435 protein-coding genes, 7 tRNA genes, 7 pseudogenes and 1 riboswitch (1 of these 450 only partly in view) are annotated in these 453,399 nt (G+C 67.6%); of the genes and pseudogenes, 193 read left to right on the top strand and 256 right to left on the bottom strand.

Annotation, left to right across the window (positions count from 1 at the left end):
• Positions 1–608 (top strand): bile salt hydrolase (bsh, locus tag ADBZ9K_RS17635; RefSeq protein ID WP_526622773.1); only part of this gene is annotated, 608 nt, incomplete at its 5' end.
• A 1-nt stretch (position 609) separates the two neighbouring features.
• On the opposite strand, the gene ADBZ9K_RS17640 is transcribed toward bsh, so the two are convergent.
• On the bottom strand, positions 610–1,086 hold the full coding sequence (locus tag ADBZ9K_RS17640) for a TspO/MBR family protein (RefSeq protein WP_526622775.1): 477 nt from the start codon (positions 1,084–1,086) through the stop codon (positions 610–612).
• 256 nt (positions 1,087–1,342) lie between these two features.
• On the opposite strand from ADBZ9K_RS17640, the gene lpqN reads away from it, so the two are divergent.
• The gene (lpqN, locus tag ADBZ9K_RS17645) at positions 1,343–2,047 is read left to right on the top strand and encodes an envelope biogenesis lipoprotein LpqN (protein ID WP_526622777.1); all 705 of its coding nucleotides are present in this window, start codon (positions 1,343–1,345) and stop codon (positions 2,045–2,047) included.
• A gap of 82 nt (positions 2,048–2,129) precedes the next feature.
• On the opposite strand, the gene ADBZ9K_RS17650 is transcribed toward lpqN, so the two are convergent.
• Both ADBZ9K_RS17650 and pat read right to left on the bottom strand, forming a co-directional pair.
• A complete protein-coding gene (locus tag ADBZ9K_RS17650) occupies positions 2,130–2,951 on the bottom strand; it encodes a shikimate 5-dehydrogenase (RefSeq protein WP_526622779.1) in 822 nt (273 codons plus the stop codon).
• 1 nt (position 2,952) lies between these two features.
• Complete coding sequence (pat, locus tag ADBZ9K_RS17655; protein WP_526622781.1) at positions 2,953–3,999, bottom strand: acetyltransferase Pat; 1,047 nt, start codon at positions 3,997–3,999, stop codon at positions 2,953–2,955.
• Positions 4,000–4,189: 190 nt separating this feature from the next.
• Between pat and ADBZ9K_RS17660 the strand changes: the two genes are divergently transcribed.
• The gene (locus ADBZ9K_RS17660) at positions 4,190–5,689 is read left to right on the top strand and encodes a cellulase family glycosylhydrolase (RefSeq protein WP_526622783.1); all 1,500 of its coding nucleotides are present in this window, start codon (positions 4,190–4,192) and stop codon (positions 5,687–5,689) included.
• 4 nt (positions 5,690–5,693) lie between these two features.
• Here ADBZ9K_RS17660 and ADBZ9K_RS17665 read toward each other — a convergent pair whose 3' ends face one another.
• The 6 genes from ADBZ9K_RS17665 to ADBZ9K_RS17690 all read right to left on the bottom strand — a co-directional run bounded on the left by ADBZ9K_RS17665 (position 5,694) and on the right by ADBZ9K_RS17690 (position 12,347).
• Positions 5,694–6,548: an SDR family NAD(P)-dependent oxidoreductase gene (locus ADBZ9K_RS17665; protein ID WP_526622785.1), complete on the bottom strand. Its 855-nt coding sequence runs from the start codon at positions 6,546–6,548 to the stop codon at positions 5,694–5,696.
• A gap of 20 nt (positions 6,549–6,568) precedes the next feature.
• Positions 6,569–7,585, bottom strand: coding sequence for an NAD(P)/FAD-dependent oxidoreductase (locus ADBZ9K_RS17670; RefSeq protein ID WP_526622787.1), 1,017 nt, complete (start codon positions 7,583–7,585; stop codon positions 6,569–6,571).
• Complete coding sequence (locus ADBZ9K_RS17675) at positions 7,582–8,091, bottom strand: isoprenylcysteine carboxyl methyltransferase family protein (RefSeq protein WP_526622788.1); 510 nt, start codon at positions 8,089–8,091, stop codon at positions 7,582–7,584. The genes ADBZ9K_RS17670 and ADBZ9K_RS17675 overlap by 4 nt, the downstream gene beginning before the upstream one ends.
• On the bottom strand, positions 8,091–9,149 hold the full coding sequence (locus tag ADBZ9K_RS17680) for a type III polyketide synthase (RefSeq protein ID WP_526624179.1): 1,059 nt from the start codon (positions 9,147–9,149) through the stop codon (positions 8,091–8,093). The genes ADBZ9K_RS17675 and ADBZ9K_RS17680 overlap by 1 nt, the downstream gene beginning before the upstream one ends.
• A gap of 76 nt (positions 9,150–9,225) precedes the next feature.
• Positions 9,226–11,433, bottom strand: a complete 2,208-nt coding sequence (locus ADBZ9K_RS17685; protein WP_526622790.1) for an MMPL family transporter — start codon at positions 11,431–11,433, stop codon at positions 9,226–9,228.
• Positions 11,434–11,477: 44 nt separating this feature from the next.
• On the bottom strand, positions 11,478–12,347 hold the full coding sequence (locus tag ADBZ9K_RS17690; RefSeq protein WP_526622791.1) for a methyltransferase family protein: 870 nt from the start codon (positions 12,345–12,347) through the stop codon (positions 11,478–11,480).
• On the opposite strand from ADBZ9K_RS17690, the gene ADBZ9K_RS17695 reads away from it, so the two are divergent.
• Positions 12,346–13,098, top strand: coding sequence for an O-methyltransferase (locus ADBZ9K_RS17695; RefSeq protein ID WP_526622793.1), 753 nt, complete (start codon positions 12,346–12,348; stop codon positions 13,096–13,098). The genes ADBZ9K_RS17690 and ADBZ9K_RS17695 overlap by 2 nt on opposite strands.
• Before the next feature lie 49 nt (positions 13,099–13,147).
• Here ADBZ9K_RS17695 and ADBZ9K_RS17700 read toward each other — a convergent pair whose 3' ends face one another.
• Complete coding sequence (locus tag ADBZ9K_RS17700; RefSeq protein ID WP_526622795.1) at positions 13,148–14,389, bottom strand: histidine phosphatase family protein; 1,242 nt, start codon at positions 14,387–14,389, stop codon at positions 13,148–13,150.
• 181 nt (positions 14,390–14,570) lie between these two features.
• Between ADBZ9K_RS17700 and ADBZ9K_RS17705 the strand changes: the two genes are divergently transcribed.
• Entirely contained in the window at positions 14,571–15,125 is a 555-nt protein-coding gene (locus ADBZ9K_RS17705; RefSeq protein ID WP_526622797.1) for a hypothetical protein, read from the top strand.
• On the opposite strand, the gene ADBZ9K_RS17710 is transcribed toward ADBZ9K_RS17705, so the two are convergent.
• Complete coding sequence (locus ADBZ9K_RS17710) at positions 15,122–15,913, bottom strand: bestrophin-like domain (RefSeq protein ID WP_526622799.1); 792 nt, start codon at positions 15,911–15,913, stop codon at positions 15,122–15,124. The genes ADBZ9K_RS17705 and ADBZ9K_RS17710 overlap by 4 nt on opposite strands.
• A gap of 228 nt (positions 15,914–16,141) precedes the next feature.
• On the opposite strand from ADBZ9K_RS17710, the gene ADBZ9K_RS17715 reads away from it, so the two are divergent.
• The gene (locus ADBZ9K_RS17715) at positions 16,142–16,270 is read left to right on the top strand and encodes a hypothetical protein (protein WP_526622801.1); all 129 of its coding nucleotides are present in this window, start codon (positions 16,142–16,144) and stop codon (positions 16,268–16,270) included.
• An 8-nt stretch (positions 16,271–16,278) separates the two neighbouring features.
• Positions 16,279–16,935, top strand: a complete 657-nt coding sequence (locus ADBZ9K_RS17720) for a glycine-rich domain-containing protein (RefSeq protein WP_526622803.1) — start codon at positions 16,279–16,281, stop codon at positions 16,933–16,935.
• Here ADBZ9K_RS17720 and ADBZ9K_RS17725 read toward each other — a convergent pair.
• From ADBZ9K_RS17725 to ADBZ9K_RS17735, 3 genes are all read right to left on the bottom strand, one after another.
• Positions 16,918–17,436 carry a GNAT family N-acetyltransferase gene (locus tag ADBZ9K_RS17725; RefSeq protein WP_526622805.1) on the bottom strand — a complete coding sequence of 173 codons (519 nt, stop codon included), beginning with the start codon at positions 17,434–17,436 and terminating at the stop codon, positions 16,918–16,920. The genes ADBZ9K_RS17720 and ADBZ9K_RS17725 overlap by 18 nt on opposite strands.
• Positions 17,437–17,568: 132 nt before the next feature.
• Complete coding sequence (locus tag ADBZ9K_RS17730) at positions 17,569–17,988, bottom strand: Imm63 family immunity protein (RefSeq protein WP_526622806.1); 420 nt, start codon at positions 17,986–17,988, stop codon at positions 17,569–17,571.
• Complete coding sequence (locus ADBZ9K_RS17735; protein WP_526622808.1) at positions 17,960–18,463, bottom strand: glycohydrolase toxin TNT-related protein; 504 nt, start codon at positions 18,461–18,463, stop codon at positions 17,960–17,962. Before ADBZ9K_RS17735 ends, ADBZ9K_RS17730 begins: the two co-directional genes overlap by 29 nt.
• A 279-nt stretch (positions 18,464–18,742) precedes the next feature.
• Here ADBZ9K_RS17735 and ADBZ9K_RS17740 point away from each other — a divergent pair, with 279 nt between their 5' ends.
• Complete coding sequence (locus ADBZ9K_RS17740) at positions 18,743–19,894, top strand: peptidoglycan-binding domain-containing protein (RefSeq protein WP_526622810.1); 1,152 nt, start codon at positions 18,743–18,745, stop codon at positions 19,892–19,894.
• 201 nt (positions 19,895–20,095) lie between these two features.
• Here ADBZ9K_RS17740 and ADBZ9K_RS17745 read toward each other — a convergent pair.
• From ADBZ9K_RS17745 to ADBZ9K_RS17765, 5 genes are all read right to left on the bottom strand, one after another.
• A tRNA-Ala gene (locus ADBZ9K_RS17745) sits at positions 20,096–20,168 on the bottom strand.
• A gap of 51 nt (positions 20,169–20,219) precedes the next feature.
• Positions 20,220–21,266 carry a divisome protein SepX/GlpR gene (sepX, locus tag ADBZ9K_RS17750; protein WP_526622812.1) on the bottom strand — a complete coding sequence of 349 codons (1,047 nt, stop codon included), beginning with the start codon at positions 21,264–21,266 and terminating at the stop codon, positions 20,220–20,222.
• Positions 21,267–21,411: 145 nt separating this feature from the next.
• Positions 21,412–22,065 (bottom strand): GNAT family N-acetyltransferase, encoded by a 654-nt coding sequence (locus ADBZ9K_RS17755; protein ID WP_526624181.1) that lies wholly within the window; start codon positions 22,063–22,065, stop codon positions 21,412–21,414.
• Positions 22,066–22,081: 16 nt separating this feature from the next.
• A complete protein-coding gene (gene glp / locus ADBZ9K_RS17760) occupies positions 22,082–23,338 on the bottom strand; it encodes a molybdotransferase-like divisome protein Glp (protein WP_526622814.1) in 1,257 nt (418 codons plus the stop codon).
• A gap of 49 nt (positions 23,339–23,387) precedes the next feature.
• On the bottom strand, positions 23,388–24,305 hold the full coding sequence (locus ADBZ9K_RS17765; RefSeq protein ID WP_526622816.1) for a UTP--glucose-1-phosphate uridylyltransferase: 918 nt from the start codon (positions 24,303–24,305) through the stop codon (positions 23,388–23,390).
• Positions 24,306–24,380: 75 nt separating this feature from the next.
• On the opposite strand from ADBZ9K_RS17765, the gene ADBZ9K_RS17770 reads away from it, so the two are divergent.
• Together ADBZ9K_RS17770 and ADBZ9K_RS17775 are read left to right on the top strand one after the other, a co-directional pair.
• Entirely contained in the window at positions 24,381–24,974 is a 594-nt protein-coding gene (locus ADBZ9K_RS17770) for a 5-formyltetrahydrofolate cyclo-ligase (protein ID WP_526624183.1), read from the top strand.
• A 168-nt stretch (positions 24,975–25,142) separates the two neighbouring features.
• Complete coding sequence (locus ADBZ9K_RS17775; RefSeq protein WP_526622817.1) at positions 25,143–25,466, top strand: FmdB family zinc ribbon protein; 324 nt, start codon at positions 25,143–25,145, stop codon at positions 25,464–25,466.
• 26 nt (positions 25,467–25,492) lie between these two features.
• Here ADBZ9K_RS17775 and ADBZ9K_RS17780 read toward each other — a convergent pair whose 3' ends face one another.
• Positions 25,493–26,662: an EAL domain-containing protein gene (locus ADBZ9K_RS17780; RefSeq protein ID WP_526622819.1), complete on the bottom strand. Its 1,170-nt coding sequence runs from the start codon at positions 26,660–26,662 to the stop codon at positions 25,493–25,495.
• Positions 26,663–26,867: 205 nt separating this feature from the next.
• Here ADBZ9K_RS17780 and ADBZ9K_RS17785 point away from each other — a divergent pair, with 205 nt between their 5' ends.
• Positions 26,868–27,521: an SAF domain-containing protein gene (locus ADBZ9K_RS17785; protein WP_526622821.1), complete on the top strand. Its 654-nt coding sequence runs from the start codon at positions 26,868–26,870 to the stop codon at positions 27,519–27,521.
• 10 nt (positions 27,522–27,531) lie between these two features.
• Here ADBZ9K_RS17785 and ADBZ9K_RS17790 read toward each other — a convergent pair whose 3' ends face one another.
• Positions 27,532–27,750 (bottom strand): hypothetical protein, encoded by a 219-nt coding sequence (locus ADBZ9K_RS17790; protein ID WP_526622823.1) that lies wholly within the window; start codon positions 27,748–27,750, stop codon positions 27,532–27,534.
• 115 nt (positions 27,751–27,865) lie between these two features.
• Between ADBZ9K_RS17790 and mscL the strand changes: the two genes are divergently transcribed.
• Positions 27,866–28,321: a large-conductance mechanosensitive channel protein MscL gene (gene mscL / locus ADBZ9K_RS17795; RefSeq protein ID WP_526622825.1), complete on the top strand. Its 456-nt coding sequence runs from the start codon at positions 27,866–27,868 to the stop codon at positions 28,319–28,321.
• Positions 28,322–28,383: 62 nt separating this feature from the next.
• Here the strand turns inward: mscL and mspA are convergent, their stop codons facing one another.
• From mspA to rpmF, 6 genes are all read right to left on the bottom strand, one after another.
• Complete coding sequence (gene mspA, locus ADBZ9K_RS17800) at positions 28,384–29,022, bottom strand: porin MspA (protein WP_526622827.1); 639 nt, start codon at positions 29,020–29,022, stop codon at positions 28,384–28,386.
• Positions 29,023–29,701: 679 nt separating this feature from the next.
• Positions 29,702–30,229, bottom strand: coding sequence for a MogA/MoaB family molybdenum cofactor biosynthesis protein (locus ADBZ9K_RS17805; protein WP_526624185.1), 528 nt, complete (start codon positions 30,227–30,229; stop codon positions 29,702–29,704).
• 50 nt (positions 30,230–30,279) lie between these two features.
• Positions 30,280–31,716 carry a S1C family serine protease gene (locus tag ADBZ9K_RS17810; protein WP_526622829.1) on the bottom strand — a complete coding sequence of 479 codons (1,437 nt, stop codon included), beginning with the start codon at positions 31,714–31,716 and terminating at the stop codon, positions 30,280–30,282.
• Positions 31,717–31,779: 63 nt separating this feature from the next.
• The gene (locus tag ADBZ9K_RS17815) at positions 31,780–33,324 is read right to left on the bottom strand and encodes a HAMP domain-containing sensor histidine kinase (protein ID WP_526622831.1); all 1,545 of its coding nucleotides are present in this window, start codon (positions 33,322–33,324) and stop codon (positions 31,780–31,782) included.
• Positions 33,324–34,010: a response regulator transcription factor gene (locus ADBZ9K_RS17820; RefSeq protein ID WP_161976425.1), complete on the bottom strand. Its 687-nt coding sequence runs from the start codon at positions 34,008–34,010 to the stop codon at positions 33,324–33,326. Before ADBZ9K_RS17820 ends, ADBZ9K_RS17815 begins: the two co-directional genes overlap by 1 nt.
• Before the next feature lie 82 nt (positions 34,011–34,092).
• Positions 34,093–34,266, bottom strand: a complete 174-nt coding sequence (gene rpmF / locus ADBZ9K_RS17825; protein WP_005139771.1) for a 50S ribosomal protein L32 — start codon at positions 34,264–34,266, stop codon at positions 34,093–34,095.
• Between the two features lie 219 nt (positions 34,267–34,485).
• Here rpmF and ADBZ9K_RS17830 point away from each other — a divergent pair, with 219 nt between their 5' ends.
• The 7 genes from ADBZ9K_RS17830 to ADBZ9K_RS17860 all read left to right on the top strand — a co-directional run bounded on the left by ADBZ9K_RS17830 (position 34,486) and on the right by ADBZ9K_RS17860 (position 43,579).
• The gene (locus ADBZ9K_RS17830; RefSeq protein ID WP_526624187.1) at positions 34,486–36,171 is read left to right on the top strand and encodes an acyclic terpene utilization AtuA family protein; all 1,686 of its coding nucleotides are present in this window, start codon (positions 34,486–34,488) and stop codon (positions 36,169–36,171) included.
• Positions 36,168–37,325: an acyl-CoA dehydrogenase family protein gene (locus ADBZ9K_RS17835; protein WP_526622834.1), complete on the top strand. Its 1,158-nt coding sequence runs from the start codon at positions 36,168–36,170 to the stop codon at positions 37,323–37,325. The genes ADBZ9K_RS17830 and ADBZ9K_RS17835 overlap by 4 nt, the downstream gene beginning before the upstream one ends.
• A 28-nt stretch (positions 37,326–37,353) precedes the next feature.
• Positions 37,354–38,949 carry an acyl-CoA carboxylase subunit beta gene (locus ADBZ9K_RS17840; RefSeq protein ID WP_526622836.1) on the top strand — a complete coding sequence of 532 codons (1,596 nt, stop codon included), beginning with the start codon at positions 37,354–37,356 and terminating at the stop codon, positions 38,947–38,949.
• A gap of 39 nt (positions 38,950–38,988) precedes the next feature.
• Positions 38,989–40,968: an acetyl/propionyl/methylcrotonyl-CoA carboxylase subunit alpha gene (locus tag ADBZ9K_RS17845; RefSeq protein ID WP_526622838.1), complete on the top strand. Its 1,980-nt coding sequence runs from the start codon at positions 38,989–38,991 to the stop codon at positions 40,966–40,968.
• Positions 40,965–42,131 (top strand): acyl-CoA dehydrogenase family protein, encoded by a 1,167-nt coding sequence (locus ADBZ9K_RS17850; protein WP_526622840.1) that lies wholly within the window; start codon positions 40,965–40,967, stop codon positions 42,129–42,131. The genes ADBZ9K_RS17845 and ADBZ9K_RS17850 overlap by 4 nt, the downstream gene beginning before the upstream one ends.
• 11 nt (positions 42,132–42,142) lie before the next feature.
• The gene (locus ADBZ9K_RS17855; protein ID WP_526622841.1) at positions 42,143–42,910 is read left to right on the top strand and encodes an enoyl-CoA hydratase family protein; all 768 of its coding nucleotides are present in this window, start codon (positions 42,143–42,145) and stop codon (positions 42,908–42,910) included.
• Between the two features lie 66 nt (positions 42,911–42,976).
• On the top strand, positions 42,977–43,579 hold the full coding sequence (locus ADBZ9K_RS17860; protein WP_526622842.1) for a DUF1707 domain-containing protein: 603 nt from the start codon (positions 42,977–42,979) through the stop codon (positions 43,577–43,579).
• A 69-nt stretch (positions 43,580–43,648) separates the two neighbouring features.
• On the opposite strand, the gene ADBZ9K_RS17865 is transcribed toward ADBZ9K_RS17860, so the two are convergent.
• From ADBZ9K_RS17865 to sfnG, 9 genes are all read right to left on the bottom strand, one after another.
• A complete protein-coding gene (locus tag ADBZ9K_RS17865; protein WP_526622844.1) occupies positions 43,649–44,899 on the bottom strand; it encodes a hypothetical protein in 1,251 nt (416 codons plus the stop codon).
• A gap of 401 nt (positions 44,900–45,300) precedes the next feature.
• Positions 45,301–47,292, bottom strand: a complete 1,992-nt coding sequence (locus tag ADBZ9K_RS17870; RefSeq protein WP_526622845.1) for a vWA domain-containing protein — start codon at positions 47,290–47,292, stop codon at positions 45,301–45,303.
• 5 nt (positions 47,293–47,297) lie between these two features.
• A complete protein-coding gene (locus ADBZ9K_RS17875; RefSeq protein ID WP_526622847.1) occupies positions 47,298–48,683 on the bottom strand; it encodes a sigma 54-interacting transcriptional regulator in 1,386 nt (461 codons plus the stop codon).
• A 74-nt stretch (positions 48,684–48,757) separates the two neighbouring features.
• Positions 48,758–50,341 carry an esterase-like activity of phytase family protein gene (locus tag ADBZ9K_RS17880; protein ID WP_526622849.1) on the bottom strand — a complete coding sequence of 528 codons (1,584 nt, stop codon included), beginning with the start codon at positions 50,339–50,341 and terminating at the stop codon, positions 48,758–48,760.
• 75 nt (positions 50,342–50,416) lie between these two features.
• On the bottom strand, positions 50,417–52,000 hold the full coding sequence (purH, locus tag ADBZ9K_RS17885; RefSeq protein WP_526622851.1) for a bifunctional phosphoribosylaminoimidazolecarboxamide formyltransferase/IMP cyclohydrolase: 1,584 nt from the start codon (positions 51,998–52,000) through the stop codon (positions 50,417–50,419).
• Positions 51,997–52,626, bottom strand: coding sequence for a phosphoribosylglycinamide formyltransferase (gene purN / locus ADBZ9K_RS17890; protein ID WP_526622853.1), 630 nt, complete (start codon positions 52,624–52,626; stop codon positions 51,997–51,999). Before purN ends, purH begins: the two co-directional genes overlap by 4 nt.
• A gap of 71 nt (positions 52,627–52,697) precedes the next feature.
• Positions 52,698–54,107, bottom strand: coding sequence for a cell division protein PerM (locus ADBZ9K_RS17895; protein ID WP_526622855.1), 1,410 nt, complete (start codon positions 54,105–54,107; stop codon positions 52,698–52,700).
• Between the two features lie 49 nt (positions 54,108–54,156).
• Positions 54,157–54,942 carry a DUF5336 domain-containing protein gene (locus ADBZ9K_RS17900; RefSeq protein ID WP_526622856.1) on the bottom strand — a complete coding sequence of 262 codons (786 nt, stop codon included), beginning with the start codon at positions 54,940–54,942 and terminating at the stop codon, positions 54,157–54,159.
• 166 nt (positions 54,943–55,108) lie between these two features.
• Positions 55,109–56,239, bottom strand: coding sequence for a dimethylsulfone monooxygenase SfnG (gene sfnG / locus ADBZ9K_RS17905; RefSeq protein ID WP_526622858.1), 1,131 nt, complete (start codon positions 56,237–56,239; stop codon positions 55,109–55,111).
• Between the two features lie 161 nt (positions 56,240–56,400).
• On the opposite strand from sfnG, the gene ADBZ9K_RS17910 reads away from it, so the two are divergent.
• A complete protein-coding gene (locus tag ADBZ9K_RS17910; RefSeq protein WP_526622860.1) occupies positions 56,401–57,249 on the top strand; it encodes an LLM class F420-dependent oxidoreductase in 849 nt (282 codons plus the stop codon).
• A gap of 3 nt (positions 57,250–57,252) precedes the next feature.
• On the opposite strand, the gene ADBZ9K_RS17915 is transcribed toward ADBZ9K_RS17910, so the two are convergent.
• On the bottom strand, positions 57,253–58,818 hold the full coding sequence (locus tag ADBZ9K_RS17915) for an acetyl-CoA acetyltransferase (protein ID WP_526622862.1): 1,566 nt from the start codon (positions 58,816–58,818) through the stop codon (positions 57,253–57,255).
• A gap of 156 nt (positions 58,819–58,974) precedes the next feature.
• On the opposite strand from ADBZ9K_RS17915, the gene ADBZ9K_RS17920 reads away from it, so the two are divergent.
• A complete protein-coding gene (locus ADBZ9K_RS17920; protein ID WP_526624189.1) occupies positions 58,975–60,105 on the top strand; it encodes an ATP-binding protein in 1,131 nt (376 codons plus the stop codon).
• Entirely contained in the window at positions 60,084–62,180 is a 2,097-nt protein-coding gene (locus ADBZ9K_RS17925; RefSeq protein ID WP_526622864.1) for a hypothetical protein, read from the top strand. Before ADBZ9K_RS17920 ends, ADBZ9K_RS17925 begins: the two co-directional genes overlap by 22 nt.
• Positions 62,181–62,250: 70 nt before the next feature.
• Here the strand turns inward: ADBZ9K_RS17925 and sucD are convergent, their stop codons facing one another.
• Together sucD and sucC are read right to left on the bottom strand one after the other, a co-directional pair.
• Positions 62,251–63,153 (bottom strand): succinate--CoA ligase subunit alpha, encoded by a 903-nt coding sequence (gene sucD / locus ADBZ9K_RS17930; RefSeq protein ID WP_526622865.1) that lies wholly within the window; start codon positions 63,151–63,153, stop codon positions 62,251–62,253.
• 14 nt (positions 63,154–63,167) lie between these two features.
• Positions 63,168–64,331: an ADP-forming succinate--CoA ligase subunit beta gene (gene sucC / locus ADBZ9K_RS17935; RefSeq protein WP_526622867.1), complete on the bottom strand. Its 1,164-nt coding sequence runs from the start codon at positions 64,329–64,331 to the stop codon at positions 63,168–63,170.
• A 272-nt stretch (positions 64,332–64,603) separates the two neighbouring features.
• Between sucC and ADBZ9K_RS17940 the strand changes: the two genes are divergently transcribed.
• Positions 64,604–65,650, top strand: coding sequence for a M23 family metallopeptidase (locus tag ADBZ9K_RS17940; protein WP_526622869.1), 1,047 nt, complete (start codon positions 64,604–64,606; stop codon positions 65,648–65,650).
• Between the two features lie 4 nt (positions 65,651–65,654).
• Positions 65,655–66,263 carry a hypothetical protein gene (locus ADBZ9K_RS17945; RefSeq protein WP_526622871.1) on the top strand — a complete coding sequence of 203 codons (609 nt, stop codon included), beginning with the start codon at positions 65,655–65,657 and terminating at the stop codon, positions 66,261–66,263.
• Positions 66,264–66,269: 6 nt separating this feature from the next.
• Here the strand turns inward: ADBZ9K_RS17945 and pcrA are convergent, their stop codons facing one another.
• Positions 66,270–68,603, bottom strand: a complete 2,334-nt coding sequence (pcrA, locus tag ADBZ9K_RS17950; RefSeq protein WP_526622873.1) for a DNA helicase PcrA — start codon at positions 68,601–68,603, stop codon at positions 66,270–66,272.
• Positions 68,604–68,804: 201 nt separating this feature from the next.
• On the opposite strand from pcrA, the pseudogene ADBZ9K_RS17955 reads away from it, so the two are divergent.
• Positions 68,805–69,113: pseudogene (locus ADBZ9K_RS17955) on the top strand (chorismate mutase); the annotation flags it as partial.
• 39 nt (positions 69,114–69,152) lie between these two features.
• Here ADBZ9K_RS17955 and ADBZ9K_RS17960 read toward each other — a convergent pair.
• From ADBZ9K_RS17960 to ADBZ9K_RS17970, 3 genes are all read right to left on the bottom strand, one after another.
• Positions 69,153–71,105, bottom strand: coding sequence for an SGNH/GDSL hydrolase family protein (locus ADBZ9K_RS17960; RefSeq protein ID WP_526622875.1), 1,953 nt, complete (start codon positions 71,103–71,105; stop codon positions 69,153–69,155).
• Between the two features lie 181 nt (positions 71,106–71,286).
• The gene (locus tag ADBZ9K_RS17965; RefSeq protein ID WP_526622877.1) at positions 71,287–71,463 is read right to left on the bottom strand and encodes a hypothetical protein; all 177 of its coding nucleotides are present in this window, start codon (positions 71,461–71,463) and stop codon (positions 71,287–71,289) included.
• Positions 71,464–71,583: 120 nt separating this feature from the next.
• Entirely contained in the window at positions 71,584–73,041 is a 1,458-nt protein-coding gene (locus tag ADBZ9K_RS17970; RefSeq protein WP_526622879.1) for an NAD-dependent succinate-semialdehyde dehydrogenase, read from the bottom strand.
• A 51-nt stretch (positions 73,042–73,092) separates the two neighbouring features.
• Here ADBZ9K_RS17970 and pgi point away from each other — a divergent pair, with 51 nt between their 5' ends.
• On the top strand, positions 73,093–74,742 hold the full coding sequence (gene pgi, locus ADBZ9K_RS17975; protein WP_526622881.1) for a glucose-6-phosphate isomerase: 1,650 nt from the start codon (positions 73,093–73,095) through the stop codon (positions 74,740–74,742).
• A gap of 52 nt (positions 74,743–74,794) precedes the next feature.
• Here pgi and ADBZ9K_RS17980 read toward each other — a convergent pair whose 3' ends face one another.
• From ADBZ9K_RS17980 to ADBZ9K_RS18015, 8 genes and pseudogenes are all read right to left on the bottom strand, one after another.
• Positions 74,795–75,544: an SDR family oxidoreductase gene (locus ADBZ9K_RS17980; RefSeq protein ID WP_526622882.1), complete on the bottom strand. Its 750-nt coding sequence runs from the start codon at positions 75,542–75,544 to the stop codon at positions 74,795–74,797.
• A 77-nt stretch (positions 75,545–75,621) separates the two neighbouring features.
• Positions 75,622–76,089 (bottom strand): zinc finger domain-containing protein, encoded by a 468-nt coding sequence (locus ADBZ9K_RS17985; protein ID WP_526624191.1) that lies wholly within the window; start codon positions 76,087–76,089, stop codon positions 75,622–75,624.
• A 153-nt stretch (positions 76,090–76,242) separates the two neighbouring features.
• Positions 76,243–76,485 (bottom strand): annotated as a pseudogene (locus ADBZ9K_RS17990) (DNA-formamidopyrimidine glycosylase family protein); the annotation flags it as partial.
• 8 nt (positions 76,486–76,493) lie between these two features.
• On the bottom strand, positions 76,494–76,886 hold the full coding sequence (locus tag ADBZ9K_RS17995; protein WP_526622884.1) for a phage holin family protein: 393 nt from the start codon (positions 76,884–76,886) through the stop codon (positions 76,494–76,496).
• Between the two features lie 29 nt (positions 76,887–76,915).
• Positions 76,916–78,145, bottom strand: coding sequence for an alpha/beta hydrolase (locus tag ADBZ9K_RS18000; protein ID WP_526622886.1), 1,230 nt, complete (start codon positions 78,143–78,145; stop codon positions 76,916–76,918).
• Positions 78,146–78,163: 18 nt separating this feature from the next.
• A complete protein-coding gene (cobF, locus tag ADBZ9K_RS18005) occupies positions 78,164–78,898 on the bottom strand; it encodes a precorrin-6A synthase (deacetylating) (protein ID WP_526622888.1) in 735 nt (244 codons plus the stop codon).
• Positions 78,899–78,907: 9 nt separating this feature from the next.
• Complete coding sequence (locus ADBZ9K_RS18010) at positions 78,908–80,080, bottom strand: MFS transporter (protein ID WP_526622890.1); 1,173 nt, start codon at positions 80,078–80,080, stop codon at positions 78,908–78,910.
• Positions 80,077–82,416, bottom strand: coding sequence for a heavy metal translocating P-type ATPase (locus tag ADBZ9K_RS18015; RefSeq protein ID WP_526622892.1), 2,340 nt, complete (start codon positions 82,414–82,416; stop codon positions 80,077–80,079). The genes ADBZ9K_RS18010 and ADBZ9K_RS18015 overlap by 4 nt, the downstream gene beginning before the upstream one ends.
• Positions 82,417–82,523: 107 nt before the next feature.
• On the opposite strand from ADBZ9K_RS18015, the gene ADBZ9K_RS18020 reads away from it, so the two are divergent.
• Complete coding sequence (locus tag ADBZ9K_RS18020) at positions 82,524–83,015, top strand: DUF2231 domain-containing protein (protein WP_526622893.1); 492 nt, start codon at positions 82,524–82,526, stop codon at positions 83,013–83,015.
• Positions 83,016–83,025: 10 nt separating this feature from the next.
• On the opposite strand, the gene ADBZ9K_RS18025 is transcribed toward ADBZ9K_RS18020, so the two are convergent.
• The 3 genes from ADBZ9K_RS18025 to ADBZ9K_RS18035 are packed head-to-tail and all read right to left on the bottom strand — an operon-like array spanning position 83,026 to position 85,178.
• On the bottom strand, positions 83,026–83,904 hold the full coding sequence (locus tag ADBZ9K_RS18025; protein WP_526622894.1) for a M48 family metalloprotease: 879 nt from the start codon (positions 83,902–83,904) through the stop codon (positions 83,026–83,028).
• Positions 83,904–84,281 (bottom strand): BlaI/MecI/CopY family transcriptional regulator, encoded by a 378-nt coding sequence (locus ADBZ9K_RS18030; protein WP_526622896.1) that lies wholly within the window; start codon positions 84,279–84,281, stop codon positions 83,904–83,906. The genes ADBZ9K_RS18025 and ADBZ9K_RS18030 overlap by 1 nt, the downstream gene beginning before the upstream one ends.
• Positions 84,282–84,332: 51 nt before the next feature.
• The gene (locus ADBZ9K_RS18035) at positions 84,333–85,178 is read right to left on the bottom strand and encodes a helix-turn-helix transcriptional regulator (protein ID WP_526622898.1); all 846 of its coding nucleotides are present in this window, start codon (positions 85,176–85,178) and stop codon (positions 84,333–84,335) included.
• Positions 85,179–85,630: 452 nt separating this feature from the next.
• Here ADBZ9K_RS18035 and ADBZ9K_RS18040 point away from each other — a divergent pair, with 452 nt between their 5' ends.
• Positions 85,631–86,494 (top strand): LLM class flavin-dependent oxidoreductase, encoded by an 864-nt coding sequence (locus tag ADBZ9K_RS18040; protein WP_526622900.1) that lies wholly within the window; start codon positions 85,631–85,633, stop codon positions 86,492–86,494.
• Here ADBZ9K_RS18040 and ADBZ9K_RS18045 read toward each other — a convergent pair.
• On the bottom strand, positions 86,491–87,294 hold the full coding sequence (locus tag ADBZ9K_RS18045) for an enoyl-CoA hydratase/isomerase family protein (protein ID WP_526622902.1): 804 nt from the start codon (positions 87,292–87,294) through the stop codon (positions 86,491–86,493). The genes ADBZ9K_RS18040 and ADBZ9K_RS18045 overlap by 4 nt on opposite strands.
• Before the next feature lie 45 nt (positions 87,295–87,339).
• Between ADBZ9K_RS18045 and ADBZ9K_RS18050 the strand changes: the two genes are divergently transcribed.
• A complete protein-coding gene (locus ADBZ9K_RS18050; protein WP_526622904.1) occupies positions 87,340–87,768 on the top strand; it encodes a type II toxin-antitoxin system Rv0910 family toxin in 429 nt (142 codons plus the stop codon).
• Positions 87,755–89,758 (top strand): propionyl-CoA synthetase, encoded by a 2,004-nt coding sequence (locus ADBZ9K_RS18055; RefSeq protein ID WP_526624193.1) that lies wholly within the window; start codon positions 87,755–87,757, stop codon positions 89,756–89,758. The genes ADBZ9K_RS18050 and ADBZ9K_RS18055 overlap by 14 nt, the downstream gene beginning before the upstream one ends.
• Here the strand turns inward: ADBZ9K_RS18055 and ADBZ9K_RS18060 are convergent.
• On the bottom strand, positions 89,755–90,063 hold the full coding sequence (locus ADBZ9K_RS18060) for a helix-turn-helix transcriptional regulator (protein ID WP_526622905.1): 309 nt from the start codon (positions 90,061–90,063) through the stop codon (positions 89,755–89,757). The two genes, ADBZ9K_RS18055 and ADBZ9K_RS18060, sit on opposite strands and share 4 nt — an antisense overlap.
• Before the next feature lie 213 nt (positions 90,064–90,276).
• Between ADBZ9K_RS18060 and ADBZ9K_RS18065 the strand changes: the two genes are divergently transcribed.
• Positions 90,277–91,617 (top strand): HNH endonuclease signature motif containing protein, encoded by a 1,341-nt coding sequence (locus ADBZ9K_RS18065; protein WP_526622906.1) that lies wholly within the window; start codon positions 90,277–90,279, stop codon positions 91,615–91,617.
• 39 nt (positions 91,618–91,656) lie between these two features.
• Here ADBZ9K_RS18065 and map read toward each other — a convergent pair whose 3' ends face one another.
• On the bottom strand, positions 91,657–92,430 hold the full coding sequence (gene map / locus ADBZ9K_RS18070) for a type I methionyl aminopeptidase (RefSeq protein ID WP_526622908.1): 774 nt from the start codon (positions 92,428–92,430) through the stop codon (positions 91,657–91,659).
• Positions 92,431–92,513: 83 nt separating this feature from the next.
• Here map and ADBZ9K_RS18075 point away from each other — a divergent pair, with 83 nt between their 5' ends.
• From ADBZ9K_RS18075 to rnhA, 3 genes are read left to right on the top strand one after another with little or no spacing between them, the layout of a single operon-like run.
• Positions 92,514–92,780, top strand: a complete 267-nt coding sequence (locus ADBZ9K_RS18075; RefSeq protein ID WP_526622910.1) for a helix-turn-helix domain-containing protein — start codon at positions 92,514–92,516, stop codon at positions 92,778–92,780.
• 37 nt (positions 92,781–92,817) lie between these two features.
• A complete protein-coding gene (locus tag ADBZ9K_RS18080; protein WP_526622912.1) occupies positions 92,818–93,441 on the top strand; it encodes a VOC family protein in 624 nt (207 codons plus the stop codon).
• Between the two features lie 34 nt (positions 93,442–93,475).
• The gene (gene rnhA / locus ADBZ9K_RS18085; protein WP_526622914.1) at positions 93,476–93,928 is read left to right on the top strand and encodes a ribonuclease HI; all 453 of its coding nucleotides are present in this window, start codon (positions 93,476–93,478) and stop codon (positions 93,926–93,928) included.
• A 7-nt stretch (positions 93,929–93,935) separates the two neighbouring features.
• Here the strand turns inward: rnhA and ADBZ9K_RS18090 are convergent, their stop codons facing one another.
• On the bottom strand, positions 93,936–96,245 hold the full coding sequence (locus ADBZ9K_RS18090) for an ATP-dependent DNA ligase (protein ID WP_526622916.1): 2,310 nt from the start codon (positions 96,243–96,245) through the stop codon (positions 93,936–93,938).
• A gap of 41 nt (positions 96,246–96,286) precedes the next feature.
• Here ADBZ9K_RS18090 and ADBZ9K_RS18095 point away from each other — a divergent pair, with 41 nt between their 5' ends.
• The 11 genes and pseudogenes from ADBZ9K_RS18095 to ADBZ9K_RS18145 all read left to right on the top strand — a co-directional run bounded on the left by ADBZ9K_RS18095 (position 96,287) and on the right by ADBZ9K_RS18145 (position 104,740).
• Positions 96,287–96,502 (top strand): hypothetical protein, encoded by a 216-nt coding sequence (locus tag ADBZ9K_RS18095; RefSeq protein ID WP_526624195.1) that lies wholly within the window; start codon positions 96,287–96,289, stop codon positions 96,500–96,502.
• 35 nt (positions 96,503–96,537) lie between these two features.
• Positions 96,538–97,431, top strand: coding sequence for a non-homologous end joining protein Ku (gene ku / locus ADBZ9K_RS18100; protein WP_526622918.1), 894 nt, complete (start codon positions 96,538–96,540; stop codon positions 97,429–97,431).
• A gap of 180 nt (positions 97,432–97,611) precedes the next feature.
• Positions 97,612–98,403, top strand: a complete 792-nt coding sequence (locus tag ADBZ9K_RS18105; RefSeq protein ID WP_526622920.1) for an SDR family oxidoreductase — start codon at positions 97,612–97,614, stop codon at positions 98,401–98,403.
• 22 nt (positions 98,404–98,425) lie between these two features.
• Positions 98,426–99,502, top strand: a complete 1,077-nt coding sequence (locus ADBZ9K_RS18110; protein ID WP_526622922.1) for an NAD(P)H-dependent amine dehydrogenase family protein — start codon at positions 98,426–98,428, stop codon at positions 99,500–99,502.
• A gap of 25 nt (positions 99,503–99,527) precedes the next feature.
• On the top strand, positions 99,528–99,848 hold the full coding sequence (locus ADBZ9K_RS18115; RefSeq protein WP_526622924.1) for a hypothetical protein: 321 nt from the start codon (positions 99,528–99,530) through the stop codon (positions 99,846–99,848).
• 34 nt (positions 99,849–99,882) lie between these two features.
• Positions 99,883–100,122, top strand: a complete 240-nt coding sequence (locus tag ADBZ9K_RS18120; RefSeq protein ID WP_526622926.1) for a hypothetical protein — start codon at positions 99,883–99,885, stop codon at positions 100,120–100,122.
• An 89-nt stretch (positions 100,123–100,211) separates the two neighbouring features.
• Positions 100,212–101,436 (top strand): annotated as a pseudogene (locus tag ADBZ9K_RS18125) (Nramp family divalent metal transporter).
• Between the two features lie 3 nt (positions 101,437–101,439).
• The gene (locus ADBZ9K_RS18130) at positions 101,440–102,489 is read left to right on the top strand and encodes a poly-gamma-glutamate hydrolase family protein (protein ID WP_526622928.1); all 1,050 of its coding nucleotides are present in this window, start codon (positions 101,440–101,442) and stop codon (positions 102,487–102,489) included.
• A 61-nt stretch (positions 102,490–102,550) separates the two neighbouring features.
• Entirely contained in the window at positions 102,551–103,369 is an 819-nt protein-coding gene (locus tag ADBZ9K_RS18135) for a DUF1365 domain-containing protein (RefSeq protein ID WP_526622929.1), read from the top strand.
• A 50-nt stretch (positions 103,370–103,419) separates the two neighbouring features.
• The gene (locus tag ADBZ9K_RS18140; RefSeq protein ID WP_526624197.1) at positions 103,420–103,986 is read left to right on the top strand and encodes an RNA polymerase sigma factor; all 567 of its coding nucleotides are present in this window, start codon (positions 103,420–103,422) and stop codon (positions 103,984–103,986) included.
• 10 nt (positions 103,987–103,996) lie between these two features.
• Positions 103,997–104,740, top strand: a complete 744-nt coding sequence (locus ADBZ9K_RS18145) for an anti-sigma factor (RefSeq protein WP_526622931.1) — start codon at positions 103,997–103,999, stop codon at positions 104,738–104,740.
• Between the two features lie 10 nt (positions 104,741–104,750).
• On the opposite strand, the gene ADBZ9K_RS18150 is transcribed toward ADBZ9K_RS18145, so the two are convergent.
• Positions 104,751–105,848, bottom strand: coding sequence for a carboxylate-amine ligase (locus tag ADBZ9K_RS18150; RefSeq protein WP_526624199.1), 1,098 nt, complete (start codon positions 105,846–105,848; stop codon positions 104,751–104,753).
• A 106-nt stretch (positions 105,849–105,954) separates the two neighbouring features.
• Between ADBZ9K_RS18150 and ADBZ9K_RS18155 the strand changes: the two genes are divergently transcribed.
• The 3 genes from ADBZ9K_RS18155 (at position 105,955) to ADBZ9K_RS18165 (ending at position 107,139) form a co-directional block, all read left to right on the top strand.
• On the top strand, positions 105,955–106,788 hold the full coding sequence (locus ADBZ9K_RS18155; protein WP_526622933.1) for an LLM class F420-dependent oxidoreductase: 834 nt from the start codon (positions 105,955–105,957) through the stop codon (positions 106,786–106,788).
• Positions 106,789–106,872: 84 nt separating this feature from the next.
• Complete coding sequence (locus ADBZ9K_RS18160) at positions 106,873–107,013, top strand: hypothetical protein (RefSeq protein ID WP_526622935.1); 141 nt, start codon at positions 106,873–106,875, stop codon at positions 107,011–107,013.
• 53 nt (positions 107,014–107,066) lie between these two features.
• Positions 107,067–107,139: transfer RNA gene (locus tag ADBZ9K_RS18165), tRNA-Arg, on the top strand.
• A 29-nt stretch (positions 107,140–107,168) separates the two neighbouring features.
• Here ADBZ9K_RS18165 and ADBZ9K_RS18170 read toward each other — a convergent pair.
• The 3 genes from ADBZ9K_RS18170 to ADBZ9K_RS18180 form a co-directional block, all read right to left on the bottom strand.
• Positions 107,169–108,410 (bottom strand): ATP-grasp domain-containing protein, encoded by a 1,242-nt coding sequence (locus tag ADBZ9K_RS18170; protein WP_526622937.1) that lies wholly within the window; start codon positions 108,408–108,410, stop codon positions 107,169–107,171.
• Between the two features lie 138 nt (positions 108,411–108,548).
• The gene (locus ADBZ9K_RS18175) at positions 108,549–109,445 is read right to left on the bottom strand and encodes a pyridoxamine 5'-phosphate oxidase family protein (RefSeq protein ID WP_526622939.1); all 897 of its coding nucleotides are present in this window, start codon (positions 109,443–109,445) and stop codon (positions 108,549–108,551) included.
• 16 nt (positions 109,446–109,461) lie between these two features.
• Positions 109,462–110,031, bottom strand: coding sequence for a TIGR03086 family metal-binding protein (locus ADBZ9K_RS18180; protein ID WP_526622941.1), 570 nt, complete (start codon positions 110,029–110,031; stop codon positions 109,462–109,464).
• Positions 110,032–110,130: 99 nt separating this feature from the next.
• Here ADBZ9K_RS18180 and ADBZ9K_RS18185 point away from each other — a divergent pair, with 99 nt between their 5' ends.
• Positions 110,131–110,724: a CGNR zinc finger domain-containing protein gene (locus ADBZ9K_RS18185; protein ID WP_526622942.1), complete on the top strand. Its 594-nt coding sequence runs from the start codon at positions 110,131–110,133 to the stop codon at positions 110,722–110,724.
• An 11-nt stretch (positions 110,725–110,735) separates the two neighbouring features.
• On the opposite strand, the gene ADBZ9K_RS18190 is transcribed toward ADBZ9K_RS18185, so the two are convergent.
• Positions 110,736–111,419 carry an ANTAR domain-containing protein gene (locus tag ADBZ9K_RS18190; RefSeq protein ID WP_526622943.1) on the bottom strand — a complete coding sequence of 228 codons (684 nt, stop codon included), beginning with the start codon at positions 111,417–111,419 and terminating at the stop codon, positions 110,736–110,738.
• Positions 111,420–111,645: 226 nt separating this feature from the next.
• Here ADBZ9K_RS18190 and ADBZ9K_RS18195 point away from each other — a divergent pair, with 226 nt between their 5' ends.
• The 3 genes from ADBZ9K_RS18195 to ADBZ9K_RS18205 all read left to right on the top strand — a co-directional run bounded on the left by ADBZ9K_RS18195 (position 111,646) and on the right by ADBZ9K_RS18205 (position 115,356).
• A complete protein-coding gene (locus ADBZ9K_RS18195; protein WP_526622945.1) occupies positions 111,646–112,896 on the top strand; it encodes an acetyl-CoA acetyltransferase in 1,251 nt (416 codons plus the stop codon).
• A complete protein-coding gene (locus tag ADBZ9K_RS18200) occupies positions 112,886–114,400 on the top strand; it encodes a carotenoid oxygenase family protein (RefSeq protein WP_526622946.1) in 1,515 nt (504 codons plus the stop codon). The genes ADBZ9K_RS18195 and ADBZ9K_RS18200 overlap by 11 nt, the downstream gene beginning before the upstream one ends.
• Positions 114,401–114,468: 68 nt before the next feature.
• Positions 114,469–115,356, top strand: coding sequence for a winged helix-turn-helix transcriptional regulator (locus ADBZ9K_RS18205; RefSeq protein ID WP_526624201.1), 888 nt, complete (start codon positions 114,469–114,471; stop codon positions 115,354–115,356).
• Here the strand turns inward: ADBZ9K_RS18205 and ADBZ9K_RS18210 are convergent.
• The gene (locus ADBZ9K_RS18210) at positions 115,349–115,957 is read right to left on the bottom strand and encodes an LpqN/LpqT family lipoprotein (protein WP_526622948.1); all 609 of its coding nucleotides are present in this window, start codon (positions 115,955–115,957) and stop codon (positions 115,349–115,351) included. The two genes, ADBZ9K_RS18205 and ADBZ9K_RS18210, sit on opposite strands and share 8 nt — an antisense overlap.
• A gap of 164 nt (positions 115,958–116,121) precedes the next feature.
• Here ADBZ9K_RS18210 and ADBZ9K_RS18215 point away from each other — a divergent pair, with 164 nt between their 5' ends.
• Positions 116,122–116,571 carry an Hsp20/alpha crystallin family protein gene (locus tag ADBZ9K_RS18215; protein ID WP_526624203.1) on the top strand — a complete coding sequence of 150 codons (450 nt, stop codon included), beginning with the start codon at positions 116,122–116,124 and terminating at the stop codon, positions 116,569–116,571.
• A 33-nt stretch (positions 116,572–116,604) separates the two neighbouring features.
• Here the strand turns inward: ADBZ9K_RS18215 and ADBZ9K_RS18220 are convergent, their stop codons facing one another.
• Positions 116,605–117,204 carry a GNAT family N-acetyltransferase gene (locus tag ADBZ9K_RS18220; protein WP_526622950.1) on the bottom strand — a complete coding sequence of 200 codons (600 nt, stop codon included), beginning with the start codon at positions 117,202–117,204 and terminating at the stop codon, positions 116,605–116,607.
• Between the two features lie 4 nt (positions 117,205–117,208).
• Complete coding sequence (locus ADBZ9K_RS18225; RefSeq protein ID WP_526622952.1) at positions 117,209–117,631, bottom strand: hypothetical protein; 423 nt, start codon at positions 117,629–117,631, stop codon at positions 117,209–117,211.
• Positions 117,632–117,896: 265 nt separating this feature from the next.
• On the opposite strand from ADBZ9K_RS18225, the gene ADBZ9K_RS18230 reads away from it, so the two are divergent.
• Positions 117,897–119,123, top strand: a complete 1,227-nt coding sequence (locus ADBZ9K_RS18230; protein ID WP_526622953.1) for an IS110 family RNA-guided transposase — start codon at positions 117,897–117,899, stop codon at positions 119,121–119,123.
• A 21-nt stretch (positions 119,124–119,144) separates the two neighbouring features.
• Here the strand turns inward: ADBZ9K_RS18230 and ADBZ9K_RS18235 are convergent, their stop codons facing one another.
• Positions 119,145–120,722: an ABC-F family ATP-binding cassette domain-containing protein gene (locus ADBZ9K_RS18235; protein ID WP_526622954.1), complete on the bottom strand. Its 1,578-nt coding sequence runs from the start codon at positions 120,720–120,722 to the stop codon at positions 119,145–119,147.
• Positions 120,723–120,867: 145 nt separating this feature from the next.
• Entirely contained in the window at positions 120,868–121,275 is a 408-nt protein-coding gene (locus ADBZ9K_RS18240; protein WP_526622956.1) for a RidA family protein, read from the bottom strand.
• A gap of 264 nt (positions 121,276–121,539) precedes the next feature.
• Between ADBZ9K_RS18240 and ADBZ9K_RS18245 the strand changes: the two genes are divergently transcribed.
• Entirely contained in the window at positions 121,540–122,007 is a 468-nt protein-coding gene (locus tag ADBZ9K_RS18245) for a cupin domain-containing protein (protein ID WP_526622958.1), read from the top strand.
• Here the strand turns inward: ADBZ9K_RS18245 and ADBZ9K_RS18250 are convergent.
• On the bottom strand, positions 121,997–122,728 hold the full coding sequence (locus ADBZ9K_RS18250) for a 3-keto-5-aminohexanoate cleavage protein (protein ID WP_526622960.1): 732 nt from the start codon (positions 122,726–122,728) through the stop codon (positions 121,997–121,999). The two genes, ADBZ9K_RS18245 and ADBZ9K_RS18250, sit on opposite strands and share 11 nt — an antisense overlap.
• 49 nt (positions 122,729–122,777) lie before the next feature.
• Between ADBZ9K_RS18250 and ADBZ9K_RS18255 the strand changes: the two genes are divergently transcribed.
• Both ADBZ9K_RS18255 and ADBZ9K_RS18260 read left to right on the top strand, forming a co-directional pair.
• Positions 122,778–124,496, top strand: a complete 1,719-nt coding sequence (locus ADBZ9K_RS18255; RefSeq protein WP_526622962.1) for an NAD-binding protein — start codon at positions 122,778–122,780, stop codon at positions 124,494–124,496.
• Positions 124,497–124,594: 98 nt separating this feature from the next.
• On the top strand, positions 124,595–125,488 hold the full coding sequence (locus ADBZ9K_RS18260; RefSeq protein WP_526622964.1) for a hypothetical protein: 894 nt from the start codon (positions 124,595–124,597) through the stop codon (positions 125,486–125,488).
• 12 nt (positions 125,489–125,500) lie between these two features.
• On the opposite strand, the gene ADBZ9K_RS18265 is transcribed toward ADBZ9K_RS18260, so the two are convergent.
• Together ADBZ9K_RS18265 and ADBZ9K_RS18270 are read right to left on the bottom strand one after the other, a co-directional pair.
• The gene (locus tag ADBZ9K_RS18265) at positions 125,501–126,388 is read right to left on the bottom strand and encodes an amidohydrolase family protein (RefSeq protein WP_526622966.1); all 888 of its coding nucleotides are present in this window, start codon (positions 126,386–126,388) and stop codon (positions 125,501–125,503) included.
• Between the two features lie 81 nt (positions 126,389–126,469).
• Positions 126,470–127,357 (bottom strand): universal stress protein, encoded by an 888-nt coding sequence (locus tag ADBZ9K_RS18270; RefSeq protein ID WP_526622967.1) that lies wholly within the window; start codon positions 127,355–127,357, stop codon positions 126,470–126,472.
• 171 nt (positions 127,358–127,528) lie between these two features.
• Between ADBZ9K_RS18270 and ADBZ9K_RS18275 the strand changes: the two genes are divergently transcribed.
• Together ADBZ9K_RS18275 and ADBZ9K_RS18280 are read left to right on the top strand one after the other, a co-directional pair.
• Positions 127,529–128,170 (top strand): response regulator transcription factor, encoded by a 642-nt coding sequence (locus tag ADBZ9K_RS18275; protein WP_526624205.1) that lies wholly within the window; start codon positions 127,529–127,531, stop codon positions 128,168–128,170.
• Positions 128,163–129,725 carry a GAF domain-containing sensor histidine kinase gene (locus ADBZ9K_RS18280; protein WP_526622969.1) on the top strand — a complete coding sequence of 521 codons (1,563 nt, stop codon included), beginning with the start codon at positions 128,163–128,165 and terminating at the stop codon, positions 129,723–129,725. Before ADBZ9K_RS18275 ends, ADBZ9K_RS18280 begins: the two co-directional genes overlap by 8 nt.
• Positions 129,726–129,737: 12 nt before the next feature.
• Here ADBZ9K_RS18280 and ADBZ9K_RS18285 read toward each other — a convergent pair whose 3' ends face one another.
• A complete protein-coding gene (locus tag ADBZ9K_RS18285; RefSeq protein WP_526624207.1) occupies positions 129,738–129,962 on the bottom strand; it encodes a three-helix bundle dimerization domain-containing protein in 225 nt (74 codons plus the stop codon).
• Between the two features lie 144 nt (positions 129,963–130,106).
• Here ADBZ9K_RS18285 and ADBZ9K_RS18290 point away from each other — a divergent pair, with 144 nt between their 5' ends.
• Complete coding sequence (locus ADBZ9K_RS18290) at positions 130,107–130,487, top strand: hypothetical protein (protein WP_526622971.1); 381 nt, start codon at positions 130,107–130,109, stop codon at positions 130,485–130,487.
• On the opposite strand, the gene ADBZ9K_RS18295 is transcribed toward ADBZ9K_RS18290, so the two are convergent.
• The 6 genes from ADBZ9K_RS18295 to ADBZ9K_RS18320 are packed head-to-tail and all read right to left on the bottom strand — an operon-like array spanning position 130,484 to position 137,067.
• A complete protein-coding gene (locus ADBZ9K_RS18295; RefSeq protein ID WP_526622972.1) occupies positions 130,484–130,930 on the bottom strand; it encodes a type II toxin-antitoxin system Rv0910 family toxin in 447 nt (148 codons plus the stop codon). The two genes, ADBZ9K_RS18290 and ADBZ9K_RS18295, sit on opposite strands and share 4 nt — an antisense overlap.
• Positions 130,931–130,933: 3 nt before the next feature.
• A complete protein-coding gene (locus tag ADBZ9K_RS18300) occupies positions 130,934–131,140 on the bottom strand; it encodes an Rv0909 family putative TA system antitoxin (RefSeq protein ID WP_526622974.1) in 207 nt (68 codons plus the stop codon).
• A gap of 41 nt (positions 131,141–131,181) precedes the next feature.
• The gene (locus ADBZ9K_RS18305) at positions 131,182–133,590 is read right to left on the bottom strand and encodes a cation-translocating P-type ATPase (protein ID WP_526622975.1); all 2,409 of its coding nucleotides are present in this window, start codon (positions 133,588–133,590) and stop codon (positions 131,182–131,184) included.
• Positions 133,587–135,173, bottom strand: coding sequence for a serine hydrolase domain-containing protein (locus ADBZ9K_RS18310; RefSeq protein ID WP_526622977.1), 1,587 nt, complete (start codon positions 135,171–135,173; stop codon positions 133,587–133,589). The genes ADBZ9K_RS18305 and ADBZ9K_RS18310 overlap by 4 nt, the downstream gene beginning before the upstream one ends.
• An 18-nt stretch (positions 135,174–135,191) precedes the next feature.
• Entirely contained in the window at positions 135,192–136,304 is a 1,113-nt protein-coding gene (locus ADBZ9K_RS18315; RefSeq protein ID WP_526624209.1) for an MBL fold metallo-hydrolase, read from the bottom strand.
• A 31-nt stretch (positions 136,305–136,335) separates the two neighbouring features.
• The gene (locus ADBZ9K_RS18320) at positions 136,336–137,067 is read right to left on the bottom strand and encodes an enoyl-CoA hydratase (protein WP_526622979.1); all 732 of its coding nucleotides are present in this window, start codon (positions 137,065–137,067) and stop codon (positions 136,336–136,338) included.
• Positions 137,068–137,101: 34 nt separating this feature from the next.
• On the opposite strand from ADBZ9K_RS18320, the gene ADBZ9K_RS18325 reads away from it, so the two are divergent.
• Positions 137,102–138,574 (top strand): carboxyl transferase domain-containing protein, encoded by a 1,473-nt coding sequence (locus ADBZ9K_RS18325; RefSeq protein WP_526622981.1) that lies wholly within the window; start codon positions 137,102–137,104, stop codon positions 138,572–138,574.
• Here the strand turns inward: ADBZ9K_RS18325 and ADBZ9K_RS18330 are convergent.
• The 3 genes and pseudogenes from ADBZ9K_RS18330 to ADBZ9K_RS18340 all read right to left on the bottom strand — a co-directional run bounded on the left by ADBZ9K_RS18330 (position 138,571) and on the right by ADBZ9K_RS18340 (position 140,527).
• Positions 138,571–139,176, bottom strand: coding sequence for an NrtR DNA-binding winged helix domain-containing protein (locus tag ADBZ9K_RS18330; RefSeq protein ID WP_526622983.1), 606 nt, complete (start codon positions 139,174–139,176; stop codon positions 138,571–138,573). The two genes, ADBZ9K_RS18325 and ADBZ9K_RS18330, sit on opposite strands and share 4 nt — an antisense overlap.
• A 67-nt stretch (positions 139,177–139,243) precedes the next feature.
• A pseudogene (locus ADBZ9K_RS18335) lies at positions 139,244–139,891 on the bottom strand (phosphoribosyltransferase); the annotation flags it as partial.
• 78 nt (positions 139,892–139,969) lie between these two features.
• A complete protein-coding gene (locus ADBZ9K_RS18340) occupies positions 139,970–140,527 on the bottom strand; it encodes a MarR family winged helix-turn-helix transcriptional regulator (protein ID WP_526622985.1) in 558 nt (185 codons plus the stop codon).
• A gap of 15 nt (positions 140,528–140,542) precedes the next feature.
• On the opposite strand from ADBZ9K_RS18340, the gene ADBZ9K_RS18345 reads away from it, so the two are divergent.
• Positions 140,543–140,719, top strand: coding sequence for a hypothetical protein (locus tag ADBZ9K_RS18345; protein ID WP_526622987.1), 177 nt, complete (start codon positions 140,543–140,545; stop codon positions 140,717–140,719).
• Between the two features lies 1 nt (position 140,720).
• On the opposite strand, the gene ADBZ9K_RS18350 is transcribed toward ADBZ9K_RS18345, so the two are convergent.
• Positions 140,721–142,538, bottom strand: a complete 1,818-nt coding sequence (locus tag ADBZ9K_RS18350) for an ABC transporter ATP-binding protein (RefSeq protein ID WP_526622989.1) — start codon at positions 142,536–142,538, stop codon at positions 140,721–140,723.
• Positions 142,535–144,538: an ABC transporter ATP-binding protein gene (locus ADBZ9K_RS18355; protein ID WP_526624211.1), complete on the bottom strand. Its 2,004-nt coding sequence runs from the start codon at positions 144,536–144,538 to the stop codon at positions 142,535–142,537. Before ADBZ9K_RS18355 ends, ADBZ9K_RS18350 begins: the two co-directional genes overlap by 4 nt.
• Positions 144,539–144,789: 251 nt before the next feature.
• Between ADBZ9K_RS18355 and prrA the strand changes: the two genes are divergently transcribed.
• Together prrA and ADBZ9K_RS18365 are read left to right on the top strand one after the other, a co-directional pair.
• Complete coding sequence (gene prrA, locus ADBZ9K_RS18360; RefSeq protein WP_370369165.1) at positions 144,790–145,491, top strand: two-component system response regulator PrrA; 702 nt, start codon at positions 144,790–144,792, stop codon at positions 145,489–145,491.
• A gap of 10 nt (positions 145,492–145,501) precedes the next feature.
• Positions 145,502–146,836, top strand: a complete 1,335-nt coding sequence (locus ADBZ9K_RS18365; protein WP_526622992.1) for a sensor histidine kinase — start codon at positions 145,502–145,504, stop codon at positions 146,834–146,836.
• A 4-nt stretch (positions 146,837–146,840) separates the two neighbouring features.
• Here ADBZ9K_RS18365 and ADBZ9K_RS18370 read toward each other — a convergent pair whose 3' ends face one another.
• Positions 146,841–147,641: an SDR family NAD(P)-dependent oxidoreductase gene (locus ADBZ9K_RS18370; protein WP_526622994.1), complete on the bottom strand. Its 801-nt coding sequence runs from the start codon at positions 147,639–147,641 to the stop codon at positions 146,841–146,843.
• 194 nt (positions 147,642–147,835) lie between these two features.
• Between ADBZ9K_RS18370 and ADBZ9K_RS18375 the strand changes: the two genes are divergently transcribed.
• The 3 genes from ADBZ9K_RS18375 to speB are packed head-to-tail and all read left to right on the top strand — an operon-like array spanning position 147,836 to position 151,024.
• Positions 147,836–149,398: an ABC transporter substrate-binding protein gene (locus tag ADBZ9K_RS18375; RefSeq protein WP_526622996.1), complete on the top strand. Its 1,563-nt coding sequence runs from the start codon at positions 147,836–147,838 to the stop codon at positions 149,396–149,398.
• Positions 149,395–150,039, top strand: coding sequence for a TetR/AcrR family transcriptional regulator (locus ADBZ9K_RS18380; protein WP_526622998.1), 645 nt, complete (start codon positions 149,395–149,397; stop codon positions 150,037–150,039). Before ADBZ9K_RS18375 ends, ADBZ9K_RS18380 begins: the two co-directional genes overlap by 4 nt.
• A gap of 25 nt (positions 150,040–150,064) precedes the next feature.
• Positions 150,065–151,024: an agmatinase gene (gene speB, locus ADBZ9K_RS18385; RefSeq protein ID WP_526622999.1), complete on the top strand. Its 960-nt coding sequence runs from the start codon at positions 150,065–150,067 to the stop codon at positions 151,022–151,024.
• 6 nt (positions 151,025–151,030) lie between these two features.
• Here the strand turns inward: speB and ADBZ9K_RS18390 are convergent, their stop codons facing one another.
• On the bottom strand, positions 151,031–151,789 hold the full coding sequence (locus ADBZ9K_RS18390; RefSeq protein WP_526623000.1) for a class II aldolase/adducin family protein: 759 nt from the start codon (positions 151,787–151,789) through the stop codon (positions 151,031–151,033).
• 149 nt (positions 151,790–151,938) lie between these two features.
• Between ADBZ9K_RS18390 and ADBZ9K_RS18395 the strand changes: the two genes are divergently transcribed.
• The gene (locus ADBZ9K_RS18395; RefSeq protein ID WP_526623002.1) at positions 151,939–152,835 is read left to right on the top strand and encodes a D-2-hydroxyacid dehydrogenase; all 897 of its coding nucleotides are present in this window, start codon (positions 151,939–151,941) and stop codon (positions 152,833–152,835) included.
• A gap of 10 nt (positions 152,836–152,845) precedes the next feature.
• On the opposite strand, the gene ADBZ9K_RS18400 is transcribed toward ADBZ9K_RS18395, so the two are convergent.
• The 5 genes from ADBZ9K_RS18400 to ADBZ9K_RS18420 form a co-directional block, all read right to left on the bottom strand.
• A complete protein-coding gene (locus ADBZ9K_RS18400) occupies positions 152,846–153,592 on the bottom strand; it encodes an SDR family oxidoreductase (RefSeq protein ID WP_526623004.1) in 747 nt (248 codons plus the stop codon).
• 48 nt (positions 153,593–153,640) lie between these two features.
• Entirely contained in the window at positions 153,641–154,000 is a 360-nt protein-coding gene (locus tag ADBZ9K_RS18405) for an FKBP-type peptidyl-prolyl cis-trans isomerase (RefSeq protein WP_526623006.1), read from the bottom strand.
• A gap of 99 nt (positions 154,001–154,099) precedes the next feature.
• Positions 154,100–154,885: a GntR family transcriptional regulator gene (locus ADBZ9K_RS18410; protein WP_526623008.1), complete on the bottom strand. Its 786-nt coding sequence runs from the start codon at positions 154,883–154,885 to the stop codon at positions 154,100–154,102.
• 4 nt (positions 154,886–154,889) lie between these two features.
• Positions 154,890–155,666 (bottom strand): 3-oxoacyl-ACP reductase FabG, encoded by a 777-nt coding sequence (fabG, locus tag ADBZ9K_RS18415; protein ID WP_526623010.1) that lies wholly within the window; start codon positions 155,664–155,666, stop codon positions 154,890–154,892.
• Between the two features lie 22 nt (positions 155,667–155,688).
• A complete protein-coding gene (locus ADBZ9K_RS18420) occupies positions 155,689–156,702 on the bottom strand; it encodes a phosphotransferase enzyme family protein (RefSeq protein WP_526623011.1) in 1,014 nt (337 codons plus the stop codon).
• Between the two features lie 285 nt (positions 156,703–156,987).
• On the opposite strand from ADBZ9K_RS18420, the gene ADBZ9K_RS18425 reads away from it, so the two are divergent.
• Genes ADBZ9K_RS18425 through ADBZ9K_RS18435 form a run of 3 tightly spaced genes read left to right on the top strand, consistent with a single transcriptional unit; the run spans position 156,988 to position 160,213 of the window.
• The gene (locus ADBZ9K_RS18425; protein WP_526623013.1) at positions 156,988–158,562 is read left to right on the top strand and encodes an amino acid permease; all 1,575 of its coding nucleotides are present in this window, start codon (positions 156,988–156,990) and stop codon (positions 158,560–158,562) included.
• A 43-nt stretch (positions 158,563–158,605) separates the two neighbouring features.
• Positions 158,606–159,925 carry a class-III pyridoxal-phosphate-dependent aminotransferase gene (locus ADBZ9K_RS18430; protein WP_526623014.1) on the top strand — a complete coding sequence of 440 codons (1,320 nt, stop codon included), beginning with the start codon at positions 158,606–158,608 and terminating at the stop codon, positions 159,923–159,925.
• 27 nt (positions 159,926–159,952) lie between these two features.
• Positions 159,953–160,213 (top strand): DUF2630 family protein, encoded by a 261-nt coding sequence (locus ADBZ9K_RS18435; protein ID WP_526623016.1) that lies wholly within the window; start codon positions 159,953–159,955, stop codon positions 160,211–160,213.
• Position 160,214: 1 nt separating this feature from the next.
• On the opposite strand, the gene ADBZ9K_RS18440 is transcribed toward ADBZ9K_RS18435, so the two are convergent.
• From ADBZ9K_RS18440 to pdxH, 7 genes are all read right to left on the bottom strand, one after another.
• Positions 160,215–160,631: a MarR family winged helix-turn-helix transcriptional regulator gene (locus tag ADBZ9K_RS18440; RefSeq protein WP_526623018.1), complete on the bottom strand. Its 417-nt coding sequence runs from the start codon at positions 160,629–160,631 to the stop codon at positions 160,215–160,217.
• Positions 160,621–162,072 carry an MFS transporter gene (locus tag ADBZ9K_RS18445; protein WP_526623020.1) on the bottom strand — a complete coding sequence of 484 codons (1,452 nt, stop codon included), beginning with the start codon at positions 162,070–162,072 and terminating at the stop codon, positions 160,621–160,623. The genes ADBZ9K_RS18440 and ADBZ9K_RS18445 overlap by 11 nt, the downstream gene beginning before the upstream one ends.
• Before the next feature lie 117 nt (positions 162,073–162,189).
• Positions 162,190–163,485 carry a citrate synthase gene (locus tag ADBZ9K_RS18450; protein WP_526623022.1) on the bottom strand — a complete coding sequence of 432 codons (1,296 nt, stop codon included), beginning with the start codon at positions 163,483–163,485 and terminating at the stop codon, positions 162,190–162,192.
• 62 nt (positions 163,486–163,547) lie between these two features.
• Positions 163,548–164,219 carry a TetR family transcriptional regulator gene (locus ADBZ9K_RS18455; RefSeq protein ID WP_526623024.1) on the bottom strand — a complete coding sequence of 224 codons (672 nt, stop codon included), beginning with the start codon at positions 164,217–164,219 and terminating at the stop codon, positions 163,548–163,550.
• 29 nt (positions 164,220–164,248) lie between these two features.
• The gene (locus ADBZ9K_RS18460) at positions 164,249–164,434 is read right to left on the bottom strand and encodes a hypothetical protein (protein ID WP_526623026.1); all 186 of its coding nucleotides are present in this window, start codon (positions 164,432–164,434) and stop codon (positions 164,249–164,251) included.
• 47 nt (positions 164,435–164,481) lie between these two features.
• Positions 164,482–165,774 carry an MFS transporter gene (locus ADBZ9K_RS18465; RefSeq protein WP_526624213.1) on the bottom strand — a complete coding sequence of 431 codons (1,293 nt, stop codon included), beginning with the start codon at positions 165,772–165,774 and terminating at the stop codon, positions 164,482–164,484.
• Between the two features lie 17 nt (positions 165,775–165,791).
• Positions 165,792–166,445 (bottom strand): pyridoxamine 5'-phosphate oxidase, encoded by a 654-nt coding sequence (gene pdxH, locus ADBZ9K_RS18470; protein ID WP_526624215.1) that lies wholly within the window; start codon positions 166,443–166,445, stop codon positions 165,792–165,794.
• Positions 166,446–166,561: 116 nt separating this feature from the next.
• Between pdxH and ADBZ9K_RS18475 the strand changes: the two genes are divergently transcribed.
• The 3 genes from ADBZ9K_RS18475 (at position 166,562) to ADBZ9K_RS18485 (ending at position 168,736) form a co-directional block, all read left to right on the top strand.
• Positions 166,562–167,686, top strand: a complete 1,125-nt coding sequence (locus ADBZ9K_RS18475) for a citrate synthase (RefSeq protein ID WP_526623028.1) — start codon at positions 166,562–166,564, stop codon at positions 167,684–167,686.
• Between the two features lie 119 nt (positions 167,687–167,805).
• Positions 167,806–168,255: a VOC family protein gene (locus ADBZ9K_RS18480; RefSeq protein WP_526623030.1), complete on the top strand. Its 450-nt coding sequence runs from the start codon at positions 167,806–167,808 to the stop codon at positions 168,253–168,255.
• Positions 168,256–168,310: 55 nt separating this feature from the next.
• Positions 168,311–168,736: a 5' nucleotidase, NT5C type gene (locus ADBZ9K_RS18485; protein WP_526624217.1), complete on the top strand. Its 426-nt coding sequence runs from the start codon at positions 168,311–168,313 to the stop codon at positions 168,734–168,736.
• A gap of 61 nt (positions 168,737–168,797) precedes the next feature.
• On the opposite strand, the gene ADBZ9K_RS18490 is transcribed toward ADBZ9K_RS18485, so the two are convergent.
• Positions 168,798–170,480 (bottom strand): FAD-dependent oxidoreductase, encoded by a 1,683-nt coding sequence (locus ADBZ9K_RS18490; RefSeq protein WP_526623032.1) that lies wholly within the window; start codon positions 170,478–170,480, stop codon positions 168,798–168,800.
• A gap of 18 nt (positions 170,481–170,498) precedes the next feature.
• Positions 170,499–171,512, bottom strand: a complete 1,014-nt coding sequence (locus tag ADBZ9K_RS18495; protein WP_526623033.1) for a diiron oxygenase — start codon at positions 171,510–171,512, stop codon at positions 170,499–170,501.
• Positions 171,513–171,651: 139 nt separating this feature from the next.
• On the opposite strand from ADBZ9K_RS18495, the gene serC reads away from it, so the two are divergent.
• Complete coding sequence (gene serC, locus ADBZ9K_RS18500) at positions 171,652–172,773, top strand: phosphoserine transaminase (protein ID WP_526623035.1); 1,122 nt, start codon at positions 171,652–171,654, stop codon at positions 172,771–172,773.
• Positions 172,774–172,851: 78 nt separating this feature from the next.
• Positions 172,852–173,631, top strand: coding sequence for a septation protein SepH (sepH, locus tag ADBZ9K_RS18505; protein ID WP_526623037.1), 780 nt, complete (start codon positions 172,852–172,854; stop codon positions 173,629–173,631).
• 4 nt (positions 173,632–173,635) lie between these two features.
• On the opposite strand, the gene ADBZ9K_RS18510 is transcribed toward sepH, so the two are convergent.
• The 3 genes from ADBZ9K_RS18510 to ADBZ9K_RS18520 are packed head-to-tail and all read right to left on the bottom strand — an operon-like array spanning position 173,636 to position 175,228.
• On the bottom strand, positions 173,636–173,944 hold the full coding sequence (locus ADBZ9K_RS18510) for a DUF2537 domain-containing protein (RefSeq protein ID WP_526623039.1): 309 nt from the start codon (positions 173,942–173,944) through the stop codon (positions 173,636–173,638).
• 10 nt (positions 173,945–173,954) lie between these two features.
• Positions 173,955–174,800 carry a TrmH family RNA methyltransferase gene (locus tag ADBZ9K_RS18515; protein WP_526623041.1) on the bottom strand — a complete coding sequence of 282 codons (846 nt, stop codon included), beginning with the start codon at positions 174,798–174,800 and terminating at the stop codon, positions 173,955–173,957.
• Complete coding sequence (locus tag ADBZ9K_RS18520; protein ID WP_526623043.1) at positions 174,797–175,228, bottom strand: Rv0880 family HTH-type transcriptional regulator; 432 nt, start codon at positions 175,226–175,228, stop codon at positions 174,797–174,799. The genes ADBZ9K_RS18515 and ADBZ9K_RS18520 overlap by 4 nt, the downstream gene beginning before the upstream one ends.
• A 106-nt stretch (positions 175,229–175,334) precedes the next feature.
• On the opposite strand from ADBZ9K_RS18520, the gene ADBZ9K_RS18525 reads away from it, so the two are divergent.
• Together ADBZ9K_RS18525 and ADBZ9K_RS18530 are read left to right on the top strand one after the other, a co-directional pair.
• Positions 175,335–175,625 carry a DUF2530 domain-containing protein gene (locus tag ADBZ9K_RS18525; RefSeq protein WP_526623045.1) on the top strand — a complete coding sequence of 97 codons (291 nt, stop codon included), beginning with the start codon at positions 175,335–175,337 and terminating at the stop codon, positions 175,623–175,625.
• Positions 175,626–175,651: 26 nt separating this feature from the next.
• The gene (locus ADBZ9K_RS18530; protein ID WP_526623047.1) at positions 175,652–176,104 is read left to right on the top strand and encodes an SRPBCC family protein; all 453 of its coding nucleotides are present in this window, start codon (positions 175,652–175,654) and stop codon (positions 176,102–176,104) included.
• Here the strand turns inward: ADBZ9K_RS18530 and ADBZ9K_RS18535 are convergent.
• Positions 176,101–177,057 (bottom strand): DUF3027 domain-containing protein, encoded by a 957-nt coding sequence (locus tag ADBZ9K_RS18535; protein ID WP_526623049.1) that lies wholly within the window; start codon positions 177,055–177,057, stop codon positions 176,101–176,103. The genes ADBZ9K_RS18530 and ADBZ9K_RS18535 overlap by 4 nt on opposite strands.
• Positions 177,058–177,127: 70 nt before the next feature.
• On the opposite strand from ADBZ9K_RS18535, the gene ADBZ9K_RS18540 reads away from it, so the two are divergent.
• Positions 177,128–178,846 carry an MFS transporter gene (locus ADBZ9K_RS18540; protein WP_526623051.1) on the top strand — a complete coding sequence of 573 codons (1,719 nt, stop codon included), beginning with the start codon at positions 177,128–177,130 and terminating at the stop codon, positions 178,844–178,846.
• On the top strand, positions 178,843–179,334 hold the full coding sequence (locus tag ADBZ9K_RS18545) for a DUF2771 family protein (protein ID WP_526623053.1): 492 nt from the start codon (positions 178,843–178,845) through the stop codon (positions 179,332–179,334). Before ADBZ9K_RS18540 ends, ADBZ9K_RS18545 begins: the two co-directional genes overlap by 4 nt.
• On the opposite strand, the gene ADBZ9K_RS18550 is transcribed toward ADBZ9K_RS18545, so the two are convergent.
• On the bottom strand, positions 179,331–180,338 hold the full coding sequence (locus tag ADBZ9K_RS18550; RefSeq protein WP_526623055.1) for a glutathione S-transferase family protein: 1,008 nt from the start codon (positions 180,336–180,338) through the stop codon (positions 179,331–179,333). The genes ADBZ9K_RS18545 and ADBZ9K_RS18550 overlap by 4 nt on opposite strands.
• A 37-nt stretch (positions 180,339–180,375) precedes the next feature.
• Complete coding sequence (locus ADBZ9K_RS18555) at positions 180,376–180,786, bottom strand: cold-shock protein (protein ID WP_526624219.1); 411 nt, start codon at positions 180,784–180,786, stop codon at positions 180,376–180,378.
• A gap of 144 nt (positions 180,787–180,930) precedes the next feature.
• Here ADBZ9K_RS18555 and ADBZ9K_RS18560 point away from each other — a divergent pair, with 144 nt between their 5' ends.
• The 4 genes from ADBZ9K_RS18560 (at position 180,931) to ADBZ9K_RS18575 (ending at position 184,364) form a co-directional block, all read left to right on the top strand.
• A complete protein-coding gene (locus ADBZ9K_RS18560) occupies positions 180,931–181,323 on the top strand; it encodes a YccF domain-containing protein (protein ID WP_526623057.1) in 393 nt (130 codons plus the stop codon).
• Positions 181,320–182,384: a GTP 3',8-cyclase MoaA gene (gene moaA / locus ADBZ9K_RS18565; RefSeq protein ID WP_526623059.1), complete on the top strand. Its 1,065-nt coding sequence runs from the start codon at positions 181,320–181,322 to the stop codon at positions 182,382–182,384. The genes ADBZ9K_RS18560 and moaA overlap by 4 nt, the downstream gene beginning before the upstream one ends.
• Positions 182,377–182,646 (top strand): MoaD/ThiS family protein, encoded by a 270-nt coding sequence (locus ADBZ9K_RS18570; RefSeq protein ID WP_526623060.1) that lies wholly within the window; start codon positions 182,377–182,379, stop codon positions 182,644–182,646. Before moaA ends, ADBZ9K_RS18570 begins: the two co-directional genes overlap by 8 nt.
• 219 nt (positions 182,647–182,865) lie before the next feature.
• Positions 182,866–183,078: riboswitch (cyclic di-AMP (ydaO/yuaA leader) on the top strand.
• Positions 183,079–183,089: 11 nt separating this feature from the next.
• Complete coding sequence (locus ADBZ9K_RS18575; RefSeq protein ID WP_526623062.1) at positions 183,090–184,364, top strand: transglycosylase family protein; 1,275 nt, start codon at positions 183,090–183,092, stop codon at positions 184,362–184,364.
• Between the two features lie 4 nt (positions 184,365–184,368).
• On the opposite strand, the gene ADBZ9K_RS18580 is transcribed toward ADBZ9K_RS18575, so the two are convergent.
• The 4 genes from ADBZ9K_RS18580 to ADBZ9K_RS18595 are packed head-to-tail and all read right to left on the bottom strand — an operon-like array spanning position 184,369 to position 185,944.
• Positions 184,369–184,794 carry a molybdenum cofactor biosynthesis protein MoaE gene (locus ADBZ9K_RS18580; RefSeq protein ID WP_526623064.1) on the bottom strand — a complete coding sequence of 142 codons (426 nt, stop codon included), beginning with the start codon at positions 184,792–184,794 and terminating at the stop codon, positions 184,369–184,371.
• Positions 184,791–185,270, bottom strand: coding sequence for a MogA/MoaB family molybdenum cofactor biosynthesis protein (locus ADBZ9K_RS18585; protein WP_526623066.1), 480 nt, complete (start codon positions 185,268–185,270; stop codon positions 184,791–184,793). The genes ADBZ9K_RS18580 and ADBZ9K_RS18585 overlap by 4 nt, the downstream gene beginning before the upstream one ends.
• Positions 185,267–185,755: a cyclic pyranopterin monophosphate synthase MoaC gene (gene moaC, locus ADBZ9K_RS18590; RefSeq protein WP_526623068.1), complete on the bottom strand. Its 489-nt coding sequence runs from the start codon at positions 185,753–185,755 to the stop codon at positions 185,267–185,269. The genes ADBZ9K_RS18585 and moaC overlap by 4 nt, the downstream gene beginning before the upstream one ends.
• 3 nt (positions 185,756–185,758) lie before the next feature.
• Positions 185,759–185,944 (bottom strand): hypothetical protein, encoded by a 186-nt coding sequence (locus ADBZ9K_RS18595; RefSeq protein WP_526623069.1) that lies wholly within the window; start codon positions 185,942–185,944, stop codon positions 185,759–185,761.
• 65 nt (positions 185,945–186,009) lie between these two features.
• On the opposite strand from ADBZ9K_RS18595, the gene ADBZ9K_RS18600 reads away from it, so the two are divergent.
• The 3 genes from ADBZ9K_RS18600 to ADBZ9K_RS18610 all read left to right on the top strand — a co-directional run bounded on the left by ADBZ9K_RS18600 (position 186,010) and on the right by ADBZ9K_RS18610 (position 191,921).
• Positions 186,010–188,265: a helicase-associated domain-containing protein gene (locus tag ADBZ9K_RS18600; protein ID WP_526623071.1), complete on the top strand. Its 2,256-nt coding sequence runs from the start codon at positions 186,010–186,012 to the stop codon at positions 188,263–188,265.
• A gap of 42 nt (positions 188,266–188,307) precedes the next feature.
• Positions 188,308–189,957: a DNA repair helicase XPB gene (locus tag ADBZ9K_RS18605; RefSeq protein WP_526623073.1), complete on the top strand. Its 1,650-nt coding sequence runs from the start codon at positions 188,308–188,310 to the stop codon at positions 189,955–189,957.
• A gap of 197 nt (positions 189,958–190,154) precedes the next feature.
• Entirely contained in the window at positions 190,155–191,921 is a 1,767-nt protein-coding gene (locus ADBZ9K_RS18610) for a PE-PPE domain-containing protein (protein WP_526623075.1), read from the top strand.
• A gap of 18 nt (positions 191,922–191,939) precedes the next feature.
• Here the strand turns inward: ADBZ9K_RS18610 and ADBZ9K_RS18615 are convergent, their stop codons facing one another.
• Positions 191,940–192,929, bottom strand: coding sequence for an LLM class F420-dependent oxidoreductase (locus ADBZ9K_RS18615; protein ID WP_526623077.1), 990 nt, complete (start codon positions 192,927–192,929; stop codon positions 191,940–191,942).
• Positions 192,930–193,034: 105 nt separating this feature from the next.
• On the opposite strand from ADBZ9K_RS18615, the gene ADBZ9K_RS18620 reads away from it, so the two are divergent.
• A complete protein-coding gene (locus ADBZ9K_RS18620) occupies positions 193,035–193,460 on the top strand; it encodes a pyridoxamine 5'-phosphate oxidase family protein (RefSeq protein ID WP_526623079.1) in 426 nt (141 codons plus the stop codon).
• Positions 193,461–194,095: 635 nt separating this feature from the next.
• On the opposite strand, the gene ADBZ9K_RS18625 is transcribed toward ADBZ9K_RS18620, so the two are convergent.
• Together ADBZ9K_RS18625 and ADBZ9K_RS18630 are read right to left on the bottom strand one after the other, a co-directional pair.
• Positions 194,096–196,231 carry a 3-hydroxyacyl-CoA dehydrogenase NAD-binding domain-containing protein gene (locus ADBZ9K_RS18625; RefSeq protein ID WP_526623081.1) on the bottom strand — a complete coding sequence of 712 codons (2,136 nt, stop codon included), beginning with the start codon at positions 196,229–196,231 and terminating at the stop codon, positions 194,096–194,098.
• Between the two features lie 9 nt (positions 196,232–196,240).
• Entirely contained in the window at positions 196,241–197,452 is a 1,212-nt protein-coding gene (locus ADBZ9K_RS18630; protein ID WP_526623083.1) for an acetyl-CoA C-acetyltransferase, read from the bottom strand.
• A 193-nt stretch (positions 197,453–197,645) separates the two neighbouring features.
• Here ADBZ9K_RS18630 and ADBZ9K_RS18635 point away from each other — a divergent pair, with 193 nt between their 5' ends.
• Both ADBZ9K_RS18635 and ADBZ9K_RS18640 read left to right on the top strand, forming a co-directional pair.
• Positions 197,646–199,154 carry an Hsp70 family protein gene (locus tag ADBZ9K_RS18635; protein ID WP_526623085.1) on the top strand — a complete coding sequence of 503 codons (1,509 nt, stop codon included), beginning with the start codon at positions 197,646–197,648 and terminating at the stop codon, positions 199,152–199,154.
• Between the two features lie 23 nt (positions 199,155–199,177).
• A complete protein-coding gene (locus ADBZ9K_RS18640; RefSeq protein WP_526623087.1) occupies positions 199,178–200,371 on the top strand; it encodes a pyridoxal phosphate-dependent aminotransferase in 1,194 nt (397 codons plus the stop codon).
• Here the strand turns inward: ADBZ9K_RS18640 and ADBZ9K_RS18645 are convergent.
• Genes ADBZ9K_RS18645 through ADBZ9K_RS18700 form a run of 12 tightly spaced genes read right to left on the bottom strand, consistent with a single transcriptional unit; the run spans position 200,345 to position 212,595 of the window.
• Positions 200,345–201,259, bottom strand: a complete 915-nt coding sequence (locus tag ADBZ9K_RS18645; RefSeq protein WP_526624221.1) for an LLM class F420-dependent oxidoreductase — start codon at positions 201,257–201,259, stop codon at positions 200,345–200,347. The two genes, ADBZ9K_RS18640 and ADBZ9K_RS18645, sit on opposite strands and share 27 nt — an antisense overlap.
• Before the next feature lie 39 nt (positions 201,260–201,298).
• A complete protein-coding gene (locus ADBZ9K_RS18650; RefSeq protein WP_526623089.1) occupies positions 201,299–201,751 on the bottom strand; it encodes an SRPBCC family protein in 453 nt (150 codons plus the stop codon).
• 57 nt (positions 201,752–201,808) lie between these two features.
• Complete coding sequence (locus ADBZ9K_RS18655; protein WP_526623091.1) at positions 201,809–202,891, bottom strand: CaiB/BaiF CoA transferase family protein; 1,083 nt, start codon at positions 202,889–202,891, stop codon at positions 201,809–201,811.
• A 14-nt stretch (positions 202,892–202,905) separates the two neighbouring features.
• Positions 202,906–203,349, bottom strand: a complete 444-nt coding sequence (locus tag ADBZ9K_RS18660; protein ID WP_526623093.1) for an SRPBCC family protein — start codon at positions 203,347–203,349, stop codon at positions 202,906–202,908.
• Positions 203,350–203,396: 47 nt separating this feature from the next.
• Positions 203,397–204,854, bottom strand: coding sequence for an MCE family protein (locus ADBZ9K_RS18665; RefSeq protein WP_526623095.1), 1,458 nt, complete (start codon positions 204,852–204,854; stop codon positions 203,397–203,399).
• Position 204,855: 1 nt separating this feature from the next.
• A complete protein-coding gene (locus tag ADBZ9K_RS18670; RefSeq protein ID WP_526623097.1) occupies positions 204,856–205,977 on the bottom strand; it encodes an MCE family protein in 1,122 nt (373 codons plus the stop codon).
• Positions 205,974–207,278 carry an MCE family protein gene (locus tag ADBZ9K_RS18675; RefSeq protein WP_526623099.1) on the bottom strand — a complete coding sequence of 435 codons (1,305 nt, stop codon included), beginning with the start codon at positions 207,276–207,278 and terminating at the stop codon, positions 205,974–205,976. Before ADBZ9K_RS18675 ends, ADBZ9K_RS18670 begins: the two co-directional genes overlap by 4 nt.
• 2 nt (positions 207,279–207,280) lie before the next feature.
• A complete protein-coding gene (locus ADBZ9K_RS18680; RefSeq protein ID WP_526623101.1) occupies positions 207,281–208,624 on the bottom strand; it encodes an MCE family protein in 1,344 nt (447 codons plus the stop codon).
• Positions 208,621–209,649: an MCE family protein gene (locus ADBZ9K_RS18685; protein ID WP_526623103.1), complete on the bottom strand. Its 1,029-nt coding sequence runs from the start codon at positions 209,647–209,649 to the stop codon at positions 208,621–208,623. Before ADBZ9K_RS18685 ends, ADBZ9K_RS18680 begins: the two co-directional genes overlap by 4 nt.
• Complete coding sequence (locus tag ADBZ9K_RS18690) at positions 209,646–211,016, bottom strand: MCE family protein (RefSeq protein ID WP_526623104.1); 1,371 nt, start codon at positions 211,014–211,016, stop codon at positions 209,646–209,648. The genes ADBZ9K_RS18685 and ADBZ9K_RS18690 overlap by 4 nt, the downstream gene beginning before the upstream one ends.
• A 5-nt stretch (positions 211,017–211,021) precedes the next feature.
• Positions 211,022–211,870, bottom strand: coding sequence for an MlaE family ABC transporter permease (locus tag ADBZ9K_RS18695; protein WP_526623105.1), 849 nt, complete (start codon positions 211,868–211,870; stop codon positions 211,022–211,024).
• A complete protein-coding gene (locus tag ADBZ9K_RS18700; RefSeq protein WP_526624223.1) occupies positions 211,867–212,595 on the bottom strand; it encodes an MlaE family ABC transporter permease in 729 nt (242 codons plus the stop codon). Before ADBZ9K_RS18700 ends, ADBZ9K_RS18695 begins: the two co-directional genes overlap by 4 nt.
• A gap of 369 nt (positions 212,596–212,964) precedes the next feature.
• Between ADBZ9K_RS18700 and ADBZ9K_RS18705 the strand changes: the two genes are divergently transcribed.
• Complete coding sequence (locus ADBZ9K_RS18705) at positions 212,965–213,318, top strand: UBP-type zinc finger domain-containing protein (RefSeq protein ID WP_526623106.1); 354 nt, start codon at positions 212,965–212,967, stop codon at positions 213,316–213,318.
• Here ADBZ9K_RS18705 and ADBZ9K_RS18710 read toward each other — a convergent pair.
• Together ADBZ9K_RS18710 and ADBZ9K_RS18715 are read right to left on the bottom strand one after the other, a co-directional pair.
• Complete coding sequence (locus ADBZ9K_RS18710; RefSeq protein WP_526624322.1) at positions 213,201–213,623, bottom strand: hypothetical protein; 423 nt, start codon at positions 213,621–213,623, stop codon at positions 213,201–213,203. The genes ADBZ9K_RS18705 and ADBZ9K_RS18710 overlap by 118 nt on opposite strands.
• 51 nt (positions 213,624–213,674) lie before the next feature.
• Complete coding sequence (locus ADBZ9K_RS18715; protein ID WP_526623107.1) at positions 213,675–214,070, bottom strand: nuclear transport factor 2 family protein; 396 nt, start codon at positions 214,068–214,070, stop codon at positions 213,675–213,677.
• Between the two features lie 69 nt (positions 214,071–214,139).
• Here ADBZ9K_RS18715 and ADBZ9K_RS18720 point away from each other — a divergent pair, with 69 nt between their 5' ends.
• Positions 214,140–215,354 (top strand): enhanced intracellular survival protein Eis, encoded by a 1,215-nt coding sequence (locus tag ADBZ9K_RS18720; protein ID WP_526624225.1) that lies wholly within the window; start codon positions 214,140–214,142, stop codon positions 215,352–215,354.
• 4 nt (positions 215,355–215,358) lie between these two features.
• Here ADBZ9K_RS18720 and ADBZ9K_RS18725 read toward each other — a convergent pair whose 3' ends face one another.
• Complete coding sequence (locus tag ADBZ9K_RS18725; protein WP_526623109.1) at positions 215,359–215,958, bottom strand: TetR/AcrR family transcriptional regulator; 600 nt, start codon at positions 215,956–215,958, stop codon at positions 215,359–215,361.
• A 74-nt stretch (positions 215,959–216,032) separates the two neighbouring features.
• Here ADBZ9K_RS18725 and ADBZ9K_RS18730 point away from each other — a divergent pair, with 74 nt between their 5' ends.
• Positions 216,033–216,521, top strand: coding sequence for a DUF2834 domain-containing protein (locus ADBZ9K_RS18730; protein ID WP_526623110.1), 489 nt, complete (start codon positions 216,033–216,035; stop codon positions 216,519–216,521).
• Here ADBZ9K_RS18730 and ADBZ9K_RS18735 read toward each other — a convergent pair.
• Both ADBZ9K_RS18735 and ADBZ9K_RS18740 read right to left on the bottom strand, forming a co-directional pair.
• Positions 216,494–217,585: an alkene reductase gene (locus tag ADBZ9K_RS18735; RefSeq protein WP_526623111.1), complete on the bottom strand. Its 1,092-nt coding sequence runs from the start codon at positions 217,583–217,585 to the stop codon at positions 216,494–216,496. The genes ADBZ9K_RS18730 and ADBZ9K_RS18735 overlap by 28 nt on opposite strands.
• Positions 217,586–217,644: 59 nt before the next feature.
• Positions 217,645–218,730 carry an LLM class F420-dependent oxidoreductase gene (locus ADBZ9K_RS18740; RefSeq protein ID WP_526623113.1) on the bottom strand — a complete coding sequence of 362 codons (1,086 nt, stop codon included), beginning with the start codon at positions 218,728–218,730 and terminating at the stop codon, positions 217,645–217,647.
• 62 nt (positions 218,731–218,792) lie between these two features.
• On the opposite strand from ADBZ9K_RS18740, the gene ADBZ9K_RS18745 reads away from it, so the two are divergent.
• On the top strand, positions 218,793–220,292 hold the full coding sequence (locus ADBZ9K_RS18745; protein WP_526623115.1) for an acyl-CoA carboxylase subunit beta: 1,500 nt from the start codon (positions 218,793–218,795) through the stop codon (positions 220,290–220,292).
• Here ADBZ9K_RS18745 and ADBZ9K_RS18750 read toward each other — a convergent pair.
• Positions 220,282–221,331, bottom strand: a complete 1,050-nt coding sequence (locus ADBZ9K_RS18750) for a TIGR03857 family LLM class F420-dependent oxidoreductase (protein ID WP_526624227.1) — start codon at positions 221,329–221,331, stop codon at positions 220,282–220,284. The two genes, ADBZ9K_RS18745 and ADBZ9K_RS18750, sit on opposite strands and share 11 nt — an antisense overlap.
• A 5-nt stretch (positions 221,332–221,336) precedes the next feature.
• Entirely contained in the window at positions 221,337–221,711 is a 375-nt protein-coding gene (locus ADBZ9K_RS18755; protein WP_526623116.1) for a nuclear transport factor 2 family protein, read from the bottom strand.
• 150 nt (positions 221,712–221,861) lie between these two features.
• Here ADBZ9K_RS18755 and ADBZ9K_RS18760 point away from each other — a divergent pair, with 150 nt between their 5' ends.
• A complete protein-coding gene (locus tag ADBZ9K_RS18760; protein ID WP_526623117.1) occupies positions 221,862–222,485 on the top strand; it encodes a maleylpyruvate isomerase N-terminal domain-containing protein in 624 nt (207 codons plus the stop codon).
• A gap of 5 nt (positions 222,486–222,490) precedes the next feature.
• On the opposite strand, the gene ADBZ9K_RS18765 is transcribed toward ADBZ9K_RS18760, so the two are convergent.
• The 4 genes from ADBZ9K_RS18765 to fabG (ADBZ9K_RS18780) form a co-directional block, all read right to left on the bottom strand.
• Positions 222,491–223,186 carry a GntR family transcriptional regulator gene (locus ADBZ9K_RS18765; RefSeq protein ID WP_526623118.1) on the bottom strand — a complete coding sequence of 232 codons (696 nt, stop codon included), beginning with the start codon at positions 223,184–223,186 and terminating at the stop codon, positions 222,491–222,493.
• A gap of 2 nt (positions 223,187–223,188) precedes the next feature.
• The gene (locus ADBZ9K_RS18770; protein WP_526623120.1) at positions 223,189–224,382 is read right to left on the bottom strand and encodes an acyl-CoA dehydrogenase family protein; all 1,194 of its coding nucleotides are present in this window, start codon (positions 224,380–224,382) and stop codon (positions 223,189–223,191) included.
• Positions 224,379–225,593, bottom strand: coding sequence for a thiolase family protein (locus tag ADBZ9K_RS18775; RefSeq protein WP_526623121.1), 1,215 nt, complete (start codon positions 225,591–225,593; stop codon positions 224,379–224,381). The genes ADBZ9K_RS18770 and ADBZ9K_RS18775 overlap by 4 nt, the downstream gene beginning before the upstream one ends.
• 70 nt (positions 225,594–225,663) lie before the next feature.
• A complete protein-coding gene (gene fabG / locus ADBZ9K_RS18780; protein WP_526623123.1) occupies positions 225,664–226,404 on the bottom strand; it encodes a 3-oxoacyl-ACP reductase FabG in 741 nt (246 codons plus the stop codon).
• Positions 226,405–226,502: 98 nt separating this feature from the next.
• Here fabG (ADBZ9K_RS18780) and ADBZ9K_RS18785 point away from each other — a divergent pair, with 98 nt between their 5' ends.
• On the top strand, positions 226,503–227,672 hold the full coding sequence (locus ADBZ9K_RS18785) for an acyl-CoA dehydrogenase family protein (RefSeq protein ID WP_526623125.1): 1,170 nt from the start codon (positions 226,503–226,505) through the stop codon (positions 227,670–227,672).
• On the opposite strand, the gene ADBZ9K_RS18790 is transcribed toward ADBZ9K_RS18785, so the two are convergent.
• The 6 genes from ADBZ9K_RS18790 to ADBZ9K_RS18815 all read right to left on the bottom strand — a co-directional run bounded on the left by ADBZ9K_RS18790 (position 227,641) and on the right by ADBZ9K_RS18815 (position 231,725).
• The gene (locus tag ADBZ9K_RS18790; protein ID WP_526623126.1) at positions 227,641–228,567 is read right to left on the bottom strand and encodes an alpha/beta hydrolase; all 927 of its coding nucleotides are present in this window, start codon (positions 228,565–228,567) and stop codon (positions 227,641–227,643) included. The genes ADBZ9K_RS18785 and ADBZ9K_RS18790 overlap by 32 nt on opposite strands.
• The gene (locus ADBZ9K_RS18795) at positions 228,564–229,910 is read right to left on the bottom strand and encodes a flavin-containing monooxygenase (RefSeq protein ID WP_526623127.1); all 1,347 of its coding nucleotides are present in this window, start codon (positions 229,908–229,910) and stop codon (positions 228,564–228,566) included. Before ADBZ9K_RS18795 ends, ADBZ9K_RS18790 begins: the two co-directional genes overlap by 4 nt.
• Before the next feature lie 8 nt (positions 229,911–229,918).
• Positions 229,919–231,010 (bottom strand): phosphotransferase family protein, encoded by a 1,092-nt coding sequence (locus ADBZ9K_RS18800; RefSeq protein WP_526623129.1) that lies wholly within the window; start codon positions 231,008–231,010, stop codon positions 229,919–229,921.
• 422 nt (positions 231,011–231,432) lie between these two features.
• A tRNA-Phe gene (locus tag ADBZ9K_RS18805) sits at positions 231,433–231,509 on the bottom strand.
• A 47-nt stretch (positions 231,510–231,556) separates the two neighbouring features.
• Positions 231,557–231,630, bottom strand: a tRNA-Asp gene (locus ADBZ9K_RS18810).
• A 22-nt stretch (positions 231,631–231,652) separates the two neighbouring features.
• Positions 231,653–231,725: transfer RNA gene (locus ADBZ9K_RS18815), tRNA-Glu, on the bottom strand.
• Positions 231,726–231,845: 120 nt separating this feature from the next.
• Between ADBZ9K_RS18815 and ADBZ9K_RS18820 the strand changes: the two genes are divergently transcribed.
• The 4 genes from ADBZ9K_RS18820 (at position 231,846) to ADBZ9K_RS18835 (ending at position 234,559) form a co-directional block, all read left to right on the top strand.
• Positions 231,846–231,918: transfer RNA gene (locus ADBZ9K_RS18820), tRNA-Lys, on the top strand.
• 84 nt (positions 231,919–232,002) lie between these two features.
• Positions 232,003–232,665, top strand: a complete 663-nt coding sequence (locus ADBZ9K_RS18825; RefSeq protein WP_526623131.1) for a GAF domain-containing protein — start codon at positions 232,003–232,005, stop codon at positions 232,663–232,665.
• Between the two features lie 147 nt (positions 232,666–232,812).
• Positions 232,813–234,285 carry a sugar transferase gene (locus tag ADBZ9K_RS18830; protein WP_526624229.1) on the top strand — a complete coding sequence of 491 codons (1,473 nt, stop codon included), beginning with the start codon at positions 232,813–232,815 and terminating at the stop codon, positions 234,283–234,285.
• A 115-nt stretch (positions 234,286–234,400) separates the two neighbouring features.
• The gene (locus ADBZ9K_RS18835; protein WP_526623133.1) at positions 234,401–234,559 is read left to right on the top strand and encodes a hypothetical protein; all 159 of its coding nucleotides are present in this window, start codon (positions 234,401–234,403) and stop codon (positions 234,557–234,559) included.
• A 16-nt stretch (positions 234,560–234,575) separates the two neighbouring features.
• On the opposite strand, the gene ADBZ9K_RS18840 is transcribed toward ADBZ9K_RS18835, so the two are convergent.
• The gene (locus tag ADBZ9K_RS18840) at positions 234,576–235,610 is read right to left on the bottom strand and encodes an oxygenase MpaB family protein (RefSeq protein ID WP_526623135.1); all 1,035 of its coding nucleotides are present in this window, start codon (positions 235,608–235,610) and stop codon (positions 234,576–234,578) included.
• A 67-nt stretch (positions 235,611–235,677) separates the two neighbouring features.
• Here ADBZ9K_RS18840 and ADBZ9K_RS18845 point away from each other — a divergent pair, with 67 nt between their 5' ends.
• Complete coding sequence (locus tag ADBZ9K_RS18845; protein WP_526623137.1) at positions 235,678–236,274, top strand: TetR/AcrR family transcriptional regulator; 597 nt, start codon at positions 235,678–235,680, stop codon at positions 236,272–236,274.
• Here the strand turns inward: ADBZ9K_RS18845 and ADBZ9K_RS18850 are convergent.
• Positions 236,256–236,726, bottom strand: a complete 471-nt coding sequence (locus ADBZ9K_RS18850; RefSeq protein WP_526623138.1) for a hypothetical protein — start codon at positions 236,724–236,726, stop codon at positions 236,256–236,258. The genes ADBZ9K_RS18845 and ADBZ9K_RS18850 overlap by 19 nt on opposite strands.
• A gap of 332 nt (positions 236,727–237,058) precedes the next feature.
• On the opposite strand from ADBZ9K_RS18850, the gene ADBZ9K_RS18855 reads away from it, so the two are divergent.
• The 4 genes from ADBZ9K_RS18855 (at position 237,059) to phoU (ending at position 242,239) form a co-directional block, all read left to right on the top strand.
• Positions 237,059–238,054, top strand: coding sequence for an acyl-ACP desaturase (locus tag ADBZ9K_RS18855; RefSeq protein WP_526623140.1), 996 nt, complete (start codon positions 237,059–237,061; stop codon positions 238,052–238,054).
• The gene (gene dusB, locus ADBZ9K_RS18860; protein ID WP_526624231.1) at positions 238,051–239,214 is read left to right on the top strand and encodes a tRNA dihydrouridine synthase DusB; all 1,164 of its coding nucleotides are present in this window, start codon (positions 238,051–238,053) and stop codon (positions 239,212–239,214) included. The genes ADBZ9K_RS18855 and dusB overlap by 4 nt, the downstream gene beginning before the upstream one ends.
• A 234-nt stretch (positions 239,215–239,448) precedes the next feature.
• Positions 239,449–241,479, top strand: a complete 2,031-nt coding sequence (locus ADBZ9K_RS18865) for an LCP family protein (RefSeq protein WP_526623142.1) — start codon at positions 239,449–239,451, stop codon at positions 241,477–241,479.
• Positions 241,480–241,573: 94 nt separating this feature from the next.
• The gene (gene phoU / locus ADBZ9K_RS18870) at positions 241,574–242,239 is read left to right on the top strand and encodes a phosphate signaling complex protein PhoU (RefSeq protein WP_526623143.1); all 666 of its coding nucleotides are present in this window, start codon (positions 241,574–241,576) and stop codon (positions 242,237–242,239) included.
• A 78-nt stretch (positions 242,240–242,317) separates the two neighbouring features.
• Here phoU and pstB read toward each other — a convergent pair whose 3' ends face one another.
• The 6 genes from pstB to ADBZ9K_RS18900 all read right to left on the bottom strand — a co-directional run bounded on the left by pstB (position 242,318) and on the right by ADBZ9K_RS18900 (position 248,144).
• The gene (gene pstB, locus ADBZ9K_RS18875; RefSeq protein WP_526623145.1) at positions 242,318–243,094 is read right to left on the bottom strand and encodes a phosphate ABC transporter ATP-binding protein PstB; all 777 of its coding nucleotides are present in this window, start codon (positions 243,092–243,094) and stop codon (positions 242,318–242,320) included.
• A 10-nt stretch (positions 243,095–243,104) separates the two neighbouring features.
• Positions 243,105–244,019: a phosphate ABC transporter permease PstA gene (gene pstA, locus ADBZ9K_RS18880; protein WP_526623147.1), complete on the bottom strand. Its 915-nt coding sequence runs from the start codon at positions 244,017–244,019 to the stop codon at positions 243,105–243,107.
• Entirely contained in the window at positions 244,016–245,083 is a 1,068-nt protein-coding gene (pstC, locus tag ADBZ9K_RS18885; protein ID WP_526623149.1) for a phosphate ABC transporter permease subunit PstC, read from the bottom strand. The genes pstA and pstC overlap by 4 nt, the downstream gene beginning before the upstream one ends.
• Before the next feature lie 33 nt (positions 245,084–245,116).
• Complete coding sequence (pstS, locus tag ADBZ9K_RS18890) at positions 245,117–246,253, bottom strand: phosphate ABC transporter substrate-binding protein PstS (protein ID WP_526623151.1); 1,137 nt, start codon at positions 246,251–246,253, stop codon at positions 245,117–245,119.
• 149 nt (positions 246,254–246,402) lie between these two features.
• Positions 246,403–247,335, bottom strand: a complete 933-nt coding sequence (gene mshD, locus ADBZ9K_RS18895; protein WP_526623153.1) for a mycothiol synthase — start codon at positions 247,333–247,335, stop codon at positions 246,403–246,405.
• A complete protein-coding gene (locus ADBZ9K_RS18900; protein ID WP_526624233.1) occupies positions 247,332–248,144 on the bottom strand; it encodes a winged helix-turn-helix transcriptional regulator in 813 nt (270 codons plus the stop codon). The genes mshD and ADBZ9K_RS18900 overlap by 4 nt, the downstream gene beginning before the upstream one ends.
• A gap of 184 nt (positions 248,145–248,328) precedes the next feature.
• Between ADBZ9K_RS18900 and lmeA the strand changes: the two genes are divergently transcribed.
• The 8 genes from lmeA (at position 248,329) to ADBZ9K_RS18940 (ending at position 252,758) form a co-directional block, all read left to right on the top strand.
• Complete coding sequence (gene lmeA / locus ADBZ9K_RS18905; protein ID WP_526623155.1) at positions 248,329–249,144, top strand: mannan chain length control protein LmeA; 816 nt, start codon at positions 248,329–248,331, stop codon at positions 249,142–249,144.
• Complete coding sequence (locus ADBZ9K_RS18910) at positions 249,141–249,563, top strand: TlpA family protein disulfide reductase (RefSeq protein WP_526623157.1); 423 nt, start codon at positions 249,141–249,143, stop codon at positions 249,561–249,563. Before lmeA ends, ADBZ9K_RS18910 begins: the two co-directional genes overlap by 4 nt.
• A 20-nt stretch (positions 249,564–249,583) precedes the next feature.
• Entirely contained in the window at positions 249,584–249,685 is a 102-nt protein-coding gene (locus tag ADBZ9K_RS18915) for an Ms5788A family Cys-rich leader peptide (protein ID WP_526623159.1), read from the top strand.
• 91 nt (positions 249,686–249,776) lie between these two features.
• The gene (locus ADBZ9K_RS18920; RefSeq protein WP_526623161.1) at positions 249,777–250,250 is read left to right on the top strand and encodes a DUF4395 family protein; all 474 of its coding nucleotides are present in this window, start codon (positions 249,777–249,779) and stop codon (positions 250,248–250,250) included.
• 33 nt (positions 250,251–250,283) lie between these two features.
• Complete coding sequence (locus tag ADBZ9K_RS18925) at positions 250,284–251,117, top strand: sulfurtransferase (RefSeq protein ID WP_526623163.1); 834 nt, start codon at positions 250,284–250,286, stop codon at positions 251,115–251,117.
• Positions 251,118–251,120: 3 nt separating this feature from the next.
• Entirely contained in the window at positions 251,121–251,423 is a 303-nt protein-coding gene (locus tag ADBZ9K_RS18930) for a DUF1416 domain-containing protein (RefSeq protein ID WP_526623165.1), read from the top strand.
• Between the two features lie 409 nt (positions 251,424–251,832).
• A complete protein-coding gene (locus ADBZ9K_RS18935; protein ID WP_526623167.1) occupies positions 251,833–252,480 on the top strand; it encodes a nitrobindin family protein in 648 nt (215 codons plus the stop codon).
• Positions 252,480–252,758: a hypothetical protein gene (locus tag ADBZ9K_RS18940; RefSeq protein ID WP_526623169.1), complete on the top strand. Its 279-nt coding sequence runs from the start codon at positions 252,480–252,482 to the stop codon at positions 252,756–252,758. The genes ADBZ9K_RS18935 and ADBZ9K_RS18940 overlap by 1 nt, the downstream gene beginning before the upstream one ends.
• Here ADBZ9K_RS18940 and ADBZ9K_RS18945 read toward each other — a convergent pair.
• The 4 genes from ADBZ9K_RS18945 to ADBZ9K_RS18960 all read right to left on the bottom strand — a co-directional run bounded on the left by ADBZ9K_RS18945 (position 252,755) and on the right by ADBZ9K_RS18960 (position 256,405).
• Complete coding sequence (locus tag ADBZ9K_RS18945; protein WP_526623171.1) at positions 252,755–253,504, bottom strand: amino acid ABC transporter ATP-binding protein; 750 nt, start codon at positions 253,502–253,504, stop codon at positions 252,755–252,757. The genes ADBZ9K_RS18940 and ADBZ9K_RS18945 overlap by 4 nt on opposite strands.
• A complete protein-coding gene (locus ADBZ9K_RS18950) occupies positions 253,501–254,328 on the bottom strand; it encodes an amino acid ABC transporter permease (RefSeq protein WP_526623173.1) in 828 nt (275 codons plus the stop codon). Before ADBZ9K_RS18950 ends, ADBZ9K_RS18945 begins: the two co-directional genes overlap by 4 nt.
• Complete coding sequence (locus ADBZ9K_RS18955) at positions 254,325–255,176, bottom strand: ABC transporter substrate-binding protein (RefSeq protein WP_526623175.1); 852 nt, start codon at positions 255,174–255,176, stop codon at positions 254,325–254,327. Before ADBZ9K_RS18955 ends, ADBZ9K_RS18950 begins: the two co-directional genes overlap by 4 nt.
• 359 nt (positions 255,177–255,535) lie before the next feature.
• On the bottom strand, positions 255,536–256,405 hold the full coding sequence (locus ADBZ9K_RS18960; RefSeq protein ID WP_526624235.1) for an aminodeoxychorismate lyase: 870 nt from the start codon (positions 256,403–256,405) through the stop codon (positions 255,536–255,538).
• 56 nt (positions 256,406–256,461) lie between these two features.
• On the opposite strand from ADBZ9K_RS18960, the gene ygfZ reads away from it, so the two are divergent.
• Together ygfZ and ADBZ9K_RS18970 are read left to right on the top strand one after the other, a co-directional pair.
• Positions 256,462–257,553 carry a CAF17-like 4Fe-4S cluster assembly/insertion protein YgfZ gene (gene ygfZ, locus ADBZ9K_RS18965; protein WP_526623176.1) on the top strand — a complete coding sequence of 364 codons (1,092 nt, stop codon included), beginning with the start codon at positions 256,462–256,464 and terminating at the stop codon, positions 257,551–257,553.
• Positions 257,554–257,690: 137 nt separating this feature from the next.
• Positions 257,691–257,876 carry a DUF3073 family protein gene (locus ADBZ9K_RS18970; protein ID WP_526623177.1) on the top strand — a complete coding sequence of 62 codons (186 nt, stop codon included), beginning with the start codon at positions 257,691–257,693 and terminating at the stop codon, positions 257,874–257,876.
• Positions 257,877–257,891: 15 nt separating this feature from the next.
• Here the strand turns inward: ADBZ9K_RS18970 and purM are convergent, their stop codons facing one another.
• Positions 257,892–258,962 carry a phosphoribosylformylglycinamidine cyclo-ligase gene (gene purM / locus ADBZ9K_RS18975; RefSeq protein WP_526623178.1) on the bottom strand — a complete coding sequence of 357 codons (1,071 nt, stop codon included), beginning with the start codon at positions 258,960–258,962 and terminating at the stop codon, positions 257,892–257,894.
• A 48-nt stretch (positions 258,963–259,010) separates the two neighbouring features.
• Positions 259,011–259,628: a DUF2461 domain-containing protein gene (locus tag ADBZ9K_RS18980; RefSeq protein WP_526623180.1), complete on the bottom strand. Its 618-nt coding sequence runs from the start codon at positions 259,626–259,628 to the stop codon at positions 259,011–259,013.
• Between the two features lie 73 nt (positions 259,629–259,701).
• On the opposite strand from ADBZ9K_RS18980, the gene ADBZ9K_RS18985 reads away from it, so the two are divergent.
• Together ADBZ9K_RS18985 and ADBZ9K_RS18990 are read left to right on the top strand one after the other, a co-directional pair.
• Positions 259,702–260,130, top strand: a complete 429-nt coding sequence (locus ADBZ9K_RS18985; RefSeq protein WP_526623182.1) for a cupin domain-containing protein — start codon at positions 259,702–259,704, stop codon at positions 260,128–260,130.
• A 100-nt stretch (positions 260,131–260,230) separates the two neighbouring features.
• Complete coding sequence (locus ADBZ9K_RS18990; RefSeq protein WP_526623183.1) at positions 260,231–261,550, top strand: DUF2867 domain-containing protein; 1,320 nt, start codon at positions 260,231–260,233, stop codon at positions 261,548–261,550.
• Position 261,551: 1 nt separating this feature from the next.
• On the opposite strand, the gene purF is transcribed toward ADBZ9K_RS18990, so the two are convergent.
• The 11 genes from purF to ADBZ9K_RS19045 form a co-directional block, all read right to left on the bottom strand.
• Positions 261,552–263,093, bottom strand: coding sequence for an amidophosphoribosyltransferase (gene purF / locus ADBZ9K_RS18995; protein WP_526624237.1), 1,542 nt, complete (start codon positions 263,091–263,093; stop codon positions 261,552–261,554).
• 92 nt (positions 263,094–263,185) lie between these two features.
• Positions 263,186–263,611 carry a sterol carrier family protein gene (locus tag ADBZ9K_RS19000; protein ID WP_526624239.1) on the bottom strand — a complete coding sequence of 142 codons (426 nt, stop codon included), beginning with the start codon at positions 263,609–263,611 and terminating at the stop codon, positions 263,186–263,188.
• Positions 263,611–265,203: a hypothetical protein gene (locus ADBZ9K_RS19005; protein ID WP_526623184.1), complete on the bottom strand. Its 1,593-nt coding sequence runs from the start codon at positions 265,201–265,203 to the stop codon at positions 263,611–263,613. Before ADBZ9K_RS19005 ends, ADBZ9K_RS19000 begins: the two co-directional genes overlap by 1 nt.
• 242 nt (positions 265,204–265,445) lie before the next feature.
• Complete coding sequence (locus tag ADBZ9K_RS19010; RefSeq protein ID WP_526623186.1) at positions 265,446–267,014, bottom strand: hypothetical protein; 1,569 nt, start codon at positions 267,012–267,014, stop codon at positions 265,446–265,448.
• Positions 267,015–267,284: 270 nt separating this feature from the next.
• The gene (locus ADBZ9K_RS19015; RefSeq protein ID WP_526623187.1) at positions 267,285–267,845 is read right to left on the bottom strand and encodes an Rv0804 family intramembrane glutamic endopeptidase; all 561 of its coding nucleotides are present in this window, start codon (positions 267,843–267,845) and stop codon (positions 267,285–267,287) included.
• Positions 267,842–269,626: an alpha/beta hydrolase gene (locus ADBZ9K_RS19020; protein ID WP_526623189.1), complete on the bottom strand. Its 1,785-nt coding sequence runs from the start codon at positions 269,624–269,626 to the stop codon at positions 267,842–267,844. The genes ADBZ9K_RS19015 and ADBZ9K_RS19020 overlap by 4 nt, the downstream gene beginning before the upstream one ends.
• Positions 269,623–271,917, bottom strand: coding sequence for a phosphoribosylformylglycinamidine synthase subunit PurL (gene purL / locus ADBZ9K_RS19025; protein WP_526623191.1), 2,295 nt, complete (start codon positions 271,915–271,917; stop codon positions 269,623–269,625). The genes ADBZ9K_RS19020 and purL overlap by 4 nt, the downstream gene beginning before the upstream one ends.
• A 9-nt stretch (positions 271,918–271,926) precedes the next feature.
• The gene (locus ADBZ9K_RS19030) at positions 271,927–273,129 is read right to left on the bottom strand and encodes a cation:proton antiporter (RefSeq protein ID WP_526623192.1); all 1,203 of its coding nucleotides are present in this window, start codon (positions 273,127–273,129) and stop codon (positions 271,927–271,929) included.
• Between the two features lie 119 nt (positions 273,130–273,248).
• Entirely contained in the window at positions 273,249–273,848 is a 600-nt protein-coding gene (locus ADBZ9K_RS19035) for a TetR/AcrR family transcriptional regulator (protein ID WP_526623194.1), read from the bottom strand.
• Positions 273,849–273,852: 4 nt separating this feature from the next.
• Entirely contained in the window at positions 273,853–274,275 is a 423-nt protein-coding gene (locus ADBZ9K_RS19040) for an ester cyclase (protein WP_526623196.1), read from the bottom strand.
• A 54-nt stretch (positions 274,276–274,329) separates the two neighbouring features.
• Entirely contained in the window at positions 274,330–275,604 is a 1,275-nt protein-coding gene (locus tag ADBZ9K_RS19045; protein WP_526624241.1) for a M18 family aminopeptidase, read from the bottom strand.
• Positions 275,605–275,646: 42 nt separating this feature from the next.
• Between ADBZ9K_RS19045 and ADBZ9K_RS19050 the strand changes: the two genes are divergently transcribed.
• Complete coding sequence (locus ADBZ9K_RS19050) at positions 275,647–276,669, top strand: Dyp-type peroxidase (protein WP_526623198.1); 1,023 nt, start codon at positions 275,647–275,649, stop codon at positions 276,667–276,669.
• The gene (locus ADBZ9K_RS19055) at positions 276,669–277,466 is read left to right on the top strand and encodes a family 1 encapsulin nanocompartment shell protein (RefSeq protein ID WP_526623200.1); all 798 of its coding nucleotides are present in this window, start codon (positions 276,669–276,671) and stop codon (positions 277,464–277,466) included. Before ADBZ9K_RS19050 ends, ADBZ9K_RS19055 begins: the two co-directional genes overlap by 1 nt.
• 87 nt (positions 277,467–277,553) lie before the next feature.
• On the opposite strand, the gene ADBZ9K_RS19060 is transcribed toward ADBZ9K_RS19055, so the two are convergent.
• The 4 genes from ADBZ9K_RS19060 to ADBZ9K_RS19075 form a co-directional block, all read right to left on the bottom strand.
• Positions 277,554–278,747 (bottom strand): IS481 family transposase, encoded by a 1,194-nt coding sequence (locus ADBZ9K_RS19060; protein WP_526623202.1) that lies wholly within the window; start codon positions 278,745–278,747, stop codon positions 277,554–277,556.
• A 115-nt stretch (positions 278,748–278,862) separates the two neighbouring features.
• Positions 278,863–279,534: a phosphoribosylformylglycinamidine synthase subunit PurQ gene (gene purQ / locus ADBZ9K_RS19065; RefSeq protein ID WP_526623204.1), complete on the bottom strand. Its 672-nt coding sequence runs from the start codon at positions 279,532–279,534 to the stop codon at positions 278,863–278,865.
• On the bottom strand, positions 279,531–279,770 hold the full coding sequence (gene purS, locus ADBZ9K_RS19070; RefSeq protein WP_457222770.1) for a phosphoribosylformylglycinamidine synthase subunit PurS: 240 nt from the start codon (positions 279,768–279,770) through the stop codon (positions 279,531–279,533). The genes purQ and purS overlap by 4 nt, the downstream gene beginning before the upstream one ends.
• 50 nt (positions 279,771–279,820) lie before the next feature.
• On the bottom strand, positions 279,821–280,474 hold the full coding sequence (locus ADBZ9K_RS19075) for an ATPase (protein WP_526623206.1): 654 nt from the start codon (positions 280,472–280,474) through the stop codon (positions 279,821–279,823).
• 44 nt (positions 280,475–280,518) lie between these two features.
• Here ADBZ9K_RS19075 and ADBZ9K_RS19080 point away from each other — a divergent pair, with 44 nt between their 5' ends.
• From ADBZ9K_RS19080 to ADBZ9K_RS19090, 3 genes are read left to right on the top strand one after another with little or no spacing between them, the layout of a single operon-like run.
• Positions 280,519–281,157 carry an MBL fold metallo-hydrolase gene (locus ADBZ9K_RS19080; RefSeq protein ID WP_526623208.1) on the top strand — a complete coding sequence of 213 codons (639 nt, stop codon included), beginning with the start codon at positions 280,519–280,521 and terminating at the stop codon, positions 281,155–281,157.
• A gap of 12 nt (positions 281,158–281,169) precedes the next feature.
• Positions 281,170–281,514 (top strand): hypothetical protein, encoded by a 345-nt coding sequence (locus ADBZ9K_RS19085; RefSeq protein WP_526623210.1) that lies wholly within the window; start codon positions 281,170–281,172, stop codon positions 281,512–281,514.
• Between the two features lie 15 nt (positions 281,515–281,529).
• Entirely contained in the window at positions 281,530–282,330 is an 801-nt protein-coding gene (locus ADBZ9K_RS19090; protein ID WP_526623212.1) for an SDR family oxidoreductase, read from the top strand.
• On the opposite strand, the gene ADBZ9K_RS19095 is transcribed toward ADBZ9K_RS19090, so the two are convergent.
• From ADBZ9K_RS19095 to ADBZ9K_RS19105, 3 genes are all read right to left on the bottom strand, one after another.
• The gene (locus ADBZ9K_RS19095; protein WP_526623213.1) at positions 282,327–283,037 is read right to left on the bottom strand and encodes a DUF2334 domain-containing protein; all 711 of its coding nucleotides are present in this window, start codon (positions 283,035–283,037) and stop codon (positions 282,327–282,329) included. The two genes, ADBZ9K_RS19090 and ADBZ9K_RS19095, sit on opposite strands and share 4 nt — an antisense overlap.
• Before the next feature lie 69 nt (positions 283,038–283,106).
• The gene (locus ADBZ9K_RS19100; protein ID WP_526623214.1) at positions 283,107–283,595 is read right to left on the bottom strand and encodes a glutathione peroxidase; all 489 of its coding nucleotides are present in this window, start codon (positions 283,593–283,595) and stop codon (positions 283,107–283,109) included.
• A 146-nt stretch (positions 283,596–283,741) separates the two neighbouring features.
• On the bottom strand, positions 283,742–284,266 hold the full coding sequence (locus ADBZ9K_RS19105) for a lipoprotein LpqH (protein WP_526623216.1): 525 nt from the start codon (positions 284,264–284,266) through the stop codon (positions 283,742–283,744).
• Positions 284,267–284,416: 150 nt separating this feature from the next.
• Between ADBZ9K_RS19105 and ADBZ9K_RS19110 the strand changes: the two genes are divergently transcribed.
• Positions 284,417–285,025 carry a histidine phosphatase family protein gene (locus tag ADBZ9K_RS19110; protein ID WP_526623218.1) on the top strand — a complete coding sequence of 203 codons (609 nt, stop codon included), beginning with the start codon at positions 284,417–284,419 and terminating at the stop codon, positions 285,023–285,025.
• 19 nt (positions 285,026–285,044) lie between these two features.
• Here ADBZ9K_RS19110 and ADBZ9K_RS19115 read toward each other — a convergent pair whose 3' ends face one another.
• The 4 genes from ADBZ9K_RS19115 to ADBZ9K_RS19130 form a co-directional block, all read right to left on the bottom strand.
• Positions 285,045–285,638 carry a hypothetical protein gene (locus ADBZ9K_RS19115; protein WP_526623219.1) on the bottom strand — a complete coding sequence of 198 codons (594 nt, stop codon included), beginning with the start codon at positions 285,636–285,638 and terminating at the stop codon, positions 285,045–285,047.
• Complete coding sequence (locus ADBZ9K_RS19120; protein WP_526623220.1) at positions 285,635–286,213, bottom strand: Rv1363c family protein; 579 nt, start codon at positions 286,211–286,213, stop codon at positions 285,635–285,637. The genes ADBZ9K_RS19115 and ADBZ9K_RS19120 overlap by 4 nt, the downstream gene beginning before the upstream one ends.
• A 76-nt stretch (positions 286,214–286,289) precedes the next feature.
• On the bottom strand, positions 286,290–287,642 hold the full coding sequence (locus ADBZ9K_RS19125) for an alpha/beta hydrolase (RefSeq protein ID WP_526623221.1): 1,353 nt from the start codon (positions 287,640–287,642) through the stop codon (positions 286,290–286,292).
• Positions 287,639–288,340, bottom strand: coding sequence for a TetR/AcrR family transcriptional regulator (locus ADBZ9K_RS19130; protein WP_526623222.1), 702 nt, complete (start codon positions 288,338–288,340; stop codon positions 287,639–287,641). The genes ADBZ9K_RS19125 and ADBZ9K_RS19130 overlap by 4 nt, the downstream gene beginning before the upstream one ends.
• Positions 288,341–288,592: 252 nt before the next feature.
• On the opposite strand from ADBZ9K_RS19130, the gene ADBZ9K_RS19135 reads away from it, so the two are divergent.
• From ADBZ9K_RS19135 to ADBZ9K_RS19155, 5 genes are read left to right on the top strand one after another with little or no spacing between them, the layout of a single operon-like run.
• Positions 288,593–290,527, top strand: coding sequence for a linalool dehydratase/isomerase domain-containing protein (locus tag ADBZ9K_RS19135; protein ID WP_526623223.1), 1,935 nt, complete (start codon positions 288,593–288,595; stop codon positions 290,525–290,527).
• Between the two features lie 23 nt (positions 290,528–290,550).
• Entirely contained in the window at positions 290,551–291,333 is a 783-nt protein-coding gene (locus ADBZ9K_RS19140) for an SDR family NAD(P)-dependent oxidoreductase (protein WP_526623225.1), read from the top strand.
• Positions 291,333–292,214: a hypothetical protein gene (locus ADBZ9K_RS19145; RefSeq protein WP_526623227.1), complete on the top strand. Its 882-nt coding sequence runs from the start codon at positions 291,333–291,335 to the stop codon at positions 292,212–292,214. Before ADBZ9K_RS19140 ends, ADBZ9K_RS19145 begins: the two co-directional genes overlap by 1 nt.
• A complete protein-coding gene (locus ADBZ9K_RS19150; protein WP_526623229.1) occupies positions 292,204–293,682 on the top strand; it encodes an aldehyde dehydrogenase family protein in 1,479 nt (492 codons plus the stop codon). Before ADBZ9K_RS19145 ends, ADBZ9K_RS19150 begins: the two co-directional genes overlap by 11 nt.
• 50 nt (positions 293,683–293,732) lie before the next feature.
• Positions 293,733–294,332, top strand: a complete 600-nt coding sequence (locus ADBZ9K_RS19155) for a TetR/AcrR family transcriptional regulator (RefSeq protein WP_526623231.1) — start codon at positions 293,733–293,735, stop codon at positions 294,330–294,332.
• An 11-nt stretch (positions 294,333–294,343) separates the two neighbouring features.
• Here the strand turns inward: ADBZ9K_RS19155 and ADBZ9K_RS19160 are convergent, their stop codons facing one another.
• On the bottom strand, positions 294,344–294,805 hold the full coding sequence (locus tag ADBZ9K_RS19160; RefSeq protein ID WP_526623233.1) for a hypothetical protein: 462 nt from the start codon (positions 294,803–294,805) through the stop codon (positions 294,344–294,346).
• A 112-nt stretch (positions 294,806–294,917) separates the two neighbouring features.
• Between ADBZ9K_RS19160 and ADBZ9K_RS19165 the strand changes: the two genes are divergently transcribed.
• From ADBZ9K_RS19165 to ADBZ9K_RS19185, 5 genes are read left to right on the top strand one after another with little or no spacing between them, the layout of a single operon-like run.
• Positions 294,918–297,332 (top strand): NAD-dependent epimerase/dehydratase family protein, encoded by a 2,415-nt coding sequence (locus tag ADBZ9K_RS19165; RefSeq protein ID WP_526623235.1) that lies wholly within the window; start codon positions 294,918–294,920, stop codon positions 297,330–297,332.
• Positions 297,333–297,382: 50 nt separating this feature from the next.
• Positions 297,383–298,600, top strand: coding sequence for a cytochrome P450 (locus ADBZ9K_RS19170; RefSeq protein ID WP_526623237.1), 1,218 nt, complete (start codon positions 297,383–297,385; stop codon positions 298,598–298,600).
• 48 nt (positions 298,601–298,648) lie between these two features.
• Positions 298,649–300,817: an acyl-CoA dehydrogenase family protein gene (locus tag ADBZ9K_RS19175; protein ID WP_526623239.1), complete on the top strand. Its 2,169-nt coding sequence runs from the start codon at positions 298,649–298,651 to the stop codon at positions 300,815–300,817.
• A gap of 7 nt (positions 300,818–300,824) precedes the next feature.
• Positions 300,825–301,823, top strand: coding sequence for an acyl-CoA dehydrogenase family protein (locus ADBZ9K_RS19180; RefSeq protein ID WP_526623241.1), 999 nt, complete (start codon positions 300,825–300,827; stop codon positions 301,821–301,823).
• The gene (locus tag ADBZ9K_RS19185; RefSeq protein WP_526623243.1) at positions 301,820–302,833 is read left to right on the top strand and encodes an LLM class flavin-dependent oxidoreductase; all 1,014 of its coding nucleotides are present in this window, start codon (positions 301,820–301,822) and stop codon (positions 302,831–302,833) included. Before ADBZ9K_RS19180 ends, ADBZ9K_RS19185 begins: the two co-directional genes overlap by 4 nt.
• Before the next feature lie 72 nt (positions 302,834–302,905).
• Here the strand turns inward: ADBZ9K_RS19185 and ADBZ9K_RS19190 are convergent, their stop codons facing one another.
• Positions 302,906–303,541: a TetR/AcrR family transcriptional regulator gene (locus ADBZ9K_RS19190; RefSeq protein WP_526623245.1), complete on the bottom strand. Its 636-nt coding sequence runs from the start codon at positions 303,539–303,541 to the stop codon at positions 302,906–302,908.
• 56 nt (positions 303,542–303,597) lie between these two features.
• Here ADBZ9K_RS19190 and ADBZ9K_RS19195 point away from each other — a divergent pair, with 56 nt between their 5' ends.
• Positions 303,598–304,626, top strand: coding sequence for a hypothetical protein (locus ADBZ9K_RS19195; protein ID WP_526623247.1), 1,029 nt, complete (start codon positions 303,598–303,600; stop codon positions 304,624–304,626).
• Between the two features lie 99 nt (positions 304,627–304,725).
• Here the strand turns inward: ADBZ9K_RS19195 and ADBZ9K_RS19200 are convergent, their stop codons facing one another.
• From ADBZ9K_RS19200 to ADBZ9K_RS19235, 8 genes are all read right to left on the bottom strand, one after another.
• Positions 304,726–305,484 (bottom strand): enoyl-CoA hydratase/isomerase family protein, encoded by a 759-nt coding sequence (locus ADBZ9K_RS19200; protein WP_526623249.1) that lies wholly within the window; start codon positions 305,482–305,484, stop codon positions 304,726–304,728.
• A gap of 12 nt (positions 305,485–305,496) precedes the next feature.
• On the bottom strand, positions 305,497–306,786 hold the full coding sequence (locus ADBZ9K_RS19205; protein WP_526623251.1) for an FAS1-like dehydratase domain-containing protein: 1,290 nt from the start codon (positions 306,784–306,786) through the stop codon (positions 305,497–305,499).
• Positions 306,787–306,874: 88 nt separating this feature from the next.
• Positions 306,875–308,401: a class I adenylate-forming enzyme family protein gene (locus ADBZ9K_RS19210; protein ID WP_526623253.1), complete on the bottom strand. Its 1,527-nt coding sequence runs from the start codon at positions 308,399–308,401 to the stop codon at positions 306,875–306,877.
• 84 nt (positions 308,402–308,485) lie between these two features.
• The gene (locus ADBZ9K_RS19215) at positions 308,486–309,667 is read right to left on the bottom strand and encodes an acyl-CoA dehydrogenase family protein (protein ID WP_526623255.1); all 1,182 of its coding nucleotides are present in this window, start codon (positions 309,665–309,667) and stop codon (positions 308,486–308,488) included.
• 8 nt (positions 309,668–309,675) lie between these two features.
• Positions 309,676–311,964: an acyl-CoA dehydrogenase family protein gene (locus ADBZ9K_RS19220; RefSeq protein WP_526623257.1), complete on the bottom strand. Its 2,289-nt coding sequence runs from the start codon at positions 311,962–311,964 to the stop codon at positions 309,676–309,678.
• Between the two features lie 126 nt (positions 311,965–312,090).
• Complete coding sequence (locus ADBZ9K_RS19225; protein ID WP_526623259.1) at positions 312,091–312,873, bottom strand: FadR/GntR family transcriptional regulator; 783 nt, start codon at positions 312,871–312,873, stop codon at positions 312,091–312,093.
• 93 nt (positions 312,874–312,966) lie between these two features.
• The gene (locus tag ADBZ9K_RS19230) at positions 312,967–313,755 is read right to left on the bottom strand and encodes an enoyl-CoA hydratase/isomerase family protein (protein WP_526623260.1); all 789 of its coding nucleotides are present in this window, start codon (positions 313,753–313,755) and stop codon (positions 312,967–312,969) included.
• Between the two features lie 100 nt (positions 313,756–313,855).
• A complete protein-coding gene (locus ADBZ9K_RS19235) occupies positions 313,856–314,293 on the bottom strand; it encodes a lipoprotein LpqH (RefSeq protein WP_526623262.1) in 438 nt (145 codons plus the stop codon).
• 145 nt (positions 314,294–314,438) lie between these two features.
• Between ADBZ9K_RS19235 and ADBZ9K_RS19240 the strand changes: the two genes are divergently transcribed.
• From ADBZ9K_RS19240 to ADBZ9K_RS19250, 3 genes are all read left to right on the top strand, one after another.
• Complete coding sequence (locus ADBZ9K_RS19240; RefSeq protein WP_526623264.1) at positions 314,439–315,224, top strand: FadR/GntR family transcriptional regulator; 786 nt, start codon at positions 314,439–314,441, stop codon at positions 315,222–315,224.
• Positions 315,225–315,293: 69 nt separating this feature from the next.
• Positions 315,294–315,899 carry a winged helix DNA-binding protein gene (locus tag ADBZ9K_RS19245; RefSeq protein WP_526623265.1) on the top strand — a complete coding sequence of 202 codons (606 nt, stop codon included), beginning with the start codon at positions 315,294–315,296 and terminating at the stop codon, positions 315,897–315,899.
• A gap of 30 nt (positions 315,900–315,929) precedes the next feature.
• Positions 315,930–316,256 carry a hypothetical protein gene (locus ADBZ9K_RS19250; RefSeq protein WP_526623267.1) on the top strand — a complete coding sequence of 109 codons (327 nt, stop codon included), beginning with the start codon at positions 315,930–315,932 and terminating at the stop codon, positions 316,254–316,256.
• A gap of 7 nt (positions 316,257–316,263) precedes the next feature.
• On the opposite strand, the gene ADBZ9K_RS19255 is transcribed toward ADBZ9K_RS19250, so the two are convergent.
• Positions 316,264–317,031, bottom strand: coding sequence for an SDR family NAD(P)-dependent oxidoreductase (locus tag ADBZ9K_RS19255; RefSeq protein ID WP_526623268.1), 768 nt, complete (start codon positions 317,029–317,031; stop codon positions 316,264–316,266).
• A gap of 73 nt (positions 317,032–317,104) precedes the next feature.
• On the opposite strand from ADBZ9K_RS19255, the gene ADBZ9K_RS19260 reads away from it, so the two are divergent.
• The gene (locus ADBZ9K_RS19260; RefSeq protein ID WP_526623270.1) at positions 317,105–317,734 is read left to right on the top strand and encodes a TetR/AcrR family transcriptional regulator; all 630 of its coding nucleotides are present in this window, start codon (positions 317,105–317,107) and stop codon (positions 317,732–317,734) included.
• Here ADBZ9K_RS19260 and ADBZ9K_RS19265 read toward each other — a convergent pair.
• The 10 genes from ADBZ9K_RS19265 to ADBZ9K_RS19310 form a co-directional block, all read right to left on the bottom strand.
• Positions 317,731–318,186 carry a CAP domain-containing protein gene (locus tag ADBZ9K_RS19265; RefSeq protein ID WP_526624243.1) on the bottom strand — a complete coding sequence of 152 codons (456 nt, stop codon included), beginning with the start codon at positions 318,184–318,186 and terminating at the stop codon, positions 317,731–317,733. The genes ADBZ9K_RS19260 and ADBZ9K_RS19265 overlap by 4 nt on opposite strands.
• Positions 318,187–318,362: 176 nt before the next feature.
• Positions 318,363–319,004: an Rv1363c family protein gene (locus tag ADBZ9K_RS19270; protein WP_526623271.1), complete on the bottom strand. Its 642-nt coding sequence runs from the start codon at positions 319,002–319,004 to the stop codon at positions 318,363–318,365.
• Positions 318,974–320,434 carry an MCE family protein gene (locus ADBZ9K_RS19275; RefSeq protein WP_526623273.1) on the bottom strand — a complete coding sequence of 487 codons (1,461 nt, stop codon included), beginning with the start codon at positions 320,432–320,434 and terminating at the stop codon, positions 318,974–318,976. The genes ADBZ9K_RS19270 and ADBZ9K_RS19275 overlap by 31 nt, the downstream gene beginning before the upstream one ends.
• A gap of 1 nt (position 320,435) precedes the next feature.
• Positions 320,436–321,578, bottom strand: coding sequence for a virulence factor Mce family protein (locus ADBZ9K_RS19280; RefSeq protein ID WP_526623275.1), 1,143 nt, complete (start codon positions 321,576–321,578; stop codon positions 320,436–320,438).
• A complete protein-coding gene (locus ADBZ9K_RS19285) occupies positions 321,575–322,915 on the bottom strand; it encodes an MCE family protein (protein ID WP_526624245.1) in 1,341 nt (446 codons plus the stop codon). Before ADBZ9K_RS19285 ends, ADBZ9K_RS19280 begins: the two co-directional genes overlap by 4 nt.
• The gene (locus ADBZ9K_RS19290; RefSeq protein WP_526623277.1) at positions 322,915–324,270 is read right to left on the bottom strand and encodes an MCE family protein; all 1,356 of its coding nucleotides are present in this window, start codon (positions 324,268–324,270) and stop codon (positions 322,915–322,917) included. The genes ADBZ9K_RS19285 and ADBZ9K_RS19290 overlap by 1 nt, the downstream gene beginning before the upstream one ends.
• The gene (locus tag ADBZ9K_RS19295; RefSeq protein WP_526623279.1) at positions 324,267–325,295 is read right to left on the bottom strand and encodes an MCE family protein; all 1,029 of its coding nucleotides are present in this window, start codon (positions 325,293–325,295) and stop codon (positions 324,267–324,269) included. The genes ADBZ9K_RS19290 and ADBZ9K_RS19295 overlap by 4 nt, the downstream gene beginning before the upstream one ends.
• A gap of 28 nt (positions 325,296–325,323) precedes the next feature.
• The gene (locus tag ADBZ9K_RS19300; RefSeq protein ID WP_526623281.1) at positions 325,324–326,793 is read right to left on the bottom strand and encodes an MCE family protein; all 1,470 of its coding nucleotides are present in this window, start codon (positions 326,791–326,793) and stop codon (positions 325,324–325,326) included.
• Positions 326,794–326,795: 2 nt separating this feature from the next.
• On the bottom strand, positions 326,796–327,647 hold the full coding sequence (locus tag ADBZ9K_RS19305) for an MlaE family ABC transporter permease (RefSeq protein WP_526623282.1): 852 nt from the start codon (positions 327,645–327,647) through the stop codon (positions 326,796–326,798).
• Positions 327,644–328,408 (bottom strand): MlaE family ABC transporter permease, encoded by a 765-nt coding sequence (locus ADBZ9K_RS19310; protein ID WP_526624247.1) that lies wholly within the window; start codon positions 328,406–328,408, stop codon positions 327,644–327,646. Before ADBZ9K_RS19310 ends, ADBZ9K_RS19305 begins: the two co-directional genes overlap by 4 nt.
• Before the next feature lie 253 nt (positions 328,409–328,661).
• Between ADBZ9K_RS19310 and ADBZ9K_RS19315 the strand changes: the two genes are divergently transcribed.
• On the top strand, positions 328,662–329,228 hold the full coding sequence (locus ADBZ9K_RS19315; RefSeq protein ID WP_526623284.1) for a hypothetical protein: 567 nt from the start codon (positions 328,662–328,664) through the stop codon (positions 329,226–329,228).
• 223 nt (positions 329,229–329,451) lie between these two features.
• Here ADBZ9K_RS19315 and ADBZ9K_RS19320 read toward each other — a convergent pair whose 3' ends face one another.
• The 16 genes and pseudogenes from ADBZ9K_RS19320 to ADBZ9K_RS19395 form a co-directional block, all read right to left on the bottom strand.
• Entirely contained in the window at positions 329,452–331,050 is a 1,599-nt protein-coding gene (locus ADBZ9K_RS19320; RefSeq protein ID WP_526623286.1) for a class I adenylate-forming enzyme family protein, read from the bottom strand.
• Positions 331,051–331,163: 113 nt separating this feature from the next.
• Positions 331,164–333,251, bottom strand: coding sequence for an acyl-CoA dehydrogenase family protein (locus ADBZ9K_RS19325; protein WP_526623288.1), 2,088 nt, complete (start codon positions 333,249–333,251; stop codon positions 331,164–331,166).
• Positions 333,248–335,632, bottom strand: coding sequence for an acetyl-CoA acetyltransferase (locus ADBZ9K_RS19330; RefSeq protein ID WP_526623290.1), 2,385 nt, complete (start codon positions 335,630–335,632; stop codon positions 333,248–333,250). The genes ADBZ9K_RS19325 and ADBZ9K_RS19330 overlap by 4 nt, the downstream gene beginning before the upstream one ends.
• The gene (locus ADBZ9K_RS19335; RefSeq protein ID WP_526623291.1) at positions 335,629–336,756 is read right to left on the bottom strand and encodes an NAD(P)H-dependent flavin oxidoreductase; all 1,128 of its coding nucleotides are present in this window, start codon (positions 336,754–336,756) and stop codon (positions 335,629–335,631) included. The genes ADBZ9K_RS19330 and ADBZ9K_RS19335 overlap by 4 nt, the downstream gene beginning before the upstream one ends.
• 83 nt (positions 336,757–336,839) lie before the next feature.
• Positions 336,840–337,865: a hypothetical protein gene (locus ADBZ9K_RS19340; RefSeq protein ID WP_526623293.1), complete on the bottom strand. Its 1,026-nt coding sequence runs from the start codon at positions 337,863–337,865 to the stop codon at positions 336,840–336,842.
• Positions 337,862–338,854, bottom strand: a complete 993-nt coding sequence (locus ADBZ9K_RS19345; RefSeq protein ID WP_526623295.1) for a hypothetical protein — start codon at positions 338,852–338,854, stop codon at positions 337,862–337,864. The genes ADBZ9K_RS19340 and ADBZ9K_RS19345 overlap by 4 nt, the downstream gene beginning before the upstream one ends.
• A gap of 8 nt (positions 338,855–338,862) precedes the next feature.
• A pseudogene (locus ADBZ9K_RS19350) lies at positions 338,863–339,447 on the bottom strand (PEP-utilizing enzyme); the annotation flags it as partial.
• Positions 339,448–339,457: 10 nt separating this feature from the next.
• On the bottom strand, positions 339,458–340,702 hold the full coding sequence (locus tag ADBZ9K_RS19355; RefSeq protein WP_526617886.1) for an IS110 family RNA-guided transposase: 1,245 nt from the start codon (positions 340,700–340,702) through the stop codon (positions 339,458–339,460).
• 274 nt (positions 340,703–340,976) lie between these two features.
• Complete coding sequence (locus ADBZ9K_RS19360; protein WP_526623296.1) at positions 340,977–343,100, bottom strand: NAD-dependent epimerase/dehydratase family protein; 2,124 nt, start codon at positions 343,098–343,100, stop codon at positions 340,977–340,979.
• On the bottom strand, positions 343,100–344,224 hold the full coding sequence (locus ADBZ9K_RS19365) for an ABC transporter substrate-binding protein (RefSeq protein ID WP_526623298.1): 1,125 nt from the start codon (positions 344,222–344,224) through the stop codon (positions 343,100–343,102). The genes ADBZ9K_RS19360 and ADBZ9K_RS19365 overlap by 1 nt, the downstream gene beginning before the upstream one ends.
• Positions 344,225–344,280: 56 nt before the next feature.
• Entirely contained in the window at positions 344,281–344,871 is a 591-nt protein-coding gene (locus tag ADBZ9K_RS19370; protein WP_526623300.1) for a TetR/AcrR family transcriptional regulator, read from the bottom strand.
• Between the two features lie 117 nt (positions 344,872–344,988).
• Entirely contained in the window at positions 344,989–345,186 is a 198-nt protein-coding gene (locus tag ADBZ9K_RS19375; protein WP_526623301.1) for a ferredoxin, read from the bottom strand.
• Positions 345,187–345,220: 34 nt separating this feature from the next.
• On the bottom strand, positions 345,221–346,399 hold the full coding sequence (locus ADBZ9K_RS19380) for a thiolase family protein (protein WP_526623303.1): 1,179 nt from the start codon (positions 346,397–346,399) through the stop codon (positions 345,221–345,223).
• Positions 346,400–346,403: 4 nt separating this feature from the next.
• Positions 346,404–346,820: a Zn-ribbon domain-containing OB-fold protein gene (locus tag ADBZ9K_RS19385; RefSeq protein WP_526623304.1), complete on the bottom strand. Its 417-nt coding sequence runs from the start codon at positions 346,818–346,820 to the stop codon at positions 346,404–346,406.
• Positions 346,813–347,412, bottom strand: a complete 600-nt coding sequence (locus ADBZ9K_RS19390; protein WP_526623306.1) for a TetR/AcrR family transcriptional regulator — start codon at positions 347,410–347,412, stop codon at positions 346,813–346,815. The genes ADBZ9K_RS19385 and ADBZ9K_RS19390 overlap by 8 nt, the downstream gene beginning before the upstream one ends.
• The gene (locus ADBZ9K_RS19395; protein ID WP_526623308.1) at positions 347,405–348,022 is read right to left on the bottom strand and encodes an HAD family hydrolase; all 618 of its coding nucleotides are present in this window, start codon (positions 348,020–348,022) and stop codon (positions 347,405–347,407) included. The genes ADBZ9K_RS19390 and ADBZ9K_RS19395 overlap by 8 nt, the downstream gene beginning before the upstream one ends.
• Before the next feature lie 189 nt (positions 348,023–348,211).
• On the opposite strand from ADBZ9K_RS19395, the gene ADBZ9K_RS19400 reads away from it, so the two are divergent.
• The 8 genes from ADBZ9K_RS19400 to ADBZ9K_RS19435 all read left to right on the top strand — a co-directional run bounded on the left by ADBZ9K_RS19400 (position 348,212) and on the right by ADBZ9K_RS19435 (position 357,462).
• Positions 348,212–349,363 (top strand): acyl-CoA dehydrogenase family protein, encoded by a 1,152-nt coding sequence (locus ADBZ9K_RS19400; RefSeq protein ID WP_526623310.1) that lies wholly within the window; start codon positions 348,212–348,214, stop codon positions 349,361–349,363.
• Positions 349,364–349,372: 9 nt separating this feature from the next.
• The gene (locus tag ADBZ9K_RS19405; protein ID WP_526623312.1) at positions 349,373–350,368 is read left to right on the top strand and encodes an acyl-CoA dehydrogenase family protein; all 996 of its coding nucleotides are present in this window, start codon (positions 349,373–349,375) and stop codon (positions 350,366–350,368) included.
• Positions 350,365–351,138: an enoyl-CoA hydratase/isomerase family protein gene (locus ADBZ9K_RS19410; protein WP_526623314.1), complete on the top strand. Its 774-nt coding sequence runs from the start codon at positions 350,365–350,367 to the stop codon at positions 351,136–351,138. The genes ADBZ9K_RS19405 and ADBZ9K_RS19410 overlap by 4 nt, the downstream gene beginning before the upstream one ends.
• A 1-nt stretch (position 351,139) precedes the next feature.
• Complete coding sequence (locus ADBZ9K_RS19415; protein WP_526623316.1) at positions 351,140–351,988, top strand: SDR family oxidoreductase; 849 nt, start codon at positions 351,140–351,142, stop codon at positions 351,986–351,988.
• A gap of 34 nt (positions 351,989–352,022) precedes the next feature.
• Positions 352,023–353,627, top strand: a complete 1,605-nt coding sequence (locus tag ADBZ9K_RS19420; protein WP_526623318.1) for an AMP-binding protein — start codon at positions 352,023–352,025, stop codon at positions 353,625–353,627.
• Between the two features lie 79 nt (positions 353,628–353,706).
• Positions 353,707–355,296: a pyruvate, phosphate dikinase gene (locus ADBZ9K_RS19425; RefSeq protein WP_526624248.1), complete on the top strand. Its 1,590-nt coding sequence runs from the start codon at positions 353,707–353,709 to the stop codon at positions 355,294–355,296.
• Between the two features lie 10 nt (positions 355,297–355,306).
• Entirely contained in the window at positions 355,307–356,152 is an 846-nt protein-coding gene (locus ADBZ9K_RS19430; RefSeq protein WP_526623319.1) for a mycofactocin-coupled SDR family oxidoreductase, read from the top strand.
• Between the two features lie 122 nt (positions 356,153–356,274).
• Positions 356,275–357,462, top strand: a complete 1,188-nt coding sequence (locus ADBZ9K_RS19435) for a thiolase family protein (RefSeq protein ID WP_526623321.1) — start codon at positions 356,275–356,277, stop codon at positions 357,460–357,462.
• Between the two features lie 182 nt (positions 357,463–357,644).
• On the opposite strand, the gene ADBZ9K_RS19440 is transcribed toward ADBZ9K_RS19435, so the two are convergent.
• From ADBZ9K_RS19440 to ADBZ9K_RS19470, 7 genes are all read right to left on the bottom strand, one after another.
• The gene (locus ADBZ9K_RS19440) at positions 357,645–358,742 is read right to left on the bottom strand and encodes a hypothetical protein (RefSeq protein WP_526623323.1); all 1,098 of its coding nucleotides are present in this window, start codon (positions 358,740–358,742) and stop codon (positions 357,645–357,647) included.
• Positions 358,742–359,836, bottom strand: a complete 1,095-nt coding sequence (locus tag ADBZ9K_RS19445; protein WP_526623325.1) for an NAD(P)H-dependent amine dehydrogenase family protein — start codon at positions 359,834–359,836, stop codon at positions 358,742–358,744. The genes ADBZ9K_RS19440 and ADBZ9K_RS19445 overlap by 1 nt, the downstream gene beginning before the upstream one ends.
• On the bottom strand, positions 359,833–361,011 hold the full coding sequence (locus ADBZ9K_RS19450; protein ID WP_526623327.1) for an amidohydrolase family protein: 1,179 nt from the start codon (positions 361,009–361,011) through the stop codon (positions 359,833–359,835). The genes ADBZ9K_RS19445 and ADBZ9K_RS19450 overlap by 4 nt, the downstream gene beginning before the upstream one ends.
• A 61-nt stretch (positions 361,012–361,072) precedes the next feature.
• Positions 361,073–362,194 carry an FAD-dependent oxidoreductase gene (locus tag ADBZ9K_RS19455; RefSeq protein ID WP_526623329.1) on the bottom strand — a complete coding sequence of 374 codons (1,122 nt, stop codon included), beginning with the start codon at positions 362,192–362,194 and terminating at the stop codon, positions 361,073–361,075.
• A 23-nt stretch (positions 362,195–362,217) separates the two neighbouring features.
• The gene (locus tag ADBZ9K_RS19460) at positions 362,218–363,498 is read right to left on the bottom strand and encodes a cytochrome P450 (protein WP_526623331.1); all 1,281 of its coding nucleotides are present in this window, start codon (positions 363,496–363,498) and stop codon (positions 362,218–362,220) included.
• Between the two features lie 25 nt (positions 363,499–363,523).
• A complete protein-coding gene (locus ADBZ9K_RS19465) occupies positions 363,524–365,008 on the bottom strand; it encodes an aldehyde dehydrogenase family protein (protein WP_526623333.1) in 1,485 nt (494 codons plus the stop codon).
• Positions 365,005–367,596 (bottom strand): NAD-dependent epimerase/dehydratase family protein, encoded by a 2,592-nt coding sequence (locus ADBZ9K_RS19470; protein WP_526623335.1) that lies wholly within the window; start codon positions 367,594–367,596, stop codon positions 365,005–365,007. The genes ADBZ9K_RS19465 and ADBZ9K_RS19470 overlap by 4 nt, the downstream gene beginning before the upstream one ends.
• 253 nt (positions 367,597–367,849) lie before the next feature.
• On the opposite strand from ADBZ9K_RS19470, the gene ADBZ9K_RS19475 reads away from it, so the two are divergent.
• Entirely contained in the window at positions 367,850–369,649 is a 1,800-nt protein-coding gene (locus tag ADBZ9K_RS19475) for an AMP-dependent synthetase/ligase (RefSeq protein WP_526623336.1), read from the top strand.
• A gap of 14 nt (positions 369,650–369,663) precedes the next feature.
• Here ADBZ9K_RS19475 and ADBZ9K_RS19480 read toward each other — a convergent pair whose 3' ends face one another.
• The 3 genes from ADBZ9K_RS19480 to ADBZ9K_RS19490 all read right to left on the bottom strand — a co-directional run bounded on the left by ADBZ9K_RS19480 (position 369,664) and on the right by ADBZ9K_RS19490 (position 374,154).
• Positions 369,664–370,683, bottom strand: a complete 1,020-nt coding sequence (locus tag ADBZ9K_RS19480) for a hypothetical protein (RefSeq protein ID WP_526623338.1) — start codon at positions 370,681–370,683, stop codon at positions 369,664–369,666.
• A gap of 457 nt (positions 370,684–371,140) precedes the next feature.
• Positions 371,141–373,252: a S9 family peptidase gene (locus ADBZ9K_RS19485; protein WP_526623339.1), complete on the bottom strand. Its 2,112-nt coding sequence runs from the start codon at positions 373,250–373,252 to the stop codon at positions 371,141–371,143.
• Positions 373,249–374,154, bottom strand: a complete 906-nt coding sequence (locus tag ADBZ9K_RS19490) for a phosphoribosylaminoimidazolesuccinocarboxamide synthase (RefSeq protein ID WP_526623341.1) — start codon at positions 374,152–374,154, stop codon at positions 373,249–373,251. The genes ADBZ9K_RS19485 and ADBZ9K_RS19490 overlap by 4 nt, the downstream gene beginning before the upstream one ends.
• A gap of 51 nt (positions 374,155–374,205) precedes the next feature.
• Here ADBZ9K_RS19490 and ADBZ9K_RS19495 point away from each other — a divergent pair, with 51 nt between their 5' ends.
• Entirely contained in the window at positions 374,206–374,838 is a 633-nt protein-coding gene (locus ADBZ9K_RS19495; RefSeq protein ID WP_526623343.1) for a hypothetical protein, read from the top strand.
• 3 nt (positions 374,839–374,841) lie between these two features.
• Here ADBZ9K_RS19495 and ADBZ9K_RS19500 read toward each other — a convergent pair whose 3' ends face one another.
• The gene (locus ADBZ9K_RS19500) at positions 374,842–375,453 is read right to left on the bottom strand and encodes a TetR/AcrR family transcriptional regulator (protein WP_526623344.1); all 612 of its coding nucleotides are present in this window, start codon (positions 375,451–375,453) and stop codon (positions 374,842–374,844) included.
• A gap of 72 nt (positions 375,454–375,525) precedes the next feature.
• Here ADBZ9K_RS19500 and ADBZ9K_RS19505 point away from each other — a divergent pair, with 72 nt between their 5' ends.
• The 4 genes from ADBZ9K_RS19505 to ADBZ9K_RS19520 all read left to right on the top strand — a co-directional run bounded on the left by ADBZ9K_RS19505 (position 375,526) and on the right by ADBZ9K_RS19520 (position 381,477).
• Positions 375,526–378,117, top strand: coding sequence for an NAD-dependent epimerase/dehydratase family protein (locus ADBZ9K_RS19505; protein ID WP_526623346.1), 2,592 nt, complete (start codon positions 375,526–375,528; stop codon positions 378,115–378,117).
• A 7-nt stretch (positions 378,118–378,124) separates the two neighbouring features.
• Positions 378,125–379,405 (top strand): cytochrome P450, encoded by a 1,281-nt coding sequence (locus ADBZ9K_RS19510; protein WP_526623348.1) that lies wholly within the window; start codon positions 378,125–378,127, stop codon positions 379,403–379,405.
• A 16-nt stretch (positions 379,406–379,421) separates the two neighbouring features.
• Positions 379,422–380,567, top strand: a complete 1,146-nt coding sequence (locus ADBZ9K_RS19515; RefSeq protein WP_526623350.1) for an amidohydrolase family protein — start codon at positions 379,422–379,424, stop codon at positions 380,565–380,567.
• Between the two features lie 88 nt (positions 380,568–380,655).
• The gene (locus ADBZ9K_RS19520) at positions 380,656–381,477 is read left to right on the top strand and encodes a mycofactocin-coupled SDR family oxidoreductase (protein WP_526623352.1); all 822 of its coding nucleotides are present in this window, start codon (positions 380,656–380,658) and stop codon (positions 381,475–381,477) included.
• 442 nt (positions 381,478–381,919) lie between these two features.
• Here the strand turns inward: ADBZ9K_RS19520 and ADBZ9K_RS19525 are convergent, their stop codons facing one another.
• Positions 381,920–382,132, bottom strand: a complete 213-nt coding sequence (locus ADBZ9K_RS19525) for a hypothetical protein (RefSeq protein ID WP_526623354.1) — start codon at positions 382,130–382,132, stop codon at positions 381,920–381,922.
• On the opposite strand from ADBZ9K_RS19525, the gene ADBZ9K_RS19530 reads away from it, so the two are divergent.
• Positions 382,113–386,699, top strand: a complete 4,587-nt coding sequence (locus tag ADBZ9K_RS19530; RefSeq protein WP_526623356.1) for a beta-propeller fold lactonase family protein — start codon at positions 382,113–382,115, stop codon at positions 386,697–386,699. The genes ADBZ9K_RS19525 and ADBZ9K_RS19530 overlap by 20 nt on opposite strands.
• Positions 386,700–386,808: 109 nt before the next feature.
• On the opposite strand, the pseudogene ADBZ9K_RS19535 reads toward ADBZ9K_RS19530, so the two are convergent.
• Together ADBZ9K_RS19535 and purB are read right to left on the bottom strand one after the other, a co-directional pair.
• Positions 386,809–386,989 (bottom strand): annotated as a pseudogene (locus ADBZ9K_RS19535) (cytochrome P450); the annotation flags it as partial.
• 31 nt (positions 386,990–387,020) lie between these two features.
• Positions 387,021–388,493 carry an adenylosuccinate lyase gene (gene purB, locus ADBZ9K_RS19540; protein ID WP_526623358.1) on the bottom strand — a complete coding sequence of 491 codons (1,473 nt, stop codon included), beginning with the start codon at positions 388,491–388,493 and terminating at the stop codon, positions 387,021–387,023.
• Between purB and relZ the strand changes: the two genes are divergently transcribed.
• On the top strand, positions 388,492–390,210 hold the full coding sequence (gene relZ / locus ADBZ9K_RS19545) for a bifunctional ribonuclease/(p)ppGpp synthase (RefSeq protein WP_526623360.1): 1,719 nt from the start codon (positions 388,492–388,494) through the stop codon (positions 390,208–390,210). The two genes, purB and relZ, sit on opposite strands and share 2 nt — an antisense overlap.
• Here the strand turns inward: relZ and ADBZ9K_RS19550 are convergent.
• Entirely contained in the window at positions 390,207–391,226 is a 1,020-nt protein-coding gene (locus ADBZ9K_RS19550; protein ID WP_526623362.1) for an SDR family NAD(P)-dependent oxidoreductase, read from the bottom strand. The genes relZ and ADBZ9K_RS19550 overlap by 4 nt on opposite strands.
• Positions 391,223–391,852: a TetR/AcrR family transcriptional regulator gene (locus ADBZ9K_RS19555; RefSeq protein ID WP_526623364.1), complete on the bottom strand. Its 630-nt coding sequence runs from the start codon at positions 391,850–391,852 to the stop codon at positions 391,223–391,225. The genes ADBZ9K_RS19550 and ADBZ9K_RS19555 overlap by 4 nt, the downstream gene beginning before the upstream one ends.
• A gap of 92 nt (positions 391,853–391,944) precedes the next feature.
• Here ADBZ9K_RS19555 and ADBZ9K_RS19560 point away from each other — a divergent pair, with 92 nt between their 5' ends.
• Entirely contained in the window at positions 391,945–392,856 is a 912-nt protein-coding gene (locus ADBZ9K_RS19560; RefSeq protein ID WP_526623365.1) for an alpha/beta hydrolase, read from the top strand.
• Between the two features lie 8 nt (positions 392,857–392,864).
• Here ADBZ9K_RS19560 and purD read toward each other — a convergent pair whose 3' ends face one another.
• Together purD and ADBZ9K_RS19570 are read right to left on the bottom strand one after the other, a co-directional pair.
• Complete coding sequence (gene purD / locus ADBZ9K_RS19565; RefSeq protein ID WP_526623367.1) at positions 392,865–394,136, bottom strand: phosphoribosylamine--glycine ligase; 1,272 nt, start codon at positions 394,134–394,136, stop codon at positions 392,865–392,867.
• A 27-nt stretch (positions 394,137–394,163) separates the two neighbouring features.
• Complete coding sequence (locus ADBZ9K_RS19570) at positions 394,164–395,702, bottom strand: acyl-CoA carboxylase subunit beta (protein ID WP_526623369.1); 1,539 nt, start codon at positions 395,700–395,702, stop codon at positions 394,164–394,166.
• A 115-nt stretch (positions 395,703–395,817) separates the two neighbouring features.
• Here ADBZ9K_RS19570 and ADBZ9K_RS19575 point away from each other — a divergent pair, with 115 nt between their 5' ends.
• Genes ADBZ9K_RS19575 through ADBZ9K_RS19585 form a run of 3 tightly spaced genes read left to right on the top strand, consistent with a single transcriptional unit; the run spans position 395,818 to position 398,159 of the window.
• Positions 395,818–397,086, top strand: coding sequence for a cytochrome P450 (locus tag ADBZ9K_RS19575; protein WP_526623371.1), 1,269 nt, complete (start codon positions 395,818–395,820; stop codon positions 397,084–397,086).
• Positions 397,087–397,114: 28 nt separating this feature from the next.
• The gene (locus ADBZ9K_RS19580; protein WP_526623372.1) at positions 397,115–397,498 is read left to right on the top strand and encodes a hypothetical protein; all 384 of its coding nucleotides are present in this window, start codon (positions 397,115–397,117) and stop codon (positions 397,496–397,498) included.
• A gap of 1 nt (position 397,499) precedes the next feature.
• Entirely contained in the window at positions 397,500–398,159 is a 660-nt protein-coding gene (locus ADBZ9K_RS19585; protein ID WP_526624250.1) for a TetR/AcrR family transcriptional regulator, read from the top strand.
• Here ADBZ9K_RS19585 and ADBZ9K_RS19590 read toward each other — a convergent pair.
• Positions 398,128–398,415, bottom strand: a complete 288-nt coding sequence (locus ADBZ9K_RS19590) for a hypothetical protein (RefSeq protein ID WP_526623374.1) — start codon at positions 398,413–398,415, stop codon at positions 398,128–398,130. The two genes, ADBZ9K_RS19585 and ADBZ9K_RS19590, sit on opposite strands and share 32 nt — an antisense overlap.
• Positions 398,416–398,678: 263 nt before the next feature.
• Here ADBZ9K_RS19590 and ADBZ9K_RS19595 point away from each other — a divergent pair, with 263 nt between their 5' ends.
• Together ADBZ9K_RS19595 and ADBZ9K_RS19600 are read left to right on the top strand one after the other, a co-directional pair.
• Positions 398,679–399,509, top strand: a complete 831-nt coding sequence (locus ADBZ9K_RS19595; RefSeq protein ID WP_526623376.1) for a helix-turn-helix domain-containing protein — start codon at positions 398,679–398,681, stop codon at positions 399,507–399,509.
• A 56-nt stretch (positions 399,510–399,565) separates the two neighbouring features.
• Positions 399,566–400,387, top strand: coding sequence for an SAM-dependent methyltransferase (locus tag ADBZ9K_RS19600; protein ID WP_526623378.1), 822 nt, complete (start codon positions 399,566–399,568; stop codon positions 400,385–400,387).
• Between the two features lie 2 nt (positions 400,388–400,389).
• On the opposite strand, the gene ADBZ9K_RS19605 is transcribed toward ADBZ9K_RS19600, so the two are convergent.
• Genes ADBZ9K_RS19605 through ADBZ9K_RS19620 form a run of 4 tightly spaced genes read right to left on the bottom strand, consistent with a single transcriptional unit; the run spans position 400,390 to position 403,943 of the window.
• Complete coding sequence (locus ADBZ9K_RS19605; protein WP_526623379.1) at positions 400,390–400,830, bottom strand: carboxymuconolactone decarboxylase family protein; 441 nt, start codon at positions 400,828–400,830, stop codon at positions 400,390–400,392.
• A 2-nt stretch (positions 400,831–400,832) separates the two neighbouring features.
• Positions 400,833–401,687 carry an NAD(P)-dependent oxidoreductase gene (locus tag ADBZ9K_RS19610; RefSeq protein WP_526623381.1) on the bottom strand — a complete coding sequence of 285 codons (855 nt, stop codon included), beginning with the start codon at positions 401,685–401,687 and terminating at the stop codon, positions 400,833–400,835.
• Entirely contained in the window at positions 401,684–402,436 is a 753-nt protein-coding gene (locus tag ADBZ9K_RS19615) for an SDR family oxidoreductase (RefSeq protein WP_526623383.1), read from the bottom strand. Before ADBZ9K_RS19615 ends, ADBZ9K_RS19610 begins: the two co-directional genes overlap by 4 nt.
• A gap of 40 nt (positions 402,437–402,476) precedes the next feature.
• Positions 402,477–403,943, bottom strand: a complete 1,467-nt coding sequence (locus ADBZ9K_RS19620) for an aldehyde dehydrogenase (protein ID WP_526623385.1) — start codon at positions 403,941–403,943, stop codon at positions 402,477–402,479.
• A 174-nt stretch (positions 403,944–404,117) separates the two neighbouring features.
• Between ADBZ9K_RS19620 and ADBZ9K_RS19625 the strand changes: the two genes are divergently transcribed.
• From ADBZ9K_RS19625 to ADBZ9K_RS19670, 10 genes are all read left to right on the top strand, one after another.
• Positions 404,118–404,711 (top strand): TetR family transcriptional regulator, encoded by a 594-nt coding sequence (locus ADBZ9K_RS19625; RefSeq protein ID WP_526623387.1) that lies wholly within the window; start codon positions 404,118–404,120, stop codon positions 404,709–404,711.
• On the top strand, positions 404,708–405,922 hold the full coding sequence (locus ADBZ9K_RS19630; protein ID WP_526623389.1) for a cytochrome P450: 1,215 nt from the start codon (positions 404,708–404,710) through the stop codon (positions 405,920–405,922). The genes ADBZ9K_RS19625 and ADBZ9K_RS19630 overlap by 4 nt, the downstream gene beginning before the upstream one ends.
• Positions 405,922–406,740, top strand: a complete 819-nt coding sequence (locus ADBZ9K_RS19635) for an SDR family oxidoreductase (protein WP_526623391.1) — start codon at positions 405,922–405,924, stop codon at positions 406,738–406,740. The genes ADBZ9K_RS19630 and ADBZ9K_RS19635 overlap by 1 nt, the downstream gene beginning before the upstream one ends.
• Positions 406,737–408,098, top strand: a complete 1,362-nt coding sequence (gene cyp51, locus ADBZ9K_RS19640) for a lanosterol 14-alpha demethylase (RefSeq protein WP_526623393.1) — start codon at positions 406,737–406,739, stop codon at positions 408,096–408,098. The genes ADBZ9K_RS19635 and cyp51 overlap by 4 nt, the downstream gene beginning before the upstream one ends.
• 9 nt (positions 408,099–408,107) lie before the next feature.
• A complete protein-coding gene (gene fdx, locus ADBZ9K_RS19645) occupies positions 408,108–408,320 on the top strand; it encodes a ferredoxin Fdx (protein WP_526623395.1) in 213 nt (70 codons plus the stop codon).
• Positions 408,321–408,378: 58 nt separating this feature from the next.
• A complete protein-coding gene (locus tag ADBZ9K_RS19650; RefSeq protein WP_526623397.1) occupies positions 408,379–408,918 on the top strand; it encodes a nuclear transport factor 2 family protein in 540 nt (179 codons plus the stop codon).
• Between the two features lie 165 nt (positions 408,919–409,083).
• On the top strand, positions 409,084–410,217 hold the full coding sequence (locus ADBZ9K_RS19655; protein ID WP_526623398.1) for an NDMA-dependent alcohol dehydrogenase: 1,134 nt from the start codon (positions 409,084–409,086) through the stop codon (positions 410,215–410,217).
• A 95-nt stretch (positions 410,218–410,312) separates the two neighbouring features.
• Positions 410,313–410,633 carry an oxidoreductase gene (locus ADBZ9K_RS19660; protein WP_526623400.1) on the top strand — a complete coding sequence of 107 codons (321 nt, stop codon included), beginning with the start codon at positions 410,313–410,315 and terminating at the stop codon, positions 410,631–410,633.
• A gap of 19 nt (positions 410,634–410,652) precedes the next feature.
• Positions 410,653–411,087, top strand: a complete 435-nt coding sequence (locus ADBZ9K_RS19665; protein ID WP_526623401.1) for a nuclear transport factor 2 family protein — start codon at positions 410,653–410,655, stop codon at positions 411,085–411,087.
• Positions 411,080–411,949, top strand: coding sequence for an SDR family NAD(P)-dependent oxidoreductase (locus ADBZ9K_RS19670; RefSeq protein WP_526623403.1), 870 nt, complete (start codon positions 411,080–411,082; stop codon positions 411,947–411,949). Before ADBZ9K_RS19665 ends, ADBZ9K_RS19670 begins: the two co-directional genes overlap by 8 nt.
• Position 411,950: 1 nt before the next feature.
• Here ADBZ9K_RS19670 and ADBZ9K_RS19675 read toward each other — a convergent pair whose 3' ends face one another.
• Entirely contained in the window at positions 411,951–413,927 is a 1,977-nt protein-coding gene (locus ADBZ9K_RS19675) for an ArnT family glycosyltransferase (protein WP_526623405.1), read from the bottom strand.
• 4 nt (positions 413,928–413,931) lie between these two features.
• Positions 413,932–415,152 carry a bifunctional glycosyltransferase family 2/GtrA family protein gene (locus tag ADBZ9K_RS19680; protein ID WP_526623407.1) on the bottom strand — a complete coding sequence of 407 codons (1,221 nt, stop codon included), beginning with the start codon at positions 415,150–415,152 and terminating at the stop codon, positions 413,932–413,934.
• A gap of 121 nt (positions 415,153–415,273) precedes the next feature.
• Between ADBZ9K_RS19680 and ADBZ9K_RS19685 the strand changes: the two genes are divergently transcribed.
• Positions 415,274–415,678: an HIT family protein gene (locus ADBZ9K_RS19685; RefSeq protein WP_526623408.1), complete on the top strand. Its 405-nt coding sequence runs from the start codon at positions 415,274–415,276 to the stop codon at positions 415,676–415,678.
• A gap of 4 nt (positions 415,679–415,682) precedes the next feature.
• Here ADBZ9K_RS19685 and ADBZ9K_RS19690 read toward each other — a convergent pair whose 3' ends face one another.
• Entirely contained in the window at positions 415,683–417,113 is a 1,431-nt protein-coding gene (locus ADBZ9K_RS19690; protein WP_526623410.1) for a sensor histidine kinase, read from the bottom strand.
• Positions 417,114–417,151: 38 nt separating this feature from the next.
• Positions 417,152–417,871: pseudogene (locus ADBZ9K_RS19695) on the bottom strand (response regulator transcription factor).
• 130 nt (positions 417,872–418,001) lie between these two features.
• Here ADBZ9K_RS19695 and ADBZ9K_RS19700 point away from each other — a divergent pair.
• Both ADBZ9K_RS19700 and ADBZ9K_RS19705 read left to right on the top strand, forming a co-directional pair.
• The gene (locus ADBZ9K_RS19700; RefSeq protein WP_526623412.1) at positions 418,002–418,745 is read left to right on the top strand and encodes a hypothetical protein; all 744 of its coding nucleotides are present in this window, start codon (positions 418,002–418,004) and stop codon (positions 418,743–418,745) included.
• Positions 418,746–418,789: 44 nt separating this feature from the next.
• Positions 418,790–418,864: transfer RNA gene (locus ADBZ9K_RS19705), tRNA-Thr, on the top strand.
• Positions 418,865–418,867: 3 nt separating this feature from the next.
• On the opposite strand, the gene ADBZ9K_RS19710 is transcribed toward ADBZ9K_RS19705, so the two are convergent.
• The gene (locus ADBZ9K_RS19710; RefSeq protein ID WP_526623414.1) at positions 418,868–419,275 is read right to left on the bottom strand and encodes an HNH endonuclease signature motif containing protein; all 408 of its coding nucleotides are present in this window, start codon (positions 419,273–419,275) and stop codon (positions 418,868–418,870) included.
• A gap of 104 nt (positions 419,276–419,379) precedes the next feature.
• On the opposite strand from ADBZ9K_RS19710, the gene ADBZ9K_RS19715 reads away from it, so the two are divergent.
• Both ADBZ9K_RS19715 and ADBZ9K_RS19720 read left to right on the top strand, forming a co-directional pair.
• Positions 419,380–419,700: an EthD family reductase gene (locus ADBZ9K_RS19715; protein WP_526623416.1), complete on the top strand. Its 321-nt coding sequence runs from the start codon at positions 419,380–419,382 to the stop codon at positions 419,698–419,700.
• 689 nt (positions 419,701–420,389) lie between these two features.
• On the top strand, positions 420,390–422,183 hold the full coding sequence (locus ADBZ9K_RS19720) for an Ig-like domain-containing protein (protein ID WP_526623418.1): 1,794 nt from the start codon (positions 420,390–420,392) through the stop codon (positions 422,181–422,183).
• 10 nt (positions 422,184–422,193) lie between these two features.
• On the opposite strand, the gene ADBZ9K_RS19725 is transcribed toward ADBZ9K_RS19720, so the two are convergent.
• Positions 422,194–422,595 carry a hypothetical protein gene (locus ADBZ9K_RS19725; RefSeq protein WP_526623420.1) on the bottom strand — a complete coding sequence of 134 codons (402 nt, stop codon included), beginning with the start codon at positions 422,593–422,595 and terminating at the stop codon, positions 422,194–422,196.
• Between the two features lie 230 nt (positions 422,596–422,825).
• On the opposite strand from ADBZ9K_RS19725, the gene ADBZ9K_RS19730 reads away from it, so the two are divergent.
• Both ADBZ9K_RS19730 and ADBZ9K_RS19735 read left to right on the top strand, forming a co-directional pair.
• Positions 422,826–424,445: a S53 family peptidase gene (locus ADBZ9K_RS19730; protein ID WP_526623422.1), complete on the top strand. Its 1,620-nt coding sequence runs from the start codon at positions 422,826–422,828 to the stop codon at positions 424,443–424,445.
• Positions 424,424–426,334, top strand: coding sequence for a zinc ribbon domain-containing protein (locus ADBZ9K_RS19735; RefSeq protein ID WP_526623424.1), 1,911 nt, complete (start codon positions 424,424–424,426; stop codon positions 426,332–426,334). The genes ADBZ9K_RS19730 and ADBZ9K_RS19735 overlap by 22 nt, the downstream gene beginning before the upstream one ends.
• A 224-nt stretch (positions 426,335–426,558) precedes the next feature.
• Here the strand turns inward: ADBZ9K_RS19735 and ADBZ9K_RS19740 are convergent, their stop codons facing one another.
• The 4 genes from ADBZ9K_RS19740 to ADBZ9K_RS19755 all read right to left on the bottom strand — a co-directional run bounded on the left by ADBZ9K_RS19740 (position 426,559) and on the right by ADBZ9K_RS19755 (position 429,500).
• Entirely contained in the window at positions 426,559–427,233 is a 675-nt protein-coding gene (locus ADBZ9K_RS19740; RefSeq protein WP_526623426.1) for a GAP family protein, read from the bottom strand.
• An 82-nt stretch (positions 427,234–427,315) separates the two neighbouring features.
• Positions 427,316–428,614, bottom strand: a complete 1,299-nt coding sequence (locus ADBZ9K_RS19745) for an ammonium transporter (protein ID WP_526623428.1) — start codon at positions 428,612–428,614, stop codon at positions 427,316–427,318.
• 81 nt (positions 428,615–428,695) lie between these two features.
• Positions 428,696–429,190 (bottom strand): DUF427 domain-containing protein, encoded by a 495-nt coding sequence (locus ADBZ9K_RS19750; protein ID WP_526623430.1) that lies wholly within the window; start codon positions 429,188–429,190, stop codon positions 428,696–428,698.
• A gap of 7 nt (positions 429,191–429,197) precedes the next feature.
• Positions 429,198–429,500, bottom strand: coding sequence for a hypothetical protein (locus ADBZ9K_RS19755; RefSeq protein ID WP_526623432.1), 303 nt, complete (start codon positions 429,498–429,500; stop codon positions 429,198–429,200).
• 142 nt (positions 429,501–429,642) lie between these two features.
• On the opposite strand from ADBZ9K_RS19755, the gene ADBZ9K_RS19760 reads away from it, so the two are divergent.
• Positions 429,643–431,205 carry an LCP family protein gene (locus tag ADBZ9K_RS19760; protein WP_526623433.1) on the top strand — a complete coding sequence of 521 codons (1,563 nt, stop codon included), beginning with the start codon at positions 429,643–429,645 and terminating at the stop codon, positions 431,203–431,205.
• 49 nt (positions 431,206–431,254) lie between these two features.
• Positions 431,255–432,145 (top strand): NAD(P)-dependent oxidoreductase, encoded by an 891-nt coding sequence (locus ADBZ9K_RS19765; RefSeq protein ID WP_526623435.1) that lies wholly within the window; start codon positions 431,255–431,257, stop codon positions 432,143–432,145.
• Here the strand turns inward: ADBZ9K_RS19765 and ADBZ9K_RS19770 are convergent.
• Positions 432,128–432,958 (bottom strand): SDR family oxidoreductase, encoded by an 831-nt coding sequence (locus ADBZ9K_RS19770; RefSeq protein WP_526623437.1) that lies wholly within the window; start codon positions 432,956–432,958, stop codon positions 432,128–432,130. The genes ADBZ9K_RS19765 and ADBZ9K_RS19770 overlap by 18 nt on opposite strands.
• Positions 432,959–433,458: 500 nt before the next feature.
• On the opposite strand from ADBZ9K_RS19770, the gene ADBZ9K_RS19775 reads away from it, so the two are divergent.
• Genes ADBZ9K_RS19775 through ADBZ9K_RS19795 form a run of 5 tightly spaced genes read left to right on the top strand, consistent with a single transcriptional unit; the run spans position 433,459 to position 436,377 of the window.
• The gene (locus ADBZ9K_RS19775) at positions 433,459–433,806 is read left to right on the top strand and encodes an intersectin-EH binding protein Ibp1 (RefSeq protein WP_526623439.1); all 348 of its coding nucleotides are present in this window, start codon (positions 433,459–433,461) and stop codon (positions 433,804–433,806) included.
• 51 nt (positions 433,807–433,857) lie between these two features.
• Positions 433,858–434,241, top strand: coding sequence for an intersectin-EH binding protein Ibp1 (locus ADBZ9K_RS19780; protein WP_526623440.1), 384 nt, complete (start codon positions 433,858–433,860; stop codon positions 434,239–434,241).
• 26 nt (positions 434,242–434,267) lie between these two features.
• Positions 434,268–434,711, top strand: a complete 444-nt coding sequence (locus ADBZ9K_RS19785) for a hypothetical protein (RefSeq protein ID WP_526623442.1) — start codon at positions 434,268–434,270, stop codon at positions 434,709–434,711.
• A gap of 31 nt (positions 434,712–434,742) precedes the next feature.
• Positions 434,743–434,907, top strand: a complete 165-nt coding sequence (locus tag ADBZ9K_RS19790) for a hypothetical protein (protein WP_526254989.1) — start codon at positions 434,743–434,745, stop codon at positions 434,905–434,907.
• Between the two features lie 3 nt (positions 434,908–434,910).
• Positions 434,911–436,377: an alpha,alpha-trehalose-phosphate synthase (UDP-forming) gene (locus tag ADBZ9K_RS19795; RefSeq protein ID WP_526623444.1), complete on the top strand. Its 1,467-nt coding sequence runs from the start codon at positions 434,911–434,913 to the stop codon at positions 436,375–436,377.
• 13 nt (positions 436,378–436,390) lie between these two features.
• Here the strand turns inward: ADBZ9K_RS19795 and ADBZ9K_RS19800 are convergent, their stop codons facing one another.
• Positions 436,391–437,329 (bottom strand): 3-oxoacyl-ACP reductase, encoded by a 939-nt coding sequence (locus ADBZ9K_RS19800; protein WP_526624252.1) that lies wholly within the window; start codon positions 437,327–437,329, stop codon positions 436,391–436,393.
• Between the two features lie 4 nt (positions 437,330–437,333).
• Complete coding sequence (locus ADBZ9K_RS19805) at positions 437,334–437,525, bottom strand: ferredoxin (protein ID WP_526623446.1); 192 nt, start codon at positions 437,523–437,525, stop codon at positions 437,334–437,336.
• A gap of 176 nt (positions 437,526–437,701) precedes the next feature.
• On the opposite strand from ADBZ9K_RS19805, the gene ADBZ9K_RS19810 reads away from it, so the two are divergent.
• The 4 genes from ADBZ9K_RS19810 (at position 437,702) to ADBZ9K_RS19825 (ending at position 442,756) form a co-directional block, all read left to right on the top strand.
• Complete coding sequence (locus ADBZ9K_RS19810) at positions 437,702–438,886, top strand: acyl-CoA dehydrogenase (RefSeq protein WP_526623448.1); 1,185 nt, start codon at positions 437,702–437,704, stop codon at positions 438,884–438,886.
• Between the two features lie 18 nt (positions 438,887–438,904).
• Positions 438,905–440,002: an acyl-CoA dehydrogenase family protein gene (locus ADBZ9K_RS19815; RefSeq protein WP_526623450.1), complete on the top strand. Its 1,098-nt coding sequence runs from the start codon at positions 438,905–438,907 to the stop codon at positions 440,000–440,002.
• An 8-nt stretch (positions 440,003–440,010) separates the two neighbouring features.
• Positions 440,011–441,543: a long-chain-fatty-acid--CoA ligase FadD17 gene (fadD17, locus tag ADBZ9K_RS19820; protein WP_526623452.1), complete on the top strand. Its 1,533-nt coding sequence runs from the start codon at positions 440,011–440,013 to the stop codon at positions 441,541–441,543.
• A gap of 160 nt (positions 441,544–441,703) precedes the next feature.
• Positions 441,704–442,756 carry a ligand-gated ion channel gene (locus ADBZ9K_RS19825; RefSeq protein WP_526623454.1) on the top strand — a complete coding sequence of 351 codons (1,053 nt, stop codon included), beginning with the start codon at positions 441,704–441,706 and terminating at the stop codon, positions 442,754–442,756.
• 40 nt (positions 442,757–442,796) lie between these two features.
• Here the strand turns inward: ADBZ9K_RS19825 and ADBZ9K_RS19830 are convergent, their stop codons facing one another.
• The 3 genes from ADBZ9K_RS19830 to fadD19 all read right to left on the bottom strand — a co-directional run bounded on the left by ADBZ9K_RS19830 (position 442,797) and on the right by fadD19 (position 447,213).
• Entirely contained in the window at positions 442,797–444,353 is a 1,557-nt protein-coding gene (locus tag ADBZ9K_RS19830; RefSeq protein ID WP_526623456.1) for an acetolactate synthase large subunit, read from the bottom strand.
• 77 nt (positions 444,354–444,430) lie between these two features.
• On the bottom strand, positions 444,431–445,561 hold the full coding sequence (locus tag ADBZ9K_RS19835; RefSeq protein ID WP_526623458.1) for an NAD(P)H-dependent flavin oxidoreductase: 1,131 nt from the start codon (positions 445,559–445,561) through the stop codon (positions 444,431–444,433).
• Complete coding sequence (gene fadD19, locus ADBZ9K_RS19840) at positions 445,561–447,213, bottom strand: medium/long-chain-fatty-acid--CoA/3-oxocholest-4-en-26-oate--CoA ligase (protein ID WP_526623460.1); 1,653 nt, start codon at positions 447,211–447,213, stop codon at positions 445,561–445,563. The genes ADBZ9K_RS19835 and fadD19 overlap by 1 nt, the downstream gene beginning before the upstream one ends.
• A gap of 59 nt (positions 447,214–447,272) precedes the next feature.
• On the opposite strand from fadD19, the gene ADBZ9K_RS19845 reads away from it, so the two are divergent.
• Positions 447,273–448,073, top strand: coding sequence for a crotonase/enoyl-CoA hydratase family protein (locus ADBZ9K_RS19845; RefSeq protein ID WP_526623462.1), 801 nt, complete (start codon positions 447,273–447,275; stop codon positions 448,071–448,073).
• 19 nt (positions 448,074–448,092) lie between these two features.
• Here the strand turns inward: ADBZ9K_RS19845 and ADBZ9K_RS19850 are convergent, their stop codons facing one another.
• On the bottom strand, positions 448,093–448,767 hold the full coding sequence (locus ADBZ9K_RS19850; protein ID WP_526624254.1) for a cutinase family protein: 675 nt from the start codon (positions 448,765–448,767) through the stop codon (positions 448,093–448,095).
• 248 nt (positions 448,768–449,015) lie between these two features.
• The gene (locus tag ADBZ9K_RS19855; RefSeq protein WP_526623464.1) at positions 449,016–450,227 is read right to left on the bottom strand and encodes a cytochrome P450; all 1,212 of its coding nucleotides are present in this window, start codon (positions 450,225–450,227) and stop codon (positions 449,016–449,018) included.
• Between the two features lie 45 nt (positions 450,228–450,272).
• On the opposite strand from ADBZ9K_RS19855, the gene ADBZ9K_RS19860 reads away from it, so the two are divergent.
• Complete coding sequence (locus ADBZ9K_RS19860) at positions 450,273–450,992, top strand: acetoacetate decarboxylase family protein (protein WP_526623466.1); 720 nt, start codon at positions 450,273–450,275, stop codon at positions 450,990–450,992.
• Between the two features lie 58 nt (positions 450,993–451,050).
• On the opposite strand, the gene ADBZ9K_RS19865 is transcribed toward ADBZ9K_RS19860, so the two are convergent.
• Positions 451,051–452,082 carry an LLM class F420-dependent oxidoreductase gene (locus ADBZ9K_RS19865; protein WP_526623468.1) on the bottom strand — a complete coding sequence of 344 codons (1,032 nt, stop codon included), beginning with the start codon at positions 452,080–452,082 and terminating at the stop codon, positions 451,051–451,053.
• A 67-nt stretch (positions 452,083–452,149) separates the two neighbouring features.
• Between ADBZ9K_RS19865 and ADBZ9K_RS19870 the strand changes: the two genes are divergently transcribed.
• On the top strand, positions 452,150–453,142 hold the full coding sequence (locus ADBZ9K_RS19870) for a Zn-ribbon domain-containing OB-fold protein (RefSeq protein ID WP_526623469.1): 993 nt from the start codon (positions 452,150–452,152) through the stop codon (positions 453,140–453,142).
• Between the two features lie 16 nt (positions 453,143–453,158).
• Positions 453,159–453,399, top strand: the start of a protein-coding gene (locus tag ADBZ9K_RS19875) for a beta-ketoacyl-[acyl-carrier-protein] synthase family protein (protein ID WP_526623471.1). The gene runs 827 nt beyond the window's last position; only the first 241 of its 1,068 coding nucleotides appear in the window; its start codon is at positions 453,159–453,161; its stop codon lies off the right edge, out of view.

Below are 453,399 nucleotides of genomic sequence, written 5' to 3' on the forward strand. Positions count from 1 at the left end.
AGGCCCTGGACCTGATGAAGACCATCCAACCGGTCAAGATCCACGTCCGCGGGCACGATGCCAACCTGCATGTCGCGCTGGAAGATGTCGGCGGTGACTCGGCCGTCATCGAGTTCGCCGACGGACAACCCGTTGTCCACCACGGCAAGCAGTACACGTTGATGACCAACGATCCCGTCTACGACGAGCAGCTGAAACTACTTGCCCAACAAGATTTTTCACACCCCAGCCGGGAAATGCCGTTGCCGGGCAACGTCAACGCGGTCGACCGGTTCCAGCGCGCCGCGTACTACTCCGCCCTGCTGCCCGAGCCGAAGTCCCCGCGCGAGGCGATCGCGGGTGTCATGGCGATCATGCGCAACGTGTCCGTACCGTTCGGCGCGCCATACGCCGACTTCGGTGTCTACAACACCGAATACCGCACCGTCACCGACCTGACCAACCGGACGTACTTCTTCGAGCTGACCACCAGCCCCAGCATCATCTGGGTGGAGTTCGATCGTCTGACGTTGGACGCGGCGACGGGGCCGGTCGCCGTCGACCCCTACGACTACGCCCTGGTCGGCGATGTCACCGACACGTTCGCGCCGGTGACGCTGCCGTTCTGAGTCAGCGGTTGAGCCGCCAGATGTCGGTGGACAGCAGGGTGGCAAACGAGCACCACAGCGGGTAGGGCACCAGAGCCGCGCCCGCCTTGAGATCGGCGTCGGCGGCCCGGCGGGCCAGATCGGCGCTGCTGAAGGTGAGTGCGCCGGCCACCGCAACCGACGGGCCGAGCTTGTGAAGCTTGAAGAACAGCCAGCTCCAGCTGGCGTTGAGCACCAGATTGGCGCCCAGTGCCGCGATGTAGGCACGCGCCTTCGCGTCCTGGCCGTCGGCGCGGAATCGGTCGATGGTCGCCGCCGAGGTCACCGCGACGTCGGTGTAGAGCGTGGTCCACGCGATCGGAAACGCCGCGTTCGGCGGGACGTAACGCGGCTTGCGCAGTGTGGGATACCACGTTTCGACGCCCTGGCGGCTCGCGACGCTGCCTGCCACCGCGGCCGCGGCCGTCGCCAATGCTGTTCCGACGATTGACTTGCGCATAGCGCCAATTTACCCGGGCGTACGGCCCGTAACGCCCGGACTCCGCCGACTGTCACACGCTTGTCAGAACCTGCCCCGATAGCCGCCGGTCGCCGGCGACGGGTCGGCGGCGAGCTAACCATTCGTCCCCGGTCAGGCGCTTTCGGCGGGGGTGGGCTCCTGAGTATTTCCGAAAATCCGCTGTGAGGAGCACTAAGCTGCTCAATCGGATTGGTCGATGGCGGCCGTCGGCCACAACACAAGGAGAACGCATCCGATGAACAAGATGACGGCAGTGGCTGCGGCGGGTCTGACCGTCGTTTCGTTGAGTTTCGCGCTCGTTGGCTGCGGCTCGAGCGACAAGTCCGAGACCAAGACGTCCACCTCGACCTCGACAAGCACCTCGACGTCCACCTCGACAAGCACCGAGGCGTCGCCAAGCCCCACGACGGCAGCCGCCAAGAACAAGACCATTCAGGACTACCTGAAGGAGAACCAGATCACCGAGTCGCCGGTCAAGCGCGGTCAGGCCGGCTCACCGAACATTGACCTGGCGACCCCGCCGGGCTGGTCGGACGCCGGGGCGCAGACGCCGGAGTGGGCTTATGGCGCGATCGTGTTCGACGCCCCGAAGGATCCCAACGACCCGCCGAGCATCATCGCGATCGTCTCGAAGCTGACCGGCAACGTCGATCCGAAGAAAATCCTCGAGTTCGCCCCGGGCGAGCTGCAGAACCTCCCCGGCTTCGAGTCGCTCGGGGAGCCCAGCGAAAGCACCCTGAGCGGGTTCGACGCGGTGCAGCTCGGCGGCAATTACATGAAGGACGGCAAGAAGCGGATCATCGCCCAGAAGACGGTGGTCATCCCGGGCAAGGACGGTCTCTACGTCCTGCAGATGAACGCCGACGCCCTCGACGGCCAGGAAGGCCCGCTGATGGACGCGACCGGCGTCATCGACGAGAAGACGACGATCACGCCCTGATCGAGATTCGCGCCGTCCGGCGAGTGTGGTTGTTGTGCACCGGTTTCCGACGATTCCGGTGCACAACGCCCACCGCCGCGGCTCAGGTGCGTGAGTATGCCGCCGCTTCGGCGACCTGCTCGGGGGTGGGACGAACCCCGGTGTAGCGCTCGAACTGTTCAGCGGCCTGCAGGGCGATCACCTGCGCACCGGTGATGACCTGCTTTCCGGCAGCGCGGGCGGCCGCGATCAACGGCGTCTCCGACGGCACCGCCACCACGTCGAAAACCGTTTCCGCCGCGGCGATCACCTCATCGCCGTAGGCGGGCTCGCGTTCCTCGGGGCCGCCCGCCATTCCGATCGGTGTCACATTCACGACCACCCGGGCACGGATGTCACCCACCTCGGGACGCCAGCCGTAGCCGAGCCGGCCGGCCAACTCCGGACCGGTCTGGGGGTTTCGCGCGACGATGGTGCCGTTGCCGAATCCGCTGTCCCGGAACGCGGTTGCCACCGCGCTGGCCATACCGCCGCTACCACGGATCAACACTTCCGCGTCCGGGTCGAGCCCGTGTTCGAAGATGAGGCGCTGCACCGCCGTGTAATCGGTGTTGGCCGCCGTCAGCACGCCGCCGTCGTTGACGATCGTATTGACCGCGTTGATCGCACGCGCGGACCCCTCGACATGATCGACCAGGGTCAGCACGTCCCGCTTGAACGGCATCGACACCGAACAACCGCGGATCCCCAGCGCCCGAACCCCGCCGATCGCGGCGGCGATATCAGTTGTCGTGCAGGCCTTGTAGAGGAAATCTAGACCGAGCTGATCGTAGAGATAGTTGTGAAACCTGGTGCCGATGTTGCTCGGCCGGCCGGCCAGCGAGATGCACAGCAGGGTGTCCTTGTTCAGCATCGGTCTGGCCATGTCAGCCGACCGCCCGGATCACTTGCCGCGCCGTGTCTCGGATTTCGGCAGCCAGCACCGGATCGATCTGCAGCGCATCGGTCTTAGGAACCTCGAACTCGGTGGTGACCACGCCGGGCTCATCGCGTTCCCAGTGCGCGCCAAAGCGATCCAGGATCATGCGCATCGGCAGATTGTCGGAGAGCACCCGCGCGGTGAACTGCTTCACTCCCCCGACGTGCGCAGCGATGGTCAACGCATCCATCAGGAAGTTGCCGATACCACGCCCCTGGTAGGCATCTCCGACAATGAAGGCGATCTCGGCGACCGACGGATCCGCCTCGTCCCGCACGAACCGCACGTCGGCCACGACCGGACCGTCGGGCCCGTCGACGAGAACCCAGACGAAATGGTCGACGTAGTCGACCTGGAACAGGTAGTTCATCAACGCCATGCTCGGCGCACGCATCGACATGAACCGGCGGTAGAGCGTCTCGGTGGAGAACTCCACCGGCCCGTTCGAGGTACGGACGCTGTCGCCGGGCAACACCGGACGCAACATCAGCTCGGTGCCGTCCTTGAGCACCACCGGGATCGGTGTGACGAAGGCCGCCATCCGTTGGCGAGCCGTGCGCACCAGCCGTTCGGTGATTCCCGGCAGCTCGGCCATCGCCTCGAACGCGCTGCAATCGCCGATGTAGCCCGTCAACGGTTCCGTGGTGGTCACCGTGGCGGTGCGCGGCTTGTCCCGCAACAACGCGATCTCGCCGACGATCACGCCGTCGGAAACCTCGTCGAGCACCAACTCGCCGTCGTCGCCAGTGTGCCGCACCTCGGCGCGGCCCGACTGGATCAGCAGGAACGACACGGCCTGCTCACCCTGACGCATCAACACCTGGCCGGCCGGCGCCTGCAGCGGCCGCAGCCGCTCGGCCACCGGCCGCAACAGCTCCACCGAACAGCCGTCGAAGACGTCCATCTGGGCCAGCGCGTCGGCGCGGACGGCGACCAACTCCGGTGTCGCGCCCAGCGCCGACGCCAGGCCGCCTTCGCCGCCCTCCGCCGTCATGGGACCTCCGTCGTCATCCTCATCGAGGTTACCGATGGGCGCGCCGCGCCCGGACCGATTCGGCGCACAGGCTACCGGGTTCGACTGAACTACCGCCCCTTCTCACACCGGGCGGGTTAGAGTCTGCTGAACGGGACGCAACATCGGGGGTGTGCGCATGCCGGAGCTGTTCAGTCGCTTTGGAACGGGCATGCGTGTCGTAGCCGTCGGCACCGCGGCCGTCGTGATCGCGGCCACGCCGACGCCCGCCACGTCGGGCGCTGCCCCGGTTTCCCATGGTGCTGTTCACCTGCCAGTGGTGCTGACCGCAGCGATCAACGAGTCGCCGACCACGCTGGGCATCGCCGATTCCAGCCTGTACACCCTCTCCGAAGCCGACGTGAACAAGACCCTCGATGAGCTGCAATCGCTGGGCGTGACCGATATCCGCATCGCCGTGCCGTGGATCTTTGTGCAACCCAGCAGCTCTCAGGCATACGACTGGTCGAAACTCGACATGGTGGTCGACGCAGCCGCCGACCGAGATATGGGCGTGCTCGGCGTGATCAATGGCACACCGGTGTGGGCGGGTTTCCCGGTCAACGGCCACCCCAGCCCCGGCGCATACGCCGATTTCGCGTCGGCTGTCGCGACCCGATATCAGGGCAGGATCTCTGCCTACGAGATCTGGAACGAACCCAACGGCGTCACCTTCTGGTCGCCGGTGAGTGCCAAGGCCTATACCGATCTGCTCAAGGCCGCGTACCCCGCAATCAAGGCTGCCGACCCGTCGGCCACCGTGATCGGCGGCGTGCTCGGCGCCGTCGGCACCATCGCGGGGATCTCGACGAGCGCGGACAGCTTCGTCAGCCAGATGTACGCCGATGGGGCGCATGGGTTTTTCGATGCGCTGTCCTATCACCCGTATCACTACGTGACCCCCTTCTCGCAGGGGACATCCGCCGGTGAACCCATCGAGCAGGTCGCGGCGATCCGCGCGTTGATGCTGGCCAATGGCGACGGTGCCCTGAAGCTGTGGGCCACCGAGTACGGCCTGCCCACCAGTCAGGTGTCCCAGGCTCAGCAGGCCGCCTACATCCACGACTTCGCGGTGGCCTGGCAGCAGGTCCAGGGTGCTGGGCCGATGTTCGTCTACACCACCCGCGATACCGCGACCGGCGACTTCGACGATGAGGCAAACTTCGGCATATTCACCACCAACTGGACGCCGAAGCTCGCGGCCGGCACGGTGGCGGCCTTGATCGCCGATCTGGCCGACGGCACCGCCGAACCCTTCGACGTCACGCCCTATCTGCCGGCTCATCCATTCCTGCAGGCGGTGCAGGTGTTCATCCGGCAGCTGATCAACCTGGCGCTGGTGGTCCCGAAACTGGTTGTGCAACTGATCAGTAGCGGGGTCACCGCCGTGGTGCAGACCATCGCATCGGGTCTGGGCATTGTTCGTGCCCCCAGCGCAGCCGCGCCATCCGCCGCGCCGGCCGCCAAACCCACTGCCGCCGAGCGGGATCCGGCAATCGAGCCGCGCACCGCGCCGAGGCCGGCCCGGGCGGTGGGCTCCAGCAAGCGACCGGACCGGGCAGCATCGGCACCCGCAGCCGCAAGCGGACGCAAGACGGTCCAGCAGCACCGCGAGCGCCCGACAAACAGCGATCACGGCAGCCGCGGTTCGACCGGCCGATCGGCCCGCTAGGGCCTCACAGGTGTTTCGAACGGTTGACGAAGCGGCCGGCGCGCGGTGAGAACAGCCACCCGCCACCGGCTTTCGTTCCGCCGTCGACCGGGATGTTGTGGCCGGTGACGAATGCGGACTGGTCGGAGGCGAGGAACAACGCGACCCGGGCCTGGTCCTGCGGCCAGCCGACCCGCCCGACTGGAGCCCACGATTGCCACAGGTGGTCGGCATCCTCATAACCGGTGAGATAGTCGACCTGCGGGGTCTGGGTGAGGTCGGTTCCGATTCCGTTGACCCGGATTCCGTGCCGACCCAGGTCGACGGCCAGGCAGGTGGTGAAATGCGCGACCGCGGCTTTCATCGCTCCGTACACCGGATCGCGGGGGAACCCCCGCATGCCCTCGACGGAGTGCACGTTGACGACGTTGCCGCTGCCGGCCCGGATCATGGCCGGGACGAACGCCCGCGTCACCGCGAAGACGTGCCGCAGATTGATGTCGTACATCCGCTGCCAGGTCTGCGGTGAGGATTCCTCGAAGGCCGTCAGCGGTCGATAGTCGCCGACGTTGTTGACCAGCACGTCGATCCGGTCGTGTTCGGACAGCACCGCATCGGCCAGCACAGCGACGGCATCGTCGTCGGTGACGTCGACGATGTGGCTGCGGATCACACCCCCGGCGGCCAAGACCTCGCGCTGGATCCGGTCGGCGCGCCCGGCGTCGATCTCGGCCACTTCGACCAGGGCTCCGTGTGCGGCGAACAACGTCGCGATAGCCGCGCCGATCCCGTCACCGCCGCCGGTCACCACCGCAACGCGACCGTCCAGCAGGCGATTCCAGTCCGCGATGGCGGGAACCTCGTCGGGGCCGTGGCTCATAGCGGCGCAGCCTACGCCCGTCAGTACGCGAGCAGGTTCACAATCCCGGTGAATGCCGACGGCAGCGCGGCCGCCGCCGGCACGATCCGGGTCCGCAGCGAGGCGGACTCGACGGCGCGCAGCAGGCCCGCCGTGAGCAGCCGGTAGCGACGCGACATCTGCCGCCACTGCCGGTCGTAGTCACCCGGGCGTTCGGCCGCAACACAATTCACCAGCAACTCGGCACCACCGAACGCGATGCCCAGGCCTTCACCGGTCAACGCGTCGATGTAGCCGGCGGCATCACCGACGAGCAGCACCCGCCCGGCGCGGCGCCCGGCCACCCGTTGCCGCAGCGGCCCGGCAGCCCGTTGCGCCCCGTGCGGGTGGCCCTGCACCCGGGCGGCCAGCGCCGGGAATTCGTTCAGCCGGCTCTCGAAGGAGCCTTGGCGCGAGGTCAGGATGGCGATGCCGACGCAGTCGTCGGCCACCGGGGTCACGTACGCCTCGGCGCCGTCGCCCCAGTACACCTCGACGGTGTCACTCCACGGCGCGGTGTTGACGTGCCGGCGTAACCCCCAGCGGCGCGGCCCGCCGTTGGGCCGGGCCAGGCCGACCGATCGCCGGATGGGCGAGTGCAGTCCATCGGCGGCGGCCAGATAGCGGGCCTGCAGACCGGCGCACCGCACCGAGGCCGAATCCTGGCTGACCGGGCCGATATCGGTGTCGATCACCTCGATGCCCGCGGCGCGCACTGCGTCGCTCAGCGCGGTGTGCAGTGTGGTGCGGCGCACCCCCAGGCCGGGGCCGGCCCGGAACGGGGCCTCGATGCGGCGCCGCGAGTCCAGGTAGGTGACCCCGCGAAACGCCTTGCCCGGCGGCCGTATACCGAGGTTCTCCAGTTGACGGACGGTGTGTGGCATCAGACCCTCACCGCAGGCCTTGTCGATCGGCCCGGGCCGGCGTTCCACGACGGTGACCGACAGCCCCGCTCGCGCGGCGTGCAGTGCGGTGACCAAACCGGCCGGACCGCCGCCCGCGACGAGGAGGTCGATCACGTCAGGCTGGCCAGGGCGGCGTTTTCGGTGCGGATCCGGGTTCGCAGCAGCGCCGCGTTGAGCACGGTGAAGACCACCGCGATGATCCACCCGGTGTGCACCAGCGGCAGGGCGATCCCCTCGGCGACGACCGCGACGTAGTTGGGATGCGGAAGGAACCGATAGGGCCCGCCGGTGATCCGTGACGCGGACGGGATGACGACGACCCGGGTGTTCCACTGCCGGCCCAGGGTGGAGATGCACCACCAGCGCAAGCCTTGGGCGGCAACCACAATCGCGAACATCGGCCAGCCGAGGGCGGGCAGGAACGGGCGGTGCAGTCCGATCACCTCGGCGAGGCAGCCCAGCAGGAGCCCGGTGTGCAGGACGACCATGACCGGATAGTGGCTCGCCCCGAACTCGACGCCGCCGCGGGCCCGGCTCCAGGCCAGGTTGCGCCGCGCGACGACCAGCTCGGCAATCCGTTCGAGCGCGACCGCGACGATCAGCAGGACATAGAAGATCATCAGTGCCAGCGCAGCAGGACCAGTTCCGAACAGAATCCGGGACCCATGGCCATCATCAGGCCGGGGCCCGCGGGCGGACACTTGGCGATCGTGTCGCGCAGCACGTGCAGCACCGACGACGAGGAGATGTTGCCGATGTCGGCCAGCGAGCGCCAGGTCAGCTCGAGCGCGTCGTCGGGCAGCTGCAGGCTGGCGGTGATCGCCTCGATGATCTTCGGGCCGCCGGGGTGGCTGACCCAGGTACCGATCTCGTCGATGTCGAGGCCGTGGGCGCCCAGGAATCCGGTCACGTCGTCGCGCAGATAGCGCTCGATGACCTCGGGCAGATCCGCCGACAGCACCAGCTGCAGACCGGATGCGCCGACGTCCCAGCCCATGGTGCGCAGCGAGTCCGGATACAGGTGGCTGCGCGAGTCGAGGATGTCGGGGCCGGTGGCGCCGATCTTCTCGGCCCGCCGCTCCCCGACCGCGACGACGGCACCGGCCCCGTCGGCGAACAGCGCGCTGCCCACCAGGCTGGCCATATTGGGTTTGGCGCCTGGGTAGGTCAGCGAGCACAGTTCCACCGACACCAGCACCGCGACGCCGTCCGGGGCGCCGCGCAGATAGTCGTGCAGCCGGGCCACCCCGGCCGCGCCGGCGACGCAGCCCAGCCCGAACAGCGGAACCCGTCGGACGTCGGGACGCATCCCCAGCCGCCCGGCGATCCGGGCATCCAGCGAGGGAACCGCAATACCGGTCACCGTGGTCGAGACGATCAGGTCGACGTCTTCGGGCCGCAGGCCGGCTTCCTCGAGGGCACCGGCCACCGCCGCGCAGCCGAGGTCAACGGCGTTCTCGAGGAACAGGTTGTTGGCTTCGCCGAAATCGTTGAGGGTGACGTACTTGTCCAACGGAAGCACGAAGTGCCGGTTGTTCACCTTGGCGCTGCGATGCAGGCCACGGACGATCTCTTCGTACTCGTCGTAGCCGGGAATCTGCACGAACGCGTCGGTGATGTCGGCTTGGCTGAAGCGCAGTGGGGGCAGTTCGCCACGCACACCCGCGATGACACTGATGGGACGCACATCTAGGACACGAGGATCGGCAGGTACCGGTTCACCGGCCTCGTCCTGCGGCCTGTTTATTGACACGTCAATCAGTATGCCGCTCTGGGCCGGACTCGGATATCCCGAGCCGCTGATGCACCTTGACCAGCGGTTTCGGCGCCCACCAATTCCACCGCCCCATCACCTTCATGAACGCGGGGACCAGCACCAGGCGCACCAGGGTGGCATCGGCCAGCACGGCCAGCGCCAGACCGAGCCCGAACATCCGCATGAACGACACGTGGGCGGCGATCAGCGCGGCGAACGAGATCGCCATGATCAGCGCCGCCGCGGTGATCACCCGGCCGGTGTGGCCCACCCCGAGCGCGACGGCCTCGTCGTTGTCCGCGGCGGTCTGCGGGGAAGCCAGCCAGAATTCCCTGATCCGCGACACCAGGAACACCTCGTAGTCCATCGAGAGCCCGAACGCGATGCAGAACAAAAGCACCGGCATGTTGGCCACCAGGGTCCCGGTCGAGGTGGTGCCCAACGCGCCGAGATTGCCGTCCTGGAAGATCCACACCATCGCGCCGAACGCGGCGGTCAACGACAGCACGTTGAGCACCAGGGCCTTGATGGGCAGCACCACGCTGCCGGTGAGCAGGAACAGCAGCACCAGCATGATCACCGCGATCAGCCCGAGCACCAGCGGCAGCCGCGAGGTGATGGCGTGCACGCTGTCCCGGTTGGTTTGCGCGGTTCCGGCGAATTCGACGCCGCGGCCGTCGGGAGTCCCCACCGCGTGCAACCGGTCGAGCTGGTCCTCGGAACGATCCGAGAACAGCGGCGCGGCGCTCTCCACGGTCAGCAGCGCACTGCCCGACGCGACGCCGGTCGCCGCCGAAGGCGGGCCCACCCGGTTGCCCCCGACAAACGCCCCCATCGGCGCCGACACCACCGTCACGTCGGGGACCCGGGACAGGTCGGCCGCGTAACGGGCGATCTGCCCATCGGACAGACCGGCGGCGTCGGGAATCAGGACGGGGACAGCAGTCTCGGAATTATTCGGGAAGTCGCTGCGCAGTTGATCGCCGACCTGATGCGCCGACGCCGAGGCCGGCAGCACCCGGTCGTCTGGGAAGCCCGGCCGCACGCCGAGGAACGGCGCCCCGAGGACCAACAGCACCACCACCCCGGCCAGCCCGATCGGGATCGCGCGTTTCATCACGAAAGTGGTTGAGCGGTACCAGAACTGCTCCTGGACGGGCCGCTGGGCGGGTTCGGCGCGGCCCAGGACACGGCGGACCAGCCGACGTACGTCGGCAGCGTCGAGCCGATCGCCGAGCAGCGTGATCGCCGCCGGGGTGATCACGATCGCGGCCAGCGCGGCGAAGGCGACCGTGGCCACGCCGGCGTAGGCGAACGACTTGAGGAAGTGCATCGGAAACAGCACCATCGCGCCCATCGACAGGGCCACGGTGGTCGCGGAGAACAGCACCGTGCGGCCCGCCGACATCATGGTGCGCAGCAGCGCGTCCTCGCGCCCGAATCCGTCGGCCAGCTCATCGCGGTAGCGGCTGATCATCAGCAGGGTGTAGTCGATGGCCAAGGCCAGCCCCATCGCGGTGGTCAGGTTCAACGCGAAGATCGAGACGTCGGTGAAGAAGGTAGTCACCCGCAGCACCGCCAGCGCCCCGAGGATCGCCGTCAGCCCGACGGCGACGGGCAGCGCCGCGGCGAACAGACCGCCGAACACCCACACCAGCACCAGGAAACTCAGCGGGACGGCGATCGACTCCATCAGCAGCAGGTCGTGCTGGGACTGCTCGGTCACTTGCAGGTTGACCATGGCCGTGCCACCGGTGCGCACGACAACGCCGTCCCGGTCGCGGGTGATCTGGTCGGACAGATCCTTGGTGTAGGCCTGCTGCTTGCTGGCTTCACCGCTGATGCCGGCGACGATCAGGCCTGATTTCTGGTCCCGGCTGACCAACGCCGCGGCAGCCTGTGGCGGCGACGTCCACGCCGAGGTGATCCCGGCGACGTGCCCCGAGCGCTTCAGCGTGTCGATGACGTCCAGGGCGGCGGCGCGCCCCGTCAGGCTGTCGAAACGGTCCGGCGCGGTGACGACAACCAGCAGCTGGACATCGCCCTGCCCGAACTTCTCGGTGAGCAGCCGCGCGGCCTGCGACGATTGCGAGTTGGGGTCATCGAAGCCGCTCGGCGACAGGCTCTTGGCCACCGGGACGCCGAAGATGCCGATGGCCACCATGGCCAGCACCACGATGGCGATGACACGGCGCGGCGCGGACATGATTCGCCGGGCGATCCCACGCAGCAATGATCTGTCCTTCGGTGTCAGCCCTGCTCTCTGGTGATACGTACACCATCGGCAGAAGGTTCACAATGCTTCCCTGCCCTACCTAGCCACGGTAACCAGTAGGGCACGCCGCGGGCATACGCCTCGAATGCCGCCCCGTGGATCCGGCGGAATCGGGCCTCCTTGAACAGCGGCGCGACCAGGCAGTATGTAGTCAGCACCAAGGCGACGACCAGCTGGTCGGGGGTCCAGGTCGGCACGGTCCACACCGTCAGCGTGAAGGCGAGATAGATCGGCTGGCGGGTGAGCCGGAACAGGCCGGTCGTCGGCATCGGCGGGTAGACCGGTGTGCGGTCGCGCAACAGGGCGACCCAGCCCAGGCTGCCGGTCTGCAGGGACAGCCCGGCATCGGTCATGGCCTTGCCCAGCAGGAGCCAGGAGGTGGCATAGAGCGCGACGAGGATCACCGCGGCGGGGCCGCGGGCCTGCCACCAGACGATCCCGGACGGTGACCACAGCGCGAAGAGCGCAAGGACCTGGAGTGCCGCGATGGTGGCGAAGGTGGTGGTCGCCAGGGTGCGGCCGGTGCCCCGCGGGCCCAGCCGGTTCAGCAGTGCCCGGCCCCGATCGGTCAGCAACAGCGAGTGGGCGACCGGGAACTGAAGGAGCAGGGCCGCATTGGCGATCCAGCTCCACGGCGCCGCCACAGTGCCCAGGGACCGGCTCATCCCGAAGTACATCGCGACCATCATGGCGCCGACGCCCAGCAGGAAGGACGCATGGCACAGGATGCCGTAGCCCACCGCAATGGCGGCTCGGCCGCCGCGCCGTCGCGCGGCTGACGACGATGACGATGCCCGCACACAACCTCCGGTGGCGCTCCCGAGCACAACGTAGCGTGGGCGCATGAATCTTCGCCGCCGTTTGCCACTGTTGCGATGGTCGGTGCTGCGTACCGGCATCGGTATCCGCAATTTCAACCGGACCGGCCAGATCGGCGACGGGCGCGAGGCGGCGGCTGCGGCTTTCGTGGAGGCCAACGCCCGCCGCGGTGACATCGACGACGTGCTGGCGACGTTGGACGAGTACGCCTACGAAAAGTCGTTCCTGGTCAACATCGGCGACGCGAAGGGCGCGTTGCTCGACGCCGCGGTGCGCCGGGCGGAGCCGCGGCTGGCACTGGAGCTGGGCACGTATTGCGGCTACGGCGCGCTGCGGATCGCGCGTGCGGCACCATCGGCACGGGTGTTCTCGGTCGAGTTGGCCGCCGCGAACGCCGCAGTGGCCCAGCGAATCTGGAACCACGCCGGCGTCGGTCAGCAGATCACCTGCGTGGTCGGCACGATCGGTGACGGCGGACGCACCCTCGACGTCCTGCACGACGAGCACGGATTCGGCCCGGGCGCACTGGATTTGTTGTTCATCGATCACGACAAGAACGCCTATCTGGCCGATCTGCTGAGCATCGTCGCGCGCGACTGGCTTCATCGGGGATCTGTCGTGGTGGCCGACAATGTGGGATTCCCCGGCTCACCGAAGTACTTGGCCTACATGCGCGAGCAGCAAGGCGGACAGTGGCAGACCATCGAGCACCGCACCCACATGGAGTATCAGAAGCTGGTCGGTGACCTGGTGCTGGAGTCGGAGTACCTCGGCTGAACACGCATCGGTCCCCTTCGCCGGAGCGAAGGGGACCGATGGGTGTGGGTCAGGCCGCGGCTTTGTGTGCCCGCCGGCTGGAACCGGTGCCCTTCTTGGCCCCGTCGCCCGTCGAGGTGCCGGGCGTGGCGGCTGCAGCCTCGGCCGAGTCGGACACCGCCTGCAGTGCGCCATCGCGGCGGCTGGCGCCGGCGGTGGCCTTGCCCGGCTCGACCTTGTTGCCGTCGGTCAGGTCCGTCGCTCCGGTGGAACTCGCCGTCTCGTCGACGTCGGCCAAGGTTTGCGCCGCCACCGTGGTAGCTGCGGCCGAGGTGACCTTCGTCGCGACGGGAAGGACGGCCGCGCTCGGCGGAGCGGGCAGCGCACCAACAACGGCCTGGGCGATGTCGGTGACGGTGTTCTTGGCGAAATCGACGGTGGCGGTGGCGATATTGACCACGCCGGCCCGGATCGAGTTCACCACCGCGGTGATGTCACCGGTCTTGAGTGCCTGGCCGACGTCGAAGAAGGCATCCTGGGGCGCCACCACCAGGTTGCGGAAGTTGACGAACAGCTTGGTGACCAACGACGGGTTCGGGTCGACCGCGATACCGTCCCAGCTGACCAACGTCCAGCCGTCCTCAGGGTTACCGGTCACGACCACCACGGCGGTGTTACCCAGCGGGTGGGTCAACGCCAGCAGCGGGTCCGGATTGTCGACGTTCATGATCGTCCAGGCCATGATCGTGGCGGCGTGGGAGAAGATCACCGGCTTGACGTCGCCGTTGGCGATGACGTCGGCGATCGCACCGTCGACCCGGGCGTCGAACTCGGTGCCGGATTCACCGAACGGGATGGGAAGACTCCGCAGCCCCAGGGACCAGGCCACCGGGATCAAGAAGTAGCCGATGCGGCCGAGACCGCCGTCGACGGGGGATCCCTCGAAGATGCCCGCGCTGATCTCGCGGAAGCCGCCCTCCTGGATCGGGGTCAGACCCAGGGCGGTGGCCAGCGGCGCGGCGGTCTGGTGGGTGCGGATCATGTCGGAGACGTAGATGCTGTCGTAGCCGCCGGCGGCGAGCTGGGCGGCGACGGCGGCTGCCTGCTGTTCGCCCAGCGCGGTAAGCTCCGGCCCGGGCACCTTGGTGTCGATCCCGGCGCCGGCCACGTTTCCATACGACTCGCCGTGGCGCACCCAGGTGAGGGTGATCGAATCGGCGGCCCAGGCGGGCAGCGCCGACATCAGGAGGAGCGCGGCGGTCGCGACCACCGTCCCGAGCGCTTTCAGAATCCTGCTCCTGTGGTCTCGCATCCGACCTCCGTATCCCCGGCTATGGCATGGCACACAGACTGTATTGCTTGTGCGCTAGGTCACAGTACACAATGGCGAATCTGTCTACAAACGCCTGCGAGAGTGTCGAGAACCTAACGATCTCGTAGTTTCTCCGCATCGACGGTCGCACGCCCGCACCCGCCGTGGTGTCGTGGATGCAATGTCCTCCATCGCAATCCGCACCGCTCGCCTCGCGGCGGTCGCGGCATGCTCGGCACTGCTGTTCACCGCGCTACCGTCCGCCGCAGCCGCGCCGGCATTCGACGGACAGGGCTATGTCGATTCGACGGCGCGGTGCTCCAGTTCTGACACCGCGGTCCTGTTCGGCAGCACCGAGACATCGCGGGTGGCGATCTGCAAGACCGCCAGCGGCCAGTACACCTACCGCGGGGTGCGGGTGCGCGACGGGGCCAAGCTGGTGTTGTCCGCGTCGAGCAAGGGCGACGGGTCGTATCAGGCCAACAACGACGGGATCACCTACACCGTCAGCTCGAGCTCGCTGGTGGTCAGTTCCGGCGGCAGCGTGGTGCGCACGGAGTCGTGGGTGGACTTCCACGGCCCCCAGGCTTCGGCGCCGAGCACGGGAAGCTCGACATCGAGCACCACATCGACCTCGACACCTGCCACCTCGACCACGCCGACGTCCACCACACCGACGTCCACCACACCGTTGCCGCCGCCGCTGCCCGCCGAGGTCGGCGGCAGCACCCGCTAAGTCATCGTCGGCCGTGTGAGCGCGTCGACGACCTCGCGGAGGGGATCCGATGTGGTCGATATCCCGCCGACGTAGGGATGTGACAGTTCGAGAATCAGAAACAGATTCGCCGCGACGATCAGGCCGACGATCACCACCATGGGGTAGTGCATGACGGGTTTCTCGACTCCGTAGATGATCACCGTGCCCACGACCATCGCACTGGTCAAGAAGATGACCGCCCACAGCGGCCAGGGCGGCCCGGCGTCCTCGCGGTCGGTCAGCAACCGCACGGTCCGGGCTTGGCTGATCTTGTCCAGGTTCGAATAGGACGCCGCCAGAACGGCTTTCTGGCCATCAGTCCGTGCGGCGACTTGACCGTAGGCCGCCGAGAGGCGATCCAGCGCCGCGTCCGCGCGCTGCGAACGGTCCCCGCCATCACCCCATTCGGCGATCGCCGCGCGCTCGTAGTCGAGCAGCGCCTGCCGAATGCTTTCGGCATCGGGGGCATCGAAAGTGACTATTCCCCTGGCCATTTCGACTGCGGCGGCGCCTTCGGCGCGCGCGTTGGCGTCCGCGGTGTTGATCTGGCTCCACATCGACGAGACCACGAAACCGATGAAGAAGGCATAGATGAAACCGATGAATCCGTAGGTGAATTTGGTGACGTCGTTGTGCTCGTCGCGGGTCAGGGCGGGAAACCGCCGCCGCACAGAACGCTGAATCAGCGCTGCTCCGCCGGCGATGACGACGATCAAGACAACCAGGAGCAGCCCCGGCGGGATGTGGCTGACCAACCACCGGCTCATCGTCTCTCCCATGGCTACGCCTCAACGAACGAACGGGTCCACTCGACTGTAAGCGGGCGCGGTGGCCAGCGATGGTGTTCGGCGAACTGCCGGTGTCGGCCGATCGGGGGACGGCGGACTCACCCCAGAGACGGTCCGGTCTACGGACAGACCCGGTGCGTGAGATGAGCCACAGTTGAGCCAGCGCGGGCGGCAATCAGGCCACCCCCACCAGACAAGGAGAACACCATGAGCAACACGAAGAGCAGCACCGAGACCGTCACCGTCGGCCGGCTCACCGTCACCAGCCCCAGCGGACGCTCGGCCAGTGCATTGTGCTTCCGCAAGGCGGGCCTCTGCTTCGCAGCGAAGAAGTAACGGCAGCCATGGCGCTCGACGGTCGACTGGCAGCGGCCCTGGCCTTCACCGCGCCTTTCGTGACCGACCGGCTTCTCGACGACCGGGTCGCCGACAGCCCCGAGCAAGCCGAGCTTCTGTTCACCGAGGCCAAGAAGTACCTGGTGCTCTGCGACGCCACCCCGGGCATGACGTTCGGCATGCATTCGGCGATGGTTGACGAGGCCTGGCACACCTTCATCCTGTTCACCGCCGAGTACAGCGACTACGGTCACCGCTACTTCGGGAACTACCTGCACCACGCACCCGCCGCGGCCGGCGACCACGGCGTTCCAGCGCAGAACACGGCATCCTTCAACGACTTTCGCCGCCGCTACGAGGAGCTGTTCGGCGAGCCGCTGCCGAGCATCTGGTACGACGACACCTGCGTCGTCCCGTCCCGCCGGGTGGTCAACGACAGGGCGGGGGCGCTGGTGCTGACCACCGATGCGGACACCGTCCACCTGGTCGACGACACCGGAGCCACGGTCCTGTCGGTCAACGCGCTGGCCCGGGATGCCCTCGAGTTCATCACCGCCACCCGCGATTTCTATGTGCGCGAGCTCCCCGGCGACCTCACCGACGACGAAAAGGTGGGCGTGGTCGGGCCGCTCGTGCGGTCGGGCGTCCTACGGCTGGCGCCCTAGCTCACCCTGATACCTGACCTCGTGCACGAGCGTGCCGCCAATGACGTCGGTTCTTTCCCGGCCGTCGGTACAAAACCCCGATCGTTCGTAGAAGCGCCGGGCCCGGACGTTGTCGGACAGCACCCACAGCGCCGCCCGGTCGTGGCCGGCCCGGCGCAACCGGTCACAGCCGGCGGTGATGAGCGCGCCGCCGACACCGCCTCCCCAGCGCACGGGGTCGACGTAGAGCGCCCAAATCTCACCACTGTCCGCAATGTCCTCGTCGCGCGATCGGCCGATGGTGATGTGCCCGCAGATCGTGTCGCCATCGAGCGCCACCAGGGTGTACGGACCGCGGATGTCCATCGCGCCGAAGGCGTATCGACGCGCCCGGTCCTGCGGACGCAGGCCGTCGAGGTAATCCTGCGCGATGAGGCCGCGGTAGCCCCGCTGCCAAGACCGGATGGCGACGTCGGCGACCGCCATCGTGTCTGCGAGAGTGGCTTCCCTGACGTCGACCATCCCCACAGTATTGAGCGGGACCGGGTTAGTGGTCCAGTCGTTAGGCGGGGTCAGCAACGGGGGAGGCGGATCTCCAGCAGTGGTTCCCGCCATCTCGCGCCGGGCACCAATCACACTGTGCTGGTGGCTTCTTCAGAGATCTTCTCCGATGTCGGGAAGCAACGCAATATCTTCGGGCTGACCGTTGTGGAACATCGCAGCCAACTCTCGCACTCGGCGCTTGGCCCAGTCGGGATGAAAGCGACTGAGAACCTCGTACTCGAAACGGAACCGCTGCCTACGGTCGCCTACATACTTCCTTGCCTGGCTGGAGACCTCACCCTGGCAGTACCGGTAGAGCACGTCGTCCAAGCTACCTACGCGTTCAAATCCGACCTTCCCACGTTCATAGAAGGTGAAGTGATATCGGCCATCATCACCGACGAAGATGTTCAGACCGTCATTGGTCAATAATCCGACGGATAGGGGGCGCACTCCGAGTTGCGCTGCGATCCGATCGATCTCGGTTTGCAACTCAGTTGACCTAGCGTCCAAGGGGCGGCCAATATTCATCGAGAATACCTCTGTCGATCAATTCCTCGACGTTGGCCTCAGGAGGACCGACAATCATGTATTGGGGGGCACCAGGTGTCGGTGTCTGTCCGAACCACGGTTGTATCGGTCCTTCGACGATCTGCCACCCATCGGGAAGCGGCTTCCCGGTGATCATGTAGCGATGATATTCCCCACCAGCACTTTCCGGCATTATCGCCCGGCCGCCAAAAGGAGTACCGTCCGGGGCAAAATAGCGCCCATCCGTGGATCCGATTCTGTCGATGATGTCCCCCGCTTGGAGATGGGCGGGTTGCGGGACATAGCCCGGCGGAAATCCGTTGTTGTCTGGGAAAACCCGAGCCCCGGCCCCGCCGAACTGATTGTCAAACTGTGTTGGGTGCATGCCCCCCAGAGGATCCCACCCACGCATGACCGACAACAGGATGCCACCTTCGGTAACCAGCTCGGCCGGCAGGCCTGCCGGCAACAGCATGTCCTGCGGCCAGATCCTCGATACCGACCCGAAGCGACATCTCATTCCCCTTCAGACCTGTTGATCCATGGATAGCAGCACAGAGCGCAGGACCGCCAGTCGTCTCTGGCGCTTTGGGGGTCGCCGAACCAGCGGCACAGGCGCCAGGTCGTGATCATCGAGACAGGTGCAGGTACGAAAGTCCCTAGGCGCGCAGCGAGTCTTCGCGGATCATGCGAATCACGACGCCGCCATAGGTTTCGCGAACCACATGCTGTGCACCAAAGAGGGGTTGTTCTAATGGCGTTCAAGCAAGGTGACCACGGCTCGGAGTTGCGTCCATTCCAAGAGTGGCTAAGCCGCGAGGTCCCCTCGTACACGGGCGTCAGGGCCGACGGGTACTACGGCAACGACGAAGTCCGAGCCGTCGCCGAGGCTCAGCGGCGGTACGGGCTTCCGGTAACCGGGATGGCCGATGACGCATTCCTCGACCGGGCCGGCTACCAGCCCTCCCGGGGCGCAGTGCGGATGTCGGGAACGTGGGTGTACACCGCAGCTGGCACCAGCGGACAGTGGTGGATGGGCCCGCAATTCGACGTCGGCGAAGCCGCGAGAGTCGCGGGAAAGAACCACCAGCCACTCGCCTATCCGGCCGGTGGGTTCCTCGGACTGATGGGCGGTGACCCGAACATCAGCTACGACGAGTCCATCTTCTCTCTGAAAATGGAATGGGCGCGGCTTCTGCGCGTCAATACCAGCGGCGACATCGTGGTTTCTGGCTACTCGCAATCAGCGGATGGGTTTAAGCGCGCGATTCTTGAACTTTTCGGCACCGGGGGCGAGTTCGCGGCCCACCGTCACCGACTGCGGCGAGTCATCTGCTTTGGCGACCCAACTCGGCAGCCCGGTCCCACGAAGATCGGTAACAACCCCCCAGGTTCGGGAATCGCTCGTCTAGACACCCCAGCGTGGCTCGACGACATCACCTACAGCATCACCACCCACTTCGACCTGTACGCGTGCACGACCGATGACACTGTTGTGGCGCTGTTTTATCCGTGGTTCGTCAAAGCAGAGACGTCGCTGACGTTCGTCGGCTACAGCGCCCAGATCGTGATCCCCGCGATTGCTAGTTACATCGGTATCGTCGGACCGCTTCTCGGCGGCGTCCTCGGCGCCGGTGGCGCAGCGATCCTAGCCGCCACCACGGGTATCGCACTGCCATTGATGACGCAGCTCATCACCACTTTTGCGAGCGCCCCGCCACCGGATCGGCAGCTCGTCGAAGCGTTGAGCGCACAAGGGGTGCTTGACGACATCCCGCGTCTGATCAGAACGCTGGTGGCCTTGGGCGGCATACAGGCGCACGGTGAATACCACCTCCCGAAGCCGGAGTTCGGCGGGCGCACCGGAATTGAAGTCGGTATACAGCTTGTCAATGAAGTTACTTGACCGGCCGGTGCCGGTCTCGCAGTCAGTGCCGGCGCCAACGCGAAGGCAGTTCAACGGATGCGACCACGCGAAGGCATCAATAACCCTCGGCACTTACGCAGGGCACCTCGATGAGGATCTGACGAAGTCGCGGATCGTATCGACGCCGCTACCCGTGCAAAAACGGACTGCGCACCAGCGCCCTGAACTGCACAAACTAAGTGGAGCTAAGGGGAATCGAACCCCTGACCTTCTCGATGCGAACGAGACGCGCTACCAACTGCGCTATAGCCCCTTGGTCGCTAGCAGGTTACCAGTGTTGGCCCGCCGGGCTGAAACCGGCAGCCTACTGGCCCGCCGCCCGTGGCAGGTCGAAGTGCCGGGCGAACGCGACCTCGTCGAGGTGCTCGAAGATCGGGTCCTCGTCGTCGATGTCGAGCACGGCGGCGCCGGGTCGGCGCAACCGGGCCGGCACGACGTCGAACTCGCGGTCCTCGGTGTTCTCCACGCCCAGGCGCGAGCGTGCCATCCGTTGCTGGCGACGCCGGCGCACCTGCTCCTCGATCCGGGTCTGGCGACGCAGGTAGGCCAGGTACAGCACGGTCACGCCGGCCGCGGTGCCGCAGACCCACCACAGGTCGGCACTGACGGTGAAGGACAGCACGGCGGTGATGACCATGACCGCGGCCATCGCCATCAGCACGCGCTTGCGGAAGCGGTACTTGCGGGCGCTGACCGCCGCGGCGGTGGTGGACTCGGTGCGGCGCGGCCGGCTGGCGCGGGGTGCCGCAACGGTCGCTGGGTCTTCCTCGGCCTCCAGGCCCGAGGTGTCCTCGACGTATTCGTATTCGTCGGCGGTTCCGTCGGCTGGCGCGTCGTCGGCGATGGCCCGGAACTCGTCGGTGGCCTCACCCTCGGCGATCGTCTCGGCCTCGGCCTCGGCGGGCGATTCCTCGACGACCGGCTCGGCGGCCTCATCGAACAGCGTGGGCTGGACGTCGGCGGCGCGGGCTGCTCCACCGCCGACCGGGAGCGCGCCGGAGTCTTCGTCGACGACGTCGACGTCCAGATAGTCCGGTTCGGTCACTTCGGCGACGGCGGCCACGACCACCACCGACCGGGTGCGTACCGGTGCGACGTCGTCGTCCTCGTCGAGGTCGTCGTACTGGTCGGCTTCGGGCTGCCAATCGGGGTCGTGGCGGTGACCGGCAGCCGGACCGCTGCGCTTGAATCTCCGGGACTTGGTTGTGCCGCCGTTGAGCACCCGGGTGGCCAGCGCGACATCGCTTGTGCGACGGACGTTGTCACGCTTGCTGATGAGCATCGGGACCAACACGAACAACCAAAGCACCACGAGCGAGATCCAGAGCAATGACTGGGGGATGCTTGGCATGGTGGCCTGCTCCTTTCCCGTCCAGGCTAGGTCCGTGACCTACGCAACCCGTGACGGCGCGCCGAAGCCAATTACACACGTGTAATTTGCTGTTGACAAGCACCAACAGCCCCAAATGTCACATTAGTAACAGGCGGGTCCGGAATCAGGCCCACTGCGCCAGGCCGCGATGCACCAACCGGGCCGCGGCCGAACCCTCCAGCTCCTCCACCGTCATCGCCACGAGCAGATGATCGCGCCACCCGCCGTCGACGTCGAGGTAGCGCCTGAGGAGCCCCTCCTCGCGGAATCCGGCCTTTGCCAGCACGGCACGACTGGCCGCGTTCTCCGGGCGAACGGTCGCCTCCACCCGGTGCAGCGTCACCGGCCCGAAGCAGTGGTCCAAGCCCAGCGCCAGCGCGCCGGTGGCCACTCCCCCACCCGTGACGGCACTGGACACCCAGTAGCCGATCCAGGCCGAACGCAGCGCCCCGTGGGTCACGTTGCCGATCGTGAGCTGACCGCAGAACTGCCCGTCGAGCTCGATCACGTAGGGCAACATCCGGCCCCTGCGCGCCTCGGCACGAAGCCCCGAGCACACCGGGGGCCAGGACGAAACCGCATGGCGCACAGACCAATCCACTTCCGCGGTAGGCTCCCACGGCTCCAGATAGCGACGATCAGCCAGTCGGATCCGGCTCCACGGCGCCGCATCCCGCATCCGCACCGGGCGCAACCGGATGACACCGGCTCGCACCCGCAGCGGGCCGACGGCCGTGGGCCAGCCGGGATGCAGGGAACTACTGCGCCACAGATTCACAGTGCCGGGTCCGGGATCAGCCGCGCTGAGCCAGGAAGGCGACGTCGACGACCTCACCGGTACGAACCTCGTCGACTTCACTGGCGACCACCACCAGGCAGTTCGCCTCGGCCAGTGTGGCCAGTAGATGCGACGAGGCACCCGGCGCTCCGCCGAGCGCCTGCACCAGGTATTCACCGGTGTCCTGGTCGCGCATGAGCTGGCCACGTAGGAAGCCTTTGCGACCGGCGACCGACGAGATCGGCGACAACGCCCGGGCCTGCACGACACGCCGCATCGGCTGACGCTTCCCCAGCGAAAGCCGGATCAGCGGTCGAACCATCACCTCGAACACCACCAGAGCGCTGACCGGATTGGCGGGCAGCAGGAACGTCGGCACGCCTTCGCGCCCCAGCTGCCCGAAGCCCTGCACCGAGCCCGGATGCATCGCGATGCGCGCGACTTCCATCTCACCGAGCTTGGACAGCACCGTCCGCACGCTCTCGGCGGCCGCCCCGCCGACCGCGCCGGCGATCACGACGAGCTCGGCCCGGTTGAGCTGGCCCTCGACCACCTCGCGCAGTTCCTTGGGATCGGTGCTGACGATGCCAAGCCGGTTCACCTCCGCCCCGGCGTCCCGCGCAGCCGCGGCGATGGCATAGGAGTTGACGTCATAGACCTGGCCGTTGCCCGGGGTCCGGGAAATGTCGACCAGCTCGCCGCCCACACTGAGCACGCTGACCCGGGGCCGGGGATGCACCAGCACCCGCTCGCGGCCGACCGCCGCCAGCAAGCCCACCTGGGCGGCTCCGATAATCGCGCCGGCCCGCACGGCGACGTCACCGGGCTGCACGTCGTCGCCGGCGCGACGCACGTAGGCCCCGGATCGAACGCCGCGCAGCACCCGCACCCGGGCCTGACCTCCGTCGGTCCAGCGCAACGGCAGGACGGCGTCGGCGAGCGTCGGCATCGGCGCACCGGTCTGGACCCGCGCGGCCTGTTTGGGCTGCAGCCGGCTCGGTGTGCGCGCTCCCGCGTCGATGACGCCCATCACCGGCAGGCTGATCGCACCGCCGCCGGACTCGTCGTCGCCGTCGGCGCCGATGCCCTGTACGTCGACGCTGCGCACCGCGTACCCGTCGATGGCGGCTTGGTCGAAGCCCGGCAGCGGGTGCTCGGTGATCACTTCCTCGGCGCACATCAGGCCCTGGGCCTCGGCGATCGGCACTCGAACCGGTCGCGGCGCCACAGCGGCAGCCGCCACCCTGGCTTGCTGTTCTTCTACCGAACGCACCGTGCGCCTTTCTGCCTCGAGCCCTGGTCGCGCGGGCCCGCCGCAGCTCCTACTGTTTGGTCTGTTCGGCCAGGCCTAGTCGCGCTACCAACCATCGCCGCAAGTCCGGGCCATAGTCGTCACGAGCTAATGCAAAGTCAACCGCAGCCTTGAGGTAGCCGCCGGGATTTCCCAAGTCGTGTCGAGAGCCGCGATGGATCACCACGTGCACCGGGTGACCTTCCTTGATCAGCAACTCGATGGCGTCGGTGAGCTGAATCTCCCCGCCGACCCCGCGCTCGACCCGGCGCAGGGCGTCGAAAATCGCCCGATCCAGGATGTAGCGCCCGGCGGCGGCGAACAGCGACGGCGCGTCCTCGGGGTTGGGTTTCTCGACCATGCCCTTGACCTTGAGCACGTTCGGGTTGGCCGCGTCGGGCACCGTCTCCACGTCGAAGACACCGTAGGCGCTGATCTCCTCCGGCAACACCTCGATGGCGCAGAGCACCGTGCCGCCCCGCTTGGCCCTGACCTTGGCCATGATCTCGAGCACGCCGGTGGGCAGCACCAGGTCGTCGGGCAGCAGTACCGACACCGCGTCCTCGTCGGGCGAGAGCACCGGCTCCACGCAACTGACCGCATGCCCCAGGCCCAGTGGTTCGGCCTGCACCACCGACTCGACCTTGATCAGCGCGGGCGCGCGGCGCACCTTCTCCAGCATCGCCTTCTTGCCGCGGGCCTCCAGCGTGCCCTCGAGCACCAGGTCCTCGACGAAGTGGGCGACGACGCTGTCCTTGCCCTCGGAGGTGACGATCACCAGTCGTTCGGCGCCCGCTTCGGCGGCTTCCTCGGCGACCAGCTCGATGCCCGGGGTGTCCACGACCGGCAACAATTCCTTGGGCACGGTCTTGGTCGCGGGCAGAAAGCGGGTCCCCAGCCCGGCCGCAGGAACGATCGCGGTACGCGGGATCGGAACCTGGGGCGTCATCGTTCACACCCTATCGGCAACATGGTGGCCCTTCGCTCTGGCGCAATGGACTTGCGCGCTGACATGGTGGACGGCGTGCTCGCCGGGACGAAAGCTCAACGCAGGAAAGCGCTGTTGGCGGCGCGCCGGGCGCTCTCCGACGCCGTCCGCGCGGCCGAGGCGCGGGCGTTGACCGACCACCTCACCGAGGTCGTCGGGGCCGATGACACCGTCTGCGCCTACATGCCCACAGGATCCGAACCCGGTTCCCCGGCGATGGTGGACCGGCTGCAAGAGCTGGGCGCGCGGGTACTGCTGCCGGTAACCCGTTCCGGCTCCGGCGGCGAGCCGCTGGCCCTGCTGTGGGGAGCCTACGTTCCGGGCACTCTGGTCGCCGCCCGGTTCGGGCTGCTCGAGCCGCCCCCACCGTGGTTGGACGCCCCGGCGGTGACACAGGCCGACGTGGTCCTGGTACCGGCGCTGGCAGTCGACGGCCACGGCGTCCGGCTGGGCCGCGGCGGCGGGTATTACGACAGGTCGTTGCCGTTGTGCAGGCCCGGGGCCAGGCTGGTGGCCGTGGTTCGCGACGCCGAGGTCTTCGACGAGTTGCCTCACGAACCTCATGACGTGCGCGTCACCCACGCACTGACTCCCAGACGCGGCCTGATTGCGCTGGCCGACGCGACGTGAGGCCATCGGCCTACCTTGCACCCGAGCTTCCCCCTCGAACACCCTTTTCTTGCATTTCGTCGCCGCCCCCACCCGGGCCACGTTGCGGGAATGATACGCGCCACATGGCGGTTCTAGCACTTGGCACGATAGAGTGCTAAGAGACTCAGCTTCGTTCCGGAGGTTCATGTGCCGACCTACAGCTACGCGTGCACCGAGTGTGACAACCGCTTCGACGCGGTGCAGGCGTTCACTGACGACGCGTTGACCACGTGCCCGCAGTGCTCCGGTCGCCTGCGCAAGATGTTCAATTCGGTGGGCGTCGTATTCAAGGGCAGCGGCTTCTACCGCACCGACAGCCGTGAGTCGACCAAGACCACCACCAGCAAGTCCGACTCCTCGTCGTCGTCTTCGAGTTCGGAGAAGTCGTCCAGCTCCAGCGATTCGTCTTCCAGCTCCTCGAGCACCTCGAGTTCGAGCACCTCGGCGCCGGCCGCGGCAGCCTCAAGCTAGGCCGTCAGCCCGCCGCCGTACCGCAGTCAGTCCGGCACCGAGACGGCCGAGACCGAATCAGGTTGCCTGGGTCCGAACTCGATCGAGTATCCGAGTAATTCGCTGCTGCAATCCCGGACCGGACGAATCAGGATCTGAGACACCACGCCGCCGGCTGTGGCGTCTTCGATTGCCGGAAAAGCCTGACCAAGCAGGTCCGTGGCGCGGACCTCGGCGAACGTCTCGGGCGGGACACCGAGCAACTCCCAGATGTGCCTACCCGTCGCTTCGCCTCGACCGACGTCCATCGTCTGATCGAACGCGGTGCTCGACGCGACGACGGTGCCGGCCGGATCGACGAACGCGATCGCCGCGTCCGCGTCGTACGCGTCGGAAAGCCGTTGCGCACGCAGTTCCACCGACATCGGCGCCGATGAGTCGGCGTCTTTGGTGGCCGGGTCGTCAGCCAGGACCTCGGGCACCCGCCCCGCGGGGGTCGGTCGACCGAACAGGTAGCCCTGGGCCAGCTTGCACCCCATGCCCTTGAGTAGATCCGCTTGCTGGGTGGTCTCGACGCCTTCTGCCACCACTGCAAGCCCCAAGCTGTGGCCGAGGCTGACCACCGCGGCGACGATCTTGCGACTCTGCCGGTGATCGGCCATCGCCATCACGAAGCTGGCGTCGATCTTGAGCTTGGAGAACGGCAAGGTGCTAAGCCAGGTCAGGCTGGAATAGCCGGTACCGAAATCATCCATCGCGATCAGGCACCCGAGGCTCATCAGCTGTTCGAGCGTTTGCCGCGGCTGGGTCAGATCGTCGATGAATCCGGACTCGGTGACTTCAATGTGCACGCGGTTCAAGGGAAACAACGCATCGGTTGCCGCCTGCGCGATCCTGGTCGCCAGATCCGCGTCACGCAGCTGCGTGGGAGATACGTTGAAGCCGAGAAAGATACTGTGCGGCCAGTCCGCCGCGGCCCGAAATGCGCTGCGCATCAACTGGTCGAGCAGGCGGTCGAGCAGACCGAAACGATCGGCGATCGGGATGAATCGCTCCGGGCTGATGAACCCGTGAACCGGATCATCCCAGCGGGCAAGAACTTCGAAGCCCAGAATGTGTCCATCGTCGAGGGACACGATCGGCTGGAAGAACGGCTCCACCCTGCCGTCGGTCAGCGCGGTGGACAGGTCGTGCGCGATGAGTTCGTCGGCGAGCACAGATGCGACTCCTCACACACCCCGTCGGTCGGAACCGAGTGTCAACGAAAGTACAGCCAATGCCGGCGCGCAACGCCGAAACCACCAAATCCCGACCCCGCCCCGCACGACGATCGGGCAGCTGCCGTCCTCGATTCTGCCACTTATCAACAGGGGGCCACGCAGCGCGAGTCCCCGACGTCGACGGACGTTCTACGGTGACGGGATGCACGAGGGGCTCAATCCCACTCTGGGCAACCGAATCCGGCAGCTGCTACGACCCGACGTCACCCGAACCTTGTTGGCGCGACGGCTTGCCGCCGGCGGGCTCGTGATCCTTGCCGGGATCGCCGCGCTGCGGCCCGACCCCGCCGACCGGCAATCCGACGTGGTGGTGGCCGCCCACGATCTCAGCCCGGGGGTGGCATTGTCTGCCACCGACCTCAGGGTCGAGAAACGTTCCGCCACAACCATTCCCGATGGCGCCCAGACGACGGTCGCCGCCGTCGTCGGCGCAACCCTGGCCGGCCCCGCCCGCCGCGGCGAAGTGCTGACCGATGCGCGCGTGCTCGGGCCACGCCTGGCCGGGCTCACCGCTGGTCCCAATGCGCGGGTGGTGCCGTTGCACCTTGCCGATACGGCCGTGCTTGACCTCATCCGTTCCGGCGACGTCGTCGACGTGTTGGGGGCGGTTGCGGCGGACGCCGAGTCCGAGCCGGCGGTGCTGGCCACCAACGCCATCGTCGTGCTGGTCTCGGCCAAGCAGAAGTCCGCAGGCGCCGGGGACGATCGGGTGGTGCTGGTGGCCTTGCCGGCGGCTGCTGCCAACGCGGTGGCCGGCGCGACGCTGGTGCAGACCGTCACGCTCACGATGCACTGATCGTCGGCGGTCAGTTCGGCGGCGCGGGCACCGGCGTGGTGGGTGGCGTCGCCGACTGCTGGATTGCGTCCATCACCATGTCGGCAATCTCATCCGGCGACGAGGTGGCGACCGGTCCCGGAGCCGGCGTGGGCGTGGGTGCAGCGGCAGCGATACCGGCGGCCAGTGCCAGTGCACCGACCAGGACCGCGGCGGTCGATGCGGTCCTGACTGCGGGTCGACTCCCCATGTGCAATCCCTTCCACTGGCCCCACGGCCAAGCTAACAGCTCCTCTGCCGACCCGGTAGGCCGTACTACCCTTCGAGATCTCCGCGAACGACGCGCAACCAGGAAGGGCACAACCGTGTTGAAGGGCTTCAAGGAGTTTCTCTCCCGCGGCAATATCGTTGACCTGTCGGTGGCGGTGGTCATCGGTAGCGCATTCACCGGGCTGGTCACCAAGTTCACCGACAGCATCATCCAGCCCCTGATCGGTCGCATCGGCGCGGGCAAGAACACCGACTACGGCATCCTGCGCATCGGAATCGGTGGCGGGCAGGCGATTGACCTGAACATTCTGGTCACGGCTTTGATCAACTTCGTCCTCGTCGCCGCGGTGGTGTACTTCCTCGTCGTGCTGCCCTATAACCGGCTTCGCAAGAAGGGCGAGGTCGAGCAGGCCGGCGACACCGAGCTGAGCCTGCTCACCGAAATCCGCGATCTGCTGGCCGACGCGAGCGGCACGCCTAAGAAGGTCACCGGACCGGGCACCGGCCCCAGCCCCGACACCGCCGAGACCACCAGCGCCGACCGAGACTGAGCGCGCACGCAAAACGGCCCCCGGCTTGCGCCGGGGGCCGTTTTGTTGACGTGCTTAGGGAGTCAGTTCATGTTCCAGGGTTCGCCGTAGGTGGTGACGCTGTCGCCGGCCTTGGAGATCAGCCGGGCGAACGGGCGCAGCAGCACGCCGCCGGCCGCACCGGTCACGGTGCCGTGGGCGTTGGCCACCGCCACCGAGCCGTTGGGGCCCGAGACGTCGACGGAGAAGGTGGCGACTTCCTGGATGCCGGGGCCGTTGCCCAGGTCAGCGGAGATCGAGACACCCGGGAACAGGTTCGGGGTGATCACCGAGCCCAGCGGGTTGAAGCCCGTGGGGGAGATGTTGGCGTCGTCGAGCAGGATGTTGGGCGTGGTGTAGCTGAAGTTGATGCCCACACCCAGCGACCACGGGAAGCCGACCTGGTAGCCCAGCTCCAACGTGCCCGCGAACTCATCGGCACCCGGGCCGACGACGCTGTAGACGGCCTTGCCGGAGTGGAACCACTCCCGGGTCAGCCGGTTGCGGTCCAGGGGGAACACGCCGTTGAGGAAGGTGTCCCACTGCTGAATCGTCATCGTGCGGCCACCGCCGTCGACCAGACTCAGCTCATTGTCCAAACCTGCGTGCGAGGTACCTGTCCCGACGAACAACGCCGCGACCGCGGCGATCATCGCCACCAGTACCCGACCGATTACCTTCATGTTCTCCCTAGCTGTGTCGTCGGTGACCGGGGGGTCCACCGAGTTTGTGGTTCGTGCTCGGGTCCCAACATGCTGACACCGCACACGGCGTTCGGCAGTTCAATGAGAGTCCTCACAGCCTGCTCTTACGCTCTGCTCATCGTTGACACGAGGAACATAACGGGATGGCATCCGGGCGGCAACACATAGGGTCGCGGTGCGGCGAAACGGTGTTTGCGGTGGGAAGTTTGCTGAGAGAGCGCCCCGGGTTAACCGGAATCCGAAGCCCGGACGGCCCTCCCGGGGCCATGGCAACCGGTTCGTGAACGCTCGGCAAAGTGTCCGAACAGTGCCCGCACCGCGTTACGCACGCGATCACCTTGTGCGAATCATCAATGGTGATGGGGCGGAACGTTATCCCTCAACCAATCGTCGCGGTCCGCGACGTCGCGCCCAAGGTCCGGATCCCGTTCGTCCGCGGACTCCTGCGGCAGTTCTGAACCGAAGATCTTGTTAACTGCGTTTCGATCGTGACGCGCGTTACTCATCACAACCCCGCCGAATTGTGACTAAGATCACAATCTTGATGTTTGTGCAGTTCACAGAGTGTTAACACAACGCCTCCGACCCGATATGTGGCGCTCTTAATCGACGGTACGCCGCCTATGCGACGCCCGGACGTGCCCGCTGTGGGGCCTACCTAGATCTCCAGGCTGGACAGCTGGCCAATGACATGGGCGGCCAGCGGATTCAGCGTCGCCATGCCGTCACGGACGGCGTAGCGCGATCCTGCGATGTTCACGACCAGCGTGCTACCCGAAATCCCGGCCAGCCCACGGGAGAGGCCGGCATCGGTGATCCCGGCCGACAGCCCGGAGGCGCGCAGGGCCTCAGCTATACCGAGTAGCTCACGATCGAGGATCGTCCTGGTGGCTTCCGGGGTGACGTCACGCGGCGTGACACCGGTGCCACCCACCGACACGACCAGGTCAACCCCACCGATAACGGCGGTGTTGAGCGCATTGCGGATTTCCACCTCGTCGGCGGAAACCACGACCACGCCGTCCACCACGAATCCCGCCTCGGCGAGCAGTTCGGTGACCAACGGACCGCTGTGGTCCTCCTCATCGCCGTGGGCCGTCCGATCGTCGACGACGACGACGAGGGCACGCCCCACCAGCTCCCCTGGCTGTTCCATGGCTGTCACCGTATATCCGCCCGCCGACATGATGGCAGTCGTGCTGGTCAGCGTTATCGGATGTTCACTCACCACGCGGATCACTGGGCTGCCTTTCCGAGGGTGACCTGCACGGTCTTGGCAGCTCCGGTCGCATCGGTGTAGGTCAGCGTCACCTGTTCCCCGGGCGCGCGCGACCGGACGGCGGCGACCAGGGCATCGGCGCTGCCAATCACCCGGTCATTCACTTTCGTGACCACGACGCCGTTGGGCAGCCCTGCCGTCGCGGCGGCGCCCCCCTTGGTCACGTCGACGATCTTCGCCCCATGAGCAGTGGTGTCGTTGCTGACCTGCACCCCCAGTGAGGCGTGCGAGGCCGTACCGGTGCTGATCAACTCATCGGCGATCCGCTTGGCCTGGTCGACGGGGATCGCGAAGCCCAGCCCGATCGAACCACTCTGGGCGTCTGGAGAATCGCCCCCCAGCGTCGCGATCGCGGAGTTCACCCCCACCAGCTCACCGCTCATGTTCACCAGCGCACCGCCGGAGTTTCCGGGGTTGATCGCGGCGTCGGTCTGGATGGCATCCAGCACGGTGTTCTGGTTGTTGGCGTCGCCGCCGGTGGCCACCGGCCGATTCAGCGCGCTGACGATACCGGTGGTGACGGTTCCCTCCAGGCCCAGCGGCGAGCCGACCGCCACCACGTCCTGACCGACCCGCAGGTTGGCCGAGGAGCCCAGGCTGATCGGAGTCAATCCGGAGATGCCCTGGGCACGGACAACAGCAATGTCACTGGCGGGATCGGTGCCGATCACGGTGAAGGGTGCGGTGCGACCGTCGGCGAAGGTGACGGTCGTGGTCGGCGCACCGCCGGCAGCAGGGGCGCCCGGCGGGGTGGCCGCACCCGGCCCGGACGGGCCACCCGGAAGCCCCGGGATCGCCGGCGGTGCGGCCGGGGGCGGGCCGCCGTCGCCCTTGGCGGCGGCGACGACGTGGTTGTTGGTCAGTATCAGTCCGTCGGCGGACAGGATGATCCCCGACCCCTCCTCGGACTGGCGGCCGAACTCGGTCTCGAGCTTGACCACGCTGGGCACCACCTTGGCCGCAACCTGTTCGACCGATCCGACCGGCAAGTTGGCCGCCGGGATATTGGCGGGCCCGTTCGGTGCCCCCGCATTCACCGAGGCAACCGGCTGGCGGTCCGGATGAGCGAGCAAGACCACGGTGCCACCCACACCGGCCGAAACGACGGCGATCGCCAGGGCGCCCGCCATCAACGCGCCCGCCCGCGAACGCCGTCGGACCGGCATCGGCCCCATGTTCGGGGCGGTCGGCGGATTCCCTTGACGCACAGCGTGGTACGGGTCGTACGGCGGCCGGAACTGCGGTTGCGGCTGCTGCTGGGTCGCATAGCGCCAGTCGTAGGGCTGCTGATAACCGGCCTGGCGGGGCACCTGGGAATACCCCGGTGCCGCATGCGGATTCGGCCCTGGGTGGCCGGGCTGCTGCGGCTGCGAGTACCTCGGTTGGTCGGTCATGTCGTCAAGTAGCTCTTTCTCTCCACGAGATGCACAAAGATGGTGCTCTCAGCCTGCCTGGTGCTACTGAGAATCGTCTGAGACAACACTCGGTGCAGTCGATGGTTTTTTCGCCGAGATCTTCCGATCACCGTTGGTCACGGCGATTTTCGCGGTGATTTCGCCCTCAGCGGAATCATCGGCATAGGACGTCGAGGCGATCGGCCGGCCCGGCAGCAAGACGTAGAACGACGTACCCGGCGGCTGCCCACCGGGCACCGTGTCGCTGATGCGGATCATGCCGCCGTGTTTGACCACGACCTGCTTGACGATCGCCAGCCCCAGACCCGAACCGGGCATGGCACGCGCCGACGCCGACCGGTAGAACCGCTCGAACACCAGCCCCCGCTCCTGGGGCGGGATGCCCGGGCCGTGATCGGACACCACGAGTTCGGCGTGGGCCGCATCCACCTGCCGCAGCAGGACCCCGACATGGGCACCGGACGGGCTCCACTTCGCGGCGTTGTCCATCAGGTTGAGCACCGCGCGCGACAGACCGGCGGGGTCTCCGTAGACCTGCCAGCCGATGACGTCGACGTCGAACTGAACGTCGTTGCGCCGGCGCCGGGCTCGTTCCAGGCTCCGGTCGATGATGTCGCTCATGTCGACGGCCTCGTACACGACGCCGCCGGCATCCTCACGCGTGAGGTCGACCAGATCGCCCACCAGAGTGGACAATTCCTCGATCTGGGCGATCACATCGGTACGCAGATCGGCCATTTCGTTCTCCGGCAGGCGCGGAGCACCCGGTTGCATCGAGGCCATCAGAAGTTCGACGTTGGTGCGCAGTGAGGTCAGTGGCGTACGCAACTCGTGGCCGGCGTCGGCGACCAGCCGGGCCTGCCGCTCGCGCGACTCGGTCAGCGCCCGCAGCATGGTGTTGAACGTCTCGGTGAGCCTGGCCAGCTCGTCGCTGCCGAACACCGGGATGGGCCGCAGATCATCGGTGCGGGCCACCCGCTCGGCCGCTTCGGTGAGCTTGGCCACCGGTCTCAGGCCGGTGCGCGCCACCATCCCGCCGGCGATCGCGGCGATCACCACCCCGATGCCGCCCACCGCCAGCAGCACCCACTTCAGCTTGGTCATGACCGCGTTAGTCGGTGCCAGGCTCTTGGAAATCAGCAGCGAACTTCCGTTGGGCAGGTGCACTGCCAGCACCCGCTGATTGGCCACCGTGCGCCGCGACATGAACAGCTCGCCACGGATGACGGCCTTCTCCGGTTGGCCGACCGGCAGGGTCTGACCCTGTTGATTCGCCGTATAGATGGACCGGCCCGGGTTGACCAGCATCGCGTTGACGTCCGAATAGGCGGTGCCCTCGATCGCCTTGCCGGGGTCGGCGGCCAGCGAGCCGCTGGCGATGAGCAGCTGTGCCCGGCTCTGCAACTGGTTATCGATGTCGGTGTAGAGCGCGGCCGATACGACCGCATAGACCGCCACGGCCATCAACACCACGACCATGGCCACCATCGACATGGCCAGCAACATCACGCGCCATCGCAACGACAGCGATGTGGTCGGTTGTTCGGGCGCCCGCGCACCTCGCGCACGCCGCCTCAGCGGTGACATCAGGGTGGTGTCTCACGCAGCACGTAACCCACACCACGCACGGTGTGGATCAGCCGCGGTTCTCCTTCTGCTTCGGTCTTCCGGCGAAGATAGCCGACGTAGACCTCGAGCGCATTACCCGAGGTCGGGAAGTCGAAACCCCACACTTCCTCGAGGATGCGGCTTCGGGTCAGCACCCGACGGGGATTGGCGATCAGCATTTCCAGCAGGGCGAACTCGGTCCTGGTCAGGCTGATCGCCCGTTTGCCGCGATGCACCTCACGGGTCACCGGATCCAACGTCAGGTCGGAGAACGTCATCACCGCCGAGTCGGACTGATCCTCGGGTCCGGTCCGGCGCAACAGCGCCCGCATCCGGGCCAGCAGCTCTTCCAGTGCGAACGGCTTGGGCAGGTAGTCGTCGGCGCCGGCGTCAAGCCCGGCGACCCGCTCGGACACCGAGTCGCGGGCAGTCAGCACCAGGATCGGCAGATCGTCGCCCGTACTGCGCAGCTGACGGCATACTTCGAGGCCATCCAGCCGCGGCATCATCACGTCGAGGACGACGGCATCGGGGCGTTCGTTGGCGATCGCATCGAGAGCTTCGACGCCGTCCTGGGCCAGATCTACCGAATAGCCGTTGAACGACAGGGACCGACGCAACGACTCGCGCACCGCGCGGTCGTCATCGACAACAAGGATTCGCACGGCCACCAGTGTCAACCCAACGCCTGAGATTGGGCTGAGAGGCACGCCGCACTAGCAGGCAATTTGTGGTCAAAGACCGGTGTCAGCGCTTGTCGAGATCGATCAGGCCGAGCCGCGCTGCCTTGAGCAAGCGCCGCGGCACCTTGTGCTGGCGACCGCCGACGGAGACATTGACCAAACCGGTGGCCTCGGCCTTCCACTGCGCGCGCCGACTGCGGGTGTTCGCGCGCGACATTCTGCGCTTGGGCACAGCCATGACGTGCTTCTCCTTGATCAGGGGTGTCGCCGCGCAGGAATGTTCAAACGCCGGCGGCCAACAATTGCACTTCAGGATAGCCGCTCACCTGGGTCGGCTCCAAAACGCCCGGGATCTGCGACCCGGCGGACCTCGAACCCTTGACTGATCACGGGCTGCAGCACGTAACCTACCGGTTGGTTGGCCGTCGATGAGGAGAGAGCGCGCGTGGTGGATTCGGTGCGGATCGGCAACTGCTCGGGCTTCTACGGCGACCGCATCGCCGCGATGCGCGAAATGCTGACCGGCGGTGCGCTGGATTTCCTGACCGGGGATTACCTGGCCGAACTCACCATGCTGATCCTGGGCCGGGACAGGATGAAGAACCCCGAGCGCGGCTACGCCAAGACCTTCCTGACTCAGCTCGAGGAGTGCCTCGGACTCGCCCACGACCGCGGTGTGCGGATCGTCGCCAACGCCGGCGGCCTCAATCCCGCCGGCCTGGCCGATGCGGTCCGCGATCTGGCCGGCCGGTTGGGCATCCCGACGAAGGTCGCCCACGTCGAAGGCGACGACGTCCTCCCCCGCGCCGCCGAGCTCGGGTTGGGCTCGCCGCTGACCGCCAATGCCTATCTCGGCGCATGGGGCATCGCCGACTGCCTGCGGGCCGGGGCCGACGTCGTGGTGACCGGCCGGGTCACCGACGCGTCCGTGGTGGTCGGCCCGGCCGCGGCGCATTTCGGGTGGGGGCGCCACGACTACGACCGGCTGGCCGGCGCGGTGGCGGCCGGCCATGTCATCGAATGCGGGGCGCAAGCCACTGGCGGCAACTACGCCTTCTTCACCGAAGTCCCCGATCTGGGTCACGCCGGGTTCCCGCTGGCCGAGGTCTACGACGACGGCTCCGCGGTGATCACCAAGCACCCGGGTACCGGTGGACAGGTGAGCATCGGCACGGTGACCGCGCAGCTGCTCTATGAGATCGGCGGCGCCCGCTACGCCAATCCCGACGTCACGGCCCGCTTCGACACCATCGCCGTGAGCGATGACGGCCCCGACCGGGTACGGCTCAGCGGGGTGCGGGGCGAGCCGCCGCCTCCATCCCTGAAGGTGTCGTTGAACAGCATCGGCGGCTTCCGCAACGCGGTGACCTTCATCCTGACCGGCCTGGACATCGACGCCAAGGCGAAGCTGGTGCGCACTCAGCTGGAGTCGGCACTTGCCGTCTCGCCCGCCGAGATGGCATGGACGCTGGCGCGCACCGATCAGGCCGACGCCGACACCGAGGAGGCGGCAAGCGCGCTGCTGAGCTGTGTCGTTCGCGATCCCGACCCTATGCAGGTCGGCCGTCAATTTTCCTCGGCGGCAGTCGAACTCGCGCTGGCGTCCTACCCCGGCTTCACTTCCACCGCCCCTCCGGGTGACGCCCAGGTCTATGGCGTGTTCACTGCCGGCTACGTGCCCGCCGACGCGGTCACGCAGGTTGCGGTGCACCCCGACGGGTCTCGCAGCACCATCGCGGTCGCCGACGAGACCCTCGAGCTCATCGAGCCGGACGCACCGCCGCTACCCGAACCACTCGCCCCCGGGCCGACCCGGCGGGTGCCCCTTGGTGTGATCGCCGGCGCGCGCAGCGGGGACAAGGGCGGGTCGGCCAACGTCGGCGTGTGGGTGCGCACCGACCAGCAGTGGCGTTGGCTGGCGCACGCGTTGACCACCGATGCGTTGCGCGAATTGCTGCCGGAGACAAAGGATCTACCAATCTCACGGCACCTGCTGCCGAAACTGCGCGCGGTGAACTTCCTCATCGAGGGCATCCTCGGCCAGGGCGTGGCCTACCAGGCGCGGTTCGATCCGCAGGCTAAGGGCCTCGGCGAGTGGCTGCGCAGCCGTCACGTCGACATCCCGGAGGGAATCCTGTCGTGAGCATCTGGAACACCCCCGAACGGCAGCAGCTGCGCGCGACGGTGCGCAGTTTCGCCGAACGCGAGATCCTGCCGCACGTGCCGGAGTGGGAGCGCGCCGGAGAACTGCCCCGCGACCTGCACCGGCGGGCCGCCGACGCCGGTCTGCTCGGTGCGGAGCTGCCGGAGACGGTCGGTGGTGGCGGTGGCGACGCGGCCGACTCGCTGATCATCTGCGAGGAACTGCACGAGGCCGGCACTCCTGGAGGCGTTTTCGCCTCGCTGTTCACCTGCGGCATCGCGGTACCGCACATTGCCGCCTCCGGCGACGAACGGCTGATCGAGAAGTTCGTGCGGCCCACGCTGCGTGGCGAGCTCATCGGGTCGCTGGCGATCACCGAACCCGGCGGTGGGTCGGATGTCGGCCATCTGCGCACCACCGCCGTGCGCGACGGGGACGAGTTCGTGGTCAACGGCGCCAAGACCTACATCACCTCGGGTGTGCGGGCGGACTTCGTCGTCACCGCAGTGCGTACCGGTGGGCCGGAATTACCCGGGGCGGCAGGAGTTTCCCTGCTCGTCGTGGAGAAGGGCACCCCAGGATTTGACGTCACCCGCCGGCTGGACAAGATGGGCTGGCGGTCCTCGGACACCGCCGAACTGTCCTACAGCGATGCCCGGGTCCCGGCAGCGAACCTGGTGGGCGCCCTGAACTCCGGCTTCGCCCAGATCGCGCAGGCGTTCGTGTCCGAGCGGATCGGGCTGGCGGCCCAGGCATATTCGTCGGCCCAGCGCTGCCTGGATCTGACAGTGCAGTGGTGCCGTGACCGCGAGACATTCGGGCGTCCGCTCATCTCTCGGCAGGCGGTGCAGAACACCCTGGCCGAGATGGCGCGGCGGATCGACGTCGCCCGGGTGTACTCACGAACCGTGGTGGAGCGCCAGCTGGCGGGCGAGAGCAATCTGATCGCCCCGGTGTGCTTTGCCAAGAACACCGCGGTCGAGGCCGGTGAGTGGGTGGCGAACCAAGCCGTACAACTGTTCGGAGGGATGGGCTACATGACCGAATGCGAGGTCGAACGCCAGTACCGCGACATGCGAATTCTCGGTATCGGCGGCGGGACTACCGAAATCCTCACCGGGCTGGCCGCCAAGGCGCTGGGATATCAGTCATGACGCCGGCAACAAGCGGAGCGGATTGCCCATGACCCAGCTACGCAGCACCCTGGACCCCACCGCGCCGGCATACCGTGAGGCGGCCGAGGCGATGGCGGCCAAGCTCGCCGAGATCGACACCGAGCTGGCCAAGGCACTGTCCGGCGGCGGCCAGAAGTATGTCGACCGCCACCACGCGCGGGGCAAGCTCACCGCCCGCGAGCGCATCGAGCTCCTGGTCGACCCGGACTCCCCCTTCCTGGAACTGTGCCCGCTGGCCGCCTACGGCAGTGACTTTCAGGTCGGCGCCAGCCTGGTCACCGGCATCGGCGTGGTGGAGGGAGTCGAATGCCTGCTCGTCGCCAACGATCCCACCGTCAAGGGCGGCACGAGCAACCCGTGGACGCTGAAGAAGATCCTGCGCGCCAACCAGATCGCCTTTGAGAACCGGCTTCCGGTGATCTCGCTGGTGGAGTCCGGCGGTGCGGACCTGCCCACCCAAAAGGAGATCTTCATCCCGGGTGGGCAGATGTTCCGCGACCTGACCCGGCTCTCGGCCGCCGGGATACCGACGATCGCGTTGGTGTTCGGCAACTCCACCGCCGGGGGCGCCTACATCCCGGGCATGTCCGATCACGTCGTGATGATCAAGGACCGCTCGAAGGTCTTCCTCGCTGGGCCGCCGCTGGTGAAGATGGCCACCGGTGAGGAAGCCGACGACGAATCCCTGGGCGGTGCCGAAATGCATGCCCGGGTCTCGGGTTTGGCCGACTACTTCGCCGTCGACGAGCTCGACGCGATCCGTATCGGGCGCCGGGTGGTGGCCCGGCTCAACTGGGTCAAGAAGGGACCCACACCGCGCACAGTCGTCCCGCCGCTGGCCGACCCCGAGGAGCTGCTGGGCATTGTCTCGGCGGACCTGCGCATCCCGTTCGATCCCCGCGAGATCATCGCCCGCGTCGTCGACGGCTCCGACTTCGACGAGTTCAAGCCCCTGTACGGGTCATCGCTGGTGACCGGCTGGGCGACCGTGCACGGCTACCCGGTGGGCATCCTGGCCAACGCCCGCGGCGTGCTCTTCAGCGCCGAGTCACAGAAGGCCACCCAGTTCATCCAGCTGGCCAATCAGGCGGACACACCATTGTTGTTCCTGCACAACACGACCGGCTACATGGTGGGCAAGGCTTACGAGGAAGGCGGGATGATCAAGCACGGGTCGATGATGATCAATGCCGTGTCCAACTCGCGGGTCCCGCACATTTCGCTACTGATCGGTGCCTCCTACGGCGCCGGCCATTACGGAATGTGCGGACGGGCCTACGACCCGCGGTTCCTATTCGCCTGGCCCAGCGCGAAATCCGCGGTCATGGGCGGGGCCCAGCTGGCCGGCGTGCTCTCGATCGTCAACCGCGCCGCGACCGAGGCACGCGGCGGGACCGTCGACGAAACAGCCGATGCGGCCCTTCGGGCCGCCGTCGAGGCGCAGATCGAAGCGGAGTCGTTGCCGATGTTCCTGTCCGGGCGGATCTACGACGACGGGGTGATCGATCCCCGTGACACCCGCACCGTGCTGGGGATGTGCCTGTCCGCCATAGCCAATGCACCGATCGAGGGGACGTCGAACTTCGGCGTCTTCCGGATGTGAGCTAGTGATGAGCGCTTGCGCGAAGAACGGAGGGCCGAAGTGATCACTCGAGTTCTCGTCGCCAACCGAGGCGAAATCGCCCGCCGGGTCTTCGCCACCTGCCGTCGGCTCGGAATCGCCACCGTGGCCGTCTACGCCGATCCCGACGCCCAGGCGCCACACGTCGCCGAGGCGGACGCCCGGGTGCGGCTCGACGGCAATACCGGCTACCTCGATGCCGCACAGCTGATCGCGGCGGCCCGCTCGTCGGGCGCCGACGCCATCCACCCGGGCTACGGATTCCTCTCCGAGAATCCCGATTTCGCCACGATGGTGATCGATGCCGGGTTGACCTGGATCGGACCGCCGGTTGCCGCGGTTGCCGCGATGGGCTCCAAGATCGAGGCGAAGAAGATGATGGCCGCCGCCGGCGTCCCGGTCCTTGACGAGCTCGATCCGCAGACCGTCACCCAGGCCCAGCTGCCGGTGCTGGTCAAAGCCTCGGCCGGCGGCGGCGGCCGCGGCATGCGGGTGGTGACCGACCTCTCGGAGCTGCCCGATGCGGTGCAGGCGGCTCGCCGGGAAGCCCAGTCGGCCTTCGGCGATCCGACGGTGTTCTGCGAGCGTTACCTCCCTACCGGCCACCATGTCGAGGTGCAGGTGCTCGCCGACGAGCACGGCACCGTGTGGGCGGTCGGCGAGCGGGAGTGTTCGATTCAACGCCGCCACCAGAAGATCATCGAGGAAGCGCCCTCGCCGTTGGTCGAGCGGGTGGCGGGGATGCGCGATCGCCTGTTCCACGCTGCCCGGTTGGCGGCCGGGGCAATCGGCTACACCGGGGCCGGCACCGTGGAGTTCCTGGCCGATGATGACGGGGAGTTCTTCTTCCTCGAGATGAACACCCGACTGCAGGTCGAACATCCGGTGACCGAACTGACCACCGGACTGGATCTGGTCGAGCTGCAACTGCTGGTGGCCGACGGTGAGCACCTCGACGCGGCGCCTCCCGCGGCCCACGGGCATTCCATCGAGGCCCGGATCTACGCCGAGGACCCGGCACGGAACTGGCAGCCGCAGGCGGGTCGGGTGCACCGATTCGAGGTGCCCGCAACGACAACCGAATTCGGTCTGTTCACCGGTACCGGCATCCGGTTGGATTCCGGGATTGTCGATTCGTCGACGGTGTCGATCCACTATGACCCCATGCTGGCCAAGGTGATCTCCTACGCCCCGACCCGCCGACGCGCGGCGCAGATACTCGCCGACGCGCTAGCGCGTACCCGCCTACACGGTGTCGGCACCAACCGCGATCTGCTGGTCAATGTGCTTCGGCACCAGGCCTTCCTGGACGGTGCTACCGATACGGCGTTCTTCGACACGCACGGTTTGAGCGAGCTGGCAACGCCACTGGCCGATGCGCGCGCAACCCGGCTCTCGGCGGTGGCCGCCGCGCTAGCCGACGCCGCCCACAACCGGGCCACTGCCCCGGTTCTGGCCGAGATCCCCAGCGGCTGGCGCAATCTGGTGTCGGGCAACCAGCACAAGACTTACCTCGGCACCGCCGAGCAGGAACACCGGGTCGCTTACCGTTTCACCCGCACCGGCCTGGTCCTGCCCGATGACGACGGGGTGAGCCTGGTGTCGGCCGCGCCGGACGAGGTCGTTCTCGCCGACGGCAATGGGGTGGCCACTGCCTTCGCGGTGCGCCGCTACGGTGCCGACGTGTTCGTCGACTCCCCGCTGGGCCCAGTTGCTTTGTCCGCGGCGCCCCGGTTCCCCGAGCCGGGTTCGGCCGTGGAGAAGGGTTCGCTGCTGGCACCCATGCCCGGTGCGGTGATCCGGCTCGGTGCCGCGCTGGGCGAGGCGGTCACGGCCGGTCAGCCGCTGATCTGGCTGGAGGCGATGAAGATGGAGCACACCATCGCCGCACCCGCCGATGGCGTGCTGACCCAGCTCACCGTCGGCGTCGGCCAGCAGGTCGACGTGGGAACGATTCTGGCCCGGGTGGAACGGGACAGCGAAACGGAGGGACAGCGGTGACCGACATCGGTTTCATCGAGAGCGCCGAGCGCCAGGAGCTGCGCAAGGCGGTCTCGGCGATGGCAGCCAAGTACGGCCAGGAGTACTACCTGGGGAAGGCGCGCGCCGGCGAGCACACCGACGAATTATGGAGCGAGGCAGGAAAACTCGGCTTCATCGGAGTGAACCTTCCGGAGGAGTTTGGTGGCGGCGGCGCCGGGATGTACGAGCTCGCGCTGGTGATGGAAGAGCTCTCCGCCGCTGGTTGCGCCCTGCTGATGATGGTGGTCTCACCGGCCATCAACGGCACGATCATCAGCAAGTTCGGCACCGACGAGCAGAAGCAGCGCTGGCTGCCCGGCATCGCCGACGGCTCGATCACCATGGCGTTCGCGATCACCGAGCCCGATGCCGGCTCGAACTCGCACCGCATCACAACTACCGCACGCCGGGACGGCAGCGACTGGGTGCTGTCCGGCCAGAAGGTGTACATCTCGGGAGTGGACCAGGCCCAGGCGGTGCTGGTGGTCGGACGCACGGAAGAGGCCAAGACCGGCAACCTGCGTCCGGCGCTGTTCATCGTGCCCACCGACGCCCCGGGGTTCAGCTTCACCAAGATCGACATGGAGATCGTTAGCCCGGAGAACCAATTCCAGGTGTTCATCGATGACGTCCGGCTGCCCGCGGACGCCCTGGTGGGCTCCGAGGACGCCGCGATCGCCCAACTGTTCGCGGGACTGAATCCGGAACGGATCATGGGGGCGGCCAGCGCGGTCGGCATGGGCCGCCTGGCCATCGGCAAAGCCACCGACTACGTCAAGACCCGGCAGGTGTGGAAGACACCGATCGGCGCCCATCAGGGCATTGCTCATCCCCTCGCGCAGAACTACATCGAGATCGAGCTGGCCAAGCTGATGATGCAGAAGGCGGCCGCGCTGTACGACAGTGGCGACGACTTCGGGGCCGCCGAGGCCGCCAACATCGCCAAGTATGCGGCCGGAGAAGCGTCCACCCGAGCGGTTGACCAGGCCGTGCAGTCGTTGGGCGGCAACGGGCTGACCAAGGAGTACGGCATCGCCGCGGCGCTGACCGCGTCCCGGCTGGCCCGTATCGCCCCGGTCAGCCGCGAGATGGTGCTGAACTTCATCGCGCAGACCTCGTTGGGTCTGCCGCGGTCGTACTGACGGGAACAAACGTGGAAACCCTGGTCTCCTATGCCGTCGACGGGCCGGTCGCACGGCTGACCCTGGATTCGCCGCATAACCGCAACGCGTTATCCACACGGTTGGTCGAGCAGCTGCAGGCCGGGCTGCGGGCGGCTGCTGCCGATCCGGCGGTGCGGGTGGTGGTGCTGGGCCACACCGGCGGCACGTTCTGCGCCGGGGCCGACCTGAGCGAGGCTGCGGGCGCTGACCCGTTCGAGAGCACCGCGGCGCGGGGCCGCGAGCTGGCCGGGGTGCTACGCGGAATCGTCGCCTCGCCGTTGCCGGTGGTAGTTGCCATCGACGGTCATGTCCGGGCCGGTGGTCTGGGTCTGGTCGGGGCCGCTGACATCGCGATTGCCGGGCCGCGCAGCACGTTTGCACTGACGGAGGCCCGTATCGGAGTGGCACCGGCGATCATTTCGCTGACGCTGTTGCCGAAGATGTCGCCGCGCGCCGCTGCCCGCTACTACCTGACGGGTGAGACGTTCACCGCGTCGACGGCGGCCGAGATCGGCTTGATCACCGCCGCCGCCGAAGACCTCGAATTGGCGGTCGCCGAGGTGGTCGCCGATCTGGGCCGGGGCTCGCCACAGGGCTTGGCGGCGTCGAAAGCCCTGACCACGGCCGACATTCTGACGGGATTCGATCGCGACGCCGAGCGCTTGGCCCTGGAGTCGGCCCGACTGTTCGTCTCCGACGAAGCGCGGGAGGGGATGCTGGCGTTTCTCCAGAAGCGTCAACCCAGTTGGCGGCAGTAGGACGCTCCTGTGACAGTTGAGCAAACGGCCTTGCGGTTGGGAACCATCGTCGTACCCTCGTAGACGATGAGCAATTTGACGCCACGGGACGCCTCGACCCGGGCCGCTGACTGCGACCGCATCCAGGTCGCCCAGTTACTGACCGAGGCAGCGTCCAAGGGACGTCTGCAGCTCGACGAGTACGAGCGCCGGTTGACACAGGCTTATGCCGCACAGACCTACGAGGAGTTGGACCGGCTCACCGAGGACCTGCCCGAGGCGACCGACACCTCCCACCGCCGCGGCGCATCCACTCCAGCGCCCAAGACGCTTCTGCTGGCCATCCTCAGCGGGTTCGAGCGGCGCGGCCGGTGGAATGTCCCCGGGCGGATGACGATGTTCACCTTGTTCGGCGGCGGTGTCGTCGACCTGCGCTACGCCGATTTCACCTCCGCGGACGTGGAGATCCACGCGTACTCGATCATGGGCGGGCAGACCATCCTGTTGCCGCCGGAGGTCAACGTCGAGGTCCGTGGCCTCGGTGTGATGGGTGGCTTCGACCACGATGTCGACGGACAAGGCACCCCCGGCGCCCCGAAGATCACCATCCGGGGTTTCTCGCTCTGGGGTGGCGTGGGGATCAGGCGCAAGAATCGCAAGCCTGGCGGCGCCGAACAGCTTTCTCGCTGACCAGCGTCAGCCCGAAAAAACCTCGGCCCCTTCCGGATGGAAGGGGCCGAGGTTTTACTGCAGTGGGTGTCAGCTCGCGCTGTCGCCCGAGCTGGAGCTGGACGACCCGGCCGAAGCCGAGTCCGCCTTAGGCTTCTTTCCGCTGATCGCGTCCGCGATCTTCTTGCTGATCTTGGCCACCGGGTTCGCCGGCTTGGCGGGCTTGGTCGTCGAGGTCGACGGCTTCGCGAAGCTGCCCGTGCCGGTCGCCTTCGGCGTGGCCGGGGTGCCGGTGGAGGTGCCGCCGTCGGACGGGGTGGACGACGAATCCGTGGTCCCGGTCGACGGCGTGGTCCCCGTGGACGGCGTGGTCCCGGTCGACGGCGTCGTCTCGGTCGACGGCGTCGTCTCGGTCGACGGCGTCGTCTCGGTGGACGGCGTCGTCTCGGCCGCCGGCGTGGTGTCGGTCGTCTCGGTCTTTGTCGTCGTCAGCTCCGCCTCGGCAGTGGCCGACTTGGCCGCGGCCGTGGTGGCCACCGTCGCAGCGCCAGGAGTCAGTGCAGTCTGCACATCGGCGACGGCTGTCTGGACCGCGGTCTCGATGGACGCAGCCGCGCCAGCCAGGGACGCGGCCGCGGCAGCCGCCGAGGGCAGGCTGTCCGAGATCGAGGTCGCGATGTAGCTCCAGATCGCGGACAACCCGGGAGCGCCGTAGTCGAACGAACCGTCCGGCGTGGCTCCGGTGAAGTACAGGCTGGTCAGGATGCCGCCACCGACCTCGACGGGTCCGATGTCGAACGTCGGAAGTGCTTGCGAGAGGGCAACGATGGTCGAGTTGATGAGGGTCGGGATGCCGTAGTAGAACACCGCCTGAGCAGCCTGGAAGACCGGCGAGCTGGTGCCGAAGATCTCACCGCTGCCCACGTAGAGAACCGCGGGAATGCCGCTGCCGTAGTTCCCGCCGATCTCGAAGTAGTAATTGTCCAGGTTGAACCCGGGGAGGAAGCTCTCGGCCGCGTTGTCGATCAGGTAGTACAGAACCCCCGGGGCTCCGGCCACGTAGAGGTTCTTCAGGCCGGGGTAGTAGGTGTCCTCCGGCGTGTAGGTGCAGTTACCCTCGGCGTTGACGGTGCCGCAGCCGACGTAGCCACCCCAGCCGAACCAGTAGGCGTCGTTGATGCCCTGGATGGTGATGTCGGTGAGCGCGGTCAGCGCGTACTTGGCGGTTGACACGGGCAAGGGGCTGGGCGCACCCGCAACCGTGACGTCGTGGGTGGTCGGAAGGATCGCCGGTGCGGCGGTGACAATCGCGGCGGCGCTAGCCAGAGCCGCGCCGGTCATGAGGAAAGGCCGAGTTCGTGACGCCATTGCTAATTCCCCTTGCTGATGCGGGTTCGCCCAGGTCGTGACGAACTCGATGCGTTGCTGATACGAATCTTAGAAGATCCTGATAGATACTAAGGGGCTGTTTGCCCTTCAGCAAGCGGAACGAACTAAATTGACCGCCAGCATAGTTCGCAGCTGTCACTTCCATCACGCGACGTCGACGCACGTGCAGTAGCCGGTCTACGGTGGCGAAACCAGCGCGTTATCGGCATCTAGCACGTGTTCGCTGGGCCCGCAGCCCGAGGGACGCTGACGTCAATATTCTGGCGGTTTGCCGCGGTCCGTGTAACCGCAAGATCCTGCCTGCAGCCGCGTTGACCCTACAGTAGGTTTGCTGTGCCAGTCGGGCGATCCGCTCAGCGGCGTCGCCGACGCGTGCGCAGATAGTCGCCGACCACGGCCGCGCCCAGGCCGTCCAGATCGGGAACGACCACCCGTCCCTCCACCCGGCGAGCAACCTGGTCGATGAACCTGGCCAACCCGGGATCGTTTCCGAGGCGAAAGATCGTGACCTGGGCTCCCAGCCGGGCGACCTCGTCGAAGCCGCGCACCGTGTGGGCGATGGTCCGCGGGTGGGGCGGGTAATCAAAGAACACCGACGATCCCCGGCCCTCGAAATCCTCCAGATGCGCGGTCGGCTCTCCGTCGGTGACAACCAGGACCACCGGCTGAGCGTTGGGGTGGCGGCGCAGATGCCGAACCGCCAACGCCAGCGCGTGGTGCAGGTTGGTGCCCTGCTCGTAGACCCCCTCGAGCCCGGTGAGTTCGGCTGCGCTCACCGTGCGGGCATAGCGACCGAAGGCGATGATCTGCAACGCGTCGGAACGAAACCTGGTGCTGACCAGATGGTTCAGCGCCAATGCGGTCTGCTTCATCGGCAGCCACCGGTTCTCCATCACCATCGAGAACGACGTGTCGACCAGCAGCGCCACCGCCGCCTGGGTGCGGGTCTCGGTCTCCGAAACCTCGACATCGTCGACGGCGATCCGAAGCGGCCCGTCGCCTCGCTCCCGCCCTCCAGCCTGTCGCAGTACAGCATTCGTCAGGGTTCGGGTGACGTTCCACGGCTCGGTATCGCCGAACGCCCACGGCCGCGTCGCGCCGGTCAGTTCGCCTGCGGCGCCCGCTCGGCGGGTGTCCCTCTCGCCGTGGCGTCCCGAAAGTTGTTGAGCGACATCACGAAGCGCGGCCTGGCCGAGCTGCCGCATGGCCTTGGGCGAGAGCCGCCACTGACCGTCGGAGCCGCGGTCGAAGAACCCCTGGTTCATCAGTGCGCGTTCGAGCTCGGCCAGCGTCCGTGCGTCGACGGCCGCCTGGTCGCCGAGCTGGCGAGCCAGCGCATCAAGGTCGACGTCGTCCATGGTGGCCCCGGCGTAGCTCTGCGACAGCTGGTCGGCGAGCTGTTCGAGCTCGGCGATGTCGGCCAACGCCTGGGCTCCCTCCCCCATGCCGAGCGGGTTGTCCCCGGAGAATTCCGACGAGCCGTTCCAGTCCTCACCGGGCCGCGCCGCCTGCAGATGGGCATCGAGCCGGTTGAGTGCATTCATCAGTTGCGGCGAGCCAAATGCCTGCTGCGCCAAGGCATCGAGCTCGGCGCGCTGCTCTGCGGACAGGCTGTTGCGGAAGCGCTGGGCGGCAGCCGCACGCTTGGCCAGCGAGTCCAGCAGCTCCTCGATATTGCGCGGGTTCTCCGGAAAATACTGGCCGTGCTTGGCCATGAAGTTTCCGAAATCGTCGGCGGTGTCCGCACCGCGACTGTGCTTGTCGAGCAGGTCGTTGAGGTCGTCGAGCATCTCGTTGACCGCTTGACGGTCTTCGTCGGTGGCATTCTCCAGGGCCTGCTTCATGCCGGCAAAGCGCTGGTCGAGCACCTCCCGTCCGAGCAGATCCTTGATCTGGTCATACTTCTGGCGCGCCTCGGGGCTGCGCCAGTCGTAATCCGAGAGCTCCTGGACGGCCTTCGCCGGCGACGGCGACAACGAGTCGATCTGCAGCTCGGAGAACCGTGCGTCGTCGTCGAGCGCTCGCGCCAGCTCCTTGCGCTCGGCCAGCACGGCCTCGTCGAGCAGCTTTTTCACCTCCTGCAGGGTCCCATCAAGGTTGTTGCGGTTCAACAGTTCTCGCCGTCGCCGGTTTGCCTCGGCGGCAAGCCGGTCAGCGCCCTTGATGTCCTTGGTGCCACGGCGCAGCAACTCGGCGAGCGCCCGCCGCGGCGAGGTGCCTTCCATGACGTCCTGCCCGATCTGCTCGAGCGCGTCGCGCAGATCCACCGGCGGCGCCAGCGGGTCGGGTCCCCCGGTGTAGGCCGAGTAGCGGGAGTCGTGCGCCCGTCCGTGTCTAGAAGTCATGGCCGCTACCCATAGACGGTTTCGCCCTCTCCGGTCACCTTGTCGATGCGCTTGGCCAGGTACAGGGCCTCCAGCGCGAGTTCCAGTGCAGCGGCTCGTTCGCCCTCGGTCTCAGCCGCCAGTCGGGCGGCGATCGTGTCGACGACCGGCAGGTCGGGCAGCGCGGCCAGCACGTCCTTGGCCGACACCTGCTCGCCGGTGGTCACGGCCCCACCGTCTTCGACCGCGGCCACCAGTGGACCGACGTCGATGCCGCCGAGCACCCGCTGCGCGGTGTCGGCGGTGGCGCGGCGCAACAGGTGCTCGAGGACTGCCTGCTCGCGCCCCTCTTCGCCGGACTCGAACTCGAGCTTGCCGCGCAGCACGTCGATGATCGTGCTGAGATCCACGACGCGGGCCACCGGCTCGTCTTCACCGAGGATCGCCCCGCGATGCCGGGCCGAGGCCGCCACGGTCTCGGCCGCCGCGATCGCGAACCGCGCCGACACCCCGGAGCGTTGGTCGATGGACGTCGACTCGCGAAGGTAGCGGGCGAAGCGGGCCACGATTTGCATCAGGTAGATCGGAACCTGCGCCGACAGGTGGGCCTCCTGGCTGATGACGCCGACCTCGGCGTCCAGCTCGCGGGGGTAGTGGGTGCGGATCTCGGCGCCGAAGCGGTCCTTGAGCGGGGTGATGATGCGGCCGCGGTTGGTGTAGTCCTCCGGGTTGGCGCTGGCGACGACGAGCACGTCCAGCGGCAGCCGCAGCGTGTAGCCGCGGACCTGGATGTCGCGTTCCTCCATCACGTTGAGCATTGAGACCTGGATCCGCTCGGCCAGATCGGGCAGCTCGTTGACCGCCACGATGCCGCGGTGTGCCCGCGGGATGAGGCCGTAGGCGATGGTCTCCGGGTCACCGAGGCTGCGACCTTCGGCAACCTTGATCGGGTCGATGTCACCGACCAGATCGGCCACGCTGGTGTCGGGGGTGGCGAGTTTTTCGGTATAGCGCTCACTGCGATGCCGCCATCCGATCGGCAGGTCGTCACCGGATTCGGCAACCCGGCGGATCGACTCGGGGGTGATCGGCGAATACGGATGCTCACCGAGCTCCGAGCCCGCGATGACCGGAGTCCACTCGTCGAGCAGGTTCTGCAAGGAGCGCAGCAATCGGGTCTTGCCCTGCCCCCGCTCGCCCAGCAGAACGAAGTCGTGGCCGGCGATCAACGCCCGCTCCAGCTGCGGCAGCACCGTGTCCTCGAAACCGAATATGCCTGGCCAGACGTCGTCTCCCTCGGCCAGCGCGGTGAGGAGGTTCTCCCGGATCTCCTGCTTGACGCTGCGCTCACGGTGGCCGGAGGCGCGTAGTTCACCGAGCGTGCGAGGGAAGGTGTCAGGTGAAGTCACCACTCCACGCTACGACTGCCGCGCCCCAGCGGCATGACGCGGTCAGCGCAATGTCATATCTGGCCCGCCTACGCGCCCTACTCGACCGTGATCGGCAGGGTGACGGTCGTCAGTTGTGGTGGCAGCCGGTAGGTGTCCACGACGAGAAACTCGCCGCCGTCCGGTGTGCCGTTGGGCACGGTCTTGGGTTTGAGTTTCAGCGGCGGGATGCCCGGCTCGACGCCGTCCAGACCGAAGTCATTGTCATTGGAGATCACCAGCGTCGTCCCCCCGTCCGGGGTGGCCAGGCCCTCGATCTTGTCGTGGCCGAAGAACTCGCCGTCGCGGTTGAGCTGGCTCAGCATCGCACTCAGGTCTACCTTCAGCGACTTGTTGGCGACGGCAATCCCGGCGCGCAGCAACCTGTCTGCTGCGGAGGCGTCGTCAGTGACCCCGACGAACGTCTCCAGCGGGACGTTGTTGATCAACAGGCCACCACCGGCGGCTTCATAGGTGGCACCAATAACACCGGCCCGCGGCCCGACGTCGGTGGCGCTGGCGATATCGGCGACGTAGATCTTCTTGTCCCCGTTTGGTTGTGGGTTCCCGTCACGTTCGTCGACGAGGAATGTGGTGCTGCTCAGCGCGGTGATCTCCGAGACGGCGACATTCGATTGCTGGGGATCAGTCAGGGGGTAGAGATACTCCGCGATGGCCTTGGTCCCCAGGTCGACGGTCACGATGCGGCTGAAGGGCACCGCTTTGGCCGATCCGGCCAGCCCGGGTGTCTTGAGTGCCGACTGCATGATGCCGACGAGCGTCTTGCCGTCGGGGGTGACGGTCAGGCCCTCCATGCCCTGATTCGGGCTGCGCAACGCCAACTCCCGCGGCAACGATCCGTTGAACGGGGATAGCCGCTCCAGCTCTCTGCCCGCCGCGTCGAAGTGCACTAGGGCAGGCCCGTATTCATCGGAAACCCAGAAGGTGCCGTCGGGCAGGGCGACCAGGCCCTCCGGGTCGATACCATGGTCGGAGGTGGGCAGTCGGGCACCGTCAAGGCCGACCAACACCTCTCCGGTATTCGCCGCCGGGTCGATCAGCCCGTTCAACGGCTTGCCGTCCGGCCCGGACAGGCCGATGGTCTGTACTTCGGTGGCGGTGCCATCGGCCAGCCGGAACCTGGTGATGTGCGGGTTGAAATCCGGTAGCGGCAGCACCTTTTCGTTCTCCGCGCGCCCGTCGACGTTGGGGCCTCGGTCGGTGAGGCCGTACAGCTCACCTGGCTTGCCAGGCACCGCGGCGATGGCCGAACCCGCTGCACTGCCTTGGATTTCGACGCCACCCAGATTGGCGATGGGCGGCGTAGCGGCAGTGTAGAGATGGACCGCGTCGGTCGTCGTCATCGTCAGGTGGTCGGTCCCGGTGAAGCCCGGGTCCGGTGTGTAGATCATGTCGCCAGCAGGGCCGTAGTCGAACTTTCCATGCGCCGGTTGCTCGTACTTCACCGGCGTCGCGCCTTTCGTGGCCTGCAGCAGCCGCGCCGGGGTGACCACAGTCGGCCGACCGGTGGGCACCACCAGGGCTGCGGGCTGGTCGCTGCTGCCCGAACTCGCGGTGCACGACGTCGTCGCCACCACAGCGGTCAGCACAATGACCGTCAGTGCTTTCCCCCGAAAAGACACCGGTGATCAATACCAGCGCTAGGTGTACAGACCGCGCCTACCCGATGAACGGCAGGTGAATCTTGCGGGCACCTCTCAGTGTGCGAAGTGGCGGGCACCGGTCAGGTACAGCGCGATCCCGGCCTTGGCCGCGGCCTCGGTGACCAGTTCGTCGCGCATCGATCCGCCCGGGTGCACAACGGCCTTCACCCCGGCGGCGGTCAGCGTCTCCAGCCCATCCGGGAACGGGAAGAACGCATCGCTGGCCGCGACGGCGCCACGCACCCGCTCACCACCGCGTTCAACCGCGAGCCGGGCGGCATCGACCCGGTTCACCTGACCCATGCCCACGCCGACGGTGGCGCCGTCGGCAGCGATCACGATCGCATTGGACTTGACCGCGCGGCAGGTACGCCAGGCGAACTGCAGGTCCGACAGCGTCGCCGCGTCCGCCGGGGTACCGGTGGCCAGGGTCCAGGTCGCCGGGTCGTCACCCGGTGCGGTGAGGGCGTCGCGCTCCTGCATCAGCAGGCCGCCGCTGATCTGACGGATCTCCACGCCGTCGATTGGCGGTTCGGCGGCAACGAGCACCCTGATGTTCTTCTTGCGGGCCAGGATCTCAACGGCGCCGGGCTCGTAGGCCGGCGCGATGATCACCTCGGTGAAGATCCCGGAGACGAACTCGGCCATCTCGACGGTGACCTCGGTGTTAGCTGCGATCACACCGCCGAAGGCGCTCAGCGGATCGCATTCGTGAGCCTTGCGATGCGCGTCAGCCACCGACGTCGACGAGATCGCGATGCCGCACGGGTTGGCGTGCTTGATGATCGCCACGCAGATCTGCTGATGGTCGAACGCCGCACGCCACGCCGCGTCGGCGTCGGTGAAGTTGTTGTAGGACATCTCTTTTCCGTGCAGCTGCTCGGCTTGGGCCAGCCCCGGCCAGCCGGCATCGTCGCTGTAGAGCGCCGCCTGCTGATGCGGGTTCTCGCCGTAGCGCAACAGTGACGTGCGCCGCCAGGTCTGACCGAACCACCGCGGCAGGAGTGCCCCCCCATCTTCTTCTGCGGGCGCCAGCACCGAGCCCATCCAGGTGGCCACCGCGACGTCGTATTCGGCGGTGTGCCGGAAGGCCAGTGCCGCCAGCTTCTGCCGCTCGGCGAGCGTGAACCCGCCGGACCGGACCGCGGCCAGGACCCCGTCGTAGCCGAGTGGATCGACCACCACGGCCACGCTGGCGTGATTCTTGGCCGATGCGCGCACCATCGAGGGCCCACCGATGTCGATCTGCTCGACGCACTCGTCCACCTCGGCGCCGGAGTCGACGGTCTCGCTGAACGGGTAGAGGTTGACCACGACCAGGTCGAACGGCTCGATCTTGAGTTTCTCCAGCGCCTGCAGGTGCTCGGGATTGCGGGTGTCGGCCAGCAGCCCGGCGTGGATGTGCGGATGCAGGGTCTTGACCCGCCCGTCGAGAACCTCCGGGAATCCGGTCACGAACTCCACCGGAGTCACCGGAATACCCTTGTCGGCAATGGTTTTGGCGGTAGATCCGGTGGAGACGATGTCCACGCCGGCCTGGTGCAGGCCCAGAGCCAGCGGGATGAGGCCACTCTTGTCGTAGACGCTGATCAACGCCCGCCGGATCGGTCTCTTGCCGATCAAGGTCTCCGCGGTCATCCTATGGTCGCCTTTCTGCCGCTCCAGGTAACACCGCGCGTTGCCAGCGCGGCCAGCACGTCCACCAGCAGCCGTCGTTCCACGACCTTGATGCGTTCGTGCAAAGTGTCTTCGTCGTCCCCGTCGAGCACCTCGATCGCCTCCTGGGCGAGGATCGGGCCGGTATCCATCCCGGCGTCGACCAGGTGCACGGTGCAGCCGGTCACCTTCACCCCGTAGTCCAGCGCGTCGGGCACGGCGTGGGCGCCGGGAAAGGCGGGCAGCAGCGCCGGGTGGGTGTTGACCACACGGCCCATGAAGCTAGAAAGAAATTGCGGGCCAAGGATTTTCATGAAACCCGCGGATACGATGAGGTCGGGGCTGTGCGCCTCGGTGGCGGCGGCGATCCCGGCGTCCCATTCGGCGCGGTCGGCAAAGTCCCGCAGTCGCACGCAGAAGGTAGGGATCGATGCGGCCTGGGCGATCTCGCCAGCCCGGCAGTCGCGGTCCACCCCGACAGCGACGACGCGCGCCGGGTAATCGCCGTCCGCGGCCGCCAGCAGCGATTGCAGCAGCGAGCCCGTCCCGGATGCCAGGACGACGAGCCGAGCCGGCGCGCTGGCGGGAACGTGGATCCGATGCTGCACGGCGATGAGCCTAACGGGGATTGTCCGGCACCGATCGCCGGGCATCCGGGGTCGGACCGCTGACTCGGTCCTCAGCGCTCGGCCGGGCCGGACTCGATGTCGTCGTCGACGAACATCAGGTCTTCGACGTCCTCCAGGTCTGGCGCGGGCCGGACCGGACGCGCAGGCACCGAGGGCACCGGCTCCGGTTCGGGTTCGGGCCCGGGTCTGGACTCGGCCTCCGGCTCTGGATCTGCAACGTCGGGCGCTGCCGAAACATCGGGGATCGGCGTGGTCAGGGCCTCATCCTCGCCGACATCGAGTGCCGGCTCGTCGGCGATCGTCGGCACCGCCGGCTTGATCCGCTTGGGCCGGCGGAGCACACCACCGGACATCAGAACCGTCACGGCGCCGACGGTGAAGAACCAGAAGAACACCGCCGGGCCAAACGTGGCCTGGTCCACCCCGACCTCGCCGAAGTTGCCCAGCTTTCCGCCACCGGCGTAACCGAGCACCGCCATCGTCACCGCCGCTAGCGCCGACGCGACGGCCAGCTTGGCCAGCGCGGCCGGCCACGGCAGGGGCCGGCGGGCGCACTGCTGTCCTACCGCCACCCCCGATGCAGCCCCGACGATCAACAACGCCACCCACACCGGGCCCAAGGGCGGGGTCGGCACGGCCGCCAGGACCGGCAATGCGGGGATGTCCCCACCGAAGACGGTGAACGAGCTGAACGTGGCGAACCCGATGTGGGCGCTGGAGCCGACGGCCACCGCCGAGGTGCCGACGATCACGTTCGGCACGTACAGCGTGGACAATACGGTGAGGCTGAGCTGGCCGAACAGCGAGTCGGTGACCGCATACAGCTCGTGCATAGTGCCCCAGTGCACGACCAGCGAGGCCGCCGTCACCGCGCCGGACAGCCCCAGCAGGGCCAGCAGACCGGCGGTCGCGGCACGCACGGTGTCGCCCAGCCAGCCGGGCAGTCCCAGCGAATGCAACGCGCGCCGCCCTACCCGGGATCCCACCCCGATCAGCGCACCGGCGCCGTGCACCGCGAGCACACCGGAGAATGCGCGCAGCGCGCTGGGTGTCTGCAATTCGGTGATCACCGACGACGCGTCGTGGATGACGGCCAGCGCGATCGCCGCCAGCAGCAGCGGGCCACCCAGGGCCGAGGCCGCGACCCAGCGAATGACGAACCAGGACGCCCGCGGTGAGGTGGCCTGCGCGGTGGTGCGGGCGGTGCCCCAGACCATGAGCAGCACCGGCAGCAGCGGCAGTACCGCCAATGAGTGTCCGGCGATCGAGACCGGCACCTGGTGCACGGCCAGCCACATGCTGGCGATCGCACCCAGGGTGCCGGTCATATCGCTGTTAGCGATGACGAGCTGCAGCAGTGTCACCGCAGCGATGACCACCAGGGCGACCACTGACGGGCCGAATGCGACCCGAACCAAGTCGCGTGCCTGGCGCGCACCGACTGGTCGCTTGTCCTCCATCCGTGTCACTCGACGCGCCGGTTAGGCGAGTTGCGCGAACAGCGTGCGGCTAGGACGGTGTGGGGCCAGACGGCGGCGAGGACGGCGCCTGCTCCGGCTGTCCGGAGGGCTGCTGACCCGACCCGGCCGACGGCGGCGGACTGAAGCTGGGGAACCCGGTCGGCGGGGTGGGCGAACCGCTCTGCGCGCTGCCGAACCCGCCGGAGGCGGGACCCGAGGAGTAGCCGCCGTATTGCGACGGGTAGGGCGGCCGCTGCGGAGCCGGCGGACCCTGTGGACCCGGCTGCCCGTAGTAGCCGCCGGGGGGCGGCCCGTACTGACCAAAAGGCTGCTCGTAGCGGGGCCGAGGCGCCGGAGCCGCAATGACCCCGGCATCCAGCAGCAGCTTGGCCACCGCCGCGACCGCCTGGAAAAGGGTGAACGCGAGCACCAGCCACAGCGCCCAGCCGATCGAGAAACCGGTTGGCTTGCTCACCACCTGGGCAATGACCAGCAGGACCGCGAGCACCGAGACCGCGGCGACAACTCCGTCGTAGTTCTTGGCCTTGGGCAGCAGGCTGACCGCCGCCAGCAGCGCCGCGACGAGTGCGGCGATGATCGGGTAGCCGCCGCCGCTGCCGGTGAGCTCGGCGCCCCCGAAGGGCCCGATCTCGGCGCTGACGGTGAATACCGGCCCGAAGCTGGCCAGGTATGCCGCCAGGCCCAGCACCACCGTCGCGACGGTCAAGTAGAACGGCAGTTTGCTCGGCCCGGCTTCGCCCGGCGCGAACGAGGGGCCGTACGCGCCGGGCGGCTGCGACGGCGGGTAACCCGGATTGGTGGGCGGGTAGGTCATGGCCTCTCCTTCAGCCTTGTCACGCCGCGCATCCCGCGGCGCTGCGTCGGTTGTGGCTCGCGAACGGACCCGCAGGCCCGCTTCGACCACCACGCTAGCGCACACCGCCGTACGGGCCGCGACCATCGGCGTGTCACACAGGCAGTTGGCAACCGCCCGCTATGTCTCAAGCAGAGGCCTGCAGGGGCGCTCCGATCGAATCGCTTTCGGCCGCCTCGATTTCACGCACCAGCGGCAGCACCTTCGCCCCGAAGTACTCGATCTCCTCCTGGAAGTGCAGGAAGCCGCCGAGGATCAGGTCGACACCCCGCTTGCGGTAGCCGGCGATGCGCTCGGCGATCTGCTCCGGCGTCCCGATGAGCTGGGTGCGGAATCCGTCGTTGTACTGGACGAGATCCTCAAACGTCGAGTCTGCCCACATCCCGCGCTTGTCCGACGTCGAGCTGCCGGCCTGCTGGACCGCTGCGTGGAATCCCTCCACGGCGGGCCGGTTGGCCTTGGCGATGATCTCTTTCAGGGTTTCCTTCGCTTCCCGCTCGGTGTCGCGGGCGATGATGAACCCGTTGAGTCCGAACTTGACCTCGCGTCCGGCGTCGCGGGCGTGGTCGCGAACGTCGACGATCTGCTCGGTCACCCCGTCGAAATCCTTCCCGTTGGAGAAATACCAGTCGGCGTAGTAGCCGCCGTTGCGGCGCGCGGCCGTCGAGTTTCCGCCCTGGAACAGCTCCGGATTGGGGCGTTCGGCGGTGTTCAGCGGCTTGGGCTTGAGGGTGAAGTCGTGAATGCGGTAGAAGTCGCCCCGGAAGTCGACGTCATCCTCGGTCCAGATCTTGCGCAGCACCTGCAGGAATTCCGCGCTGCGCCGGTAGCGCTCGTCGTGCTCGAGCCATGGCTCACCTAGATGGGTGAACTCGTCCTTGAACCAGCCCGAGACGACGTTGACCGCGAACCGACCCCCAGAGAGGTGGTCGGCGGTGGCACCGAGCTTGGCCAGCACGGCCGGCTGCCACAGGCCGGGGTGCACCGCGGCGATCACCTTCAACCGCTCGGTGGCCAGCAACAGCGCCAGGCTGAAGCTGGTCGACTCGTGCTGGTACTCGGCGCCGTAGCTGGCCTCGTACCGGACCTGGGACAGCGCGTACTCGAAGCCGTTGTTCTCCGCGGTCTGCGCGAGCTTGGCGTTGTACTCGTAGTTCCAGTCGGTGCGCTGCTCGATGGTGCTGGTGACCAGGCCTCCGCTCACATTGGGCACCCAATAGGCGAACTTGACGTGGTCTGCGATGCGTTCGGTGGTCATGGTGTGCATGGTGGTGACGGCGCAGCGCCTGGTCACCCCTTTAACTCGTCGAGAATGAAGAGGTTGAACGCGTCCTGCGAGTAGGGGCTGCGAGCACGTGCGGTCTCGGCGACTGAAACCCTGCCTTGCCCGGCAAGTTGCAACACGTTCTAATCCTCCGCATGGACTACGGACTCGTTCTGTTCACCAGTGATCGCGGCATCGCCCCCGCCGCGGCGGCCAAACTCGCCGACGAGCACGGGTTCAGGACCTTCTATGTGCCCGAGCACACCCACATCCCGATCAAGCGCGAGGCCGCCCACCCCACCACCGGTGACGAGTCACTGCCCGACGACCGCTACATGCGCACCCTGGACCCGTGGGTAAGCCTGGGCACCGCGGCGGCGGTGACCTCCAACGTGCGACTGTCCACCGCGGTGGCGCTGCCCGTCGAGCACGACCCCATCACGCTGGCGAAATCGATTGCCACCCTTGATCACCTCTCCGGCGGCCGGGTCAGCCTCGGTGTCGGCTTCGGCTGGAACACCGACGAGCTGATGGACCACAACGTCCCGCCTGGCCGGCGGCGCACCATGCTGCGCGAGTACATCGAGGCGATGCGCGAACTGTGGACCAAGGAAGAGGCCGCCTACGACGGCGAGTTCGTCAAGTTCGGCCCCAGCTGGGCGTGGCCCAAACCGGTCCAGTCGCACATCCCGGTACTGGTCGGGGCGGCCGGTACCGAGAAGAACTTCAAGTGGATCGCCCGCTCTGCCGACGGCTGGATCACCACCCCGCGCGACTTCGACATCGACGAGCCGGTGAAGCTGTTGCAGGACACCTGGGCTGCCGCCGGCCGAGACGGCGCGCCGCAGATCGTGGCGCTCGATTTCAAGCCGGTGCCCGAGAAGTTGGCGCACTGGCGCGAAATCGGGGTCACTGAGACGCTTTTCGGTCTCCCGGACAAGTCCGCCGACGAGGTCGCCGCCTACGTGGAGCGGCTGGCGGGCAAGCTCGCCGACATGGCCTGAGGTTCAGGCCAGAGTTGCGCGGTTCTTTCCGTCCTCGCCGGCCGTGACGTTGATCGCGGCGCCAAGCGGGTCACCGTCGCTCATCAACGTCACCAGGGCCGGATCGGTGGTGATGGCCATGAAGCGGCTCAGATCGGCGTCGAGACGGCCGATGATGACGCCGGTGCGCTCGGGCCAGTCGTAGCGCACCGAATACGTCTCGATCACGCCGCTGCCGTTGGCGTTGCGGGTGACCGGCACCTTGGGTAGGCCGGCGATGTCCGCCTGCAGTTCCTTGCCGCGGTCAGGCGCCCAATCGATCGGCGTGGTGGAGTAAACCCCCACCGAGTATTTGCTCATCACCCCGCCGTTGGCGCCTACCAACCCGAAGGCGCCCGGCTGGTCGCGCATCGCGGCGACGGTCTCGGCGATGCCGTGCAACGAGTAGCTGTTGCCCGGCCCGCCGAAGTACGGCAGGCCGCCGGTGAGGGTGAGCCCGCGCGGGTCGTCGGCACTCAAATCGAAGTCGTCGCACACCGCGAAGACCGGAAACGGGAAGCAGCTGTAGAGATCGAAGGTGGCTACATCGTCGATGCCGATGCCGGCCACCCGAAGCGCCTCTGTCACAGCCTGTTTCGACGAAAAACTGACACTGACATCGGCTCGGTCCAGCAAGTCCTGCTCGCGCTGGTCCGCGTGCCCGTGCAGGTACACCCACTTCTCCTCGGGCACACCGAGTTCACGGGCGGCGGACACCGACATCAGCAGTGCGGCGGCTCCCTGGTTCACCGTGTCTCGGGCCACCATCAGCCGGGGATACGGGTCGCAGATCATCCGGTTCTCGGCGGTGACCGTCGCGATTTCGTCGACCGAGCGCTCGACCGGTGACGACGAAAACGGGTTCTTGGCAGCAACTTTCGAGAACGGCGCGAACAATTCGGCCATTTTGCGCCGATAGGAGTCCACATCGAGACCCAGCCGGGCACGCCGGGCGTTGTCCAGCAACCCGTACTGCACCGGCGCGCCGGTCAGTCCGTGGTTGGCGGTGTACTCGCTCATGTACTGCTCGAAGCCGTACCCGCGGTCCTCGAGCTGACCGCCCACCGTCTCGCTGTGATCGGGTTTGTCGAATTTCCCTCCCGTCGCTTCGCTCGCCCTGGCTTTGCCCGCGAAGGTCTTCAGCGTCGAGCCGTTCTCCGAGCCCAGGATCAACGCCACCTCGATATCGCCGGCGGCGATGGCGCCGGCGAACTCGGTGACCAGTTTCTGCGGGCCGTTGCCGCCGATCGACTCCAGCACGGCGCGCTTCGGGTCGGCGCCGACGCGACGGGCGACCGAACGGATGTAGTTGTCCGAGCAACCCAGCGGCGCCGTTGCGTAGGGCGTGCAGATCTCGAACTGCCGCAGGCCCGCGAACACGTCGATGGACTCGGCGACGGCAGCGACGTCCGCCCCGGTGTCGGCCAGTGCGGCGCGAACCGCCGCGGTGGCCAGCTCGACCGCCGACATGCCGCGATAGCCCGGATCGTCAATGCGCTCGGTGAATTGCCCGACGCCGACGACGACAGGGGTGTGCGGATCGACGGGCATGACAAACCTCCAGGCAAGCGTTACTTCGTAAGGCTAATAGAACGTGTTCCTGTTTAACGAATCGGAGGCCGGCGTACAACACTACGGATGTACATCCAGATTGACGTACATCGATTCTGGCGTACTGTCGACGGCATGCCCTTCCCGCTAAGACCGATGTCGCTGGTGGTCGGCGGCGTCGTGCAACCGGAAAACGTCGTCGGACGAATGCGCGACGCAGAGGCAGTCATGGCATCATTGCCCGGCAGCGGTGCCGTGCTAGTGGGCGATCGCCGACACGGCAAGACGTCGTTGGCCCGTGTCGTGCAACAGGCTGCCGCCACAGCCGGCGCCGTCGTCGTGGCGGCCAGCGCCGAACGTGAGACCTATGGCGAGTTCGTGGCGGAGCTCGCGACGGCATTGGGCCGGTTCGAGCCACGATGGGCGCAGGAAATGGCGAAGTTGCGCGTATCACTGACGGCCAGTCCGATCAGAGTCGAACGCGACGGCCGAGCCGCGGCCGCGCTGGACGAGCTCCTCGATCGGGTCGTTGCCCGCGCCGGTGGCCGCCAGGTCGTGTTGTTCATCGACGAAGTGACCATCCTCGCGCGCAACCTGGAGCGCGAGGATCGCGGTGCCGGCGACAACTTCTTGCACGTACTGCGCCGCTTCCGGCAGAAGCACGGAGCCGCAGTGGCGACTGTGCTATCGGGTTCCATTGGCTTTCATCATGTTTCACTGGATGCGTCTAGCACCGTTAACGACATCCGCAAAGTGGCGGTGGGACCTATCCGCTCCGACCACGCCGCCTACCTCGCCGAATGCTTGCTCCTAGGTGCGGGCGTCCACCCCGAGGGACGCACCGCATTGGCAGAGTCAATTGCAAGGAGTGCCGAAAACGTCCCCTACTACATCCAGCATCTGGTCGCCTCCACGATTCGGTTGTGGCACAGTGGCCAGGCAGCGCTCCAGCCCGGAGGAATCCCACACCTGGTCGACCAGGCGATCGAAGATCCCACCGATCCATGGGATCTGAAGCACTACCGCGATCGGCTGAGTGACTACTACGGCGGCGATGCAAACTCCGTCGGCAAGCTCCTTGACATCTACGCACACGCCGATACCGCTCTCACCGTCGATGAGACATTGATGAGGTTGCGGAGCGAAGGCAGCCAGATCACGGATCGCGATCAATTGGTGGCATTCGTCGAACGCTTGGAACTGGACCACTATCTGGTCCGCACCGGGGATGCTGATAAGTTCGCCTCTCCGTTGGTCCAGCGGGCATGGCGCGCGATGAGGCGGTGAACATGCACCCGGCATTTACCCCTTCGGCGCTCACGGCCGACAAGCTGGACGCCGTCACGGTCGGACGGGCCACGACCTTCGAGACTCTGGTCAAAAGGCTCCAAGGAGCAGTGCGTGACGGCTCGCGGCCGCACACGCTGATTGTCGCGCCACGTGGCGCGGGCAAGACGCATACACTCCATGTCGCAGTTCACCGCAGCCTCGCCGACCCTGACACTGCAAAATCCATTCTGCCCGTGGTTATTCCGGAAGACTCACTGGCGATCGCATCGTACATCGACCTCCTGGTGGAGATAGCCCGGTCGATTGACGGTGACCTCGCCGCGACGGTACGGGATATGCGCAGACAGAAAGACACGATAGGAATCGAACAAGCGATCCTCGCCGCTGCGCCTGACCGCATGATCCTGCTGGCCATCGAGAACCTTGATCGTGTATTTGATGCGCTGGGCTCGGGCGGCCAGGGAGCACTTCGCGCTTGGGTCGAGACATCCACTGCCATAACAATCTTCGCGACTGCACCAATGCTGTTTGCTGGGGTCTCATCGCGCTCGTATCCCTGGTACGGGTCATTCATTGTCGAATCGCTTCCCGACCTGACAGTTGACGATGCAGTCGTGATGCTGAGCAAAGCGGCGCGCCGCAACGCGGATGACGAGCTTGCGGACTTCATCGAGTCACCCCAGGGGCGCGAGCGCCTTCAGGTCATTCATCGCCTTGCGGGCGGTTCACCGCGCTTGTGGCACATACTTTCCGAGGGGATCGACATCGAATCGCTGGACGCACTTGTGCCTGCGGTCGAGTCGCTGCTCGACCGGCTGGCGCCCTACTACCAACAGCAGTTGTGGCAGCTGCCCGCCGGCGAGCAGCGCCTCGTCGTCGAGTTGGCCCGCGGGTGGGAACCACGCACCGTCACTGAACTCGCGGCAGCAGTGGGCATTTCGAACCAATCTGCTGCCACAGCATTGGGCAGATTGGCGTCGTCCCGCTGGGTAACGTCAACCAAGGCCCAGACGGGCGACCGCCGCGCGTCCTGGTATGACCTGACTGAACCGCTGTTGCGCTATCACCTTCAGTACCGAGAAGATCGTGGAAAGCCGTTGCGGCTCATCGTCGAATTCCTACGCGGGTTCTATTCGCGAGAACGGCTACTCGACGAGCTTGCCGGTGCTACGCCGGGTTCGCCGGCGGAACGCCATCTTCAGCGCGCGCTATACGAGCACCGCAATTGGTGGTTCTCAGGGGGCCCCAACACACCGAATACCCTTCTCGCAAGCCTCCGCACATGGATGGTCAACGAGCGGGCAACACTCAACAACATTGCCATCATCCTCGAAGCAGTACTCATGGCTGCGTTGGAAATGCCAGCTAAAAGAGCCGTCCCGCAGCATCTAGCGCCAACTGTGACCGATGCCGTTGCAGCTCAATCTGCCTCCGACAAGGCCTGGGACAAAGTACACGCATCAATAGCAAGACTCCGCCTCCAAGACTGGAGCGACGACGAAGACGACGCCCTCTCGCTATTTGAATTCTTTTGCAGTGCAAAAGATGGCGGGCCCTACACAATCGAGGACGACTGCCGTCCTCTACGCGGACGTCATATTTCGACGCCCGCCCTCCTGCTCAGATTCTCCGTGGCCTGGGCAATGAGGCGCGACGGCGAATTCGACGAAGCTCTCGCCGCCCTAGATGACATCTTGGACGACATCGACGGAGCGGATACGGTCTCCGAATACGAACGAAATCGAATGTGGGCCGAGTGGCTGGAGACGATCCCGGCAGCGAGTGGCCTGCCACGGAAACGAGCGGGCGATCCCAGGGTCGGATGGGAGCTGGCAATGGCATTGAAGAGGGGGAATGTTCGCCCCGAACAGCTCGACTCAATCATGGCGGCATTCACCGATGACAGCCAAGGCTTCGTTGCCGCAATGGTCGCGATGGTCACCCCTTCGCTAGGTGTAGAAATGCCGGCCGAGCACGACCCCCGGAGATACGTGGACGAAGAGCTGCTGCCAATGATTGACCGATTTATCGCGGAACAGACGAAAATGTTTGCGGGAGAAGCGAACTCGTAGCCACCCAAATCGACATCAGGGCTGCGATCCGGTGTGGATCACAGCCCTGATGTCGAACTCGTGGCTCAGGTTACAGGCCGGAGAGAAGATCCCGGGCCAGAGCCGCGGTCTCCGACGGCGTCTTGCCGACCTTCACCCCGGCAGCCTCGAGGGCCTCCTTCTTGCCCTGCGCGGTGCCGGCACCGTCGGACACGATCGCGCCGGCGTGGCCCATCGTCTTGCCCTCGGGAGCGGTGAAGCCCGCGACGTAACCGACGACCGGCTTGGTCACGTTGGCCTGGATGTAGGCGGCGGCCTTCTCCTCGGCGTCGCCACCGATCTCGCCGATCATCACGATCAGCTTGGTCTCGGGATCGGACTCGAACGCCTCGATGGCGTCGATGTGGGTGGTGCCGATGACCGGGTCGCCGCCGATGCCGATGGCGGTGGAGAAGCCGAGATCGCGCAGCTCGTACATCATCTGGTAGGTCAGGGTGCCGGACTTGGAGACCAATCCGATCGGACCCTTGCCGGTGATGTTGTTCGGCGTGATGCCGACCAGCGACTCACCGGGGGTGATGATGCCGGGACAGTTCGGGCCGATGATCCGGGTCTTCTCACCCTTCTCCACGTTGTAGGCCCACGCATATGCGCTGTCCTGCACCGGAATTCCCTCGGTAATGACGACCAGCAGCGGGATCTCGGCGTCGATGGCCTCGATGATGGCGTCCTTCGAGAAGGCCGGCGGCACAAAGGCGATCGATACGTCAGCGCCGGTCTCCTTCATGGCCTCGGCCACCGAGCCGAACACCGGCAGTTCGATGTCGTTGCCGTCCTTGTCCACATGCGAGACGGTCGTGCCGGCCTTGCGGGCGTTGACGCCGCCAACGACCTGGGTACCGGCCTTGAGCATCAACTTGGTGTGCTTGGTCCCTTCACCGCCGGTGATGCCCTGGACGATGACCTTGGAATCTTTGTTCAGGAAGATAGACATCTTTGTTGGCTCCCTTACTTGTTGGCCAGCTCGGCGGCCTTGTCGGCGCCGGAGTCCATGGTTTCGGCCTGGATCACCAGGGGATGGTTTGCCTCAGCCAGGATGCGCCGGCCCTCTTCGACGTTGTTGCCGTCCAGGCGGACCACGAGCGGCTTGTTGGCCTCGTCGCCGAGAATCTCCAGCGCCTTGACGATGCCGTTGGCGACCGCGTCACACGCGGTGATACCGCCGAACACGTTGACGAACACGCTCTTGACCTGGCTGTCGCCCAAGATGACGTCCAGACCGTTGGCCATCACCTCGGCCGACGCGCCGCCGCCGATGTCGAGGAAGTTGGCGGGTTTCACGCCGCCGTGGCGCTCACCGGCGTAGGCGACCACGTCCAGGGTCGACATGACAAGGCCCGCGCCGTTGCCGATGATGCCGACCTCACCGTCGAGCTTGACGTAGTTGAGGTCGTTCTCCTTGGCCTTGAGCTCGAGCGGATCGGTGGCGTCCTTGTCCTCGAACTCGGCGTGGCCGGGCTGGCGGAAGTCGGCGTTGGCATCGAGGGTGACCTTGCCGTCCAGCGCCAGGATCTGGTCATCGGGCGTGCGCACCAGCGGGTTGACCTCAACCAGGGTGGCATCCTCGCCGACGAAGACCTCCCACAGCTTCTGGATGGTCACGGCGGCCGCGTCGAGCACCTCGGCGGGCAGGTGGCCCTTCTCGGCGATCTCCCGCGCGAAGGCCAGATCGACACCCTTGACGGCGTTGACGGGCACCTTGGCCAGCCGTTCGGGCTTGGTGGCGGCGACCTCTTCGATCTCCATTCCACCCTCTACCGAGCACATGGCCAGGTAGGTCCGGTTGGAGCGGTCGAGCAGGAATGAGATGTAGTACTCCTCGGCGATGTCACTGGCCTCGGCGACCAGCAGCTTCTTCACGATGTGGCCCTTGATGTCCAAGCCGAGGATGTTCTTGGCGTGGGTGTAGGCGTCGTCGGGGGTGGCGGCGTACTTGACGCCACCGGCCTTACCGCGGCCACCCACCTTGACCTGCGCCTTGACCATCACGGGCTTGCCGATTTCCTCGGCGATGGCCTTGGCGTCCTCGGGCGAGTCCGTGACCCGGCCCGGTGTGGTGGGAACGTTGTGCTTGGCGAACAGTTCCTTCGCCTGATACTCGAAAAGATCCATTGGCTCACTGTCTGGTCGGCGCTGACTGCTTTTGATGACGTTGTATTGAGGAAGTCGCTCCGGGGGAACTGTATCGAGAGCCCTGCAAGGCACCCTCGTCGCCCACCGCTCATGTGGCACATCTCACCGCAGAGCTGAAGTGATTCAACTCACAATCCTGCGAGGAATAGCGGCATGGGTTGCCTCCCTCATCGGATCTCGTTAACGTCTTCGTGGTCCAGATAACGCTTTGGTCACGACTAGAGGGACATTGAGTTTTGACGCAGCATCGCTTGGCCTCATCTCCCCGCGGAGACCTCCCGGCCCAGCATGCTACGAGCACGACTTCTGATCGCCCGAGCGCCTCGACCCGGGCCCTGGATCCCGAGCGTGTCGACGTCACCGACATCATTCCGTTCAACGAATTCGGCGACCTGGTGGACATCGACTTCCGCGAAAGCACCGCGTTCGACACCGAAGCTCAGGTGGCGCACTGCCCGGAACTCGACGACCTGCATGACGTCGACGACCTGAAGCCGCTGCGGTTGGCTGTACCGGCCGAGTTCGCCGCGCGGGACAGCCGTCGCGCCGAGACCCCCCGGTACAGCAATACCGAGAACACCGACATCCTGCCGCGCACCCCGCAGCATCGCCGCCAGCCGACCAGTGCGGCCAAGGGCCGCATGATGATCACGGCGATGGCCGCCGGCGCGGCCGCAGCCGCGGCCTACACCGCGGTCAAGCCGGCCGCCGAGACCACCACGCAAACCGTGCTGGCCGCCGACAAGACATCCATCGACGGCACCGTGACCACCCCGCGGGGAATGCAGCTGATCAGCGTCAAGCCCGCTGCCGACGCCGTCGTGCACGGCGAGGAAATGGCCAAGGGCCTCGCGTTCGCCCAGGAGCGGGCCGAACGTGAGGCCCGGCTGCAGCGTCCGTTGTTCGTCATGCCTACCAAGGGCGTGTTCACCTCAGGCTTCGGATACCGGTGGGGTGCACTGCACGCGGGCATCGACCTCGCCGCCCCGATCGGCACCCCGATCGTCGCGGCCTCCGATGGCGTCGTCGTCGACGCCGGACCGACAGCGGGCTACGGCGCCTGGGTCAAGATCCGCCATTCCGACGGCACGGTCACGCTCTACGGCCACGTCAACACCTGGCTGGTCCAGATCGGCCAGCGCGTGTTCGCCGGCGACCAGATCGCCACCGTCGGCAACCGGGGCAATTCAACTGGGCCACACCTGCACTTCGAGGTTCTGCTGGGGGGCACCAACCGGACCGACCCGGTGCCGTGGCTGGCGAAGCGGGGCCTGGCAGTCGGCCCCTACGTCGGCTGACCTGGTGTCTGACCCGCTCGACCCGCACACCCGCATCATCCGGCGCCAGCCCTCTGGGCCGATTCCGCAGCCCGAGGAACCCCGCACCGGCATCATCCGCCGCGCACCGACCGGCCCATTGCCGCAGCCGCCCGAGGCGCCGACGACCAACATCCCCAGCCCGCCCGTCGAAGACGCCCCGACGGGTCTGATCCGCCGGGCCGCGCCGGTGGCGGTTCCCGCCCGCCAGGTTCACATCGACGTATCGACCGGCGGGACCGCGATCGCCGCCAGCGCGGTGAGCATCATCAGCGGCTGGGCCACCGCGGTGGTGGCCACCGATCTGATCACCGGGTGGTGGGCCACCGACCGGCTGTTCTGCCTGGCGGTCGGGTTCCTGACGCTGCTCTTCGCGATCACCACTATCGCCGGGGTGATCATGCTGCTGCTGCGCCGCTCGATCGGCCGCTACCTCATCGCCTCCGGTTCGGTGGTCGCGCTGCTGACGTTCGGCAGTGTGTTCCTTGCCGGGGCGCGAATCCCCTGGCCGGTCTATCTGATTCCGGTCCTGCCGCTGGCCAGCCTGGCCCTGGCCTGGCACCCGTCGACGCGTCGCTGGTGCCGGCTGCGCTAGGAGTTCCTAGAGCTTCTGCACCGGAGCGTGGTTGTGCATCAGCTTGACCCGCCCGGCGCTGCCGAAGTCGATCAGCGACATCGCTGACTCCCCCGCGCCGGACACCTCTTCGACCCGGCCGAGGCCGTACTTGTCGTGGTTGACCCGGTCCCCGGGTTGCAGAACCAGCAAGGGGCGCTTGCTGGTTCCCGCCGGCCGCGCCGGCGAGGGGCGGGGGGTGCCGAACCGGCCCGCCCCGCTGACCGGCGAGCTGAACGAGGGAGCCGGATCGGTGCGACGCCAGTCGAGAAGGTGCTCGGGAATCTCACGCAGGAAACGGGATTCGGGGTTCAGCATCGGCTGACCCCAGGACGAACGCACCTTGGCGCGGGTGAGGTAGAGCCGCTGGCGTGCCCGGGTGATGCCCACGTAGGCCAGCCGGCGCTCCTCGGACAGTTCGCCCGGGTCGCCCAGCGCCCGCATGTGCGGGAACATCCCGTCCTCCCAGCCGGTGACAAACACGACCGGGAACTCCAGCCCCTTGGCGGTGTGCAGGGTCATCATGGTGACCACGCCGGCGTCGTTCTCGGGCAGCTCGTCGGAGTCGGCCACCAGCGAGACCCGCTCCAGGAACTCGGCGAGCACACCGGTCTGCGGGACGTCCTCATCTTCGTCGGTGTCCGCACCGTCTTCGAGCGCGGCGGCATTGGCCCGGTCGATGCTGAATTCGTGTGCGACGCTGACCAATTCATTCAGGTTGTCCAGCCTGGCCAGGTCTTGCGGGTCGCTGGAGGACTCCAGATCGTTGCGATAACCCGTACGGTCCAGCACTGCCTCGACCAGATCGCCGAGCTCGTCGTCGAGGCGCCCGCGCAGATCGTCGAGCAGGGTGACGAAACTCGCGATCGCCTTCTCCGACCGGGTGTTGAGCATCGGCACCTTGCCCGCTGCGGCGGCGGTCAGCGCGTCGGCAAAGGTGGAGCCGGTGTTCTCGGCGTATACCGCCACGCAGGCCTCGGCGCGGTCGCCGATACCCCGGCGCGGGGTGTTGAGGATGCGACGCAGACTGACCGCGTCCCCCGGATTGTCCAGCACGCGCAGGTAGGCGACGATGTCGCGAATCTCCTTGCGCTCGTAGAACCGAACGCCACCGACGACCTTGTAGGGGATGCCGGCGCGGATGAACACCTCTTCCAGCGAGCGCGACGAGTTGTTGGTCCGATAGAACACCGCGAAGTCGTTGTAGGAGAAGCCGTCGCGATCGGCCAGCGCATCGATCTCACCCGCGACGAAGCGCGCCTCGTCGTGCTCGTTGTCGGCGACGTAGCCGACGATCAGCTCGCCCTCGCCGGCGTCGGTCCACAACCGCTTCTCGCGCCGGTTGGCGTTGCGCGAGATCACCGAATTGGCCGCCGTCAGGATGTTCTGGGTGGAGCGGTAGTTCTGCTCGAGCAGGATCGTGGCGGCGTTGGGGAAGTCGCGCTCGAAGTCCTCGATGTTGCGGATGGTGGCACCGCGGAACGCATAGATCGACTGGTCGGCGTCGCCGACCACACACAATTCGCTGGGCGGCACGGTGTCGGTGTCGGGGGCCGAGACGCCGACGAGCTCGCGGACCAGGACGTACTGCGCGTGGTTGGTGTCCTGGTATTCGTCGACCAGGATGTGCCGGAATCGTCTGCGGTAGTACTGAGCGATCTGCGGGAAGTTCTGCAGGACGGCCACGGTCTCGCCGATGAGGTCGTCGAAGTCCAGCGCGTTGGCGGCGCGCAGCCGCCGCTGATACTCCCCGTAGACGCTGGCCACGGTGCGGCCCAGCTCGTCGGATCCCGGCTCCAGTGCAGAGACCGCCTGCTCGGGGGTGACGAGTTCGTTCTTGAGGTTGGAGATGGCATTGGCCAGCAGCCGCGGCGAGTACCGCTTGACGTCCAGGCCCATGTCCTTGCCGATCATCAACAGCAGCCGGCGTGAGTCATCGGCGTCGTAGATCGAGAAATTCGAGTTCAGGCCTGGCAGCAGCGACGCCTGGTTGCGCAGGATCCGCACGCACGAAGAGTGGAAGGTGGAAATCCACATGTTCCTGGCTCGGGGACCAACGAGCCCGACCACCCGCTCGCGCATCTCGGCGGCGGCCTTGTTGGTGAACGTGATGGCCAGGACCTGACCCGGCCCCACATCGCGGGCCGCCAGCAGGTAGGCGATCCTGCGAGTGAGAACGGCCGTCTTGCCGGAGCCGGCGCCGGCCACGATGAGCAACGGGGCACCCTCGTGCAGCACCGCCTGGCGCTGCTGAGGGTTGAGACCTTCGAGGAGTTCGGCCGCTTGGGCCGGGGGCTTGAACCCCGTCAAGTGCACACTCATGTCTGACCCAACTTACCGCTGGACGGCGACAGTTTTTTTGCGAAGCCGGGCTTCGGGGTGGCACACTCGAAACGTGCTTTCATGGCAGCGTCGATTTTTTTACGGGTACCGATCCGCGGTGCCCGTGGTCTAGCTGCTCAGCCAGAGAGCCCCGCGGTCCGCATCCGGATCCGGGGCTCGTCTCTTGTGTGAGGCCCGGATCCGAATGAGACCAGTCGCACACACGAGGAGAAGGAAGCGATGACTGTAGAAATGGTCCCAGAAGCCGAACCCGACATCGACGCTCTGCGCATCGAGATCGACCGACTCGACGCCGAGATCTTGGCGGCGGTCAAACGCCGTACCGAGGTGTCTCAGGCGATCGGCAAGGCGCGGATGGCGTCCGGCGGCACCCGACTGGTGCACAGCCGGGAGATGAAGGTCATCGAGCGCTACGGCGAACTCGGGCAGGACGGCAAGGATCTGGCGATGCTGCTGCTCCGGATGGGCCGCGGCCGGCTCGGGTACTGACGCCGGCCATCGGATGGCGCCGGCTCGGGTGACTGACGCTCAGCGCACCGCGTCGACCAGCCAGGGCGTCATCCAGGTGACGGCGTTCGGGGTGGGATGCACGCCGTCGCTGCGGACCAGCACGCCATTGATCTTGGCGGTGTAGTTGCCGTTGGGCCCCAGCTTCTTGTTGAGGTCCAGCACCTCGACATTGCGCCGGTTCTCGACGACACCGCGCAGCAGCGTGTTCCAGCGCTTAACGCGGCTGGGCTGATCCTCCGGATACAGGCTGCCGTCGGGCTGTTCGCCGTGGCGGTTGAAGGGCGCGGTGGTGACCACGATCCGGGCCCCGGTCGACCCCAGGATGTCCAGCGCCCGCCGCAACTCATCCGTCAGGTACTGGTCGAAGTCGGGATCGCCGATGTGCGTCCACTTTCCGCGCCACATGCGATCCACCGTCTCCCAGCGGCCGATGGTCAGCAGCACGACGTCGGGGCGGTCGTGGGCAATGCGTTCCGACCAGCGTTCCGGCCAGGTGTCGCACTCGGTCTTCTGCGGCAACTTCTGACCCGAGTAGCGGTAGGGCCCGCCACGGGCCACACCGCAGCCGATGGTGGTGCGGTCCAGGAAGCGGATCCCCGGAGTGGGCGGCAGGTAGCGCAGCACCGTCCAGGCGATCGAGTCGCCGAACACCGAGACCGTGTGCGGGCGTGCGCCGGCCTGCAGCGGCGGCGCCGGTCGGACCGTCTCCACCGGTGACGTCAGGGCGGCCACGGAGATGTCGGGCCCGGTTCCGTCTCCGGCGCGCGCTCCGATCGGTACGACGAGCGTCGTCACCGCCACCGCTGTCGCGACCGTCGCCCCGGCGAAGCGCAGCAGCGGGACATGGATCGGCTGCCAGCGGCGCACCGGCCCCTCGATCAGCCACCAGGACACCGTCGCCGCGAGCAGGGTCGCGGCGCACCGCGCGGCGAACAATGGCCAGGACGACCAGCCGGTGCGTTCGCCGTTGAGGACCAGGAAGATCGGCCAGTGCCACAGGTACACCCCGTAGGAGATGACGCCGAGCCAGACCAGGGGCCGCACCGCCAGCACCCGGGCGACCGGCCCGCCTTGATCGAGCGCCACGGGAACAATCACGGCGGCCGCGGCCACCGCGACGACGATCAACAGGCCATAGCGGAAGTCCGCCGCGGAGCCGGTGGCCACATGCACGGCCACCGCGAGCACCGCCAGCCCGAGGATGGGCACGATCCGGGCGGCCCACTTGAGCCACCGCGAGCGGATCACCGACCACCCGGCCAGCACGGCCGGCCAGTCGCGGACCAACAGCGCCGCCGCCCCGGCGCCGATCAGCAGCGCCTGGGCGCGGGTGTCGGTCCCGAAGTACACCCGGTTCAGTGATGTCTCCGACGACATCAGGATGGCCTCGGCCGCCGAGCCGAGCGCTCCCAGCGCGGCGACGACGACCAGCACCGCCCGCACCCGGCCGAGAGTGGCGGTCGCGCCCCGGCGGCGGGCGATGGCGGCCAGCGTCACCGCGATGACAACCAGCAGCACCGGCCAGATCAGGTAGTACTGCTCCTCAACCCCCAACGACCAGGTGTGCTGGAGCGGCGACGGGGTGCCGCCCTGGCTGAAGTAGTCGGTGTCATGCGCGACGAACGCCCAGTTCGCCGTCCACAGGAACGCCGCGATCGCGTCGGACCGCAGTGTCTGCACCGCGTCCGGCGGAAACAACGCACGCACGAACACCACTGCCAGCACCATGACCAGCAGCGCCGGCAGCAACCGCCGGGCGCGACGGATCCAGAAGCCGCGCAGGTCGACCCGGCCGGTGCGTCCAAGTTCGTCGAGCAACAGCGAGGTGATCAGGAAACCGCTGAGCACGAAGAAGATATCGACGCCGATGAATCCGCCGCCCACGCCCGGGATGCCGCCGTGCCCGACGAGCACGAGCGCGACGGCCAGGCCGCGGATGCCGTTGAGGGCGGAAACACCGGAGCGCGGCACTCGTGCGGGGTGGCGCCGAGGGCCGCGATCAGGGGTAGCGGCGACCCACCGATGGTGCGCGGTCGCTCGCGCCGGCGCCGCGGTCACGGGCAGCCCTCCCTAAGTCCGGGCTTGTGACTTTAGGCGGCAAGCGCCGGGGAATGGTGGCGGCGCGCGGGTCGGGCCGTCAAGCCGTGCCGGGTTAGCAGCGCGTCAAGTCCTTGTCGACGATTTTGTGCCGTCGGGGCGCGCGCGGCACCAGCTCGTCGAACGCCAGCATCAGTCCACCGACCACCCCGGTGAGCTGGGCGAGGACCAGGTCCGGCACGCCACGACGCGCCGGTCGTGCGGTGTCGGAACGGTGGTGGGTCACACCCATCGGGGTCTCCAATCGCAGTGACAGTCGCGGAGTCAGACCTGGATTACCCCGTGCTTGCATTTGCAAGCGTGAAGCATGCCACAGTTAGCGATAGCCGGACGCGACCGCTCGGTCGGCTGATTACTTGGTGAGCGCGATGTACTTGGTGTCGAGGTACTCCTCGATGCCCTCGTAACCGCCCTCCCGACCGAACCCGGACTCCTTGACCCCACCGAACGGGGCGGCCGGATCCGAGATCACTCCGCGGTTCACCCCGACCATGCCGGACTCGAGCGCCTCGGCAACCCGCAACGCCCGGTCCAGTGACTCGGTGTAGATGTAGGACGCCAGACCGAATTCGGTGTTGTTGGCCGCGGCGATTCCGTCCTCCTCGGTGTCGAAACCGACGATCGGTGCGACCGGGCCGAACACCTCCTCGGTGAGGATGCGCGCATCGGACGGGACGTCGGTCAGCACGGTGGCCGGGTAGAAGTTGCCCGGACCGCCGGGCGCCTGACCGCCCAGCGCCACCGTCGCGCCCTTCTCCACGGCGTCGTCGACGAGTTCCTGAACCTTGGCCAGCTGCTTGGTGTTGACCAGCGGGCCGAGCTTGGCCGACGGGTCCAGACCATTGCCCAGGCTGACCTCGCCCATCCGCTTGACGAACTTGTCGGTGAATTCCTCGATCACTGCGTTGGCGACGTGCAGGCGGTTGGCGGCCGTGCAGGCCTCGCCACCGTTGCGCATCTTGGCCAGCATCGCGCCTTCCACCGCGGCGTCGACGTCGGCGTCGTCGAAGACCACGAACGGCGCATTGCCGCCGAGTTCCATCGAGGTGCGCAGCAGCTTGTCGGCCGACTGTGCCACCAGCGCCTTGCCCACCCCGGTCGAGCCGGTGAAGGTGAGCTTGCGCAGCCGGCCGTCGTCGATCAGGGCCTTGGTGACCTCGCCAGGCCTGCTGGTCGGAAGGATCGACAGCACACCCTTGGGCAGGCCGGCCTCGTCCATCAGCTTGGCCAGCAGCAGCATGGTCAGCGGCGTTTCCTGAGCCGGCTTGACGATCATCGTGCAGCCGGCGGCGAAGGCGGGCCCGATCTTGCGGGTGCCCATGGCGAGCGGGAAGTTCCACGGGGTGATGGCGTAGCACGGCCCGACGGGCTGCTTGGTGACGATGATGCGCCCGGTGCCGGCCGGCGAGGGTGCGTAGCGCCCACCGATGCGCACCGCCTCCTCGGCGAACCAGCGGAAGAACTCGGCGCCGTACTTGACCTCACCCATGCTCTCGGCGACGACCTTGCCCATCTCCAGGGTCATCAGCGTCGCGAGGTCATCGGCCCGGTCGATGATCGTCTCGAACACCGAGCGCAGGATCTCGCCCCGCTCGCGGCCCGGCGTTGCGGCCCAGTCGGCCTGGACGGCGCACGCGGCGTCTAGTGCGGCGACCGCATCTGCGGCAGTCGCGTCGGCCACCGATGTCAGGACGGTGTCGTTGGAGGGGTCATACACCTCGAACGTGGACGAGCCCGGACGCTCTTCACCACCGATCCACAGTCCGGTCGGAACCGAAGCCAACAGCCGTTCAATCTCTGGTGAGCTCATGCCCTCCATCATCTACTCCCTTGGACACTTCTCCGCATTAGGGTTCGTGGAATGACCGCCGACATTTCCGCCACCACCGAATGGAACGCGCTGCGTCGTCACCACGAGCAGATCGCCGGGAAAACCCTCCGCGAGCTCTTCGCCGACGATCCCGACCGCGGTCGCGAGCTCACGCTGACCGTCGGCGACCTCTACATCGACTACAGCAAGCACCGGGTCACCCGGGAAACGCTGGAGTTGCTCATCGATCTGGCTCGCGCGGCGCACCTGGCGGAACGCCGCGACGCGATGCTGGCCGGTGAGCACATCAACACCTCGGAGGACCGTGCGGTGCTGCACACCGCGCTGCGGTTGCCGCGGGACTCCCGGCTGATCGTGGACGGCCAGGATGTGGTCGCCGATGTGCACAAGGTGCTCGACGCGATGGGCGAGTTCACTGACCGGCTGCGCAGCGGCGAGTGGACCGGCGCCACCGGCGAGCGGATCAGATGCGTCGTCAACATCGGCATCGGCGGCTCGGACCTGGGCCCGGTGATGGTGTACCAGGCGCTGCGCCACTACGCCGACGCCGGCATCTCGGCGCGGTTCGTCTCCAACGTCGACCCCGCCGACCTGGTGGCCAAACTGGACGGACTCGATCCGGCCACAACGCTTTTCATCGTCGCATCCAAGACGTTCTCGACGCTGGAGACGCTGACCAATGCCACCGCGGCGCGGCGCTGGCTCACCGATGCGCTAGGCGACGCCGCGGTCTCCAAGCACTTCGTGGCGGTGTCGACGAACTCCAAGCTCGTGGACGGCTTCGGTATCAACACCGCCAACATGTTCGGCTTCTGGGACTGGGTGGGCGGCCGGTATTCGGTGGACTCGGCGATCGGCCTGTCGGTGATGGCGGTGATCGGCAAGGAGGCCTTCGCCGACTTCCTGTCCGGTTTCCACATCGTGGACCGCCACTTCGCGACCGCACCGCTGGAGCAGAACGCGCCGGCACTGCTAGGCCTGATCGGGCTGTGGTACTCCGGCTTCTTCGGCGCCGAGACCCGGGCGGTGCTGCCCTACTCCAACGATCTGGCCCGGTTCGCGGCCTATCTGCAGCAGCTGACGATGGAGTCGAACGGCAAGTCGGTGAAGGCGGACGGCACGCCGGTGACCACCCCGACCGGTGAGATCTTCTGGGGCGAACCGGGAACCAACGGCCAGCATGCGTTCTACCAATTGCTGCATCAGGGCACCCGGCTGGTGCCCGCCGACTTCATCGGGTTCAGCGAGCCCACCGACGACCTGCCCACCGCCGACGGGTCGGGCAGCATGCACGACCTGTTGATGAGCAACTTCTTCGCCCAGACCCAGGTGCTGGCCTTCGGCAAGACCGCCGAAGAGATCGCGGCCGAGGGCACCCCAGCAGATGTGGTGCCGCACAAGGTGATGCCGGGCAACCGCCCGACGACCTCGATCCTGGCCACCAGGCTGACCCCGTCGGTGGTCGGGCAGCTGATCGCCCTCTACGAGCATCAGGTGTTCACCGAGGGCGTGATCTGGGGTATCGACTCGTTCGACCAGTGGGGTGTCGAGCTGGGCAAGACCCAGGCCAAGGCGCTGCTTCCGGTGATCACCAGCGACGGTTCACCGGCCACGCAGACCGACAGCTCGACCGACGAGCTGGTGCGCCGTTACCGCGAGGAGCGCGGCCGGGCTCGCTAGTGATTTCGGAGCGCAAACGTCCGCTACGCGACGGTTTGCGCGCCGAAATCGCTCAGGCAAACGGCTTGGTGAACCGCGGCGGCAGCAGCTTGAGCAGAGCCACCAGCGGAATCCACGGCCAGCCCGGGACGATCGCGCGGCCGGCCTCGCGTTCGATGGCGGCGACCATCTGGCGCACCCCGGTCTCGTTGTCCACCATCAGCATGGTGGAGTTCGACTTCGCGGTCATCTCGGACTCGATGTAGCCGGGCTCGATGACGGTGACGGCGATCGGGCCGGACGCATAGTCGGCCCGCAGCGACTCCCCCAGCGAGGACACCCCGGCCTTGCTCGCGCAGTAGGCGGCCTTCACACCGGGAACGCCCTTGTTGCCGAGCACACTCGAGATCAGCACCAGGTGGCCCGAGCCGGCCTTGGTGAACATCTCCAGCGCGGTCTCGATCTGCACCAGCGCCGCGATGAGATTGGTTTCAATGGTGGCCTTGTTGGCCCACAGCTTGCCCGAGCCCAGCGGCGCGCCCTTGCCGATGCCGGCGTTGACGATGACCCGGTCGATACCGCCGAGTTTGTCGGCAAGTTCGGCGAACACCGTGGGCACCCGCTCGTGGTCGTTGACGTCGAGGGCAGCCACCGCAACCGTGATGTTGGGGTAGCGCTGGGACAGTTCAGCCTTGAGCTCGTCGAGGCGGTCGACGCGGCGCGCGCACAGCGCCAGGTCACGGCCCTTGGCCGCGAAGGCGCGGGCCATGCCCGCCCCGAGTCCCGAGCTTGCACCGGTGATGAGGATTCGCTGCCTGGTCACGGTTGGCAGCCTAGTTCCCGGCTCCTGCCCGCCGGACCCAATCCCCGCGTCGCTTCGCTCCTGCCCGCCGGACCCAATCACTTCAGCAGCCGCGACAGCCGCCGATCGGCCAGTATCTTTCCTCCGGTCTGGCAGGTCGGGCAGTACTGAAACGACTTGTCGGCGAAGGACACCTCGCGCACGGTGTCGCCACACACCGGGCACGGCAGTCCGGTGCGGGCGTGTACCCGCAGCCCGGATCGCTTCTCCCCCTTCAGCGTCGCGGCCTGCTGCCCCACCGAGCGCTGCACGGCATCGGTGAGCACCGAGATCATTGCGTCATGCAGCGTCGCCAGCTGCGCCGCCGTCAGCTTGCTCGCCGTCGCGAACGGCGACAGCTTGGCGACGTGCAGGATCTCGTCGCTGTAGGCGTTGCCGATGCCGGCGATGACCTTCTGGTCGGTGATCACGGTCTTGATCCGTCCGCCCTGCGAGGCCAGGATCTCGGCCAGCTGCTCGGGGCTGATCTCCAGGGCATCGGGGCCCAACCCCGCGATACCGGGCACCGTGGCGGGATCGGTGACGATCCACACCGCGAGCCGCTTCTGGGTGCCGGCCTCGGTGAGGTCGAAACCTGGCGCGTCGCCGGGTGTCCCGAGGTGCACACGAAATGCGATCGGGCCCTTGCCCGGTCTGAGCGGGGCCGCGGCCAGCTTGTCCGACCACCGCAGCCACCCCGCCCGCGACAGGTGCGTGATCAGGGACAGGTCACCAGCCTTGATCCCGAGGTACTTGCCCCAGCGGTACGCGCCGGTCACGGTCTGTCCGTGCAGCGCGGTCGGCGGCGGGTCGAACGTCTTGAGCACCGACAGCGCGGCGACGTCGACCCGCCCTATCGTCATGCCCACCGCATGCCGGCGCAGATGGTCGGCGAGGGCCTCGACTTCGGGCAGTTCGGGCATATCTCAGGCTAGACGCGATCGGCGCTGCGCAGCGGCAGCGAGAGCACCCACCCGACGATCGACAGCACGATCGCTGCCCAGATGGCGGTCCACCAGAACTGGTCGATCTGCAGCCCCCAGTGGGTGGTGTGCTCGGTGATCCAGGCGGTGATCCACAGCATCAACGCGTTGATGACGACGTGGATCAGCCCGAGGGTCAGGATGTAGAGCGGTATCGACAAGAACTGCACGACCGGCTTGATGATCGCGTTCACCAGACCGAAGATCACCCCGACGACCAGGACGATGCCGACCCGTTGCAGCGTCGTCTCACCCCCGACGAACGTGATGCCCGGCACGACGAGCGTGACGACCCACAGCGCCAGACCAGTCAACGCAGCGCGGAGCAGAAACGATCCCATGTCGCAATCCTCCCAGAAAGCGGCGGAGGTCAGGGCTGCGATGCCATGATCTCGTCGAGCCAGTCGAACGTCACGGCATTGGACAGGGTGAGATTGGCCAGCTGGCAGTGGGTGTCGGCGCCGTCCTCGGGCGTGAACATCCGCCCAGCGACCGGACCGCCGGCGTGGCCGCAGAACACCTCGTACTGGCGAAGCGGTTCGGTACCTTCACCGGTGCCCACGAGCGCCAGGGCCGGGCAGTCGATCTGCGCCGGATCTACGGTGAACTGACGCAGGTAGTCGAATGTTCCCAGAAACGTGGTCTGCCCGAAACGACGGATCAATGACCGCGACATCTCCTTGATGGTCGGTGGCATCTCCTCGTCCGGGATCTCGTCGATATCGGACAGGCCGAAATCGTCCTCGGGGCGCAGCACCTCCTGCGGGTCCCCACCCAGCCCGGCGACGAACGACACCATGTATGCCCGCAGGTCGACCACCGGTGAATTCGCCACCAGGGCAGCGACTCTGGGCTCGTGCGCGGCGGCGCGCGAGGCAAAGTAACCACCGAAGCTGATCCCGAGCAGCGCCAGCCCGCGGGGGTCGACGTCGGGCCGGCTCAGCACCAAGTCGATCCAGGGCGACACCCAGCTCTCGGTGTCGGGGACGAAATGCGTTGCGGGCTCGGTTCGCCCGGTGTCCATCTGGCCGGGGCCGCAGATCAGCATGACGTTCCACCCACGTTGCAGGGCGGCCGCGCCGACCTGGAAGTAGCTTTCCTCCAGGGTGCCGTCGAATCCGCTGGTCGCCACCAGGGTTCGCCGCGATCCCGGGGTGCCGAACCAGTAGCCGGGCAGCCGTTGATCATGCCAGGGCAGCCACAGCTCTTCCATCTGGACCGGATCCTGCTCCATCGCTGCCAGGAAGGCGGCACGGCTGGCCAGTCCGAGTTCGGCGTGGCGCGGCGTGCCGAACGGTGCGAAGTACTCGGCCGAGCGAAAACTGTTGGCGGCGTGTAGGTAGCGCTCCCGGGCACTGATGAGATGTCCGGCCGCCGCACGCTGTTCGGCGTCGACGCGCTGACGTTCGGCGAGCTCGGCGAACGCCTCGGTCCAGTCCTGGGCGCCGCGTCGGCGAACCTGCGCAGCCACCGCGAGACATTCACCGACCGATGCCCCGCCGTAGGCGGCCGAGCCCAGCTGGCGTAGCAACTGGAAGTCGAGTTCGGGATCCTCGAAGCCGGTAACTCTGGTTGTGCTGCGTAATGTTTGGCTACCCACGAGCACGACCGTAGTCGACTACTCGCGCAGCAGGTAGGTGTCCATGATCCAACCGTGCCGGGCGCGCGCCTCGGACCGCAGCCCGGCGATGCGCTCCCCGACCTCGCCGACGGTGCCCGATATCAACAGCTCGTCGGGGGTTCCGAGGTAGGCGCCCCACCAGATCCGGGTCTGCGGCGGGCAACTCAGGAACGAGCAGTCGCCGTCGAGCATCACCACGGCCGAACCCTTCAGACCACTGCCGCGCAGCTGGCGTCCGGTGGTGATCAGGACCGGCTCACCGACGTCGTTGAGCGGGATGCGATGGCGTGCGGTCAGTGCCTGCACCGCGGTGATCCCGGGGATGACGTCATAGCTGAACTCGACGTGGTGAGCCACCTCTTCGAGGATGCGCAGCGTGCTGTCGTACAGCGACGGGTCGCCCCACGCCAGGAACGCGCCGACGCCGTCGGGGCCGAGCTCGGTCTCGAGGGCGCGGGCCCACAGCCGCGCCCGGGCCGAGTGCCAGTCGGCGACGGCCTGGGTGTACTCGCCGTCGGACGCCCGTTTCGGGTCGGGCAGTTCGACGAATCGGTAGCCAGGTCTGGTGATGAACCGCGCGCAGATCTCGCGGCGCAGTGCCACCAGGTCGCTCTTGGCTTCGCCCTTGTCCATCGCGAAGAACACATCGGTGTCGTTGAGCGCACGGATCGCCTGCGATGTCACATAGTCGGGGTCGCCGGCTCCGATGCCGATGACGTGGATGGTGCGCACCCGCAGAGCCTAACGAAAGCGCCGGAACGCCATCGGCACCAGCAACGCCACCGCGAAGCAGCCGCCGATCACCCCGGAGATCAGCAACGGCACCCGGCCGTCGGACCCCCACAGCAGGCCTGCCCACAACCCGGCGGCCAGCACCGCGGCGCCGCTGACCCCCTGGAACAGCCCCTGCGCGCTGGCCTGCCGGTCGGCGCCGACCAACGAGGAGATCCACGCTTTACCGACGCCGTCGGTACACGCGGTGAACAGCCCGTAGGCCGCGATCAGCAGCCACGCGGCAACCGGGTCGGTGGTCAGGCCCAGCCCGATGTAGCCGACCGCGAAGAACACCAGCCCGAAACCGAACACCGCCGAGCGAGGCAGCCGGTCGGCCAGCACACCGGCCGGGAAGCTGGCCAGCGCGTAGACCAGGTTGTAGCCGACGTAGGCCAGGATCACCCCGACGACGCCGAAGCCGATCTCGTTGAGCCGCAACAACAGCAGCGCGTCCGGGAAGTTGACGACACCGAAGGCGACCAGCAGCCCGGTGACCCGCCAGTAGCGGCGAGGCAGCTCGCGCACGCCGCGAAAGATCGGTTTGCGCCCCGCCGGATCCGGCCGCGGCCCGGCAGCTCGCTGCTCGCGCACCAGAAAAACGAGGAGCACCGACAGCACCGCGGGAACGATCGCGAAGTAGAGCAGCGGGGCTATGCGATGGTCCAGCAGCTCGTAACCGGCGAGCCCGAGCAGCGGCCCCACCACCGCACCAAGGGTGTCCATCGCACGGTGGAAGCCGAATACCCTTCCGCGCGCGGAGGGTTCGATACCGTCGACCAGCAACGCGTCGCGCGGCGCACCGCGGATGCCTTTACCCAGCCGGTCGACGACCCGCCCGGCCAGCACGCCGGGCCAGCCGGCGGCCACCGCGATGATGACCTTGCCCAGCGCCGCCATGCCGTATCCGGTTGCTATCAAAGGCCGTTTGGCGAATCGATCGCCGAGCGGCCCGACCGCGATCTTGGTCAGCGATGCGGCACCCTCCGCGGCGCCCTCGATTGCGCCGACCACCGCAGGCGGCGCACCCAGCACGACGGTGAGGTAGATCGGTAGCAGCGGATAGAGCAGCTCGCTGGCGGCGTCCTGGAGGAACGACACCGCCGAGAGCACCCGCACATTGCGGGTCAGCCAGGTTCTCACCGAGGGTCGTTCGCGTTCAGGAAGTCCGGCGCAAGCACGAAGAAGTTCTCCTCCTCCTGCACGAAATGCAGGCGCAGCAGGGCATACAGACCGTAGAGGCAGGCCAGCAGATCATCACGTTGGTCGGCGCGCACCATTGCGGCCTCGTCGGCCAGCTCGCGGTGGGCGTGTAGCCGTTGGGCCATCCGGTGGATCTCGGCATGCATCCGGCTCATCGTCGCGGTGGCCTCGGGACTGCCCAACGGCCGCGCCAGCTCCGGGTACAGCGCACTGTCCTCGGCATCCTCGTGCGGTAGCAGGGTGTCCTGCAGGAAGGCGTCAGCGGCGCGGAGCGATACCAGCGCGTCGTCGAGCTGCTCAGCGGCGACCTGTTGCGCGGTGTCGCGCAGGATCGAAAGATCGTCGCGCATCTGGTCGTGTTCGGCGGAGAACCGCCGCACCAGCGCCTCGGCGTCGTGGCTCAGCGGTGGCGGCCCGGCATGATCACCGCCCAGCGCGCGAAGGGCATTGAGGATGACCGCGAGATCGATTCCTTCCTGAAGCAGGGCACCGGCGGCCGGCGGCAGCCAGCCGAAAGCCGCGAACCCCATGGCAACCAGGGACAGGCCCATGCCCACCGCCGCGCTCTGCACCGCGATCCGCCGCGACCGGCGGGCGATCAGTTTGGCGTCGGCGAGCCGGTCGAGCCGGTCCGAGGTGAGCACGATGTCGGCGGCCTCCGAGCTGGCGGTTGCGCCGCGAGCGCCCATCGCGATGCCGACGTCGGCGGCGGCCAGTGCGGGTGCGTCGTTGACCCCGTCGCCGACCATCGCCGTCACCGCGCGCTCGGCCTCCGCGCGGACCCGGGCCACCTTGTCGGCCGGGGTCTGTTGCGCCGCCACTTCGTCGAGCCCGAGCACCGTGCCGATCTGCTGCGCAGGTGCGGGCCGGTCACCGGTGAGCATCACCAGCCGGGTGATTCCGGCCGCCCGCAGCCTGCGCAGGGTGCGCGGGGCGTCGGGCCGCAACGGATCGGTCAGCAGGATCGCACCGGCCAATTCGTCGTCGACGCGAACCCAGGCCACCACCGCACCGTCGAACGATGCGCGGGCCAGCACGGCCGCCGCCCACTGCGGCAGGTCGCCGTCGAGGCTCAGGTTGCCGACGCCGACCCACTTCCCGTCCACGACCGCCGACACCCCGGTGCCGGCCTCTTCGGTGACAGCGCTCGGCACACTCAGCCCCACCCCGCGCAGCCGCGCCTCGTCGACGATGGCGGCGGCGAGCACGTGCGGTGACAGCTGGTCGGCGGAGGCGGCCAAACCCAGCACCTCATCGATCGTCCACCCCGGGGCCACCACGATGTCGGTGCCGCGAGGCCGGCCCGAGGTCAGCGTCCCGGTCTTGTCCAGAACCAAAGTCGTAGCCCGGCCCAATGTTTCGAGTGCGCCACCGCCGCGCACCAGAACACCGATCCGCGATGTCCGGGACAGCCCGGACACGATGGCGACGGGTGCGGCCAGCAGCAGCGGGCATGGTGTCGCGACCACGAGCACCGCGACCGCACGCTCGGGTGAGCCGCTGAAGATCCAGGCCAGGGCCGCCACGGCCAGGGCCACCGGCAGGAACCACGCCGCGACGCGGTCGGCGATGCGCACTACCGGCGCCGACTCGGCCGCCGCCTGCCGGGCCAGCCGGACGATGCCGGCGTACGTGCTGTCGGCCGCACTGGCCGACGCCCGCAATTCCAGGCCGCTGCCGGCATTCACGCTGCCACTGCGCAGCGGATCGCCCTGGCCGCAACGGACCGGGACGGCCTCACCGGTCAGCGCGGAGTCGTCGAGTACCGCGAAGTCCGACAGGACGACGCCGTCGACGGGCAGCACCTCGCCCGGGCCCACCACGACGATGTCGTCGACGAGGATCTCATCCAGGCCGACCACCTCGACCCCGTCCGGCGTGCGGCGCCGCGCGGTGCGTGGCACCCGGTCCAACAGCGCGCGCAGGTCCTTGGTGGCCCGCCGCTCGGCCGCCGCGTCGAGGGCCTGGCCCGTCGCGAGCATCACGGCGATCAGCGCCCCGGCCAGATACTCCCCGACCGCCAGCGCGCCGCAAAGTGACAGCACCGCAAGAACATCCACGCCGACCCGGCCGGCCCGGACCGCTGCGACCACCCACCACAGCGCCGGCAGGATCGCGGCGACGGTTCCGGCGATCCAGCAGGCGTCGGCGACGCTGCGGGCATCGAGTAGCCACGCGAGGCCCCCGGCGGCCAGCGCAGCGAGTGTCACCGCGAGCAGCGCCCAGCGCAGTATCCGGCCGGTACTTCCGGCATTGGCCCGCGCGGTGTCGGTCATGTGAGCAATGATCCCCGTGAGTTGAACGATGCTGCGCCGATCAGCGTGACTACTACAGCGTATGTAGTATTCGCGGCGATAGCGCCGCTCACCCGTAGGAGTACCAGGTGTCGACTTTCAACGGTCTTCCCGCGCACGTGCTGTTCGTGCACTTCATCGTCGTTCTGGCCCCCCTGACGGCGGCCCTGGCGATTCTGTGCGCGGTGTGGCCGGCGGCTCGACAACGCTTGGTGTGGCTGGTGGCGGCGTTATCGGTGGTCACCGCGGTGCTCACACCGCTGACTACCGAGGCCGGGGAGTGGCTCGAACACCGCGTTGAACGCTCACCGCAGCTGCACACCCACACCGAGCTCGGCGACACGATGGTCTATTTCGCTCTGGCCCTAGTGGTCGCGGCGGCGCTGTTGGTGGTGGTCCACCTGCGCGCCGGCCGGGGCAAGCCGGTGTCCACGGCGTTGTCGGTGATCATCGCGGTCTTCGTGGCGGTGGCCGGCATCGCGACGGTGATCCAGGTGTATCGCATCGGCGACTCGGGCGCCAAGGCCACCTGGGCCGACATTCCGCTGGTTCCGGCGGCGTCGGCGGGCGACGGCGACTAGAACCGGGTTGTCAGCCGACCACCTGGCCCGATAGCTCGCCCGGTTCCGGGATCACCCGGTCCTGGGCAAGGTCGGCAACCGCCACGAAATCGGCGCCCAGGGCGACCACCACGGCTATCGCGGCCACCAGCAGCCAGCCCCGCTGCGCCCGGGGACCCGGTCGTTGCAACGCCTCCACCCGTCGCATCACCTCACCGGGCCGGCCGGCGATGCCGGTCCAGGCCGGTCTGGCGGCGGCCGAGCACAGCACCGCCACTCGAGCCACGGCACGCAGCGTGGCCCGGCGGTCGCCCGCGGCGGCCCGCTCGTCGGCGGCCCGCTCGGCGGCGAACCGTACCGCCGGAGCCCACGAGCGCAGCAGTGGATTGAGGTGCGCGGCCAGCTGCACCGTCTGGATGAGCATCGAATGGTGACCCGCGAGGTGCGCCCGCTCGTGCTCGAGCACCGCGCTCAGCTCGTCGCCGTCCAGAGCGGCCGACAGTGCGCTGGTGACCACGACGACACCCCGGCGCCCCGGAACCGCGAAGGCGTCGGGGATCGTGGAGTCCACCTGCAGGAGGTCACCGACGCGGTCCGGACAGTCCCTAAACAGCCTGCTGGACCGCATATTTGACCGGACCCGCAGCGCATGCCCGACGGTGCCGAACAGCGTCGCGCACAGCAGGCCACCCAGCAACACCGCGCCCACCCAGGCCGTCGTGGACCCAGCACCGGCGGCGATCGTCGCCAGCGCCAGGGCCGACATCCAGGTGGTGAGCGCCAGCGCGGCCCCGGTGACCGCGAGAAGCGGGGTGAGCCACTGCGGGGTGAAGAGCGCGCCGAGCCACGGCAGCAATAGCGTCAGCAACGCGGCGACCACCCACGGGCCGGCCAGCACCAACCACAGCATCAGCCGGTGCCGGAATCGTTGTCGGCCAGCAACTTTCGCAGCACCGCCTCGTCGGCGGGGTCCAGACCGGCGACGAAGCTGGCCAGCACGTCGGCACGGTCGGTGGCTCGTCTGCGGTGCAGTTCGTTGCGCATCTTGATCGCAGTCCGCAAGGCCGGCAGGTCCCGGGCCGGAGCGGCGAGGGCATAGACATAGGCCCGGCCGGATTTGGTCCGGGTGACCAGTTGCTTGTCCGCCAGCCGGACGAGGGCGGTCATCACCGTCGTGTGCGCAAGGTCACCACCGAGTTCGGTGCGCACCTCGGCGACGCTCATCGCCGGGCGATGGCCCAGGACGGCGATGATGGCGTCCTCCAAACTGCCGGGTTGTCTGCGCACACGAGATCCTCTCCCGGACCAGGATAGGCACCCGCCGCCGGTCCCACCGACTCAGCCGCGCAGCGTCACGCTCGGCGACTCGCCGAATTCGGCGCGGTAGATCTGGCTGAACCGCCCGATGTGGGCGAAGCCCCAACGGGTCGCGATGCCCGACACGGTGTCGCGGGCCGGATCCGCGGCCAGCAGGTCGTGACGGGCGCGGTCCAGCCGGACCTGGCGCAGATAGCCCATCGGGGTGGTGCCCATGTTCCTGCGGAACATGTACTGCACGGCCCGGGGTGTGACGTTGATGGCGCTGGCGATATCGGCCATCGAGATGTCGCGCGCGCAGTTGCCATGGATGTAGTCGATCGCACGACGCAGCAGCGGCGAGCACGCCGCGCCGGGGTGCTCCGCCTTGTAGTCGGCGTCGGCATAGGTGTTGGGAAAGACGTACAGCAACGTCGTCGCCAGCAGCCGCACCGCGCTGCCGACCACCAACTCGGCGTCTCTGGCGCCGGCGCTGCCCTGCAGGGTCGCGGTGACGTAGTCAACGGCGGTCGCCCACTGAGCGGCGGCGGCGGCCGACCGAGGGCGACTCGAGATGAAGCGGACCGCCGGCCGGCCGTCGGAACCGGCACCACCGGTGAGCTGGCGCAGCGCCGCCGGGGCGACGATGGTCAGCGAGATCGCGGCATCGACAGTCTGGGCGCGGCACGGGCGCCCGGCGCGCGCGGAAAGCACGACGTCGCCGGTCGAGCACGTCTCGGCCCGGGCACTGCCGCCGAGCTGCAAGCTTCCGGACTTCAGCTGGGCGACGATGTGGAACGGCCACCGTTCCGTCTCGAAGTCCAAAGCGCTGGGCAGTTCGGCCATACCGACACTGACGTGACCCATCTTCACGCCGGACACCGTCATCGGCCGACTCGGAAGCAAGCCCCCGACGCGCCCATTCACTCCACAGGAGCTCTCGAAGAACGATGCCGCCGCGTCGGGGTCAGCGATGGAGAACGTGGCGCTCTTCGGGAGCGCCTCCGGGGGAGCTGCGATCGTCGTCTCCTGACTCCGACGGCGGCCGAAGCCGCCGTGTGACACGTAGGGCCGCCGGAGTGCTGGCAGATGAGAACTCGTCGACCGCCCGTGGAGAAATACGGGTACACCCATCCGCCGACGACGGCGGATGAACGAGCATGGTTCTCAGCTCAGGGCAGAGAGTACAGCGGCGCGCCCCGGTTGCGGCCGGATTGGCGCACTTTTCTTTCTGCAGACGCAAGAGGGTGTAGTCGCTTCGACGTCGGCCGCACTCGGTGCGGGGCGGATGGATTCGCCAACCCACGAACGCCCAATAGAACACGTTCTACTATCGCCAGATGCGATTCACGTATGCCGAGGCGATGACCAACCCCACGTTCTACATCCCGCTAGCAAAGGCGGCCGAGGCCGCGGGCTATCACGCGATGACGATCCCGGACAGCGTCGCCTACCCGTTCGAGTCGGACTCGAAGTACCCCTACACCCCGGACGGCAACCGTGAGTTCCTGGAGGGCAAGTCCTTCATCGAGACGTTTGTGTTGACCGCGGCGCTGGGTGCGGTGACCACGAACCTCAAGTTCAATTTCTTCGTCCTCAAGCTGCCGATCCGCCCGCCGGCGCTGGTGGCCAAGCAGGCCGGGTCGCTGGCCGCGCTGATCGGCAACCGGGTCGGGCTCGGCGTCGGTACCAGCCCCTGGCCGGAGGACTACGAGCTGATGGGGGTGCCGTTCGCCAAGCGAGGCAAGCGAATGGACGAGTGCATCGACATCATCCGCGGGCTGACCAGCGGGGACTACTTCGAATACCACGGCGAGTTCTACGACATCCCCAAGACCAAGATGACGCCCGCGCCGTCGGAGCCGATCCCGATTCTGATCGGCGGGCATGCCGATGCAGCGCTGCGCCGGGCCGCCCGCAACGACGGCTGGATGCACGGCGGCGGCAACGAGGACCTCGACGAGTTGCTGGTCACGCTCAACCGGTACCGCGAGGAGGAAGGCCAGACCGGCGACTTCCAGATCCACGTCATCTCGATCGACGGGTTCACCGTGGACGGCGTCAAACGGCTGGAGGACAAGGGTGTCACCGATGTGATCGTCGGATTCCGGGTGCCCTACGTCAAGGGCCCGGACACCGAGCCGCTGGATGCCAAGATCCGCAATCTGGAGTGGTTCGCCGAGAACGTCATCGCCAAGGTCTAGTCGAGCGGATCCCACCTCGGTGCGCGCTTCTCCCGGTGCGCCCTAGCGGCCTCGCTCGGATTGTTGGTGAACCCGGTCAGGATCTGTGTGCGGTTCTCGATCTCCTTGGCGTGCCGCAGGCTCGGGGCATCCAGCGCCGCGTTGAGCCCCGACTTGGTCTGCCAGACACCGAAAGCGTTGTTGGCGGCGATGGTTCGGGCCATTTCCAGGGCGGCGTCGGCGAGCTGGTCGGGCGGGACCACGTCGTGCACCAGCCCGATCCGATAGGCCTCCGGCGCGTCGATGATCCGGCCGGTCAGCATCAGCTCACGCGCCGCCCCGGCGCCGACGATCTTGGGCAACAGATAGCTGGTTCCCATGTCCATCGATGAGAAGCCGGCCTTGATGAACACCGAGCCGAACCGGGCTGTCTCCGAAGCGATCCGGATGTCGCAGTGCAGCGCGTAGGCCAGGCCGCCACCCACCGCCACCCCATTGACCGCGGCCACCACCGGGATGGGCAGTTCATAGAGGCGGGTCATCTGGTCGGCCAGCCGAACCTGCCCGTCGTAGGACGTCTTGAACTGGGCGCCAGCCGGTTCCGTCCAGCGCTGCCCGGTGCCGCTGAGATCGGCCCCGGCACAGAACCCGCGGCCCGCCCCGGTCAGCACCGCCACCCGGTACTTCCAGGAGCTCAGTTCGTCGAGCGCGGCGTCGAGGCCATCGAGCAGCGCGCCGTCAATGGCGTTGAGCACCTCGGGCCGGTTCAGGGTGACTTGGACGATCCCGTCTTCTACTTCTGCGAACTCGACTGCGGCCATAGCGGTGCAGATTAGCCCGCCGCGGCCTCGGGTATGCACGCCGGCATGGCTACTGTCGACGTCTCCGTCCCCTCCGATGTGACGCCGCAGCGTGCGTGGGAGCTGGCCTCGAATCTGGGCCGCTTCGACGAGTGGATGACGATCTTCGGCGGCTGGCGCAGCCCGGTGCCGTCGGAGATAGGCGAGGGCACTCAGGTGTCGTCGTTGATCAAGGTGAAGGGGTTCCGCAACACCATCCATTGGCGGGTCACCGGCTACGACGAGCCGCACGCGATCGAGCTTCGCGGGTCGGGCCGCGGCGGTATCGGGATCGGGATCACGATGCGGGTCGTCGACGAAGCGCCGGGGACCTGTTTCCGGCTGCTCGCCGACCTGTCCGGCGGGCTGCTCAACGGGCCGGTCGGGCGCTTCGTGGCCCGGCTGCTGGAGTCCGACATCCGCAGATCGGTGGCCAATCTCGCTGCGCTGGCCTGACCCAGGCGGGCCGTTCAGCGCAGATGTTGGTGCGTTCGGCGACAAAACCGCCGTCGATGAGACCTGCGCCACGCCGTCGCGCTACCGTGCAAGCACCCAACGACGGGAAGGAGCCGGTATGGGCGGATATCGCGAGTTGTTCGACGCCAGCATCGCTGAGCCTGCGGAGTTCTGGGCGCAGGCCGCCCGCGCCGTGTCGTGGACGCGTGCCCCGCAGCGCATCCTCGACGACAGCAACCCGCCGTTCTACCGCTGGTTCCCCGACGCGGAACTCAACACCTGCGCCAACGCCCTGGACCGGCATGTCGACTCCGGCCGCGGCGACCAGAACGCGCTGATCTACGACTCCCCCGTCACCGGTACCAAGCGCACCTACACCTACCGCCAATTACTCGACGAGACAGCCCGTTTCGCGGGCGCCCTGCGCGGGTTGGGGGTCGGCAAGGGTGACCGGGTGGTGCTCTACATGCCGATGATCCCCGAGGCGGTCATCGCGATGCTGGCTTGCGCCCGCCTGGGGGCGGTGCACTCGGTGGTCTTCGGGGGCTTCGCCGCTCACGAGCTCGCGACCCGCATCGACGACGCTCAGCCGGCGGTGATCGTCTCGGCGTCGTGCGGCATCGAACCGACCCGCGTCGTCGAGTACAAGCCGATGCTCGACCACGCCCTGGAACTCTCGTCATACAAGCCGCAAGCATGCGTGATCGTGCAGCGCGACCGGCACGGTTGCGATCTGGTGGCCGGGCGCGACGTGGACTGGACCGAGGTGATGGCCGGCGCCGATCCCGTCGCTCCGGTGCCGGTGGCCGCGACCGATCCGCTCTACGTGCTCTACACCTCGGGCACGACCGGCAAGCCGAAGGGCATCGTCCGCGACAACGGCGGCCACGCGGTCGCCCTGCTGTGGAGCATGCGCAACATCTATGACATCGACCCCGGTGACGTGTTCTGGGCGGCCTCCGACGTCGGCTGGGTGGTGGGCCACTCCTACATCGTCTACGGCCCGCTGCTGGCCGGTGCCACGACGGTGCTCTATGAGGGAAAGCCCATCGGCACACCGGATCCGGGTGCGTTCTGGCGGGTGGCCGCCGAATACAACGTGAAGGCGTTGTTCACCGCTCCGACCGCGATCCGGGCGATCCGCAAGGAAGACCCCGAAGGCTCCCACATCGGTCGCTACGACCTGGCGGGGTTGCAGTACCTGTTCCAGGCCGGCGAACGACTGGACCCCGACACTTATGCGTGGGCGTCGGACAAGCTCGGCATCCCCGTCGTCGACCACTGGTGGCAGACCGAGACCGGCTGGGCGATTGCGGCCAATCCGATGGGAGTGCAACAGCTTCCGCTCAAGCCGGGTTCGCCGACGGTGCCGATGCCCGGGTACGACGTGCAGATCCTGCAGATCGACGGTTCCCCGTGTGCGCCGGGCGAGGAGGGTGCGATCTGCATCAGCCTGCCGTTGCCGCCGGGAACCCTGCCGACCCTGTGGGGCGACGACGCCCGGTATGAGGCGTCGTATCTGTGCGAACATCCCGGCTTCTACCTCACCGGCGACGGCGGCTTCATCGACGAGGACGGCTACCTGTTCGTGATGGGCCGCATCGACGATGTGATCAACGTTGCGGGACACCGGTTGTCGACGGGTTCGATCGAAGCGGTTCTGGCCGGGCATCCCGCGGTGGCCGAATGCGCCGTGATCGGGGTGGCCGACGAGATCAAGGGCCAGGTGCCGCGCGGCTTCGTGGTGCTCAAGGCCGGGGCCTCGCCCGACGGTCTGGCCCAGGAGTTGGTGGCTTTGGTCCGCGAGGAGATCGGCGCCCTGGCGTGCCTGCGCGTCGTGGACGTGGTGCCCGCCCTGCCCAAGACCCGCTCGGGCAAGATCCTGCGCAAGACGATGCGCGGCATCGCCCACGGCAAGGACGAACCGATGCCGTCGACGATCGAGGATCCGGCGGTGCTGGAGACGTTGCGGCCGATCCTGCAGGGCTAGTCGCCGAGCGGATCAGCGCGATGGGCCCGGCGGTATTCGCGCGGGCTCATTCCGTACTGCCGGCGGAAGGCCCGGGTGAAGTTCGCTTGGTCGGAAAAGCCCCAGCTGGAGGCGATTTCGGCGATGCTTGGTGGCTTCACGACGGGGCGCAGCAGGTCGCGGGCGGCGCCGGCGAGTCGCTCGGTCCGCACCCAGTCGCCAGGGCTGATACCCAGCCTCGCCAGGATCAGATACGCATACCGCTGCGAGATTCCGTGCTCGCGCGCGACGCGCTCCATCGTGAGGTCGGGGTCGCGCAGGTTCATCGTGAGGTACTGAACCAGCCGGACGTCCAACGACGTGTGCAGCGGTTCACGCGCGCGATCATCATTACCGGCGGTCGTGGCGAAAATTTGTTGTCGGGGGATGTGTCAGGACAGTAGCCAACGCCCAGGAACCCGCCCCGCGAACCGGCGACCGTCACCGATGTCCTAATACATCACAAATTCCTGTCGGTGCAGCTCGGTAGAATTTCGAACATGAGTTCGATCGGTGTGGTGTTGGAGCTGCTTGACGATGTCGTCGAGCAGCTCGCCGGGGTCGATCTCGAGGCGTTGGACGCCCCGGAGCGGTTCGTCGTATTGGAGCGGTTGGAGACCGCGCAGCGTCGGCAGGCGGCGGTGGCCTGCTCGGTGGTATCCCGGCTGGAGCGGTTCGAAGGCTGCCCGCCGCTGCCCGCCACCCTGGCCGATGTGCTGCGGATCAGCAAACGGGAGGCCAAGCGGCGCCTGCGCGACGCCGAACAACTCGCCCCGCGGTCCACGCTGACCGGCCAGCCGCTGCCACCGTTGTTACCCCAGACCTCGAAAGCCGTGCACGCCGGACACTTGGATGGCGAGCATCTGGCCGTCATCCAAAAGTTCTTCCGCGACCTTCCCGACCACGTCCCCGCTGTCGAAAGAGAGAAGGCCGAACGCTCCCTGGCTGAGCACGCGGTCAACCTGCGACCGGATCAGCTGGAGAAGGTCGCCTCCCAGCTCGCCCTGATGCTAAACCCGGACGGGGTGTTCTCCGAGCAGGACCGGGCCCGCCAACGCGGGTTCGTCTGGTGCGGCGGGCAACGCCCCGACGGAATGAGTGTGGGCAAGCTGGTCGCCGACCCCGAGCTACGGGCGGCGGTGGATGCCTGGATGGCCAAATTCGCCGCACCCGGGATGTGCAACCCCGCCGACGAGACACCGACCACCACGCCAACCCAGGACACCGCACACCGAGACGCGCGCAGTCACGGCCAACGCCAACACGACGCCCTCAAAGCGCTGCTGCGCCGACAACTCGGGGACCCCAAACTCGGTCAGCACAACGGGCTGCCCGTCACCATCATCGTCACCGCCACCCTGCAGGACATCCAAGCCCAGAGTGGCCAAGCCGTCACCGCCGCCGGCACCCACATCCCCATTCCCGACGTCATCCGCCAAGCCACCCACGCCTACCACTACCTGGCCCTGTTCGACGGGGTCACCGGCCGCGCCCTGTGGTTAGGCCGCACCCGACGCATCGCGTCGGCCGATCAACGCATCATCCTGCACGCCAAATACCGCGGCTGCACCCGGCCCGGCTGCGACGCCCCCGGCTACCACAGCGACGTCCACCACGCCGCCAAGGACTGGAAACACGGCGGCGCCACCGACATCGACGACCTCACCCTGGCCTGCGGACCCGACAACCAACTCGTCGAAACCGGCGGATGGACCACCCGCCAACTCCCTGACGGCACCACCGAATGGATCCCCCCACCACAACTGCCCATGATCCGAGGCGGCACCAACACCTACCACCACCCCGAACGCCTCCTCGACAACGGGGACGACGCCGCGTGATCGCGTTCGGAGGTGAACGGCGCGGTCTCCCTTACCCATTCAGCTCACGGGTTGGCTGAGGATGCGCGGACCGTCTTCGGTGATTGCGATGGTGTGCTCGGAGTGCGCCGTGTTCGTCCCGTCCGCCGAGCGCAGGGTCCAGCCGTCGGGGTCCATCACCAGCCGCTCGCTGCCTCGGGCCCACCAGGGTTCGAGCGCCAGCGTCATGCCCGGCCGCAGCAGCAGTCCGCGTCCAGGCCGTCCCCGATTGGGCACGTGCGGGTCCTCGTGCATAGTCCGGCCGAGTCCGTGACCACCGAAGTCGGTGTTGACTCGGTACCCGGCCGCGGTGGCCACATCGCCGATGGCCGCACAGATGTCACCAAGCCGCCCTCCGGGGACGGCGGCAGCGATGCCGGCGTCCAGGGCCCGACGCGTCGAATCGACGAGCGCTTGGTCAGCGGGATCCGGGTTGTCGCCCACGATGACGGTGACCGCGGAATCGGCCACCCAGCCGTCGATCGACACCGCAAAATCCAGGCTCAGCACATCGCCGTCGACGAGCACATGATCACGCGGAAGTCCGTGCAGCACAGCATCGTTGACCGACAGGCAGATCACATTGCGAAACGGGCCACGCCCAAACGACGGCGCATAGTCCCAGTAGCACGACGTGGCGCCCCGCTCATCGATCAAGGTGCGGGCTTGGTGCTCGAGTGCCATCACGTTCATGCCGGGCCGCGCCTGCGCCGACAGGGTGGCCAGCGTCTCGGCGACGAAGGCCCCTGTCACCGCCATCTTGTCGATCTCGGCGGCGGTCTTCAGTTCGATCACGTCCGGGCTCGCTTCCGCATCGGTATTTTTATACCGCCACGACCCTACCAGCTCCGGTACTTAAATACCGCTATGCTGGCCCCATGGTGCGCGTGCCGCTAAGCCCCGAGCAGGTCCGCGCCGGGCAACGCCTCGGTGCGCTGATCAGGTCGGCGCGAGCAGGACGCGACCCCGAGGCGATCGCCCGTGATGCCGGCATCTCCCCTGAGACCCTGCGCAAGATCGAGGTCGGCCGCATCCCCAGTCCGAGCTTCGGCACGGTGATCGGGCTGTGCACCGCGCTCGGCCTGCCCCTGCAGGAGGCCGTCGATGCCTGGCAGGGCTCGAACAACCAGCAGATGGCGATCTAGCCGCCGCAGTGGCGCGCCCCTGAGCGATGATGTCCAGATGGGCGTCAGCATCGACGAGTTCGAGATCGCCGACCCGCCCGCCGCATGGCGCCGCGGTGGGTTCAGCGTGGACTCCGACGACGTGTGCCGGGTCGGCGGTGTGCGCCTGAGCCTGGTCGGGCGGGAGCACGGCACCGGAATACTTGGCTGGTCGTTGCATGGCGTGACACTGGACGGACCGGTCGACGGTATCCCAACAGCGATGTCGGACAGGGGATCCGCGGCTCCGGCAACACACCCCAACGGTGTCACGGGGATCGACCACGTGGTGGTGTTCTCGCCTGATCTCGCACGCACCGTCGCGTCGCTGAGCCTGCTCGGCCTGGCCCCGCGCCGGGAACGAGACGCCGAGATGGGTGGTCGGCCCATCCGGCAGATCTTCTTCCGGCTTGGCGAGACGATCGTCGAGGTTGTCGGCTCGCCCGGATCGTCGGGCGAGGGTCCGTCGACGCTGTGGGGCATCACCTATGTCGTCGACGACATCGACGCGACCGCTACGTTCCTCGGTGACCGCGCGCTGCCGGTGAAAGCCGCGGTGCAGCCCGGGCGCCGAATCACCACCCTGCGGCATCAGGAGCTGGGCATGTCGGTCCGGACGGCGTTCATCTCCGCGCGTCGCTGAGCCGGCCGCCCGCGGCATTGCCTATCCTCGGCGCATGACCGACGCCGTGATCATCCATACCGACGGCGGCTGCCGGCCCAATCCCGGTCCCGGCGGCTGGGGGGCGGTCCTGCGCCACCGTGAGCGCGTCCGCGAGATGTGCGGTGGCGAGCCCGGCGAGACCAGCAACAACCGGATGGAGCTGACGGCGCCGATCATGGCGTTGGAGGCCCTCACCCGGTCGGTGACGGTGCACCTCTATACCGACAGCACCTATGTGCGCAACGGCATCACCAAATGGGTCCTCGGCTGGGAACGCAACGGCTGGCTGACCGCCGCCAAGCAGCCGGTGAAGAACGTCGATCTGTGGCAGCGGCTGCAGGCGGCGTGCGCACGGCACCAGGTCGAGTGGTTCTGGGTCAAGGGGCACTCCGGTATCGCCGACAACGAACTGGCCGACGTGCTGGCCACCCGCGGGCTGCAGGAGGCGATCTCGGCGTCCTGCTGACGCAGCGCTACTCCCGCACCACCTCGGCGGGGTCCTTGTCTGGCCGCAGACCGCGCCAGCTGGGGTGGCGCAGCCGGCCGTCGGTGGTCCACTCGCCGTAGCGCACCTCCCCCACCAGTTCGGGTCGGACGTAGGTGACACCCTTGGCATCCAGCCTGGGAAGCGGTGTGGCGAAGGGAGATTCGTCGGTGTGAAGGGGCGCCAGGGTTGCCTTGAGCCGGGTCAGCTCCTTCTCGGAGAAACCGGTACCCACCCGGCCGACGAACTGTAGGCCGTGCTCACCGGGTATGCCGAGTACCAGTGCGCCGATCCCGCTGGAGCGCCCGCCGTTGCCCTCGCGCCAACCGCCGATGACGACCTCCTGGGTGTTCCAGTTCTTGTCCTTGATCCACGCCGCCGAGCGCCGGCCGGGCTGATACGTCGAGTCCCACTTCTTGGCGACCACGCCCTCCCACTTCTTCGTGCGGGAGAACTCCAGCGCCTGCGGTCCGTCACCGTCGAGCAGCGCCGGCACGATCAATCCTGTTCCCTTGGACAAGGTTTCGAGAATACGGCGCCGGTCGCGGTACTTCGCCTTCAGCAGCGACCGCCCATCCAGAGCCAAGATGTCGAACGCCCAGAACTCGATCCGGGTGGCCCGCACCCGGTTCTGCATCTCGCCGAAGCTGGGGACACCGGCGTCGTCCAGCGCCACCACCTCGCCGTCGAGAATGACGTCGTGGTCGGCGAGAGCTTCTGCCAGCGAGGCCAATTGCGGATACTCGGCGGTGAGATCGCGCCCGCTGCGTGATTGCAGCCGCAGCTGGCCGTGGTCGACCTCCACCAGTAGGCGGTAGCCATCGAACTTGCCCTCGAACGCGTACTGCGCGGCCGTCAACTTCTCCACCGAGCCGAGGGTGGCCAGCATCGGCGAATAGTCCCGCAGAGAAGGGGTGGGCTGCTCCTTCATCCGGTGCGCCAGCCATTGATCACCCTTGGTCTGAATCAGCGCGTAACGTCCCGAGATTCGCTGGCCGTGCAGGTCGACGATCACTTCGCCGCCCTTGTCACCGGAGTCACGGAACTTCTCGGCCTCATAGGTACCGGAGTCCCAGATGATGACCTTCCCCCCGCCGTACTCCCCCTTGGGAATCTCCCCCTCGAAGGTGGCGTACTCCAGCGGATGGTCCTCGGTGTGGACGGCGAGGTGGTTGACCGCCGGCGTGTCCGGCAGGTTCTTCGGTACCGCCCACGACACCAGCACGCCGTCACGCTCGAGCCGGAAGTCGTAGTGCAGCCGGCGCGCGTGATGTTCCTGGATGACGAAGGTGTTGTTCTCACCCACCGGAGCCGCCTGGCCGGCGACATCGGACATAGCGGGGTTCGCCCTCGGTACCGGCTCGGGGGTCTTGGCCGAGTCGCGCATACTGCGGTAGGTGGTCAGACGGTCTTCCCGCGGGATGTCGGCGTCCAGCTCGGCCAGCAGGTCGCCGTGTTCGGCGACCCGGGCCAGCACCTCGCGGTAGTCGAGGTGGCGCAGTTCGGGATCGCCGATCTCGTCCCAGGTGCGCGGCGCCGCCACGGTGGGGTGCTCACGGCCGCGCAGCGAGTACGGCGCGATGGTGGTCTTGGACCCGTTGTTCTGGCTCCAGTCCAGGAAGACCTTGCCCGCCCGCAGGCTCTTGGTCATCGTCGCGGTGACCAGGGTCGGCATGCTCTGCTCCAGCTGTTGGGCCACCCGGCGGGCCAGCACCACCGCCCCCTTGCTGCTGACCGGCTCGGCGAGCGGGGCGTAGAGATGCAGCCCCTTGCTGCCGCTGGTGAGCGGGTACACCGGCAGGCCGATGTCGTCCATCAATTCCCGCACGGCGTTGGCCACCTCGCACAGCTGCGGCATGGTCACGCCCTCGCCCGGATCCAGATCGAAGACCAAACGTGTTGCCGGGCCGGGCTTCCCGCTGGAGGTGAAACGCCACTGCGGCACATGGACTTCCAGGGCGGCCTGCTGGGCGATCCAGGCCAGGCCGGTCGAGGAGTCGATGATCGGGTAAGTGGTGGCCCCCGAGCGGTGCACCACCGTCGCTCGGTCGAGCCAGTCCGGCGCCGAACTGGCGAGCTGCTTCTCGAAGAACGCCGGCTCGTTCACCCCGTTGGGCCAGCGCTTGCGGGTGACGGGGCGGCCCGCGATATGGGGCAGCATCACCTCGGCGATGCTGGTGTAGTACGCGAACACGTCGGCCTTGGTGGTGCCGGTGGCCGGATAGAGCACCTTGTCGGCGTTGGTGAGTGCCACGCGCGGACCCCGCGTCGCACCCGGCGGCCACACCTCATTCACCATCCCAACGTATTACCCGCTGCTAGGTTGGACCAGTGATCAAGATGGTGGCGGCAGCCGTGATGACGCTGCCCGCGCTGATCGGTGTGCCGCAGGCCGGCGCCGATCCCGAGGATCACGTGCCGTACTGCTCCGGTGATCAGACGCCGATGAACAACAATTGCCGGCCCGCGCCGTCGCAGAGCCCCAGTGGCAACGCCCCGGGGGCCAACCCGGACGTGCCCACCGGACTGGATCCGGGTGTCGAGCCCGTCGTCTGAGCCGTTCTAGCCCGTAAGGGCTGCATACTGGACAGATGCGTTCCATCTGGAAAGGCTCGATCGCATTCGGTCTGGTGAACGTCCCTGTCAAGGTGTACAGCGCCACCGAAGACCACGATCTGAAGTTCCACCAGGTGCATGCCAAGGACAACGGCCGAATCCGCTACAAGCGGGTCTGCGAGGTGTGCGGCGAGGTCGTGGAATTCCGCGATATCGCCAAGGCTTTCGAAGCCGACGACGGCCAGACTGTGGTGATCACCGACGAGGACATCGCCACGCTGCCCGAGGAACGCAGCCACGAGATCGAGGTGGTCGAGTTCGTGCCGGCCAGCGAGATCGACCCGCTGATGTATGACCGCAGCTATTTCCTGGAACCCGACGGGAAATCACCGAAGTCCTATGTGCTGCTGGCCAAGACACTGGCCGACACCGACCGGGTCGCGATCGTGCACTTCGCACTGCGCAACAAGACGCGGCTCGCCGCGCTGCGGGTCAAGGACTTCTCCAAGCGCGACGTGATGATCGTGCACACCCTGTTGTGGCCCGACGAGATCCGCGACCCCGACTTCCCGGTGCTCGACAAGGAGGTGGAGATCAAGCCGGCCGAGCTGAAGATGGCCGGCCAGGTCGTCGAGTCGATGGCCGATGATTTCCATCCCGAGCAGTTCCGCGACACGTATCAGGAACAGCTCAAGGAGCTCGTCGAAGCCAAGCTGGCCGGCGGTGAGGCGTTCACCACCGAGGACCAGCCCGCCGAGCTCGACGAGACCGAGGACGTCTCGGATCTGCTGGCCAAGCTGGAGGCCAGCGTCAAGCGTCGCCGTGGCGAGTCCGAGGATTCCGGCGGGCCGGCCCCGGCGAAGAAGGCACCCGCCAAGAAAGCACCCGCGAAGAAAGCGGCGAAGAAGGCTCCGGCCAAGAAGGCCTAGTGCCCCGTCTCTTTCGCCCAAACCCACAAACGGGCGCAAGAAATCGAGTAGATCGCGCCAAAACGTCGATCTCGATACGCCTCATTACGAAACTAGAACGTGTTTCAATTGCCTTCGCCATTCGCGGCTTGCCATGCCGCGAGGTTGTTACGGTGTTCGCGGACAAGGGAAGAGAGACACGTGATCCTCGATAGTTTTCGCCTTGATGGTCAAGTTGCGGTCGTCACCGGCGCCGGCCGCGGGCTGGGCGCCGCGATTGCGGTCGCCTTCGCCGAAGTGGGCGCCGACGTCGTCATCGGCTCGCGCACCGAGTCCGAACTGGAGTCTGTCGCCGGGCAGATCGAGGCCTTGGGACGCCGCGCGCACATCGTCGTCGGCGATCTCTCCCACCCGGAAACCACGGCCGAGCTCGCCGGTAAGGCCGTCGAGGCCTTCGGCAAGCTTGACATCGTCGTCAACAACGTCGGCGGCACCATGCCGAACGCGCTGCTGGCCACCAGCGTCAAAGCGATGAAGGATGCCTTCACGTTCAACGTCCTGACCGCGCACGCGCTGACCGTCGCCGCGGTGCCGCTGATGCTGGAGCACTCCGGCGGCGGCAACATCATCAACATCACCTCGACGATGGGCCGCACCGCCGGACGCGGATTCGCCGCCTACAGCACCGCCAAGGCCGCGCTGGCCCAGTACACCCGGCTGACCGCGCTGGACCTGTGCCCCAAGATCCGGGTCAACGCCATCGCTCCGGGTTCCATCCTGACCTCCGCACTCGAGATCGTCGCCTCCAGCGACGAGTTGCGTGACCCGATGGAGAAGGCCACCCCTATGCGCCGCCTGGGCGACCCCGCCGACATCGCCGCCGCCGCGGTCTATCTCGCCTCCCCGGCCGCCAGTTACCTCACCGGCAAGACGCTGGAGGTCGATGGCGGGCTCAACATGCCCAATCTGGATCTTCCGATCCCCGACCTGTAAACCCCGACCTGTAAGGAGCGCCATGGCCATCCGCGTCGCACAAATCGGCACCGGCAACGTCGGCGTCCACGCATTGACCGCACTGATCACCAACCCCGAGTTCGAACTCACCGGCGTCTGGGTGTCCTCGGAGGCCAAGGCGGGCAAGGACGCCGCCGAGCTGGCTGGGCTCTCCGGTTCGACCGGGGTCACGGCCAGCACCGATCTGGAGGAGGTGCTGGCCACCAACCCGCAGTGCGTGGTCTACAACGCCATGGCCGACAATCGGTTGCCCGAGGCGCTGGAGGACTACCGGCGCATCCTGGCTGCCGGCGTCAACGTCGTCGGCAGCGGTCCGGTTTTTCTACAGTGGCCGTGGCAGGTGATCCCCGACGAGATGATCACACCGCTGGAAGATGCTGCCCAGCAAGGTAATTCGAGCCTGTTCGTGAACGGCATCGACCCCGGCTTCGCCAACGACCTGCTGCCGCTGGCGCTGGCCGGCACCTGCCAGCGCATCCAGCAGATCAGGTGCATGGAGATCCTGGACTACGCCACCTACGACAGCGCGACGGTGATGTTCGACGTGATGGGCTTCGGCAAGCCGCTCGACGAGATCCCGATGCTGTTGCAGTCCGGCGTGCTGAGCCTGGCCTGGGGTTCGGTCATCCGCCAGATCGCGGCCGGGCTCGGCCTCGAACTCGACGGCATCGAAGAGATGTACATCCGTGAGCCCGCTCCCGAGGACATCGAGATCGCTGTCGGCACCATCGCCAAGGGCACCGCCGCCGGGTTGCGGTTCGAGGTGATCGGTCTGGTCGGCGGCGCTCCCGTCATCGTCCTCGAACACGTCACCCGGCTGCGCGATGACCTGTACCCGGAGTGGCCGCAGCCCGCTCAGCCCGGCGGCAACTACCGCATCGAGATCACCGGCGAGCCGTCCTACGCCATGGACCTGTGTCTGAGCTCGCCCAATGGCGACCACAACCACGCCGGCTTGGTGGCCACGGCCATGCGCCTGGTCAACGCGATCCCCGCCGTGGTGGCCGCCCCAGCGGGCATCTGCACGACCCTCGACTTGCCGCTCGCTACCGGCAAAGGGCTGTACGCTGCGGGGTAGGGGAACTACCGGGAGGGAACGGTTCATGCGGCACCAGCTCCGCTACGTGTTTCCGATCATCATCGCGGTCGGCGCCGCGGTGGGCGCCGTGGCGCCGGTTGCCGGCGCTGACACGACGCTGATCACCCCGTCGGGTCCCAGCTGCGTCGAGACCGGGGGCAGCTCCGTGATCGGCGGTAACTCCACCGAATGCGGCACACCCGGCAACGTGCAGCTCAACGCAACACCGGAGGTCCCCGAGGATTTCGCCTATCCCTGGGGCAATGAGTTCTACGGTCCCGCACTGATCTTCGGCGCTCCGGGCGAAGGCCACGGTGGCGCCGGGGGCGGTGGCGGCGGCCGCTGATCCTCCGATCTCGGCCCATCTAAGGAGGCCAACCATGCGGACCAGGATCGTTCTTAGCGCTCCGATATTGATTGCGGCTGCGGGTGTGTTGCTTGCCGCACCGGCATCGGCGGCGCCTCAGTGCACCGACACCGGACCCAACACGACCATCTGCCAGTCCCCCGGGCACGCGCAGATCACAACCTCGCCCAACCCGGCCCAGCAGAACCCGCTCGCCGGATGGGGATACGGCGGCATCGGGATCGGCCTGGGCGGCGTCTTCATCGGCTTGTGACGCGCGGCCTGGTGATCCCCCGGCCCCGCGGAGCAGTTTTCGGCTAACCTAACTTTTCTGTTAGAGGTGCCGGATAGGAAGCTCGTCGGTTGGCAGAGGTAACCCCGGTTCGCAGGGCGGGCTGGTATCTGCTGGGTCCGGCCTTCGTCGCGGCCATCGCCTACGTCGACCCCGGCAACGTCGCGGCCAACATCAGCGCCGGCGCCCAGTACGGCTTCCTGCTGGTCTGGGTGATCGTGATGGCCAACGTGATGGCCGGGCTGGTGCAATACCTGTCGGCCAAGCTCGGCTTGGTCACCGGCGCCACGCTGCCTGAAACCATTCGCGACAACACCCGCACCCCCGCCCGGATCGGCTACTGGATCCAGGCCGAGCTGGTTGCGATCGCCACCGATCTCGCCGAGGTGGTCGGCGGCGCCATCGCGCTGCACCTGCTGTTCGGCCTGCCGCTGCTGCTGGGTGGGGTGATTACCGGGGCGGTGTCGCTGGTGTTGCTGGCCGTGCAGGACCGCCATGGTCAACGCGTCTTCGAACGCGTGATCAGCGGTCTGCTGCTGGTCATCGCCATTGGTTTCCTGTCGAGCCTATTCGTCAACGCGCCGCCAGCCGCCGAGGTCGCCAATGGCTTGCTGCCCCGGTTCGACGGCCCGGAAAGTGTCCTGCTGGCCACCGCGATGCTCGGCGCCACGGTGATGCCACACGCCGTCTACCTGCATTCCGGGGCTGGCCCGCGACCGGCATGGGCACCCCGAGGCCGGCCCCGCGCGGTCTCGGCTGCTGCGCGTGACGCGATGGGATGTCGGCATCGCGATGCTCGTCGCGGGCGCGGTCAACATGTCGATGCTGCTGGTCGCCGCGACCAACCTGCAGGGCCGCGACGACACCGACTCGATCGAGGGCGCGCACGCGGCGGTGCGCGACACCCTCGGCCCCACCGTCGCGCTGCTGTTCGCGATCGGCCTGCTGGCATCGGGCCTGGCGTCGACCTCGGTCGGCGCCTACGCCGGGGCGATGATCATGCAGGGTCTGTTGCGCAAGTCGGTCCCCCTGCTGGTGCGCCGGTTGGTCACGCTGATTCCCGCCCTGGTGGTGTTGGCCGCCGGCGTCGATCCCAGCCGCGCCCTGGTCATCTCGCAGGTGGTGCTGTCGTTCGGCATCCCGTTCGCCCTGATCCCGCTGGTGCGTCTGACCAGTAATCCGGCACTGATGGGTGCGGACACCAACGCCAGGCTGACCACCGCTCTCGGGTGGATCGTCGCCGCGGTTATTACGCTGCTCAACGTGGTGTTGATCTATCTGACCCTCGCGAACTGACGCATGAAGCACCCGTACTTCGCCTACGGGTCCAACCTCTGCGTGCAGCAGATGACCCAGCGCTGTCCGGAAGCCGTCGACCCGCGTCCGGCCACGCTGGCCGACCATGACTGGCTGATCAACGAGCGCGGGGTGGCCACCATCGAACCCTTCACCGGCAGCACCGTCCACGGGGTGCTGTGGTGGGTGTCCGACCGCGACCTGGCCACCCTCGACAGCGCGGAGGGGGTACCGGTTCGCTACCGGCGCGACCAGCTGACCGTGCACACCGCGGACGGGCCGGCCCCCGCCTGGGTGTACATCGACCACCGCACCGAACCCGGCCCGCCCCGGCCGGGCTATTTGGAGCGCATCATCGACGGCGCGCTGCACCACGGCCTGCCGCAGCGCTGGATCGACTTCCTGCGGCGCTGGGATCCGACCCACTGGCCCCGACCAGCGTCGTCGAGCGAGCATGGGCCGCAATCACTTTCCGAGCTCCTGGCCGACCCGTCGGTGCTCGAGGTGAGTCGGCTGAGATCGACGTTCGGGTTCATGGCCATCCACGGCGGCGGACTCGAGCAGATGACCGACGTCATCGCCGAACGCGCCGCAGACGCCGCCGGGGCCTCGCTGTACCTGCTGCGTCACCCGGAGGGCTACCCCCACCACCTGCCGTCGGCGCGCTACCTGGCCACCGAATCCGAGCGGCTGGCGCACTTCCTCGACCACGTCGAGGTTGCCGTGTCTCTGCACGGGTACGGCCGCATCGGGCGAAGCACCCAGCTGCTGGCCGGCGGCGGCAACCGGGCGCTCGCCGATCATCTGGCCACCGCGGTCGACCTGCCGGGCTACCGGATCGTCACCGACCTCGAGGCCATCCCCGCCGAACTGCGCGGCCTGCACCCCGACAATCCGGTCAACCGGGTGCGCGGCGGCGGGACGCAGCTGGAGCTACCGGCCCGGGTACGCGGGATCAGCCCGCGCAGCCAGCCGCCCGGCGGCGACGGGCTGTCCCCCGCCACATCGGCGCTGGTCCAGGGGCTGGTCGCGGCGGCGACGAGCTGGTCGTAGAAACCGGAAAAACCGCACCCATCCAAGGCGCGGTGGGCTCCGAATACCGGGTGTGGAACCGATGAGCACCCGTGGAGGCCATTCGATGCTGACTCCTGCGCTGTACCGGACCCGGATCACTCACCTGCGCCGATCGCCGGTACACCACTACGCCGAGCACCGCAGCTACAGCTGGTTCGTCGATATCGACAACCTGCCCCGGCTCCCCCGGTGGCTACAGCCCTTCGCGCGGTTCGAGGCCGTCGATCACTTCCACGGCGCGCCGCAGGACACGCTGCGCCAGCGGGTCGACGCGTTCCTGGCCGAGCACGACATCCGGCTGCCCGGCGGGCAGATCAGCGCGCTGCTGATGCCGCGGGTGCTCGGGCGGGCCTTCAATCCGCTGAGCCTGTTCTGGTGTCATGACGCGACCGGCGCGCTGCGTTGTGTGATCGCCGAGGTGCATAACGCCCAAGGTGAGCGCCATGCGTATCTCCTTCCGCCCGAAGAGGATTCACCGGTCGTGGTGATGAAAGACTTCTACGTCTCGCCGTTCACCGGGGTCGACGGCTACTACCTGGTGCGAGCACCGCGGCCCGACCAGAAGCTCGACCTGACCATGTCGCTGCACCGCGAGAACCAGCCCGCCCTGGTGGCGACCGTGCGGGGAACCCGTCGCCGCGCCAGCGTCGGCCAGGTGGTTCGCCTGCAGTTCAGCGCGCCCCTGGCCCCGCAGATGGCGGCGCTGAGCATGCGGATCCAGACCCTCATCCTGCGGTTGCGCGGCGTCCCGGTGACGCCTCGGCCGGCAAAGCAGACCCAGCGGGTGCCGCAGGCCATCAGCATCCAGCCGACGGCGCCGGGGTGGACCGCGACGAATTGTTCGTGGATGCCGTCGTGACCCTTGTGGTTGACGAACCCGCTACGCTACGGCTCGATGCCAGCGACAACATGCGGACGGCGGCGTTGACCACCACCGCCGATCTCGACGCCCTGCTGCGCCGGGTGGCTCAGCGGGATGCCGACGCCTTCGCCGCGTTCTATGACGCCACCCGCTCACGGGTCTATGGCCTGGTCACCCGGGTGCTGCGCGATCAGGGCTACAGCGAGGAAACGACCCAGGATGTCTACCTTCAGCTGTGGCGCACCGCCGAGAGTTATGACCCTGCCTCGGGCAGTGCCCTGGCATGGCTGTTGACGCTGGCCCACCGCCGTGCCGTGGACCGGGTGCGGTCCGAGCAGGCCGCCTCACAGCGGGAGTCGCGCTACGGCGCGGCAACGGTGGAAACCCCGACCGACCACGTTGCCGACGCGGTGATCGGCGAGGACGAACGGCGTCAGGTGGCCACCTGCCTGGACGGCCTGACCGAGGTCCAACGCGAGTGCATCGAGCTGGCCTACTACCAGGGCATGACCTACGTGCAGGTATCGGAGCGGCTGGCGGCGAACCTGGCCACCGTGAAGTCGCGGATGCGCGACGCGCTTCGCGGCCTACGGAATTGCCTGGGTGTGCGATGAGGGTGCCGCGATGACTCAACCACACGACGGCTCCGCGGCCGGAGACCTGCTGGAACTGGCCGTTCCCTATGCGCTGCATGCGGTGTCCGATGCCGAGCGCGAACAGATCGAGGCCCAGCTGGCCCATGCCGACCGGCAGGAAGCCGACGCGTTCTACGACGAGGTGCGGGCCGTGCGCGAGACGATGGCAGTCGTCTCCTCGGGAAGCGCCGCCGAACCGCCGTCCGAGCTGCGCCAGCGGCTGCTGTCCGCGGTGGCCGACGACAACGTGCGGGCCCTGCCCACCGCCCGCCCGGAGCCCGCCAACCGGCGCTGGCGCACGGCGGTGCTGTCGGCCGCCGCGGCGCTGGTGGTCGGCCTCGGCGCCGTGGGCGTCGGCCTGTCGATGCGGCCCGATTCGGCGCCGCCCTCGACCGCGCAGCAAGTGTTCGCCGCACCCGACGTGCACACCGTCTCCGGGGCCATCCCCGGCGGCGGCACCGCGACGGTGGTGTTCTCCCGGGAGAAGAACGCCGGTGTGCTGGTGATGAACGACGTGCCGAAGCCGGCTCCGGGCACCGTCTACCAGATGTGGCTGGTCAGTGACAGCGGGCAGACCTCGGCCGGGACGATGGACGACAAGGCGGTCACTCCCTCGACCACCGCGGTGTTGCCCGACCTGGGCAACTCGAAAGCATTGAAGTTCACCGTCGAACCGGGAACCGGCTCCACCGAGCCGACCGGCCAGGTGGTCGCCGAGCTGCCGCTGTCCTGATCAGGCCTGATCAGGTCTGCAGCGTAGCGTCGGCGGCGGTGGCGACGACGTCGGCGATGTCGTGGCGCTCCCGCCACGCCGCCCGCTGACGCATCGCCCCGTTGCCCTCGCGCAACAGCCGACCCATCTCCGCGTGCACCCATTCGTCGTCGCCGAGTTCGATCAACGCCGGCTGCAACAACCGCAGCCACTTGGCCAGCACCCGCGGCGTCGGGGCGGTCGCCCAGCCCTCGATCACGTCGATGGCCTGACCGTCCAACCCGTCGTGGGCGGCCTTCCAATACGCGGCCCGCAACACGTGGTCATCGATGCGGGGGGCCGGCGCACCGGCCTGCTCGGCGGCCAGCGCCGTCATCACCGCCGCCCGGGTCAGGGTGGCCAGCAACACCGTCTCGGCGGCGGTGGCGGGCACGTCGGAGACCCGGATCTCCACCGTGGGGAACTTGTTGGACGGGCGCACATCCCAATAGACCATGCCGTCGTCGAGCATCGCCCCGGCGTCGATCATCATCGCCACCGTGGCGTCGTAGTGCTCGGTGGACTCGAAGTGCGGTGGCGGCCCGGCGCTGGGCCAGCGGCCCCACAGCACGCTGCGCCAGCTGGCGTGGCTGGAGTCGGCGCTGCGGTAGATCGCCGAGTTGGCGGTCAGCGCCAGCAGCAGCGGCAGCCAGGGGCGCAGTCGATTGCTGACGGCGATGGCGGTGTCGCGGTCGGGGACCTCCACGTGCACGTGACAGCCGCAGATGCCTTGCTCGTGGGCGATCATGCCGAACCGCTCGCCGATGGCGCGGTAGCGCGGGGTGTCGGTGATTGGGAAGCTGTGCGGCACCGTCGGGGGCAGGCCGACCGCGAGCAGCCGGGCACCGGCCTTCTCGGCGGCCTCGGCCGCGACCTGGCGCAGTTGTGTGATCTGTTGTCGCAGTTGCGCACTCGTGTGGGCAACGTCGGTGGCCGTCTCGACCTGGCAGGTGGTCAGTTCCAGTTGGAGGTCGACGCCGCTGGCTGCCGCGTAGCGGGCGACGTCGTCGTTGAGAGCAACGGGGTCACCGGTGCTGGGGTCGACGAGAAGGAACTCCTCCTCCACGCCGACGCTGGGAGGATTCACGATCACCAGGGATGCCCGCCCCCGACCCTGGCCAAACCCGGTGTCGCCCGGTGCCACGCAGCGAGACCTGCGCTGTCGGTGCGCACCGCTGCGGCCCTACCATCCGGCCATGAGCAGAGACTTCCGCTTCGGCATCGGTGTGCGCTCAGTCAAGTCCGCACCGCGGCTGCGCGAGACGGTGCGCCGCTTCGAGGATCTGGGCTTCGACGTTTTGCATGTGCCCGACCATCTGGGGCGCTTCGGCGTCCCTGCGCCGTTCCCCACCATGGTGGCTGCCGCCGAGGCCGCCAAGACCATGCGGGTGGGCACCTTCGTGATCAACGCGGCCTTCTACAAGCCGGCGCTGCTGGCCCGCGATGCCGTCGCCGTCGACGTGCTGACCGAGGGCCGGCTGGACCTCGGGCTGGGCACCGGGTACGTGCGGGAGGAGTTCGAAGCCGCCGAGATGGCCTATCCGAGCGCCGGGCAGCGCGTCGACCACCTCCGGCACACCACCGAGTACCTCAAGCAGACCGCTCCCTCGATCCCGATCCTGATCGCCGGCAACGGTGACCGGGTGCTGCGGATTGCGGCCCAGCACGCCGACATCATCGGGCTGACCGGCGGCGGGGTGCCGGAATACCCCGACCACGACCCGCTGGCCGAGCGCATTGAGTTCGTCCGCGCCGCCGCCGGTGACCGGTTCGCCGATCTCGAGCTCAACATCGCCATCACCGGGGTGCCGACCGATTCGTCGGGCGTCCCGGATCTGGCGCTCACCCGCGGATATGCCCCGGATGCCACCGAGGAGCAGCTGCTGGCGCTGCCGACCGTGCTGACCGGCACACCCCGCGACATCGCCGCCACCCTGCGGGAACGCCGGGACCGGTACGGGATCACCTATTTCACCGTGCAGGATTACCACGCGGAGTACTTCGCCAAGGTCATCGCCGAATTGCGGTGAGCGGCCGGGTTTGCCCGGCCGTGAGCCGGGTATCAGCTCAGGTATCACACCGCGACCTATCCTGCTCCCGAAACGGAGGCGACCATGATTAACGTCCGGTTGGTGGCCGCGGACACCTCGCGGCGGGTGGCGTCCTGGCTACGCAAGGACTACCCCAAGGCCGCGCCCGCGCACGGCCACTGCCCCCTGATCGTGCTCAACGGCACCGACAGGGTGACCCACTAACCTCGGCGACGACGGAGGTGCGCCGCGTGGCACGGTAAGCTGCCAGCCGGTCCGCCCTCGTAGCTCAGGGGATAGAGCACGGCTCTCCTAAAGCCGGTGTCGCAGGTTCGAATCCTGCCGGGGGCACTCAGGTATCACGCTGCGCCAACGCCTCGCTACCAACCCACCAGGTCTTGCTGCAGGATTTCGTCTGACTCCTCGACCATCCGCTGCGGATCATCTGAGCGGCACACCACCATCGCCACACACTCCAGCAGCGACCGCGGGGGCTCTTTGTGAACATGGCCGGTCGGTGCCATCTGATGGACCGACTCCACGCTGGTGAAGCGCTCCAGCACCGGCACCAGATCCGGCAACGGTTGGTCGGAGAAGTGGAACAAACACAGCAACCGGCCGTGCGTGCAGTCCGGCGGTACATACGTCGTCTCGCGATAGTTCTCGAACAAGACGGCACTGAGCAGTTCGGGCTGCGACATTCGACCCTCGAACGTGACAAGGCGGTTCGGGAGTCCCATGGCACCGCTGGCACGCGGGTTCACCTCGATCAGGACCGGTGTGCCATCGTCCCTGACGAACACCTCGGTGTGGGCGAACCCGTTGGCCATCCCCACACTGCTCAGGACGCCCCGGACGTACTCGGAGAGGACATCGGCCAATTCCTGACTGGTCTCCAACTCCGCGTAGCGGTACATCGGGCTGCCGTCGACCAGTAACTTGCAGTACCGCTGGATCGAGGATATGAAGTGAATACCGTTGCGGGAGAACGTATCGACGAAGTATTCCCGCCCCTCCACGAACTCACCCAACAGAAACGTCATCGCGCCGTCGTCGTTGACCAGCAATTCAGCAGGTTCAATGTTCGTCAGGTAGGAATCCAACTCGGCGCGATTGTTGAGCTTCGCAACGCCCTTGGATCCCGCCCCGCGGGACGGCTTGATGAAACACGGCCAGCGCAGATCGGCGAGCTGATCGTCATCGATACCCGCCTCGTTCGGCAGGATCCGTTGTTGGCGAATATGCGGCAGCCCTTGGCCGGCGACAGCTTCGTGCATCAGGAGCTTGTCCATCCGAGTGCCCGACGTCGCCGGATCGTTGCACAGCTGCGGGGTCAGACTCAGGGCAATCCGGTCGGCGACATCAACCACGCCTTCGTACCCGTTCACGACATAGTCGAAGCTTCGAGAACCAACGGCGGCCAGGATGTCGTCCACCTCACGCGAACCCGCCATGATCTGTTCGTCGAAATACTCCGGACGAGGCCTCAGATAGGGCTGCAGTGTCCCTAGGTCGGCTGCCGTGTACACCGCAGTGGTCTGAATCCCTAGCGCCTTGAAACTCTCCGACAGGTATTTCGCGCTCGGGAACGGGTCGATGAGCAACAGCGCCCTGCCGGCCATTGGCCACCCCCGAAGTCGACGGATTACGCAGGGAGCAAGGTACGACGAACGGCCCGGTCGGGCAATTCGAACGGAATGTCCGACTGGGCTGCCCCGACCGGCGGCGTCTCACTGACGCGATCCCGGGCACTACGGCGGTTACGGTCGCGCGTTCCACCCCACGACCTCGGTGACCACGACACGCTGCGGTGTGAACACCACCGCCCGCCCCGTCGACTGCCCGTCGTCAACCGGCTCGTCGTCCCACGTGAGCGCGGCGGTACCGGAGAGTTGCAGCGTTGTGCCCGTGCCGAAATCGAGGAACAGCAACGCTGCGCTCGGGTCGACCGCGAGATTGCCGAGGCTGTTGAACATGTTGTTGCCGGGATAGTCGGGCCACCACAGCCGGTCGTGTTCGATGCGCACGAACCCGGCCGGCCCGCCGCGATGGGAGGCGTCGCTGCCGGAGGCGGGATGGGTGGTCCCGAGGAAGAAGGTGTCTGCGCCCTCGATGAGCCTGTGGTCCTCGAGGCGCAAGCCGGTTCCAGAGAAGACCGGTGTGCGGTCGGGTCCCGACACCCCGGCGGGCAGGCCCAGCAGTCGGGGCTCGATGTACTTCGGGCAGTTGCCGTAGGCCTGGTCGACCTCGATCTGCAGCCCGTCCGAGTCGGTGCGGTGCAGCAGGCCGTTGACGCGAAAGCGTCGCCGGGTGGCGAAGTTCATCACCACCACGCCGGCAGGCTGGCCTCCCGGCAGTCGGTGCAGCGGGTCCGCGGGCGGTGGTCCACTGTCGATGCGCAGCGTGGTCGGTGTCACCGCGGTGAGGAAGCCGGGCTGCCCCAACACCGGTGAGGTCCACAGCCGGCCGGCGGTATCGCGTGCCGTCAGGACCGCCAGCCGTGCGGCGGCGAGAAATTCGGCGCTCGCCGGGCGCAGCTCACCGCGGGCGGCCATCGGAGCCAGTTGCTCGGCGCGGGTGCGCACCCCGGCGCGAGTCTGGACGGCCAGCTCGCCGCTGTGGAATCCCACAGCGGCGGGCCGATCTTCGTTCGTCATGTACTCGGTGCGTCCGTTACAGGGGGTTGCGGCCGGCGAATGCCACAACGCGTTGGGTGGCGGTGGCCGCGGCACCCGATTCGACCGCGGGGCCGAAGAGGTTCTGCGGTCGCAGCGCCGGGACGAGCTGTGAACCCACCGCCTCGGCCAGCTCGGCCTCGGCCTCGTCGAACTCGACCGGTCGATCGATGGCCACCGCAAGGTCCCAGCTGTGGATGAGGGTGGAGTAGGTGATGATGCCAACGGCCTGCTCGGCTGGCATCGCGCCCAGAACGGTGGTGACAGGAAGCGCCCACTCGGTGACTGTTGCCCAGGCCCGCTGCGAGCGTTCGACGGACCGCTCCACCACTGCCAGCGGCGTGGAGCCGAGGATGTCGGCGCCGCTGAACAGCTCCGCTTCGGTGGGGCCACTGCCGCCGTCGACGGCTGCGGCAAAGGCATCGATCGAGGCGACGGTATGGCTCAGCAGCGACCGCACGCTCCACCCGGAACACGGGCTGGGGAGGTCCAAGTCGGACGTATCGAGGGCGGCGGAAAGGCTGATCAGGCGACGATCGGCACGGTGCAGTAGGTCCAGCGAGCTCATCGGGATCCTTCCATTATCTAACGCTTATTAGTTACTTCTGACGTTAGATGTCTACCTCGGATGCCCTAACGGTGTCAACTGACTGATAGCATTAGAGCGGTGGATGCCGGATCACGGCTGGACAGGGCGCAGGCGGCTGGCTTCCCGGTCGCGGGAGAGCCGTTGGCCGTCGACTTGGCAGACACGATCATCACCAGTCGCGATCCGAATGCCGACCTTCTTCCCGACGAGGCCACCTGCCGGCTGTGGTGGGGTCTGCAGCAAGACCGGCTACCGGCCTCGCCGCCACCGCCATTGGCGCCCACCGTCGAGCTTCGGCGCGCGATCCGGCACATCCTCGACGCGCGCGTCGCCGGGACCGAAGCCGACCCAGTGGCGGTCGACTGCATCAACGACGTCGCAGCCGGTGTGACCTCCCGCCGCCGGCTGGTTCAGACCCCAGCAGGATGGACCGCCGTCACACTCGGGCAAGCGCCTGCCGATCGGCCCTACGCGCTCGCGCTGGCAGCAACCGCCGAGAGCCTCATCGATCTTCTCGTCGGACCGGCCGCCGAACGTCTGCGCCGATGCCAAAACCCAACCTGCAGCATGATTTTCGTCGCCTCGGACGCCCGCCGTAAGTTCTGCACCCAGAACATCTGTGCCAACCGGACGCGGGTGGCCCGCCACTACCAGCGCCACCGCTCCGGCTGACTACCGCGCGGTCAGTCCGCCCGGGTTTCGACCACCCGGGCGGCGATGTCCACCAGCCGCACATTGGTGGTCTGGGACAGCTCACGCAGCATCTCGAACGCCCGCAGCGCGTCGACCTGGAAACGCTCCATGATCACGCCCTTGGCCTGGCCGATGATGTCGCGGGTATTGAGGGCCGATTCCAACTGCTCGCCGTGCCGGCTGGCAATGATCGCCGAGGCGGCATGGGCCGCCAGCACCGACCCGACCGCCTCCGACTGACCGTCGAAGGCGTTGGGCTGCAAGCCGAACAGATTCAGCGCGCCCGCCGTCGTCGCGCTGGTGTACAGCTTGAACGACAGTCCGCTGCGCACCCCGAGCTCGGTCATCGCCTGGCTGTACTTGGGCCAGCGCCGCTCGGTGGTGAAGTCGTCGGTGCGCACGATCAGCTCATCGATGGCGGCCTCGATACACGGTCCCTCTCCGCACTGCTCCTGCAACGCGTCGAGCTTGTAGATCAAGTCCGATGTGCCGAACAGTGACTCGAACTTGCCGCCCTTGCCGATCAGCAGCACCCCGCAAGTGTCGGTACCGGGGATCATCTCCGTCGCCGCGGCGGTCACCCCCGCGAGCACATCGTCGAGGCTTCGGGGCGGCGCGGTGGCGCGGGCGAGCTCCGCCATCTGCACCGCAAGTCCGTGATCGCGCGAGGTCATGTCCCCCAGTGTTCCCCAATCCGCAACATTGATGACAACCTGTGGCCAGCGGGACGTTTGTGGATTGGCGAGCGGGGCATGCTGCGCAGCAGGCGGGCGCGGTGGTCGACACCCACGCCCTGCCGAGGTCCTGTCGGTTCAGACCGCGAGCCGGCGGGACCGCCCTCACGGGTCCACTCGCCCGATTCGGGCCCGCCACTCTCTTAGCTGTAGTAACTTCGGCGCTGTGGCAGGCAACGTCTGGATTCTCGGTGGTTACCAGAGCGATTTCGCGCGCAATCTCACCCGCGAGGGCCGCGACTTCGCGGCGCTGACCAGCGAAGTCGTCGACCTCACCCTGGCCGAGTCGATGATCGATGCGGCCGATATCGAGGTGGTCCACGTCGCCAACGCCTTCGGCGAGATGTTCGCCCGCCAGGGCCACCTGGGCGCCATGCCCGCCACCGTGCACAGCGGCCTGTGGGATACCCCGGCGACCCGGCACGAGGCGGCGTGCGCATCGGGCAGCGTGGCAGCCTTGGCGGCGATGGCCGACCTGCGGGCGGGCAACTACCGCACGGCGCTGGTCATCGGGCTGGAGCTGGAGAAGACGGTGCCCGGCGACACCGCGGCCCAGCATCTCGGCGCCGCGGCGTGGACCGGCCACGAGGGTGCCGACGCGACATTCCTGTGGCCGTCGATGTTCGCCGAGGTTGCCGACGAATACGACCGGCGGTTCGGCATCGACGATGCCCACCTGCATGCGATCGCGGCAGTGAACTTCGCCAACGCCCGGCGCAACCCCAACGCCCAGACCCGCGATTGGCAGGTGCCTGACCTGGCCGCCCGCGGTGGCGACGACGCGGTCAACCCGCCCGTCGAGGGCCGCATCCGCCGGTACGACTGCAGCCAGATGACCGACGGCGGCGCCGGTGTCGTGCTGGTCAACGACGACTTCCTGCGCGACCACCCCGGGGTGCGCCCGATCGGCCTGATCGAAGGCTGGGGACACCGCACCGTCGGCCTGGGGCTGCGACAGAAGCTGGACCGCGACGCCGGCAATCCCTACGTCGTGCCGCACGTGCGGGCAGCCGTTCACGACGCGTTCGGCCGCGCCGGAGTCAGCCTCGACGACGTCGCCGGCTTCGAGGTACACGACTGCTTCACCCCCAGCGAGTACCTGGCCATCGACCACATCGGCCTGACCGGTCCGGGCGAGTCGTGGAAGGCGATCGAGAACGGCGAGATCGAGATCGGTGGCCGCCTGCCCATCAATCCCAGCGGTGGCCTGATCGGCGGTGGCCATCCGGTGGGCGCCTCCGGCATCCGGATGATGCTCGACGCGGCCAAACAGGTCAGCGGTGTCGCCGGGGACTACCAGGTCGAGGGTGCCCGCCGGTTCGGCACCCTCAACTTCGGCGGGAGTACCGCCACCACAGTCAGTTTCGTCATCGCGACGCCGGAGGACGGCTTGATGGGGCTCGGGCATGGACACTGAGATCGTCGGCAAATTCCTGTCCACCCTGCCCGAGGACGACGACCATCCCTACCGCACCGGGCCGTGGCGGCCGCAGACCACCGAGTGGCGGGCCGACGACATCACCGTCGTCGAGGGCGAACTGCCCGCCGACCTCGACGGGGTGTACCTGCGCAACACCGAGAACCCGCTGCATCCGGCGCTCAAGGCCTATCACCCGTTCGACGGCGACGGCATGCTGCATATTGTCGGCTTCCGCGATGGAAAGGCGTTCTACCGCAACCGTTTTGTCCGCACCGATGCCTTTGCGGCCGAGAATGCCGCCGGCGGCCCGCTGTGGCCGGGGCTGGCCGAGCCGCTGTCGCTGGCGAAGGTCGACCATGGCTGGGGTGCGCGCACGCTGCTCAAGGACGCCTCGAGCACCGATGTGGTGGTGCATCGGGGCACCGCGTTGACGAGCTTCTATCAGTGCGGCGACCTCTACCGTGTCGACCCGTACTCCGGCGAGACACTGGGCAAGGAGACCTGGAACGGCGGGTTCCCGACGGACTGGGGCGTCTCGGCGCATCCCAAGGTCGACGAGCGCACCGGCGAGATGCTGTTCTTCAACTACTCGAAGTCGGCGCCCTATCTGCACTACGGGGTGGTCGACGACAACAACGATCTGGTGCACTACGTGGACGTCCCGCTGCCCGGCCCGCGGCTGCCCCACGACATGGCGTTCACCCGGAACTACGCCATTCTCAACGACTTTCCACTGTTCTGGGATCCCGAATTGCTCGAGCGCGACCTGCACGTCGCCCGCTTCCACCGCGACATGCCGTCCCGGTTCGCGGTGCTGCCCCGCCGCGGGGGTGGCCAGATCCAGTGGTTCGAAGCCGATCCGACGTTCGTGTTGCATTTCGTCAACGCCTACGAGGACGGCGACGAGATCGTGCTGGACGGCTTCTTCCAGGGTGATCCCGAACCTGCGGACAACGGCACCGGCTCCAAGTGGCAGCGGGCGTTCCGGTTCCTGGCGCTGGACCGGATGCAGGCCCGGCTACACCGGTGGCGGCTCAACCTCGTCACCGGCGGGCTCACCGAGGAACCGTTGTCCGACAGCATCACCGAGTTCGGGATGATCAACGCCGGCTACACCGGTGAGCCCTACCGTTACGCCTATGCCGCCACTGGAAAGCCCGGCTGGTTCCTGTTCGACGGACTGGTGCGTCACGACGTGCACACCGGAGCCGAGCAGCGGATCTCCTTCGGCGACGGGGTGTACGGCAGTGAGACGGCCATGGCGCCGCGGGTCGGCAGCCGCGCGGAGGACGACGGATACCTGGTCACCCTGACCACCGACATGGCCGCCGATGCGTCGTACTGCCTGGTGTTCGACGCCGCCCGGCTCGAGGACGGCCCGGTGTGCAAACTCCAACTGCCGGAACGGATTTCCAGCGGCACCCACTCGACGTGGGTGGCCGGTGACGCGCTGCGGCGCTGGCGCACCGCCGATTCAGCCGCCCAGGCGATCGGGCTGTAGTGGTCGAACTCATCGACGCCGAGGTGCCGACCGTTCTGGCACCGGAGGGTCCCAACGCCATCGGACGTATGCTCGGCCTGCTCGGCGATGAGTGGAATCTGCTGATCATCCAGCAGGCGCTGCTCGGGTCGAACCGCTACAGCCAGTTCATGGCGCGGTTGCCGATCTCCAACTCGGTGCTGACCAGCAGGCTGGGTAGCCTCGTCACCGACGGGTTATTGGCCCGCAAGGTGCATGCCTCGACCCGGGCGCGCACCGAGTACCTGACCACCGGGCGCAGTCGGTCGCTGTGGCCGACCCTGCTGGCGATCTGGGATTGGGAACGCAACTGGGTCACCGAGCACCGGGAAGCACTGCCCGCCATGCACCACGATGAGTGCGGTTCGCTGTTCGCACCGTTGTTGCGCTGCAATGCATGTCAAGCTTCGGTGAGCGACGTCGACGTGGCCATGGGGCTCGGCCCGAGCGGGGCGTGGGAGCGCTGCGCTCCGGCGGCGTCGACGCGTCGGCGTTCGGAGTCGGATGCGGCGGGTCGGCAGGGGGGGTTGTTCCCCGAGACGATGAGCGTGTTCGGCAACCGCTGGGCAGCCGCGCTGCTGGTGGCCGCCTTCCTGGGGACCACTCGCTTCACCGACTTCCAGACCCAGCTGGGGGCGCCGCCGAGCCTGCTGGCCGAGCGGCTGCATACCTTCTGCGCCATCGGCGTGTTCACCACCGCACCGGCCGAACGCGCCGGTCCGGAGCGGGCCGCCTACCTACTGACCGACAAGGGGCGCGCCTTCTTCCCGGTCCTGATCGCCGCCCTGCAGTGGGCCCAGTGGTGGTTCCAGGCACCAGAGGGACCGGCGCTGATGATCACCCATCACGGTTGCGGCACCGATTTCACCGGGGAACTGGCGTGCGACCAGTGTGCCGAGCGACTGGTCGGCGGACAGATCAGCGCGACCGTCACTTAGGCGGAAGGATCTGGAATCCCTTGACGATCGCCGCTGAATCGGTGACATAGGTCGGGTTGTCGGCCTTGATGGTCTGCACCGTGAGGGTGGTGACGTAGTTGACGTTCCCGGCCTTGTAGACCGCGGCCAGCGAGGTGGCCTTGCGCGCCGGAATCTTGCCCATCGCCGGGGCGGTGTAGGTGGTGGTCTGCGCCATCGAGCCGCACACCTGTGCCGGGGTGGACTTCAAGTCGGTGACCTTCAGTTTGGCCACCAGTTGCTGGTTCTGGGCGTCGAGAATCTGCTGCGGCTTGCCCACGTCGGCACCCACCTGCTGCAGCGTGACGACGGCGTTGGGGGTGAAGCCATCCGAGCTCAGGGCGGGGTCGCGGATGGCGAACCGGATCGTCTCCGAATCCAGCTTGGTGGTGCGCTCCCAGCCCTGCGGCTGCGGGATACGCAGGCGCGGTTCCTGGTCGGTGCGGCTGGGGATGTCGACCATCGGCGCCGACACCTCGTCGCATTTGGCCGCGGTCGGCTTCTCGTCCTCCGAACAGCCCGCGATCGCCACCGCCAGCACGGCCGCCAGCACTGCCGAGGCCGGTCCCATCACTTTGCGCACTCTTCAATCCCTCCGAAAGCCCGGCTCAGCCTACCGGTGACGGGCGCGATCACGGCCCAAAAGGGTTAGCACTCTCCACCTTCGAGTGCTAACCTGGCGATGCACAGTAAAGGCTGCCCGCCAGGGTGGCGGGCCTGCGTTAAACGATCCAGGAGGTGATTACTGTGCTTCGCTTCGATCCGTTCAGCGACATCGACGCCATGACCCGGGGCTTGCTGACCAGCCAGACCGGAACCGATCGCAGCCCCCGATTCATGCCGATGGACCTCTACAAGGTCGACGACCACTACGTGCTGACCGCCGATCTCCCGGGTGTGGACCCGGGATCGGTCGACGTCAGCGTCGACAACGGCACCCTCACCCTCACCGCGCACCGTTCGGCGCGCTCGGCGGATTCGGTGCAGTGGCTGAGCAGTGAGAGATTCTTCGGCACCTATCGCCGCCAGTTGTCCCTCGGCGAGGGCATCGACACGGCGAAGATCTCCGCAACCTACGAGAACGGCGTGCTGACGGTGACGATCCCGCTGGCCGAGCGGGCCAAGCCGCGCCGTATCGAAGTCGCCCACTCCGGCGGCAGCAAGCACATCGAGGCCACGACTGTCGACGCTGGCTAAGGCCCAACGGTATTGGCGCTTCCGGCTCGGCCGTCACCCGTGGCGGCCGAGCCGGAACCTCAGGTTGTTGCGCACGGCCGGCCATTCGATGTCCAGGATGGAGTAGACCACGGTGTCGCGACGCGATCCGTCGGCCAGCAGCTGATGGCTGCGCAGCACGCCGTCGAGCTTGGCGCCGAGGCGTTCGATAGCGGCCCTGCTGGTGTGGTTGAAGAAGTGGGTGCGCAATTCCACGGCGACACAGCCGAGTTGGTCGAAGGCGTGGGAGAGCATGACCAGCTTGGTCTCGGTGTTGACCCCGGTGCGCCGGGCCGACGCCGAACACCAGGTGTGGCCGATCTCCAGCCGTCGGTTCGCGGCGTCGACGTGGAAGAAGCTCGACGATCCGACCACGACAGCGTCCTGGCGACGCCGGATCGCGTAGGTCACGCCCTGGTCAGTGCGCTGCATCGCCTGCATCCTGGCCACCCAGGCCGCGGCCGCCTCCGGTGTGGGCGCACTGGTGAACCACAGCGCACCGACGTCGCCGTCGGCGGCCGCCGCGGCGATCTCCGGGACATGGCTCTCATCCAGCGGTTCCAGTGAAACCCATTGCGGCCCGGTCAGAGTCGCCGGTTCGACGAATCGGCTCATCGGGTCACCTCCGGCGGGCCAGGGCGATGATCAGCACCCACACCGAGGACACCAGCGCGCCGGCGGCGCAGGACGCCCCGATGTAGAAGCCGTATCCGGCCGACACCGGCGGACTGACATTGAGGTGGTAGTACCAGTAGGTCAGCACGCCGATCAGCACCGAGATCAGCACGGCGGCCCCCGCCGCCAGCCGCGGGGACAGCCCGCGCGCCACCATGGCACCGCTGACGATCAGCGCCGAGGCCAGCAACACGATCAGCTGGCCCCCGCCAAACCGCGGCGGCAGCACGATGCTGCCAATCGTGCCGCCGATCGCACTGGCATGCCCGCCGCCCTGCACCGACGTCGTCAGCCAGGGCAGCCAGGCACTGACGGCCAGGACGGCCGCGCACAGCACGACGACCCAGCCCGCGCGCAGGTGTGCCATGGTCAGACCCTAATGGGAACCGATCGGCGAGGCTTCGACGGGTGAAGGCCCGACAGAGAGAGGCTGATCACCGAGCCGCTGGCTGGTGAGCACTGTGCAGGCCCTGAAGCGCTTTCGACTTCTAGGGTTAGATCGTGCCCCAGCCGGTTGGTGAGGTCGCCTGTAGCGCTGATGGGGTGTCGTGCTTCGAGCACTGATCCATTAGGTTGCCGCCGGGTGTCCTTCGGCTCGAACTGGTTCGACGCACATCGAGCAGGGAGGCGATTTGACGATATTCGTTGGAGACGACTGGGCTGAAGACCACCACGACGTTCACCTGATGGACGTCGACGGGATCAAGCTTGCATCGCGCCGGCTCCCGGAGGGGCTAATGGGCATCCGCGGGTTCCACGAACTGGTGGCCGCTCACGCCGAGGGGCCAGACCAGGTGATTATCGGCATCGAGACGGATCGCGGCCTGTGGGTCGAAGCGCTGACCGCGGCCGGATATGAGGTGTTCGCGGTCAACCCGCTCGCAGTGGCGCGCTACCGTGACCGCCATCAAGTTTCGGGCGCGAAGTCCGACGCCGGGGACGCCAAACTCCTCGCCGATCTGGTCCGCACCGACCGGCACAACCACCGCCCGATCGCCGGAGACACCCCCGACGTGGAGGCAATCAAAGTGTTGGCGCGTGGCCACCAGAACTTGATCTGGGCCCGTAACAGAAACACCAACACGCTGCGTTCGGCGTTGCGCGAATACTACCCCGCGGCGTTGGAGGCCTTCGAGGATCTGTCCGACCGCGACGCCCTGGCTATCCTAGGCCGTGCTCCCACTCCGGTTGAGGCCGCACGGCTGAGCTTATCCAAGATCAGATCAGCACTCAAAGCTGCTGGGCGACAACGCAATCTCGACACCAGGGCACTGCAGATTCAAGAGATCCTGCGTCGTGAACAGCTCGCCGCGCCAGCCGCGGTCACCGCCGCGTTCGGTGCAACCACCCGCGCCGCAGTGGCCATCATCGCCGAGCTGAACCACCAGATAGTCGACCTCGAAGCCGAACTAGCGACACATTTTGAGACACACCCGGACGCCGACATCTACCGCTCCCTGCCAGGACTTGGTGTCATCCTCGGCGCCCGGGTGCTCGGTGAATTCGGGGACGACCCGAACCGCTACACCACCGCCAAGTCTCGCAAAAACTACGCCGGAACATCACCATTGACCGTCGCATCGGGCAAGAAACGTGCCGTGCTGGCCCGCCAAGTCCGCAACCGCCGCCTCTACGACGCCATCGACCAATGGGCATTCTGCACTCTCAATCTCAGCCCTGGCGCCCGCGCCTTCTACGACCAACACCGCGCCGCCGGGAACCTGCACCACCAAGCCCTCCGCGCTCTGGGCAACCGCCTCGTCGGCATCCTGCACGGCTGCCTACGCCACCACACCACCTACGACGAACATAAAGCCTGGGCACACCGCCAACCAGCACCCGACACCCAAGCTGCTTGACAACTACCGATCCTGGGATGTCTAACCCGCCTCGTCCAGGACACCGGGCAACCGCATCGACAACGTCCGGTCCAGATGGAGCCGGGCCAGGAACTGCTCGTCATGGCTCACCACGAGCACCGCTCCGCGGTAGGAGGCCACGGCGTCGACGAGCTGGTCCACGCTGGCGATGTCGAGGTTGTTCGTCGGCTCATCGAGCACGATCAGCTGCGGCGGCGGATCGGCCAGCAGCAGCCGCGCCAACGCGACCCGGAACCGCTCGCCGCCCGACAGATCGGCCACCGGGCGGTGTACGGCCGCACCGCGCAGCAGGAACCGGGCCAGCCGGGTGCGCACCAGCGCCGCCTCGGCCGCCGGCGCCGCCGCCTGCACGTTGTCCAGGACACTGGCCTGCTCGTCCAAGCCGTCGATGCGCTGCGGCAGGTAGCCCACCCGGTCGGTGAGCAGCCGGCCGGTGCCCCGGCCGCCGATCAGGTCTTCCAGCAGCGCGGTCTTGCCGATGCCGTTGGGCCCGACGATGCCGATGCGTTCGGGACCCATCACCACCACCGGCCCACGGGCGCCTGGCAATTCGGCCAACCGGCGACTGGCCGGCACGTCGGGGTCGGGCAGGTCGACCCGGATCCGTTGGTCGTCGCGGAGCCTGGCCTCGGCGGCCTGCACGTTCTGCGCGGCCGCGGCCATCGCGTCGTCGAGCGCTGCGCGGAGCTTGCCGGCCGATGCCTCGGCGGCCGAGGCCCAGTTGTTCATCACGATCTTGGGCGCCCGTTTGTTGGCATAGTCCTTCTGCGCCTGGCGATTCCGGCGTGCCAGTGTGATCTCGGCGGCCGCGCGTTGACGTTTCTCCACCCGCAGCACCTGTTCGGCAGTGGCGACCGCCTGGGCGGCCGCCGCCTGCTCGGTGGCCAGGTGCGCGCGCCACTGGTCGTATCCGCCGCCGTAGCTGGTCAGCCGGTGGCCGTGCAGTTCGACGGTGGTGTCCATCCGGTTCAGCAGGGCCACATCGTGGCTGACGACGACGAGGGTTCCCGGCCAGTCGGCGACGAGGTCGAACAGCCGAGCGCGGGCGTCGCGGTCGAGATTGTTCGTCGGTTCGTCGAGCAGCGTGATGGCTGCGTACTCCAGCCGAAAGGCGGCGATGGCCAGCAGCATCGCCTCGCCACCGGAGATCTGGCCGACGGTGCGGTCCAGGTCTGCGGTGTCGAAGCCGATGACGGCCAGCGCGTCCGCGGCGCGCGCCTCGATCTGCCAGTCCTCGCCGAGAATCTCGAAATCCTGCTCGGTTCCGGCGCCGGACTCGATCGCACGCAGCGCGGCCAGCTTCGCACCGATCCCCAGCACATCGGCGATCGAGGCGTGCACACCGAGGGTGAGCGTTTGCGGCAGGTAGGCGACATCACCGGTGGTGGTGATCCGACCACCGGTCGGCCTGAGTTCACCGGCGATCAGCCGCAGCAGCGTGGACTTTCCGCTGCCGTTGGCGCCGACCAAGCCGGTGCGCCCGGTGGACAGGGTGGCGTTGAGATGGTCAAGCGCGACGGCGCCGTCGGGCCAGACGAAATCGAGATCGATCAGGGTAATTGCAGAATCGGTAGGCATGGGTCTCCGGTGTGGTCGGCAGCGGGCGAGGCAGCGACGCTGTGATCCACGACGGGGACCTTCCCTTCCTTGCCGGAGTGCAACGACGGCCACGCTATCCGCGCGTCACCGGCAGGAGCAACCGATTTTCCGCGGGCGTGACAGGTCAGGAGGGGACTCGGACCACCATCTCGATTTCGATCTGCAGGTCCGGGCCGGCCAGTGCCTGCACGCCGATACCGGTGAGGCTCGGCTGGGCCTCGCCGAAGAAGTCGTGCAGCGCTGGAAATGCCTGATTGAGCCGGTCCGGTGTGAGGTCGACGATGTAGACCCGCGCCATCACGATGTCGTCTCGTGCGGCGCCTACGGAGTCGAGGCAGACCTGGAGGTTGTTGGTCACCATCGCCGCCTGCTCGGCCAGCGAGCCCGGCGCCTGCGTGCGTTCGGGACTCCACGCGATCTGGCCGGAAAAGAAGGCCAGCTTGCCGGATTCAACGACCGAGCCCTGCGAGTGGCTGTTCGGCGTGGAGTCGAAGAGTTGCGGTGGGTTGATGCGCTCGATCGGCTTGGTCATTGCTGCGCCTTCCGTTGATTTTCCACACGTCTCACGCCCCGTCCCGCTGCAGTCTAGGCGTGGTTGGGGCCCCCGATCCCGAAGCGGTGCTGCCGCCACCATGGTGAATCGGTCGACATTCGTTGCGGGAGAACCGATTACACGTGCGATGCCGAGCACACGGACGGCACGCCTGAAGCCGGTCCGCCTTCGCCGCCGTCACCTGCACCGTCACCGTCGACTGTTCGCATTTAGGCTGGTGCGAACTTCGATCGAGGACGGCAGATGACGGATCTTCCCGACTGGGTTCGGCAGCTCGACCTGAGACCCCACCCGGAGGGTGGCTACTTCCGCGAGACCTGGCGCAGTGAGCTGGTCCTCGGCGAGTCGGCGCTGCCGCCGGAATACACCGGTGCGCGCAGCGCCGGGACGGCCATCTACTTCGTTCTGCTGCCCGGCCAGCAGTCGGCGTGGCACACCGTGCGCAGCACCGAACTGTGGCTGTACCACCGGGGCAGCCCGCTGCTGCTCGAGGTGGGAAGCGAAATCGACAGCGCAACAACGCATGTCCTAGGACCTGATATCGGTGACGGGCAACAGCCGCAGCTGCTGGTTCCTCCAGGCCACTGGCAGCGGGCCCGTCCCCGGGACACCGAGCCGACCCTGGTGAGTTGCATCGTCGTTCCCGGCTTCGACTTCGCCGACTTCGAGCTGGGCGTCGACGAGCCTCGTGAGGACCCCGTTACCGGCTGACCTGCCCCAGGATGTCCACCGCCGCAGCGACCAGTTCAGCGTTGCCCGGCGCGGTCGAGCCATCCGGCAGGGTTAGCGTGTCCTCCAACCCGATGCGGGTCTGCAGCCCGCGCACGCCCGCGTGGCGCAGCAGCGGCCAGCAGCTGTCGTCGAGCCCGTGCAGCAGCACCGGCGCGGGCGAGTCGGCGCGGCGGATCCGGGCCAGCAGGTCGTCGGCGGTGGCGGTGTCGCCGTCGGCCTGCAGTTCGATCATCACCCGCAGACAGTGCGGGGCCACCGCGGATTGCGCCCACGAGTCGGCGGCCTCAGCGTGGAAGATCCCGACCTCCACCCCGAGGCCACGGCTCAGCAGCAGTTCGGCCAGTTCGGGGGAACCGGGCTCGTGCCAGTTGACCGAGGCGAAATCGGGCAGCACGGTCCACGACTCGACAGCCCGCCGACGTTCCTGTTGATCGGGCAGCGCCCAGAATCCGGTCGTCACGCCCAGCGGCAGCCCCGGTGCCGCGCTGCGCACCGCGGTCACCGCCGCGGCGACCACTTCGGGTGCCAGCGAATCGACCCCGTCGGGGGTCTTCGGGTGCAGGTGGACCGCTTGGGCTCCCGCCCGGTGCGCGGCCACCGCGGCGTCGGCCAGCTGCTCCGGCGTCACCGGCAGGCCGGGATATCGGTCGGGCGTGCGGGCGCCGTTGATACAAGCCTTCAGATACACGGTGTTGGGCATAGCCCATCTTCACCCGTCACGGCCGCCGATTCCGAAGTAGCGTTTCCCCATGCACGGCCACATCATCGTCTGCGGGGACGATGCGCTCGCGTTGCGGATCATCGACGAGCTCAACAACGCCGAGCTCAGCGTGGTCACCTCGCAGTCGCCCAGCGATCTGGAGGCCGCCGGCATCGCCACCGCCGACGCCGTGATCTGTGCCGACGACGACGACGCGTTGAACCTGGAGATCGCCCTGCTGGCCCGCCAGGCCAACCCCCGGGTCCGGGTGGTGGCACGGCTGGCCAACACCGTGCTGCGCGAAGCCATGGCCGACGGCAACGGGCCGGGCGCCATCCTCGACGTGGCCGATCTCACGGCGCCCTCGGTGGTGGAGGCGCTGCTCAAACGGACCACCCACACGATCGCGGTGGCCGGTATCGACTTCGTCGTCTCCGGTGCGGTCGCCACCCGCGAAGGCACGCTGCGCGAGATGTACGGCGACCTGGCGCCGGTGGCGATCATCCGGTGCGAGGACTCCGACACCCCCGGCGAGGTGATCGCCTGCCCCGGGCGCGACATGCGGGTACGCCCCGGCGACTGGACGGCGATGATCGGCACCGCCGACGAGCTGACCGAGCGGGGCATCGAGATCGCGAAACCGATACCGGCCGCACCGCGGGAGCGTCCGCTGTTCGTCCGCCTCGCCGACGCCGTGCGCGCGTTCCGGGACGACCTGAACCCGATGTTCTACCGCGCACTCGCGGCCTCGGCCACGCTCCTGGTCGGTTCGACAGTCATGCTGCGCTTCGCCTACAACCAGCCCGGGATGGGCTGGGTCGACGCGCTGTACTTCTCCGCCGAAACCATCGCCACCGTCGGTTACGGCGATTTCAACTTCCTCGAGCAGCCCACCTGGCTGCGGCTGTGGGGGGTGGCGATGATGTTCGCCGGGGTGGCCACCACCGCCATCGTGGTGGCCTTCGTCGCCGACGTTCTGCTGTCACGCCGGATGTCACACTCCGCCAGCCGACAGAAGATCCGCCACCTGCATCGCCATGTCGTGGTCGTTGGTCTGGGATCGTTCGGCATTCGGGTGGCCAGCGTGCTCAAGGCGGCGGGCCACGACGTCGCCGTCATCGAGCGTAATGAGGACAACCGCTACCTGTCGGCGGCCGCCGAGTTGGAAGTTCCGGTGATCTTCGGCGACGCCACCCTGCGCCAGACATTGCAGGCGGCGCGCATCGACGACGCCCGCGCCATCGCGGTGCTCACCCAGGACGACATGGTCAACATCGAGACCGGGATCGTGCTGCGCGAAATGCTAGGCCCGAGAGCGCTCCCCGATATCCACCGTCCCGACCTGCCGATCGTGCTGCGGATCTACGACCGGAGGTTGGGCGCGGCCGTGGGTCACCGGTTCGGTTTCGAGTACGTCCGCTCGACCGTCGACCTCGCCACACCGTGGTTCATCGGCGCCGCGATGGGCCTCGACGTGCTGGGTACCTTCTCGGTGGGCCAGCGTTCGTTCATGGTCGGCGGCGTGCGCGTACGGGCCGGTAGCGAACTGGACGGCCTTCGCATGTTCGAACTGTCCACTCAGACCAGGGTCATCGCCATCACCCGCGACGGTTCACCGGTGCGGTTGCACCCACGCCGGGAAACGCAGCTGGCCGCAGGCGATACCGCATACCTCGTCGGCCCGTACCGCGAGCTGATCGACACGCTGCGCAAAGGGCAGCGCGCCTCCCAGCCAGGCAAGGTCAGGCGACCGTCGAGTACGGGGTGAGCCCCGCACTCGCCGGGTGGTCGCGGCAAGACCAGTTCGTGGCAAGCGTGCCAGGGAGCTGACTTATTCTCTGCTCATGACGCGCAGCAGGGCCGCTGGTGGGTGAGGGCCGGGACCTCGGGGCGGTCCGTCGACTGCTCGAGGACCGCTACCGGCGCCTGGAGGAGTCGCGCAGAGTCGCCCCGGTGACGGCCCTGGTCGCGCGCTTCAACGAAATCGACGGCGGGACACAGGGCGCGCTGGTTTCCACCCAGCTCTTCACCACCGTGATTCCGCTGATCATCATCGGCTTCAGCTATTTTTCCGGATTCGCCGACAACGCCAGCCCCGGAACCATTTTCATCCGGCAATTCGCCCTCGAACATCCCCTCAAGGAGCGGATGCGGGAAGCGTTCGGACATTCCTCGGGGCTGCGGGCGGACTGGAGTCTGATCGGGGTCGCAGGATTCCTCGTGTGGGGTATCCCCATGGCCATCACGATCGCCGGGATCTTCGCCAAAGCCTGGCGGCGCCAGCAGTTCGGGCTGGTGGCCAAACTACTGCGGGGCACCCTGTGGTTCGTGCTCTACCTGGCCACGATCGCGTTGCGGGAGCGGATCACGTTCGGCACGCACCACGGCCACGGCCACGGCCACGGCGGGTGGACGCTGCTGTTCCTGGTTGGCCTGGTGCCCGTGTGGATATTCTGGACCCTCACACCGGTACTGCTCGTCCGCGACGGCTGGCGGGCCCTGAGCCCACTTGCGCTCGCCGGACTTGCCGGGGTGGTGATCGACGGCATCGTGATTCCGCTCGGCGCCCGTCTGTTATTCCCCACCCTCCTTCATGACTGGGACGGCTTCGGCCCGATCGGCGTCGCGATGTCCTTGCTGATCTGGTGCGGTGCGGTCGGCATCGGCTGGGTCGTTATCGCGTGTGTGAGCGCCCTGCTCTGGGAACGAACCGCCCCGTCGTCGGTGGTTGTCGAGTCGCAGACCGCCGAGGTCAGCTGACCCCGACCGCGATCACACCAGGCCCAGCACCCGCTGAGCGTTCTCCCTCAGGATCAGCGGCAGCACCGCCGGGTCGATGTCGAGGGTCGCGAAATCGCGCCGCCAGCGGTCCAACGCGATGTAGGGGTGATCGGTGCCGAACAGGGCCTTGGTCCGCAGCTGCCGACCGATCGCCGTAATGAGTTGGGGCGGAAAGTATCTGGGTGACCAGCCGGACAGGTCGACGTAAACGTTGGCCTTGTGCGAGGCGATCGCGATCTGGGCGTCGACCCACGGCACCGCCGGGTGGGCCATGACGATCGTCAGATCGGGAAAATCGGCGGCGACATCGTCGAGCAGCATTGGGTCGGAGTAGCGCAGCTTGATCCCGTGGCCACCGGGGGTACCCGTGCCCAGTCCGGTCTGCCCGGTGTGGAACAGCGCGGGCACACCGGCGGCGGTGATCGCCTCATAGACCGGGTAGAACCGGCGGTCGTTGGGTTCGAACCCCTGCAGGCTGGGATGAAACTTGAAACCACGAACGCCGTAGTCACCGACCAGCTCGTCGACCCGCAGCACCGCGTTGGCATCCCAGGGGTCGACAGTGCCGAATGGAATGAGCACGTCGTTGTTGCGGGCCGCCCCCTCGATCAGCTCCTCCACCGAGTTGGGCTGATGGCCCGATGCCGTGCGTGCGTCGATGGTGAACACCACCGCCGCGGTGTTGTGCTGCCGATAGTGCTCGGCGAGTTCATCGACGCGGGCGAAGTAGTCGGGGCCGAGCTTGAAGTACCGGCCAGTGGCCTCGGCCAGCTCGCCGTCGTAGGCACACCGGCCGGCGGAATCGATCTCGACGTGGGTATGGAAGTCGATGGCGTCGACCGCGGCGATGTCGATCGCGGACTCGTACCTCACGGTCATCGCCGCAGTCTAGAAGAAGGGAGTGGGCCGGCGGACAAGGGAGAACTCCGTCCGCCGGCCCAAGGCGCGCGCCGTGGGGTGCTAGTGCCGGCGCGCGACAATCAGGGGGATGGTGACCGTATGGGCAAGTGCGGTGCTGACCGAGCCGAGCAGCATCCCGGCGAATCCGCCACGCCCGTGGCTGCCCACCACCAGCAGCTGTGCGTTCTGGGCCTGCTCGGCCAGGTAGCGGGCCGGCTGATCGCGGACCACCACGCGATGCACGGTGACATCCGGATAGCCCTCGGCCATCCCGGCCAGCCGCTCGGCCAATAGTTCCTCTTCGCCGGCGGCCACTGCGGACCAGTCCACACCGGGGACCGCGAACAAGCTGTCGTCACTCCAGGCGTGCACCGCCACCAGGTCCACGCCGCGCCGGGATGCCTCGGCAAAGGCCAGATCGGTGGCTTCGGACGAGACCGGAGAGCCGTCGATGCCGACAACCACGGGCAGGTGCGAGGCCGCGACCGGCCCGTCATGGATCACCGCGACCGGGCAGTGCGCGTGGTGGATCAGACCAGTACTGATCGAGCCCAGCAGGCCTCGCCGGAAGGCGCCCATGCCACGGCTGCCGACCACGATCAGTTCGGCACCCTTGGACAGGTCAACCAGGGTCGGCACCGGCGTCGCGTGGTAGATGTCGGCGTCAGCGATGCGGGCCGGGGCACCCGTCTCGGCGCCCACCTGCGCCACCAGTTCACGCGCTTCGGCCAGGACCTGGCGCGCCTGGGTGTCCTGCCACTCCTCGAACTGGGTCGGAACGGGCATCATCACATTGGTCACGGCCGGGGCCTGCGCGACGTGCACCAACCGCAACGCGATGTTGCGGGCGCCGCCCTCGTGCGCCGCCCAGCGGACCGCGGCGTTAGATGCGGCCGAGCCGTCGACGCCGACGACGATCTCGCCGGAAGCGCCTGCGGTGTGCCCCATCTGGAGTCCCTTTCGGATGTCACCACCGCTCGTCGCGGTGTCGCCTATGACAATTCACCACGGCAGGTCCCTCTGCCAGCCGTCTTGGACCCCTTCCGGCAAGGCGTTGGTCAGGTGTTTTCGGGACCAAAGTCCCTACCCAGTTCCGGCGATTTCGGGCTCTACTGCGGTGTGATCAAGGTCTTCCTGGTCGATGACCACGAGGTCGTGCGGCGCGGTCTCGCCGAACTTCTGGGCAACGATTCCGAACTGACCGTGGTCGGCGAGGCCGGTACAGTCGCCGAGACCCTGTCACGCGTTCCCGCCGCCCGCCCCGATGTGGCGGTACTGGACATCCGGCTGCCCGACGGCAGCGGCATCGACCTCTGCCGGGAACTCCTTGCCACGCACGCCGAATTGCGCTGTCTCATCCTGACTTCCTTCACCGACGAACAATCGATGCTCGACGCGATCCTGGCCGGCGCCAGCGGGTACGTGGTCAAGGACATCCGGGGAATGGAGCTGGCCGAGGCCATCAAGGCCGTCGGGTCGGGAAAGTCGTTGCTGGACAACCGTGCTGCCGCCGTCCTGATGTCCCGGCTGCGCAAGGACACCGAACAGGACGAGCGGCTACGCGACCTGTCTGCCACCGAGCGCACGCTGCTGCAACTGCTGGGCGAGGGTCTGACCAACCGGGAGATCGGCCAGCGAATGTTCCTCGCCGAGAAGACAGTCAAGAACTACGTCTCGAGACTGCTGACCAAACTCGGGCTCAGCGGGCGCACCCAGGCTGCACTCTTCGCGGCCGAGACGATGCGCCGCAGCGATGTTTGACCTCGACGTCCGCGACGGTCTGGTCGACGCGATGCTGGCCGTTTCCTCCGGCCTGGAACTCGAACGCAAGCTGCACACCATCGTCCACACTGCGATGGGTCTGGTGAACGCGCGGTACGGCGCGGTCGGAGTGATCGGTTCCGAGCAGCAACCGGTGCTGGAGCGCTTCGTGTTCGAAGGCATCGATCAGGAGACGGCCGACCAGATCGGGCCGCTTCCGGCCGGGCACGGAATGCTCGGCGTCCTACTCAACACCCCGAAAGTTATTCGGGTCGAGGATCTTTCGCAGCATCCCGCCTCGATCGGATTCCCAGCCCACCATCCACCGATGCGCAGCTTCCTGGGCGTGCCGATCCGGATCCGGGACCAGGTCTACGGCAACCTGTATCTGACCGAGAAGGCCGGCGGCGCGCCTTTCACCGAAGCCGACGAGGTGCTGGTGCTCGCGCTGGCCGGGGCCGCCGGGATCGCCATCGACAACGCCCGGCTCTACCAGGCCGCCCACACCCGCCAGCTGTGGATCGAGGCGACCCGTGACATCAGCACCGACCTGCTGGCCGGTGACGATCCCGCGGTGGTGCTCCGGGAGATTGTCGCCAAGGCGCTGGCGCTGACCGGCGGCGACATCAGCTTCTGCGCCGCACCCGAGGAGTCGGGAGATCTGGTGATCACCGCGTCGACGCGGCCCGAGTTGGTGGGCCGCCGGCTACCCGCCACCGGGACGGCGGTGGGTTTAGCGCTCGCAGACTGTGTTCCGTTGCGGATCAGCGACTTTCGCGACCTATCAGAGGACCCGCTGGCGGCGCTGGTGCTCCCGTTGTGCGAGCCGGACACCGCCACCGGCGTACTGGTGTGCGTCGCGGCACCCGGCAAGCAGTTCAGTGAGGCCCAGCTGGACATGGCGGCTGCGTTCGCCGGGCAGGTGGGGCTGGCGCTGCATCTGGCGACCGCTCAACGCCGGATGCGCGAACTCGACGTCATGACCGACCGCGACCGGATCGCCCGGGATCTACACGACCACGTGATCCAGCGGCTGTTCGCGGTAGGCCTGTCACTGCAGGGCGCGCTGAGCGCCGAGCGGGCCGAGGGCGACCGGCGGGTCGCCGGCGCGCTCGACGATCTACAGGAGATCGTCCAGGAGATCCGCACCACGATCTTCGACCTGCACGGCGGCACGGTCACGCGGTTGCGCCAGCGGATCGAGCAGGCCGTAACCCAGATGACCGTCGATTCAGCGGTGCGCCCGGCGTTGCACATCAGCGGTCCGCTGTCGGTTGTCGACGCGACGTTGGCCGACCATGCCGAGGCGGTGGTGCGCGAAGCAATCAGCAACGTGGTGCGTCATGCCGGGGCTCGTTCGGTGACGGTGTCGGTCACCGTCGCCGACGACCTGACCATCAGCGTCACCGACGACGGTGTGGGAATCGGCGAGGACGTCACCCGCAGCGGGCTGGCAAATTTGGCCGGAAGGGCCAGCGAATGCGGAGGGCGGTTCAGCATCACACCGCGGCCCGGTGGCGGTACCCGGCTGGTCTGGTCGGCACCGCTGCCCTGACGGGTGGTCCGGCTACGCCGAAATCTCCACCGCCGGATGCGCCGTGAACAACACCCGGCAGTGGCGCTCGACGAACAGCGGGACGAACTCGCGGATGCGGGCACCATCGAACCGGCGATGTGCGCTATCCACGGTTTCGGTGATGACGTGATCGGGAACATAGGGGAACAGCTCTGTGAGGCGCCCGACCACCTGGTCGATCTGACGCTGCTCCTCAGCACGTTCCACGCCGGACATCATCGGACGAAATACGCCATTCGCGCAACTATCAATATGACTACGGACGTCGTCCAGCCGTCCGGTCGGTGAACACAACATGGCGGCGGCTCAGGCGGTTACACCCGGTGCGCAGCGGGGCACCGGTTCGGATACAGTTCGCCCGTGACCCCACCGAGCAACCCGGATGCGAGCTACCGGGCGCCCGAATCTGTGAATCGTCTTCAGGCAGAACACCTGCGGGACATGCTGCTGGCGCAGTGCGAGCAGCTCGACGCCGACCTCGCCACCTATGGCTCGGCTCTGGAGCGGTACCAGCGTCGCGGCGAACAGACCCAGGCGCGACGCATCCGCGGGATGATCCGCACCGCGGAACGGGAGCGCCGGTCGGTTCAGGATCTGATCGCCGGACTCGAGCGGCGGTTCCTCGGCGGCGACGGTCGGACCGACGTGACGCGGCACCCGGCGTCGGCGGTGGGGCCGGCCCGCCATGTCATCCCGCGGGCGCACCCCTACCCGACCCCGCACCGGGTCATCAGGACCTAGCTTCCCGCGAATACCGTCACGAACCGGTCGAGCGACTCCTGGATGTCGCCGCGCAGCGCCGCGGCGACGATCATCCCGATCGGGCCGAACAACGCCGGGCCGCCCAGGTGGACGTCCATGGTGACCACCGAGGAGTCGGCGTCCTTGTCGTGCGGGCGAACCTTGCCGATCAGCTTGACCTTGACCCCGCCCACGCCCACGCCGTTGAGCGTCATCGCCGCCGGCGGATTGAAATGAACGATCGTCCACCTGACACGGTTGGGCATGCCCTTGACCTCGACGATGGAGTCGACGACGGTGCCCTTGTCGAGGGTGTCGGGCAGCTTGGAGCGCCAGACCCGGTGGATGGTCAGCCATTCGGAGTAGCGCGACAGGTCGGAGGCGTGCTGCCAAGCCTGCTCGGGCGGAAGGGGAACGTCCACCGATACTGAGAGTTTCGCCATGGGTCAGGTCTGCGGATCGCCCTTGTCGGTGCGGTTCTTGTCGACGATGTTCTTGGCCACGTCCTGCACCTTGTCGACGGCGCCGGAGAACTTGCCCTGCGTCTTCTCGTCGATGACGTCACCCGCCTTGTCGATGGCCTGCTCCACCTTCTCGGCGTTCTCGCTCAAGACCTCTTTGGTCTTGTCGAGGGCTTTGTCGAGGAATCCCATCAGTCACCCTTCCTGATCGATCACCAGGGCAGACAGCCCGGTCAATCTTGCACCGTATGCGCGCTGCGCCACAAAATCCGCGGTTCGCCCAGTACCCGGCCCTGGATCCACCACAGCACCTCGATCAGGCCCGCGGCGAGCAGGCCCATCCCCACCCCGGCGGCCGTAACCTCCAGGTTGGACGGGTCGAGCATGAACGTCTGGCGGGCCAGGGGTATGGCAAAGATCACGACATAGGCCAGGCCGGACACCACCACCAGCGCAACCCGCCACCACTGGTAGGGCCGCGCGATGACCGCCAGCACCCACACCGCCCCCATCAGCAAGGTGATCAACGCGGTGGTGGAGGCCTGAGTCTGCTCGACGGTGGTCGCGTTGCGGCCGTGGTAGGCGATCAGGTACGACGCGAACGTCGTCAGACCCACCACCACACCGGACGGCAACGCCGAGGCCATCACCCGGCGCACGAACCCGGTACGCGCACGCTCGTTGTTGGGCGCCAGCGACAGGATGAACGCGGGAATGCCGATGGTGAACCACGCCGCGATGGTGACGTGAATCGGCTGGAACGGGTAGACCAGCGGTTCGGTACCGAACAGCTTGTGCGACAGGCCCGCAAGCCCGACCAGCAGCGCCAGCAACACCGAGTACACGGTCTTGGTGAGGAACAGGTTGGATACCCGTTCAATGTTGCCGATGACCCGCCTGCCCTCGCCCACCACGTAGGGCAGGGTGGCGAACTTGTTGTCCAGCAACACGATCTGGGCCACCGCGCGCGAGGCTGGGCTGCCCGAACCCATCGCCACCCCGATGTCGGCGTCCTTGAGGGCCAGCACGTCGTTGACGCCGTCGCCGGTCATCGCCACGGTGTGATCCCGGGCCTGCAGGGCGTGCACCATGGCCCGCTTCTGGTCGGGACGCACCCGGCCGAACGTGGTGTAGGTAGCCATGGTCTTGGCCAGCTCGTCGGGATCGGTCGGCAGCTGGCGGGCATCCATCGTTTCGCCCTGCAGGCCGAGCGAGGCGGCCACCGCACCGACCGACACCGCGTTGTCGCCGGAGATCACCTTCACCGACACATGCTGGGAAGCAAAGTAATCCAGGGTTTCGCGGGCGTCAGGGCGAACCCGCTGCTCCAACATGACCAGCGCGACCGGCGTGACGGTGCCGGGCGCCTCGGGGCTGTCGACGGACGCGTCGCTGGCACCCAACAGCAGCACCCGTAACCCGCGCGCGCCGACCTCCTCGGCTTGGGCTGCGGCGGCAGAACCCGGATCAAGCAGCACGTCAGGGGCGCCGATCAGCCAGTTTCCGTGCTCGCCGTAGGAGACTCCGCTCCATTTGGTGGCCGACTTGAACGGCGCGGCGGCGGTCGCCGTCCAGCCGGGCGGGTTCGGGTAGGCCTCGGCGATCGCCTGCATGCTGGCGTTGGGTCTGGGGTCGTCGGCGGCCAGTGCCGCCAAGACGTCGGTAACCAGCTCGGTGGCCTCGGCCCGGCCGACCGGGGCGACGTCGGACAACCGCATGCCGTTCTCGGTGAGGGTTCCGGTCTTGTCCGCGCACACCACGTCGACGCGGGCCAGTCCCTCGATGGCAGGCAACTCCTGGACCAGGCACTGCCTGCGGCCCAACCGAACCACGCCGACCGCGAAGGCGATCGAGGTCATCAGCACCAGGCCCTCGGGCACCATGGGAACCAGGGCGCCGACCATCCGCAGCACCGACTCCCGCCAACCCACATCGGTGGTGAACAGCTGGGTGTAGATGACCAGCACCCCGGTGGGCCAGAGCAGGTAGGTGATGAACTGCAGAATCTTGTTGATGCCGGTGCGGAGTTCGGATTTCACCAGGGTGAACTTGCTGGCCTCCTCGGCCAGCCGGGCGGCGTAGGCTTCCCGGCCCACCTTGGTGGCGCGGTAGGCGCCCGACCCGGCGACAACGAAGCTGCCCGACATCACCACGTCGCCGGCGTGTTTGGCGATCGAGTCGGCTTCACCGGTGAGCAGCGACTCGTCGATCTCCAGGTTGGCCGCCTCGATGACGTCCCCGTCGACGACGACCTGGTCGCCGGGCCCGAGCTCGATCACATCGTCGAGGACAACCTCGTTGGGCGGCAAGGGTTCTGTCCGCGACTGGCGCCGCACCATCGGCTTGGCCTGCCCGACGATGGCCAGGTTGTCCAGGGTCTTCTTCGCCCGAAGTTCCTGAATGATGCCGATACCGCTGTTGGCGATGATCAGCAGGCCGAACATGCCGTTGATCAACGATCCGGTGCTGAGCACGATGATCAGCAGCACACCGAGAATCGCGTTGATGCGGGTGAACACATTGGCCCGCACGATCTCGGAGACGCTGCGCGAGGCGCGGGTCGGCACGTCGTTGGTCTTGCCGTCGGCGACCCGGGCAGCGACTTCGGCGGCGGTCAGTCCTGCGGCCACACTGACGGTCATCGGCTGAATGTTCCCATCTTGTCCTCGTCGTAGTACTCCAGCGTGAGCCGATTCCCGCTGAAGGTCGCCATGGAAACGCTTCCGGGGGGCGAGTTTTCGGACACCGCACGGAAGGCGAAGACATCACCGTCCCAGTGCGACAGTTCGTAGGTGTCCGGGCGGGGGCCCAGTGACAGGGTGAGCTTGCCGTCTTTTTCGGCCACGACGGCCGGTCCCCAGTAGTCGTTGCGGTAGGTGCCGGTGTAGGCGGTGGGCGGCTTGGCCGGCGCGGGGTCCGGCGGTGGGGTCTTGCCGACGAGCGCGCCCACCGGCTGGTCCATCTCGGCGAAGGCGTCGCCGTAGAGCTTTCGCCAGTCTTGGCGCACCTCGCCGAACTGGACGAGGTCGGCGAATTCCGCGGTCAGGGTTTCGGGGATCCCGGACGGGGTGGCGTTGGTCAGCGCGACGATCGCGACGTCGGCGGAGGGGATGATGACGAAATTGGTTCCGGCGCCCAGTTCGAACGCGCCGGAATGGCTCAGTTGTACCCGGGCTGCCGAGGTGGTGCCCACGTTGAAGCCGTAGCCGTAGAACCCGGATCGCATCGCCGGTTCGGTGGGCGGGCTGGACACGATCTGTGGGGTCAGGGCGGGCAGCAGCGCGCCGGCGTCGACGATCCGCTGGCCGTTGTAGGTACCGTCGGCTAGCACCATCGCCAGCCAGCGGGTGAGATCGGCGACCGACGAGCTGACCCCGCCTGCTGGTGATTCCGCGTCCGCGTCGCGCCGGTAGCGCGGCTGGTAGGTGCCGTCGACCCGGATATGCCCGAGAGCCTTGTCCGGTCTGGCCTCGAAGTCGGCGAACACCGAACTCGTCGACGTCATGCCCAGTGGCCGGTAGAGCACCTGCTCACTGAGGTCCTCCCAGCTCTTCCCGGCGCCGGCGGCGACCGCCTCGGCGGCTGCGGTGAGCCCGAAGTTGGTGTAGGCGTAAGAGATCCGGAACGGATCGAGCGGCAGCTGGCGGAGCTTGCCCAGAATGTAGCGCCGGTCGTAACCGAGGTCCTCCAGCTTGTCGCCGGCGTGGTCGGGCAATCCGGACCGGTGTGAGTACAGGTCACCGACGGTGACCATCCGGGTGACCATCGGATCGGACAGCCCAAACCAGGGCAGCTCGGTGATCACCGGGGTGTTCCAGCTGATCGCGCCCTGGCCGACCTGATGGGCTACCACGGTGGCACCGATCGGCTTGGACACCGACGCCAGCTGGAACACCGTGTCGGGGTCCACCCGATTACCCGGGTCGTTCGCCGGCCGGTTCGCATCTTTGACACCAAACCCCTTGGCGTACAACGTCTTTCCACCGTGAACGACGGCGACTGCCATCCCGGGGATGCCGGATGACCGCAGCAGCTCCTCGGCTATCCCGTCGAGCTTGGCGACCGCATCGCCGACGGCGTTGTCCGGCAATGCCAGTGCGGGCACCAGCGGGGGCGGTTGATCCGAGGGCGGTTTGGTGGGCCCGGGTTGGGCGGGTGTCGAGCTACACGCGGTGAGGCCGACCAGTACGGCTACGATCGCGGCACGTCTAGCCAGGGCGGTCATGACTTGCACGGTAGTGCGTCACAGCTCCCACCAGCGGTCAATCGCCGCCTGGGCGGCGGGGACCACCCGGCCGCCCGGTTTGGGTACCGCCGTCGACACCCCGGCCGCCTCGGCGGCCACCAGCAAGCGTTCGACCGGCTCGGCCCACGGGTGCGGCGCCAGCCGGAAGGTGCACCAATGAATGGGGACCAACAGCCCGGCGTCGGTGACGTCACGGTGGGCGCGCACCGCCTCCTCGGGATTCATGTGGATGTCGGGCCAGGCCTTGTTGTAGGCCCCGATGGGCATCAGCGTCAGGTCGAAGGGCCCGTGGTCGGCGCCGATCTGTTCAAAACTGCGGGTGTAGCCGGTGTCGCCGCCGAAGTAGGCGCGGTGCTGCGGGCCGATGATCGCCCACGAGGACCACAGCGTGGTGTCGCGAGTCAGGAACCGCCCCGAGAAGTGCCGGGCCGGGGTGCACACCAGGCTCAGCTCCCCGATGCGGGTCTGCTCGTCCCAGTCGAGCTCGATGATGCGCTCGGCCGGCACGTGCCACCGGCGCAGGTGGGCGCCGACGCCCAGCGGCACCACGAACGGCGCGCGCTGGGTGCGCACCAAAGCCAGCACGGTATCCATGTCGAGATGGTCGTAGTGGTCGTGGCTGATCAGCACCGCATCCAGAGCGGGTAGCCCCTCTAGCGGCGCGGGGACCGGGTGCAGGCGCTGGGGACCGACGGTGCGCGACGGTGAGCAGCGCTCGCTCCAGACCGGATCGGTCAGTACCCGGTAGCCGTCGATCTCCAGCAGCGCGCTGGAGTGCCCCAGCCAGCTGACCGCGAGCGGCTCGGCGCGGGTGGGGGCCGGTGCCACGATCGGGATGGCCGCCCGGGGCCGGCTGACCGAGCGGCTGGACAGCATGTCGAACAGGATGAGGCGGTTTTCTTCGGTGTCGAGCCGCAGTGGCGAGGCCGGGTCGATGTTGTGGAACACCCCGTCGCGGTAGTGCGCCGATCGGTCGGCAACCGGACCGATCGCGCCGGGCCCTGCGCCCAGCGAGGCTGGTGCGTCGTGCAAGGCCCGCAGGACCCAGCCGCCGGTGGCCAGCGACGCGGTACCGGCCGCCAGCCGCAGCGCCGCCTTCCCGGAGGGCAGGAGCGAAGCGACCCGGGGAAGGCTAGCCACGTCAGGCCCCTTTGAACTGGGCGGCGCGCTTCTCGATCCGCGCGACCTGCGCCTCGATCACGTCCTGGCTGCCCCACGCCTTGTCGAAGAGTTCCTTGTGTGCCGGGCCCTGCTCCTCGTAGGCGCCGTCGTCATTGAGCACCCGCTTGGACGCCTGCAGAGACAGCGGCGCCAGCCCGGCGATCTCGGCCGCCCAGGCCTGCGCGTCGGCCAGGTCGCCGAGCCGGTTGGCCATCCCGGTCATCAGCGCCGTCTGCGCGTCCAGCTTCTCCGCGGCCAGCAGCATGCCGCGGGCGCGTCCGTAGCCGGCCAGCGACGCCAGCCGGCGGATGCTCCAGTTGTCCAGCGCCAGACCGTATTTGGCGATCGGGAATTGGAAGTAGGCGCCCGGTGCCACCACCCGCAGGTCGCAGATCATCGCCAGCTGCACACCCGCGCCGATCGCCGGGCCGTTGATCGCCGCGATCACCGGCATCGGGACCGCGTCGATGGACTTGTTCAGCGCGATCGCCTTATCGGGGAAGTCGGCGGCGAACACGTCGCCGGACAGGTCGGCGCCGGCGCAGAACACCGTTCCCTGCCCGGTCAGCACGATGGCTCGGACGTCGTCGGCGGCGGCCTTCTCGACCGCCTCGCGCAGCGTGTCGACGAGTTCGGAGTTGAGCGCATTGCGTCGCTCCGGACGCTGCAGCTCGATGGTGGTCACATCCCCCACGCGATTGATACCGATCATGGGACGAGCCTACTGGCACCGATATCCTCGTCGCGTGAGCCGCATTGGGGCCGCCGAACTGCGTGACACCGCGCTGGACCCGGGGTCGTTCCGAAGTTGGGACGACGTCCCCCTGGCCGTCGCGACCGACGCCGCCTACCGGCGCGAGCTCGAGCAGGCCCGCGCCGCCACCGGTCTCGATGAGTCGGTCCTGACCGGCGAGGGCACCGTCTTCGGCCGCCGGGTGGCGGTCGTGGCCTGCGAGTTCGACTTCCTTGCCGGGTCCATCGGGGTGGCCGCCGCCGAACGCATCACCGCGGCCGTAGAACGGGCGACCGCCGAGCGGCTGCCGCTGCTGGCGTCCCCGAGTTCGGGGGGCACCCGCATGCAGGAGGGCACGGTCGCGTTCCTGCAGATGGTGAAGATCACCGCGGCGGTCACCCAGCACAAGCGGGCGCACCTGCCCTACCTGGTCTACCTGCGACACCCGACGACCGGCGGGGTGTTCGCCTCATGGGGCTCGCTGGGCCACATCACCGTCGCGCAGCCCGGTGCGCTGATCGGCTTCCTAGGCCCACGGGTCTACCAGCAGCTCTACGGCGAGCCCTTTCCCGCCGGTGTACAGACCGCGGAGAACCTGCTGCGCCACGGCGTCATCGACGGGGTGGTCGGCATCGAGGCGCTGCGACCGACGCTGGACCGGGCGCTGACGGTCATCACCGACCCGCCGGGTGCGGCTCCCCCGCCGCCCCCGGACGAACCGCTGCCCGACGTGCCGGCCTGGGACTCGGTGATCGCCTCCCGACGACCGGACCGGCCGGGGGTGAGCTGGCTGCTGCGCGAGGGCGCCACCGAACGTGTCCTGCTGTCGGGCACCCACGGCGAGGCCGCCAGCACGGTGCTCGCGCTGGCCCGGTTCGACGGCCAGCCGGCCGTCGTCGTCGGGCAGCGCCGGGTCGTCGGCGGGGTGGTAGGTCCTGTTGCGCTGCGCGAGGCCCGCCGGGGCATGGCGCTGGCCGCCGGCCTGCAGCTGCCGCTGGTGCTGGTGATCGACACCGCGGGCCCGGCACTGTCGGCTGAGGCCGAACAGGGCGGGCTGGCCGGCGAGATCGCCCGCTGCCTGTCCGATCTGGTGACGCTGGACACCCCGACGGTGTCGGTGCTGCTCGGTCAGGGCAGTGGCGGACCGGCGCTGGCGATGGTGCCGGCCGACCGGGTGCTGGCCGCCCAGCACGGCTGGTTGGCGCCGCTGCCCCCGGAGGGCGCCAGCGCCATCGTGTTTCGCGACACCGCCCATGCAGCGGAACTGGCTGCCGCTCAAGGGGTGCGCTCGGCTGATCTGCTGCGCAACGGGATCGTCGACGCGATCGTGCCGGAGCATCCAGACGCCGCCGACGAGCCAGTGGAGTTCGCCCGCCGGCTCTCGGCCGCGATCGCCCGAGCGCTGCACGACCTGCGGGCGGCGCCGTCGGCGTCGCGCTATGCGGCCCGCCTGGAGCGCTACCGGCGGATCGGGTTGTCCGACTAGAACCTGGCCCGGGACTCACGCCGGAAAAGCTCCGCAGGCCTGCCCCCGGTCCCGGTGACCAGGTGGCCGGTGGGCTGCAGCCAGGGTTTCATCATGCGGCGGAACCGGTCACGTTGCAGCGGCCGGCCGGCCACCGCCTGATGGACCCGGTGGAGCTCACCCAGGGTGAACTGCCGGCCCAGCAGGTGATCGGGGTCGGGGCGCTGCGCATACCGCTCGCGCACGTCTTCGGCTGCGCGAGCGATGATTTCGGCGTGCCCGTAGCGCAGCCGGCCCGGCCGGGAGACCGGGACCAGCCGGGTGTGGCCGGACTCCCGGGATTCGAGCCGACGCATCGGCACCACCTCGACGTGGGCCACCGAGAGCGCCCAACCCCGGTCGTCGCGATCCGGGTCGTCGTAGACATGCAGTTGCCTGGGTCGCAAACCACGCACCCCGGCCTTGACCCGCAGCGAGCGTTCGACGGCGTCGGCCAGCCGCTCGCCGGGGCGCAGGAAGGTCCCCGGCAACACCCACCCCGGCCCGTCGGCGCGGCGCACCTGCAGGACCGTCAGTTCCGGATCTGCCGGATCGAGGGTGAGCAGCGCCGTGTCGACGGCCACCTTCGGCCGTGGCTGGTCGCTAAGAGATTGCGTCGCTGTATCGCTTGTATCGCTGATTAACTCATTATTGCTCAAAGCCGTGACGAGCGCGTTCCAGCAGCGCGCACACCTGCTCGTCGGAGGTCTGGTCGAAGTTGCGATAACCCTGACCGACAGCATGGAAGAAGGCCGGCGCGCCGGGGCACACCACCTCGTCGGCATAGTCGCGCAACCCGGCGAGAGCCTCGGGGGCCGCGATCGGGGCGGCCAGCACCACCTCGGCCGCGCCCTGCGCGCGGGCGACCAGGCAGGCCGCCCGGGCGGTGGACCCAGTGGCGAACCCGTCGTCGACGATCAGCACAACCCGTCCGGTCAGGGGCAGCGCCTCCCGGTCGCCGCGGTAGCACCGGAGGCGGCGCTCGAGTTCGGCGCGCTGTGCGGTTTCCACTTCGGCGATCTCGGACTCACTGACCGGCACATGGCGCAGCACCGAGGCGTTGAGCACCCGCACCCCGCCCTCCCCGATGGCGCCGAAGGCCAGTTCGGGCTGCGCCGGAACACCGAGCTTGCGCACCACGAGCACGTCCAGCGGGGCGCCGAGGGATGCCGCGACCTCGAAGGCGACCGGGACGCCGCCCCGCGGCAGGCCGAGGACCAGCACGTCGCGGCCGCGGTAGGCCTGCAGCGATGCGGCCAGCCGGCGGCCGGCATCAGCCCGATCGGCGTAGCGCTGCATACTTCGCAGTCTGCGCCCAAACCGACGTTTGGGCGTCAAAGTGCGAGACGTTTGCACCAATACGTCGAACTCGGCGGCTTACGTGGAGTTCTCCAGTCGGGTGACGAAATCATCCAGAGCAGCGGCGAACTGCTCGCCCTGCGCGGGCGACCAGTCATCGAGGATCTCCTCGATGACGCGGGTGAGGTTGCCGCGCATCCTGGACACCGCCTTTCGGCCCGCTGGCGTCAACTGCAACAGAGTTGCCCGCGCATCGGCCCTATCGGGTGCTCGCGTCACAAGCCCGGCGGCCTGCAGCCGGGTGGCATACCTCGTCGTGGCGGTGCGATCCAAGCCGATGACTGCTGCAAGTTCGGTCGCACTGGCCGGGCCGGTCCGCGCCAGACCGGACAGCACGGGGTAGAGCGTTGCGTCCACTCCCTCGACCCCTTCGACCAGCCGGCCATACAGATGCATGCGGGTGCCGCGTTGTAACAGCTTGCCCAGCGCCGATTGCACGCGCGCCGCGGTAGAGACGACCATGGTCAGATAATACGTGACAATTGCACGCATCTTCCGTTCGGTAAGCACAACATCACCAATGCCAGCGACTTGATCGCCGATGGAACAGATTTCGCCGACCTGGATGGCATCCAAGTCCGCAAAGGGACAGTGGCCGCGTGGGTCGCCAATGCCAAGAAGCTGGAATCACTGTCGCTCACCGATCCCGGCTATGCCGAACTGGCCGCGCACCTGCGCGCCGAGGCGGTGAAAGTGAAAGCCACCGGCGTCTTCGACGTCCTGGCTCCACGATCGCCGCGGATCGCCGAGATCATCGACGGGTTGTGAGCTAGGCCAGCGATTCCACCCAGGCCCGGTGCAGCGCGGCATAGCGGCCTTGCGAGTCGACGAGCTCACTAGGCGGGCCGTCCTCGACGATGCGGCCGTGTTCGAGCACCAGCACCCGGTCGGCGATCTCGACGGTGGACAGCCGGTGGGCGATGATCAGCGCCGTCCGGCCGGCGAGCACGGTCCGCAGCGCGCGCTGGACCAGCCGTTCGCTGGGGATGTCCAGCGAGGAGGTCGCCTCGTCGAGAATCAGCACCGCCGGGTCGGCCAGGAACGCCCGGGCGAATGCGATCAGCTGCCGCTGCCCGGCCGAGAGCCGTCCCCCGCGCTTGGCGACATCGGTGTCGTAGCCGTCGGGCAGCTCAGCGATGAACTCGTCGGCGCCCACCGCGGCCGCGGCGGCGTGCACCTCGGCATCGGAGGCCGACGGGCGGCCGAACCGGATGTTGTCGGCGACCGTGCCGGAGAACAGGAAGTTCTCCTGGGTCACCATCACCACGTGGCGGCGCAGCTCGCTCTGCTCGACGGCCCGCAGGTCGACACCGTCGAGCATCACCGAACCCGACGTCGGGTCGTAGAACCGGGCGATCAGTTTGGCGATGGTGGTTTTACCCGCCCCGGTGGTGCCGACCAGCGCCACCGTCTGCCCGGCGGGCACCACCAGCGACAGCCCGGGCAGCACCGGCCGATCCGGAACGTAGTTGAACTGCACGTCGCGGAAGGCGATTTCGCCGCGGACCTGCTCGAGATGCACCGGCGCGGCCGGATCGGCGATCGCGGGTTTCTCGGCCAGCACACCGGCGAGCTTCTCCAGCGCCGAGGACGCCGACTGGAAGGTGTTGAAGAACTGGGAGATCTCCTGCATGGGCTCGAAGAACATCCGCAGGTAGAGCAGGAACGCCGCCAGCGTGCCGATGGTCATCTCACCGTGCATCGCGCGATAGCCGCCATAGATCAACACCACACCGGTGGTGAGGTTGCCGACCAGCTTCACCGCCGGCATGAAGATCGCCAGCAGCCGGAAGGTCCGCTCATTGACCTCGCGGTACTCGTCGGCGACGTCGTCGAAGATCTCCTGGTTGCGGGGCTCGCGGCGATAGGCCTGCACCGCCTTGATCCCGGTCATCGTCTCGACGAACTGCACGATCACCAGCGCGGCGCTCTCCCGCACCCGGCGGTAGGTCTTGCCCGACTCGGCCGAGAACCACCACACCAGCGCCACCAGGATCGGGAAGGCCGCCAGGCACATCAGCCCCAGCCGCACGTCGAGGGCGACCAGCAGGATGGCGGTGCCGAACAGGGTCAGCACCGCTGTGATCAGACTGTCGAATCCGGTCTCGAGCATGTCCTGGATGGCCTCGACATCGTTGGTCAGCCGGCTGACCACCCGCCCCGAGGTATAGCGGTCGTGGAAGGCGACGTCGAGCCGCTGGAAATGCCGGAACACCCGGCGGCGCACCTCGAGCAACACCCGCTGACCGATCCGCCCGGAACGATTCAGGAAGAACAGCCGGCTGGTCGCCTGCAGCGCCGCCACCGCGCACAGCGCAACCACCACGATGATCAGCTCACGTGCCGAGCCGCCGGCCACCAGCGGCGGTATGGCGTGGTCGATACCGCGCTGAACAAGCAGCGGAACCGACAGTCGCGCAGCGTTTTCCACGACCACGACCAGGGCCAGCAGCCCCACCGTCAGCCGGAACGGCCGCAGCAGGGAGCCCAGCAGCGCACGGGCCTCCCGGCGGCGGGGCTTGACCTCGTCGATCGGCAGGTCGTCGGGTTCTTCGTCGAGCCGGCCGCGCCATTCCGCGGTGGTCATCGGCGCCGCCCTTCCAATGCCGCGTAGTCGACCGGCCCGCGGGTGATATCACGCTGCTCGCAGGCCTCCTCATAGGCGCGGTCCAACCGCTGCCGTTCGTCGTCGTCCTCCCACTCGGGCCGCGGTGGGCACCCGTCGTCGAACTGGTCGTCGGCGGCCAGCAGGTAGCGGTAGCGCGGGACGGTCGCCAGCAACTCGGCGTGGGTGCCGATGTGGGTGATGGTGCCCGCCCCGTCGACCCTGTCCAGCAGCGCGACCTTGTCGGCCAGCAGCACCGTCGAGGCACGGTGGGCGACGACCACCGCGGTCACCGCACCCAACACGCTGCGCAGCGCCTCGGTGACCGCTGCCTCGGTGTGCACGTCCAGGGCTGACAGTGTGTCGTCGAGCACCAGGATCCGCGGCGCGGCCAGAATGGCGCGGGCCAGCGAAAGCCGCTGCCGCTGACCACCCGAGAGGCTCATCCCCTGTTCACCGATGCGGGTTTGCAGGCCGAACGGCAGGTCGTAGACGAACTGCGCGGCGGCGATCTCGATGGCCCGGGCGAGATCGTCGTCGGTGGCCTCTGGACGGCCCAGCCGCAGATTCTCGGCCACCGACATCGAGAACAGTGTGGGGTCCTCGAAGGCGGTGGCCACCGCCGTCCGCAGCGCGAACAGCGACAGCTCGCGAATATCGGTGCCGTCGATGCGGATCGAACCCTCCGTCACGTCGTAGAGCCGCGGCAACAGCGCGGCCAGCACCGACTTGCCCGAACCGGTGGCGCCGACCAGCGCGAGCGTCTCACCCGGCTCCACAGTGACGGTGACGTGGCGCAGCGCCCACGCCCCGGCCCGTCCCGCATCGTCGTCGGAGGCAGGGTCGCCGGCGGCAGGGTCGTCGGAGGCAGGGTCGCCGGCGGCAGGAAAGCCGAAGCCGACGTCGACCAGTTCCAGCCGGCCGCCGCGCGGGGCGGCCGTGATGGGCCCGTCGGTGATCTCACGGGGCGCGTCGAAGATCTCGGCGATCCGGTTGGCCGCCGTCATCGCCTCCTGGGTCATCGACAGCAGGAAACCCAGCGACGCGATGGGCCAGACCAGCGAGAGCATCATCGTGATGAACGCGACCAACGTGCCCAGGGTGACCAGCCCGTGCCCGGCGGCGTAGGCGCCGAACCCGAGCACGACGATCAGGGTCAGGTTGGGGATCACCTCGAGCAGCGTCCAGAACTTCGCCGACACCCCGACCTTTTCGATCTGGGTGTCATAGAGCATGCTGGCCTGCTCGTCGAAGCGGTCGAAGACGTAATCCTCGCGGCCGAACGATTTCACCGCGCGCAGTCCCAGTGCGGACTCCTCGACCTGAGTGGCGACGTGACCGGCCTGGTCCTGGGCTAGCCGGGAGAGCCGGGTGAAGGTGCGCTCGAAGTGCAGGACGGTGAGGGTGATCGGCACGATGGACACCAGCACGACGACACCCAGCGGCCAGTACATCGCCAGCAGGATGATCGTGACGATGGTGATCTGCAGGATGTTGAGCAGCAGGAACACCAGACCGAAGGAGAGCAGCCGGCGAATGGTGCTCAGGTCGTTCATGATTCGCGACAGCAGCTGACCCGATTGCCAGCGGCCGTGAAACGACATCGGCAGGATCTGCAGCCGGGCGTAGAGATCCTTGCGGATGTCGGCCTCCACGCCCATCGTCGCCCGGGCCACCAGCCAGCGCCGGATGAACCACAGCAGCGCCTCGGAGATGCCCACCCCCATCGCGGCAGCACCCACCAGCCACAGCCCCCGCTGGTCCTGGTGGCGTACCGGGCCGTCGATCACGGCCTTGGTCATCAGCGGGATCGCGACGGTGGCCACCAGGCTGGTGATGGCGACGGTGACCATCGCGATCCAGCGCGCCCGGTAGGGCATCAAATAGGGCAGCAGACGGAGCAGATCGGAAGCGCCGCGGGGATGCGGGCGGGCGGGTGCGATCGCCGGCTCCGAACGCAGTCCGCCCGGTTCGGAAGTCAGCTCAGCCACCGCGTCAACCAATCCCTCGTCATCGACCACTGCCGAAGATATGCGGCACGTCCGACACCTCGATGCCAATGCCGCGGTCGACCCCCCGAATTCGATGATCGCACGCGACGCAATCGGTTATCGACCGCGACATCCCCACGGTAGAACCTCAACAACGATTGAGGTCAAACCCTTCCACCGCCCGTCACCGTGTCCGCGTCGCCTCCCACTTGTACGGGCGTCCATCAGGCAAGATGGGGTGCATGGACAGTAGTTCGGCCGCACCCCGCGTGCTCGTGGTCGATGACGATCCCGACGTTCTGGCATCGCTGGAGCGCGGGCTGCGACTCTCCGGATTCGAGGTGTCCACCGCCGTCGACGGCGCCGAAGCGCTGCGCTCGGCCACCGAGACTCGGCCCGATGCGATCGTGCTCGACATCAACATGCCGGTGCTCGACGGGGTCAGCGTGGTGACGGCGCTGCGCGCCATGGACAACGACGTGCCGGTCTGTGTGCTCTCGGCGCGCAGCTCGGTCGACGACCGGGTCGCCGGGCTCGAGGCCGGTGCCGACGACTACCTGGTCAAGCCCTTCGTGCTGGCCGAGTTGGTGGCCCGGGTCAAGGCGCTGCTGCGCCGCCGCGGGTCAACGGCCACCTTCTCGTCGGAGACCATCCAGGTAGGCCCCCTCGAGGTCGACATCCCAGGGCGGCGAGCGCGGGTCAACGGCGTCGACGTCGACCTGACCAAGCGCGAGTTCGACCTGCTGGCCGTGCTCGCCGAACACAAGACCGCCGTGCTGTCGCGCGCACAGCTCCTCGAGCTGGTGTGGGGGTACGACTTCGCCGCCGACACCAACGTCGTCGACGTCTTCATCGGCTATCTGCGCCGCAAGCTCGAAGCCGGCGGCGCACCCCGGCTGCTGCACACCGTGCGCGGTGTGGGTTTCGTGTTGCGCACCCAATGACCGGCTCCTGATGCTGTCCCGCATCTTTCGCCGCACCCCGTCGCTGCGCACCCGGGTGGCGTTCGCGACGGCGCTCGGCGCGGCGATCGTGGTGACCATCGTGGGCACCATCGTCTGGATCGGTATCACCAACGACCGCCTCGAGCGGCTGGACCGCAGGCTGGACGAGGCGGCGGGGTTCGCGGTCCCGTTCGTCCCGCGCGGCCTCGACCAGATCCCGCCGTCCCCCAACGACCAGGACGTCGTCATCACCGTCCGCCGAGGCGATCAGGTCAAGTCCAACTCCGATGTCGTGCTGCCGCGCCTGGACTCCGACTATGCGACGACCACCGTCGACGGCATCCGCTACCGGGTGCGCACCGTCGAGCTCTCCTACCCGGAGGCCACCACCCTCGAGGTCGGCGCGACCTACGACGACACCATCGCCGACACCAACAACCTGCACCGGCGGGTGCTGATGATCTGCGTGTTCGCGATCGGCGCGGCGGGCCTGCTGGGCTGGCTGCTGGCCACCTTCGCGGTGCGGCCGTTCCGCCGGCTGGCCGCCCAGACCCGGCAGATCGACGCCGACGACGAGGCTCCCGACATCGATATCGGCGGTGCCACCGAAGCCGTGGAGATCGGCGAGGCGCTCAAGGGTCTGCTCGAACGCATCTGGACCGAACAGGACCGCACCAAGGCCGCGCTGGCTTCGGCGCGTGACTTCGCCGCGGTGTCGGCCCACGAATTGCGCACCCCACTGACCGCGATGCGCACCAACCTCGAAGTGCTGGCCACCTTGGACATGACCGAGGAGCAGCGCAAGGAGGTGCTCAGCGACGTCGTGCGCACCCAGACGCGCATCGAGGCCACCCTGGGGGCTCTGGAACGTCTTGCCCAGGGCGAGCTTTCGACGCAGGCCGATCAGGTTCCGGTCGACATCACCGAACTGCTCGACCGCGCCGCGCACGACGCGATGCGGGTCTATCCCGATCTCGAGGTGTCGCTGGTCCCCTCCCCGACCTGCATCATCATCGGCTTGCCCGCAGGCCTTCGACTGGCGGTCGACAACGCGATCGCCAACGCGGTCAAGCACGGCGGCGCGACCCGGGTGCAGCTGTCGGCGGTCAGTTCGCGTGAGGGCGTCCAGATCGCCATCGACGACAACGGCACCGGGGTTCCCGAGGCCGAACGCACGGCGGTCTTCGAGCGATTCGCCCGCGGGTCAACGGCGTCGCACTCCGGCTCGGGACTGGGCCTGGCCCTGGTGGCCCAGCAAGCTGAAATACACGGTGGTACAGCGTCACTGGAGGACAGCCCGCTCGGCGGCGCGCGCCTTGTGCTGCGCCTGCCCGCCCCCTGCTAGCGCATCAGTCCGCGGCCGCGACCGACCCGGAGATGGCATTACCCCCGTCGATGATCAGCGTGGTGCCGGTGACATAGGACGCTCCCGGTGCAGCCAGGAATGCGACCCCGGCGGCGACTTCGGCCGCGGTGGCCGAGCGACCGATCGGCGTGGCATTGCCCGCAGCGACCTCCGAGGGCAACTGGGCTGCCGTGGCGATCCATCCGGGCAGCACCAGGTTGGCGGTGATGCCGTCCCTGGCGTAATCCACGGCCACCGAACGGGTCATCCCCAGCATCGCGGCCTTGGCCGTGTGGTAGCCGACGTCACCCCGGTAGGCGGTCAGCACACCCGCGGTCGATCCGACGTTGACGATCCGCCCGAAGCCGCGCTTCACCATGCCGGGCAGTGCCGCCCGGGTGACATAGAACGCGGTGTCCAGGTTGCGCCGCAACGCCAGTGACCACTCTTCGTCGGTCATCGCCATCAACGGATTGGGCTCTTCGGGGCTGTTGACCGAGGCCAGGCCGGCATTGTTGACCAGGATCTCGACCGTGCCGAACGCGGCCTCGGTGGCGTGTACCAATCCGATCGCGGCGGCCCGGTCGAACAGGTCGGCGATGTGGGCGGCGGCCCGGATCCCCTCGCCGCGGAGTTCCTCGGCGCGCGCGTGGACGCGCTCGGTCGTCCCCGTCACCATCACCGCAGCGCCGAGTTGACCCAGCAGCCGCGCGGATGCGAACCCGATGCCCAACTCGCTGCTCGAGCCCGTGACCAAAGCCACCCGGTCGGCCAGGTCGAACGCACGTGGCACCGTAGTAGGCATTGCGCTTGCTCCCTTCGAATTTCGGCTGAACCCGCACGACACTAGAGCGTCGTCGTCGGCATTTCTAGGTCAACCGTCCAATACTTGGACGTTCGTACAAGGTAGTAACCGCCATGTCACAAGGGCGAAATCAGCGAGCCCGAGACTTCAGTGCGGAGCCGTCGGAATGTCATCGAGTGCAGGAGTTCTCCAGAATGAAGCTCACTACGGGGATCGCACCCCTGGCGATCGCGGCGCTGTTGCTGGCCGGTACGGCCTGCTCGGGGAAGACCAACAATCCGAACAGCGCCACCGCAACGGCCTCGACGGTGCGCACCCCGCTGATGTCCGACCCGCCGCCGCTGGACCCCGATACCTTCTACCAGCCCGAAGGGCTGCTGATCATGACCGCGGCCTACCAGGGTCTGCTGCGCTACACGCCCGAGTCCACCAAGATCGAGGGGCTGCTCGCCACCAAGTGGGACGTCTCCCCCGACGGACTGACCTACACCTTCACCCTGCGCGACGGGGTCACGTTTACCGACGGAACCCCGTTCGATTCGGCGGCGGCCAAGGCGAGTTTCCAGCGGCGCATCGACATGGCGGGCGGCCCGGCCTACATGCTGGCCGACGTCAAGGACATGCAGACACCGGATCCTAAGACCTTCGTGGTGACCCTGACCAAACCCGTTGCACCCTTTCTGGATTACCTGGCCTCGCCCTACGGGCCGCTCATGACCAGCCCCACCGCCGTCACCCAGCACGCCAGCGGCGGTGATCACGCATCGGCGTGGCTGGCCTCCCATACCGCGGGCACCGGGCCCTACGAGCTGACCGATGCGGTGCCCGCCAGCCACTACACGATGACGGCGAACAAGAACTACTGGGGCGCCGCCCCGCAGATCACCACCGTCGAGATGCCGGTGATCGCGGCCTCGGCGGTGCAGCGTCTGGAACTCGACAACGGCCAGCTCGACATGGTTCTGCACGGCTTGTCCAAGGGCGACTATGAGGCCCTGGCGTCGGGGCCCAACACCGAGGTCCTCCAGAAGGACGCGTTGGTCAAAGCGGAGGTGATGGTCGATCCGAGCTCTGCGGTCTTCGCATCCCGCGAAGCGCGGGCCGCATTGTCCGCCGCTCTCGACCAAACCGCGCTGACCACACAGGTATTCGGAGCTCAGGGCGCTCCGTCGACGCAGTTCTACCCGATCGGAATGTTGCCCGACGGCGCCGTGCCCGACAAGCACGAGTACGACCCGGCCAAGCTGGCGGCCGTCGGCAAGGCCGGCGGCAACGTGGTGATCGGCTTCCCCACCGGCGACAGCAGCCTGCAGGACCTGGCCAACCAGATGCAGGTGATCCTGCAGCAGGCCGGGCTCACGGCCACCGTCCGGGACTTCCCGCTGGCCCAGTTCTTTGCCCTGCCCCAAAACCCGGACCAGCGCCCCGATCTGTTGCTCGCGTCGTTCAATCCCGATGCGGCCCACCCCGATACCTGGTCGCGGATCTACCAGTACACCGATGCTCCGGTGAACCTGCAGGGCTGTTCGGTGCCCGAGGCCGACAAGCTGCTGGACGCGGGCAGCGCCGAACCTGATCCAGCCAAGTCTCGAGCACTCTATGTCGAAGCCGCCAAGGCCTACCGTGATTCACTCTGCTGGGTGAACATCTCCGATCTGCACAACACGATCGCGGCCCGAAAGGGTTATTCCGGTTGGCAAAGCCAGCCCGCCTGGATGTGGGACACCGACTTCTCCACCCTGAAGTACCAGGGATGACTAAACGCGGTGGTACCGCGTCGGCTGAGCCGGTCAGGACCACCGGCAACACCGCACGCGGTGCGGCACGGCGAACCGAGATCATCGACGCCGCAATCGAAGTGATGGCCAACGTCGGCCTGGCCGGACTGTCCATGCGACTGGTGGCCCATCAGGCCCAGATACCGCTGGGCGCGTTGAGCTATTACTTCGACGACAAGGCCGACCTGATCGCGCAGGCCTTTGCGCAGCTGTCGGATCGGGAGATCGATCGGGTGGTGCGCACCGCCAACCGGCTCGAGCCGTCGATGTCGTCCGGCCAGCTCGCCGACTTGGTCGCCGACATGCTCATCGACGGATTCACCTCCCCGCGCGGGGCGATCGTCACCCGCTACGAGCTGGTCACCGAGGCGAGCCGGGACGAGCGGCTGCGACCGATGTTCCAGGCATGGTATGCCGCAATGGTTCCCGCACTGAGCCGGCTCTTTCGGGAGCTCGGGTCGCATCAACCCGAACTGGACGCGCGCACCGTCATGGCCGTCATGGCGGGGCTGGAGATCGATAACCTCTACCGACCGCTCGGGCCGGTGGACAAGCGGCGGATCCGGGCTACCCTGCGGCACGCGTTCACCGCCGTCATCGCCTTACACGGCACCCGGTAAGGATCCACTCGACGAAGGGGAGCAGATGGCCCAAACACCCCGCCCGCCGGTTGGCGCCACGCCGTCGACCCAGGTGCCGCGCTACGCCGGCAAAGGCACATTCGCGCGCATCGCCGACATCCACGAGGTCGCCGACTACGACATCGCCGTGGTTGGCCTGCCGTTCGACGGCGGCACCTCCTACCGGCCCGGTGCGCGGTTCGGCCCGATGGCGGTAAGGCAGGCCGCCCGCACATTGCGTCCCGGGTATCACGTCGAATTCGGTGTCGCCCCATTGGAGCAGGTGCAGATCGTCGATGCCGGGGACGTGACCATCACCCCCTATGACATCGCCGAGGCCTGCACACAGATCGAGAACGGCATGCGCGACATCATCGGCGACCGGGCCCGCAAGGTCGTCGCGATCGGCGGCGACCACACCGTTGCATTGCCGAACCTGCGTGCGCTGCATGCCTTCCACGGTCCAATGGCGCTGGTGCACTTCGACGCGCATCTGGACACCTGGGACACCTACTTCAACGCTCCGGTGACGCACGGCACGCCCTTTCGCCGCGGCTTCGAGGAGGGTCTGCTGATCGAGGGCCACTCGATCCACGTCGGCATCCGGGGCCCGATCTACGACCGCATGGACCTCGACGACGACGCGCGGATGGGATTTCAGATCATCCGGGCCGGCGATCTCGACGTGATGGGCATCGACGCGGCCGTCGACGTCGTCGCCCGCCGGGTCGACGATCTGCCCGTCTACCTGTCGATCGACATTGACGTCCTCGACCCCGCCTTCGCGCCCGGTACCGGAACACCCGAATCGGGTGGCCTGACTTCTCGGGAGCTGCTGCGAATGCTGCGCCGGCTCACCGGGATCAACGTCGTCGGCGCGGACGTCGTGGAGGTCGCGCCGGCCTACGATCATGCCGAGATCACGGCGATCGCCGCGGCGACCGTGGTGTTCGACCTGCTGAGCCTAATCGTGGCCAACGAGTGAACGTTCTCAGGTGCAGTCCGGCACGTACGTCCGCTGCGCCCACTGGAATGCCTGCCAGGCCTCGCCCTCGCCGAACATGTCGTGCACCCGCCGGGCGGCCTGCGCCCCAATCGGTTCGGCACCGCGCGCCTTGACCTGAACCTCGGCACTGCGCTCCATCAGCAGGAAGTAGCCGACCGCCGCGTCAACGGATCCGGCCACCGTCAACAGCCCGTGGTTGCGCAGGATCGCGGCCCTGGCCTTGCCGATGGTGGCCGCGATCCGCTTGCCGCCGTCGGTGGAGCCGATGTTGAGCTCCTCGTCGTCGAAGATCTCGTGATCGCCGAAGAACGCGCACGCCTCCTGCGATATCGGCGCCAGCTTGGTGACCGCCGCCGAAAACGGTGTCCCGTAAGGCGTGTGGCAGTGCGCGGCGGCGACGACGTCAGGCCGAGCCTCGTGCAGCGGGGCGTGGATGTAGTAGGCGGCCACGTTGATGTGGCCGCCGCCCTCGACGTCGCCATCGGGTCGAACTAACACCAGGTCGTCGGTAGTCATGGACCGGAACGGAACACCGTAGCGGCCCAACCAGAAGCAATCGGTCCGCTCGGGGTCGCGCGCCGAGATGTGCCCGTCACCCAGCGCCCCCCAGCCCATCGCGCCGAACACCCGGTACGCCAATGCCAGACGGCGCTTACGGTGATCCCGCAGTTCAGCGGGATCGGCGATGACCGGTTCGACGGCAGCCGGATCGAGGTGATGCGGTTCCTGGTCGTCAGCGACCATGTCGGGCCACCTCTCTCTAACGCGTCGAATGATCCGTCAGGCGCGTGGTTTTCGTCTGGAGATAGACTATCGAAATTGCCGCCATCGAGCGCCCCGTCGTCCTGGTCGTCACCGAGCCCGACCCCGAACTGCCGCCGCCACCGCTCGAGTTGATCCCTGCCGGCGTCGAGGTGGTCGAGGTCGGGCCGAGGCCCACCGACGAACAGCTGGCCGGCGCGCAGGTGCTCTACATCTGGGACCACCGCTTCGCGAACCTGGGACCGCTGCTGCGCCGTGCCCCATCGGTGCGGTGGGTGCACGCTGCCTCGGTCGGGGTCAACCGGCTGATCTGCCCGGAGCTGGCCGCGGTCACCCTGACCAATTCCCGGGGTGTGTTCGACATCCCGATCGCCGAATGGGTGCTGGCCGCCGTGCTCAGCCACGTCAAGGGCCTCGGGGACGGCTGGGCCCTACAGCGCGAGCACCGGTGGCTGTACCGGAGCACCGGACGGCTGGCCGGCACCCGTGCCGCGGTGGTGGGTACCGGGTCGATCGGCCGGACCATCGGGGCGCGGCTCCTCGGCCTGGACGTCGACGTCACCCTGATCGGCCGCACCGCCCGCCCCGACGAGCGGTTCGGCGCCGTTCGCAGCAGCGACGAGTTGGTCTCGGTGGCCGCGGAGGTGGACCTGCTGGTGCTGGCTGCGCCCCTGACTCCGGCGACGATGGCGCTGGTCGGCGCCGAGGTACTCGCTGCCCTGGGGCCGCGCGGTTTCCTGGTCAACGTCGGTCGAGGGCAGACGGTGGTGGAGTCCGACCTCATCGACGCGCTGCGCGCCGGGACAATCGCGGGGGCGGCTCTCGACGTCTTCGAGGTGGAGCCGCTACCGGTCGAATCACCGCTGTGGTCCATGCCGAATGTGCTTGTTTCACCGCATATCTCGGGTGATTACGCCGGGTTCGAGGTGGAGATGATGGCGGTCTTCACCGCCAATCTGGCGCGGTGGCTGCGCGGCGAGCCGCTCCACGGCATCGTCGATCCGACATTGGGGTACGTGCCCGGTTAACGGCCGGTCGCTAGGCGCCTTCCGGCTGGCGCCACTCGATCGGCCGCAGCAGCACCACCTCGGGCACCACGCAACTACGGGACACCCGGATGGTCATCCGGATCGCCTCGGCGATGTCACCGGGAGCGATCATCTCCTCGGACCCCACCGTGTCGCGGTAGTCGTCGGCCATCCGGGTGTCCACCAGCCCAGGGCAGATCGCCGTCGCCTTGATGCCTGAGGTGGACAGCTCGTCGTGCAGTGATTCGGTGAATCCGACGACAGCGAACTTGGTCGCCGAGTACGACGACAGTGTCGCCTCGCCGCGCTTGCCGGCGTTCGAGGCGATGTTGACCACCTGCGCCGACTTGCGTTGCTGTACCGCCGCTTTGAGCAATGGCAGACACTTGCTGGTCAGCAGGATGACCGCCCGGATGTTGACCGCGAGCTGCTCGTCGAGGAAGTCGGCAGTGATCTCGCCGACCGGCCGGTTGCCGGCCACGCCGGCATTGTTGAGCAGCAGATCCACAGCACCGTAGCGCTGCGTGTGCTCGTCGACGACGGCGTCCAGGAACGCCTCATCGGTCAACGACCCGGCCACGGTATGCACCGGCGGGCCCGGCACGGCCGAGATCGCCGACGCGACCGCCTCGAGCTTGGCCGGGTCGCGGCCCACCAGCGTGACCGCGAACCCTTCCTCGTGCGCCATGGCGGCCACGGCTGACCCAATCCCGCCGGAGGCTCCCGTAACAATTGCACTGCGCGTATCGCTGCTCACCACGGCATTACACACGCCGAGCGCGGACCCCGCTCGGTGAACGCTCGGCTAACGGGTGGCGAGCAGGTCGATGACAAAGATGAGGGTCTTGCCCGACAGCTGGTGTCCCGACCCGGCCGGGCCGTACGCCTGCTCCGGCGGGATGGTCAGCTGGCGGCGGCCGCCGACCCGCATGCCCGGAATCCCGTCCTGCCAGCCCTGGATCAACCCGCGCAGTGGGAAGGAGATGGACTCGCCGCGGTTCCAGGAGCTGTCGAACTCTTCACCGCTGTCGTACTCGACACCTACGTAGTGGACGTCCACGACGGCGCCGGGCTTGGCTTCGTCGCCCTCGCCGACCACCAGGTCTTTGATGACCAGCTCAGCGGGGGCCGGTCCGTCCGGGAATTCGATGTTGGGTTTCGTCACGGCATCCACCCTAGCCGCCGCGAGAGCGACGTTTTGGTGAAGTCCACTCGTTGTTTTGCGCCCACACGTTGGTTTCGGCGAGATAAGGAATGCCCCGAGCTACGCGCTGCTGACCGAGCGCTCCACCCGGCCGTCGGTGCCGAGCCGTTCCCGTGCGGTCACCGGCGACGTCGTCGCCGTCAACCGCACCCGGTCGGCGCGAAACAGGTCGTAGGCGTACTCGAACGGCCGGTCAACGGCGTCGCGGGTGACCCGGGTGATGGCCAGCAGCGGCCGCCGGTGGGCAATGCCGAGCCAGTCGGCCTCCCGCGGGCTGGCGCTGACCACCTCAATGGTTTCGCTGGAACTGGTGGGCACCAACCCGTAGCGGACGGCGAACAACTCGTAGAGCGAACCGCCGAGCGGCTGCTCCAGGAGATCGCCGACGTGGGCGGCGACAAAGCAGGAGAAGTCCACCGACAGCGGCACGCCGTCGGCGAATCGAAGCCGCCGAATCGCGAAAACCTCGTCCAGCTCCCGGATCTGCAACGCCGCAGCCTCCGCCGGGGTCGGCGGTCGACGATCGGTGGCCAACACCCGGGTGGCGCTGGTATGCCCGCCGCTGCGCAACCGGGCCGGCAGGCCGGCCAACTCGGCGGCATTGCGCTCCACCACGTCGGCGCGCACAAAGGTCCCCCCGTTGCGGCCGGTCCGGCGCTCCAGCACGCCCGCCCGACTCAGGGGTAGCAACGCGCTGCGCAGCGTGGACCGGGAAACCTCGAAGCGGTCGGCCATCTCACGTTCGGTCCCCAGCCGCGACCCTGGCCGCAGCGCGCCCTGCGCGAGCATCGACAGGATGCGCCTGCGCACATCCTCGGCGATCGGTCCCCCCTCCGACTCCTCCATCGGGCTAGGGGCGCACCGCATCTGGCGACTCGGGAAGCACCTGACCACCGTCGACCGCGATGGCCTGCCCGGTGATGTAGCCGGCCTCGACCGTGGCCAGGAACGCGGCGAGGTGCCCGATATCCTCCGGCGTGCCCAGCACGCCGGCCGGGATGGCGCGGGTCATGCCTGCGATGTAGTCCTCACCCATGTCGGCAAGACCTTCGGTGAAGATGTTGCCGGGCAGCACCGCGTTCACCGTGATCCCGTGCGGCGCCAATTCGATGGCGGCCGTGCGCATGAAACCGAGTTGGGCTGCCTTCGAGGCCCCGTAGTGCGACCAGCCCGGGAACCCGGTGATCGGCCCGGTGATCGACGAGGTCAAGATCACCCGACCGCGCCCGGAGGCGATCAGCGCGTCCAGGCAGGCCTGCACGGTGTAGATGTTGCCCTTGACGTTGACGTCGAGCACCTCGGCCAGCTGCGCCGGGGTCATGGTGGCCAGCGGCGCCGCGGGGAAAATGCCGGCGTTGGCGCAGACGACGTCGATGCCGCCGAAGGCCCCGAGCACGTCGGCAGCGAGGTTGGCGCACGACACCGGATCGGCGACGTCAGTCCGGACCCCGAGCACCTTGCCGGCGCCCAGCGTGTCCAACTCGGCCACCACCGCGTCGAGTTCGGCGGCCGAACGGGCTGCGACCGCGACGTTGGCGCCGGCCGAGGCGAATACCGACGCGATACCGCGCCCGATCCCCTTGCTGCCGCCGGTCACCACGACCGATGTCGCCTGAAGGTCAAACATGGACAACCCCTTCTGCTATCACTCACACCCGCGATCCGAAGATCGCGTCCTGAAGCCAGGTGCGGTCTTCCAGGTACCGCTGGGCCAGCCGGGCGGTGTTCGGCGCGAAATTCTCGCCGACATCACCGGCGGCATCGGCGTCGACGTGCGACGCGATCCAGGCGGTGAGGTTGATCCGGCGCAACATCACGAAGGACGGGACGAGCGCCAGGTCTTCGGCCGGCAGAGAGCCGGCTTCAAAGTAGCCGGTGAGCCATTCGGCGATGATGCGTTCACCGGCCGGAGTGTCCTCGATGAACGACACCGCAGCGCCCAGATCAGCCAGATACCAAGACCACCCGCAGTCGTCGAAGTCGATGACGGTGATCCCGGCCCCGGAACCGCCCGGGTTCACCATCAGGTTGGCCAGCCGCAGGTCGGCATGCACCAGACCGAATCGATCTGGTGCAGAGCCGAACTCGGTGAGTTTCGCGGTGATGTCGTCGGCGGCCCGTTGGATCCAGGTGCGATCCGAGTCCGACAGGCCCGGAGCAAGCCGCCAGTTACCCCAGCGCGCCTGCGGTCCGAGGATGCTGTCCAGATCCCAACGGAACCGGGTGAATCCGGTAGGGAAGGCCCAGCTCCTGGCGTGGTCGTGCATGATCGCGGTGAGCCGGCCGAGCTCGTCGAATCCGACGGCGTCGGGGTCCTCTTCGGCCGTGCACCCCGCCACGAACGTCACGGCGTCGACATGCAAGAGGTCGCCGTCGACCTCGGCGACGACCACGTCCGTGCCGTCTCGCGCGGCGACCAGTTCGGGCGTAGCCACCGAGGTCTCGGTGCGCAGCGCCTTCATCCAGGCCAGCTCGGAGCGAATCGCCGTCAGTGAGTGGTAGCCGGGTCGATGCACGCGCAGCACGATGGGCTCGTCGTCGTCGACCAGATAGGTGGCGTTCTCGGACAGGCTGAGCAGCCGAAGCGGGGCCTCGGCGGTGCGGCCGTAGGCAGGAAGGGCAGCACGCGCGAACAACTCGTGAGTCGGCGGCAGTCCCGGCATGGCGTCAAGTGTGGACCATAACCACCCTCGGAGCAGACCAAATCGGCACATTTAACGCCAGCGTTGCGCATGTGCACTCGCCGAAACACTGCTGAAACATTTGCCCTACATTCGCCGATTCTTCCTGTTGACCAGGCGATCTGGCCGGGGTAACAATGTCCGTCGTCGCACCACATTGCCGTGTCGACACCGTCCTCGCTCCCCGGACGCAACCCGCGTTTCGGGCCAAACCAGACCAAAAACCGGCGCGACCCCCAGTCACGTTCGAGATGGGAAATCACAACTATGAGCGACATCATCGACCCGCCTGCCGGTGCCGGTGCCGGCACCAAGACCGACTCCGTCCAACGGCTCAAGCCCAACGCCGTCGGGCTGATGGGCGTCTTGTTCATGGCCGTCGCGACCGCTGCGCCGATCACCGCCATGGTTGGCAACGTGCCGATCGCGGTCGGATTCGGCAACGGCGCCTACGCACCCGCGGGCTACTTCGTGGCCACGATCGTGCTCACCCTGTTCGCGATCGGCTACGCGGCGATGAGCAAGCACATCACCGCGACCGGCGCGTTCTACGGCTACATCTCCCACGGGTTGGGCCGCATCGTCGGACTCGGCGCCGGATTCCTCACCGCCATGGCCTACATGGTGTTCGAAGCATCGCTGATCGGGATCTTCGCGTTCTTCGGCAACGACACCTTCAACACCTTGTTCCACGTCAACATCCCGTGGATCGTCTTCGCCATCGGCATGCTGGTGGTCAACCTGGTGCTGACCTACTTCGACATCAACCTGGCCGCCAGGGTGCTCGGCGTCTTCCTGATCACCGAGATCGTCATGCTGTCGCTGATGGCACTGTCGGTGTTGTTCACCGGCGGCGGCCCGCAGGGGTGGTCGTGGGGTTCGCTCAACCCGCTCAACGCTTTTCAGAATCTGTCCGGCACCGTGACCGGCGCCGACGGCAGCCTGATCACGGTCGCCGGCTCGGCCGGTATCGGCCTGTTCTTCGCCTTCTGGTCGTGGGTCGGCTTCGAATCCAGCGCGATGTACGGCGAGGAGTCCAAGAATCCCAAGAAGATCATCCCGATTGCGGTGATCAGCTCGGTCGTCGGGATCGGCGTCTTCTACATCATCATCTCGTGGCTGGCGATCGTCGGCACCGGCCCGCAGAATGCTATTGCGCTGGCACAGAATTCAGCGACCGCCGGTGACATCTTCTTCGGACCGGTCGGCGCACACCTGGGCACCTGGGCCGTCGACATGTTCAAGATCCTGCTGATGACGGGCTCGTTCGCCTGCGGCATGGCGTTCCATAACTGCGCCGCCCGCTACATCTACGCGATCGGGCGGGAGAACGTGATCCCCGGAATGCGCAAGACACTGGGTGCCACCCACCCGCAGCACGGCTCCCCGCATGTCGCGGGTCTGGTTCAGACCATCTTCGCCACCGTTGTGGTGCTGTTCTTCGCGCTGACCGGCCGTGACCCCTACACCGGGCTGTACGGCCTGATGGCACTGCTGGGTACCACCGCCATCCTGATCGTCCAGGCGCTGGCCGCCTTCGCGGTGATCGCGTATTTCCACATCGGCAAGAATCATCCCGAGACGGCCAACTGGTTCCGCACCTTCCTGGCACCGCTGCTGGGCGGGCTCGGCATGCTCTATGTCATCTACCTGCTCGGCAAGAACGCGTCGTTCGCCGCCGGCACGGCATCCACCGACTGGGTCTTCACAACCATCCCCTACGTGGTCGCGGTGGTCGGGATCGGCGGCATCGTGCTCGCAGTGGTCCTGAAATACACCTCGCCGGAACGCTATTCGGAGCTGGGCCGCACGGTCCTCGAGGAGGCACACGAGCGTAAGTAAGCGTTAGTCACGGGCCGCGTCAACGAGGCGAAGGAGTAGCGATATGGGCTTCTCGAACATCATGGATTCCAACAGCTACTCCCCGGATCATCCGGTCGATCCCGCCACCGAATCGTTGATCGCGGCCCGTGACCGCATTCTGGGCCCGGCGTACCGGCTGTTCTACGAACGGCCGGTACATCTGGTGCGCGGGGAGGGCACGCGCCTCTATGACGCCGACGGCGCCTGCTACCTCGACGCCTACAACAACGTCGCCAGCGTCGGTCACTGCCACCCGCACGTCGTGCAGACCGCCAGCCGCCAGTTGGCCACCCTGAACACCCACACCCGCTACCTGCACGGCGGAATCGTCAACTACAGCGAGCGGCTGCTGGACACCATGCCCGAGCAGATCGACCAGGTGATGTACGCCTGCACCGGCTCGGAGGTCAACGACCTCGCGCTGCGGGTGGCTGAAATGCACACCGGCGCAAAGGGTGTGATCGTGACCACCGACGCCTACCACGGCAACACCGCGGCGGTCACCGCGATCTCGCCCTCCATCGGCGGCGCGACGGTGCTCGGCGAGCACGTCCGCGCCATCCCCGCGCCGGACAGCTATCGTCTGTCCGCCGACGAACTCGCCGCCCGATTCACCGCCGCCGTCGTCGCCGCGATCGAGGACCTGCAAGCCAGCGGCGCGGGGCTCTCGGCACTGATACTCGACACCATCTTCTCCTCCGACGGCATCTACCCGGACCCGTCCGTCCTGGCCCCCGCCGTGGCGGCCGTACACCGCGCCGGCGGGGTGTTCATCGCCGACGAGGTCCAGCCCGGCTTCGGCCGCACGGGCGAGGCCATGTGGGGTTTCCTGCGTCACGGCGTTGTGCCCGACCTGGTGACGATGGGCAAGCCGATGGGCAACGGCTTGCCCATCGCGGCGATGGCCGCCCGGGCCGATGTGCTCGACGCTTTCGCCCGGGGGGTGCCGTATTTCAACACCTTTGGCGGCAACCCGGTGACGGTCGCCGCGGCCGCTGCCGTTCTCGACGTCATCGAGGACGAGAAACTTGTGCTCAACGCCGGTGCGGTGGGCGCGCGGTTACGTACCGAACTGGCCGGGCTGTGCGCCGGCCACCCCCGCATCGGCGACGTCCGCGGCACCGGCCTGTACATCGGCGTCGAGGTGGTCACCGACGACGACTCCCCCGACCGGGCGGGCGCCCGGAGGCTGGTCAACGCGATGCGGGAACGTCGGGTGCTGATCTCGGTGTGCGGCCGCCACGGCAACGTACTCAAGATTCGCCCGCCACTGGTGTTCTCGGACTCCGATGTCGACTGGTTCTGCACCGAATTCGCCGCTGTCCTGGCTTCGTCGTTCTGACCCGGCGAACTCGGGCACACTGGAGACGTGGCAGACGAACGCAAGACCGACAATGACACCCTCGCGCGGATCCACGACCTGGTGGCCCAAGAGCGGGAGCTACGCGACCGGTTGGTGCACGGGCAGATCGACCCGTCCGAGGAGCACGACCGGCTGCGGGTCATCGAGACCGAGCTCGACCAGTGCTGGGACCTGCTGCGGCAGCGCCGCGCCCTGCGCGAGACCGGCGGCGACCCCGGCGAGGCCAGTGTGCGGCCCGTCGACGAGGTCGAGGGCTACCTCGGCTGACTCAGGTCACCGCGCGAGCCAGGATCTTCTGCAAGGCCTGAAGATCCTGCACGTCGAGTTTGGCCAGGACGTCGGGGGCCGGATCATCGGTCTCATCCAGGACGGTGATGACCGCGCGGCCCGCGTCGGTCAGTGACACCAGCTTGCAGCGCCGGTTGTCCGGATGGGGTTCGCGGACGACCAGGCCCCGCTGCTCCAGATCGTTGACCGCCACCGTGGCGGCGGGTGCGTCGATGGTGGCCGCCTCGGCCACCTCCTTGACGGTCAACGGTTGCCGTGCCAGTCGGCGCAGGATCCGAATCCTGCTGAACGACAAACCTGTTCGCTCCACGGCCGCACGCCGCCACTGGTCCTTGTTGTCCAGGACCAGGCTCGACATCGTCCGCCACACCTGGTCGGCGAGCGCGTTATCCGACATGAGCGGGCTCGATCCGGTGGCTGTCGATCAGCGGAGCCAGCCGCTGCGCGGACCGCGTGGCCCGCGACGAGGTGGACACCACGGCCAGCAGGGTGATCATCAGGCCCAGTCCGATACTGACGAACCACAGCGGCCGCGCGGCCGCGGTGAAGTCGACGCCGGCAATGGCCAACGCTGAACCCGCGACCGAACCACACAGCGCCACACCGATACTCACACCCACCTGCCTGCTGGTCGAAGTCACCGCCGAGGCCGCTCCCGCCCGGTCGCGGGGCATACCACTCACCGCCGCATTGGTGACCGGCGCGTTGACCATACCGAAGCCGATACCGTACACCGCGAAGATTCCCAGCAGCGCCCACATCGGGGTCGTCGCGGTCAGGAACGTCAGCATCACCGACGCGGCGGTAATCAGAATCCCCGAGATCAGCAGCGACGGCCGGGCACCGAAGCGACCGACCAGCCGCCCGGACAACGGTGAGAAGAACAGGGCACCGATCGCGATCGGCAGGTAGATCAGACCGGTGTGGGCGGCCGAGTAGCCGCGCTCCCCCTGCAGGTAGAGCGACATCATGAACAGGAACGCCCCCCAGGCCGCGAAGGCGCACACGGCGGTGGCCGTGGCCGAGGCGAACGGGATGCTGCGGAAGAACCGCAGATCGATGAAGGGGTCGTGGCGCCGGGACTCGTAGCGCAGGAAACCCACCAGGGCCAGCACCGCCGCGGCGGCGATCGCGAGGATGCGCGGGTTGGTCCAGCCCATGCCGGGAGCCTCGATCAGGACGAAGACCGCGCCGAACAGGGTCAGCATGGCCAGCAACTGGCCCACCGGATCGATGTCACGCATGGTGGCCGACTTGCTCTCGGGAACGAAGAGCGCGGTGAGGATGATCGCGGCCGCACAGATCGGCAGGTTGATCCAGAACACCGCGCGCCAGCCGATCGTCTGGATGAGCAGGCCGCCCACGATCGGCCCCAGCGCCATCGAGATGCCGACGACGGCACCCCACAGACCCAGGGCGCGAGCGCGCTCCACCCGGCCGACGAAGACCTGCGAAATGATGGACAGTGCAACGGGATTCATCATCGAGCCGCCAAGGCCCTGGACGAACCGGGCGGCGATGAGCGTGTCGATGTCGGGTGCCAGGCTGCACAGCAGCGAGCCGATCGCGAAGGCGGCCAGGCCGATCTGGAACACCCGCCGGCGCCCGAACCGGTCGCCGGTCGCGCCGGACAGCATCAGCAGCGAGGCCAGCACCAGGGTGTAGATGTCGATGACCCACTGCATCTGTGAGGGCGAGGCCCCCAGGTCGGAGCGGATCGCCGGGATCGCGACGTTGACGATGGTGGCGTCCATCGAGACGATCAGCAAGCTCAGGCAGCAAGACGCCAGGATGATCGTCTTGCGCCGCGCGCTGAGCTCGTCAACAGTTGTAATCACACAACCATTGTGAAACTACAATCGTTCAGGGGTCAAGCCCGTACCGGCGTCGAAGTCGACGAAATGGCGAAGATCACTCGCAGTTGTTCGCCCAAACGTTGGTTTGGGCGAACAAGATCACCTGCCGCCGATAGCGGCGTAGTCGCGCTCGGTGTAGCCGGTGTAGATCTGGCGCGGGCGGCCGATCTTGCTGCTGCCCTCGTCGTGCATCTCACGCCAGTGCGCGATCCAGCCCGGCAGCCGGCCCAGGGCGAACAACACCGTGAACATCCGCGTCGGGAAGCCCATCGCGCGGTAGATCACGCCGGTGTAGTAGTCGACGTTCGGATACAGCTTGCGCTCGATGAAGAAGTCGTCGGTCAGGGCGATCTCTTCGAGCTGCTTGGCGATGTCCAGCAGCTCGTCGTCGCCGCCGAGCTTGCCCAGGATCTTGTCGGCCTGCTCCTTGACGATGCGGGCGCGGGGATCGTAGTTCTTGTAGACCCGGTGCCCGAAGCCCATCAGCTTCACACCGTCTTCGCGGTTCTTGACCTTCTTGACGAAGGTCTGCACGTCGTCGTCGCCGGAGCGGATCTTCTCCAGCATCTCCAGCACCGCCTGGTTGGCGCCGCCGTGCAGCGGGCCCCACAGCGCGTTGATGCCGCCGGAGATCGAGGTGAACAAGTTGGCCTGCGACGAGCCGACCAGCCGCACCGTCGACGTCGAGCAGTTCTGCTCATGGTCGGCATGCAGAATCAGCAACATGTCCAGGGCCCGGACGATCTCGGGATCCACCTCGTAAGGCTCGGCCGGCAGCCCGAACGTCATCCGCAGGAAGTTCTCCACCAGCGTCAGGGTGTTATCCGGGTACAGGAACGGCTGGCCCACCGACTTCTTGTAGGCATACGCGGCGATGGTCGGCAGCTTGGCCAGCAGCCGGATCGTCGACAACTCCACCTGCGACTTGTCCAGCGGGTCCAGCGAATCCTGGTAGTAGGCCGAGAGCGCGTTGACCGCGCTCGACAGCACCGGCATCGGGTGGGCGTTGCGCGGGAAGCCGTCGAAGAACCGCTTGAGGTCCTCGTGCAGCAGGGTGTGCCGCTGGATCTGGGTGGTGAACTTCTCCAGTTGCTCGGCCGTCGGGAGCTCGCCGTAGATCAGCAGGTAGCTCACCTCGATGAAGTTCGACTTCTCGGCGAGCTGCTCGATCGGGTACCCGCGATAACGCAGGATGCCGGCGTCGCCGTCGATGTAGGTGATGGCGCTCTTGGTCGACGCGGTGTTCACGAAGCCCTGGTCGAACGTCGTGTAGCCGGTCTTGGCCAACAGTGAGCCTAGCGCGATCCCGTCAGACCCCTCCGTCGCATGGACGATGTCAAGGTCCACCTCGCCGCCCGGGTATTTCAGGCTGGCGGTGTCGTCGGTTCCGGCCACATGAACCCCTTCTGAGCTCTTCGACGCCTGCTGAGGCTATCCGTACTAGGTGAAGGTAGTCGTTATTCTGCCGACTCGCCCGCGGGGGTGTGGTCCGGGGTCCGCGCTGGCGCCCAGAGCCGGGTGAAAATCGCGAACACCGAGGCGATCCGGTCACACAACACGTCGGCGTCGACCGGGGGACGACCCGGTGCACCCAGGCCCTGACAGGCCACGCTCATCACCACCGCCCAGGTGTCGAACAGAACCTTGACGGCGGGGTCATCGCGGGCGACGCCCATGCGCCGCGCAGCGACGTCCGCCGCCGCATGGTGATAGCCGTCGATTCGGAACATGAATGGGGCGAGGCCGATGGCCGGGGCCGAATTCACGATCGTGAGCAGCAGCCGCATCCGGTCGAAGGAGTCGGCACCGGGACGACCGTAGTCGGGGCTGCAGAATGTCTCCAGATGAGCGCGTGACAGGGCCTCGTAGTGGGGGATGTCCAACGGCTGGCGGGCAAAGGCCACGGCGATGTCATCGGAAACCTCGTCGAGGATGGCGACAATCACCGCCTCCTTGCTCGAGAAGTAGCGACTGAAGGTCCGCGGGGCCACCTCCGCGGCGGCAGCGATCTGCTCGACGGTGGTGTTGTCGTAGCCCCGCTCGATACACAGCTGGATGGCGACGTCGATCAGCGTCGCCCGCGTACGCTGCTTCTTGAGTTCACGCAGACCGGGAACGCCAGCGTTCACACTTCCCCCCTCGCATCGCCCCCCCGAGGTCAAACCTTCGAAGGTAGCGCCGATCCCACTTCCGTCGCGGCTATATCAGTGAATTCCTTGAACGCGCTGTCACATCGGTCGATCATGATGGCCGCGCAGTCGTCACAGTCGTCGACCCGCATTGCGCGGGTGCGCTGCTTTTTCCGTTCGCGCAATCCCATGGTCTGCGCGATAACGTCGGGCACACCGCAATCGTAGTCGGATCACCCGCGCAACCCCGGCTCAGCAAAGATCAGGATTTCGCCGGACCCACCTGATATCGCAGGAACACCGGGGCAGCCGCCGCTGCCAGGAGGACACCGACCACCACAAGGCCCCCTCCACCCGCGGCGGCCAGCGTCGTGCCCACTGCCGCAGCCGCAACGCCGTGCACCGCGTCGGCCAGCCGCGGACCACCGGCGACGACGACGAGGAACACCCCCTGCAGCCGACCGCGCAGATCATCGGAGGCCGCCTCCTGCAGGATCGTCGACCGGAAGGCGGCCGACACCATATCGGCCGCACCGCCAATGGCCAAGAACGCCAACGCGATCCACATCATGGTCCCGGCCCGTCCGCCGGCCAGGCCTCCGGCGACTCCGAAACCGACCATCGCCGCACCCCACACCACGATCGCGGCGACGACCGCCAGACCCTGGCGACGGATCCGCGGAAACCACCCGGAGAACACCCCACCCGCGACCGCGCCCACCGACATGGCAGCGGCCAGCAGGGCCATGGTGGCACCGCCAGCCACCGGTCCCCCGAAATTCTCGTGCGCCATCTGCGGGAACAGCGCGCGCGGCATCCCGCAGATCATCGCGATCAGGTCCACCACAAACGACATCAACACCACCTGGTTGCCGGCCAGGTAGCGGAAGCCCTCGAGCACCGCACCCAGACCCCACCGCGACACGCCGGCGACCACCGCTTCGGTGCTGGGCATCGGAGCGATCCGCACCGTCGCCCAGATCGGTGCCAGGCAGGTGACCGCATCGATCAGGTAGAGCGTCGACAGGTCGATCCAATGCAGCATCACCCCGGCCAGCAGCGGGCCCGCGATCGCGCCGAACTGCTGCACGGTCATGTTGAGCGAGTTGGCCGCGGGCAGTTGACTGATCGGCAGCATGCGCGGGATGGAGGCGGCCAGGGTAGGCGAGTTGATCGCGAAGAACGCCTGCTGCACACCGAGCAGGACGAGCACGGCCCACACGTTGTTCAGTTCCAGTGCGGCCTGCAGCCACAACAGCACCGAGGCCACCGCCAGGCCGCACGCGGTGATGATCAGAAGCCGCCGGCGATCCATCGCGTCGGCCCACGCCCCACCAAGCAGCCCGAACACGATCAGCGGAACCAGGGCGAAGACACCGGCCAAACCCACGTAGGCCGAATTGCGGGTCAGCGCGTACAGCTGCACGGGTACGGCGAAGATCGTGAGGTTGCCCCCGACCACGGTGACGATGCCGGCCACCCACAACCGCCGGAAGTCCGGCGTGCGCAGCGGGGTGGTGTCGGCGAAGAGCCGGAGTCGCCGGGCCGACGACATCGGATCCCGCGCCACCGTTAAGGCTGCAACCGCTCGATGCGATCGGTGCCCGATGTCGCCGGCTCGCTGGCGCCGGTGATGACCCGGATCCGGTTGTGCACGCGGTTCTCCCGGCCCTGCCAGAATTCGACGACGTCGGGGGCGATGCGATAGCCGCCCCAATGCGGGGGTACCGGAACCTGGTCGCCGGCGAAGCGTTCGGTGACCTCGGCCAGCGCCGCCATCAGGTCAGCACGCGAGCCGATGGGGCGGGATTGCGCCGAGGCCCACGCACCCAGCTGCGAGCCGCGCGGCCGCTTGGACCAGTACTCGGCGGTCTCCTCGGGGGCGACCTTGGTCACCGAACCGCGGATGTGTACCTGGCGGCCCAGCGCGTACCAGGGGAACGTCACCGAGGCATACGGCGCCGCCGCCAGCTCGGCGCCCTTGGCGGAGTCGTAATTGGTGTAGAAGGTGATTCCGGTCTCGTCCACGCTCTTGCACAACACCGTGCGGCTGGCCGGCCTTCCCGCATCGACGGTGGCCAGCACCATCGCGTTGGGCTCGGCGATCCCGGCCGCCTCGGCGTCGGCGATCCACCTGTGCAGCAATGCAAGCCAGCCATCGGCCAGCCAGTCGACGTCGAGGTCGTTGCTGCCGTCCTTCTCGACCGAGCCGTACTCCACTCGCATCGCCGCAAGGCGATCACCTTGGGGAAATTCCACGCCCTAACGGTACGCCGCGGGTGCTCCTCGGTCTGTTACCGACCGGTAGCGGCGTCCCGATCCGCGAGTGGGAGAATCCAGTCATGACGCTGGTACCCGACGATTTCGTGCCCGGCCTGGAAGGGGTGGTGGCCTTCACCACCGAGATCGCCGAACCGGATCGGGACGGTGGCGCGCTGCGGTATCGCGGCGTCGACATCGAGGATCTGGTGGGCAACCGGGTGACATTCGGCGACGTCTGGGCATTGCTGGTCGACGGCCGGTTCGGTGACGGATTGCCGCCCGCCGAGCCGTTCCCGCTGCCGATCCACACCGGCGATGTCCGGGTCGACGTCCAGGCCGGGCTGGCCATGCTCGCGCCGATCTGGGGTTATGCCCCGCTGCTGGACATCGACGGCGAGACCGCCCGCGACCACCTGGCGCGCGCATCGGTGATGGCCCTGTCCTACGTCGCCCAGTCGGCCCGCGGCATCTACCGGCCGGCGGTCTCGCAGCGCGTGATCGACGAATGCTCAACCGTCACACAGCGTTTCATGACCCGCTGGCAGGGTGAACCCGATCCGCGCCACGTCGAGGCGATCGACGCCTACTGGGTGTCGGCGGCTGAACACGGGATGAACGCATCGACGTTCACCGCGCGGGTGATCGCCTCCACCGGTGCCGATGTTGCGGCCGCGCTGTCCGGGGCCATCGGGGCGATGAGCGGACCGCTGCACGGCGGGGCCCCCGCCCGGGTGATCCCGATGATCGACGAGGTCGAGCGCACCGGCGACGCCCGCGCGGTCGTTAAGGGCATCCTGGACCGCAAGGAGAAACTGATGGGGTTCGGCCACCGGGTCTACCGGGCCGAAGACCCCCGCGCACGGGTGCTGCGCGCGACTGCCCAGCGGCTGGGAGCACCGCGCTACGAGGTGGCCGCCCAACTCGAGCAGGCCGCGTTGGCCGAACTGCGCGAGCGCCGTCCGGACCGGGCCATCGAAACCAACGTCGAGTTCTGGGCCGCCGTGATCCTGGACTTCGCCCAGGTACCGGCCAAGATGATGCCGGCGATGTTCACCTGCGGACGCACCGCGGGCTGGTGCGCCCACATCCTGGAACAGAAGCAACTCGGCAAGTTGGTGCGCCCCTCGGCGATCTACGTCGGCCCGGCACCGCGCTCCCCGGCGTCGGTGGAGGGCTGGGACCAGATCGCGCATCAATCCGTCTGAACGCCTCCGATTCTGTCGGTGTGCGGTGGTGGGATGGCGTGTGGGTGATGAGTTTCGCTCGCCCGTGATGTCTACACCGGTGGCGGCCGGCCGGGCCGCCTGACGACAGGAGGCTGTTTATGGCGCTCGAAATACAACCCGCACTGTCCCCGCATCTGGTCGTCGACGACGCGGCCGCGGCGATCGACTTCTACGTCAGGGCGTTCGGCGCCGAGGAGATCGGCCGCGTCCCCCGCCCCGACGGCAAGCTGATCCACGCCGCCGTCCAGATCAACGGCGCCATGGTCATGCTCAACGACGACTTCCCCGAGATGTCCGACGGCAAGTCGATGACGCCACCCGCGCTCGGCGGGACGCCCGTAACCATCCATATGACCGTCACCGATGTCGACGAGAAATTCCAGCGCGCGCTTGATGCCGGCGCGACTGTGGTGATGCCGCTCGAGGACCAGTTCTGGGGTGACCGCTACGGCATGGTGCGCGACCCATTCGGCCACCAGTGGTCGCTGGGCCAGCCGGTACGTGAGGTCAGCTACGACGAGATTCAGCAGGCGGTGAGCCAGGCATAATGCAGGCGTGAGCCGGGCCCCCCGCAAGATCCTCTACATCGACCTGGACAACACCATGGTCGATTTCGGTCACCGGATCGAGGGCCTGGATCCGGTCGTGATCGACAAGTACCGCGGCCGGATGGACGAGGCGCCGGGCATCTTCGCGCTCATGCGATCGATGCCCGGGGCCATCGAAGCCTTCACCGAGCTCTCGGAGCTGTTCGACACCTACCTGCTGTCGACGGCGCCGTGGCGCAACCCGTCGGGCTGGCAGCACAAGCTCGAATGGGTGCACGAACACCTTGGTAGCGAAGCGGACTCCCCCGCCTACAAGCGGCTGATCCTCACCCACCACAAGGAGCTCAACCGCGGCGACTTCCTCGTCGACGACCGGCCCAACAACGGCGCAGAACGCTTCGGCGGCGAGTGGATCCAGTTTGGATCAGCACAGTTCCCCGACTGGAACGCGGTGCTGGAGTACCTGCGCGACAAGGCCTGACCACGGCCCGCGGGTTGTCGGGCGCCGCGGCCGGTGAACCCGACGGCCAGGTCCTGGGGCCCTACCGCAACAGTCCGGCGAGCAGGCGTCGGGCCAGCGGTGGCTGCGGCACGGTAGCCGCGACGGCGACCATGTCGGCGACATCGGTGAACTTGACCCGGACCCGGTTCCGCGCCGCTCCGCCGGCTACTTCGGCGGCATCGATCGCACGCCAGCCCGCCGTATCGACCACGTCGGGTTGCCGCGAGCGGATCAGCCGGTCCAGATCCGCCGGGTGTGCGACCGGATCGGTGAGCAGGCCGGCGTTGAAATCGTCGACCACGTTGGACACGGTCGCCATGGCGCACGACTTGTTGGTGCCGATGAATCCGGTGGGCCCCCGCTTGATCCAGCCCGCGACGTACGCGCCGGCGACGGGTTCGCCGGTGGCCGGATCGATGACGCGGCCGTCGCGGTTAGGGACGACCGCGGTGTCCTCGTCGAAGGGCAGATCGACGATCGGCGCACCCCGGTATCCGATCGAGGTGAGCAGCAGCCCGGCCTCGATACAGGTTGCCTCGTCGGTGCCGGTGCGACGGAATTCGACGCCGTTCACCCGCTCGGCCCCGAGCACCCGGTGCGGTGTCAGCCGGTAGGCCAGCCGGATCCGCGGCCGGCCGGCAGCAGACGTGGCCACCGGCAATGTGGACAGGATCTCGAGTTTGGCTTTCGCGACGGCGTCGGTGGCGGCGGCCAAGTCCTGCACGACCAGGTCATGGTCGTCGGCGTCGAGGACGACCTCGGCGACCGCCGTCAGCCCGATCAGCTCGGGCAGCGTGAAGGCCGAGTCGACGGGCCCGCGCCGCGCCGCGATGACGACCTCGCGCACGGCGGAGCCGCGCAGCGCCCGCAGCGCGGTTCCGGAGATGTCGGTGCGAGCCAAGCTGTCGGGGTCGGCGGTCAGAATTCGCGCGACGTCGAGGGCCACGTTGCCGTTGCCGATCACGACGACCCGTTCATGGCTCAGGTCGACGTCCAGCCCGGCGAAGTCCGGGTGACCGTTGATCCAGGCCACGGTCTCGGTGGCGGTCGCCGTACCGGCCAGCCCCATACCGGGGATGTCGAGCCTGCGGTCGTTGGGTGCTCCGACGGTGTAGACCACCGCAGCATGGTGCTCCAGCAGCTCGGCATGGGAGATATGCCGTCCCACTTCGACATTCAGATAGAACGTGAAGCGGGGGTGAGCGCTGATCCGCTCGAAGAGCCGCGTCACGCCCTTGGTCTTCTGGTGATCGGGGGCGACACCGGCGCGGACCAGTCCGAACGGGGTGGGCAATCTGTCGAAGACGTTGACCCGCACGCCTTTCTGGGTCAGCAGCTCGTCGGCGGCGTACATTCCCGCCGGCCCGGATCCGACGACGGCCACCGTCAGCTCACCGCGGCGGCGCAGCTGCGGCGCCGGCAGCACCGGGGCGAGCTTGGACGTCGGCGGTAGCTTCACCCCGGCGGGACGCTCGGGATAGAACGCCGCATTGAGTTCGATGAACGGGAGTTGCGTCGGGGTCAGCCTGCTCTCGGGCGCGATCGCGCCGACCGGGCACGCACTGACACAGGCCCCGCAGTCCACGCAGGCCACCGGATCGATGTAGAGCATCTCGGCGGTGGCAAAGCCCGGCTCGTCGGGGCTGGGGTGGATGCAGTTCACCGGGCAGGCATAAACACAGGACCCGTCGCTGCAGCACGACTGGGTGATCACATGGGGCACAGGCCTGAGTCCTTTGGTTTACGCGGCGACCACGTGCTGGCGGGCCGGTTCACTGCGGAAGCGGCTCGGCTCACCGTCGATCCGGCAGACCCGCCAGATCAGCTTCGCCAACGGGTTCATCAACCCGGTGTCGGTGGCCAGCATGCGCACATCACCGAACATGTCGCGCAACATCTGTCGCGACTGCGGCGAGGAGAAGAAGATGTCCTTGCGCACCGAGCGCGGGATGTCGAACTCCTTCCAGAACGCCCGCGGCGGCACGATGATGGCCGAACACAGCACGCGCATCACCACTGGCACGTAGAGCGACAACCAGAAGCGCTTGCGGCGCGGCAGGTGCGGCACCCGCTTGCGCAGATACTCGTGCGCGAAGGAAATATGCCGGGCCTCCTCGGCGACGTGGATCGCCATTACCCGCTCCATGATCGGGTGCAGCGTTCTGCCCTCGCGCAGCACGTTCTTCTGCGTGTGGTCGATTGGCTCCTCACCGGCGAGAATGCCGAACCAGAACGGGATCGGTAGCGGCCCCGCAACGAGCGGGATGGCCGGCTGGAGCCACTTCAGCAAACGGGGCATCCCCGGTACATCGGCGCCGATGTGGTTCACCATCTCCTGAAACATCATGGTGTGGTTGCACTCTTCGACCGCCTCGTGCAGGCAGTACCGGTACTCCGGGGAGCCGTTGGGTGTCCAGAATGCGTACTCCATCAGGCCCCGGATGAGAATCGACTCGAAGTGCAGGCCGACCTTGGCGACGTTGGACTGCCGCCACATGCCGATCTCGATCTGCCGCTCTTTGGTCTGTGACTGGTACCAGGGGTGTTGCCCGATCGGGTCGGTGCCGGGGAGGATCCAGCGCTCGTCGCCTCCGACCACCGCGAACTCGGGGGCATCCCAGTCGATGTCGGTGTAGGGATTGAAGTTTCTGCGCACCGAGCCCTCGGACAACGTCGTGAGCATGTCCACGTAGTCCTGGTCGTCCAGCACGTCCATGTTGCGGCGCCAGCGCCGGACCATCTTGGTTCTCGCCATGACAGCCTCCTCAGAGGTTTACATTGGGGCGGGTGATGTCAAAACGGTACCGCAGGTATCACCTAAGTGTCTATACCCTCTGCCGCCCCGCCTCAAGCCTCGATTTCAAACCGGTGGCACCGGCTTCTAGGCTTGAGCCATGGCTGATGCAGCGCTGACTATCCCCGCCGACCTCAAACCCGGCGACGGCCGATTCGGGTGCGGCCCGTCGAAAGTGCGCCCCGAGCAGCTGAACGCACTGAGCACGACGGCAGCCGCCCTGTTCGGCACGTCGCATCGCCAGGCTCCGGTCAAGAACCTGGTCGGGCGGGTACGTGACGGCCTGCGCGAGTTCTTCGCGGTGCCCGACGGCTACGAGATCATCCTCGGCAACGGCGGCGCGACGGCGTTCTGGGACGCTGCCGCATTCGGGTTGATCGACAAGAAGTCGCTGCACCTGACCTACGGCGAGTTCTCCGCGAAGTTCGCCTCGGCGGTGGCCGCGAATCCGTTCGTCGGGGAACCGATCATCATCAAGGCCGACGCGGGCAGCGCGCCCGAACCCCAGTCCGACCCGTCGGTGGACGCGATCGCCTGGGCCCACAACGAGACCTCGACCGGGGTTGCCGTCCCGGTACGGCGGCCCGAGGGATCCGGCGACGCGCTGATCCTGATCGACGCCACGTCCGGGGCCGGCGGCCTGCCCGTCGACATCAGCGACGTCGACGCCTACTACTTCGCACCGCAGAAGAACTTTGCCAGCGACGGCGGGCTGTGGCTGGCCATCGTGTCGCCCGCGGCGCTGGCCCGCATCGAGTCCATCGCGGCCTCGGGGCGCTGGGTCCCCGACTTCCTGTCGCTGCCGATCGCAGTCGACAACAGCCTGAAGAACCAGACCTACAACACCCCGGCGATCGGCACGCTGGTGCTAATGGCCGAGCAGATCGACTGGATGGTCGGCAACGGCGGGCTGGACTGGGCGGTCAAGCGGACGGCCGACTCGTCGCAGCGGCTGTATTCCTGGGCCGAGGCGTCCTCGTATGCCACCCCGTTCGTCAGCGACCCCGCGCTTCGGTCGCAGGTGGTGGGCACCATCGACTTCACCGACGCGGTCGATGCCGCGGCGGTGGCCAAGGTGCTGCGGGCCAACGGCATCGTCGACACCGAGCCGTACCGCAAGCTGGGCCGCAACCAGTTGCGCATCGCAATGTTCCCGGCAGTCGAGCCCGACGACGTCACCGCCCTGACCCAGTGCGTCGACTGGGTCGTCGAGCGACTCTGAGGTAGGGGCCCTCGCTCCAGCGTGTCCTAACCGTTATCTTCTGTGGGCTGAGCTAGAGTCCCGACGAAGGAGGTCGACATGCGAGAACTGAGGGTGATCGGACTCGATGTCGACGGCAGGCACATCATCTGCGAAGGCCGCGACCCGGCTGACAAGTTCACCGTGCAGGTTGATGATCGGCTCCGTGCCGCCGTGCGCGGTGACCGGTCATTGGGCCAGGCCCTGAGGGACAAAGAGGTCAAAGGCGTGTTGCGACCCAGGGATATTCAGGCCCGCATTCGTGCAGGTGCCTCCGTCGAGCAGGTTGCCGATTCATCAGGCATGGACATCGCCAAGGTGGAGCGGTTCGCCCACCCGGTGCTGCTGGAACGTCAACGGGCGGCCGAACTGGCCAGTGCCGCGCACCCGGTGCTGGCCGACGGGCCCGCCGTCTCGACGCTGCTGGAAGCCATCACCACCGCCCTGGTGGCGCGTGGCCTCAATCCCGACGCGACGGACTGGGATGCATGGCGCGGCGAGGACGGCCGCTGGACCGTACAGCTGGCCTGGCAGGCGGGGCTCTCCGACAACGTCGCGCACTTCCGCTTCAACCCCGGCGCGCACGGCGGCACGGTGTCCGCCCTCGACGACGCCGCCAGTGAGCTCATCGATCCGAAGTTCGAGCGTCCGCTGCGCCCGGTTGCGCCGGTGGCACAACTGGAGTTCGACGATCAGCCCCAGCCGGTGCCCGCACCCGTTGCCGCACCACTCGAAGAGAAGCCGACACCGACGCCGCGCGCCAAGCGCGCTAAGGCCAAGCCGACGGTCCCGGGCTGGGAAGACGTCCTGCTCGGGGTGCGCTCCAGCGGCGAGCGCTGAGAAGCTAGTTCGCCACCGCCAGGGCCAGTAGCGTCAACCAGCCTCCGGCGACACCGATACCAGCGCCCAGGACGAACCAGCGCCGGACCGGGATGTGCCGCCAGCCCCACAGCGTGGGCGACAGCCCCCCGACCGCGATCAGGTTGAGCACAATCGCCACCAGCGGGTGCACCCGGATCATCCCCATGCTCAGCACCACGACCGCCGCCCCGGTGACCGCCGCGACAAAGGCAGCTACCGTCAGCCCAGTCCCCCACGGCGTCGACTCGTCGGTCACTAGGTTCCCTCCCGCGGTAGCTGTGCTGCGGCCCATCGGTGGAAGCCTAACCACCGGTGCGGGCCCGCTCGTAGAACGCCAGCGCCGCGGCGGTGGCGACGTTGAGCGAATCGGTTCCCCGCGACATCGGGATGCGCACCCGCACATCGCTGGCCCGCATCGCTGTCTCGGTCAGACCCGGGCCTTCGGCGCCGACCAGCACCGCGACCCGGTCGCCGGACAGACCGTCCATCGCTTCGGCCAGCGTCCGCGCCCCCGCATCGGGCGTCATCGCCAGCAGCCGGAAACCCTGCTCCCGCAACGCATGAAGCTCGGCCGGCCACTGCTGCGCCCGGGTAAAGGGCACCAGCAGCGCGTGACCCATCGACACCCGCACCGCTCGCCGATACAGCGGGTCGGCGCAGCCGCTGCCGAAGATCACCGCGTCCACGCCAAGGCCGGCCGCATTGCGGAAGATCGAGCCGAGATTCTCGTGGTCGTTGACCCCCTCCAGGACGGCAACCGTGCGTGCACCCCGGAGCACCTGGGCCGGCGTCAACTCCGGCGCGCGGCGCGCCACACCGAGCACCCCACGGTTGAGGTGGAAGCCGACCACGTCGGCCATCACCTCCGCTGAGGCGCGGTAGAACGGGGCCTGCACACCGGCCAGGTCGGCAGCCAGCTCGGCCAGCCGCCGCTCGGTCCCCAGGAAGGCGTGTGGGGTGAACCGCGAGGCAAGCATCCGCTGGACCACCAGCACGCCCTCGGCGATCACCAGCCCCTTGCCGGACGGCAGGTCCGGCCTACGGTCGATGCTGTTGAGGTCACGGAAGTCGTCAACGCGGGGGTCCCGCGGGTCGGTCACGTCGATGACATCTAGACCGTCGACCCCACCGAAAATTTTGTCGCTCACGGCTTTTCGTCGACGAGTGCGGTCATCAGATCCGCGGCACGCAGCAGGACCCTGCGGTCGTCGCCATCAAGGGTGGCCAGCCGGTTACGCAACCACTCCTGGCTGGCCCGCCGCTCGCTGTCGACCAGCTCGGCACCCGCCTCCGACACCGCGACGAGGACCTGACGCCCGTCGGCCGGGTGTGCCGTGCGTACGACCAGTCCCAGGTCGGCCAGGGAGGCGATCACCCGGGTCATCGACGGCGGCCGGACCCGTTCTCGGACCGCCAACGTCCCCGGCGTCATCGCCCCCTCCTTGGCCAGCGTGGCCAGGGCGGACAGCTGCGAGAGCGTGATCGGTGATTCGGGCCTGCGGAAGCGCAACTGCCGCGCCAACCGCATGACGGCCAGCGACAGATCACTGGCCAACCGCTGGTCACCGTCGTTCACGTCGCAAACCCTACGACACAACGACACGCGTCCAGCGATGAAACGGGGCAACTGGGCAGGCGCCTACCCGCGGCGGCGCGGACGCGATCGGTTACCTTGGACGGCAATGCCTTCCGATCAGCGCGAACCGAGCCCGCCGCCGATGGCCGAACCCGAGCCACCGGCACTGCCCGCCGCGTTGCTGGACCCCCGCCCGGTCGTCCTCGTCGGCGCATTGCTGTGGGCGCTGGCCACCATCGCGGCGTTCGCCGTTCCGGCCCTGGAGTCATGGCGGCCCATCGCGCTCGCGGGACTGGGCACCGGCGGGCTCGGCACGTCTATTTTCCTGTGGCAGCGCGCGGCCGCCCGACGAGGCGCGCGCGGGGCCCAGACCGGCCTCGACCCGCGCGCACGCTAGATCCCACACCAACGAAGGAGAAGTTGATGGCAGCCCCGCTCTTGCAGGCCGAGATCGAGATCGATGCCCCGGTGAGCAAGGTCTGGAGCCTGATCTCCGACCTGAACAACATGCCCCAGTGGAGCCCGCAGTGCCGGCTGATGAAGGCGTTGGGCCAGGTACGTCCGGGGACCCGCACCCTGAACCTCAACCGGCGCAACCGCTTGTTCTGGCCGACGACGTCGACCATCACCGAGGTGATCCCCGAGCGCAAGCTCGCCTTCCGCGTCAACGCCAACAACACCGTGTGGAGCTACGAGCTCGAGCCGACCGCCACCGGCACCCGCGTAGTGGAGAGCCGGCATGCCGAGAACGGCGTCAAAGCGACGTCCACCATGACGGTCAACGCGGTTCTGGGTGGGGTGCCCAACTTCGAGAAGGAACTCGTCGAGGGCATGAACACGTCGCTGGCCCGGATCAAAGCGGCCGCTGAGCGTTAAGCCTCTTCGGTCTGCTCGACGGATTCCGAAGGTTCCTCGGACTGCTCGATCAGCTCTGCCGGCTCGGTGACTTCGGTCTGCTCGACGGACTCCGCGGCGGCCTCCAGAGACTCCTCGACAGCCCCGGCCGCCTCGACAGGCTCGGTGCTCTCGGTGACCGGGGTGGCCGGGGTGGCCGCCACGACATCGAGCACTCCGTCGTCGTACGGGTCGTAGATCGGGGATCCGGTACCGGGCGGCGGCGGGGTGTCCGAATGAGCGCCGCAGCCATACTCGAAGTCCACGACCTGGGCATCGGCGGACAGCTCGTTGCAGCACACTCCGAACATGGCGCCCAGCGCACCGGCCAGCGGCACCATGAACCCGCAGTCCCGGCACACCCGCTTGGTGGCGCGCGCCATCGGCGCACCCGGGCCGTGATCACCGTCGTGCCAGCGCTGCGCGGCGTCGTCTCGACCGAACGCGCTGAGCACCTGGCGGCGGCCGAAACCGACTTCGTAGGCGACGTCGTCAATGGCGGGATCGCCGGTGGCGGTGTACCCGGGCACCAGCCGCGGGTCGTCCTTGACCGGGGCCAGCAGATCCCCCGGGCTTAGGTCGCCCGGTTTGACCCGCTCCTCCCAGGGCACCCAGGCCGGAGCCAGCAGCGCGGTCGGGCCGGGCACCAGGACGACTTCGCTGACCGTCGCGTGCTCGGCGCCGGGATAAGCGGCCACCACCACCGCCCACTGCCAACCCTGATAGCCGGTCATCTTCGCCAGGAATCGGTGGGTCGCGGCGGTGTCGTCCTCGAAGCTGACGCCGAGATACTCACCAACGGTGTCGCCGCTGAACTCCACGATGGCCTGCCGCGCCCGCTCCACGGCTCCACTCAGCACGGCGGCAACCGCATCCGATGGCTCGACGGGATGCGCCGGGGCCAAGGATTCTGCGGAGTCGATCGAGGTGTCCATCGGCACCAATCTTGCCTCACGAACTGCCTTGGCAGCCACACCGGTCACGGGTGCGCCCCCGTATGCCGCTATGGGGGAGAATCGTGACGTGTCTGGAAGCCGGCGTGACCACTCGAGCGCAGACCCGGCATCCGGGCCGGGCCGCCGCCACTCCGACGCCGCCGGCGGGGAGCACCCCGGGATGGCCAACTACCCCAGCGACGAGGACCATTACCGCCGCTCCGGACCCACCCGGCGGTCCAACCCGATGCCCAGCGCCAACCGCTATCTGCCGCCGCTGGGCGAGGAGAGCCAGCACGCCGGCGCCCGATCGGGCCCACCACCGGGCTCCCGTGGTGTCGGCGACGGCGCCGGCGAGCGCATCACCGTCACCCGCGCCGCGGCGATGCGCAGCCGGGAGATGGGCTCCCGGATGTACTCGATGGTGCATCGCGCGGCCACCGCCGACGGCGCCGACAAATCCGGCCTGACCGCGCTGACCTGGCCGGTAATGGCCAACTTCGCGGTGGACTCGGCGATGGCGGTCGCGCTGGCCAATACGTTGTTCTTCGCCGCGGCGTCCGGAGAGAGCAAGGGCAAGGTCGCGCTCTACCTGCTGATCACCATCGCGCCGTTCGCGGTGATCGCGCCACTGATCGGGCCCGCCCTGGACCGCGTGCAGCATGGCCGGCGGGCAGCGCTGGCGATGTCGTTCATGCTGCGCACCGCCCTGGCGATCGTGCTGATCATGAACTACGACGGCGCCACCGGCGGCTACCCGTCGTGGGTGCTCTACCCCTGCGCGCTGGGAATGATGGTCTTCTCAAAGTCGTTCAGCGTGCTGCGCAGCGCGGTGACCCCGCGGGTGATGCCGCCGACCATCGACCTGGTGCGGGTCAATTCGCGGCTGACAGTCTTCGGCCTGATCGGTGGAACGATCGTGGGCGGCGGGATCGCCGCCGGTGTGGAGTACGTGCTGACCACCCTGTTCCAGCTGCCCGGCGCGCTGTTCGTGGTGGTCTTCGTGACGCTGGCCGGCGCCTCCCTGTCGATGCGGATCCCGCGCTGGGTCGAGGTCACCGAGGGCGAGGTGCCGGCCACCCTGACCTACCACGGGCGCAGCGGACCGCTGGGCAGATGGCCCGAGAAGGGATCTACTCGCAGCAGTGGCGCACGACGACAACCGTTGGGCCGCAACATCATCACCTCGCTGTGGGGCAACTGCACGATCAAGGCGATGGTCGGGTTCCTGTTCCTGTATCCGGCGTTCGTGGCCAAGGCCCACCAGGCCAGCGGCTGGGTCCAGCTGGGGATACTGGGCACGATCGGGGCCGCGGCGGGCATCGGCAACTTCGCCGGCAACTTCACCGCGGCCCGCCTGCGACTGGGGCGACCGGCGGTACTGGTCGTGCGTGCGACGATCGCCGTGACCGCGCTGGCGGTGGTGGCCGCCGTCACCGGCAATCTGATCGCGGCGGCGGTGGCCACGCTGGTCACGTCCGGATCGAGCGCCATCGCGAAGGCCTCGCTGGACGCGTCGTTGCAGGACGACCTGCCCGAGGAATCGCGGGCCTCCGCCTTCGGCCGCTCGGAGTCGGTGCTGCAGCTGGCCTGGGTGCTCGGCGGGGCGATGGGGGTGCTGGTCTACACCGAGTTGTGGGTCGGCTTCACCGCGATCAGCTCGCTACTCATCCTCGGGCTGGCGCAGACCATCGTCAGCTATCGCGGCGATTCATTGATCCCCGGGTTCGGCGGCAACCGCCCGGTGCTGGCCGAACAGGAAGGTGCATCGGCGGTGACCAGCCTGTGACGCGGACGGTTCGTTGGCTTCTGGTGGTGCTCGTGGTCGCGGCCTCGGTCGGCGCCGGCGTGGGCGCGTGGCTGCTGACCCGCGACACCGGCTCGCGGCTGCCGCAGATCAGCGCCTACTCGCACGGGCATTCGGTGCGGGTGGGCCCGTATGTGTACTGCAATGTGGTGAACCTCAACGACTGCCAGAACCCGCAGACGCAGGGTGAATTGGCCGTCACCGAGCGCTACCCCGTCCAGTTGTCGGTGCCGACCGCCATCGGGCGGGCGCCCTGGCGGCTGCTGCGCGTCTACGAAGACGAGCGCAACTCGACCACGACGCTGATCCGCCCCGGTACCGAACTGGCCGTGACAATCCCGACGGTCGATCCCCAGCGCGGCCGACTCACCGGGGTCGTCGTGCAGTTGCTCACGTTGGTGCAGGACCAGAGCGGCGAGTTGCGCGACGCTCCGCACGCGGAGTGGTCGGTGCGCCTGCTCTGGCCCTAGTCCGCGCCGTGCCCGGCCGGCACCCGCTCGCCCTCGCGCGTCGGCCCGGGCGGTGTCCCGTCGCCGAATGGCCTGCCGCCCAACGATTCCCGACCGTGCGCGGTCAACCAGCCGGACAGCTCTGGCCCCTTGGGCACGATACCGGTGGGGTTGATGTCGGAGTGCACGATGTAGTAGTGCTGCTTGATCTGCACGAAATCGGTGGTGTCGCCGAAGCCCGGGGTCTGGAACAGGTCGCGGGCGTAGGCCCACAGCACCGGCAGCTCGGCCAGCTTGGTGCGGTTGCACTTGAAATGCCCGTGGTAGACGGGATCGAAGCGGGCCAGGGTGGTGAACAACCGCACGTCGGCCTCGGTGATGGTGTCACCGACCAGATACCGCTGCCCGGCCAACCGGTCGGAAAGCCAGTCGAGGGCGGCGAAGAGTCGGTCGTAGGCCTTGTCGTAGGACCGCTGGGAGCCGGCGAACCCGCAGCGGTACACCCCGTTGTTGACCTCGGTGTAGATCCGCTGGGCGACGTCGTCGATCTCATCGCGCAGCGGCTCGGGGTAGAGCTGCGGGGCGCCCGCGCGGTGGTAGGCCGTCCACTGGGTGGAGAGGTCCAGGGTCATCTGCGCGAAGTCGTTGGTGACCACCTGGCCGGTTGCCACCTCGACGATCGCCGGGACGGTGATGCCCTTGGGATAGTCCGGGAAACGGGCGAAGTAGGCATCCCGCAGGCGCGGGATCTTCAGCACCGGGTCCACCCCGTCGGGGTCGAGGTCGAAGGTCCAACTGCGCTGGTCGTGCGTCGGTCCGCAGAAGCCGATCGAGAGCACGTCCTCCAGCCCTAGCAGCCGACGCACGATGATGGCGCGGTTGGCCCACGGGCAGGCCCGCGCAACGATCAGCCGGTACCGACCGGCTTCGACGGGGTAACCGTCCGACCCGTCGGCGGTGATCCGGGTGGTGATGTAGTTGGTATCGCGTTCGAATTCGCCGCCACCGGCGACATAGGCACCCACGCGTCCAGTGTTCCCCACTCCGGCGGGTGCTGAACCGTTACGCGTCGAGCTCGCTGGCGACCGCGCGGACCACCTCGGACACCCGTCGGGCAACCTTGCGATCGGGGTAGCGGCCCTTGCGTAACTCGGGCTGCACCGCGCCTTCGAGCAGGGTGATCATGTCCTCGACCATGCCGTGCAGCTCATCGGGCGTGTGTTTGCGCTCCACGACGGCCGCCTCCCGACGCGTCCGCGTCAGGCTGGGCGGCGGGTCAATCAGCTTGACGCTCAACGCCTGTGGGCCGCGCCTCCCGGATGCCAGACCGAACTCGACGCGCTGGCCCGCCTTGAGACCCTCGACGCCTTCGGGCAGAGCCGACGCCCGGACATAGACGTCCTCGCCCTCCTCCTGGGACAGGAAGCCGAATCCCTTCTCGGCGTCGTACCACTTCACCTTGCCGGTCGGCACTGGTCTCACCTGCTTGTCTAACGGGTCCATGACAACATGAAGCGCCCCGCCGGTGCAGGACGCGTGTGGGTGATCCTACTAGGGAAGACGTCGACCCAGCACCCCTGTTGAGTTAGGTAGGCTGGCCAAACCGCTGGAGGTGACATGCGCCTGATCCTGAACGTCATCTGGTTGCTGTTCGGCGGGCTATGGCTGGCCCTGGGCTATGCCCTGGCCGGGCTGATCTGCTTCGTTCTCATCATCACCATCCCGTTCGGCTTCGCGGCGCTGCGGATCGCTTCCTACGCGCTGTGGCCGTTCGGGCGGACCATCGTCGAGAAGCCGGGGGCGAGCGCGGGCGCCATCGTCGGCAACGTGATCTGGGTGCTCCTGTTCGGCGTGTGGCTGGCGATCGGACACGTCGTGAGCGCGGTGGCGATGGCGGTCACGATCGTCGGAATCCCGCTGGCGCTGGCCAATCTCAAGCTCATCCCGGTCTCGCTGGTGCCGTTGGGCAAGGAGATCGTGCCCGTCGATGCGGCCAGGGTCGCGTTATGACCGTGACGGCGCTGGGCCTGCCCGCGATCCGCCGCGACTCGGGGGACCATCCCGTCGACATGCCGCGGACGGGCCCCCTGATCGACACCTTCGGCCGGGTCGCGACCGATCTGCGGGTGTCGCTGACCGACCGGTGCAACCTGCGCTGTACCTATTGCATGCCGGCCGAGGGCCTGGACTGGCTACCCGGGGACGAACTACTGACCCGCGACGAGCTGACCAGGCTGCTGACGCTGGCCGTCACCCGGCTCGGCATCACCAACATCCGCTTCACCGGCGGGGAGCCGCTGCTGTACCGCGGCTTGGAAGATGTGGTGGCGGTCGTGGCCGCGCTGCGCCCGCGCCCCGAGATCGCACTGACCACCAACGGGGTGGGGTTGGCCAGGCGCGCCGCGGGTCTGGCCGCCGCCGGACTGGACCGGGTCAACGTCTCGCTGGACAGCCTCGACGCCGAACATTTTGCTGCGATCACCCGGCGTGATCGGCTGTCCGACGTCCTGGACGGCCTGTCCGCTGCTGCCGCAGCAGGTCTGGGCCCGGTCAAGGTCAACGCGGTGCTGGACCCGAAGAGCGGTCTCGACGACGCGGTCGAGCTGCTGGATTACTGCCTGCGGTACGACTATCAGCTGCGGATCATCGAGCAGATGCCGTTGGACGCCGGCCACCTGTGGCGCCGCGACGCCACGCTGAGCGCCGACCAGATCTTCGCGGCCCTGGCCCGGCACTTCGACTTGAGTCCCGACGCCGCGCCGCGCGGCTCCGCCCCGGCCCAGCTGTGGCGGGTCAATGGGGGCCCGGCCACGGTCGGCATCATCGCGTCGGTCTCACACGCGTTCTGCTCGGCCTGCGACCGGACCAGGTTGACCGCCGACGGGCAGATCCGCAGCTGCCTGTTCGCCGCTGAGGAGACCGACCTGCGGGCGCTCCTGCGCACTGGAGCGGACGACGACGTTATAGAGGCCCTCTGGCGGGCCGCAATGTGGCGTAAGGCCGCCGGGCACGGCATCAATGACCCTGGCTTCGTGCAGCCCCTGCGGCCGATGAGCGCGATCGGTGGCTGAGGTGGTCGAGTCGGTGCAAGTCACCGTGCGGTTCTTCGCGGCGGCCAGGGCGGCAGCCGGCGCGGAGTCGGATCTACTGACCGTGCCTCCCGGCACGACGGTGGCCAACCTGGTGAGTGAACTGAGTTGCCGCAGTGACGAACTAGCACGCGTGTTACAGCGGTGCTCATATTTGTGCGACGGCATCGCCGTGCGGAACCGAGCCACCGAACTGCGATCGGGCCAGACGTTGGACGTGTTACCCCCGTTCGCGGGCGGATGATCGTGATTTGCGTCACATCACGATCAGGTAACGAGATGTCCACAGCACGGTTGACAGCCTGAATCAGCTGCGCGAACGCGCCGTTTTCGTGGGCCTTTAGAGCTTCTTTAACATTTGCCGGTAGGTGAAACGCCCGAATTCGCAAAAGGTGACGGCACTCTCGGTAGCCATTACCGTCTCTCGGAGGTCAGCCCCCTCAACAGGGCAGGCCCTCTCCGCTCTTAGCGCCGAGCTCCATCCATGGAGCGGGGAGACCGACAAGAACCATGGATGGAGGCGGGGGACCCACCGGTCCACCGAATATCGGACCTGGGGCCTTAACCGGCCCCTTGGGGTGAAGCCGAGGAAGTTTCCACCCGGAAACGACTCGGCCGGGCGACCTCTCCAGCCCGAACCCGACAGCTGACCTCGCGGGCGCATCGAAGAGAGGAACACACCGACATATGAGTGGACGGCATCGCAAGCCCACTTCTTCGTCAATCAGCGTCGCCAAGATCGCCGTAACCGGCGCCGTCATCGGCGGCGGCAGCCTCGCCCTCGCCGGCCAGGCACAGGCCGCCCCGGACAACGAATGGGATCAGGTAGCGCGCTGCGAGTCCGGCGGCAACTGGGCGATCAACACCGGCAACGGCTACCAGGGCGGCCTGCAGTTCTCGCCCGGCACCTGGGCCTCGCATGGCGGTAACGAGTACGCCCCGGCAGCGCACATGGCCACCAAGGACGAACAGATCGCCGTCGCCGAGCGCGTGCTCGCCACTCAGGGCAAGGGCGCCTGGCCGGTCTGCGGCCGCGGCTTGTCGGGCGCGACGCCGCGCAACGTGATCAACGAACCCGCACCGGACGCTCCTGCCGCGGTTCCCGCGGACGCCCCCGCTGACGCGCCGCAGATCGAGGCCGTCGCATTCGACGCGCCCCTGCCCGACGCTCCGGCTCCCGACGCGCCCCTTCCCGACGCCCCGGCCCCCGCACCGGAAAACCTGCCGCCGGCCCCCGCGCCGGAGGATCTGCCCCCCGCGCCAGCGCCGCAGGACCTGCCCCCCGCGCCAGCGCCGCAGGACCTGCCCTCCACGCCAGCGCCGCAGGACCTGCCTGCCCCGCCCGCCGATCTTCCGCCCGCCCCGCAGCCCGAGATCGTCTCGGTCTCCCAGGAGGTCGCTCCCCCGGCCGCCGAGCAGGTCGTCGACACCGCGCTGCAAATGCCTGCCCCCGCGGCGCCCGCCACTCCTGACGAGCAGACCATCGTAGTCCAGGCCTCGTCGATCCACCTGCTTCCGCAGGCCCCGGCCGACCCAGCCGACCCGGCCCTGCCGCCGGTCGTGCCGACGACACCGGTGCCGGCACCCGCTGCTCCTGCCGCGCCGTCCGCGGACGGCACCAACGTGGTGGCCGCCGACCAGCCGACGCCGCTGCCCGACGGTGTTCCGCATCTGACGAGCCCGGAGAACCTGCCGCCCGGCACCACCGACGCTCCGACCGGCCCGCAGGAAGGGCCGAACGTGAGCTACCTCAAGGAGCTCTGGCACGCGGTCCAGACCCAGGAGATCAGCCGTGGTGACGCCCTGCTGGCGCTGACCCAGCGCCCGCTGAATACCCCGGTCACCAACGACCCGAGCATGGGAGCCCTTCCGGGTGACCCGAACGCCCCGGCGCCGGGTCCGGCTCCGGCCGACAACAACGCACCGGTGCTGATTCCGGGCGCCCCCGCGCCGGGCCAGTAACCCGCTAGGCCGAATTCACCCACTCGTCGGTGCCATCGACGAAGAACTGGTGTTTCCACACCGGTAGCCGTTCCTTGATGGCGTCGACGAGGTGGGCGCAGGTCTGGAACGCCGCCGCACGGTGGTCGGCCGCGACAGCGGCCACCAGGGCTGCATCGCCGATGCGCAGCGACCCGATCCGGTGGCTGGCTGCCATCGCGCGAACGCCGCTGGCCGTGCCGGCAACCTCGGCGAGCACTTCGAACAATGTCTGCTCGGCCAACGGGTGCGCGGAATACTCCAGCCGCACCACGTCGCGACCACTGTCGTGGTTGCGCACCACACCGGAAAAGCCGACCACCGCACCGGCAGCGTCGTTGGCGACGAGTTCTTCGTGCTCGGTCAACGAGATCGGGCCGTCAACCAGCGCGGCCCGCAGGATCCGTGTCATGGGCGGTGATCTCCTCCGGCAAGTTGGTCCAGCGCATGTTCGAGGACGTCGGCGAGCACCGACAGGCCGTCGCGCACCCCTCCCGTCGAGCCCGGCAGATTGATCACCAGCGTGCGTCCGGCGACCCCGCATACCCCGCGCGACAGCACCGCGGTGGGCACCTTCGGCAGCCCGGAGCGGCGGATGGCGTCGGCCAGCCCCGAAATCTGGTAGTCGATGACCTCGAGGGTGACCTCGGGGGTGGCGTCGGTCGGCGAAATCCCGGTCCCGCCGGAGGTGATGACGACATCGGCGCCGTCGGCGATCGCCGCCCGCAACGCGTCACCGACGGCGCTGCCGTCGACGACCACGACCGGGGCGGGGACATCGAAGCCGCGATCGGCGAGCCAGTCGACCAGGATGGGCCCGCACCGGTCCGCGTAGACGCCGGTGGCGGCTCGAGTAGAGGCGATCACCACCCGCGCGCTGCGGCTCACGTCGGACGCACCCACAAGCCGGTCTTGCCGCCCTCCTTACGCAACACCCGGATGTCGTCGAGGCGGGCGGCGGGGTCGACGGCCTTGATCATGTCGTAGAGCGTCAGGGCGGCCACGCTGACGGCGGTCAGCGCCTCCATCTCAACGCCGGTCCGGTCCGTGGTACGCACCGATGCCGTGACCGCCACCCCGGTGTCCCCGATCGCGAAGTCGATGTCGACGCCGGTGAGCGCCAGGTGGTGACACAACGGGATCAGATCGCTGGTGCGTTTGGCGGCCAGGATGCCGGCCACCCGGGCGGTCGCCAGCGCGTCCCCCTTGGGCAGACCGCCGGAGGCGATCAACGCCACCACCTCGGCGGTGGTGTGGACGGTTCCGGTCGCCACCGCGGTACGCGCGGTGGCGACCTTGTCGGTGACGTCGACCATGCGTGCCGCACCGTCCTCGTCGAGGTGCGAGAGGCGACGCTGCGGTCCGCTGGTCACCGGTTACTTGTTGACGACAGTGACCGGATGCAGATAGGGCAGGTCAGAGGCCGGCAGCGGGAACGTGACGTCGCCGAACGGAGACAGTGCGCCCACCCGGTCGGCGGCCAGCTCGCTCACCGCATGGTCCTCGGGATCCCGGGTCGGCCAGCCGTTGTCGACGTACCTGGTCTTGGTCTTCTCAGCCACGACAACATTCTGACACTCGTCACGCCCTCTCGTGCACATAGGCACCTGTTTTACGCTGGTCAACAATGACCGAACAGCCGCTTCCAGGCGTACCGCTGGGCGCCTGGCTGGCTGATCTGCCCGACGACCGGCTGATCCGCCTGCTGGAACTCCGGCCGGACCTTGCCCAACCCGCACCCGGCAGCATCGCGGCGCTGGCCGCCCGCGCCGCCGCCCGTCAGTCGATCAAGGCCGCGACCGATGAATTGGACTTCCTGCGGTTGGCGGTCCTCGACGCCCTGCTGGTACTGCGCGCCGACACCGAGCCGGTGCCAGTGGGCAAGCTGCTGGCCCTCGTCGGCGAGCGCGCCACCGAGGAGTCGGTGCTGGGTGCGCTGGACGACCTCCGCGAGCGCGCACTGGTGTGGGGCGATGCCGCGGTGCGGGTGTCCGCCGAGGCGTCCGCCGGCCTGCCCTGGTACCCGGGGCAGGCCACCCTGGAGGACTCCTCGCGCTCCGGCAAGCAGATCTCCGCGGCCATAGAGGCGCTCAACGAACCGCAGCGCGATCTGCTCGAGCGGCTGCTGATGGGTTCACCGGTGGGCCGCACCCGCGACGCTGCACCGGGCGCGCCGGCCGACCGGCCGGTCCCCCAACTGCTCGCGGCCGGGTTGCTGCGCCAGCTCGACTCCGAGACGGTGATCCTGCCGCGCCATGTCAGTCAGGTGCTGCGCGGCGAGGAGCCAGGTCCGGTGCACCTGGTACCACCGGAGCCGGTGGCCAGCACCACCACCGTCACCGATGCCGACGCCACCGCGGCGGGCGCACTGCTCGACCTGATCCGCGAGATCGAGCTCGTTCTCGAAATGCTTTCCGCAGCACCGGTTCCCGAGCTGCGTAGCGGTGGACTCGGGGTTCGCGAGGCCAAACGGCTGAGCAAGATCACCGGGATCGGCGAGCAGCGCCTCGGGCTGGTCCTTGAGATCGCCGCGGCGGCCGGCCTGATCGCCAGCGGGATGCCCGACCCCGAACCCCCGGATGCCTCCGGCCCGTACTGGACACCGACGGTGGCTGCCGACCGGTTCTTCGAGACCGCGACCGCGGCCCGCTGGCATCTACTGGCCACCACCTGGCTGGATCTGCCGTCACGCCCCGGGCTGATCGGGAGCCGCGGCCCAGAAGGTAAACCCTATGCGGCCCTCTCGGATTCGCTGTACTCCACGGCAGCGCCGCTGGATCGGCGGCTGCTACTGGACCTGTTGGCCGACCTGCCGGCCGGGGCCGGCGTCGATGCACCGCACGCGTCGCGGGCGCTGATCTGGCGCCGTCCCCGGTGGGCGGCGCGGCTGCAGCCCGAGCCGGTCGCCCATCTGCTTGATGAAGCTCAGGCGTTGGGCCTCATCGGCCGCGGCGCCTTGAGCACACCGGCCCGGGTGCTGCTGGCTGATGATGAGGACGCCGCCGTCGCGGAGATGGACAAGGTGCTGCCGGCGCCCATCGATCACTTCCTGGTGCAGGCCGATCTGACCGTGGTGGTGCCGGGACCGCTGCAACGCAACCTGGCCGACGAACTGGCTGCCGTGGCCACGGTGGAATCGGCTGGTGCGGCAATGGTGTACCGGGTCAGCGAGCCGTCGATCCGGCACGCCCTCGACACCGGCCGCACCGCCGGAGCCTTGCACAACTTCTTCGAGCGGCACTCCAAAACCCCTGTCCCCCAGGGTTTGACCTACCTCATCAACGATGTAGCCCGCCGGCACGGGCAGTTGCGCGTGGGGATGGCGTCGTCGTTCGTGCGGTGCGAGGACGCCACGCTGCTCTCGCACGCGATCGCGGCGCCGGCGCTGGAACCCCTCGATGTGCGGCTGCTGGCGCCCACGGTCGCGGTATCCCAGGCGCCGATCGGCGAGGTGCTCGCCGCGTTGCGCGCGGCCGGTTTCGCCCCGGCCGCAGAGGACTCCTCGGGTTCGATCGTCGACCTGCGCCAGCGCAGCGCACGGGTGCCGGCGCCGCTGCACCGCCGGGTGTTCCGCGCGCTGTCCAAGCCGAGCGCCGAGACCCTGGCTTCGGTGGTCTCGATGCTGCGGCGGGTGGACTCCTCACCGCTGGCCAGCGCTCGCCTGGACCCCGCGGTCTCGATGGCGCTGCTGCAGCAGGCCGCCATCGAGCACAAGGATGTGGTGATCGGCTACGTCGACGCGGCCGGGGTGGCGACCCAGCGGGTGGTGCGCCCGCTCAGCGTCCACGGCGGCCAACTGGTGGCCTGGGACCCGACCCAGGGCCGGCCCCGGGAGTTCGCCGTGCATCGCGTGACGTCGGTGATGTCGGCCGACGCTGGATAATGGGGAGATGACCTTCACCGAAGAAGCCCAGAAGCGACCCTCGTGACCGACGGTCCGCTGATCGTGCAGTCGGATAAGACGGTGCTGCTCGAGGTCGACCATGAGCTGGCCGGCGCCGCCCGGGCCGCCATCGCGCCGTTCGCGGAGCTGGAACGCGCTCCTGAGCACATCCACACCTACCGCATCACTCCGCTGGCGTTGTGGAACGCCCGTGCCGCGGGCCATGACGCCGAGCAGGTGGTCGACGCGCTCGTCAGCTTCTCCCGCTACGCGGTCCCCCAGCCGCTGCTGGTCGACATCGTCGACACCATGGGCCGCTACGGCCGCCTGCAGCTGGTCAAGAGCCCGGTGCACGGGCTGATTCTGGTCAGCCTCGACCGCGCGGTGCTCGAAGAGGTGCTGCGCAACAAGAAGATCGCCCCGATGCTTGGTGCGCGCATCGACGACGACACCGTGATCGTCCACCCCAGCGAACGCGGCCACATCAAGCAGATGCTGCTCAAGATCGGCTGGCCGGCCGAGGACCTGGCCGGGTACGTCAACGGCGAGGCCCACCCGATCAGCCTCACCCAGGACGGCTGGGAACTGCGCGACTACCAGGAGATGGCGGCCGACTCGTTCTGGGCGGGCGGTTCGGGAGTCGTGGTGCTGCCATGCGGGGCCGGCAAGACGCTGGTCGGCGCGGCGGCGATGGCCAAGGCGGGTGCCACCACGCTCATCCTGGTCACCAACACCGTCGCAGGCAGGCAGTGGAAACGGGAGTTGATCGCCCGCACCTCGCTGACCGAGGAGGAGATCGGCGAATACTCCGGTGAGCGCAAGGAAATCCGGCCGGTCACCATCGCGACGTACCAGGTGATCACCCGGCGCACCAAGGGCGAATACCGCCATCTGGAGCTCTTCGACAGCCGCGACTGGGGGCTGATCATCTACGACGAGGTGCACCTGCTGCCGGCGCCGGTGTTCCGGATGACCGCCGACCTGCAGTCACGACGGCGGCTCGGGCTGACGGCCACCCTGATCCGTGAGGACGGCCGCGAGGGTGACGTCTTCAGCCTGATCGGCCCGAAGCGCTACGACGCGCCGTGGAAGGACATCGAGGCCCAGGGCTGGATCGCCCCGGCCGAGTGCATCGAGGTCCGCGTCACGATGACCGAGAACGAGCGGATGCTGTACGCGGTCGCCGAACCCGACGAACGCTACAAGTTGTGCTCCACGGCCCGCTCCAAGATCGCGGTGGTGAAGTCGATTCTGGCCAAACACCCCGATGAGCCGACGCTGGTGATTGGCGCCTATCTCGACCAGCTCGACGAGCTCGGGGCCGAACTGGGCGCGCCGGTGATCCAGGGCTCGACGAAGAACACCGAACGTGAGGCCCTCTTCGAGGCGTTCCGCCGCGGCGAGGTGCGGACACTGGTGGTGTCCAAAGTGGCGAACTTCTCCATCGACCTTCCGGAAGCCTCAGTGGCCGTTCAGGTTTCGGGAACATTCGGCTCCCGGCAGGAGGAAGCGCAGCGGCTGGGCCGGCTGCTACGCCCCAAACATGACGGCGGCGGCGCGGTGTTCTACTCCGTGGTGTCCCGCGACAGCCTCGACGCTGAATATGCCGCCCACCGACAGCGTTTCCTGGCCGAGCAGGGTTACGGATATGTCATCACCGACGCCGATGACCTGCTCGGCCCGGCGATCTGATATCGCCGCACGGGAAGTAGCCGTCGAACCGGGACAGCAACAGCGCGGCGCCGCACGACCGCACCACTGATGCGCGAAATCGACGGCTAGGCATCGCAACAGGCACGACACGCCCAATTTTGGGCATCCCGCAGCGAACGAGCCAACGACAGGCTAGTCTTCGCCGGGTTCCGTGGTTGGTGATGTGAGGAGTGCTCGTGCGCGCAGCAGGTTTCATCGGTCGGGTCGGCGGGCTTGCGGTGGCCCTTGGGGTGGGCGCGGCACTGCTGGACGGTTCGGCCGTGGCATGGGCGGATGGCCCCGCAACGGCGTCGTCGTCACAGCAGGGCGCGGGCAGTTCGGCCGATTCGACGGGTGCACCACGCTCGACCGGTCAACGCTCCGCCGCGGCCACGCGGGGGCAGGGCAAGCCCCGCTCGGCAGCCCGGGTGTCGGCACATCCGGCAGCGACGTCACCCACGACGACCATGCTGACCACTATCACCTCCCCCGCGGCCTTGCCCGCGGCGGCCCCGAGCACACCCACGACCCCGGGCTCCCCGACCGCTCCGGCCGGGGAGCCGCTGGAGTTGGCGCTGCTGGCCGCCAGCCGGCGCGAGACCGCCCGCACCGCCACCGCGGCCCATACCACCTCCCTGGTCAGCGATACCGCCGTCGCGGCCGCCGCCCAGAACACCGGCCTGATCCTGGGACCCAGCGGTGACCCGATCCCCAGCCCCATTTACGTCAGCAAGATCTTCGAGCAGTACGTCAAGCCGCACAGCCCTGCTGGTACGCAACCACAGGCGGTGTTCACACCCGAGGGGCTGTACCCGATCACCGGCGTCAAGAGCCTGCCGCTCGACACCTCCGTGAAACAGGGAGTCGAGATTCTCGGTGATACGTTGCAGACGGCACTCGACCCCAGTGGGCATGTCACCGTGTTCGGATACTCCCAGAGCGCGATCATCGCATCGCTCTTGATGGGTGACATCGGCAAAGACCCGCGGATCAATTTCGTCTTGGTCGGCAATGAGATGAACCCCAACGGCGGATTCTTGGCACGCTTTCCCAACCTGACGATGCCGAGCCTGGGCATCCCGTTCTACGGGGCCACCCCCAACAATGCCTCCGACGTCACCAACTACACGCTCGAATACGACGGCTTCGCCGATTTTCCGCGCTATCCGCTGAACTTCCTGGCTGACCTCAACGCCGGCATGGGAATCGTGTTCACGCACACCCAGTACGCCAATCTCACCGCGGACCGGATAGCTGACGCCATCGCGCTGCCCACGCTGCACCCGGACACCCAGCACTACTACATCATTCGCACCGAGGACCTGCCGCTGCTCGCCCCGGTGCGGTTGCTTCCTGTGATCGGCAAGCCGATCGCAGACCTGCTGCAGCCCGCGCTGAAGGTGATCGTCAACCTCGGCTACGGCGATCCCGCCTATGGCTGGTCCAACGACGGCTATGCCGACGTCCAGGCCACCTTTGGCCTATTCCCCGATGTGGCGCCCAGCGTTGTTGCCGAAGCCCTTGGCAAGGGGATCAAGGAGGGGATCGAGGCCTTCCTCGCCGATATCGGCCCGAGTGGGTCGGTGGCACAAGAGCTTTCGGCGATGCTGCAGGCTTCGCACAGCTACCCGGGTGTGACGGTGCCGCCCATCGACGACGTTCTCACCTCGCTGCAGACCGTGGTCACCGACACCACCAACAGGATCACCAAGGCCGCCGCATCGCTGTACGCCGCGCTGCTGCCCACCGCAGACATCATCAACGCCCTGGTGACGACGCTGCCGGCCTACGACGTCTACCTGTTTCTCGAGGGAATCAAGCAGGTGGTCAGTGGCGACGTCATCAACGGGCTGGTCAACGCGATCGGACTGCCGATCGCGGCGAATGTCGGGCTGTCCACCACCGCCGGACTGATCGGGGCGCTGGTGTGGACGCGCGCCATTGCCGACGCCGTCGGCAATTAGCGCCCGGGCCAACGCTGCTCAGGAAAGCGCGGGAATCACCTCACGCTCGAACAGCTCGATGCCGGATCGGTCATAGGCCGCTTCAGGGAAGTAGCAGATCACGTACTCACAACCCAGGTCGCGCAGCCGCGACAGGCTTTCGACGACCTGCTCGGGCGTACCGGCCGCCGACCCGGGCGCGCTGACCGTCGTCATCATCGCCTCAGCGGCCGCGTCGCCGCAGACGCCGGAGAGCCGGTCACGCACCCGTGCGACGCGCTGCTTGACGTCGTCTTCGGTGCTTCCGACGATCGCGTTGACGTTTGCTGAGCGCACGATGGCGTCGAAGTCGGTTCCCACCTGCCGGCAATGCGCGGCCAGCACCTCCGATTTGTGCGCGAAGCCCTCGGGCTCGGACGTGAAGTTGGTGTACTGGGCGTACTTCGCTGCGATCTTCAGTGTGACCCTCTCCCCGCCCCCGGCGATCCACAACGGGATTCCGCCCTGCTGCAGGGGTTTCGGCGCGACGATCGCGCCCTCGACCTGGTAGTGCTCGCCAGCGAAACTCACCTTTCCGTCACGCCAGGCATCCCGCATGATCTGCACACCCTCGTCCAGCCGGGCCAGGCGCACACCCGCGGAGGGAAACCCGTAGCCGTAGGCCCGCCACTCGTGCTCATACCAGCCGCCCCCGATACCCATCTGCACCCGGCCGCCGGAGATGATGTCCGTGGTCGCCGCGACCTTGGCAAGGTAGGCCGGATTGCGGTAACTCATCGCGGTGCACATCTGGCCGAGCTTGATCCGCGAGGTGGTCGCCGCATAGGCGGCCATCAGCGTCCACGCTTCGTGGGTGGCCTCCTCGGTCGGCATCGGCACGGTGTGGAAGTGGTCGTACACCCACAGCGAGTCCCATTGCCCGGCGTCGGCGTGATCGGCCAGATCTCGCATTACCTGCCAATGCTTTTCAGTCGGAATACCGACGAGGTCGAGTCGCCAACCCTGGGGGATGAAGAGTCCGAAGCGCATGCAGCCGACTTTACGGACCGCCGAGCCGCGGCGAAACGCTGCCGGCCAGCCGACCGTCCTCTCGGCCGCAACCGGGCCGCGGCTCGGCGGACTAGCCTGGCGAACATGGCACTTTCCAAGAACGAACGCGAGCAGTTCCTGGCTCAACCGCACATCGCGGCGCTGTCGGTGTACGCCGGCGACGCCCGAGGTCCGCTGACCGTTCCGATCTGGTACCAGTACGCCCCTGGCGGGGAGCCGTGGGTACTAACCGGTGCCGGTTCGCGCAAGGCGCGCCTGATCGAAGCCAACGGCTACTTCTCGCTGATGGTCGAGCATTCCGACCCCAGCATCCGCTACGTCACCGTCGACGGGCCGGTCAGCCGCATCGAGCCCGGCACCGACGAGCAACTCGTCGAGATGACCAGGAGATACCTGCCCGCCGACAAGGTCGATGCGTACCTCGACTACGCCCGCCGCGAGCTCGGCGACAACGTGGCGATCTTCATGCAGGCCCAGCATTGGTTGTCGGCCGACCTCGGCACGCTCTGACGGAACTGCATCCCCCGACCGCCGCCACCTGGTCCAGGCAGCAATCAGCCCCTCCCTTTCGGGAGGGGCCAACGCTCCCCCGTGCCTCCTCATACCCCTGGCGCCATGCCTATGACACCTCAAAATCTAGCTGAGAGCAACCTGAGACGGGCCAATTCAGCAAAAATTTTCTATCTCGTAGGCAAATGCCCCCCGGTGGCGTCCGCGAACTACAATCGTTGACATATGTCGAGTTCAGACCGCCTTCCGCAACGGCACGCCAACGGCAAACGGCCGATTTCACGCGACGCGGGCAATCTTTCCAGCAACTCCCCACCCAGTGTTGATTGCATCCCGTGAGTATCGAAATTTGCTGATGCGAGCATCGCGGCGGATTATTACTGCTCAGCTGGCACTTAGATACCCTACTATCCGTTTGCGAAAATCACGTTCTGCCGACCCCAGACGCCGGTGTCCATCAGGGGCGATTCCCCGGCACAGGCCAAGGTCAGGGCACCACGGCAATCCCGCAGCCCGCAGGGCGAGCCCACGGGGCCGTGGGCGCAGACTCCCTGCACCGCAGCGGCAATCCGGTGCAGAGACGCAAAAACCCCCGAAACATTCCGTTTCGGGGGTTTTCGCGCAGAACCGCAGAACTACAGCAGCGAAGCCGGCGGGTTGAAGCGGTCGCCGTACTTGGCGGCCAGCTCCTTGGCGCGGGCCACGAAGCCGGCCTTACCGCCATGCGGGTAGCCGACGATCAGCTGCGCGGCACCACCGGTCCACGGCGGGAAGCCGATGCCCATGATCGAGCCGATGTTGGCGTCGGCGGTCGTGGTGATGACGCCCTCGTCGAAGCACTTCTGGGTTTCCAGCGCCTCGGCGAACAGCATCCGGTCGATCATGTCCTGCAGCGGCGGCTGCGAGGTACCGGAGTTGAACGTCTCCCGCAGCCCGGGCCACAGCTGGGTCCGCTTGCCGTCGACGTACTCGTAGAAACCGGCGCCGGAAAGCCTTGACGGACGGCCGATCTCGATCATCTTCTCGACGACCGCCTCGGCCGGGTGCGGTTCGTAGGTGCCGCCGGCTTCCTCGATGCCCTTGCGGCTGGCCACGGCGATCTTGTGCATCAGCTCGAGGTTGAGCTCGTCGGACAGCTGCAGCGGCGCGGCCGGGTAGCCGGCCTGCGTCCCGGCGTGCTCGATCGACGCCGGCTCGACGCCTTCGCCGAGCATCGCCAGCGCCTCGTTGACGAAAGTGCCGATGACCCGGCTGGTGTAGAAGCCGCGGCTGTCGTTGACCACGATCGGGGTCTTGCCGATGGCCAGGGTGTAGTCGAACACCCGGGCCAGCGCCTCGTCAGAAGTCTTCTCGCCCTTGATGATCTCCACCAGCGGCATCTTGTCGACCGGCGAGAAGAAGTGGATACCGATGAAGTCGTCCTGGCGCTTGACACCGCTGGCCAGCCCAGTGATGGGCAGCGTGGAGGTGTTGGAGCCCAGGATCGCGTTCGGCTCGACGATGTCCTCGATCTCCTGGAACACCTTGTGCTTGAGTTCCTGGCTCTCGAAGACGGCCTCGATGACGAAGTCGACACCGGCGAAGTCGGCCGGGTCAGCCGACGGGGTGATCCTCGCCAGCAGTGCGTCGGAGCGCTCCTTCGACGTCTTGCCGCGCTCGAGCGCCTTCGCCTCAATCTTCTCCGAGTAGGCCTTGCCCTTCTGGGCGGCCTCGATGGTGACGTCCTTGAGCACCACCTCGAAACCGGCCTTGGCCGAGACGTAGGCGATGCCGGCACCCATCATGCCCGCACCCAGCACGCCGATCTTGGTGATCGGGGTCTTGCCGATGCCCTCGGGCCGCGAGCCACCGGAGTTGATGGTCTGCAGGTCGAAGAAGAACGCCTGGATCATATTCTTGGCGATCGGACCGGTGACCAGCTCGGTGAAGTAGCGGCTCTCGATGCGGGTGGCGGTCTCGAAGTCGACCTGGGCACCCTCGATAGCGGCGGCCAGGATGTTGCGGGGGGCCGGCATGGGCGCGCCCTTGAGCTGCTTGCGCAGCAGCGACGGGAACGACGGCAGGATGGCCGCCAGCGCCGGGCTGGCCGGGGTGCCGCCGGGCATCTTGTAGCCCTTGGCATCCCACGGCTGGGTGTGTGCGTCGGGGTTGGCCTTGATCCACGCCTTGGCGGCCGGAACCAGTTCCTCGACGCTGCCGACGAGTTCGTCGACCAGGCCGTTGTCCTTGGCCTGGGCCGGACGGAACCGGGTGCCCTGGCTCAGCACGTTGACGAACGCGTTCTGGATGCCCAGCATCCGCACGGTCCGGGCGACACCGCCGCCGCCGGGCAGCAGGCCCAGGGTGACCTCGGGCAGGCCAATCTGAACGCCCTTGACGTCGGCGACGATCCGCCGGTGACAGGCCAGCGCGATCTCCAGGCCGCCACCGAGGGCAGCGCCGTTGATGGCCGCGACGACGGGCACTCCGAGGGTCTCCAGGGCACGCAGGTCGGCCTTGATGTCCTCGACCTCGGCGAAGATCTCACCGGCGTTCTCCGGACCGGCGTTGATCATGCTCTTGAGGTCACCGCCGGCGAAGAAGGTCTTCTTGCCGCTGGTGAGTACCACGCCGGTGATCGAATCCTTCTCGGCGACAAGGCGTTGCACAGCGTTGTGCATCGATTCCTTGTAGTGCTCGTTCATCACGTTGGCCGAGCCGGTGGGGTCGTCCAGCGTCAGGGTGACGATGCCGTCGGCATCCTTGTCCCACGCAATGGTGTTCTCTGCCATGGTTATTCCTTAAACCCTCTCGATGATGGTGGCCACGCCCATGCCGCCGCCGATGCACAGCGTGATCAGGGCGCGCTTGGCGCCGCGGCGCTCGAGCTCGTCGACCATGGTTCCGGTGATCATGGCGCCGGTGGCGCCCAGCGGGTGGCCCATCGCGATGGCGCCACCGTTGACGTTGAGCTTCTCGCTGGGGATGTTGAGGTCCTTCTGGAACTTCAGCACCACCGACGCGAACGCCTCGTTCAGCTCGAACAGGTCGATGTCGTCGACGGTGAGCCCGGCGCGGTCGAGCACCTTCTGGGTGGCCGGCGTCGGGCCGGTCAGCATGATGGTGGCGTCGGCGCCGGTGGTGGCGGTGGCCACCACGCGCGCCCGCGGGGTGAGGCCGCTGACCTTCCCCGCTTTTTCGCTGCCGACCAGCACCAGCGCGGCACCGTCGACGATGCCCGAGCTGTTACCGCCGGTGTGGACGTGGTTGATCTTCTCCACCCAGTGATACTTCTGCAGCGCCACGTCGTCGAACCCGGCCATGGCGGCCAGGGCTTCGAAGGCCGGCTTCAGCTTGCCGAGGCTTTCCACCGTCGTGCCGGGGCGCATGTGCTCGTCGTGGTCGAGGATCAGCAGCCCGTTCTGGTCCTTGACCGGGACCACAGACTTGGCGAAGTACCCGCCCGACCAGGCCGCGGCGGCGCGCTCCTGGGACTGCGCGGCGTAGGCGTCCACGTCGTCGCGGGAGAATCCCTCGATGGTGGCGATCAGGTCGGCACCGATGCCCTGCGGGGCGATGTAGTTGTCGAAGGTGAACGGCACGTCGGTGAACATCGCGCCACCGTCGGAGCCCATCGGAACGCGGCTCATCGACTCGACGCCGCCGGCCAGCACCATGTCGTCCCAGCCGGAGCGCACCTTCTGGGCGGCGGTGTTGACGGCCTCGAGGCCCGAGGCGCAGAACCGGTTGAGCTGCACGCCACCGACGGTGTCGGGCATGCCGGCGGCCAGCACCGCGGTGCGGGCGATGTCGCCGCCCTGGTCCCCGACCGGGGAGACGCAGCCCAGGATGACGTCGCTGATCAGGCTCTCGTCGAGGTCGGGGAACCGCGAGCGCAGCTCCTCGATCAGCCCGACGACCAGGCTCAGCGGCTTGACCTCGGTGAGCGAGCCGCCTCGCTGCTTGCCGCGAGGCGTGCGGATGGCCTCGTAGATGAAGGCTTCTTCGGACATGGTTTGTTGCCCCTTCTGTCCTTTTCGGAGTGTTTGGGTCCGGCTCCAGGGAGCCTAGTCCTCTAAAGTTGCACCCTAACAGCCCGCTCGGCCAACCTGTTGGTTGGGCGCCTGAACTGCGCCGACAGGCCCGTGTGGCGGCTCGGCTTCGCCCCCGGCGCGGAGCCGTGCGGAGTCCTAGACTCGGGGCTACATGAGACTGGGAATCGACTTCGGCACCACGCACACGGTCGCGGCGGTCGTCGACAGGGGCAACTACCCCGTCGTCTCGTTCGACGGGGTCGACGCATGGCCGTCGTTGATCGCCGCCAGCACCGACGGCAAGCTGCGCTTCGGCCTTGATGCCGCCGCGGTGCGCCACACCCCGGGCTGGTCGGTGCTGCGTTCGGTCAAGCGCCTGCTCGACGACGCCGGGCCGGACACCGAGGTGTATCTGGCCGGCCACCGCTACCCGCTGCCCGAGTTGCTCAGCGGCTTCCTGGCCCAGCTGCGCAGTGATCTGTACCGCCGCTCCAATGCCGGGTTGCCGAAACGAGAACGTGTCGAGGCCGCGATCAGCGTGCCGGCCAATGCGTCCAGCGCGCAGCGGTTCCTGACGCTGGACGCGTTCACCAGGGCCGGGTTCGACGTGGTGGCGCTGCTCAACGAGCCGTCGGCGGCCGGATTCGAGTACGCGCACCGGTATCGCTCGACGATCACCGCCAAACGCGAGTACGTCCTGATCTACGACCTCGGCGGGGGAACCTTCGACGCCTCGCTGCTGAAGATGACCGGAACCCGCAACGAGGTGGTCACCAGTCAGGGCATCCGCCATCTCGGCGGTGACGATTTCGACGAGGCGATCCTCGAGTTGGTTCTCCAGGGCGCGGGATGCGGCGCCATCGACGATGCCGCCCGGGAGGCGCTGCTGGAGGAGTGCACGGCCCGTAAGGAGTCGATCGGCCCCAACACCCGCCGTTTCCTCGCCGACCTCTCGATGGTCGGTCAGCCGACCTTCTCCTGCGGGGTGGACGAGGTGTACGGCGCCTGCGCGCCCCTGGTGCAGCGGACGGTCGACATCCTGGCCAGCGTCCTGCGCGACCCGGTTCGCGACAGCGCGCTGGACTGGTCCGAGGTGGCGGGAATCTATGTCGTCGGCGGGGCGGGCAACTTCCCGCTCGTGAGCCGGATGCTACGGGCCGCCTTCGGCGACAAGCGGGTCAAACGGTCCCCACATCCGTTCGCCGCGACCGCCATCGGCCTGGCCGGGTTCCTGGACAAGGAGGCCGGATACACGTTGTCCGAGCGGCTCTCCCGCCATCTGGGCGTGTTCCGTGAGGCGCAGACCGGCACCGACGTCGTGTTCGATCCGATCCTGCCCAAGGACACCACCCTGCCGGCCGAGGGCGAACAACCGCTGGTCATCACCCGGACCTATCGTGCGGCCCACAACATCGGCCGGTTCCGCTTCGTCGAGTGCAGCCAGATCGTCGACGGCCGGCCCGACGGTGACGTGACGCCGTACGCGCCGGTGCTGTTTCCCTTCGACCCGGACCTCCACGGCGACAAGCAGCTGGCCCGGCGTCCGGTCATCCGATGGGACGCCGCACCGGAGGTGGAGGAGCGCTACCTCATCACCCCCAGCGGCGCGGTGGAGGTCTCGCTGACCACCCGGCCCGACGGCTTCACCCGCCGCTTTCGCCTGGCGCGGGGAGCGGCGTAGGCACCGCCACCTACGCTCGGCACATGACGGGATCGACGGTCCAACGCCTGCAGCCCTACGCGATCAACATCTTCGCCGCGATGTCGGCGCTGGCTGCGCGCCTCGACGCGGTCAATCTGGGCCAAGGGTTCCCCGACGAGGATGGTCCGCCGGCGATGCTGGAAGCGGCGCGCAACGCCATCGCCGACGGGGTCAACCAGTACCCGCCGGGGCCGGGCATCGCCGCCCTGCGTGAGGCCATCGCCGCGCAACGCCGGCGCCGGTACGGGATGGAGTTCGACCCGCAGGACGGGGTGCTGGTCACCGTTGGTGCCTCCGAGGCGATCGCCGCCGCGGTGCTGGGCCTGGTCGAGCCCGGCTCGGAGGTCCTGCTGATCGAGCCGGCGTTCGACACCTACGCCCCCGTGATCGCAATGGCCGGCTCGCGGCACGTTCCGGTGCCGTTGGTGCCCAACGGCACCGGTTTCGCCCTCGACGTCGACGCGTTGCGCGCCGCGGTGACGCCCAGGACGCGGGCCCTGATCGTGAACTCCCCGCACAACCCGACCGGCACGGTGCTCACCGACGCCGAGTTGCGGGACCTGGCGGCCTTCGCGGTTGAGGCCGACCTGCTGGTGATCACCGACGAGGTGTACGAGCACCTGGTCTTTGACGGCAAACAGCACCTGCCGCTGGCGGCCTACCCCGGCATGGCAGCGCGCACCGTGACGATCTCGAGTGCGGCCAAGATGTTCAACTGCACCGGATGGAAGATCGGTTGGGCTTGCGGCACACCGGAACTCGTCGCCGGCGTGCGGGCGGCCAAGCAATACCTCAGCTACGTGGGCGGAGCACCCTTCCAGCCCGCCGTGGCCTACGCGCTCAACCACGAGCAGGCGTGGGTCAGCGCTCTGCGCGACTCACTGCAGGCCAAACGGGACACGCTGGCCGCGGCGCTGACCGACTTGGGCTTCGGGGTGCATGACAGCGCGGGTACCTACTTCTTGTGCGCCGACCCGCGACCGCTCGGCTACTCCGACAGCAGCTCGTTCTGCGCCGAGCTGCCGGTCAAGGCGGGGGTGGCCGCGATACCGATGTCGGCGTTCTGCGATCCGGGGACCCCGCACGCGGCGGCATGGAAACACCTGGTGCGCTTCGCTTTCTGCAAGCGGGCCGACACCATGGACGAGGCGATCCGCCGCCTGGCGGTGCTACAGGGCGGCCGCGACCTCCCATAGCGCATTCGGCGGACCGGTCTGTGACCGCAGCGGGCTCAGCACAACGTCGGTCGCGCCGGCGTCGAGGTAGGCCCGCAGCTGGCGCAACACCGACTCGGCCGGGCCGACCGCCGCAAGATCTGCCACGCTGTCGACGCCTTCGCGGGCGATCACCTTCTGATACGACGGGATCGCGGTGTAGAAGCCGAGCTCCTCGGCTGCCGCCGCACGCCCGGCCGGCTCGTCGTCGGTGACCAGGACCGGAACCGCGGCGATGATACGGGGCCGCGGTCGGCCCGCCTCCTGAGCGGCCGTATCGATGGCCGGGGCGATGAACTCGCCGATGGTGCGCGGTCCGGCCAGGTAGGGCAACGTCCCGTCGGCCAGCTCCCCGGTGACCGCGAGCGCCTTGGGGCCCATCGCCGCCACATATATCGGCACCGGGCTGCCGCCGGGCACCCGGACGTCCCACTCCGGATTCGCCGACAACTCGGTCCCGTGGAAATGCACTGTGCCGCTGTCGAATATCGAGCGCAGCACGGTGAGGTGCTCTCGGAGCCGGGTGATGGTGTTGGGCCATGACCGCCCGAAGGCGCCCCGTTCGGGTTCGTGGGCCCCGAGTCCGAGGCCCAGGCTGAAGTTCCCGTGGCTGGCCGCCTGCGCGGTCTGCGCCAGTGCGGCGACGATCAGCGGGTGGCGGGGATTGAGCGGCACCACCGAGGTGCCCACGCCCAGCCCGGGCACCGCGGCGCCGACAACCCCGGCCAGCGCGATGGCATCGAGGTCGAATCGTTGGGCGAACCAGGCCTGCCGCACGCCCAGGGCATACGCCCGCCGGGCCTGGTCGATGACATCGTCCACGGCGTTGGCCGCATCGGGATTCGGGTTCAGCACCACTCCGGTCGTCATACCGGAGGCAACACGGGCCGGGTCGCGGCGCATTCCGATCTATTCGAGCTGAGACGAATCCTTGCCGTCGAGAACGTAACGGCGTAGTCCCTCCGTCGCGGCGTGCAGCACCGTCTTCTTGGCGTGCTTGATCAGGAAGTGCGGCAGCGGCGCGGACGGTTCGAGGGTGATGTCGAAACGCACCCGGGTTCCCTCTCCCTCGGGTCGCAGGGTGTACTCGACGTGCTGGGCGTGCTGTTGCGCGGTGCGGTCGGCGTCCCAGACCACCCAGTCCCGCCCCCAGTGGTATTCGAGGATCTCGTGGTCCACCAGTCCCAGCACCTTGATGGTGACCTTGACGCGGCGTGGCCGGCCGTCGTCGTAGCGATCGACGACATGGACGTGTTTGTGGACCGAGGACCACGTCGGCGCCGCCTCGACATCGGCGAGCGCGTCGAGGATGGCCTCCGGCGGGGCGTCGATCACAATCTCCCGCGATGCCCGTACCGCCACACCAGCAAACCTAGTGACCCAACGAGGCTGCGGGTGGGCTTTGCGTTATCTGGTGCGCTACCAACCGATCTCGTCGACCGGTGTGGTGGCCTGTGGTGGCGGGCCGACCGGTCCTGCGGCGCTGCGGGAGAACCTCGGCGCGGGCGCGGCCTGCTGAGTGCCGTCGACGTCGATGACGGTGTGCCGGGCCAGCAGGTGCTCGTTGGAGGCGGCCTCGGTCCAGCTGAGCACCGGCGTGACGCAGGCGTCGGTCCCGGCGAAGACGGCGGTCCATTCGTCGCGGGTTCTGCTCGCGAACCGCTCGGCGAAGATCCGCCGTAGCTCTGGATAGCGGTCGCGGTCGGCCTGGCTCGGCACCTCGTCGGCCGACAGGCCCAGACCAGCCAGCAACTGCGCGAAGAACTGCGGCTCGATCGAGCCGACCGCCATGTACCTGCCATCGGCGGTGGCATAGGTGCCGTAGAACGGCGCGCCGCCGTCGAGCATGAAGGACTCCCGCTCGTCGGACAGGGAGCCGGTGGACTTCATGGTCCACATCATCTGCGCCAAGATGCTGACGCCGTCGACCATCGCCGCGTCGATCACCTGGCCTGCATCGGACTTCTCGCGCTCGTAGAGGGCGGCGAGGATGCCGAGCACCACCAGCATGGAGCCCCCGCCGAAGTCGGCGACCAGGTTCAGCGGGGCGACCGGGGGGCGGTCCCGAAATCCGATTGCGTTGAGCGCCCCGGTCTGGGACAGGTAGTTGATGTCGTGGCCGGCGGTCGAGGCCAGGGGCCCGTCCTGCCCCCACCCGGTCATCCGGGCGAAGATCAGTCGCGGGTTGACCACCGTGCACTCGTCCGGCCCGATACCGAGCCGTTCGCAGGTGCCGGGCCGGAAACAGTCCAGTACGACGTCGGCTTTGGCCGCCAGGTCGAGCAACATCCCGGGCTGCGACTTCACGTCGAGGTCGACGATCCGCTTTCCGCGGTGCATGAGGTCGACGCTCTCGGCCGGCATCGTCATTCCGCCGGCCGGCCTGCGCACCCGCACCACATCCGCACCGAGGTCGGCCAGGATCATCCCGGCGTGCGGCCCGGGCCCGATACCGCCCAGTTCGATTACTCTCACCCCGGCCAGGGGTCCGGTATTCGTCACGGGCGTAAGGTAACTCAGCCGCCCTTCTTGACCTTCAGCACCTGCTTGCGCAGCCCGTCGGTGGCGGTTTCCATTGCTCCCTTGATGGTGCGCTTGACCACGAAGCCGGGCAGCGGCACCGCCAGGTCGATGGACAAGTCGAACCGCAGCTTGGTCTTGTCACCGTCGGGAGTCAGCGTGTACTTGGCGTCCTGCGAGCGCAGCTGGCCGGCCTTGACCAGCGTCCAGCTCACCTCGTTGTCGGCCCAGGTGTACTCGACGATCTGTTCGTCGGTCAGGCCGGCGGCCTTGATCTTCATCTTGACCGTGCGGGGTCTGCCGTCGTCGTAGGCATCCACGACTTCGGCGCTCTGATACTGCGGCGACCAGCTGGGTGCCGACTCGACGTCGGCGATCACATCGAGGACCTCGTCGGGGCTTGCCTCGATCACAACCTCGCGGGAATCTTTGACTGCCATGGCGTGACCATAGCGAGGCAGCCCGCCCCCGCGGGACGGATTGACCGTTACGAACCCGGCGGCGCCAGCATCGACTGCCACGTCTTGTTGCCGGGGTGGGCCAGATCGCCCTGGGTGTAGCGCTTGCCGTCCGGGCCGACGTAGTCGCCGGTGGCGGGGTCGTACGGCACGAACGCCACCGGGGGCGGCGCGGTGCCGGTGCCCTGCGGCGGTGGCAGCCGCGGGTCCATGCCGGGCGGGTACTGCGGCACACCCTGTCCGGAGAACGTCGCGTTGGGGTCGCCCTTCCAGTTGAACCCGTCGCCCAGCGGTACGTAGGTCTCGTCGCTTTCGCACATCTCCACCGTCGGAGCACGCTTGCCCGGCTTGGTTTCGCACGGGATGTTGCGCACCCCACGGACATTCATGTCGGAGTCTTGCGGGATCCGGCAGTACAAGTCGCCAGCGGGCCGCTCCGGGTAGTCCACGTCGGACGGGGAACGCTGCTGTTGGACGGGAAGGAAACCGGCGTTGCAGGGCGGCGGAAGGTTGAGGTTGAGGTTGAAGTCCAGATAGATGCCCCGGTAGGACTGCTTCACCCCGGAATCGGCGACCGCGATCGCCGACATCACAGCCGTCCCCTGGGGGAACAGAACCAGAAGCTGCTCGATGTCGTTGTTGTAGGCCACCGCGATGTCACCGAGGCTGACCAGGTTGGCCAGCAGCACGGGCAGGGCCGGAGCGACCCGGTTGAACAGTGCGGTGCCCTCGTCCAGCGCGGGTCCGCCGACGGTGAGCAGGTCGCCAAGAGCTGCGTCCTGCGCCTTGAACTGGCCGGTGATCGAGGCCATGTGCGCCGCCCAGGATGCGATCGAATCTGCGCTGCGCACTTGGGAGTTGAGCACGGCGGGCGACTGGTCGATCAACTGGGTCAGCGGGTCGACGGTTTTTCCGCCCTCGATCGCCAGCGCCGTCGATCCGTCGACGATGCGGGACAATTCGGGTCCGAGCCCGCCGACGGCTTTGGCAGCTTCGTCGACGACGGTGCGCAGATCATCGGGCGGGATTGCGGCGAGTGCCCGGTTGGTGGCGTCGAGCAGGCCCCCGATGTCCGGCGGGATCTGGACCTCCCCGACGGGGATGACGTCTCCGTCGCGGAGCTTGGCACCCGCACCGGGCTCGGGGGTGAGCTCGAGAAACTGTTCCCCGACCGCGGATCGGCTGTGCACCGCGGCCCTGACCGGCGCCGGAATCGGGGTCGCGGAATTCAGGGTCAGGACGGCGCGGACGCCGTCGCGGGTGACGTCGATCGCCGTGACCCGGCCGACCTCGGTGCCGCGATAGGTCACCACCGATGTCTCGTAAAGCCCGCCCGACGCGGGCAGATCGACGGTGACGGTATAGCGGCCGATCCCGAGCAACGCCGGGACGTTGACGAAGCCGAATGCCATCACACCGACCGCGACGATGGTGATGGCCGCAAGGATCCCCAACTGGGTCCAGATCGGGCGGGACAGGCGCAGCATGTCAGTACCCCCCGAAATGGTAGGGGGCGATCAACGGGTTGCCGGCGGTGTACGGGCTCGGCATCTGGCCGATGGTTCGGCCCCACTGCATCTCGAGCTCGGTGAGGTTACCCTCCCACCTCGTCCCGGTGAACAGGCCGCTGTCGATCCGGCTCAAGGTCAGATCGATGACGAGGGTGATGTTGGCGAAATCGCCGCGGAACCAGTTGGGGATGGTGCTTTTCACCCACGGGTACGTTGACAGGAAGTCCAGCCCCTTGGTGAGTGCGGGTCCTGCGTTGGCAAGTTCGCGCAGCACGGGCGCTATATTTCGCAGGTTGTCCACGAGCGAGTCTTTGGTCTGGTTGACCGTCGAGGTCGCGATGGCCCCGAACTTCCCCAGCGCGTCGATCGCGTTCGCCAGCTTGGTGCGCGAGTCGGCGAGCACCGCTAGCGCCTGCGGGATGGTGGTCAGCGCCTTGTCCACGGTCTGGTCCTTGGCGGCGACCTGCCCGGCCAGCGAGTTCAGCTTTTCGGTGGCGGTGATGATGTCGTCGGTTTGCGCGTTGAGCTGCGAGATGAAGGTGTCCAGCTGGGTCAGCAGACTGCGCATGTCGTTCTCGCGGCCCGCCAAGGCTTTGGCGAACGCCTGGTTGATCTCCTGGAGCTGTCCCAGGCCGCCGCCGTTGAGCAGAACCGACACTGACGCCAACGTCTGCTCGGTGGTCGGATAGGCGCTGGCCCTCGACAGCGGAATGAGTGCGCCGTCTTTGAGTTCCCCCTGCGGCGCTTCGTCGGTGGGCGGTGCCAGTTCGATGTGCTGGGACCCCAACAGGCTGGTCTGCCCGACCTTGGCGGTGCTGTTGGCCGGCAGGTGTACCTCGCCGTCGATGCGCATGGTGACCAGGGCGTGCCAGTCCTGTACCTCGATCTTGGTGACATTGCCGACGTTGACGTCGGCGACCCGAACCCGGGTGTTCTGCTGGATGGTGACCACATCGGGCAACTGGGCCTGGACGGTGTACGAACCGTCGCCACCACCAGCGGTACCCGGCAGGCTCAACGAATTCAGGCCGCGCCACTCGCATCCCGGGATCGCCGACAGGCAGGCGGCAACGAGCGCCGCGGCCAGCACGCGTCTCACGGGGTGCCCCCGGGGACCATCAGTCCCTGCAGTCCCTGGTTGGGATCGGTGACAGTCGCCGGCGGAGCATCGGCAGCCAGCACGGCGGCCGGATCGCTCGGCGCGGCAGGCACCTGCGGCGGTAGGTGCGGATTCAACCGGTCTTCGCTGTAGGTGATTTCGTTGGGTCGTGCCGCAGTCCCGACGAACGGATTGACCCCGAGCGGCGGGTAGTTGTACTGCCGGTTCTTGATGATCGGCGCCAGATACTGGACGCACAACTTCGACGATTGTTCCCAACCCTCGCGTGAGGCGGACTGGATTGCACTGCAGATGAATTGAACGGTGTCGGCGAAGCTCACCGGGGCGAGGATGCCCGAGATCGCGCTTTGGGCGGGCTGGTAGATGTTGGTGAAGTTCGAAAACACCGACGGCGCGATGTGTAGCACCTGCTTGACGTCGCCACGGCTGTCGTTCAGCGCCGTGGTGATCGCATTGAGGTGGTCGAAGGTGACACCGAGACCCTCCCGGTTCTCGGCGACGAAACCCCGTAGGTCGTTGACCGCGCCGTCGAGCCCACGGGTCGCATCGGCCACCTCGCCGGGCGTATCGGAGAGCACCGTGCTCACGTCGGCCAGGTTCGTATTGAACGCGGCAAGCAGATCGCTGCTGGAGGACAGGGCCGATACCAGCAGCTGGAGGTTGCGCACCGTGCTGAAGATGTCGGTGCTGTGGTCGCCGAGCGCCGAAACCGCCTGGGACAGTTTGATGACCGTGTCGCGTGCGGTGTCGCCTTCACCGCGCAGGTTGTCCGCGGCGGTGTTGACGAACTGGCCCAACGCGCTAGGGCCACCCGGCGTGGTGGGCTGCAGGGAGTCGGTGAGCTTCTCCAGCTGCCGACGCAGGTCGTCCCATTCGACCGGAACGGCGGTGCGCTCCAGCGGAATCGTCGCACCATCGGCCAGTTTCGGCCCGCTCGAATATGCCGGCACGAGTTGGACCGCGCGCGCGGACACCAGCGACGGTGACAGAATCGCCGCCTGCACGTCGGCGGGCACGGGGTACTGCTTGTCAACGGAGAAGGTCACCTTCGCGGCGTTGGGCTGCGGCTCGATCGCCTCGATTGTTCCGACCGCGACACCCAGGATGCGGACCTCGTCGCCGGTGTAGAGACCGTTGGTGTTGGTGAAGTAGGCGATGTAGGTGTTCCTGGCGACGCGGTGTCCCCACGGTGTGGCCACCAGGGTGATGGCCACGGCCAGCACGGCCAGCAGGCTGACCGCGGTGCCGATCTGTACGGCACGCCGATGTCGGGTGAGCATTGTCAGTTCCCCTCGTCGACGGGTGCCAGGTCGGGCGGCACCGGTGGAATGGTCGGCGGCGGAAGTTCGCCCGGCGCCGGCGCCAGTGCGGGCGGTCCCGGTGGCGGCCCACCCGGCGGCGGTGCCGGGAGGGGCTCACGGTAGGGGTACCGGCCGGGGAACTGGGCTGGCAGGTTGGGGTCGGCGTTGCCCGTAATCGCTTCAGGCAGAGTCATAGTGGGATCCCCACCCTGTCCCGTCCGGGGGTAGGGCACCGGCAGCGGCGGGGTGGCCGGCTGGCCGATGCCGGGGTCGACGAGTTGCGACGGCACTTTCACGTTGGGGTCAAGGCCAAGGTCGGAGAACGCCGCGTCGATGAACGGCTGGGAGAACTGGCCGGGCGCCAGGTTGACCACCGAGGCCTTGAAAAACGGCCCCGAGCCCAGCACTTCACCGAACGACATCGCATACCGCCGAAGCAGATACAGCGTGCGCTGTAGTTCTTTTTTTCGGTTGTCCAGGATCGCCAGCACACCGTTGAGCTTGTCCACTGCGGGCTTGAGCTGTGTCCTGTTGTCGGCGACGAGACCGGAGATCTGCGTGGAAACCGCGGTGAGGTTGCCCATCAGAGCGTCGACAGATTGACGTTGCGAAAGCAACTCGGCCAGCAGGGCGTTCGCATTGACCACCAGCCGGGCGATCTGATCGCTTCGCTTCGCCAGTACGGCGGTGACCTTGTTGGCATTGGCCAACAGGTCACGCAGTTTGGCATCGCGGTTGTTGAGGGTGTCGGAGAATCGGGCCACGCCCTCCAACGCGATCTTCAGATCGGGCGGGGTGTCTTTGAAGGTATCCGCCAATGTCGTGAGCGCAGAGGACAGCCCGGTGGTGTCCAGGGCACTGATGGTGGTGGTCAAATCACCGAGGGCGGACGGCAGATCGTAGGGCGAGCGGGTCCGTTCCAGCGGAATGGGCCCCGCCAGCGCGCCGTCGCCGCGGGGGGTCAGTTCGAGAAACTTTGTGCCAAGCACTGTTTCGGTCTTGATCGCGGCCTCAGTCCGCTCCCCGAGGTCGACGCCGTCGCGGACGGTGAAGTCAACCAGAACCTTCGTCCCGTCCAGGCGGACGTCGGACACCCGGCCCACCCCGAGGCCAGACACCCGTACGTCGCTGCCGGGTTTGATGCCGCCGGCCTCGGCGAAATATGCCGAATAGTCGGAGGTTCCCTTGATGAACGGGAGTTTGTCGTAGGAGAAGACCGCGACAACCAGCGCGACGAGAACGAGCACGCCGACGGCACCGACCGTCGCCCGGTTACGCTCGGCCAGCGGCTTGATCGTGGGCTTCTTGATCGCGATTCGTGTCATTTGGGTGCGCACCGTCCCGTGTCTTGGCCCGCGAGTTTGACGAACACCGGTTGGCCGCCTTTGCCGTTGACCTTGAGAATCGCATCGCAGAGATAGAAGCCGAAGTAGTCGCCGTACAAGCCGTTGCGGGCCAGCACCTGATAGGCGTCGGGAAGGGTCTTCACGAGGTCGTCGACGTAGTCGTGGTCAGCCACCACCTGGCCGGCGAACCGATCGGTCTGGGTCACGGTTTCCTTGATGGGCTGGCGTGCGACGGTCAGCAGGTCGGCGACGGAGGCCGCCGCGGCGTTGATGTAGGCCACACCGTTGGTGATGTCGGTCTTGCGGTCGGTCAGGCCCTGGACGAGCTGCGACAGTGTGTCCAACCCCGTGGCGAATTGATCGTCGCGAGCGGCGAAGGTGCCCAGCACGGTATTCAGGTTGGTGATGACCTGGCCGATGAGCTCATCACGGCCGGCCAGCGTCGCGGTCAGCGCCGAGGTCTGGGCCAGGACCGACGATATGGTGCCGCCCTGGCCCTGGAACACCTGCAGAAGCTGGCTCGACAGCGCGTTGACCTGATCGGGGTCCAGCGCTCGAAACAGCGGTCGGAACCCGCCGATGAGCGCGTCGACGTCGAGCGCGGGTGAGGTTCGTGCCAACGGAATCGTCTGCCCCGGCTGGAGTTTCCGCACTGACCCCGGCCCGTCTTCGAGTGCGAGGTAGCGGTCGCCGATCAGATTCTCATAGCGCACCGCTGCCCTGGTGCCCTCGGTGAGCTGCAGTCCCTTGTCGACGGCGAAGTCGACGGTGACGGTGCCGTCCTTGTGCAGGACCATGTCGGTGACCTTGCCGACCTCGACGCCGGCGATGCGGACGAAGTTGCCGCCTTTGAGGCCCGACACGTTGGTGAACACGGCGCTGTAGGACGCTCGCGAATCGAATCGGAACTGGCCGAACACCGTGACCAGGATGAACGTGAATACCAGGCACATCGTGGTGAAGAGCGCCACGCGCGTGGCGACGCGGATGGTTCTCGATCTCATGGTTGCCCCTCACTCGGCGGTGGCGGTGGCCCCGACGGTGGCGGGTAGAGCGGTGTTCCGTCTGGCGCGTACTCCGGCGCGCCGTAGGGGGGCGCTCCGGGGTAGGGCGGCGCGGGGCCCGGTGCCGGGCCGCCCGGGTAGCGGATCTTCGGCGCTTCCGGTACTCCCTTGGTCGCCGGGAACCAGTTGCCGAAGCCGGGGAAGCCGATACCCGGATTAGGTCGGATGTCGAGTCCGGTGCCGAACCCGGTGTCGGTGACGAGGTACTTGACCGGGAAGTTCTTGCTGGCGTCGGGCAGCGAGCCGCAGCTGGGCTTGCCGCCGGGACCGCCCTTGGCGTTGACGATCGGCAGGTTGTCGGGATAGCGGTACGGGTCGTCACCGGCCAGCAGCGCGGCGTCCATGATGACAGATTTACCGTTGCCGCCCAGCGCATCTCGGCCACCGTGATCGAGGAACCATTGAGCTCCCTGGAACAGGCAGGCGTAGGTCGGTGAGTACTTGGCGAACAGGGCGGTGGTCGGGTCGAGAATATTCATCGCCCGCACCAGGTTCGGCTGGTTCGCTCCGATGGTGTTGATACCCGAATCGGAGAATCCGACCGCGGAGAGCAGCAGTTGGTCGAGTGCTTGCGCGTGTGTGGTGATCGTCGTGCTCGTCGTGGAGAACGAGTCCAGGATCGACAGGATGTTCTGGGCCGCATCCGAATACGCCTGCGCGGTCTGGCCGAACAACTGCCAGTCCCGCTGGACGGTCGGCATCCTCGGGTTCACCGCGAGCAGCACCGTGTTCGCGCTGGTGATCGCCTGCCCGATGCGATCGCCCTTGCCGCGCACCGATTCAGCCACCGCGGTCAGCACCGAGTTCAGCTTCGCCGGGTCGATCGCGTGGACCACCGCCTGCAGGTTCTCGAACACGGTGTTGACCTCGACGGTCACGTTGCGTGGACGAAGCACCGCACCGGGTTCGAGCGGACCGGTGCCGGCACCGCCCTCAGGGATGATGAGGTCGACGTACTTGGCGCCGAATGCGGTGCTGGACTTGATCTCCGCCTCGACATTGCTCGGCAGGAACTGGAACGGTCCCGGGTCGATCTTCAGGTTCAGTGTCGACAGGTTGGTCCCATCCACGCCGCGGTCGGAGCCGATGGAGGTGACCTGCCCGATCTGGACGCCGCGCAGCTTGACCTTCGCACCGTTCTCCATCACCAGTCCGGCCCGGTCGGAGACCAGCGTGAGCGGAACGGATTTGCGCAGGGCCCCGGAGAACAGCAGGGCGGTCAGGGTGGTCAGCGCCGCGATGATGAGAATCAGCACCGGGGCCCACCAGATCGGGTCGATCGTGGCCTGCCGGGATCTGTTGGCCATTCACCTCACCCCGACAGATGGAAGTTGCCGGACTGGCCGTAGACGGACAGCGTGATGGTCAACAGGATGAAAACTCCCGCGGTGATCGAGGTACGGACCGCGCGGCCGACCGCTTCGCCCACGCCGGCCGGCCCCCCGGTGGCCGTATAGCCGTAGTAGGTGTGGATCGCCATGACCGCGGCCGCCATCGCCAGTGCCTCCACGAAGGACCACAGCAGGTCGGTCGGGTGCAGGAACGTGGAGAAGTAGTGGTCGTAGACGCCGCGGGACTGGCCGTAGATGATCGTCGTCCCGAACCGGGTGGCCAGGAACGACATCAAGACGGCGACGGTGTAGATCGGGATGACCGCGATGATCCCCGCGACGATTCGGGTCGATGCGAGGTAGGTGATGGCCCGGATGCCCATCACCTCGAGCGCGTCGATCTCCTCGTTAATGCGCATGGCACCCAGTTGCGCCGTCGCGCCGGCCCCGATGGTCGCGGCCAGCGCCACCCCGGCGGTCGCCGGGGCGATGAACCTGACGTTGAGGAAGGCCCCGAGGAATCCGGTGAGGGCTTCGATACCGACGTTGGAGAGGGTGTTGTAGCCCTGCACGGCGATCAGGGCGCCGGTGGACAGCGTGAGGAAGCCGACGATGACGACGGTGCCGCCGATGACGGCGAGGGCCCCGGTGCCCATGCCCATCACCGCGATCAACCGCAACACCTCGGCCGGATAGCGCCGGATGGCGTCGCCGACGGAGGCGAGCGCATTGCCGTAGAACGCGGTCTGTTCGCCCAGCTTTCGGGTCGATTCGACAGCCCGATTCAGTATCTCGGCGCCGCGCGGGGCCTCTTCCGCCTGTGGCGTCACGGCGCCACCTTCACGCCGAACGCGGTGGCCAAGATGTTGATCAGGAACAAGGCCATGAAGGCGAACACCACGGTTTCGTTGACCGCATTGCCGACTGCGGTCGGACCGCCGCCGACGGACAGCCCTTTGTAACAGGCGATCAGGCCAGCCGAGAGACCGAAGAGTAGCGCTTTGACCAGCGACACGATCACCTGCGGCAGGCCGGTCAGCAACGTCATTCCCGCCACGAATGCCCCTGGCGTGACGTGCTGGACGAACACCACGAAGAAGTAGCTTCCCGCCAGCCCGACGACGGCGACGACCGAATAGAGCATCAGCGCAACGAAGGTCGCCGCGATCACGCGTGGAACCACCAGTGCTTGAACCGGATTGACGCCGATGACCTTCATCGCGTCGATTTCCTCGCGGATGGTGCGGGCACCCAGGTCGGCGCACATCGCGGTCGAACCCGCACCAGAGACGACGATCGCGGTGACCACGGGCCCCACCTGCGTGACCGACGCCAGCGCAGCCCCCGCACCGGCCAGATCGCCGGCGCCGACCTCCAGCAGAACGATGTTGAGCGTGAAGACGATCAGCACCGTGTAGGGAATCGACAGCACCAGCGTCGGCACGATCGACACCCGGGCCACGAACCAGATCTGATCCAGCAGTTCCCGCCAGGCGAACGGACGGCGGAAGGTGGCGGCGAAGGTCTCACCGACGAGGACGACGAAGTCCCCAATGGAGAAGACCGGTTTGGACCACGCGGCACCCTTCACGGCCGGCCACCGAGGACTCGCGCCACGCGGCTACCCCCATCGCCGAGAGTGCTGCAGCGGTGACGAGCGGCGAAGCGCGGACTGCGGCGTTATCGCCGCGCCGCGCATGCACCCCTCAGTGGATCCCACATGCAGTCCTCTCGTCGACAAGCTTGGGCCGGACGCTAAGAGGACGGTGGTTAGCTGTCAACGCATCGCAGTGCGCAGACGAGGCCATCACTACCCGAAACCGGCTGGTGGTACCAACGGGTTTGGTTTCGCTCAGACGGATTAAATCGGGTCGAGCCGAAATCTTGGCCGGGCCCCGCCTCGGGCGACGGTAGTGTCGTCCGCATGGGCGAAGCGGTGGATCCGTCGGTTGCGCCGAGTGGGACCGGATGCGTCGAATGCGACGCGGCCGGAGGGTGGTGGGTGCACCTGCGCCGGTGCGCCGCCTGCGGCCACATCGGGTGTTGCGACGATTCGTTGATGCGGCACGCCGCCGCCCATTGGCGCTCCAGTGGGCATCCGATCATCCGGTCGTTCGAGCCCGGCGAGGACTGGTTCTGGGACTACGACACCAACCAGTACTACGACGGGCCGGATCTGGCTCCGCCGGAGAGCCGGCCGGCCGAGGAGACCGTTCCGGGTCCGCGCGGCCGGGTGCCCACCGACTGGGCGGAGATCCTGCGCAGTCGCGCCGATTGAGTTAGCGCGTCGGGGGCGCCGCGGCGGCGCACGCTGACCGTGGCGCAGACGCCGTCTCGCGCGCTGAACGGCTGCAGCGCATCGTCGTCCACCACGACGCGCTTTTTGCGCAGGACTGAACGGCTGCACGCGACGAACGGGACCGGTGAGGCGGCGACGTCCACGGCGATCTGCACCGAGTCATCGAAGCGTGTTCCCAGCTCGGCCGGCTCGAAGTACACGAGGTAGCGGATGGTGAACAGCCAGGTGCCGTCACGACGTCGTTCCCCGCGAACGATCAGGGAGTCGTCACCGATCCTCGCCATGCATTAGATAGTGCGCCGATCGGTGCGCGATGTGCGGAAGCACACGCCGAGCTATCCCGCGAGTCCGGCGGCGTGCATCTCCTTGCCGAACTCGACGGCCATCTTCTCGGCGAAGGCGTTGACCGCCTTCAGGGGTCGCAACATCACGGTGAACTCGTCGATGAGGCCGTCGTCGCCGGTGTGCAGGAAGTCGCAGCCGTTGATGTCGAGGTCACCGACCTTGGCGGTGAACACCAGCGCGTGATCGGGTGATCCGTCCGCGCCGATCTCACGCACGTAGGTGAGGTCGGCGAAGACCCGGGACACCGCGCGCAGGATGACGGCCACCGTGTCCCGGCCCTGGTACGGCTTGTGCGCGATCGGGCTGCGGAAGACGACGTCCTCGGCGAACAGGGCGGGCAGTGCCTCGAAGTCGCCGGCTTCAACGGCGGCGCGGAACGCATGCATGCCGCCAGCATGCCATCTCGCGGAAATAGGAATGCGGTCCATGGCGCGATGTGACAGCGTCGAGGCGTGATTCGGCCGATCTCCCTGCCCAAGGATGTGACGCTGCGCAGCGCCGGCGACGACGACTGGCCGGCGATGAGGCGGCTGGCGGCGACCGCATTCGGCTCGTTTCGCGACCCGGACACCGTGAACGCGTGGCGGGCGATGACGCCGCCAGAAAGCATCGTGCTGGCCTGCGACGGTGCGGATGTCGTGGGGATGTCGATGGCGGTGGACCTGGAGTTGACGGTGCCCGGCGGCCGGCTGCTGCCGATGGCCGGTGTCACCTGGGTGGCGGTCGCACCCACCCACCGGCGCCGCGGCCTGCTGCGCGCGATGCTCACCGAGCTGCACCGGCGGATCGCCGATGCGCAGTACCCGATCCTGGGGCTACTTGCCAGCGAGGCCACCATCTACGGCCGGTTCGGCTACGGCCCGGCCACCATCGAGAACACGCTGCGCGTGGACCGGCGCGCGGCGCAGATGCACCCCGGCGTCCCGCGGCTCGGCGGGGTCCGGATCGTCGACCCCGCCGAGCACCGCGACGCGCTGGCCGACATCTACGAGCGCTGGCGGCGAAACACGCCAGGCGGGTTGCCCACCCCGACGGTGTTGTGGGATGACGTCCTGGCCGACCGCGAATCCGGACGGCACGGTGGCAGTCAGCTTTTCACGCTCCTGCACCCCGACGGCTTCGCGATGTACCGCACCCACATCACCGAAGCCGCCAGGGCGGTGGAGATCACCGAGTTCACCGCCGTCACCAACACCGCCCGCATCGCCCTGTGGCAGGCGCTCCTCGGGCTGGACCTGATCGAGACCATCACGGTCGACACCTACCCCGAAGACCCGCTGCCCTACCTGCTCACCGATCCGCGGCGGGCCCGCGTGGTCGGCAGCGAAGACGCGCTGTGGCTGCGAATCGCCGATATACCAACAGTTTTGGAAGCCCGCGCGTATTCGGGTGATGTGATGCTCACCGTGGAGGTGTCCGACGACGAGCTCGGCGGCGGCGGACGGTTCGACCTGTCCGTCCGCGGCGGGCGGGCGCGCTGCACACCCAGTGGGGCCACCCCCGACGTGCACCTGGACCTGTCCGCGCTGGGCAGTATCTATCTCGGCGTCCACCGAGCGTCGGCATTGGCGGCCGCGCACCGGCTCCGGTGTGACGACCCCAGCCTGCTCGCCGACCTCGATCTCGCGTTCGCCTCCGAGGTTCCCGCCGAGCTGGGGTACGGGTTCTGACGCGCTAGTCGGCGATGATGCCCTCGCGCAGCGACTCCAGCGCGGCTCGACACAGCCGGGCCAGTTCGGCCAGCGAATTGTCCTCGCCGACCATCCATAGTTCCATCGCGCCGAACACCGCCGCGGCGATGCAGCGCGCCGTCACGATCGCGCGCAGCCGCTCGTCGGGAGTGGTCGGTGTGGAACTCTTCGAGAGCTGGTCGACGATCGCGTCGGCGAAATCGGCTTCCACCTGTCGGGTGTGCCGGACGATGCGGCCGGGGTCGAGCTCTTTTGCCCGCAGCGCCGCGATCTGGGCGACCGCGTCGGGGTCGTACGGCGAGGCATCGATCGCCGACTGCACCGACTCGATGATCGACTCCCCCGGCGAGCGATCCTGCAGTGCGGCCCGGAACCACTCGAGGCCGGCGTCGTAGTCGGCGAACAGCAGCTCGTGTTTGGAGGTGAAGTGTCGGTAGAACGTGCGCAGTGAGACACCGGCGTCCGCGGCGATCTGCTCGGCGGAGGTGTCCTCGACGCCCTGAGCAAGGAAGCGCACCAGGGCGGCACGCCGCAGGGCGTCCCGGGTGCGCTCGCTGCGCGCCGTCTGTGCAGGCCGGACCACGGGGTAAACCTACCGCACCAGGATTTGTCAAAATTGACAAAAGGTGTGCCGGTCTTCACTAGAGTTGCGAAGCCATGACGCTCATCGTTCATGCCGTCCTGGCCGTCCTCGTCATCGGGTGGATCATCGGATCCAATCCGGCGATCTTCCGCCGGCCGGCCACCGGTCCCGCATTCAGCGCACTGGAGATCGTCTACTACGTGGTGGGTATCGCCTCGATCGCGCTGGGCTGGTACTTCAACATCCAGTTCGTACGCGAGTTCGCCGACGGCACCGGCAATGTGTTCACCGGCGCGGGGAGCTGGTGGCAGTTCATCACACTCGGCTATGACAATCCGGCAGCGGCATCGGCCAGCCAGGACTACACCATCGGCAATGTCATTCTGCTGCCGCTGTTCACGATCGTCGACGGCTACCGGCGCGGAATCCGCAGGCCCTGGCTGTATTTCGTGTCAAGCCTGTTCACCAGTTTCGCATTCGCCTGGGCTTTCTATCTGGCCACCGTGGAACGCCAACGGATGCAAGAGAAGTCGCGTCAGGCGATCGGCGCCAGCGTCGGGTAGTCAATGTAGCCGGCGGGCCCCGGCGAATAGAACGTGTCCACGTCGGCCTCGGTCAGCTCGGCGCCTTGGCGCAGCCGGTCGATGAGGTCCGGGTTGGCCAAGTACGCCCGGCCGACCGCGGCCGCGCTGATGACACCCCAGTCCGCGAGGTTCTCCAGCTCGCAGAAGCTCGTCTCGACCTCGCGGCCGGTGTTGAGCACGAACGGCCCCGGCCACAGGGCACGCAGCGCGCCGAACTCGGCACTGTCCGGGTTGACCAGAACGTGCAGGTATGCCAACCGCAGTGGCGCAATCCGTTGCAGCAGCGCCTCGTAAGCCGACGTGGTGTCGACCTCACGGACGTCGCCGGCGGAGTTGCCGGGCGAGATCCGCACCCCGACGCGCCCCACCCCGATCTCGTCGGCCACCGCCTCGACCACCTCGGCCGTCAGCCGGGCCCGGTTCTCCGCAGAGCCGCCGTACCGGTCGGTGCGGGTATTGGTCGCGTCGGCCAGGAACTGGTGCAGCAGATAGCCGTTGGCGGAATGGATCTCGACACCATCGAGTCCCGCGTCGACGGCACGACGCGCGGCAGAGCGGAATTGGGCAACCACGGCGGCGATCTCAGCGGTGTCCAGTGCCCGCGGCACCGGCAAGGGCTTCTTGCCCGACGGCGTATGGGCCGACATGTTCGCCGCAATCGCCGAAGGCGCCACCGACTCGGCGCCATTGATGTCGGGGTGCGCCATCCGGCCGACATGCCAGATCTGCATGAACATCAGGCCGTCCTGGGCATGGACGGCGGCGGCAACCTCGGCCCACTTCTCCTGGTGCGCATCGGTGTAGATGCCGGGGGTGTTGCCGTAGGCTCCGTTGCCCACCTGTGAAACCGCTGTTGCCTCGGTGATGATCAGCCCTGCCGACGCACGCTGGGCGTAGTACTCGACCTGCAGATCGCTGGGAGTGCCGTCGGCCTGTGCGCGCGAACGGGTCAACGGAGCCATGAACAGCCGGTTCCGGGCGGTGTTCGCCCCGATGGTGATCGGTTGGAGCAGGGCGGCGTCATCGGTCAGGGTGAACGTCATGCTTGCCTCAAGCATGTTCGGGTGCCGATTCATTCCCTACCCGCCGTCATCCTGTCCTTTCAGGTACCGCTCTCCGGTGGTGGCAGGTGTTGGTTCCGTCCCCGAGCATGGGTAGTTGGGGTGGGGCGCACTTCGTCCAGGAAGGTGCGGATTGTCGCCTCGGACGCCGATGCGGGCAGCCCGACCATCACCCGGTCGATGATGCCGTCGCATCGCGTCCTCAGTGCGGCAGCCAATCGGTCGACCGGCGCGACGACCGCGAACGTCGCCAGGATCTCGTCATCGATGAGGGTGGCCATCGTGTCCCACTGGCCCTCGAGCGATAGTCGGTGCAACTCGGTCTGCAGATCGCCCCACCCGTGCAGGTCCAGGACCTTGCGGTATGCCGGCGTCGAGGCGTAGAAGGCGATCTGCTTGCGGGCGCGGGCCGCGGCCGCGGCGAGCTCCGGCTCGTCGCTTCCGGTGACCACGAATACCGGTGCCATCACCTGGAACTCATCCCGCGAGCGGCCGGACGTGGCCATCCCCCGGCGCAACGCCGGAAGGGTCACCTCGTCGAAGTACCGCTTGGTGGTGAAGGCGTGCGCGATCAGGCCGTCGGCGACCTCACCGCACTTCTGGGTCATCAGCTCACCGACCGCGGCGATGAAGACCTTCGGCGTGCCGAAGGGCTGCGGTTCGGGAGTGAACATCGGCGTCATGAGCCGATGGCTGTAGAAGTCGCCCTCGAAGCTGAGCTTGGTGCCGCCCAGCCAGCTGTCCCAGATCGCGTGCAGCGCAACCACGAACTCACCCATCCGTTGCACCGGATGGCTCCACGGCATGCTGAACCGCTTCTCGATGTGCGGCTTGATCTGGGTACCCAGCCCCAACATTAGCCGCCCCTGCGAGTACTCCTGCAGATCCCACCCAACGTTGGCCACTGTCATGGGATTTCGGGCGAATGCCACCGCGATGCCGGTGCCGAGTTCGACGTTCGAGGTGTGCTCAGCGGCCAGTGTCAGCGGAAGGAACGGATCGTGGTTGATCTCCGCGGTCCAGCAGCCGTCGTACCCGAGCCGCTCGGCGTCCCGGGCCGCGTCGGCGACCCCGGCGAGCCTGCTCATGATCCCTCGGTCGACCTTGAGTTTGCCGACCTCGCGCATGGCGGCAGAGGCTACAGTAAGCAATTCTGTACGGTCAACGCCGCCACGGTTAGGACACGTCGATGAGCAACGCGCAGGGCTGGCAGGAGACGCTCCACGACCTGAGCCGCCGGCGCCAGCACGCACACGCCATGGGCGGAGCCGACCGTCTCGCCAACCACCACGGCACGGGGAAACTCGACGCCCGCGCACGGATCAGCCATCTCCTCGACGCCGGCACCTTTCAAGAATTCGGCACCCTGGTAGGCGGTGACATCGCCGCCGACGGCCTGGTCGCCGGGGCCGGCCGCATCGACGGAGCGCCGGTCATGGTCGGCGCGGAGGACTTCACCACGCTGGCCGGGACCATCGGTCCCGGCGGCAACGCCAAACGTTATCGGCTTGCCGAGCTGGCGCTACGGAACAAGATTCCGCTGGTAATGCTGTTGGAGGGAGCCGGGTTCCGTGCTGCGGCCGGCGAGACGCACGGCCGCTCCCCGGTCGACCTGATCGCCCAGACGCGGTGCTCGGGCAAGGTCCCTACCGTGGCGGCCGTGCTCGGGCCGTCGGCCGGCCACGGCGCACTCGTGGCACCGGTGTGCGACTTCTCGATCATGAGCAGGCACGGCGCGATCTTCACAGCCGGACCGCCGGTGGTGAAAGAGTCCACCGGCGAGGACATTTCGAAGGAGGAACTCGGCGGACCCGAGGTCGCGTTGCGGAGCGGAGTGATTCACAACATCGCCGACACCGACGAGGCTGTCCTGGACGAGATCCGGCGTTACCTGTCCTATTTCCCGTCCAGTGCGTGGTCCTATCCCCCGACCCGGCTGTTCGAGGGAGCCGCGGACCTGCGCCCGACTCCGGAACTGCTCGACATCGTCTCCCGCGACAATCGGCGCGGCTACGACATGCGCGCCGTCCTGGACGTCGTCTTCGACGAGGCGGACTGGCTGGAGGTGCAGCCGAAGTTCGGTCCGGCGATCATCTGCGCACTGGCTCACCTTGGTGGCCATCCCGTCGCCGTCGTCGCCAACCAGCCCACCAGGCTCGCCGGGTCCATCGATGCCGATGCTGCCGACAAGGCCGCCCATTTCATCATGGTGGCCGACTCCTTCCACCTGCCGATCGTGTTCCTGGCCGACAACCCGGGAATGCTCCCCGGCAGCAAGTCCGAACGCAACGGTGTGCTGCGCAGCGGGGCGCGCATGTTCGCCGCCCAGAGCGCCGCCACCACACTGAAACTCCATCTGACGCTGCGGAAGGCGTACGGATTCGGCTCGATGGTGATGTCGATGCTGGGATTCGACAACCAGATCGCGACGTTCGCCTATCCGGGTGCCACCATGGGGGCGATGAGTGCGGCAGCACTGAGCCAGGCCTCGCATGCCGACGATGACGTCACCGAGGCCCTGACGAACAGGGAACTCGAAGCGTCGTTCCGCTCGGCGAGCACCCTCGGCTTCGACGAGCTGATCTCCCCGGAAGAAACGCGTAATGCTCTTGTGCTGGCACTCCAGCGCGGCATCTACAGCAGGCAGGAAGCCGCCGAGCCGGTGGCGCGCACGGTCATCACTCCGTAGCGCGATACGCCGCCACGATCGGCTCGAGCTCCTGTGGCGTTGCACCGTGCATGATCAATGCGTCGGCACCGTAGTCGAATTCCTTGCGGATGCGCTCCACACACTGCTGCGCCGACCCGGTCGCTGACGGCTCGAGCCATTCGTCGGGGATCAACGTGGCGATGTGCTCGATCTGCTCGGCGGTGGCCTTGTGGTCGATGCCACCGCCGACGGACTGCACCACCGAATCTGCCCGGAAGCGTTCCAGCACAGCAGGATCCCAGTCGTTCGTGGTGACCAGCAAGTCACCATAGCCCTGCAGATAGGTCGCCAGCCGGGCCACCGTCTTCTTCAACCGAAGCTCTTCGGGAAGATGATCGCCCACGGTAGCAAAGCACGACCAGACCCGGACACTGTCGGGATCACGCCCGGCCTGCTCGGCGGCGTCCTTCACGGTCTTGACGCAGCGTTGCAGTGTCTCCGGGGTGAAATAAGTGTGCAGGATGACATCATCGAACACCCGCCCGCCCAGCTTGAGAGTGTTGGGGCCGAATGCCACCAGCGCCAGCCGGATGTCCTCGTCGAAGTCCGGGTCCAGGAACAGGATCGGGTACTTACCCATGGGCCCGTCGTGGTTGAAGATCAACTCGCCGTGCCACAGCCGGCGCATCACCCGGGCGAAGTCCTCCATCTGGGCGGTGGTGACGGCAGGAACACCGAACGCCGCGTAGATCGCGGCGATGCCACGCCCGATACCCAGGGTGAACCGCCCGCCGGAGAGCCGGTGCATGGTGGTGGCCCACGACCCGGTGATCAAGGGGTGCCGGGTGTTGTGATTGGTTGCCGCCGTGGCGATCTGCATCCTGCTGGTCACGGCGCACGCCGCCCCGACAAGAGACGAGGCCTCCTTGACGTTCCAGCGCTCGGAGATGAACGCGGTACCGAAACCGAGTTCCTCGCCACGGCGGGCCTCGTCCATCAGCGCCGCGGGTCCTTCACCGCCGGCACCGGCCAGCAGGTAGTAGCCCAGCTCGTCGAGCACGCGTTGGTCTAGCCCCATCTCGCTCACTGCCATACCCCTTGTTTGTAGCCGCAGTTCCACACTTCGGTGATCCGGCCGTCGACGACCCGGAAGATCTCCATGCTGCCGATGGTCGTCGTCGTTCCGTCCGTCAACGTCATCGGTGACTGGTAGACCACCGCGACGTGCTCGCCGTCATCGCCGGCGAGCACCAGATTGAGCTCGAAACGGATGGCGGAGAACATTTCCCAGGTGTCGACGACGCGTTGCACCGCTTGTTCGTGGGTGAGCACCTGCGCCTCGCCGACCTCATGGCGAACGACCGTGTCACCCAGCAGCTCGTCAGCGAGGGCGAAGTCGCGCTTGTTCCAGACCACCAGGTTGTACAGCTCGACGACCTCGCGCGCCGTTCGGCTCATCCAGCTCCTCATCGAGTCGGCAGAGCAGCAATCTACAACTCCGCCGGGAAGCGTTCAGCCTCCGCTTCCACCGAGCGAGACAACACGCGGTGGCCAGTTGGCCGGGTCTGGCTCTTTACCCCGTCGGCGACATCCGGTGGAATCTAGGCCATGGCGACAACCGGTGACCCCTTCGACAACCAGGTGGACATCTTTCGCCGGGCCGGCGACCATGCGGTGTCGCTGGTCGCGCAGGTCGCAGCCCACGATTGGGAGCGGCCCGCCCTCGGGACGTGGACGGTTCGGATGCTGGTCGGGCACATCAGCCGCTCATTCGTCACCGTCATCGAATACTCGGCCCGCCCCGCCGACGAACGGGACATACCGAGCGCCGCCGACTACTACCTGGCGACGGCGACATTCACCGACACCGAGGCCATTCGGGGGCGCGCCGAGCAGGCGGCGCTCGCGCTCGGGGACCGGCCACTCGAGGCGCTTCGCGACCTGCGTGATCGCGCGGTCACGCTGCTGGGCTCCGTTGGCGACCCGCTGATCCACACGATCGCCGGAGGAATGCGCCTCTCGGATTACCTGCCCACCCGGATCTTCGAATTGGCGGTGCACAGCGCCGACCTGGCGCTAGCCATCGGGCAACCCGCCACCCTGCCCGGCGACGTCGCGCAGAGCGCACTCGACTTGGCCGCCGGGATCGCCGGCCTGCGCGGAGATGCTGCGGCGGTGCTGCTGGCCTTGACCGGGCGCGTGCCGTTGGCACCTGGGTACTCCGTGGTCTGAGCCGTTCAGTCGCCGCGGCCGCGGTGAGGAGCCCGCTGCGCCACGCCCTGACGTACCAGGTGTTCGATCAGGGGCGTCGCACCGGCCGCCAGATGGTCGGCCATCGCTGAGCGGGCGCGGTCCTCGTCGCGGGCAGTGAGTGCGGCCAGGATGCGCTCGTGGTCGGCGATCGACGTGGCCGGCCACCCCTCGATCGTCGGGAACACCGACTCCGGCGCGTACCGGGTGATGTGCGACATCAGCTGGGCCAGCTTCGGGGAGTCGGCCGCGACGTTGATGGCCCGATGGAATTCGTGGTTGAGCCGGACGGCGCGGTCGGCGTCATTGGCGCCGTAGGCCGCGATCAGCTCGGTGTGGATTGCCGACAACGCCTGCAGTTGCTCCGCGGTCATGCTCAGCGCGGCGCGCGCCGCCAGCTCACCGCCGACGTGCGCCTGCAGATTCGACACGTCGGTGATGTCACGGTCGGTGAACGGGCGCACCACGAAACCGCGCCGCGGCAATTGATCGAGGAACCCTTCCCCACGCAGTTCGAACAGCGCCTCACGCACCGGGGTCACGCTGATGCCGAGCTCGGCGGCCAGCTGATCCAGGCGGATGTACTCACCGGCGGCGTAGGTGCCGTCGAAGATGCGCTTGCGGACGAAACGCGCGACGTCCTCGGCAAGCTGGGGCCGGGAGGCGAAGTCCGGGGCGCTCATCGTCAGATCCGGTAGTCGGCCAGCAGCCGCTTGCTGATGATGTTCTTCTGGATCTCGCTGGTTCCCTCGCCGATCAGCAGGAACGGCGCGTCGCGCATCAGCCGTTCGATCTCGTATTCCTTGGAGTAGCCGTACCCGCCGTGGATCCGAAAGCTCTGCTGGGTGACTTCCGAACAAAACTCGCTGGCCAGGTACTTCGCCATGCCCGCCGCCACGTCGTTGCGTTCACCGGAGTCCTTCAGGCGCGCGGCATTGACCATCATCAAGTGTGCGGCTTCCACTTTCGTGGCCATCTCCGCGAGCTGGAAGGCGATGGCCTGGTGCTCGGCGATCGGCTTGCCGAAGGTGCTGCGCTGCTGGGCATAGCGCACGGCCAGTTCGAATGCGCGGATTCCGACGCCGCACGCGCGGGCGGCGACATTGACGCGGCCGACCTCGACGCCGTCCATCATCTGGAAGAAGCCCTGTCCCGGCTTGGCGCCCAGAACGTTCTCGGCACCGCAGACGTACCCGTCGAAGATCAGCTCGGTGGTGTCGATGCCCTTGTACCCGAGTTTGTCGATCTTGCCCGGAATGGTCAGGCCCGGAGCGACTTCGCCGAAGCCGGAAGGCTTTTCGATCAGGAACGCGGTCAGGTTGCGGTGCGGCTTGTCGGCGCCCTCGTCGGTACGCACCAACGTCGCGACCAACGTCGAGCTGCCACCGTTGGTCAGCCACATCTTCTGACCATCGATGGTGTAGGTGCCGTCGCCGTTGTCGCGGGCGCGGGTGCGAATGGCGGCGACGTCCGACCCCAACTCGGGTTCCGACATCGAGAAGGCGCCGCGGGTCTCTCCGGTCGCCATCCGCGGCAGGAAACGTTGCTTCTGCTCGTCGGTGCCGTGCTGGCGGATCATGTAGGCGACAATGAAGTGGGTGTTGATCACCCCGGAGACGCTCATCCAGCCGCGAGCCAATTCCTCGACGCACAGCGCGTAGGTCAGCAGCGACTCGCCGAGCCCGCCGTACTCCTCGGGCACCATCAGTCCGAAGAGCCCCATCTCGCGCATCTGGTCGACGACGCCCTGCGGATAGGTGTCGGCGTGCTCGAGTTCCTGAGCGTGGGGAATGATCTCCCTGTCGACGAATTGCCGCACGGTGGAGACAATTTCGGCCTGGAATTCCGTCAGCCCCAGCGTCTGCGCAAGTTTGGTCACGCCGTGATCCTTTCGAAGACGGCGGCCAGTCCCTGCCCGCCGCCGATGCACATGGTCTCCAGCCCGTAGCGCCCGTCGCGCAGGTGCAGTTCGCGGGCCAGCGTGGCGAGCATGCGCCCGCCGGTGGCGCCCACCGGGTGGCCCAGCGAGATGCCCGACCCGCGAACGTTGGTGCGCTCGAGATCGGTGTCGGTGAACTTCCACTCCCGCATGACCGCCAGTGCCTGCGCGGCGAAGGCCTCGTTGAGTTCGATGAGGTCCATGTCGGCGAGTTGCAGGCCGGCCTTGCGTAACGCTGCCGCGGTGGCCGGCACCGGCCCGATGCCCATGATCTCGGGGCTCACCCCGGCGCAGCCCCACGAGACCAGCCGCACCAGCGGCGTCAGCCCCAGCTCGACGGCCTTCTCTGCCGTCGTGACGATGCACATCGATGCGGCGTCATTCTGCCCGCTGGAGTTTCCCGCCGTCACAGTGGCATCTGGGTCGTGCTGGAGAAGAACCGGTTTCAGCGTCGACAGGGATTCCACCGTCGTATCGGCACGGGGGTGCTCGTCGGTGTCGATCACCCGCTCGCCCTGGCGGGTCGCAACGGCAACGGGGATGATCTCCTCGGCCAAGACGCCGCTGCGCTGGGCGGCGACCGCATGCTGATGCGAGGCCACCGCAAGTTCGTCCTGCTCCTGGCGGGAGATGCCGTAGTGGCGGCGCAGGTTCTCGGCGGTCTCCAGCATTCCGCCGGGCACCGGGTGATACCTACCGCCGGCGGTGCTGCGCCCGCGCGCCAGCCCGTCGTGCATGCGAACCCCGTGGCGGCCTGCGCCCCAGCGCATGTCGGTGGAATAGAAGGCGACGTTGCTCATGCTCTCGGCGCCGCCGGCGACGACGAGATCGTTGTCGCCCGAGGCGACTTGGAGACAGGCCTGGATGACGGCCTGCAGACCCGACCCGCAGCGCCGGTCGACCTGCATACCCGGCACCGTCACCGGCAGACCGGCGTCAAGCGCCACGACCCGCCCGATCGCGGGTGCCTCGCTGTTGGGGTAGCAGTGCCCGAGGATGACGTCCTCGACGGCGCCGGGCGCAATCCCGGTGCGCCCCAACAGCCCTTGCAGTGCCGCCACGCCGAGGTCGACAGCGGTCAGCGAGGCGAACATGCCGCCGTAGCGCCCGATCGGCGTGCGGACCGGCTCACAGATGACTGGTGCCCTCATTGCGCCCAAACCGACAACCGGGCGTGAAGTTGCGAGTAAAGCGCACCATTTCGTCGATCTCGGCGCGCGGTCACAGGTGCCGTCCGCCGGTGACCTCGAGGACCGTTCCGGTCATGTACGACGAAAGGTCGGAGGCCAGGAACAGCGCCACCTTGGCGACCTCGGCGGGCTCACCGGCGCGCCCCATCGGCACCTCGGCCACCTTGGAGTCCCAAATGCGTTGCGGCATAGCCTCGGTCATGGCCGAGCGGATCAGGCCGGGCTGGATGGCGTTGACCCGCACACCGAGGTGGGCGAGCTCCTTGGCGGCGGCCTTGGTCATACCGACAATCCCGGCCTTGGCCGCCGAGTAGTTGGTCTGCCCGATCATGCCGACCTTGCCCGAGATCGATGACATGTTGACGATCGCGCCGCTGCGCTGCTCCCGCATGATCGACGCGGCCTTCTTCAGCCCATTCCAGGTGCCCTTCAGGTGGACCGAGATCACCTGATCGAAATCCTCTTCGGTCATCTTGCGCAGGGTGGCGTCGCGGGTGATACCGGCGTTGTTCACCATGATGTCGAAGCCCCCGAACCCGTCGACCGCGGCATCGACCAACGCCTCGACGTCGGCGTAGGCGGTGACGTCACAGCGCACCGCCCGGGCAATATCGGGGCCGCCGAGCGTATCGGCGGCGGCCAGGGTGGCCTCGATGTTGAGGTCACCGAGCACGACGCGCGCACCTTCGGCCACAAACTGTTCGGCGATCGCGAACCCCAGTCCCTGCGCTCCACCGGTGATGACTGCGGTCCGGCCGGCCAGCAACAACATCTGATCTCCTGTTCCCTTCGACGGACCCCCGATCGGGGCACATCATATTTCATATATGATCGCTCCCCGACCAGTGCCCCCACCCCGAAGGAGCTCTGATGGCCGACGTCAGCGACGACGACTTCCGCGAGATCCTCGCCCAGACCCGCCAGTTCGTGCGCACGGCCGTCGTGCCCAGGGAGGCGCAGATCCTCGCCGAGGACAAGGTTCCCGACGATCTGCGTGACCAGGCCAAGGAGATGGGGCTGTTCGGCTACGCGATCCCGCCGCAGTGGGGCGGTCTCGGCCTGAACATCGCGCAAGACGTCGAACTCGCCATGGAACTCGGCTACACGAGTCTGGCGCTGCGCTCGATGTTCGGCACCAACAACGGCATCGCCGGTCAGGTGCTCGTCGGCTTCGGCACCGACGAGCAACGCACCCGGTGGCTGGAGCCGATCGCCACCGGCGAGGTCGTCGCCTCCTTCGCGCTGACCGAGCCCGGCGCGGGCTCCAACCCGTCGGGTCTCAAGACGAAAGCCGTTCGCGACGGCGGCAATTGGGTGATCAACGGCAGCAAGCAGTACATCACCAACGCGCCGGTGGCTGATCTGTTCATCGTGTTCGCCCGCACCCGGCCCGCCGACGACAAGGGCGCCGGTATCGCGGTGTTCCTGGTGCCGGCTGGCACTCCCGGGGTCGAGGTCGGGGCCAAAGACGCCAAGATGGGCCAGGAGGGCGCCTGGACCGCGGATGTGACCTTCACCGACGTCCGGGTCGGCTACGACGCGCTGATTGGCGGCAGCGAGGACCACGGATACCGCGCGGCGATGACCTCGCTGGCGCGCGGACGCATTCACATCGCGGCACTTGCCGTCGGCGCCGCCCAACGCGCACTGGACGAGTCGGTGGCCTATGCCGCGACCGCCACGCAGGGTGGCACCCCGATCGGCAATTTCCAACTGGTGCAGGCGATGCTGGCCGATCAGCAGACCGGGGTGATGGCCGGTCGCGCGCTGGTCCGCGACGCAGCGCAGAAGTGGCTGCACGACGAGGACCGCAGGATCGCGCCGTCGGTGGCCAAGCTGTTCTGCACCGAGATGGCGGGAAAGGTGGCCGACCTCGCCGTGCAGGTCCACGGCGGCGCCGGCTACATGCGCGGCGTGCCCGTCGAGCGCATCTACCGCGAGGTGCGGCTGCTGCGCCTCTACGAGGGCACCAGCGAGATCCAGCGGCTGATCGTCGGCGGCGGTCTGGTCAAGGAAGCGCAGAAGAAGCTGCACGACTGAGCGTGCGCGCCAGGAAGGCCACCTGGTCGCCGGCGGCCTTGTCGAACCAATCGTGACCGGGCCAGACGTCGAAGTGATCGCACGGATAGTGGTGCACCTGCGCCCTGGCCAACACCGCCGTCCTGGCCGCCGAGTCGGCCGGCACGAACCGGTCGAAGTCGGCGATCTGGAACAGCACCGGGCAGCGTAACTTCTTGGCCGACTGGGCCGTTCGAATGCCCGCGATCTGCAGCCCCACCGCCGAGTCGACCTCGTTGCGCCACGTCGGACCCGCCAGAGCGGTGTAGCTCTCGTAGGCGCCGTCGAGCGCGAGTGCACCGGGTTGCCCCGGACGGGCGACCAGCGGCATCATCGTCGGCCGGCGACCACGCACCGCGGCGGCACGACTCTTGAGCCCCACCGCCGTCAACTTCAGCGCCGACGCGACATCGCCGTGCGCTATCGCGGCACGGCTGGCGGCGGCACCGCTGGTGAGCGGTGTCATCGCGATGACAGCGGCGATGTCGTCGCGCTCGGCGGCGACGTGCAACACGTGGCCGCCCGACATCGACGAGCCCCACAGCGCGATCCGGGCCGGATCGACCCCGGGCAGCTTCTTGGCGGCTGCGACCGCCGCCTCGAAGTCCCGGATCTGTCCGGCGACGGACACCGTCTGCCGGGGCTGGCCGTCCGACGCGCCGAAGCCTCGGTAGTCGAAGGCCAGGACGTCGAGCCCGGCGGCGCTGATCCGCTCGGCGAACGGCGCGAGACCGGAGTCCTTGGTGCCACCGAAACCATGACCCATCACCAGAACCGGCCGGCCAGCCGGCCCGGTGAGCACATCGCGGTCGGCGGGGAAATGCCATCCGCTGCAAGAGGTTCCGTCGGAGTCGAAGGTGATGTCGCGGCGACTCATCCGACCAGGCTCCGGCGTCTGCGCAGTTCAGCACGTTTGACACCGGCCGGGAACTCCCGGGTGCGGATGTCGTGCTCGTAGTGGAAGTAGTCGACCTGCTGGGTGTGGCGCGGCCGGTCCACACAGTGCCCGACGTACGTCTGCTGGTCGGCGTCGATCACGCGCTCCATCTCCACGACCGGCGGCAGGGCGTAGCGGCCGACGGCGTAGGCGGCCATCAGCTTCGCCTGGCATTCGATGAACGGGAACAACGTGGGCACCGCCTGGGCGAAGCCGATGAACACGAGGTTGTCGATGCCGGGGGCGAACATTCGTTTGTAGAGCCGGATGTCGTTGCCGGGCGCACTGATGAACTCGGGGTCGAAGAACGGGAAGGTGATGTTGTAGCCGGTGGCGTAGACGATCGCGTCGAACACCGCGCTGCTGCCATCCTCAAAGTGGACGGTGTTGCCGTCGAGGCGGGCGATGTTCGGTTTGGGGATCACGTCGCCGGACCCCAGCCGCAGCGGCAGCTCCACCGACTGGGTCGGATGTGCTTCGAACAGTTTGTGATTGGGTGCCGGCAGGCCATAGAGCCGCGGGTCGAGACCCAGGGCCGGGGCGAGCAGTTGCTGAAGCTTGCGCTGCCACGACAGCGGGAGGTAGGGCGACGTGCGCGCGATGCTGTCGGCGGGGCGGCCCGCGATGTACTTCGGCACGATCCATGCGCTCGACCGGGTCGAGAGCGTCACGGTGTTCTGCAGGGTCTTGGAGGACAACTCGACGGTGATGTCAGCGGCGCTGTTGCCGATGCCGACGACGAGGATCCGCTTGCCGGTCAGGTTCAGCGGGGTCTGCGGGTCGACGTAGTGGTGGGAATGGATCGTCTCGCCGGTGAACTCGCCCGGGAAGTTCGGGTACCGGGCGTCCCAGTGGTGGCCGTTGCCAACGACCAGCAGGTCGAATTCGCGGGTGTCACCACGCTGGTCGGTGATCTGCCACCGTCCGTCGGAATCCAGCGCCGCGTGCTGCACACCGTTGTTGAACTCGATGTTGCCCAGCAGCCCAAAGGCCTCCGCATAGGAGTCCAGATAGGCCTTGATGTCGCTGTGGTGCGGGAACGACGGAAAGTGCGCCGGGATCGGAAAGTCCTTGAACGACAACCGCTCTTTGGAGGTGTCGATGTGCAGGGAACGGTAGGCGCTGCTGAGGCCGTTGGGATTGCCGAAGGCCCAGTTGCCGCCGATGCGGTCGGAGAGCTCGAATGTGGTGTACGGCACGCCGTAGTCCTTGAGCATCTTGCCCGACGTGAGTCCGCTGATGCCCGCACCGATGATCGCCGTGCGCGGCAGGGAGTGTGCCACCGGTACTCCTAACTATCGGTGCTCTCGGTGCCTTCGATCAGCCCGAGGGTACCGAGATCGCGGATCGCTTGGCAGCCTCGGCGCAGCATCGCGGCCATCATGTCGTCGCCGCGGTCGGTCTCCACCGAGAACGCGCACCCCAGCGCGGAGATCAACGGGACCTGCATCATGCCCAGCCGGTAGTCGTGCCAGCAGGTCGCCAGGTCGAAGTCCGAGACGCCGGCGGCCAGCAGCGCCCGGTGGTAGTCGGAGACCAGTTCCTGCTCCACCCCGGCCCGCACCTCCGGTTCGAGGCTGGTCCCGATGAAGTAGGCCAGGTCTCGGGCCGCGACACCGATGCCGAGGGTCTGCCAGTCGACGACGCTGACCCGTTCGCCGTCGAAGAGCAGATTGTCCAGCCGGTAGTCACCGTGCAGCAGGGCGAACCGGTCCGGTGCCGACAGCAACCACGCAGTCACCAGATCCATTGCCGCCACCAGCGTCTCGGCGTCCTCGCCGCTCAGTTTGGCGCCGAGCTTGTCGACGGTGATACCGGCCGCCATCTTCGCGATGTCGCCGAAGCCCCGGATGGCGTCCGCACCGGTGATCGACATGACCAGGCCCTCGAAGCTCTGCCAGCGCGGGTCGCACCAGGTGGGTCCATGCAACCCGGCGAGCGCGCGAACAGCGAGCCGGGCCTCGGCCACACCGCAGCCGGCGATCTGGTCGCCCTGGACCGCCGGTGTCTGGTCGGCCAGCAGCAGCGCATAGTTGGCGCCGTCGCCATCGATGTCGCAGTGGTAGCACTGCGGGATCGGGATCGTGACCACGTCGGCCACGGACTTGTAGAACGCGCACTCGCTGCGATAGCCGAGCATCACCCGGTCGCGGACCGCGTCGTCGGCGGCGGGCAGCTTCAGGATGAAGCTGGCGGGCAGGCCGATCGGGTTCTTCGCGTAGCCGGCGTTGACCCGGAACGTGGCGCCGGTCTGGCCGGTGCCGACCGGGGCGACCTCGACGGTCTGCACCTCGACGGCGTTGCCCGACCGGCGCAGAACCTCGGTGAGCCACGCGGCGGTGACGTCGGCGGGGTGGCGCGGGATCGCGGTGACAGCGCTCATGGGTGTCGGTCGCCTTCGGTCTGCGGTGCATTGCGGGTGACGAAGCACACGGCGGACCCGCCGGGTTGGCTTCGCTGGCGTGCAGCGTATCGGCGGCCAGCCCCGCCCGACCAGGGAATGTCCCACTGGATCGGTGGCCGAGGGGCCGGGGACCGGCCGGCAGGCGTGCAGGGTGGATTCGCGTGCCGGTCCACTTGGCTGAGCACTGAGCCTCCCGTTGCAGCCGAGTGCGGTCAGCGACGCCGTGTTAAGAGCCAGTTCCGTTGGCAACGGAAAACGGTAATACCGCGAACACGCGCGAACCTCGCTCAGCCTGCATGCGTGCTGACATGGGCATATTCGCCCCGCTCGGGTAAATCCCTTGTCCCGCAGGAGTCACACTGACAACCGAGTGCAAGACCCGTGTCGATGCAGGTAACCAATGGTGGCCAGGGCCGGGATCGAACCGGCGACCTTCCGCTTTTCAGGCGGACGCTCGTACCAACTGAGCTACCTGGCCGGAAGGCGCCGGTCTTTCGACCGAGCGAACCTTTCGCCGCAATACTGCGACCCTGACGGGACTCGAACCCGCGACCTCCGCCGTGACAGGGCGGCGCGCTAACCAACTGCGCCACAGGGCCTTGCTTTACTGCTTGTACTGCGTACCCCCAACGGGATTCGAACCCGTGCTACCGCCGTGAAAGGGCGGCGTCCTAGGCCACTAGACGATGGGGGCCCGGCCGAATCTCTTCGGGGTACTCGCAACGAGTCAACGTTGGAGCGACGTTAGCTTAGGACACAGCGGCCCCAATCCCAAAACCAGCGTTCGACACCGAGGCAGTATTCTGTGCGTCGCGCCCCTATAGCTCAGTTGGTAGAGCTACGGACTTTTAATCCGCAGGTCGTAGGTTCGAGTCCTACTGGGGGCACGTAACGCGGGTCAGACGAGACGTTCGCAGGACGCGGACGTCGTGGAAACCCGCCACCACGGGGGGTGGCATATCGTGAACGACGTGAACGACCCTGCGGGTCAGCCATCGCGAGACCCAGCCCAGGCCCCCCGTCGGGGCGTCGACCGCACCACCGGTCGCCACGTGATCGCGCGCCTGGTCGGGGTCGAGCACGACCAGACCGTGCGGGCGGTGGTCGACCAGCTGTCCGGCGAGCACGGTGCGGTCGATTCCATCGTGGCCGACGCGCTGAGCGACCCCGACCGCCTCGACGCTCTCAAGCGCATCAGCTCCTACGACGAGGTTCACAGTTCCACGCTCGACCGCGTGGCCGCGCTGACCACTGAGGCGCTGGGCACCCGAGTGGCTGCGGTCTCCCTCATCTATCCGGACCGCCAGGTTCTGGCCGGCTGCAACGCCGTCGAAGGGGAATTCCCCCGCGTCTGTTCCCTGGAGATGTCCATCTGCAAGTACACGGTGGCCGGCCGCGTGCCGCTCATCGTCGACGACACCCGGGCGCACCCGCTGCTCAAGGACCACCCGGCCGTCCGGGACCGATCGGTATTGGCCTACGCCGGGGTCCCACTTCAGGATGACCAAGGGTTTGTCGTGGGCACCCTGAGCACTTGGGACACCCGCGGGCGACACTGGTCGAGCGGACAGGTGCAGATCCTCAACGACCTCGCTGACGTCGCTCGAAAACGCCTGTTGTCGGGACCCGCGTGACACTGTCGGCCCGGTTACATGCCCCAGAGGGTGTGACTCTTCGCCCATATTCGACACTTCCGCTTATTGACGACAACGCTGATTAGAAAATCGGGTAGCGTCCCGCGTGTGTTCCTCTGGGTGAAGTGAGCTGACGTGGCGATACGGATGCTTCACGTCGAGAATGCGCCGACGGCTCCAAGCGGCAATCCGAAGCCGTCGTGGCATAACAAAACCTTTGCTGAGCGTGCCCGAACCGACCCGCTGAGCACCATCATCACCGTGTCCATCGACGTGTTGTCGGCATCGGTCGCCACTGCACTTGGCGCGTGGTGGGCGCTGCAGACGGACAAAGTCATCCCGCCGATCTGGATGTCCATCGTCTTCGTGCCGGTGGTGGTCGTGATGCTGGCCCTGCGGTCGGTCTACCACCGCAAGCTCAACCGCAAGTTCCTCGACGAGATCGGGCCGATCGAATCAACCGTCGCGCTGGCGAGCATGTTCCTGCTCAGCGCCATGCTGGCTCGGGACGTCCCCTGGCAGCCCGGCGCCGTGGTATTCAAGATCTGGATCTGCGCCGCGGTGCTCATGCCGATTGGCAGGCTCGTACGGGCGACCGTCCAACGGAGCATGCGGCGGCGTCACCACCTCGTGGCACCCACCCTCATCGTCGGCAACGGCCGCGTCGCCGGCCAGATCATCAACCGCTTGGAGGCTTTCCCGGAATATGGTTTGGCGCCGGTCGGCATCGTCGACGCCGAGCCGTGGTTCGGCTACCCCGGAGACCCCCGCCCTGCACTGCCCTATCTCGGGCCGCCCGACAACATCGAGGAGGCGATCGAGAAGACCCGCGCCGAGGGGGTTGTGGTCGCCTTCTCCCGGACCCAGGACGAGGTACTCACCCCCGTGGTCCGGGCCGCCCACCAACACGGCCTGCGAGTCTGGGTGGTGCCCCGGATGTTCGATGTCATCGGTGAACGCATGCGGGTGGAACACGTGGGGGGTCTCCCCCTGCTCGCACTGCCACACACCGATCCCCGCGGGTGGCAGTTCAGCGTCAAACACATTTTCGACCGGGTCGTTTCCGCCCTTGTCCTGGTGGTCATTTCGCCGTTGTTCCTGACCCTGGCACTGCTCGTCAAGCTGAGTTCACCGGGGCCGGTCTTCTTCCGCCAGCCGCGGGTGGGTCGCGATGGCAAGGTCTTCGACTGCTTGAAGTTCCGCACTATGCGCGCGGCATTGGCGTCCGATGCCGACTTCCAGCTCAAGGCCGGGGCCGCGCCCGGCGGGGTGGAAGGAGTGGACCGGCGCACCACGATCGGCAGGATCCTACGGGCGACCTCGTTGGACGAGATCCCGCAGTTCGTGAATGTTGTGCGGGGCGAGATGAGCCTGGTCGGTCCGCGGCCGGAGCGACCCGAATTCGTGGAGTTGTTCGAGGCCCAAATCAAGCGCTACGGCGAACGGCACCGAGTGAAGGCCGGTGTCACGGGGTGGGCCCAGGTTCACGGGTTGCGCGGACAGACCTCAATCGCCGACCGCGCCGAGTGGGACAACTACTACATCGAGAACTGGTCACTGGCCTTGGACCTGAAGATCCTCGCATTGACCATCCCGGCAGTGTTGCGGCGCGCCGAGTAAATCTTCGATAACGACATGGTCAACTGGGGTGTGGAAACAGGAGGTGTTGGGTAATGCTCAATCAACGTATCGGGAAGCTGTGGAGTCCCGATTCACTCGCGCCTCAGGAGTACCGATGAGTCAGCCCTTGCTCACATCCACGGACATGATTCGTCACGCCATCGCTGAGCAAGTGCGAGCTCTCGGGGGAACCGACGACGATGTCGACAACATCGCGTTCGCCGCCTCCTACGCCGTCATGTGTTGGGGTTTCGCTGCCACACAGGACAATTGATCGCTGTGCACCGCACCTAGCGCGGTGCCGAGCTCCCAGCCGGGCACGTGCCACCAAGGTAGTGAATTCCTTTGCCGCGCTCGTCCACCGGAGGCAGATTGCGCAGCGGGGTGTGCACCAACGGCGCGTCAGCCGGAATCCGCCCGGCGGCACGATCCCAACCCGCGCGGGCACGGGGATGCATCCGGCGGCGCTTGGGCACCACCTTGAACGCCAGGTTGACCGCCCGGCCGAACAACCAGTGCAACCGCTCGTCATGCTTGGACCAGGTGTAGCCCATCAGGCTGCGTACCGGCTCGTCGTAAAGACCGACCGTCACCCACACCGCGAAGGGGCCGAGCAGCTTCAGGTGCGCCGACCAGACGGAATCCGGAATCCATTGCAGTGAAGGATGTTTGGGCATTGTCGACAGATCCAGCACCTGCCGGGTGGCCCAATTGTTCTCCAGCACATTGCGACACATGTGATCCCAGTAGGCCTGAAACTCCTCCCAGCTCTTGGGCACCGGCCGCATACTCATCCCGTACATCCGATACCACGTGACGTGCTCGTCGAAAAGCTGGCGCTTCTGCGCTTCGCTGAGCCCGTCGCCGAAACGCTCCGCGGTCAATACGGTACCCATGAAGAACGTGGCATGCGCCCAGTAGAAGACATCGGGGTTGAGCGCGCTGTAGCGGCGACCTTGGGAGTCAACACCTTTGATCGGGATGTGGTAGTCGCGCACCTCTGCGCCCGTCACCGGCGCCCGCTCGCCGTCGAACACCACGCCGCCGATCGGGTACAGCGAGCGCAGCAGGCGCGGCAACCGCTCACGGAAGAAAATCGAGTGCTCCTCGACGGCGGCACCGAGCTGGGGGTGCATGTTCTGCATCGAGCCGGCCCACGGTCCCTGCAGCAGGCCGCGCCAATCGCCGAAGTACTTCCACGTCAGCGAATCGGGGCCGAGCGCCTCGGGCGGGGCGTCGTAGGCACCCGCCGTCACCGGGCAGCCAACCGGCGCAGAGGCGGCCTCGCTGGTGACAGGGCCCGCCTCGGACGTATCTTGACTCAATTGGTGACCTTCCCCAATGGCGCGGAAAACTGACTACGCGCGTTGTCACCACGAGCTTAGGAGTCATGTGACGTCGGGTCAACGACGGGGCCGCTGGTCGGGCGTTCCACTGCCGGACCGCCAGGCACTGCGCCGCGACCAGTTGATTGCCGCGGGCGTCACCCTGCTCGGCGGCGAGGGCGGGCCGGCCCTGACGGTTCGGGCGGTGTGCCGCCAGGCCAATCTCACGGAGCGATACTTCTACGAGAGCTTCTCCGACCGCGACCAATTCGTTCGAGCCGTCTACGACGATGTGTGCAACCGTGCGATGACCGCACTCATGTCGGCAAACACCCCACGCGAAGCGGTGGAAACGTTCGTTTCTCTCATGGTCGACGATCCGATGCGAGGACGCGTCCTGCTACTGGCCCCCGAGGTCGAACCGGTGCTGATTCACTCCGGCGCCGAATGGATGCCGACGTTCATCGAACTCGTACAGGAAAAACTGACCGCGATCAGTGATCCGACCATCCAAAACATGGTCGCGACCGGACTGATCGGTGCCCTGACGGCGCTGTTCACCAGCTATCTGGACGGGCGACTGACAGCCTCCCGCGAGCAGTTCATCGACTACTGCGTCGACCTGCTATTGACCCGCGCGGCGAGCTATCCGCCGGCGACCTGACCGGCCTCACCGGGCACGTTTCCGGTCTGCGTCAGTTCGGAGGACGAGCTCTGGTCTGCCGCCGCCTGAGCCTCAGCGAGCTTCTCCTGGTAGTCGGAGTAGGCCTGCCGGCCCTCCGGGCTACCGACGCTGTTTCCCGGCACACCCGCCGCCGCGAAACTGTTGTTGCAGTTCAGGTACAGCAACACTCGCCCGCCGGCGTTGGTTCCGCTCGAATCCAGGAAGTCCGCGGTCCGCGAACCGGTAACCATGCACTGGTCGGTCGGCAAGAAACTCCCCACCCGGGTGGCGATGGTGGCTGACTGGCCGGCCTGGCTGATGGCCTGCGAGGCATCCGCGTAGGTCTGACCCGCGTATTCATTGATCGCCGATGCAACGCCCGAGCCGAACATCGCGAACGATGCAGCCGCGGCGCCAACGGCGCCGATGCCAATGGCCAAATGCTTCTTCACGTCTCAACGACCTCCGGACATGTGCATTGCCTGTGCACTTGCGTACCAAATGCTGGTGGCTCCAGTGCGCAAATCGTACTCCAGTGGATCGATGCGTGCAGGCTCACGGCATGAACAGTTCGGCATGCTGGCTGTCGGTCTATCTGTCGGGCATCTGACAGGCCTGGCCAGGCACTTCACTGGCGTGGAGCAGGTCGCCGCCTTCGATTTGCCAGGCCTGAGCTGACCCACGGCAGATTCCGGCAGCGACATGCACAGCGGAGAACTTGAATGTCACCGGGATACACAGATATATTGCATGCAACCACTAGGAACAGATAACTGGAGGGTTCATGTCGAAAGACCTGACCGACATCGATCTCCTGCGTGAGCTGGAACCGGTGGCGGAGAAGCTCATCAACCGCCACATGACGATGATGAAAGACTGGAACCCGCACGATTACATCCCGTGGTCGGAGGGCAAGAACTTCTACGCCCTCGGCGGCCAGGATTGGGATCCCGAGCAGTCGAAGCTGTCAGAAGTCGCTCGCACGGCACTGGTGCAGAACCTCCTCACCGAGGACAACCTGCCCGCCTACCACCGTGAGATCGCGATGAACTTCTCCATGGACGGCCCGTGGGGTTACTGGGTCAACCGGTGGACCGCGGAGGAGAACCGCCACGGCATCTCGATCCGCGACTACCTGGTCGTCACCCGCAACTGCGATCCGATCGAGCTCGAAGAGCTGCGGATGGAGCAGATGACCCGCGGGTTCTCCCCCGGCCAGAACCAGCAGGGCGATCTGTTCGCCGAGAGCCTGTTCGACTCCGTCATGTACGTCAGCTTCCAGGAGCTGGCCACCCGGGTGTCGCATCGCAACACCGGCAAGGCCTGCAATGACCCGGTCGCCGAGCAGCTGCTGGCCAGGATCTCCAACGACGAGAACCTGCACATGATCTTCTACCGCGATGTCAGTGAGGCCGGTTTTGCGGTCGCGCCGAACCAGGCGATGCATTCGCTGCACCGTGTGCTGCGCAACTTCAAGATGCCCGGGTACACGGTTCCCGACTTCCGGCGCAAGGCCGTCATCATCGCCATGGGGGGCGTCTACGACCCGCGCATCCACCTCGACGACGTCGTGATGCCGGTGTTGAAGAAGTGGCGCATCTTCGAGCGTGAGGACTTCACCGGCGAAGCCGCCCGCATGCGTGACGACCTCGCCAATCTGATCAAGGAACTCGAAGAGACCTGCGACAAGTTCGAGGAGGCGAAGGCCCGCAAGCTGGAGCGTGACGCCCGGCTGGCCGAGAAGCGCAGCGCCAAGGCACTGGCCGGGGCGGCGACATAGTCCCCACCTCACCGGCTGCCACCGGGCTGCGGATTGGGCCCTTCGCCCTCCGCAGCCCGGTTGTCTTGGCGCCCATGGCCGGCGTGACCAACGTCGCATTCCGCACCCTGTGCCGAGAGCTCGAACAGGCCAAGGTCGGCACCGTTAGCGGTCTCTACGTCTGCGAGATGGTGACGGCCCGCGCACTGGTCGAACGCCATCCCGTGACGATGCACATGACGACGTTCGGCCCGCAGGAAACGCCGCGGTCCCTGCAGCTCTACACCGTGGACCCGGCCAACACCTACGCGGCCGCACGGATGATCGTCGAGGAGAACCTCGCCGACCACATCGACATGAACTTTGGGTGTCCGGTGCCCAAGGTCACCCGCCGCGGCGGTGGGGCGGCCCTGCCGTACAAGCGGCGCCTGTTCGGCCAGATCGTGGCCGCCGCTGTCCGTGCCACCCAGGGCACGTCGATCCCGGTGACGGTGAAATTCCGGATCGGCATCGACGACGCCCATCACACCCACCTCGACGCTGGGCGGATCGCCGAGCAGGAAGGTGCGGCCGCGGTGGCCCTGCACGCGCGGACCGCGGCCCAACGGTATTCGGGAACCGCCGACTGGGAGCAGATCGCCAGGCTCAAACAAACCGTGACGACGATCCCGGTGTTGGGCAACGGCGACATCTTCGAGGCGAACGACGCCCTGGCGATGATGGCCTCAACCGGATGCGACGGCGTGGTCATCGGCCGGGGCTGCCTCGGCCGCCCCTGGCTGTTCGCCGAACTGTCCGCCGCGTTCAACGGCATCCCCAGCCCGTCACCCCCACGTCTGGGCGAAGTCGCCGACATCATCCGCCGCCACGGGCGGCTGCTCGCCGACCACTTCGGCGAAGACAAGGGCATGCGCGACATCCGCAAGCACGTCGCCTGGTATCTCCATGGCTTTCCCGCCGGCGCCGACGTCAGACGCGCATTGGCTCTGGTCAAGACACTGGCCGAACTCGACACGCTGCTCGACGCACTCGATCCCGACGTAGCGTTCCCGCCCGCTGCGACCGGCCCGCGAGGACGCCAGGGATCTGCGGCGTCGGTCACACTGCCCGAAGGCTGGCTCGATGACCCGGATGACTGCACGGTGCCGGAGGGCGCCGAGGTCATGGGCTCGGGTGGCTGAACCGAGACGGTCTCGACATCTGCGCGAGCTAGCGGTAGCACGCGTTGTCTCAGTACGATGGTGATCTTGTCGTAGGCCGCTGGACTGGCGGAGTCCTACCGACTGCTGCTAGAAGACATAGGACGGTTCGCACGCCGGTGATCGGCGATCCGGCAATGACGCCGAGAAACCGCACCACGATTGTGCAGGCGCATCGAAGCGCAAGACCTCACCAGAGTCGGAGGCGACTGGAACATGAGTGACGGCGACAACGCCGCCCCTGGCCAGCAACGCGCCCCCGACACATCGGGGGAACGGGTCACCCGTACCCCGCGGCCAGCCCCCATGGCGGCTCCGTGGGAGCGCGCGTCGGCGGCCGGACACCGGGCGGCCGAATCGACCGCGCCGACCGGCAACCACACCGAAGGTGTCACCGTCGCAGACCTCATCGCGAAGGTATCCGGCGCAGCGCCCGCCGGTGAGCCCGCGCGCCACCGAGCCGAGGTTCCGTCAGCGCCGGACAATTCGGCTGACCTCACCGAGCCCATCGCGGTCGTCACCGCGGCCTACGCCGACGAAGTGCCCGACCTCGAAGCGGTCAGCTGGCCGCGGTTACCCCTGGCCGCCGATCCCGACCCAGAACCCGTCAGCGCCGGCCGCGGCCGGGCATCGAAGAACCGCACCATCGGCAAGGCCGCGGCCAAGAAGTCCAGGTCACGTGGGCCGGCCCTGCTGGCCGGTCGGTCTGCGGCGGCACTGTTCGCGGTTTCGGCACTCGTATTGACCGGCAGTGCCTGGCAGTGGCAGTCCACCAAGAACGACCAGCTGCGGAACGTGGCCGCGCTGGATCCTGACTCGCGCGACATCGTCGACCCCAACGCTCAGTTCGGCGACGAGAACTTCCTCATCATCGGCGTTGATACCCGGTCCGGGGCCAACGGCGACATCGGAGCCGGCACCACCGCGGACGCAGAGGGCGCGCGTTCGGACACGGTGATGCTGGTCAACGTCCCGGCCGACCGCAAACGCGTCGTCGCGGTGTCCTTCCCCCGCGACCTGGCCATCACCCCGATGAAATGCCAGGCCTGGGACTCCGACACCGGCAAGTACGGCCCGGTCTATGACAAGCAGACCGGCGAGTGGAGCGACGAGTACCGCTACACCGAGACCAAGCTGAACTCGGCGTATGCCTTCGGTGGGCCGAAATGTCTGGTGAAGGTCATCCAGAAGTTGTCGGGGCTGTCGATCAACCGGTTCATGGCCGTCGACTTCGCCGGGTTCTCCAAGATGGTCGACGCCCTCGGCGGGGTCGAGGTGTGCAGCACCACGCCGCTGGAGGACTACGAGCTCGGCACGGTTCTGGCCAACGCCGGCCGCCAGACCCTCGACGGGCACACCGCCCTGAACTATGTGCGCGCCCGCCAGGTCACCACCGAGCTCAACGGCGACTACGGCCGCATCAAGCGCCAGCAGCTGTTCCTGTCCTCGTTGCTGCGCTCGATGATCTCCAACGACACCCTGTTCAGCCTCAGCAAGCTCAACAACGTGGTCAACATGTTCATCGACGACACCTACGTCGACAACGTCAAGACCAAGGACCTCGTCGACCTCGGGCAGTCCCTCCAAGGCGTCAACGCCGGCCGGATCACGTTCGTCACCGTTCCCACCACCGGGATCACCGATTCCGACGGCAACGAGGAGCCTCGTACCGAGGACATCCGGGCACTCTTCGACGCCATCATCAACGACGACCCGCTCCCCGGCGAGAACGACACCAACGCCACCACAAGCCCGATGACGGCGGCAAATCGCGCACTTCAGGCCACACCCCCGAGCCCAGCCGAGCAGCCAGCCGATACCCACACCGAACTGGTCAACGCGGTCACCACCGATCCGCAGGACATCACCGTGCAGGTGTCGAACTCCACCGGTCAGGAGGGGCTCGGCGCCACCGCTGCCACCGCATTGCGCGAACACGGGTTCAACGTGCTGGCTCCCGACGACTACTCCGGAACGGTCGGGTCGACGACGGTTATGTTCTCGGCCGGCAACGAACAGGCCGCGGCGACCGTCGCGGCGGCGTTCCCGGCTGCGCAGATGGAGCGGGTCGACGACCTCGGCGACGCCGTGCACGTGGTGCTGGGACCGGACTTCAGCGTCGTCAACGCGCCGCCTCCCAGCGGATCGGCGGTCAGCGTTCACGTCAGCCACAACTCCAGCAGCACCCCGACGCAGCTGCCCGAGGATCTGACGGTCACCAACGCGGCCGACGTCACCTGCGAGTAAGCGCGCCGTCGGCGTCCACTGTTTGCTTTCATTCACCTTTCGTTCACCCCATCGCGGCATACCCTGTTCGCTCGCAGAAAGTAGGGTGGAGCGCATGCGGACCGCGTACCACGAGCAGCTCGACGCGCTGACCAACCAGCTGGCGGAAATGTGCCGGATGGCCGGAGTTGCGATGGAGCGAGCGACACAGGCGCTGCTGCAGGCCGACCTCGTACTTGCCGAGCAGGTCATCAGCGACCACGAGCAGATCTCGGCGGCCAGTGCGCGCGCGGAGGAGGCCGCCTTTGTGCTGCTGGCTCTGCAGGCGCCGGTGGCCGGCGACCTGCGAGCGATCGTCAGCTCCATCCAGATCGTCGCCGACGTCGACCGGATGGGGGCGCTGGCGCTGCACGTCGCCAAGATCGCCCGTCGACGCCACCCGCAGCACGCACTGCCCGAGGAAGTCAACGGCTACTTCGCCGAAATGGGCCGTGTTGCAGTCGAATTAGGCAACAGCGCTCGCGAGGTTCTGCTCTCCCGAGACCCGGACAAGGCCCGGCGCATCCGCGAAGAAGACGATGCGATGGACGACCTGCACCGGCACCTGTTCACCGTGCTGATGGACCGGGAATGGAAGCACGGCGTCGCCGCCGCGGTGGATGTGACGCTGCTGGGCCGCTTCTACGAGCGGTTCGCCGACCACGCGGTGGAGATCTCTCGACGGGTGATCTTCCAGGTGACCGGGCGCCTGCCCGAAGAAGAGGAAATCCCGACCTACTGAGCTTTCGATAGCTCCGGACCTCGCTAATGCTTTAAAGCCCGGTATCGCTGGCGATACCGGGCTTTAGAGCATCTGCGGTTAGCCGAACCGACCGGAGATGTAATCCTCGGTAGCCTTCTGGCTGGGGTTGGAGAAAATCTTCTCGGTGTCGTCGATCTCGACCAACTTCCCTGGTTTGCCGGTGGCCTCCAGGTTGAAGAACGCCGTCTGATCGCTCACCCGTGCAGCCTGCTGCATGTTGTGGGTGACGATCACGATCGTGAACTCCTGCTTGAGTTCGGCGATGAGATCCTCGATGGCCAGGGTCGAAATCGGGTCCAATGCCGAGCACGGCTCGTCCATCAGCAGGACGTCGGGCTGGACGGCGATCGCGCGTGCAATACACAACCGCTGCTGCTGACCGCCGGACAGGCCGCCGCCCGGCCTGTCCAACCGGTCCTTGACCTCATTCCACAGATTGGCACCCTTGAGGGAGCGTTCGCAGGTCTCGTCGAGAACCTTGCGGTTGCGCACCCCCTGCAGCTTCAGGCCGGCGACGACATTGTCGCGAATCGACATGGTGGGGAACGGGTTCGGCCGCTGGAACACCATCCCGATGGTCTTTCGCACGCCAACCGGGTCGACGCCGGAGCCGTAGATGTCCTCACCGTCGAGCAGCACCGAGCCCTCGACATAAGCTCCCGGGATCACCTCGTGCATGCGGTTGAGGCAGCGCAGCACCGTGGACTTGCCGCAACCCGAAGGCCCGATGAATGCGGTCACGCTGCGCGGCGGCACCGACATCGACACGTCGGCGACGGCGTGGAACGAACCGTAGTAAATGTTGACGTCTTTGAGATCCAGGCGCTTGGCCATCGAGGTACTCCTAAACCTTTTTCGGGGCAAAGAATTTGGCGACGAAGCGCGCACCAATATTGAGAATGGCGATCAGCAGGACCAGCGTCAGCGCCGCGCCCCAGAGCCGGTCGGTGGGAACGGGATTGGCACCCGCGCCGGCCGATGTCTGGTCATACATCATGCCGGGCAGCGAGCCCATGAATCCGTCGAACATATCGAAGTTCATCGCCTGGGAGTAACCCACCAGGATCAGCAGCGGCGCCGTCTCACCCATCACGCGGGCCAGAGCCAACATGATGCCGGTCACGATGCCCGACAAAGCGGTCGGAATGACAATGCGCATAATGGTTTTCCACTTCGGAACACCAAGCGCGTAGCTGGCCTCACGCAGGTCCATCGGGACGATGCGCAGCATCTCTTCGGTCGAGCGCACGATGACCGGGATCATCAGGAGCACCAAGGCCAGCGACACCGCGAATCCCGACCGCGGGAAGCCGAGCGTGGCCACCCACAGCGCATAGATGAACAACGCGGCAACGATCGAGGGAACACCGGTGAGGATGTCCACCATGAAAGTCGTCAGCTTGCCCAATTTCGTGCCCCCGCCGTACTCCACCAGGTAGATCCCGGTGAACACGCCGATGGGGATCGAAATCACCGCACACACCAGCCCTTGCAGAAGCGTGCCCACCAAGGCGTGGTAGACACCGCCACCGGCCATGAAGGCCGTCATCCCCGCCTGCGAATGGCTCCACCACGCGCTGTCGATGACAACCTTGAAGCCCTTGGTGACCACCGAATACAGCACCCACAACAGTGGCACCAGCGCCACGGCCACCGACGCCGTGACCAACACGGTGGCAATGTTGTTGGACACCTTGCGGCGCAGACTGACACCCTGGAATGTGGGTGCCTTGACCGGTCGATCCAATGTCGAGGTCATCGGGCTCCCCTTCCGGCTACCGCGGCGCGGGCCAGCGAATTGACCACGAAGGTCAGGATGAACAGCACCAGGCCGGCGGCAATATAGGCGCCGGCCTTGTACTGATCGTTAAATTCCGAAGCGGCCGAAGCGATCTTGCTGGCGAAGGTGTAACCGGCGTCGAACAGCGACCACCCGAACGCCTTCTGCGTGCCACGCAGGATGATCAGCAGGGCGATCGTCTCGCCCAGAGCGCGGCCAAGACCGAGCATCGCCCCGCTGATGTAGCCGGACAGCCCGAACGGCAACACCGTCGTCCGGACCACTTCCCAGCGGGTCGCGCCCAGCGCCAGCGCCGCCTCGATCTGGCCGCTGGGGGTCTGGACGAATACCTCGCGGGCGACCGCGGTGATGATCGGCAGAATCATCACCGCCAGCACGATTCCGGCTGTGAAGATGGTGCCGCCGCCGGCCACCGAGGCGTTGCCGGTGGCGAACAGGAAGATCCAGCCGAGGCTGTCGTTGAGCCACAAGGCAATCGGCTTGAGAACCGGTGCCAGTACGTAGAGGCCCCACACGCCGTAGATGATCGACGGCACCGCGGCCAGCAGGTCGACCATGTAGCCCAACGGACCGGCCACCCGCCGCGGCGCGTACTGCGTCAGGAAGATCGCAATACCGAGTGCGACGGGCATCGCCAGGACGAGCGCGAACAGGGATACGAACACCGTGACCTGGATCAGGTCCAGGATGCCGAATTGCATGTGGGCGGTGTCGGTGGTGACCCAGTTACCGCCGTAGGTGAAGAAGTTCACCTCGTTGCGGGCCAGAGCGGGCACCGCCCGCCAGACGAGGAACAGGCCGATCGCGGCGATCAGGGCGATGATGAGGATGCCCGCACCCTCGGAGAGGCCCCGGAAGATGGCGTCTCCGGGCCGCACCTTGGCGTGCCTCGACGGGTTCGTCGGGGTCGCGGGCTTCTCCGGGACGGGTTGAGCCACGACCTCTCCGGAGCCCGTCCCGATTGGATCAGGCCCCGGCGTGTCTTGGGTCACGTCCACCCCATCGCTCACTGATCTCTCCATCGTCACCGCAATCGACCTGCCTCGCCAGCGCTATTACTTGATCGCGTTGACTGCAGTGAGCAGCCGCTGCTTGAAGGCGTCCGGCAGCGGGACATAGCCGGCGGCGGGAAGCCCGGCCTGGCCGTCGTTGGCGGCCACGGTCAGGAACGACTTCACCGCGGCTGCGGTGTCGGCATCGTAGCCCTCCGAGCAGACGATCTCGTAGGTCGCCAGCACCAGCGGGTAGGCGCCCGGCGCGTTGGTGGCGTAGAGCGAGTTGAGATCCAGCACCAGATCGTTACCCTCGCTGGCGAACTTCGCCGCGTCGATGGCGGTCTTGGCCGAATCGTCGGTCAATTCGACCGGGCCACTGCCGGTGTCGATCTGGGCCGCCGTGAGCTTGGCCTGGTCGGCGAAGCCCTTCTCGACGTACCCGATCGCGCCGGGGGTGGCCTGCACGGCCTGCACCACACCGGCGGACTTCTGCGCACCCTCACCGGCTCCGCCCTGGAACTCCTTGCCGGCGCCCTTGGTCCAGGTCTGCGGGGCGGCGGCGGTCAGGTACTTCTGGAAGTTGTCGGTGGTGCCCGACGAGTCGGAGCGGTAGATCGGCGTGATCTTCTGGTCCGGCAGCGAGACACCACTGTTCAGCGCGGCGATCGCCGGGTCATTCCAGTTGGTGATGGCGCCGGTGAAGATCTTGGCGAGCACGTCGGCGTTGATCACGAGCTTGTCGACGCCCGGGAGGTTGTAGCCCAGCGCGACGGGCCCGAACACCAGCGGCAGGTTCCAGGCGGGGTGACCCTGGCAGCGCTTGGCGGCCTGATCCGGCTGGTCCTTCGAGAGCGGGGAGTCCGAGCCGGCGAAGTCGACCTGACCAGCGATGAACTGCGTGACGCCGGCGCCGGAGCCGGTCGGGTTGTAGGACAGGTTCTTGCCCGGGCACTTCTGGCCCCACACCTGGTTGAACACCGCGATCGCGTTCTGCTGCGCGGTCGAGCCCTCACCGGTCAGGGCGCTCTTGCCGCCGCAGTCGGCCGACGCGCTGGACGACGAGCCGGACGCCCCGGTCGACGACGACGACGGCGACCCGGCGTTGTTGTCGCTTCCGCACGCGGTGAGCGTCAGTCCGGTGATTGCCGTCGCTGACACGGTCGCGAAGAACGCCTTGCCAAAGCTGTTCAGATTCACCTATCCCACTTTCTCCAGTGTTGCCTCTTCGCCCCGGTAGGAGCACGTGCTCACCCCGGAAGTTAGGCGCTGGTGGTGGCCGGAACCCTCATGGAAGGTGAACGCGGGGTGAACAGGTTCGTGAACGGCGCGTTGCGAAAGTCCGCTAACTAGCTGTGTGCGACAGATGTGTCAATATTCGCTGGCGAAGGTGGACCGTAGGCCGTATCAACGCTTGACACAGCAAATCCCAATCTCTCGTACGTCTTCACCGCCGCGGTGTTGTCGGCTTCGACATAGAGCATGACCGCCGGTTCGGTGTTCGAGCCCAGTCGCTGGGCCAGGTATTCGATGCCGACCAGGGTCAGTACCCGACCGAGTCCGCGGCCCTGCGCGCCCGGATCGACCCCGACGACGTACACCTCACCCAGGCCGGGTTGCTCGGCGTGCACCTTGGTCCAGTGGAAGCCGAGCAGTGCAGTGGTGTCCTCGTCGAACGCCAGGAAGAGACCCTCGGGATCGAACCAGGGCTCGTGACGTCGCTCGTCGATGTCGGACGCGCTCCAACCGCCTTGTTCGGGGTGCCAGGAGAATGCCGCGTTGTTGACCCGCAGCAGTTCGGCGTCGTCGGCAGGGCCGGCGTAGGTGCGGATCCGGATACCCGAGGGCACGACGAGCTCGGGCAGGTCCCGCAGCGTCCGCTGCATCTGGAGTAGCTCACGGGTCACGTCCATCTGCAGCGCGTCGGCCACGGCACGGGCCGCAGGCCGGGTGCCGTGCGCCCAGAACCGCACCCGTCCGCCGCTCTCCTGAGCTGCGCCGAGCAGCAGGGCCGTCCCGATTCCGCGACGGCGCGCGTCGGGGTGGACGACGAGTTCGGCCATGGCGTCGGCGTCATCGCGGCCGAGCGTCAGGTTGAGGTAACCGAGGAGGTCATCACCGGCGGTAGCCAGCAGGTGGCCCGTCCTGGCATGCGGCAACTCCCGCAGCACGTGCTCACCGACCGGGGCGACGCCGTCGGATTGGGTCGCCACTTCGACCAGTGCGCGCACCTGCTCCTGCTCAGCCTCGGAGAGGGCGGTCCGCCAGTTCGGGGCCGTCACTGACTGCGCAGCGGATGCGGCATCGGACCCGAGCGCACCGCGTCCCGGATCGAGTCGGAGATGGCTTCCTCGGCGTCGTCGAAGCCGTCCTCGTCGTCGTCCTCGGCGTAATCGGTCTCGACTGCGGCGGGGCGGCCGCGGGCCGGGCGGACGGCCTTGTAGCCCACGTTGCGGACGGTCCCAATCAACGATTCGTACTCGGGGCCGAGCTTGGCGCGCAATCGCCGGACGTGCACGTCGACGGTGCGGGTGCCGCCGAAGAAGTCGTACCCCCAGACCTCCTGCAGCAGCTGGGCGCGGGTGAACACCCGGCCGGCGTGCTGGGCGAGGTACTTCAACAGCTCGAACTCCTTGTAGGTCAGGTCGAGCGGACGGCCACGCAATCTCGCGGTGTACGTGCCCTCGTCGATGACCAACTCGCCGAGACTGACCTTGCCCGCGCTCTCCTGACTGGCCACACCGCCGCGACGGCCCACGAGCAGGCGCAGCCGGGCGTCGATCTCGGCCGGCCCGGTGCTGGGCAGCAGGATCTCGTCCAGGCCCCAATCGACGTTGACCGCAACCAGGCCGCCCTCGTTCACCACGGCCACCACGGGAACCGAGGTCCCGGTCGTTCCGAGCAGTCGGCACAGGCCGCGGGCAGCGGCCAGGTCGGTGCGGGCGTCGACGATCGCCACATCCGCAGTGCCCGCCTCCAGCAGTGATGAGACCTCGGTCGGCGCGGAGCGCACATTGTGCGCGAGCAGCGCCAATGACGGCAGCACCGACTCCGGATGCGGGTCGACGGTGAGAAGTAGCAGATCCAACAGACTCTCCAATGCTCTGGATGCTCATCGTCGACAGCGCCGTCGCGGTGACCTACCAGACTCATGGGCGACATATGGCCGTTACCGACCATGGGTCAACTAACTTTAACCCGCGACCTGCTATTTAGCCGATCTGAACGAGTCAAGCCCTGGTCCGGGGGTGAGCGGCGGCCGTTTCCTACGGCCGATGGGCCAGAATGTGCAGGTGCGAAAGCTGCTGATCACTCTGGGCGCCGCGGTGATATCCGTCGTCGTCGCAGCGGTCGGCGTCGACTTCGGGGCGACGATCTACGCCGAATACCGGCTGGCCCGCACGGTCCGCTCCGTCGCAGGACTGTCGTTCGATCCGTCGGTGGCGATCCTGGGCTTTCCCTTCATCCGCCAGGCGATGCGCCAGCACTACGCCGAAATCGAGATCAAGGCCGCCGGGGTGGATCATGCCGTGGTCGGGCGGGCCTCGCTGGAGGCGACGTTGCACAACATCGATCTCACCGAGGCGTCATGGCTGATCAGACCCGATGCGGCTCTGCCCGTCGGCAAGCTGGAAAGCCGGATCATCATCGACTCGGGCCACCTCGGGCGCTTCATGGGCATCAAGGACCTCATGGTCGAGGCCCCGTCGAGGGAAACCAACGACGCCACCGGGGGTACGACCGAGTCGGGTATCTCCGGCAGCAAGGGCTTGGTCTTTACGGGGACGCCGACCAAAGCAAATTTCGGCAAGACCGTGAGCGTGGCGGTGGACCTGTCGACCGCCGGACCGGACCAGACAACCCTGGTCCTCACGGCCACCGACATCCAGACCGGGCCGGGCACCGCCGACCAGGCGGTGCCCGACGACAAGAAGGAGGCAGTCCTGGCCGCATTCAGTGGGGCACTGCCGGGCCAGAAGCTCCCGTTCGGGATCCGCCCCACTACCGAAGGCGCTCGGGGATCCGACATCATTATCGAAGGCATCACCGAGGGAGTAATAGTCCGGCTGGACGAGTTTGCACAATCATGACCCCTGCATTGATCACCGCGGTCGCGGCCATCGTCGCCGCACTCGGCGTCGCCACCGTCGCTGGCGCGCTGCACAGCAAGCGCTCCGGGGTGCTGCGCGACAGCGCGCAACCGCCCGACGTGGACGTCAGCGATCTGGGCCTGTCCCGCACCGGGCCGACCATCGTGCACTTCAGCGCGGTCTGGTGTGGACCCTGCGCCGGGGTCCGGCGGGTGGTCAACCAGGTGTGCGCCGATATGCGTGAGGTAGCTCACGTCGAGATCGACATGGATGCCAATCCGGCTGCCGCACGCAAGCTTTCCGTCATGTCCTTGCCGACGACCTTCATCTTCGACGCCGAGGGCCAGCAGCGGTACCGGACGGCGGGGGTCCCCAAGGCGGCTGACCTGCGCTCGGCGCTGGAACCTCTGTTGGCCTGACACCAGGGTTATTGGGTAGCATGTCCTGCGTGTCAGCCCGCCTCGAGCTTGCGCTCACCAAGCGCCGCACAGTTGATCTGTGCCGCGTCGCGGGTTGTTGCTGTTGTTGCTGTAGCTGCTGAGTAGCCGCGCGTTCCTCTGCGCCGCCACTCCGGAGCGGCCGTTTGCGGCCTGCCTCCGTCCAGCCCCCAAACCAACAACAGGAGTAGAGACATGAGCACCACTGCCAACACCACCGCCGCACCCGCCCAGGTCGACGTTCGTGGTCCGCGCTTCGCAGCGTGGGTCACCACGGCCGTCCTGATCGCGGTGCTCGTCATCTCGGGGTTCAGCACGGTTGCGGCGGCGGTCATCTTGGCGCTGCAGGCTGTCGTGTTCGCGATCGGCGCCCTGCGCGGCCCCCGCCAGCATCCTTACGGGCTGATCTTCGCCAAGCTGGTGGCCCCGCGCCTCTCTCCGGTCACTGAACGGGAACCGGTGCCGCCGTTGAAGTTTGCACAGCTGGTGGGATTTGCGTTCGCCATCGTCGGTGTCGTCGGCTTCGCATCGGGCACACCGCTGCTCGGTGTGATCGCGACGGCCTTCGCCCTGTTCGCCGCGTTCCTCAACGCGGCCTTCGGCATCTGCCTGGGCTGCCAGCTCTATCCGCTGGTGGCTCGGCTGCGCCACACTCCCTCCAGCGCCTAACGCTTTAGACAAGCAACCGAAAGGAATTCCTCTATGGCTCGCTCCGACGTCCTGGTCTCCGCCGACTGGGCCCAGAGCAATCTCGACGCACCGAATGTCGTTTTCGTCGAGGTCGATGAGGACGCCAGCGCCTACGACACCGGCCACATCGCCGGTGCGGTCAAGCTGGACTGGAAGACCGACCTGCAGGACCCGATCAAGCGTGATTTCGTTGACGCACAACAGTTCTCGAAGCTGCTCAGCGACCGCGGCATCGCCAACGACGACACGGTCGTCCTGTACGGCGGCAACAACAACTGGTTCGCCGCCTACGCATACTGGTACTTCAAGCTCTACGGCCACGAGGACGTCAAGCTCCTCGACGGTGGCCGAAAGAAGTGGGAGCTCGACGGTCGCCCCCTGTCGGCCGATGCGGTCAACCGCCCCGCTACCAGTTACACGGCCAAGGCTCCCGACACCAGCATCCGGGCATTCCGCGACGAGGTGATCGCGGCCATCGGAGCTAAGAACCTCGTCGATGTTCGATCCCCCGACGAGTTCTCCGGCAAGATCCTCGCCCCCGCGCACTTGCCCCAGGAGCAGAGTCAGCGCCCGGGTCACATCCCGACCGCGATCAACGTTCCGTGGAGCAGGGCCGCCAACGAGGACGGCACCTTCAAGTCCGATGAGGACCTGGCCAAGCTCTACGCGGAGGCCGGCCTGGACGGCGAGAAGGAGACGATCGCCTACTGCCGCATCGGCGAGCGGTCGTCGCACACCTGGTTTGTGCTGCAGGAATTGCTGGGACACAAGAACGTCAAGAACTACGACGGTAGTTGGACCGAATACGGCTCCCTGGTGGGGGCCCCGATCGAGTTGGGAAGTTAGATCATGTGCTCTGCCCCTAAGCAAGGACAGACCCTGCCTGCCGGTGTCGACCTGGAGAAGGAGACGGTGATCACCGGCCGCGTCGTGGACGATTCGGGTCAGACGGTGGGCGGTGCGTTTGTGCGCCTGCTGGACTCCAGCGACGAGTTCACCGCCGAGGTGGTGGCCTCGGCGACCGGCGATTTCCGCTTCTTCGCCGCACCTGGCACCTGGACGGTGCGCGCGTTGTCCAAGGTGGGCAATGGCGACGCCACCGTGGTGCCGACCGGGGCCGGCATCCACGAAGTCGACATCAAGGTCGCCTGACGACGAAACCGGCGAGGCGCCCGGTCGACGATGCCGCGAGGTACGAGCGGCTGAGGAGCCGGGCAATGCCGACCGAGCCGGCGAGGAGTCAGGCCATAGGGCACCGCCTGACGACGAAACCGGCGAGGCGCCCGGTCGACGATGCCGCGAGGTACGAGCGGCTGAGGAGCCGGGCAATGCCGACCGAGCCGGCGAGGAGTCAGGCCATAGGGCACCGCCTGACGACGAAACCGGCGAGGCGCCCAGTCGGACGATGCCGGACAAGAGGGTGGCTCGGGCGGTGATCCCGCCCGAGCCCCGGATAGACTGAGGCCGTGGTTCTTTTCTACGAGATCCTGCTCGTCGCGACGGTCGTGGTGATCACCTGGTTCGCGCTGTATGCGCTGTATCGACTGATCACCGACGAGTCGTGACCGCCGAGGACATCTCCAGCAGCGGTGATCGCGCCGTAGCGGCTGCGGCCGAACGCGCCAAGGAGACCGCGGGCCGCAACATCCCGGTCTTCGAGGATCTGCCGCTTCCCGCCGACACCGCCAATCTGCGTCTGGGTGCCAACCTGCACGACGCGCTGTTGGCCCTGCTGCCGCTGGTCGGGGTGTGGCGAGGTGAAGGCGAAGGCCGGGGGCCGCATGGGGATTACCGCTTCGGCCAGCAGATCATCGTCTCGCACGATGGCGGCGACTACCTGAACTGGGAAGCCCGGTCCTGGCGGCTGGGCGAGGAGGGTGACTACCACTCCCCCGGCCTGCGCGAAACCGGCTTCTGGCGCTTCGTCGACGATCCGACCGATCCGGGCGAGTCGCAGGCCATCGAATTGCTGCTGGCACACTCCGCGGGCTACGTCGAGCTGTTCTACGGCCGGCCCCGCACCCAATCGTCTTGGGAGCTGGTCACCGACGCGCTCGCACGCAGCAAGTCCGGCGTTCTGGTCGGCGGCGCCAAACGGCTCTACGGGATCGTCGAGGGCGGAGACCTGGCCTACGTCGAGGAACGGGTCGATGCCGACGGCGGTCTGGTGCCGCACCTGTCCGCCCGGCTGACGCGATACGTCGGCTGATGCGTCATCTGGCATTCGGGGTCGCCGCGGCGGCCGCCGCTCTAGTTGCCGGCTGCGCGCCCAGCCCCACCCCGTCGGCGCCGACCGCGATCAGTCCCGCACCCAGCACTTCCAGCGGCACCCCCGAGCACGGGTCGCTGGCACACTGCCTCCACGAGCATGGGGTGCCCGACTCGGCAGGCAACGCCGTGCTGGGCCCTCCACCGGGTGTCGATCCTGGCACCTGGGATGGGGCGATGAAGGCGTGCTCGACGCTAGCCCCAGGCCCGGCAAGCTAGCCGCCCGCGCCGGTCAACCGGCGCAGGAACAGCTTCGTCCGCTCATGCTGGGGATCGGTCAAAACCTGTTCGGCAGAACCTGATTCGATGATCCGACCGCCGTCGAGAAAGCAGACGGTATCGGCTACCTGCCGGGCGAAGCCCATCTCGTGGGTAGCCATGACGATGGTGCGTCCGGATGCGGCCAGCTCGCCGACGAGGTCGAGCACCTCACCGACGAGCTCGGGATCCAGCGCACTGGTGATCTCGTCGAGTAGCAGCAGCCGCGGGTCGTAGGCCAAGGCGCGCGCAATGGCGACCCGCTGTTGCTGACCGCCGGACAGCCGGTCCGGATAGGCGTCGGCCTTATCGGCCAAGCCAACTCGAGCCAATAGTTCGCGGCCGCGTTCTTCGACGCCGCGGCGGTCACGCTTGTGCACCACACGCGGCGCCAACGTGATGTTGCGCAGAACGCTCATGTGTGGGAACAGGTTGAACGCCTGGAACACCATGCCCATCGCCTGCCGCGCCGCATCGCCGTCTACCCGCGGATCGCTGATGTCGTGCCCGTCGAGCAGGATCTGCCCGTCGTCGATCTCCTCCAGCAGGTCCACACACCGCAACAGGGTCGACTTGCCCGAGCCGGACGCACCGATGAGCACCACCACCTGATGTTCGGCCACGTCGAGGTCGACGCCGTCCAAGACGGTGCGGTCACCGTAGCTTTTGACCAGTCCACGCACCGACAGGACGGGCGCGGCCGTCACAGCGCACCCTGGCGGGTCGCCGCACGACGGCTCGCCCAGTCGGCCAGCCGCGCCGACGGCACGGCCAGCGCCACGAACAGCAGTCCCGCGACCACGTACGGAGTGAAGTTGTAACTGGTGGCCACCTGAATCTGCGCCGCGCGCACCGCGTCGACCGCTCCCAGGACCGAGATCAACCCGCAATCTTTCTGCAGCGCAACGAAATCGTTGAGCAGGGCGGGAGTGACCCGCCGAGCCGCCTGCGGGAGCACCACCAGGCGCATCGTCCGCTGATAGTTCAGCCCGAGCGACTTCGCCGCCGCCAACTGCGACGGGTGTACCGACTCGATGCCGGCACGGAACACCTCGGCGACGAAGGCCGAGTACACCAACACCAGCGCGAGGCCGCCCAACAACACTGGATCGTTGGGAATCCCGGCCAGTCGCAGCCCGGGTAGGCCGAACCCGACCAGATACAGGCAGATGATCAGCGGCAGCCCGCGGAATAGGTCGACATAGCCCGTGGCCAACACACGCAGCGGGAACCACACCGGCCCGCGCAGCGTGCGCACCGCCGCGAGGACCAATCCGAGTATCACGATCAGGATCTGACACACCACGAGGACCCGCACGTTGAGCCACAGACCGTCGAGAACGGTAGGCAGGCTGTCCCAGCCGACCCGCAGGTTGAAGAACGAGTCGCGCACCCGTGGCCAGCCGGGCGAGGACGTGGTGGCCACGACGGCCACTGCCGCGAACAGCGCCGTCGACGCCAAGGCGACCAGGGTGGAACGCCGGGCCCGTGACCGCCGGTAGGCAACGCGTTCGGCGGCCAGTGCCGTCACTTGAGCACCGGCGCGTTACCCGCTTCGGCCAGCCACTGCTGTTGCAGCTTGGTCAGCGTGCCATCGGAGCGCAGCGCGTCGACCGCGCCGGACACACATGACGTCAACGCGCTACCCTTGTCCAACACGATGCCGAACTGCTCGGGTTTCTCTGTCCCCGAAGGCAATTGGCCCACGATGACGCCGTCGTTCATCTCGCTCTGGACCTCGAACGCGGTGGGCAGGTCCAGCACCAGCGCGTCGATCTGCCCGTTGGCCAAGGCGGCCTTGGCGTCGTCGTTGTTGTTGTAGACCGAGACCGGGGCCTTGGCGCCAAGGGCCTTTGCGGCCACGTAGCTGGTGGTACCGACCTGCGCACCCAGCCGCAGATCTCGCAGGCCGTCCAGCGTGGTGACCTTGGCCGCCGGCGAGGATCTGACCGTAACCACCGCCTGCGTGACGTCGTAGTACGGCGAGGAGAAGTCGACGGCCTGCTTGCGCTCATCGGTGATCGAGAATTCGTTGAGGTTGGCGTCGAAAGTCTTGGGACCCGGCGCGATTGCCGCGTTGAACGGAACCCGCACCCACTGAACGTCTTTGGCGGTGTAGCCCAGCTTGTCGGCCACGGCATAGGCGACCGCTGACTCGAATCCCTTGGCGTTGGCCGGGTCGTCGTCGACGAACCACGGCGGATAGGCGGGCTGGTCGGTACCGAAGGTCAGCGCACCGGCCTTCAACGTCGCCAGTGAGCCCTTGTTGCAGGTATCGCCGCCGGTAGCCGTCGTCGACTTCTGCTCGGCGGGGGCACAACCCGCCAACGTCACCACGGCCACCGCGGCGACCCCGACCATCATCAACCCAATGCGCATGCGCGGCATCATCGCGCAGAGTGCGCCGTTGCGCCAGAAATCGGCTCACCGCGGTTTGGTGCGTCGCGCGGAACAGGGCGTCTGTGACCACCACCGGGTTGGATCCTGCGACAGAGCCGTAGAAATGGGGCGGCCCCCGAGCCGGTCTTTCCTGGTCGGACAAACCAGGGGCTCGGGGGCCGGGTAGCTGCCTGGAATTCGCCAGCGCACTCGGGGCGCAGGTGATTCCGACACCTGGTGCTGCTAGCGGGCAGCCACCTCACATGTCCTAGAAGCTATCAATTTTCCGGACCACCTCCTTCCCTGTGTACGGCCGACCGTACCCGCGCCGTCGGGGGTGTGCCAAGAGTTTTTCGCGGTCAGCGATCACTGACGATCGCCGCGTCCACCAGTGCGGAGACTTCGGCGGCAAGCCGGGTGGGCGCCAGCAGCCGGCCGTCCAGGGTGTGCACCCGAGCGGCGAGCGTCATGCTGGACACCAGCCATACCCCTTGAGCGGCAAACAGATCCGCCGGCCGTAGCGCGCGATAGTCACAGTCATAACCCTTGTCACGGGCGATCTCGAACAGCGCCTGCTGGGTGGTTCCGCGCAGGATCGGATACCACGGCGGCGGGGTGAGCAGGCAGGTCCGGCCGGATCCGTCGTCGGTTTCGGTGGCGATCACCACCGTGGAACGCGGGCCTTCCAGGATGTAGCCGTCGGAACTGACGAAGATGACGTCCCCGGCGCCCTTGTCATCGGCATGCCGCAGCGCAGCCATGTTCACCGCGTACGACAACGTCTTGGCCCCGGCCAGCAGCCACGGCATGGCGTCCACCCCGGCGGCGGGCAACCCTCGATCCAGCAGCACAGCGGCGACTCCGTCGCGCCGGGTTGAGGCGACCCGGTCCGGGACGGGGTTCACCGTGAGGTAGGCGGTCGGCCCTGAACCGCTCTCTCGGCCGCGGCTGTAGACCAGCCGCAGGGCACCCTCATCACCGGTCACCGCCGTCCATTGCTCGACGGCGATCGCGATGGCCTGCCGCCAGGCGGTCAGGTCCGGCTCGGGCAGCTGCGTCATCCTGGCCGACTGGGTCAGCCGCTGCAGATGCGGCTCGACCAGGCAGGCCCGGCCGTCACGAACCAGCAGGGTTTCGAAGATGCCGTCCCCGCGGACGGCGGCGAGGTCGTCGGCGAACAGCAGCGGCTGGTCGGGATCACGCACCCGGCCGTCGAGCGTCACGATCACCGATAGGCGGCTAGGCATGAAGCCACAGCGTAGCGGCCGGCCCGTAGAGTTGATATGTGTCAGCCGTCCCCGCACCAGCCAGCTCTCCGGATGCCGACGCGATCTGGCACTACGGTGACCCGCTCGGTGAGCAGCGCGCCGCCGAGCACGATGCGGTCGTGGTCGACCGCAGCCATCGCGCGGTCATCACCCTGACCGGAGCCGACCGGCGCAGCTGGCTCCACTCGATCTCGACCCAACACGTCAGTGAGCTCGCTGAGGGCACGTCCACCGAGAATCTCAGCCTCGACGGGCAGGGCCGTGTCGAGGATCACTGGGTGCAGACAGAGTTGGGCAACGTCACGTACCTCGATACCGAGCCGTGGCGCGGTGAGCCGCTGCTGACCTACCTGCGCAAGATGGTGTTCTGGGCCGACGTCGCCGTCGAACCCGCCGACTTGGCCGTTCTGTCGCTGCTCGGGCCGCGATTGGCCGACCCGGGCGTGCGTGCGGTGCTGGGCCTCGACGAGCTGCCGGCGGAATGGGCCGCCGTGCCGCTGCCCGGCGCAGGTTTCGTGCGCCGAATTCCGGCGGAGGCCGGTCAGATCGAGCTCGACCTGCTGGTACCCCGTGCCGGCGCCGCCGAATGGCTGAGCCGGCTCGAGGCGGCCGGGGTGCGACGCGCCGGCGTGTGGGCCTACGAGGCGTACCGGGTCGCCGCGCAGCGGCCACGGCTGGGTGTGGACACCGATGACCGGACGATCCCCCACGAGGCGGGCTGGATCGGTCCGTCCGGGCAGGGCGCCGTACACCTGGACAAGGGCTGTTACCGGGGCCAGGAGACGGTCGCGCGGGTCCACAACTTGGGAAAACCGCCCCGAATGCTGGTTCTGGTGCATCTGGACGGCTCCGGCGAGCGGCCCGGCACCGGAGACCCGCTGCTGGCCGGTGGGCGTGTCGTGGGCCGGCTGGGTACGGTCGTCGACCACGTCGACCTCGGCCCGATCGCGCTGGCGCTGGTGAAGCGGGGAACTCCGGCCGATACGCCGCTGACCACGGGCGGAGAGCACCAGGTGGCCGCCGAGATAGACCCGGAATCGCTGCCGCCGTCGGATTCGGTGGGTGCCGGACGGCTTGCTGTGGAGCGCCTGCGCCGCGGCGCACAGTGACGTTCACCCACGGCCGAACGGGGCTGCCAGCACATCGGTGCGGGGCACGGTAAGGTGTTGGCAGGACAATAACGAACACACAGATCGGAGCCGCCTGCATCCCGGGCCGCTCCGTTATTGCGCGAGGGGGTTCCCCCATGGGCCGCGGCCGGGCGAAGGCAAAGCAGACCAAGGTTGCTCGGGAGCTGAAATATAGCTCCCCGCAGACCGATTTCGAGCGGCTCCAGCAAGAGCTGTCAGGGTCGGGTTCGAGTCGACCTGACACGGTAGACAACGGGTTCGACGACGACCCGTGGGCGGACGAGGACAGCTGGCGGCCCTAAGCCGCCGCCCTCTCCCTAAAAGCGCGGGTGCTGTCCCACGAGCTTTGCTCGGGGGCCGTCCTTCCCCTTGGTGACAGTCCCCAGCGTCCAGCAGTTCAGGTGGCGTGCAGTCAGAATCGCCAATGCGCGGTCGGTGTCCTCCGGCGCGACGACGGCGACCATGCCGACACCCATGTTGAACGTCTTCTCCATCTCCGCACGATCGATGCGCCCCCGCTGCGCGATCATCGCGAACACCGGTGCAGGAGTCCAGGTTCCGCGGTCGAGTTCGGCGACCAGGCCATGCGGGACCACCCGCTCCAGGTTGCCGGCCAGCCCACCGCCGGTGACGTGGCAGAACGTGCGGACCTGCGTTTCGGCGGCCAGCGCCAGGCAGTCCTTGGCGTAGATGCGGGTGGGTTCGAGCAATTCCTCGCCGAGAGTGCGGCCGAACTCCTCGACATGCCCGGCCAGGTTCATCCGGTCGATCTCGAGCAGAACCTTGCGGGCCAGCGAGTAGCCATTGGAGTGCAGGCCAGAGGACCCCATCGCGATGATCACGTCACCGGGGCGGACTCGTTCGGGGCCAAGCACGTTATCGGCCTCGACCACGCCCACCCCGGTCGCGGAGATGTCGTAGTGGTCGGGCTCCATCAGTCCTGGATGTTCGGCGGTCTCCCCACCCAGCAGGGCACAGCCGGCGATCACACATCCTTCGGCGATCCCGCCGACGATTGCGGCCACCCGTTCCGGAACGGTGCGGCCGACGGCGATGTAGTCCTGGAGGAACAGCGGCTCGGCGCCGCACACCACCAGGTCATCGACCACCATCGCAACCAGGTCCAGGCCCACCGTGTCGTGCTTGTCCATCGCCTGAGCAACCGCCAGCTTGGTGCCGACACCGTCGGTCGAGGCGGCCAGCAGCGGCTCACGGTAGCCTCCGCGCAGTGCGAACAGCCCGGCAAAGCCGCCAAGCCCGCCCCGCACCTCGGGCCGGGTGGCCCGCTTCGCCAGCGGTTTGAACAGCTCGACCGCGTGGTCACCGGCCTCGATATCCACCCCGGCCGATGCGTAGGAAATGTGGTTGTCTTCCTCGCGATCCGTCATCGCGCATAAGGCTACCGGTCGGCGACCGCCGCCGAAACGGGGCGAGGGTCAGCCGACGTGACGGGCCAGCCAATCGCGCAGCGGCACCCCTGCCCGCAGCGTCGTGACCACCCGCTCCTTGGCCTTCCTGGTACCCAGCCACGCACCGACTGGCCACGTCTTCATCATCGCGATGCCCTTGTGCCGGAGCAGGTCGATGCGGGGATGATCCTTCGGATAGCCCCGCGGTGCCGTCTTGAGCACCTCGTGGGCCATGGTGTCGTACCCGGCTGCGTGCAGCGCCGCGACGATCCCCGCGAGCTCGGCGCCGGACTTCTCCCGGTCGACGGCGGCGCGATAACGGGCCAGCGCGGCCGGGTCGGGCATGTACAACCCGCCGCCCACGGCGAGCCCCTCGGCGGAGAAGGACACATATCCGGAGCCGATCGTCGCGGCGCAGGTGGTCTTGTAGGGCGTCTTGTCGGCACTGAACCGCACGTCACGGTAGGGCCGGAAGATCTTGCCGGCTCCGAACTCGTCGGCCAGTTCGGCGAGCAGCTCCTCCATCGGTGCCTGCACATCGCGCTCGTAGACCGCCTTGTGCTCGGTCCAGTACACCTTGGAGTTGTCGGCCTCTAGGCCCTCGTAGAACTCCACCGCCTCGATCGGCCATCCCTGAAACGCCATGGCGCCCATTGTGGGTGACGTCGGCGCCCGTCGCGCCTAGATCCCCGGCCTGCGTTGTGACACGCTGGCTCCCGTGAATCCGTTGAGATGGGTGGCAGCACCGGTCGCGCTGACAGTGCTGGCCATCGCGCCAGGTTCGGCCTCGGCCACCCCCAGCGAGGGAATCGACGTCAGCACCCTGTCGCAGTCCTCACTCAACGGCAAGGACTACGTCACCCGGGAGATCACCATCGCCCCGGGCGGCACCACCGGGTGGCACTACCACCCCGGGCAGGTCTTCGGCGTGATCAGGGAAGGAACCCTCAGCCACTACGACAGCGACTGCTCCGTCGACGGCGTCTACAACCCTGGCGACGCCATCAGCGAGCGCAGCGGGACCGGCTACGTGCATGAAGGCCGCAACGAGGGGTCCACCCCGTTGGTGATGTGGGTGCTCTACATCGATCCCGCCGGCAGCCCGCTGGCGGTGGACATGCCGAACCCTGGCTGCCCATTCCAGTAGCTCGGCACCCACGAGAGCACCGGAACTGAGAAGACCTGATCCTCGGCAATCCAACCCGGTGTCGGCTCCGAATGATGGGTACGACGATCGGAGGGTTTCCATGCCGGAGCCAACTCGGTGCCTGGTGACAGGCGCCACCGGATACATCGGCGGCCGCCTGGTTCCGCGGCTGCTGGACCAGGGCTTCACGGTCCGGGCCCTGGCACGCAACCCCGACAAGCTGGCCAACGTGCCGTGGCGGGCCAAGGTGGAGGTGGCACGCGGCGACTTGAACGACGCCGACTCCCTCACCGAGGCCTTCGCCGATGTCGACGTCGTGTACTACCTCGTGCATTCGATGGGCAAGTCGAAGGATTTCGCCGCCGAGGAGCGCCGGGCAGCCCAGAACGTCGTGAGCGCCGCCCGCCGCGCCGGGGTTCGTCGCATCGTCTACCTCAGCGGGCTGCACCCCGAAGGGGTCGACCTGTCCACGCACCTGACGTCGCGCACGACCGTTGGCGAGATCCTCATCGCCTCCGGCATCGAGACGATCGTGCTGCAGGCCGGCGTCGTGGTGGGCGCGGGCTCGGCGTCCTTCGAGATGATCCGCCACCTCACCGACCGCCTGCCGGTGATGACGACGCCGAAGTGGGTGCACAACAAGATCCAGCCGATCGCGATCCGTGATGTGCTGCACTACCTGGTCGCCGCAGCCACTGCTGACGTGCCGAGGTCGCGCACCTGGGATATCGGCGGCCCGGATGTCCTGGAGTACGGCGACATGATGCAGATCTACGCCCAGGTGGCCGGACTGGGGCGACGGCACATGCTGGTGCTGCCGGTATTGACCCCGCAGATCGCCGCGCTGTGGGTAGGCCTGGTGACGCCCATCCCGTCCGGGCTGGCACGGCCCCTCGTCGAGTCCCTGCACTCTGATGCGGTGATGGCCAACCATGACATCGACACGATCATCGCGCCACCGACTGCCGGGCTGACGCCGTACCGCCGCGCGGTGTCGCTGGCACTGGCGCGCATCGCCCGGGGCGAGGTCGAAACCACCTGGGACACCGGCACGGCTGCACAGTTGCCCAGCGACCCGGACTGGGCCGGCGAGGTCGTCTACACCGACACCCGGTCGCGGCGGACGAAGGCCAGCCCTGAGCAGCTGTGGAAGGCGGTCGAGAACACCGCTCCCGAGCACTGGCGGGTCGAGGAACGGGAGTCGGGACAGCTGCTGAGGCTGCGGGCCGAGAAGCGGGCACCCGGTGATCGGTGGCTGGAGATGCGGATCACGCCCGAGGCCGGCGGCAGCCGTTTCGAGCAGCGGGCGATCTTCTACCCGCGGGGACTGGTCGGCCGGTTGTACTGGTACGCCGGAAGTCCGGTCCGGGCTTTCATGCTCGACGCCCGGTTGCGGCGGACCATCGCCGCGGCGGGCTAGTTCAGGGTCGCCGCAGCGCCGACACGTTGTCGTTGTCGGACTGGACCGGCTGAATCGGCAGCCCGCTACGGGCCGCCGTGGCCAGCATGTGCTCGACGACGTTCTTGCCGAGCACGGCCTCGCTGGGCAGCTCGATCGGATAGTTCCCGTCGAAGCAGGCGCAGCACAGCCGGGTGGCCGGCTGCTCGGTAGCGGCGATCATGCCCTGCTGGGAGATGTAGCCGATGGTGTCGGCTCCGATCGCATGGCGTACCGCCTCGAGCATCTCGCCGTTCTCAGCCTGGGTGCCCGGGGCGTTGGCGATGAGCTCGGCCGGGGTGGCGAAGTCGATGCCGTAGAAGCACGGCCACTTCACCGGCGGTGAGGCGATGCGCACGTGCACCTCGACAGCGCCGGCTTCCCGCAGCATCCGCACCAGCGCGCGCTGGGTGTTTCCGCGCACGATCGAGTCGTCGACGACGATGAGCCGCTTGCCGCGGATCACCTCTTTGAGCGGGTTGAGCTTCAGCCGGATACCGAGCTGACGGATGGTCTGGGACGGCTGGATGAACGTGCGCCCGACGTAGGCGTTCTTCATCAGGCCCTGTCCGAACGGAATCCCGGATTCTTGGGCGTAGCCGACCGCCGCCGGGGTGCCCGACTCCGGAACGCCGATGACAAGATCGGCCTCGACGGGCTTCTCTCGGGCCAGCCGGCGACCGATGTCGACGCGGGCGGCGTGCACCGAACGTCCGGCCAATGTGCTGTCGGGGCGGGCGAGATAGACGTACTCGAAGACGCAGCCCTTCGGCGTCGGGTTGGCGAACCGGCTGGACCGCACGCCGTCGGCGTCGATGGCCAGCAGTTCACCCGGCTCGATGTCCCGGACAAAGGAGGCGCCGACGATGTCGAGGGCGGCGGTCTCGGAGGCGACGACCCAGCCACGGTCGAGCCGGCCCAGTGACAGCGGGCGCACCCCATGGGGATCACGCGCCGCGTAGAGGGTGTTCTCGTCCATGAAGATCAGGCAGAACGCACCCCGCACGGTCGGCAGCAGCTCGAGGGCGGCCTGTTCGATGCTGGAGTCGGCGGCGCCGTGCGCGAGCAGCGCACCGAGGATGTCGGAGTCGGTGGTCGCGGCACCGGGCATGTTCGGGTTGATCAAGCGGGCATCGCGGGCACGAGCGGTCAGCTCGCTGGTGTTGACCAGATTTCCGTTGTGACCCAACGCAACACCGGTACCGGCGGCGGTGTTGCGGAACACCGGCTGCGCGTTCTCCCACGTCGTCGATCCGGTGGTCGAGTAGCGGCAGTGCCCGATGGCGACATGGCCGTGCATCGCGGCGAGGGTCTGCTCGTCGAAAACCTGGCTGACCAAGCCCAGATCCTTGAAGACCAGCACCTGGGACCCGTCGGCGACGGCGATACCGGCCGCTTCCTGACCCCTGTGCTGTAGGGCATAGAGCCCGTAATAAGTGAGTTTGGCTACATCCTCGCCGGGAGCCCAAACGCCGAAGACGCCGCACTCTTCCCGAGGTGGGTTTTCCAGTTGGCCGGTCACGATATGGGCTGCTCCCTGGCGGGGTTCGGTGACTCTGACCAGTTTACGGGCATCGGCGGGAAACGCGGAATTGAACGGCAAGTGTCGGGCCGTATTCAGCCCCTCAGCGCCACCAGCGGCAGCCAGGATGCCACGTCCCCGGCGCGCGAACCGGACAGCCGCAAGGCGCCGCTGGCGGTGGCATCGGTGGCGCCCAGCAGGCCAGTTGCCAACAGAAGCCAGGTCCGGGGGTCGGTCTCCACGACGTTCGGCGGTGTTCCGCGGGTGTGCCGCGGGCCGGAGATACATTGCACCGCAACAAAAGGAGGAATGCGCACTTCGACGCTGTTCCCCGGGGCCATGCCGGCCAGGGTGCGGGCAGTCAGGCGGACCGCGGTGGCCAGCACGGCCCGGTCCGGCGCCGGGAGGCTCTCGTCACGCAGCCACGCCCCGAGCTGATCCACCGCGGCGCGGGTGGCCTCGGGATCGGGTGTGGCTCGCGACCGCTTGGACGCGTCGCCTGGCTCAGTTGTGCCCGCGATCAGGCAGCCCCCTGATGCCGAGCGGCGCCAGCCGTGGCCGAGGAGCGGTGGGAACCGCCGGTGCGAGCGGAACCGATGGAGTGCTTCGGCCGGGGTGCGCTATCGGACTGGTGCGGCGTGGTGTCGTCCGATCCATCGGCAAGCGAATGCGAATCATCGTTGCCGGAGCCCGGTGTGTCGGCGGCGGCAGGAACATCAGCGGCGGCCTTTGCCGAGCGGCCGGTCACCGGGGTCTTGCGCACCACGGACGCCGATGGGGCGACTGCAGCCGGGCGCGATGGGGCTTCGTCGGCGGCCGCAGCGGCGACCGATCCCGGAACCAGTCCGCCCAGCCAATTGTTGATCTCGTCCCTGGCGGCGTCGCTCGCGGCGTTGATCTTCTGCGCCGTTTCGAACAGGGTGCTCGAGAAGGCCTTGGACGCATCCGTAAGGGTGGTCGTGACATTGGTGATGCCCGTTGTGATTTGGGCGGCAGCATTGATCGGCGCCGCAACGATCGCCGGCGCAGCGCCTGCCGCGGCGAGCAGGCCTGATGCAGACGCCGCGACGGCGTTCACCAGCGCATTGGCTCCGATCTTGCTCGCGAAGGCCACGGAGTTGAACACTTCCGGTGCGGTTTGGGCCACGGCCTGCGCCGACCAGGCCGCCTCGCTGCCGAGGTTGAAGCCGGCGGTGACGAATCCTTGCAGGGCGGTGATGTAGCTGGCGGGGTTCAACGGGCCCGCGCCGATCGCGTCGATGGCGCCACCGATGCTGTTGCCGGCTCCGTAGAAGAACGCCCCGGCAAGATTCGCGGCGGCCCACGCTAGGTTCGTCGGGAGGGCGACGGCAGTGAACACCGGGGCCCAGAACGAGGCATCCGCGATACCCCGGGCCAGAATCGCCGTAGGAGTCGTGGTGATCGCGAGGGCTGCTTTGGTCAGGTTCTCGATGAGCGGCGACCCGGTCGAGGTCGCCAGGCCACTCAACACCGCGGCGCTGCCGGCAGCCCAGTTGGCCAGCGAAGCGCCCGCCCACTCGGCGACGCCGGAATAGTCGGGGTAGGTGCCGCCGCCATAGCCCTCGGCCAGCAGGTCCAGCGGCATCGCGAGGCCGGCGTAGGCGGCCCACGACAGGTGGCCGGCCCCCCACAGCGTGCTGTAGACGGTCGAGCTGAGCAGCGAGGCCCAACTGCTGAGGTCCAGCGGTGCGTTGATGGCACCCGCGATGGCGGTCAACGTCAATTGGATCGCGCCATTCAATGCATCTTCCAGGTTGGCGGCGAGACCGACATCGGGGTCGGTCATCCAGTAATCGGTACGGCCCTCGAGGTCGGCGGCAGTGTTGAGGAGGTACCCCAGATTGGCGGTCTGGATGCCTTCGAACTGGGTGAGCACAGCCTTGACGCTGGGGTCGGTGGCCGCGGCGATGAGGGCGCCGTAGAGCTTCGCGACACCCGCCTCGGCCGCCGTGGTCGCCTGATACATGAGCTGGGGCGGCAGCAGGGCGAGATTGGTCACCCCCGTTCCGACAGAGTTGACCGCACCCTGTAGCGCATCGATGAGGGGTTGCGGATCGACAGCGGCCGCCAGCTCGACGGCTGGGGACGTCACGCGGGCCGTGATCGGAAGTGGTTGCGGCTCCTGAACTATGGCAGGAGTCAACGCCACGGCGCCCGCTACGACGACGCTGATGCCGCCGCGAAAACCCGACCTGATGGAAAACCCCATGACACAAACCTCCCCGGTTGTTGAATGCGCAAGCGGACTATAGCCCAGCTCGTCGACGGTCGAACCACGTAGAACAGTCAGCCGCACGGCATCCCGGCTCAGCCGCGATCACCGGCGGGAGCAGGTCAGGCGGCACCCGCTCGGGCGCGCTTGGCACCGCCGATCCCCTTCGGCTTGGCGGACGACTTCGCGGTCGTCTCGGAACCGTGCGAGTCTGCGGGAGTGGCCGCGGCGGCTGCGCGTGAGCTGGCGTGACCCAACGGTGCAACTCCGGTGTGCGGCGAACGCGCGGATCGCAGGCTCGTTGCGCTCGGCGTCTGAGAGCCACCGGGTTCGCTTACCGCAGAATCGGTTTCGCCGGCCACCGCGGCTTTCCGTACCGCGGCCGCGCCGGCAGGTGTGCTCGGCACCAGCCCACCAAGCCAATTGTTGATCTGGTCCGCGGCGGCGGTGTTGGCGTCGACAACCTTCTGCGCAGCCTCGTCGATCCAGCCTCCGACGCCGGTGCACACCGTCCCGACAAGAACGGATCCTTGGGTGACCGCCGCGGTGATGGTGTCGGCCACGTTGATCGGAGCCTGCACGGTGTCCGCTGCGGCACCGGCGGCAGCCAGGAGACCGGACACCGTGTGCGCGACGGCATTGACGACGGCATTCGTCGCGAACTCGCCCCCATAGTTCAGCGAGTTGACGATCTCTGGACCGCTCTGCGCCAACGCGTTGACCGACCAGACAGCGTCATTGCCGATATTGGCTCCGGCCGTGACGAAATCCTGCAGGGCGCTGATGTAGCTGGCGGGATCGAACGGACCGGCGCCGATCGCGTCGATGGCGCCGCCGATGCTGTCACCGGCGTTGTAGAACAGTGAGCCGACGAGATTCGTCGCCGCCCAGGCAATGTTCCACGGCGCGACGATCGCGGTGTAGACCGGCGCCCACGACGACGCATCCGCGAAACCCTGCGCCAGGTACGACAGCGGCGTTGTCGTGACCGCGACCAGAGCTTTGGCCAGACTCTCGACCAACGGTGTCCCGGTCTGTCCCGCCAGAGTGGTCAGGGTGGCGCCGGTGAAGTTGCTCCAGTTGGCGATCGAAGCCGCCAGCGACTGGGCGAAGCCGGCGTAGTCGGGGGGATAACCGCCGCCGTAGCCCAGTTGTAGCAGGCTCAACGGGAGGCTGATGCCGGCGTAGGTGGCCCAGGTCAGGTCGCCGGCTCCCCACAGCGCGCTGTAGACGACGGAGCTCAGCAGCGATGCCCAGCTACTCAGGGCAAGTGGGTCGTTGATCACACCCGCGAGGGCGTTCAACGTCAGTTCGATGGCGTTGTTCAGTGCGTTCTCGACATTGGTGGCCAGACCGGCGCTGGGCTGGCTGAGCCAGGAGTTGGTGGTCTCCGCCAGCAGTTCGGCGGTGTTGACGAGGTAGCCGAGGTTAGTGGTCTGGGTGGTCTTCAGGCCGGTCAGTAGTGCCAGGATCTGCGGGTTGGTGGTCGCGTTGATCAGCGCGTCGTAGATGGCGGCCGCGCCCGACTGGGCCGCCGTTGTCGCCGTGACGAACCCCTCTGCAGGCAGCATCGCGATGTTGACCGCACCGTTGACGACGGTGTCGACCGCGCCCTGCAGGGTGTCGATCAGGTTCTGCGGGTCGACCGAGGCCGCGAGTTCAAGGGCCGGCGAGGTCACGCTGATAGGCACGGGTAGTTCTCGCGGTGCAACGACTGGAGCAAACGCCATCGCGCCGACGGCGGTCAGCGCGATGCCCGAGGTCAGGCAGGAACGAGCAGAGAGTCCAATATTCACTAGGCCTCCGGGTCGCTTGATCGGGATGTGGATTATCCGGTGCTCATCACACTGAACGCTGCCAGAGACGGTACAACGTCGCGTTGCTCCACAACAGCACGAGCCCCCAGAAACCGACCTGTATCCCCGGTGGCCGTCGCCGCGCTGCTCGATCCGCTGGCAGTGTCAGCTAATCGGTCGGCGGCGTTGCAGTGCCAGTGCGGCCACCGCCGCCGTTTCGTTGACCGCCGCGTGCGCCAGCACCGGGGCCAGCACGCTGCCCGAGCGCTCCGCGAGCCAGCCGAACACCCAGCCGGCCGAGCCCGTCACGACGATGGTGCCCACCACCGAGTCGCCGGCCCTCCTCGCGTCGGGGATGTGCCAGAGTCCGAACATGACGGCCTGAACCAGCCGGCCGCCGGTCCGGCCGACCGCCCGGCGGGCGAGGGTCTCGAGCACACCGCGAAACAGCATCTCTTCTGTCCACGCCGTGGCGAGCGGGATTTCCAGCGCCATCCAGCGCCTGACGTTGGCCGGGACGCGGCGCTCCCTCATGCCGACGCGGACCCGGGGTGAGGACGTTGTCGCCGCGACAATCGCAGTCACCGCCGCCACCGCCGCACCGCCGAACCGCAACCCCGACCACAGCTCCGGTGGACGCAGACCCAACGGCGCACCGACCGCTCCCGCCAGTGCCGTGCTGACGATCGCGCGCACGCCAGGGGCGCCGGAATCTTTGTTGATCACTGGAATTCGGGACCCCCGGCGGAGATGAGCCGATCCAGCGATCGCCGGATCCGCTGGGTGTCTTCGGCCGTCCAGCCCTCCGGGGCGGCGACGGCGGCCCAGCCGTCGAGCTGGCTATCGCCGTAGTTGTGGCCGTGCCCGGCCGGTGAGGCCTGCGCGCTGGTGACGTTGCCGGCCATGTCGGCGCCGACCTGCCAGAACGTGACGATCGGATACCAGCGCATCGCGGCGCTGCGGTCGAAGCCCGGCGGCTCCTTCAACCAGTCCGGTCGCTCGAACAGCAGGTCCGGCGACCACCACACGACCGGATCGGAGGGGTGCTGCAGGTAGAGCACCCGGGTGCCTTTCCACGGTGGTGCGGCCGCGACCCCGGCGATCTCCTCGGCCCCGGATCCCTGCGCGAAGCGGACGGTGCGCCCGGCGTCATAGCGTGGCTGGTACTCCGGGCTGCCGGGATCCCGCCTGACCGTCAACGCCTTCCACAGCGTGCTGGCGTTCGGCGGTCCTACCCACAACACCGACGAGAATCCCATGTCGACGACATCGGGCAGATACCCGAACGCGCCCTGCCCGGCCATCGACCCCAGGCTCTCCCCGTAGAGCGCCAGTTTAGGTCTGCTGTTCTCGGGCCACTGCAGCCACCGCTGGTGGATCGCGTCGATCATCGCCCTGCCGGCCTCCACCGACTTCTCGTGATCGGCGAGGAACGAGATCCAGCTCGGCAGATACGAGTACTGCATGGCCACCAGCGCGGTGTCGCCGTTGTACATCGACTCGATGGACCGCGCCGCCACCGGATCGACCCAACCCGTGCCCGTGGTCGGGATGATGACCAGCAGCTTACGCTCGAATGCCTTGGTGCGCTGCAGTTCTGACAGCAGCACAGCTACCCGGCCCGCGGTGGTGTCGGCCGTCTGCAGGCCTGCGTAGATCCGGATGGGTTCCTTGGCGGGGAGGCCGTTGAGCCGCGTCAGTTCGTCGGCGTGCGGTCCGGTGGCCACGAAGTTGCGGCCCTGGAATCCGAGGGTGTCCCACGGCGCGTATGACGCTGGGCTGCCGGATCTTTCGTCTCGCACCGGTTGTTCGATGCCGGGCCGGGTGGTCTCGTTCTGCGGCTGGAACATGGCACTGGTGCCGGCGATGAAACCACGCACCAGCACGCCGTTGACCAGCGTGATGATCAACACCACAACAATCGCGGTGCCGATGAACATCGCCACCTCGTCGTTGAGGTCCCATCGCCGGATCATCACGCGGGCAAGGAATCTGATGGCATCCTTGACCACCCGCGCCACCCCGACCAGCAACCCGCCGACGACGAGGGCCACCAGCAGGGTGCGCAGATAGATCAGGGTGGACGGCCCTTCGATGCCCATCACCGCGGCGATCTCGCGCTGCCAGGCGGCCGCGGGCACGAGCATCAGCACGCTGGCACCGATCGACAGCACCACCGTCACGGCCTTCAGGCCGTAGGCCGCCTTCGGGCTGGGCGGCCACCACGGCCGGTGACTGAGCAGCAGCCAGCCCACCACCCGGCCGGCCAGCACGCCGATCCCGTAGCCGATTGCGGCGTTGATACCGCCGATCACCCCGGCCAGTACCCAGTCGCGGGGCATCAACGACGGGGTTAGGGACAGGCAGAAGAACAGCGCGCCGAACCCCACGCCGACGAAGTCGAGTCGGACCAGGCTCCACGCCCATTCGATCAGGGATTCACGGCGACGCGGGAAGTCTGGCGGGGCCTGCGCCTCACCGGTGACGCCCTCGACCGCGCTGGTCATCCGAAAAGCCCGGGCAGCACTTTCTCGGAGGTGGTGCGTAGCTCTTCCAGCGAGACGGTAAACAAGCCTTGGACCTCAAGAGAATCCGAGCCGGGATCAGACACGCCGATCCGGGTCAGCGGCAGACCGCGCGCCTCGCACATCGCCGTGAAGCGGCTTTCCTCGGTGCGCGGAACCGCAACCAGGACACGCCCGGCCGATTCGGAGAAGAGGAGAACGAAGGGATCGATAGCCTCGGGAAGCACGATGCGGCAGCCGGTTTCGCCGGCCAGGGCAGCCTCGACGATCGCCTGGACGAGGCCGCCTTCACTGAGGTCGTGAGCGGCCGAGACGAGTCCGTCGCGCGATGCGGCCGTTAGCACCTCGGCTAGCAGCTTCTCGCGGGCCAGGTCCACCGCCGGCGGCAGCCCGCCGAGGTGGTCGCCGGTGACCTGCGCCCAGATCGAACCGTCGAACTCGTCGCGGGTGTCACCGAGCAGGAACAGTGCCTCGCCCGGCTCGTTGCCCAACCCGGTGGGCAGCCGGCGGGTGACGTCGTCGATGACCCCGAGCACGCCGACCACCGGGGTGGGCAGGATGGCCGTCGCACCGGTCTGGTTATAGAAGCTCACGTTACCGCCGGTGACCGGAATCCCAAGGGCCGCACAGCCATCGGCCAGTCCACGGACGGCCTGGGAGAACTGCCACATCACGCCGGGGTCCTCCGGCGAGCCGAAGTTGAGGCAGTTGGTCACCGCGATCGGGGTGGCGCCGGTGACCGCGACGTTGCGGTAGGCCTCGGCCAGCGCGAGCTGGGCGCCGGTGTAGGGGTCGAGCTGGGTGTAGCGGCCGGAGGCGTCGGTGGACAGCGCGATGCCGCGGCCGGTGGCCTCGTCGATGCGCAGCACGCCACCGTCGGCGTGCTCGGCCAGCACGGTATTGCCGCGTACGTAGCGGTCGTATTGCTCGGTGATGAAGGCGCGGCTGCACAGGTGCGGACTACCCACCAGCGCAAGCAATGTCGCGCGCAGCTCGTCGCCGGTGCGCGGTCGCGGCAGCGCGGCGGAGGTGTCGGCGTTGAGCTCGTCCTGCCAGTCCGGGCGTTGCACGGGGCGTTCATAGACCGGGCCCTCGTGGGCGACCGTGCGCGGCGGCACGTCGACGACGCACTCGCCGTGCCAGCTGATCTGCAGCCGGTCGCCGTCGGTCACCTCACCTATCACCGTGGCCAGCACGTCCCATTTGCGGCAGACCGCCATGAACGCCTCGACGTTCTCCGGGGCGACCACCGCGCACATGCGTTCCTGGGACTCGCTGGACAGGACCTCGGCCGGGGTCATGTTCGCCGCACGCAGCGGGACCTTGTCCAATTCGATGGCCATGCCGCCGTCACCGGCCGAAGCGAGTTCGGATGTGGCACAGGACAATCCGGCTCCACCGAGGTCCTGGATGCCGATCACCAGGCCGGCGGCGTAGAGCTCCAGGCAGCACTCGATGAGGACCTTCTCCATGAAAGGGTCACCCACCTGGACACTCGGCAGTTTCTTTCGGCCGGGGCCGGAGCCCTCGTCCCCGCCGAACGTGTCCGACGCCAGCACCGACACGCCGCCGATACCGTCCAGGCCGGTGCGGGCACCGAACAGGATGATCTTGTTGCCGGTGCCGGAGGCAAACGCCAGGTGCAGATCCTCCTTGCGCAGCACCCCCACACACAGCGCATTGACCAACGGGTTGCCGGCGTAGGAGGCGTCGAACACCGTCTCGCCGCCGATGTTGGGCAGGCCTAGGGAGTTGCCGTAGCCGCCGACACCGCGTACCACGCCGTCGAGCACGCGGCGGGTATCGGGGGCGTCGGCCGCGCCGAAGCGCAGCTGGTCCATCACCGCCACCGGCCGCGCGCCCATCGCCATGATGTCGCGGACGATGCCGCCCACCCCGGTGGCCGCGCCCTGGTAGGGCTCCACGTAGGAGGGGTGGTTGTGCGACTCCACCTTGAAGGTGACCGCCCAGCCGTCGCCGATGTCGACCACCCCGGCGTTCTCCCCGATACCGGCGAGCATGGCCGCGCGCATCTCGTCGGTGGTGGTTTCACCGAAGTAGCGCAGGTGCACCTTGGAGGACTTGTAGGAGCAGTGCTCGCTCCACATCACCGAGTACATCGCCAGCTCGGCGTCGGTGGGCCTGCGGCCGAGGATGTCGCGTATCCGCTGGTATTCGTCGTCCTTGAGGCCGAGCTCGCGGTACGGCTGGGGATGATCAGCGGTGACAGCAGCGTGCTCAACGGTGTCAACGGCGGAAACGTCGGTCGTCACCAAGCCAGTTTATGGCCTCGGGGCCAGCGGCCGGGTTTCGGCGACCCGACCCACCAGTGTCGGACCCACCAGTCCGTGCGCCACGACACTGCCCAGCACCACGATGATCATCACGGTGAGCAACGTGTCGGCAGGGTCGTCGGGTAACACGGCGTAGGCCAACAGACCGAGCGCGATGCTGGCGGTTCCGCGCGGTCCCAGCCCGGCCACCAGGGTGCGCTCCGGTCGGGACAGCCCGGATCCCACCAACGTCAGCAGCACCGGCAGCGCGCGGACCACCGTCAATACCAGCACCCCGAACAACACCTGGCTCAGCGCAGCACCGTCTTCCAGGATGTACCAGGCGACGGAGCCGAAAACGAACCACACCACCGCCGCGAGCAGGAAGGTGATGTCGTCGATGAACTCCTGCTCCTGGCTGTCGTCGGTGTACTGCCGGACGCTGTTGTAGGCGATCCCGCAGACGAACGCCGCGACGAACCCGTTGCCGTGCAGACCGATGTTGACCGCGTAGGTCAGGACCGGCGCGCCGACCACCAACAGCCGGCGGGACTGTTCGGTCATGAATCGGTGGCCATCAGCCCGGTTGGCGATCCATGCCACCCCGGCGCCGATACCCGTCCCGAGCGCCACCGCGACCGCCAGATGCGGCAGCCCTTCCTCGAGCGCGTGCGCGACCCCCTGAGCTTCGGTGTGTTGCCCATCCGAGATCGCCAGGGCGAACAGATACACCGGTGCGATCACGCCGTCGGAATAGCCCTCCTCGACGTTGAGCAGTTTGCGTACCCGCAGCGGAATCCGTTCGTCGCGCAGGAACGACGCCACCGGCGCGAAATCGATTGGCACGACGACACAGGCCAGGACCAGCAGCATCGACCAGGACATCCCCGGCAGCAGCCACAGACCGAACCCGACGACCAGCGCCAGACTGATCGGCATGGCCACGAACAGCATCCGCAACGCCAGCTTGGCCTGTCCTCCGAAGAACCCGCCGCGGATGTTGGCCGCATGCTCGAACAGCACGATGGCGAGGATCAACTGGATGATCGGCGCGACGACGTGAGCTTCGATCCGACTGGCCAGCGCGTCTTTGGTGAGCACCCCGACCAGTGCGCCGGCGAACACCAGCGCCATCACCGGGGTAACGCGCCAACGGTCCAGCCGGCGCGCTGTCAGCGACCAGACGACGACGATTGCGGCTAATCCGGCCACCGACCACACCACGGGGTCGATTATGTCCCGGTCATTGTCGCGGCGCGACGCCCCGGCCCCGCGGGCGGAATTGCACTATCGCTGCGACATCGCCGCGGTGTGATGGCGCACCGGCCGGGTCACGGCCCGGCGGCGAGCGCGGCGTCGACCAGGGAGCGGATCGCCCACCGGCGCACCTCGCGGGCGCGCTCGGCGTCGAGTTGCAGCACATCGGCGAAGGCCACCATCGACTCGGTGCCGATCATGACCGCCAGCGCACTTGCCAGCACCGCCAGGGCGCCCGGAGCGAAACGGTCCCGGGCTGGGGCCAGCGCCCCCTCGATCAGCGCCGCGCGACGGTTCTGCCGAACGGGGTATTCACTGTCCTCGACGCTGCGCTGCAACGACTGGGCCAGCATGGTGCGAAATGCCGGCTCATTGGCGGCCATCATGTCGGTCAACGCGACATCGACCCGTTCCAGCCGCTCCACCGGGTCGTCGGATGCGCCGCGGAAGAGTTCTTCGACATCGGGCATCGCCCAGTCCAGTGTGGCCTCGAGGATCAGCATGTCGGCGTTCGGGAAGTAGCGGTACGCCGTCGCCCTGGACACCATCGCCTCGGCCGCGACATCCTCCACTGTCAGCTTGCGGCCCTGTTTCAGCAGCCGAGAAGCGGCCTCCAGCAGATCCTTTCGCGTGCGCGCCCGCTGATTGGGCCGGCCCGCCGCGGTCGTGGCCATCGGCTCAGTCCTGCGGGAGCTGACCGATGATGGCCGCGAGGTCCACCCACACGTTCTCCCGTGCGATATTGCCGTCACCGGCGAACTCGATGACGTGTAGCAGTCGAAACTCGAGCGGCCGGTCTTTACCGGCCAGACCGAAGGGCGTTCCCGACGCCCGGCCGCGCCACAGTGATTCGTCGACGAGGAAGTCCTCGCCGTAGAGCCGCCGGATGGTCTCCATGCTGCCGTCGGACAGGTCGGCGAACAGGCTTTCGTAGAAGGCGCGGGCGCCGTCGTGCCCGCGCGTCGGCCCGGTCGGGGATCCGACGATGTCGTGCTCGACATCGTCGGCCAGTGTGGCAAGGACACCGTCGACATCGTCGTGTGACTCGAAGTCGAAGTGCTCGTCGATCTTTCGGTCCATCTGGGCACGGGTGAGTGTCATAGCGAAACCCACGCTAATGAGATTAGAGTCTCATGTCAATATTTCGATCTCACGTCAGGCCGGGGCCAGGAACGCTTGCAGCGCAGCCGCATACGCTGCGACATCGGCCGCCCCCATCAGCTCCCGCGCCGAGTGCATGGCCAGCTGCGCGGCTCCGACGTCGACGGTCGGGATGCCGGTGCGCGCGGCCGTCATCGGCCCGATGGTCGATCCGCAGGGCAGGTCGGCACGGTGTTCGTAACGCTGCAGCGGCACCCCGGCCTGCCGGCAGGCCAGTTCGAAGGCGGCCGCGGTCCGCCCGTCGGTGGCGTAGCGCAGGTTGGGCTGGACCTTGAGGACCGGCCCGCCGTTGACGGCGATCAGGTGGCCGGGCTCGTGGCGGTCGGGGTAGTTCGGGTGGGTGGCGTGGGCCATGTCACCGGAGGCCACCATCGAGGCGGTCAGCCGGCGCAGGAAGTCCTCCCGGTCGCCACCGGCGGCCAGCACGATGCGCTCGAGAGTGGTCAGCAGCAGGTCGGACTGCGCGCCGTGATCGGATGTGGAGCCGACCTCTTCGTGGTCGAACAGCGCCAGCACCGGCAGGTAGCCGCGGGGCTCGGCGGCCAGGAACGCCTCCAGCCCGGCGTAGCAGGTGCCCTGATTGTCCAGCCGGGGGGCGCTGACGAACTCGCCGTCGGCACCGATCAGCGCCGACGGGCTCAGATCGTGGGTCATCAGGTCGGCCGAGAGCAGCTCGGCCGCGGGCACGCCGGCCCATTCGGCGGCATAGCCCAGGAATGACCGCGGCACGTCGCCCAGGCCCCACACCGCGTTGATGTGGCGCTGCGGGTCCAGCGTGACCGCCTTGCGGTCGTCGGCCAGGTGGATGGCCAGCTGCGGAACCCGCAGGATCGGTTCGTCGATACGCACCAGCCGGTGCGAGACACCGCCGTCGGCGTCGGGATCGCGCACCGACAGCCGGCCACTGATGCCCAGGTCCCGGTCCAGCCACGAGTTGAGCCACGCCCCGCCGTACGGCTCGAGTGCGACGACCCGCCAGCCGGCGACCACCCGGTCGGGCTGTTGCTTGACCCGCAGATTGGGGCTGTCGGTGTGGCCGCCGATGATCCGGAACGGCTGGGCGGGATCCGCGCTGCTATTCCAGGCCACCAGCGACCCGGCCCGGACGGTGAAGAACTGCCCCTTGTGGTCCGGCCACCGGTCGGTCTCGGCCAGCTCGGTATAGCCGGCCGCCCGCAGCCGTCGCGCCACCGTCTCGCAGACGTGGAACGGCGACGGTGACGCATCGATGAACTCGCACAAGCCGTGCGCACTGGCCCCTGTGGACATGATCACCATCATCGCCGACGTCATTTTCGATAGGGTCAGTCGGTGCCTTCCCCGCTGCCGCAACCGGTACTGGCGCCGCTGACGCCCGCGGCGATCTTTCTGGTCGCCACGATCAACGACGCCGGCGAGGCGGCGGTGCACGACGCGCTGCCCGATCTCGCCGGCTTGGTCCGGGCGATCGGCTTCCGCGATCCGTCCAAGCACCTGTCGTTGGTGACCTCGATCGGGTCGGAGGCGTGGGACCGGTTGTTCTCCGGACCGCGACCCAAGGATCTCCACCCGTTCGTCGAACTGCGCGGGGCGCGCCACCATGCCCCCGCCACCCCGGGCGATCTGTTGTTCCACATCCGCGCCGAGACCCTCGACGTCTGCTTCGAACTGGCCGGGCGGATCGCCAAGGCGATGGCCGGGGCGATCACCATCGTCGACGAGGTGCACGGCTTCAAGTTCTTCGACAACCGGGATCTGCTCGGCTTCGTCGACGGCACCGAGAATCCGGATGGGCCGCTGGCGGTCAGCGCCAGTCAGATCGGCGACGAGGATCCCGACTTCACCGGGGCCTGCTATGTCCACGTCCAGAAGTACGTTCACGACATGGCGTCGTGGGAGTCGCTGTCGGTCACCGAGCAGGAACGGGTGATCGGGCGCACCAAGCTCGAGGACATCGAGCTCGACGACGACGTCAAGCCGGCCAATTCCCATGTCGCGCTGAACGTGATCGCCGACGCCGATGGCACCGAACTCAAGATCGTGCGGGCCAACATGCCGTTCGGTGAGGTCGGCAAGGGTGAGTACGGCACCTACTACATCGGTTACTCCCGCTCCCCCGGGGTGACCGAGACCATGCTGGAGAACATGTTCATCGGCAACCCGCCGGGCAACACCGACCGCATCCTGGATTTCTCCACCGCGGTCACCGGGGGGCTGTTCTTCACCCCGATCGTCGACTTCCTTAACGATCCACCGCCGATGCCGGGCTTCGGCGACCCGGCGGCGGCCCCCCCGGCACCCACGACCACCTCCGACGGCTCACTGGCGATCGGCAGTCTGAAAGGACAGTCTTGATGAACAACCTTTACCGCGAGCTTGCCCCGATCACCGAATCCGCTTGGAGCGAGATCGAATTGGAGGCCACCCGCACATTCAAACGGCACATCGCCGGACGGCGGGTGGTCGACGTCAGTGATCCGGGCGGCCCGGTGACCGCGGCGGTGAGCACCGGCCATCTGCGTGGCGTCGCCGCACCGGCCGACGGTGTGGTGGCTCACCTTCGCGAGTCCAAGCCGCTGGTGCGGCTGCGGGTGCCGTTCACGGTGTCGCGCATCGCGATCGACGATGTGGAGCGCGGCGCGCAGGACTCCGACTGGGATCCGGTCAAGGATGCCGCCAAGAAGCTCGCCTTCATCGAGGACCGGGCGATCTTCGAGGGATACGCGGCGGCGTCCATCGACGGGATCCGCAGCTGCAGCTCCAATCCGGCGCTGGCCCTCCCCGAGGACGCCCGCGAATATCCCGACGTCTTCGCCCAGGCGCTGTCGGAGCTTCGGCTCGCCGGTGTGGACGGGCCCTACTCGGTGCTGCTGTCCGCCGACGCCTACACCAAGGTCAGCGAGACCACCGAGCACGGCTATCCGATCCGCGAGCATCTCAACCGGCTGGTGGACGGCGAGATCATCTGGGCGCCGGCCATCGACGGGGCGTTCGTGCTGAGCACCCGCGGCGGCGACTTCGATCTGCAGCTGGGCACCGATGTGGCGATCGGCTACCTGAGCCATGACGCGGACTCGGTGCAGCTGTACATGCAGGAGACGTTGACGTTCCTGTGCTACACCGCCGAGGCCTCGGTCGCCCTCACTGCGTAGCGGGATTTCGGCGCGCTTTCGTTCGCCTGGCGGCGTGTGGTGTCTCGGGACATCGCTGACACTTGTGTCTCGGGACATCGCTGACACTCATGGTGCCGGTTTGGGTTCGCGGGTGCGATAGGTCCGGGTGGTTTTGTCGCCGGGTTGGTAGCTGCGGGTGGGGTCGGCGGTGAAGGAGCGGACCAGGGTGGTGCCGCTGAGGATGGTGATGTGCTCACCGTCGCGGATGACGTCGCAGTCGTGGCCGGCCCACCGCAGGCCTACGTTGACTTTGTAGGGTGCGACGAAGATGTATCCCGAGGTTTCGCCAACGCTGTGATGGCTGATCACGATTGGTGCGGGCACGGGACGGTCAGCGGGCCGGGCTTTGGCGGTGGCGTCAAACACCTCGGCGGGGGTGGCCCCTCGGTGAGCGCGATGCGGCCGTTGATGGTTGTAGAAGTTGCGGAATTGCTCGAGGTGAGCGTTGAGCTCGTCGATAGTGGCGGCGGGTTCGTGGGCGGTGAGCCACTTTTTCAACGTCTGCCACAACCGCTCGATCTTGCCGCAGGTCTGGGGGTGAAACGGCGCCGAATTGATGGTCCGCACGCCCAGGGCCCACAGGTTGGTCTCGAACGCCGATTCATACGCGTGGAACCGTCCGGTATAGACCAGTCCGTTGTCCGACAACGACATCGACGGAATCCCGCATTCGTCGATACCCGCCAGCATCACCTCCCAGACGAGCGCGGCGTCGGCGTCACCGGTACAGGCACGCAACCCCACCAGGTAGCGGGAGTGGTCATCGAGGCTGCCCGCGATACCCACCGGGGTGCCGTCGGCCAGCGCCCATCCGGTCCAATCGGACTGCCAGCACTCGTTGGGCCGATCAAAGCAGAACCGTTTCGTCGCTGACTTCGGCCGCTTCTGCGGCTGCGGGGTGATCGCCCCGCGCCGGGTCAGGATGTGCCACACCGTCGATACCGAGGGCACCGCGATACCCTCGCGCTGCAACGCCCACACGATCGACTGGGCTCCGTGATCACGTCCCTGCTCGATCAACTGCTTGCGCCGCAACACGATCAGATCCTCGATCTCGACCGGGGTCTGCCTCGGCGAGGTCCGCGGGCGCCGCGAGAGCTCCTGCAGCCCCTCGATGCCGTCCTGACCGAATCGTCGGCGGTACTTGTAGAACGTCTCCCTACTGATACCGCTGTCGCGGCAAAACTGTGCCACGTTCTCGATCTGCCCGGCCAATGCTGCAGCCATGCGAATATCCATCGCTGTCACCTTCTGGGCCATGAACCATGCTGGTCCCAGCCCTACTCAGGTGTCAGCAATGTCCCGAGACATCCAACTGTCAGCGATGTCCCCGAACAGAACAGTTCGCCTGGCGGCGGTTCGCGCGCCGAAATCGCTAGACCAGGACGGCGTCGAGCGCCGAGTAGAACATCCCGAGCCCGTCGTCGGACGGGCCGGTCAGCGCTTCGGTGGCGTGCTCGGGGTGCGGCATCAGCCCGACGACTCGGCCGTTGGCCGAGCTAATGCCGGCGATATCGCGCATCGAGCCGTTGGGGTTGTCGGCGTAGCGGAACACCACCCGGCCCTCGCCCTCGAGTTCGTCGAGGACGTCCGCGGAGGCCACATACCGGCCCTCCCCGGATTTCAGCGGGACCAGGAGTTCGGCGCCCCACTCGTAGCGTGAGGTCCATGCGCTGCTGATGGAGTCCACCTTGAGCCAGACGTCGCGGCAGACGAAGTGCAGGCCGGCGTTGCGGGTCAACGCGCCGGGCAGCAGCCCCGCCTCGCAGAGCACCTGGAAGCCGTTGCAGATGCCCAGCACCGGCATGCCGCGGCCGGCCGCGGCGATGACCTCGCCCATGACGGGCGCGAACTTCGCGATCGCCCCGCAGCGCAGGTAGTCGCCGTAGGAGAAGCCGCCGGGCACGACGACGGCGTCGACTCCCTTGAGGTCGGCGTCACCGTGCCAGAGGCTGACCGCCTCGGCACCGGCCAGCCGAACCGCGCGGGCGGCATCGACATCGTCGAGCGTGCCGGGGAAGGTGATGACCCCGATCCGCGCGCTCACGCCGGTTCCCGGGTGACCGACCAGTCCTCGATCACGGTGTTGGCCAGCAGCGATTCGGCGATCTCGGCCAGTTCGGCGTCACTGACCGAATCGTCGACTTCGAGCTCGAATCGCTTGCCCTGCCGGACATCTGAGATTCCTGCGTGCCCCAGACGGCCCAGTGCGCCGACAATCGCCTGACCCTGGGGGTCGAGGATCTCGGCTTTTGGCATCACGTTGACCACCACTCGGGGCACGGGCGCTCCTGCTGCGTCGGCGACTATTGCGGTTCAACTGTACCGGCGGGTCACGGACACGACCCGATGTAGGCGGTGCACAGCGGCGCGCCGAGCGCGTCGAGCACGGCGTCGTCGGCCACCGCGGGCCACGGCGTTTGCGGCGGCGCGGTGGACCACAGCGCCAGCTCCGTCACGGTGCTGTTGGCGGGGTTGGCCAGCAGGTACTGTCGCAGGATCACCGGCCCGCTGATCACAGCGGCCATCGCGTCGGGCTCGTCGACGGTCAGCGAGGGCGACGCCGACGGATTGGTGCGCTGACAAGACCGCAGGGCGGCGACGGCGGCGCGAAAGACGTCCTGGGCCAGCTGCCCACCGCGCCAGGTCTCCCCGCGCCAGTGGATGACTTGGGCCTGTAGCTGCCACTGGCCCTCCGGGTTGGTCACCGTCGCCCGCTCGGCGACGGCGTAGGCACGGGGATCCTGAGCGACCGGCGGCGTGCCGCACAACTCCTCGAAGCGGAACCGCGGCGACATCGCGGTGACCGCCACACCCGCCAGCCGCGGCCAGGTGTAGCGGGCATTCAGCGGCAGCGCCCAGGGGGCCATCCACGCCGCATCGGGGATGCGGTCGCAGTGCGGCGGGCAGCTTTCCGGGTCGGCGACAGCAGCGGGCGCGACGGCGAGCCCGCAGGCCACCACCATCACCGCGAGGACCAACCGCATGCTTCTTATATTTCTCAGCCTCTCCCCCGCGCACAATCGTAAGCATGGAATTGACGCATTTCGGCCATTCATGCCTTCTCGCCGATTTCGACGGCACCACGATGCTGTTCGATCCCGGCACCTTCTCCCACGGCTTCGAGGGCGTGAGCGGCCTGTCGGCGATCCTGATCACCCATCAACACCCCGACCACGCCGACCGCGACCGGCTCCCGGCCCTGGTCGAGGCCAACCCGAGCGCGGTGCTCTACGCCGACCCGGCCACCGCGGCCGAACTCGGCGAACCGTGGCGGGCGGTGCACGTCGGCGACGAGTTGAACGTCGCCGGACTGCGAATCCGCGGGGTCGGCGGCCGGCATGCCGTCATCCATCCGGAGATCCCGGTCATCGACAACATTTCGTATCTGGTGGGCGACGCCGGACACCCGGCCCGGTTGATGCACCCCGGCGATGCGCTGTTCGTTCCCGGCGAGCCGGTGGACGTGCTGGCCACCCCGGCGGCCGCGCCGTGGATGAAGATCTCCGAGGCCGTCGACTACCTGCGCGCGGTGGCACCCCAGCGTGCGGTGCCGATCCATCAGGGCATAGTGGCTCCGGAGGCACGCGGCATCTACTACGGTCGGCTCACCGAGATGACCGACACCGACTTCCGGGTGCTGCCCGAGGAGAGTTCGGTCCGGTTCTAAGGCAGGCACTCTGTGTTGTTCGAAAGGTGGCGGCTGCGTCGCCACGGCGAACGCTGCCAGGCCACCGTCGTACACGTGCGGCAGGCCCCGAAGATCGCCACGAACGACTACCGCCGATACGACTTCGTCATCGACGTTCATCCCGGCAGCGGCCCGGCGGCGCGCGTCGAGGTCTCCGACACCTTCGCGATCACCGGCTTGAAACCCGCCGCCGGCGACGTGGTGGCGGTGTTCTGGGACAGGTCGTCGGCAAGCGCCGTCTTCGACCTCGACGGCGACCCGCGCTACGACCTGAAAGCGCTTCGCGCCCAACAGGACAAGCAGCATCAGGCACTTCTCGATCAGCCGCTCGACTAGCACCAAGGAGACATCGTGAGCGCTGCAGACCTGACCAATCTGTTCGGCCTGTCCGGCAAGACCGCCCTGGTCACCGGCGGAAGCCGGGGCATCGGCATGATGATGGCCCGCGGGCTGCTGCAGGCGGGCGCCCGGGTGGTCATCAGTTCACGCAAGGCCGACGCCTGCGCGGCGGCCGTCGAGCAGTTGTCGGCGTTCGGCCCGGTCACGGCCATCCCGGCGGACCTCTCGCGCCAGGAGGAATGCCAACGGCTGGCCGCCGAAGTGCTCGCCGACACCGATGAGGTGCACATCCTGGTCAACAACGCCGGCGCGACGTGGGGCGAGCCGCTGGAATCGTTCCCGACGACGGCCTGGGACAAGGTGCTCGACCTCAACGTCAAGTCTCCGTTCTGGATGGTGCAGGAGCTGGTTCCGGCGCTGCGCAAGGCCGGCACTCAGGACGATCCGGCGCGGGTGATCAACATCGGCAGCATCGACGCGATCCACGTCAGCGTGATGCCGACGTACTCGTACTCGGCCAGCAAGGCCGCGCTGCATCAGCTCACCCGCGTACTAGCCAAAGAACTTGGCCCGCAACATATCACGGTGAATGCGGTGGCGCCGGGCCCGTTCCCGTCAAAGATGATGGCCGCGACGCTGGACACGTTCGGGGATGCGATCGCGGCCTCGGCGCCGCTGCGGCGGATCGGCCGTGACGACGACATGGCCGGTATCGCGATATTTCTGGCCAGCCGGGCCGGTGCGTACGTGAACGGGGCGATCATCCCGGTCGACGGCGGTATCGCGACGACGGCGAGTGGTTCCGGCCGCTAGGCAGCTGACGTCGCGGGCACTGCCGGGTCGGACCCCCCGCGGTACACCGTGGGGGTGCACCCGTGCATCAGCGCCAGGTCGATCGCGTCGAGCATGGCCTGGCGCGGCCCGACCTTACGGAGTTGCCGCGCGGTGACGGCCAGGCGCACGATCCCGCCCCGGCGCGCCGTGCGCTCCGCGGACAGCACCAGGGTGCGGCACCACCACGGTTCGGTGACGAACCCTTCGCCGATGCCGAGCACCCGAGCCCGAACCGTGGAGCCGGCCAGCAGATCGGTAATGCCGTGCAGATCGGCCATCATCCGGAATCCATTGCGCGGCAACGCGACCACCGTTCCCGGCGATACCGTCCATCCCGGTGCGGCGAAGAGCCGGGTGCGCAGCCCGACATGCTCGAGCACCCGGTCGGCACCCATCAGCCGAAGGTTCGCCTCGTGGGCCGGCAGACTCGCGAACTCGCCGCGGCGCTTCTTGGTAGCGGCAGCATCGAAGCCGTGCAGCACCACCGAGTCCCCGCCGGAACGCCGGTCTCGCAGCCAGTCGACGGTGCGGGTGTCGGACTCCAGCCGGTAGCCGTCCTTGAGTCGCGGTGCGACCAGCAGCGACACCGGAACCGCGCGGGTGCCGAGCAGGCCGCAGAACTCGTCGACGTCGGCCAGTGTCCGGTCCCTGATCCCGGACACCGACACGATCAGTTGTCCAGCCACGCTCGCATTGTGGCAATTCCAGGTTTCCAGACGGTGTCCGACATCAAGATGTCAGGCGACCATCGGTGTTCAGCTCGGCAGTACCGCTTCGATGGCGGCGACCACTTCGGGGGCATCAGGCTCGGTGCGCGGCCGGAAGCGGTTGACCACCGTGCCGCCGGGTGCGATCAGGAACTTCTCGAAGTTCCACTGCACGTCGCCGGCCTGCCCGTCGGCGTCGGCGACGCTGGTCAGCTCCGCATACAGCGGGTGGCGGTCGGCGCCGTTGACGTCGGTCTTGGCCAGCAGCGGGAACGTCACCCCGTAGGTGGTCGAGCAGAACGTCGCGATCTCCTCCGGCGTTCCCGGCTCCTGGCCCATGAACTGGTTGCACGGCACCCCGATGACGGTCAGTCCCCGGTCGGCGTAGTCGCGGGCCAGCTGCTCGAGCGCGGCGTACTGGGGCGTCAGGCCGCACTTGGAGGCGACGTTGACCACCAGGACGGCGCGGTCGGCGTAGTTGGCCAGCGCGGTGGCCTTGCCGTCGAGGGTGGTCAGCGGGATCTCGGAGAGGCTCATGGGGCCGACGCTATCAAGCCGGTCGGTCACCAGCCTTCACACCCGCGCAAGATACCGACGCGGACGGGACGTCAGCATCGCAGCGCAGCGGCCTGATCCGTTCATCTGCAATCCCTCTCACGTCCCGATGGTGGCTGCTAGGCGAGCTATGGGCAGGCGACCACGACCTCGAACGGTTGTATGAACTGCCTGTCGGGATGGTCCTTGTCGTAGCCGATGGCCGTGCCCTTGACGGTGTAGGTGTTCCCGTCCTTGGTCACGGTGGCCTCGACGCCGGGAGCATGTTCCTGAAAACTCAGACTCACGTCGTCCACACTGCCGATACCGACGGACTGCACCGAGGATGCATCCGTTGACAACGCGATGGAGATGGCGGCGGTGGGCTGCGAGATGAGGATGTTGATGGAGTCCACGGTCGCCGAACAGGAAACCTCACCCTTGACGTCTCTGGGCTTGCCATCGACGGTCACCTTCGCGTCCGCCTCGGCGGTCCGGGTCTCTGTCGGTGGCACACTCGCCGCAATCGGCGGCTCCGGCGCGGTGGGACTGGGCGCGGCGGCGGTCCGGGACGAATTCGTCGGCGTACCCGACGGCGAATGCGTAGAGCAGCCCGACACGCCCGCCACCAGGACAGCGCCGGTGATCACGGCCGCAGAAACGAGGCGCCGCATCGCTGACCTCCCGCTGCTCGTCGTGCCCGGGCGACAGTGGTACAGGCCGTTGCCACCCGATAATGATTGTCTAGATTAACTGGACACACTATGCGAGCGCCCGCGACGGCGTCGAGCATTGTCGAGCGCCGACGAAATGAGGTCCAAGCAGTGCAACTCCTGTTGGTGCGACATGCGCAGCCCCTGGCCGGCTCGGGTGCGGACAGCGGCGATCCCGCGCTCTCCGAGACGGGCGTTCGGATGGCCGCGCGCCTACCCGAAGCACTACGCCGGTTCGGCATCACCCGCATCGTGAGCAGCCCGCAACGGCGAGCACACCAGACCGCCCAGCCGCTCAGCGAGGCCCTCGGGATTCCCATCGACACCGATTCACGGTTCGCCGAGTACGACTACGGACTCGGCGGGTACGTCCCGGTCGAACGGATGCTCGCCGAGGATCCGCGCGCGCTCGCGCGACTGCTGGCCGGCCACCTTCCCCCGGGGGTCGACGAGAGCGCCTTCAAGGAACGGGTTCTCGCAGCGAAGGCCGATGTCGTAGCGACCTCGGAACGGACCGATCAGGTCGTGGTCTTCGCCCACGGCGGAGTCATCAACGTCATCCTGGGTGAGGTACTGCGCACCCCCGTGCTGTTCCCCTTCCGGATCGACTACGTATCGGTCAGCCAGGTGGGTTATTCGTCGAAGGGCAAGCCTGCGGTCGCCGGTGTCAACAATGTCGAGCATGTCTGGGACCTGTTGCCACGCTTGACCAGAAGCTGACGCTCCCACACCGACCGGCTCAGATCGGGTCGAAACCGGAGACGAGCCAGCGCCCGCCGACCTTGTCGAGTGTGACCCGCACACTGGAGGCGGTGTTGGTCGGGGCACCCTCGCCCACAGTCACCGTCTGGTCCACGAACACCAGAACCACCGCGTGGCCCGGTGTGGCCGACACTGACGCTGCGGCCGGCACCTGCGCCTGAGCGGAGATCTTCTTCTCCGTGGCTCCGGGGATCACCACCTTGGTGACCAGATCGGTGTAGGAATCCAGGAATGCGCCGGTGAGCCTGTCACGAGCGCCGAGAAGTTCCTTCTCGGCGCTCGCAGCGCGGTAGCTCAGGATCGCCGCCGTGGCGTCGCGCGCCACCCCGACCGACTCGTCCGCGGCGGCCCGCGCGTCCCGCTTGGTCGAATACTCCCATCGCAGGAAACCCGCACCAAGCGCAAGCATCAGCGCCAAGGCGGGCAGCAAGCCGAACGCGACCGCCCGCGACCAGTCCAGGTGCCGCTGCGGCATTGTGTGAGGATCGTCGGCCGTTGGGTGGTCGGCCGGCCCGCCCGTGTCGTCGAGGTGATCGCCGGCCGTGCCGGTGCCAGATCCGCGGTCAGTCATTGGACGAAATCCACCTTCGCCACCTTGGCCTCATCGCCGAACTTCTGGACGCTCAACCGCATTCGCCAGTGTCGCGGCGGCTGGCCCCCGGGGTCGGCCTTGTTCGTGGTCGTGACCGATACCGCCACCAGCACCTGACCCTCGTCGCCGTTGACGGATTCCAGCCCCGCCGCGGTGACGGTGCCCACCGATCTGGCACCGGTCTTCTTGACTACGTCGATGAACGCTCCCGAGCGCTTCTCGAAATCGTCGTAGAACTCGCCGGTGGCCGAGTCGAGGATGCGCTTGACGTCGGCTTCGGCGTGTTCGAAGTCGACCGTGGTGAGGTTGAGCGCTCCCCGGCTGCCAACCTCGACGAACAACGCCCGCGACCGTTCAGCCTGCTTGGCCTGATAGGTCCCGTATCCGAGCCGGCCGCACAGTCCGCCGAGGGCGAGCACCACGATCAGGCCGATGAGCGTTGCGCGCCGCACCGGCGACAGGCTCCGAAGCCGCCCGGCAGCACCGCTCGGCGCGCTCTGCACGGCCGGGGTGTCGGTGCCGGTGTTGGTCTCGTCGACGACATCGTCGGCCATGTCCACTCCTTTGACGCATGGGCGCGAGCACCCGACCGGCCAGGCTACCGGCTGTTGCCGCGGGTACGGCCGAGAATCACGTTCGGCAAGCACCCGCGGTTCCTCGGCGAACGGAGTAGTCACGGTGCACAGAGCTGAGGAAACGGTCGACGGCTGCAACGGTCGACCCGGTGCGGACTGACGGCAGCGCCTCCCACATATGTTGGGCACCAGGAATTTCCGCGTAGGCCACCGGCCGGCGGGATACCGCCAGAAGCCGCTCGGCGAAAGCCCGCGCCTGGCCGGCCGATACGAACGTGTCCACGTCGCCATGCAGGATGAAAAAGGGCGGCGCGTCCGGGTTCAGCCACGATGTCGGGCTTCCTTGCTCCCAGGTCTGCAGGGCCCGGTGCCGCGATGCGCCGATGACGACCCGGGTCAGGAATGCCTCCTGTTCCGGCGGGCTGTGCCCGAGCCGGCCGAGTAGGTCGTAGAGCCCGTAGATGGGCACTGCAGCGACCACCGTGGTGTCGGCTTGCTCGAATCCCGGCTGGAAGATCGGCTCACGAGGTGTCAACGCCGCCAGGGCGGTCAGATGGCCGCCCGCGGAACCTCCGGTCAGCGCCACGAAATCCGGGTCCCCACCGTAGTTTCCGATCTCCTGCTTGACCCACGCCAGTGCTCGTTTGACGTCGATGATGTGGGCGGGCCAGTGCGCGCCCGGCGCCAGCGAGTAGTTGATCGCGACGCAGACCCAACCCCGTTCCGCCATGTGCGCCATGAGCGGGTAGGCCTGGCCGCGCTTGCTACCCGCGACCCAGGCACTGCCGTGAATCTGCACCAGAACGGGCGCCCGGCCGTCCAGCGGCAGGTCGTCGCGATGCCAGATGTCGAGATGATTACGAATCCCGGCATCACCGTAGGAAAGGTTCTCGTGGCGCAGATACCGCCGCCGTTCGGTCAGCTTGGGAAACCAGGTGTCCTGGAGGCGGGTGGCCGAATCCTGCCCAGTGGCCGGCGGCAGATCCCGATCGTAGTCGTCGCCGAGGGCACTGCGCAGCGCTCGGTCCAACACCCCCTCGGCCTGATTCGCCGTGCGTTGCGCTCGCACCAGACCGACCCATGACACGGTGATCGCCAGCAATGCCGCCCGGGCACCCTGCCGACGAATCAGCTTGCGTCCCAGTATCACTCCGGCAGCGGCCTCGGCAGCCAGCACGTGTAACGGGAATTCGCCGGCCACCAGGCTCACAACTGCCAGCGGAATCACGCTCGCCGCCGAGGACAGGCCGGGCAGAATCCGGCGGAACACGGTGTCGACGCGGGTGGAATTGGCGACGACCGCCGCTAGGCCGCTGAGGAACGCGAGCGCGGTCAATGCCCTCGCCGCCACGGATGGCTCGCCGCCGGCCTGCTCGGGCACGGCGAGCGCCCGTCCCGGGAACCTCATCGGCCCGGGCCCTGTCTACCGGCCCTTGGCCGAGCGGTCAGCCGTCCGTGCAGGATCTGCTGGACGCACTCGGTCAGTCGCCGAACCGTATCCGGGTCGATTGGGTGCGTCTCGACTTCGTCGCCGCACGCAGTACCCGGCGAGGACAGCGCGTAGAACATGATGGCGCCACCGAGCGCTTCGAACACCGCCGCGCAGGACGTGTCCGGATGGAGTTCGCCGTCGGCCCGCGCTCGTTCCAACACACCGACTGCGTGCTCCATCTGTGGTTCGAGTACGCGAATTCGGTATTGCTCGAGGATTTCCGGGTACTGCCGTGCGTCGAGGTGAACACGCAGGTTGGCGTAGCCCTCTCCACCGGCAAAGTAGGCGAAGGCGGCACAGGCGAAGGCGATCAGCGCCTCCTCGATCGCCCGGTCGTCGGCAAGCCTGGGCACACCCTGGTCCGAGAGGGCGTCGAGCAGCAGGGCCTGCGCATCGGGGTAGCGCCGGTAGACAGCGTCCTTGCTGACACCGGCTGCGCGCGCCACACCGTCGAAGTGGAATCCGGCCCAGCCCTCTCGGGCGTACAGCGTCCGGGCTGCTCGCCTGAGTCTTTCGTCGATAGTCGGATCACGACGACGCCCGGCCGCCGACTTTCGCGCGGATGCGTCCGCTCCCGCTGCGGCCCGGGCGTCCGAACCGGCGCTGCCATCCATCGACATCCTCCCGTCACGTGTGCAAAGCCGCCGATATCCCCGAATCCTATTGCCGACGCAAATCGTCGGTATTACGATTCCGCGAATCACCGGGAATCCGGAGACAAGGAGGCGCGGACGTGGCCTGCTGCGCATTGGTGGCGGCCCTCTTCGGGGCCGGGTTGCGCAGAATGTCCCGTCGCGCCAAGCCCGCAACAGCCGTTCCGACCGGGCGCTGGTCGACGACAGAGGAACGTTCAAGGAGTGCCCGTCATGACAGTTGACCTGCACGCGGTTTCGCCCGCATCCGGCCATGGTCCGGCTGCGGGATACCCGCTGACCGTCCCCGACCGCCCGAACGGGCCAGCGGTCCGGGCACTGCTGCGCCGGACCGCGGTCGTTGCTGCCGCGGTCGGTGCGACCGCCGCGGCGGTGGCGCTGCGCGCCAGGCGTCCCGCCACCCGCGCGGTGGCACTCGGCACACTGTTACCGGGCGGCGGCTATGTCTTCACCCGCAGCCCACTGCGGTTCCTGGCGACCCTCGGCGGTTTCGCCGCCTCTCTGGTGGCGTGGTTCGGCAGCGGCAACATCGCGCTGCCCCCGCTGGTGTGGGCAACGGCCGCACTGAATGCCGGCCGACAGGCCGCGCACGGCCGCACAACCTGGAACGGGGCGCGGGTGGTGGTCCCGGCGACGATCGCCGGTGCGGCAGCCGCGGGTGTGATCGCCCGGCTGCGGGCGTTTCGCGCCGCCCAGCAGCGGGGATGGGTCCGTGCGCAGTACCTGGCCACCGTGCCGCGCATCGACCCGCGCCCCAAAGACACTGTGCGCACCGAGCTTTCGGCGACAGATCTGGCGACCTTGCGGGCGTTGCTGGACCGTGCGCTGCAACCGCTGGATCGGTTCGACGGATTCAACAGAATCGATCAGTTCCAGACCTCGGCGATCCGCTACCAGCTCAACTTCATGCAGTGGGCGCTGGCGTTGGCGCAGCTGCACTACGTTCCGTCGTTCCACGGCTATCTCTCGGCCGCGCAGCGCAACTTCATCGACAAGCTGACGCTGCCCTCGGTATGGCGGTACTGGGCCTTCGAGCAGACCTGGGGAAACCTCAGCTTGGACTGGGATCCCATGAAACGCGACAACATCATGCTGTCCGGGTACCTCGGCACCATGCTGGGCGCCTACGAATCCACCACCGGTGACGACCGGTACCGCCACGCCAGTGCGATGCCGTTCCGGCTGGGCAAGCGGACCTGGCCTTATACCCACGACATGGTGTGCGCGGCGGTCCACGAGAACATGCAACGCTCCGGCATGACCCTGTTCCCCTGCGAACCGAACTGGATCTACAGCGCCTGCAACATGACCGGCATCAACACACTGATGCTCTCGGACAGGCTGCACGGCACCGGTTTCGTCGACTCCGTCGGCGAAACGTTCCGGCGGCGGCTACACGAGGAGTTCATCACCCCGGATGGCCGGGTGACCGCCATCCGCTCCTCCCGACTCGGCGTGACGATCCCCATGCTGACCTCGACGATGGCCGACTGCGGGCTCGCCAGCATGCTGCACGCGTTCGATCCGGAGCTGGCTCAACGGTGTTGGGCCATCGCGCGCCGCGAGTTCATCGACACCGCAACAACACCGGAGCCCACCATCGTCCTTCGCGGCTGGGATGCCATCGATACCGGGAACTACCACAAGACCCACCTGGGCGCGTTCGGACCGGTGCTGTGGGCGGCCGCCGAGATGGGCGACACCGAGCTCTACGACATCCTCGCGGCATCGCTGGACCGCCAGCTGCCCCCCACCGAATCCGGCGGGACCCGGTGGTACGACGGGCTGTCGACGAACATGAACGCGATGATCGCGCTGGCCCGGTTCAACCCGGCCGGCGGCTATCGCGCCCTGATCGCCGACGGTCCCGGCGTGGAGGTCCACACCGGCCCCATCCTCGATGGGGCGAACTACCCGGAGGTACTGGTCGCCTCGACCCGGACCGACGGCACCGACCTGCAGCTGGTGCTGCGGCCGGGCGACGGCGCGCGCCGGGTGTCGATCGGGGTCCGCCGATGCGTGCCCGGCGGCCACTACCGCCTCGACGGTGCCGTCGAGGACCGGGTCGTCGCCGATGAGCGCGGAGACCTCAGCTTCTCCGTCGATCTGGGCGGCCGGACCGAGCTGGCACTGACCCCGGCGCTGTAGACGCCGGCCACGAAAGGAAATCCATGCGGAAAGTCATTGTGACCGGGGCCGGTTCAGGCATCGGCAAAGAGTTCACCAAGCTCTATCTGGGAGACGGGTCGCAGGTGCTGGCGGTGAGCCTGCTCCAGGATGAGCTCGACCAGCTGGCCGAGGACTTCCGCGCCGCGGCGCCCCGCTTGCAGACGCTGCAGATGGATCTGTCCAAGCCCGACGCCGCCGCGGCCCTGCTTCAGTGGTGCCAGGCCAATGACTGGATTCCCGACGTCCTGATCAACAACGCCGGCTTCGCCTGCTTCGGCGACGCCGTCGACCTGCCCACCGACCGTGTGTCGAACATGATCGCACTCAACGTTCTCACTTTGACGGAGACATCGATGTTGTTCGGACGGCTGATGAAGGAGCGTCGCGGGGGTTCGATCCTCAACGTCGGGTCGACCGCCGGTATGGTGCCGTCGACCCGGATGGCGGCGTACTGCGGCAGCAAGTCCTACGTCAACACCTTCACCTACGCGCTGGCGGCCGAACTCAAGCCGTACGGCGTCACAGTGACCTGCCTGACACCGGGAGCCACTCAGACGAAGTTCGCCCGCTCCGGCGGCATCGCCGACTTCGATGGTAAATCGCTGCTGCACAACATGTTCGACAAGAACAAGGCCGGATCACCGGCAGCGGTGGCGCGCGGCGGATACGACGCGCTGGCGGCGGGTAAGACGCAGGCGCTGGTCGGCAAGGGCGCAAAACTTGCGGGCGCACTCTCGCGTGCGGTCTCGCAGAAGCGGCTGCCCGCGCTGATCAGGAATCCGTGATGGCGGTGCGGACCGCCCCGGCCCCACCGTCCTACCAGAGCGCCCGACTCACGCCGCGGCTGTTGCTGGCCGCCGGGCTCGAGATCGGCGCCGCCGTCGCGGTGGCCGCACTCGTCCTGCACAACTCTCACCCACCGCAATCGCCGCCGCACCACTCCCATTCCGGCATGGCTGCCATGCATCCTGCGGCCGCGGCACATTGGTCGACCGCCACGATAGCGATCGGCGTGCTCGCTTCGGGTGCGCTGGTGTGGTGGGCGTTCAGCCGCGCCTGGGCGGCGGCGGTACTGGCCGCCGCGGCGCTGGCCGCGCTGGCCGCGTCCCCCGCGGTGCGCACCACAGCGGCGGCCTCCCACGTGGTCGCGATGGCCGCATTGGAAGTGCTGGCCGTGGTGGTACCCCTGTTGCTCGTCGCCGCCGCGGGCCGACGTCCACCCGCCCGGCCCACCCCGACCACCTGGCCCTGCCGTGCGGCGGTGATCGCGGCGACGGCGACCTACTCGATACTGCTGATCGCGCTGCATCTACCGGGGATCCACAACCGCGCAGGACAGCTGGGCTTCGTCCCGCTGTGGCTGGCTCCGATCATCGTGGTCGTGGGAATCGGCTACTGGGCCTCGATTCTCACCACCGCCGGCCTGGTCCGGACCGCGGTGCGCCGTCGCGGGCTCGTCATCGGGCAGGAGGTGGGCGCGATCCTGGCTCTTGCCGCGATCATCGGCCCGGACACCACGATGGGGCACAGCAGCCCACTGGGGATCCCGGCGCAGCTGGACCATCGGCTGGGCGGGGTGCTCATGCTCGTCACATGTGCCGCCGTAACTCTGCCGCTGCTGAAAATGCTTGCACCACAAACCGTTGAGGAGTCCGATGCCCGCTGACACCGCTGACACCGCTGACATGCGCAGGCTCCTGGACGCGCAGCGAGCCGACTTCCTCGCCAAGGGCCCGCCGTCCGCGGCGCTTCGGCGAGACCGCATCGACCGACTGATCCTGCTGCTCACCGAGAACGCCGATGAGTTCTCGGCCGCGCTGAACGCCGACTTCGGCAATCGACCGCACGCCGTCAATCTGGTCTCTGAGGTGGCCGGCATTCTGGCCGACATGCTGGCAACCCGCCGCCACCTGGCGTCGTGGATGCGCCAGCGCCGGATCAGAGCCTCGACGCTGCTGGGCCTGCCGACCGTGGTCGAACACAAGCCGCTCGGCGTCGTCGGGATCATCGGCCCGTGGAACTTCCCGGTCAGCCTCGTCGTCCAGCCCGCGGCCTCGGCCTTCGCCGCAGGCAACCGGGTTATGATCAAGTTCTCCGAGGTCACCTCGCGCACCGCAGAGTTGTTCAGCGCCAAGGTGCCTGACTACTTCGATCCCACCGAACTGGCCGTCGTCACCGGTGGCCCCGAGGTCGGGGCGGCCTTCAGCGCACTGCCCTTCGACCACCTGTTCTTCACCGGTTCACCACAGGTCGGCGCCCGCGTCGCCGAGGCCGCCGGCCGCAACCTGGTTCCCGTCACCCTGGAGCTCGGCGGCAAGAACCCGGCCGTCATCGCCGGGGACGCAGACGTGGCGGCCATGGCACGGCGGGTAATGGCGGCACGCCTGGCCAACGGCGGCCAGGTCTGCCTCTGCCCGGACTACGCCTTCGTCCCTCGTGCCAGGGTGAACGAATTCGTCACAGCGGCAATCGAACACGCCCGCATCGCGGCATCCGCGCAGGACGGCGCCGGGCTGGTCAGCATCGTCGACGACAAGAACTTCGCCCGGGTGTCGGAGCTGATCGACGACGCCCGCGCCCACGGCGCGACGGTGTACGACACCGGAACCGCACCAGACCCGGCACGGCGACGGCTGCCGCCGACAGTCCTCGTCGGCGTCACCGACGAGATGCTGGTCGCCCGTGAGGAGGTCTTCGGGCCGGTGCTCTCGGTGCTGCCGTACGACTCCGTGGCCGAGGCCTGCGACTACGTGGCGGCACGGCCCTCGCCGCTGGCGGCATACTGGTACGGCCCCGACGGACCCGGCCTGCGCGAGTTTCGCGCCCGAACCCTCAGCGGCGGCATGACGGTCAACGACTTCGCCCTGCACTGTGCCGTCATGGCCGCGCCGTTCGGCGGGGTGGGCCGCAGCGGCTCGGGCGCTTACCACGGCAGGACCGGCTTCGACACCTTCACCCACCAGCGCACCGTCACCACGAGTCGGCTGCCGCTGAGTCTGGCCCGGCTCATCACACCGCCATACCCGGCCGCGCTGTCGCCCCTGGTCTCGGGTTACGTCGGCTTCGAACGGTTCCGGGCCCGGCGCCGGCGCCGGCGCACCCTAGTTTCGAGTCACCCGCGGGCGGGCCAGTAATCTGCGTAGAGCCTGAACACAGGTGCAAACGCCGATGCTCGAGGACGGTGATGGCGCAGTCGAACGGTGCCGGCCGGCCCCGCGACCCCTTGGTCGTGGAGCGGGTTCAGCGCACCGCCTGCGACATCTACGGCCGGGTCGGCTGGTCCGGGTTCAGCATCGACGCGGTGGCCCGCGAGGCCAAGGTCGGCAAGTCCTCGATCTACCTGCGCTGGCCCGACCATACGACGCTGCTGCTCGAAAGCCTCGAGTCGCGCATCGACCTGCCCTACGACACCGACACCGGAACGTTGCGGGGCGACCTGTTGGTGCTCAGCCGCAGCATCCTCGCGATCCTGTTCGGCGAGTACGGCGACGTGCTGATCCGTCTGTCCGCCGAGGCGCGGGCGGTGCGCGAGCTCGCGCCGCGCTGGGAGGCGTTCATGGCGGCCAACGCGGCGGCCATCAGGGCCATCGCCCAGCGCGGCATCGACCGAGGCGAGTTGCCGCGCGACGCTCCGGTGACGACGCTGCTCGACGCGCTCTTCGGCGGCCTGCTCATGCATCTTCTCGCCACGCCACCATCACGGGTCAAACGTCTGGCGGCCACCGCCGACCGCTATGCCGAGGGGCTGGTCGATCTGATCCTGGCGGCCGTCGAACCCGGGTGAGCTGCGGTGGTTCAGCCGCCGCTGATCTGCAGCAGATAGGCGGACAGCACCGAGAAGTCCGATTCGACCGCCGTCGCCGGGGCAGCGCAGGCCTGCGTTGCGGGCTTGGCCTGACAACCCGACTCAGACCAGGTATTCGCCGTGCTCAGGATGCGATCACCGACCTGCCGCGCGTCGCCGACGAGACCGGTGTCGGGCGCCGCCTTCAGCTCCGGCTCGACCTGTCTGACGAGGTCGATCTTCTGCGCGGTGACTCTGCCACATTCCGCGGAACCGACGTCGGTGGTGCAGGAGCGGTCCATGCTCACCGCGCTGAACTGCGCGCTGAAGTCCGCCAGCCGGGAGTTCCCGGCGGTGCTGGTGGTCGCCCCCACCGGCCGGTCATTCGGGGACGAGCAGGCCACGGTGACCGCGCCGAGTGCCAGAAGAGCCGCGGCCCCGGCGAACGCAGTGGTCCCGAATTGTCTGGTCACGCCTCTACCGCACCTTCCCTGGTTGGCAGCTCGATCCTAACCACGGCCACCAACCCATATGACTTGGTTTACTTTGTAGCGAGTCGAAACCGACAAATCGAAGAGGACTGTCATGCGGGTCTTGGTCATCGGTGCTGACCAGCTGTTGGGTCGTGGGGTGTGCCGCGAGCTGGCCCTGCGGGGCGTCGAGGCGGTGGCGTTCACCGGTGACATGACAGATCACCGAGTGGCGGATGCCGCCATGGCCGGCCTCGGCCCCGACGACGCGGTGCTCAACATCGCGCGGAACGCCGTAACCGGTTTGACCAACCTCGTGGTGGCTGCGCGGCTCCACGACGTAGGTCGGCTGGTCCAGGCTGGACCCGCCGCCCCGGATACCTGCCACGGTAAGAGTGTGACGGGTCTCGTCCACGGGGACGGTCCGTCCACGATCGTCGTGCGGATGGCACCGGTCATCGGCCGCGGAGTGCGTAGCACAGTGACCGACCAGTTCGCCGGACCGGTGATCCTGTGTCCGTCGGTAGATCCAAAACCGCTGCGGCAGTTCGTCCATCACGATGACGCCATCCGGTTCCTGACCGATCTGGTGCTGCAACCCGGAGCCGGCGTGGTCAACCTGGCCGCCGACGGTGCGCTGCCCCTCGACCGGGTGGCCGAACTGCTCGGCAAGCGACTGGTCGGCCTGCCCCGCGCCGCGGCCGCCAGGTTGGCTCCCGACGCCGTGGCGCCCTGGCCCGTCGCCGACACCGCCCCCCTGCGAGACGACTTCGGCTTTTACTGTGCGTGGTCCAACGAGGACGCGGTCGTCGATACCCGCCGCTCGCTGCGCACCTACATTCACCTTGGCGGGCGCAACCTCCCCCGCCGCAGCGTCCTGCCGCTGTCCGACCCCGGGTGGCGGCCGGACCTGTCGCCCTGGCCGGGGCACGAGCTTCGGGCCGTCGGCCCCACGGAGTTCCGCGGCGAGTTCGACGACGAGATCGACCCGCAGATGGGCACCTTCACCGCGACCAACGTCGGCGAGGCCATGGGCGGGCCGATGACACCACTGTCGCTGCAGATCTCCCTGTTGAGCCTGAGAGCCGGCTCTGAGGTTGCCGGCCGGCTGGTGGGCCTGGACGGACTGTTGGCGCACGAGACCCAGGCCCGCAGCATGTGCAGTTTCGCCCACGGTGTCTTCATCAACGTCTCGATCATCCGCGGTGTCTACGAACGGATGCCCGGCAGCACCCCGGAGCAGGCCGACGCGCAGTACCTCGGTGTCCCACTGCCCGAAGGAAGCCACCAGACCGGGTTGTCCTGGGCGGACGCCAAGGCGGCCGGCACGATTGTGCGCAAGGGCGCCTTGGCCCTGGCCCGCCTGGGGCTCTCGGAGAAGTGGCTACTGGACGAGGCCGAGCGACTCGGTGGGTCCGGCAGTGATGTCGCGGCGTTGACCGGTCCCGAGCTGGACGCCCGTATCGCTCTGCTCATCGACACGTTCGTCGACAGCCAGGAGATCAACGCGGGGGCACAGATGGTCGGCGCGGCGACGCTGTCGGCAGCCGAACGACGGGGCACCAGCGGTGATCTGACCGCGGGAGCGCTGGCCAGTGGCCGAGCTCTGGACGGCGTCCAGCGGGTGGCCGCGCTGGTCCGCAACAACCCCGCCGTGCGGGAGGCGCTGGAGAAACACCGCCGCGATCCGGATCCGATGCGGGCCTTCGCCGGGGACTGTCCCGAACTGCATGCGGCGGTCTCGGAGCTGTTGGCCGCCGTCGGCCACCGGGGACCGGGCGAATACGAATTGGCCAACGAGATGTTCACCGACCGTCCGGGGCTGCTGCTCGAGTCGATCTACCAAGCGTCGAGCACGCAGCGGTCCCCCGAACCGGGGTCCACGTCGCCCGCGCACCGCAGCCTGCTCGAGAAGGTCGCCGGTTCGGCCCTACAGCGACGCGAACGGATTCGCGACGCGTCGATCAGGATCTACCACCAGCTGCGGTTGGCGTTGCGGGAGAAGGGCACACGGCTCTGCGCGGCGGGGATCCTCCCTGATCGCGACGCGGTGTTCTACCTGGGCATCGATGAGTGGGCGCACCCGCCGGCCGATGCCGCCGAGCGCGTGGCCCGCCGTCGTGCCGAACGCGAGCGCCTCGCCGGCATCGAGATGCCGGCCCTCATCGACGGTGACTGGGAGCCCGTCACCGCAACGACTTCCACCACGTCCGACCGATTGGAGGGGGCCGGGGTTTCCCGCGGCATCGTCCGAGGCCGGGTGCGGGTGCTCACCGATCCGGACGACGGCCTTGAGCCCGACGAGATCCTGGTGTGCCGCGTCACCGACATCGGCTGGACGCCGCTGTTCGCGGCGGCGGCCGGAGTGGTCAGCGAGATCGGCGGCGCGATGTCACACACCGCGATCGTCGCCCGCGAGTTCGAGATCCCAGCCGTCGTCGGCGTGGATACCGCCACCCGTCGGCTGCAGACGGGGCAGCTCGTGGAGGTGGACGGCACGGCGGGAATCGTCACGGTCCTACCCGACTGAGCCCGCCCACCTGTCTTACTAAGTTAGATAAAGGCTGGTACGGTTCGACCATGGTGTACGACCTGGCAAAGTACGGATCGGACTACGACTACCGTGTCGACCCGGAGTTGGCGAAAGACCAGGGCCACCGCTGGGACGCACTGCGTAACGAGTACCCGGTGCGACTCAACGACACCGCGACGCCCCGGCGTATCTGGCTGCTGATGGGTTACGAAGACGTCCGCTCGGCATTCCAGGACTGGGAGACGTTCTCCAGCAGATCGATCGAGGTCTGGGAGACCGACGAGATGATCGCGGTCAAGAACCCGTGGATTCCCACCGAGATCGATCCGCCACTACACACCGAGTACCGCAGCCTCATCGCGGACTACTTCGTCCCCCGCGCGGTCAACGAGCGCGCCGACGACGTGCGGAAGTTCTGCGCCGAGCTCGTCGCGGAACTGGCGCCCCGCGGTCAGGCCGAGTTCGTCCGGGACTTCGGCAAGGTGTATCCCACCCGAATCTTCATGCACCTCATGGGTCTACCGGTGGAGAAGTCCGAGCAGATGCTGGAATGGGTCGACACGCTGATCCACACCAGCCCGGCCGACGACCCCGACTACCGGATCCGCCATGGCGTTCGCGCGGCGATCTTCGGATTCCTCGGCGACCTGTTGGAGCAGCGGCGTCAGGCGCCCCGGGATGACATCCTGACCACCATCGCCACCGAGAAGCTGCCCAGCGGCCGGCTGATGACCCAGCAGGAGGCGCTGTCGATGACCTTCCTGCTCTACATGGGGGGGCTCGACACGGTGGCCGCGTCATTGAGCTACATCTTCCGGTATATGGCCGATCACCCCGAAATACGCCACCAGGTGGTCAGCGGCGAGGTAGCCGCCCGTGACGTCGCAGAGGAGCTGCTGCGCACCAACTCGATCGTCAATCCGGGCCGGGTGGTGACGAAGGACATCGAGTTCGCCGGATGCCCGATGAGAGCGGGCGACCGCGTCATCCTCGCCACCCCGGCCGCCAATCGCGACCCAGCCGAATTCGGTTCCGACGCCGCGCACATCGAGATCGGCCGACGTCCCAACCGGCACATCGCATTCGGCGCCGGAGTGCACCGCTGCCTCGGCTCACACCTCGCCCGCTTGGAGCTGACCATCGCGATCGAGGAGTGGCACAAGCAGATTCCCGACTACCGCATCCCCGCGGGCGCGGTGGTGGAGGACCTTCCAGGGTCGATCTGCGCGCTCGCGTCCCTGCCACTCGAATGGGACATTCGTTGACTCCACTCGAATGGGACATTCGTTGACCGACGAAGAGGACATCACGGCGTGACTACATCCGCATTGGCCATCTCCGATGAACACGTCGAGCTGGCCGAGGCCGCACTCGGACAGTTGAGGCGCTCGAAGGCTCTCGCCGCCGCACGTGCCACCGCCGACGGCGCCCGATCGCACCCCTGCGACATCTGGTCAGCCGCTGCCGATCTCGGGTGGCATGGCCTGGCGGTGGACGAACGCTATGGCGGCTCGGGTTTCGGGTTGCCCGAGTTGGCCATCGTGCTCGATGCCATGGGGCACGAGCTGTGCCCGGGCCCGTTCCTGCCCACCGCGGTATTGGGGGCAGTACTCGATCAGTGCGGAACCGACGCGCTGCGCACCATGTACCTACCCGGGCTCGCAGCCGGTTCAACCGTCGCCGCGGTCGCCGTCGGTGACGGTGTCCGTCTCGACGCCGACGGCGGCGCGACCGGAACTTGCCCAGCCGTGCTGGGCGCCCCGCAGGCCGACATCGTCGCCGTCCTGTCCGCCGATGACGTTCTGGTGCTGGACGTTTCGGAGCCCGGGGTCAGCGTGACCGCCGCAACTGCCGCTCTGGACACCACCCGGGGCATCGGCGAGGTGCGCCTGACCGGCGTGCGGGTCGACGAGGACCGGATCATCCGGGGCGCCGCCCGCCGGTTGCGGACGGTCTGGCGGATCCTGACCGCCGCCGAGGCGCTGGGCTCAGCGCGTGCCGCTCTCGAGATGTCCTGCGAGTACACCAAGGTGCGCCAGCAGTTCGGCCGGGCCATCGGTACGTTCCAGGCGGTCAAGCACCACCTGGCCAACATGCTCGTCGACATCGAGATGACGACCGCGGCGGTGTGGGACGCCGCCCGCGCCGAGGACATCGACAGCGCCGGCTTCGCCGCCGCGGTGGCCGCCTGGCACGCAGTTCGCACCGTGGTCTCTGCCGCCGAGATGAATGTCCAGCTGCACGGCGGCATCGGCTTCACCTGGGAGCACGACGCCCACCTGTACCTGCGGCGGGCGCGCACCGTGGCCGCGGTACTCGGCAACGGTGACGATGCACTGGCCGAGATCGTGGACGCCCAGCGGTGCAAGCAAGCCACCGGCCCGTCGTTCACGCTTCCGCAGGAAGCCGAGGTGTTCCGTACCGGGGCTCGAGCCGCGGCCGCTGCGGCTCGCCGTCTTGCGGCGGGCAGTCAGCGCGAATTCCTCGTTGATTCAGGCTATTTCGTCCCACATTGGCCCAGGCCATGGGGGCGCGGCGCCGGTGCGGTCGAGCAGTTGGTGATCGATGAGGAGTTCGACGGTATCGACTTCCCCGATATGGGCATCACCGGGTGGGTGACGCTGACCATCGTTCAGGCCGGCAACGACGAACAGCGCGGCCGCTGGGTCGAGCCGGTGCTGCGCGGCCACGAGCGATGGTGCCAGTTGTTCAGCGAGCCGGATGCCGGATCGGACGCCGCTGCCGTGCGGACGTCGGCGGTCAAGGTCGACGGCGGCTGGCGGGTGACCGGCCAGAAAGTATGGACGAGCACCGCCCAGAGATGTCAGTGGGGGCTGGCGACGGTGCGCACCGATCCCGACGCCCCGAAACACGCCGGGGTCACGATGATGGCGATCGACATGCGCGCCGCCGGTGTCGAGGTGCGGCCGCTGCGTGAACTGACCGGCGAGGCGTTGTTCAACGAGGTGTTCTTCGACGAGGTCTTCGTCCCGGACGCTGATGTCGTCGGGGAGGTCGGACAAGGCTGGAAGGTGGCCCGGGCGACGCTCGGCAACGAGCGGGTCTCGATCGGAGGTGGCAGCGGGTCGGTCGACATCGGACCCGACGACGTTGTCGCCCTGCTGGACAAGGCTTCCGAGACCACCCGCCACCATCTATCCCGACGCTGCGGTGAGGTTTTCGCCGAGCTGTACACGTTGCGGCCGTTGAATATCCGGATCGCGGCCCGGGCGCTGGCCGGCGCGGGGCCCGGGCCGGAAGCCAACGTCACCAAGCTACTCAACGCGGAGAGCTCCCAGCATCTGGCCGAGCTGGCAGTCGACTTGGCCGGCCCGGCCGCGGTGACGGGAGAGGCCCCGGCGATTACCCACGCCTACCTGTTCGCCAGGTGCCTGACCATCGCCGGTGGCACGTCGGAGATCATGCGCAACACCATCGCCGAACGCATTCTCGGGCTTCCCCGCGACCCGCTGTTGAAGTAGGCGGGCCGTGAATTTCGGGCTGAGCGACGAACAACAGCAGCTAGGGGACGCCGAGCGGGGCTGGCTGGCGAGGCACGATCCCCTCGAGCGCCTGCGAGCAGTCCTCGATGAGGAGCCGATCACCATCGACCCCGCAGGCATCGCGCATCTGGCGGAGTCTGGTCTGGCGAGTCTGCTCACCCCCGGCCTGGGTGGGACTCACGTGGACCTCGCGGTACTGGCCGAGGCGCACGGCTGGGCGGCAAGCTCACTGCCGATCGCGGATGCGGCGGTGGCGGTGTGGCTGCTGGATCGGGCCGGCTTGCCGCAGGCCGGCGCCGCTGCCGACGGGCGCGCCGTGTACGGGGTCGCACGGCTGCGCGGCCGATCCGCAGAGGTCACCACCCCGGTGCCGATGGCCGCCGACCTCACCGGGGTGGTGGTACTTGCCGAATCCCCGGGCGGCGAGAGCTGCATCGTCGTCGACGCGCCGGACCTGGTGCCGATGCGCACCCTCGACTATTCGCGCACCTGGGCCAGGATCAGGCCGGCGGCCGAAGCCGCGGTACGTGCCGAATTGCCTTCTGGAACAGCTATTCTGGCAATCGAAGCGATGGCCGTCCACCGGGCGCTCGACGCGCTGGGCGCTGCAGCCCGACTACTGGAGATGACAGTGGCCTACGCCGGCCAGCGCCGGCAGTTCGGCGTGCCCATCGGATCGTTTCAGGCCGTCAAACACCACTGCGCCGACATGGCCATCGGAGTCGAGGCAAGCCGGGCCACCCTGTGGGCGGCAGCGTTGGCGCTCGACACCGCGTCACCGGCAGAGCGCGCCCGCGCCGCCGCCGCAGCAGCCGCATATGCCAAAACCGCTGCGGCGGATGTCGCCGGCACCGCTCTGCAGGTCCACGGCGGAATCGGCTTTACCTGGGAGCACGACCTGCATCTGCTGCTGCGCCGGATCAAGGTCGACGAGGCGATGGACGGCACGGTCGCCCAACATCGAGCCGCACTCGTCAGCACATGAGTTCCCTTACCAACTGGGGCATTCCGTGGCCGGGCCGCGACCTGGCCAGGTCAGCTGAGGCGGCCGGGGCCGCCGCGTTCTGCGCCGGTGAGTTCAGCGACCGCGATGCGTATGTGACGTCCACCGAGATGGCTCTGGGCACCGGCAGCGCTCTGGTCGGGCCGGGCATCGCCTACGCGTTCGCACGATCCCCGTTCGTCCACGCCTCGGCGGCGCGCCAGCTGTCGCAGCTGGCGCCCGGCCGGATCTTCCTCGGCCTGGGGGCGGGCAGTGCGCGGATGAACCGGGACTGGTTCGCCGTCGATGCCGACCGACCGGCCGCCCGGATGGCCGAACTCGTCGACGTGATCAAGGCCTACCTGCACGCCGAGAACGGTCAGCCGATCCGGTACAGCGGCGAGTTCTACCATGTCGACGCCGACATCCGCGCGCCCGTCTTCGGCCGTCTCGAGCCGCCAATCCTGCTGGGGGCCTTCAACAAGGTCATGATCCGGGTCGCGGGCGGGTCTGCCGACGGCATTCTGGGCCACGGCTTGTTCACCGACCGATGGTGGGGCGAGGTCGTCGATCCCGGACTGTCCGCCGGCGCGTCGGCTGCCGGCCGCGACGTGACGGCCCTGCGCCGCTGGGGCTGGTTGATCACCGCGATCGACGACGCGGACCCGCAACGCGCGATCCGGGAGGCCAGAATGCAGATCGCGTTCTATCTCACCGTCCGGACCTACGACGCGCTCGTGGAATTGCACGGCTGGCAGGAGCAGGTCGCCGCGATCCGCGGGGCATTCCGATCCGACCGGCCGCAGTCGATCGCCGATCATGTAACCGACGACATGCTGTGGGCGATCGCCGTGTGCGGGAGCAGCGCTCAGGCCACGGCGATGCTCAACGCCCGCACCCGGCTGCCCGAGACCGCGTTCATCGCGGCGCCCGGTTTCCTGGTGGGCCGGCGGCGCAAGGCCGAGTACGACGCGAACGCGATCGGCTTTGCGGCACTGGCGTTGAGACGCTAGCCGCTCCCCCGCGAGCAGACGCAGAATCGCACCATCCACGCCGCAGTGATGCGATTCTGCGACTGCTCGGCATCACGGGGTGGGGTCCGACACGACATCTGGACGATCCGACAGGCCGGCCTTGACGATCTGCCGGTAGATCCGTTGGCTGCCGTCATAGGCCGCGAGGCCGCTCGCTTGCCTACCGAGCCGGATGTACCCCTCGACGAGCCCGCGGAAGGCCGCCAGCGCCGGGTCGCTGAGCGGCTGCCCGCCGAGAGTCCGCCAGAAGTCGAGCAGGGTGGCGTCGGCGTGCGCCAACTCCGCCAATTCGGCATGAGCCCGCATCGCTTCCTCGACGCCGAGCAACAGATCGATCAGGTGCGGATGCGTGCGGTACACCTGATCGATCCCGGCCAGCACAGCGTCGAAATCCTCGGCCAGGCCGCCACAGCCGGCGGCACCGGCTTGCCGCATCCGCTCGCGGAGTTCGTCCACACCCTCTTTCACCACCGAGATGTAGAGATCCGCCTTGCCGGAGAAGTAGTGGTACATCGTCGGGGTGGTGACGCCGGCAGTGCGCAGGATGTCGCGGATGTTGGTGGCGGCGTACCCGTTGCGCGCGAACTCACGCGCCGCCGCCAGCAGCAGTGACGTCCTGGTGTCCTGCAGGCCCGCCCGTGGACGGCCGGGACCGCGCCGGCCGGCGGTGGCACCCGCAGGACTCATGGCGGATCACTCTACTCAACCTTGCCTGATTATATCGAGCGTTCTATTATCGCCGGGTGGCCACCGAACCCCCAGCCAGGCGCGAACTTCCCCGCTTCGGGTCCTTCGGATTCCAGACTGTCGTCGACACCTATGACCCGGTGCTGTCCGAGATCCACCCCGGCGACACACATCTGGGAATGAACCTGCAGGGCCAGTACTTCTACGGCGGACTGCGCGACACCGAGGGTGTCACCTACATGGTCGAGCGCAAGTTCGCCGCCGCCATGACCAACGGCCTGTGGCTGATGAGTGACGAATCCGGCGAGACGGCGCTCCTACCGGACGCCATGCTGGCCACCCGCGGCGAGGCGATCCGAAGCATCACCCCGCAGCGGCGCGTCTGGACGAACCACCTGCTGCGATCGGTGGGCGCCGAGGTGGCGGAGTCGAACGAGCAGTCGCTGTCGCTGGTGCTCGACGACGATCGCCTCGAGTGGTCCGAAGGGCGCCTGCTCGACCTCACCGGCACCGTGCAGGGCCCCGGCTTCCAGATCTATGCGCCCGATCGCCGTGAGCCCGTGTTCTACACCAGCCAGTTCTACTGGGTCACCGGAACGATTCTCGGCCGCGAGGTCGAGGGCTTCATCGGACTCGACCACTCCTACTTCGCGCCGGGCTCGGAGTGGAAGGAGTACCGCGTTTACAACGACCTGGAGATCGCCTGGACGGTATTCGCCAACAAGTACGCCGACGGCTCCGTCGAGTACGGGGTCATTGTGACGGGCAAGGGCGGCTTCGGCGGGGCCGTGGTCTACGAGTCCGGCGTCGAGATCGCCAACACCAACCGGGTGACGAGCACCTTCTCCCTTCAGGAGAGCGGTGACATCGCGGTCGGCACATGCGATCTGGAGACGGCGACCTACACGTTCACCGCGACGCCCACCGGGTCGATGCCGCACTTCAGCAAGGCCCGCTGGGCCGGCTATCGAGCACAGGCCGGCACCGCCCGCCGGGTCGGTGACGAGCGCGAGCCGGTTTACGCCTTCTCCTGGACCGAGTTCTTCCCCGAGCGCATGGACAGCGAGGGACTGCTCGTCGGCTGACTGTCGTGATCGACCGGCAACCGACGGACCGGCCGATACTGCCGACACCCCGGTGATCCGGACTCCCACCCAACCTTCGACCGAACGTCCTGGGAAGAGTCAACGCCCTTGGAAACGGGGCTGTTCGCGCGCACGGAAGGCCCGCGCACCCTCACGGAAGTCGTCGGTTCGGGGCAGCAGCTCCTGTCCCCGGGTTTCTATCTCCTGCACGCAGGCCAATTCGGTCAGTGTGCCCGCCGTCATGGCCCGCTTGATCCAGCCGTAGGCCGCGGTAGGGCCGTTCGCCAATGTCTGTACGAGCCCGATGAATTCGCGTTCGTACTCCTCATCTGCGACCAGGTGAGAGATCATCCCCCATTCGAATGCGTCCGTCGCACCAATCCTCTCGGCCAGTAGCGCCATTCGGTTGGCTCGCGCACGGCCGATCACGGCGGGGAGCAGTACCGACAGCCCGCCATCGGTCATCAGGCCGATCTTGGCGAACGCCAGTTGGAAGAACGCCGAGTGCGCCGCAACGGCGAGGTCGCACGCCAGCACCAGGGAACAGCCCACACCGATCGCAGCACCGTGCACGCCCGCGACGACGGGCTTCGGTGAGGTGGTGATCGCTTCGATCACCTCAGCCGCGGCCACACCGGCACCCGCGGTGTTCCTACCACCCACGTCGCCGCCCGAGCAGAAGGCCCGGCCGGCCCCGGTCAGCGCGATCGCCCGCACCGAATCGTCTTTCGCCGCAGCGGTGATGGCCTCGCGCAGCTCGACGAGCATCGGCGTGTCGACGGCGTTGAGCTTCTCCGGCCGGTCGAGCACGACCCGCAGCACACCGTCATCGCGCTCAGCGCAGACGCCGTATCCCATGGCCAGAGTCCGTCACTCCCCGTGCAGGCGGCGCAGCTCCGCACCGACGCGGCCGGAGATCCGCGAGGCCACCTGCGCCCCACGGCGTCGCAGATCCAGCTCGGGCACCGGCAGCACCACCGCGCCCACCTCTCGGGACGGCAACAGCACCGTCGCGCTGCCGCGGGTGGTGGACTCGCCGCGCTGGTTGGTGGCCAGCACGTCGACGGTGACCCGTCCGTCCAGCGCGGCGCTCTTGTCCGTCACCGTCCCCGTGCACCGGTGGATGTCGCCGTGGTAATTGAATCCACGGATCTGCAGATCCAATTCCGCCAGCCAGCCGTCGTCCCCGATCCAATTCGTCATCAGGTGAGCGACCCACGCGGCGCGCATCTGCCCGTAGTCATAGGGCGCCGGAATGCCGAGCGCCTGTGCCCGGTCGGCGTCCCAGTGCAGCCGCTGCACCACCTGCGGGACGCCGTACTCGTCGGGTTGGTAGAACGCGGGCATTGCCTTGCGGTGCTGATGGGCGAACTTCAGCGGCCCCAGGCCGTAACCACCCCAACCCCAGCCCATGTGCATGCTGATGATGTCCACGACCCCCAACGGGCCCTTGATGATCGGTGGCAATTCGTCGCCGACGGCGAGGTCCTCGTACCACTGCGGCTCGGGTCCGCGCCGCACCTCGGCCTCGTAGGCGTCGGCCACCTCCGCCAACTCCTCCTCGGTCCAGTGTTGACGCTGGATGTGTGAGTACTTGCCCGACTTCTTCGAACCGTGCCGGTCGGCGCTGATGTAGGACTCGTCGCGGGTGGCGATCGGATTGCCATCGATGTCGACATAGAGGTAGCGGTAGGTCTCCTTGACCGAACGCCCGCCGGCGAACTCGCTCTCCTTGACCTGCACGTCGAGCGTGTAGCCCTCCATGAGCACCGGACGGCCGGCATAGATCGGCTGGTACCACGTCCACTTCACTCCGGAGTAGTACTTCCCGGTTCCGCGGAACAGGCCACGGAACAACTTCTTTCGCTCCGGGTCGGTGAACTTCGGGGTCTGGTCACAGCCGGCGCTGATCGCGAAGGTCGGCGGTGCGATCTGGGCGTGCCAGCGGGTGTTCGGCCCGTAGGACGGGTCCAGGAACAGCGGGTTGTCGTCACCGACGCCGAAGGCGAAGTGGGTGATCGCGTCGGCCTGCGGCACGATGTTCCAAGGCTCTTCCCTCTTGTTGACGGCGATGCCGATCTGCGCCCTGGCGCGCTCGATGTCCTCGTCGGTGATCCGGCCCTCGACGGCTGCGGCATCCTTGGCGTGATCGGTGGTCATTGTGCGGCAATTCCTTCCCTCAACGGACCGCCCACCCCTCGGCGCAGGACTGTGCCCCGCACCGCGATCCGCGTCGCCGTCTCCTCAATCATGTTCTCTCCCCTATCGACTCGACACCGGCGGTGGTACGGCGCTGTGCGAGCATCTCGATCAACCTCCGGCGGTCCACTTTGAGAGCTGCTCCGCGGGGCAGTTCGTCGACCACGTAGATCTCGGCCGGAACTTCGTAGGGAGTCAGCGAATCCCGGCAGTGCTCGCGCAACTCCTCCGGCGCGGCCGCGGCGCCTTCGCGCAACTCGACGCCGGCGACCGGGATCTGACCGAGTCGGGTGTCCGGAAGGCCGGCCACCGAGGCATCCAGAACCGCCGGATGCGTGCGCAGTGCGCGCACCACCGTATCCGGAACTATCTTGAACCCACCCCGGACGATGACGTCGTCGGCGCGGCCGTCGAGGTAGAGGTAGCCATCCTCGTCGAGGTGGGCGAGATCGCTGGTGGTGACCCAGGCGTCCGCCGAACCACCCACCTGCTCCGAGGCCACCTGCAACCGGCCGGTCTGCCCGGCGGGCAGGACATCCCCGGCGTCGTCGACTGTCTGCAGTCGCACACCGGGAAACGGCCTGCCCACGCTCCCCTTCTTCGCCGCCCAGCGCTCCTTGAAATCCTTGAGAGTCCAGCCCGCTACCGCTCCGGAAAACTCGGTGGCCCCATAGACGACGAGGATTGCGATACCGAACTTCGCATAGAAGGCGTCCACCACCGCCGGGTCCACCGGGCTGGTGCCGGCGTTGATGGCGCGGATGCTGCTGAGCTCCTCGCGCGTGACGTCGGAGTCGAGCACCGCACGCAGCGCCGGCGGTGGCAACCCCACCACGACCGGCCGGTGCTCGATGACTGCGGCACGCCATGCGGGCAGCGAGAACCGTTCCAGCATGACGAACGGTCTTGCGGTGACCAGTGATTGGAGCAGTCCCCAGAGTCCGCCGATGTGCACGATCGGAAGGACGACGAATCCGACGGCGCCGGTCAGCACCGCCCGCTCGCTGCCGTCGGGACGCTGATTGTGCTGGAGCACCGCCGACAGGGATGCTTCCAACTGGCGGCGCCGCAACGGAATCCGCTTGGCCGCTCCGGTCGTCCCGGACGTCAGCATCTCGACAGCGACCGCGGGATCACCCGGGGCGGGCTCCGCCGCCGGTTCGGCGCGCGCGATCAATGCGCCTTCGTCGAGACTCCATGCCGCCGAGCCGAGTTCGGCCAGCGCGGCACCGAAGGCGCGCTCCGACCACAACGCCGCGGGCGCCAGGACGAACGGTGCGCCACTGGCCACCAGGTCCGCCGCGAGCCGTTCCGCCGGTTGCAACGGGCTGATCGTCACCAGTGTCCGGTCACCCCGGAGAATCGCGATCAGGGCCGCGACCGACTCCATCCGATTACCCAGGATGACGGCGACCCTGCCGCCGGGCCCGCAACCGGCCGCCGCGAGCCGGGCGTCGATCTGTTCAGTGAGAGTGCGCACCCGGCCCCAGGAGATCCATTCACCGCCGAACTGCATGATGCCGGCTTGATCGTCGGCCGTCCACAGTCGTCCCAACGCGTCGTTGATGCTCGTCATGGTCAACTTCCTGGGTCTGCGACCGCCTGGCAGGGCACCTCGAAACTAGTCGACATAGCTTACTAGGTCAACCTACTCGGCGGTTCAACGCGACAGCCCGAGCCCACGTTCGGCGATCAGGTTGCGCATGATCTCCGAACTGCCACCGGCGATGGTGAACGCGCGCGCATAGAGCCATTCGTCCTGCCAACGCCCGTCGTCGACAACCAGCGGGTCACCCTCGATGAGCACGCCGTCCTCCCCCGCGAGTTCGACGGCGAAGGTGGTGATGGCCAGATTGAGTTCGGAGAACATCAGTTTGACCATGGCCGCGTCATGCATCCGTTCGCTGCCGCGCTCCCAGCGCGTGAGGTTGGCTGCCGTCAAGGCCGACAACGCCTCGACCTGTGCGCTGAGGTTGCCGATGCGGTCCCGGACCAGGTCGCGGTCGAGTGCCGAACACCCGTCGGGGTCCTTGCGGCGAGCCAACTCCGTCAGCGACGCCAGTGCCTGCCGGAGTTTCACCGTCATCGCGCCGACGGCGGTACGTTCGTGCGCCAGGGTCGCATTGGCGATCGCCCACCCCTGACCCGGCACCCCGATCATGTTCGTTGCCGGCAACTCCACCTCGTCGAGAAACACCTCGTTGAAGTCGGAGGTTCCGGTGAGTTCCCGTAGCGGACGGACGCTGACGCCTGGTGTTGCCATGTCCAAGATGAAGGCGCTGATGCCCTTGTGCTTGGGCGCCTCCGGATCCGTACGGGCCAACAGGTAACCGAACTGCGCCCAGTGCCCATCGGTCGTCCACACCTTCTGACCGCTCACCCGGTAGCCGTCACCGGCGCGGGTGGCCTTGGTGCGAAGCGACGCCAGGTCTGAACCGGCCTCGGGCTCGGAGAACAGCTGGCACCATTTCTCCCGGCCGTCGCGGATGGCCGGCAGGTGCCTGTCCCGCTGCGCGGGCGTGCCGTAGTCGATGAGGGCACGCGAGGCCAGTGCGTTACCGCTGGCGATGCCTGGGACCCGGGCGCGGGCGAGTTCCTCGGCGACGACGATCGCATGCCCGGCAGTGAAACCGTCGCGGCCTCCGTATTCCGCGGGCCAGTCGGCTCCGGCGTAGCCGGCGTCGAAAAGCTTTGCAGCCCAGTCGTTGAGAAGCCGCTCCTCATGCTCACTCTCGGCGCTGCGCACTCCGGCCCGTGGCGCGATCGGTGGACCGTGCTCGGCGATGAAGGCCCTAACCTGGGTCCGGAAGCGCTCGAGCTCGGACCCGACTCCGTACTGCATCGGGTGGCCTACCGGCCCGACCGCTGATCCAGCAGCAGCGCGACGGCACGGTCGCGCAGCACTTCAGGACGGCCGAACGCGACCGCGTTGGCTCTAGCGCGGCGCAGCAGTAGATGTGCCGGGTGCTCCCAGGTGAATCCGATACCACCGTGGATCTGGATCGAACGCTCGGCAGCGAACACCGCGGCATCGAAGGCGGCAGCCGCCGCCAGCATGCAATCGGCATCGGTCGGCACTTCGGACTCCGCCGCAGCGAACACCTGGCTGCGCGCCCCTTCCACTGCGACCAGCATGTCGGCGCATCGGTGCGAGATCGCCTGGAAGCTGCCGATCCTGCGGCCGAACTGTTCCCGCTCGCCCGCCCATTCCACCGCCATCGCCAGCGCCCGCGACGCAACGCCGACCGAGTCGGCAGCCACCGTCAACAGCGCCCACCGCCGGGCCGAGTCCATCGCCCGGGCGACCTCGCCGCCCGAGGCCAGTACGTCGGCCCCGGCACCGCTGAACCGCACCGAGCCCACCGACGCGGTCAGGTCCAGCGGCTGTTCGGCCTCGACCCTGACCCCGACACCCGACGGGTTCACCGCGAGGAGCACCGGGCCGTCGTCGGACGACGCCGGCACCAGCAGGATGTCAGCATCCGGCGCACCCGCCACCAGGAGCACCTCACCGCTCAGCGTTTCGTCGCTCCAGCGCGGCAACGTCGGCCCATCGGTCACCCAGCCGGCATCGTCGAGTGGGATCGCGAGCGCCGCCCTTGCGCCGCAGGCGATCTGCTCGGTCACCGTCGCGGCCTCGGCCGCCGCTGCGAGTTCGAGCGCCACGACGGTGGGCACCAGCGGGGCGGGCGCCATCGCCTTGGCGCTCTCTTCGATCGCCGCATAGAGCAGCCGCCGCGGCGCCGCGGCGCCGCCCAGCGTCTCCTCGAGCGCCAGCCCGGGCAGGCCGAACTCGACGAGCGCCGACCACACCTGCGGATCACCGCCGTCGTTGGGCCGCTTGGGGTTCAGCAAGTCTTCGACACCGACTCGGGCCTCCAACGCCTTGGCGAGGACCTGACGCAGAACCTTCTCGTTCTCGTCGGTGACCGCCAACGGCGCGCCCGGCCGGACGCTCGGAGCGCGGGTGCCTTCGTCGCGATGGGAAGGCAGGCCGAGCACGGATTCGGCGATGGTATTGCGCTGGATCTCGGCGGTGCCCGCGCCGATCGTGCTGGCCCGGGTCATCAGATAACCGAAGCTCCATCGGCCGCCGTCGACGGCATGCGTCGCCCGGCTGCCCAACATCGCGTACGGACCGGCGGCACGCAGCGCCAGCGTATGCATGTGCTGCTCGAACTCGGACTTGACCAGCCGGTTCACCGACGCGACCCCGCCCGGGTCCTCGCCGCGCAATACCGCATCCAGCGCCCTGGCGCTGTTGGCGGCGATGGCTCGCACACCGGACTCCATACGAGCAATGTCCTGACGCACAAGCGGATCGGAATCCAGACCCTGCGCCAGCACGAGATCGACCACCTGATCGACGGTGCGTCGCGCCTTGAACTCGTCGGCCAGGAACGCGGTCGCGCGTTCATGCCCCAGCGAGGTTCGCATGATCGACCAGCCCTTGCCCTCGTCGCCGACCATGTTATCGACGGGCACCTCGACGTCGTCGAAGAAGACCTCGGCAAAGTGGGCCCCACCGCTGATGTCGCGCAACGGCCGGACCGTCAGCCCCGGGCTCCTCATCGAGATGAGCAGGTAGGTGATGCCGTCCGAACCGCGGCCGGGAGCGCCGGTGCGCACCAGGGCGAACATCCAGTCCGCCTGGTCGGCCATCGTTGTCCAGACCTTCTGGCCGTTCACTCGGAAGACGTCGCCGTTACGCACCGCACGGGTGGACAGCGAGGCCAGATCGCTGCCCGCCCCCGGTTCGGAGAAGCCCTGGCACCAGAATTCGTCGGCCCGCAACAGCGGCCGCAGGAAGCGCCGCCGTTGCTCGGGCGTGCCGAACTTGACGAGCACCGGCGCCACGATGAACGCCAGTTGGCAGGGGTGCGCCGGCATCCCGGCCGCGGTGGTCATCCGGTAGTAGTCGAGCTGGTCCTCCAGCGAGAGGTCCATGCCGCCTGCCGACTTCGGCCACCCTGGTCCGGCGAGATCGTGGTCGACGAGTTCGGCCTGCCAGGCCCGGGCAAGCGCTGTCCGGTCGAGCTTGCGCCCCTCGGCCTTGGCCTCGGCTTTCGCCTCGGCCTGGCGACGGGTGAAGTCCGCCATCAATTTCTGCAAACCGTCACGCCAGTCGGCGGGCGCCATCAGACCTCACATAGGTTACTTAGTTATGTAGGTCTGGAGTGTCCCTCTCCACAGTGCCCGCCGTCAAGGCAGGCAAGAACCCCGCCGGAACTCCGCCGGCGGACGCATGGGGTGTGGTCGAACCGCTCAGTACAGCAGGTCGATGACGCGGTCGTGCTTCTCGGTCTTGGCCATGTAACGCCGGGCGTTCGTCATGTGGTCGATGAGCGCCGCCTCGGCGGCTTCACCGTCGCGGGCATGAATGAGCGAGACGATCTTCTCGTAACCGCGCAACGCACGACGGTTCGCACGTTGGGTCTCTTCGCTTTCCGGCCCCTTCTCCGCAAGCGACTTCGCGACCTCGCGCTCGATGATCTCCGACAGCAGGCCGATCACTGCGGTCAGCGTGTGGTTCCCAGACAACTCGACGAGCTTGACGTGGAATCGCACGCTCGCGCGGCCGAACTCGCGGGGGTCTTCGATGGCGGCAGCGACCCGCTCGAGTTCGGCGTCGAGCTCCTCGAGCACCTCCGGTGTGGCCGACTCGGTGAGCCGGCGAACGGCGGGCGGCTCGATCGTCAGCCGCGCATCCCAAACGTCACCGATCGTCGTGCCGGACAACATCAGGATCATCCCGAACAGATCGGCCACCGCGCCCGGTCCCGGCACGGTGACGCGGGCACCACCGGGTGGACCTCGGCGGATGGTGACCAGTGAGTCGCCCTCGAGGAGCCGGAAGGCCTCACGCAGGGTCGGACGCGATACCCCGAACTGCGCGATGAGTTCGGCCTCGGTGGGAAGCCAGTCGCCGTCGACGAGTTCACCGCGCGCTATCATTCGACGGATCTGCGCGGCAACCTGATCCGACATCTTCAGCGGTCGGACCCGCTGTTGGGAACCCGAGAGCACAAACGGTTCCCTCTCGGCCATGGGTTCAGACGATACCGCAGAGCCGAGTTCCTGTAGTTGCACTACATCAAATAGATGCGCGCGTCACTATCGGGGCCGCGGCCCCTCATCACGTCAGCGGCGGCGCGGCGCGGCCCTGTTCTTCCGGGAGTCGGTGTGCTCGCCCGGCTTCGGATTGCCGAGATGGGTGTAGGACAACCCGTGCCGCTGGGCGACCGACGGTGGCAGATCACGCGCCTCCCACATCGCCCGGACCGTGCCCTGAACGGCGTCCGGACGTCGTGCCGCGATTTCGGCGGCGAGTTGGTGCGCGCGCAACCGCAACTCGGCATCAGGCACCACCTCGGTCACCAGACCGATCCGCAGCGCAGTCTGGGCGGTGATCCGTTCCTCGCTGCCGAGCAGCGCCCACCGCATCACGTCGCCGTAGGGGACGCCGGCGGCGAGCATGCCCATCGGCTCCAACGCCGACACCAGGCCGGCATTGGCGTGCGGATCGAAGAACTGGGCCGACTCGGCGCAGATGGAGAAGTCCGCCTCGTTGACGAAATACATCGCTCCACCGGCAACCAAGCCGTGCAGTGCCGCGATCGTCGGCTTCCACACCTTGTGCGACTTCGGGCCCAGCGCGACGCCCGGATCCTCCTGGTTGAAGATCGGCCGGTGGTGCCACCACGCACCGAGGGAGACGTCGATCCCGGTGCAGAAGGCCCGCTCTCCGTTGCCCTGGATCACACAGGCGTGGATGTCGTCGTTGTCGCGGACGTGGTTCCAGATGAAGACCAACTCGTCGGCCATCTGCTCGGTGAAACTGTTGAGTTGTTGCGGGCGGTTCAGCGTGATGGTCGCGACCCTGTCGGCCACGCCGAACTCGACGGTTTCCAGCGAATCAAAGTCTGTCATTGAACGTGACCCTCGGCCAACAGCCTTCACATAGTTAACTGGGTTAGTGACGAGGCGTCAGTCTTCACCGTGCCGCCGGTTTTCGCAACCAGTGCCGGGTTCAGCACGCCACCTTGATATCGAAGGACGCGGTCGACACCTGACTCGGCTTCTGGGTGGTGTAGCCACTGGCCTCGCCGGCAATGGCGAAGGTCCTCCCGGTCTGAGTGGCCTTGGCGGTGCCTTGCAGGTCCTGCCAATAGCTTCCGGTAAAGCCACCGAAGTTCTGTATCTCCACCGAACTCACCGAGAGATCCTTCGCGTTGTTCACCACACTGGTCGTGCCTGCCTCGTCGCCGCCGATCCGGATCGTCGTGTAGAACTCGTCGCGCCGGCACGACACGTTGTCGAGTGTGCCCAGATCGGTGCCGTTGACCGTGACGGTGGCGGTGCCCTCGGCGAGTGAACCCGGTTCCCACAGCGGCGCGGACGGTGCGGAACAACCGGCCAGCCCGAAAGTCAGGAGTCCGGCGGCGACGACGGCCAGCGTGGTCTTCATGGTTTGGAATCTATGCCAGGTGTGCGCGGCGCCGGCCTGGTATCCGGCTATTCATCGCTGAACGCCGTTTCGCGGGTTCGGCAAGGCGCCGGGTCGCCCTGAGATGGTTTACTGGGTTCCATATCTGACGACCGAGGAGGGCACCGTGGCACGGCAACAGTCGCTGGCACCCATGCTGACAGCCGAGCCCGCCCCGACGGCGGTGCGATCGCCCAAGACCTCAGAACTGGTGGCGCTGACCCTGCGCAAGATGATCGTCGACGGCCAACTCGAGGACGGTGACTTCCTCCCGCACGAAGCCGAGTTGATGGCACACTTCGGCGTCAGCAGGCCCACCCTGCGCGAGGCCGTGCGGGTACTGGAATCTGAACGCCTGGTGGAGGTCCGCCGCGGATCGCGGACCGGGGCTCGGGTCCGGGTTCCCGGCCCGGAGATCGTGGCCCGGCCCGCCGGGCTGCTACTCGAACTCTCCGGTGCCACCGTCGGGGACGTCATGACGGCGCGGGTGGCCATCGAGCCTGCCGCGGCCAAGCTGCTGGCCGAGACGGGCAGCGCCGAAGCGCGCCAGGAGATGCACCGGCTGGTGGCCGAGATGCCCGCCGCGTGGGCGGCCGGCGATCTGGCGCACGCGTCGGCTTCCTTCCACCGCCGGATGGTCGAACTGTCCGGCAACGCCACGCTGGGCATGATCGCCGGAATGCTCTACGAGATCTCCGAACGGCATACCGCCGCGGCCACCGTCGGCGCCCGCAACGAGGTGAGCAAGGCGGCGTTCGAGAAGTTGATGCGCTCCTACCGACGCCTGGTGGAACTCGTCGACGCCCACGACGGCGCCGAGGCAGAGGCACACTGGCGCAGGCACATGCAGAATGCCGCCGCCGCACTGCTCAAGGGCCACGAGAAGACCAAGGTGCGCGACATCATGCACTGAGCGCGCTCAGGGGATCACCGGCCGATACCGCGGCACGCTCATGTGCCGCGCTTACCACATGGAGGTGGAGTGAACGAACTCGAGGTACTGCAGGCCCTGCGACTCAAAGGTCGTGTCTCGGAGGCCGATCTGGTGTCGACCGTGGGCGGCAACCCAGCCGGGGTCAGCGCCGCCGTCGAGCAACTGGCGCAGGCCGGTCTGGTCGCCCCGGGCAAGCTCCTCAAGCTGACCCCGGAGGGACGCGAGCGGCTCGCCGAACTGCTCGCCACGGAGCGGGCGAGCGTGGACGCGCCCTCGATATCCGAGGCCTATGCCGAATTCCGCGCCGTCAACGGCATTTTCAAGCTGCTGATCTCGGACTGGCAGCTCCGAGACGGCCAGCCCAACGATCACACCGATGCCGACTACGACAACGCGGTACTGGCCCGCCTGGACACGGTGCACGAAGCCGTCGCGCCCATCATCGCCGGTGTGGCCGCCCAGTTGCCGCGCCTGGATTCCTACGGCGACAAGCTGGCGGCGGCCCTGGCCCGGGTCAAGGCCGGCGAATTGCCCTGGCTGACAAGGCCGATCATGGACTCCTACCATACCGTCTGGTTCGAGCTGCACGAGGAGTTGATCGGCGCCGCGGGCCTGACCCGGGAACAAGAGGCCAATGCCGGGCACGCTGACTGACCCAGCCGGCCGACGCCGCGCAGGCCCCCGGTGCTTCCGGTAACCCAGCCGACCGCCGGCTGGATCCTCATCCTCGGCGCCTTCGCGGTGTTCGCGGCGACGTTCGTCGCCCGTGGCTTCATCCGCAGGCATCGGGACGACGAACGCGTGCGCCGGGTACTGACCGGCATCCGCAGGTCGGCGGCATCCCGGATGATGTTCGGTGAGCCGGCCGACGAGATGACCGCCGAGGAACTCGATTCCATGGCACTGATGCCCGGCTTGGTACTCGCGGCCGCAGTGTTCCTGGCCGGATTGGCCCTCGTCTCGATGGATTCGTTCGGCGTGGAACTCAATCTCTTCCGGATGCCCGGCTGACCGTCGACTAGCCGTTGAGGACGCGGACCCCGGCCCCGAGCGGCGCCGGGGCAAATCGCCGCAGGCGGTACAGCATCTTGGTCGAGCCACCCGGGAAGACATAAGCGAACGTCCGCCGGCCCTGCATGGACTTGTCGATGGCCTCGACGACCAACTCCGGTGTGCCCACACCGCCGAGTTTCTTGAGCCGCTGCGGAACGCCCTGCCCCATGATGGTGTCCAGCATCGGAGTCTGCACCGCCGCCGGGCATACGCAACGCAGCTTCACCCCGGTCCCGCGCAACTCCATGCCCAAGGTCTCCGCAAATCCCACAACGGCGAACTTGGTTGCCGTGTAAGCCCCCATCGCGGGCGTCGGCATCCACCCGGCAAGCGAGGCGAACAGCGCGAGCTCACCATGGCCACGCTGCTGCATCGCGGGCAGTACTGCCTTCACCCAATGCACGGTGCCCATGTAGTTCACCGCCATCGAGCGACTGAACGCCTCGTCGGGCAGCATGTCGATACGGCCCCGCAGTGCTATTCCCGCGGCGTTCACCAATCGGGTCACCGAACCGAGTCGTTTCGCCACATCCGCGCTCGCGGCAGCCACCTGAGCCGCGTCGGTGACATCGCACGGCACAGCGGTGACGCCGGGCCGGCTTCCGAACTCGTCGAGTCCCGCCCCGGGCAGATCCACCGCTGCGACGGTCCAGCCGGACCGGACCAGCCGCTCGGCGGCACAGCGCCCCATCCCGCTGGCCGCTCCGGTGACGACTGCGATCTTGGTTGACATTGAGATTCCTTTCGGGAGTTGGCGGCCGAGGCTAGAGTTGGCCTGCGGGGCGGAAAGACTGGAGATCGTTCACATGGGCTTCGACAACACAGGCGGCGGCGTCTCGTCGCAGACGGAGTCCGGCGGTGAACGGGACAGGCTCATCGCCGCCGCCAGGCAGGTGATGGAGCGCAACGGCTGGTGGGGCTTCAAGGTGGAGAACGTCCTGAAACAGTCCGGCTTGTCGACCCGCAGCTTCTACCGCCATTTCGAGAAGAAGAGCGACCTTCTGGTGGCGGTGCTGGACGAGGAATTGGCGGACCTCGCCGTCCGTCTCCACAATGCCACGGCCGCGGCTCCCACCTATCCGGACAAGGTCCGCGCCTACATCACCACGACCATCGATTTCGCCTACAGTCCCGACTTCGCCAAACGTTCCTCGCTGCTGGCGTCCCTGTGGCGCGAACTCATCGACGAGTACCCGGAGGCCATCGAGCACTGCGCCGAGAAGCTGATCGCGCCCCTTTCCGAAATCATGACGGACGGCCGGCAGACCGGCGAGCTCGACTGCGAAGATCCGGTATCGGACGCACGAGCCATCTTCTACATGCTCTGGAGTATCACCGCCGATCAGGCGGCGTTGGGCAGCAATGCGACCCGCGTGCAGGTCGAGGACATCGCCCTCGGGTTCGTCACCCGGGCCATCGGCATTCATACGCCTTAACTTTCCCCTTTTCCGAAGACGGCGACTACGACGCTGCGGTCCAGACTGTTCTCCGACCAGACCCCCATCTCGATGTTCGAGCAGTCGGTCATGATCGTGTAGTAATCGGGCCGGTAGTACCACTGGTTGATGATCTGCAGGTTGTTGATGGCCAGTGCGGGGGTGATCGCGACGGTCTCGGCGACAGCGCCGGTGTAGCCGGCATTGCGTGCCCGGTCCTGCACCGTCGATCCGTCCGAGCCGATATCACCGTCGAGGGCGTGGTTGTTCAGGACGTCGTCGGTGTGCCACTGTGCGGCCAGTCGCAGCTTCGGGTTGACACTGATGTCGGTGAAACAACCCACGTCATGCTGCAACTTATAGACATCCGCCCACACCATCTTGTTCAGGCGGGAGTTGTCGGCCTCAGCGGCGGGCACGGGTGCACCGGCGAGTGCGAACGTGACGAGCATGACGACCGCACTTCCCCGGCTCGCCAATCCTTTTCGGTCTGTCATGGTCTCGCTCTCCTCAGATCGAGTCGTCGCCGCCGGTCGCCGCACTGCTCGCCGGGATCCGCCGAACCGTTGGGCCCGACAATGCCGGCGCACCCCGCAGGAGTCCGGCGTCGGCCTCGTCTCGGCACCCTTCACCGGATCATCTCCACGTTGGCGACCTTGATATCGCTACCCACCCGCTGAACGATGATCCGCATCCGCCAGCCCTTCACCCGCTGATCCGCAGATCCGGCCCTGGTCGTCGTGACCTTCACCGCCACAAGGACTTTCGCCTCGACTCCGTCGGCCGACTCCACACCTGCCTCCGCCACCGTACCGACCGATTTGGTCCTGGTGCGCAGCACCTCCTGGATGAACGGGGGTGATCGCCGCTCGAAGTCGTCGTGGAAGGTTCCGGTGGAGGCGGCGAGGACACGATGGACGTCGGCCTCCACCCTGGTGTAGTCGACACTGGTCAGGTCCACCGCTGCCTGGCGTCCCACCTGCAGGTAAGCCATTCGCGCAAGGTCCTGTTGGTGCTGCCGGTGAGCCTGGCTTCCCAGCCAGGCGGCCAGGGCCGCCACGCCGACGACAACCACCAGGCCCACGGCGAGAGCGAGCCGAACCGGCGAGCCGGCCACGCCCCACAGGCGCGAACGCCTCCCGACGACACCGTCTTGCGTTGCCGCGTCGATGGATTCCGCATTCGAGCGGGCAGGCTCGCCAGCGGGGTCGGTCAAGCCGCCGCTCACCAGGGCCGTCGTCACTGCGGCGGGACCAACATCCCCTGCCACGTGTTGTCCTTCCGCTGATCGCTCGCGAGGTCGCCTTGCGAGTAAAGGTTGCCGTCAGGTCCGATATAAGAGCCGGTCGCGGGGTCGTACTGGGCAACGGCCAGCGCGGGCACCGGCTCGGCCGGCGGCGGCGCCGCAGGACCCTGGGATGAATTGTCGGGCAGGAATTGCGGAACGTCCTGGCCGGAACTCGTTGCGTTCGGGTCGCCCTTCCAGTTGTTGCCGTCGTTGAGCGGCACGAAGTTCTCGTCGCTCTCGCACATCTTGACCGTCGGCGCGCGCTTGCCCGGACGGGTGGCGCACGGGGCGTTGCGCAGACCGCGAACGTTGGATGGCGCGTCCTGCGGTATGCGGCAATAGATGTCGCCTTCCGGCCGCAGCGGAGCATCGGTCTGGGAGGGTGCCCGACGCTGGGAGGCGGGTAGGTAACCGGTGGTGCACGGCGGCGGCACGTTGATATTCAGGTTGAAGTCGAGGTAGCCGCCCGCCCACATGTTCGGGTTGTTGAGGTTGGGCACCGCGCTGGCGCCCACCATGGCCACCCCTTGGGGAACGAGGACCAGCAGCTGTTCGAGGCCGGCGTGGTAGGTGAGCAGAATCTTGTTGGTACTGACCAGGTTCGCGAGGATGACCGGCAACGTCGGCTGGATACGCTCGACGAGCTGGCGGGCCTCTCCGGCTGCCGCCGCCCCCTTGTCGAGGACGCCGCCCACCGCGGCGTCGTTGTTGCGGAGACCGTTGGTCACGTCAGCCAGGTGCGACGCCCATGCCTGGACATCGCTGCCGGAGTCGATCTGCGAGTTCAGCAGCGGTCCCGACTGATCGATGAGGGCGGTCAGGCTGTCCAGATTGGCACGCGCGTCGATTGCCAATTGCGTTGAGCCGTTGACCAATCGGGACAGTTCCGGTCCCAACCCGCCGAACGCCACGTACGACTCGTCGACTGCGGTCTTGAGGGAGTCGTGCGGGATTGCGTTGAGTCCCCTGGTCGTATCGTCGAGGAGCTTGTCGACGTCCACCGAGACGGTGGTGTCCTTCATCGCAATGACGTCGCCGTTCTTGAGCGGAACCGACTTGGCGTTGCGCGGAACCAGGGCCAGGAACTGCTCACCCAGCGCGGAGAAGCTGTGGACCTCGGCGACGAGATCGGAGGGGATCTTCACGTCGCTGTCGAGGGAGAGGACAGCCTTGACGTGACCGTCCTCGGACAGGCCGACCGTGTCGACCCGCCCCACCTTCGTACCCGAATAGGTGACGTTTCCCGCTGGATACAGGCCACCGGACCTCGGCAACTCCACCGTCACCGAATACCTGCCGATGCCGAACATCGCCGGGAGTTTGACGTAGCCGAGGAACAGGAACGCCGCCGCGACGGTCGCGACAACGACGAACACCGCCAGCTGAATCCGGATTCGTCTGCTCAGATTCATCTCACGGCCCCTGATCGAGGTGATACGGGGCAACCAACGGGTTGCCGGACGTGTACGGGCTGGGTTGCACACCCATCGTCCGGCCCCACTGCATCTCCAGTGCGGTGAGGTCGCCTTCGAACCTGGTGCCGGTGAACAGCGCACCGTCGAGCCGGCTCAAGGTCAGATCGAACACGGCCGACAGGTTTCCGTAATCGCCACGGAACCAGTTGTCCAGTGTCTCGACCGGGAAGGGATAGGTCGCGAGACCACTCAGACTGCGGGTCATCGCCGGACCCGCATCAGCCAGGGCCTTGAGCACCGGTGCCAGCTCATGGAGCTCTTTGACGAGGTTCTCCTTCGACTGGCTGATCGAGCTCGCGGCGACCGCACTGAACTTGCCGAGTTTGTCGAGGGCATCGGCCAGATTGGTCCGCTCCTCGTTCAGCACGGCGAGCGCGTCCGGGATGGTGGTCAGCGCCCGGTCCAGAACCGGCTTCTGGTCGGCGAACTTGCCGACGACCCGATTCAGGCTCTCGTTGGCAGCGATGATGTCATCGGTCTGGCTGTTCACATTGGCAACGAAGGTGTCGAGCTGTTCGATGAGGCTCCGGGTCTCCTGCTCGCGGCCGCGGAACGCCGTGGCGAAGGCCTGCACGATGTCCTGCAGCTGACCGATACCGCCCCCGTTGAGTAGAACCGAGACCGACGCCAGGGTCTGCTCCACCGTCGGGTAGCTACTCGCGCGGGCCAGCGGGATGAGCGAGCCGTTGTGCAGACGACCAACCGGCGCAACGTCTTTCGGTGGTGCCAACTCGATGTGCGTGGACCCGAGCAGGCTGCTCTGACCCAGTTTCGCCGTCGCGTTCTCGGGCAGCGCCACCTCACCGTCGATCGTCATGGTGACCAACGCATGCCAGCCTCTGAGTTCGATGTTGGTGATGGTGCCGACATTGATGTCGCCGACCCGCACGCGGGAGTTGCGCTGGATACTGGTCAGATCGGGCATCTCAGCCTGGATGGTGTAGGACCCCGGGCCCTTGCCCTTGACGCCGGGCAGGTCCAGCGAATTCAGGCCGCGCCAGCCGCAGCCCGACAGGCCGGCCAGCACGGCAAGGGCCGTGAACAAGGTGGCGGCAACTCGCCGCAGACCGGCGAACGTCATGACCCACCACCCGGTGGAACCATCAGACCGGTCAAGCCGGCGTCGGGGTTCGTGCTGGCGGCCTCCGCCGGCAGCGGCGTAATACCCGGCGGCGCAACGATGTCCGGCGGTGCGGCCGGCGCGGCCGCCGGTGCCGCGGGGGCGGGTGCACCGTTGGCGGGGGGGACATAGTCGGGCCGCAGCCAGTCCTCGCTGTAGGTGATCTCGTTGGGCCGTGCCCCGACGCCGGAGACGAAGTTGAAGCCGATCGGGCCGAGCATGTTGTACTGCCGGTTCTTCACGATCGGTGCGAGGTATTGCACGCACAGCTTGGCCGACTGTTCGGCATTGAGCCGCGACGCGGCCTGGATGGCGCCGCAGAGGAAGTTGATCGGGTTGCTGAACTGGGTTCCCGCCAGTGCGCCCGTCACCCCGCCGGCCGTCGGCTGATAGATGTTGACGTAATTGGAGATCATCATCGGGAAGGCGTGCAGCGCCTGTTTGAGCTCGTCTCCGCTCTCGTTGAGGGCGGTCGTGATCACCGCGAGCTTGTCGGTGGTGATGCCGACGATCTCGCGGTTGTCCTTGACGAAGCCCGTGACGTCGGTGACCGCGCCGTTGAGATCGGCGATCGCCCGCCCGACCTCGCCGGGGTCGTCGGACAGCGTCGCGGTGACGGCGGCGAAGTTCCCATTGAGCTGGCGTAATAGGTCACTGCTGTCATGCAGCCCGGAGGCCAGCGCAGACAGATTCTTGACGGTCCCGAACAGGTCCGACGAATGGTCGCCCAGGATCGACATCGACTGGGACAGTTTCTGCAGCGAGTCGCGAATGCTCGGCCCCTGCCCACGAAGGTTGTCCGCCAACGAATTGACGAACTCCCCAGCGGTCGACACGCCGCCGGGTTCGGTGGGCTGCAGGGTCTTGTTCAGCTTGTCCAGTTGTGCCTTGAGATCGTCCCACTCGACCGGCATGGCGGTCCGCTCCTGGGGGATGACGGCGTTGGCCTGCAGAGTCGGCCCACCGGTGTAGACCGGGCTCAGTTCCAGGGCACGGGCCGAGATGATCGAGGGCGACAGGACCAAAGCCTGGACGTCGGCCGGAACCTTGTATTGGTCATCCACCCAGAAGTTGATCTTCGCGCGATTCGGCTCGGGATCGATCGACTCGATCTCGCCGACCTTCACACCGAGGATGCGGACGTCGTCACCGGGGTAGATCCCCCTACTGCTCTCGAAGTAGGCGGAAAGCCGCGTCTTACCGACACCGCTGGCCGTGCGGACCACCAACACCAGGCTCACGGTCAGGAGTACCGCCAGACCGACAGCAAGCGCGATCCGCGCGCCGCGAGTGTTCATCATGATCCTGCCCCCTGACCGTCTTGAGCCTCCCCGGGGGCCGGAACCAGAACGGGAGCCGGGGTGGGCGTCGGCACCGCGGGGTCGGTGCCCGCACCCAACGGCGGACCGGGCGGGCCAGGTGGCGGACCGCCCGCCGGTCCCGGCGGCTCCGGCTCGCGGTACGGGTAGCAGCCGGGACCGGGCAGCGGTATCCCCGGCGGCCCGCACGCCTCGTCATCTGGATTCCCCGTGATCGCGTCGGGGACGGTCAGCCGGGGATCTCCACCCTGCCCGGTCCGCGGGAACGGTACCGGCAGCGCCGGGGTGGCGGGCTGTCCGACTTGGGGATCCACCAGCTGAGATGGCAGCAGCGTGTGGGGATCGAGCCCGAGATCGGAGAATGCGGCATCGATGAAGGGCTGCAGGAACTGCCCGGGCAGCAGGTTGGCCAGATAGGCGTTGAAGAATGGGCCGGACCCCACCGACTCGCCCAGCGACATGGCGAACTGGTTCAGCCGGTGCAACGCGATCTTGATCCGGTCCTTGCGGTTCGCCAGGATCCCGAGCACCCCGTTGAGCTTCTGCAGGGCCGGGCCGAAGGTCTGACGATTCTCGCCGACGAAGGACGTCAGCTGCTTCGAGAGCGTAGAGATGTTCCCGGAAATCTGATCCAGCGCGTCGCTCTGCGCCCGCAGCGCCCCGAGCAGGGCATTGCTGCTGTGGACCAGGCTGACGATCTGGTCGGTCCGCGCGGCCAACACCTTGGTGGACTTCTGAGCGTTCGCCAGCAGGCTCCGCAGTTCCGCGTCGCGGCGGTTCAGCGTCTCGGAGAACCGGGACAGCCCCTGAACCGCCACCTGCACCTGCGGCGCCGTCTTGGAGAAAGTCTGGGCCAGCGTGGCCAACGACTGCGACAGCTGTTCGGTGTCGGTTCCCTTGATCGTGGCAGCCAGATCGTTGACGGCGTCGGTCAGCACATAGGGGGACGTGGTGCGCTCCAGCGGGATCGGACCGCGCAGCGTCCCGTCGCCGCGAGGGAGGACCTGCATGATCTTGGCACCGAGCACGCTCTTGGTCTTGATCTCTGCCTCGGTGCGGTCACCGAGGCGGACATCCTTGTCGATCCTGAACTTCACGAGAACCTTCGGGCCGTCCAGCGACACGCTGGTGACCTCGCCGACCTTGAGGCCGGCAACCTGGACGGCGGCCTTCGGCAACATGCCGCCGACCTGTTCGAAGTAAGCCGAGTACTCCTTGGCAGCGTTGATGAACGGCAGCTGCCGAAACGTCAATGCGATCAGGACCGCGACAGCCGTGAGACCGACACCGATCGCGCCGACGACAACCGGGTTGCGCTCCGAGAAGAACTTCATTTCGGCGTGCACCGTCCCGTCGATTGGCCGGCGACCTTGATATAGACCGGCTCGCCGCCCTTGCCGTTGACCTTCAGGAGCAGGTCGCAGAGATAGAAGCTGAAGTAGTCCCCGTAGAGCCCCTGGCGGCCGAGCAGCCGGTACTTCTCGGGCATCTGATTGATGATGTTGTCCAGATAGGCGTAGTCCGCGACGGCCAGTGTGCCCACCCGATCTCCTTGGGCCAGGACGTCCTTCAGCGGTGTCTTGGCCTGGTCGAGCAGGTCGGCGATCGTGCCGGTTGCGGCGTTCGTATGTGCCAGCCCGGCGCTGATGTCACCGCGTCGGTCCGCCAGCGTCTTCACCAACTGGGACAGTGATGTCACTGCCTTGTCGAGTTGGTCGGACTGATCCCCCGCCGAGGCCAGGACGGTGTTGAGGTTGGTGATCACCTGCCCGATCAGCTCGTCCCGGTCGGCCAGCGTGTTCGTCACCGAAGCGGTCTGGGTCAGTATCGACGCGACCGCATCGCCCTCGTCTTGGAAAGCGCCGATCAGTTGTCCGGTGAGCTGGTTGATCTGCTCCGGGTCGAGCGCGCGGAACAAGGGACGCAGACCACCGGTCAAGGAATCGAGATCCAAGGCCGGCGCGGTGTTGGCCAGTGGGATGGTGCTGCCCGACCGCAGCACTTTCGTCCCCCCCGCACCCTGCTCCAATGCCAGATAGCGGCGGCCTGCGATGTCCTCCCACCGGATCACCGCCCGGCTGCCCTCGGTCAGCACGACACTCTTGTCGGCGGTGAACTGGACGTCGATCACTTCATCGGGGTGGATGGTGATCTTCGTGACCTTGCCGACCTCGACGCCCGCCACCCGGACGAAATTGCCGTCTTCAAGATTGCTGACGTTGGTGAATTGCGCCGTGTAGCTGTTCGTCGTGTCGAACCGCAGATTGGCGAACACCAGCAGCAGCGCGAAGATGCAGAGCAGCCCGAGGAGCGCGAAGAGCGCGGAGCGCCACAGGGCTCCCGCCACGTTCCCTATCACGTCGTCAGTTCCTTAGCTTTCGGAGCCGTCACGGGATCGGAGCCGGTGCGATCGTGGCCGGGCCCGGCAGCGTCACCGGCGGCGGCGGAGCCGAGAACACCGGCGGAGCCTGGTCGGGCGGGATCTTGCCGGGGGCGACAGGGGTGCCGGGAACCGGCACCGGCGGCGGTGTGCCCGCGTCGGGGATCCCGGGCCACAGCGACACACCGCCCGGACCGTAGAGCGACGCGCCGTACGGGGGCAGACCGGGACCGTTCACCGGCCCCGGGGCCGGCCCGGGGAGACACTGCCGGATGCTCGGCTGCTGCGGAATCGCCCGGGTCGCCGGCAGATAGTCGCGCCAGCACTGGGCACCGATACCCGGATTCGGCCGGTAGTCGATCCCCGTGCCCCATCCGGTGTTGGTGACGAGCGCGCGAATCGGGTACATCTTCGACGGATCCGGCAGGGAACCGCAGCCCGGCTTGCCTCCCGGACCGCCCTTGGCGGCGACGATCGGCAGGTTGTCCGGGTACTTGTAGGGCTCATCGCCGAACAGGATTCCCGCGTCGGCGATCTGGGAGTAGCCGTTGCCGCCGATGTCGTGGTAACCGCCGTGGTCCAGCCACCACTTGACACCCACCAGGGTGCAGGTCAGGGCGGGGCTGTGCTCCAGCAGCAGTGCGGTGGTCGGCTCCAGTGTGTTCACCGCATCGACGAGGTTCTGCTGGTTGGGTGCCAGCAGATCGAGTCCGGACTGGGACAGGCCCACGGTGTTGAGCAGCAGAGCATCCAGCGCCGCTGACCGGGTCTTGATGGTCGTGCTGGTGGTCGCGGTCGCATCGAGGACGGTGACGAGATTGTCGGCGGCGCCCGCATACACATCGCCGAATCCCTTCAGCGATTGCCAGTCCTGACGCACCACGTCGCTGCGCGGGTTGAGGGCGAGCAATACCTCGTTGGCATCGGTGATCGCCTGACCGATGCGCTCGCCCTTACCGCGGACGCCTTGGGACAGGGCGGTCAGGACCGCGTTGATCTTCATCGGGTCGATCTGGTCGACGAGCCCACGCAGGCTTTCCAGAACGGTGTTGATCTCGGTCGTGACGTTCTTCGACTTCAGTACCGCACCGGCCGAGAGGCGCTGTTTGGTCGGGTTCTTCGGATAGATGAGGTCGACGTACTTGGCGCCGAAGACTGTGGTGGATCGGATCTGCGCGCCGACATTGGCCGGGATGAACTTGGTCTGGTCGGCATCGATCTCCAGCTTGATGCTGGTCGGGTCCAGACCGCGGCCCAGACCGACCACGGTGCCCACCTGGACGCCATTGAGCATGACCTTGCTGTCGGTCTGCATGCTGAGGCCGGTCCGGTCGGAGGTCAACGTGACCGGGATACGGGACTTGAAGACTCCCGCGTAGGTCACCGCCGACAGCACGGTGAATCCGATGATGAGCAGGACGAGGATCAGCGCCCACCACGCCGGGCGGAGGCTGCGTTCGCCAGGTCGCGCGTCCATCGTCATGACGCCAGGTGGAAGCTGCCGGATTTTCCGTAGATGGCGATCGAGGTCAGTACGACGACGAACACCACCGCGATAAGGGAGGCCCGTACCGCACGGCCCACCGCTTCGCCGACGCCCGCCGGACCACCGGAGGCGTTGTAACCGTAATAGGTGTGGATCAGCATCACGACCACCGCGATGACCAGGACCTGCGCGAACGACCTCAGGAGATCACCGGGAATGAGGAAGGTGGCGAAGTAGTGGTCGTACACGCCCGCGGACTGGCCGTAGAGCAGCGTCGTACCCAGCCGCGCGGCCAGGAACGCCATCAGCACGGCGATGCAGTACAGCGGCGCGACCACGAGCAGGCCGGCGATGACGCGAGTGGACGCCAGGTAGGCGATCGACCGAATGCCCATCACCTCGAGCGCGTCGATCTCCTCGGAGATGCGCATCGCACCCAACTGCGCGGTGGCACCGGCACCGATGGTGGCCGCCAGCGCGATCCCGGCGTTCACCGGGGCGATGACCCGAACGTTGATGTATGCCGAAACGAAGCCGGTCAGGGCTTCCACGCCGATGCCGGCCAGTTGGTTGTAACCCTGCACCGCGATCAGCGCACCTGCCGCCATGGTCAGGAAGCCCACCACGACAACGGTTCCGCCGATGAGCGCCAATGCGCCGGTGCCCATGCTCATCTGCGCGATGAGCCGGACGATCTCGGCTTTGTAGTTGGCCAATGCGATACCGGTGGACCGCAGCGTCGCGAAGAAGAACTCGGTCTGCCGTCCGAGTTGGTTCCACTGACCCGACAAACCACCGAACACCCGTGACAGTCGGGAGAATCGGGCACTCGGCACGCCGCTCATCGACTACCTCCGAACTGAACCGCGGTGACGAGAAGGTTGATCACGAACAGCGCCATGAAGGAGTAGATGACGGTCTCGTTGACCGCGGTCCCCACTCCCGCAGGGCCCCCGCCGACCGAAATCCCCTTGTAGCAACCGATGAGGCTGGCCGCCACGCCGAACAGCGCCGACTTGATGAGGATGACGAGGATGTCGGTGGCGCCGGTTAGTACGCCGATCAACCCGGCGAACGCCCCGGGGGTTGAGCCCTGGACGAAGATCGAGAAGAAGTACGACCCGACCACGGTGGCCACCGAGACGACCCCGGACAGCAGCACCGACACCAACCCGGCAGCAACCACTCGAGGAACCACCAGCCGCTGGATCGGGTTGATACCGAGGACGCGCATCGCATCGAGTTCGTCACGAATCGTGCGCGCGCCGAGGTCGGCGCAGATCGCGGTGGCCGCCGCACCGGAAATGACCAGCACCGTGATGATCGGACCCAACTGAGCCAGGGTGATACCGGTGGCGGCACCGGCGAAGTCGACCGCGCCGAAGTCCACCAGCAAGACATTGAAGGTGAACGAGGACAGCACCGTGAACGGGACGGCCATGAGCACGGCTGGGGCCAGCGACACCCGCGTGATGAACCAGAACTGCAAGATGAGCTCGCGCCATTCGAACGGGGGTCTCACCATCAGGATGAGGGTGTCGAGCGTCATCGCGTAAAACTCGCCGACCCCGCGAATCGGCTTGACGAGCCCGCTAGTAGCCACGATCGGATACCTCCATCCGATCGCCGCGGGCTTCCATGAAGCTCAAGGCGGTCCTCCAACGGTCACTGATTGCCGAACGTCAGCATAGGAACTCGTATCGTCAGCGGGAACTGCCTTTCGGCAGAACGCCGTTTTCGGGCGAAACCTCCACATCGGGACCACCTCTCGCAGAGGGACTGCGCGTGGAAATGGCGTTCTGCGGCCAGGTTTGAGAATGAAGCGCCGGCGAGTGGGCTGCTCGTTACTATCCGGTGCGATGAGGATTCGCGACCTTCTGATCCGAACGCCGGCCTTTGCAGCACGCTCCGGTGCGGTCATCGGCCGGACGTCGCACGCCCAGGGCGCGGCCCGGTCGCCGGGTACCGCCGACGTCCACCAAGGAGCTGAAGGCGCGGTCGTGAAGAGAGGCCACAAAGCGATGATGCGAAGTCTTGTCGCTCTTTCGGTCGCCGCTGCGGCGATGCTTGCCGCACTGCCTCCCTCGGCGACGGCAGCACCGGACGGCGGCGACCGCTGCACGTTCGTGCTCTCGGCTCCGCAGGCCACCGCACTACCCGGCCCCGGGGGCGCGAAAGGCGTCACGGCGACATTGACGTGGACGTCCTGCACCGGCTTGGCGTCTCCCGCTTATTCCAGTGTGTGCGTGGCGAACCCGCCGAGCAACGGCCACTGCAACAAACGGATCGGCTGGGACTCGCCGTTGGCGGTCTTCCCGACCCAGAACCCCACCGGACCGTTCACCGCGCAGGCCCGGGGCTGCTATCGGACGCCGTCGCAAGCCGAAACCGTCTGCGAAACTCAGGAACAGAGCGCCACGCTGTGATCCCCTGGGGTACCGCCCGTTCAGCCGGACTCCGCTCGCGCCACTCGCCGGCGTGCGTTCGGCCGCGATCGATCGCCGACACCTACACCCGGGCGGACGGCGTCGGGTAGGGGCCGGTCGGCCCGAATCTCGAACTCCGCGAAGCCCGTTGCCGCCGTGCCGGGGTGCCGGAGGTCCGCCAGCCCATCGATGTCGGCCCGCCGGAAGACCGGTGTGGTACACCCTAGTGCGTTTCCGCGTGCAACGCCCTGCGCAGATCCGTCTTGAGCACCTTGCCCAGCGCTGTCCTCGGCAACGTGTCGGTGACGACGAGCCGCTCCGGGGTCTTCTGACGGGCCAGGCCTGACCGCGCGAAATGTCGCTGCAACTCCGGGAGATCGAGTTCCACACCGGTTCTGAGCACCACAACGGCGGCCACCACCTCGCCGTACAGCGGGTCCGGGGCAGCCACAGCCACCCCCTCCGCGACGGCAGGGTGGGCGAGCAGAACGTCCTCAACCTGTGCCGAGGAGATCGTCTCACCGGCGCGGATGATGACGTCCTTGATCCGGTCGGTGATCACCAGATGTCCGCTGTCGTCCAGGTAGCCCAGATCGCCTGTGCGGAACCATCCGTCGGAGGTGAATGCCGCGGCATCGAGTGCCGGGTCGTGGTAGCCGATGAACTGGTCGGGCCCCTGGGTCACCACTTCACCCGGAACACCGTGGGGCTGATCCGTTCCGTCCTCGCCGAGCACCCGGACGGCCGATCCGGGCATCGGGAGCCCGTCGGTGCCGAGCCGGACGGAGGAGGGGTCGCAACGGTGGGTGCCAGAGACCGTCGGATGCTCGGTGAGGCCGTAGCACCGGTAGGCGTTGATGCCTGCGGCTGCCGCGCGCCGGCCGATCTCGTCGGTGACGGGGGCGGCACCAGTGAGGAATTCCCGCAGCGTCCGCAGCTTCGTGGCCGCATTGGACAGCTCCAGCAAACCGTGCAGATGAAACGGTGTGCCCACCGTCGTCGTCACCCCGAACCGCTGGATCAGGTCCGCGGCCACGCACGGGTCCCAGGTGTCGACGAACACCGTCCGGGTGCCAGAGATCATCGCCCCGAGTACCGCGCTGAGCCCGCCGACGTGACCGGGCGGAAAGCTGACCAGCTCGACCGAGTCCGGATCGCCCGCCAGCAGGCCGGGACGCGTCCGCTGCTCGGCGAGGATGGAATTGTGGCTGTGCCGAACGCCTTTCGGCGCGGAGGTGGTACCCGAGGTGTACAGCATCACGCAGACGTCGTCGGCATCGGCGGCTGGGTCGGCCCACTCTCCCGGGCCCTGCACCAGTTCTTCCCACCGGGTGAAGCCGTCACCCGGTTCGGCGTCGAGAACCACGATGTTCCGCAGCGTCGGAATGTCCCGGTAACCGCACACCCGATCCACATAGCGCGTGGAGCGGAACGTGTGCGGCATGATCAGCGTCGAGGCCCCGGACTGCGCGAGGATGAACCCCACTTCCGCGGCACCGTAGATGTGCACGATCGGAACCAGCACGGCTCCGCACAGCAGAGTTGCCTGGTAGGCGACGGCGCATTCGAGCCGGTTCGTCAGCTGGACAGCGACCGCGTCGCCCCGACGAACACCCAGCCGGCGCAGGCCGGCCGCCACGGTTCGCGCCAGGGCTCCGATCTCGCCCACGGTCACAGTCGTGTGCGCTCCGGCGGCCACGAACACGAGCGGCACCTCGCCGTAACGCGACCAGCCGTCGCGGAACGCCGCACTGCACGTCCGAGCCGAGTACCAGCCTTCGGAATACCATTTCTCGCGAAGGTCCGGGCGACCTCTCGACATGACGGCGACTCTATCTGGTCCCGTGGAGAACGTAGGGAACTTGGTTATCTTCGAAGCGGCGACGTTCACAGCCGTGGACCAGGCCTCGTCGGTTGCGTGTCAGATCGGCCCCATCAGCGCGGAAGTCCCAGACCGCGGGCGATGAGTCCGCGTTGAACGTCATTCGTGCCGCCGCCGACGACGTACATGATCGACTGGCGCAGACCGTATTCGAACGCCCCGCCGCCGGGCACGGCCGCGAGTTCGGCGGAATGCCGGCTCAGGGCCGCCGCCGGTCCGAAGATAGCCAGGGTTGCCTCACCGAAGTCTTCGGCGAGATCCCCGCCCATGACGCCGGCCATCGCGGCATCGAACATGGCACTGAGTTCCGATGCACTGCCGACGGCGGCGTTGACCAGTGCGCGGTTGGCCTGCACGCGGACCGCTAGGTCGTTGATGAGTCCGCGCTTGGCCGACCCGCGCGGGCCCGCAATCGCCTGGTCGTCGGCGCGGACGAAGTCGACCAGGTCATCGAGTTGACGCTGCAAAGCCGCGGCAATGTTACCCATGGTGATCCGCTCGCCGGCCAGCGCGTCGACGATGACCTTCCAGCCACCGTTCACCTCTCCGACCCGGGCCGAGTCGGGGACACGGACGTTGTCGTAGAAGACCGTGCAGGAGATCTCCCCGGACAGCGCGCGGTGTTGCGCGATGGTGATGCCCGGGGTGTCCATCGGGACGAGGAAGACGGAGATTCCGGCGTGGCGGGGAACGGCCTCGGGATCGGTCCGCACCGCCAGCCACACCCAGTCAGCTTCCTGACCCGTCGTGGTCCAGAGCTTCTGGCCGTTGATAACCCACTCCGCACCATCGCGGACCGCGCTGGTGCGCAGGGAAGCGAGGTCCGAGCCGGCCTCCGGCTCGGAGTAGCCCAGGCAGAAGTTCATCTCACCGGCGGCGATGATGGGTAGGAACATCCGTTTCTGCTCCTCGGTGCCGTGCCGCAGAATCGACCCGCCCAGCAACATCACCGAACCGAGCGCCTTGGTGGCCCCGACCCTGTTGTAGGTGACCTCCTCGTTGAGGACCACTTCCTCGGCCAGGGTTGCATTGCGGCCACCGTATTCAGACGGCCAGGCGAAGCCGAACCACCCCCGCTCAGCCATCGCCGCAACTGTCCGGTGATCGGGTGTCACCGGCGTCGGTGCGCCGTCACGGGCACCGCGCTCGGCGATGAAGTCGAGCAGTTCACGACGGAATGCCTCACCGGTCTCCCCGAGGTTGGCCGCCGGCAACCGGGCGCCGGTCTCCACCAGATAGTCACCGACCGTGCCCCGATGCAGCTCCAGTGGGCCCAACAGGGTCACGTCGGCATGGACCCGGCGGAACAGCCACGGGGCTTCGTGCTCCTCGAAGTAGCCGATCGCGGCCAGCGTGTGGTGGGCGCCCAGCTGAACCCTCGGCGCTATCGCCGCGATGTGGCCGATGGCCAGCTCCGCGGCGAACAAAGCTTGCGCCGATCCGGCCTGCAGGGCCCGCACCGCGTCGTCGAGCAATAGATTCGCCGAGCGGATCTCGATGTGGCACTGGGCGGTTCGCTGCTGCACGGCGCCGAAGCTGCCGATCACCTTGCCGAACTGCTTGCGGTTCTTGGCGTGCTCGATGGCCATCTCGTGGGCGTACTCGGCCGCGGCCAGCGCCCGCGCGGCCTTGCCCAGCCGGGTAAGGACCAGCGCCCGGTCGGCTTGCGCGATGTCGATCTCACGCTCGGCGACACTGTCCCCCAGCCGTACCCGGCTCCAGGCCGGCACGGCGAGCCCCGGCAGCGGGGTGACCTCGACGATGGGCTTGAGGGCCGCGCCGCCGCCCGCCTTCGGCACCACCAGCACGTGGGTGGCGGCGCCGCCACTGTCGACCAGTGAGTCAGGCGCACCGGAGATCACCACCCGGACTTGGCCGCTGTCCACTCCGGCCGACGGTAACAACTCCGCCGCTGCGTACCCGTCGAGCAGTGGCAGCGGGCAGGCGACCCGGCCGAGCCTGCGGGTCGCGGCCACGGCCAGGTCGAGGGCGCCTGCCGCACCGAGTTCGAACCAGCCCTGCTCGGCCGCCACCGACCACAACTCGGCGACATCGGCGCGTGCGGCGGCGGTCGCGGTGCCCCAGTACTTCTCGACGACGCCAACCACGGTCTCGTCGAAGGCGACCAGTTCGTCGTTCATCGGTTCTTCCAATCCGGGGTTCGCTTCATCGCGAAGGCCGCCATCCCTTCGAACATGTCGGCGCTCGTCAACAGTTCGTCGATGGCCTCCGACGGCGCATCGACGGCATCGACGGTGTCGGGGATGCCCTGTGTCTCGTTCATCAGTTTCAGTGACAGCCGCACCGACGTCGGCGACCCGGACAGGATCTCGGCGGCGAGGTCGCGAGCCGCCTGCAGGGCTTGACCCGGCGGGGCCACCCGGCTGACCACGCCCAGACGCTGCGCCTCCGCGGCTCCGATGCGCCGGCCGGTCAGGATCAGCTCGGTGGCGATCTTGGGCCCGATGGCACGTGGGAGACGGACGATGCCGCCGGCACCCGCGATCAGACCCACCTTGACCTCGCTGAGTGCGAATTGGGCCGTCTCGTCGGCGACCACCAGGTGGCACGCCAGCGCGATCTCGAAGCCACCCCCCATGGCAAAGCCGTTGACCGCTGCGATGACGGGCTTGGTCATCCCGCGCCGACTGGTGATCCCGGCAAAACCGCTGAGGGGGATGTACATCGGCTTGCCACTGGCACTGTAGACAAGATCATTGCCGGTGCAGAAGGCCTTGTCCCCCGCGCCGGTGATGATCGCCACCCACAGGTCGGGGTCGGCGAAGTAGGCGTTGAAGACCTCGTCGAGTTCCTCGTGTGACGGTGGGTGCAGGCAGTTGCGCACATCGGGCCTGTTGATGGTGATCTCGAGCAGGTGACCATCGCGGTGCACACTGATGAACTCGTAATCGTCGCGGAGCGCCGGCGGGCGCATCGGAAAGAGTTGAGCCGCTCTCTCTTCGGTGCCGGTGACCCGGTTGCCCACGCCCAGCGCGGTGACGTGAACCCGTTGGCCGATCGGCTCGCGGCCGCTGTCGAGCAGCTCGAGCAGTTCGTCATCGTCGGCCGCGACCAGGGCCAGGAATCGGCTGTCGTCCCGCTCGAGGCGGCCGATGACGATGCCGGTCTTGCCCTTTCGACCGTATGCGACGGTGTACGTCTCGATCCTCGCCCAGCCGCGGGGATGCGCGACATGCCGTGGGGCGGGAGCCTCGTCGAGCCGGCTTTGCAGTCGGGCGCTCGAGTCGGCGTGCAACCCGGTCGGCGTGGTGCTGTAGATCCCGACGGATGTCTTCGACACGACACCGCCATTGGCCGAGACCAGCGCATATCGCCCCGGATTGGCGCGCACCCGGCCGACCGCCTCGGCGATGGCATGCATGGAGTAGTTGTTGCCCGGCCCGCCGAAGTAGGGCAGCCCACCGGTCAGTGTGAGCCCGCGTGGATCGTCCAGTGCGAGGCCGAGGGCGTCGATGAGGTTGAAGACCGCAATGGGAAAGCATGAGTAGAGGTCGAAGAACGAGATGTCACCAAGGGATACGCCGGCGACCTCGAGTGCGTGCGCCACCGCGGCGGGTGCGGCGGGCGCCTCACCCAACCGCGGCCGCTGCATCAGACTGCGCTCGGTCAGATCCGCCTGCCCGTGCAGAAAGACCCACTTCGACTCATCGATGCCGAGCTTGCGCGCGGTGTCGACCGACGCCAGCAGGACCGCCGCACCCTGATTGACCTGATCGCGCGCCACCAACCGACGGGGGTAGGGGTCCGCGATCAGCCGGTTGTTGTCGTCCACCGCGATCAGTTCCGCTGCGGAGAATTCCCGGGGTGCCGACGAATACGGGTTCTCGGCAGCCACTTTCGTGAACGGGGCGAACAATGCGCCCATGCTTTCCAGGTGCTGACGACGGCTCTCGCCCCGCATCGCACGCCGGGCGTTCTCGACGAGCCCGTATTGCACCGGCGCGGAAAGCAGCGCGTGCGCCGCCTGCTCTCGGGTCATCAGACCTTTGAGGCCGAAGCCGCGGTCCTCGTAGACGACACCGCTGACCGAAGGGTCGTCCGAGAAGTCGGGCTTGTGCTCCGACTTGCTCAGCTGGCGGATGGTGGAGATCGCCTCGGCGCCGGTGAGCAGCACGACGTCGGCACCGTGCCCGTGGATCTCCCGGGCGAACTCGTTGACCAGGTGTTGGGGTCCCTGACCGCCGACGACCTCCAAGACGGCCCGCCTTGGCTTCGCCCCCAGACAATTGGCCACCGACAGCGGGAACTTGGTCGACTTTCCCAGTGGCGCGGGGGCACCCGGCTGGGAGTCTTCGAACTGCCGGGTGGACACCAGCGTGTCGACGGCCGCGAGCACGGCGGCTTCGTCAGCGCCGGTGTCGCGCAACGCGGCCCGACACGCCTCGACGGCGAGACCAGTCGGCGACAGTCCGCGGTAGCCCGCGTCCTCCGGCCGTTCGGTGTACTGTCCGACGCCGACGATGACGGGCGTCCGGGGATCGAGTTCGTCGATTGTCGTCAACTCAAGTCCTCGATCGATTCGGAGACCCGCGCAACAGCGTCCAGGTAGTCCTCGATCATTCCCCGAACCACCTCACGCGCGGGTTTGACCTTGTTCATCAGACCGACGCCCTGCCCCACCCAGTAGGTGGCGAGGCTCTGGGCCCCTTGGTGGCCGTTCTCGGCGAGGATGTCGATGCGGCGCAGGATGTTCTCCGAGAGGACCGACTGCAGTGGCATGGGCAGTGCGCCCGGCCCGTCGCCGTTCCAGGCGTCGGTCCACGGCGATCGCAGTTGCCGGGACGGCTTGCCGGTCCTGCCCTTCGAGCGCACGGTGTCACGTGAGGTCGCGGCGAGCATCTTCGCCACGGTGTGCGGAGCGGTCTCGGCCTCCTCGGTGGTCAACCAGACCGAGCCGGTCCATGCGCCGGCGGCGCCCAGCGCCACGGCCGCTGCCACCTGCCTGCCGGTGACGATGCCGCCGGCCGCCAGGACGGGCACGCTGGAGCCGACGGCCTCGACCACCTCCGGGATAAGCACCAGCGTGGTGACCTCGCCGCAGTGCCCGCCGGCCTCGGTGCCCTGCGCGACCAGGATGTCGACGCCCGCATTGACCTGTTTGACCGCGTGCTCCCTGGCACCGACGAGCGCGGCGACCGGGACGCCTTCGGCCTTGGCCCGGTCGATCATGAACTGCGGGGGGACACCCAACGCGTTGGCGATCAGCTTGATCGGGTGCCGGAAGGAGACGTCCATCAGCTCCTCGCCGATCGAGTCGCCGAGTTCGCCGAACATCCGAAATGGGTCGCCGCCGATGTCGTCGAGGGCGATGTCGTGCTTGGCGAGCAACTCGAAGACGTAATCGCGGTACTGCGCGGGCACCATCGCGACGATCTGGGCCTCCGTCAGATCCAGGCCCTTGCCCTCGAACTTCTCCGGGCAGACGATGTCGACGCCGTAGGGCTTGCCCTTGACGTGCTCGTCGATCCAGTCCAGCTCGTGCTCGAGCTGTTCGGGGCTGTGCGACGAAGCGCCGAGCACGCCGAAGCCGCCGGCGTTGGTCACTGCGGCGACGACGTCGCGGCAGTGGCTGAACGCCAACAGCGGAAAGTCGATCTCCAGCATCTGGCAGATGGCGGTCCTCATGGCCCTCCCACGCTAGCGGACGATTGTCGTCCGTTATTACCATGGTAGTCGGCCCGCCCGCAAACCCCAAGCGCCCGAGCGTTCTACCGCCGCGGCCCAGAGTAGGTGCGGTCCAGTCCGTTGAGCGGAAATGTCTCGATCCACCCCGCCGAGAACACCGGGGTCCGGTCGTCGCCGACTCGGCGGACCGACCCAGCCTGCCCGTGGTACGTGTCGCCCCGGGCGGCAGCCAGGGACCGCATCTGGCCCCGGTCTGCCGCGGTGAACCGCCATTCGGTGCCCGCCGCCCGGTACAGCGCGGTCGAGACATACCTGTCCGCATCGAGCTGCACGTCGGCGGCGATCTCGGTGGTCTGGATGATCGGCCCCGCCTCGTTCGAGGCGACTGCGAATCCCCAGTGCTCCTTGCCCAGACACAGGGCGCCGAACTCGTGGGCGCCGTCGGCGTAGAAATTGCCGAACGTCACCCAGGCGAGTTCGACGACGTTGAAGATCGGGCCGTTGTTGTAGACCTGGCCGACCGGGCCGTAGAAGTTGTCCATGCACACGAATCCGTGAACCGCCCGACCGGCCACCTGTCCGGCAACCCGGAAGGGTTGGGAGACATATAGATTGCCGCCGCGTTCGTCGACATTCGGGGTGTACCACTGGTAGCCGAGACCAAGCCGAGCGCCATGCAGATCAAGCAGATCGCCTTCCCGCCATGAGAATTCGTCGTCGGCAACGAAGAGATCGAAGGGTTCGCTGTACGGTGTGGCCGGCGCGACGACCCGGAACGAGGACTCGTCTTCGGCCAGCGACCAGCGCGCCCCCGCTCCGCGCTGCGAACGACCGAACACCTCGGGTGCGATCTCGAGGTTGGCCGCACCGACATTCGAGGACAGCTGCAGGCCGCTCGACAATTCGGTGTTGACCTTGCGCATCGGCGCCAGGAAGTTGCCGTCGTCGTCCTTCAGGCAGCTCCACCAGTAGGTGGCCATCGGGCGCAGGCCGAAGAACTCACGTTCGCACCAGGCGTCTCTTGCGGCGAACTCACACGTGCTGACCAGACTGCGGAAGTCGAAGTTGCCGCGCCGCCTCGACGGCCACCGCCAGGACGCACCCGTCATCTGCCCGCCCCCGCACGCAGCGCGCCGGTTTCGACCAGCCGGCCGTTGTAGGTCTCCATCAGGGCCTCAGTAGCCTTGGGGCGGCGCTTCTCGTCGATGTGGTGGACCCAGCCCTGGCGCCAGCGGTGTCCCTCGATCAGGTCGCGCCGGATGGGACAACGGCCGCCCTCGTTGGCCTCCCACACCCAGGTCTCGCCCGCGCCGGTGTAGGTGATCCGCTGCGGAAAGGCTGACTCGGAATCGAACGGTCCGTCGAGCTGAGCCGCCACGACGACGTCACGAGCGATCAGCGGCGGGCCGTCGGTGCGGTCGATGATCATCACGTTGAACCCCTCGAGCCCGTGGATCAGGTGGCCGCAGTGGATCTCGCCGTCCTCGAACTCGGTCGCGAACGCCACCCACGCGGTCTCCAGCTTGGTGATGACGGGCCCCTGCATGAACTGCCGGCCGTCCTTGGTGTGCATGCTGTCGTGGAATACCAAGCCCGTCACCGGAATACCCTTGATCGATCCTGTGGCCCGGAACAGCCGGGAGGTGTACAGCATCGGATCGTCGGCGTCGACGGCGTAGAACTGCATACCGGCACCGACCCGCTCTCCGGTGATGTGCAGGTCTGCTCCGTCGTTCCACTCCATGGTGGTCTCGGTGACCGCCATCAGCACCTCGCCGTCGGGTTTGACCACCTCGTAGCGGCCGCCTGAGTGCCGGTGCTCGATCGGTCCGCCGTAGGAGTTCGTCTCGTCGGTGGCGTAGGTGAAGTCGCCGCCGCTCTTGGCTTCGGACAGGTGCAGGAACCGCGCGCGGTTGGTGTAGCAGCCCCGGATCGGCCACCAATAGTCACCCGCTTCGGAACGTAGGGAGCCGTAGAAGTACTCCATGTTCATGCTCAGCCCAAGCGCGTCGTCCCAGTGCGCTTCCGGGACCGGCTTGATCAGGTTGCCGACGATCGGGAAACCGAAGTGTCCGCTCGTACCCAGTTGTTGCGCCACCACACTTCTCATCTCTCTTCGGAGCCGGCACCCTGGGCCGGGCCGACGTTGCGTTCCAGGAGTTTGATCTCACCGGTCTGTCCGTTCACCTCGACCATGGCTCCTTCCGGGAGTCGCCGGGTGGCGTTGCGCGCATCGACGACGCAGGTGACGTCGAACTCGCGGGCGACGATGGCGGCGTGCGACATCGGGCCGCCGAGGTTGGTGACGACGGCGCCGGCGTAGGCGAACGACGGTGTGTACCCCACATCGGTGACCTCCGCGACGAGTACCTCGCCGGGTTCGAGGTCGTCGATGGTGTTCTGATCGACGATCCGGACCCGCCCGGTGACGCGGTGGCCACTCACCCCGAGACCGGTCAGCGTCTCGCCCGGTTCCAGTGGCGGGACGTCCGACAACGGCTCCCAGGTCGCACTGAAGGCCTGCGGCAGCCGGACAGCGGACAACCTGGTCATCTCGGCCCGCCGACGGGCCACCAACCCGCGGGCATCGACCGGCAGCGCCTCCACCTCGTCGACGCACAAGAAGAAGATGTCGTCGACCTGGTCGAGCACCTCGAGTGCAACCAGCCGACGACCGTGTTCGCGCATGAGTTGCCCTGTGTCAAGCCGCCCGGTGTTGTTCTTGGTTGAGCAGTATTTGGAGGGCGCGATGTTTGGCGGGGTCGTAGGCGATTTCGTCTTGCCAGCAGTGCCAGATGATGTAGAGCCAGGCGCGAGCGAGGATGCGGACGGCGTGGGGGTGGTCGTGTCCTCGGGCGATAGCGCGGGTGTAGACGTCGGCGGCCCAGGGGTTGGCGCGTCTGCTGTCGCCGGCGAAGTCGGTGACAGCGTCCCGGAGTTGTTTGTCTGCAGCCCAACGGAATCCGACGTGTTTGACTTTGCCGGACTGGCGGGTGGAGGGCGCGACACCGGCCAGGCAGGCCAACGATTCGGGGGTGGGGAAGCGGGCGCGGCAGTCCCCGATCTCGCTGAGCAGTCTGGCGGCACGCACGGTGCCCGAGCGGGGCAGGGACGTGAAGATGTGCGCGTCGGCGTGGGCGGCGAGTTGGTCGGCGATGCTGTCGTCGAGGACGGCGATCTGGGCGTTGAGCGCGGTCAGGGTCGCGACGAACGCACCGGTGATCGCGGCGCCGGTGACCTCGTTGGTGGCGCGGGGAGCAGCGGTCAATCGGCGGTGCAGCTCGCGGGGATCAGTGCGGCCGCTGTAGCCGACGCCGGCCAGCCAGGCGCTCAGGCGGGTGACCGAGAGCCAGTCGGCCCGTTGCTGGCAGTCGAAGCGGGCCAGGAACGCCAGGCTGATCGGGCTGTCGATCGCGGCGAACAGGCCCACGGCACCGGGAAACACGATCTTCAGATGTGCGCGCAGCTGGTTGGCCACCGCGACCCGGTGGGCGACAAGGTCTTTGCGGGCACGACAGGTCTGGCGCAGGGAGACGGTGGCCGGGGTGTCGGGCAGCAGCGGGGCCAGCCGTGCTCGGTCGGTGCGCAGAGTGTCGGCCAGCACGAACGCGTCGAAGCGGTCGTCCTTGTTGCCGGCCGAACCGTAGCGGCCGCGCAGGTTCTTGACCTGGTTGGGGCTGATCACCACGACCGTGACACCGGCGTCGAGCAGGGTGTCCACGACCGGCCCGTCCGGGCGTTCGATCGCAACCTCCCGCACGCCGGCGCGCTCGAGCACGGCGAGCAGCTCGCGCAGTCCGGCCGCGTTGTGAGTGATCGTCTTGCGGGTGACTTCGCGGCCCTTGGCGTCGACGATCGACAGAGCGTGATCGTCACGCGCCCAGTCGATGCCGCAGGTGATGCCGTTGACGGGTTCCGTCGGCAGGGTGTTTCGGGCAGACTTCATGACAGCCTCCTCGCTGCTAAGCCCAGTGGGGAGGCACCCTCGTGTGGTACCGGGGCACGACTGCTCGTTCGCTCACTGTGCGGCGCTCGGAGGCGCTTAGCCCTGTCGACGGTCGGCGTGCCCCGGGTAACCGCTGGCCCCCGCAGAACTCATGCTGGACGTCAGATGCGTCGAGCAAGCAGGGCGATGAACCAGCAGCCACCTCGGGTGCATCGGCAATCCATCCAAGATCACCGACACACCGGATGGTGCACCAGAAAACCCTCGACGAAGACTACCGACACGAGGATGGTGCACCAGTGAGCCTGCGCAGCACCCAGGTGGCCCGAACGACTCTGTCGCGCCGCACCTCCCGGTCCTTGAGTTGCCGCGCGGCCAGCCTGCCCGGGATACGTCCCCGCGGGTGCTCCGCGCGGCCGAGGGTCCCGGGGCTCTCCGGGCCACCGTGCGCCAGCGACTTGGCGATCATCCGGGCGAACTGTTCTGGATCGTCGCCATAGGTCGTCGAGCGCAGCTCGCACTCCCCCGGTCCGCGATGGCCGACCCGATCGAGTTCTTCGACAATCGCCGCGAACAGGCTCGGGGCCTTCTCCCGGACGACCGGCAGCAGCGCGCCGTCGCCACCCAGCGCTGCCACGGCGCCGGGATCCGACCGGGCCAGGGCGGTGAGCCGCCGGATGCCGGCGAGCCCGCGTGCGCTGGCGAGATCATCTCCGGCGGTGGGTAGTTCACCTCCAAGGCGCTCGGCGGCGGTGGCGGTGGCGGTGCACATCAGGGCGGCCCAGGCCGACAGGTTCCAGCCATGCACGACGAGGTCACGCGCGAGCAGGATCAGACTCTGCAGACGAGAGTCGTCGAGGTCGGCGAGTTCGGTAGGCAGCATCGCCTCGAGCTGGTCGACATCGCCGACGAAGGCCTTGGCATCGACCGTCGACGCGGCGACCAGTCCGGCTCCGGTGACGCCTACCGCGATCGCGTCCCAGATCCGCCTTGCAGCGACGGTCTTCTCACGGTGCGGCCGTTGCTCGCCGAACACCGGAGTGTCGCCGAGTTCACGGCCGAAGAACTGTTCGATCAGGCTGGCCGGATTGGCGCCCAGCATCGACTCAGCCATGTAGTAGACCGAGGTGACGCCGCCGTAGACACGGTGCCCGAACACACCGATGGAACGGGCTGCGACCTCGGCCCCGATCACTCCGGGCAGCCGCAGCCGCTCGGCGATCGACGATCCGCCGGCCCGAAGTCCCCGCACCGTCGAGGAAGCGGATGCCGGGCTGAAGGGTCCGGGCAGCGCTTCGGAGAGGTTGCTCGCGACGAAGGTGGGGAAACGATCGTCGACCGGGGTGTCGAACTCGCCGACCAGCCCGCGCGGGCCGGCCGGATGCAGCGGTGCGCCGTCCGGTGGCGGTGCGCTCGGCTCGGGGACGCTGTGCACGAACGGCATCCGCCACGGCACCGTCAACACTGCCCTGCCCAGGCCGATCTTTCCGCGCAGGGCACGCTCGAAATCGGAGAGGCACTCGTCGGCGTCGAACGCCGGGTGGTACCCCCACTCGTCCCTCAGACGGGAGGTGTCCATGATGGGGAAGTTGAGCAACAGCTCGAACTCGGCGGGCGACGCTTCGACCAGTCCCCTCCGATTGAGGGCGCCGAGAACGCCGTCGAGCATCTTCTTGCGCGCCGGGAACACCCGTCGGTTCAGCTTGGCGGTGATGACGCGCACACTCGGCTCGCCGGCGGCCGCGAGGTTGACCGCCCCGACCTCGTTTCCCAACACCGCCCGGACGAACAACCGGTGCACATCGTCGGTGTGCACGACCTGCAGGGGCCGGTCGGCGGAGCCCTCGACATCCGGGAAGGCCGGGGAACCCAGGAGTCGCATGATGGTGTTGTCGACGTCACGTCCGACGACGATGGCAGGCCGAATCGCGACCCATTCCTTGCCGGAGGTTGCCAGCAGGCTCTCGACCTGTGCCTTGTGGAAGGCATAGAAGTGATCCGGCGATGGCCGCAACTCGTCGTCCTCACCGAGCTTGGCCGAGCCGCGCGGGCGGGCGCCGAACGCCAGCACCGACGACGCGAAGACGATCCGGCGAGTGCCCGCGCGGTCCATCGCCGCCAGGACGTTCTCGGTTCCGCCGATGTTGATCTCACGAGTGAGCTTCTCGTCGGGGTTGGAGTTGACCACCCAGGCGCAGTGCGCCACCGCGTCAACACCGTGGACCGCCCGATACACCTGCTCGGCGTCGCGGATATCGGCTGCCACGAAATCGCTGCCGGGAAGCCAGTTCTGTGGTCGGTGCCGAGCAAGACCGACGACCTCGTGTCCCTGCGATCGTAGCCGGGCCGCGATGCCCCGGCCGAAGACGCCGCTGGCGCCGGTGACAGCGACGCGCATCAGGGTTGGTGCCAGGGCACCACGGGGGCGAAGCCCTCCATCGACGTCGTGCCATCGTGGCTTCGACGCAACAAGAGGAAGTCCGCGCCCTTGTAGGCGCGATGATCCGAGGGACCCAGCGTGATGATGGTCCCCGGGCCGCCGGTGCACGACGGGACGCGGCGCAGGGTGTCCATCGCGTCGCGCAGGGCCGTCGGCGTGACATACCGCATCCGGCCCAGCGCCAGGGCGAACGCGTTCCCGATGTCATACCCGGTGGACAGCCCCGAGTTGGAGTAGCTGTAGCCGAAGCGCCGGTGGAATCGCTCGATGACGGCCGCGAACACCTCGTTGCGCTCGTCGTACTGGTCGACCCCGACCCAACCGTCGATCCGGCGGGCCCGCTCTTCGCTGTAGGTCGCGCTGACGAATGCCGTCGTCTGGATGCGCGGCGGGTCCCAGCCGATCGCCTCCAATGCCGGGCGCACCCACTGGTTCACCCCGCCGAGGCCCAGGTACACCAGGGCGTCGGGCTTGGAATCCCGGCAGACCTCCAGGGCACCGACGAGTTCCTCGACACTGGTCGCCGGGTAGACCGGCGGCTCGGCGGTGACCACCAGGCCGTGCGGCTGCAACTCGTAACGGAAGAATTCCGCATACTCTTCGCCGATCTGGGTGCGCTCCCGCAGGACGGCGATCCGCTTGTGGCCGTTGGCTTCCAGCCATGCCGCCATCACGGCTGGTTCGTCGGCCAGCCCGCCATTGGCAAATGCGTAGGCGTATTCACCCTTGAAGCGCACCGAGCCGCAGATCGTCGCAGTCGGAACCTGCAGCCGCTCGATCTCGGGTAGCAGAGCCAGGCAGTTGTCCGACGTGAACGGGCCGGCGATCCCCAGGACCCCCTCCTCCTCGACAAGGTCGCGGTAGACCCTCTTGAGCTCATGCGCCGACGCCCACGGCTGGGCGTAGACCTCACGCACCACCACCTCGACGTCACGCTCGAGGAGTCCGCGGGCCTTGGCGTCCTCGCAGGCCAACTGCACGGCATCCGGCCAGCAGTCACTCAACCCCGGATGGTCCGGCAGATCGATGATCATCCCGAGCTTGTAGGGCTCGATCGGACGACCGTGGTACACGGTGGCCATCTGTCAAATCCTCACTGCCGCACTAATCGTGAACACACCGAACACGACACTCTCTTTCACTCCGGCGCTACTCCGAGCGCCGTGACGACTTCACTGACAACGGACGCGATGCGCTCGTCCTCGCCGGATACCAGCTCCGGCCGACGCAGAATGTCGTGCGCGACACCGATTCCGACCACCCACGCGAAGATGAGTTCGGCGACCAGGACGGCATCGGTGCGGTCGATCGACGCCGCGATGGTGCCGACGATCTGATCGAAGCCCTCTCGGTGCAACTGACCGAGCTGATCATTCTCGCGGGCACTACGGATCAGCGACACCACGCGGGCAGCATCGCCGGCGGAACCCTCGAGAATGGTCTGGATCAGGTTGCGAATCGCGGTGGCCTGACCGTCCTCGAACATGGCCTCGATATAGGCCTTCTGGGGAACGGCCTTCGCGTACAGCTGATCTTTGGACCCGAAGTAGCGAAAGACCAGAGACTGGTTCACCCCGGCAACATCGGCGATGTCGCGAACCGACGTCGGGGCATAACCGTTCTCGGTGAACAGCTGACGCGCGGCGTTGATGATCGCCAGCTTCTTCGCCTCCGGATCACGGCGCCATCGCGGACCGTCGGCGGACTCCGCGAGCGAATTCCCAGCCACCGACACTCTCCTGGTGTTCCCGACGCAGCCGCGAGGCCGCGGTGATCTGTTGCGTCTCATGCTAGATCCGCGCGATTCTCTTAGTCAATCCCCGGATTAAATAAAGCCCGGGCCGCGTCAGTCCTCGACGACGCTCAGCGCGGCTTCGGGGCAAGATTCGACGCCGAGCCGGACCTGGCTCTCCAGGCCGGCCGGCACGGTCTTGCCGACTCCGATGCAGCAGTAGCCGCTGTCGTCGAGGGTGAAAAAGTCCCCGCCGACGGCTTCGCACATGCCGTGCCCCTGACACTTCGCCGAATCAACACTGACCTTCATATTCGTTGCCCTTCACCATATTCGGCGGTAAATCTCATCGACTCCGAGTCAACAGCAGCGCGCCGCCCAGATATCCGCCGCCCGCGGCGACAAGGCCGACCTCGGGGCCGCGCGGGACCTGACGCTCGCCGGCGAGGCCCCGCAGCTGCAGGCAGGCCTCGTACAGATGCCCGAAGCCGTGCAGCCGCCCCGCCGACAACTGCCCACCGCCGGTATTGAGGGGCAGCGGACCATTGCGGCTGATGTTCGCCCCGCCGGCCACGAACGGTCCAGCCTCCCCCTTGCCGCACAGCCCCAGCGCCTCCAGCCAGATGAGGGTCAGGATGGAGAAGCCGTCGTAAAGTTGTGCGATGTCCACATCGGATGGCGTGAGATCAGTTGCCCGCCAGAGGCTTTCGGCAGCATCGTGAGCAGCCATCGAGGTCAGGTCGGCATACTGGTCCCAGTAGGGTCGCCCGTGAATGGCCGCGCCCACGGCCTCGATCCGGACGGGAATGCCCCGGAGGTCGGGTGCGGAATCGGCCGCCGAGACGATGACGGCGGTGGATCCGTCCACCGGGATGTCGCAGTCGAAGAGACACAGGGGTTCGCTGATCATCCGAGCGGCCAGGTAATCATCCAACGTCATCGGATCCCGGAGCACCGCTGCGGGATTGAGGGCAGCGTTCGCGCGCTGAGTCATCGCGAGACCGGCGACCTGCTCGCGCGTGGTGCCGTATTCGTGGAAGTGGCGCGTCGCCAGCAAGGCCGCCCAGTTGGCGGCCGAGACCGCCCCGAACGGGACGAACCATTGATGCGAGCCGTCGATGCGGCCGTGTCCGCTGCCGATCACCGACGCCCGCCGATTGGCTGTCTGCGCCGTGCTCTCCCATAGCGTGCGGAAGCACAGCACGTGTCGCACCAGCCCGGCCCGGACGGCTGCCACCGCATTGATCACGGCACCCAACTGCCCGGCGGTCTCGCTTCCGCCACTGAACCATTCGAGCTTCAGCCCCAAGGCGTCCTTCACATCCCAGACACCACTGCCGGAGAAGCCGGGCGCTGGACCGTGGGTGCCGGGCCAGGTGGACAGGCCGTCGATGTCGGCAACCGTCAGCCCCGCGTCGGAGACCGCCGCAAGGGTGGCCTGCACGGTCAGAGACAGCGGAGAGCGCCCGAGCCTGCGGCCGATATCGGACTGACCGATCCCGCTGATCAGTATCGCCGGTGACATGCGCTCACCTCGATACCTCTTCCGGCCGGAACAGCGGCAACCACACGTCCCCGGCGGGTTCGAAGACCACCTGAACCCGCATCCCGATGCCAACGTCGTCCGGCTCGACGCCGACCAGCCGGGTCGACACTCGAAGTTCCGGGTCGTCGTCGAGTCCGATCACCGCGATGACATACGGTGGCGCGAGCGTCGGCAGCCATTGTTGACAGTTGACGGTGTAGGTCAGTACCGCACCGCGGCCCGACGACGGCTGCGGCCCGACGTCGGTGGACAGACAGAACCGGCACACCGGAACCGGCGGGTGCAACCAGCGTGCGCAGTTGCCGCACCGGGTGATCAACAGCCTTCCGTCGCCGCCACCGGTCCAGAAGGGCGCGTTGTCGGCATCGAGCTCCGGCAGCGGAGCGTAGTGATCAGCCATCGACACCGGCGGGCAGCCGGATCGCCCGCGAAATTAATTGCACAACTGATCTTTTCAGATCATCGCGCACATTGTGGCCTGATCCGTTCGGCCAGTCGAGCGCATTCCCGCGGATCAGGTACAGGATGGCGCGCGCATCGGCGACCGGGTCGGCGGAGTGCAGCTCACCACTGGCGTGCCCGTCCGCCAGTGCGCTGACCAAAGGAGCACACAGGGCGGCGATACAACGTTCCAGGACGTCGGGATGATCGGTCATCACAGTCCGCCAGTTGAGTTTGTCGACCAGGAAGCCGCCTCCGGAGCGGAACTCCCCGGCACGGTCGAGTTCGGCCGTGACATAGTTCCACACCCGCTCGGCGGCAGTCTGCGCCGTGTTGGCCTCGGCCTGCAACTGTGCGGCCAACGCATACACCTCACGTTCGAGCAGGGCGACCACCAACTCGTCCTTGCCGCTGAAGTGCCGATAGAAGCTGTTCGTCGACAACCGCGCCTGGCGGCACACGTTGCGAACTTTGAAGTCGCACCGGCCGCTGTGGTTGATCACCTGCTGGGAGGCCTCGATCAGAGCTTGCCGTTCGTCGGTTCTAGTCATAGATCCGCCCCAGCTCGGCGATCGTCTCGAGCGCCGAGGTGTGCAGGATGGTCCGCATCCCCAGCTCGCGCGCGGGATTCAGGTTGGACTCCACGTCGTCGACGAACACACAGTCGGCGGGCGCACGCCCGGCGCTCTGAGCAGCCAGCTCGTAAATCCGCGGATCCGGCTTGCGCATTTTCACCACAGAGGACACCAGTGCAGCGGTGAAATCGGGAAGTAGGTCCCACGGGTAGGCGTCCTCCGACCCCCAGGAATTTGTCACCAGGACCGTCGGCACGCCGCGATTGATGAGTTGGCGTACCGCGTTCAACATGTCTTCGTCGACGTCCCAGGTGACGGTCGCCACCCGCGCCATCCAATCCTGACCGCGCACCGGATTGGTGGCGTACCCGGACAGCAGCGGGGTGATCCGGTCGCAGAACTCCTCGTGCCCGATGAGTCCCAATTCGAGCAGCGCGAATGGACTGTCCGGGCCGGTGCCGAAGCACTCGGCGATGAAGAGCTGGGGATCGACTCCGAGGTCGGTGCAGGCCTCGGCGAATTGTTCGTACACCGAAGCCGTCAGCACGCCACCGTAGTCGATGAGTAGCGCCGGCGAGCCGCCCAACTGGGATCCTCCTCTCCACGAGATCTGCGGCCAAGCCGCCCGCTGCCCGTTCGGATCGGCATGCTCATCTGGTTTGGACAACTCAGTTTTCGATCCGCCCGGGCCGCCCGGCAGTCCACAACCGCCGCTTTGCTTGGCGCTAGTTTATCTATATGATCTGATAGGTCAATCCCCAGTTGAGGAGGCGACGTGGATCTGTCCTTCGATGGCGAGGACGTCGCGTTCCGGCACCAGGTACGCGGATGGCTGCGCGAAAACCTGCCGTCCGACCCTCGGCCCACCGACCACGCCGGTGCGCGGGCCTGGGACATGGCGTGGCAGCGCACGCAGTTCGAGGGCGGCTTCGGCGGCATCGCGTGGCCCCGGGAGTACGGCGGTCAAGGCCTGCCGCTGGTGCGGCAGCTGATCTGGTTCGAGGAGTACGCGCGGGCGGGGGGCCCCGGCATTGGATGCGCGTTCGTGGGTGTCAACCACGGTGGGCCGACCCTGATCGCGCGGGGAAACGAGGAGCACAAGAGGCGCCACCTTCGGCGCATACTGGCCGGCGATGAGGTCTGGTGCCAGGGCTTCTCCGAACCCGGAGCCGGATCCGACCTGGCGGGCATCAGCACCAAGGGCACGATCATGGGCGACGAACTCGTCGTCAACGGCCAGAAGATCTGGACCAGTTTCGCCCACATGGCCGACTTCCAGGAGCTGCTGGTTCGTACCGATCCCAACTCCACCCGCCACCACGGGTTGACCTGGGTGATCTGCGACATGCACGCCCCGGGCATCACCGTCAGGCCGATCGTGTCGATGGACGGCGGGGCCGAGTTCTGCGAGGTCTTCTACGACGACGTGCGGATCCCGCTGGACAGTGTGGTGGGAGCCATCGGCGAAGGCTGGTCGGTGGCGATGTCCACGCTGGGTTTCGAGCGGGGCACCGGTTTCATGAAATTGCAGACGGAATTGTCCGTTGCGCTGGAGACGCTCGTCGACGATGCCGCAGCACGCGGTCTGATGGACGACTCCGGCGTCGAGGCGCAACTCGGCGAGTTACGCGCCGACGTGCTCGCGATGCTGGCGATGACCTACGCCACGGTGTCCGGCGCCGCGCGCACCGACGTACCCGGTCCGGAAGGCTCGATGATCAAGGTGTTCTACGCTGACCTCGCCCAGCGGATCAACCGGGCGGCAATGGAACTCATCGGCCCCGAAGGGCTGGACCGCGCCGGTCGATACGCGGCGGACATCACTGACTACCTGTATTCGTATGCGTCGACGATGGGCGGTGGCACCTCGGAGGTGCAGCGCGACATCATCGGAGAACGCATCCTCGGACTTCCGAGAAACCGTTAGGCACGCGGAATGGACTTTCTTCCCGACCCGGACCAGCAGGCGCTGGCCGCGGCGACCCGTGACTTCGTGTCGGCCAGGTTCCCACTGCAGGGCGGCCCCGCCGAGATCGACCACGCCCAATGGTGCGAGCTTGCCGGGATGGGATGGCTCGGGCTCGCCGCCGACGAGGAAATCGGCGGCGCGGGAGCAACTCTGGTCGATGAGGCCTTCGTGTTCCGCGAGATCGGGCGGGGCCTCGTCCCCGGTCCCGTCCTGAGCACGTTGGCCGCCGCGCGACTGGCACACTGGGCCGGGGCTCCCGACCTCGCCGCCGAACTCATCGCAGGCCACCGACGAGTCGCTCGCGCCGTCGCCGCCGATGGCGGGCTACTGGTCATGTGGCCACGAGAGGCAGCCATCGCCTTGGTGATCGACGAGCGCGGCGGGATGCTGCACCCGATCCCCGAAGATCCGGAGTTGCACCCCGGCATCGAGGATGGGACGGCAGTCGCCAGGATCACGCAGGCGCAGCTCGGCGCGCCGCTGGCCCGTATCGACGATGGCGAAACCTTGTCCCGGCTACGCAGGTTGGTGCTCATTCACACGGCCGCACAATTGGCCGGGATCGCCCAGGCCACAACGGATCAGGCGGTCGAACACGCGAAGAGCAGGGTGCAGTTCGGTAAGCCGATCGGCGCATTCCAAGCCATCAAACACAAGTGCGCGGACATGGCGACCAACGCACTGGCCGCCGACAACCTGATGTTCTTCGCAGCGCTGAACGAGTCGCTGAGCCCCGCCGGATCCGACTACCACGTCCTGGCCGCCGCGGCCTTCTGCCGACGAGCCGCATTCGCCAACGTACGAGCCAACGTTCAGATCCACGGTGCCATGGGCTTCACTGTGGAGACCAGCGCACACCGTTTCGTCAAGAGAACGCACGCGCTCTGCGCCGGCGAGGACCTCGGCCGCGCGGCACGACGCCTGGGAAGCCTGCGCCGCCCCACTGATAGGGAGAGACTGTGACCGCTACCGAGTTGAAGACCGAGAACATCGCCGGCGTCGGCGTCGTCACATTGAACCGACCGCACCGCCACAACGCGATCACCGACTCACTCTTCGAGCGAATGCGCGACGCCGTCTACCAGAACCTCGACGATCCCGCGGTGCGTTGCGTGCTGTTACGAGGCGAAGGCCCGTCATTCTGTTCCGGCCGCGACACCGCCGAGTTGGGCCAACGGGCCGACGGCAAGGACGATTTCACGTTCGTGCGAGAACACCAGCGTCTCCGGCTGGACATGCTCGAGTCGCCCAAACCGATCATCGCCGCGGTACAGGGCGCCGCGATCGGGGGCGGCTTTGAGATCGCATTGAGTGCGGACATCCGAATTGTCGCCGACAATGCCGTCTTCGGCCTGCCCGAGGTGGCGCTGGGCCTGGTACCCGACACCGGCGGGACGCAGATCCTTCCCGCACTGGTCGGTCCGGCCCGCGCCAAGTACCTCGTCCTGAGCGGTGCCCGTATCGACGCCGCAACGGCATACGACTGGGGGCTGGCCGAAGAGGTCGTGCCGGCCACCCAGCTCACCGAGCGCGCGATGCAGCTGGGCCAGCGCCTCGCCGCGCAGCCCGTACTCGCCATGTCGATAGGCAAGATGTTGGTCAACCAGGCATCGGCCGGACCGATCCGTAACGGCTTCGGTCAGGAGTTGATCGCCCAGACGGCACTGTTCAGTTCGGATGAGTACCACCGGATCAAGAACCGGGCGTTGCAGGCCCGGCGCGAGGGAAGCTGACATGGCGCTTCCTCCCCCGCCCCCGTTGGGCGCCAGCATGCTGCCGGCGGGGACCTACGCCGGCCAGGTGGTGATCGTCACCGGCGGCGGCACCGGCCTGGGCAGGGCGATCGCCACGGAGTTCGCTCGACTGGGCGCCGCGGTCGCGATCGCAAGCCGAAAGCCCGAACATCGCGAGAGCGGGGTACGCGCGATCGAGGGACTGGGTGCCAGGGCGTTGGGCGTGGCACTCGACGTTCGCGAGCCGGAGGCGGTCGAGGCGATGTTCGACCAGGTCGAGAGCAACCTCGGCTCGGCAGATGTACTGATCAACAACGCCGCGGGCAACTTTCCGGCCCAGGCGATCAAGATGTCACCGAACGCGTGGCGCACCGTCGTGGATATCGTCCTCAACGGTACCTTCCTGTGCAGCACCGAATTCGCGCGCCGCGCACTCCGGCGCTCGGCTCCAGGAGCGGTCCTCAACATCGGCGCCACCTATTCCTGGACCGGCGGCCCCGGAACCGCCCACTCGGCAGCCGCAAAAGCCGGTGTCACCAACCTGACCCAGTCGCTGGCCGTGGAATGGGCACCACACGGAATTCGGGTGAACTGCCTGGCGCCCGGCAAGTTTCCGCACGGGGATCTGCCCGAAGTCTTACGCAAGACATCGACACCCGAACAGGACGCCAGCCGCATACCCGGCGGAAGAGTGGGTGAGCCACACGAATTAGGCTGGGCGGCAACATATATGTGCTCCACCTTTGCGACGTATCTGACCGGTCACACCCTAGTCCTGGACGGTGCGAACTGGCTGCGACGAAGTCTGACTATGCCCGAATTCATCCCGATCGAAGAGCAGCTACCCTGATGACCTCGACTACCATGACGACCGCGACTTCCCGGTGTGGTCGCCGACGACTACCGACACCGTCACCAACGTTCTGGCCCGCGCCGTCGACCAGTCGCCCGACAAGGTCTACCTCGACTTCGCCGGTGATGCCTACAGCTACACGCAGGTGTGGGACCTCGCGCTGGAGCGGGCCGCCGCCCTGGCCGCACTGGGACTGTCCCGCGGCGAGACCGTGGTATGCATGCTCGACAACAACCTGGATGCGATCCTCACCTGGTTCGCGGCGAACTTTCTCGGCGCCATCTGGGTTCCGGTGAACACCGCGCTGAAGGGCGAATATCTCCGCCATCAGGTCTGTGACGCCGGAGCCGCCATTGCGGTCACCGAATCCGACTATGCCCAAAGGATTGCCGAGATCGCTGGCCAGTTGCCGGAGTTGAAGCATCTCATCGTCCGCGGACAGTCCCCGACAACAGCGATCCCCCCTTCGCTGTCAACCCGGTCGCTGGCCGATATCGCGGCGGCCCCCCCGCTCGCGCAACCGGTGACGGTCGAACCGTCGGACCTGTCGATGCTGATCTACACCTCGGGCACCACCGGGCCGTCCAAGGGCTGCATGATCAGCCACAACTACATCTGCAACGTTGCCGCCAACACCGCGGCCATGCGCGACCCGCGTTACACCCTGTGGACGCCGCTCCCACTGTTCCACCTCAACGCGGCCGGCACCTCGGTGCTGGCCACGGCCGTCAACCGGGCGACCCTCTCGATCGCGCCACGATTCTCCCTCTCGGGATTCTGGGGTGACATCAAACGCTCTGGCGCCCAGCAGGTTTCGATCCTCGGGACCATGATCACGCTGATCGCCGCCATGCCCGACACCCCCGAGATGGCCGAGTGCCACGGTCAGATCAAGCACGCCGGGGGCGCGCCGTGGACCCCGGAGCTCATCGAGACCTGGAAGACCAGGTTCGGTGTGCAGAAGGCCGGCAACTCGGTGTTCGGCCTGACCGAGGCCTCGTTCATCACCAGCAACCCGAACGGTCTGGACGCACCGCTGGGGGCATCAGGCCGCCGCAACGGCGACTTCGACGTCCGTATCGTCGACGACACCGACAACGAGCTGCCCGACGGGGAGGCCGGGGAGATCGTCGTTCGCCCGCGCAAGCCGCACGTCATGTTCGAGGGCTACTGGCGGCGCCCGGAGGCGACCATGGCGGTCCTGCGGAACCTGTGGTTCCACACCGGCGACATCGGACGCTTCGACCAGGACGGCTGGTTCTGGTTCGTCGACCGCAAGAAGGACTATCTGCGCCGACGCGGGGAGAACATCTCCAGCTACGAACTGGAGTCGACCTTCCGCAAGCATCCAGATATCGCCGACGTCGCCGTTCACGCCGTGCCCTCCGCACTCACCGAAGACGACATCAAGGTGACGGCCGTCTTGGCCGAGGGTGCGCGGCTGACCGAGGAACAGTTGTGCCGGTGGTCTCTTGACCGGCTGCCCTATTTCGCGGTGCCGCGCTACGTCGAGTTCCGGTCCGCACTGCCCCGCAATGCGACGGGCAAGGTGCTCAAGGTGCAACTGCGCGACGAAGGTGTCACCCCGGCGACATGGGACATCGAGACCTCCGACATCCAGGTCGTCAAGCGGTGAGGCCTCGCACGCTCACTCAGGAGGAGCCACGAACATGACACAGGTACAGCCCCCGAGGGCGGACAGCGACGCGCAGCGGGTGGTCATCCTCGACGGCACGGCCGGACTCCCGCGTGAGTTACTGGGCAACAAGGCCTTCGGTATCGACGGCATGCGACGCAACGGGCTTCCCGTTCCGCCCGCTTTCTGCATCACCACCGCGGTGTGCACCGAGTGGTTCACCGCCCCGGACCACACCGTCGACACCGTGGTGCGAGACTCCGTCCGGGACAAGATCGCCTGGCTCGAAAGAGAGACCGGACGGACCTTCGGGCGCGGGCCCAGGCCGCTGCTGGTCAGCGTCCGCAGCGGAGCAGCCCAGTCCATGCCCGGCATGCTCGACACCATCTTGAACCTCGGCATCAACGACGAGGTCGAACAGGCGCTCGTGGAACTGCATTCCGCCGAGTTCGCCCGAGACACCCGCAGGCGGTTCCAGCACATGTACACCCGGATCGTCGGCGGGGCGCTACCGCACGCGACGGTCCCCGAGGATCCCTACGACCAATTGCGCGGCGCCATCGGTGCGGTCTTCGCATCATGGAACAGTGACCGTGCCGTCGCTTACCGCACCCACCACGGGCTGAACCCCGCGTCGGGTACCGCCGTGGTGATCCAGGCCATGGTATTCGGCAACATGGCGAACAAATCCGGCACCGGGGTGCTGTTCTCGCGCAATCCCATGACGGGCGCGAACCAGCCATTCGGCGAGTGGCTGCCCGGCGGGCAGGGTGAAGACGTCGTCTCGGGGACCTTCGACGTCGAGCCCATTACCGCCCTGCACGACGAACAGCCGAAGGTCTATGCCGACCTGATGGCGGCGGCGGTCAAACTCGAGCACCTCGCAACCGACGTCCAGGACATCGAGTTCACCGTCGAAGAGGGCAGGCTGTGGCTGCTGCAGACCCGAAACGCCAAGCGCTCGGCCCAGGCGGCGGTCCGCCTGGCCCTGCAGTTCCGGCACGAGGGCATCATCGACGACGCGGAGACGCTCCGCCGGGTACAACCGGCACATATCGAATCGTTACTGATGCCGGCTCTACAACCGGAAACACGGCTAGCCGCTCCACTTCTGGCTACCGGACTGCCGGCGTGCCCAGGTGTGGTCTCGGGCCGCGCTTACTGCGACGTGGATGAGGCCATCGACGCCGCAGACGACGACGAGGACGTCATCCTGGTCCGAAACCACACCAGTCCGGACGACGTGTCGGGCATGCTGGCCGCCAGGGGCATCGTCACCGAGGTCGGTGGGGCCACCAGCCATGCGGCGGTGGTCAGCCGGGAGTTGGGCCGACCCTCGGTGGTCGGCTGCGGCGCCGGCGTCGCCGAGGCACTGGCCGGGAAGCTGATCACGATCGACGGTACCGAAGGCGAGGTGCGAGAAGGCATTCTGGCGCTGCAGGCCTGGTCGGAGCGCGACAGTCCCGACCTACGCGAACTCGACGACATCGCGCGCCGAATCGCGCCGCTGCGGGCTCATCTCGACGGCGCTCACCCCGTCCTGGACGGGGTGAGCCCCGACGCGGTGCGGGCGGCGCTTGCCGCGGGCCACACCGACGTCGTATCCGATCGTCCCCTGCTGGTGATGCTCACCGCGATGGCCGTCAACGACAACGACAACGAGAGTTAGGAAAGAGCGCATGGGTCGCGTAGAAGGCAAAGTCGCTTTCGTCACGGGAGCCGCTCGCGGCCAGGGCCGAAGCCACGCAGTGCATCTGGCCGAGGAAGGTGCCGACATCATCGCCGTCGACATCTGCCGGGACATCGCCAGCAACGAGTACCCGCTGGCCAGGCCCGAGGACCTCGACGAGACCGCCCGCCTGGTGGAGAAGTTCAACCGGCGGATCGTTCCCATCCAGGCCGACGTTCGGGAACGCAAGGAGTTGGCCGCCGCTCTGGCCGACGGGATCGACCAACTCGGTGGCCTGGACATCGTCGTGGCCAATGCCGGCATCTGCCCACTCGGCGAGAACACCACCCCCGAGGCGTTCGTCGACGCCGTGGACGTGGATCTCATCGGCGTGCTCAACGCGGTTCATGCGTCACTACCGCACCTGGGCGAAGGGGCCTCCATCATCATCACCGGATCGGTGGCCGGCTTGTTGTCGAGCGCATCGTCGGGATCGGGCCCGCAGGGCCTCGGCGGCGCCGGTTACAGCATGTCCAAACGGGTGCTGGTCGAGTACAGCACCACGCTGGCGCGCCGGCTGGCCCCCCGCATGATCCGCGTCAACGCGGTGCACCCGACCAACTGCAACACCGACATGCTCCAAAGTCTGCCGATGTACCGCGCGTTCCGGCCGGACCTGCCGGAGCCGACCGCCGAGGAGGCGCTGGAGGGCTTCAAAGCCATGCAGGCCATGCCGATCCCCTGGGTCGAGCCCTCGGACATCTCTTATGCGGTGGTCTATTTCGCCTCGGACGAGTCGCGGTACGTCACCGGGATGCAGTTCCGAGTCGACGGTGGCGCGACGCTGATGCGCTAGGCGGCACAACGCGACCACTGCGGCCCCGCTGTTGCGGCGCACTGTCCGCATGGCCCCGTCATCGGTGCCGCTGGCGGTATCGCCACCACGAATTCCGAATCTGCGAGTAGGAGAGAGACGACATGCCACGAGAATGCCCCGCCGTCATCATCGGCGCGGCCCGCACCGCAATCGGCACGTCCCGGCGGGGAACCCTGGCGAACACCGAGGCCGTCGAACTCGCCAAGCCGATCGTGGCGGCTGCCATCGACCGTTCCGGCTGCGCCCCAGAGGATTTCGAGGACCTCATCCTGGCCGAGGTCTATCAGGGTGGCGGTGACATGGCGCGTTACACAGCGGTGGATCTCGGCCTGACGCATCTGCCGGGGATGGCGCTCAACCGGCAGTGTGCGTCCAGCCTGACCGCCGTCGCGGTCGGTGCCGGGCAGATCGGCGCCGGTATGGCAGCGGCGGTCCTGGCCGGCGGCACCGAATCCTGTTCCACCGCACCGGTCGGGCGCAAGCGCAAGCCCTTCACCACGGGTAAGGCGACAGACGATTGGGTCGACCCGTGGTTCTCGTTCTCCCACCCACCCACCGACGACGCCCCGGCAATGGACATGTCCATCACGGTCGCCCACAACTGCGCGGTGCAGTACGGGATCACCCGCCGGGAGCAGGACGCCTGGGCCCTTCGCAGTCACGAACGGGCCATCGAGGCGATCGAAGCCGGCGCATTCGCCGAGGAGATCGTGCCGATCACAGTCGCTGGGCCCGACGGCAGCCACACGGTGTTCGATCGGGACGAGCACCCGCGACGTGGCACCACGATGGACACCCTTGGCGCGCTGAAGGTTCTACACCCCGAGATCGACGGATTCACGGTGACGGCGGGCAATTCGTCGGGCATCAACGATGCCGCATCGGTCCTCGCACTCGCCGACCCCCGCCAGCATCGCGATCCGCTGGCCAAGGTGCTGTCCTGGGCCTTTGTCGGGGTCGAGCCGTCGCGCACCGGCAGCGGCCCCATCGACGCCATCCCGAAGGCGCTCGGCCTCGCCGGCCTGAAGATCGATGACGTCACGCTGTTCGAGATCAACGAAGCCTTCGCCGCCCAGGCGGTCGCCTGTACCCGAGCGCTGGGTCTTGACGAGGAGATCGTCAATGTGTACGGGTCGGGCATCAGCCTCGGCCACCCGATCGCCGCCACCGGTGCGCGCATGATCACCTCGGCGATCTACGAACTGCGCCGCCGCGGCGGTGGCATCGGAGTGCTCTCCATGTGTGCGGGGGGCGGAATGGGTGCGGCGCTCGTCATCGAAGTCGACTGACAGCACAGCCACGCCCGACCGCGCACCTACCCGGGGCTGTCTGACTCTGCCGAATACCACGACAACCCGACCCGCTGTGCCCGGTTGCGCCACTGGCGGGCCGCCGGCGCGCCGAACGGCACGACCGGCGGCCCAACGCGTGTCAGCGGGGGCCTGCCCCTCGGGGGCCGAACGCCCCCGAGTCAGCCACCGGCCTGCTGCGCGTAGAGGTGCGGTGAGATCGTCCAGTTGTCGTCCTGATGCCGCCCGCCGACGTTGCGGCAACCGACCACGGCCAACTCGAACGGTGTCCGGATTCCGGGCTCGGCGGCCACCAGCGCCGGCAGGACATTGATCCCGTACATCGCGGTGCCGAACAACGCAGGCCGGGTTTGCCTGCCTGCGGGATCACGCAGGCTCAGGTGCAGGTCATAGTCCGGGATGCCGCGGATCTCGACGCCGTAACCCTCCTGATGACGCCAATGCTCGGCAACGTCACGACGTAGACGGTTGACGTGCTCGAGCCGGAATCTCTCGACACCGTCGACGGTCCCGATCAGCCCGAACCGTATGGCCGCCACCGCCCCCGCTTCGACCCGCTTTGCCGGGACATCGAAAGCCTCACTGCAGCGGTATGTCTCGATGAATTCGACCACCTCGATGTCCGGGCACCCGAGAACATCGGCCAAGCCCCGGATCGACGAACCCCAGCTGTGGTCGATGACGCCGGGTCGGTGGAACCTGCAGCCCTCGGTCGACATCACCCCCAGCCCGAGGTCGTTGAGCCGCCACAGCGGCAACGGGTCGTAGTCGCGAACCTCGTAGAGGGTCAGCAGATCGATCCGCTCACTGACCGCGGTGAGCACGAATGGCAGCAATTGCGTGGTGAATCCGGGATCAATGCCGCCGTAGATGATCGACGCTCCCCCAGCCAACGCCGCATCTTCGATCGGGCCGCGGATCTCCGGCGGGCATGAACGCGGATGGAGCAGTTCAGGGATACCGAGATATGCGACATCGACACCTGCACGCAGGTAGGGCAGCACCGGCTCGAAACTGCGGCTCTTGCCGCAGTACACCAGTGCGTCGGGCTTATGAGCCAGGATCTCGTCGACCGACGTCGTCAGCGCCGTGCCGCACCGCTCCCAGCCGATCAACTCGCCCGCATCGAGGCCGGCCTTGTCCGCCGAGAAGGTCTGAACGCCGACCAACCTCATGTCGTCGCGGCTCAGCACCCCACGGATCGCGTAGTGGCCCACGTCGCCTACCCCACAGATCGCGACCTTCAATTCCTTTGTCACTAAATACCTTTCAGATCGTTACGAATTGCCCCGCGGCCGGTGATGAGTGGCAGATCGATGGGGCTGTGCGCTCCCGGTGGCGCGGCGGTGACCACTGGGATCGCATTGACTGCGCGCATTGCGGTTCCCAGGACACCCTGATCGGTCGCATCGAGGCCGACTCCCCCCAACGCGACATCGACATCGATGTCGGGGCTGCCCGATATGCGGATCCGGGTGGTTCGCCGGGACGGATCCACGGGCTGCGGAAATTGCGGCCCGACTTCGTCGAGCAGTCGGTAGACGTGTTCGATGACGAACATCGCTCGGCCGCCGACTTCGCCGATCACCTTGAAGTGCAGGGCAGCGGCATCATGTGGGCCGTACGAGCCCGCGGGTACGGTGAACGCATATCCCGCAGCCGCGAGATTCCTTTCCTCGTATACCCGGTCGAGTTCGACACCGAGACCCTCGGCGAGCATGGTCATCGGCCCCATCCAGTTGAGGGCGATCTGTCCGGGAACGTAGCGCTCGGCGTCGGCGGTGATGTCGTTGCCGAGGCCCGAACGCCAGCGGGTTACGCGATAGCCGCCGACATTCATCGCCTCCTGGACATGAATGCCGGTGATGTCCCGAGACAGACTCGTCAGATGCAACACCAAGGCATCCGCCATGAACCCCGGCTCGATGCCGGTACAGAGGAAGGCGGATTCGCCTACCGCACAGGCATCGTCGAGCCGCTGGCGCACATCGGCCCCGTCGGCTGACGGGTGGACCAGCACCGGCAGCGTCGTGGCGACGACATTGATCCCCGCCGACAGCAAGCGGCACACATCGTCGATGACCCCATCGTGGCGGCCTCTGTCGCTGGCCATGTAGCAGACACAGTCGGGGGCGAGTTCGATGACCGCCTCGGCGTCGGACGTGATGGTGACGCCGAGCGGAGCGGCCAGACCCACCAGGTCCGCGACATCGCGGCCGGCGAACGCCGGGTTGTGGGCCCACACCCCGACCAGCTCGAGGTTGGGTGATTCGAGAATCGCGCGCAGGGCGACCATTCCGGTGTTACCGGTGCCCCACTGGACGACCCTGACGCGTGACGGCGCAGTATTCACGCCCAGGGCCGCCAGCCCAGCAGCTCACATGCGTTGAGTTCGGCTATGCGGTGCGCCTCGTCGTCGGGCACCCCGGACAACATCTCGACCATGGTCTTGCGTGAATGCGGGAAGTGGGAGTCCGAATGCGGGTAGTCGCTTTCGAATACCAATCGATCCACGCCTATCCGGTCGCGGAAGTCGATGCCGGCCTGGTCGTAGATGAAGCACGCCCACACGTGCTTGCGAGCGAGGTCCGACGGTCGGGTCTCGGCGTCGACCTTGGCGTAGTAGCGATGGCGCTCCCAAACGGTGTCCATCCGCTCCAGCATGTAGGGCATCCAGCCCGCGCCGCCCTCGGCCAGGGCCACCTTCAGTTTCGGGAACGCATGGAACGTCCGGGAGAAGCACAGGTCGGACAGGGTACCCATGGAGTTGCAACCCATCTGTGCCACCAGCACCGGCGTCGGCGCATCGGGACTGACGTACGGGGTGGCCGTGGAGGTGCCGAAGTGCAGCATCAGCGGCATCCCGTTCTCCTGCGCGACCGACAGGACCGGATCCCAGTGATCGGTGTGGAATGACGGCAGGCCCAACGGTGAGGGGTTCTCCGGGAATGAGATGCATCGGGCGCCCAGGCCGATCGCCCGCTGCAGTTCGGCGACCGCCTCGTCGATGTTCCACAGCGGCAGCACACAGATCGGCACGAAGCGGTCCGGTGCAGCACCACACCACTCTTCGAGCATCCAGTCGTTCCACGCCCGGACGCAGTCCAACGCCATGGCCCGGTCTTCGCCCTCCAGAAACCTGGTGCCGGCGAAGCGCGCGAAGCTGGGAAAGTTCGTCTGGGCCCAGACTCCGTCCTCGTCCATGTCCTTGAGTCGCTCGACCGGGTCGTAACAGCCCGGACGCATGTCGTCGTACCGCGCCGGCTCCACGTCCCAGGTGCGGGGATCCTTGCCCGCCACCGCGTTCAGACCGATCTGCGGATAATTCTTCCCGGCGTAGACCCACGTCTGGACACGACCGTGCGCTGTCGCACCCAATTGCACAGAGGCCGAGCCCACTTCGACCTCTGCTACGTGAGGGATCTGTGAGCGGTCGTACTTAGCCGGCATCCGTTTGGTCCAGACGTCGGCCGGCTCGATCGCGTGGTCGTCAACCGAGACCAGCTTCATGTAGTCCTGCAGTGGCATTTGTCACTCCTTTGGTCGTGCTTGTGATGGTGAGAGTTCTTGTGCAGCCGAGGGTGCATGGTCAGTCCTCATCGACCTCCTCGAGTAATGCGTCGTAGTCGGCCAGCGGAAGCGTTCCCTCGCCGGCGAATCGGTCGAGCAGCTCGTCGGTCGCTGCGACCGCCGACCATCGGTCGAGGCGGGCTGCGCTGACCCCCCGTCGTTGCAGAAGGGCCTCGAGGTGACGGCTCGGGCGGGCCAGCGTCGCGATATCGGCATCGATGGCGGCGACGACCCCTGCCGCATCCTCGAGGTGCGAACCGCCGCCGCGTGGAGTGCGCCCCGCCCAGCCAGTCACGTACAGACCGGCCACCGGGCGACCGGCAGCAAGGACCCGGCCGCCCGCATGATCGAGATGACCGTCGCGGTGGTCCAGCCCCGGCCAGGGGAAAGACTCGCCGTGGGGCCGCAGGACCAGCTGCCCGCGCAGGTCCTCCGTCACGACCATGCCGTTGCGGTCGCCGCGCCGCAGGCAGCGCACCGCGCGCACCCGGTTGCGCCCGACCAGACCGATGGGCCGCATCGCCGCATGCACAACAAGATTGTCCGGAGGCCCTTCCGGCAGTGGGAGCTCAGCGAGCGAGCGGGGGTCGATCAACTGGACGTACCGGATTCTGCGCTCGCCGATCCGGGTTGCGGGTTCCGCTGCAGTACCCTCGGGGACTCTGCCGCAGAGGGTTTCAGCGGCGCGCACACCCGCGGGCGACGCACCGATGACGACCGCGGTGTCCATCGCCAGGTCCAGTTCGTCGACTGCGACATCGGCACTGCCGCTGAGCCAGCCTTCGAGGTGGCTGACCGTTCCCACGCCGACGGAGTCACCCCCGGCGATGCCCAGTGCCGAGTCGGCGGGTGAGCCGGTGGCCAGGACCACCGCGTCGGCACAGGTGCGCACGTCGTCGAGCGTGACCTGCTCGCCAACATCGACGGCTCCGACGAACGTGACTCTGCTGTCGCCCAGCACCTCATCGACATCGCGTGCGACCGCTCGCAAGCGCTCGCTGCCCGCCGCGGGCCCATGCCGCAGTAGCGCATCGGGTCGGACCGCGCGGTCGATCAGATCGATCGCCAGCTCGAAGCCGCTCTGCCCGAGCAGCGCACCAGCGACCGCGAAGCCTGCCGGCCCCGCGCCTACAATCGCCACCCGAATCACGAAATATCCTGCTGTCAGTGGTTTCCGAATACGACAGGCACCTTGTTCGGCGAGCGGAGACCGATGCCCTGCACCCAAGCATCTGCGCCCCGCTCCGGGTCAAGCCGAAGATTCGGCAACCGGTCGAACAGCGCCGTCATGGCCGCGGCCATCTCCAGTCGCGCCAGATGCGCCCCGAGGCAGGTGTGCGGACCCCAGGCGAACGCGATGTGCGCCTTCTTGTCTCGGAAGATGTCGAAGTCCTCGGCATCGTCACCCCAGCGGGTGTGGTCCCGGTTGGCCGCGCCGATCGAGACCTCGACGATGCTGTCCCGTTTGATCTCGACACCGCCCAACTCGAGGTCGTCGAGCGCCAGACGGCTGATCGACATCAACGGCGGCTCCCAGCGCACGCCCTCCTCGATGGCCTGCGGAAGCAGACTGCGGTCGCTGACCAGTGCCTCCAGCTGGCGATGGTTGCGCAACAGGCCCAGCAGGGTGTTCGCAGTCGAGCGTGCCGTGGTCTCCCCACCGGCGGGCAGCAGTAGGCGCAGGAACGACACGATGTCGATCGTGCTCAGCTTGCTGCCTTCGAGTTCAGCATTCGCCAGCAGCGTGATCAGGTCGTCTCCGGACCCGCCGCGTCGCTCCTGGATCAACGGGGACAGATACTCCTCGAGATTCTTCGAGGCGGCCTTGGCGGCATCGAGGTCATAGAAGGCAGCGACCGTCTCACCGGCCCATTTGTTGAACAGCGCGATCTGGTCGAACGGCAGGGCCATCATCTCGGTGATGATGTACACCGGGAAGAGGACGGTGAAATCCCGGTACAGATCGGCCGAGCCCTTCTGCTCGAACCTGTCGATGAGTCCATGCACAGCGGGTTCGATGGCGGTTTCGCGCCATCGGCTCAACGACTTTCGGGTGAAGGCCTGCGCAATCAGGGCGCGGTGGTGCCGATGCTCGGCCCCGTCCATACCGATGATGGAGTGCCCCCAGACCTGCCCGATCGTCAGATCCCAGATCGTCGATGACAACCGTTCGTCGGCCAAGGCCTCCTGGGCGTGGTCGAAGCCCAGCACGCAGCTGAACGAGACGTCGGTGAATTCCTTCTGGGTGCGGTAATCCTTGTTGCCCGTCAGCGCGGCCTGAGTGCTCAGATGCACCGGCGCCTTGCGACGGGCCTCGGCCAGCGGTTCATAGAGGTCGACGATGAACGTCGACCTGGGTGTCGCCGCGGTGGCCGACGCGACGTAGGCGGTGTCGTCAGCGGTCCGGACGAAGTCGCGAAGGTCTTCGGCTGTGCTGGTGGGCATGGTGGTTCCTCGTGGTGTCGCCGACTCAGCCGGCGTGGAATTGAATGGCCTTCGTCTCGGTGAAGTCGTCGAGCACGTCGGCACCGAGTTCGCGACCGACTCCCGAGCGTTTGTAACCGCCGAACGGTGCCCACGGGCTCATCCCGCCGGTCCCGCCGTTGATGCTGATGTTGCCGGTGTTGATCTGTTGCGCCATGGCGAATGCGGCCCCGGGGTCCGCCGTCCACAACGAGCCCGACAACCCGAAGCACGAGTCGTTGGCGATGCGGACCGCCTCGTCGTCGTCGTCGAAGGGGATCGCCGCACCCACCGGTCCGAAGACCTCCTGCTGCGCCACCGTCATATCGGTGCGGACGTCGGCCAGCAGGGTGGGCTCGAAGAAGAACCCGCGCTCCAAGCCCGCCGGCCGTCGACCCCCGTACATCACCCGGGCGCCCTGTTCGAGGGCACCGGCGACGAATCGCTCACTGCGCTCTCGTGCACCTTCCCGGATGAGCGGTCCGACAAGGGTGTTGGGGTCGGTCGGGTCCCCAATCGGCATACGGCTCAGGATGGCCGAGACACCCTCGACATACTGGTCATAGATGCTCCGGTGCACCAGATGGCGAGTCCACAGCGCACACCCCTGCCCACTGAACAGGGTGAGCTCCTGAGCGCCCCTCGCCGTCACCGCGGCCATGTCCGCGTCGGCACGAACGATCATCGCCGACTTGCCACCGAGTTCAAGGACCACATGCTTCAGGGTGGCTGCGGCCTGCGCCATGACCTTGGCGCCGACAGTGTCCGAACCGGTGAAGGTGATCATGTCGACTCGCGGGTCGGTGGTCAGCAACTCGCCGACCTCGACCCCACCGGTCACCACATTGAGCACACCGGGCGGCAGCCCCGCTTCCGCCGCCGCCGCACCGAGCAACAGCGCCTCCAGCGGGGTGAAGTCCGATGGTTTGAGCACGACGGTGCACCCCGCGGCCAGGGCCGGTCCCACCTTCAGCAGGTTGACGAAGAACGGAGCGTTGAAAGGGGTGATCGCGGTGACCACGCCACGGGGTGATCGCTGAACGACCCCTGCTCCCAAAACCGTTGTGCCATGCCGATTCTTGAAGGTAGTGATGGGTAGTGAGCGGATCGCGTCGAAGGCGGCGGCCCGTTCGATGAAGAAGTCCAGCAGACCCATCGGCGCGTCGAACTGGCTGGGTCGAGCGATAGTGACCGGAATGCCGGCTTCGGCGACCACCAGACCGACGATGTCGTCGGACCACTCAGCCAGGACATCGCGTAACCGGGCCAGCCGCAACGACCGCTCGGCCGGCTTCATCCTGGGCCAGGGGCCCTCGTCGAACGCCCGGCGGGCGGCGACGAGCGCCGCCGCCGCCTCCCGCACCGTGCCGAGCGGGGCGTCGACGACGGCCTGCTCGGTGGCCGGGTTCAGCACCGGGGCAGCATCTTCGGTTGGCATCCAGTCTCCGTCGACGAACACGCCGACATAGGTTGACCGGTTCAGGATCGTCATTCGACTCTCGTTACCTTCCCGGTGGCCCCGTCCACCTCGACCACATCGCCGGTGCGCAGGATCGTGCTGCCGCGAAGTGTCCCGACCACGCAGGGGACTCCGAACTCCCGCGCAACGACTGCGGCATGGGACATCTCTCCCCCGGTGTCGACCACGACGGCGGCAGCGAAGGAGAAGTACGGTGTCCAGCCGGTGTCAGTGAACGCCGAGACCAGAACCTCACCGGGCTCCAGATCGTCCATCGAGTCGGCGGTCAGCACGCGCACCGGCCCCTTGGCGATTCCCGACGACACCGGCGTGCCCTGCAACGACTCACCGGGCTGCAGTTCCCCGGAGGTACTTGTCGCTGGCGTGTACCTGCCTGCGAAGTTCAACGGCGGGCGCTCGGAGCGCAGGCGGTCACGCTCGGCGCGGCGCCGCGCGACCAGTTCCGCGGCGTTGGCCGGCGGGTTCTTCAACTCCGGTCGAATCAGATAGAACACGTCCTCGGGCCGGTCGAGCACCCCGCGATCGGCCAACCGCCTCCCGATTTCGCGGGCGATCAGACGATACTGGTGGGTGCGCCGAATGGTGGCGTCCCTGGCCTGCTCCCGTAGTCGCTGGAACCTGTTGGCCGCCTTCGCTGCAACGGCCACTCGACGACCGACCGGCGGGACGGGTTCGCCGGCCCGTCGTTTGGTATCGACGAGCTTGGCAACGACGTCGACGAACCGCACCGGATCGTCGGCGAACATCGGGTTGGCCAGCTCGGTCTCGGCCGGGCCGCGGTGGCCGTACTCCTGGAGCACCGCGCTCATTTCGCGAACGAAGCCGGGATGAGATTCCCGGAGCTTGTCCAGTGCGGCCTCGGGCGGGTCGTTGCGCAGGACGGCCAGGATATCCGGGTCGGACTGGGCCAGACCGGCCAGCCGGTAGGCCCCGCCCGCGATCGCGGCGCTCGGGAGTTCCTCCGCACCGCCGCGTATCCGAGTGGCGACGCCCTTGCCGCCTTGCTTCTGGACCATCTCCATCACCGGCACGATGAACGCCGACGCGTTCGATGCCAGCGACCAGGCCTGCGCAACCTCGTCGCGAGTCCGGTTGAGGTGCGCGATCAATTGGACCTCACTAAGAGACGCGTAGTACGCCGGGTCGCGCTGGTCGGCACGGGCCTGCGCGTCGACGCTGCGGATCTCTGGGGCGAATCCCAGCAGCTTGCCTGCCAGCCGGGGCAGCATTCGCGCCACGCCCAACGGTCCGACCTTGTCGACCTCCGGCAGTTCCACGCCCTCACGGTCGCCGAAAAGCATTTCGTCCCATGCCGATACGCCGGCCCCGGGCATTGCCGTGCCGAGCGCGTAGACCACCGAGAGATTCGCGTAGATGCCGTGACCGAACGAGCCGACGGCATCGTAGGTCAGTGCGTCGCGCAACTCACCCTTGAAGTTGAAGACGTCCGCGGCGTTCGCGGCGCCGCTCAGAAGCGCATCAAGGGCCAGTTCCAGTGACAGCGGGGTCAGCGGTCCCGGAAATGCCTCCGAGGTGTTGGCGGCGGTGAACACTGTCCAGCCGGCGCGCACCCCGGTATCGAATTCCCCCGCCGCCTCCGAAGCAGGCGTCCGTGAGTCGTCGCCGGCAGCCCGTTCCGGGACGGTCGCCCACGGCCACCGCCAGGGGATTTCGACGCGGCGGGTGCCGACAAAGGTGTGCGCACGGTTGGTGCGCGCGAAGTCCTCGACGCACTCACGGTTGCTCCAGGCCGGCCGGAACCCGAATTCGTCGGTCAACTTGGTGGTGTCGACGATCGGGAAGTTCAGGAATGCCTCAACCGCCCCTGGATCGAGTGAGAACAGGTTGTGGTCCCACAGGAAGTTCAGGACCGCCTCTGCGCGTTGCGGATTGACCTCGACATATCGCTTCCCGAGAATCCGGGCGATCTCCCGCATCTCGAGCGACCCCTCGGCGGCGAGGTTGATCGGACCGCGCCAGTCCGAGCGTTCGACAGCGTCGGCGAAGAAACGGGACAGGTCGTCGGGATGGATGAACTGGAAGCGGTTGGCGCCCCCCTTCATCCCCATGATGGCCGGCGTGGCGAATCCCTCCTGGGTCACCCCGGTGGTGCTGCGACCCATGATGTTGCTGGCCCGCACCATCAGGGCGTTGACGCCAGAGGCGGCGATGACTCCCTCGGCCTCCGCCTTGTGCACCGAATAAAGATGCTTGGGACTCGGCCGTAGCGGATCAGACTCCGTGAGCCGCGGGGGGTTATCGGCGTGCGCGCCGTAGGCCATCACCGAGGATGCCGTGACCAGCCGCGAGACACCAGTGCGCTGCATGGCATCGAGGACGGCCTCGGTCCCGCCGACATCGATGGCCCGGGTGGCCGCGGCATCATGCATCGGATGCGTGGTCCAGGCCAGATGGACCACGGAGTCGATGCCGTCCAGTGCGGCGGCCAGTGCGTCGGCGTCACGGATATCAGCGCAGACGTGGCGATAGTTGGGCGAAGGGAAGGCATGCGGGCGGCGCGACAACCCCACGACCTGGTGGCCCCGGTCGAGAATCTCCGGGATGATCCCGGCCGCGAAGTCACCGGACGCACCCGTCACCAACACATGCATGCAGCATCGCCTGTCATCGTGTGATACCTGCCGTCGAATCTAGGTCGCAGCCTATCCGGTGTCAATGCTCGGAGTAAAGATTATCTAGACTCTTGGTCGGGTTGTCCGAGTCCGGTAAATCTACACAATCTCCATATCCGCGGTATTAGGATCGCCCCTGACTGCGAGGCGCCATCTGGGACGGCGGATACCCCCGGTAGCCGGACCCGTATTCACTGACGAAAGTGGGACTTTCATGCAGATGACCAGCGCGGAGATGACCAAACGAATCGCCGGTCGGACGATCGTCGACGTACTCGCCGACACCGTCGCGGAGCGCGGAGATGCGCCCGCACTCAATTCCAAGGCAGCGGACGGCAGCTGGAAGAGGTTGTCGTGGGCGGAGTACCTCGAGACCGCGTCCTCGGTGGCCACCGCCCTGCGCGGGCTCGGCATTGGCCGGGGCGATCGCGTCGCCCTTCTGATGCGCAACCGCACGGAGTGCAACATCGCCGACACGGCCTGCATGCTGCTCGGGGTCACCACCACGTCGATCTATCTGACGTCGTCCAACAGTCAGCTGGAATGGATTCTCGGGCACAGCGAGGCCGTTGCCGTCATCGTCGACGGCGAGCAACTCGATCGCACCCTGCACATCGCGCCGCAGGTTTCCACCCTGAAGACCGTCATCTGCGTCGACGAGGTGCCGGCGGGCACCCCGGCACTCTCGTGGCCCTCCCTACTGGATCACCAACCGTTCCGACTCGACGAGGCCGGGGAAGAGGTGCAGCCCGACGACATCGCGACGATCATCTACACCTCCGGCACCACCGGCCGGCCCAAGGCCGCACAGCACAGTCACCGCAGCATCGTGTCGGGGCTGGAGTCGATCCACCTGGCCTTCGGGGCGGGCTTCACCCATAAGCGGGTCATCAGCTACCTGCCGATGGCCCATGTCGCCGAGCGGTTCTTCTCCCACTACGTCGGGCTGCGGCTGGGATCGGAGGTGTACTTCTGCCCGGAGGTCACCGCCATCGGTACATATCTGCTGGAGGTCAAACCGAACATCTTCTTCGGCCCGCCGCGGATCTGGGAGAAGCTGTGGGGCGCCGCGCAGAGCATCGCGCGCGCCACCCCCGATCCCGAAGGTGCCGAACTGCGGCGAGCCCTGGACATCGGACTGCAGGCGGTCCGCGCCCGGACCGAGACCGGCGAGATCCCAGGCGATCTCGCGATCGACCTCGCCGAGACCGAGCCGGCACGCAAACAGATCACCTCGGGGCTCGCGCTCGACAACATCGAGATCGCGCTCACCGCAGCGGCTTCGATGTCCGCGGACACCCTCGACGGGATGGCCTCCCTCGGTGTGCAACTCGCCGATTTCTACGGCATGACGGAGTTCGTGGGAGGCGTTGGCTCACCGTACGACCCGCGTCGAGGCTGCCTTGGCCGCCCGTTCCCCGGCGTCGACATGCGAATCGCCGAGGACGGCGAGGTTCAACTACGGGGACCGCAGGCCTTCGTCGGCTATCTGAAGGATCCCGAGCAGACCGCCGCATCGTTCACCGCCGACGGCTGGGTCCGGTCCGGCGACCTAGGGCTGATCGAGGAGGACGGCTATCTGCGGCTGATCGGCCGCAAGAAGGATCTCATCATCACTGCGGGCGGCAAGAACATCTCACCCGGACCGATCGAGGCCGCCATCGCGAGCAGCCCGCTGGTGTCCACGGCGGTAGTGGTGGGAGAGGCGCGCAAGTTCCCGGCCGCGCTCGTCCTGCCGGATCCCCTCGAGGTGGTCGAGTGGGGCAAACGGTTGGCGAAGGACGTCTCCGACCTGGTCGCGTTGATGTCGGATCCCGATCTGGCGCAAGAGATCTTCGCGCACATCGAGCAGGTCAATAAAGACCTGGCACGAGTCGAGCAGGTGAAGAAGATCAAAGTGCTGCCCGAGGTGTGGGGACCTGACTCCGACGTGATGACCCCCACGATGAAGGTCAAGCGCAGCGTGGTCACCCAGAAGTACGCCGCCCACATCGACGGCCTCTACACCGACGAGGCGTAGAGGCCGTCCCCGCCTCAGACCGCCGGTGCGGGCCGGCGCTCGTCGCCGTTCTCGGGCACGGTCTCGCCCCAGGCCATCCACGACGTGATGGCGCGATTCTCGCCCACACGCCGGAACTGGCCCTCGGAGTTGGGGGTACGGCGTTGACCGGGTAGGCCGAGGTCGACCATCCGGCCGCGCTCCTCGGCGACCCACTCCCACTCCTCGCCGTCGATCTGGTAGCTGATGTGCAGCGGCCAGCCGACCTCGTCACGTTGGGTGACGAGCGAGCGGACATCCGTTGATCGGACCAGCACTCCGTCTTCATTGTTGAAGAGCCCGAAGCCCCAGTGGCCGTTGCCCGACGAGATGTGACCCATCTCGACCGTCCCGTCCTCGTAGCGGTTTCCCCAGGTGTACCAGGTCAATTCGTAATTACCGGACACCGGCTCGTGGCCCCACGAGTACCCCGGCGAAGTGAAGGTGTTGTCGAGCCCCATGAATCCTGTCACCGCGCGCCCCCGCACGGTGCCGGTGACCTCCCACAGCCGCGAGATGTACAACACCCCGCCCTCGGACCAGGGCGTGAAGAACTTCAAGCCCGGGCCGATGATTCGTCCGGTGAGGTCGGCATGAGCACCCTCCGACCAGTGCAAGTCGGTCGGCGTGACAGTCAATCCGAACACCCGGTCGCCATGCGGGTAGGCCTTACCGCCGAAGAAACGCGCCTCCTCTGAGTCGATCTCCTGACCTACCCGGCCGATGAAAGCGTTGGCCGCCACGTCAGGATCGACCCGAAAGTCAGCGCCGGACGCCGGCGAATACAGCAGGCTCAACCCCACCGAGTCTCCGCCCTCACCGATCCGACGGACCAGCGAGGTCATGTTGCCCTCGTCGTCCCGGACGGTGGCGAACAGGTAGGTCCCGTCAAGGCCGAGGCCCAGATAACTGCCGTGCGGCGACAGCGTCTCGGGGGCCGGATAGAAGGTCCCGACCAGGGAGCGTCCTTCGAAATCGGTGATGCCGCGCCGCACAGTCGCCTCCGTTGAGCTCATGTCTGCCTCTTCGTGCTGATCGATTTATCTGGATTGTCTAGAGCAACCTCTCCGAATTTAATCGCCGGCTGACTTACTGGCAACAACTATCTGTGGCGCACCTGGCCGCCGACAACAGGGCGAGCGGGACAGCCGAACACCTCGACCGGCCCCACGACCGGCCCGGCCGCAACGACCGCGGCATTCGATGCTCTGCAGAGGGATGCCGGAGCTCTCGGCGCGCTCCCGCGGGCGGTGGAGGAGTCGATACCCACGGGTCCCGGGCCGACCCGGGAGTCGGTCAACGATGCAAAATTCCGGTTCGGGGGTCGGCCCGACCACACCGCTCAACGGCTACCGCAGCCGCCTGCCCAACTCCGCGGGCAGCTGCCAGGCGCTCGAGACGGCGGTTCCCGGCGTAACGCGATCAGCGGCAGCCTCTACCGGGGCGCACTCGCGCATTCCGGGCAACCCCGCATCACCCCGCGGCGGCCTTCCCGTGGCGGTCCGGGGCGGCCGTCGCCAGCAGCCAGGAGTACTGGAAGGCGGCCTCCTTCCACCGCTCGTAGCGGCCGCTGATGCCGCCGTGCCCCGCGGCCATCTGGGTCTTCAACAGCACCGGATGCTCATCGGTCTTGGTGTGTCGAAGCGCGGCAACCCACTTCGCGGGCTCCACGTAGAGCACCCGGGTGTCGTTGAGCGAGGTCATCGCCAGGATGGCCGGATAGTCCTTGGCCTCGACGTTCTCGTACGGCGAGTAGGACTTCATGTAGAAATAGACGTCCTTGTTCTCCAAGGGATTTCCCCACTCGTCCCACTCCGTCACCGTCAACGGCAGCGAGGGATCGAGGATGCTCGTCAACGGGTCCACGAAAGGCACCTGGGCGAGGATGCCGGCGAACAGGTGTGGTGCCAGGTTGGCCACCGCCCCCATCAACAGGCCGCCGGCGCTCCCGCCGAGTGCGACGAGGTTCTGCGGCCGGGTCAGCCCGGTGTCGACGAGATGCTGTGCGACGGCGATGAAGTCGGTGAACGTGTTGCGCTTCTCCAGCAACTTGCCGCGCTCGTACCACAACCGACCCATCTCGCCACCGCCGCGGATGTGGGCGACGGCGAAGACCATGCCGCGATCCAACAGCGACAGCCGGGCCACCGAGAACCGCGGATCTTCAGAAGATTCGTAGGCCCCGTAACCGTATTGCACTGTCGGGGCGGGGAATTCGATCCCAGCGCGATACACCAGCGAGATCGGGATGCGGGTACCATCCTCGGCGATCGCCCAGTCGCGGCGTTCGACGTAGTCCTCGCGACGGTAACCGCCGAGCACCGGCTGCTCCCGCAGCATGGTGCGCTCACCGGTGACCAGGTCGAGGTCGTACACCCGAAGCGGGGTGATGAACGACGTGGCACCCACCCGCAGCTTGGGCGAGGACCAGTTCGGGTTGCCCGCCAGACCGGCTGAGGTCAGCTCGGAGTCGAAGGTCATCTCCTCCGGAGTGCCGTACCCGTCACCGGAGATGGGCCACAACTGGATACGCGGCAGCGCTTCTCGTCGATAGCTGACCACCAGATGGTCGGCGAAGGCGTCGACACCGTCGAGGCGGACGTCGTCCCGAGCGGCGATCAGCGTCCGCTGCGCGGTCGGATCGCCGATCGGCGCCTCGACCAACGTGAAGTTGACCGCACCGTCGTTGTGCAGGATGAGGAAGCGATCCTCGCCGCCGACCACCGCGTGCTCCACCGAGTACTCGACTCCGTCACGGCGGGGCAGGATCCTGGAGAAGTCGGCCTGCGGATCGTTGGCATCGGCGAAGCGCACCTCGGAGGTGATCGCCGAGCCCGCCGCGATGATCACGTACTTATCGCTGCGGGTGCGACCCACGCCGATCCAGAACCTCTCGTCCGGCTCATGGAACACCTGCTCGTCGCGGCCACTGGAACCGAGCCGGTGGCGCCACACTGTGTCCGGGCGCCAGGCGTCGTCGACCGTGGTGTAGTACACCGTCGCATTGTCGGCCGCCCAGGTCACCCCCGACGCGATCCCCGCGATCTCGTCGCCGAAGAGATCGCCGGTGCGCAAGTCCTTGAATCGCAGCGTGTATCGCTCGTCGCCGACCACGTCCACCGAGTAGGCGAGCAGGTTTCCGTCCAGGCTGACGCTGGCGGCGCCCAGCGCGAAGAAGTCGTGGCCGTCTGCTTCGGCGTTCTCGTCGAGCAGCACCTGCTCACCGGGAATCTCGGTGTGCTCGTCAAACACCGGCGGGGTCCAGTCCCCAGGATCGGCGACCGGGCACCGGCAGTGCACACCGTATTGCTTGCCCTCGAAGCTGCGCCCGTAGTACCACCAGTCACCGCGCCTGGTCGGCACCGACAGGTCGGTCTCCTTGGTGCGCGACTTGATCTCGGCGAAGATCGTCTGCTGCAACGGTTCCAAGTATGCCGTCGCGGCATCGGCGTAGGCGTTCTCCGCCTCGAGGTGGGCGATGACCTCCGGATCGGACTTGTCACGCAACCATTCGTACGGGTCGACGAACACGTCGTCGTGGTGGATGCGCTGGGTGTCGACGCGCTTTGCGGCGGGGGGGTTCATGCGGCAGTTCCGATCCAGTCGGCGAATGAGAGTCCCGAAATTCGCTCGTAGGCTTCGATGTAGCGGTCCCGGGTGGCTTCGATGATGTCAGCGGGAAGCGGTGGGGGTGCGACGGAGCCGTAGCGGTCCCAACCCGACTCGGGTCCGGTGAGCCAGTTGCGGACGAATTGCTTGTCGAAGCTCGGTTGTACGACGCCCTGTTTGTAGGTGTCGGCCGGCCAGTATCGCGACGAGTCAGGGGTGAAGACCTCGTCAGCCAGCACCACCCGGTCGTCGGCGTCGACGCCGAACTCGAACTTGGTGTCGGCGATGATGATGCCCTTGGTCAGCGCGTGGTCGGCAGCCTGGGTGTAAATCTGCAGCGTGCGCTCGCGCAGCTGGTTGGCACGGACCGCGCCCACCAAATCGATGACCTGGTTGAACGGGATGTTCTCGTCGTGCTCGCCGAACTCGGCCTTGGTGGCCGGGGTGAACAGCGGTGTCTCGAACCTGCTGGCCTCGACCAGGCCGGGCGGCAGGGCGATGCCGCAGACCGCGCCGGTGCGCTGGTAGTCGATCAGGCCGGAGCCGGTCAGATAGCCGCGGGCGACACACTCGACGGGCACCATTTCGAGCCGCCGGACCACCAGCGCCCGGCCCAGCACCTCGCCGGGGATGCGCGGGTCGTCGGGTGGGCCGGCCAGATGATTGGGCGCCTGGATGTGGTCCGAGAGGTAGTCGAAGAAGAAGACGCTCATCGCGGTGAGGATGCGACCCTTGTCCGGGATCAGACTGTCCAGGATGTAGTCGAACGCCGAGATCCGGTCGCTGGCGACGAAGAGCAGGTGCTCGTCGTCGATGCGGTAGATCTCACGTACCTTGCCGCTGGCCAGATGCTGATAGTCGCTCAGAGCGGGGCGCATCGCGTCAGCCTATCGGCCGCTGCGGCGGCGCGACTGTGCTGGGATCGAGCCATGAGATCGAGGTACCTGCCCTACGCCACCACCCCGGGCCGGCTGCTGGCGCAGTTGGCCAGCGACCTGCTGGTGGGCCTGTGGATCGCGGCGTGGGTGATGATCGGATTGGGTGTCCACACCGCGATCGCCGCGATCTCCGGAGTGGGCCGTCAGGTCGAGGACAGCGCCACCGGCATCTCCGACAACCTGGATTCAGCCGGTAACAGCGTGCACGGTGTCCCACTGATCGGCGACTCGATGGCCAAACCGCTGCGCGCGGCCAGCGAGGCCGCCCTCGACCTGGCCGGGGCGGGCCACAACCTGGACACCACGGCGTCGTGGCTGGCGGTGCTGCTGGCCATCGCCGTCGCGGCCCCGCCGATCATGGCCGTGGGTATGCCATGGCTGTTTGTGCGGATCCGGTTCTTCCGGCGCAAATGGACGGTGATCGCCCTGGCCCGCACCCCGGCCGGGATGCAGTTGCTGGCATTGCGGGCCCTGGCCAATCGCCCGCTGAGAAAACTGACCGAGGTCAGCCCCGACCCGGTCGGCGCGTGGCGGCGGGAGGACCCGTCGGCGGTCCGGGGTCTGGCCGCGCTGGAACTGCGGTCCGCCGGGGTTGCGATGCCGCGCTATCGGAACCGCCAATGAGCGCTACCCGTCCGTGCGCACACCGGAAACGAAGATCTCGGTCATCGCCCTCTTGATCGCCTGCGGGTCGAGATCCTCCCCGGCGAACAGCCACGGTGCGAAGGCCTGCGACGCGACCACCAGCCCGACCATGAGGCGTTGCATGGCCGGCCGGCCCGGTCCCGGTCGCCCGGCCCGGTCGTCCCGGCTTCGCCCGGCGGCGTGCAGGGCGTCGAACATCTCCGAAAGGCTCTCCCGCACACCGGATACCGCCTCAGCGGCTTCCGGTTCACGCATGACAATGACAAAGGCCATGACGGCGTCGTGGTGCGACTCCAGGCTGTCGTAGAGATCGTCCACGAAGGCCTCGATCAGGACGTCCTCGGGTGCATCCTGGCGCTGGGCGAGGGTGGCGCGGAACGACTCGACGAACTCGGTGAAGGGTTCGATGACAGCCGCGGAGAAGATACCGGCCTTCGAACCGAAGTGGGTGTACAGCGACGTCTCGTAGGTTCCGGCCCGCTGGGCGATCTCCTTGGTCGAGGTACCCGCGTACCCGCGGCGAGCGAACAGGTAGCCGGCAGCCTCGAGCAGATCTTCCCGGACCGCAGCGCTGGAACGTCGCGTGGCTGCCATCCGGGAGAGCATATAGGCCGTCCCAAAATTTAAGCTAGTAATCACTAGCTATATGCAGTATCTTCGGTCGTGATGAGAATTCTGGTAACCGGTGCAAGCGGCGACTTCGGCCGCGAAGTGGTACGCCGACTGTTGGCCCGCGGCGCGGACGTCGTTGCATTCGCGCGCAGGCCCCCCAAAGATCCGAGGTTGACGGCTGTCGCAGGCAACATCTGCGATCTCGATGCCGTCACCGCCGCGATGCAAGGCGCCGACGTTGTCGTGCACTTCGCCTGGGCGCTCGAGCCGCTGCCCACCGAGGAGGAGAACCGGACGGTCAACGTCGGCGGCACCGAGAACGTCCTGACCGCGATGTCCCGGGTCGGGTGCAACCGGCTGGTCTTCTCGTCGTCGGTGATGGCCTACGGGTCGCACGCCGACAACCCGGACTTCCTCCGCGAGGATGACCCGCTTCGGCCCGACCCGCGGATCTACTACGCCGCGCAGAAGGCTGAGGTCGAGTCGTTGATCGCCGCGGCAGGCGTTCCGGCGGTCATCAGCCGACCGGCAATCGCCTTGGGCCACGGGACCGTCAGCTATGCGGGACGCCTGTTCGGCATGCCTCTACTGGCTGCGGTCCAAGGCGTGCAGACCCGTTGGCAGCTGATCCATACCGAGGATGTCGCAAGGTTTCACGCCGACGCGTGTTTCAGCGACCGCACCGGTGTCGTCAACCTGGCAGCGCCGGATGTGCTGTCGTCCGAGGAGTTCGCCGCCGAACTGCATCGCCGGGTGCTCTCGTTGCCGCGGTCGGCGATGGACAGAGCACTGCGCTTCAGCTGGGACCACGATCTGCTCAACATCGAGCCCGCGACACTCGACGGCCTCATCTGGCCGCCCGTCGTGGACACCACCCGCCTGACCGAGGAATGGGGATTCAGCGTCGGGTCAACCGGCCGCGAGGTCGCCGAGTCGGCCGGCCGCATCTTCGGCCGGTGTGTCTATCTCGGCGCCCGCCGCGTCGACGCACCGTGGCGGATGAGGTGGGCGCCCACCGAGGTCGCGGCCGGCCTGCCGCCCGCCGCAGGCGGGCCGCTCGTCGACCCGGCGCCTGAAGGCCTGGGCGGGGAGTTCGACTCCCTGATCGACCCTCGCTATCCGGTGTACAGCGCATCGAACCTCTCGGAGGCCTTCCCCGGACCGATGTCACCACTGTCGCTGGACATCTCGCTGGCCGCCCTGCGGGGTAGCGGAGCATCCACCGCCGAACTGCTGATGCTCGACTCAGCCCAGCAGACCGAGATGTCGAGCCGCCCGGTGATCAGTGCCGGACACCGGCTCTACGTCAACGTCTCCGTGCTGCGCGAGATGGCGAGCGCGATGCCGGGCTGGAGCGCCGACGACATCGACCGGCAGTACCTCGGCAGCGCCGAGGTCGCCAAACCGACAGTCGGCGCGCCGACCGCATCTGTGCTGAGCAGATTCGGCCAGACCGGCCGGGTCGCGGGTCGGATGCTGCCTGCCGTCCTGGCTGTCAGGCGCGAAGCCGCGCACCTGCGTACCGAATGTGACCGGTTGCGGGCCGAAATCGACAACTCGGCAGCCATGACCGACGCGCGTCTGCTGTCCCGGCTGTCACTCGCCCGCGACCTCGCTGTGCAGGCCTGGAACGTGTCCTCGTTCGCCGCGGCCGCAGCGGGCAACGCGGTGACCGTCGCGAGCGGATCGGACGACGCGGGCAGCACCCGGGTCGGCGCAGACGACCTCCCCAGCGGTGCGATCCTTCGTCATGTGGAGCGCCTGGGTGAGATCCTGCGTACCGATCCCAGGCTGGCCTCACACTATCGTGGCAGCTCACTGGACGAGGTACGCAGCGCCTCAACGACTTTCGCCGCCGCATTCGATGCAGCGCTGGCCGAGATCGGCCACCGCGGCCCCGGCGAGGGCGAGTTGGCCAACGCGATGTTCGAACAACGACCGGAGGCCCTGCTGAACGCGGCATGGGCCGCGACCGCCAGTGGCCGGACACACACCCCGCCACCTAGGCGCGGTCTACGTTCGCGACTGGCGCGACGGGTCCTGCACGACCGCGAGGAGTCCCGCGACATATCCGTGCGGGCGACACACAACCTGCGGCTGCTTGCCCTCGAACGCGGGCGCCGGCTCGTTGCCGAGGGCAGGCTCGAACGGGCCCACGACGTGTTTGCGCTGACCTACGACGAATTGTGTTTCGGCACCGAGACAGTCACACCGGATCTAGTGCGGCGACGCTGGGCCGAGCGGGACCGGCTGACCGGGTTGACGCTCCCCCCGATCTTCGACCGGCGATGGCAACCCGTCAACGAATCGGCCGCCTTCGCCGTCGGCGACGTGCTCACCGGCGCCGGCGCCAGCGCCGGATCTGTGACGGGTCGCGCCCGGGTGGTCACCTCGGCCCTGGACACCGAACTGGAGCCCGGCGAGATCCTGGTAGCGCACGTCACCGACACCGGGTGGACGGCCTTCTTCGCCGGCGCGGCCGCAGTGGTGACCGACGTCGGAGCTCCGGTGTCGCATGCCGCGATCGTCGCCCGCGAATTCGGCATCCCGTGTGTCGTGGGAACCCACGACGCAAGCGTTCGGATCGCCGACGGCATGCAGCTGCGGGTGGACGGTACCGCCGGAACAGTGACCCGACTCAGTTGAGGACTCCATGACAGACAACGAATTGCGGGCGTGGATCCGCGCCGCCGACGACGTCGCCTACCGCCGCCACATCGTCGAGTTCACCGCGGCATCGCCGCGCACCAGCATCCGGGATCTACACGGCCCGCTCGGGGCCGCACGTGAGCGGTGCCCCGTACAGCGCGGCAGTCAATCCGAGATCGCCGGGTTCGAGGACTACCGGACCATGTCGGTGTTCTCCGAACGGCCGCTGTTCAGCCTGTTGGGATTCCCCGAGGCGCGTATCGGTTTCGGCGACGCCGAACGATTCTCGTCGGCCATTCACAACGAGACCATCGGCCAGGTCTGGGGCGAGACATTGCTCGGCATGGACGGCGAGCAACATCGCCGCTACCGCGATCTCATCGCGTACGCGTTCCGCCGGCGCGCACTACAGCCGTTGCGCGAACGGGTAGTCGACCAGATCGTCGCCGGGCTGGTCGACCGGTTCGCCGCGCGTGGGCATGCCGACCTCGTCGACGAACTCACCCTGCTGTTCCCGGTCTACGTCATCGCCGAGCTGCTGGGGCTGCCCCGCGCCGACGTCCCGCGGTTCACCTCCTGGGCCGTCGACACGATCCTCATCTTCTACAACCCTGAGAAAGCGCTGGAAGCCTCAAAAGCGTTGGCAGGGTACATCTCTGAACAGATAGCCGACCGTCGGGCCAACCCCGGCGACGACATGATCAGCCAACTGATCGAGGCCGAGGTCGACGGACTACGGCTCAACGATCAGGAACTGATCAACTTCGTCCGCATTCTGCTCCCGGCCGGCGCCGAAACAACGGCCCGCTCCACCGCCAATCTGTTGCTGGCCCTGATGACCCACCCCGAGCAGTGGGACGCCTTGCGCGCCGACCCGGAACTGATCCCCGCGGCCATCGAAGAGGGGCTGCGCTGGGAACCGCCGCTGACCTCGCTGAACCGCGCCGCGACGGTCGACACCGACATCGACGGTGTCGCGATCCCGAAAGGCGCGATCGTGGCCTGCAACATCAGCGCGGCCAACCGCGACCCCCGGCGATGGGACAACCCGGACAAGTTCGACATCCGACGGGCCCCGCAAGCGAATCTCGCATTCGCGCACGGGCCGCACACCTGCCTGGGCATGCACCTGGCGCGGATGGAGACGCGTGTGGTCATCGACGAACTGCTGCGCCGCATTCCCGACATCCGCCTCGACACAACCAAGCCCGTCCCGCAGATCCAGGGGGTCGGATTCCGCTCCCCCATCGCCCTACCGGTCGTCTTCACACCCGAGAACACCTGACCAAGGAGAGAACACCATGCCCTTGCAAGACTGGATGAAACTGATCTCCACCGACGACCACTTGGTCGAGCCACCGGACCTGTGGACCAGCCGGCTGCCGAAGAAGTGGCAGGAAGACGGCCCCCGCATCGTCGAGGAGCCGCAGCCTGACGGGCAGCTCGCCCACCAGGTGTGGGTCTACGACGGCAAGCGGCACCCCAACATCGGGCTCGCGGCGGTGGCCGGCAAGGAGCCCGAGGAGTTCGGCGACGACCCGGTGCGCTTCGACGGGATGCGGCCCGGCTGCTACGACCCGGTCGCGCGGCTGGCCGACATGGACCTCGACGGAGCCTGGGCCGGCCTCAACTTCCCGACCTTCCCGGGCGTTGCCGGGCGGGTATTCACCTTTGCCGCCGACAAGGACCTGGCCCTGGCCTGCATCGAGGCTTGGAACGACTTCGTCCTCGACGAGTGGTGCGCCGCGGCACCCGACCGGTATATCCCCGGCGTCCTCGTGCCGCTCTGGGATCCCGCCGCCGCCGCACGTGAGGCGCAACGGACCCACGACAAAGGCGCCAAGGGCATCATTTTCACCGAGAATCCGGTTCCCCTGGGTCTTCCGTCGTTCCATACCGACCACTGGAGCCCGTTCTTCGCCGCGGTCGAAGAGCTCGACATGCCACTGGCCTGTCACTTCGGCTCGTCGAGCAAGGCACCTGTCACGGCTCCGGATGCACCGTTCGCGGTCATCGCCGCGTTGTTCGGCACCAATTCCATGGCGGCCGCGACCGACCTGGTGTTCTCGCCGGTGTTCCACCGGCACCCGAAACTGAAGATCGTGCTCTCCGAGGGTGGCATCGGATGGATGCCGTACCTCATCGAGCGTTGCGACCAGGTGTGGGAGAAGCACCGGTTCTACCAGGACATCAACCGGGACGTCCGGCCGAGTGAATTGTTCCGCAAGCACATCTTCGGCTGCTTCATCGACGACGAGTCCGGCATCAAGAACCGCTACGACATCGGCGTCGACAACATCACCTGGGAGTCGGACTATCCGCATTCCGACTCGAACTGGCCGCACAACCGCAAGCGGGCCGCCGAGGTCTTCCGAGACGTGCCCGACGACGAGGTCCACCGCATCGTGGAATTGAACACCAGACGGCTGTTCAACTTTCCCGGCTGAGCGTCAACCAGTGGATTTCGGCGCGCACATGACCGCCGCGCGGTCATGTGCGCGCCGAAATCGCCCGAGCGCGCGCTAGGGTTCCCCCGTGACAGAGCTCGCAGACACCGTCGCAGTAATCACCGGCGCGGCCCGCGGCCAAGGGAGAAGTCACGCGGTGGCGCTGGCCGCCGAGGGCGCCGACATCATCGCGATCGACCGCTGCGCCGACATCGACTCGATCCCCTACCCGCTGGCCAGCAAGGCTGACCTCGATGAGACCGTCGAGTTGATCCAAGCCCAGGGCCGCCGGGCGGTACCGGTGATTGCCGACGTCCGCGATCTCGACGCGCTGCGTGCGGGCGTTCAACTCGGCATCGACCAGCTCGGCGACATCGACATCGTGGTGGCCAATGCCGGCGTGGTGGCGATCGGCCTCAAGGATCCGCTGGACGCGCAGGTCTACCGCGACATCGTCGACACCAACCTCAACGGTGTGTGGCACACGATCGCCGCGACCGTGCCGTCGATGATCGCCAAGGGCCGCGGCGGCTCGATCGTGTTGACCAGCTCCGCGCAGGGCCTGGTCGGCCGCGGCGGCGACGGTAGCGCCGCGATGTTCGCCTACGCGGCGGCCAAGCACGGGGTGGTCGGCTTGATGCGATCCGCAGCAAATGCCTACGCCCAGTACAACATTCGCGTCAACTCGGTCCACCCCACTGGAGTGGCGACCCCAATGATCCTCAACGAGCACACCGCCAACAGCATGCGCGACAACCCCAGGGCCCCGTCGCTGTCGGCCAACCTGTTGCCGGTCCCCTTCGTCGAATCCAACGATGTCACCAATGCCGTGGTGTGGCTGACCAGCGCTAAAGCGCGCTACATCACCGGCGTGACATTGCCGGTCGACGCCGGGCATGCCGCAATGTGAGCCGCGCTCGTCTACGGCTTGGCATCACTGGCAACGGAATTCGGCAGTCCTGTATGGAATTCTGTTGGGCTGTAACGCTAATGGTCATGGAGTACCCACTCCGACGACACAGCGGCGGCGATCGCTGACACTGCAATCGGCAGCCCCCGAACACCTGCGGCTCCACGTGGCCGGCGGGGCCGGTGGTGACGGGTCGTCGGTGACGGCCGGCATTGCAGAGGGGCGCTCCAGCAATGTCTGTCGGTGGTGGCAATGCTCGCCGAAGGTGCGGTGGCACTTCGGTACGGTCCATTCAGTAGACGTTTATTCGCAAACGAGCCATTCGTAACGGGCGCCTTGCATAATGGCCCAACATTTCCCGACGGTTGGAGGGTGAGGACGCGATGATGGCTCAGCCAGGTGATGCCCGGGTCAGGACTGCTGCACGCTGTGGTGGCGGTAGCTATATCGGCCGGGTGGGCGCGCTGGCTTTCGCGTTGGGCGTGGGTGCGGTCATCGCGGCTGTGCCGGCGGTCGCGTTCGCCGAGACGGGTTCGTCCGGGTCGAGTTCGTCGGAGTCGGGCCCGAAGTCGGGGTCGGGGTCTGGGTCAGTCGATGCTGGTCCTGCCCGCTCGGCGGCACATACCCGGACCTCGGTGGCCGCCTCAACAGGCACAACCGGTCGGTCCGTACCCAACCGGCCGGCCGGGGCAGTATCGGGCGGCCTACGCCCGGCAGGGCTCACACGGCCCAGCGCGATCACCCCGCTGGCCGCACCGGCGGCCAGCGTCACAGCGGCTAACGATCGGATCCGGTCCACAGCGCTCTCTGGCGGTGATCCGGCCGCCCCGGCAGCAGCGGCCTACCTGCCCACCGCGGTGGCCTATACCCGGCGGCACGCCGTCTCGAGCACCCCGGCTTTGGCCCTGCCCACCGCCTCCGCGCTGGCCTGGCAGCCGGGCAGCATCATCGCGATCTTCATCAGCAACGGCACCGCCGAGCACCCCAATGCCGGTTTGCTAGCCGGCAATGGATACAGCTACGACGCCAGTTCCTGCAGCAGCGGCAGCGCCTGCAACGGCGGCAACGGCGGCCTGTTCGGCTCCGGCGGCAACGGCTACAACGGCGGCAACGGCGGCTCGGCCGGCTGGTTCGGCCACGGCGGCAACGGCGGCACCGGCCTGGCCGGCCAAGCCGGCGGCAACGGCGGCACAGGCGGCTTGTTCCTCGGCGACGGCGGAAACGGCGGAACCGGCGGCACCGCAACCACTACCGGCGCCACTGGCGGCAACGGCGGCAGCGGCGGCAACACCGGAACACTGTCGCTATGGGGCACCGGCGGGGCTGGTGGCCAAGGCGGAACCGGCGCCACCAGTAGTGACGGCGCCGACGGCGGAACCGGCGGAACCGGCGGCAAGGGCGGTAACGGCAGTGTCCTGTTCGGCCGCGGGGGTGCTGGCGGCACCGGCGGGACCGGGGGTGCCGGCGCCACCGGCGCTACCGGCACCGCCGCGACCACAGCCGGCCAAACCGGCGGCAACGGTGGAACCGGCGGCAACGGCGGACAAGGCGGAACCGGCGGCCAAGCCGGCACCGGCCGAACCCTGTTCCTCATCACCCAGACCGGCACCATCGGCACCGGCGGGACCGGCGGAGCCGCCGGCGCGGGCGGGACCGGCGGAACCGGCGCCACCGGCACCGCCGCCACCCCCACCGGCGGCAACGGCGGCAACGGCGGCAACCCCGGCACCCCCGGCACTGGCGGACTCAACGGCGACGGCACCGTCACCGCAGCCACCGGCCAAGCAGCCACTTCCGGCGGCAACGGCGGCCAAGGCGGCAACGGCTACAACGCCGCCACCGACCCCACCGCCACCGCCGGCACCCCGGGCGGCAACGGCGGCAACGGCGGCAACGGCGGCGCATTCGGCAATGGCGGGGCAGGAGGCAACGGCGGCCAAGGCGCCGCCGGCACCCTCACCACCCTCGGCGGGACCGGAGGAAACGGCGGCAACGGCGGCAACAGCGGCACCCAAGCCGGCAACGGCGGCCAAGGCGGAACCGGCGGCCAAGGCGCCACCGGAACCAACGGCACCACCGGAACCAACGGCGGATCGGCAGTCGTGTCGCAGACCTTGGTCGAGGTCGGCAAAGCTCCGTCCGGGGTGGCCGTCAGCCCTGACGGCACCACGGCCTACGTCACCAACAACACAAACGGCACCGTGTCGGTCATCGACACCGCCACCAACACCGTCATCGGCGGCCCTATCTACGTTGGTGTCAACCCGTACGGCGTGGCGGTCAGCACCAACGGCAACGCCTACGTCGTCAACGCATACGACGACTCGGTGTCGGTGATCGACACCACCACCAACACCGTCATCGGCAACGCCATCAGCGTTGGTCACATACCGATGGCGGTGGCAGTCACCCCCGACGGCACCAAGGCCTATGTCACCAACTCCGCGAGCGGCACGGTGTCGGTGATCAACACCGCCACCAACACCGTCATCGGCAGCCCCATCGCCGTCGGAGGCAGCTCGTACGGGGTGGCCGTCAGCCCCGACGGCACCAGGGCCTACGTCGCCAACACCGACAACTCGGTGTCGGTCATCGACACCACCACCAACACCGTCACCACGACGTTCACCGTGGGTGACCGGCCGTACGGTGTGGCGGTCAGCCCCGACGGCACCCGGCTCTACATCACGAACAACTCCGGGAACTCGGTGTCGGTGATCGACACCGCCACCAACACCGTCATCGGCGACCCCATCACCGTCGGGGACGGCCCGACCGGAATAGCCGTCAGCCCCGACGGCACCCGCCTCTACGTCGCCAACAATGGCGACGACACGATGACGGTGATCGACACCGCCACCAACGCCACCACCACCGTCAATGCCGGTGGCGGCCCGCTCGGAGTGGCCGTCAGCCTCGACGGAACCCACGTCTACGTCACCGACCAAAACAGCTTCATCGTGCCGGTGTTCGCACCTACGCAGGACGGTGCTGCCGGCGGTGACGGCGTGTCCGGTGGCAACGGCGGGGCCGGTGGCATTGGCGGGAACGCGCTGTCACCCAACGGGATTGGCGGGGCCGGCGGCTTTGGCGGGGCGGGCGGCAACGGCGGAAATGGCGGCGCAGGTGGCACCGGTGGCGACGCCACCAGCAGCCTCGCCGCGGGAACCGGCGCCGCAGGCGGCAACGGCGCCGACGGCGGCCAGGGCGGCGCCGGCGGCGGCGGCGGGACAGCGAGTGGCGGTACCAACGGCACCAGCGGTCAAGGCGGCGCCGGCGGCAACGCCGGCACCGGAGGCACCGGCGGAACCGGCGGAACCGGCAACGCCACCTTCCCCACCGGCGGGGACGGCGGCGACGGCGGAAACCCCGGCTCCCCCGGCACCGGCGGGCTCAATGGCAACGGCACCGGCAGCGGCCCCACCGGCCAATCCGCCACCTCCGGCGGCAACGGCGGAAACGGCGGAAACGGCTACAACGCGGCCCAGGACATCACCGCTGCAGCTGGGACCGCCGGGGGGAACGGCGGCACCGGCGGCAACGGCGGCGCGGTCGGCAACGGCGGCCAAGGCGGAGCGGGCGGCCAAGGCGCCGCCGGCAACCTCACCACCCCCGGCGGCAACGGCGGCAGCGGAGGCGAGGGGGGCAACAGCGGCACTCAAGCCGGCACCGGCGGTACCGGCGGCGCAGGCGGAAACGGCGGCAACGGCGGCGCAGGAAGCACCGGCGGGAACGGCGGCACCGCCGCCGCACCACTGACGACCCCACTGAGCACGATCAGCGTCGGCCCTAACCCAACCGGGGTGGCAGTCACCCCTGACGGCGCATACATCTACGTCACCAACAACGGCAGCAACACCGTGTCGGTGATCAACGCCGCCACCAACACGGGCATCGGCGACCCCATCACCGTCGGTACTGGACCCCTCGGCGTTGCAGTCAGCACCAACGGCAACGCATACGTCGCCAATCTATTCAGCAATTCGGTGTCGGTGATCGACACCGCCACCAACACCGTCATCGGCGACTCCATCGCCGTCGGCACCCATCCCTATGGGTTGGCGGTCACCCCCGACGGCGGATACGTCTACGTCACCAACAGCGGAAGTAACACCGTGTCGGTGATCGATACCGCCATCAACGCTGTCATCGGCGACCCCATCACAGTCGGCACCAACCCCAACGCGGTGGCAATCAGCCCCGACGGCACCAAGGCCTACGTCACCAACTACGACAGCAGCACCGTGTCGGTGATCGACACCGCCACCAACACCGTGATCGGCAACCCCATCACCGTCGGCACCAACCCCAACGCGCTGGCGATCAGCTCCGACGGCCGTTATGTCTACGTCACCAACGCCCTCAACGACTCGGTGTCGGTAATCGACACCAGCACGAACACCGTGACCACCCCGATATCCGTCGGCGACAGCCCGGTCGGGTTGGCGATCAGCCCCGACGGCACCCACCTCTACGTCACCGACTACGTCACCGGCTCCGTGTTGGTGATCGACACGACCACCAACACCGCCATCGGCAACCCCATCCCCGTCGGCGACGGCCCCGAAGGGGTGGCGGTCAGCCCCGACGGCACCCGGCTCTACGTCGCCAACGTGTTCAGCTACACCGTGTCGGCTCTCGGCCCAGCCCAGAACGGCTCTGCCGGTGGCAACGGCACCACTGGCGGCGCCGGCGGGACTGGCGGAACAGGCGGTAATGCGCTGTCACCCAACGGGATTGGTGGCACCGGCGGGACAGGCGGCACGGGCGGAAACGGAGGCATCGGTGGAGTCGGCGGGACCGGGGCCAACGCCACCACCACCCTGGCCGCCGGAACGGGTGGCACCGGCGGCAACGGTGGAGGCGGCGGGCAAGCCGGCACCGGCGGAGGGGGCGGCAACGCTAACGGCGGGACCAACGGCACCGGCGGGCAGGGCGGAGCGGGCGGCAACGCCGGCAGTGGAGGCGGCGGCGGAAACGGCGGCGACGGCAACGCCGCCTTCCCCACCGGCGAGGGCGGCGGAAACGGCGGCAACCCCGGAACGGTCGGCACGGGGGCCAACGGAGGTTCGGCCGGCAGCGGCGGCACGGGCGGCGGAACCGGCGCTTCCGGCACCACCGGCCAAGCCGGCCAGCCCGGAGCCCCGGGCCAAGACGGCACGAACTACACCACCACGGGTGGCGGCGACGGGACAGCAGACGGCGGGTCGGTGTCTGCCTGAGGCCTCAACCGAATCAACGAACAGGTGCCGAATCCCGGTGTGCCTGTTGCTGCGCACCCACTCCACCGGCTTGACCACGTCGATGCGTGAGAAACGGCTCAGCAGCCACGCCGGACTCTACGGCGTCCAGCAGCGCACGGGGGGGCTCACAGATCGTCCTCGACCCGGCGGATCATCCGCGGCGTCAACCCGCAACTGACCGGCCGGCGGATGTGGGTGTGCCGGGGGGCGTCCATCATGTTGAGCACCTGGCCGGCCACCGGCAGATCCTGCAGCAGCGTGCCGCCGAAGTCGATGCCGATGCCGATGAGCGACAGGGGCTTACAGGATCGCGCCGGCGGTGTACTTGGCGGCATCGGGGTAGGCGCTCACCAGCTCGTCGACCGCGGCGACCACATCGTCGACCTGGCTGCCCGCGGCTCCGATGAACGCCTGCTTGTCGGCGAGTGCGGCGTCCAGTGCCGCGCGGTCCAACGGCAGGCGGTCGTCGGCGGCCAACCGGTCCAGCAGGTCTGGTTCGGCACCCTGTTCGCGCATGGCCAGCGCGACGGCCACTGCATGCTCCTTGATCACCTCGTGCGCCGTCTCCCGGCCCACGCCGGCGCGCACCGCGGCGATCAACACCTTGGTGGTGGCCAGGAACGGCAGGTAGCGGTCCAGCTCGCGCTGGATCACCGCGGGGTAGGCGCCGAATTCCTCGAGCACCGTCAGGAACGTCTCGATCTGCCCGTCGACGGCGAAGAACGCATCCGGCAGGGCCACCCGGCGCACCACCGAGCAGAAGACGTCGCCCTCGTTCCATTGCGCCCCAGCCAGTTCCGCTGCCATCGAGGCGTAGCCACGCAACACCACCTGCAGCCCGTTGACCCGCTCGCAGCTTCGGGTGTTCATCTTGTGCGGCATGGCCGAGCTGCCGACCTGCCCGGCCGCGAACCCCTCGGTCACCAGTTCGTGGCCGGCCATCAGCCGGACGGTGTGCGCGAACGACGACGGGCCGGCACCAAGCTGAACCAGCGCCGAGACCACGTCATGGTCTAGCGATCGGGGGTACACCTGGCCGACACTGGTGAAAACCGCTGTGAAGCCCAGGAATTCGGCGACCCGGCGTTCCAGCTCCACCAGTCGGTCGGCGTCCCCGTCGAACAGGTCGAGCATGTCCTGGGCGGTACCCATCGGCCCCTTGATCCCGCGCAGCGGGTAGCGGTCGATCAGCTCACGGATGCGGGTCAGCGCGATCAGCGTCTCCTCGGCGGCCGAGGCGAACCGCTTGCCCAACGTGGTGGCCTGCGCGGCGACGTTGTGACTGCGCCCGGCCATCACCAGGTCGCGGTAGGTGGCGGCGCGATCGGCAAGCCGGGCCGCCACGGCCACCCCGTGGGCGTGCACGAGTTCCAGCGACCGGCGGATCTGCAACTGCTCGACATTCTCGGTCAGGTCGCGGCTCGTCATCCCCTTGTGCACATGTTCGTGCCCGGCCAGCGCGTTGAACTCCTCGATGCGGGCCTTCACGTCATGGCGGGTGACCCGTTCGCGGGCGGCGATCGAGGCGAGGTCGACCTGCTCTAGCACCCGCTCGTAGTCCTCGACCACCCCGTCGGGCACCTCGACGCCGAGTTCCTGCTGGGCGCGCAGCACCGCCAGCCACAGTCGGCGCTCGGCGACGATCTTGGCTTCGGGGGACCAGATGGCGACCATCTCGGCGCTGGCATACCGGTGGGCCAGGACGTCGGGGATCGGGGCGTGAATTGTCACAATCACACAGCTTACGGCGCGGGTACGGCAAGGTAGGCGCATGTACTTCGTCGGCCTGGACCTGGCCTGGGGTGAGCGCAAGCCCACCGGCATCGCGGTGCTCGACGCCGAGGGTCGGCTCACTCATATTGCTGCAGCACAGGATGATTCGAGCATCCTGGCCGAGCTGGAACCGTATGTCGGCGGCGACTGCCTGGTTGCCATCGACGCGCCGCTGGTGGTGACCAACCCCACCGGTCAACGGGGCTGCGAGACCGATCTGAACCGTGATTTCGCCAAATTCGAGGCCGGCGCGCACCCGGCGAACACCGGAAAGCCCGAGTTCGCCGGGACCCCGCGGGGGGCAAGGATCGCCGGGGCACTCGGGCTGGACATGGACCCGCACTCACGGGGCCCCCGGCGGGCCATCGAGGTGTACCCGCACCCGGCCACCATCGTGCTGTTCCGGCTCGGCCGCACCCTGAAGTACAAGCACAAGCAGGGCCGCAGCCTCACCCAACTGCGCACTGAGTTGCTGCGGCTGATGGACGAGATCGAAGGGCTGGGGCAGGCGGCGGTGCCGTTGCGGGTCGGCGACCATCGAGGCTGGGCGGAGTTGCGCAGCGCCGTCGAGAACGCCACGCGCAAGAGCGAACTGCGCCGCGTCGAGGATCCGGTCGACGCCGTGATCTGCGCCTACGTCGGGCTCTACGCGACGCGCCGACCGGCCGGGGTCACGGTCTACGGGGATTTCACCACCGGCTACATCGTCACGCCGACCCTGCCGGCCGACCTGAAGCCCGCACCACCGGAGCCGACCCCCGGGGTGGTCGCCGAGGCCATAGCGCGCTATGCCGAGCGACGGCCCGCGCTGATCGCCACCACCGAGCACTACTTGGCGTTGGTGACGCGCCTGCTCGACGACGCTGGCATCAACTACCTCAGCGTCACCGCCCGCACCAAGAGCGTGGCCTCGTTCGCGGCCAAGGCCGACCGCAGCATCCACGGGCGGCGCCTCTATACCGACCCGGAGACGCAGATCACCGACCAGGTCGGGGTCCGGGTCATCACCTATCTGCGGGAGGACGTCACCGCGGTGGGCAACCTGCTGGCCGATGAACTGCACGTCCTCGCCGACCTGGACATGGGGCAGGTCACCGCCCGGGAGGGTCGCTGGGGGTACGCCAGCCGGCACCTGCTGCTGGCCCTGGACAGCGAGCCCCAGCCGGTATCGGTGCAGGTCCGCACCGTTCTGCAGCATGCATGGGCCGAGTTTGAACATGACATCCGCTACAAGGGCACGATCCCCGAGGAGGACGCGCCCGAACTGGACCGCCGCTTCACGCTGGCCGCCGGGCTTCTCGAATTGGCCGACCGCGAGTTCACCGAGATCCGGGACCGGCTCCGCGCGTCGATGGCCGACGATCACAGCCCGGCGGCGACGGGAGCCGGGATCGCGACGCCGGTGCTGGCCACCTACCTCGGACATCGCTTCCCGGAAGCCGGCTGGTCCCGCACCGAGCACTACGCCTGGATGTCGGAGCTGCTGGGCGAGTTGGGCATCCTGACCCTCGACGCCCTCGAGGAGCTGCTGAACAACCTCGACACCGACGCCGTGAACCACAAGATGGAATACCGTTTCCCGGCCGGGGCGGTGCGCCGCCTCGACGATGCGTTGTTGTCGGCGTTCGAGGAGCGCTATGTCGGCCTGTCGGGCAACGCCCACCGGGTTGCGCTGCTGCAGACGCGGCTGTTGCGGCTGCGGGTGACTCCCGATTAGCTCCGCAGCCCGCTCCAGGCCTCGGAGGTGCCCGTCAGTCGACTGACCTGCTCGAGCAGGCGGCGCACCTTGGCCGGGTCCTCGTGGCGCTGCCAGCCGAATGTCGTCGGCCGCTGCACCCGGTCATGCCAGAAATGCCCGGGCTTGGATTCGGGGCGGGTAGCCACCAGCCACACCGCCGTGTCGGCGCCGTCGGCCACGTCGCGCAGCAGCGGCTTGGTGATCACCCGAAACCGTGGCAGATACTCGGCCACCCCGGGGGTATCCACCCAGCCCGGGTGCATGCTCTCCACCCGGATATCGGAACCGGCCAGCCGACGAGCCCAGGAATCGGCAAGCACTACCTGCATCTTCTTGGTCCGGGCGTAGGCCCGGACCCCGTTGTAGCCGTGCCGGCATTCCAGATCGTCGACCACCAGCGGCGAGCTGTACATGCCGCCGGAGGACACGAACACCACCGCGGCACCACCGGCCGCCCGCAGCAGCGGCAACAGCCGCTCGGTGATCAGGTGCGGGCCCAGCACGTGGGTGGCCAGCTGCACCTCATGGCCCTGCGGGGTGAGGATGCGCTGCTTGGGCATCAGCCCGGCGTTGTGCACCAGCCCGTCGAGGGCCGGCACCCGGTTGGCGAAGTCAGCCGTCCAGGCCCGCACCGCATCCAGATCGGAGACGTCGCAGACTTCCTCCATGACGACGGCGGCGGCAACCGATTCCCGAACCCAGGCCGCCGACCGCGCCACCTTCGCCGGGTCGCGCCCCAGCACGTGCACCGTGGCGCCCAGCTCGGCGAACGAGCGGGCCATCGCCAGACCGATTCCCGCGGTCGCCCCGGTGATCACCACCCGTTTGCCCAGCAGAGCCTGCGGCGCGGCGTCGGCGGGCCACCAGTGCCGGCGCAAGCCCGGCCCGATCTTGGTGTAGCCGAGGATCAGTGCCCGGTCCATCGCGCCGTCCAGCAGCTCTGTCGCCGGACGGGTGAGCGCCGAGAAGTCCATGCCTCGAACGTAACCGTTCACACCCGCATGGTGCGCTCGTCGATCGGCGCCAACACGTCGACCACGTCGACCAGCGTGGCCCGCGCGACCTCGCGGGGACCGTCGCCATCACCGACCATCGCCGAGACCACCGCACCATCGACCGCGTAGACCAGTGCCGTCACCAGGTCCACCCGCACGGTGCGCCCCGACCGCGCCATCGCCTCGCCCACGGCGTCGACCCGCTGTTGGAGCAGGCGGCGCTGAACCTCGCGTAGTTCGGGCTGGCGGGCGCAGGCGATGTAGCGCTCGTAGCGGGAGATCAGTTCTTCGCTAGTCGCCGCGCCACTGAGGTCACCGACGAGGAGGTCGACCAGCACGTCGGCGGTCGCCTCCGGGCCGCGCCGGCGCCGGGGCAGCGCATCGACCCGGGCACGTAACTGCCCGGCCTCGACCGCGCCGAGATATTCGACGGCGCTCTGCACGAGGTCGTCCAGCGAGGAGAAGTAGTAGGTCGTCGATGCCAGCGGCAAGCCCGCCCGCCGCGCCACGGCGCGATGGCGCACTGCTTCGAACCCACCCTCGCACAGCAGCTCGGCGGCAGCGCTGATCAGCACATACCGTCGCCGCTCCCCCTTGGGAGTCACCGCTGCCGTCACGCTCGTCATGCTGCCAGCAGCATCACGGGGACATCGCTGTTTCACCGAATCATTAACCTCGCCCCGGCCGCGCCATCGGCGTCATTGGCCGCGATGGCAAGATGTGCCGCATGGCGAATCTGAGCCGTCGCGCGGTCTTGCGGCTGGGCGCTGGAGCCGCTGCCGGCGCCGCCGGCGCCTTCGCCATCGGCCGGTCCCAGGCCTCGGGGGTACGCGTTGCCGGCCCCAACGTCGCGATGACGGGCGTCGGTGCGCCCCTGCGTCCGCCCGTTCCGCTCGAGCCCACGCCGGCCGGTGCCCCCGCGCCGACGATGGTGACCGGATCCTTCGTGTCGGCCGCCCGCGGCGGCGTGCCGACGAACTGGGCCATCGCCCGCCCGCCCGGGCAGACGGCGCCGCTTCGGCCGGTGATCGCGCTGCACGGCAAGGGCAGCGACGCTGCGACCGTGATGGCCGGTGGTGTCGAACAGGGCCTGGCTCAGGCCGTCGCTGCGGGGTTGCCGCCGTTCGCTGTCGTCGCAGTCGACGGCGGCGGCAGCTACTGGCACCGGCGCAGCTCCGGGGAGGACTCCGGGGCGATGGTGCTCGACGAACTCATCCCCATGCTGGGCGGGCAGGGGCTGGACACCTCGCGGGTCGCGTTCCTGGGATGGTCGATGGGCGGTTACGGCGCCCTGCTGCTCGGGGCCCGGCTCGGCCCGGCCCGCACGGCCGCGATCACCGCCGTCAGCCCGGCGCTGTGGCTGTCCTCCGGGGCGGCCGCACCCGGTGCCTTCGATGGCCCCGACGACTTCGCCGCCAACAGCGTCTTCGGCCTGCCCGCCCTGGCCTCGATCCCGATCCGGATCGACTGTGGCACCAGCGACCCGTTCTATGCGGCCACCAAGCAGTTCATCGCGCAGCTGCCGAGCCCGCCGGCGGGCGGGTTCTCCCCCGGCGGCCACGACGGCGGGTACTGGAGTTCCCAGCTGCCGGGCGAGCTGACCTGGATGGCGCCGCTACTGACGGCCTGACCGCCCGATCAAGCCAGCGCGACCCGTCCCTCGGCTGCGGCGAGGGCGATGTCGCTGCGAAAGTGGCTGCCCGGCAACCGGATCGACTGCAAAATCTGGTAGGCGGCCGTGCGCGCGGCCACCAGGTCGGCGCCGGTGCCGACCACGGACAGCACCCGGCCCCCGGAGGAGACGATCGTGCCGTCGCCGCGCCGGGTCGTGCCGGCGTGCAGCACGCCCTCGGCTTCCGAACCGGTGATCACATCACCTAGGCGCGGGCGGCCCGGATAGTTCTCGGCGGCCACGACGACGGTGACGGCGTACTCGTCGCGCCACTGCAGGGGCCCGAAGCCGGCCAGCGTTCCGGTGGCCGTCGCGTGCAGCAACTGCCCGAGCGGGGACTCCAACAGCGCCAGCACCGCCTGTGTCTCGGGATCACCGAACCGGCAGTTGAATTCGACCACCGCCGGGCCGTTGGAGGTGATGGCCAGTCCGGCATAGAGCAGACCGGCGAACGGGTTGCCGCGGCGAACCAGTTCGGCCGCAACGGGTTCGACGACCTCGCTGACGATAGCGGCGTTGACCGCGTCGGGCAGCCACGGCAGGGGCGAGTAGGCGCCCATTCCCCCGGTGTTGGGCCCGGCGTCATTGTCGCCGACCCGCTTGAAGTCCTGGGCGGGCAGCAACGGGACGACGGTCTCCCCGTCGACCAGGCAGAACAACGACACCTCGGGCCCATCGAGGAAGGATTCCAGCAGTACCGGGTGCCCGGAGTCGAGCAGACTGGCCGCGTGCGCGCGGGCCAGCTCGCGGTCGTCGGTGACCACCACCCCCTTGCCGGCCGCCAACCCGTCGTCCTTGACCACCCAGGCGGCTTGGCCGGCAGCGGGCCCGAACCGGTCGAGCGCGGCGTCGAGGTGGGCGGGGTTGTCGACCGTCTCGCTGGTCGCGGTCCGCACCCCGGCGGCGGCCATCACGTCCTTGGCGAACGCCTTGGACCCCTCGATGCGGGCGGCGTCCTTCGACGGGCCGAAGCAGGCGATACCCGCGGCGCGCACGGCGTCGGCGACACCGAGAACCAGCGGCACCTCGGGGCCGATGACGACCAGATCGATGTCGAGTTTGCGGGCCAGCGCGGTGACCGCCTCGCTGGAGGTGACGTCGACATCGTATTGTTCGGCCACCGCCGCCGTGCCGGCGTTGCCCGGCGCGACGGCCAGATAGTCGACCTGGGGGTCCTTCCGCAGGCCCAACAGCAGGGCATGTTCGCGGGCACCGGATCCGATCACGAGGACGCGCACAGGTTCACACCCTAACGCCCAATCCGCTCACCAGGTGTCGACGAACCGCCTGGGCGGTGGCAGTTCACCGCGCCCGGCCGCGGCGGCCAGCGTCGCGGCGATCACGGTACGGGTGTCGGCCGGGTCGATCACGTCGTCGACCTCGAAGATCTGGGCTGCGTTGAGCGCCTTGGCGTTCTCTTCGAGGGCCGCGGTGGTCTGCCGGACCCGCTCCTCGCGTTCGGCCTCGTCGGCGATGGCCTCGAGTTCCTTGCGCAGCCCGAGGCGCACCGCACCCTCGAGCCCCATCGGGCCCAGGTGGGCGCCGGGCCAGGCAACGGTGAGCAGCGGCTCATGCAGACTGCCGCCGGTCATCGCCTGTGCGCCGAGCCCGTAGCCGCGCCGCAGCACGACCGCCACCAGCGGCACCCGCAGTGCCGCGCCGGCGACCAGCAGCCGCGAAGCCCGCCGGACCAACGCCTCGGCTTCGGCGGCCGGGCCGACCATGTACCCCGGGCAGTCGACCAGTGAGATCACCGGCAGACCGAAGGTGTCGCACAGTTGCAGGAACCGGGCCGCCTTGTCCGCCGCCCGGGCGGTGATCGCACCGGCCATCACCATGGTGTTGTTGGCGATGACGCCGACCGGGCGGCCGTCGATCCGGGCCAGCGCGGTGACCATCTCGGCGGCGAACCGCTCGCGTAGGAAGGTCACCGACCCTTCGTCGGCGAGCGTTTCGATGATGGGCGCGACCGGATAGGCGCGCCGTGCCCGCTCGGGAATGACTGTGCGCAAAGAGGTTTGGTCGGCAACCGGTCCCGGCGCGGCAGGGCCGGTGAAGTAGCCGATGAGACGTTTGGTGACGGCGACGGCCGCCGCCTCGTCGGGGACGACGACGTCGACGACACCGTTGGGCGCCTGCACCGAGATCGGCCCCACCTCGTCGGGGGCGACCTCGCCGAGGCCGCCGCCGGCGATCATCGCCGGCCCGCCCATGCCGATCGAGGCGTCCGCGGTGGCGACGATCAGGTCCGAGCAACCGGCGATCACCGCGTTTCCGGCGAAGCAGCGGCCCTTGACCACCGCGATCCGCGGCACCACACCGGATAGCGCCGCCCACAGTTTGAATGCGCGCACCTCCAGCGAGGACACCGTCGGATAGTCGGTGTCGCCGGGCCGCCCGCCGCCACCTTCGGCGAAGAACACGGTGGGCAGCCGCATCCGCTCGATGAGCTCGAACAGCCGGTCCTTCTTGCGGTGCCCGAAGACCCCCTGGGTGCCGGCTAGCACGGTGTAGTCGTAGGACAGCACCGCGCACGGATCGCCGTTAATGGTGGCCGTCCCGGCGATGAGCCCGTCGGCCGGGGTCCGGGCGATCAGGTCGTCGAGGTCGCGGCGCTGCCGCTGGGCTGCGATCGCGAACCGCCCGTACTCGACGAAGGAATCCACGTCGACCAGGTCGGCGATGTTCTCCCGGGCGGTGCGGCCACCAGCGGCGTGCCGGCGGGCCACCACCTCCGGACGGGCCGCGTCCTCGGTCAACGCCCGTCGACGCCGCAGTTCCTCCAGATCTGGACGGTCAGTCATCAGCCGAACCTACCTGCGGGCAGCCGGCGCCCCCGAACCATCATGGGCATACACCAAGCGTCGCAGTGTATGGTCAAAGCTACGTGCGCTACATCACAGGAGAGCGAGGCCGACCATGACCGCAAGCGTGTGCCCATTCGGAGCGGACCCCAATTCCCGGGTCGCTTCGCTCCTGCCCGCCGGCTTCGACTTCACTGACCCCGACCTACTCAAGGACGGCATGCCGGTCGCCCAGCTGGCGCAGTTACGCAAGACCGCGCCGGTCTGGTGGAACGAACAGGCAGACGGCACCTCGGTGTTCGACGACGGCGGTTACTGGGTGATCACCAAGCACCGCGACATCCGCGCCATCTCCCGCGACAGCGACCTGTGGTCGACCAACGCCCAGGGTGTGGTGATGCGCTTCCCCGACGGCATGACCGCCGACCAGCTCGACATCACCAAGGCACTGCTGATCAACCACGACGCGCCCGAACACACCCGGCTGCGCAAACTGATCTCACGGCTGTTCACCCCGCGCTCGGTGGCCAAGCTGGAGGAGAAGCTGGCCGTGGCCGCCCGTGACATCGTGGCCGCCGCCGCGAAGAAGGACACCGGCGACTTCGTCAACGACATCGCGATGCAGCTGCCGCTGCTGGCGATCGCCGACCTGCTCGGCGTGCCAGAAGCCGACCGTCAGAAGCTCTTTGCTTGGACCAACAGCATCATGAACACCGACGACCCGGACTTCGACAGCGACCCGACCGCAGCCAATGCCGAGCTGATGGGCTATGCGTACACGATGGCCGAGCAGCGCAGGCAGTGCCCGGCCGACGACATCGTGACCCGCCTGGTGCAGGCCGATCTCGATGGAGAATCGTTGTCCGAACTCGAGTTCGCCTTCTTCGTCATTCTGCTCGCGGTGGCCGGCAACGAGACCACCCGCAATGCCATGACCCATGGGATGAACGCGTTCTTCAACAATCCCGACCAGTGGGAGCTGTTCAAGCGGGAGCGCCCGGAGACCGCGGCCGACGAGATCGTGCGCTGGGCCACCCCCGTGCACTGCTTCCAGCGCACAGCACTGCAAGACGTGGAGCTCGGCGGCGTGACAATCCGGAAGGGCCAGCGCGCCGGCTTGTTCTACAGCTCGGCCAACTACGACGAGGACGTCTTCGACTCCCCGTTCGAGTTCAACATTCTGCGTGACCCCAACCCGCACCTCGGCTTCGGCGGCAACGGCGCGCACTTCTGCATCGGAGCCAACCTGGCGCGCATGGAGATCAAGCTGATCTTCAACGAGATCGCCGACCAGATTCCCGACATCCGCAAGCTCGGCGAGCCGGAGCGGCTGCGGTCGGGGTGGATCAACGGGGTGAAAGAACTCCCGGTCTCCTATCACTGACGCACCGGCGCGGATAACATGCCGGGTCATGGGCCACCCGGGCTATCCGCCCTTCCCCGGCTATCCGCCACCGCCAGCCAAGCCGCCGCGGTCGACGGCCGACCTGACGATCTCGATCATCATGCTGGTGCTGACGGTCATGCTCGGGCTCGGGTCGGTCTTGATCGGGTTCGTGTCGCTGGCCTTCCTCGACTACTGCCCACCCGCCACCTGCAGCGCAGGGGGTGCGGTCGCCGCGGTGATGAGCGCGGTGGGCATCGCCGCGCTGGTGGGCATCGCCGGCATGACCGTCACGATCGTCGCACTGATGCGGCACAAGCAAGCCTGGCCGTTCGCCGTGGGCACCTTCGGGCTGTGTGTGGTCGTGCTGTTCTTCGGTGGGCTGGCCTACTCCGTGGCAGTGGGCGGCTGAGGTGCGCACCCACGGCTGGTCCGGGTCCGCACCGGCCACCGATGAGGAGGCCGTCGCCCGGATCCTGGCCGCGGCCAACCAGGCCATCGATGCACACGGCGCCGACCTGAGCATCGCCGACGTGGCCCGAACGCTCGGCGTCACCCGCCAAACGGTGTACCGCTACTTCCCCAGCACCGACGCGCTGCTGCAGGCCGCGGCCATGGCCGCCGCGAGCGGGTTCCTGGACCGGATCGCCGTGCATCTGGCGGGTATCACCGATCCCGGTGAGGCCGTCACCGAGGGCATCGCCGCCGCCGTGGAGTGGCTGCCGCACGACAAGCACATGGGCCTGCTGCTGGGTCCGGAGCGGGCCGGCGCCTTCAGCGCCGACATCACCTCCGATGTCGCGCTCGCCTTCGCCGGCTCGATGCTGCGCCGTTTCGACGTCGATTGGGCCGCACTCGGATTCGGTGACCACGATGTCGACGAGCTCGCCGAACATCTGCTGCGGATCATCCAGTCCTTCGTGGTCGATCCGGGCCGGCCACCTCGGCGCGGGGAGGACTTGCGCCGCTATCTGCGCCGCTGGGTGGGCGCCGCCCTGGCGGACCGGGCCGGTGATTCCAGAGGGGCCGACCGCCGGGTGCTCACCTCGGCGCCTGGACCTGCCCCGGGGTAGCGGAGTTGACGTCGTAGAACGCACCGGTCGTCGAGGTGCCGACGGTCTCGGCATCGGTGGGTGCGGGCCAGGTCGCCGCCGCGAAGAGGGCGCCCGCCGACACGACCAGGGGGCACAGCACGACGACGGCAGTGTCGATGACCTTCACCCAGGTCGAAATGTGCGCAACAACGTTGGCGCGCTTGGACTTCGGTTGAGTCCACAGGCTGAGCATGGTTGGTGCAGTCCATGAGTCGTACATGGTCAGTGATGTCATCCGTCACTCCTGCTCGTCATCGAGGCCCGCGGCACCCGATTTCACTTTGGTAACTTTGGGGCACAGAAGTCACATTTGTGACACGGCCCGATAACTGTTTGCGATCTGCGCGTTTCCTTACCGTTGTCTTATCGGCCTCTTTGTTATGAAAGCGCGCCGCCCCGTACACCGCGGTCTGGGCCACCGAAAGAGACTGCCGCCCTGACCGTCTCCCGGGCCGCCGCGACGGAATCGGGTGCCCACACGGGATTACCCTCACCGATGTGACCGGAGAGCCGTCGGGCCCGCATCTGTACCGCCCCGCTCCGCCGCTGTCGGAATACGTCAGCTACTTCGGCTATTGGCGGCATCACGGTGATGCGCGCCATCAGAGCACCGCGCTGCCCCGCGGCGCGGTGACCATCGTGATCGACCTCAGCGGACGGCGCCAGGTCGACTTCGCCGCCGTCGGCGGGCCGGCACTGCGGGTCCCGGCGGCGTTCCTGACGGGCGCGGGCACCACCTCCTATCTCACCCAGATCGATCCCGGCCAGACCGTCATCACCGTGCACTTCCGGCCGGCGGGCGCCGGCGCATTCCTCGGTATGCCGCTGGGCGAGCTGCAGGACCGCTGCGTCGGCATCGACGACATCTGGGGGTCGCGGTCCAACACCCTGCGCGACCGTCTCGTCGCAGCTCCCTCGGCAGCGCATCGCTTCGCGCTGCTGGAGCGTTTCCTGCTCGGGCGCATGCACATTCGTCAGCACCAGCACCAACCTGGGATGGCCGCACTGCTGGCACACCTCGACGCGCATCCGTCCGTGCGGATCGCGGAGGTCTGCACGCTGACCGGCCGGTCGCCCAAGGCGCTGGCAGCGTTGTTCCGCTCCGAGGTGGGCCAGGGTCCCAAGACCTACCTTCGGGTGCGGCGCCTGCAGGCCGCCCTGCGGCGCCTGGACACCGGGGCGAGCCACGGGGCGGCCCTCGCTGCCGATCTCGGTTATTTCGACCAGGCGCACTTCGTCAGCGAGTTCCGCAGCTTCACCGCGATCACACCGACGCAGTACCTGCAACGCCGCTCGGCGCTGCCCAGCCATGTCGAACTCGCCCGCTGAGCGGACGGGTGGAAATATCCAAGCCCGGCTACCGGCGCGACCGCCATCATGGGGGTATGGACAGCGACCGAGCCGCGGTGGCGGGCACCGCACTGATGGTGGCCGCGATCCGGGCCCGCGAATCAACCCGCCCCGATCGACTCTTCACCGATCCGTTCGCCGCCACACTGGCCGGCGAAACCGGTCGCCAGATGCTCGAGGCGGCGGTGGCCCGCTCCGGTGATCGCACCACCATGCAGATCGTGGTGCGCACCCGGTTCTGGGATGAGGCCCTGCTGCAAGCCGGCGAAACCTGCGGGCAGGTGGTCCTGGTCGCCGCCGGCATGGATGCGCGGGCCTACCGCCTCGGCTGGCCGTCGGGGACCGTCGTCTTCGAATTGGGCCAGCCGGCTGTCATCGCCGCGAAAGGCGAACTTCTCGCCCACGACCGGCCGCAGTGCAGGCGGGTGCCGATCGGCACCGACCTTGCCGACGACTGGCCGGCGGCGTTGCATCAGGCGGGATTCGACCCGGCGACGCCCGCCGTGTGGCTGATGGAAGGCCTGCTGCAGTACCTCGACGGCGAGGCGGTCGCCCGGATCTTCGACCGCATCACCGAGCTGTCCGCGCCGAGCTCGGTGCTCTGCTACGACGTGGTGGGCGCCTCGCTGCTGGCCGCGCCGTTCATGACCGAGCTGCTGAATTCGATGGCCGCCAATGGTGCTCCCTGGCTGTTCGGCACCGACGACCCCGGGGCCCTGGCGCAGCAGCGCGGTTGGTCGGCGACGGTCACCGATGTCGCCGAACCGGGCAACCGGTGGAATCGGTGGGACCGCCCACCCGCTCCGGCCGACGTGCCCGACTCACCGCGCGGCTACTTCGTCGTCGCGACGCGCTGAGGTTACTCGTCGCGGTTCTTGCCGCTGTGCATCCGGACCGCGGCGTCCACATTGGCTTTCTTATCTTCGCCACCGCCCTTCTCGGCAGCCTTCTTGCGCTTGGCCACCACCCGGCCGACGGCGCCGTCGAACTTCGAGCCCAGCGGGAAGCCGAGGTAATGCGTCAGGAAGATCGCCATCTCCTTGAGCTCCTCGGCGTTCAGTTCGTCGTTGTGCAGGGCGGCGTTCGCCTGGATCTCGGCCAGGTCGTCGATACCGAGGGCGGCGACGGCGGTCAGCGTCATGATCCGCTTGTCGCGCATCGACAGACCCGGCCGGGTCCAGATCTTGCCGAAAAGATGATCGACGGTCAGGTCGAAGAATGGGTTGCCCTCGATATTGGGCATCTCCCAGCCGTAAACCTCGTTCATCTTGGCCAGGCCCTGGCGGCGCAGTTCGTCCATCGTCACTCCTTCGTGTGGGGGACACCGAGCCCGGCGGCCAGGTCTCGTAGCGCGATCTCGGCCAGCGGTAGTTCCACGCCGGTGGCTTCACCCAGGCCCAGGGCCAACTTCAGATCCTTCTCGGCCAGCCCGCGGGTGTGGATGAACATGTTGTAGATGAAGTGATCGGACTCCAGCGGCGCGGTGTCGTCGCGGACCATGATGGCGCCGGGACCGCCGCTCTGGGCGTCGCTGTGCCGGACCACCCGCCCGAGCTTCTGCAGATCGATTCCGGCCGCCTCGGCCAGCCTGGACGCCTCGCAGGCTGCGGCAAACCCGATGAAGGTCAACATGTTCCGGGCCAGCTTCATCCGGGTGCCGGCTCCCGGCTCACCGGCGCGGACCACCAATGAGGCCCACTGCTTGAAGACCGGCTTGACCCGTTCGTACGCCTCGTCGTCCGCGCCGACCATGACGGCCAGCTCACCCTTGTCCGCGGCACCGGCACCGCCGCTGACCGGTGCGTCGACGATGTGAATACCCTTGGGCCGCAACTGCTCAGCCAATTCAGCGGCAGTGTTCGGCTCGATGGTGGAGTGGATGGCGATGACCGTTCCCGCCTTGGCGTGCCCGGCAAGCTGGGCAACCACGTCACGCACCTGCTCGTCGTTGAGCACGGTCACCTCGATGACATCGGCCTTCGCCACATCGGCGACGCTGTCAGCCAGTTGTGCGCCGAGTTCGGCCAGCGGCGTCATCGCCTCGGTGCGAACATCGAAGACGACGAGCCCGCCGGGCCACTCGACGAGCCGCTTGGCCATCGGTGCACCCTGGTTACCGAGCCCGATGTAGCCGACCTTGAGCTCGCTAGAGCTCATGAGCGGAAAATCTGTCCGCCGTCGACGTTGAAGATCTGGCCCGTGATCCACTTGGCCTGATCCGACAACAGGAACAGGCACATACCGACCAGGTCGTCGACTTCACCCATGCGGGACAACGGAATTCCCTTGACGATGTCGGCGACCATCTCCTGCGGGGTGGTGGTGCGGTTGGCCTCGGTGTTGATCGGCCCGGGCGCAATGGCGTTGATCCGGATGTTCTGGCCGCCGAGTTCGGTCGCCAGCTGCTGGGTGAGGCTGTTCACCTCCGCTTTTGCCAGGCCGTAGAAATTCGAGTACAGCCATGCCGCCGTGGACGATTGGTTGATGATCGCACCGCCGCCACGCTTGGCCATCTTGCGGTACACCGCGCGGGTGCACACCAGCGCACCGTCGAGGTTCACGCTCATGAACTTCTTGTAGTAGTCCCAGTCCACGGTGATCAGGAAGTCCAGCTTCATCCCGCCGAAGATCGCGGCGTTGTTCACCAGGTAGTCGATGCCGCCGAACTCGGCCAGCGTCGCATCGGCCATCGCCTTGGCCGACGCCGGGTCGCTGACGTCGACGGGCAGCGCCAGCGCGGTGCCGCCCTCGCCCAAGATGCCGTCGGCGACCTTCTGCGCGCCTTCGATGTTGATGTCGGCGACCACCACGGCCGCGCCTTCGCGGGCGATGGCTTCGGCATAGGCCTGCCCGATGCCGCCGCCCGCGCCGGTGACGATGGCCACCTTCTCGTCGAACTGTCCCATCTGCGTTTCCTCCCTACGATTCAGATGCCATCGGATGTGACTACACCGCTGTGGCAATGACTTTCAGCTCGAGATACTCCTCGAAGCCGGCCAGTCCCATCTCGCGGCCGACCCCGGACTGCTTGTAGCCGCCGAACGGCACGTCCGCGGAGTACCAGACGCCGCCGTTGACGTTGACGGTGCCGACCCGCAGCCGGTTGGCGACCGCCTGCGCCCGTTCCGGGTCGGCGCTGAACACGCTGCCGGACAGGCCGAACGGCGAATCGTTGGCGATCCGGACCGCGTCATCGTCGCCGTCATGGGCGATCACGGTCAGCACCGGGCCGAAGATCTCCTCGCGGGCCACCCGGGCGTTGTTGTCCAGCCCGGCGATCACCGTCGGCTCGATGAAGAACCCGGTGTCCCGGTCGGCGGGCCGTCCGCCACCGCAGGCGAACCGGCCGCCCTCTTCGAGGGCGAGGTCCAGATAGGACTGCACCCGGTCGCGCTGGCGCTCGGAAATCACCGGTCCGCAAATGGTTCCGGGCTTGGTCGGGTCGCCAGGCCTGATACCAGCCATCGTCGCTGCGGCCGCCTCGACGGCCTCGTCGTAGCGGGCCCGCGGCACCACCAGCCGGGTGGTGATCGCACAGCCCTGACCGGCGTGCATCGAGGCGGTGAACGCCGACATCGAGCAGGCCCCAGCCAGATCGGCGTCATCGAGCACCAGGAACGCCGATTTCCCGCCGAGCTCCAGGAAGACCTTCTTGATCGTGGCCGCACCGGCGGCCATCACCGCGCGGCCGGTGTTCGTCGACCCGGTGAACGACACCATGTCGACGCGCGGGTCGCTGGACAGCAGCGCCCCGACCGCATGGTCGTTGGAGGTGACGATGTTGACCACTCCCGGCGGGATGTCGGTGTGTGCGGCGATCAATTCGCCGAGAACTGCTGCACACCAGGGGGTATCGGGTGCCGGCTTGAGCACCATGGTGTTGCCCGCAGCCAGTGCGGGGCCGAGCTTGGCAAGGTTGATCTGGTGCGGGAAGTTCCATGGGGTGATGGCGCCGACGACACCGACAGCCTCCCTGACGATGGTGCGCTGGGTCTTGATCCCCATCGGGGAGGCGACGCCGAGGTCCTGGCGCCACGCATAGGACTCGGCGGTGTCGGCGGAGAAGCTCAGGTCGTCGACCGGGCCTTCGAGCTGGGCGGCGGCGGTCAGCATGCGCGGCGCACCCACCTCGGCCATGGTGATCTCCCGCAACTCCTCGACGTGCTCTTTCATCACGTCGCGCAACTGCCGGATACAACGCACCCGCAGGTCGGTATTGGTGGACCAGTCAGTGCTGTCGAAGGCGCGGCGTGCGGCGTCGATGGCCCGGCTCATGTCCTCGGCATCACCGTCGGCGGCGGTGCCGAGCACCTCCTCGGTTGCCGGGTTCAGCGTCGGAAACCTGCCGTTGCCCCCCGGCACCAGCTTGCCGTCGATGAAAAGATCGCTGTTCCTGTCGGCCGCTATCGCCATCCCGACTCCCGCCTACCTCGTTGGACACGTGTCTGAGAATCTGTCCGTCGAACCATAACCGCAGACGCGTTCGAGGTGCAAGACTCAGCACAGGTCTGGTCACATATGCCTTGTGAACAGCGATTTTCGGTCCGATACTTGCCTACCCGCGCCGGTGTCCGATAAGTTGGACATGTGTCCAGCGATGCCGTGGTTGCCGTCACACCCGAGGGTGCTGACGTGCCGCGCAATCGCCGCCAGGAGGAGACCTTCCGCAAGGTGCTGCTTGCCGGTATGGAGATGCTGCGTGAGTCGTCCTACGCCGACCTCACGGTGCGCGCCGTGGCGGCGCGGGCGAAAGTGGCGCCCGCGACGGCCTACACCTACTTCTCCTCGAAGAACCATCTGATCGCCGAGGTCTACCTCGACCTCGTCCGACAGGTGCCGTACTTCACCGACGTCAACGACACCCGCCTGCATCGCGTGCAGCAGTCGCTACGCAACCTGGCGCTGGTCATCGCCGATGAACCCGAGTTCGCGGCGGCCTGCACCACCGCGGTGCTGAGCAACGACGCCGGGGTGCACAAGGTCCGTGACCGGATCGGCGCCGAGATACACAAACGGATCAAGTCGGCGCTCGGGCCCGACGCCGACCCGCAGCTCGTGTCCGCGCTCGAAATGACCTACTACGGCGCGCTCGTTCACGCCGGCAGCGGCACCTTGAGCTACCGGCAGGTCGCCGACCGAATGGGCTATGTCGCAGGATTGATCTTGGGAGAGAACCGATGAATGTGACGACACCGGACCGGCCCGTGGACGTGGTCCTGGATCCCTACGACTACCAGTTTCACGAGGATCCCTACCCGTACTACAAGCGCCTGCGCGACGAGGCCCCGCTGTACCGCAACGAGGAGCGCAATTTCTGGGCGCTGACCCGCCATGCCGACGTGCACAAGGGATTCCGCAACACCACCGCGCTGTCCAACAAGCTGGGTGTATCGCTCGACCCGATCTCGCGCACCCCGGAAGCGCACCGCACCATGTCGTTTCTGGCGATGGACGATCCGGGTCATCTACGGTTGCGCACGCTGGTGTCCAAGGGGTTCACCCCACGGCGCATCCGCGAGCTCGAGCCGCGGGTGCTCCAGCTCACCAAGGAACACCTCGACACCGCACTGGAGAGCGAAAGCTTCGACTACATCACCGAATTCGCCGGCAAACTGCCGATGGACGTGATTTCCGAGCTGATGGGCGTGCCCAAGGAGGACCGGGCCAGGATCCGTGAGCTTGCCGACGGTGTGATGCACCGCGAGGACGGGGTGCCCGACGTCCCGCAGTCGGCGATCGAGGCGTCGATGGACCTGCTGGTGTACTACGCCGACATGGTGACCCAGCGCCGCAAGAAACCCACCGACGACCTGACGACCGCACTGATCGAGGCCGAGATCGACGGAGACCGGCTCGGCGATGACGAGATCATGGCCTTCCTGTTCCTGATGGTGGTCGCCGGCAATGAGACCACCACCAAACTCCTTGGCAATGCCGCGTATTGGGGCGGGCGCAATCCCGACCAGCTCGCCGGCGTCTACGCCGACCATTCCCGGGTCGCCGACTGGGTGGAGGAGACGCTGCGCTACGACACCTCCAGCCAGATCCTGGCCCGGACCGTGGTCGACGACATCGAGTTCTACGGCACCACCCTGCACGACGGGGATGTCTTGCTGCTGGTCCCGGGGGCGGCACACCGCGACGAGCGGGTGTTCGACGATCCCGACGAGTACCGGATCGGGCGCGACATCGGTTCCAAGCTGCTCAGTTTCGGCAGCGGCGCGCACTTCTGCCTGGGCGCGCACCTGGCCCGCATGGAGGCCCGGGTGGCGTTGACCGAACTGTTCGAACGGATCCGCGGCTACGAGGTCGACGAGGCCAATGCGGTCCGTGTCCACTCCAGCAATGTCCGCGGGTTCGCCAACCTGCCGATCACCGTGAAGAAGGCCTGATGCCCCGTTTTGAGCCGCATCCTTCCCGCAGGCCCGCCGTCATCGCCGGCGCGTCGGCGGGGATCGGCGCCGCCACCGCCGTCGAACTCGCCAACCGGGGATTCCCCGTCGCGCTCGGCGCACGCCGCGTCGAGAAGTGCCAGGAGCTTGTCGACCAGATCCGCTCCGAAGGCGGTGAGGCGGTGGCACTTCCACTCGACGTCACCGACCCCGACTCGGTGAAGGGCTTCGTGCACCGGGCCACCGAGGAACTCGGTGACATCGAACTGCTGGTGGCCGGGGCCGGTGACACCTACTTCGGCCGGCTGCACCAGATCAGCCCCGAAGAGTTCGAATCCCAGATCCAGATCCACCTGATCGGCGCGTACCGGCTGGCCAATGCGGTGCTGGGCCCCATGGTGGAACGCCAGCGCGGTGACGTGATCTTCGTGGGTTCGGAGGTCGCGCTGCGCCAACGCCCGCACATGGGGGCCTATGGCGCCGCCAAGGCGGGGCTGGTCGCGATGGTCAGCAATCTGCAGATGGAGCTGGAGGGCACCGGCGTGCGGGCCTCGATCGTGCACCCGGGGCCGACCAAGACCTCGATGGGCTGGAGCCTGCCGCCGGAGCGCATCGGCGAGGCCCTCGAAGACTGGGCCAAATGGGGCCAGGCTCGACACGACTACTTCCTGCGCGCCGCCGACCTGGCGCGCGCCATCGCGTTCGTCGCGCAGACTCCGCGCGGAGGCTACATCGCGCAGCTGGAGATCCAGCCCGAGGCGCCCCTGACCAGCGCCCCCAAGGAACGTCAACAACTGAAGTACCCGGAGGAATCGTGACCAGCTCGCTCAAAGAAGTTCCCCGCGTTTCCGGCGGTGAGGAGGAAGAACACGGCCACCTCGAGGAATTCCGCACCGACCCGATCGGGCTGATGAAGCGGCTGCGCGAGGAGTGCGGCGACGTCGGCTGGTTCCAGTTGGCCGACAAGCACGTCATCCTGCTCACCGGTGCCGAGGCCAACGAGTTCTTCTTCCGGTCCTCCGACGAGGACCTCGACCAGGCCCAGGCGTATCCGTTCATGACGCCGATCTTCGGCGAAGGCGTGGTCTTCGATGCCAGCCCGGAGCGGCGCGCCGAAATGCTGCACAACACCGCGCTGCGTGGCGAGCACATGAAGGGCCACGCCATCACCATCGAGCGTGAAGTCCGCAAGATGATCGAGAACTGGGGTGACAGCGGGGAAATCGATCTACTCGAGTTCTTCGCCGAGCTGACCATCTACACCTCGACGGCATGTCTGATCGGCACCAAGTTCCGCAATCAGCTCGACTCGCGGTTCGCCAACTACTACCACCTGCTCGAGCGCGGCACCGATCCCCTGTGCTACGTCGACCCCTACCTGCCCATCGAGAGTTTCCGCATCCGCGACGAGGCCCGCACCGGGCTGGTCGCGCTGGTGCAGGGCGTGATGGACGACCGGATCGCCAATCCGCCCAAGGACAAGAGCGACCGCGACATGCTCGACGTGCTGGTGTCGATCAAGGACGAGGAGGGCAATGCGCGGTTCTCGGCCAACGAGATCACCGGCATGTTCATCTCACTGATGTTCGCGGGGCACCACACCAGCTCGGGCACCTCGTCGTGGACGCTGATCGAGCTGCTGCGCCATCCCGAGGTCTATGCCCAGGTGCAACAGGAGCTCGACGACCTCTACGCCGACGGCCAGGAGGTGAGTTTCCATGCGCTGCGCCAGATCCCGAAGCTGGAGAACGTCCTCAAGGAAACCCTGCGGCTGCACCCGCCGCTGATCATCCTGATGCGGGTGGCCCAGGGCGAGTTCGAGGTGGCTGGCTACCCGATCCACAAAGGTGACTTCGTGGCGGCCTCGCCGGCCATCTCCAACCGGATCGCCGAGGACTTCCCCGATCCGGACTCCTTCGACCCGACCCGCTACGACAAGCCGATGGAGGCCGACGTCCTGCACCGATGGACCTGGATTCCGTTCGGGGCGGGCCGGCACCGCTGCGTCGGTGCGGCGTTCGCCCAGATGCAGATCAAGGCGATCTTCTCGGTTCTGTTGCGGGAGTACGAGTTCGAGATGGCCCAGCCGGCCGACAGCTACCACAACGACCACTCCAAGATGGTCGTCCAGCTGGCCCGGCCGGCCTTGGTCCGGTACCGCAAGCGCACGTCGTAGGAGTCGGTGATGGGTAGTTACCGTATTGAGCTCGATGCGGATCTGTGCCAGGGCCACGCCATGTGTGAGCTGGAGGCCCCCGACTACTTCCGGGTGCCCAAGCGCGGCGCGGTGGAGATCCTCGACGCCGAACCGCCCGACGAAGTCCGGGCCGATATCGAGCGGGCCGTCGAAATGTGTCCCACCCGCGCACTGTCGATCACCGAAGTTGACAAAGCCTGAGTGAGGTACGAGCTCAGGTGAGAAACGAGTATCCGAACCCAGAGAAGGAAGAATGACAATGGCGTCACGCGAAGAATTGGACGACTGGGTCCAGCGCTGGTTACAGACCAACAAGGACTGTGAGAAGGCCGGCGACTGGAAACCCTTGGCGGAGTTCTACACCGAGGACGCGACCTACGGCTGGAACATCGGGCCCAAGGAAGACGTCATGTGCGTCGGAAAAGACGAGATCCGCGACGTCGCCCTCGGTTTGGAGATGGAGGGCCTGGAGAACTGGGTGTACGAATACCAGAAAGTGCTCGTCGACGAGAAGCAGAACGAGATCGTCGGCTTCTGGAAGCAGGTCGCAAACAAGTCCGACGGGACCCGCGACGAGATCTACGGCATCGGCGGCAGCTGGTTCCGGTTGAACGATCAACTGCTGATCGAGTGGCAGCGCGACTTCTTCGACTTCGGCCACGTGCAGAAGGCGTTCGTCAAACTCATCTCCTCGGGTGACCTGACCCCGACCATGCAGAAGCGCATCGAGCGCAGCGTCGCTGGCGAGAGCCTTCCCGGCTACTACCCGCTCGGTGAGGCGCCGGTCCCGATCTGGTAGAAACTCGACAGGCGTCAAGAAACCTGCCCCGGGAGTGACCGTGAAGGTGACGGAGGTCATAATGGTCAGCAGGACAGGAACACGTTCTAATTTTGGCCCTGATTGACCATCCGGCCTGGCCGGCCGCCGGGGACGACCGCGGCGTTTTGCGAGTGGAGGTTCGCAGTGAAGACAAAAGGCGCTCTCATTTGGGAGTTCAACAAGCCGTGGTCGATCGAGGAGATCGAGATCGGCGACCCCGTCAAAGACGAAGTCAAGATCCAGATGGAAGCGTCGGGCATGTGCCACTCCGACCACCACCTGGTGACCGGCGATATCCCGATGGCTGGATTCCCGGTACTCGGCGGCCATGAGGGTGCCGGCATCGTCACCGAGGTCGGCCCCGGTGTCGAGCACCTGGCCCCGGGCGATCACGTGGTCCTGTCGTTCATCCCGTCATGTGGCGAGTGTCCGGCCTGCCAGGAAGGCCTGCGCAATCTCTGCGACCTGGGTGCGGGCCTGCTGGCCGGCACCGCCGTCTCCGACGGCACGTACCGCATCCACGCGGTCAAGAACGGCCAGCCGGTCATCCCGATGACCCTGCTGGGCACCTTCAGCCCCTACATGGTGGTGCACAAGAGCTCGGTGGTGAAGATCGATCCCTCCATCCCGTTCGAGGTGGCTTGCCTCGTGGGCTGCGGCGTGACCACCGGCTACGGGTCGGCTGTCCGCAGCGGTGACATCCGCCCCGGTGACGACGTGGTGATCGTCGGCGTCGGCGGCGTGGGCACCGGCGCCCTCCAGGGGGCCCTGAACGCCGGAGCGCGCAACATTTTCGCCGTCGACCCGGTCGAGTTCAAGCGCGACAACGCCCTCAAGTTCGGCGCCACGCACGCCTACCCCGACATCTTCAGCGCGATGGCCGGTGTCGCCGAGGTCACCCAGGGCCGGATGGCACACAAGACCATCGTCACCGTGGGCGAGCTCAAGGGCGAGGACATCGACCACTACATGAACATCACCGCCAAGGGCGGGACCGTGGTGGCCACCGCCGTTGCGAACATGGCCAACAATGACGTGAAGCTGAACCTGGCGATGCTCACCCTGATGCAGAAGCGCCTGCAGGGGACCATCTTCGGCGGCGGCAACCCGCACTACGACATCCCCCAGCTGCTGTCGATGTACAAGGCCGGCCGCCTCAACCTCGACGACATGGTCACCCGGCAGTACCGCCTCGAGCAGATCAACGAGGGCTACCAGGACATGCTGGAGGGCCGCAACATCCGCGGCGTCATCCGCTACACCGACGAGGACCGCTGACCCACTCGTGTCCTTAACGGACCTCACGGACCTTCCGGGCCGTGCCCGCCTTGCCCTTGGCGCGGGCACGGCCCGGAATTCATGACCCCGCAGCCATGAGCGGGTTTCCCCATCTGTTGCGCCCCGACCGGATCGGGTCGACGACGCTGCGCAACAGGCTCGTGATGTCTCCGATGGAGACCATGTACGGGACACCCGACGGTCTGCCCTCGCAACGCACCCGCGACTACTTCGCCGCCCGCGCCAAGGGCGGCGTCGGTCTGATCACGGTGGGCGCCAGCGGTATCGATCACCTTCACCCCGAGACCCCGGGCGGATTGCACCTGGGCACCGACGCGGCCGTCGGCGACTGCACCGAGCTCGGACTCATCCGCAAGGCCACCGAAGACGGTGCCCGCGCCGCCTGCAGTATCTGAAAAACGAAGGAGAACAACCATGTCCACTGCCACCGACCAGACACCGGCCCTGGCCGCCTCGCAATCGTCCTGGAAATGCGTGATGACGCACGACCGGGAGGGCTGGCTGGCATTGATGGCGCCCGACGTCGTCATCGAGGATCCGATCGGGCAGGCGATCACCAACCCCGACGGGGAGGGCGTGCGCGGCAAGGAGGCCGTTGCCGCGTTCTACGACACCAACATCGCGGTCAACAACCTGCGGGTCACCTGCGAGGAGACCTTTCCCTCTAGCTCCCCCAACGAGGTGGCCCATATTCTGGTGCTGCGCAGCCAGTTCGAGGGTGGCCTGACCAGCACGGTGCGCGGCGTCTTCACCTACCGCGTCGACGACGCCGGCCTGATCACCAACATGCGCGGCTACTGGAACATGGACGGGATGCAGTTCGGCCAGGCTCCCTCCAGCGGTGAGTGACGGGCCGCTAGCGGGCTTCGGCACCGTCGTCGTCGGCGGGTCGCGCGGTATCGGCGCAGCCGTGTCGGCGTTGCTGGCCAACCAGGGCGCCGGTGTCGTGGTCAACGGCCGCGACGCCGACGCCGTCGAGGCAACGGTGGCCGCCATCGCCGAGGCCGGTGGGCGGGCCATCGCCCACGCCGGCTCGGCCGCCGACGAGAACGTCGCCCGCGACCTGATCACGCTGTGCGAGAAGGAGTTCGGTTCCATCGATGCCCTGGTCAACTGCGCCGGTACCGCCGAGCCGCCCGGCTCGTCGATCCTGACGGTCACTACCGATCAGTTCCGGGATCTCATCGACGTCCATCTGGGCACGGTGTTCGCCACCTGCCGTGCCGCGGCACCTGTCATGGTGGCGCGCGGCCGTGGCGCGATCGTCAACACCAGTTCCTTTGCCTTCCTCGGTGACTACGGTGGGACCGGGTACCCGGCCGGCAAGGGTGCGGTCAACGCACTGACCATGGCCATCGCTGCCGAGCTGGCCGAGCACGGGGTGCGGGCGAACGTGGTGTGTCCGGGCGCGCGGACCAGGCTGTCGACCGGAACCGACTACGAGGACCACATCGCGGCGCTGCGCGCCCGCGGCATGCTCGACGAGGTCAGCGCCCAGGGCGCGCTGGACGCGGCGCCGCCGGAGTATGTCGCCCCGCTGTACGCCTACCTGGTCAGCGATCTCGCCGCCCACATCAGCGGCCAGATCCTCATCGCAGCAGGCGGTTTCGTCGGCCGCTTCGATCGCCCCGCACCAGCGCTGATCGGGTACCGCGACCACCACGATTCACCGCCCTGGTCGGTCGAGGAGATCGCCGCGATGCTGGCGTGAGTCAGCTGCTCAGGTCGTAGATCAACGTCCGGCCGACCCGCATGGGTGTGAAGTTGCGCTGAACCCACTGTTGGATCAGCGCATTGGTGTCCAGGTGCCCCCACCTGTCCTCGTGGATCGGGTTGGTGACGATGAAATAGTGGATCCGCTTGGACAGGGCCAGGCGCAGGAACGCGTCGGGCTTGGGTGAGGGATCGGTGCCGTTGAAGCCGCCGACCGCCATCACCGGGTGGCCGCTGGCCAGCTGATAGCCCGCCGCGCACACCGAGCCGACGGTGGCCGCCACCCAGGTGTACCGGTCGGCATCGGCGTCGAGCAGGCGGACCAGAGCTTGGTCGGGCACCCCCGAGTCCAGCAGCGTGCAGCCCACCAGGTGCATGCTGCCGCCGGGGGCCCCGGCCGGCAACAGGAACCCCGGTCCGTGTGCCACGCTGATCTCGGCGCGCTGGACGGTCCCGACGCCCTTGGTCATCGCCGTGGCGATGCGCGGCATCGGCCCGGCGATGGGCAGCGCGCCGGAGTTTCCCCGTAGCACCGTCGTGACGCTGAAGGCCGCCGGGCCGCCGAGGACGACCAGCGCCGCGGCCGCGCACACGACGCGCGCGCGGCCGCCGTCCCTGGCTCGCAGCCCCAGCCACATCAGCAGGACGACGGCGCCTGCGGCCACCGCCCACGGCAGCCACGGATGGTAGTCCCGGATGTGGCGCAGCACCGCGAGGGACGTCACCGCGGTCAGCGCGACAGCAGTCGCTAATACCGCTCTGGCCCAGAGCTTTTCACGCTCCTGCCAGCACACGGCGATACCGGCACCGGTGAGTGCGGCGATCGGGGGTGCCAGGGCCACGGTGTAGTAGGGATGAAAGATGCCCGCCATGAAGCTGAACACCAGCCCGGTGGTGACCAGCCACAGCGCCCACACCAGCACCGCGGCGCGTTGCTGATCGCGGCGCGGCGCCCTGGCCCGCCAGATCAGCAGGACCACCGCGAAGAGCAGGGCCGCCGGCAGCAGCCAGCCGATACCGCCGATCTGCTCCGGCGCGAACAACCGGCCCAGGCCAGGCTGGCCCCACGGGTGTACCGAGGTGCGCCCGCCCGGGTGGACCGGCGAGATGAACCCGGGTGAACCGGTGCTGCCGGGCTCGACACCGTTGAGCCGCCCGATGCCGTTGTAGCGCAACGTGAGCTCGAGGACCGAGTTGGTCTGAGTGCCGCCGATCCACGGCCTGCGCTCGACCGGCCACAGCTCGACCAGCAACACCCACCAGCCCGCAGCGAGCACCGCCGCGCCCAGGCCCAGCACCAGCTGTACCACCCGGGCCGCCAGTGACCGGGAGCCGCTCACGAGGTAGGTAAGCGCCAGTGCCGGCATCACCAGCGCGACCTCCAGCTGCTTGGTCAGGTAGCCCAGGCCCAGCAGTCCCCCGCACAGCAGCATCCACCGCGGCCGCCCGTCGTCGACCGCCCGCAGCAGGGCCCACACCGCGGCGACCATCACCAGCACCAGCAGCGCGTCGGGGTTGTTGTAGCGGAAGATGGCCACCGCCACCGGGGTCAATGCCAATGCCGTGCCGGCAAGCAGTCCGGCCGTCTCGCCGAAGCGCCGGCGCACGGTGTCCCACACCAGCGCGACCGACGCCACGCCGATGAGCGCCTGGGGCACCAGGATGCTCCACGCATTGAGCCCGAACACCCGCACGGCCAGGGCCGGCAACCACAGTGACACCGGCGGTTTGTCCACGGTGATCGAGTTGGCCGCATCAGAGGAGCCGAACAGGAATGCCGTCCAGGACTGCGAACCGGCTTGAGCGGCAGCCGAATAGAACGCATTCGCCCAGCCCGACCGGTCCAGGTCCAGCAGGTAGAGTGTCGCCGTCGCACCGAGCAGCACCAGCAGGGCCCAGCGGTGGGCGGTCAGTCGCGCGCGCCGCGGCCCGGCCTCGAGATCGCCGGCCCTGGGCCGGTCCGCGGTGATCGTCATCGGGCTACCGGGTCGACGCGCCGAACACCCGGCGCAGTGCCACGAAGCGCACGAGGGTGGCAACCAGGTTGGCCACCACCAAAACCGAGAGTTCAGCCACTTTGCCTACTGTCGGGTCGAATCGGTGCAGCAAGTACAGCGATCCGCTGGTGATGACCAGCCCGAAGGCGAACACCGCCAACCCGTGGACGTGGTGGCGGGCGGCGCCGGCACGCCCACGGATACCAAAGGTGAAGGCCCGGTTGGCGGCGGTGTTGGCCAGCGCCGTCACCAGCAGCGCCGTCAAGTTGGCGGCCTGGGCACCGAGCGCGGGGTGCAGCCAAAGATAGAGCAGCGCAAAGGCGATGGTGCTTGCGATGCCGATCAGCCCGAATCGCACGAGCTGGCCGACCATGCCGCGGGGGACGCCGGGTACCAGCGGCTCCCGCCCGAGTGCCGCCTGCAGGTCGCGCAGCGGCAGCGCCCCGGAGGTCAGCGCACGGCCGACCCGCCAGCAGCCTTTGAGATCCTCGACCGCGGTGGCAAGGATGTCGACCCTGGAGTCGGGGTCGTCGACCCAATCGACCGGCACCTCGTGGATGCGCAGACCCGCGCGTTCGCCGAGGACCAGCAGTTCGGTGTCGAAGAACCAGCCGGTGTCGGCCACCAGCGGGAGCAGCCGGCGCGCAACCTCGGAACGCAGGGCCTTGAAACCGCACTGGGCGTCGGAGAACCGGGCGCCCAGGAACCCGCGGAGCAGCAGGTTGTAACCGCGGGAGACCATTTCGCGTTTGATGCCACGCACCACCCGCGACGAGGCGCTCAGACGCGATCCGATGGCGATATCGGAATGTCCGGACACCAGCGGTGCCACCAGCGGCATCAACGCCGACAGATCGGTCGACAGGTCGACGTCCATGTAGGCCACGACGTCGGCGGTCGAGGCCTGCCACGCCGCGGCGAGCGCTCCCCCGCGACCCTTGGCGTCGAGGTGCAGCACGTCCACGTCGTCCAATTCCTCGGTAAGGCGGCGGGCCACTGCCAGGGTGGCATCGGTGCTTGCGTTGTCCGCCACCACGATTCGCGCGCGGTAGGGAACCTCGTCGACGAGGAACTGATGCAGCCTGCGCACACCAGCGGGCAGGTCGTGCTCCTCGTTGTACACGGGGATGACGATGTCGAGGACGTAGTGGCACCCCGCGCCGGTCGCAGCAGTGCTCTGCTCGGCCGGCAGGGTGTCGGTCATGGTGATGATGCTCGCGCCTCAAGCTGCCGCCACCCTGGGCCAGGTCTGACAGCCTGCTGTGAGCCAGCTTCGGGAGGCGCAGCCGTTTGGGCCCGAGGCGCCTGCTCATATGCTTGGCGCCATGGCCTCCGTGTTCACCAAGATCATCAACCGCGAACTGCCGGGACGATTCGTCTATGAAGACGACGATGTGGTCGCGTTCCTGACCATCGAGCCGATGACGCCGGGCCACACCCTGGTGGTGCCCCGCGCCGAAGTCGACAACTGGCAGGACGTCGAGCCGGCCCTGTTCAACACCGTGATGGCCGTATCGCAGCGGATCGGCAAGGCGGTGTGCGCGGCGTTCGGCGCCGACCGCTCAGGTCTCATCATCGCCGGGCTCGAGGTTCCGCACCTGCACGTGCACGTGTTCCCCGCCTACAACCTGACCGACTTCGGTTTCGCCCACGTCGACCGCAGCCCGTCGCCGGAGTCGCTTGACCAGGCGCAGGCCAAGATCAAAGCCGCTCTGGCCGGACTCGGTTAGCCCCTCAGCCGATCGGCGCCGGCACGTCGGCAATCCGCGGCAGGCTGACCCGGAAACAACAGCCCTGCCCCGGCGCGGTCTGCACGGTTACCCGTCCGCCGTGGGCATACACCAGTGAGTCGACGATCGACAGGCCAAGGCCGGTGCCGCCGCTGGACCGGGCGCGCGAGGAATCGGTGCGGTAGAACCGCTCGAACACCCGCTGCGCGTCCTCCTGCGTCATGCCCGGACCTTCGTCGGCGACCTCCAGAACGGCGTCGTCACCGCCGGTGCCGACCCGGACGGTAATCCGCGCCGTCTCCGGGGTGTGCTGCAGCGCGTTGGCCATCAGGTTGCCCAGCACCTGGCGCAACCGAGCCTCGTCGCCGAGCACCTCGGGGGTGCCCGGTCCGTCGAAAACTTGCATGGTGATCGTGCGTTTCGGGGCGATCGACTGGGCGTCGTGCACGGCGTCGGTGGCCAGCGCCAGCAGGTCGACCCGGCGTTGTTCCAGCGGGCGCTGGGCATCCAGGCGGGCCAGCAGCAGCAGATCATCGACCAGCAGGCCCATCCGCCGCGACTCGCTCTCGATACGCGACATCAGCATCTCCACGTCGCGGGCGGCACCCTGCCGGTACAGCTCGGCGAACCCGCGGATCGTCGTCAGCGGGGTGCGCAGCTCGTGGCTGGCGTCGGTGATGAACCGGCGCATCCGTTCCTCGGAGGTGCGGGCCTGCTCGGCCGAGGCCACCGACGATGCCATCGCGCTTTGGATCTGGGCAAGCATCCCGTTGAGCGCCAGCGACAGCCGGCCGACTTCGGTGCGCGGATCACGTTCGGGCACACGGCGATCCAGCTGCCCGGCAGCGATCGCGGCGGCGGTCTTCTCGACCTCGACCAGGGGTCGCAGGCTGCGGTGCACCACCCAGTAGCCCAGGACACCGAGGATCACCAGCACCGCGGTGCCGATGGCGACCTGCGACCAGGCCAGGCTGCGCACGGTGGACTGGATGTCGGACAGGTCGATGGCCACCGTGGTCAGTTCGCCGCTGGGGCCGCGCACCGACACCGCGCGCCACTGGACCGGCGATCCGTTCAGCGAGCCGATCGTCACCGGCACGGCACCGACGTCGTTGTCGTCGGGCAGCGCGGGTTCGGCGTCGCGGTCGTTGACGGCCATCCACAGATGGCCGTCGGTGTCCACCCCGCGGACGTAGAAGTTCGACGGCGGTCGGGCGGGATTGGGCCCCTCGTCGGGGGGCGGCATCCGGCGCGGCGCCTGCGCCCAGCCGCGGGAGGCGTCCAGCAGGGTCTGGTCGGCCCGGTCGATGAGGTCATGCTGCAGGGTCGAGGTGACGGCGACCCCAGAGGCCAGCAACCCGCACCCGACGAGCAGCAGCATGGCCGCCACCAGCCCGACCCTCAGCGGCAGCTGCTTGCGGTACGGGGTGGTCATCGTTCCATTGTTGGCGCCCAACGGCGCACCGCGCCGGATTACCGCGGCTCCCGCAGCACGTAGCCCACGCCGCGCAGGGTGTGCAGCAGGCGCTTGTCCCCGGTGTCGATCTTGCGCCGCAGGTAGGAGACCTAGGACTCGACGACGTTGACGTCACCGCCGAAGTCGTAGCGCCACACGTGGTCCAGGATCTTCGGCTTGCTCAGCACGGTCCCGGCGTTGATGACGAAGTATCGGAGCAGCGTGAACTCCGTCGGCGACAGCGAAACCGGTTCGCCGGCCTTCCACACCTCGTGGGTGTCCTCGTCGAGTTCGATATCGGCAAAGGTCAGCCGTGAGTTGCGCGGCTCCTCGACACCTTTGCCGGCCCGGCGCAGGATGACACGCAACCGGGCGACGACCTCTTCGAGGCTGAAGGGTTTGGTGACGTAGTCGTCGCCGCCGAGGGTGAGCCCGGCGATCTTGTCCTGGAGGCTGTCGCGGGCGGTCAGGAACAGCGCGGGCGCGTCGATGCCGTCGGCGCGGAGCCGGCGCAGCACGCCGAAGCCGTCCATGCCGGGCATCATCACGTCGAGGATGACCGCGTCGGGGTGCACCTCTCGAGCCCGGTCCAGGGCGGCGGGTCCGCTGGAGGCGGTGTGTACCTCGAAGCCCTGGAACTTCAAGCTCACCGACAACAGCTCGACGATGTTGGTCTCGTCATCGACGACGAGGACACGTGCCTCTGGTTTGATCTCGGGTGTTGCAGGTGCGGCCATGCTGCCAATTTCCTCTTACCTTGGTGAATTCCCGCTGCAAGGGCCCTGTGAGCTTCCTGTGAGTTACTTCGCCCTTTTCGGATTTAACCGATGTCGCCGGCTGGGAAATTCCCACTCCTACACTTGTGCGATGGACCTGGCAAAGACCCTCCTTGGGATCGCGACCACACCGGTGCGGGCGGGACTGGCCGCGGCCGAGGCTGGATTGGATGTCGCCAGGGCAGGCCTTGACCTCACCAGACGGAGCCTGGGCGAGGCAGGGATGAGCTCGTCGCCGAACTCGGTGGCCCAGATGTTCGGCCTGGAGGACGCGATCGCCCGGGCGAACAAGATCGCCCAGCTGCTCGACGACGACGCTCCCCTGGGACGTGCGCTTTCGCCCGACGGCCCACTGGACCGGCTGATGCGTCCCGGCGGGCTGGTCGACCGGCTGACCGCGACCGACGGGCTGCTCGACCGGCTCACCGCCGAGGGCGGCGGCTTGGAACGGGCACTGGCCCCGGGCGGGCTGGTCGACCAGCTGCTCGACGAGGACGGCCTGGTCGAGCGGGTGCTGGCCGAGGACGGGCTGGCCGACCGACTCCTCGCCGAGGGCGGCCTGGTCGACAAGATGACCGCCCGCAACGGCCCGCTCGAACAGCTGGCCGATGTCGCCGACACGCTCAATCGGCTGACGCCGGGGCTGGAGGCACTGGCTCCGACGATCGAGACCCTCCGCGAGGCGGTGACCACCCTGAGTATGGTCGTCAACCCGCTGAGCAACATCGCTGATCGGATCCCGTTGCCGGGCCGGCGGCGCTACACCCCGCCACGCGTGGTCGACTCCGAGCGCGTGCGCGGCGACCGGTTGGTCATCGACGACGACGAGCAATGACTTCGGTACTCTGATGGGCGGTTCGGGCCATCGCGGCCCGCCACGCCTCCTTAGCTCAGTGGTAGAGCAACGCTCTTGTAAAGCGTAGGTCGTCAGTTCAATCCTGACAGGGGGCTCCACAGTCAGTAGGACTGTCCATCGGCGTACCGTTGCCGCCGATAGTGGCGCCCGCTACCGCGATTTCTCGCTTTGAATGTCGGCAACTGGCTGTCGCAGTTGGGACAGATGAGCCGCAGATTTGTCCGATGGTTATTGGTTGCGTCGCCATCGATGTGGTCGACGATCAACGTGAGGGTGACGCCATTCCAATTGGCCGCCAACCCGCAGATGGCGCAGCGTCCGCCTTGTTGCGCATAAAGGTAATCCCGGACGTAGTGGCCTTCGTGCGACGCACCGCCACATACGCCAGTCTCGAGCCAGGCGATCACCAGCAGATTCCGTTGATACACCTGTTGGCAGGCATTCGAACAGAAGACCCTGGACCGACGGCCCTCGATGTCGATTCCGCATCCGACACACCTTGTCGCCACGAGGTGAAACTAGCGCCGACGACCGACAGCGCCCCTTCTGAAATCTCGCTCAGCCACTAAGGTCTGGACTCACATGGGTTATCCGCGTGCAAGGAGCTGAGTCGATGTCCGAAACCAAGATCACCGTCATCTACGACAACCCCACAGATCCCGCGGCATTCGAGGCGGCATACGGCGCAGAGCAACTTGCGGCCGCCCGCCGCATCCCCGGTTACATCCGCTTCGAGGCGTCGAAGGTGTGGCCGAAGGAGGATGGCAGCCCGACACCCGCGCACCGGATGATCGACCTGTACTACCCCGACTACGACGCCGCCAGCGCCGCAGTCACCACGCCGGAAGCGGGCGCGTTCTTCGAAGCCATGGCGCGGCTGTCCACCGGAGGTGTGCGCGTCCTGTTCTCCGACGTCGAGATCCCGCAACGATGACCCCCTGATGGGCCGCTGAATCGGCTGCTGCGGGCGGGTTCTCGGCGAACGAGTCATGATGAATCATAAGTTCTTTGGTGACTGTTGCGGTGGTGCACTCGGGGGCGCATACCGCCGTAAGGGTCGAGCACCGGGGATCCATGACTGGCCGCCACAGCGGAGGGCACGTCGCCACCAGCAGCATGGTGCTGTTTCCCCGGCGAGCGGGCTCGGCCGCGAGCCAACTCACCCTCGATGCGTCATCAGCGAAACGGGCTGCTTCCCCAAAGTTGTTGCGGCGCTTGCCCTTTGGAGAGAAATCCAGGAGATCCGCACTGGATCGGCCCCGCGTCCAGCCAGTGCCGACCTCGCGCGACGGCGCGGGTCGCCGACAGGCCGGATCAAGCCGTGAAAAGCCCCCTGCACCCTCCCGCGATCCGGTGGCCTCCGTCGAATGACGCCGTCTGCGGTCGCGTTCACGGAGGCACCGGTCGACGCAGCGCCCAGCCGGCCAGCCCGCGCCCGGCCAAGCCAGCAAACCTTCCGAGTTCGCGGGTAACCGTTCCTTCTGGGAGCGGTTGGCCCTAGGATTCGCTGAGAGAGCAAACGGGTGCACTACGGCCTCACCGGCCGAACACCCGGACCAGGGGGTTTGCCTGAAGTCCGCCGACTTCCAGGGGAACACCGAATTGCGCGAAGGCGGTGCTTTGATGGCGAACATCCGACGTGGTGCGCGGGCCGGCGCGGCGGCCGTGGCCCTCGGGCTGTCACTGACCTGGCCCGTTGTCGCCATTGCCAGCGCCGACAGCCCTGACCAGGACTCATCCTCGGCCTCGGCCGGCCCGGCGAAGCCGAACAGCGGGACCGGGCGGTCGGCCCGGACCACCAGGCCAGGGCACGACAGCGCGTCCACGGCCGGCACCCCGTCGGCCGCGGCGAGCGCCCCGGCCCGGCCCGGCCCGACGTCTGGCACCGCGCTGCGCGTCCGGGCGGGTGCCGCGCCCGGCTCCACCGGGGCTCGTACCGGCCATCCCAAGGCGCAGGCGAGCGACCCCGCCCCCGATGCCCCCGATGCCCCCGATGCCTCCGACGCCTCCGATCCGACAACTAGCGCGAGCCAGGCCGGGACCACGGTCGCGGCCCAGGCCGCCCAACCGCAGACACCGACCGCGCCAGTGGACACCGTCGCCGAGGCCCAACCGACAAAGGCCGAAGCGGGCGCCCCGATCACCGCGCTACGCGTGCCGGTGAGCAGTAGCCAGGCGGCCTCGGTGGCTGACGTGTTCACCGGGCTGGTGAGCACGGTCCAGGGCTTCGTCGAAGGGGCGGTCCTGCTGGTGCGCCGCACCCTGTTCAACGATGCGCCCACCGTCACGCCGGTGCAGACCAGCGGACAGACGACCGGACCGATCACCGGCACCATCGGCGCCACCGACCCCGAAGGTGACCAGATCGTCTACACCGTGGGGCAGCAGCCGCACTTCGGCACCGTGGTCGTCGATTCCGCAGGGAACTACACCTACACACCGGCTGCCGGCTTCACCGGGATCGATGCCTTCACCGTGGCCGCGACCGACACCGGGCCGCACATCAATCTGCTCAACTGGTTCCGCGCGCCGAGCACCGAGGCCGTCGTCTCGGTCACCCAGGACGCCAGCGGCACGCCCCGCATCACGTTCAACTTCATCTACGGATCAGGATCGCAGTTCTGGTCCAGCGCGGCGCGTGCCCAGCTGCAGGCGACGGCGATCTATCTCTCGAGCTACTTCGTGGTCTCGGAACCGGTCACCCTCACGTACGACGTCACCGGCCAGTACTCGTTGCTGGGTTCGACGCTGGCGTCGGCCGGCAGCGACCTGATCAGCTCCGATCCCGGCTTTTACTCGACCGTCGTGCAGAACAAGATCCTGACCGGCCAGGACGCCAACGGCTCGGCGCCGGACGGGGTGATCACCTGGAATTTCGGCTACGCCTGGGCCTACGGCAACTCGGTGGACAGCGGCCAGTACGACTTCCAGTCCACGGCGACACACGAACTGCTGCACACCTTCGGCTTCCTGTCGGTCGTTGACAGCGCCGGCAACAACACCAGTTCGAACTGGACGACGTTCGACAGTTTCGTCGTCACCTCGACCGGGACGCCGGCCATCGGAAACAACTTCGCCTGGAAGACTGCCTACAACGCGAATCTGACCGGAAGCAACGGCGGGCTGTACTTCGGTGGGCCCAACGCGGTCGCCGCCTACGGCGGCTACGTGCCGCTCTACACGCCCAGCCCGTGGGAATCCGGCAGTTCGATGTCGCACCTAGACGACGACACCTTCACCGGCGCCAATCAAAAGATGATGAATGCCTCGTCCGACACCGGGCTCGGGGTGCGGACGCTGAGCGCGGTCGAGATCGGCATTCTCAAAGATCTCGGGTACACCCTGGTGTCGCCGTCGCCGAGTTCGATGCTGCTGTTCGTCGGCTTCGTGTTCCTGCGCCGCCGGAAGCGGCGGTAGGCGGCGAGGATCAGTTGTTGCTGTTCGGGCAGGACACGGTCAGGTAGACCGTGGTGTTGGCTGGCGGGGTGTCGCCGCGCAGGCCGTCGACGCTGAGGATCTTGCAGGCCGACAGCGGCCGGTCTCCGGTATATCCGCCGCCGCTGTTCAACTGCACGATGTAACCCTCGCTTTCCAGGGCGAGCATCCCATCGGCGGCGTTCATGTTCGGATTGAACGCCTGCTTGGGAATCTCGATCGCACCCTTCTCGGTAGGCGACGGCGCCGGCTTGCTCGTGGTGGATGGGCTCTCCTTGCTCGAGTGCCCGCATCCGGCCGAAAGGCTAACCGCGGCACCGATTGCCGTACAGCCGACCGCCAAACCCAGTTGGCGAGTGAACGTGAACAGCCGGTTCATGTCCCGATCACCCATCTCAGCGCACCCCTTGTCCATAATCGGCAACCTAATCGCCGCCACCCGTAACCCCCAAGCCCCGGAGCCCATCCGGATGCCCGCGTCAGAGAATGTTCGCTTGCGCGCAACCTGCGCGACATCGCACCCGATGACGACCGCGCTGCTAATGTCCAACGCGTCAACCACCCACCTCCTGTGTACATCCGGGGAGCTAGTCGCTACGCGGAAGGGTAAGGGGAACGCCAAGCATGTCCACGCCCAGACGGTTCGTCAGATGGTCGGCGCTGTGTGCCGCGATCGTGACTGCCGCCGGGCTCATCGTGATATTCACCGCCCACCGGCCCGGTGATACGCCCCCGCCCGCAGGCACCATCACCGGTCCCTACGCGTCCCTGCTCGCCGCCTCCACCGACCTCGGTCCCGCGGGCGGCGATCACGTCCAGCTCGTCGCCGGCCTGCACAGCGAGGACAAGCCCGCGTCCCTGATCAGTTGGGCGCGCCGACAAGGGCTCTCGGTACGTTGGCGGTCCGGCAATCAGTGGGCCGTCGTCGAGGGGCCGCCCGCGGCGGTCGCCGCAGCCTTCGACGTACCCGTGCACGACTACCGAGGGCGGCTGGGCCAGGTGTTCTACGCCTCGCCGCGACAACCGGTCATCCCCGCACCGGTCGCCGGCGACGTGTCCGAACTCGGCAGGATCCTGGGCTACATCCCCCACCACGAGTCGTCGCCGTCCATCGCGCCGCTCGCCGTACCCGACGACGGGCTCGCCCCGGATGCGCTACTGCGCACCTACAACGCCCAGCCGTTGCGCGAGGACGGCTACAGCGGCAAGGGTGTCACGGTCCTGGTGTTCGCCTTCGACGGATTCGATCAAGAAGACCTCGACATGTTCGCCTCGTCGTTCAACCTGCCCAAGTTCACCCCAGAACTGATGGGCGCGATGGCTTCACAGCGCACCGGCGAGGCGACGATGGACTTGGAGGCCATCCACGCGATCGCACCGGATGCCAGGAAGGTCTTGGTCAACGCGCGGCCCACGGTATCCGGTGACGCCACCTACGAGAAGATCGGCGCCTTGATGGAGGAGGCTGATCGCCGCTATCCGGGTGCGGTGTGGAGCTTTTCGATCGGCTGGGGCTGCGACAAGATCATGACTGCCGCCGACATGCTGCCGGTTCGAAGCGCATTGGCCGCCGCCCTGCGCAACGGCACCACCGCGTTCAACGCCAGCGGCGACCTCGCCGGCCTGGAATGCAAGGGCGGCCACAACTGGTCGGACGCACCGCATGCCGACGACATCGGGTTGGACTCGGTGGCATCGGTGCCGGAGATGACTGACGTCGGTGGCACCACCTTGTCGACCGACGCAGAGGGACGCTGGCTCGCCGAACAGTCTTGGTTCGCACCGGCCATCTCACAGGGCACCGGAGGTGGGGTCTCCAACCTGTTTGACCGCCCGCCCTGGCAGGCCGGGCTGCGGGTGGCCGCCCCGCCCGGCCGGCGGCTGACGCCGGACATCGCGGCCGTCGCCGACCCCGTGACCGGCGTGCGGATCGTGTTTCGACGCCAGTCTGCGGTGGGTGGCGGCACATCCGTGTCCGCCCCCATCTGGGCCGGCCTAACGGCGTTGATGAACGAGTACCTATCCAAGAACGGCGGGCATGCGATCGGCGAGCTGAACCCGTTGCTGTACGAAATTGCGCAAGGGGCACGGCTGCCCGGCTTCCGCGACGTCACGTTGGGGGGCAACGCCGTCGACAACGCCGGCCCGGGTTACGACCTGGTGACCGGGCTCGGCACTCCGGATGTCCACAATCTGGCTCGGGACATCCTGGCCATCCAGAAATGCGCGTGCGCCAAGTGGTGACGATGATCTGCCCGGCATGCACCGCCGAGGTACCCGCCGGAGTCTTCTGCGGGGCGTGTGGCGCACATCTGGCCCCGCAGGCCGGCGACGGTCCGCAGTGGCTGCGGCCCCGTGTCTTCTGCGCAGCGCCCGAGGAACATGTACTGCGGCCCGCGATCGCCAGCTCACTCTTTCCCCACCTCTCCCAATTGGCCCGCACCCCATTCACTTACGGGCTGGTTCTGCTGATCGCCGCGATGGCGTTGTCAATCGAAATCAAACTGCCCGGCGCGCTGGTTACCGTCGCGGCGCTCGGCCTGCCCATGCTGCTGGTGATCTATCAGCAGCAGACCGGGGTCTACCGCGACATCCCCCGTAGCTCGCTGCTGCTGACCGCCGGACTGGGGGTCGCGATCGGGGTGGGCTGGGTCCTGTTGACCGGCGATCTGGTGATCCGGGAAACCGGGGCGCCATTCGATGTCGGCATCGCCGGCAATCGAGTGCTGCGAGACGGTCTTGGCGTCGCCGAAGGCGGCGCGCTGCTGATGATGATTCCCGCCCTGGTGGTCCGGCTGACGCGGCCGGGAAAGCGGGAATCGTTGAACGGCTTCGTGATCGGGATGGTATCCGCGATCAGCTTCACCTCGGCCGCGACCTTCACCCGGCTGGCGCCACAGTTCGCCGCAGCCACCGTTTCGAAGAATCGGCCCGTCGAATGGCTTCTCGTCGAGGCCGCGATCCGTGGGGTGACGATACCGCTGACCGCGGCCTGTGCCGGCGGATTGGTCGGTGCCGCACTGTGGTTCAAGCGCGCCGCCAACGGCAGGCCCCGGCGCCGTGTCTTAGTGGTCGGTACCTTGGCCCTCTTCGGTGTGGTGGTGTTGGCCATATACGGCGTCGTGGGTATCACCGACACCGCCGGGCTGCCCCAGGCCAAGATGCTGGCCTGGCATGTTGCCATGGCTTTGGTCGCGTTGCTCGCGCTCCGGGTCGGCGTTCAGCTCGCCCTGCTCCACGAACAGCCGGACCGGGGCGGGCGCGAACCTCAGCTGTGTCTGCACTGCCGCACGGTGGTTCCCGAGATGGCGTTCTGCCCGCTCTGCGGCGCCGCCGCGCACGCGTCCTCGAACACCTCACGCGCCCAACGCCGAGACCTGGTTGCCCACCGGGACACCGAGGACGCCACCGGCACCGAACCGCGGTGGCCGGGGTATGCGGATGCCGCGGTGACGTACACCGCTGAGCCATTGCCCCGCACACCCAACGTGCGGGTGCCGGTTGTCTGGGCCGTCGTCATATCGGTGATCGCGGCGCCCTTGATCGGGTTGTCCGCAAGCATCGCCGAGCCCGCCGTTCTCTATAACTGCCCACCCGACTGCGGTCGGCCGCCCACCGGCACACCGGTCGCCTCACTCCCCCGCTTCACCGCTCCCGGCGGCGAGTTCTCGGTGTCCTACCCCAGTCCAGACTCGTCGTATGACATCACCTTCGACGCCAATGGCGTCCGGGCTGGCTACACCGGCGGTGATGGCGGGACCATGAAGCTGTGGGGCCAGCCGGCCGGCGGGAAGTCGGCCCAGGAGATCGCCACGGCGTTCTTGGCCGAGCGCTATCCGAACAAGCGCACGGCCTACCAGATCCCCAATGCGATGGTCGGCTACCAGCACGGCTACGGTGAGGTCGCCGACCTCTGGCCGCAGGACGGTGATTCCTCCTACCAGCACCTTCGACTGGTGATCCTGGTGGCGGTGAAGAACGACTACGCCCTGCTCGCCGGTGCCATCGGCCCATTCCGCCAGTTCGGCCCGAAGTTTGGGCCAGGACGGCCCTCGGCCGCCAACCTGGAACTCGCGATCGATCTGGACAAGTACGTCAACAGCTTCGCCTGGCGCGGCGACCCTCCGCGCTGAGGCCGGTGCCCGATTTCCCGGGCGGCGCGGCGCGCTGGATATCGGCGTGCGCGACGCCCGACTCCGAGATTGCAGCCACAATCCCGGAACCGAGCAGACGAGGGGATACGACGTGATGCTCAACGGGGTCGGCAAGGACGCCGGTTATCTGGATGCCCGCGAGTCGATGAGTTCCTTGAGGTTCATGCCGACGGAGAAGTTCCGGTCTCCAGAAAACGAGGTCTTTAGAGTCCGCGGATACCGCTGAGGATCAAGACCAGGCCGATGACGACCAGGGCGATCGCACTGATTTCACTGTTACGGCGCTGAATCCAGGCCCGCAATCGCTCCAGCCCCCGGTCGAACCGCTTGGCCGCGGCGACGTGAGCGAGCACCGGCAGCACCGTCGTCGAACCGGCGGCCGCAACGAAGTACCCCACGGCCAGGGCGTGGCCGGCGGCACCGAGCGCGACACTGGCGATGGCCAAACCCGCTGCGGCACAGGCCACGATGATCTTCGGATTGACCAGGGCCAGTACCAGGCCCATCGCCGCGGTCCGGCTCGGAGGTAGCCTTCCGAGGGCATCGAGCCAGCGAGCGGAGCGCGCCGAGTGCCTGCGCCGCGCCCACAGCCATCCGCCGGTGACGATCAGCGCGGCGCCGGCGCCGATCCGCATCCAGTGCTGGCCCGCCGATGCCGTACCCGCCGAGCCGCCCAGCAGCGTTGGCAGATTGAGGAACACGATCGTCAACGCGGTCAGGCCGATCAGCCACCCGGATACGAAGGCCAGCCCCGCCGCGCGCGGCCGGGCCGAGTACAGCACCAGCAGCAGGGCCGGCAACACCGACACCGGTGAGAGGGCGACCACCAACGCCAGTGGGATCAGCTCGGCCGATACCGACGCCCATGCACCCGACACGAACCACCTCCGTTCAGCAGCGCCAAGTTACGCAGCCAGGTGAGCCAGCGCCATCATTGCGCGCAGCAGAATTCTCAGTGGCTCAGTCGGGGTCGGGTTCTGGTCGCGGTCGTGACTCGCCGAACAACGGCCGGCGCAGGGGCTGATGCCCGTGCACACCTTCGGCGTAGGCCGTCTCGGCGTGCTGGGTGAAGTCCACCCCGGCGGTCTCGTCTTCCGGGCTGAGCCGGAAGCCGATGGTGCGGTCGATCAGCGTGGCCAGTCCGTACGACATTGCGAAGGCGTAGGCGGCCACCACCACCATCGCCAGTGCCTGCTTGCCCAGTTGCGCCAGCCCACCGCCGTACAGCAGCCCCTCGGGTCCTCCGGTCATGACCGGGGTGGCGAGGAAGCCGATGAGCAGCACGCCGACCACCCCGCCGACGAAGTGCACACCGACCACGTCGAGGGAGTCGTCGTAGCCGAACCGGAACTTCAGTCCGATCGCGAAGGAGCACACGATGCCCGCCAGCAGGCCCACCACCGCGGCACCCAGGGTGTTGACCGTCCCGCACGACGGGGTGATGGCGACCAGGCCGGCGACCACACCCGAGGCGGCCCCGAACGTCGTGGGCCTGCCATCGCGAATCTGCTCGACCGACAACCACCCGAGCATGCCGAGGCAGCCGGCCACCAGCGTATTGAGGAAGATCGCCGCGGCGGTGCCGTTGGCCGCCGATGCCGATCCGGCGTTGAAGCCGAACCACCCGAACCACAGCAGCCCGACACCGAGCAGCACGAAGGGCAGGTTGTGCGGACGCATCGCGTCGACCTTGAAGCCGATACGCGGTCCCAGCACCAGCGCCAGCGCCAAAGCCGAGGCGCCGGAGACGATCTCGACCACCAGCCCGCCGGCATAGTCCAGCACCCCGAGCCTGAAAAGCCAGCCGCCCGGCGCCCACACCCAATGCGCCACAACCGAATACACCACGATGGACCACACCGGCACGAAGATCATCCAGGCGGCGAACTTGGCGCGGTCGGCGATCGCACCACTGACCAGTGCCGCGGTGATGATTGCGAAGCTGAGCTGAAAGGTGGCGAAGAGCAGCTCAGGGACCGAACCATGGGCGGTGCCCGGGCCGATGCCGGCCATTCCGGCGTGCGCGAGGTCGCCGATGAACCCACCCAGGCTGGTTCCGGAGAAGGCCAGGCTGTAGCCGAACAGCAGCCAGGCCACGGTGACCAGCGGGATCGCGATGAAGCTCATCATGATCATGTTGAGCACACCGGTGGTGCGGACCATCCCGCCGTAGAAGATCGCCAGCCCGGGCGTCATCAACAAGACCAGTGCAGTACTGGCCAATAGCCAGGCGGTGGCTGCGGGATCGATCGACTCCAAGTCCGGCTCCTTCGACGGTCTCGACGAGGATGTCGGCGCGGTGTTTCACGTATGAGGCGATCATGTTTCCGTCATGTTTCGCTACCAGCCCGTTGAACCGGGGATCCCCTTGAATGGGCCGACCACCCGGCTGGTGATCCACCCGCCGTAGAAACCGCCGGGTTGAGCGACGACCGTTTCCCCGTCGACGGTGCACCGGTCGACCTGCCCGGCCAGCACGGCAATCGCGTCGGCGATCGGCTCGAACCCGGGGGTCGGGTTCGGATAGGTCCACGCCGCCTTGGCTGCCACCGCCGCATCGGTAACCAGGTCGAAGTAGCGGGCCTGTCCCTTCCATTCACACCAGGAGGAGCCGGGCGCCGGCCGCAGCACCCCGGCCGCGAACGCCGCGCGCGGCAGGTAGTAGGTGGGCGGATGGCTGGTCTCGAGCACCCGCCAGCTCCGGTCGGTGGACGCGATCACCCGGCCGCCGAGTTCCACGGTGATCCTGCCCTCGAACGGCTCGAGGCACGGCGGCCGTGGGTAATCCCAGACCGATTCCTGGCCCGGGCCGGGCTTCTGCGGTGTCGGCGGCATGGGCGCCTCACCCCTGCCGGGGAGTCGGCCGCGGCGGACGGGGACGCGGCGGACGATTGGGGCCGTCGCCGGGGTCGAGGATGATCGACAGGCCGCCGTCATAGCAGTACGGGTCGTAGTCGCAGGGGTAGGGAACATAGGGGCTGCCCGAGGTGGGCGGCGCTCCCTCGGCGCCGCGCACCTCCCCCTGCGCGCACACCGTCGAGCCGCCGCCGTAGACGCAATCGGCCCGGGCCGGCGATGCGGTGAGCAGGCCGGCCGTACCGACGCCGGCGATGACAACTGCCGCTGTCCAGCGGGAGGCACGCATCCGCATGGTGGGCCTTCCGGTTCGTCGCAAACCTTCGCTCTGCGCTGGACAGTACTGCCGCGCAGCGGGGGCACGGGTCCAAACTCCGAAGTGAACCGGCCTAGCTGGGGCCCGACCGGGATCTGCCCGCATACTGTCGGTCATGGATCCATCGCCGCCTCCGCGTGCGGCGGTCGCGAGCAACCGTCGCGGCCGCCACCGGTCCGGCACCGGGCGCCGGACGGTCCGCGTCATCAGTCACGCCGCTCTGGGACTGATTTCGGTGGTCGTGCTGATGGTCACCGGGTTGGCGTATTCGGAAGCACACGGCCTGCTCAGCGGGATCACCGTTTCCCAGGCATTGGGCTCCGACGAGCCCAGGTCCAGCGGCGGCGCGATGAACATCCTGCTCATCGGGCTGGACTCCCGCAAGGACCAGGACGGCAACGAGTTGCCCGACGAGGTCCTCGACAAGCTGCACGCCGGAGACTCCGAGTCCGGCGGGTACAACACCAATACCCTGATCCTGGTTCACATCGGTGCCGACGACAGCGTCGTCGCCTTCTCGATACCCCGCGACGACTATGTGGCCGTCACCGGCATCGAGGGCTACAACCACATCAAGATCAAAGAGGCGTACGGCCTGACCAAGTTCCAGACCGAGCAGGAGCTGGTCGACGAGGGCGTCAGCGACCGCGCCGCGCTGGAGCGGGCGGGACGCGAAGCCGGCCGCAAGGCGACCATCCGGGCGGTCCGCAACCTGACCGGCCAGCCCATCGACTATTTCGCCGAGGTCAACCTGGCCGGCTTCTACCATCTGGCGGACAGCCTCGGCGGGGTGGAAGTCTGCCTGCTCCACGCCGTGCACGACGACTATTCGGGGGCCGACTTCCCGGCCGGCCGGCAACGGTTGGACGCCGCGCAGGCCCTGGCGTTCGTGCGACAGCGGCACGGACTGGAGAACGGGGACCTCGACCGCACCCACCGTCAGCAGGCTTTCCTGTTGTCGGTGATGCACGAATTGCAGCAGTCGGGCTCGTTCACCGACCTGGACAAGTTCAAGCGGCTGATGGCGGTGGCCCGCGAGGACATCGTGTTGTCGGAAGGGTGGGGGGAGGACCAGTTCCGCCGGATGGCCTCGCTGGCCGGCGGCAACGTCGAATTCCGCACCCTGCCGGTGGTGCGCTACGAGAACGTCAACGGCCAGGACGTCAACATCGTCGATCCGGCCAAGATCCGCGCCGAGATCGCCAGGGCCATCGGCGGACCGGCAGCGACCGGAACGGCAACCACCGGCTCGCAACCACTTCCACAGCCCAACCCGCAGACCGTGATCAGCGTCGTCAACGCCAGCGACACCTCAGGGCTGGCCGCACAGGCTGCGGGCCTACTGGGCAAGCACGACTTCACCGTCGACACGGTTCGCGATCGCGAGTCCGGTGAGCCCATCGACACCGTGATCACCTATGGACCGGGGGCACAGATCGACGCCCAGTCGGTGGCCACCGTGCTCGGCGTCGAAAACGCCCCCCAGGCCAGCAGCGCTCTGGCTGCCGACCACGTCCGCGTCATCCTCGGAGTGGGCTACGACCTTCCACCGGACCAACCGGAGACGCTGGACGACGCAGCATCCAGCACGGTGCAGAGTTGGGGCGACACCTCGACCTCTCCGACACCGGATCAGGGCGCGCCGATCGACGGCGGCGGCATCCCCTGCGTCAACTAGCGGCGGATCCCGGTTGGCCATTACGGCTCGGTGCCGCCACGATGGTGGCATGCGGGTTGGACTGATTGGGCTGGGCAACATGGGCGCGGGCATGGCCTCGAATCTGATCAAGGCAGGTCACGAGGTCACCGTCTACAACCGGTCGCGGGCGAAGGTCGACGCGCTGGCGGCGGCGGGAGCCCGGCCCGCCGACACCGTCGCCGACGCCTGCGGGGGCGACGCGGTGGTCACCATGCTTGCCGACGACAGCGCGGTGACGGCGGTGGCGTTCGGAGACGACGGCATCATCGCCGCGGCGGCGCCGGAGACCGTGCACATCTCCTCCAGCACCATCAGTGTCGAACTGGCCAACCGGCTCGCCCAGGCGCACGGCACCGCCGGGCAGGGTTTCGTGTCGGCACCGGTATTCGGCCGGCCGGACGCCGCCGCCGCTGCGGCGCTGTTCGTCGTTGCCGCCGGGGCGGCCGACACCGTGTCGTCGGTGATGCCGGTGTTCGAGGCGATCGGGCAGCGGACATTCGTGGTGTCGACCGATCCGTCGGCGGCCAACCTGGTCAAGCTCAGCGGGAACTTCCTGATCGGCTCGGTGATCGAGTCGCTCGGCGAGGCGATGGCCCTGGTGAGCCGGGGCGGGGTCGACAAACATCAGTATCTGGAGATCCTGACCTCGACCCTGTTCACCGCGCCGGTGTATCGGACCTACGGCAACCTCATCGCCAGCGAGCAGTTCGAGCCGGCCGGATTCGCAGCACCGTTGGGCCACAAGGACATCGGCCTGGTGCTGGCCGCCGCCGAGCAGTTGCGGGTGCCGTTGCCGATCGCCAGCCTGCTGCGCGACCGCTTCCTGCGTCTGCTTGCCGGTGGCGGCGAGCATCTGGATTGGTCGGCGGTGGGCAGTCTTGCGGCCCGCGACGCGGCAGTCTCAGACGACTCCGCGTAGGGCGTCGGCGCCGAAGGCGGGTTCGAGCATCGCCGAGTAGTCTGGACCGCGACGCAGATTCTGTCCGCCGTCGACTCCGATGATCTGCCCGGTGATCCATTCGGCGGCGTCGCTGAGCAGGAACATCGCCGTGTTGGCGACGTCGGAGACCTCGCCGGGGCGCGGCAGCGGCGTGCACACCCGGTAATCCCCGCTGAGTTCCGGTGAGTCCAGGACCAATTGGACGAGTTCGGTACGGATCAGCCCGGGCCGGATGCCGTTGACCCGCACCCAGGACGCACCGAGTTCGTCGGCAGCCAGCTTGATCAGGTGGTCGAGACCGGATTTGGTGACCCCGTATGGCCCGAACCAGCGGTGGGTGTTGCTGGCCGCGATCGACGAGATTCCGACGAAGGAACCGCCTCCGCCGCGCACCATTTCGCGCGCCGAGTGCTTGAGCACGTACATCGAGCCGTTGATGTTGAGGTCGACGGTCGCGCGCCAAGCCTCGGAATCCATCTGGGTGATCGGGCCAATGGTCTGGGAACCGCCGGCGCAGTGCACCACACCGTGGAGCCGCCCGTTCCACGCCGTGGCAGCCTCGACGGCCGCAGCGATCTGGTCCTCGTTCACGACGTCGGCGGGTTCGTAGTTGACGTGGCCCGCCGGTGCGGAGGCATTGATCTCATCGGCGGTGGCGGCGAGCCGATCGGCGTTGCGCCCGACGATCATCACGTTGGCGCCGGCCTTGGCCAACCCCTCTGCCACCCCCTTGCCGATACCGCTGCCACCACCGGTGATCAGGTATGTCCGATCCTCGAACGAGAGCTGCACGCCGCACTCCTCACACAAAACTGGAACAGGTTCTACGTATAGAACCACGGCGCCGCGTCGCGGCATAGAGCGCGTCCCGGTCCACCGCAGGCCCGGCCGGAAGGGCCGCGCACCGCGACGGGCAATCGCCGTTAGCGAACATCTGGCAATCAAAAACAACGACCCGTCCGACCGTGTTCGACGGCATCCGCCCGGCACTGCACCGGCCCGGTATCGGCGCGAACAAAGGCCGCTGCGGGTCATTTCACCGCGGCCGACTCCGTTGTGCCGATTCCGGCCGCAATCGCCTCCAGTCGCACAACAGGTCGGCAGTAACCAGTGGTCACGGCCGGGCGAAGTCGCAATCGCGCGGCTCAAGAAATTTCTTGAGATAAATATTGACCCCGGTGTAACGATCCCGTGCGGGGGCGCGATATTACGACCGAACAACTGCGGTATGCCCATGGCAGCAATACACTGCACTGACGCAGCCGCTCAGCAAACGACAAGAGAGCACGATCATGGCTAATTTGAAGAATTCGGTGCAGCGCATGGCCTTGGCCGGTGGCTTCGCCCTCGCCGTCGCAGCGGCGCCCCTGATGGCCGCCTTGGCCGTCCCAGTGGCCGGACCCGCCGTGGCCGAATGTCCGGCCGGCCAGTCCGCCAATCCGGAGACCGGCGCGTGCGAGGTCTTGCCCGCCACTCCGCCCGGCGAAGTCAGTTTCTCGACCCCCGGCGATCCCAACAGCCTGCCGGAAGTTCAGGGGATACCTTGCACAGGCGCAAACACCGGTCAGTGCATAGGATTGCAGGAAGAGCAGCAGGCTCCGGTCGTAGAACCCCACTCGACCATCTCGTCCAGTCCGTAGAGCGGAGGGCCGACTTCGGAACTCCGTCGACTTCTCTAGGAAGTGTGAAGTATGACGATTTCCCCCTCAGTCGGCCGACGCATCCTCCTTGCAGGTGGATTCAGCATCGCGATCGCAGCCGCTCCCGCAGTGGCGTACTTCGCGGGGCCGGCGGGTGCACCGGCTGGTCCGGCCATGGCCTGCCCGGCTGGTGAACTCGAGGACATCTACACGGGGGACTGCACGCCGGAACTGGTGCCCAACGTGCCGGGTGGCAATTACCCGACGCCGACCGGTAGCGGGAACACGACGTTCTCCACGCCGGGCGATCCGAACAGCCTGCCCGAGGTTCAGGGAATTCCCTGCACCGGCGCCAACACCGGGCAGTGCATCGGGTTGCAGGAGAACCAGGTCCCCGCAGTCGAACCGCACTCCAGCATCTCGTCCAGCCCGTAGGCAGCGACCAGACCAGGAGGGCAACGATGCCGATCCATTCCAGTTGGGCAGCCAAGCTGGTGACCGCGGGCGTGTTCGCGCTCGCGGTCGCCGCGGCGCCGGTGGCCCATGCCGAAGGCGAGGGCGCGATACCTGCCCCCGAGCCGGTGCCGGCACCCGCGCCGGCTGCGGTGCAGCCCGGTGGTTCGGGTGGCTGTCAGTCGGGTGAGTCGCTGGATCCCACGACGGGCAACTGTGTGCCGACGATGACTCCGATCGCCACCACCCAGGGTGATCAGGCGACCGACGAGCTCGCACCGCGGACAACCCAGGACGTGACCTCCACCGCAGAGACCGGGATAGCGGCCGACATGGTGCCGAATATCAACGGCTACCCGTGCACGGGCTACTGGGAATCGGCGGCCTGCTACGAGGCCAGTCAGGACGAGGTGGCTGTCCAGCCGAAGTCGACGATTTCGTCGAGCCCGTAGTGAGTTTGTGACCCTTAGCTAAGGTTGGGACATGCCTGCAAAAACAAATCCTGCGGATATCGACGACGTGGAGCCGCTGGCCGACAGCACGGCGCGCCAGGCCCGTCGAGTCGTCGCGGCCTACGCCACCGACGCCGACGAGTGCCGGGTCTTCTTGTCGATGCTCGGTATTGGACCCTCAAAGCTCGAGGCCTAGACGGTGTCCGGAGACCGGAAACCCGCCCCCTCCGGAAACTCTGACTTCGTGGTCGTAGCCAACCGGCTCCCGATCGACATGGAGCGGTTGCCCGACGGCACCGTCACCTGGAAACGCAGCCCCGGGGGGCTGGTCACCGCGCTGGAGCCGTTGCTGCGCCGGCAGCGGGGTGCCTGGATCGGCTGGCCCGGTGTCGTCGACGGCCCCGAGGAGCCGATCGTCGAGGAGGGCCTGCAGCTGTTCCCGGTGAAGCTCAGCGCCGAGGACGTCGCCGAATACTACGAGGGCTTCTCCAATGCCACGCTGTGGCCGCTGTACCACGATGTGATCGTCAAGCCGATCTACCACCGCGAATGGTGGGATCGCTACGTCGACGTCAATCGGCGCTTCGCCGAGGCTACCTCCCGAGCGGCGGCCGAGGGTGCGACGGTGTGGGTGCAGGACTACCAGCTGCAGCTGGTGCCGAAGATGCTGCGGATGCTGCGGCCGGATCTGACGATCGGGTTCTTCCTACACATCCCGTTCCCACCGGTCGAGTTGTTCATGCAGTTGCCGTGGCGCACCGAGATCATCGAGGGCCTGCTGGGTGCCGACCTCGTCGGGTTCCACCTACCCGGCGGCGCGCAGAATTTCCTGTTCCTGTCGCGGCGCCTGGTCGGCGCCAACACCTCGCGAGCCTCGGTCGGGGTGCGGTCGCGGTTCGGTGAGGTGCAGCTGGGGTTCCGCACCGTCAAGGTCGGTGCGTTCCCCATCTCGATCGACTCCGCCGACCTGGATCGCACGGCCCGCAACCGCGGAATCCGGCGGCGCGCCAAGGAGATTCGCGCCGAGCTCGGCAGTCCCCGCAAGATACTGCTCGGTGTCGACCGGCTCGACTACACCAAGGGCATCGACGTTCGGCTCAAAGCGTTCTCGGAACTGGTCGCCGAGGGGCGCGCCAAGCGCGACGACACCGTCCTGGTGCAGCTGGCCACCCCGAGCCGGGAGCGGGTGGACAGCTACCGGATCTTGCGCAACGAAATCGAGCAGCAGGTCGGCCACATCAACGGCGAGTACGGCGAGGTCGGCCATCCGGTAGTGCATTACCTGCACCGGCCGGTGCCGCGTGATGAGCTGATCGCGTTCTTCGTGGCCGCCGACGTCATGCTGGTGACACCGCTGCGCGACGGAATGAACCTGGTTGCCAAGGAGTACGTCGCGTGTCGCAGCGACCTGGGCGGCGCCCTGGTGCTCAGCGAATTCACCGGTGCGGCAGCCGAACTCCGGCAGGCTTACCTGACCAACCCGCACGACCTGGAAGGTGTCAAGGACACCATCGAGGCCGCGCTGAACCAGACGCCGGAGGAAGGCCGCCGCCGGATGCGGGCGCTGCGCCGCCAGGTTCTGGCGCACGACGTCGACCGCTGGGCACGGTCCTTCCTCGACGCCCTGGCCGACGCCAAGGCGGGTACGAGTTCCGCGGTCGAGTAGATCGACCGGCGGCTCAGTCGCCCATCAACCCCATCACGCCGAACGTGCGTTCGGGATCGCGGTCGGCGAAGTACTCGCTCATGGATGCGCTCAGCGCCGTCGGGTCCCAGGCTGGACCGTCGGCATGGAACCGGTGCTCGGCCGTCGGAGCAGCCACCAGCGTCACCGTGGGACCGTAGACGACGAAGATCTGCCCGCTGATCTTCTGCGAGGCCGGCGAGGCGAGATAGCGCACCAGGGTGACCACATGGTCGGGTGAGAGCGGATCGACCTGACCTTCCGGTGGGGCCTCACCGAACACCTCGGCGGTCATCGCCGTGCGCGCCCGCGGCGCGATTGCGTTGGCCGTCACCCCGTACCGGCCCAGTGCCCGCGACGCGGTCAACGTCAACGCGGTGATCCCAGCCTTGGCGGCGCCGTAGTTCGCCTGCCCGACCGGACCGGACAACCCGGCCTCCGAGGAGGTGTTGATGATCCGGCCGTAGACCGAACCGGCCCCATCAGTCCCGGCCGATTTGGCCTTGTTGCGCCAGTACGTTGCCGCGTTGCGGGTCAGCAGGAAGTGGCCCCGCAGGTGCACCGCGATGACGGCGTCCCAGTCTTCGTCGGACATGTTGAACAGCATCCGGTCGCGGGTGATACCGGCGTTGTTCACGACGATGCTCAGCCCGCCCAGCGAATCGGCGGTCTCCACCAGTTCGTCGGCCGTCGAGCGCTGGCTGATGTCACCGATCACGGCCACACCCTTGGACCCGGCGGCGCTGATCTCGTCCAGCACGTCGGAAGCGTCGAGGGCTTTGGCCATGTCGTTGACCACGACGGTCGCGCCAGAGCGGGCCAGTCCAATGGCCTCGGCGCGTCCCAGCCCCGCGGCAGCGCCGGTCACCACCGCGACGCGTCCGGACAGGTCGGTCAGTTCGTCAGACACGTCATGTGCAGTCAACTTATGAATACCTCTAGTCCTTGCGGGTCAGGGCTGCGCGGGGGCATTCGGCGATGGCCTGCTCGGCCAGCGCCTCCTCATCGGCCGGGATCGGATCCTTGGTGACGAGGACGTAATCGTCGTCATCGAGTTCGAACAGGTCCGGCGCGATTCCTACACAGACAGCGTTACCTTCACAGCGATCACGGTCGACTTCGACACGCATGACAACCTCCTTGCCCAACAGACCCCGACGTCCGGGGACGTTCGCAGCACCACCATACGACCAGACGGTTCGATGCCTGGCCCTAACGGGCGCTGGACCCCAAGACTAGAACGTGTTACAACCAGGAGTGTCGGCGGGTCGCCGGCCTCAGGCAACTCAGCGAAGGATTCAGGCTCATGCGGATCAGTTACACCCCTGAACAAGAGGAGCTGCGCCGCGAGTTGCGGACGTATTTCGGCAAGCTGATGACCCCGGAGCGCCAGGAAGCGCTGATGTCGACCTCCGGCGGCGAGATCGGCACCGGCAACGTCTACCGCGAGACCGTCTCCCAGATGGGCAAGGACGGCTGGCTCACGCTGAACTGGCCGAAGGAGTACGGCGGCCAGAATCGCGACCCGATGGACTCGCTGATCTTCACCGACGAGGCGGCCATCGCCGGCGCGCCCGTGCCGTTCCTGACCATCAACAGCGTCGCGCCGACGATCATGGCCTACGGCACCGAGGAGCAGAAGAAGTTCTACCTGCCCAAGATCGCCTCCGGTGATCTGCACTTCTCGATCGGCTACTCCGAGCCCGGTGCCGGCACCGATCTGGCGGCGCTTCGCACCACCGCGGTGCTCGACGGCGACGACTACGTGGTCAACGGCCAGAAGATGTGGACCAGCCTGATCCAGTACGCCGACTACGTCTGGCTGGCGGTGCGCACCAACTCCGAAGCCAAAAAGCACCGCGGCATCTCCGTGCTGATCGTGCCGACCTCCGCCGAAGGCTTCTCCTGGACGCCGGTGCACACAATGGCCGGAGTCGGCACCAGCGCCACCTACTACCAGGACGTGCGCGTGCCGGTGAGCAGCCGGGTCGGCGAGGAGAACGGCGGCTGGAAGCTGGTCACCAACCAGCTCAACCACGAGCGCGTCGCGCTGGTTTCCGCCCAGCCGATCTTCTTGGCGCTCAACCAGGTTCGCGAGTGGGCCCAGAACACCAAGGATGCCCACGGCAACCGGCTGATCGATTCGGAATGGGTGCAGCTCAACCTCGCCCGCGTGCACGCCAAGGCCGAGTACCTGAAGTTGATCAACTGGGAGCTGGCCTCGGCCAAGAGCGGCACCCTCAACCCCGCCGACGCCTCGGCAGCCAAGGTGTTCGGTACCGAACTGGCCACCGAGGCCTACCGGCTGTTGATGGAGATCCTCGGCCCGTCGGCGACACTGCGCCAGGATTCACACGGCGTGCTACTGCGCGGGAAGGTCGAGCGGATGCACCGCTCCGCGCTGATCCTGACCTTCGGCGGCGGCACCAACGAGATTCAGCGCGACATCATCGGCATGGTGGCCCTGGGCCTGCCCCGAGTCAACCGCTGACCTGAGACGAGGACTGACATGGATTTCACCAGAACAGAAGCAGCACAGGATCTCTCGGGCTTGGTCCGCACCATCGTCGACGCGGTGTGCACACCCGAGCATCAGCGCGCGCTCGATCGCCTCGACCAGCGCTTCGACACCGAGTTGTGGCGCAAGCTGATCGACGCCGACATCCTGAGCACCGCAGCCCCGGAGTCGGTGGGTGGCGGCGGATTCGGCGTGCTCGAGCAGACGGCCATCCTGACCGCGCTGGGCCGCCAGCTCGCGGCGGTGCCGTATCTGGAGTCGGTGGTGCTGGCCGCCGGTGCGCTGGCCCGCTTCGGCTCCGCGGAGTTGCAGCAAGAGTGGGCGGCACCCGCCGTGGCAGGCGAGAAGATCCTGACCGTCGCCCTCGACGGCGAATGGGGCCAGGGCCCGGTGCAGGCCACCGCCTCCGGTGACGGATTCCGGCTGACCGGAACCCGCACCCAGGTCGCATTCGGCCCGGTCGCCGACGCGTTCCTGGTGCCGGCCGAATCCGACTCCGGCACCAAGGTCTTCCTGGTCGCGGCCGGCGACGCGGGGGTATCGGTGACGCCGCTGCTGACGACCGGCCTGAGCAGCGCCGGCGAGATCGACCTCGCGGGCGTCGAGGTGAGCACCGATCGCATCGTCGGCGACGCCGAGGTGTTGGCCTGGCTGACGACGCAAAGGACTCTGGGGTACAGCGCATTCCAGCTCGGCGTTCTCGAGCGGGCGCTGGAACTGACCGCCGAGTACGCCCGCACCCGTGAGCAGTTCGACCGCCCGATCGGCAGCTTCCAGGCCGTCTCAGCGCGGTTGGCCGATGACTACATCGAGATCAAGGGTCTGGGTTTGGCCATCATCCAGGCCGCGTGGCGGCTGTCGGAGGATCTGCCCGCCGATATCGAGGTGGCCACCGCGGCCTTCTGGGCGGCCGAGGCCGGGCATCGGGTGTCCCACACCACGGTGCATGTCCATGGCGGGGTCGGGATCGACATGGACCATCAGGTGCACCGCTACTTCCTCACCGCCAAGCAGGTCGAGTTCGGCCTCGGCGGAGCCACTGCGGCGCTGCGACAGATCGGGCGCGAACTGGCCGACACCCCGGCTTGACGTCTCCCGTGAGCGACGCGCCCACCGTCACCGACCTGCTGGTACCCCTGGCCGATGTCGACGACCGCGGGATCTACGCCGACGACGGCTCGTATTCCACCTGGCGCCAACATATTCAGGATGCCGCCGACCTAGTGACGGCACTGAGGGCTCGCTTCGACCCGGCGAAGCCGCCGCATGTCGGCGTGCTGTTGGGCAACACCCCGTTCTTCTCGTCGCTGCTTGTTGCGGCCGGCCTGTCCGGGTTGGTGCCGGTCGGGCTGAATCCCACCCGCCGCGGTCCGGCGCTGCGCCGCGACATCGAGCGGGCCGACTGCCAGGTGGTGCTCGCCGACGGCGATCCGGTCGGCGAGCAGAGCTACGGCGCCGGTTTCGCTCCCGCGGATATAGCGGTGATCGACGTGACCTCGGTGGCCTGGGCCGAGGAACTGGAGCAGTTCCGCGGATCACCGGTCACGTTCGCCCCCAGCACATTCGAAGATCTGTTCATGCTGATCTTCACCTCGGGAACCAGCGGCGACCCGAAGGCGGTGCGGTGCACACATGAGAAGGTGGCCGTCCCGGGGGTGATGCTCGCCGAGCGGTTCGGGCTCGGACCGAAAGACACCTGCTACCTGTCGATGCCGCTGTTCCACTCCAATGCGGTAATGGCGGGGTGGGCTCCCGCGGTCGCGGCCGGCGCATCGATTGCGTTGCGGCGCAAATTCTCTGCCTCCCAGTTCATCCCCGATGCGCGCCGGTTCCATGCCACCTACGCCAACTATGTCGGCAAGCCGATGTCCTACATCCTGGCCACCCCGCCGCGCCCCGACGACGCCGACAACCCGTTGCGCATCGTCTACGGCAACGAGGCCGCACCGCGCGACATCGAGCGGTTCGCCGAGCGGTTCGGCGTGACGGTCGTCGACGGGTTCGGTTCCACCGAAGGCGGGGTGAACATCGCCCGCACGCCCGACACCCCGGAGGGAGCGCTCGGGCCGCTGCCGGAGGGCCTGGAGATCGTCGACGTCGACACCGGCCGGCCCTGCCCGCCGGGCGTGATCGGCGAGTTGGTCAATCTCACCGGGCCGGGCAACTTCCGCGGCTACTACAACGACCACGACGCCGAAGCCGAGCGCATGGTGGGCGGGGTGTACCACAGCGGCGACCTGGCCTACCGGGACGAATCGGGATACGTGCACTTCGCCGGCCGGCTGGGCGACTGGATGCGGGTCGACGGCGAGAACCTCGGCACCGCACCGATCGAGCGGGCGCTGATGCGCTACCCCGACGTGACCGAGGCGGTGGTCTACGCCATCCCCGACCCGAATGTCGGCGACCGGGTGATGGCGGCACTGGTGCTGCCCGACGGGGTGGCCTTCGACCCGGCCGCATTCCGCGATTTCCTGAGCGCCCAGGACGATCTGGGGCCCAAGCAGTGGCCGTCCTACGTGCGGGTGAGCACCGCCCTTCCGCGCACCGAGACGTTCAAGATCATCAAGCGGACCCTCTCGGCCGAGGCGCTGGACTGCGCGGACCCGGTGTTCGAAATTTCACGCTGAGGCTGCTCAGCCGTCCACGACACACATACGCGCGTTGGCAGGCAGTCGACGGCCACTATGTGAGGATCTGCCCACAGAGATGATCAGGCCCGCAACGGGGCCGAGGACCACCGTGCTGGGTGGTGGAGGGCGGTGTATTTCCATGCGGCTACTTGGTCGCATGCCGGCGAGCGTGGTCCGCATCCTGCTGGCAGCGAGCATCATCGTGGCAATCCCGTTGGCAATGCCCGCATCATCGAACGCGGACACGGGTGCCGACAAGGTCTTCGTTGGCGCCTACATCAAGGACTTGCAGGACATCAATCTGGCCTCGGAGAGCTTCACCGTGGACTTCTATCTGTGGCTGCGGTGGACGAATCCGAAGATCAACCCGTCGGCCACCATCGAATCGATGAATTCCAACGGTTTTCAGAACACCACGACCTCGTCCACCGGTGGTGTCGCCCCCAAGCCGCTCTACGACGCCCCGGTCGATCTACCCGACGGATCGAAGTACATGCTGCTGCGCTACCAGGGCGTCTTCAGCAGGAAGCTGATGCTCCAGGACTACCCGTTCGACACCCAGATCCTGCGCATCGTGTTCAAGGACGAGGTCGCCAAGGGCGACAAGCTGGAGTATGTCGCCGACCCGAAGCCGATCTCGATCAACAAGTCGTTGATGATGTCGATTCCGGGCTTCTCGTTGGGGACGCCGACGCTGACCATCGTGCAGCATCGCTACGAAACCGATTTCGGTAACCCGTCAGCCTCGGCCGATGCGCCGTTCTCCTGCATCAGGATCGAACTCCCGGTCACGCGCAATGTGCTGCCCTACCTGGTGAAGATCGTCCTGCCCATTTTCATCGTCATCCTGGTGACCTCGTTGATCTACGTTCTGCCGGCACGCCTGGAGGAGGCGCGCGCCGGCATTGGCGTCACCGCGCTGCTGACGATCGTCGCGCTGCAGTGGAGCGCCGACTCTGACCTGCCGTCCGTCGAGTATCTGACCATGCTGGATCTGATCTACATCCTGTCGATGGTCTACATCGCCGCCGCGATGGGCTATACGGTGCTGGCCAGCCGGAGGAACAAACACGAGCAAGCCCAAGCTCTGACGGCAGCGGTGGACCGGCGGGTGGGTGTGATCTCCCTTGCCGTCTATGCGGCGCTCGTCGCGCTGACGATGTATCTGTACCTGCACCAAGCGCATCCGGTCACCGAGCACTTTCTTTAACCGATGACGGGTGTGCCCGGCGGCGGCCACGCCGCCGGACTCAGCCCGCGATCGAGGGCATGAGGGCCTCGATAAGGTGCGGGCCGGGCTCGTCGAAGGCCCACCGCAGCGCCTCGGCCAGTTCTTCGGCCGTCCCGACCCGGCGGGCGGGCACCCCCATCCCCTTGGCGATGCGGACGAAATCCAGGGTGGGCCCGGTCAAGTCGAGCAGCGACTCCGCCTTGGGCCCCGGCCGCTGCCCCTCGCCGGTCTGCGCGCCGACCCGCTGCAGCTCGATCCGCAGAATGTCGTAGGCCCGGTTGGCGTACACGACGGTGGTGACGTCGAGATGCTCACGGGCTTGGGTCCACAGCGCCGAGATGGTGTACATGGCCGATCCGTCGGACTCCAGACACAGCACCGGCCGGTCCGGGGAGGCGATCGCGGCGCCGACCGACACCGGCAGCGCAAACCCGATGGCACCGCCGGTCAGCGTCAGCCAATCGTGTGCCGGCGCACCGGCTGTCGCTTGTGGCAGCAGGAATCCCGACGTGTTGGACTCGTCGACGACGATGGCCCGTTCGGGTAGCAGCGCGCCGATGACGTCGGCCGAGGTCTGCACGTTCAGCGGGCCGGACGGCAGTGCCGGGCGCGACAGGGCCGCCGTCACGGCGACCTCCGCCGGGGCCAACTCCTGGGCCAGTCGGCTCAATGCCTCGGCGGCACCGACCGGGCCGGCCAGCGTGTGCACCACGCAGCCGTCGGGCACCAGATCACTCGGCTTGCCCGGGTAGGCGAAGAACGACACCGGGTGCGGTGCACCGGCCAGTACCAGGTGGCGGACGCCGGTGAGCTGGGCGGTCGCCGCTTCGGCGAAGTAGGCCAGCCGCTCGGCCGCCGGGACACCCGCCCCGCGCTCCAGCCGGGTCGGGAAGGTCTCGCACAGCACCCGCGCCCCGCACGCCTGAGCCACCCGGGCCGCCGCGGACAGGCCCGCCGCGCGGGTGGCATCACCGCCCACCATGATGACGGTCGGCTCGCCCGATCGCAGCGCGGCGTGGATATCGGCGGTGTCATGCGACACCGAAACCTGTTCGGCTGCAGTATCTTCCACCTGACCGCCCTCGCTCCAGGAGACGTCGGCGGGCAGGATCAGCGTCGAGATATGCCGGTGGATGCGAGCTGACTCGATGGCCTCGGCGGCGTCGGCGGCCACGTCGGCGACGGCGAGGGTCCGTCGCAGCCACCCGGACACCGTTCCCGCGACCGAGTCGATGTCGGACTCCAACGGCGCGTCGTACTGCTTGTGGTAGGTGGCGTGGTCGCCGACCACCACCAGCATCGGCACCACGGCGCGACGCGCATTGTGCAGGTTGGCCAGGCCGTTGCCCAGGCCGGGGCCCAGGTGCAGGAGCACCGCGGCGGGGTCCTCGGACATCCGGGCGTAGCCGTCGGCCGCCCCGGTGGCGACCCCCTCGAAGAGGGTGAGCACGCCGCGCATGCGCGGCACGGAGTCCAGCGCGGCAACGAAGTGCATCTCCGATGTGCCGGGGTTGGCAAAGCAGACCCGCACGCCGTTGTCGACCAGCGTGGTGATCAACGCCTGTGCGCCGTTCATGCGGCAACCGTCAACATGTGAACGCCCACACGGCGTTGTCGATCGTCATGGGGTTCGACTGTAGACGCGCGCCTCGATCAGCTGTCGCGGACCGCGTCCAATCGTCGGGTCGCGGCTTCGAAGCCGGCAACCAGGTCGGCGATGATATCGGCGACGGGCCGGATCTCGTTCATCCGGCCCACGATCTGGCCGACCGGCATCGCGACGGTGGTGGGGTCGGCGGAGGCACTCATCCGCTGATGAGCCTCGCTGACCAGCACGTTCTGCAACGGCATCGGCAGCGGCTCTGGCGCATCCTCGGCGTCCCAGGCATCGGTCCAGCGGCTCTTGAGCAGCCGCGCCGGCTTGCCGGAGTAGATCCGTCGGCGCACCGTGTCGCTGGACGTCGCGGCAAGCAGCGCCTGCTGGATCACCGAGGGTCCGGCACCGCCACGCACGCCGAGGTCATACTCGGCGGCGGCGAGGAACGCCGAGCCCATCCAGACGCCGGAGGCGCCGAGTGCCAGCGCGGCGGCCACCTGCCGGCCGGTGCCGATTCCGCCGGCGGCGAGCACCGCGGTCTGCGGGGACGCCGCGGCCAGCTCGTCGGCGATCTCCGGCCACAACACCACCGAGCCGATCTCACCGGTGTGCCCACCGGCCTCATGGCCCTGGGCGATGACGATGTCGACCCCGTTCTCGGCGTGGCGCAGTGCGTGCTTGGCCGAGCCGGCCAGCGCGGCCACCGGAACGCCGGCCTCGTGGGCTTGGTCGATGACGTCTTTGGGCGGTGAGCCGAGTGCGTTGGCGATCAGTTTGATCGGATGCTTGAGCGCGACCTCGACGTGTGAGCGGGCGATGGAGTGCAGCCAGCCCAGCGTGCCCTCGTTGCGGGCGGCGTCATCGGGCAGTGCCGGCACGCCGAGGTCGGCCATCGTCTTGGCGACGAAGTCGCGGTGTGTCTGCGGGATCAGCTTGTCGAGGTCGACCGGGGCGCCCTCGGTGGGGATCTTGGCCGGCATCACGACGTCGACACCGTAGGGCTTTCCGTCGGTGTTCTCGTCCATCCAGACCAGCACGGCCTCGAGGTCCTCGGGATGGTTGAACCGCACACATCCCAACACCCCCATGCCGCCGGCGCGGGTGACCGCCGCGGCGACCTTCTCCGACGGGGTGAAGACGAAGATCGGGTAGTCGATGCCGAACCGGTCGCACAGCTCGGTACGCATCAGCTGGGGGCGCCCACATGCTTGGCGTGGACGTCGTCGGCCGGCCGCTGCTCGGTCTGCTCCTTGGCCCACTTGTAGTCCGGCTTACCGGCCGGCGATCGCTTGACCTCGCTGACCAGCCACAGGCTGCGCGGCACCTTGTAGCCGGCGATCTCCTTGCGCACGAACGCGTCCAGCTCGGCAAGGGTGGGCCGGGCACCCTCGCGGGGCGCAACGACGGCGGCGACGTGGTTGCCGAAGCGAGGGTCGGGAACACCGACCACGAGCGCGTCGAAGACGTCGGGATGGCCCTTGAGCGCGGCCTCCACCTCTTCGGGGTAGACCTTCTCCCCGCCGGTGTTGATCGACACCGAGCCGCGGCCCAGCATCGTCACGGTGCCGTCCTCCTCGACCGTGGCGTAGTCACCGGGGATCGCGTAGCGCACGCCGTTGATGGTGCGGAAGGTCTCGGCGGTCTTTTTCTCGTCCTTGTAGTAGCCGACCGGGATGTGGCCGCTCTTGGCGATGATGCCGCGCACGCCCGAGCCGGGCTTGACCTCGTTGCCCTCCTCGTCGAGCACCTTCACGTTCTTGTCGATGGTCACCCGCGGTCCGCTGGCATGGGACTCGCCCTTGGCCACCACGCTGCTGCCGCCGAAGCCGGTCTCCGAGGATCCGATCGAGTCGGTGATGATCCGGTTGGGCAGGAGCTCGAGGAACCTTTCCTTGAGGCTCGGGGAGAACAGCGCCGCGGTGCTGGCGAGCAGGAACAGCGAGGACAGGTCGCGATCCTCGGTGGTGCCCTCCAGTGCGTCCAACAGCGGCCGGCCCATGGCGTCACCGGTGAAGAACAGCAGGTTCGCCTTGTGCTTCTCGATGATGTTCCAGACGTCCGCGGCGTCGAACTCCGGCGCGAGGATGGTCGTCGAGCCGGTGAACAATGCACCCCAGGTGGCCGACTGGGTGGCGCCGTGGATCATCGGCGGGATCGGGAAGCGGACCAGCGGCGGACCGGCGGCGGCCTGCTTGGACAGGTCGTACTCGTCGGCGATGTACTCGCCGGTGGCGAAGTCGGTGCCGCCCAGCAGAACCCGGTAGATGTCCTCGTGGCGCCACATCACGCCCTTGGGGAAGCCGGTGGTTCCGCCGGTGTAGAGCAGGTAGATGTCGTCGGCGCTGCGCTCGGGGAAGTCCCGTTCCGGCGAGCCCGCTGCGATCGCTTCGTTGAACTCCACCCCGCCGTAGCGCTGGTAGTCCTTGTCCGTCCCATCCTCGATCACCAGGACGGTCTTGACGTTGGGGGTGTCGGGCAGCACGTTGGCCACCCGGTCGGAGTACTGGCGCTCGTGGACGAGAGCGACCATGTCGGAGTTCTCGAACATGTAGCGCAACTCGGCCTCGACATACCGGAAGTTGATGTTGACCATCACCGCACCGGCCTTGACGATGCCCAGCATCGCGATGACGATCTCGATGCGGTTGCGGCAATACAGCCCGACCTTGTCGTCCTTCTTCACGCCGTGGTCGATGAGGTAGTGGGCGAACCGGTTCGCCTTCTCCTCCAACTCGGCGTAGGTGATCTGTTCATCACCGCAAATCAGGGCAACACGGTCAGGCACAGCGTCGATGGCGTGCTCGGCTAGGTCGGCTATGTTCAAGGCCACGGAACCCAAATTAGAACGTGTTACATTTCTTGACAAGTCTGTGGTCTCGACGAAGAAAGGCAGGCACCATGAGCGAGCCCGGGAAGGGGCCCGACGCCCTCGTTGAGCAGCGCGGACACACGCTGATCGTCACACTCAACCGGCCCGAGGCGCGCAACGCGCTCTCGACCGAGATGCTCTCGATCATGGTGGACGCCTGGGACCGTGTCGACAACGATCCCGACATACGGGTCTGCATCCTGACCGGGGCCGGCGGCTACTTCTGCGCCGGCATGGACCTCAAGGCCGCGACCAAGGCCCCACCGGGGGACTCCTTCAAGAGCGGTAGCTACGACCCCACCCGCATCGACGGCCTGCTCAAGGGGCGCCGGCTGACGAAGCCGCTGATCGCCGCGGTCGAAGGCCCGGCGATCGCCGGCGGTACCGAGATCCTGCAGGGCACCGACATCCGGATCGCCGGTGAGAGCGCGAAATTCGGCATCTCCGAGGCGAAGTGGAGCCTGTACCCGATGGGCGGCTCGGCGGTGCGCCTGGTGCGCCAGATCCCCTACACGATCGCCTGCGACCTGCTGCTGACCGGTCGCCACATCACGGCGGCCGAGGCCCTGGAATACGGGCTGATCGGTTACGTCGTGCCCGACGGCACCGCACTGGACAAAGCGCTGGAGATCGCCGAGGTGATCGCGGGCAACGGCCCGTTGGCGGTGCAGGCGATCCTGCGCTCGATCCATGAGACCGAGGGCCTACACGAGAACGACGCGTTCAAGATCGACACCAAGATCGGTATCGAGGTGTTCCTCAGCGAGGACGCCAAGGAGGGCCCGCTGGCCTTCAAGGAGAAGCGCGCTCCGCAGTTCAAGATGCGGTAGCCAAGCGCTCCCCAGGTGGTCAGCCCTGGCCGTCTCCGGTGCGCTGCAACGGCTTACCGGCCTCGGCCGCGACCACATTGGCGGCCACGAACCCGGCGGCCTGTTCGGTCATCCCGTTGAGGGCGTAGGCGCCGTGGGCGGCACTGTCGCCGCCGGCCGGCGAACATACCGGGTCTTCGGGCACGCACTGGTCGATGGTCTTGGTGCTGTAGAGGCTGCCCACCGTGATCGGCGGCGCAGTGCGGTCGATGCTGTTCAGAAAGCCGTTGGAGGGTTTCCCGAACAACGCGACGGCGGCGACGTGCTTGGCGATCTCGGGCGCCATCGGCCCGGTGATCCCCGCCGGCGGGGTGTAGCCGTCCGGGATCTTGTCCGCGGTCACGTACCCGACCACCGCGGCCCCCTGCGAGTATCCGCCGAGCACCATCTGGGTGGCCGGACACCGGGCGGCCATGTCGCGGACCCGGTTGCTCGCGTCGATGACACCGTCGGCGGCGGTCGAGAAGTTGATCGAGGCAGGGTAATTCACCGGATAGACGTCGACCGACTTGCCACTCAGCTGCGGTTGAGCGCGCAGTTCGTCGGCGAACGCCTGCCCGATGTTCCCGACGCCCGGCGGCTCGAAGGTGCCGCGCGCGAAGACGACCTCAACGTCGGGGCAAGCCTCCTGGGCCGAGGCCCACGGCGTGCCCATCGGGGTCAGCAGCGCCGAGGCAGCCAATAGCGCCGCACTGAACAGCCGAGACGGCCAGCTGCTCGGTGGCAGCCCGCGCTCGATTCGGGCCTGATCGATTCCGTTGACACTCATGCCGCCCCACACGCTCGTAAAGGTGTTGCCCCGGCTCGGTCAGCCACACCGCTGACCCGGGGTGCGGTCGTATTTCCCAGAACCGGCGCCGGCCAAACACCTGCTGCTCAGCCCGGCGCGACAGTGGCCGGCCGCTAGGCCAGGACGGGCTTGGACGGGGTGAAGACCACCGGCATCTGCTCGAGACCGCTGACGAAGTTGGCCGGCCGAAGCGGCAGGGCGCCCTCGTCAGCCAGGCGCAGGTCCGGCAGCCGCTCCAGCAGCTTGCGGACCATGGTGGTCAACTCCAGGCGAGCCAGCTGGTTACCCAGGCAGAAGTGCGTTCCGAAGCCGAAGGCCATGTGACTGTTCGGATTACGGTCGATGCGGAAGTTCTCCGGGTCGCCGAACACCGACTCGTCGAAGTTGGCCGCCTCGAACATCAACAGCATCTTCTCCCCCGCACGCAGCGACGTGCCGTGGAACTCGACGTCCCGCAGCAGCGTTCGGGCCATGTTCTTCACCGGCGAGGTCCAGCGCAGCATCTCTTCGATCGCGCCGGGAACCAGGGTGTGGTCGGCCACCAGCCGCTGCCACTGATCCTCGTGGCGCAGAAGCTGTTCGGTGCCGCCGGACAGGGTGTGGCGGGTGGTCTCGTCGCCGCCGATCAGGATCAGCAACGTCTCGAAGATGATTTCGTCGTCGGCCATTCGCTGACCCTCGACCTCGGAGTTGACCAGAATCGAGAACAGGTCGTCGGTGGGCTCGGACCGCCGCTTGGCGATCGTCTCGGTGGCGTACGCCGAATAGCCGGCGAATGCGTCCATCACCGCCTGTAATGTCTCCGCGTCGGCGGCGGAGTTCAACCCACACACCAGATCGTCGGACCATTTCAACAGGGTGGCGCGCTCCTCGGGGAGCACACCGAGCATGTCACCGATGACTGCCATCGGCAGTGGGGCGGCGATGTCGCGGACGAAGTCGCACTCCCCCCGCTCGCAGACGGCGTCGATCAACGTGTCGCAGAGGGTGTCGATCCCGGCGATCTTGTCCATCACCCGCTTACGGGTGAAACCGGCGTTGACCAGCTTGCGGCGCAACAGATGTCCGGGATCGTCCATGTCGATCATGTAGGGCATGCCAGGCTGGTCCGGCCGGATCCCGCCGGTGTTGGAGAACGTCTCGGGATCGCGTTCGGCGTCGATCACCGCCTGATACGTCGCGGCGGCCGCCAAGCCATTGCGGTCGCGGAACACCGGCTCGTTGGCCCGCATCCAGCGATATGCCTCGCGCGCCGCCCCGTCCGCGTAGAACCTGCCGTCGGTGAGGTCCACGTCCGGCTTCGTCGTCACCAAAGTGCCCGTCATCTACTTACCTCCACAATCACTGACTGAGCGGATTACAGTGGCCGCATGTCTAATTCGCAGCACACCATCGCCGGCACAGTGCTCACCATGCCGGTACGGGTTCGCAAAGCCGACGTCCACAATGCGATGTTCTCGGTGCCTGCCGAAGCCGCCCAGAAGCTCATCGACTACAGCGGGCTTCAGGTCTGTCAGTTCCGCCCCGGACGCGCGATGGTGAACCTGATGCTCGCCCGCTACATCGACGGCGACCTGGGCAGGTACCACGAGTTCGGCACAAGCGTGATGGTCAACCCGCCCGGCTCGAACGCACATGGACTCAAGGCCCTCGGCGATGCCGCGGCCTTCATCCACCACCTGCCGGTCGACCAGTCCTTCACCTTGGAAGCCGGCCGGACGATTTGGGGCTACCCGAAAATCATGGCCGAGTTCAAGGTGCGCGACGCCAACCCGTTCTCCTTCGAAGTCAGCGAGGGCGGGTCGCTGATCGCGGCAATGGAGTTCAGCCGCGGCCTGCCGATTCCGTCGTTTCGCCATCGCCCCCGGGCGTTGACGTCCTACACGTCCAACAACGGCACGTTGCGGGAGGTGCACTCGGAGATGACCAACTCCGGGCTGCGGATGCGGCCGGCGGGGGTCCGGCTCACGCTCGGCGACCACCCCTACGCCAAGGAGCTGGCGTCGCTGGATCTGCCCAAGCGGGCGATGTTGGCCACGTCGGTGGCCAACGTCGCGATGGTCTTCGGCGACGCAACCATCCTCAGTTGAGCGGCCGGTCATCATCCGGTCAATCTAGATCCCCGGCTAGACAACTCGCAAGAAGTGTCTACAAGAGGGCGGCGGCTTCGTGGATCTGCTCGGAGCTGCGCGCCCCGATGACCATCATCGTGACCCCCGCCGCCTCCCAGGCGACGATCTGTTTGCGCACGTAGTCGATGTCGCCGACGATCGCGGAGTCGTCGACCAGCTCGTCGGGCACGGCTTTGGCGGCCTCGTCCTTGCGGTCGGAGCGGAACAGCCTGGTGACCTCGTCGACCACGTCCGAGTAGCCCATCCGCCGGTAGACATCGGCATGGAAGTTGGTGTCCTCGGCACCCATTCCGCCCATATAGAGCGCCAGATGCGGCTTGATCAGCTCGAGCACCGAGGCACGGTCATCGGTGACCACCACTTGCGCGGTCGCGCAGATCTCGAAGTCCTCCCGGCTGCGGCGTGCCCCCGGGCGGGCGAAGCCTTCGTCGAGCCACTCGTTGTACATCGGCGCCAGCCGCGGCGAGTAGAAGATCGGCAACCAGCCGTCACAGATCTCGGCCGCCAGCGCGACGTTCTTGGGCCCTTCCGCGCCGAGCATGATCGGGATGTCGGCACGCAGCGGATGCACGATCGGCTTGAGCGGCTTGCCCAATCCGGTGGTTCCTTCGCCGGTCAACGGCAACGGATAGTGCGGCCCAGCATTGGTGACCGGGGCCTGGCGGGCCCAGACCTGGCGGATGACGTCGATGTACTCACGCGTGCGCGCCAGCGGCTTGGGGAATTTCTGCCCGTACCAACCCTCGACCACCTGCGGCCCCGATACACCGAGCCCCAGGATGTGCCGGCCGCCGGAGAGGTGGTCCAGCGTCAGCGACGCCATCGCACACGCCGTCGGCGTGCGCGCCGACAGCTGCACCACCGAGGTGCCCAGCCGCATCCGGGTGGTTTCGCGACCCCACCACGCCAGCGGCGTGAAGGCGTCCGAACCCCACGCCTCGGCGGTGAACACCGTGTCGAAACCGGCCTCCTCGGCCGTGGCCACGAGCTCGGCGTGGTTGGTCGGTGGTTGTGCACCCCAATATCCGAGTTGCAGTCCCAGCTTCATCGCTGCCGCCTTTCTGACCGAGACCCGGTCCTTGCCACGATTCTTAGAACCTGTTCTACTCGATGCTGTGACAGCCAGCCAAAGCCGCCCGGCCTTGATCGATTCCCACGAACCGCCCCTTTCGGCGCCGCTGAAACTGTCGTTCGACTACACCCGTTCAGTCGGATCGACACTCGGCGCCTTCTTCACAGCTCTGCGCGATCGCCGCATCGTCGGCGTCCGCGGGTCCGATGGGCGAGTACTCGTTCCGCCCGCCGAATACGATCCGGTCACGTATGAACAATTGACCGAGATCGTACCGGTGGCAAGCGTCGGGACCGTGGAGTCCTGGAGCTGGCAGCCCGAGCCGCTGGCCGGTCAGCCGCTGGACCGGCCGTTCGCCTGGGCCCTGATCAAACTCGACGGCGCCGACATCGCGTTGTTGCACGCCGTCGACATCGACGGCCCGTCCGGCATCAAGTCCGGCGACCGAGTGCACGCACACTGGGCCGACGACACCGTCGGCTCGATCCACGACATCGCCTACTTCGTGCTCGGCGAGACCGCCGAGCCGGTGGCCGAGAGCAGCGACGACCTCGAGCCGGTCTCGATGATCGTCACGCCGATCGAGGTCGAAATCCAGCACAGCGCATCGCTTCCCGAGAGCGCCTACCTGCGCGCGTTGCGGGACGGCAAGCTGCTCGGCGCGCGTACCGGGGAGAACGGCAAGGTGTACTTCCCGGCGCGGGAAGCCGACCCGGCCACCGGCAAGGCGCTGGACAACTTCGTCGAGCTGCCCGACAGGGGCACGGTGACCACATTCGCGATCATCAACATCCCGTTCGCCGGGCAGAAGATCAAGCCGCCCTATGTCGCGGCCTACGTCCTGCTCGACGGCGCCGACATCCCGTTCCTGCATCTCATCCAGGAAATCGAGGTCTCCGAGGTGCGCATGGGCATGCGGGTGGAGGCGGTGTGGAAGCCGGCGGCCGAACGCGACTACGGCATCGACAACATCGAATACTTCCGGCCCACCGGCGAACCGGACGCCGACTACGCCAGCTACAAGCACCACCTGTAAAGAGGTTGAGGGCAGTATGAGTTCTCGCGATATCGCGGTGGTCGGCTTCGCGCACGCACCGCACGTCCGCCGCACCGACGGCACCACCAACGGCGTCGAAATGCTGATGCCGTGCTTTGCCGAGCTCTACGAGCAACTGGGCATCAACCAGCGCGATATCGGGTTCTGGTGCTCGGGCTCGTCGGATTACCTTGCTGGACGAGCCTTCTCGTTCATCTCGGCGATCGACTCGATCGGCGCCGTCCCGCCGATCAACG

The sequence above is a fragment of the Mycobacterium sp. genome, assembly GCF_965229265.1.
GTDB lineage: Bacteria > Actinomycetota > Actinomycetes > Mycobacteriales > Mycobacteriaceae > Mycobacterium.

Excerpts from the sequence above, each read along its gene's own strand:
- ADBZ9K_RS17640 (WP_526622775.1), bottom strand. The coding sequence starts at position 1,086 with ATGCGCAAGTCAATCGTCGGAACAGCATTGGCGACGGCCGCGGCCGCG.
- lpqN (WP_526622777.1), top strand. The coding sequence starts at position 1,343 with ATGAACAAGATGACGGCAGTGGCTGCGGCGGGTCTGACCGTCGTTTCG.
- ADBZ9K_RS17650 (WP_526622779.1), bottom strand. The coding sequence starts at position 2,951 with ATGGCCAGACCGATGCTGAACAAGGACACCCTGCTGTGCATCTCGCTG.
- pat (WP_526622781.1), bottom strand. The coding sequence starts at position 3,999 with ATGACGGCGGAGGGCGGCGAAGGCGGCCTGGCGTCGGCGCTGGGCGCG.
- ADBZ9K_RS17660 (WP_526622783.1), top strand. The coding sequence starts at position 4,190 with ATGCGTGTCGTAGCCGTCGGCACCGCGGCCGTCGTGATCGCGGCCACG.
- ADBZ9K_RS17665 (WP_526622785.1), bottom strand. The coding sequence starts at position 6,548 with ATGAGCCACGGCCCCGACGAGGTTCCCGCCATCGCGGACTGGAATCGC.
- ADBZ9K_RS17675 (WP_526622788.1), bottom strand. The coding sequence starts at position 8,091 with ATGATCTTCTATGTCCTGCTGATCGTCGCGGTCGCGCTCGAACGGATT.
- ADBZ9K_RS17685 (WP_526622790.1), bottom strand. The coding sequence starts at position 11,433 with ATGTCCGCGCCGCGCCGTGTCATCGCCATCGTGGTGCTGGCCATGGTG.
- ADBZ9K_RS17695 (WP_526622793.1), top strand. The coding sequence starts at position 12,346 with ATGAATCTTCGCCGCCGTTTGCCACTGTTGCGATGGTCGGTGCTGCGT.
- ADBZ9K_RS17690 (WP_526622791.1), bottom strand. The coding sequence starts at position 12,347 with ATGCGCCCACGCTACGTTGTGCTCGGGAGCGCCACCGGAGGTTGTGTG.
- ADBZ9K_RS17700 (WP_526622795.1), bottom strand. The coding sequence starts at position 14,389 with ATGCGAGACCACAGGAGCAGGATTCTGAAAGCGCTCGGGACGGTGGTC.
- ADBZ9K_RS17705 (WP_526622797.1), top strand. The coding sequence starts at position 14,571 with ATGTCCTCCATCGCAATCCGCACCGCTCGCCTCGCGGCGGTCGCGGCA.
- ADBZ9K_RS17710 (WP_526622799.1), bottom strand. The coding sequence starts at position 15,913 with ATGAGCCGGTGGTTGGTCAGCCACATCCCGCCGGGGCTGCTCCTGGTT.
- ADBZ9K_RS17715 (WP_526622801.1), top strand. The coding sequence starts at position 16,142 with ATGAGCAACACGAAGAGCAGCACCGAGACCGTCACCGTCGGCCGGCTC.
- ADBZ9K_RS17720 (WP_526622803.1), top strand. The coding sequence starts at position 16,279 with ATGGCGCTCGACGGTCGACTGGCAGCGGCCCTGGCCTTCACCGCGCCT.
- ADBZ9K_RS17725 (WP_526622805.1), bottom strand. The coding sequence starts at position 17,436 with ATGGTCGACGTCAGGGAAGCCACTCTCGCAGACACGATGGCGGTCGCC.
- ADBZ9K_RS17730 (WP_526622806.1), bottom strand. The coding sequence starts at position 17,988 with ATGAATATTGGCCGCCCCTTGGACGCTAGGTCAACTGAGTTGCAAACC.
- ADBZ9K_RS17735 (WP_526622808.1), bottom strand. The coding sequence starts at position 18,463 with ATGCTGTTGCCGGCAGGCCTGCCGGCCGAGCTGGTTACCGAAGGTGGC.
- ADBZ9K_RS17740 (WP_526622810.1), top strand. The coding sequence starts at position 18,743 with ATGGCGTTCAAGCAAGGTGACCACGGCTCGGAGTTGCGTCCATTCCAA.
- sepX (WP_526622812.1), bottom strand. The coding sequence starts at position 21,266 with ATGCCAAGCATCCCCCAGTCATTGCTCTGGATCTCGCTCGTGGTGCTT.
- ADBZ9K_RS17765 (WP_526622816.1), bottom strand. The coding sequence starts at position 24,305 with ATGACGCCCCAGGTTCCGATCCCGCGTACCGCGATCGTTCCTGCGGCC.
- ADBZ9K_RS17785 (WP_526622821.1), top strand. The coding sequence starts at position 26,868 with ATGCACGAGGGGCTCAATCCCACTCTGGGCAACCGAATCCGGCAGCTG.
- ADBZ9K_RS17790 (WP_526622823.1), bottom strand. The coding sequence starts at position 27,750 with ATGGGGAGTCGACCCGCAGTCAGGACCGCATCGACCGCCGCGGTCCTG.
- mspA (WP_526622827.1), bottom strand. The coding sequence starts at position 29,022 with ATGAAGGTAATCGGTCGGGTACTGGTGGCGATGATCGCCGCGGTCGCG.
- ADBZ9K_RS17805 (WP_526624185.1), bottom strand. The coding sequence starts at position 30,229 with ATGTCGGCGGGCGGATATACGGTGACAGCCATGGAACAGCCAGGGGAG.
- ADBZ9K_RS17810 (WP_526622829.1), bottom strand. The coding sequence starts at position 31,716 with ATGACCGACCAACCGAGGTACTCGCAGCCGCAGCAGCCCGGCCACCCA.
- ADBZ9K_RS17815 (WP_526622831.1), bottom strand. The coding sequence starts at position 33,324 with ATGTCACCGCTGAGGCGGCGTGCGCGAGGTGCGCGGGCGCCCGAACAA.
- rpmF (WP_005139771.1), bottom strand. The coding sequence starts at position 34,266 with ATGGCTGTGCCCAAGCGCAGAATGTCGCGCGCGAACACCCGCAGTCGG.
- ADBZ9K_RS17840 (WP_526622836.1), top strand. The coding sequence starts at position 37,354 with ATGACCCAGCTACGCAGCACCCTGGACCCCACCGCGCCGGCATACCGT.
- ADBZ9K_RS17860 (WP_526622842.1), top strand. The coding sequence starts at position 42,977 with ATGAGCAATTTGACGCCACGGGACGCCTCGACCCGGGCCGCTGACTGC.
- ADBZ9K_RS17865 (WP_526622844.1), bottom strand. The coding sequence starts at position 44,899 with ATGACCGGCGCGGCTCTGGCTAGCGCCGCCGCGATTGTCACCGCCGCA.
- ADBZ9K_RS17870 (WP_526622845.1), bottom strand. The coding sequence starts at position 47,292 with ATGACTTCTAGACACGGACGGGCGCACGACTCCCGCTACTCGGCCTAC.
- purH (WP_526622851.1), bottom strand. The coding sequence starts at position 52,000 with ATGACCGCGGAGACCTTGATCGGCAAGAGACCGATCCGGCGGGCGTTG.
- ADBZ9K_RS17895 (WP_526622855.1), bottom strand. The coding sequence starts at position 54,107 with ATGGAGGACAAGCGACCAGTCGGTGCGCGCCAGGCACGCGACTTGGTT.
- ADBZ9K_RS17900 (WP_526622856.1), bottom strand. The coding sequence starts at position 54,942 with ATGACCTACCCGCCCACCAATCCGGGTTACCCGCCGTCGCAGCCGCCC.
- sfnG (WP_526622858.1), bottom strand. The coding sequence starts at position 56,239 with ATGACCACCGAACGCATCGCAGACCACGTCAAGTTCGCCTATTGGGTG.
- ADBZ9K_RS17910 (WP_526622860.1), top strand. The coding sequence starts at position 56,401 with ATGGACTACGGACTCGTTCTGTTCACCAGTGATCGCGGCATCGCCCCC.
- ADBZ9K_RS17915 (WP_526622862.1), bottom strand. The coding sequence starts at position 58,818 with ATGCCCGTCGATCCGCACACCCCTGTCGTCGTCGGCGTCGGGCAATTC.
- ADBZ9K_RS17920 (WP_526624189.1), top strand. The coding sequence starts at position 58,975 with ATGTCGCTGGTGGTCGGCGGCGTCGTGCAACCGGAAAACGTCGTCGGA.
- ADBZ9K_RS17925 (WP_526622864.1), top strand. The coding sequence starts at position 60,084 with ATGGCGCGCGATGAGGCGGTGAACATGCACCCGGCATTTACCCCTTCG.
- sucD (WP_526622865.1), bottom strand. The coding sequence starts at position 63,153 with ATGTCTATCTTCCTGAACAAAGATTCCAAGGTCATCGTCCAGGGCATC.
- sucC (WP_526622867.1), bottom strand. The coding sequence starts at position 64,331 with ATGGATCTTTTCGAGTATCAGGCGAAGGAACTGTTCGCCAAGCACAAC.
- pcrA (WP_526622873.1), bottom strand. The coding sequence starts at position 68,603 with ATGAGTGTGCACTTGACGGGGTTCAAGCCCCCGGCCCAAGCGGCCGAA.
- ADBZ9K_RS17965 (WP_526622877.1), bottom strand. The coding sequence starts at position 71,463 with ATGGGTGTGACCCACCACCGTTCCGACACCGCACGACCGGCGCGTCGT.
- ADBZ9K_RS17970 (WP_526622879.1), bottom strand. The coding sequence starts at position 73,041 with ATGAGCTCACCAGAGATTGAACGGCTGTTGGCTTCGGTTCCGACCGGA.
- pgi (WP_526622881.1), top strand. The coding sequence starts at position 73,093 with ATGACCGCCGACATTTCCGCCACCACCGAATGGAACGCGCTGCGTCGT.
- ADBZ9K_RS17995 (WP_526622884.1), bottom strand. The coding sequence starts at position 76,886 with ATGGGATCGTTTCTGCTCCGCGCTGCGTTGACTGGTCTGGCGCTGTGG.
- ADBZ9K_RS18015 (WP_526622892.1), bottom strand. The coding sequence starts at position 82,416 with ATGACCGACACCGCGCGGGCCAATGCCGGAAGTACCGGCCGGATACTG.
- ADBZ9K_RS18025 (WP_526622894.1), bottom strand. The coding sequence starts at position 83,904 with ATGCTGTGGTTGGTGCTGGCCGGCCCGTGGGTGGTCGCCGCGTTGCTG.
- ADBZ9K_RS18035 (WP_526622898.1), bottom strand. The coding sequence starts at position 85,178 with ATGACGGTGTCCGGCGTGAAGATGGGTCACGTCAGTGTCGGTATGGCC.
- ADBZ9K_RS18040 (WP_526622900.1), top strand. The coding sequence starts at position 85,631 with ATGCGATTCACGTATGCCGAGGCGATGACCAACCCCACGTTCTACATC.
- ADBZ9K_RS18045 (WP_526622902.1), bottom strand. The coding sequence starts at position 87,294 with ATGGCCGCAGTCGAGTTCGCAGAAGTAGAAGACGGGATCGTCCAAGTC.
- ADBZ9K_RS18050 (WP_526622904.1), top strand. The coding sequence starts at position 87,340 with ATGGCTACTGTCGACGTCTCCGTCCCCTCCGATGTGACGCCGCAGCGT.
- ADBZ9K_RS18060 (WP_526622905.1), bottom strand. The coding sequence starts at position 90,063 with ATGAACCTGCGCGACCCCGACCTCACGATGGAGCGCGTCGCGCGCGAG.
- ADBZ9K_RS18065 (WP_526622906.1), top strand. The coding sequence starts at position 90,277 with ATGAGTTCGATCGGTGTGGTGTTGGAGCTGCTTGACGATGTCGTCGAG.
- ADBZ9K_RS18075 (WP_526622910.1), top strand. The coding sequence starts at position 92,514 with ATGGTGCGCGTGCCGCTAAGCCCCGAGCAGGTCCGCGCCGGGCAACGC.
- ADBZ9K_RS18080 (WP_526622912.1), top strand. The coding sequence starts at position 92,818 with ATGGGCGTCAGCATCGACGAGTTCGAGATCGCCGACCCGCCCGCCGCA.
- rnhA (WP_526622914.1), top strand. The coding sequence starts at position 93,476 with ATGACCGACGCCGTGATCATCCATACCGACGGCGGCTGCCGGCCCAAT.
- ADBZ9K_RS18090 (WP_526622916.1), bottom strand. The coding sequence starts at position 96,245 with ATGGTGAATGAGGTGTGGCCGCCGGGTGCGACGCGGGGTCCGCGCGTG.
- ADBZ9K_RS18095 (WP_526624195.1), top strand. The coding sequence starts at position 96,287 with ATGGTGGCGGCAGCCGTGATGACGCTGCCCGCGCTGATCGGTGTGCCG.
- ku (WP_526622918.1), top strand. The coding sequence starts at position 96,538 with ATGCGTTCCATCTGGAAAGGCTCGATCGCATTCGGTCTGGTGAACGTC.
- ADBZ9K_RS18110 (WP_526622922.1), top strand. The coding sequence starts at position 98,426 with ATGGCCATCCGCGTCGCACAAATCGGCACCGGCAACGTCGGCGTCCAC.
- ADBZ9K_RS18115 (WP_526622924.1), top strand. The coding sequence starts at position 99,528 with ATGCGGCACCAGCTCCGCTACGTGTTTCCGATCATCATCGCGGTCGGC.
- ADBZ9K_RS18120 (WP_526622926.1), top strand. The coding sequence starts at position 99,883 with ATGCGGACCAGGATCGTTCTTAGCGCTCCGATATTGATTGCGGCTGCG.
- ADBZ9K_RS18130 (WP_526622928.1), top strand. The coding sequence starts at position 101,440 with ATGAAGCACCCGTACTTCGCCTACGGGTCCAACCTCTGCGTGCAGCAG.
- ADBZ9K_RS18135 (WP_526622929.1), top strand. The coding sequence starts at position 102,551 with ATGAGCACCCGTGGAGGCCATTCGATGCTGACTCCTGCGCTGTACCGG.
- ADBZ9K_RS18140 (WP_526624197.1), top strand. The coding sequence starts at position 103,420 with ATGCGGACGGCGGCGTTGACCACCACCGCCGATCTCGACGCCCTGCTG.
- ADBZ9K_RS18145 (WP_526622931.1), top strand. The coding sequence starts at position 103,997 with ATGACTCAACCACACGACGGCTCCGCGGCCGGAGACCTGCTGGAACTG.
- ADBZ9K_RS18155 (WP_526622933.1), top strand. The coding sequence starts at position 105,955 with ATGAGCAGAGACTTCCGCTTCGGCATCGGTGTGCGCTCAGTCAAGTCC.
- ADBZ9K_RS18160 (WP_526622935.1), top strand. The coding sequence starts at position 106,873 with ATGATTAACGTCCGGTTGGTGGCCGCGGACACCTCGCGGCGGGTGGCG.
- ADBZ9K_RS18170 (WP_526622937.1), bottom strand. The coding sequence starts at position 108,410 with ATGGCCGGCAGGGCGCTGTTGCTCATCGACCCGTTCCCGAGCGCGAAA.
- ADBZ9K_RS18175 (WP_526622939.1), bottom strand. The coding sequence starts at position 109,445 with ATGACGAACGAAGATCGGCCCGCCGCTGTGGGATTCCACAGCGGCGAG.
- ADBZ9K_RS18180 (WP_526622941.1), bottom strand. The coding sequence starts at position 110,031 with ATGAGCTCGCTGGACCTACTGCACCGTGCCGATCGTCGCCTGATCAGC.
- ADBZ9K_RS18190 (WP_526622943.1), bottom strand. The coding sequence starts at position 111,419 with ATGACCTCGCGCGATCACGGACTTGCGGTGCAGATGGCGGAGCTCGCC.
- ADBZ9K_RS18200 (WP_526622946.1), top strand. The coding sequence starts at position 112,886 with ATGGACACTGAGATCGTCGGCAAATTCCTGTCCACCCTGCCCGAGGAC.
- ADBZ9K_RS18205 (WP_526624201.1), top strand. The coding sequence starts at position 114,469 with ATGCTCGGCCTGCTCGGCGATGAGTGGAATCTGCTGATCATCCAGCAG.
- ADBZ9K_RS18220 (WP_526622950.1), bottom strand. The coding sequence starts at position 117,204 with ATGAGCCGATTCGTCGAACCGGCGACTCTGACCGGGCCGCAATGGGTT.
- ADBZ9K_RS18225 (WP_526622952.1), bottom strand. The coding sequence starts at position 117,631 with ATGGCACACCTGCGCGCGGGCTGGGTCGTCGTGCTGTGCGCGGCCGTC.
- ADBZ9K_RS18235 (WP_526622954.1), bottom strand. The coding sequence starts at position 120,722 with ATGCCTACCGATTCTGCAATTACCCTGATCGATCTCGATTTCGTCTGG.
- ADBZ9K_RS18240 (WP_526622956.1), bottom strand. The coding sequence starts at position 121,275 with ATGACCAAGCCGATCGAGCGCATCAACCCACCGCAACTCTTCGACTCC.
- ADBZ9K_RS18245 (WP_526622958.1), top strand. The coding sequence starts at position 121,540 with ATGACGGATCTTCCCGACTGGGTTCGGCAGCTCGACCTGAGACCCCAC.
- ADBZ9K_RS18250 (WP_526622960.1), bottom strand. The coding sequence starts at position 122,728 with ATGCCCAACACCGTGTATCTGAAGGCTTGTATCAACGGCGCCCGCACG.
- ADBZ9K_RS18255 (WP_526622962.1), top strand. The coding sequence starts at position 122,778 with ATGCACGGCCACATCATCGTCTGCGGGGACGATGCGCTCGCGTTGCGG.
- ADBZ9K_RS18265 (WP_526622966.1), bottom strand. The coding sequence starts at position 126,388 with ATGACCGTGAGGTACGAGTCCGCGATCGACATCGCCGCGGTCGACGCC.
- ADBZ9K_RS18270 (WP_526622967.1), bottom strand. The coding sequence starts at position 127,357 with ATGGGGCACACCGCAGGCGCTTCCGGCGAGATCGTCGTCGGCGTCGAC.
- ADBZ9K_RS18280 (WP_526622969.1), top strand. The coding sequence starts at position 128,163 with ATGTTTGACCTCGACGTCCGCGACGGTCTGGTCGACGCGATGCTGGCC.
- ADBZ9K_RS18285 (WP_526624207.1), bottom strand. The coding sequence starts at position 129,962 with ATGTCCGGCGTGGAACGTGCTGAGGAGCAGCGTCAGATCGACCAGGTG.
- ADBZ9K_RS18295 (WP_526622972.1), bottom strand. The coding sequence starts at position 130,930 with ATGGCGAAACTCTCAGTATCGGTGGACGTTCCCCTTCCGCCCGAGCAG.
- ADBZ9K_RS18300 (WP_526622974.1), bottom strand. The coding sequence starts at position 131,140 with ATGGGATTCCTCGACAAAGCCCTCGACAAGACCAAAGAGGTCTTGAGC.
- ADBZ9K_RS18305 (WP_526622975.1), bottom strand. The coding sequence starts at position 133,590 with ATGACCGTCAGTGTGGCCGCAGGACTGACCGCCGCCGAAGTCGCTGCC.
- ADBZ9K_RS18310 (WP_526622977.1), bottom strand. The coding sequence starts at position 135,173 with ATGACCGCCCTGGCTAGACGTGCCGCGATCGTAGCCGTACTGGTCGGC.
- ADBZ9K_RS18320 (WP_526622979.1), bottom strand. The coding sequence starts at position 137,067 with ATGATCGGTATCAATCGCGTGGGGGATGTGACCACCATCGAGCTGCAG.
- ADBZ9K_RS18350 (WP_526622989.1), bottom strand. The coding sequence starts at position 142,538 with ATGACCACCGCGGAATGGCGCGGCCGGCTCGACGAAGAACCCGACGAC.
- prrA (WP_370369165.1), top strand. The coding sequence starts at position 144,790 with ATGGACAGTAGTTCGGCCGCACCCCGCGTGCTCGTGGTCGATGACGAT.
- ADBZ9K_RS18365 (WP_526622992.1), top strand. The coding sequence starts at position 145,502 with ATGCTGTCCCGCATCTTTCGCCGCACCCCGTCGCTGCGCACCCGGGTG.
- ADBZ9K_RS18370 (WP_526622994.1), bottom strand. The coding sequence starts at position 147,641 with ATGCCTACTACGGTGCCACGTGCGTTCGACCTGGCCGACCGGGTGGCT.
- ADBZ9K_RS18375 (WP_526622996.1), top strand. The coding sequence starts at position 147,836 with ATGAAGCTCACTACGGGGATCGCACCCCTGGCGATCGCGGCGCTGTTG.
- ADBZ9K_RS18380 (WP_526622998.1), top strand. The coding sequence starts at position 149,395 with ATGACTAAACGCGGTGGTACCGCGTCGGCTGAGCCGGTCAGGACCACC.
- speB (WP_526622999.1), top strand. The coding sequence starts at position 150,065 with ATGGCCCAAACACCCCGCCCGCCGGTTGGCGCCACGCCGTCGACCCAG.
- ADBZ9K_RS18390 (WP_526623000.1), bottom strand. The coding sequence starts at position 151,789 with ATGGTCGCTGACGACCAGGAACCGCATCACCTCGATCCGGCTGCCGTC.
- ADBZ9K_RS18410 (WP_526623008.1), bottom strand. The coding sequence starts at position 154,885 with ATGGAGGAGTCGGAGGGGGGACCGATCGCCGAGGATGTGCGCAGGCGC.
- fabG (WP_526623010.1), bottom strand. The coding sequence starts at position 155,666 with ATGTTTGACCTTCAGGCGACATCGGTCGTGGTGACCGGCGGCAGCAAG.
- ADBZ9K_RS18420 (WP_526623011.1), bottom strand. The coding sequence starts at position 156,702 with ATGCCGGGACTGCCGCCGACTCACGAGTTGTTCGCGCGTGCTGCCCTT.
- ADBZ9K_RS18425 (WP_526623013.1), top strand. The coding sequence starts at position 156,988 with ATGAGCGACATCATCGACCCGCCTGCCGGTGCCGGTGCCGGCACCAAG.
- ADBZ9K_RS18430 (WP_526623014.1), top strand. The coding sequence starts at position 158,606 with ATGGGCTTCTCGAACATCATGGATTCCAACAGCTACTCCCCGGATCAT.
- ADBZ9K_RS18440 (WP_526623018.1), bottom strand. The coding sequence starts at position 160,631 with ATGTCGGATAACGCGCTCGCCGACCAGGTGTGGCGGACGATGTCGAGC.
- ADBZ9K_RS18465 (WP_526624213.1), bottom strand. The coding sequence starts at position 165,774 with ATGTCGTCGGCCCGGCGACTCCGGCTCTTCGCCGACACCACCCCGCTG.
- pdxH (WP_526624215.1), bottom strand. The coding sequence starts at position 166,445 with ATGCGAGTGGAGTACGGCTCGGTCGAGAAGGACGGCAGCAACGACCTC.
- ADBZ9K_RS18475 (WP_526623028.1), top strand. The coding sequence starts at position 166,562 with ATGACGCTGGTACCCGACGATTTCGTGCCCGGCCTGGAAGGGGTGGTG.
- ADBZ9K_RS18480 (WP_526623030.1), top strand. The coding sequence starts at position 167,806 with ATGGCGCTCGAAATACAACCCGCACTGTCCCCGCATCTGGTCGTCGAC.
- ADBZ9K_RS18485 (WP_526624217.1), top strand. The coding sequence starts at position 168,311 with ATGGTCGATTTCGGTCACCGGATCGAGGGCCTGGATCCGGTCGTGATC.
- ADBZ9K_RS18495 (WP_526623033.1), bottom strand. The coding sequence starts at position 171,512 with ATGGCGAGAACCAAGATGGTCCGGCGCTGGCGCCGCAACATGGACGTG.
- serC (WP_526623035.1), top strand. The coding sequence starts at position 171,652 with ATGGCTGATGCAGCGCTGACTATCCCCGCCGACCTCAAACCCGGCGAC.
- sepH (WP_526623037.1), top strand. The coding sequence starts at position 172,852 with ATGCGAGAACTGAGGGTGATCGGACTCGATGTCGACGGCAGGCACATC.
- ADBZ9K_RS18510 (WP_526623039.1), bottom strand. The coding sequence starts at position 173,944 with ATGGGCCGCAGCACAGCTACCGCGGGAGGGAACCTAGTGACCGACGAG.
- ADBZ9K_RS18525 (WP_526623045.1), top strand. The coding sequence starts at position 175,335 with ATGCCTTCCGATCAGCGCGAACCGAGCCCGCCGCCGATGGCCGAACCC.
- ADBZ9K_RS18530 (WP_526623047.1), top strand. The coding sequence starts at position 175,652 with ATGGCAGCCCCGCTCTTGCAGGCCGAGATCGAGATCGATGCCCCGGTG.
- ADBZ9K_RS18535 (WP_526623049.1), bottom strand. The coding sequence starts at position 177,057 with ATGGACACCTCGATCGACTCCGCAGAATCCTTGGCCCCGGCGCATCCC.
- ADBZ9K_RS18540 (WP_526623051.1), top strand. The coding sequence starts at position 177,128 with ATGGGGGAGAATCGTGACGTGTCTGGAAGCCGGCGTGACCACTCGAGC.
- ADBZ9K_RS18560 (WP_526623057.1), top strand. The coding sequence starts at position 180,931 with ATGCGCCTGATCCTGAACGTCATCTGGTTGCTGTTCGGCGGGCTATGG.
- moaA (WP_526623059.1), top strand. The coding sequence starts at position 181,320 with ATGACCGTGACGGCGCTGGGCCTGCCCGCGATCCGCCGCGACTCGGGG.
- ADBZ9K_RS18575 (WP_526623062.1), top strand. The coding sequence starts at position 183,090 with ATGAGTGGACGGCATCGCAAGCCCACTTCTTCGTCAATCAGCGTCGCC.
- ADBZ9K_RS18580 (WP_526623064.1), bottom strand. The coding sequence starts at position 184,794 with ATGACACGGATCCTGCGGGCCGCGCTGGTTGACGGCCCGATCTCGTTG.
- ADBZ9K_RS18600 (WP_526623071.1), top strand. The coding sequence starts at position 186,010 with ATGACCGAACAGCCGCTTCCAGGCGTACCGCTGGGCGCCTGGCTGGCT.
- ADBZ9K_RS18615 (WP_526623077.1), bottom strand. The coding sequence starts at position 192,929 with ATGCGCTTCGGACTCTTCATCCCCCAGGGTTGGCGACTCGACCTCGTC.
- ADBZ9K_RS18620 (WP_526623079.1), top strand. The coding sequence starts at position 193,035 with ATGGCACTTTCCAAGAACGAACGCGAGCAGTTCCTGGCTCAACCGCAC.
- ADBZ9K_RS18625 (WP_526623081.1), bottom strand. The coding sequence starts at position 196,231 with ATGGCAGAGAACACCATTGCGTGGGACAAGGATGCCGACGGCATCGTC.
- ADBZ9K_RS18630 (WP_526623083.1), bottom strand. The coding sequence starts at position 197,452 with ATGTCCGAAGAAGCCTTCATCTACGAGGCCATCCGCACGCCTCGCGGC.
- ADBZ9K_RS18635 (WP_526623085.1), top strand. The coding sequence starts at position 197,646 with ATGAGACTGGGAATCGACTTCGGCACCACGCACACGGTCGCGGCGGTC.
- ADBZ9K_RS18640 (WP_526623087.1), top strand. The coding sequence starts at position 199,178 with ATGACGGGATCGACGGTCCAACGCCTGCAGCCCTACGCGATCAACATC.
- ADBZ9K_RS18645 (WP_526624221.1), bottom strand. The coding sequence starts at position 201,259 with ATGACGACCGGAGTGGTGCTGAACCCGAATCCCGATGCGGCCAACGCC.
- ADBZ9K_RS18660 (WP_526623093.1), bottom strand. The coding sequence starts at position 203,349 with ATGGCAGTCAAAGATTCCCGCGAGGTTGTGATCGAGGCAAGCCCCGAC.
- ADBZ9K_RS18665 (WP_526623095.1), bottom strand. The coding sequence starts at position 204,854 with ATGCTGCGCCTGTCCCGCCCGATCTGGACCCAGTTGGGGATCCTTGCG.
- ADBZ9K_RS18675 (WP_526623099.1), bottom strand. The coding sequence starts at position 207,278 with ATGCTCACCCGACATCGGCGTGCCGTACAGATCGGCACCGCGGTCAGC.
- ADBZ9K_RS18680 (WP_526623101.1), bottom strand. The coding sequence starts at position 208,624 with ATGACACGAATCGCGATCAAGAAGCCCACGATCAAGCCGCTGGCCGAG.
- ADBZ9K_RS18685 (WP_526623103.1), bottom strand. The coding sequence starts at position 209,649 with ATGAGATCGAGAACCATCCGCGTCGCCACGCGCGTGGCGCTCTTCACC.
- ADBZ9K_RS18690 (WP_526623104.1), bottom strand. The coding sequence starts at position 211,016 with ATGGCCAACAGATCCCGGCAGGCCACGATCGACCCGATCTGGTGGGCC.
- ADBZ9K_RS18705 (WP_526623106.1), top strand. The coding sequence starts at position 212,965 with ATGGGCGAAGCGGTGGATCCGTCGGTTGCGCCGAGTGGGACCGGATGC.
- ADBZ9K_RS18710 (WP_526624322.1), bottom strand. The coding sequence starts at position 213,623 with ATGGCGAGGATCGGTGACGACTCCCTGATCGTTCGCGGGGAACGACGT.
- ADBZ9K_RS18715 (WP_526623107.1), bottom strand. The coding sequence starts at position 214,070 with ATGCATGCGTTCCGCGCCGCCGTTGAAGCCGGCGACTTCGAGGCACTG.
- ADBZ9K_RS18730 (WP_526623110.1), top strand. The coding sequence starts at position 216,033 with ATGACGCTCATCGTTCATGCCGTCCTGGCCGTCCTCGTCATCGGGTGG.
- ADBZ9K_RS18735 (WP_526623111.1), bottom strand. The coding sequence starts at position 217,585 with ATGACGTTCACCCTGACCGATGACGCCGCCCTGCTCCAACCGATCACC.
- ADBZ9K_RS18740 (WP_526623113.1), bottom strand. The coding sequence starts at position 218,730 with ATGCGCGAGGTCGGCAAACTCAAGGTCGACCGAGGGATCATGAGCAGG.
- ADBZ9K_RS18745 (WP_526623115.1), top strand. The coding sequence starts at position 218,793 with ATGAGCAACGCGCAGGGCTGGCAGGAGACGCTCCACGACCTGAGCCGC.
- ADBZ9K_RS18750 (WP_526624227.1), bottom strand. The coding sequence starts at position 221,331 with ATGGGGCTAGACCAACGCGTGCTCGACGAGCTGGGCTACTACCTGCTG.
- ADBZ9K_RS18755 (WP_526623116.1), bottom strand. The coding sequence starts at position 221,711 with ATGAGCCGAACGGCGCGCGAGGTCGTCGAGCTGTACAACCTGGTGGTC.
- ADBZ9K_RS18760 (WP_526623117.1), top strand. The coding sequence starts at position 221,862 with ATGGCGACAACCGGTGACCCCTTCGACAACCAGGTGGACATCTTTCGC.
- ADBZ9K_RS18765 (WP_526623118.1), bottom strand. The coding sequence starts at position 223,186 with ATGAGCGCCCCGGACTTCGCCTCCCGGCCCCAGCTTGCCGAGGACGTC.
- ADBZ9K_RS18775 (WP_526623121.1), bottom strand. The coding sequence starts at position 225,593 with ATGAGGGCACCAGTCATCTGTGAGCCGGTCCGCACGCCGATCGGGCGC.
- fabG (WP_526623123.1), bottom strand. The coding sequence starts at position 226,404 with ATGTTGTTGCTGGCCGGCCGGACCGCAGTCATCACCGGTGGAGCGCAG.
- ADBZ9K_RS18785 (WP_526623125.1), top strand. The coding sequence starts at position 226,503 with ATGGCCGACGTCAGCGACGACGACTTCCGCGAGATCCTCGCCCAGACC.
- ADBZ9K_RS18790 (WP_526623126.1), bottom strand. The coding sequence starts at position 228,567 with ATGAGTCGCCGCGACATCACCTTCGACTCCGACGGAACCTCTTGCAGC.
- ADBZ9K_RS18800 (WP_526623129.1), bottom strand. The coding sequence starts at position 231,010 with ATGAGCGCTGTCACCGCGATCCCGCGCCACCCCGCCGACGTCACCGCC.
- ADBZ9K_RS18830 (WP_526624229.1), top strand. The coding sequence starts at position 232,813 with ATGCTTCACGTCGAGAATGCGCCGACGGCTCCAAGCGGCAATCCGAAG.
- ADBZ9K_RS18835 (WP_526623133.1), top strand. The coding sequence starts at position 234,401 with ATGAGTCAGCCCTTGCTCACATCCACGGACATGATTCGTCACGCCATC.
- ADBZ9K_RS18855 (WP_526623140.1), top strand. The coding sequence starts at position 237,059 with ATGTCGAAAGACCTGACCGACATCGATCTCCTGCGTGAGCTGGAACCG.
- ADBZ9K_RS18865 (WP_526623142.1), top strand. The coding sequence starts at position 239,449 with ATGAGTGACGGCGACAACGCCGCCCCTGGCCAGCAACGCGCCCCCGAC.
- phoU (WP_526623143.1), top strand. The coding sequence starts at position 241,574 with ATGCGGACCGCGTACCACGAGCAGCTCGACGCGCTGACCAACCAGCTG.
- pstB (WP_526623145.1), bottom strand. The coding sequence starts at position 243,094 with ATGGCCAAGCGCCTGGATCTCAAAGACGTCAACATTTACTACGGTTCG.
- pstA (WP_526623147.1), bottom strand. The coding sequence starts at position 244,019 with ATGACCTCGACATTGGATCGACCGGTCAAGGCACCCACATTCCAGGGT.
- pstC (WP_526623149.1), bottom strand. The coding sequence starts at position 245,083 with ATGGAGAGATCAGTGAGCGATGGGGTGGACGTGACCCAAGACACGCCG.
- lmeA (WP_526623155.1), top strand. The coding sequence starts at position 248,329 with ATGGGCCAGAATGTGCAGGTGCGAAAGCTGCTGATCACTCTGGGCGCC.
- ADBZ9K_RS18910 (WP_526623157.1), top strand. The coding sequence starts at position 249,141 with ATGACCCCTGCATTGATCACCGCGGTCGCGGCCATCGTCGCCGCACTC.
- ADBZ9K_RS18915 (WP_526623159.1), top strand. The coding sequence starts at position 249,584 with ATGTCCTGCGTGTCAGCCCGCCTCGAGCTTGCGCTCACCAAGCGCCGC.
- ADBZ9K_RS18920 (WP_526623161.1), top strand. The coding sequence starts at position 249,777 with ATGAGCACCACTGCCAACACCACCGCCGCACCCGCCCAGGTCGACGTT.
- ADBZ9K_RS18925 (WP_526623163.1), top strand. The coding sequence starts at position 250,284 with ATGGCTCGCTCCGACGTCCTGGTCTCCGCCGACTGGGCCCAGAGCAAT.
- ADBZ9K_RS18930 (WP_526623165.1), top strand. The coding sequence starts at position 251,121 with ATGTGCTCTGCCCCTAAGCAAGGACAGACCCTGCCTGCCGGTGTCGAC.
- ADBZ9K_RS18940 (WP_526623169.1), top strand. The coding sequence starts at position 252,480 with ATGCGTCATCTGGCATTCGGGGTCGCCGCGGCGGCCGCCGCTCTAGTT.
- ADBZ9K_RS18955 (WP_526623175.1), bottom strand. The coding sequence starts at position 255,176 with ATGCGCATTGGGTTGATGATGGTCGGGGTCGCCGCGGTGGCCGTGGTG.
- ADBZ9K_RS18970 (WP_526623177.1), top strand. The coding sequence starts at position 257,691 with ATGGGCCGCGGCCGGGCGAAGGCAAAGCAGACCAAGGTTGCTCGGGAG.
- purM (WP_526623178.1), bottom strand. The coding sequence starts at position 258,962 with ATGACGGATCGCGAGGAAGACAACCACATTTCCTACGCATCGGCCGGG.
- ADBZ9K_RS18980 (WP_526623180.1), bottom strand. The coding sequence starts at position 259,628 with ATGGCGTTTCAGGGATGGCCGATCGAGGCGGTGGAGTTCTACGAGGGC.
- ADBZ9K_RS18990 (WP_526623183.1), top strand. The coding sequence starts at position 260,231 with ATGCCGGAGCCAACTCGGTGCCTGGTGACAGGCGCCACCGGATACATC.
- ADBZ9K_RS19020 (WP_526623189.1), bottom strand. The coding sequence starts at position 269,626 with ATGACCAGCGCGGTCGAGGGCGTCACCGGTGAGGCGCAGGCCCCGCCA.
- ADBZ9K_RS19035 (WP_526623194.1), bottom strand. The coding sequence starts at position 273,848 with ATGGCCACGACCGCGGCGGGCCGGCCCAATCAGCGGGCGCGCACGCGA.
- ADBZ9K_RS19040 (WP_526623196.1), bottom strand. The coding sequence starts at position 274,275 with ATGACACTCACCCGTGCCCAGATGGACCGAAAGATCGACGAGCACTTC.
- ADBZ9K_RS19045 (WP_526624241.1), bottom strand. The coding sequence starts at position 275,604 with ATGTCCACAGGGGCCAGTGCGCACGGCTTGTGCGAGTTCATCGATGCG.
- ADBZ9K_RS19055 (WP_526623200.1), top strand. The coding sequence starts at position 276,669 with ATGAACAACCTTTACCGCGAGCTTGCCCCGATCACCGAATCCGCTTGG.
- ADBZ9K_RS19060 (WP_526623202.1), bottom strand. The coding sequence starts at position 278,747 with ATGGCCCAGAAGGTGACAGCGATGGATATTCGCATGGCTGCAGCATTG.
- ADBZ9K_RS19075 (WP_526623206.1), bottom strand. The coding sequence starts at position 280,474 with ATGCGGTTGGTCCTCGCGGTGATGGTGGTGGCCTGCGGGCTCGCCGTC.
- ADBZ9K_RS19080 (WP_526623208.1), top strand. The coding sequence starts at position 280,519 with ATGGAATTGACGCATTTCGGCCATTCATGCCTTCTCGCCGATTTCGAC.
- ADBZ9K_RS19100 (WP_526623214.1), bottom strand. The coding sequence starts at position 283,595 with ATGAGCCTCTCCGAGATCCCGCTGACCACCCTCGACGGCAAGGCCACC.
- ADBZ9K_RS19105 (WP_526623216.1), bottom strand. The coding sequence starts at position 284,266 with ATGCGGCGCCTCGTTTCTGCGGCCGTGATCACCGGCGCTGTCCTGGTG.
- ADBZ9K_RS19115 (WP_526623219.1), bottom strand. The coding sequence starts at position 285,638 with ATGACTGACCGCGGATCTGGCACCGGCACGGCCGGCGATCACCTCGAC.
- ADBZ9K_RS19120 (WP_526623220.1), bottom strand. The coding sequence starts at position 286,213 with ATGGCCGACGATGTCGTCGACGAGACCAACACCGGCACCGACACCCCG.
- ADBZ9K_RS19125 (WP_526623221.1), bottom strand. The coding sequence starts at position 287,642 with ATGAGGTTCCCGGGACGGGCGCTCGCCGTGCCCGAGCAGGCCGGCGGC.
- ADBZ9K_RS19130 (WP_526623222.1), bottom strand. The coding sequence starts at position 288,340 with ATGGATGGCAGCGCCGGTTCGGACGCCCGGGCCGCAGCGGGAGCGGAC.
- ADBZ9K_RS19135 (WP_526623223.1), top strand. The coding sequence starts at position 288,593 with ATGACAGTTGACCTGCACGCGGTTTCGCCCGCATCCGGCCATGGTCCG.
- ADBZ9K_RS19140 (WP_526623225.1), top strand. The coding sequence starts at position 290,551 with ATGCGGAAAGTCATTGTGACCGGGGCCGGTTCAGGCATCGGCAAAGAG.
- ADBZ9K_RS19145 (WP_526623227.1), top strand. The coding sequence starts at position 291,333 with ATGGCGGTGCGGACCGCCCCGGCCCCACCGTCCTACCAGAGCGCCCGA.
- ADBZ9K_RS19150 (WP_526623229.1), top strand. The coding sequence starts at position 292,204 with ATGCCCGCTGACACCGCTGACACCGCTGACATGCGCAGGCTCCTGGAC.
- ADBZ9K_RS19155 (WP_526623231.1), top strand. The coding sequence starts at position 293,733 with ATGGCGCAGTCGAACGGTGCCGGCCGGCCCCGCGACCCCTTGGTCGTG.
- ADBZ9K_RS19165 (WP_526623235.1), top strand. The coding sequence starts at position 294,918 with ATGCGGGTCTTGGTCATCGGTGCTGACCAGCTGTTGGGTCGTGGGGTG.
- ADBZ9K_RS19170 (WP_526623237.1), top strand. The coding sequence starts at position 297,383 with ATGGTGTACGACCTGGCAAAGTACGGATCGGACTACGACTACCGTGTC.
- ADBZ9K_RS19185 (WP_526623243.1), top strand. The coding sequence starts at position 301,820 with ATGAGTTCCCTTACCAACTGGGGCATTCCGTGGCCGGGCCGCGACCTG.
- ADBZ9K_RS19190 (WP_526623245.1), bottom strand. The coding sequence starts at position 303,541 with ATGAGTCCTGCGGGTGCCACCGCCGGCCGGCGCGGTCCCGGCCGTCCA.
- ADBZ9K_RS19200 (WP_526623249.1), bottom strand. The coding sequence starts at position 305,484 with ATGGGATACGGCGTCTGCGCTGAGCGCGATGACGGTGTGCTGCGGGTC.
- ADBZ9K_RS19205 (WP_526623251.1), bottom strand. The coding sequence starts at position 306,786 with ATGACCACCGATCACGCCAAGGATGCCGCAGCCGTCGAGGGCCGGATC.
- ADBZ9K_RS19210 (WP_526623253.1), bottom strand. The coding sequence starts at position 308,401 with ATGACGAGCATCAACGACGCGTTGGGACGACTGTGGACGGCCGACGAT.
- ADBZ9K_RS19215 (WP_526623255.1), bottom strand. The coding sequence starts at position 309,667 with ATGCAGTACGGAGTCGGGTCCGAGCTCGAGCGCTTCCGGACCCAGGTT.
- ADBZ9K_RS19220 (WP_526623257.1), bottom strand. The coding sequence starts at position 311,964 with ATGGCGCCCGCCGACTGGCGTGACGGTTTGCAGAAATTGATGGCGGAC.
- ADBZ9K_RS19225 (WP_526623259.1), bottom strand. The coding sequence starts at position 312,873 with ATGGCCGAGAGGGAACCGTTTGTGCTCTCGGGTTCCCAACAGCGGGTC.
- ADBZ9K_RS19230 (WP_526623260.1), bottom strand. The coding sequence starts at position 313,755 with ATGACAGACTTTGATTCGCTGGAAACCGTCGAGTTCGGCGTGGCCGAC.
- ADBZ9K_RS19235 (WP_526623262.1), bottom strand. The coding sequence starts at position 314,293 with ATGAAGACCACGCTGGCCGTCGTCGCCGCCGGACTCCTGACTTTCGGG.
- ADBZ9K_RS19255 (WP_526623268.1), bottom strand. The coding sequence starts at position 317,031 with ATGTCAACCAAGATCGCAGTCGTCACCGGAGCGGCCAGCGGGATGGGG.
- ADBZ9K_RS19260 (WP_526623270.1), top strand. The coding sequence starts at position 317,105 with ATGGGCTTCGACAACACAGGCGGCGGCGTCTCGTCGCAGACGGAGTCC.
- ADBZ9K_RS19265 (WP_526624243.1), bottom strand. The coding sequence starts at position 318,186 with ATGCTCGTCACGTTCGCACTCGCCGGTGCACCCGTGCCCGCCGCTGAG.
- ADBZ9K_RS19275 (WP_526623273.1), bottom strand. The coding sequence starts at position 320,434 with ATGAATCTGAGCAGACGAATCCGGATTCAGCTGGCGGTGTTCGTCGTT.
- ADBZ9K_RS19280 (WP_526623275.1), bottom strand. The coding sequence starts at position 321,578 with ATGACGTTCGCCGGTCTGCGGCGAGTTGCCGCCACCTTGTTCACGGCC.
- ADBZ9K_RS19285 (WP_526624245.1), bottom strand. The coding sequence starts at position 322,915 with ATGAACACTCGCGGCGCGCGGATCGCGCTTGCTGTCGGTCTGGCGGTA.
- ADBZ9K_RS19290 (WP_526623277.1), bottom strand. The coding sequence starts at position 324,270 with ATGAAGTTCTTCTCGGAGCGCAACCCGGTTGTCGTCGGCGCGATCGGT.
- ADBZ9K_RS19300 (WP_526623281.1), bottom strand. The coding sequence starts at position 326,793 with ATGGACGCGCGACCTGGCGAACGCAGCCTCCGCCCGGCGTGGTGGGCG.
- ADBZ9K_RS19305 (WP_526623282.1), bottom strand. The coding sequence starts at position 327,647 with ATGAGCGGCGTGCCGAGTGCCCGATTCTCCCGACTGTCACGGGTGTTC.
- ADBZ9K_RS19315 (WP_526623284.1), top strand. The coding sequence starts at position 328,662 with ATGAGGATTCGCGACCTTCTGATCCGAACGCCGGCCTTTGCAGCACGC.
- ADBZ9K_RS19320 (WP_526623286.1), bottom strand. The coding sequence starts at position 331,050 with ATGTCGAGAGGTCGCCCGGACCTTCGCGAGAAATGGTATTCCGAAGGC.
- ADBZ9K_RS19325 (WP_526623288.1), bottom strand. The coding sequence starts at position 333,251 with ATGAACGACGAACTGGTCGCCTTCGACGAGACCGTGGTTGGCGTCGTC.
- ADBZ9K_RS19335 (WP_526623291.1), bottom strand. The coding sequence starts at position 336,756 with ATGAGGACCGCCATCTGCCAGATGCTGGAGATCGACTTTCCGCTGTTG.
- ADBZ9K_RS19340 (WP_526623293.1), bottom strand. The coding sequence starts at position 337,865 with ATGACGGGTGCGTCCTGGCGGTGGCCGTCGAGGCGGCGCGGCAACTTC.
- ADBZ9K_RS19355 (WP_526617886.1), bottom strand. The coding sequence starts at position 340,702 with ATGAAGTCTGCCCGAAACACCCTGCCGACGGAACCCGTCAACGGCATC.
- ADBZ9K_RS19360 (WP_526623296.1), bottom strand. The coding sequence starts at position 343,100 with ATGCGCGTCGCTGTCACCGGCGCCAGCGGCGTCTTCGGCCGGGGCATC.
- ADBZ9K_RS19365 (WP_526623298.1), bottom strand. The coding sequence starts at position 344,224 with ATGGCCACCGTGTACCACGGTCGTCCGATCGAGCCCTACAAGCTCGGG.
- ADBZ9K_RS19375 (WP_526623301.1), bottom strand. The coding sequence starts at position 345,186 with ATGAAGGTCAGTGTTGATTCGGCGAAGTGTCAGGGGCACGGCATGTGC.
- ADBZ9K_RS19380 (WP_526623303.1), bottom strand. The coding sequence starts at position 346,399 with ATGTCACCGGCGATACTGATCAGCGGGATCGGTCAGTCCGATATCGGC.
- ADBZ9K_RS19385 (WP_526623304.1), bottom strand. The coding sequence starts at position 346,820 with ATGGCTGATCACTACGCTCCGCTGCCGGAGCTCGATGCCGACAACGCG.
- ADBZ9K_RS19390 (WP_526623306.1), bottom strand. The coding sequence starts at position 347,412 with ATGACTAGAACCGACGAACGGCAAGCTCTGATCGAGGCCTCCCAGCAG.
- ADBZ9K_RS19405 (WP_526623312.1), top strand. The coding sequence starts at position 349,373 with ATGGACTTTCTTCCCGACCCGGACCAGCAGGCGCTGGCCGCGGCGACC.
- ADBZ9K_RS19415 (WP_526623316.1), top strand. The coding sequence starts at position 351,140 with ATGGCGCTTCCTCCCCCGCCCCCGTTGGGCGCCAGCATGCTGCCGGCG.
- ADBZ9K_RS19430 (WP_526623319.1), top strand. The coding sequence starts at position 355,307 with ATGGGTCGCGTAGAAGGCAAAGTCGCTTTCGTCACGGGAGCCGCTCGC.
- ADBZ9K_RS19435 (WP_526623321.1), top strand. The coding sequence starts at position 356,275 with ATGCCACGAGAATGCCCCGCCGTCATCATCGGCGCGGCCCGCACCGCA.
- ADBZ9K_RS19450 (WP_526623327.1), bottom strand. The coding sequence starts at position 361,011 with ATGCCACTGCAGGACTACATGAAGCTGGTCTCGGTTGACGACCACGCG.
- ADBZ9K_RS19460 (WP_526623331.1), bottom strand. The coding sequence starts at position 363,498 with ATGCCCACCAGCACAGCCGAAGACCTTCGCGACTTCGTCCGGACCGCT.
- ADBZ9K_RS19465 (WP_526623333.1), bottom strand. The coding sequence starts at position 365,008 with ATGACGATCCTGAACCGGTCAACCTATGTCGGCGTGTTCGTCGACGGA.
- ADBZ9K_RS19475 (WP_526623336.1), top strand. The coding sequence starts at position 367,850 with ATGACCAGCGCGGAGATGACCAAACGAATCGCCGGTCGGACGATCGTC.
- ADBZ9K_RS19480 (WP_526623338.1), bottom strand. The coding sequence starts at position 370,683 with ATGAGCTCAACGGAGGCGACTGTGCGGCGCGGCATCACCGATTTCGAA.
- ADBZ9K_RS19485 (WP_526623339.1), bottom strand. The coding sequence starts at position 373,252 with ATGAACCCCCCCGCCGCAAAGCGCGTCGACACCCAGCGCATCCACCAC.
- ADBZ9K_RS19490 (WP_526623341.1), bottom strand. The coding sequence starts at position 374,154 with ATGCGCCCCGCTCTGAGCGACTATCAGCATCTGGCCAGCGGCAAGGTA.
- ADBZ9K_RS19495 (WP_526623343.1), top strand. The coding sequence starts at position 374,206 with ATGAGATCGAGGTACCTGCCCTACGCCACCACCCCGGGCCGGCTGCTG.
- ADBZ9K_RS19500 (WP_526623344.1), bottom strand. The coding sequence starts at position 375,453 with ATGGCAGCCACGCGACGTTCCAGCGCTGCGGTCCGGGAAGATCTGCTC.
- ADBZ9K_RS19505 (WP_526623346.1), top strand. The coding sequence starts at position 375,526 with ATGAGAATTCTGGTAACCGGTGCAAGCGGCGACTTCGGCCGCGAAGTG.
- ADBZ9K_RS19510 (WP_526623348.1), top strand. The coding sequence starts at position 378,125 with ATGACAGACAACGAATTGCGGGCGTGGATCCGCGCCGCCGACGACGTC.
- ADBZ9K_RS19515 (WP_526623350.1), top strand. The coding sequence starts at position 379,422 with ATGCCCTTGCAAGACTGGATGAAACTGATCTCCACCGACGACCACTTG.
- relZ (WP_526623360.1), top strand. The coding sequence starts at position 388,492 with ATGTACTTCGTCGGCCTGGACCTGGCCTGGGGTGAGCGCAAGCCCACC.
- purB (WP_526623358.1), bottom strand. The coding sequence starts at position 388,493 with ATGCGCCTACCTTGCCGTACCCGCGCCGTAAGCTGTGTGATTGTGACA.
- ADBZ9K_RS19555 (WP_526623364.1), bottom strand. The coding sequence starts at position 391,852 with ATGACGAGCGTGACGGCAGCGGTGACTCCCAAGGGGGAGCGGCGACGG.
- ADBZ9K_RS19560 (WP_526623365.1), top strand. The coding sequence starts at position 391,945 with ATGTGCCGCATGGCGAATCTGAGCCGTCGCGCGGTCTTGCGGCTGGGC.
- ADBZ9K_RS19570 (WP_526623369.1), bottom strand. The coding sequence starts at position 395,702 with ATGACTGACCGTCCAGATCTGGAGGAACTGCGGCGTCGACGGGCGTTG.
- ADBZ9K_RS19575 (WP_526623371.1), top strand. The coding sequence starts at position 395,818 with ATGACCGCAAGCGTGTGCCCATTCGGAGCGGACCCCAATTCCCGGGTC.
- ADBZ9K_RS19580 (WP_526623372.1), top strand. The coding sequence starts at position 397,115 with ATGGGCCACCCGGGCTATCCGCCCTTCCCCGGCTATCCGCCACCGCCA.
- ADBZ9K_RS19590 (WP_526623374.1), bottom strand. The coding sequence starts at position 398,415 with ATGACATCACTGACCATGTACGACTCATGGACTGCACCAACCATGCTC.
- ADBZ9K_RS19600 (WP_526623378.1), top strand. The coding sequence starts at position 399,566 with ATGGACAGCGACCGAGCCGCGGTGGCGGGCACCGCACTGATGGTGGCC.
- ADBZ9K_RS19605 (WP_526623379.1), bottom strand. The coding sequence starts at position 400,830 with ATGGACGAACTGCGCCGCCAGGGCCTGGCCAAGATGAACGAGGTTTAC.
- ADBZ9K_RS19610 (WP_526623381.1), bottom strand. The coding sequence starts at position 401,687 with ATGAGCTCTAGCGAGCTCAAGGTCGGCTACATCGGGCTCGGTAACCAG.
- ADBZ9K_RS19615 (WP_526623383.1), bottom strand. The coding sequence starts at position 402,436 with ATGGGACAGTTCGACGAGAAGGTGGCCATCGTCACCGGCGCGGGCGGC.
- ADBZ9K_RS19620 (WP_526623385.1), bottom strand. The coding sequence starts at position 403,943 with ATGGCGATAGCGGCCGACAGGAACAGCGATCTTTTCATCGACGGCAAG.
- ADBZ9K_RS19630 (WP_526623389.1), top strand. The coding sequence starts at position 404,708 with ATGAATGTGACGACACCGGACCGGCCCGTGGACGTGGTCCTGGATCCC.
- ADBZ9K_RS19635 (WP_526623391.1), top strand. The coding sequence starts at position 405,922 with ATGCCCCGTTTTGAGCCGCATCCTTCCCGCAGGCCCGCCGTCATCGCC.
- fdx (WP_526623395.1), top strand. The coding sequence starts at position 408,108 with ATGGGTAGTTACCGTATTGAGCTCGATGCGGATCTGTGCCAGGGCCAC.
- ADBZ9K_RS19650 (WP_526623397.1), top strand. The coding sequence starts at position 408,379 with ATGGCGTCACGCGAAGAATTGGACGACTGGGTCCAGCGCTGGTTACAG.
- ADBZ9K_RS19660 (WP_526623400.1), top strand. The coding sequence starts at position 410,313 with ATGAGCGGGTTTCCCCATCTGTTGCGCCCCGACCGGATCGGGTCGACG.
- ADBZ9K_RS19665 (WP_526623401.1), top strand. The coding sequence starts at position 410,653 with ATGTCCACTGCCACCGACCAGACACCGGCCCTGGCCGCCTCGCAATCG.
- ADBZ9K_RS19675 (WP_526623405.1), bottom strand. The coding sequence starts at position 413,927 with ATGACGATCACCGCGGACCGGCCCAGGGCCGGCGATCTCGAGGCCGGG.
- ADBZ9K_RS19680 (WP_526623407.1), bottom strand. The coding sequence starts at position 415,152 with ATGACCGACACCCTGCCGGCCGAGCAGAGCACTGCTGCGACCGGCGCG.
- ADBZ9K_RS19685 (WP_526623408.1), top strand. The coding sequence starts at position 415,274 with ATGGCCTCCGTGTTCACCAAGATCATCAACCGCGAACTGCCGGGACGA.
- ADBZ9K_RS19690 (WP_526623410.1), bottom strand. The coding sequence starts at position 417,113 with ATGACCACCCCGTACCGCAAGCAGCTGCCGCTGAGGGTCGGGCTGGTG.
- ADBZ9K_RS19700 (WP_526623412.1), top strand. The coding sequence starts at position 418,002 with ATGGACCTGGCAAAGACCCTCCTTGGGATCGCGACCACACCGGTGCGG.
- ADBZ9K_RS19715 (WP_526623416.1), top strand. The coding sequence starts at position 419,380 with ATGTCCGAAACCAAGATCACCGTCATCTACGACAACCCCACAGATCCC.
- ADBZ9K_RS19720 (WP_526623418.1), top strand. The coding sequence starts at position 420,390 with ATGGCGAACATCCGACGTGGTGCGCGGGCCGGCGCGGCGGCCGTGGCC.
- ADBZ9K_RS19725 (WP_526623420.1), bottom strand. The coding sequence starts at position 422,595 with ATGGGTGATCGGGACATGAACCGGCTGTTCACGTTCACTCGCCAACTG.
- ADBZ9K_RS19730 (WP_526623422.1), top strand. The coding sequence starts at position 422,826 with ATGTCCACGCCCAGACGGTTCGTCAGATGGTCGGCGCTGTGTGCCGCG.
- ADBZ9K_RS19735 (WP_526623424.1), top strand. The coding sequence starts at position 424,424 with ATGCGCGTGCGCCAAGTGGTGACGATGATCTGCCCGGCATGCACCGCC.
- ADBZ9K_RS19750 (WP_526623430.1), bottom strand. The coding sequence starts at position 429,190 with ATGCCGCCGACACCGCAGAAGCCCGGCCCGGGCCAGGAATCGGTCTGG.
- ADBZ9K_RS19755 (WP_526623432.1), bottom strand. The coding sequence starts at position 429,500 with ATGCGTGCCTCCCGCTGGACAGCGGCAGTTGTCATCGCCGGCGTCGGT.
- ADBZ9K_RS19760 (WP_526623433.1), top strand. The coding sequence starts at position 429,643 with ATGGATCCATCGCCGCCTCCGCGTGCGGCGGTCGCGAGCAACCGTCGC.
- ADBZ9K_RS19765 (WP_526623435.1), top strand. The coding sequence starts at position 431,255 with ATGCGGGTTGGACTGATTGGGCTGGGCAACATGGGCGCGGGCATGGCC.
- ADBZ9K_RS19775 (WP_526623439.1), top strand. The coding sequence starts at position 433,459 with ATGGCTAATTTGAAGAATTCGGTGCAGCGCATGGCCTTGGCCGGTGGC.
- ADBZ9K_RS19780 (WP_526623440.1), top strand. The coding sequence starts at position 433,858 with ATGACGATTTCCCCCTCAGTCGGCCGACGCATCCTCCTTGCAGGTGGA.
- ADBZ9K_RS19785 (WP_526623442.1), top strand. The coding sequence starts at position 434,268 with ATGCCGATCCATTCCAGTTGGGCAGCCAAGCTGGTGACCGCGGGCGTG.
- ADBZ9K_RS19790 (WP_526254989.1), top strand. The coding sequence starts at position 434,743 with ATGCCTGCAAAAACAAATCCTGCGGATATCGACGACGTGGAGCCGCTG.
- ADBZ9K_RS19805 (WP_526623446.1), bottom strand. The coding sequence starts at position 437,525 with ATGCGTGTCGAAGTCGACCGTGATCGCTGTGAAGGTAACGCTGTCTGT.
- ADBZ9K_RS19810 (WP_526623448.1), top strand. The coding sequence starts at position 437,702 with ATGCGGATCAGTTACACCCCTGAACAAGAGGAGCTGCGCCGCGAGTTG.
- ADBZ9K_RS19815 (WP_526623450.1), top strand. The coding sequence starts at position 438,905 with ATGGATTTCACCAGAACAGAAGCAGCACAGGATCTCTCGGGCTTGGTC.
- ADBZ9K_RS19825 (WP_526623454.1), top strand. The coding sequence starts at position 441,704 with ATGCCGGCGAGCGTGGTCCGCATCCTGCTGGCAGCGAGCATCATCGTG.
- ADBZ9K_RS19830 (WP_526623456.1), bottom strand. The coding sequence starts at position 444,353 with ATGAACGGCGCACAGGCGTTGATCACCACGCTGGTCGACAACGGCGTG.
- ADBZ9K_RS19835 (WP_526623458.1), bottom strand. The coding sequence starts at position 445,561 with ATGCGTACCGAGCTGTGCGACCGGTTCGGCATCGACTACCCGATCTTC.
- ADBZ9K_RS19845 (WP_526623462.1), top strand. The coding sequence starts at position 447,273 with ATGAGCGAGCCCGGGAAGGGGCCCGACGCCCTCGTTGAGCAGCGCGGA.
- ADBZ9K_RS19850 (WP_526624254.1), bottom strand. The coding sequence starts at position 448,767 with ATGGGCACGCCGTGGGCCTCGGCCCAGGAGGCTTGCCCCGACGTTGAG.
- ADBZ9K_RS19855 (WP_526623464.1), bottom strand. The coding sequence starts at position 450,227 with ATGACGGGCACTTTGGTGACGACGAAGCCGGACGTGGACCTCACCGAC.
- ADBZ9K_RS19860 (WP_526623466.1), top strand. The coding sequence starts at position 450,273 with ATGTCTAATTCGCAGCACACCATCGCCGGCACAGTGCTCACCATGCCG.
- ADBZ9K_RS19865 (WP_526623468.1), bottom strand. The coding sequence starts at position 452,082 with ATGAAGCTGGGACTGCAACTCGGATATTGGGGTGCACAACCACCGACC.